Annotated in this window: 434 protein-coding genes, 6 tRNA genes, 3 rRNA genes, 3 pseudogenes and 2 riboswitches (2 of these 448 cut by a window edge); of the genes and pseudogenes, 223 read left to right on the top strand and 223 right to left on the bottom strand. The window is 66.1% G+C overall.

The features are described from left to right. Both I1E95_RS07205 and I1E95_RS07200 read left to right on the top strand, forming a co-directional pair. Positions 1–248 carry the final stretch of a 3-deoxy-7-phosphoheptulonate synthase gene (locus tag I1E95_RS07205; RefSeq protein ID WP_197166580.1) on the top strand. It extends 826 nt beyond the left edge of the window, so only the last 248 of its 1074 coding nucleotides appear in the window; its start codon lies beyond the left edge, outside the window; it ends in the stop codon at positions 246–248. A gap of 169 nt (positions 249–417) precedes the next feature. Further along, positions 418–732, top strand: coding sequence for a hypothetical protein (locus tag I1E95_RS07200; RefSeq protein WP_370594582.1), 315 nt, complete (start codon positions 418–420; stop codon positions 730–732). Here I1E95_RS07200 and I1E95_RS07195 read toward each other — a convergent pair. From I1E95_RS07195 to I1E95_RS07155, 9 genes are all read right to left on the bottom strand, one after another. Then, positions 722–1369: a dolichol kinase gene (locus I1E95_RS07195; protein WP_197166576.1), complete on the bottom strand. Its 648-nt coding sequence runs from the start codon at positions 1367–1369 to the stop codon at positions 722–724. The genes I1E95_RS07200 and I1E95_RS07195 overlap by 11 nt on opposite strands. Before the next feature lie 49 nt (positions 1370–1418). Further along, positions 1419–2399 (bottom strand): sigma-70 family RNA polymerase sigma factor, encoded by a 981-nt coding sequence (locus I1E95_RS07190; RefSeq protein WP_197166574.1) that lies wholly within the window; start codon positions 2397–2399, stop codon positions 1419–1421. Positions 2400–2581: 182 nt separating this feature from the next. Beyond that, positions 2582–4717 (bottom strand): polyphosphate kinase 1, encoded by a 2136-nt coding sequence (ppk1, locus tag I1E95_RS07185; RefSeq protein WP_197166572.1) that lies wholly within the window; start codon positions 4715–4717, stop codon positions 2582–2584. A 41-nt stretch (positions 4718–4758) separates the two neighbouring features. Further along, positions 4759–6015: an MFS transporter gene (locus I1E95_RS07180; protein WP_197166570.1), complete on the bottom strand. Its 1257-nt coding sequence runs from the start codon at positions 6013–6015 to the stop codon at positions 4759–4761. 187 nt (positions 6016–6202) lie between these two features. Further along, positions 6203–7300: a methyltransferase domain-containing protein gene (locus I1E95_RS07175; RefSeq protein ID WP_231594923.1), complete on the bottom strand. Its 1098-nt coding sequence runs from the start codon at positions 7298–7300 to the stop codon at positions 6203–6205. Between the two features lie 43 nt (positions 7301–7343). Further along, on the bottom strand, positions 7344–9551 hold the full coding sequence (locus I1E95_RS07170) for an FAD-dependent oxidoreductase (RefSeq protein WP_197166568.1): 2208 nt from the start codon (positions 9549–9551) through the stop codon (positions 7344–7346). Then, positions 9548–10507, bottom strand: coding sequence for an arsenosugar biosynthesis radical SAM (seleno)protein ArsS (gene arsS, locus I1E95_RS07165; protein WP_197167233.1), 960 nt, complete (start codon positions 10505–10507; stop codon positions 9548–9550). Before arsS ends, I1E95_RS07170 begins: the two co-directional genes overlap by 4 nt. An 89-nt stretch (positions 10508–10596) precedes the next feature. After that, positions 10597–11322 (bottom strand): anti-sigma factor, encoded by a 726-nt coding sequence (locus I1E95_RS07160; protein ID WP_197166566.1) that lies wholly within the window; start codon positions 11320–11322, stop codon positions 10597–10599. Continuing rightward, positions 11319–11894: a sigma-70 family RNA polymerase sigma factor gene (locus I1E95_RS07155; RefSeq protein WP_231594922.1), complete on the bottom strand. Its 576-nt coding sequence runs from the start codon at positions 11892–11894 to the stop codon at positions 11319–11321. The genes I1E95_RS07160 and I1E95_RS07155 overlap by 4 nt, the downstream gene beginning before the upstream one ends. Before the next feature lie 192 nt (positions 11895–12086). Between I1E95_RS07155 and I1E95_RS07150 the strand changes: the two genes are divergently transcribed. The 3 genes from I1E95_RS07150 to glp are packed head-to-tail and all read left to right on the top strand — an operon-like array spanning position 12087 to position 14373. Then, the gene (locus I1E95_RS07150; RefSeq protein ID WP_197166563.1) at positions 12087–12578 is read left to right on the top strand and encodes a DM13 domain-containing protein; all 492 of its coding nucleotides are present in this window, start codon (positions 12087–12089) and stop codon (positions 12576–12578) included. Between the two features lie 12 nt (positions 12579–12590). Continuing rightward, positions 12591–13106 (top strand): cyclic pyranopterin monophosphate synthase MoaC, encoded by a 516-nt coding sequence (gene moaC / locus I1E95_RS07145; RefSeq protein WP_197166561.1) that lies wholly within the window; start codon positions 12591–12593, stop codon positions 13104–13106. Between the two features lie 13 nt (positions 13107–13119). Further along, positions 13120–14373 (top strand): gephyrin-like molybdotransferase Glp, encoded by a 1254-nt coding sequence (glp, locus tag I1E95_RS07140; protein ID WP_197166559.1) that lies wholly within the window; start codon positions 13120–13122, stop codon positions 14371–14373. 62 nt (positions 14374–14435) lie between these two features. On the opposite strand, the gene I1E95_RS07135 is transcribed toward glp, so the two are convergent. From I1E95_RS07135 to I1E95_RS07115, 5 genes are read right to left on the bottom strand one after another with little or no spacing between them, the layout of a single operon-like run. After that, positions 14436–14900, bottom strand: a complete 465-nt coding sequence (locus I1E95_RS07135) for a molybdenum cofactor biosynthesis protein MoaE (RefSeq protein WP_197166557.1) — start codon at positions 14898–14900, stop codon at positions 14436–14438. 17 nt (positions 14901–14917) lie between these two features. Then, positions 14918–15160 carry a MoaD/ThiS family protein gene (locus I1E95_RS07130; protein WP_197166555.1) on the bottom strand — a complete coding sequence of 81 codons (243 nt, stop codon included), beginning with the start codon at positions 15158–15160 and terminating at the stop codon, positions 14918–14920. Continuing rightward, positions 15157–16137 carry a class I SAM-dependent methyltransferase gene (locus I1E95_RS07125; RefSeq protein WP_197166553.1) on the bottom strand — a complete coding sequence of 327 codons (981 nt, stop codon included), beginning with the start codon at positions 16135–16137 and terminating at the stop codon, positions 15157–15159. Before I1E95_RS07125 ends, I1E95_RS07130 begins: the two co-directional genes overlap by 4 nt. Positions 16138–16194: 57 nt before the next feature. After that, a complete protein-coding gene (cutA, locus tag I1E95_RS07120) occupies positions 16195–16581 on the bottom strand; it encodes a divalent-cation tolerance protein CutA (protein ID WP_197166552.1) in 387 nt (128 codons plus the stop codon). 6 nt (positions 16582–16587) lie between these two features. Next, on the bottom strand, positions 16588–17409 hold the full coding sequence (locus I1E95_RS07115; RefSeq protein ID WP_231594921.1) for a DUF305 domain-containing protein: 822 nt from the start codon (positions 17407–17409) through the stop codon (positions 16588–16590). Positions 17410–17449: 40 nt separating this feature from the next. Between I1E95_RS07115 and I1E95_RS07110 the strand changes: the two genes are divergently transcribed. Both I1E95_RS07110 and I1E95_RS07105 read left to right on the top strand, forming a co-directional pair. After that, on the top strand, positions 17450–19552 hold the full coding sequence (locus I1E95_RS07110; RefSeq protein ID WP_370594581.1) for a copper-translocating P-type ATPase: 2103 nt from the start codon (positions 17450–17452) through the stop codon (positions 19550–19552). Then, complete coding sequence (locus tag I1E95_RS07105) at positions 19552–19992, top strand: cupredoxin domain-containing protein (RefSeq protein WP_197166550.1); 441 nt, start codon at positions 19552–19554, stop codon at positions 19990–19992. The genes I1E95_RS07110 and I1E95_RS07105 overlap by 1 nt, the downstream gene beginning before the upstream one ends. 42 nt (positions 19993–20034) lie before the next feature. On the opposite strand, the gene I1E95_RS07100 is transcribed toward I1E95_RS07105, so the two are convergent. Then, positions 20035–20733, bottom strand: a complete 699-nt coding sequence (locus tag I1E95_RS07100) for a DUF6629 family protein (protein WP_197166549.1) — start codon at positions 20731–20733, stop codon at positions 20035–20037. A gap of 255 nt (positions 20734–20988) precedes the next feature. Between I1E95_RS07100 and I1E95_RS07095 the strand changes: the two genes are divergently transcribed. Next, positions 20989–21714, top strand: coding sequence for an MBL fold metallo-hydrolase (locus I1E95_RS07095; protein ID WP_197166548.1), 726 nt, complete (start codon positions 20989–20991; stop codon positions 21712–21714). A 31-nt stretch (positions 21715–21745) separates the two neighbouring features. Here I1E95_RS07095 and I1E95_RS07090 read toward each other — a convergent pair whose 3' ends face one another. Then, positions 21746–21931 (bottom strand): hypothetical protein, encoded by a 186-nt coding sequence (locus tag I1E95_RS07090; RefSeq protein WP_197166547.1) that lies wholly within the window; start codon positions 21929–21931, stop codon positions 21746–21748. Between the two features lie 53 nt (positions 21932–21984). On the opposite strand from I1E95_RS07090, the gene I1E95_RS07085 reads away from it, so the two are divergent. Both I1E95_RS07085 and I1E95_RS07080 read left to right on the top strand, forming a co-directional pair. After that, positions 21985–22581, top strand: coding sequence for a glutathione S-transferase family protein (locus I1E95_RS07085; protein WP_197166546.1), 597 nt, complete (start codon positions 21985–21987; stop codon positions 22579–22581). After that, entirely contained in the window at positions 22581–23135 is a 555-nt protein-coding gene (locus I1E95_RS07080) for a pyridoxamine 5'-phosphate oxidase family protein (protein WP_197166545.1), read from the top strand. Before I1E95_RS07085 ends, I1E95_RS07080 begins: the two co-directional genes overlap by 1 nt. On the opposite strand, the gene glnT is transcribed toward I1E95_RS07080, so the two are convergent. The 4 genes from glnT to I1E95_RS07060 all read right to left on the bottom strand — a co-directional run bounded on the left by glnT (position 23096) and on the right by I1E95_RS07060 (position 27752). Further along, positions 23096–24352 (bottom strand): type III glutamate--ammonia ligase, encoded by a 1257-nt coding sequence (gene glnT / locus I1E95_RS07075; RefSeq protein WP_197166544.1) that lies wholly within the window; start codon positions 24350–24352, stop codon positions 23096–23098. The two genes, I1E95_RS07080 and glnT, sit on opposite strands and share 40 nt — an antisense overlap. Positions 24353–24424: 72 nt before the next feature. Further along, positions 24425–25468 (bottom strand): alpha/beta fold hydrolase, encoded by a 1044-nt coding sequence (locus I1E95_RS07070; RefSeq protein ID WP_197166543.1) that lies wholly within the window; start codon positions 25466–25468, stop codon positions 24425–24427. Next, positions 25465–26436, bottom strand: coding sequence for a fatty acid desaturase (locus tag I1E95_RS07065; protein ID WP_197166541.1), 972 nt, complete (start codon positions 26434–26436; stop codon positions 25465–25467). Before I1E95_RS07065 ends, I1E95_RS07070 begins: the two co-directional genes overlap by 4 nt. Next, positions 26412–27752, bottom strand: coding sequence for an MSMEG_0569 family flavin-dependent oxidoreductase (locus I1E95_RS07060; protein WP_197166540.1), 1341 nt, complete (start codon positions 27750–27752; stop codon positions 26412–26414). The genes I1E95_RS07065 and I1E95_RS07060 overlap by 25 nt, the downstream gene beginning before the upstream one ends. A 300-nt stretch (positions 27753–28052) precedes the next feature. Here I1E95_RS07060 and I1E95_RS07055 point away from each other — a divergent pair, with 300 nt between their 5' ends. From I1E95_RS07055 to I1E95_RS07025, 7 genes are all read left to right on the top strand, one after another. Beyond that, positions 28053–28535 carry an MSMEG_0572/Sll0783 family nitrogen starvation response protein gene (locus I1E95_RS07055; protein WP_197166539.1) on the top strand — a complete coding sequence of 161 codons (483 nt, stop codon included), beginning with the start codon at positions 28053–28055 and terminating at the stop codon, positions 28533–28535. Then, a complete protein-coding gene (locus I1E95_RS07050; protein WP_197166538.1) occupies positions 28536–29543 on the top strand; it encodes a Nit6803 family nitrilase in 1008 nt (335 codons plus the stop codon). It begins immediately after the preceding gene. Beyond that, complete coding sequence (locus I1E95_RS07045) at positions 29536–30660, top strand: MSMEG_0568 family radical SAM protein (protein WP_197166537.1); 1125 nt, start codon at positions 29536–29538, stop codon at positions 30658–30660. The genes I1E95_RS07050 and I1E95_RS07045 overlap by 8 nt, the downstream gene beginning before the upstream one ends. Before the next feature lie 10 nt (positions 30661–30670). Then, the gene (locus I1E95_RS07040) at positions 30671–31324 is read left to right on the top strand and encodes an MSMEG_0567/Sll0786 family nitrogen starvation N-acetyltransferase (RefSeq protein WP_197166536.1); all 654 of its coding nucleotides are present in this window, start codon (positions 30671–30673) and stop codon (positions 31322–31324) included. After that, positions 31321–32307, top strand: coding sequence for a sll0787 family AIR synthase-like protein (locus tag I1E95_RS07035; protein ID WP_197166535.1), 987 nt, complete (start codon positions 31321–31323; stop codon positions 32305–32307). Before I1E95_RS07040 ends, I1E95_RS07035 begins: the two co-directional genes overlap by 4 nt. A 64-nt stretch (positions 32308–32371) precedes the next feature. After that, positions 32372–32647, top strand: a complete 276-nt coding sequence (locus I1E95_RS07030; RefSeq protein WP_197166534.1) for an MSMEG_0570 family nitrogen starvation response protein — start codon at positions 32372–32374, stop codon at positions 32645–32647. A gap of 609 nt (positions 32648–33256) precedes the next feature. Then, complete coding sequence (locus I1E95_RS07025) at positions 33257–33664, top strand: DUF1348 family protein (RefSeq protein ID WP_370594580.1); 408 nt, start codon at positions 33257–33259, stop codon at positions 33662–33664. Positions 33665–33679: 15 nt separating this feature from the next. Here I1E95_RS07025 and cynS read toward each other — a convergent pair whose 3' ends face one another. The 9 genes from cynS to I1E95_RS06980 all read right to left on the bottom strand — a co-directional run bounded on the left by cynS (position 33680) and on the right by I1E95_RS06980 (position 42626). After that, the gene (gene cynS, locus I1E95_RS07020; RefSeq protein WP_197166530.1) at positions 33680–34126 is read right to left on the bottom strand and encodes a cyanase; all 447 of its coding nucleotides are present in this window, start codon (positions 34124–34126) and stop codon (positions 33680–33682) included. 77 nt (positions 34127–34203) lie between these two features. Further along, positions 34204–35052 carry an ABC transporter ATP-binding protein gene (locus I1E95_RS07015; protein ID WP_197166528.1) on the bottom strand — a complete coding sequence of 283 codons (849 nt, stop codon included), beginning with the start codon at positions 35050–35052 and terminating at the stop codon, positions 34204–34206. Between the two features lie 37 nt (positions 35053–35089). After that, positions 35090–35848 (bottom strand): ABC transporter permease, encoded by a 759-nt coding sequence (locus tag I1E95_RS07010; RefSeq protein ID WP_231594920.1) that lies wholly within the window; start codon positions 35846–35848, stop codon positions 35090–35092. 59 nt (positions 35849–35907) lie between these two features. Beyond that, entirely contained in the window at positions 35908–37365 is a 1458-nt protein-coding gene (locus I1E95_RS07005; protein WP_231594919.1) for an ABC transporter substrate-binding protein, read from the bottom strand. 637 nt (positions 37366–38002) lie between these two features. Beyond that, on the bottom strand, positions 38003–39268 hold the full coding sequence (locus tag I1E95_RS07000; RefSeq protein WP_197166522.1) for a mechanosensitive ion channel family protein: 1266 nt from the start codon (positions 39266–39268) through the stop codon (positions 38003–38005). A gap of 24 nt (positions 39269–39292) precedes the next feature. Next, a complete protein-coding gene (locus I1E95_RS06995; protein WP_197166520.1) occupies positions 39293–40582 on the bottom strand; it encodes a hypothetical protein in 1290 nt (429 codons plus the stop codon). After that, positions 40579–41505 (bottom strand): oxidoreductase, encoded by a 927-nt coding sequence (locus tag I1E95_RS06990; RefSeq protein WP_197166518.1) that lies wholly within the window; start codon positions 41503–41505, stop codon positions 40579–40581. The genes I1E95_RS06995 and I1E95_RS06990 overlap by 4 nt, the downstream gene beginning before the upstream one ends. 25 nt (positions 41506–41530) lie before the next feature. Next, a complete protein-coding gene (locus I1E95_RS06985) occupies positions 41531–42334 on the bottom strand; it encodes a methyltransferase domain-containing protein (RefSeq protein ID WP_197166516.1) in 804 nt (267 codons plus the stop codon). Positions 42335–42365: 31 nt separating this feature from the next. Beyond that, positions 42366–42626, bottom strand: a complete 261-nt coding sequence (locus I1E95_RS06980) for a hypothetical protein (protein WP_197166514.1) — start codon at positions 42624–42626, stop codon at positions 42366–42368. A 144-nt stretch (positions 42627–42770) separates the two neighbouring features. Here I1E95_RS06980 and I1E95_RS06975 point away from each other — a divergent pair, with 144 nt between their 5' ends. From I1E95_RS06975 to I1E95_RS16840, 4 genes are all read left to right on the top strand, one after another. Next, complete coding sequence (locus I1E95_RS06975) at positions 42771–43259, top strand: protein phosphatase (RefSeq protein ID WP_197167228.1); 489 nt, start codon at positions 42771–42773, stop codon at positions 43257–43259. A 41-nt stretch (positions 43260–43300) separates the two neighbouring features. Further along, complete coding sequence (locus I1E95_RS06970; RefSeq protein WP_197166513.1) at positions 43301–43924, top strand: 2OG-Fe(II) oxygenase; 624 nt, start codon at positions 43301–43303, stop codon at positions 43922–43924. A gap of 118 nt (positions 43925–44042) precedes the next feature. Continuing rightward, positions 44043–45809 carry an arylsulfatase gene (locus I1E95_RS06965; RefSeq protein ID WP_231594918.1) on the top strand — a complete coding sequence of 589 codons (1767 nt, stop codon included), beginning with the start codon at positions 44043–44045 and terminating at the stop codon, positions 45807–45809. Between the two features lie 650 nt (positions 45810–46459). After that, positions 46460–47074 carry a hypothetical protein gene (locus I1E95_RS16840; RefSeq protein ID WP_231594917.1) on the top strand — a complete coding sequence of 205 codons (615 nt, stop codon included), beginning with the start codon at positions 46460–46462 and terminating at the stop codon, positions 47072–47074. A 128-nt stretch (positions 47075–47202) separates the two neighbouring features. Here I1E95_RS16840 and I1E95_RS06950 read toward each other — a convergent pair whose 3' ends face one another. Then, on the bottom strand, positions 47203–47415 hold the full coding sequence (locus I1E95_RS06950; RefSeq protein WP_197166507.1) for a hypothetical protein: 213 nt from the start codon (positions 47413–47415) through the stop codon (positions 47203–47205). 23 nt (positions 47416–47438) lie between these two features. Here I1E95_RS06950 and I1E95_RS06945 point away from each other — a divergent pair, with 23 nt between their 5' ends. The 3 genes from I1E95_RS06945 (at position 47439) to I1E95_RS06935 (ending at position 49952) form a co-directional block, all read left to right on the top strand. Then, entirely contained in the window at positions 47439–47699 is a 261-nt protein-coding gene (locus tag I1E95_RS06945; protein WP_197166505.1) for a mechanosensitive ion channel domain-containing protein, read from the top strand. A gap of 369 nt (positions 47700–48068) precedes the next feature. Further along, positions 48069–48860, top strand: coding sequence for a DUF47 domain-containing protein (locus tag I1E95_RS06940; protein WP_231594916.1), 792 nt, complete (start codon positions 48069–48071; stop codon positions 48858–48860). Between the two features lie 15 nt (positions 48861–48875). Continuing rightward, positions 48876–49952, top strand: coding sequence for an inorganic phosphate transporter (locus I1E95_RS06935; RefSeq protein ID WP_231594915.1), 1077 nt, complete (start codon positions 48876–48878; stop codon positions 49950–49952). 501 nt (positions 49953–50453) lie between these two features. Here I1E95_RS06935 and I1E95_RS06930 read toward each other — a convergent pair. After that, the gene (locus tag I1E95_RS06930; protein WP_197166503.1) at positions 50454–50807 is read right to left on the bottom strand and encodes a hypothetical protein; all 354 of its coding nucleotides are present in this window, start codon (positions 50805–50807) and stop codon (positions 50454–50456) included. 340 nt (positions 50808–51147) lie between these two features. On the opposite strand from I1E95_RS06930, the gene I1E95_RS06925 reads away from it, so the two are divergent. Further along, positions 51148–53994 carry a valine--tRNA ligase gene (locus tag I1E95_RS06925; protein WP_197166501.1) on the top strand — a complete coding sequence of 949 codons (2847 nt, stop codon included), beginning with the start codon at positions 51148–51150 and terminating at the stop codon, positions 53992–53994. Positions 53995–54001: 7 nt separating this feature from the next. Here the strand turns inward: I1E95_RS06925 and I1E95_RS06920 are convergent, their stop codons facing one another. From I1E95_RS06920 to I1E95_RS06910, 3 genes are all read right to left on the bottom strand, one after another. Beyond that, positions 54002–54967, bottom strand: a complete 966-nt coding sequence (locus I1E95_RS06920; protein WP_197166500.1) for a DUF5996 family protein — start codon at positions 54965–54967, stop codon at positions 54002–54004. Between the two features lie 91 nt (positions 54968–55058). Next, positions 55059–55439 carry a large conductance mechanosensitive channel protein MscL gene (gene mscL / locus I1E95_RS06915; protein ID WP_197167224.1) on the bottom strand — a complete coding sequence of 127 codons (381 nt, stop codon included), beginning with the start codon at positions 55437–55439 and terminating at the stop codon, positions 55059–55061. A gap of 79 nt (positions 55440–55518) precedes the next feature. Beyond that, positions 55519–55998, bottom strand: a complete 480-nt coding sequence (locus I1E95_RS06910; protein ID WP_197166499.1) for a DUF1643 domain-containing protein — start codon at positions 55996–55998, stop codon at positions 55519–55521. A gap of 88 nt (positions 55999–56086) precedes the next feature. On the opposite strand from I1E95_RS06910, the gene I1E95_RS06905 reads away from it, so the two are divergent. Both I1E95_RS06905 and I1E95_RS06900 read left to right on the top strand, forming a co-directional pair. Continuing rightward, positions 56087–56692: a cytochrome b/b6 domain-containing protein gene (locus I1E95_RS06905; protein WP_197166498.1), complete on the top strand. Its 606-nt coding sequence runs from the start codon at positions 56087–56089 to the stop codon at positions 56690–56692. Between the two features lie 32 nt (positions 56693–56724). Beyond that, positions 56725–57432, top strand: coding sequence for a molybdopterin-dependent oxidoreductase (locus tag I1E95_RS06900; protein WP_197166497.1), 708 nt, complete (start codon positions 56725–56727; stop codon positions 57430–57432). 65 nt (positions 57433–57497) lie between these two features. Here the strand turns inward: I1E95_RS06900 and I1E95_RS17135 are convergent, their stop codons facing one another. Then, positions 57498–57626, bottom strand: a complete 129-nt coding sequence (locus I1E95_RS17135) for a hypothetical protein (RefSeq protein WP_255518528.1) — start codon at positions 57624–57626, stop codon at positions 57498–57500. Positions 57627–57777: 151 nt separating this feature from the next. Between I1E95_RS17135 and I1E95_RS06895 the strand changes: the two genes are divergently transcribed. From I1E95_RS06895 to I1E95_RS06885, 3 genes are all read left to right on the top strand, one after another. After that, positions 57778–58428 (top strand): hypothetical protein, encoded by a 651-nt coding sequence (locus I1E95_RS06895; RefSeq protein ID WP_197166496.1) that lies wholly within the window; start codon positions 57778–57780, stop codon positions 58426–58428. Positions 58429–58604: 176 nt separating this feature from the next. Further along, positions 58605–59192: a TVP38/TMEM64 family protein gene (locus tag I1E95_RS06890; protein ID WP_231594914.1), complete on the top strand. Its 588-nt coding sequence runs from the start codon at positions 58605–58607 to the stop codon at positions 59190–59192. 187 nt (positions 59193–59379) lie between these two features. Beyond that, on the top strand, positions 59380–62730 hold the full coding sequence (locus tag I1E95_RS06885; protein WP_197166495.1) for a DUF839 domain-containing protein: 3351 nt from the start codon (positions 59380–59382) through the stop codon (positions 62728–62730). On the opposite strand, the gene ligA is transcribed toward I1E95_RS06885, so the two are convergent. Beyond that, positions 62699–64828, bottom strand: a complete 2130-nt coding sequence (gene ligA / locus I1E95_RS06880) for an NAD-dependent DNA ligase LigA (protein ID WP_197166494.1) — start codon at positions 64826–64828, stop codon at positions 62699–62701. The two genes, I1E95_RS06885 and ligA, sit on opposite strands and share 32 nt — an antisense overlap. 19 nt (positions 64829–64847) lie before the next feature. Continuing rightward, positions 64848–65270: a hypothetical protein gene (locus I1E95_RS06875; protein ID WP_197167220.1), complete on the bottom strand. Its 423-nt coding sequence runs from the start codon at positions 65268–65270 to the stop codon at positions 64848–64850. Between the two features lie 104 nt (positions 65271–65374). Here I1E95_RS06875 and I1E95_RS06870 point away from each other — a divergent pair, with 104 nt between their 5' ends. Genes I1E95_RS06870 through I1E95_RS06860 form a run of 4 tightly spaced genes read left to right on the top strand, consistent with a single transcriptional unit; the run spans position 65375 to position 67276 of the window. Beyond that, positions 65375–65917 (top strand): SprT family zinc-dependent metalloprotease, encoded by a 543-nt coding sequence (locus I1E95_RS06870; protein ID WP_197166493.1) that lies wholly within the window; start codon positions 65375–65377, stop codon positions 65915–65917. 24 nt (positions 65918–65941) lie between these two features. Continuing rightward, positions 65942–66076, top strand: a complete 135-nt coding sequence (locus I1E95_RS17130) for a hypothetical protein (protein WP_255518527.1) — start codon at positions 65942–65944, stop codon at positions 66074–66076. Between the two features lie 50 nt (positions 66077–66126). Then, positions 66127–66711: a hypothetical protein gene (locus I1E95_RS06865; protein ID WP_197166491.1), complete on the top strand. Its 585-nt coding sequence runs from the start codon at positions 66127–66129 to the stop codon at positions 66709–66711. Positions 66712–66754: 43 nt separating this feature from the next. After that, complete coding sequence (locus tag I1E95_RS06860) at positions 66755–67276, top strand: DUF1269 domain-containing protein (RefSeq protein ID WP_197166490.1); 522 nt, start codon at positions 66755–66757, stop codon at positions 67274–67276. 51 nt (positions 67277–67327) lie between these two features. Here the strand turns inward: I1E95_RS06860 and I1E95_RS06855 are convergent, their stop codons facing one another. The 5 genes from I1E95_RS06855 to I1E95_RS06835 all read right to left on the bottom strand — a co-directional run bounded on the left by I1E95_RS06855 (position 67328) and on the right by I1E95_RS06835 (position 72467). Beyond that, positions 67328–67867, bottom strand: coding sequence for a hypothetical protein (locus tag I1E95_RS06855; RefSeq protein ID WP_197166488.1), 540 nt, complete (start codon positions 67865–67867; stop codon positions 67328–67330). A 91-nt stretch (positions 67868–67958) separates the two neighbouring features. Next, a complete protein-coding gene (locus I1E95_RS06850; protein ID WP_197166486.1) occupies positions 67959–68594 on the bottom strand; it encodes a chorismate lyase in 636 nt (211 codons plus the stop codon). 90 nt (positions 68595–68684) lie between these two features. Next, positions 68685–69659 (bottom strand): hypothetical protein, encoded by a 975-nt coding sequence (locus I1E95_RS06845; protein WP_197166484.1) that lies wholly within the window; start codon positions 69657–69659, stop codon positions 68685–68687. An 11-nt stretch (positions 69660–69670) separates the two neighbouring features. After that, positions 69671–71659: a tRNA uridine-5-carboxymethylaminomethyl(34) synthesis enzyme MnmG gene (mnmG, locus tag I1E95_RS06840; protein WP_197166482.1), complete on the bottom strand. Its 1989-nt coding sequence runs from the start codon at positions 71657–71659 to the stop codon at positions 69671–69673. Between the two features lie 4 nt (positions 71660–71663). After that, positions 71664–72467: a sterol desaturase family protein gene (locus I1E95_RS06835; RefSeq protein WP_197166480.1), complete on the bottom strand. Its 804-nt coding sequence runs from the start codon at positions 72465–72467 to the stop codon at positions 71664–71666. A gap of 71 nt (positions 72468–72538) precedes the next feature. Here I1E95_RS06835 and I1E95_RS06830 point away from each other — a divergent pair, with 71 nt between their 5' ends. After that, entirely contained in the window at positions 72539–73402 is an 864-nt protein-coding gene (locus I1E95_RS06830; RefSeq protein ID WP_197166478.1) for a transglutaminase family protein, read from the top strand. 48 nt (positions 73403–73450) lie between these two features. Here I1E95_RS06830 and I1E95_RS06825 read toward each other — a convergent pair whose 3' ends face one another. The 5 genes from I1E95_RS06825 to I1E95_RS06805 all read right to left on the bottom strand — a co-directional run bounded on the left by I1E95_RS06825 (position 73451) and on the right by I1E95_RS06805 (position 77824). Next, positions 73451–73996, bottom strand: a complete 546-nt coding sequence (locus tag I1E95_RS06825) for a cupin domain-containing protein (RefSeq protein WP_231594913.1) — start codon at positions 73994–73996, stop codon at positions 73451–73453. Between the two features lie 88 nt (positions 73997–74084). Continuing rightward, the gene (locus I1E95_RS06820) at positions 74085–74648 is read right to left on the bottom strand and encodes a hypothetical protein (RefSeq protein ID WP_197166476.1); all 564 of its coding nucleotides are present in this window, start codon (positions 74646–74648) and stop codon (positions 74085–74087) included. A 53-nt stretch (positions 74649–74701) separates the two neighbouring features. Then, positions 74702–76168, bottom strand: a complete 1467-nt coding sequence (dnaB, locus tag I1E95_RS06815; RefSeq protein ID WP_197166474.1) for a replicative DNA helicase — start codon at positions 76166–76168, stop codon at positions 74702–74704. A gap of 111 nt (positions 76169–76279) precedes the next feature. After that, positions 76280–76738 carry a 50S ribosomal protein L9 gene (gene rplI / locus I1E95_RS06810; protein ID WP_197166473.1) on the bottom strand — a complete coding sequence of 153 codons (459 nt, stop codon included), beginning with the start codon at positions 76736–76738 and terminating at the stop codon, positions 76280–76282. 78 nt (positions 76739–76816) lie between these two features. Beyond that, positions 76817–77824: a fatty acid desaturase gene (locus I1E95_RS06805; protein WP_197166472.1), complete on the bottom strand. Its 1008-nt coding sequence runs from the start codon at positions 77822–77824 to the stop codon at positions 76817–76819. Between the two features lie 55 nt (positions 77825–77879). Between I1E95_RS06805 and I1E95_RS06800 the strand changes: the two genes are divergently transcribed. After that, a complete protein-coding gene (locus I1E95_RS06800; RefSeq protein WP_197166471.1) occupies positions 77880–78641 on the top strand; it encodes a hypothetical protein in 762 nt (253 codons plus the stop codon). Here I1E95_RS06800 and I1E95_RS06795 read toward each other — a convergent pair. Next, positions 78611–79534 (bottom strand): acyl-CoA desaturase, encoded by a 924-nt coding sequence (locus I1E95_RS06795; protein ID WP_370594587.1) that lies wholly within the window; start codon positions 79532–79534, stop codon positions 78611–78613. The genes I1E95_RS06800 and I1E95_RS06795 overlap by 31 nt on opposite strands. A gap of 259 nt (positions 79535–79793) precedes the next feature. Between I1E95_RS06795 and I1E95_RS06790 the strand changes: the two genes are divergently transcribed. The 4 genes from I1E95_RS06790 to I1E95_RS06775 all read left to right on the top strand — a co-directional run bounded on the left by I1E95_RS06790 (position 79794) and on the right by I1E95_RS06775 (position 85040). Continuing rightward, complete coding sequence (locus tag I1E95_RS06790; RefSeq protein ID WP_197166469.1) at positions 79794–81068, top strand: methionine gamma-lyase family protein; 1275 nt, start codon at positions 79794–79796, stop codon at positions 81066–81068. A gap of 52 nt (positions 81069–81120) precedes the next feature. Next, positions 81121–81510 carry a glycine cleavage system protein GcvH gene (gene gcvH / locus I1E95_RS06785; protein WP_197166463.1) on the top strand — a complete coding sequence of 130 codons (390 nt, stop codon included), beginning with the start codon at positions 81121–81123 and terminating at the stop codon, positions 81508–81510. Between the two features lie 162 nt (positions 81511–81672). Next, positions 81673–84585, top strand: coding sequence for an aminomethyl-transferring glycine dehydrogenase (gene gcvP / locus I1E95_RS06780; RefSeq protein ID WP_231594962.1), 2913 nt, complete (start codon positions 81673–81675; stop codon positions 84583–84585). A 140-nt stretch (positions 84586–84725) separates the two neighbouring features. Then, on the top strand, positions 84726–85040 hold the full coding sequence (locus I1E95_RS06775; protein ID WP_231594912.1) for a hypothetical protein: 315 nt from the start codon (positions 84726–84728) through the stop codon (positions 85038–85040). Positions 85041–85070: 30 nt separating this feature from the next. Here I1E95_RS06775 and I1E95_RS06770 read toward each other — a convergent pair whose 3' ends face one another. The 7 genes from I1E95_RS06770 to I1E95_RS06740 all read right to left on the bottom strand — a co-directional run bounded on the left by I1E95_RS06770 (position 85071) and on the right by I1E95_RS06740 (position 92191). Next, on the bottom strand, positions 85071–85298 hold the full coding sequence (locus tag I1E95_RS06770) for a hypothetical protein (protein ID WP_197167596.1): 228 nt from the start codon (positions 85296–85298) through the stop codon (positions 85071–85073). A gap of 119 nt (positions 85299–85417) precedes the next feature. Beyond that, positions 85418–85969, bottom strand: coding sequence for a DUF924 family protein (locus I1E95_RS06765; protein ID WP_197166462.1), 552 nt, complete (start codon positions 85967–85969; stop codon positions 85418–85420). Further along, on the bottom strand, positions 85966–86688 hold the full coding sequence (locus tag I1E95_RS06760) for a pirin family protein (protein WP_197166461.1): 723 nt from the start codon (positions 86686–86688) through the stop codon (positions 85966–85968). The genes I1E95_RS06765 and I1E95_RS06760 overlap by 4 nt, the downstream gene beginning before the upstream one ends. Further along, positions 86685–87746: an alkene reductase gene (locus tag I1E95_RS06755; protein WP_197166460.1), complete on the bottom strand. Its 1062-nt coding sequence runs from the start codon at positions 87744–87746 to the stop codon at positions 86685–86687. Before I1E95_RS06755 ends, I1E95_RS06760 begins: the two co-directional genes overlap by 4 nt. 71 nt (positions 87747–87817) lie before the next feature. Continuing rightward, entirely contained in the window at positions 87818–88531 is a 714-nt protein-coding gene (locus I1E95_RS17195) for a rubrerythrin family protein (RefSeq protein WP_197166459.1), read from the bottom strand. A 73-nt stretch (positions 88532–88604) separates the two neighbouring features. After that, entirely contained in the window at positions 88605–90452 is a 1848-nt protein-coding gene (locus tag I1E95_RS06745) for a diflavin flavoprotein (protein ID WP_197166458.1), read from the bottom strand. Next, positions 90452–92191 carry a diflavin flavoprotein gene (locus I1E95_RS06740; protein ID WP_197166457.1) on the bottom strand — a complete coding sequence of 580 codons (1740 nt, stop codon included), beginning with the start codon at positions 92189–92191 and terminating at the stop codon, positions 90452–90454. Before I1E95_RS06740 ends, I1E95_RS06745 begins: the two co-directional genes overlap by 1 nt. 786 nt (positions 92192–92977) lie before the next feature. Between I1E95_RS06740 and I1E95_RS06735 the strand changes: the two genes are divergently transcribed. Beyond that, complete coding sequence (locus tag I1E95_RS06735) at positions 92978–93973, top strand: sodium-dependent bicarbonate transport family permease (RefSeq protein ID WP_197166456.1); 996 nt, start codon at positions 92978–92980, stop codon at positions 93971–93973. Positions 93974–94010: 37 nt separating this feature from the next. Further along, positions 94011–94325 carry a hypothetical protein gene (locus I1E95_RS06730; RefSeq protein ID WP_197166455.1) on the top strand — a complete coding sequence of 105 codons (315 nt, stop codon included), beginning with the start codon at positions 94011–94013 and terminating at the stop codon, positions 94323–94325. Between the two features lie 104 nt (positions 94326–94429). Here I1E95_RS06730 and I1E95_RS06725 read toward each other — a convergent pair whose 3' ends face one another. Further along, a complete protein-coding gene (locus tag I1E95_RS06725) occupies positions 94430–95287 on the bottom strand; it encodes a DUF6671 family protein (RefSeq protein ID WP_197166453.1) in 858 nt (285 codons plus the stop codon). 367 nt (positions 95288–95654) lie between these two features. Here I1E95_RS06725 and I1E95_RS06720 point away from each other — a divergent pair, with 367 nt between their 5' ends. From I1E95_RS06720 to I1E95_RS06695, 6 genes are all read left to right on the top strand, one after another. Then, positions 95655–96980: a CmpA/NrtA family ABC transporter substrate-binding protein gene (locus tag I1E95_RS06720; RefSeq protein WP_197166451.1), complete on the top strand. Its 1326-nt coding sequence runs from the start codon at positions 95655–95657 to the stop codon at positions 96978–96980. Positions 96981–97134: 154 nt separating this feature from the next. Beyond that, a complete protein-coding gene (ntrB, locus tag I1E95_RS06715) occupies positions 97135–97932 on the top strand; it encodes a nitrate ABC transporter permease (protein ID WP_197166449.1) in 798 nt (265 codons plus the stop codon). Positions 97933–97981: 49 nt separating this feature from the next. After that, the gene (locus tag I1E95_RS06710; RefSeq protein WP_197166448.1) at positions 97982–99982 is read left to right on the top strand and encodes a nitrate ABC transporter ATP-binding protein; all 2001 of its coding nucleotides are present in this window, start codon (positions 97982–97984) and stop codon (positions 99980–99982) included. A gap of 90 nt (positions 99983–100072) precedes the next feature. Beyond that, complete coding sequence (locus I1E95_RS06705) at positions 100073–100912, top strand: nitrate ABC transporter ATP-binding protein (RefSeq protein WP_197166447.1); 840 nt, start codon at positions 100073–100075, stop codon at positions 100910–100912. Between the two features lie 585 nt (positions 100913–101497). Beyond that, positions 101498–103066 (top strand): arylsulfatase, encoded by a 1569-nt coding sequence (locus tag I1E95_RS06700; RefSeq protein WP_197166444.1) that lies wholly within the window; start codon positions 101498–101500, stop codon positions 103064–103066. Positions 103067–103358: 292 nt separating this feature from the next. Next, a complete protein-coding gene (locus I1E95_RS06695) occupies positions 103359–104384 on the top strand; it encodes a methyltransferase (protein ID WP_197166443.1) in 1026 nt (341 codons plus the stop codon). Between the two features lie 418 nt (positions 104385–104802). On the opposite strand, the gene I1E95_RS06690 is transcribed toward I1E95_RS06695, so the two are convergent. From I1E95_RS06690 to I1E95_RS06680, 3 genes are all read right to left on the bottom strand, one after another. After that, positions 104803–105210 (bottom strand): Hsp20/alpha crystallin family protein, encoded by a 408-nt coding sequence (locus I1E95_RS06690; protein ID WP_197167205.1) that lies wholly within the window; start codon positions 105208–105210, stop codon positions 104803–104805. A 131-nt stretch (positions 105211–105341) separates the two neighbouring features. After that, positions 105342–105923: an MEKHLA domain-containing protein gene (locus I1E95_RS06685; protein WP_197166442.1), complete on the bottom strand. Its 582-nt coding sequence runs from the start codon at positions 105921–105923 to the stop codon at positions 105342–105344. Beyond that, positions 105910–106788: an SWIM zinc finger family protein gene (locus I1E95_RS06680; RefSeq protein ID WP_197167203.1), complete on the bottom strand. Its 879-nt coding sequence runs from the start codon at positions 106786–106788 to the stop codon at positions 105910–105912. The genes I1E95_RS06685 and I1E95_RS06680 overlap by 14 nt, the downstream gene beginning before the upstream one ends. A gap of 104 nt (positions 106789–106892) precedes the next feature. Between I1E95_RS06680 and I1E95_RS06675 the strand changes: the two genes are divergently transcribed. The 14 genes and pseudogenes from I1E95_RS06675 to I1E95_RS17245 all read left to right on the top strand — a co-directional run bounded on the left by I1E95_RS06675 (position 106893) and on the right by I1E95_RS17245 (position 122291). Further along, entirely contained in the window at positions 106893–107441 is a 549-nt protein-coding gene (locus I1E95_RS06675; protein WP_197166441.1) for a pyridoxamine 5'-phosphate oxidase family protein, read from the top strand. A gap of 31 nt (positions 107442–107472) precedes the next feature. After that, entirely contained in the window at positions 107473–108381 is a 909-nt protein-coding gene (locus tag I1E95_RS06670; RefSeq protein ID WP_197166440.1) for an MBL fold metallo-hydrolase, read from the top strand. A gap of 227 nt (positions 108382–108608) precedes the next feature. Beyond that, positions 108609–109160, top strand: a pseudogene (locus tag I1E95_RS06665) (tyrosine-type recombinase/integrase). Between the two features lie 186 nt (positions 109161–109346). After that, entirely contained in the window at positions 109347–109769 is a 423-nt protein-coding gene (locus I1E95_RS06660) for a hypothetical protein (protein ID WP_197166439.1), read from the top strand. Positions 109770–109955: 186 nt separating this feature from the next. Beyond that, positions 109956–113300: a hypothetical protein gene (locus I1E95_RS06655; RefSeq protein ID WP_197166438.1), complete on the top strand. Its 3345-nt coding sequence runs from the start codon at positions 109956–109958 to the stop codon at positions 113298–113300. Positions 113301–114010: 710 nt separating this feature from the next. Further along, entirely contained in the window at positions 114011–114364 is a 354-nt protein-coding gene (locus I1E95_RS06650; RefSeq protein ID WP_197166437.1) for a hypothetical protein, read from the top strand. Further along, entirely contained in the window at positions 114361–114684 is a 324-nt protein-coding gene (locus I1E95_RS06645) for a DUF1214 domain-containing protein (RefSeq protein WP_231594911.1), read from the top strand. Before I1E95_RS06650 ends, I1E95_RS06645 begins: the two co-directional genes overlap by 4 nt. Before the next feature lie 13 nt (positions 114685–114697). Beyond that, the gene (locus I1E95_RS06640) at positions 114698–116560 is read left to right on the top strand and encodes a mechanosensitive ion channel family protein (protein WP_197166433.1); all 1863 of its coding nucleotides are present in this window, start codon (positions 114698–114700) and stop codon (positions 116558–116560) included. A gap of 1048 nt (positions 116561–117608) precedes the next feature. Beyond that, positions 117609–118763, top strand: coding sequence for an acyltransferase family protein (locus I1E95_RS06635; RefSeq protein ID WP_197166431.1), 1155 nt, complete (start codon positions 117609–117611; stop codon positions 118761–118763). A 98-nt stretch (positions 118764–118861) separates the two neighbouring features. Then, positions 118862–119299, top strand: coding sequence for a thioesterase family protein (locus I1E95_RS06630; RefSeq protein ID WP_197166429.1), 438 nt, complete (start codon positions 118862–118864; stop codon positions 119297–119299). A 314-nt stretch (positions 119300–119613) separates the two neighbouring features. Next, positions 119614–119877: a hypothetical protein gene (locus I1E95_RS06625; protein WP_197166427.1), complete on the top strand. Its 264-nt coding sequence runs from the start codon at positions 119614–119616 to the stop codon at positions 119875–119877. 160 nt (positions 119878–120037) lie between these two features. After that, positions 120038–121198 (top strand): ABC transporter substrate-binding protein, encoded by a 1161-nt coding sequence (locus tag I1E95_RS06620; RefSeq protein ID WP_197167201.1) that lies wholly within the window; start codon positions 120038–120040, stop codon positions 121196–121198. Between the two features lie 54 nt (positions 121199–121252). Continuing rightward, on the top strand, positions 121253–121984 hold the full coding sequence (locus tag I1E95_RS06615) for a class I SAM-dependent methyltransferase (protein ID WP_197166425.1): 732 nt from the start codon (positions 121253–121255) through the stop codon (positions 121982–121984). Positions 121985–122144: 160 nt separating this feature from the next. Further along, on the top strand, positions 122145–122291 hold the full coding sequence (locus tag I1E95_RS17245; RefSeq protein WP_370594579.1) for a DUF1993 family protein: 147 nt from the start codon (positions 122145–122147) through the stop codon (positions 122289–122291). Here the strand turns inward: I1E95_RS17245 and I1E95_RS06605 are convergent. After that, positions 122275–122514: a hypothetical protein gene (locus I1E95_RS06605; RefSeq protein WP_197166423.1), complete on the bottom strand. Its 240-nt coding sequence runs from the start codon at positions 122512–122514 to the stop codon at positions 122275–122277. The genes I1E95_RS17245 and I1E95_RS06605 overlap by 17 nt on opposite strands. Before the next feature lie 107 nt (positions 122515–122621). Here I1E95_RS06605 and I1E95_RS06600 point away from each other — a divergent pair, with 107 nt between their 5' ends. The 3 genes from I1E95_RS06600 to modB all read left to right on the top strand — a co-directional run bounded on the left by I1E95_RS06600 (position 122622) and on the right by modB (position 126379). After that, the gene (locus I1E95_RS06600) at positions 122622–123083 is read left to right on the top strand and encodes a hypothetical protein (RefSeq protein ID WP_197166422.1); all 462 of its coding nucleotides are present in this window, start codon (positions 122622–122624) and stop codon (positions 123081–123083) included. 669 nt (positions 123084–123752) lie between these two features. Next, a complete protein-coding gene (gene modA, locus I1E95_RS06595) occupies positions 123753–124547 on the top strand; it encodes a molybdate ABC transporter substrate-binding protein (protein WP_197166421.1) in 795 nt (264 codons plus the stop codon). Continuing rightward, the gene (gene modB, locus I1E95_RS06590) at positions 124544–126379 is read left to right on the top strand and encodes a molybdate ABC transporter permease subunit (RefSeq protein ID WP_197166420.1); all 1836 of its coding nucleotides are present in this window, start codon (positions 124544–124546) and stop codon (positions 126377–126379) included. The genes modA and modB overlap by 4 nt, the downstream gene beginning before the upstream one ends. On the opposite strand, the gene I1E95_RS06585 is transcribed toward modB, so the two are convergent. Beyond that, complete coding sequence (locus I1E95_RS06585; RefSeq protein ID WP_231594910.1) at positions 126380–127591, bottom strand: FAD-binding oxidoreductase; 1212 nt, start codon at positions 127589–127591, stop codon at positions 126380–126382. On the opposite strand from I1E95_RS06585, the gene I1E95_RS06580 reads away from it, so the two are divergent. Beyond that, a complete protein-coding gene (locus I1E95_RS06580; protein ID WP_197166416.1) occupies positions 127582–129027 on the top strand; it encodes a four-carbon acid sugar kinase family protein in 1446 nt (481 codons plus the stop codon). The genes I1E95_RS06585 and I1E95_RS06580 overlap by 10 nt on opposite strands. Positions 129028–129036: 9 nt before the next feature. Here the strand turns inward: I1E95_RS06580 and I1E95_RS06575 are convergent, their stop codons facing one another. Both I1E95_RS06575 and I1E95_RS06570 read right to left on the bottom strand, forming a co-directional pair. Then, positions 129037–130413 carry a (Fe-S)-binding protein gene (locus I1E95_RS06575; protein ID WP_197166415.1) on the bottom strand — a complete coding sequence of 459 codons (1377 nt, stop codon included), beginning with the start codon at positions 130411–130413 and terminating at the stop codon, positions 129037–129039. Between the two features lie 30 nt (positions 130414–130443). Continuing rightward, the gene (locus tag I1E95_RS06570; RefSeq protein ID WP_197166414.1) at positions 130444–131889 is read right to left on the bottom strand and encodes an NADP-dependent isocitrate dehydrogenase; all 1446 of its coding nucleotides are present in this window, start codon (positions 131887–131889) and stop codon (positions 130444–130446) included. Between the two features lie 156 nt (positions 131890–132045). Between I1E95_RS06570 and I1E95_RS06565 the strand changes: the two genes are divergently transcribed. From I1E95_RS06565 to I1E95_RS06545, 5 genes are all read left to right on the top strand, one after another. Next, positions 132046–132498 (top strand): hypothetical protein, encoded by a 453-nt coding sequence (locus tag I1E95_RS06565; protein WP_197166413.1) that lies wholly within the window; start codon positions 132046–132048, stop codon positions 132496–132498. Positions 132499–132577: 79 nt separating this feature from the next. Next, a complete protein-coding gene (locus I1E95_RS06560; RefSeq protein WP_197166412.1) occupies positions 132578–133291 on the top strand; it encodes a heme oxygenase (biliverdin-producing) in 714 nt (237 codons plus the stop codon). Positions 133292–133338: 47 nt separating this feature from the next. Beyond that, complete coding sequence (locus I1E95_RS06555; protein ID WP_197166411.1) at positions 133339–134370, top strand: glycosyltransferase; 1032 nt, start codon at positions 133339–133341, stop codon at positions 134368–134370. Positions 134371–134450: 80 nt separating this feature from the next. Beyond that, positions 134451–135263 carry a 3-deoxy-8-phosphooctulonate synthase gene (gene kdsA / locus I1E95_RS06550; RefSeq protein ID WP_197166410.1) on the top strand — a complete coding sequence of 271 codons (813 nt, stop codon included), beginning with the start codon at positions 134451–134453 and terminating at the stop codon, positions 135261–135263. Positions 135264–135358: 95 nt separating this feature from the next. Beyond that, positions 135359–135853 carry a KdsC family phosphatase gene (locus I1E95_RS06545; protein ID WP_370594578.1) on the top strand — a complete coding sequence of 165 codons (495 nt, stop codon included), beginning with the start codon at positions 135359–135361 and terminating at the stop codon, positions 135851–135853. A gap of 35 nt (positions 135854–135888) precedes the next feature. On the opposite strand, the gene I1E95_RS06540 is transcribed toward I1E95_RS06545, so the two are convergent. Further along, complete coding sequence (locus tag I1E95_RS06540) at positions 135889–137229, bottom strand: CCA tRNA nucleotidyltransferase (RefSeq protein WP_197166409.1); 1341 nt, start codon at positions 137227–137229, stop codon at positions 135889–135891. Continuing rightward, the gene (locus I1E95_RS16835) at positions 137195–137611 is read right to left on the bottom strand and encodes a hypothetical protein (protein ID WP_231594909.1); all 417 of its coding nucleotides are present in this window, start codon (positions 137609–137611) and stop codon (positions 137195–137197) included. The genes I1E95_RS06540 and I1E95_RS16835 overlap by 35 nt, the downstream gene beginning before the upstream one ends. A gap of 663 nt (positions 137612–138274) precedes the next feature. On the opposite strand from I1E95_RS16835, the gene I1E95_RS06535 reads away from it, so the two are divergent. The 5 genes from I1E95_RS06535 (at position 138275) to I1E95_RS06515 (ending at position 145174) form a co-directional block, all read left to right on the top strand. Further along, a complete protein-coding gene (locus I1E95_RS06535) occupies positions 138275–139045 on the top strand; it encodes a glycosyltransferase (RefSeq protein WP_197166408.1) in 771 nt (256 codons plus the stop codon). A gap of 1070 nt (positions 139046–140115) precedes the next feature. After that, complete coding sequence (locus I1E95_RS06530; RefSeq protein WP_197166407.1) at positions 140116–140946, top strand: hypothetical protein; 831 nt, start codon at positions 140116–140118, stop codon at positions 140944–140946. Positions 140947–141614: 668 nt separating this feature from the next. After that, the gene (locus tag I1E95_RS06525; RefSeq protein ID WP_231594908.1) at positions 141615–142457 is read left to right on the top strand and encodes a glycosyltransferase family 2 protein; all 843 of its coding nucleotides are present in this window, start codon (positions 141615–141617) and stop codon (positions 142455–142457) included. Further along, entirely contained in the window at positions 142444–143859 is a 1416-nt protein-coding gene (locus tag I1E95_RS06520; RefSeq protein ID WP_197166403.1) for a hypothetical protein, read from the top strand. The genes I1E95_RS06525 and I1E95_RS06520 overlap by 14 nt, the downstream gene beginning before the upstream one ends. Positions 143860–143920: 61 nt before the next feature. Continuing rightward, positions 143921–145174 (top strand): O-antigen ligase family protein, encoded by a 1254-nt coding sequence (locus I1E95_RS06515; RefSeq protein ID WP_197166401.1) that lies wholly within the window; start codon positions 143921–143923, stop codon positions 145172–145174. A 29-nt stretch (positions 145175–145203) separates the two neighbouring features. Here the strand turns inward: I1E95_RS06515 and I1E95_RS06510 are convergent, their stop codons facing one another. From I1E95_RS06510 to I1E95_RS06500, 3 genes are all read right to left on the bottom strand, one after another. Beyond that, entirely contained in the window at positions 145204–147033 is a 1830-nt protein-coding gene (locus I1E95_RS06510) for an ABC transporter ATP-binding protein (RefSeq protein ID WP_197166399.1), read from the bottom strand. Positions 147034–147182: 149 nt separating this feature from the next. Continuing rightward, a complete protein-coding gene (locus I1E95_RS06505) occupies positions 147183–148052 on the bottom strand; it encodes a glycosyltransferase family A protein (protein ID WP_231594907.1) in 870 nt (289 codons plus the stop codon). Positions 148053–148174: 122 nt separating this feature from the next. Beyond that, complete coding sequence (locus I1E95_RS06500; RefSeq protein ID WP_197166397.1) at positions 148175–149299, bottom strand: hypothetical protein; 1125 nt, start codon at positions 149297–149299, stop codon at positions 148175–148177. A 902-nt stretch (positions 149300–150201) separates the two neighbouring features. On the opposite strand from I1E95_RS06500, the gene I1E95_RS06495 reads away from it, so the two are divergent. Continuing rightward, positions 150202–151965, top strand: a complete 1764-nt coding sequence (locus I1E95_RS06495) for a hypothetical protein (protein WP_197166396.1) — start codon at positions 150202–150204, stop codon at positions 151963–151965. 252 nt (positions 151966–152217) lie between these two features. Beyond that, a complete protein-coding gene (locus I1E95_RS06490) occupies positions 152218–152391 on the top strand; it encodes a transposase (protein WP_231594906.1) in 174 nt (57 codons plus the stop codon). 151 nt (positions 152392–152542) lie between these two features. On the opposite strand, the gene I1E95_RS06485 is transcribed toward I1E95_RS06490, so the two are convergent. Next, a complete protein-coding gene (locus I1E95_RS06485) occupies positions 152543–153799 on the bottom strand; it encodes an IS256 family transposase (protein WP_197161565.1) in 1257 nt (418 codons plus the stop codon). Between the two features lie 167 nt (positions 153800–153966). Here I1E95_RS06485 and I1E95_RS16830 point away from each other — a divergent pair, with 167 nt between their 5' ends. Together I1E95_RS16830 and I1E95_RS06480 are read left to right on the top strand one after the other, a co-directional pair. Next, positions 153967–154155, top strand: coding sequence for a hypothetical protein (locus tag I1E95_RS16830; RefSeq protein WP_231595033.1), 189 nt, complete (start codon positions 153967–153969; stop codon positions 154153–154155). Next, complete coding sequence (locus tag I1E95_RS06480) at positions 154152–155048, top strand: IS3 family transposase (RefSeq protein WP_231594961.1); 897 nt, start codon at positions 154152–154154, stop codon at positions 155046–155048. The genes I1E95_RS16830 and I1E95_RS06480 overlap by 4 nt, the downstream gene beginning before the upstream one ends. Here the strand turns inward: I1E95_RS06480 and I1E95_RS17240 are convergent. Next, on the bottom strand, positions 154968–155213 hold the full coding sequence (locus tag I1E95_RS17240; RefSeq protein ID WP_197166394.1) for a helix-turn-helix domain-containing protein: 246 nt from the start codon (positions 155211–155213) through the stop codon (positions 154968–154970). The genes I1E95_RS06480 and I1E95_RS17240 overlap by 81 nt on opposite strands. A gap of 656 nt (positions 155214–155869) precedes the next feature. After that, the gene (locus I1E95_RS06470; protein ID WP_197166393.1) at positions 155870–157267 is read right to left on the bottom strand and encodes a hypothetical protein; all 1398 of its coding nucleotides are present in this window, start codon (positions 157265–157267) and stop codon (positions 155870–155872) included. Between the two features lie 142 nt (positions 157268–157409). On the opposite strand from I1E95_RS06470, the gene I1E95_RS06465 reads away from it, so the two are divergent. Further along, a complete protein-coding gene (locus I1E95_RS06465) occupies positions 157410–159884 on the top strand; it encodes a UvrD-helicase domain-containing protein (RefSeq protein WP_197166392.1) in 2475 nt (824 codons plus the stop codon). After that, entirely contained in the window at positions 159881–161173 is a 1293-nt protein-coding gene (locus I1E95_RS06460; protein ID WP_197166391.1) for an O-antigen ligase, read from the top strand. The genes I1E95_RS06465 and I1E95_RS06460 overlap by 4 nt, the downstream gene beginning before the upstream one ends. On the opposite strand, the gene I1E95_RS06455 is transcribed toward I1E95_RS06460, so the two are convergent. From I1E95_RS06455 to I1E95_RS06440, 4 genes are all read right to left on the bottom strand, one after another. Then, a complete protein-coding gene (locus tag I1E95_RS06455; protein WP_197166389.1) occupies positions 161170–161670 on the bottom strand; it encodes a hypothetical protein in 501 nt (166 codons plus the stop codon). The two genes, I1E95_RS06460 and I1E95_RS06455, sit on opposite strands and share 4 nt — an antisense overlap. Positions 161671–162058: 388 nt before the next feature. Continuing rightward, positions 162059–162211, bottom strand: a complete 153-nt coding sequence (locus tag I1E95_RS06450; protein ID WP_197166387.1) for a transposase — start codon at positions 162209–162211, stop codon at positions 162059–162061. A gap of 199 nt (positions 162212–162410) precedes the next feature. Next, entirely contained in the window at positions 162411–163487 is a 1077-nt protein-coding gene (locus tag I1E95_RS06445) for a glycosyltransferase family 1 protein (protein WP_197166379.1), read from the bottom strand. Beyond that, the gene (locus tag I1E95_RS06440; RefSeq protein ID WP_197166377.1) at positions 163484–164383 is read right to left on the bottom strand and encodes a glycosyltransferase family 2 protein; all 900 of its coding nucleotides are present in this window, start codon (positions 164381–164383) and stop codon (positions 163484–163486) included. The genes I1E95_RS06445 and I1E95_RS06440 overlap by 4 nt, the downstream gene beginning before the upstream one ends. A gap of 22 nt (positions 164384–164405) precedes the next feature. Between I1E95_RS06440 and I1E95_RS06435 the strand changes: the two genes are divergently transcribed. Beyond that, complete coding sequence (locus I1E95_RS06435; protein ID WP_197166375.1) at positions 164406–164915, top strand: HIT family protein; 510 nt, start codon at positions 164406–164408, stop codon at positions 164913–164915. A gap of 27 nt (positions 164916–164942) precedes the next feature. Next, positions 164943–165785, top strand: coding sequence for a 3-deoxy-manno-octulosonate cytidylyltransferase (gene kdsB / locus I1E95_RS06430; protein ID WP_197166373.1), 843 nt, complete (start codon positions 164943–164945; stop codon positions 165783–165785). A 4-nt stretch (positions 165786–165789) separates the two neighbouring features. Here the strand turns inward: kdsB and I1E95_RS06425 are convergent, their stop codons facing one another. Both I1E95_RS06425 and smpB read right to left on the bottom strand, forming a co-directional pair. Then, a complete protein-coding gene (locus I1E95_RS06425) occupies positions 165790–166788 on the bottom strand; it encodes an SIS domain-containing protein (RefSeq protein WP_197166371.1) in 999 nt (332 codons plus the stop codon). A gap of 32 nt (positions 166789–166820) precedes the next feature. Then, positions 166821–167318: an SsrA-binding protein SmpB gene (gene smpB / locus I1E95_RS06420; RefSeq protein ID WP_197166369.1), complete on the bottom strand. Its 498-nt coding sequence runs from the start codon at positions 167316–167318 to the stop codon at positions 166821–166823. Between the two features lie 59 nt (positions 167319–167377). On the opposite strand from smpB, the gene ruvB reads away from it, so the two are divergent. From ruvB to thiC, 6 genes are all read left to right on the top strand, one after another. After that, positions 167378–168457 carry a Holliday junction branch migration DNA helicase RuvB gene (gene ruvB, locus I1E95_RS06415; protein WP_197166364.1) on the top strand — a complete coding sequence of 360 codons (1080 nt, stop codon included), beginning with the start codon at positions 167378–167380 and terminating at the stop codon, positions 168455–168457. Next, positions 168457–169332 (top strand): tetratricopeptide repeat protein, encoded by an 876-nt coding sequence (locus I1E95_RS06410; RefSeq protein WP_197166363.1) that lies wholly within the window; start codon positions 168457–168459, stop codon positions 169330–169332. The genes ruvB and I1E95_RS06410 overlap by 1 nt, the downstream gene beginning before the upstream one ends. Next, positions 169329–170552: an amidohydrolase gene (locus tag I1E95_RS06405; RefSeq protein WP_231594905.1), complete on the top strand. Its 1224-nt coding sequence runs from the start codon at positions 169329–169331 to the stop codon at positions 170550–170552. The genes I1E95_RS06410 and I1E95_RS06405 overlap by 4 nt, the downstream gene beginning before the upstream one ends. 23 nt (positions 170553–170575) lie before the next feature. After that, entirely contained in the window at positions 170576–170809 is a 234-nt protein-coding gene (locus I1E95_RS06400; protein WP_197166362.1) for a DUF3188 domain-containing protein, read from the top strand. Between the two features lie 25 nt (positions 170810–170834). After that, complete coding sequence (locus tag I1E95_RS06395) at positions 170835–171467, top strand: HEAT repeat domain-containing protein (RefSeq protein WP_197166361.1); 633 nt, start codon at positions 170835–170837, stop codon at positions 171465–171467. A 32-nt stretch (positions 171468–171499) separates the two neighbouring features. Beyond that, positions 171500–171627: riboswitch (TPP riboswitch) on the top strand. Between the two features lie 95 nt (positions 171628–171722). Next, positions 171723–173090, top strand: a complete 1368-nt coding sequence (gene thiC, locus I1E95_RS06390; protein WP_197167185.1) for a phosphomethylpyrimidine synthase ThiC — start codon at positions 171723–171725, stop codon at positions 173088–173090. A 27-nt stretch (positions 173091–173117) separates the two neighbouring features. On the opposite strand, the gene I1E95_RS06385 is transcribed toward thiC, so the two are convergent. Continuing rightward, on the bottom strand, positions 173118–173519 hold the full coding sequence (locus I1E95_RS06385; protein ID WP_231594904.1) for a GtrA family protein: 402 nt from the start codon (positions 173517–173519) through the stop codon (positions 173118–173120). A 149-nt stretch (positions 173520–173668) separates the two neighbouring features. Between I1E95_RS06385 and I1E95_RS06380 the strand changes: the two genes are divergently transcribed. Further along, complete coding sequence (locus tag I1E95_RS06380) at positions 173669–174646, top strand: glycosyltransferase family 2 protein (protein WP_197166357.1); 978 nt, start codon at positions 173669–173671, stop codon at positions 174644–174646. A gap of 685 nt (positions 174647–175331) precedes the next feature. Here the strand turns inward: I1E95_RS06380 and I1E95_RS06375 are convergent. Next, positions 175332–176588 (bottom strand): IS256 family transposase, encoded by a 1257-nt coding sequence (locus I1E95_RS06375; protein ID WP_197161565.1) that lies wholly within the window; start codon positions 176586–176588, stop codon positions 175332–175334. Between the two features lie 474 nt (positions 176589–177062). Between I1E95_RS06375 and istA (I1E95_RS06370) the strand changes: the two genes are divergently transcribed. The 6 genes from istA (I1E95_RS06370) (at position 177063) to istB (I1E95_RS06350) (ending at position 183351) form a co-directional block, all read left to right on the top strand. Continuing rightward, a complete protein-coding gene (gene istA, locus I1E95_RS06370; protein ID WP_231594903.1) occupies positions 177063–178496 on the top strand; it encodes an IS21 family transposase in 1434 nt (477 codons plus the stop codon). Then, positions 178493–179359 carry an IS21-like element helper ATPase IstB gene (gene istB, locus I1E95_RS06365; protein ID WP_197163513.1) on the top strand — a complete coding sequence of 289 codons (867 nt, stop codon included), beginning with the start codon at positions 178493–178495 and terminating at the stop codon, positions 179357–179359. The genes istA (I1E95_RS06370) and istB (I1E95_RS06365) overlap by 4 nt, the downstream gene beginning before the upstream one ends. A gap of 151 nt (positions 179360–179510) precedes the next feature. Beyond that, positions 179511–180434: an IS21 family transposase gene (gene istA / locus I1E95_RS06360; RefSeq protein WP_231594902.1), complete on the top strand. Its 924-nt coding sequence runs from the start codon at positions 179511–179513 to the stop codon at positions 180432–180434. A 100-nt stretch (positions 180435–180534) separates the two neighbouring features. Then, a complete protein-coding gene (locus I1E95_RS06355; RefSeq protein WP_197161565.1) occupies positions 180535–181791 on the top strand; it encodes an IS256 family transposase in 1257 nt (418 codons plus the stop codon). Positions 181792–181985: 194 nt separating this feature from the next. Beyond that, positions 181986–182669 (top strand): hypothetical protein, encoded by a 684-nt coding sequence (locus tag I1E95_RS16825; RefSeq protein WP_231594901.1) that lies wholly within the window; start codon positions 181986–181988, stop codon positions 182667–182669. Further along, positions 182596–183351, top strand: a complete 756-nt coding sequence (gene istB, locus I1E95_RS06350) for an IS21-like element helper ATPase IstB (RefSeq protein WP_231594959.1) — start codon at positions 182596–182598, stop codon at positions 183349–183351. Before I1E95_RS16825 ends, istB (I1E95_RS06350) begins: the two co-directional genes overlap by 74 nt. Positions 183352–183689: 338 nt before the next feature. Here istB (I1E95_RS06350) and I1E95_RS16820 read toward each other — a convergent pair. From I1E95_RS16820 to I1E95_RS16815, 3 genes and pseudogenes are all read right to left on the bottom strand, one after another. Then, a pseudogene (locus tag I1E95_RS16820) lies at positions 183690–183818 on the bottom strand (IS481 family transposase); the annotation flags it as partial. Between the two features lie 281 nt (positions 183819–184099). Next, a complete protein-coding gene (locus I1E95_RS06340; RefSeq protein ID WP_231594669.1) occupies positions 184100–185158 on the bottom strand; it encodes an IS3 family transposase in 1059 nt (352 codons plus the stop codon). Next, positions 185155–185664, bottom strand: a complete 510-nt coding sequence (locus I1E95_RS16815; RefSeq protein WP_231594670.1) for a transposase — start codon at positions 185662–185664, stop codon at positions 185155–185157. Before I1E95_RS16815 ends, I1E95_RS06340 begins: the two co-directional genes overlap by 4 nt. A gap of 135 nt (positions 185665–185799) precedes the next feature. Between I1E95_RS16815 and I1E95_RS16810 the strand changes: the two genes are divergently transcribed. Continuing rightward, on the top strand, positions 185800–186303 hold the full coding sequence (locus I1E95_RS16810) for a hypothetical protein (RefSeq protein WP_231594900.1): 504 nt from the start codon (positions 185800–185802) through the stop codon (positions 186301–186303). An 847-nt stretch (positions 186304–187150) separates the two neighbouring features. Here the strand turns inward: I1E95_RS16810 and I1E95_RS06330 are convergent. Further along, positions 187151–188377 (bottom strand): IS256 family transposase, encoded by a 1227-nt coding sequence (locus I1E95_RS06330; protein WP_197166354.1) that lies wholly within the window; start codon positions 188375–188377, stop codon positions 187151–187153. A gap of 159 nt (positions 188378–188536) precedes the next feature. On the opposite strand from I1E95_RS06330, the pseudogene I1E95_RS06325 reads away from it, so the two are divergent. Further along, a pseudogene (locus I1E95_RS06325) lies at positions 188537–188713 on the top strand (integrase core domain-containing protein); the annotation flags it as partial. Between the two features lie 418 nt (positions 188714–189131). Here I1E95_RS06325 and I1E95_RS06320 read toward each other — a convergent pair. The 5 genes from I1E95_RS06320 to acpP all read right to left on the bottom strand — a co-directional run bounded on the left by I1E95_RS06320 (position 189132) and on the right by acpP (position 195574). Next, positions 189132–190553 carry a hypothetical protein gene (locus tag I1E95_RS06320; RefSeq protein ID WP_197166352.1) on the bottom strand — a complete coding sequence of 474 codons (1422 nt, stop codon included), beginning with the start codon at positions 190551–190553 and terminating at the stop codon, positions 189132–189134. A 308-nt stretch (positions 190554–190861) separates the two neighbouring features. Further along, positions 190862–191962, bottom strand: a complete 1101-nt coding sequence (locus I1E95_RS06315) for a glycosyltransferase family 2 protein (RefSeq protein WP_197167183.1) — start codon at positions 191960–191962, stop codon at positions 190862–190864. A 35-nt stretch (positions 191963–191997) separates the two neighbouring features. Next, positions 191998–194010, bottom strand: coding sequence for a transketolase (gene tkt / locus I1E95_RS06310; protein WP_197166350.1), 2013 nt, complete (start codon positions 194008–194010; stop codon positions 191998–192000). Positions 194011–194075: 65 nt separating this feature from the next. After that, positions 194076–195323, bottom strand: coding sequence for a beta-ketoacyl-ACP synthase II (gene fabF / locus I1E95_RS06305; protein WP_197166348.1), 1248 nt, complete (start codon positions 195321–195323; stop codon positions 194076–194078). Positions 195324–195331: 8 nt separating this feature from the next. After that, a complete protein-coding gene (acpP, locus tag I1E95_RS06300) occupies positions 195332–195574 on the bottom strand; it encodes an acyl carrier protein (protein ID WP_006172464.1) in 243 nt (80 codons plus the stop codon). 149 nt (positions 195575–195723) lie between these two features. On the opposite strand from acpP, the gene psaC reads away from it, so the two are divergent. The 4 genes from psaC to I1E95_RS06280 all read left to right on the top strand — a co-directional run bounded on the left by psaC (position 195724) and on the right by I1E95_RS06280 (position 200445). Next, entirely contained in the window at positions 195724–195969 is a 246-nt protein-coding gene (gene psaC / locus I1E95_RS06295; RefSeq protein WP_006172463.1) for a photosystem I iron-sulfur center protein PsaC, read from the top strand. 148 nt (positions 195970–196117) lie between these two features. Continuing rightward, positions 196118–198043 carry a glutamine--fructose-6-phosphate transaminase (isomerizing) gene (gene glmS / locus I1E95_RS06290; protein ID WP_197166346.1) on the top strand — a complete coding sequence of 642 codons (1926 nt, stop codon included), beginning with the start codon at positions 196118–196120 and terminating at the stop codon, positions 198041–198043. Between the two features lie 29 nt (positions 198044–198072). Continuing rightward, positions 198073–199335, top strand: a complete 1263-nt coding sequence (locus I1E95_RS06285; RefSeq protein ID WP_197166344.1) for a hemolysin family protein — start codon at positions 198073–198075, stop codon at positions 199333–199335. Positions 199336–199437: 102 nt separating this feature from the next. Next, a complete protein-coding gene (locus I1E95_RS06280; protein ID WP_006172460.1) occupies positions 199438–200445 on the top strand; it encodes a Gfo/Idh/MocA family protein in 1008 nt (335 codons plus the stop codon). Here I1E95_RS06280 and I1E95_RS06275 read toward each other — a convergent pair. Then, the gene (locus I1E95_RS06275; RefSeq protein ID WP_231594899.1) at positions 200406–203729 is read right to left on the bottom strand and encodes a glycoside hydrolase family 15 protein; all 3324 of its coding nucleotides are present in this window, start codon (positions 203727–203729) and stop codon (positions 200406–200408) included. The two genes, I1E95_RS06280 and I1E95_RS06275, sit on opposite strands and share 40 nt — an antisense overlap. Before the next feature lie 94 nt (positions 203730–203823). Here I1E95_RS06275 and I1E95_RS06270 point away from each other — a divergent pair, with 94 nt between their 5' ends. Continuing rightward, positions 203824–204555, top strand: coding sequence for a WecB/TagA/CpsF family glycosyltransferase (locus tag I1E95_RS06270; RefSeq protein WP_197166342.1), 732 nt, complete (start codon positions 203824–203826; stop codon positions 204553–204555). A 3-nt stretch (positions 204556–204558) separates the two neighbouring features. On the opposite strand, the gene I1E95_RS06265 is transcribed toward I1E95_RS06270, so the two are convergent. Beyond that, positions 204559–204711: a photosystem II reaction center protein K gene (locus I1E95_RS06265; RefSeq protein ID WP_006172455.1), complete on the bottom strand. Its 153-nt coding sequence runs from the start codon at positions 204709–204711 to the stop codon at positions 204559–204561. 34 nt (positions 204712–204745) lie between these two features. Further along, positions 204746–205891 carry a tRNA guanosine(34) transglycosylase Tgt gene (gene tgt / locus I1E95_RS06260; protein WP_197166340.1) on the bottom strand — a complete coding sequence of 382 codons (1146 nt, stop codon included), beginning with the start codon at positions 205889–205891 and terminating at the stop codon, positions 204746–204748. Positions 205892–205944: 53 nt separating this feature from the next. Here tgt and I1E95_RS06255 point away from each other — a divergent pair, with 53 nt between their 5' ends. Further along, positions 205945–206724 (top strand): adenosylcobinamide-GDP ribazoletransferase, encoded by a 780-nt coding sequence (locus I1E95_RS06255; RefSeq protein ID WP_197166338.1) that lies wholly within the window; start codon positions 205945–205947, stop codon positions 206722–206724. Here the strand turns inward: I1E95_RS06255 and I1E95_RS06250 are convergent. Further along, positions 206721–207836: a sensor histidine kinase KdpD gene (locus I1E95_RS06250; protein ID WP_197166336.1), complete on the bottom strand. Its 1116-nt coding sequence runs from the start codon at positions 207834–207836 to the stop codon at positions 206721–206723. The two genes, I1E95_RS06255 and I1E95_RS06250, sit on opposite strands and share 4 nt — an antisense overlap. Positions 207837–208239: 403 nt before the next feature. Here I1E95_RS06250 and I1E95_RS06245 point away from each other — a divergent pair, with 403 nt between their 5' ends. Then, positions 208240–208611, top strand: a complete 372-nt coding sequence (locus I1E95_RS06245; RefSeq protein WP_197166335.1) for a DUF3155 domain-containing protein — start codon at positions 208240–208242, stop codon at positions 208609–208611. 65 nt (positions 208612–208676) lie between these two features. Here the strand turns inward: I1E95_RS06245 and I1E95_RS06240 are convergent, their stop codons facing one another. Beyond that, positions 208677–209282 (bottom strand): alpha/beta hydrolase, encoded by a 606-nt coding sequence (locus tag I1E95_RS06240; RefSeq protein WP_197167180.1) that lies wholly within the window; start codon positions 209280–209282, stop codon positions 208677–208679. An 82-nt stretch (positions 209283–209364) separates the two neighbouring features. On the opposite strand from I1E95_RS06240, the gene purH reads away from it, so the two are divergent. Together purH and I1E95_RS06230 are read left to right on the top strand one after the other, a co-directional pair. Further along, entirely contained in the window at positions 209365–210915 is a 1551-nt protein-coding gene (purH, locus tag I1E95_RS06235) for a bifunctional phosphoribosylaminoimidazolecarboxamide formyltransferase/IMP cyclohydrolase (protein ID WP_197166333.1), read from the top strand. 90 nt (positions 210916–211005) lie between these two features. Beyond that, the gene (locus tag I1E95_RS06230; protein ID WP_197166331.1) at positions 211006–211464 is read left to right on the top strand and encodes a DUF4079 domain-containing protein; all 459 of its coding nucleotides are present in this window, start codon (positions 211006–211008) and stop codon (positions 211462–211464) included. A 29-nt stretch (positions 211465–211493) separates the two neighbouring features. On the opposite strand, the gene I1E95_RS06225 is transcribed toward I1E95_RS06230, so the two are convergent. The 4 genes from I1E95_RS06225 to sfsA all read right to left on the bottom strand — a co-directional run bounded on the left by I1E95_RS06225 (position 211494) and on the right by sfsA (position 216067). Next, positions 211494–212156 (bottom strand): DUF1997 domain-containing protein, encoded by a 663-nt coding sequence (locus tag I1E95_RS06225; RefSeq protein WP_197167178.1) that lies wholly within the window; start codon positions 212154–212156, stop codon positions 211494–211496. A 172-nt stretch (positions 212157–212328) separates the two neighbouring features. Beyond that, a complete protein-coding gene (locus I1E95_RS06220; protein ID WP_197166329.1) occupies positions 212329–213525 on the bottom strand; it encodes a 4-hydroxy-3-methylbut-2-enyl diphosphate reductase in 1197 nt (398 codons plus the stop codon). 126 nt (positions 213526–213651) lie between these two features. Further along, positions 213652–215109: an ammonium transporter gene (locus I1E95_RS06215; protein WP_197166327.1), complete on the bottom strand. Its 1458-nt coding sequence runs from the start codon at positions 215107–215109 to the stop codon at positions 213652–213654. Between the two features lie 127 nt (positions 215110–215236). Beyond that, complete coding sequence (gene sfsA, locus I1E95_RS06210) at positions 215237–216067, bottom strand: DNA/RNA nuclease SfsA (protein ID WP_231594898.1); 831 nt, start codon at positions 216065–216067, stop codon at positions 215237–215239. Positions 216068–216191: 124 nt separating this feature from the next. Here sfsA and murJ point away from each other — a divergent pair, with 124 nt between their 5' ends. Further along, positions 216192–217805: a murein biosynthesis integral membrane protein MurJ gene (gene murJ / locus I1E95_RS06205; RefSeq protein ID WP_197166325.1), complete on the top strand. Its 1614-nt coding sequence runs from the start codon at positions 216192–216194 to the stop codon at positions 217803–217805. Here murJ and I1E95_RS06200 read toward each other — a convergent pair. The 3 genes from I1E95_RS06200 to I1E95_RS06190 form a co-directional block, all read right to left on the bottom strand. Further along, positions 217789–218055 (bottom strand): cytochrome-c oxidase, encoded by a 267-nt coding sequence (locus I1E95_RS06200; RefSeq protein WP_197166324.1) that lies wholly within the window; start codon positions 218053–218055, stop codon positions 217789–217791. The genes murJ and I1E95_RS06200 overlap by 17 nt on opposite strands. 95 nt (positions 218056–218150) lie before the next feature. Next, positions 218151–218441: a DUF3181 family protein gene (locus I1E95_RS06195; protein ID WP_197166322.1), complete on the bottom strand. Its 291-nt coding sequence runs from the start codon at positions 218439–218441 to the stop codon at positions 218151–218153. A 15-nt stretch (positions 218442–218456) separates the two neighbouring features. Further along, positions 218457–218714 (bottom strand): hypothetical protein, encoded by a 258-nt coding sequence (locus tag I1E95_RS06190; RefSeq protein ID WP_197166320.1) that lies wholly within the window; start codon positions 218712–218714, stop codon positions 218457–218459. A 96-nt stretch (positions 218715–218810) separates the two neighbouring features. Between I1E95_RS06190 and I1E95_RS06185 the strand changes: the two genes are divergently transcribed. From I1E95_RS06185 to I1E95_RS06155, 7 genes are all read left to right on the top strand, one after another. Then, positions 218811–218884: transfer RNA gene (locus tag I1E95_RS06185), tRNA-Arg, on the top strand. Between the two features lie 127 nt (positions 218885–219011). Beyond that, on the top strand, positions 219012–220301 hold the full coding sequence (gene glyA, locus I1E95_RS06180) for a serine hydroxymethyltransferase (RefSeq protein WP_231594958.1): 1290 nt from the start codon (positions 219012–219014) through the stop codon (positions 220299–220301). Between the two features lie 143 nt (positions 220302–220444). Further along, positions 220445–221566 carry a glycosyltransferase family 4 protein gene (locus I1E95_RS06175; RefSeq protein WP_197167172.1) on the top strand — a complete coding sequence of 374 codons (1122 nt, stop codon included), beginning with the start codon at positions 220445–220447 and terminating at the stop codon, positions 221564–221566. Continuing rightward, positions 221553–222824 (top strand): competence/damage-inducible protein A, encoded by a 1272-nt coding sequence (locus I1E95_RS06170; RefSeq protein WP_197166319.1) that lies wholly within the window; start codon positions 221553–221555, stop codon positions 222822–222824. Before I1E95_RS06175 ends, I1E95_RS06170 begins: the two co-directional genes overlap by 14 nt. Positions 222825–222964: 140 nt before the next feature. Continuing rightward, positions 222965–224224, top strand: a complete 1260-nt coding sequence (locus I1E95_RS06165; RefSeq protein ID WP_197166317.1) for a sodium:proton antiporter — start codon at positions 222965–222967, stop codon at positions 224222–224224. Positions 224225–224294: 70 nt separating this feature from the next. Next, entirely contained in the window at positions 224295–225770 is a 1476-nt protein-coding gene (gene leuC / locus I1E95_RS06160) for a 3-isopropylmalate dehydratase large subunit (RefSeq protein ID WP_197166315.1), read from the top strand. Further along, a complete protein-coding gene (locus I1E95_RS06155) occupies positions 225767–226414 on the top strand; it encodes a 3-isopropylmalate dehydratase small subunit 2 (protein WP_197166314.1) in 648 nt (215 codons plus the stop codon). Before leuC ends, I1E95_RS06155 begins: the two co-directional genes overlap by 4 nt. 3 nt (positions 226415–226417) lie before the next feature. Here the strand turns inward: I1E95_RS06155 and I1E95_RS06150 are convergent, their stop codons facing one another. Both I1E95_RS06150 and I1E95_RS06145 read right to left on the bottom strand, forming a co-directional pair. Then, positions 226418–229564 (bottom strand): DUF3769 domain-containing protein, encoded by a 3147-nt coding sequence (locus tag I1E95_RS06150; protein WP_197166313.1) that lies wholly within the window; start codon positions 229562–229564, stop codon positions 226418–226420. Positions 229565–229703: 139 nt separating this feature from the next. Next, a complete protein-coding gene (locus tag I1E95_RS06145; protein ID WP_006172424.1) occupies positions 229704–229823 on the bottom strand; it encodes a photosystem II reaction center protein I in 120 nt (39 codons plus the stop codon). A 101-nt stretch (positions 229824–229924) separates the two neighbouring features. Here I1E95_RS06145 and I1E95_RS06140 point away from each other — a divergent pair, with 101 nt between their 5' ends. Beyond that, positions 229925–232930: an alpha-mannosidase gene (locus I1E95_RS06140; protein ID WP_197166312.1), complete on the top strand. Its 3006-nt coding sequence runs from the start codon at positions 229925–229927 to the stop codon at positions 232928–232930. On the opposite strand, the gene psbN is transcribed toward I1E95_RS06140, so the two are convergent. Next, positions 232899–233039, bottom strand: coding sequence for a photosystem II reaction center protein PsbN (gene psbN, locus I1E95_RS06135; protein WP_006172418.1), 141 nt, complete (start codon positions 233037–233039; stop codon positions 232899–232901). The two genes, I1E95_RS06140 and psbN, sit on opposite strands and share 32 nt — an antisense overlap. Before the next feature lie 144 nt (positions 233040–233183). Between psbN and psbH the strand changes: the two genes are divergently transcribed. From psbH to I1E95_RS06115, 4 genes are read left to right on the top strand one after another with little or no spacing between them, the layout of a single operon-like run. Beyond that, positions 233184–233384, top strand: a complete 201-nt coding sequence (gene psbH, locus I1E95_RS06130; protein WP_006172417.1) for a photosystem II reaction center phosphoprotein PsbH — start codon at positions 233184–233186, stop codon at positions 233382–233384. A gap of 49 nt (positions 233385–233433) precedes the next feature. Then, positions 233434–233751 carry a TatA/E family twin arginine-targeting protein translocase gene (locus I1E95_RS06125; protein ID WP_197166311.1) on the top strand — a complete coding sequence of 106 codons (318 nt, stop codon included), beginning with the start codon at positions 233434–233436 and terminating at the stop codon, positions 233749–233751. A 50-nt stretch (positions 233752–233801) separates the two neighbouring features. Beyond that, the gene (gene pth / locus I1E95_RS06120) at positions 233802–234428 is read left to right on the top strand and encodes an aminoacyl-tRNA hydrolase (protein WP_197166310.1); all 627 of its coding nucleotides are present in this window, start codon (positions 233802–233804) and stop codon (positions 234426–234428) included. Positions 234429–234464: 36 nt separating this feature from the next. After that, positions 234465–234722, top strand: a complete 258-nt coding sequence (locus I1E95_RS06115; protein ID WP_006172412.1) for a DUF3146 family protein — start codon at positions 234465–234467, stop codon at positions 234720–234722. Between the two features lie 7 nt (positions 234723–234729). Here the strand turns inward: I1E95_RS06115 and I1E95_RS06110 are convergent, their stop codons facing one another. From I1E95_RS06110 to ntcA, 3 genes are read right to left on the bottom strand one after another with little or no spacing between them, the layout of a single operon-like run. Further along, positions 234730–235179 (bottom strand): resolvase, encoded by a 450-nt coding sequence (locus I1E95_RS06110; RefSeq protein WP_197166309.1) that lies wholly within the window; start codon positions 235177–235179, stop codon positions 234730–234732. Next, positions 235176–236423 carry a DUF3084 domain-containing protein gene (locus I1E95_RS06105; protein ID WP_197166308.1) on the bottom strand — a complete coding sequence of 416 codons (1248 nt, stop codon included), beginning with the start codon at positions 236421–236423 and terminating at the stop codon, positions 235176–235178. Before I1E95_RS06105 ends, I1E95_RS06110 begins: the two co-directional genes overlap by 4 nt. A 45-nt stretch (positions 236424–236468) precedes the next feature. Continuing rightward, complete coding sequence (gene ntcA / locus I1E95_RS06100) at positions 236469–237197, bottom strand: global nitrogen regulator NtcA (protein ID WP_197166307.1); 729 nt, start codon at positions 237195–237197, stop codon at positions 236469–236471. Between the two features lie 206 nt (positions 237198–237403). Between ntcA and I1E95_RS06095 the strand changes: the two genes are divergently transcribed. Beyond that, the gene (locus tag I1E95_RS06095) at positions 237404–237997 is read left to right on the top strand and encodes a cob(I)yrinic acid a,c-diamide adenosyltransferase (protein ID WP_197166306.1); all 594 of its coding nucleotides are present in this window, start codon (positions 237404–237406) and stop codon (positions 237995–237997) included. Continuing rightward, the gene (gene dcd / locus I1E95_RS06090) at positions 237991–238584 is read left to right on the top strand and encodes a dCTP deaminase (RefSeq protein WP_197166304.1); all 594 of its coding nucleotides are present in this window, start codon (positions 237991–237993) and stop codon (positions 238582–238584) included. The genes I1E95_RS06095 and dcd overlap by 7 nt, the downstream gene beginning before the upstream one ends. An 18-nt stretch (positions 238585–238602) precedes the next feature. Here dcd and I1E95_RS06085 read toward each other — a convergent pair whose 3' ends face one another. The 3 genes from I1E95_RS06085 to I1E95_RS06075 are packed head-to-tail and all read right to left on the bottom strand — an operon-like array spanning position 238603 to position 240355. Then, positions 238603–238977, bottom strand: a complete 375-nt coding sequence (locus I1E95_RS06085; RefSeq protein WP_197166303.1) for a hypothetical protein — start codon at positions 238975–238977, stop codon at positions 238603–238605. A 37-nt stretch (positions 238978–239014) separates the two neighbouring features. After that, on the bottom strand, positions 239015–239737 hold the full coding sequence (thyX, locus tag I1E95_RS06080) for an FAD-dependent thymidylate synthase (protein WP_197166301.1): 723 nt from the start codon (positions 239735–239737) through the stop codon (positions 239015–239017). Between the two features lie 33 nt (positions 239738–239770). Next, the gene (locus I1E95_RS06075; protein WP_197166300.1) at positions 239771–240355 is read right to left on the bottom strand and encodes a thioredoxin domain-containing protein; all 585 of its coding nucleotides are present in this window, start codon (positions 240353–240355) and stop codon (positions 239771–239773) included. A gap of 120 nt (positions 240356–240475) precedes the next feature. On the opposite strand from I1E95_RS06075, the gene I1E95_RS06070 reads away from it, so the two are divergent. Together I1E95_RS06070 and I1E95_RS06065 are read left to right on the top strand one after the other, a co-directional pair. Then, positions 240476–240889 (top strand): NIL domain-containing protein, encoded by a 414-nt coding sequence (locus I1E95_RS06070; RefSeq protein ID WP_197166298.1) that lies wholly within the window; start codon positions 240476–240478, stop codon positions 240887–240889. Beyond that, positions 240886–241407: a hypothetical protein gene (locus I1E95_RS06065; protein ID WP_197166296.1), complete on the top strand. Its 522-nt coding sequence runs from the start codon at positions 240886–240888 to the stop codon at positions 241405–241407. The genes I1E95_RS06070 and I1E95_RS06065 overlap by 4 nt, the downstream gene beginning before the upstream one ends. A gap of 7 nt (positions 241408–241414) precedes the next feature. On the opposite strand, the gene I1E95_RS06060 is transcribed toward I1E95_RS06065, so the two are convergent. Further along, positions 241415–243424 carry a lytic transglycosylase domain-containing protein gene (locus tag I1E95_RS06060; RefSeq protein WP_231594897.1) on the bottom strand — a complete coding sequence of 670 codons (2010 nt, stop codon included), beginning with the start codon at positions 243422–243424 and terminating at the stop codon, positions 241415–241417. 64 nt (positions 243425–243488) lie between these two features. Here I1E95_RS06060 and I1E95_RS06055 point away from each other — a divergent pair, with 64 nt between their 5' ends. Together I1E95_RS06055 and glmM are read left to right on the top strand one after the other, a co-directional pair. Further along, positions 243489–243701, top strand: a complete 213-nt coding sequence (locus tag I1E95_RS06055) for a hypothetical protein (RefSeq protein WP_197166294.1) — start codon at positions 243489–243491, stop codon at positions 243699–243701. A gap of 83 nt (positions 243702–243784) precedes the next feature. Beyond that, positions 243785–245194: a phosphoglucosamine mutase gene (gene glmM / locus I1E95_RS06050; protein ID WP_197167168.1), complete on the top strand. Its 1410-nt coding sequence runs from the start codon at positions 243785–243787 to the stop codon at positions 245192–245194. Here glmM and I1E95_RS06045 read toward each other — a convergent pair. From I1E95_RS06045 to I1E95_RS06030, 4 genes are read right to left on the bottom strand one after another with little or no spacing between them, the layout of a single operon-like run. Continuing rightward, on the bottom strand, positions 245181–246188 hold the full coding sequence (locus tag I1E95_RS06045) for an N-acetylglucosamine kinase (RefSeq protein ID WP_197166292.1): 1008 nt from the start codon (positions 246186–246188) through the stop codon (positions 245181–245183). The genes glmM and I1E95_RS06045 overlap by 14 nt on opposite strands. Further along, the gene (locus I1E95_RS06040; protein ID WP_197166290.1) at positions 246181–247524 is read right to left on the bottom strand and encodes an IctB family putative bicarbonate transporter; all 1344 of its coding nucleotides are present in this window, start codon (positions 247522–247524) and stop codon (positions 246181–246183) included. The genes I1E95_RS06045 and I1E95_RS06040 overlap by 8 nt, the downstream gene beginning before the upstream one ends. Then, positions 247524–248237, bottom strand: coding sequence for a tRNA (guanosine(46)-N7)-methyltransferase TrmB (gene trmB, locus I1E95_RS06035; protein WP_231594896.1), 714 nt, complete (start codon positions 248235–248237; stop codon positions 247524–247526). Before trmB ends, I1E95_RS06040 begins: the two co-directional genes overlap by 1 nt. 3 nt (positions 248238–248240) lie before the next feature. After that, positions 248241–249551: an FIST N-terminal domain-containing protein gene (locus I1E95_RS06030; protein WP_197166288.1), complete on the bottom strand. Its 1311-nt coding sequence runs from the start codon at positions 249549–249551 to the stop codon at positions 248241–248243. Between the two features lie 58 nt (positions 249552–249609). On the opposite strand from I1E95_RS06030, the gene I1E95_RS06025 reads away from it, so the two are divergent. Both I1E95_RS06025 and I1E95_RS06020 read left to right on the top strand, forming a co-directional pair. Beyond that, the gene (locus I1E95_RS06025; RefSeq protein WP_197166287.1) at positions 249610–250224 is read left to right on the top strand and encodes a DUF3177 family protein; all 615 of its coding nucleotides are present in this window, start codon (positions 249610–249612) and stop codon (positions 250222–250224) included. Further along, positions 250224–250544 (top strand): hypothetical protein, encoded by a 321-nt coding sequence (locus I1E95_RS06020; RefSeq protein ID WP_197166286.1) that lies wholly within the window; start codon positions 250224–250226, stop codon positions 250542–250544. The genes I1E95_RS06025 and I1E95_RS06020 overlap by 1 nt, the downstream gene beginning before the upstream one ends. Before the next feature lie 30 nt (positions 250545–250574). On the opposite strand, the gene ileS is transcribed toward I1E95_RS06020, so the two are convergent. Then, a complete protein-coding gene (ileS, locus tag I1E95_RS06015) occupies positions 250575–253598 on the bottom strand; it encodes an isoleucine--tRNA ligase (protein WP_197166284.1) in 3024 nt (1007 codons plus the stop codon). Positions 253599–253641: 43 nt separating this feature from the next. Continuing rightward, positions 253642–254466, bottom strand: coding sequence for a Ycf66 family protein (locus I1E95_RS06010; RefSeq protein WP_197166282.1), 825 nt, complete (start codon positions 254464–254466; stop codon positions 253642–253644). A 54-nt stretch (positions 254467–254520) separates the two neighbouring features. On the opposite strand from I1E95_RS06010, the gene I1E95_RS06005 reads away from it, so the two are divergent. Beyond that, positions 254521–254602: transfer RNA gene (locus tag I1E95_RS06005), tRNA-Leu, on the top strand. A gap of 8 nt (positions 254603–254610) precedes the next feature. Here the strand turns inward: I1E95_RS06005 and I1E95_RS06000 are convergent. The 5 genes from I1E95_RS06000 to I1E95_RS05980 form a co-directional block, all read right to left on the bottom strand. Continuing rightward, entirely contained in the window at positions 254611–255216 is a 606-nt protein-coding gene (locus I1E95_RS06000; RefSeq protein WP_197166280.1) for a HupE/UreJ family protein, read from the bottom strand. 24 nt (positions 255217–255240) lie between these two features. Then, a riboswitch (cobalamin riboswitch) is annotated at positions 255241–255415 on the bottom strand. 127 nt (positions 255416–255542) lie between these two features. Beyond that, entirely contained in the window at positions 255543–256748 is a 1206-nt protein-coding gene (locus tag I1E95_RS05995) for an alanine/ornithine racemase family PLP-dependent enzyme (RefSeq protein ID WP_197166278.1), read from the bottom strand. After that, on the bottom strand, positions 256745–257863 hold the full coding sequence (locus I1E95_RS05990) for a DUF1611 domain-containing protein (protein WP_197166276.1): 1119 nt from the start codon (positions 257861–257863) through the stop codon (positions 256745–256747). The genes I1E95_RS05995 and I1E95_RS05990 overlap by 4 nt, the downstream gene beginning before the upstream one ends. 145 nt (positions 257864–258008) lie before the next feature. Further along, complete coding sequence (locus tag I1E95_RS05985) at positions 258009–258662, bottom strand: ParB-like protein (protein WP_197166275.1); 654 nt, start codon at positions 258660–258662, stop codon at positions 258009–258011. 12 nt (positions 258663–258674) lie between these two features. Further along, positions 258675–258926, bottom strand: coding sequence for a Nif11-like leader peptide family natural product precursor (locus I1E95_RS05980; RefSeq protein WP_231594895.1), 252 nt, complete (start codon positions 258924–258926; stop codon positions 258675–258677). 223 nt (positions 258927–259149) lie between these two features. Between I1E95_RS05980 and pstS the strand changes: the two genes are divergently transcribed. From pstS to I1E95_RS05960, 4 genes are all read left to right on the top strand, one after another. Continuing rightward, positions 259150–260130, top strand: a complete 981-nt coding sequence (gene pstS, locus I1E95_RS05975; protein ID WP_197166273.1) for a phosphate ABC transporter substrate-binding protein PstS — start codon at positions 259150–259152, stop codon at positions 260128–260130. 121 nt (positions 260131–260251) lie between these two features. Continuing rightward, complete coding sequence (locus I1E95_RS05970) at positions 260252–260887, top strand: Crp/Fnr family transcriptional regulator (RefSeq protein WP_197166272.1); 636 nt, start codon at positions 260252–260254, stop codon at positions 260885–260887. Positions 260888–260956: 69 nt separating this feature from the next. Then, the gene (locus I1E95_RS05965) at positions 260957–261661 is read left to right on the top strand and encodes a response regulator transcription factor (protein WP_197166271.1); all 705 of its coding nucleotides are present in this window, start codon (positions 260957–260959) and stop codon (positions 261659–261661) included. 14 nt (positions 261662–261675) lie between these two features. Beyond that, complete coding sequence (locus I1E95_RS05960) at positions 261676–262827, top strand: cell wall metabolism sensor histidine kinase WalK (protein ID WP_197166270.1); 1152 nt, start codon at positions 261676–261678, stop codon at positions 262825–262827. 411 nt (positions 262828–263238) lie between these two features. On the opposite strand, the gene I1E95_RS05955 is transcribed toward I1E95_RS05960, so the two are convergent. From I1E95_RS05955 to I1E95_RS05945, 3 genes are all read right to left on the bottom strand, one after another. Then, a complete protein-coding gene (locus tag I1E95_RS05955; protein WP_231594894.1) occupies positions 263239–264285 on the bottom strand; it encodes a PstS family phosphate ABC transporter substrate-binding protein in 1047 nt (348 codons plus the stop codon). A 250-nt stretch (positions 264286–264535) separates the two neighbouring features. Continuing rightward, the gene (gene arsB, locus I1E95_RS05950) at positions 264536–265555 is read right to left on the bottom strand and encodes an ACR3 family arsenite efflux transporter (RefSeq protein ID WP_197166268.1); all 1020 of its coding nucleotides are present in this window, start codon (positions 265553–265555) and stop codon (positions 264536–264538) included. Between the two features lie 3 nt (positions 265556–265558). After that, positions 265559–265879: a helix-turn-helix transcriptional regulator gene (locus I1E95_RS05945; RefSeq protein WP_197166267.1), complete on the bottom strand. Its 321-nt coding sequence runs from the start codon at positions 265877–265879 to the stop codon at positions 265559–265561. A 68-nt stretch (positions 265880–265947) separates the two neighbouring features. Here I1E95_RS05945 and I1E95_RS05940 point away from each other — a divergent pair, with 68 nt between their 5' ends. The 3 genes from I1E95_RS05940 to crtR are packed head-to-tail and all read left to right on the top strand — an operon-like array spanning position 265948 to position 269330. Then, positions 265948–266979 carry an ArsJ-associated glyceraldehyde-3-phosphate dehydrogenase gene (locus I1E95_RS05940; RefSeq protein ID WP_197166266.1) on the top strand — a complete coding sequence of 344 codons (1032 nt, stop codon included), beginning with the start codon at positions 265948–265950 and terminating at the stop codon, positions 266977–266979. After that, entirely contained in the window at positions 266976–268229 is a 1254-nt protein-coding gene (arsJ, locus tag I1E95_RS05935) for an organoarsenical effux MFS transporter ArsJ (RefSeq protein ID WP_197166264.1), read from the top strand. Before I1E95_RS05940 ends, arsJ begins: the two co-directional genes overlap by 4 nt. Before the next feature lie 60 nt (positions 268230–268289). Further along, positions 268290–269330 (top strand): beta-carotene hydroxylase, encoded by a 1041-nt coding sequence (gene crtR / locus I1E95_RS05930; RefSeq protein WP_197166263.1) that lies wholly within the window; start codon positions 268290–268292, stop codon positions 269328–269330. Between the two features lie 23 nt (positions 269331–269353). Here the strand turns inward: crtR and gatC are convergent, their stop codons facing one another. Beyond that, positions 269354–269647 carry an Asp-tRNA(Asn)/Glu-tRNA(Gln) amidotransferase subunit GatC gene (gene gatC, locus I1E95_RS05925; protein WP_197166262.1) on the bottom strand — a complete coding sequence of 98 codons (294 nt, stop codon included), beginning with the start codon at positions 269645–269647 and terminating at the stop codon, positions 269354–269356. A gap of 58 nt (positions 269648–269705) precedes the next feature. Beyond that, the gene (locus I1E95_RS05920; RefSeq protein ID WP_197166261.1) at positions 269706–270524 is read right to left on the bottom strand and encodes a creatininase family protein; all 819 of its coding nucleotides are present in this window, start codon (positions 270522–270524) and stop codon (positions 269706–269708) included. A 110-nt stretch (positions 270525–270634) separates the two neighbouring features. Here I1E95_RS05920 and I1E95_RS05915 point away from each other — a divergent pair, with 110 nt between their 5' ends. Further along, on the top strand, positions 270635–270934 hold the full coding sequence (locus tag I1E95_RS05915; protein ID WP_197166260.1) for a DUF6679 family protein: 300 nt from the start codon (positions 270635–270637) through the stop codon (positions 270932–270934). Positions 270935–270961: 27 nt separating this feature from the next. Here the strand turns inward: I1E95_RS05915 and I1E95_RS05910 are convergent, their stop codons facing one another. Next, positions 270962–271105, bottom strand: coding sequence for a hypothetical protein (locus I1E95_RS05910; RefSeq protein ID WP_197166259.1), 144 nt, complete (start codon positions 271103–271105; stop codon positions 270962–270964). A 109-nt stretch (positions 271106–271214) separates the two neighbouring features. Here I1E95_RS05910 and I1E95_RS05905 point away from each other — a divergent pair, with 109 nt between their 5' ends. Next, the gene (locus I1E95_RS05905; protein WP_231594956.1) at positions 271215–271865 is read left to right on the top strand and encodes a DNA-3-methyladenine glycosylase; all 651 of its coding nucleotides are present in this window, start codon (positions 271215–271217) and stop codon (positions 271863–271865) included. Then, complete coding sequence (locus tag I1E95_RS05900; RefSeq protein WP_197166258.1) at positions 271862–272905, top strand: aspartate carbamoyltransferase catalytic subunit; 1044 nt, start codon at positions 271862–271864, stop codon at positions 272903–272905. Before I1E95_RS05905 ends, I1E95_RS05900 begins: the two co-directional genes overlap by 4 nt. Here the strand turns inward: I1E95_RS05900 and I1E95_RS05895 are convergent. From I1E95_RS05895 to I1E95_RS05880, 4 genes are all read right to left on the bottom strand, one after another. Beyond that, positions 272892–273260, bottom strand: coding sequence for a DUF565 domain-containing protein (locus tag I1E95_RS05895; RefSeq protein ID WP_231594893.1), 369 nt, complete (start codon positions 273258–273260; stop codon positions 272892–272894). The two genes, I1E95_RS05900 and I1E95_RS05895, sit on opposite strands and share 14 nt — an antisense overlap. Before the next feature lie 55 nt (positions 273261–273315). After that, on the bottom strand, positions 273316–273516 hold the full coding sequence (locus I1E95_RS05890) for a hypothetical protein (protein WP_006172336.1): 201 nt from the start codon (positions 273514–273516) through the stop codon (positions 273316–273318). A 131-nt stretch (positions 273517–273647) separates the two neighbouring features. After that, positions 273648–273809 (bottom strand): PCP reductase family protein, encoded by a 162-nt coding sequence (locus I1E95_RS05885; protein ID WP_197166257.1) that lies wholly within the window; start codon positions 273807–273809, stop codon positions 273648–273650. Positions 273810–274006: 197 nt separating this feature from the next. Then, positions 274007–274079: transfer RNA gene (locus I1E95_RS05880), tRNA-Ala, on the bottom strand. A 128-nt stretch (positions 274080–274207) separates the two neighbouring features. On the opposite strand from I1E95_RS05880, the gene I1E95_RS05875 reads away from it, so the two are divergent. After that, positions 274208–274420, top strand: a complete 213-nt coding sequence (locus I1E95_RS05875; protein ID WP_094555211.1) for a DUF2555 domain-containing protein — start codon at positions 274208–274210, stop codon at positions 274418–274420. Then, positions 274410–275753 carry a bifunctional phosphopantothenoylcysteine decarboxylase/phosphopantothenate--cysteine ligase CoaBC gene (coaBC, locus tag I1E95_RS05870; protein WP_197166255.1) on the top strand — a complete coding sequence of 448 codons (1344 nt, stop codon included), beginning with the start codon at positions 274410–274412 and terminating at the stop codon, positions 275751–275753. Before I1E95_RS05875 ends, coaBC begins: the two co-directional genes overlap by 11 nt. On the opposite strand, the gene I1E95_RS05865 is transcribed toward coaBC, so the two are convergent. Then, on the bottom strand, positions 275686–276030 hold the full coding sequence (locus tag I1E95_RS05865) for a hypothetical protein (RefSeq protein ID WP_197166253.1): 345 nt from the start codon (positions 276028–276030) through the stop codon (positions 275686–275688). The genes coaBC and I1E95_RS05865 overlap by 68 nt on opposite strands. Positions 276031–276165: 135 nt before the next feature. Between I1E95_RS05865 and psbO the strand changes: the two genes are divergently transcribed. The 4 genes from psbO (at position 276166) to I1E95_RS05845 (ending at position 280933) form a co-directional block, all read left to right on the top strand. Then, positions 276166–276984, top strand: coding sequence for a photosystem II manganese-stabilizing polypeptide (gene psbO, locus I1E95_RS05860; protein ID WP_197166251.1), 819 nt, complete (start codon positions 276166–276168; stop codon positions 276982–276984). Positions 276985–277198: 214 nt separating this feature from the next. Further along, the gene (gene sat, locus I1E95_RS05855) at positions 277199–278371 is read left to right on the top strand and encodes a sulfate adenylyltransferase (RefSeq protein WP_197166249.1); all 1173 of its coding nucleotides are present in this window, start codon (positions 277199–277201) and stop codon (positions 278369–278371) included. 53 nt (positions 278372–278424) lie between these two features. Beyond that, a complete protein-coding gene (ftsH3, locus tag I1E95_RS05850; RefSeq protein ID WP_197166247.1) occupies positions 278425–280269 on the top strand; it encodes an ATP-dependent zinc metalloprotease FtsH3 in 1845 nt (614 codons plus the stop codon). Between the two features lie 13 nt (positions 280270–280282). Beyond that, the gene (locus I1E95_RS05845) at positions 280283–280933 is read left to right on the top strand and encodes a bifunctional 4-hydroxy-2-oxoglutarate aldolase/2-dehydro-3-deoxy-phosphogluconate aldolase (protein WP_231594892.1); all 651 of its coding nucleotides are present in this window, start codon (positions 280283–280285) and stop codon (positions 280931–280933) included. Here I1E95_RS05845 and aroC read toward each other — a convergent pair. The 3 genes from aroC to psbA all read right to left on the bottom strand — a co-directional run bounded on the left by aroC (position 280915) and on the right by psbA (position 284190). Then, complete coding sequence (aroC, locus tag I1E95_RS05840; protein WP_197166245.1) at positions 280915–282003, bottom strand: chorismate synthase; 1089 nt, start codon at positions 282001–282003, stop codon at positions 280915–280917. The genes I1E95_RS05845 and aroC overlap by 19 nt on opposite strands. 65 nt (positions 282004–282068) lie before the next feature. After that, positions 282069–282941 carry a bile acid:sodium symporter family protein gene (locus I1E95_RS05835; RefSeq protein WP_197166243.1) on the bottom strand — a complete coding sequence of 291 codons (873 nt, stop codon included), beginning with the start codon at positions 282939–282941 and terminating at the stop codon, positions 282069–282071. A gap of 169 nt (positions 282942–283110) precedes the next feature. Continuing rightward, positions 283111–284190: a photosystem II q(b) protein gene (gene psbA, locus I1E95_RS05830; RefSeq protein WP_197162556.1), complete on the bottom strand. Its 1080-nt coding sequence runs from the start codon at positions 284188–284190 to the stop codon at positions 283111–283113. A 224-nt stretch (positions 284191–284414) separates the two neighbouring features. Between psbA and cofG the strand changes: the two genes are divergently transcribed. The 3 genes from cofG to I1E95_RS05815 all read left to right on the top strand — a co-directional run bounded on the left by cofG (position 284415) and on the right by I1E95_RS05815 (position 287477). Continuing rightward, on the top strand, positions 284415–285377 hold the full coding sequence (gene cofG, locus I1E95_RS05825; RefSeq protein ID WP_231594891.1) for a 7,8-didemethyl-8-hydroxy-5-deazariboflavin synthase subunit CofG: 963 nt from the start codon (positions 284415–284417) through the stop codon (positions 285375–285377). Between the two features lie 8 nt (positions 285378–285385). Beyond that, positions 285386–287005 (top strand): photosystem II high light acclimation radical SAM protein, encoded by a 1620-nt coding sequence (locus I1E95_RS05820; protein WP_197166242.1) that lies wholly within the window; start codon positions 285386–285388, stop codon positions 287003–287005. Positions 287006–287213: 208 nt separating this feature from the next. Further along, complete coding sequence (locus tag I1E95_RS05815; protein ID WP_197166241.1) at positions 287214–287477, top strand: hypothetical protein; 264 nt, start codon at positions 287214–287216, stop codon at positions 287475–287477. 228 nt (positions 287478–287705) lie between these two features. On the opposite strand, the gene I1E95_RS05810 is transcribed toward I1E95_RS05815, so the two are convergent. Beyond that, positions 287706–287912, bottom strand: a complete 207-nt coding sequence (locus I1E95_RS05810) for a hypothetical protein (protein WP_197166239.1) — start codon at positions 287910–287912, stop codon at positions 287706–287708. Between the two features lie 538 nt (positions 287913–288450). On the opposite strand from I1E95_RS05810, the gene I1E95_RS05805 reads away from it, so the two are divergent. After that, positions 288451–288645: a cysteine peptidase family C39 domain-containing protein gene (locus tag I1E95_RS05805; protein ID WP_231594890.1), complete on the top strand. Its 195-nt coding sequence runs from the start codon at positions 288451–288453 to the stop codon at positions 288643–288645. Positions 288646–288813: 168 nt separating this feature from the next. On the opposite strand, the gene I1E95_RS05800 is transcribed toward I1E95_RS05805, so the two are convergent. Beyond that, complete coding sequence (locus I1E95_RS05800; protein WP_197161565.1) at positions 288814–290070, bottom strand: IS256 family transposase; 1257 nt, start codon at positions 290068–290070, stop codon at positions 288814–288816. A gap of 57 nt (positions 290071–290127) precedes the next feature. Here I1E95_RS05800 and I1E95_RS05795 point away from each other — a divergent pair, with 57 nt between their 5' ends. From I1E95_RS05795 to I1E95_RS05785, 3 genes are all read left to right on the top strand, one after another. Continuing rightward, positions 290128–290829, top strand: coding sequence for a cysteine peptidase family C39 domain-containing protein (locus tag I1E95_RS05795; RefSeq protein ID WP_197166237.1), 702 nt, complete (start codon positions 290128–290130; stop codon positions 290827–290829). Positions 290830–290954: 125 nt separating this feature from the next. After that, positions 290955–292211, top strand: coding sequence for an IS256 family transposase (locus I1E95_RS05790; RefSeq protein ID WP_197161565.1), 1257 nt, complete (start codon positions 290955–290957; stop codon positions 292209–292211). Positions 292212–292448: 237 nt separating this feature from the next. After that, on the top strand, positions 292449–293585 hold the full coding sequence (locus I1E95_RS05785; protein WP_231594889.1) for an HlyD family secretion protein: 1137 nt from the start codon (positions 292449–292451) through the stop codon (positions 293583–293585). Here I1E95_RS05785 and I1E95_RS05780 read toward each other — a convergent pair. The 3 genes from I1E95_RS05780 to I1E95_RS05770 all read right to left on the bottom strand — a co-directional run bounded on the left by I1E95_RS05780 (position 293582) and on the right by I1E95_RS05770 (position 296134). Beyond that, entirely contained in the window at positions 293582–294439 is an 858-nt protein-coding gene (locus I1E95_RS05780; RefSeq protein WP_197166235.1) for a CPBP family intramembrane glutamic endopeptidase, read from the bottom strand. The genes I1E95_RS05785 and I1E95_RS05780 overlap by 4 nt on opposite strands. Further along, positions 294440–294790, bottom strand: coding sequence for an ATP-dependent Clp protease adapter ClpS (clpS, locus tag I1E95_RS05775; protein ID WP_197167157.1), 351 nt, complete (start codon positions 294788–294790; stop codon positions 294440–294442). Between the two features lie 84 nt (positions 294791–294874). Next, positions 294875–296134, bottom strand: coding sequence for an LL-diaminopimelate aminotransferase (locus tag I1E95_RS05770; protein ID WP_197166233.1), 1260 nt, complete (start codon positions 296132–296134; stop codon positions 294875–294877). 89 nt (positions 296135–296223) lie between these two features. Between I1E95_RS05770 and I1E95_RS05765 the strand changes: the two genes are divergently transcribed. From I1E95_RS05765 to I1E95_RS05755, 3 genes are all read left to right on the top strand, one after another. After that, positions 296224–298872 (top strand): TIGR03960 family B12-binding radical SAM protein, encoded by a 2649-nt coding sequence (locus tag I1E95_RS05765; protein WP_197166231.1) that lies wholly within the window; start codon positions 296224–296226, stop codon positions 298870–298872. A gap of 303 nt (positions 298873–299175) precedes the next feature. Further along, entirely contained in the window at positions 299176–301320 is a 2145-nt protein-coding gene (locus I1E95_RS05760; RefSeq protein ID WP_197166229.1) for an Rne/Rng family ribonuclease, read from the top strand. Then, positions 301321–301917, top strand: a complete 597-nt coding sequence (locus I1E95_RS05755; protein WP_197166227.1) for a ribonuclease HII — start codon at positions 301321–301323, stop codon at positions 301915–301917. On the opposite strand, the gene I1E95_RS05750 is transcribed toward I1E95_RS05755, so the two are convergent. Further along, complete coding sequence (locus I1E95_RS05750) at positions 301892–302404, bottom strand: DUF1997 domain-containing protein (protein WP_197166226.1); 513 nt, start codon at positions 302402–302404, stop codon at positions 301892–301894. The two genes, I1E95_RS05755 and I1E95_RS05750, sit on opposite strands and share 26 nt — an antisense overlap. A gap of 61 nt (positions 302405–302465) precedes the next feature. On the opposite strand from I1E95_RS05750, the gene pheA reads away from it, so the two are divergent. After that, the gene (gene pheA, locus I1E95_RS05745) at positions 302466–303308 is read left to right on the top strand and encodes a prephenate dehydratase (RefSeq protein WP_197166225.1); all 843 of its coding nucleotides are present in this window, start codon (positions 302466–302468) and stop codon (positions 303306–303308) included. On the opposite strand, the gene I1E95_RS05740 is transcribed toward pheA, so the two are convergent. The 9 genes from I1E95_RS05740 to I1E95_RS05700 form a co-directional block, all read right to left on the bottom strand. Next, on the bottom strand, positions 303275–304249 hold the full coding sequence (locus I1E95_RS05740; RefSeq protein ID WP_197166224.1) for a methyltransferase domain-containing protein: 975 nt from the start codon (positions 304247–304249) through the stop codon (positions 303275–303277). The genes pheA and I1E95_RS05740 overlap by 34 nt on opposite strands. Then, positions 304249–304920: an LON peptidase substrate-binding domain-containing protein gene (locus tag I1E95_RS05735; RefSeq protein ID WP_197166223.1), complete on the bottom strand. Its 672-nt coding sequence runs from the start codon at positions 304918–304920 to the stop codon at positions 304249–304251. Before I1E95_RS05735 ends, I1E95_RS05740 begins: the two co-directional genes overlap by 1 nt. Positions 304921–305065: 145 nt before the next feature. After that, entirely contained in the window at positions 305066–305386 is a 321-nt protein-coding gene (rpsJ, locus tag I1E95_RS05730; protein WP_006172311.1) for a 30S ribosomal protein S10, read from the bottom strand. Positions 305387–305646: 260 nt separating this feature from the next. Beyond that, positions 305647–306876 carry an elongation factor Tu gene (tuf, locus tag I1E95_RS05725; RefSeq protein ID WP_197166218.1) on the bottom strand — a complete coding sequence of 410 codons (1230 nt, stop codon included), beginning with the start codon at positions 306874–306876 and terminating at the stop codon, positions 305647–305649. A gap of 39 nt (positions 306877–306915) precedes the next feature. Beyond that, positions 306916–308991 (bottom strand): elongation factor G, encoded by a 2076-nt coding sequence (gene fusA / locus I1E95_RS05720; RefSeq protein ID WP_197167156.1) that lies wholly within the window; start codon positions 308989–308991, stop codon positions 306916–306918. A gap of 102 nt (positions 308992–309093) precedes the next feature. Beyond that, positions 309094–309564, bottom strand: coding sequence for a 30S ribosomal protein S7 (gene rpsG / locus I1E95_RS05715; RefSeq protein WP_197166216.1), 471 nt, complete (start codon positions 309562–309564; stop codon positions 309094–309096). 59 nt (positions 309565–309623) lie between these two features. Further along, a complete protein-coding gene (rpsL, locus tag I1E95_RS05710; RefSeq protein ID WP_094555907.1) occupies positions 309624–309998 on the bottom strand; it encodes a 30S ribosomal protein S12 in 375 nt (124 codons plus the stop codon). A gap of 52 nt (positions 309999–310050) precedes the next feature. Continuing rightward, entirely contained in the window at positions 310051–310407 is a 357-nt protein-coding gene (locus tag I1E95_RS05705) for an AIR synthase (protein WP_197166207.1), read from the bottom strand. 66 nt (positions 310408–310473) lie between these two features. Then, positions 310474–312261, bottom strand: coding sequence for a phosphodiester glycosidase family protein (locus I1E95_RS05700; protein ID WP_231594888.1), 1788 nt, complete (start codon positions 312259–312261; stop codon positions 310474–310476). A 177-nt stretch (positions 312262–312438) separates the two neighbouring features. On the opposite strand from I1E95_RS05700, the gene gltB reads away from it, so the two are divergent. Then, positions 312439–317037: a glutamate synthase large subunit gene (gltB, locus tag I1E95_RS05695; RefSeq protein WP_197166205.1), complete on the top strand. Its 4599-nt coding sequence runs from the start codon at positions 312439–312441 to the stop codon at positions 317035–317037. 42 nt (positions 317038–317079) lie between these two features. Here the strand turns inward: gltB and bchM are convergent, their stop codons facing one another. Together bchM and I1E95_RS05685 are read right to left on the bottom strand one after the other, a co-directional pair. Then, positions 317080–317799: a magnesium protoporphyrin IX methyltransferase gene (bchM, locus tag I1E95_RS05690; RefSeq protein ID WP_197166203.1), complete on the bottom strand. Its 720-nt coding sequence runs from the start codon at positions 317797–317799 to the stop codon at positions 317080–317082. 27 nt (positions 317800–317826) lie between these two features. Beyond that, positions 317827–319002, bottom strand: coding sequence for an N-acetylglucosamine-6-phosphate deacetylase (locus tag I1E95_RS05685; RefSeq protein ID WP_197166202.1), 1176 nt, complete (start codon positions 319000–319002; stop codon positions 317827–317829). Between the two features lie 136 nt (positions 319003–319138). On the opposite strand from I1E95_RS05685, the gene purE reads away from it, so the two are divergent. Genes purE through I1E95_RS05670 form a run of 3 tightly spaced genes read left to right on the top strand, consistent with a single transcriptional unit; the run spans position 319139 to position 322332 of the window. Then, a complete protein-coding gene (purE, locus tag I1E95_RS05680) occupies positions 319139–319636 on the top strand; it encodes a 5-(carboxyamino)imidazole ribonucleotide mutase (protein ID WP_197167155.1) in 498 nt (165 codons plus the stop codon). Between the two features lie 3 nt (positions 319637–319639). Next, complete coding sequence (locus tag I1E95_RS05675) at positions 319640–321196, top strand: glycosyltransferase family 39 protein (RefSeq protein ID WP_197166200.1); 1557 nt, start codon at positions 319640–319642, stop codon at positions 321194–321196. Continuing rightward, positions 321193–322332 carry an AI-2E family transporter gene (locus I1E95_RS05670; protein WP_197166199.1) on the top strand — a complete coding sequence of 380 codons (1140 nt, stop codon included), beginning with the start codon at positions 321193–321195 and terminating at the stop codon, positions 322330–322332. The genes I1E95_RS05675 and I1E95_RS05670 overlap by 4 nt, the downstream gene beginning before the upstream one ends. Here the strand turns inward: I1E95_RS05670 and cysC are convergent. Together cysC and I1E95_RS05660 are read right to left on the bottom strand one after the other, a co-directional pair. Further along, entirely contained in the window at positions 322292–322915 is a 624-nt protein-coding gene (cysC, locus tag I1E95_RS05665; RefSeq protein ID WP_197166198.1) for an adenylyl-sulfate kinase, read from the bottom strand. The genes I1E95_RS05670 and cysC overlap by 41 nt on opposite strands. Positions 322916–322998: 83 nt before the next feature. After that, complete coding sequence (locus I1E95_RS05660) at positions 322999–323325, bottom strand: translation initiation factor (protein WP_197166197.1); 327 nt, start codon at positions 323323–323325, stop codon at positions 322999–323001. Between the two features lie 47 nt (positions 323326–323372). Between I1E95_RS05660 and I1E95_RS05655 the strand changes: the two genes are divergently transcribed. Continuing rightward, complete coding sequence (locus I1E95_RS05655; RefSeq protein WP_197166196.1) at positions 323373–323627, top strand: hypothetical protein; 255 nt, start codon at positions 323373–323375, stop codon at positions 323625–323627. Positions 323628–323652: 25 nt separating this feature from the next. Continuing rightward, on the top strand, positions 323653–324933 hold the full coding sequence (gene trpB, locus I1E95_RS05650) for a tryptophan synthase subunit beta (RefSeq protein ID WP_197166195.1): 1281 nt from the start codon (positions 323653–323655) through the stop codon (positions 324931–324933). Positions 324934–324951: 18 nt separating this feature from the next. Here the strand turns inward: trpB and I1E95_RS05645 are convergent, their stop codons facing one another. From I1E95_RS05645 to I1E95_RS05635, 3 genes are all read right to left on the bottom strand, one after another. After that, on the bottom strand, positions 324952–325758 hold the full coding sequence (locus tag I1E95_RS05645) for a 20S proteasome subunit A/B (RefSeq protein WP_231594887.1): 807 nt from the start codon (positions 325756–325758) through the stop codon (positions 324952–324954). 23 nt (positions 325759–325781) lie between these two features. Continuing rightward, positions 325782–326783: a heat-inducible transcriptional repressor HrcA gene (locus I1E95_RS05640; protein ID WP_197166193.1), complete on the bottom strand. Its 1002-nt coding sequence runs from the start codon at positions 326781–326783 to the stop codon at positions 325782–325784. A 101-nt stretch (positions 326784–326884) separates the two neighbouring features. Next, positions 326885–327235 (bottom strand): rhodanese-like domain-containing protein, encoded by a 351-nt coding sequence (locus I1E95_RS05635; protein WP_231594886.1) that lies wholly within the window; start codon positions 327233–327235, stop codon positions 326885–326887. A gap of 68 nt (positions 327236–327303) precedes the next feature. On the opposite strand from I1E95_RS05635, the gene I1E95_RS05630 reads away from it, so the two are divergent. The 10 genes from I1E95_RS05630 to I1E95_RS05585 all read left to right on the top strand — a co-directional run bounded on the left by I1E95_RS05630 (position 327304) and on the right by I1E95_RS05585 (position 335472). Next, positions 327304–328941, top strand: a complete 1638-nt coding sequence (locus I1E95_RS05630) for a DUF3352 domain-containing protein (protein WP_197166190.1) — start codon at positions 327304–327306, stop codon at positions 328939–328941. Between the two features lie 2 nt (positions 328942–328943). Beyond that, on the top strand, positions 328944–329474 hold the full coding sequence (locus I1E95_RS05625; RefSeq protein WP_197166188.1) for a histidine phosphatase family protein: 531 nt from the start codon (positions 328944–328946) through the stop codon (positions 329472–329474). 67 nt (positions 329475–329541) lie between these two features. Beyond that, the gene (locus I1E95_RS05620; RefSeq protein ID WP_197166187.1) at positions 329542–330732 is read left to right on the top strand and encodes a citrate synthase; all 1191 of its coding nucleotides are present in this window, start codon (positions 329542–329544) and stop codon (positions 330730–330732) included. A 90-nt stretch (positions 330733–330822) separates the two neighbouring features. Beyond that, on the top strand, positions 330823–331944 hold the full coding sequence (nuoH, locus tag I1E95_RS05615; protein WP_197167154.1) for an NADH-quinone oxidoreductase subunit NuoH: 1122 nt from the start codon (positions 330823–330825) through the stop codon (positions 331942–331944). A 99-nt stretch (positions 331945–332043) separates the two neighbouring features. Then, positions 332044–332655 (top strand): NAD(P)H-quinone oxidoreductase subunit I, encoded by a 612-nt coding sequence (gene ndhI, locus I1E95_RS05610; RefSeq protein WP_197166185.1) that lies wholly within the window; start codon positions 332044–332046, stop codon positions 332653–332655. After that, the gene (locus tag I1E95_RS05605; protein ID WP_197166183.1) at positions 332655–333281 is read left to right on the top strand and encodes an NADH-quinone oxidoreductase subunit J; all 627 of its coding nucleotides are present in this window, start codon (positions 332655–332657) and stop codon (positions 333279–333281) included. Before ndhI ends, I1E95_RS05605 begins: the two co-directional genes overlap by 1 nt. A 2-nt stretch (positions 333282–333283) precedes the next feature. Next, positions 333284–333610, top strand: coding sequence for an NADH-quinone oxidoreductase subunit NuoK (gene nuoK, locus I1E95_RS05600; RefSeq protein WP_197166181.1), 327 nt, complete (start codon positions 333284–333286; stop codon positions 333608–333610). A gap of 54 nt (positions 333611–333664) precedes the next feature. Beyond that, positions 333665–334624 (top strand): NAD(+) kinase, encoded by a 960-nt coding sequence (locus I1E95_RS05595; RefSeq protein WP_197166179.1) that lies wholly within the window; start codon positions 333665–333667, stop codon positions 334622–334624. Between the two features lie 62 nt (positions 334625–334686). Beyond that, complete coding sequence (locus tag I1E95_RS05590) at positions 334687–335235, top strand: CYTH domain-containing protein (protein ID WP_197166177.1); 549 nt, start codon at positions 334687–334689, stop codon at positions 335233–335235. A 51-nt stretch (positions 335236–335286) separates the two neighbouring features. Then, positions 335287–335472: a hypothetical protein gene (locus I1E95_RS05585; protein ID WP_197166175.1), complete on the top strand. Its 186-nt coding sequence runs from the start codon at positions 335287–335289 to the stop codon at positions 335470–335472. 57 nt (positions 335473–335529) lie between these two features. On the opposite strand, the gene I1E95_RS05580 is transcribed toward I1E95_RS05585, so the two are convergent. After that, positions 335530–335799 (bottom strand): LuxR C-terminal-related transcriptional regulator, encoded by a 270-nt coding sequence (locus tag I1E95_RS05580; protein WP_197166173.1) that lies wholly within the window; start codon positions 335797–335799, stop codon positions 335530–335532. Between the two features lie 78 nt (positions 335800–335877). Here I1E95_RS05580 and I1E95_RS05575 point away from each other — a divergent pair, with 78 nt between their 5' ends. Then, positions 335878–336798 (top strand): methylenetetrahydrofolate reductase, encoded by a 921-nt coding sequence (locus I1E95_RS05575; protein WP_197166171.1) that lies wholly within the window; start codon positions 335878–335880, stop codon positions 336796–336798. On the opposite strand, the gene I1E95_RS05570 is transcribed toward I1E95_RS05575, so the two are convergent. The 6 genes from I1E95_RS05570 to I1E95_RS05545 all read right to left on the bottom strand — a co-directional run bounded on the left by I1E95_RS05570 (position 336779) and on the right by I1E95_RS05545 (position 344082). Continuing rightward, entirely contained in the window at positions 336779–337963 is a 1185-nt protein-coding gene (locus tag I1E95_RS05570) for an NDP-sugar synthase (RefSeq protein ID WP_197166169.1), read from the bottom strand. The genes I1E95_RS05575 and I1E95_RS05570 overlap by 20 nt on opposite strands. Before the next feature lie 49 nt (positions 337964–338012). Next, positions 338013–338891 (bottom strand): segregation/condensation protein A, encoded by an 879-nt coding sequence (locus I1E95_RS05565; protein WP_197166167.1) that lies wholly within the window; start codon positions 338889–338891, stop codon positions 338013–338015. Between the two features lie 69 nt (positions 338892–338960). Then, the gene (locus tag I1E95_RS05560) at positions 338961–339335 is read right to left on the bottom strand and encodes a LapA family protein (protein ID WP_197166158.1); all 375 of its coding nucleotides are present in this window, start codon (positions 339333–339335) and stop codon (positions 338961–338963) included. Positions 339336–339488: 153 nt separating this feature from the next. Then, entirely contained in the window at positions 339489–341129 is a 1641-nt protein-coding gene (locus I1E95_RS05555) for an NAD(P)H-quinone oxidoreductase subunit 4 (RefSeq protein WP_231594885.1), read from the bottom strand. A gap of 131 nt (positions 341130–341260) precedes the next feature. Further along, positions 341261–343276: an NAD(P)H-quinone oxidoreductase subunit 5 gene (locus I1E95_RS05550; RefSeq protein ID WP_197166156.1), complete on the bottom strand. Its 2016-nt coding sequence runs from the start codon at positions 343274–343276 to the stop codon at positions 341261–341263. A gap of 104 nt (positions 343277–343380) precedes the next feature. Continuing rightward, entirely contained in the window at positions 343381–344082 is a 702-nt protein-coding gene (locus tag I1E95_RS05545) for an NnrU family protein (protein ID WP_231594955.1), read from the bottom strand. Between the two features lie 214 nt (positions 344083–344296). Here I1E95_RS05545 and I1E95_RS05540 point away from each other — a divergent pair, with 214 nt between their 5' ends. Continuing rightward, on the top strand, positions 344297–345298 hold the full coding sequence (locus I1E95_RS05540; RefSeq protein WP_197166155.1) for a LysR family transcriptional regulator: 1002 nt from the start codon (positions 344297–344299) through the stop codon (positions 345296–345298). Positions 345299–345311: 13 nt separating this feature from the next. Here the strand turns inward: I1E95_RS05540 and I1E95_RS05535 are convergent, their stop codons facing one another. Both I1E95_RS05535 and I1E95_RS05530 read right to left on the bottom strand, forming a co-directional pair. Beyond that, complete coding sequence (locus I1E95_RS05535; RefSeq protein ID WP_197166154.1) at positions 345312–346022, bottom strand: DUF3172 domain-containing protein; 711 nt, start codon at positions 346020–346022, stop codon at positions 345312–345314. Next, positions 346019–346369: an NAD(P)H-quinone oxidoreductase subunit M gene (locus I1E95_RS05530; RefSeq protein WP_197166153.1), complete on the bottom strand. Its 351-nt coding sequence runs from the start codon at positions 346367–346369 to the stop codon at positions 346019–346021. Before I1E95_RS05530 ends, I1E95_RS05535 begins: the two co-directional genes overlap by 4 nt. A gap of 134 nt (positions 346370–346503) precedes the next feature. Here I1E95_RS05530 and pds point away from each other — a divergent pair, with 134 nt between their 5' ends. Continuing rightward, positions 346504–347898, top strand: coding sequence for a 15-cis-phytoene desaturase (pds, locus tag I1E95_RS05525; RefSeq protein WP_197166152.1), 1395 nt, complete (start codon positions 346504–346506; stop codon positions 347896–347898). Next, positions 347895–348833, top strand: coding sequence for a phytoene synthase (locus I1E95_RS05520; protein ID WP_197166151.1), 939 nt, complete (start codon positions 347895–347897; stop codon positions 348831–348833). Before pds ends, I1E95_RS05520 begins: the two co-directional genes overlap by 4 nt. Here the strand turns inward: I1E95_RS05520 and I1E95_RS05515 are convergent. The 3 genes from I1E95_RS05515 to I1E95_RS05505 form a co-directional block, all read right to left on the bottom strand. Then, on the bottom strand, positions 348784–349818 hold the full coding sequence (locus I1E95_RS05515; protein ID WP_231594884.1) for an alpha/beta fold hydrolase: 1035 nt from the start codon (positions 349816–349818) through the stop codon (positions 348784–348786). The genes I1E95_RS05520 and I1E95_RS05515 overlap by 50 nt on opposite strands. Before the next feature lie 48 nt (positions 349819–349866). Beyond that, a complete protein-coding gene (locus tag I1E95_RS05510; RefSeq protein WP_197166150.1) occupies positions 349867–350298 on the bottom strand; it encodes an RNA-binding protein in 432 nt (143 codons plus the stop codon). Between the two features lie 171 nt (positions 350299–350469). Continuing rightward, positions 350470–351735, bottom strand: coding sequence for a CCA tRNA nucleotidyltransferase (locus I1E95_RS05505; RefSeq protein WP_197166149.1), 1266 nt, complete (start codon positions 351733–351735; stop codon positions 350470–350472). On the opposite strand from I1E95_RS05505, the gene I1E95_RS05500 reads away from it, so the two are divergent. From I1E95_RS05500 to I1E95_RS05490, 3 genes are read left to right on the top strand one after another with little or no spacing between them, the layout of a single operon-like run. After that, a complete protein-coding gene (locus I1E95_RS05500) occupies positions 351734–351985 on the top strand; it encodes a Ycf34 family protein (protein ID WP_197166148.1) in 252 nt (83 codons plus the stop codon). The genes I1E95_RS05505 and I1E95_RS05500 overlap by 2 nt on opposite strands. Next, positions 351982–352641: a tRNA (adenosine(37)-N6)-threonylcarbamoyltransferase complex dimerization subunit type 1 TsaB gene (gene tsaB / locus I1E95_RS05495; RefSeq protein WP_197166146.1), complete on the top strand. Its 660-nt coding sequence runs from the start codon at positions 351982–351984 to the stop codon at positions 352639–352641. The genes I1E95_RS05500 and tsaB overlap by 4 nt, the downstream gene beginning before the upstream one ends. Then, on the top strand, positions 352641–353225 hold the full coding sequence (locus I1E95_RS05490; protein WP_197166139.1) for a YdcF family protein: 585 nt from the start codon (positions 352641–352643) through the stop codon (positions 353223–353225). The genes tsaB and I1E95_RS05490 overlap by 1 nt, the downstream gene beginning before the upstream one ends. On the opposite strand, the gene I1E95_RS05485 is transcribed toward I1E95_RS05490, so the two are convergent. The 5 genes from I1E95_RS05485 to rpaB are packed head-to-tail and all read right to left on the bottom strand — an operon-like array spanning position 353140 to position 357983. Further along, positions 353140–353871: a 1-acyl-sn-glycerol-3-phosphate acyltransferase gene (locus tag I1E95_RS05485; RefSeq protein WP_197167147.1), complete on the bottom strand. Its 732-nt coding sequence runs from the start codon at positions 353869–353871 to the stop codon at positions 353140–353142. The two genes, I1E95_RS05490 and I1E95_RS05485, sit on opposite strands and share 86 nt — an antisense overlap. 35 nt (positions 353872–353906) lie before the next feature. Further along, entirely contained in the window at positions 353907–354806 is a 900-nt protein-coding gene (fabD, locus tag I1E95_RS05480; protein ID WP_197166138.1) for an ACP S-malonyltransferase, read from the bottom strand. A 28-nt stretch (positions 354807–354834) separates the two neighbouring features. Beyond that, positions 354835–355866, bottom strand: a complete 1032-nt coding sequence (locus I1E95_RS05475) for a beta-ketoacyl-ACP synthase III (RefSeq protein WP_197167145.1) — start codon at positions 355864–355866, stop codon at positions 354835–354837. 52 nt (positions 355867–355918) lie between these two features. Then, on the bottom strand, positions 355919–357256 hold the full coding sequence (gene plsX, locus I1E95_RS05470; protein WP_197166137.1) for a phosphate acyltransferase PlsX: 1338 nt from the start codon (positions 357254–357256) through the stop codon (positions 355919–355921). Beyond that, positions 357237–357983 (bottom strand): response regulator transcription factor RpaB, encoded by a 747-nt coding sequence (gene rpaB / locus I1E95_RS05465; protein WP_197166136.1) that lies wholly within the window; start codon positions 357981–357983, stop codon positions 357237–357239. The genes plsX and rpaB overlap by 20 nt, the downstream gene beginning before the upstream one ends. A gap of 91 nt (positions 357984–358074) precedes the next feature. Between rpaB and radA the strand changes: the two genes are divergently transcribed. After that, a complete protein-coding gene (gene radA / locus I1E95_RS05460) occupies positions 358075–359502 on the top strand; it encodes a DNA repair protein RadA (RefSeq protein WP_197166135.1) in 1428 nt (475 codons plus the stop codon). Between the two features lie 4 nt (positions 359503–359506). Here radA and I1E95_RS05455 read toward each other — a convergent pair whose 3' ends face one another. Next, positions 359507–360028 carry a photosystem I assembly protein Ycf3 gene (locus I1E95_RS05455; RefSeq protein ID WP_197166134.1) on the bottom strand — a complete coding sequence of 174 codons (522 nt, stop codon included), beginning with the start codon at positions 360026–360028 and terminating at the stop codon, positions 359507–359509. A 167-nt stretch (positions 360029–360195) separates the two neighbouring features. Between I1E95_RS05455 and I1E95_RS05450 the strand changes: the two genes are divergently transcribed. The 3 genes from I1E95_RS05450 to I1E95_RS05440 are packed head-to-tail and all read left to right on the top strand — an operon-like array spanning position 360196 to position 364136. Further along, positions 360196–362514 carry a cation-translocating P-type ATPase gene (locus I1E95_RS05450; RefSeq protein ID WP_197167143.1) on the top strand — a complete coding sequence of 773 codons (2319 nt, stop codon included), beginning with the start codon at positions 360196–360198 and terminating at the stop codon, positions 362512–362514. Beyond that, positions 362501–363175 carry a dTMP kinase gene (gene tmk, locus I1E95_RS05445; RefSeq protein WP_197166132.1) on the top strand — a complete coding sequence of 225 codons (675 nt, stop codon included), beginning with the start codon at positions 362501–362503 and terminating at the stop codon, positions 363173–363175. The genes I1E95_RS05450 and tmk overlap by 14 nt, the downstream gene beginning before the upstream one ends. Then, on the top strand, positions 363168–364136 hold the full coding sequence (locus tag I1E95_RS05440) for a DNA polymerase III subunit delta' (protein ID WP_197166130.1): 969 nt from the start codon (positions 363168–363170) through the stop codon (positions 364134–364136). Before tmk ends, I1E95_RS05440 begins: the two co-directional genes overlap by 8 nt. 7 nt (positions 364137–364143) lie before the next feature. Here I1E95_RS05440 and I1E95_RS05435 read toward each other — a convergent pair whose 3' ends face one another. The 4 genes from I1E95_RS05435 to I1E95_RS05420 all read right to left on the bottom strand — a co-directional run bounded on the left by I1E95_RS05435 (position 364144) and on the right by I1E95_RS05420 (position 366371). Further along, complete coding sequence (locus I1E95_RS05435; RefSeq protein ID WP_197166128.1) at positions 364144–364938, bottom strand: response regulator transcription factor; 795 nt, start codon at positions 364936–364938, stop codon at positions 364144–364146. Positions 364939–365285: 347 nt separating this feature from the next. Beyond that, positions 365286–365357: transfer RNA gene (locus tag I1E95_RS05430), tRNA-Asn, on the bottom strand. 16 nt (positions 365358–365373) lie between these two features. Further along, the gene (locus I1E95_RS05425) at positions 365374–366108 is read right to left on the bottom strand and encodes an ABC transporter ATP-binding protein (protein ID WP_197166126.1); all 735 of its coding nucleotides are present in this window, start codon (positions 366106–366108) and stop codon (positions 365374–365376) included. Next, positions 366108–366371, bottom strand: coding sequence for a hypothetical protein (locus I1E95_RS05420; protein ID WP_197166124.1), 264 nt, complete (start codon positions 366369–366371; stop codon positions 366108–366110). The genes I1E95_RS05425 and I1E95_RS05420 overlap by 1 nt, the downstream gene beginning before the upstream one ends. A gap of 176 nt (positions 366372–366547) precedes the next feature. On the opposite strand from I1E95_RS05420, the gene psbD reads away from it, so the two are divergent. Then, positions 366548–367606, top strand: coding sequence for a photosystem II D2 protein (photosystem q(a) protein) (gene psbD / locus I1E95_RS05415; RefSeq protein ID WP_197166122.1), 1059 nt, complete (start codon positions 366548–366550; stop codon positions 367604–367606). A 421-nt stretch (positions 367607–368027) separates the two neighbouring features. Here the strand turns inward: psbD and I1E95_RS05410 are convergent, their stop codons facing one another. Genes I1E95_RS05410 through I1E95_RS05400 form a run of 3 tightly spaced genes read right to left on the bottom strand, consistent with a single transcriptional unit; the run spans position 368028 to position 373328 of the window. Next, positions 368028–369740 carry a DUF2079 domain-containing protein gene (locus I1E95_RS05410; RefSeq protein ID WP_231594883.1) on the bottom strand — a complete coding sequence of 571 codons (1713 nt, stop codon included), beginning with the start codon at positions 369738–369740 and terminating at the stop codon, positions 368028–368030. Next, a complete protein-coding gene (locus I1E95_RS05405; RefSeq protein WP_197166120.1) occupies positions 369646–371298 on the bottom strand; it encodes a glycosyltransferase family 39 protein in 1653 nt (550 codons plus the stop codon). The genes I1E95_RS05410 and I1E95_RS05405 overlap by 95 nt, the downstream gene beginning before the upstream one ends. Then, the gene (locus I1E95_RS05400) at positions 371295–373328 is read right to left on the bottom strand and encodes a glycosyltransferase family 39 protein (protein ID WP_231594882.1); all 2034 of its coding nucleotides are present in this window, start codon (positions 373326–373328) and stop codon (positions 371295–371297) included. The genes I1E95_RS05405 and I1E95_RS05400 overlap by 4 nt, the downstream gene beginning before the upstream one ends. A gap of 201 nt (positions 373329–373529) precedes the next feature. Here I1E95_RS05400 and I1E95_RS05395 point away from each other — a divergent pair, with 201 nt between their 5' ends. The 3 genes from I1E95_RS05395 to I1E95_RS05385 all read left to right on the top strand — a co-directional run bounded on the left by I1E95_RS05395 (position 373530) and on the right by I1E95_RS05385 (position 378004). Next, the gene (locus I1E95_RS05395) at positions 373530–375179 is read left to right on the top strand and encodes an iron uptake porin (protein ID WP_197166112.1); all 1650 of its coding nucleotides are present in this window, start codon (positions 373530–373532) and stop codon (positions 375177–375179) included. Positions 375180–375531: 352 nt separating this feature from the next. Beyond that, the gene (locus I1E95_RS05390; RefSeq protein WP_197166110.1) at positions 375532–377217 is read left to right on the top strand and encodes an iron uptake porin; all 1686 of its coding nucleotides are present in this window, start codon (positions 375532–375534) and stop codon (positions 377215–377217) included. A gap of 109 nt (positions 377218–377326) precedes the next feature. Then, complete coding sequence (locus I1E95_RS05385) at positions 377327–378004, top strand: J domain-containing protein (RefSeq protein ID WP_197166109.1); 678 nt, start codon at positions 377327–377329, stop codon at positions 378002–378004. Between the two features lie 39 nt (positions 378005–378043). On the opposite strand, the gene ndhO is transcribed toward I1E95_RS05385, so the two are convergent. After that, a complete protein-coding gene (ndhO, locus tag I1E95_RS05380) occupies positions 378044–378292 on the bottom strand; it encodes an NAD(P)H-quinone oxidoreductase subunit O (protein WP_197166107.1) in 249 nt (82 codons plus the stop codon). 93 nt (positions 378293–378385) lie between these two features. Here ndhO and I1E95_RS05375 point away from each other — a divergent pair, with 93 nt between their 5' ends. Next, a complete protein-coding gene (locus tag I1E95_RS05375; RefSeq protein ID WP_197166105.1) occupies positions 378386–379321 on the top strand; it encodes a TIGR01777 family oxidoreductase in 936 nt (311 codons plus the stop codon). On the opposite strand, the gene I1E95_RS05370 is transcribed toward I1E95_RS05375, so the two are convergent. From I1E95_RS05370 to I1E95_RS05355, 4 genes are read right to left on the bottom strand one after another with little or no spacing between them, the layout of a single operon-like run. Further along, complete coding sequence (locus I1E95_RS05370) at positions 379257–379562, bottom strand: hypothetical protein (RefSeq protein ID WP_197166097.1); 306 nt, start codon at positions 379560–379562, stop codon at positions 379257–379259. The genes I1E95_RS05375 and I1E95_RS05370 overlap by 65 nt on opposite strands. Beyond that, positions 379537–380763: a lipid-A-disaccharide synthase-related protein gene (locus I1E95_RS05365; RefSeq protein ID WP_197166095.1), complete on the bottom strand. Its 1227-nt coding sequence runs from the start codon at positions 380761–380763 to the stop codon at positions 379537–379539. Before I1E95_RS05365 ends, I1E95_RS05370 begins: the two co-directional genes overlap by 26 nt. Positions 380764–380780: 17 nt before the next feature. Beyond that, positions 380781–381209 carry a hypothetical protein gene (locus tag I1E95_RS05360; protein WP_197166093.1) on the bottom strand — a complete coding sequence of 143 codons (429 nt, stop codon included), beginning with the start codon at positions 381207–381209 and terminating at the stop codon, positions 380781–380783. 59 nt (positions 381210–381268) lie between these two features. Next, complete coding sequence (locus I1E95_RS05355; RefSeq protein WP_231594881.1) at positions 381269–381712, bottom strand: iron-sulfur cluster assembly accessory protein; 444 nt, start codon at positions 381710–381712, stop codon at positions 381269–381271. A gap of 123 nt (positions 381713–381835) precedes the next feature. Here I1E95_RS05355 and zds point away from each other — a divergent pair, with 123 nt between their 5' ends. The 3 genes from zds to I1E95_RS05340 are packed head-to-tail and all read left to right on the top strand — an operon-like array spanning position 381836 to position 384352. Next, positions 381836–383320 (top strand): 9,9'-di-cis-zeta-carotene desaturase, encoded by a 1485-nt coding sequence (gene zds, locus I1E95_RS05350; RefSeq protein WP_197166092.1) that lies wholly within the window; start codon positions 381836–381838, stop codon positions 383318–383320. 5 nt (positions 383321–383325) lie between these two features. Continuing rightward, positions 383326–383772 (top strand): SRPBCC family protein, encoded by a 447-nt coding sequence (locus I1E95_RS05345; RefSeq protein WP_197166090.1) that lies wholly within the window; start codon positions 383326–383328, stop codon positions 383770–383772. Beyond that, positions 383759–384352 (top strand): hypothetical protein, encoded by a 594-nt coding sequence (locus I1E95_RS05340; RefSeq protein ID WP_197166088.1) that lies wholly within the window; start codon positions 383759–383761, stop codon positions 384350–384352. The genes I1E95_RS05345 and I1E95_RS05340 overlap by 14 nt, the downstream gene beginning before the upstream one ends. Before the next feature lie 54 nt (positions 384353–384406). Here I1E95_RS05340 and I1E95_RS05335 read toward each other — a convergent pair whose 3' ends face one another. The 5 genes from I1E95_RS05335 to I1E95_RS05315 are packed head-to-tail and all read right to left on the bottom strand — an operon-like array spanning position 384407 to position 388743. Beyond that, complete coding sequence (locus I1E95_RS05335) at positions 384407–385213, bottom strand: uroporphyrinogen-III synthase (RefSeq protein WP_197166087.1); 807 nt, start codon at positions 385211–385213, stop codon at positions 384407–384409. Beyond that, positions 385213–386421, bottom strand: a complete 1209-nt coding sequence (locus I1E95_RS05330; RefSeq protein WP_197166086.1) for a glycosyltransferase family 2 protein — start codon at positions 386419–386421, stop codon at positions 385213–385215. Before I1E95_RS05330 ends, I1E95_RS05335 begins: the two co-directional genes overlap by 1 nt. A 50-nt stretch (positions 386422–386471) precedes the next feature. Next, a complete protein-coding gene (locus I1E95_RS05325) occupies positions 386472–388124 on the bottom strand; it encodes a glycoside hydrolase family 3 N-terminal domain-containing protein (RefSeq protein ID WP_197166085.1) in 1653 nt (550 codons plus the stop codon). Further along, the gene (gene rbfA, locus I1E95_RS05320; protein WP_197166084.1) at positions 388121–388534 is read right to left on the bottom strand and encodes a 30S ribosome-binding factor RbfA; all 414 of its coding nucleotides are present in this window, start codon (positions 388532–388534) and stop codon (positions 388121–388123) included. Before rbfA ends, I1E95_RS05325 begins: the two co-directional genes overlap by 4 nt. A 2-nt stretch (positions 388535–388536) precedes the next feature. Beyond that, positions 388537–388743, bottom strand: coding sequence for a DUF751 family protein (locus tag I1E95_RS05315; protein WP_197166083.1), 207 nt, complete (start codon positions 388741–388743; stop codon positions 388537–388539). A gap of 113 nt (positions 388744–388856) precedes the next feature. Between I1E95_RS05315 and I1E95_RS05310 the strand changes: the two genes are divergently transcribed. Continuing rightward, positions 388857–389600, top strand: coding sequence for a glutathione S-transferase family protein (locus I1E95_RS05310; protein WP_197166082.1), 744 nt, complete (start codon positions 388857–388859; stop codon positions 389598–389600). Positions 389601–389609: 9 nt separating this feature from the next. On the opposite strand, the gene I1E95_RS05305 is transcribed toward I1E95_RS05310, so the two are convergent. Continuing rightward, entirely contained in the window at positions 389610–390311 is a 702-nt protein-coding gene (locus I1E95_RS05305) for a DUF6816 family protein (protein WP_197166081.1), read from the bottom strand. Here I1E95_RS05305 and I1E95_RS05300 point away from each other — a divergent pair. Next, complete coding sequence (locus I1E95_RS05300; RefSeq protein ID WP_197166079.1) at positions 390310–390573, top strand: chlororespiratory reduction protein 7; 264 nt, start codon at positions 390310–390312, stop codon at positions 390571–390573. The genes I1E95_RS05305 and I1E95_RS05300 overlap by 2 nt on opposite strands. A 30-nt stretch (positions 390574–390603) precedes the next feature. Here I1E95_RS05300 and I1E95_RS05295 read toward each other — a convergent pair whose 3' ends face one another. Then, positions 390604–391266 carry a shikimate kinase gene (locus I1E95_RS05295; protein WP_197166071.1) on the bottom strand — a complete coding sequence of 221 codons (663 nt, stop codon included), beginning with the start codon at positions 391264–391266 and terminating at the stop codon, positions 390604–390606. Positions 391267–391369: 103 nt separating this feature from the next. Here I1E95_RS05295 and I1E95_RS05290 point away from each other — a divergent pair, with 103 nt between their 5' ends. Then, positions 391370–392308, top strand: a complete 939-nt coding sequence (locus I1E95_RS05290; RefSeq protein ID WP_197167136.1) for a 6-carboxytetrahydropterin synthase — start codon at positions 391370–391372, stop codon at positions 392306–392308. Then, positions 392305–392952 carry a dihydrofolate reductase family protein gene (locus tag I1E95_RS05285; RefSeq protein ID WP_197166069.1) on the top strand — a complete coding sequence of 216 codons (648 nt, stop codon included), beginning with the start codon at positions 392305–392307 and terminating at the stop codon, positions 392950–392952. The genes I1E95_RS05290 and I1E95_RS05285 overlap by 4 nt, the downstream gene beginning before the upstream one ends. Here the strand turns inward: I1E95_RS05285 and I1E95_RS05280 are convergent. Beyond that, the gene (locus tag I1E95_RS05280) at positions 392939–393394 is read right to left on the bottom strand and encodes a hypothetical protein (RefSeq protein ID WP_231594880.1); all 456 of its coding nucleotides are present in this window, start codon (positions 393392–393394) and stop codon (positions 392939–392941) included. The genes I1E95_RS05285 and I1E95_RS05280 overlap by 14 nt on opposite strands. Before the next feature lie 46 nt (positions 393395–393440). Between I1E95_RS05280 and I1E95_RS05275 the strand changes: the two genes are divergently transcribed. Together I1E95_RS05275 and I1E95_RS05270 are read left to right on the top strand one after the other, a co-directional pair. Then, entirely contained in the window at positions 393441–394619 is a 1179-nt protein-coding gene (locus tag I1E95_RS05275) for a GNAT family N-acetyltransferase (RefSeq protein WP_197166067.1), read from the top strand. 22 nt (positions 394620–394641) lie between these two features. After that, positions 394642–395064 carry a DUF4346 domain-containing protein gene (locus I1E95_RS05270; protein WP_197166065.1) on the top strand — a complete coding sequence of 141 codons (423 nt, stop codon included), beginning with the start codon at positions 394642–394644 and terminating at the stop codon, positions 395062–395064. A gap of 8 nt (positions 395065–395072) precedes the next feature. Here the strand turns inward: I1E95_RS05270 and I1E95_RS05265 are convergent, their stop codons facing one another. Then, the gene (locus I1E95_RS05265) at positions 395073–396677 is read right to left on the bottom strand and encodes a B12-binding domain-containing radical SAM protein (RefSeq protein WP_197166063.1); all 1605 of its coding nucleotides are present in this window, start codon (positions 396675–396677) and stop codon (positions 395073–395075) included. A gap of 141 nt (positions 396678–396818) precedes the next feature. Here I1E95_RS05265 and I1E95_RS05260 point away from each other — a divergent pair, with 141 nt between their 5' ends. Further along, on the top strand, positions 396819–396911 hold the full coding sequence (locus I1E95_RS05260; protein ID WP_197166061.1) for a cytochrome B6: 93 nt from the start codon (positions 396819–396821) through the stop codon (positions 396909–396911). Here I1E95_RS05260 and I1E95_RS05255 read toward each other — a convergent pair. Further along, positions 396888–398126, bottom strand: a complete 1239-nt coding sequence (locus tag I1E95_RS05255; RefSeq protein WP_197166059.1) for an MFS transporter — start codon at positions 398124–398126, stop codon at positions 396888–396890. The genes I1E95_RS05260 and I1E95_RS05255 overlap by 24 nt on opposite strands. Further along, on the bottom strand, positions 398123–399556 hold the full coding sequence (gene rimO, locus I1E95_RS05250; RefSeq protein ID WP_231594879.1) for a 30S ribosomal protein S12 methylthiotransferase RimO: 1434 nt from the start codon (positions 399554–399556) through the stop codon (positions 398123–398125). The genes I1E95_RS05255 and rimO overlap by 4 nt, the downstream gene beginning before the upstream one ends. A gap of 113 nt (positions 399557–399669) precedes the next feature. Between rimO and I1E95_RS05245 the strand changes: the two genes are divergently transcribed. Together I1E95_RS05245 and I1E95_RS05240 are read left to right on the top strand one after the other, a co-directional pair. Further along, a complete protein-coding gene (locus I1E95_RS05245; RefSeq protein ID WP_197166057.1) occupies positions 399670–400506 on the top strand; it encodes a BtpA/SgcQ family protein in 837 nt (278 codons plus the stop codon). Beyond that, on the top strand, positions 400503–401423 hold the full coding sequence (locus tag I1E95_RS05240; RefSeq protein ID WP_197166048.1) for a vitamin K epoxide reductase family protein: 921 nt from the start codon (positions 400503–400505) through the stop codon (positions 401421–401423). The genes I1E95_RS05245 and I1E95_RS05240 overlap by 4 nt, the downstream gene beginning before the upstream one ends. Positions 401424–401442: 19 nt before the next feature. Here I1E95_RS05240 and nadB read toward each other — a convergent pair whose 3' ends face one another. The 3 genes from nadB to I1E95_RS05225 form a co-directional block, all read right to left on the bottom strand. Next, the gene (gene nadB, locus I1E95_RS05235; protein ID WP_197166046.1) at positions 401443–403137 is read right to left on the bottom strand and encodes an L-aspartate oxidase; all 1695 of its coding nucleotides are present in this window, start codon (positions 403135–403137) and stop codon (positions 401443–401445) included. Between the two features lie 62 nt (positions 403138–403199). Next, positions 403200–403577, bottom strand: a complete 378-nt coding sequence (gene psbU / locus I1E95_RS05230) for a photosystem II complex extrinsic protein PsbU (RefSeq protein WP_197166045.1) — start codon at positions 403575–403577, stop codon at positions 403200–403202. Positions 403578–403753: 176 nt separating this feature from the next. After that, positions 403754–404392, bottom strand: a complete 639-nt coding sequence (locus tag I1E95_RS05225) for a DUF3120 domain-containing protein (RefSeq protein WP_197167130.1) — start codon at positions 404390–404392, stop codon at positions 403754–403756. Between the two features lie 221 nt (positions 404393–404613). Between I1E95_RS05225 and I1E95_RS05220 the strand changes: the two genes are divergently transcribed. From I1E95_RS05220 to I1E95_RS05160, 13 genes are all read left to right on the top strand, one after another. Then, on the top strand, positions 404614–405486 hold the full coding sequence (locus tag I1E95_RS05220; RefSeq protein ID WP_197166043.1) for an undecaprenyl-diphosphate phosphatase: 873 nt from the start codon (positions 404614–404616) through the stop codon (positions 405484–405486). A 46-nt stretch (positions 405487–405532) separates the two neighbouring features. After that, positions 405533–406921 carry a TIGR03279 family radical SAM protein gene (locus tag I1E95_RS05215; RefSeq protein ID WP_197166041.1) on the top strand — a complete coding sequence of 463 codons (1389 nt, stop codon included), beginning with the start codon at positions 405533–405535 and terminating at the stop codon, positions 406919–406921. A 65-nt stretch (positions 406922–406986) separates the two neighbouring features. Further along, a complete protein-coding gene (locus tag I1E95_RS05210; RefSeq protein ID WP_197166039.1) occupies positions 406987–408705 on the top strand; it encodes a TolC family protein in 1719 nt (572 codons plus the stop codon). A 66-nt stretch (positions 408706–408771) separates the two neighbouring features. Continuing rightward, positions 408772–410181: a BCD family MFS transporter gene (locus I1E95_RS05205; RefSeq protein WP_197166038.1), complete on the top strand. Its 1410-nt coding sequence runs from the start codon at positions 408772–408774 to the stop codon at positions 410179–410181. Beyond that, positions 410178–410984, top strand: coding sequence for an inositol monophosphatase family protein (locus I1E95_RS05200; protein ID WP_197166037.1), 807 nt, complete (start codon positions 410178–410180; stop codon positions 410982–410984). Before I1E95_RS05205 ends, I1E95_RS05200 begins: the two co-directional genes overlap by 4 nt. A gap of 743 nt (positions 410985–411727) precedes the next feature. Continuing rightward, a 16S ribosomal RNA gene (locus I1E95_RS05195) occupies positions 411728–413213 on the top strand. Between the two features lie 197 nt (positions 413214–413410). Next, positions 413411–413484 (top strand) — tRNA-Ile (locus tag I1E95_RS05190). A 9-nt stretch (positions 413485–413493) separates the two neighbouring features. After that, a tRNA-Ala gene (locus I1E95_RS05185) sits at positions 413494–413566 on the top strand. A gap of 501 nt (positions 413567–414067) precedes the next feature. Beyond that, a 23S ribosomal RNA gene (locus I1E95_RS05180) occupies positions 414068–416943 on the top strand. Between the two features lie 116 nt (positions 416944–417059). Continuing rightward, positions 417060–417176, top strand: a 5S ribosomal RNA gene (gene rrf / locus I1E95_RS05175). Together the 16S, 23S and 5S rRNA genes with 2 tRNA genes alongside form the textbook arrangement of a ribosomal RNA operon. A gap of 219 nt (positions 417177–417395) precedes the next feature. Then, positions 417396–418442: a YihY/virulence factor BrkB family protein gene (locus I1E95_RS05170; RefSeq protein ID WP_231594878.1), complete on the top strand. Its 1047-nt coding sequence runs from the start codon at positions 417396–417398 to the stop codon at positions 418440–418442. A gap of 66 nt (positions 418443–418508) precedes the next feature. Then, a complete protein-coding gene (locus tag I1E95_RS05165) occupies positions 418509–418769 on the top strand; it encodes a glypican (RefSeq protein WP_197166036.1) in 261 nt (86 codons plus the stop codon). Continuing rightward, positions 418769–419215 carry a hypothetical protein gene (locus I1E95_RS05160; protein WP_197166035.1) on the top strand — a complete coding sequence of 149 codons (447 nt, stop codon included), beginning with the start codon at positions 418769–418771 and terminating at the stop codon, positions 419213–419215. Before I1E95_RS05165 ends, I1E95_RS05160 begins: the two co-directional genes overlap by 1 nt. Positions 419216–419330: 115 nt before the next feature. Here I1E95_RS05160 and I1E95_RS05155 read toward each other — a convergent pair whose 3' ends face one another. The 8 genes from I1E95_RS05155 to I1E95_RS05120 form a co-directional block, all read right to left on the bottom strand. After that, positions 419331–419768 (bottom strand): DUF2834 domain-containing protein, encoded by a 438-nt coding sequence (locus I1E95_RS05155; RefSeq protein WP_197166034.1) that lies wholly within the window; start codon positions 419766–419768, stop codon positions 419331–419333. Next, positions 419765–420034, bottom strand: a complete 270-nt coding sequence (xseB, locus tag I1E95_RS05150) for an exodeoxyribonuclease VII small subunit (protein ID WP_197166033.1) — start codon at positions 420032–420034, stop codon at positions 419765–419767. The genes I1E95_RS05155 and xseB overlap by 4 nt, the downstream gene beginning before the upstream one ends. Further along, a complete protein-coding gene (gene xseA, locus I1E95_RS05145; protein WP_197166032.1) occupies positions 420031–421233 on the bottom strand; it encodes an exodeoxyribonuclease VII large subunit in 1203 nt (400 codons plus the stop codon). The genes xseB and xseA overlap by 4 nt, the downstream gene beginning before the upstream one ends. Further along, complete coding sequence (locus I1E95_RS05140) at positions 421230–421412, bottom strand: hypothetical protein (RefSeq protein WP_197167595.1); 183 nt, start codon at positions 421410–421412, stop codon at positions 421230–421232. Before I1E95_RS05140 ends, xseA begins: the two co-directional genes overlap by 4 nt. A gap of 185 nt (positions 421413–421597) precedes the next feature. Next, entirely contained in the window at positions 421598–421744 is a 147-nt protein-coding gene (locus I1E95_RS05135) for a chlorophyll a/b-binding protein (RefSeq protein ID WP_006172180.1), read from the bottom strand. A 231-nt stretch (positions 421745–421975) separates the two neighbouring features. Beyond that, on the bottom strand, positions 421976–424543 hold the full coding sequence (hrpB, locus tag I1E95_RS05130; RefSeq protein WP_197166030.1) for an ATP-dependent helicase HrpB: 2568 nt from the start codon (positions 424541–424543) through the stop codon (positions 421976–421978). 284 nt (positions 424544–424827) lie between these two features. Then, positions 424828–425211, bottom strand: coding sequence for a hypothetical protein (locus tag I1E95_RS05125; protein ID WP_197166028.1), 384 nt, complete (start codon positions 425209–425211; stop codon positions 424828–424830). Positions 425212–425292: 81 nt separating this feature from the next. Beyond that, the gene (locus tag I1E95_RS05120; protein ID WP_370594586.1) at positions 425293–425520 is read right to left on the bottom strand and encodes a DUF2973 domain-containing protein; all 228 of its coding nucleotides are present in this window, start codon (positions 425518–425520) and stop codon (positions 425293–425295) included. A 388-nt stretch (positions 425521–425908) separates the two neighbouring features. On the opposite strand from I1E95_RS05120, the gene I1E95_RS05115 reads away from it, so the two are divergent. Further along, a complete protein-coding gene (locus tag I1E95_RS05115; RefSeq protein ID WP_197166026.1) occupies positions 425909–427042 on the top strand; it encodes a trypsin-like peptidase domain-containing protein in 1134 nt (377 codons plus the stop codon). A gap of 90 nt (positions 427043–427132) precedes the next feature. On the opposite strand, the gene I1E95_RS05110 is transcribed toward I1E95_RS05115, so the two are convergent. The 3 genes from I1E95_RS05110 to I1E95_RS05100 all read right to left on the bottom strand — a co-directional run bounded on the left by I1E95_RS05110 (position 427133) and on the right by I1E95_RS05100 (position 429629). Continuing rightward, complete coding sequence (locus tag I1E95_RS05110) at positions 427133–427405, bottom strand: hypothetical protein (RefSeq protein ID WP_197166024.1); 273 nt, start codon at positions 427403–427405, stop codon at positions 427133–427135. A 120-nt stretch (positions 427406–427525) separates the two neighbouring features. Further along, on the bottom strand, positions 427526–427744 hold the full coding sequence (locus tag I1E95_RS05105; protein WP_197167594.1) for a hypothetical protein: 219 nt from the start codon (positions 427742–427744) through the stop codon (positions 427526–427528). A gap of 154 nt (positions 427745–427898) precedes the next feature. Then, positions 427899–429629 (bottom strand): ATP-binding cassette domain-containing protein, encoded by a 1731-nt coding sequence (locus I1E95_RS05100; RefSeq protein ID WP_197167124.1) that lies wholly within the window; start codon positions 429627–429629, stop codon positions 427899–427901. A 131-nt stretch (positions 429630–429760) separates the two neighbouring features. Between I1E95_RS05100 and I1E95_RS05095 the strand changes: the two genes are divergently transcribed. Next, positions 429761–429940, top strand: coding sequence for a hypothetical protein (locus I1E95_RS05095; RefSeq protein WP_197166022.1), 180 nt, complete (start codon positions 429761–429763; stop codon positions 429938–429940). 27 nt (positions 429941–429967) lie between these two features. On the opposite strand, the gene I1E95_RS05090 is transcribed toward I1E95_RS05095, so the two are convergent. Then, a complete protein-coding gene (locus tag I1E95_RS05090) occupies positions 429968–430225 on the bottom strand; it encodes a hypothetical protein (protein WP_197166020.1) in 258 nt (85 codons plus the stop codon). Positions 430226–430615: 390 nt separating this feature from the next. After that, on the bottom strand, positions 430616–430945 hold the full coding sequence (locus I1E95_RS05085; RefSeq protein ID WP_197166018.1) for a hypothetical protein: 330 nt from the start codon (positions 430943–430945) through the stop codon (positions 430616–430618). Between the two features lie 92 nt (positions 430946–431037). On the opposite strand from I1E95_RS05085, the gene I1E95_RS05080 reads away from it, so the two are divergent. Further along, positions 431038–431367, top strand: coding sequence for a hypothetical protein (locus I1E95_RS05080; protein ID WP_197166017.1), 330 nt, complete (start codon positions 431038–431040; stop codon positions 431365–431367). 16 nt (positions 431368–431383) lie between these two features. Here I1E95_RS05080 and I1E95_RS05075 read toward each other — a convergent pair whose 3' ends face one another. The 7 genes from I1E95_RS05075 to I1E95_RS05045 all read right to left on the bottom strand — a co-directional run bounded on the left by I1E95_RS05075 (position 431384) and on the right by I1E95_RS05045 (position 439528). Continuing rightward, on the bottom strand, positions 431384–432517 hold the full coding sequence (locus tag I1E95_RS05075) for an anhydro-N-acetylmuramic acid kinase (RefSeq protein ID WP_197166015.1): 1134 nt from the start codon (positions 432515–432517) through the stop codon (positions 431384–431386). Between the two features lie 35 nt (positions 432518–432552). Further along, positions 432553–433257 carry a TrkA family potassium uptake protein gene (locus I1E95_RS05070; RefSeq protein WP_197166013.1) on the bottom strand — a complete coding sequence of 235 codons (705 nt, stop codon included), beginning with the start codon at positions 433255–433257 and terminating at the stop codon, positions 432553–432555. A gap of 163 nt (positions 433258–433420) precedes the next feature. Then, positions 433421–434056, bottom strand: a complete 636-nt coding sequence (locus I1E95_RS05065) for a peroxiredoxin (RefSeq protein ID WP_197166012.1) — start codon at positions 434054–434056, stop codon at positions 433421–433423. A gap of 102 nt (positions 434057–434158) precedes the next feature. After that, positions 434159–435973 (bottom strand): SLC13 family permease, encoded by a 1815-nt coding sequence (locus tag I1E95_RS05060; protein WP_197166010.1) that lies wholly within the window; start codon positions 435971–435973, stop codon positions 434159–434161. Positions 435974–435984: 11 nt separating this feature from the next. Then, positions 435985–437631, bottom strand: coding sequence for a GTPase HflX (gene hflX, locus I1E95_RS05055; RefSeq protein ID WP_197166008.1), 1647 nt, complete (start codon positions 437629–437631; stop codon positions 435985–435987). Beyond that, complete coding sequence (locus I1E95_RS05050; RefSeq protein ID WP_197166005.1) at positions 437628–438290, bottom strand: HAD-IA family hydrolase; 663 nt, start codon at positions 438288–438290, stop codon at positions 437628–437630. Before I1E95_RS05050 ends, hflX begins: the two co-directional genes overlap by 4 nt. Next, positions 438287–439528 carry an NAD(P)/FAD-dependent oxidoreductase gene (locus I1E95_RS05045; protein WP_197166004.1) on the bottom strand — a complete coding sequence of 414 codons (1242 nt, stop codon included), beginning with the start codon at positions 439526–439528 and terminating at the stop codon, positions 438287–438289. The genes I1E95_RS05050 and I1E95_RS05045 overlap by 4 nt, the downstream gene beginning before the upstream one ends. Before the next feature lie 63 nt (positions 439529–439591). Between I1E95_RS05045 and I1E95_RS05040 the strand changes: the two genes are divergently transcribed. Further along, entirely contained in the window at positions 439592–440353 is a 762-nt protein-coding gene (locus I1E95_RS05040) for a phosphoadenylyl-sulfate reductase (RefSeq protein ID WP_197166002.1), read from the top strand. Positions 440354–440356: 3 nt separating this feature from the next. Then, a complete protein-coding gene (locus tag I1E95_RS05035; RefSeq protein WP_197166000.1) occupies positions 440357–441157 on the top strand; it encodes a type III pantothenate kinase in 801 nt (266 codons plus the stop codon). Here the strand turns inward: I1E95_RS05035 and bcp are convergent. After that, positions 441105–441572 (bottom strand): thioredoxin-dependent thiol peroxidase, encoded by a 468-nt coding sequence (gene bcp / locus I1E95_RS05030; RefSeq protein WP_197165999.1) that lies wholly within the window; start codon positions 441570–441572, stop codon positions 441105–441107. The two genes, I1E95_RS05035 and bcp, sit on opposite strands and share 53 nt — an antisense overlap. 64 nt (positions 441573–441636) lie before the next feature. Between bcp and I1E95_RS05025 the strand changes: the two genes are divergently transcribed. Beyond that, positions 441637–442152: a hypothetical protein gene (locus I1E95_RS05025; protein WP_197165997.1), complete on the top strand. Its 516-nt coding sequence runs from the start codon at positions 441637–441639 to the stop codon at positions 442150–442152. 89 nt (positions 442153–442241) lie between these two features. Further along, positions 442242–442931 carry an alpha/beta hydrolase gene (locus I1E95_RS05020; protein WP_197165995.1) on the top strand — a complete coding sequence of 230 codons (690 nt, stop codon included), beginning with the start codon at positions 442242–442244 and terminating at the stop codon, positions 442929–442931. Between the two features lie 98 nt (positions 442932–443029). On the opposite strand, the gene I1E95_RS05015 is transcribed toward I1E95_RS05020, so the two are convergent. Then, complete coding sequence (locus I1E95_RS05015) at positions 443030–445258, bottom strand: AAA family ATPase (protein WP_197165993.1); 2229 nt, start codon at positions 445256–445258, stop codon at positions 443030–443032. A 98-nt stretch (positions 445259–445356) separates the two neighbouring features. On the opposite strand from I1E95_RS05015, the gene I1E95_RS05010 reads away from it, so the two are divergent. Both I1E95_RS05010 and I1E95_RS05005 read left to right on the top strand, forming a co-directional pair. Beyond that, the gene (locus I1E95_RS05010; protein ID WP_370594577.1) at positions 445357–446448 is read left to right on the top strand and encodes an efflux RND transporter periplasmic adaptor subunit; all 1092 of its coding nucleotides are present in this window, start codon (positions 445357–445359) and stop codon (positions 446446–446448) included. A gap of 13 nt (positions 446449–446461) precedes the next feature. Further along, positions 446462–447227 carry the beginning of an efflux RND transporter permease subunit gene (locus tag I1E95_RS05005; RefSeq protein WP_197165989.1) on the top strand. Its footprint extends 2648 nt past the window's final position, so the window shows 766 of its 3414 coding nt (coding positions 1–766); the start codon lies at positions 446462–446464; its stop codon lies beyond the right edge, outside the window.

The following is a 447227-nucleotide window of genomic DNA, read 5'->3' as shown; positions in this document are numbered from 1 at the left end:
GGCGCCAGGGAGAGGTGCTCGCCGAGGTGGCCGGCCAGGTGCGTGCCGGCTCACGCCATGTGATGGGGGTGATGATCGAAAGTCATCTGGTGGCCGGCAATCAGAAGATCCCGGCTGACCTGAGCCAGCTCGCCTACGGCCAGAGCATCACCGATGCCTGCATCGACCTGGAGACCACGCGCACGGTGCTGGAGGGGCTGGCCGAAGCGGTGGCTGAAGCCCAGTCCGCCAACCTGGCTCCGGTCTGATTGGATTAGCTCTGGCACTCCCAGAGTGAGACTGCCAGAATCATGCTTTGCAACGGGATGTTCCTGTTGAACAGTTGATTCGGGAAGGCCCACTAAGTTGCTGTTCCTTGAGGCATCCTGTGATGCATCAGGAGTTCATGCCATGTCTTATCTCCTCCAGTTCTGCGGCTTGAGCGAACCTCTCCAGCTGTTCTATCTCGAGCAGAGTGGCCATTCCAAAGAGCTCACAGGGCCCGTTTTCGCAGGCTTTCGACCGTTTCAGCTCGATGATCTCCTCAGCTGGGCCCTGGGTTCAGCCCGTCAGCGGGGCTGGGATCCCGAGAGAATCGAGACCACGGTGCTGCAGGCCTGGATGGATCGGGCCGAAGTGATCCGCCAGTGGCAGCTGCGTCTCAAGGCCGAGCCCAGCGATCGTCTGGTGGTGGCAGGCCTCGGTACTCCCACCGACTGGCAGCATCGCTGCGAGGGGATGCTCAGGGCCTGAGCGACAGCCAGCTCCAGAGCAGGCCCGTCGCCACGGGAACGCTGAGGTTGTCCAGCCCGAGCACGGCGACCTGCTCCAGCAGGGTGGCCGCCAGGCTGATCAGCACCAGGGCGACTGGGCTGGGGCCGCCGGACCCCCCCAGTTGGCGCAGCAGCAGCAGCACCATCAGGGCCATGCCGGCCATGGCTGTGGTGCCCACCACCGATTTGCGCTGCCCCAGGATCAACCAGCTCGGCGAGGGGATCCAGGGTCCCAGAAGCCCGGCGAGGCCATCTCCCAGGGCCATCACCAGCACCCCCGCCACCATGGCCCGCGGCTGCGCCGGCCAGAACAGCACCAGCAACACGGTGATGGCGGCGCCATAGGCCACTGTTCCATAGCTGTGGCGCCCCACGTCCTCGATGGCCGGCAGCACGCGGAGGCGGTGGTTCAGGGCCGCCAGCAGGGTGACCAGGGCCGCCACCGGCAGGGCGATCGAGCGATCGATCCCGGTGGCCCAGGCGATCAGCACGACCGGTCCTGTGCCGATGTGCAGCACCTTGCGACTCCACTCGGGCTGATCGGTCCAGCGCCGGCGCGTCCACAGGGCCAGGCCCAGCACAGCGGCCAGCCAGAGCGAGACCAAAGCCACCCCCATCACGGGTTGACTCCCAGCAGGCGGGACCCAGCCTGCCAGCAGCCCCGGCTCAGGCGGCCTGCTGGAGATTGCTCATCAGCCTGAGTTTCATGATCGCCTTGGCTTCGAGCTGGCGCACACGCTCGCGTGAGACGTTGATCTTGCGGCCGATCTCGGCGAGGGTGAGAGGTTCCTTGCCTTCGAGTCCGAAGCGCAGCTGGAGGATCTCCTGCTCCCGCTCATTGAGCTGGGAGAGCCAGGCGCCGAGGTGCTCCTTCTGGATGGAGCGGTCCATGTGATCCATGGGCTCGGCGCTGGCCGGATCGGCGATCAGCTCGCCCAGCGTGCTGCGATCTTCCTCGCCCCTGGCGTGGGCGTCGAGGGAGGCGCAGGGGGCGCTCTGGGAAATCAGATCCTCCAGATCCTTGATGTCCATGCCCATGGCATGGGACAGCTCCAGCCGGTTGGGCTGGCGGCCGAAGCGGTGCGAGAGCTCCCGGGTGATGCGGCGCATCTTCGAGAGTTTTTCACTCACATGGATGGGCAGGCGAATCGTGCGGGCACTGTTGTCGATGGCCCGGGTCATACCCTGGCGTATCCACCAGTAGGCATAGGTGGAGAACTTGTAGCCCATGGCGGGATCGAACTTGTCGACGGCACGCTCCAGACCGATGGCCCCTTCCTGGACGAGATCGAGCAGCTCAAGCCCCTGGTTCTGATACTTCTTGGCAACGCTCACCACCAGCCTGAGGTTGGCGGCCATCATGCGGTCACGGGCCCGGCCGCCCATGCGGATCTGATGACGCTGGCGGGGGCTGAGGGAAGCGTCGGGTAATTCCAGCAGACGCTTCATCGTCTGCACGTGGTGAGCCAGCTCAATCTCTTCAGATGCCGTCAGCAGAGGAACCCGGCCGATGTTGCTGAGATACCAACCGATGGAATCGGCGCTGAGCCGACCGCTTCCGGTTTTGGGCTGAGCCGCCCGTGCCGCTGGCTTCGCTTTCTTGGAAGCGAGGCCTGTGGCAGGGGTGGATTGCAAAGGTGTCCCCATCACCCCAGCCTCCGAAAGTGTTGTGCGCGGAATGTAGCAGGGTCAGGTGGTTGGCTGCAGCAGGAATCCGAAAAATCCCTAAAGGAGCAATGCTACTTTTCTTCATTGAGTTATCCCTGATGCCAATTGGCCAACTGGTGTAGCGATGCTTACACCTAGGGCCAGGTCGGAGTCGCGAGCGCTCAGGCCTGGGCCGTCAGGCCCGTCCGCCATTGCTTGATCAGATCGAGCTGGGCGCAGTGGGGCTCGCCGCCGGGCCGACGCTGGATGAAGCTGCCGTCGCTCTGCATGTCCCAGGCGGTGGAGTTGTCGTTCTGGTAGATGTCCATGAGGCGCTCCAGCTGGCCGCGCAGCTGCGGATTCTTGATCGGCGTCACCGCTTCGACACGTCGGTCGAGGTTGCGTGGCATCCAATCGGCACTGCCGATGTACATCTCAGGCTCGCCGGCGTTGGCGAACCAGAACATCCGGGAGTGCTCGAGAAAGCGGCCGATGATGCTGATCACCTGGATCGTTTCGCTCACGCCAGGCACCCCGGGTCTCAGGCAGCACATGCCGCGGATCACCAGCTCGATCACCACCCCGGCCTGGGAGGCTTCATAGAGCAGAGCGATGATCGCTGGATCCACCAGGGAATTCATCTTCGCGCGGATGTGTCCGCCCTTGCCCTCGCGGGCGTGGCTGATTTCCCGCTGGATCAGGGCCTCCATTCCCTTGCGCAGGGTGACCGGCGCCACCAGCAGACTGCGGAAGCTCTGTTGTTTCGAGAAGCCGGTGAGATAGTTGAACAGCTCCACCAGATCCTGCCCCAGATCAGGCTCGGCCGAGAGCAGGCCGATGTCGGTGTAGAGGCTGGACGTCTTGGAGTTGTAGTTGCCGGTGCCGATGTGCACGTAGCTGCGCAGGCGCTCTTTCTCCTTGCGCACCACCAGCATGATCTTGGTGTGGGTCTTGAGGCCCAGCACGCCATAGACCACGTGAACGCCGGAGTGCTCCAGCTGACGGGCCCACTGGATGTTGTTGTCCTCATCGAAGCGCGCCTTGAGCTCCACCAGGGCCATCACCTGCTTGCCGTTCTCGGCGGCACGGATCAGCGCCGCGATGATCGGCGAATCCTTGGAGGTGCGGTAGAGGGTCATCTTGATGGCGAGCACCGAGGGGTCGTCGGCGGCCTGGTTGATGAACTCCTCCACCGAGGTGGAGAAGAGGTCGTAGGGGTGGTGGAGCAGCACATCGCTGCGGCGGATCGCGGCGAAGATGCTTTCGAATTCCTCCGCCTTGATCGAGCCATCCCCCAGGCGGCTCTTCTGAGCCCTGGCCAGGGCCGGGGCGGTGCGGCCCTGGTGGGGCTTGTCCTTGAGCTGGGGCAGGGGGATCGCCAGCAGGCGCATCAGGTCGTCAAGCCCGAGGGGACCATTGATCCGGTAGAGGTCCGCCGAATCCACATCGGTGCCCTCCATCAGCAGATCCACCACTTCCTCCGGCATCTCGTCGGCCACCTCGAGCCGCACCACCTCACCACCGCGGCGGCGTTTGCGCAGGCCCTCCTGCAGGGCCTCCATCAGGTCGTCGGCCTCCAGATCCCGCAGCTCCAGGTCGGCGTCGCGGGTGATGCGGAAGAAGTAATGCCCCTCGATCGTCATCCCGGGGAAGAGCAGTTGCAGGTTGAAGGCCACCACCTGCTCAAGGGGCACCACGGTGTACACGGGAGAAGGCTCGCGGGTGCAGAGCTCGGTGGGAATCTCGACGAAGCGCGGCAGGGTCTTGGTGGGCACCTTCACGCGGGCGAACTGCTGCTGTCCGGTGTCGGGATCGCGGATCAGCGCCGCCACGTTCAAGCTGAGGTTGCTCATGAACGGGAAGGGATGGGCCGGGTCCACCGCCAGGGGGGTGAGCACCGGAAAGATGGCCGTTCGGAAGTAGGTGTTGACCCAGGTCTTCTGCTGTTTGTTCAGGCGTTGGTAGTCGATCAGCTGAACACCCTGATCGAACAGCGCCTGCTTGAGGTGATGGCGGTAGTGGGCCTGCTGCTGCTCCAGCAGCGGGCGCAGTTTCTGCTGGATGGCCTCCAGCTGCTGCCTGGGGGTGAGCCCGTCGTCGCTGAGGGTGGAGAGGCCTGCCTCCAGCTGCGACTTCAGGGACGCCACCCTGACCATGAAGAACTCATCGAGGTTGTTGCTGAAGATGGCGCTGAATTTCGCCTGCTCCAGCAACGGCGTGGTGGGCTCGAGGGCCTGGGCCAGCACGCGGCTGTTGAAGGCGATCCAGCTCAGCTCCCGGTTGATGTAAAGCTCCGGTGCCACGACGGGTTCATTCATCACCGGATCCATGGCTGGGGCTCTTGGGGGGAAGGTAGCAATCAAGGGCCGGGGGGCACTGTCGCGGGCTTGCTTGTCGAGGGGCTGCTGAGGGGGCCACCTCCTGCCACCAGCAGGGCCACCACCAGGAACAGGGCGATGCCGGTCCAGAAGGGGCTGGTCCTGCCCACCAGGTCATAGGCCAGGCCAGCCAGGGGCGGGCCGATGAAACTGCCCAGGCTCTGCAGGCCCTGCAGGCTGCCCAGGGCCGCTCCCTGGCCGCTGTCATCCAGCCGGCGCGACACCTGGCTGCGCAGGCAGGGGGTGACCAGTCCGGTGCCGCAGGCCAGCAGGGGCAGGGCGGTGAACACCACCGGCAGAGCCGTGGCCTCCGTGGCCAGGGGAATCAGCAGGCAGCCCACGACCACCAGCCCCAGGCCGGCCAGGCTGAGGCGCCCTTCGCCGAAACGTTGCACCAGCGGTCCGATCAGGCCGCCCTGCACCACCGTGGCCACCACGCCCACCACCAGGAAGGCCATGGCCGCCAGCTCCGGCCCCCAGCCGAACACCTGTTTGAAATAGAGCACCAGCACGGCCGTGAAGCCGTTGAAGCCCAGAAAGAACAGAAAGAAGGCCAGGCTGAGCCGTCGAACCCGGGGGTTGCGGAACACCCGCATCAGCTGGGTGAGCGGATTGAGCTCCCGCTTGCGGGGCAGGGCCAGGCGCGCGGCCGGGGGATGGGTTTCCGGCAGCACCGTGAGCACCAGCACCAGGTTCACGGCCGCCACCGCCACCGCCAGCAGCAGTGGCAGGGTCACACTCACCCCCGCCAGCAGCCCCCCCAGGGCCGGCCCGAGGATGAACCCCAGCCCGAAGGCCACGCCGATCAGCCCGAAGGCCTTGGCCCGCTTCTCAGGAGGGCTGATGTCGGCCAGCACCGCGCCGGCGGTGGCGGCCGTCCCACCGCTCACCCCATCGATCAGCCGGGCGCCGAAGAGCAGCGGCAGGGGCCAGGAGCTGCCCGCCGGCCAGGGCACGGCCAGGGTCAGGGCAAAACCGCCCAGGCCCAGCACCGAGCCGGCCACGCAGCCGGCAATCACCGGCTTGCGCCCGTAGCGGTCGCTGAGGGCACCGATCAGGGGGGTGAACAGGAACTGGGCCAGGGCGTAGCTGCCCGCCAGCAGCCCCAGGGTGCGTCCACCACTGGTGAAACTCGCCAGCAGGAATGGCAGCAGGGGAAAGACGATGCTCTCCCCCAGACGGTCGTTGAGCAGCGTCAGGAAGATGCAGAACCGCGTGGAGGGGCGAGTCCAGCCCATGGCGGCGACCCGCGACAGAGCCGTTACCTTCCCATGGGGGGTCTCAAGAGCCGAAGCCGACCGAGGAGTCTCCGCCTCCTGCCTGCAGGCGCTGATTCCCGGCTATCGAGGGGCTTGTGCCCCCGGCCTGGGGTCGCTCCCCTTCTGCTCGCTCGGATCTGGCCAGCCACCACCAGCAGCGAGGCCCTCAACAGCAGGAGGCGGACCCTGTCGCTGCTGGCGTGGCGCCGTTGACACCAGCGGGGACTTCGGCTGTGAAGGGCATCACGCTGCCGCAGCCTGGGAAGAGGCCGAAGTGGGCGCTGGAGTCGGCGCCGATGAAGTCGAGATGGGGCGCCAGCCGGCTCTGGTGGAGCATCCGGAAGGTGTTGCCGCAGACGGGAAACACCCGGCCCGTGTCCAGGCTGTGGTGCTTGTCGAAGTCGAGGCGGTGGGGGTGGCCGGGGATCGTGCCCCTGTAGATCACGGCCTGGCCGTGGTCCTCACAGGCATCCTCGAGCTCGTCGATCCGGAACAGCCGGTAGGTGGCGGAGAAGAAGCGCAGCTCACCGGTGCGCTCCGCCAGTTCCGGGTCGGTGATCTCCAGAGGGCGATCGTGCACCAGGCGCGGATCGGCGAAGCCCGCCTGGCGGGCCAGACGCAGGAAATCGTTCCAGTAGAGGGCACCGCTGAGGCACTCGCCGTAGAGCACCGGGTCGGCCTGCAGGGCCTGGGGCACCCGCCGGTCGGCGTAGACATCGGCGAAGTAGAACTCCCCTCCCGGCCTGAGCAACCGCCGCACGCCGCGCAGGACCGCCAGCTTGTCGGTGGAGAGATTCACCACGCAGTTGGAGATCACCACATCGAAGCTGCCTGGCTCCAGGTCGAGCTGCTCCAGGTCCTCGATGTAGCCCTCCAGAAAGCGCACGTTGTCGTAGCCGAAGCACTCGGCGTGAAAGGCGCGGTGGGCTTCGGCCACCGCCAGCTGCTCGGCCGTCATGTCGACCCCCACCACAGCGCCTGTGGGCCCCACCAGCTGGGCCAGCAGATAGGCGTCACGGCCGCTGCCGCAGCCCAGATCCAGCACCCGTGCGCCCTCCAGCAGGGGCGGACAGACCAGGCCGCAGCCGTAGTAGCGGGCGAGCACCTCGGGATGGAGGCGGCCCAGCAGGGGCCTGAGGGCGGCGGGCACCGCGCTGGCGTCGCAGCAGGCGCTGGTGCGCAGGTCGGCGCTGCTGGCCAGGGTGCTGCCGTAATAGGTCTGCACGGCTTCACGAACGCCCGTGCTCGGTGGTGATGCGGTCATCTCGATACGGGAGTGGACGCGGCGGAGGGGGTCGATGCTGGGGTCAATGGCCCCGGCGCCAGCTGTGGAAGCGTTGCAGCAGCGCCAGGACGCGCTGGGGGGCGTGGGCCCGTTTCCAGGCCCCGGCGGCGTATTTGTTGGCTTCCGAGAGGGTGGGGTAGGCGTGGATGGTGGAGAGGATCTTGCCGAGTCCCAGGCGCCAGCGCATGGCCAGCACGAACTCGGCGAGCAGTTCACCGGCCTGCTCACCCACGATGCACACCCCCAGCAGGCGGTCGCTGCCTGGAGGCGTGAGCACCTTCACGTAGCCGGTTTCGGCGCTCTCCACGATCGCCCGATCGAGCTCATGCAGGGGGAAGCGGGTCACCTCCACCGCCACCCCCTGGCGGGCGGCCTCCCGTTCGCTCAGACCCACCCCCGCCACCTCCGGATCGGTGAAGGTGGTGCGGGGAATCACCCGCCCGTCGACGCGGAAACGGCGGAAGGGGCCGAACAGGGCGTTCACGGCGGCGTACCAGGCCTGGTGGGCGGCGGTGTGGGTGAACTGCCAGGGGCCGGCCACATCACCGGCGGCATAGATGTTGGGAAACAGCGTCTGAAGGGAGGCGTTGGTGTCGATGGTGCGGCCCGTGGGGATCCCCAGCTCCTCGAGGCCGTAGCCCTCCAGGCGTGCCCGGCGGCCGATGGCGCAGAGCACCTGATCACAGAGCAGCTCCGAGGGCTCGGAGGCCTCGGGGCCGCCGGTGGTGATCAGCACCGCCTTCGCCGCCAGGCGGGGCTCGAAGCCCTGCACCGTGCACTGGGTGAGCACCCGCACGCCGTCGGCCTCGAGGGCCTGGCGCACCAGGGCGGCCGCGTCGGGGTCCTCGCGGCTGAGCAGCTGCGGGCCCCGCTGCAGCAGGGTGACCCGTGCGCCCAGACGGGCCAGAGCCTGGGAGAGTTCACAACCGATCGGACCACCCCCCATCACCACGATCCGCGGTGAGGCCAGGGGGCAATCCCTCAGGGCCTGCCAGACCGTTTCACTGGTGAGCAGACCGACCGTCTCGGCCCCTGGCAGATCCGGCAGCGCCGGGCTGGCTCCCGTGGCCAGCACGATCGCCGGCGCCGTGAGCCGTTGCTCCCGGCCATCGCCTCCGCTGATCGCCACCGTCCAGGGATCGATCAGGCGGCCATGGCCGCGCAGCACCTCCACCCCCAATCCCTCGTAGCGCTCGACGCTGTCATGGGGGGCCACCGCCGCCACCTTGGCGAACACCCGCTCCAGCACCTGCGGCAGCGACACGACGGGCTCGTGGGGTTCGAGGCCGTAGCGATCGGCCTGGCGCAGGCGCGCCGCCGCCCGGGCCGTGGCGATCAGGGCCTTGCTGGGGACGCAGCCGGTGTTGAGGCAGTCGCCGCCCATGCGCTCGGCTTCGATCAGGGTCACCTTCGCCTTCACGGCGGCGGCGATGTAGGCCGTGACCAGGCCCGCTGCACCGGCACCGATCACGATCAGGTTGCGATCGAAGCGGGCCGGCTTCGTCCAGGGGCGGTAGAGCCGCCAGAGCTTCCAGCGCTCCAGGGCCAGCCGTGCGATCCAGGGGAAGGCCCCCAGCAGCGCCAGCGACAGCAGCAGCGGCGGCGTGAGGATGCCGTCGAGGCTGCGCAGCTGGGCCAGCTGCGTGCCGGCGTTCACATACACGAGGGTGCCGGGCAGCATGCCGATCTGGCTGGTGACATAAAAGGAAAGGGTGGGGATCGGGGTCAGCCCCATCACCACGTTCACCAGGAAGAAGGGAAACACCGGCACCAGCCGCAGGCTGAGGAGGTAGAGCACTCCATCGCGGCGCAGCCCAGCTTCGATCGGGGCCAGGCGGGGGCCGAAGCGCTTCAGCATCGGCTCCCGCAGCAGGGTGCGCGCCAGCAGGAAGGCGAAGGTGGCGCCGGCGCTGGAGGCGAACGACACCAGCAGGGTGCCGAGTCCCAGCCCGAAGATCGCCCCGCCGGCCAGGGTCATCACCGCCGCCCCGGGCAGGGAGAGCCCCGTGATCAGCACATAGACGAGGGCGTACAGACCCGCCACGGTGACGGGGGCCCGCTCGCGCCAGGCCAGCAGGCTGCCGTGGGCGTGGCGCAGGCTCTCGAGACTGAGCCGATCGGGCAGATCCAGCACGAAGAACAGGGTCACCAGGGCCGTCACCGCCAGGAGAAGCAGCAGGCGCCCGCGGCTGGCGCCGAGCGGACCGCGCGCCTCTGAATCCCCGCTCATGCGGCCAGGGCCCCGCCGCAGCTGGAGCCGCTGCCGGCGGTGCAGCCGAAGCAGTGCCCACCCACCTGGATCGGGTCACCGGCGGGGTCGCGCCGCAGCAGATCGCGCAGGTGGGAGCGCCGGCGACCGCCGGCTTCAGCGACGGCTGCAGGGTCGCCAGCGGCGGCCAGCCCCAGCTGCTGGTTGAAATCGCAGTCGTAGAGGGAGCCCTGCCAGTCGACGCTGATCAGCTGGCGGCACATGACCTGGGTCAGGTTGTCGTCGCGGTGGCTGCGGCGCAGCAACGCCAGGTAGCCCTCCAGCTCCCCCTGGGCCCTCAGCACCGCCGCGAAGCGCTGGACCGGCATGTTGGCCAGGGCATAGAGCCGGTTGAACACCACGCCGTGATCGGCCGCCAGCACCCTCCGGTAGTCGGCCTCCAGCGGTCCCTGCTCCGGCGGCAGCGCCGCGCCCTGGGGGTTGTACACCAGGTTCAGCTCCAGGCCCGACCCGGGCTGGCCGTAGCCGAGGGCGTTGAGCTGGCGCAGGCCGCTGATGCTGCGCTGGAACACCCCGGAGCCCCGCTGGCGCTCCACGTTGTCCTGGAGGTAGCAGGGCAGCGAGGCCACCACGGTGACTCCCTGTTCGGCGAGAAAGACGGCCAGATCCTCCTGGCCCGGCTCCTGCAGGATCGTGAGGTTGCAGCGATCGATCACGTCCACGCCCAGGGCGCGGGCCTGGCGCACCAGTTCCCGGAACTGAGGGTGCAGCTCCGGTGCCCCACCGGTGAGGTCGAGGCAACGCAGACCCCGGGCGGCCAGCACCTCGGGGATCAGGGCCACGGTGGCGGCCGCCATGCTTTCGCTGCGGGTCGGGCCGGCGTTCACGTGGCAGTGCACGCAGGTCTGATTGCAGCGGTAGGTGAGGTTCACCTGCAGGGTCTCCAGGCGGCCGCGGCGCAGGGGCGGAAAGGCCATGGCCGGATCCGGCGGGCCGCCGTCGGTGGTGCGCAGAGAGGAGGGCGTCAGGTCGGTCGGCCTCGGGGTGATCCACGTCTCGGTGGTCATCAGATCGTGCTGGTGAGAACGCGCCGTCCGGCGGGCTGGGCCCCCAGGGCCCCCAGCGATTCGATGCTCACGCTCACGCTGCTGGCGGCGCTGGTGGGGTAGATGGGGATCGGCATGGCCACATGACCCTTGCCGTCGGGCACGAAGGGAACGCAGCCCACCTCGCGCCCGTTCACACGGGCCCAGAGACGGTAGGTGGTGTTGGGTGGCGGCGGCGGCAGACCATCCAGCATCAGCATGTTGTGGGTGGGATTGCCGGTGACCAGCACCATGCCGCTGGCGCCGCCCTCGCCCCCGATCGCCTGGAGCGGCAACTCGCGGCTCGCCGAAGTGAGTGTGCCGCTGGAGCCGGCCTGCTGCTGCACCCGGGCCAGTTGCTGCCGGGTCTGGTGCAACTGGGTGCCCAGCACCAGCAGGCCCAGGCCCATCAGCGCCGGCAGCAGCCAGGGGCCGACCCCACGCTGTGGCGCCCGCTGATCCAGCAGGCGCTGGCGCAGGTGCTGTGGCGGGCCGACGGCGGCGGGCAGGGCCAGAGGCAGCAGCTCGAGGGTGGTGCTGAACTCATCGAGACGCTGGCGCAGCTCGGGCTGCTGCTGCAGCAGCGCCGCCAGCTGCTGGCGCTCCGGCTCGTCGAGGTCACCGAGAGCATGGCCCGCCAGCAGCAGGTCGAGATCGGCTTCCGCTTCGGGTCCGGTTCCGTGGGGATGGGTGTCGTGGCGGCTCATGGTTGCGGGCGGTCGTCGATCAGCTGGTCGCGCAGGCGAATCAGACCCTGGCGGGAGCGGGTCTTCACCGTGCCGAGGGGCAGTTGCAGCCGCTCGGCGATGGCCGACTGGCTCAGGCCCTCGTAGTAGGCCATCTCCAGCACCTGGCGCTGGTTGGCGGGGATCGACTCGAGGGCCAGGCGCACCCGCTGGGAGAGGTCATCGGCCTCGGCGGCTTCCTGGGGGCTGCGCACGGCCGAGGGAAACAGCTGGTGCGACCAGCGTTGCACCAGCTGCCAGCGGTTGCGGCGCTGCTCGATGCGATTGAACGCCATCGAGCGGGTCATCATCAGCAGGTAGGCCAGCACGGGTCCGCGCTTCGGCTCATAGCGGCCCTGCTGCCAGTAGCGCAGGAAGACGTCATGGCAGAGGTCCTCCGCCTCCTGACGCGACGGACTGAGCCGCAGGGCCAGGCGGAACACCGGCGCGCCGCAGGCGTCGTACAGGCCGGCCAGGTCGGGGTAGCCCGCCGGGCGGTGGTCCTGGAGACGTCCCTGGGGGTGTGCGGCGGCGTCGGGCTCGGGGGTGGTCACGCGCAACGGAGAGCCGAACAGGCTGGAACACGCGGTGTACCGCCGAGAGGCCTGATCGGATTGAGAGGGGCCCTGGTCATCGCGGGGCGGGATGGGCAATCCGTTCGCTGGCCCCGCCGGTAGTGGAGGGGTGCCGCACGGTTTCCGCTGGGACGTCGGCTGGCACCGTCCTCACACCCCCACCAGACCGTCATGTTGTTCCCCAAGTCCACCTTTGCCCGCGGCGTGGCCGCCCTGGCCCTGGGCGCCTCCACCATGCTGGCGGTCCAGGCCGCCGAGATGGGAGCCCTCGGCGGCACGTTCCAGAAGGCCGAAGCCCCGGTGAGTGGCAGCTTCATGATCAAGAAGGAGGCGGGCCGGCAGGTGCTCGTGCTCAGCAGTGATTTCAGGACCAACGACAGCGCCCCCGATCTGAAGGTGGCCTTCAGCCCATCGGCCACCCCCCTGGCCATGAGCAAGCCTCCCAAGTACGAACTCAAGGCCGGCAGCTACACCGTGCTGGCCCCCCTGCGCTCGAGCAAGGGAGCCCAGAGCTATGTGATTCCCGCCTCGATCAATCTGAGCCAGCAGAAGTCGGTGCTGATCTGGTGCCAGAAGTTCAACGCGACCATGGCCTGGGCGCCCCTGAAGCAAGGATCCCGGGTCAACGACGCGATGCAGAAGGATTCGATGATGAAGAAGTGAGCCTGAAGCGCCATGATCGCCGGCATGGAATCCGTCCCGGGCCGGCTCAGCCACCTCAACGCCAGCGGTGAGGTGCACATGGTGGAGGTGGGCGACCGCCCCGCCAGCGACCGCCGCGCCGTGGCCGAGGGGTTCATCACCATGGATCCGCAGGTGCTGGCGCTGGTGCTCGAAGGCCGGGCCCCCAAGGGGGATGTGCTGGCGGTGGCACGGGTGGGGGCGATCCAGGGCGCCAAGCGCACCTGGGAGCTGATCCCCCTCTGCCACCCCATCGGCCTCACGGGCCTGGAGGTGCGCATCGAGCCCAGCGCCGATGGCCGTGGTCTGCGCGTCGAGGCCGCCGCCCGCACCACCGGGCCCACGGGAGTGGAGATGGAGGCGCTCACCGCCGTCCAGGTGGGCCTGCTCACCCTCTACGACATGGTGAAATCCGCGGATCCGGCCATGACCATCGGCCCGGTGCGGCTGCTGAGCAAGACGGGGGGACGTCACGGCGTCTGGCAGCATCCGGGCGCCGCGCCCTCCTGAGCCGGGAGCCCCGATGAGCAGCAGCACCGCCTCGCCAGAGCCCTACCCCCGCGAAGGCCTGCCCCTTGAGGAGGCCCGCCGCCAGGTGCTCGCGGCCCTCACGCCCCTGGCCGGCAGCGAGACCCTGCCGCTGGAGCAGGCCCTGGGGCGGGTGTGTGCCGAACCGGTGATCGCCCGTGAGGCGGTGCCGGGCTTCCGGGCCTCGATCATGGACGGCTACGCCCTGGCGGATCCGAGTGTCCCGCAGGTGGGACACTCATGGCCCCTGCTGGGCCGCTCGGCCCCCGGCGCTCCTTACCCCAGTCCCCTGGCGGAGGGCGAGGCGATCCGCATCCTCACCGGGGCGCCGCTGCCGAAGGGGGCCACCCGTGTGCTGCCCCAGGAGCTGGTGGAGGCCGACGGGGGGCGCCTGCGCCTGATCCGCGCGGCCGGGGAGAACCCCTGGATCCGCGCCGCCGATGAGGAGGCCGCCGCCGGCCAGGAGCTGCTAAGCGCTGGTGTGCGGCTGGGCCCCGCCGACCTCGGCCGGCTGGCCAGCTGCGGCGTGGCGGAGCTGGCGTTGCGGCCGCGGCCTCGGCTGGGGCTGCTGATCAGCGGCGATGAACTGGTGCCCGCGGGCAGTGCCCGCGGGCCAGGGCAGATCTGGGAGAGCAACGGCACCTTGCTGGTGGCGCTGCTGGCGCGGCTGGGGGTGGTGGTGGCCGAGCGGCGGGTGGTGGCCGATCAGCCCGCCGCCCTGCGCGGGGCTCTGCTGGGACTGGCCGCCGGCTGCGATGTGGTGGTGAGCACCGGCGGTGTGTCGGCAGGCGACAGCGACTGGATCAGGCCACTGCTGGCGGAGTTGGGATCGGTGGCCTTCTGGAAGCTGTTCCTCAAGCCCGGCCGGCCCTTCGCCTTCGGCGACCTGCTGGGCACACCCTTTTTTGGATTGCCGGGCAATCCGGTGGCGGCGGCGATCACGGCGCTGCAGCTGCTGGTGCCGGCGCTGCAGCGGCTGGAGGGCGCGCCGGTGGAGCCGCTGCCGCGCCTGAAGGTGCGCCTGGCTTCCGGGCTGAAGCGCGGTGCCGGCCGGCCCGAGCTGGCCCGGGCCTGTCTGCGGGTGGGGCCCGAGGGGGAGCTGCTGGCGGTGGTGGAGGGCAGCCAGGCCTCTTCACGCATCGGTTCGCTGCAGGGGGCCGACCTGCTGCTGGAGATCCCGGCGGATCTGGGCTCCCTTTCGGCCGGCACGGAGCTGTGGGCGCAGCTGCTGCGCCTGCCGATCTTCTGACGACGGTGGTCTCAGGATCCCCTGGCTGCGGCGGGCTCAGAAGGCCGTCACAGGCGATGCGTTCAGAACGCCGTGTTGCCCTGCACCCAGCGGCCCACGCCACCGCTCCACTCCCGCTTCCAGAAGGGGGCGTCGTGCTTGAGGGCTTCGAGCAGGTCCTGGCCGCCCCGCTGGGCCGGGCCGCGGCGATCGGCGGCCACGGCCACCAGCACGATCGCCTCGCCCGGCAGCACCCGGCCCACCCGGTGGTCGACCCGCACCGCCAGCAGCCCGTGGCGGTGGCCGATGGCGGCGGCGAGCCGCTGGATCTGGGCCTCGGTCATGCCGGGGTAGTGCTCCAGCTCCAGGGCCTCGAGCCGTGTGCCATCGGCCGTGCGGCCGCGCACCCGGCCGATGAAATGGGCCTCAGCAGCGGGCGGCTCGGTGCCTCCGGCCGTGAGGCTGCTGTGCCAGTCCGTGAGGGCGGCCAGGGGATCGAAGCAGGCAGGATGGAGCTGCAGCACGAGCTCGAGGTGGGGCTCAGCCATCAGGGTCGCCCATGGGGTCAGCCACCACTGATCGGGGGCAGGAAGGCCACCTCATCCCCGGGACCGAGGGCCTGATCCGCCGGAGCGAAGCCCTGGTTCACCGCGACCCGCACCTGGGGCGGGAGGACCTCCCCCAGACCCAGCTGCCGCCAGATGGTCGCCGGGGTGGTGGGCGCTGGAGAGTCCGCCGGGATGGGCATGGTGCGCTCCCCCCAGCCGGCCTGCTCGCGCAGGCCGGCGAACAGCCGCACGCGGATCATGGGCGGGTGGCCACCAGCACCCGGTGGCGGTGGTCGGAGGCCACCCGGCGGATGGCGGTGAAGCCCGTGTCGGCCAGGGCGGCGGGCAGGTCGAGACGGAAGTAATCCTCGAGGTAGGGCTCGGTGGCCTTGAGCAGGGTGGCCAGGGCCGGTGGCATGGCGCGGATCACGTCCGCTTCCGGATCCTGGTCCACCAGGGCCAGCACGCCACCAGGCCGCAACAGCCGCGAGGCTTCCAGCAGCACGGCCCGGCTGGCGTGCCCGGGAAGCTCATGGCAGAGGAACTGGGCGGTGATCAGATCGAAACCTGCCGCCGGCAGGCCCGTGGCTTCGGCGGCGCTGTGGTGCCAGGCCGTGATGCGGCCCGCGGCGTCGCGCACCCGCGCCACGGCCAGCATCTGGGGGGAAAGATCGAGTCCGCTCACGCGCACGCCGAGGTGGCCGTTCTGCTCGAGCCAGTCGGCCAGGGCCAGGGTGCCCACCCCCACGGAGCAGCCGATGTCGAGGGCGTCACGCACCGGGGCGCTCAGGCTGGGTGCGATCGCGGCGTAGATGCCGTCGCGCATCCGCTGCTGGGCGGCCTCTGGGGTGAGCTGTTTCTCCTCCTTCCACACCCGCAGGGCCACCGAATCGGTGGCCTGCTCCGCTTCGCAGGCGGCCTCCCAGCAGAGGTTTCCCTCCGCATAGGCGTGGAAGCGGGCGCGGTAGTACGGGGGTGCCACCACGGCCGCATCCGTGCTGGCGGCCAGCAGGGGTTCGGCCGCCTGCCGCAGCTGCTCGCGGCGCCGCCGCCAGGGGATGCCCCGCGATTCAGCCGTGCGGATCATCATCCGCCGGGCCTGGAGGAAGAGCAGCTGCCGCATGGGCTCCACCGCCAGCACCGCGGCGATCAGCCGGCCCAGCGGCGTGCGCGTATCCACCCAGGGAGGCGGCGGCGCGCTCATCGGTAGGCCGGAGCTGAGGGCGCTGGGGTTCATCGCGGCGCAGGAGCAGGCGGCAAGGCTGCCATCCTGTCGCCTCTCGCTCCAGCCTGGCTACGGCGTTGACTGCCGGTCAGTGACGGCATCCGCTGGCGTCGGCCCTCTCCCCTCCCGGGGTCTCGTTTGCCCGATCACCCAGCTCAGATAGTCGGGATCGGGATCCTGCTGGGGAGTGGCCGTGATCGCGGGGATCTCGTAGGGGTGGGCCCCACGGACCATCTCCATCAGCGGCTGCAGATGCTGCCGTGTGGTCTTGAAGGTGATCCGGAACTCCGGTTCCTCCACCAGCTCCCCCTTCCAGATGTAGACGCTCTCGATCGGCTCGAGCTGGGCGCAGGCCGCCAGTCCGGCTGTGATCACCTCCCGCGCCAGGTGCCTGGCATCGTCGTGGTTCGCCACGGTGGTGTGAACGGCGATCAGGGTGTCCAGCGGGGCGGTCATGGCGGCTCAGTACCAGCTGCGGTACCACTGCTCCATCTGGCGGATCTCCTCGCTCTGCACCCGCACCATCGACTCCTGCAGCGCACGCAGCTCGGGGTGCTGTGAATTGATCTGGGCCATCGAGGCCATCATCACGCCCATCTGGTGGTGGGGAATCATCTGCTCGATGAAGGCGCGATCGAAGTCGGCGGCCTGGCGCAGGGCGGTCAGGTTGGTGCCGCCGTGCATCCCCAGGCCACCACCACCCATCCCCATCGGGCCGCCCATGCCTCCCTGCCAGCCCCAGCCGGCACCCAGTGCCCAGGTGGGAACGTCCTGCCCGTACCACTTGCGATACCAGGCGCGCATCTGCGCGTTCTCCTGCGTCTGGCTGTCCTTGATGCTGCGCGCCAGGGCCTTGATCTCAGGCCGGCGTGCCTGGGTGAGGGCCAGGTCCGCCATGGCGATGGCCCCGTCGTGATGGGGAATCATGCGCACGATGAAGTGCTGATCCGAGTAGCCCATCCCCATGCGCCCCGGACCCCACGGGCCACCCCAGCCCTGGCTGAGGGCTGGTGGCATCGCTGTCAGCGGACTCAGCAGGGTGAGGAGGCAGCCTGCCGCGACCAGTCGTGCGATCCGGGGGCGCGGGCGACGGCAGGCATGGGGGGGATGGGCCATTTGCTGAGGTGTCCTGGCGCGATCGTCTTCCTTCATGGTGGCCAGACCGGCTCCGGTTGGGACCCCTTCGGAGGTGGAGATTCGGGCCAGCCGGTGGCGCTCCCCGGCGAAGGCCCGGCGACGGGGGCTTGACCCTCCAGTGGGCTGGACCCCATAGGTTGAACTCATCGCCCATCGCGATGGCCCGGCCCCTGATGACAGGTTCCTGATGCATGCACCATCCTCCGGCCCCTCCTGCTGCCAGACCGATGAGCCGGCCGGATCGCCGTCTGGGATGGAGCGGGAACTGGCTGAGGAACTCACCCTCCTGCGCCGCAAGGTGAGTGTGGCGGCTGTGCTCACCACTCTGGTGATGCTCGCCAGCCTGCCGCACATGCTCGGGGTCCATGCCCTGCCGTTCCTGCCGGGCTGGTTCACCAGCCCCTGGACCCAGCTGCTGCTCACCACGCCGGTGCTGTTCTGGTGTGGTCGTGACTTCTTCACCGGTGCCTGGACCGCCTTCCGTCAGCACAGCGCCGACATGAACACCCTGGTGGCCGCCGGCACCGGCATTGCCTGGCTCACCTCGCTGTTCACCACCGTGTTCCCTCAGGTGCTGATCGCCGAAGGCCTTCCGGCCGATGTGTATTACGAGTCCGCCGCGGTGATCCTCACCCTGGTGCTGCTGGGCCGGCTGCTGGAGGCCCGCGCCCGCGGCCAGACGTCGGAGGCGATCCGGCGGCTGCTGCAGTTGCAGCCCCCCACGGCCCGGGTGCTGCGCGCTGGTGCCGTGCAGGAGATCCCCGTGGCCCTGGTGGTCGTTGGCGATCTGGTGCAGGTGCGCCCAGGCGAGAAGCTGCCCGTGGATGGGGTGGTGGTGGAGGGCCGCTCCTGGGTGGAGGAATCCATGCTCACCGGCGAGCCGACCCCGGTGGAGAAGGGCCCCGGCGACGACGTGATCGGTGCTTCGATGAATCGCAGCGGCAGCTTCACCTTCCGCGTCAGCCGTGTCGGCGCCGACACCGTGCTCGCCCAGATCGTGGACCTGGTGCGCGAGGCCCAGAGCTCGCGCACCAGGGTGCAGCGGCTGGCCGATCAGGTGGTGGGCTGGTTCGTGCCGGTGGTGATCGCCCTGGCCATCGCGGCCTTCGTGGTCTGGTTCCTGATCAGCGGCAACCCGGTGCTGGCGATGCTCTTCCTGGTGAGTGTCCTGGTGATCGCCTGCCCCTGCGCCCTCGGCCTGGCCACCCCCACCTCGATCATGGTGGCCTCGGGCAAGGGGGCGGAGAACGGGCTGATCTTCCGCAGCGCCGAGGCGCTCGAGACCGCCGGCGGGCTACGCACCATCGTCCTCGACAAGACCGGCACCCTCACCCGCGGCCAGCCGCAGGTCACCGATTTCGAGCGCCTCGGCGCTGCCCAGCTGCCGGCCCAGGTCCTGCTGGCCGCCGTGGCGGCCCTGGAGGAGCGCTCGGAGCATCCGCTGGCCGAGGCGATCGTGGCCTACGTCCGTCCCCAGCTCCAGGATCCGCAGCTGCCTGCCGTGGAAGGCTTCGAGGCGGTGGCGGGCCGGGGAGTCAGGGGCAGCTCCGGTGGCCTGGACATGCTGGTGGGCACCCCCCGCTGGCTCAGCGAGCTCGGCTTCGACACCTCCTCACTCGAGCCCCTGGCCGCTCGACTCGAAGGGGCCGCCTGCAGCGTGGCGGCGGTGGCGGTGAACGGGCGGATCGAAGCCTGCTTCGGCATCGCCGATCCGCTCAAGCCCGGCGCGGCAGCCGCCGTGGCCGCCCTGCGGCGCCTGGGCCTGCAGGTGGTGATGCTCAGCGGTGACGCCCACCGCACCGCCGAGGTGGTGGCCGCCCAGCTGGGGATCGAGCGGGTGATCGCCGAGGTGCGTCCTGCCGACAAGGCCGCCGTGATCCGCCGGTTGCAGGACCAGGGGGAGGGTCCGGTGGCGATGGTGGGCGATGGCATCAACGACGCCCCGGCCCTGGCGGCGGCCGATGTGGGCCTGGCCATGGGCACCGGCACCGATGTGGCGATCGCTGCCAGCGACATCACCCTGATCTCCGGCAATCTGGCCGGGGTGCCGGCGGCGATTGAACTCAGCCGCCACACCATGGCCAACATCCGCCAGAACCTGATCTTCGCCTTCGCTTACAACGTGGCGGGCCTGCCCATTGCCGCCGGGTTGCTGTTCCCGCTGACCGGCTGGCTGCTGAGCCCGATGATCGCCGGCGGCGCCATGGCCTTCAGCTCCGTGTCGGTGGTGAGCAATGCCCTGAGGCTGCGCCGCTTCCGGCCCACCCCCCTTCCCGTTGCCGCCAGCTGATGACCAGCTTCGTTGTCTCCGCCCTGAGAACCGGCGAACCGCTCTGGCGCACCATCGACCAGCCCCTGGAGCTCAAACTGGCGGTGACCGCCGGCGGTCTGGCGTTGATCGCCGCCCAGCTCTGGTGGTTTCTCGGCCACCATGGCGATGCCGTGGCCGCCAGCGACGGGGAGCGCGGCCTGCAGGAGATCACGATCACCGTCGATGGCGGCTATCGGCCATCCCGGATCAGGCTGAAGGCCGGTCGCCCGTTGCGCCTCACCTTTCACCGCCTCGATCCCAGCGGCTGCGTCGCTCAGGTGATCGTCCCCGACTTCCGCCGCACCCTCGATCTGCCGCTGAACGCCCGCACCAGCCTGGACCTGCCGCCGATGGAGCCCGGCGAGTATCCCTTCCACTGCGGCATGAACATGGTCCGGGGCGTGCTGGAGGTGGTCTGAGGCGGCGGTCCGCCATCCCACGAGGAGAGTCCGGACCAACTGTCAGGGGCCCAGCGGACCGGCGAGGCCGGGTTCCACCTGTTCATCCACCACCCAGATCAGCAGGACTGAGAGCAGGGCCGCGGAATAGCACCACACCGACGTGAAGGCGTGGGTGTAGGCCACCTGGGAATAGACGAAGGCCGCCATGAGCCCCCCCGCGAACCAGCGCAGGCGGCGAAGAGGCGTCAGCAGCAGGGGGATCGTGACGATCAGGCCGTAGATCAGGGTTCCCCAGCCATGGCTCACCAGCCCGTAGGAGGGGATCAGCGCGTGGTAGTCGATGCTGCCGAGCACCACGGTGGGCGTCACCCTGGCGGGCTCCAGCAGGAGTGGCAACCAGAGCCACAGGCCCAGCACCAGGCCCAGCACCAGGTCCAGCTGAAGCAGCCGAGTGGGGCGGCCATCTCTCGAGCCGCCTCCGATCTTCAGGGCACACCAGGGGATCCAGGCCATCCAGAAGCCATGGGCGAAGAACAGATAGGCCAGTGCCGCCCGATGGGTCATCGGCTCAAGTCCCCCAGCATCGAGGCCGAGCCACACCAGCCCCTCGAGTCCCTGCTGCAGTCCGAACAACGCCGGGGTGAGAGCCAGGGGCAGCAGGTCGGCGGACGGCCCGCGCCAGCACCTGGCCACGGCGACCCCGCTCAGGGGAATCAACAGCGCCGCCGCGGCGAAACTGGACGTGCTCGAGAAACACATGACCAGAGGGCTGCCTCTGGCAGCGGAGCAACGTCGCTCCACCATGGACGACGGCTGCCATGGGCTCAGCTGCTGTGGCAGCCGGATCAGACCTTGCAGGCCAACACAGTCATGGTCCCATGCCTGTTGAACACGTTGAACGGCCATGGGCTGATCATGGATCTGGCCTGAAGATCAGGATCGGCTTGTTATCAGCGATGGGTCCACAGCTTTTTTTAGCGTCATCTTCGCATCTTCATTGCCATTGCTTGAGCCATGACCACCATCACGGAAATCGCCCCAGACCTGTTCAGGCTTTCGATCTATGTTCCAGACTTCGATATGCAGTTCAATCACTTTCTGGTGTGCGATGAGCAGCCGCTGCTGTTCCACGCTGGCTTGAAGGGGATGTTCCCGGCCCTGCGGGATGCTGTGGCCACCTTGATGGACCCCGCAAAGCTTCAGTACATCGCCTGGAGTCATTTCGAGTCCGACGAGATCGGTGGTCTCAACAGTTGGCTGGAGCTGGCTCCCGAGGCCCAGCCCGTCTGCACCCTCGTGGGCAAACTCGTGAGTGTTGACGACTTCTCCATCCGGCCTGCCCGCGGCATGCTGGCTGACGATGTGCTGTGCACCGGACGCTATCGCTATCGCTTCTACCCTTCCCCGCACCTGCCGCACGGCTGGGATGCCGGACTGCTGTTCGAGGAAACCAACAAGACCCTGTTCTGCTCTGATCTGTTCCATCACTTCGGGGATGGGGCTCCGGTCACCTCGTCCGACTTGATTGGGCCGACACTTCAGGGGATGGAGCAGATGCAGCAAGGTCCCCTGGCGTCCTACATGCCGTACACCAGGCACACGGAATCTGTGCTGCAGGCCCTGGCTGAGCTCAGGCCGGAGGCCCTGGCCGTTATGCACGGCTCGTCCTATGTCGGCAGGAGTGATCAGCTGCTCAGCGATCTGGCGGGGGTGCTCAGGGAGACCTTCGATTCCGCCTGACCGTCGCCCCTGGCAGACGCAGCTTCGGGATTCAGGCGTGGGCCGACAGGGCGCTGCTGATCGCCCGGATAGGGGGGTACTTGCTGGAGGCCTTGAGGAACAGGCAGCCATGGAACCCGGGGGAGCGGAACCAGCTCTCGAGCCAGTCGAACAGCGCCAGGTTCCGCTCCGTGGGGCTAGAGCCAGTGGATGTGACGAAGCTGACCCCGGAATCCATGCGAGACCGAACGGTCTGTAGTGTTGTGGTGTATCGACCGTTCGGTCTACAGCATGATCAGCCTCCACGGCCACGAGATCTCCGGCAACAGCTACCGCCCCCGGCTCCTGCTTCACCTGCTTCAGCTCGAGTACCGCTGGATCCGCGTCGACCTGATGGCGGGGGAGCACAGACGCGAACCCTTCCTGGCTCTCAACCCCGCCGCCCAGGTGCCGGTGCTGGTGGATGGGGAGGTCACCCTCGCCGACTCCCACGCGATCCTGGTGTACCTGGCCCGGCGCTACGGCGGTGAAGCCTGGCTGCCCCTTGACGCCGTCGGCCTCGCGGAGGTGGTGCGCTGGCTGGCCTTCTCCGCTGGTGAGATCAAGCTGGGCCCCGAACGTGCCCGCCTCCATCACCTGCTGGGGGTGAGCAGCATCAACATCGAGCGGGCCCGGCAGAAGTCGGAGGCCGTGCTGCGCCTGCTGGATGGGCATCTCGCCGCCCAGCCCTGGCTGGCGCTCGGCCGTCCCACCATCGCCGATGTGGCCGTGTACCCCTACATCCATCTCGCCCCCGACGGCCAGATCGATCTGGGCCCCTTTGAGTACGTCAACGCCTGGCTGGAGCGGGTCGAAGCGCTCGATGGCTTCTACGCCATGGAGGCCTGATGGCGGAGCACTACCTGCAGCGTCACCTCACCCCCGCCGTGCTTGCCGAGCAGCGGCGGGCCTACGGCCGTGCTCAGCCGGTGCCGGCTGACGCGGGACCGGATCCGCTCGGCCCGAAGGAGGCGGCCTTCATCGCCGCGCGCGACAGCTTCTACATCGCCAGCCTCACCGAGGACGGCGCCCCCTACATCCAGCACCGGGGCGGCCCCGTGGGGTTCCTGCGCCTGCTCGATGCGCACACCCTGGCCTTCGCCGATTTCGGCGGCAACCGCCAGCTGCTCACGGTGGGCCATCTGAGCAAGGATCCCTGGGTGGCGCTGTTCCTGATGGATTACCCCGCCAGGCGCCGGCTCAAGATCGATGGCGAGGCCGAAAGCCTTGACGCCGCCGACGTTGAACCTGCCCTGATGGAGCTGGTGCGACCCGCCGACCTCGACGCCGCCCTGATCGAGAGGGTGATGTTGATCCGTGTGGCCTCATTCGACTGGAACTGCCCCCAGCACATCACCCCCCGCTACAGCGAGGCGGAATGGCGGGCGCGGAGGCTTTCGTAGGCCTGGCAGAAGGGCTCCCCCAGGGCTTCGCGCAGCACCGTGTCGGCGGCGAAGGCGCTGAGGGCCTCCTCGAGGCTGGCGGGCAGCGGAGTCGCGCTGCCGGGAGCCGGCGGGTCGGTGTAGAGGTTGGCGTCGTTGCGGGGGCCGGGGTCGAGCTCCCGCTCGAGGCCGTCGAGACCGGCGGCCAGCACCGCCGCCGGCAGCAGGTAGGGGCTGGCGGCACTGTCGGCGAGGCGCAGCTCCAGACGCTGGTCGTCGGGGATCCGCACCATGTGGCTGCGGTTGTTGCCGCCGTAGCTGATCCAGCCCGGTGACCAGGTGGCGCCGGAGTTGGTGGTCTGGCCCCCCAGGCGGGCGTAGCTCTCGGCGGTGGGATTGGTGATGGCGCACAGGGCCGGGGCGTGCTCCAGCAGACCCCCCAGGAAGTGATAGGCCAGCCGTGAGAGACCCAGCTCGCCGCGGGGGTCATGGAAGAGGTTGCGGCCCGAGGCGTCCCAGAGGGACTGGTGCAGGTGGGCGCCGCTGCCGGTGAGCTGGGGGAAGGGCTTGGGCCCGAAGCTCACCCGAGCGCCCAGCGGCTCCGCCATCGACTGGGCCATCACCCGGAAGAGGGCGTGGCGGTCGGCGGTCACCAGGGCATCAGCGAAGGTCCAGTTGATCTCGAACTGGCCGTTGGCATCCTCGTGATCGGCCTGGTAGGGCCCCCAGCCCAGCTCCTCCATCGCTTCGAGCAGACCGCCGATCAGCTCGAACTGGCGCATCAGGGCCAGCTGGTCGTAGCAGGGTTTGCTCTGGGTGTCGCGGCCATCGGCGATCACCGTGCCGCCCGGCTGCAACAGGAAGAACTCCGCCTCCACTCCCGTCCGGAAGCTGTAGCCCAGCTGCGCCGCCCTCTCCAGCTGGCGGCGAAGCACCCAGCGCGGCGACTGCTCCAGCGGCCGGCCCTCCACCTGCAGATCGGTGGCCACCCAGGCCACGCTGCGCTGCCAGGGCAGCACCGCCAGGCTGGCGGGATCGGGCAGGCCGAGCACATCGGGATCGGCCGGGGTCATCGCCAGCCAGGCGGCGAAGCCCGCGAAGCCGGCGCCATCGCGGGCCAGCTGGTTCACGGCACTCGCCGGCACCAGCTTGGCGCGCTGCACCCCGAACAGATCCGAGAAGGAGAAGAGGAAATGGCGGAGTCCGTGGTCGGCGGCGTAGCGGGCCAGGTCGGTCATGGGCTCAGCGGGGGCGGGCGGAACGGTGGGGCGCGGTCGGTCGGATCGGGGCGGCTTGGGCGGCCCGGCGGATCACTCCATCAGCAGGCGCTCGAGGGCGGCGCGGATCAGGGCCTGCTCGGCCGGAGCGTCGCGGGGATTGCCGGCCCGATGTCCGAGCACCGACTCCAGCACCTCGAAGCGGGCGCCGGGGATGAGAGCGGCTTCGGCGGCGCAGTCGTCGGGTGGGAAATAGAGGTCGTGGGAGCCGGCGATCACGGTGGTGCGGGCCGTGATCCGCCCCAGGGCCGCGGCCAGCTCCAGGGGCTGGCCATCCCCCAGCGCCACCCCCAAGGCGGCTCCGAGATCATTGGCCAGCCAGGTGTCGAGCATCGTCAGCAGATCGTGGGGATCATGGCGGCGGTAGGCGGGCAGCCAGCTGCGCTCCACGTACTCCTCCACATCGGCGAAGCCGAGGGCCCTGTGGCGCCCCTCCCGGTAGAAGGCCTGGCTGGCGGCCCAGCTGGCATAGATCAGCGCGAAGGTGCGCAGCCCCTGCCCTGGGTGGGCCGTGAAGCGCCGCCCATCCCAGGCCGGATCGGCGGTGAGGGCCTGGCGCAGGCTCAGCAGGAACAGGCGGTTGTGGGGAGTGGTGCGGGCCGTGCCGCAGAGGCAGCAGATCCGCGCCACCGCGTCGGGCTCCAGGGCCCCCCAGTGGTAGGCCTGCTGGGCCCCCATCGACCAGCCGTAGATCAGGGCGAGGCGGTCCACGCCGAACACCTCGCGGATCAGGCGCTTCTGGGCCGCCACGTTGTCGGCATGGCTGATCACCCAGCCGTCCTCCGCCAGCCCCATGGCGCTGGTGCTGGGGCTGCTGGAGCGTCCGTTGCCGAACTGGCTCACGACCAGCACGCAGAAACGGGCTGGATCGAGGATCGGGCCCACCACCCAGTCGATGTCCTCGGGCCAGGCGCCGTAGGAGCTGGGGTAGAGCACCAGGTTGGAGCGCGCGTCGTTGAGTTCACCGAACACCCGGTAGGCCAGGCGGGCGTCGGCGATCACCCGGCCACAGCTGAGCGCAAGCGGACCCAGCTCAAACACCGCATCGCGGCCCTGGATCGCCGCGGCCACGCTCATGCCGCTCGCAGCGCCAGCGTCGACGGATCGGCCAGGAACGCCCGGTGCACGGCCAGGTAGCCCGGATCGTTGTGCTTCAGGCGCCCGGCGATCCAGCCGTGGGCCGCCGGCAGTGCATGGAAGGGAATCGAGGCCATCAGGTGGTGCTCGGCGTGGAAGGGCATGTTCCACATCAGCCAGCGCAGCGGCGCCAGGGTGCGGGTGGTGCGGGTGTTGCGCAGGACATCGTTGGCGGTGCTGCAGCCGCCGTGCTCCGCCAGCAGCACGAAGCGCAGCAGCGGCTGTCCCAGGGCCAGCGGCAGGAGCCACTGCCAGAGCAGAAAGCCGTTGGCGCCCGGCAGCGACAGCAGCACCAGCACGGCATACACAGCGAACTGGAGCCGGATCGAGCGGCGCAGCGCCGGGGCGGCCTCGGCGGGGATGTAGGGGCGACCGCTGAAGTCGCCGCGCAGGCCGGCGGCGTGGCCCCGCAGCTTGCCGATCCACCAGGGCAGTCCGCTCAACTCCAGTAGGTAGGTCCAGCGGCTGGTGGGCGGCGGATCCTCCAGCTCCGGATCCATGCCCGGCTGGTGGGTGTGGCGGTGGTGCCACTGGTGGTAGCGGCGGTAGAAGTCGGCGTTGTAGAAGCTCAGCACCCCGGCCCACCAGGCCACGGCATCGTTGAGACGGCGGCTGGCGAACGCGGTGCGGTGGCCGCATTCGTGCATGGCGCAGAACGCGAAGGCCAGGCCCCAGCCCAGCAGCAGCAGGGCCGGCAGCCGCAGTGCCCAGGACAGGCCAGCGTCGCCCCAGATCAGCCCGCTGGCCAGGATCAGCGCCCCATGGCCCGCCAGCTGCCGCCAGCCGGCGGCGTCGGAGCGCTGGTTGAGCCGGCGCAGGGGTTCCGCGGGAATCAGCTCGGCGGAGGCCGTCTTGATGGCCGGTTGGCTCGTGGTCACGGACCTCAGGATCCCAGCAACGCCGTGCATTCCAACCGTTCCTGGTTGGCCTCGCGACGATCGGCCTGGCGGCGGATCAGGCCGGCCAGATAGACCGCATCGGAGCTGATGCCGCAGAAGCGGCCCGAGCCCCAGGTGTGCAGCCAGGGCAGCCCGAGGAAGTAAAGACCAGCAGCCGGTGTCACACCGCGCTGGTGGACCGGCTCCCCGGCGCCATCGAAGACGGGGACCTCCACCCAGCGGAAGTCGGAGCGATAGCCCGTGCACCAGATCACGGCTGCCAGGGGCTCAGCGCCGAGATCCAGCGGTGGATCCAGCGGAGGTGGCTGCCAGCAGGGTTCGTAGGCGGGCTCTTCAGGGGCGTCGAGACCGTTGGATTCGATGTAGGTGTCGATGCTGGCGCGGATGCGGCGATAGACCGCGTCGGCGCCATCCAGGTTGGCGGCCAGATCGGGGGCGAAGCGGAAGCCGCTGGCGCTGATCTCCTCCAGCCGGCCATGCAGGACCATCCCTTCGAGGGCACGTCGGCGCAGATCGATCTCCCGGCCTCCATCCCGGCCCGTCAGGTAGTGATTGGTCTTGCGACGCACCGAGCGGGGATCCGGGTGCTGCTCAATCGGGGTGTCGTAGTAGCTCATGCGATCGAGCCAGTCGACCACGTCCTTGCCGCGATAACGGCGGGGTGAACGGGGAGCCGAACCCACGCTGAGGTGAACACGACGGCCGGCCAGGAAGAGGTCTTCGGCGATCTGGCAGCCCGACTGGCCGCTGCCCACCACCAGGACGGGCCCGTCGGGCAGCTGCTCGGGGCGCCGGTAGTCGCGGGCATCGAGCTGGAGCAGCCCGGCCGGCAGACGGGCTGCCAGCGGGTGACGCCGGGGGCGGTGGTAGGCGCCGGTGGCGATCACCACCTGGGGGGCCTCGATCAGCCCATCGCTGGTGCTCAGGCGGTAGCCACCGCTGTCCAGGGGTTGCAGGCGTTCAACGGCCATGCCCTCCCGCACCGGCACGGCGGCGTGAGCGGCAAAGCGGCGCAGGTAATCGACGATGGCGTCACGCCCCATGAACCCGTCGGGATCGTCGCCGTCGTAGGGGAACTCCGGCAGTCGGCATTGCCAGTTGGGAGTGACCAGGCAGAAGGAATCCCAGCGCTGGTGCTGCCAGGAGTGGGCGACCCGATGCCGCTCGAGCACCAATGGGGTCAACCCCTGCTGCTGGAGGCAGCTGGCCACCGACAGGCCGGCCTGGCCGGCGCCGATCACCACCACCGGCACACGCTGGACGGCGGAGTCCGACGGGGGAGGCCCCGAGCTGGTGACGAGGCTGGTCCGCTGGCTTGGATTCACGGGCGCGTGCTGAATGTCCTGGCTGTCACGGTTCGGTCCTCACGCTGGTGATGGCGGTGTCGCGTGTCGTCGACATTGGCCTGAGCGTTTTGAAGCAACTCGTCCTTGAACGAGTTCGCCCTTGGGATGATCCAAAATCCTCTGATATCGAGAATCGATTGACGGTAGCGATCGTGACGAATCGCGGGTGACGGCCCGCTCTTGCGGGTGGCCTGGTGATTCTGTGGCAGTGGCTACACAGAACGCAACATGAGCTGTGCAAGGGTCTTGGTTGTTGCTTTTTAGCCAGGCCCTTCATCGATGCCCGAGGTCACCCATCCCGCTCATCAGGCGGGAGATTTTCTCGTTGATTACGAGGAAAAGGTTTTTCCTGATGTCAAGGCCGAGCCGGGCGAGAAGGCGCTGGTCACCTTTCACACCGTGGCCTTCGAAGGCTCGATCGGTCTGGTGAACCTGCTGCAGGCCAGCCGCCTGATCAACAAGGGCTTCGAGACCTCGATCCTGCTCTATGGGCCCGGTGTCACTCTCGGGGTGCAGCGGGGGTTCCCCAAGCTGGGGGATGCGGCCTTCGACGGTCATCTCAATTTCAATGCCCGTCTTCAGAAGTTCATGGATCAGGGAGGCAAGGTGTATGCCTGCCGTTTTGCCCTTCAGGCCCTCTATGGCCATGGCGAGGGTGCCTTGATTCCAGGTATTCGCCCCGTCAATCCACTCGATGTGCTCGACATCATTCTGATGCATCGCAAGGAGGGTGCCTTCATTCTCGATACCTGGACGCTCTGAATGGAGGCGCCGATCGTCGTTGCAGCCGCCCAGATCCGTCCGGTGCTTCACAGCCTGGAGGGGTCTGTGGCGCGGGTGCTGGAGGCCATGGCCGAAGCGGCTGCAGCCTCGGTGCAGCTGATCGTGTTCCCGGAAACCTTCCTCCCGTACTACCCCTACTTTTCCTTCATCGAGCCTCCCGTGCTGATGGGCCGCTCGCACCTGCGGCTCTATGAGCAGGCGGTGGTTGTGCCAGGCCCGGCGATCGACAGGATCGCGGACGCGGCCCGGTTGCATCGGATGCACGTGCTGCTGGGCATCAACGAGCGCGATGGCGGAAGCCTCTACAACGCCCAGTTGCTGATCGACGACACCGGCACGGTGCTGCTCAAACGCCGCAAGATCACCCCCACGTACCACGAGCGGATGGTCTGGGGCCAGGGCGACGGGTCCGGCCTGACGGTGGTCCCCACCGACCTCGGCAGGGTCGGTGCCCTGGCCTGCTGGGAGCACTACAACCCTCTGGCGCGTTTCAGCCTGATGGCCCAGGGGGAGGAGATCCACTGCGCCCAGTTCCCCGGCTCATTGGTGGGGCCGATCTTCAGCGAGCAGACGGCCGTCAGCCTGCGTCACCACGCCCTGGAGGCGGGATGTTTCGTGATCAGCTCCACGGCCTGGCTGGATCCCGCCGATCTGGACACGATCACGCCGGACGCCTCACTGCACAAGGCCCTCCAGGGCGGCTGCCACACCGCAGTGATCAGCCCCGAGGGCCGTTATCTCGCCGGCCCGCTCCCCGAAGGCGAAGGTCTGGCCATCGCCGAGCTCGACCCCTCGCTGATCACCAAACGCAAGCGGATGATGGACAGCGTGGGCCACTACAGCCGCCCCGATCTGCTGGGTCTGCGCATCGACCGCACCCCGGCCCGTCTGATCGAGGACCACCCCGGGCCTCCTGTTGATGTCCCTGCGGACCTGTCCCTCGTCGCAGCAGCGCTGCCCCCGCTGGAGGTGGCCTCCCATGGCTGAGCGCCCTTCGGCAGCACTGGGCCGTCTGGTCACCGAACTGCAGGTGAATGGAGTGGCGGTGCCAGCTGTTGGCGGTAATCCCGGTCGTCGTGGCGGTGCCGGCCCCTCCGATCACCGCGCCATCAGCGTCGATGGCGTCACGGTGATGGTGCCCGTCTACAACACCGCCTCCCAGGGCTCGCCCTATGCCCTGGAGCGCCACGACGATGGCGAGGTCTGGCTGAGCCACCGCGATGGGAGCGGCTCCCCGCAGCTGGTGGACACCCCGCCGGAGCCCCACTTCTACGGGCTGAGCACCGCCGATGGCACGTCGTACCGCTCGATCGCGCTGCTGCACGGCCGTGATGTGCTGGCCACCACCCTGCTGCAGACCTGCATCCGTTTCCGCGACCGCGCCCAGTCCTGCCAGTTCTGCGCGATCGAGCAATCGCTCGACGACGGCCGCACGCTGGCGCGCAAGACCCCCCAGCAGGTGGCCGAGGTGGCGGAGGCGGCCGTTCGGCTCGATGGCGTGAAGCAGTTGGTGATGACCACCGGCACCCCCAACTCCGACGACCGCGGCGCCCGTCTGATGGCGGAAACGGCGCGTGCCGTCAAGGCGCGGGTGCCCCTGCCGATCCAGGCCCAGTGCGAGCCCCCCGACGACCCGGTCTGGTTCCAGCGCATGAAGGACGCCGGCGTCGACAGCCTCGGCATGCACCTCGAGGTGGTCGAGCCCGACGTGCGCCAGCGCATCCTTCCCGGCAAGGCCGAGCTCAGTCTCGAGCGCTACTTCGCGGCCTTCGAGCAGGCGGTGGCCGTCTTCGGCCGGGGAGAGGTGTCCACCTACCTGCTCGCCGGACTCGGGGACAGCGCTGAGTCGATCGTGAGCTGCAGCGAGCGCCTGATCGCCCTGGGCGTCTATCCCTTCGTGGTCCCGTTCGTGCCGATCGCCGGAACCCCACTGGAGCACCATCCCGCTCCGAGCACCGACTTCATGGTCGAGGTCTACGCCGCGGTGGGTGGGTTGCTGGCCGCCTCCGATCTGATTTCGACCGCCATGACGGCGGGGTGCGCCAAGTGCGGCGCCTGCTCCGCCCTCTCCCTGTTCGAGTCCGGCACAGCCGGCCCTTCCTGAGCCCACGGCGATGTTCTTCATCGATCCCTCCAGCCACGAGATCGGCCGCAGCCCCAGCTCCGCGCCGGCGGCCTACACGCCTTCGGTTCGCTGGGGGCTCGGCGTCGACGCCGACGATTTCCGGCTCTCTCCTGGGGCCTGCTCCGATCGGTTCTCCTTTCACCTGCTGCGCCAGGGTTCACCTCTGCTGGAGGGCTACTGGAGCCTGCGCAGCCGCATCTTCTGCGAGGAACAGCACCTGTTCGAGGCCACCGACCGCGATGCGAACGATGACCTCGCCTACCCGATCGCCGCCCTGACCCACGGCGGAGAGAACGCGGGCTCGGTGGTGGGGGTGGTGAGGATCCTCGAGACCACTCCCGGCCTCTGGTACGGCGGCCGTCTGGGGGTGGCTGCCGCGTTCCGCCGCCACAATCAGATCGGCAAGGGTCTGATCTGGAAAGCCGTCACCACGGCCCATGGCTGGGGCTGCAAGCGATTCCTGGCCACGGTGCAGATCCAGAACGTGCGCTTCTTCCGGCGCCTGCACTGGTGTTCGGTGGAGACCCTGGAGATCCGCGGCGTCAGCCACCATCTGATGGAGGCCGACCTCGACTACTACCTCCCCTCCCGTGAGCGGCGGCCGGAGGCACCCCCCATGGGGTCCCGACGCCAGGCGGCATGAGTGAGCCCGATCTGGAGGCCCTGGCCGCGCGGCTGCGACAACTGGCTGGCTGGCGCGGCAAGACGGACATCCAGCGTCCCGCGGCCCATTTCCCCCATCTCCCGTTCCCGGCCCTCGGCCTGGCGGCGGCCCTGGGCGATGACGCGGCCCTCCTGCCCGCCGCCACGGGCTCCCTCTTGCTGGCCTGCGAGGGACTCCATCCCGATCTGGTGGATCAGGACCCCTGGTTTGCGGGCTGGAGCGGTGTGCTGGTGAACCTCAGCGACATCGCCGCCATGGGCGGGCGACCCCTGGCGGTGGTCAACAGTCTCTGGAGTGGAGAGGCCAGGCATGCCGATCTCCTCCTCGATGGCCTGCGCGTGGCTTCCGAGACGTTCCAGGTGCCTGTGGTGGGAGGTCACACCAACCTGCACAGTCCCTACAACGCCCTCTCGGTGGCCGTGCTGGGGGTGGTGGCAGGTCCGGTGCTCTCGGCCCGTTTCGCCCGCCCGGGAGACCACTGCCATCTGCTGATCAACACCAGCGGCCATGTCCACCACCCCTATCCCTTCTGGGATGCAGCCACCCGGGCGGAGCCGGCGCTGCTGCGCCGCCATCTGGCCCTGATGGCGGAGCTGGCGGAAGCCGGGACGGTTCATGCGGCCAAGGACATCAGCATGGGAGGGCTGATCGGCACGGCCGTGATGTTCGCTGAAGCCGCGGGCTGCGGCCTGGAGCTCGACCTCGATGCCATCACCCCTCCAGCTGGGGTCAGCCTGGACGACTGGCTGTGCTGCTTTCCCAGCTACGGCTATCTGCTGGCTGCAGGTCCGGAGCGGGCCGGAGCCCTGGCGGCGGCCGTGGCGCCGTACGCCGATCTGCAGCTGAGCTGCATCGGTCAGTTCGGGCCTGTTGCCGGGGGCGTCAGCCTGAGGCAGGCGGGGCAGTGCCATCAGCTCTGGCCTCGAGATGAGACACTCACCGGATTCGGGGCCCTGTGCTGACGCCTACCACCGGCGTCGGCGGCGTCCTGGAGGATCCGCTCCTGTCCTCCCTGGCCCAGGCACCATGCCCGAAGTCCATCTGACCGTGGAGTGGCCCGATGGCCGCACCACGGTGCTTTACTCACCCTCCACGGTGATCCTGAACTACCTCCAGCCCGGCCAGAGCCTGGCGGTGGCTGAGCTGGCCAGCCGGGGAAGGGAGGCCCTGCGTCTGGCCTCCGAGCGGGTACGGGCGCGGTACGGCTTCGCCTGCACCCGGGCCGACGAGGAGGAGTGCCAGCTGCTGCAGACGGCCATGGGCTACGCGGACGATCAGCTGGTGCGGATCAGCGCCCCATGAGCCATGGGGATCTGTGCAAATTTCAGGCGGACAGGGCGCCACGGACGCCGCGTCCCACCCGGGGGACTCCTTTGAAGGCAAACCTGATGCGCGCTTTCCGCGCTGTTGATGGCGTTCTGTTTTGCTGCCCGGAGACTCCGGAGATGGCCCTGGCCATTGACCGGAAGCCTCAGATCGTCCGGTGCGATGAGAGGAGGGTCGGTCAATTCCCTTTGCCTGACGTCGTGGCGAGGATCAAGGTCGAGGATATCAACGTGATTTGCTCAGGCAGTCCAGGACAAGTCCATTCACGCATCAGGGGGATTCCACAGCCAAAAGCTTGTTGTTTCACCATGATTGAATGAACCTGCAGAGCGTGAAGGATGGCGGTTACAGGCTCCTCTTCGGGTGACGATAGATCCTGAGGAACTTGTCGTCCTGGTGTTGCGATCGACGCTTGTGCCAGAGAGTGCCCCTGGCTCGGTAGCGCCTGATACGCGGCGAGGCGGCAGGTTCGGTTAAACCTCTGGATTCATCAATATAATTTCTAGTTTAGCCAACATGATAGATCAGACTGTAAAACCTCCAGTTCCGCCATTCAATCAAGAAACAGCGATACAGAAAGTCAGGATGGCGGAGGATGCCTGGAACTCCCGCGACCCCCACAGAGTATCGCTGGCATACACGGAAGACAGCTACTGGCGTAATCGCTCAGAATTCATCAGAGGACGCCAGGAGATTGTGGCGTTTCTGCAGCGCAAGTGGGCCAAGGAGAATGGCTATCGGTTGATCAAGGAAGTATGGGCCTGGCACGACAACCGTATTGCGGTGCGTTTTCAGTACGAGTGGCATGATGAAAGTGGCCAGTGGTATCGGGCCTATGGCAACGAAAACTGGGAGTTCAGCGATCAGGGTCTGATGAGGCGGCGTGAGGCCAGCATCAACGATGTGCCGATTGCCGATGAGGAACGCAAATTCCTCTGGCCGCAGGGACCGAGGCCGCAAGACCACCCGGGTCTCACTGAACTCGGTCTCTGATCGGAGGGTTTCAGGTCACCACTTCTTATAAGGCAGAAACTTGCCGCACATGGTGACTTTGACGCGGTCGCCGGCTGGATTTTCCACTTTATCAACCTCCAGGGTGAAATCGATGGCACTCATGATGCCATCGCCGAATTTCTCCTGGATGACATCTTTCAACGGCAAGCCATACACCTGCATGATTTCATAGAAGCGATAGATGAGAGGATCGGTGGGCAGCTCAGGGTCGAGGCAGCCCTTCACAGGAGGGGTGCAGAGTTCGCTGGCCAGGCTTCGATCGAGATCCAGGGCTGCCAGAAGCGTCTGGGCTTCCTCCGGCGAGGCCGTGGCCTGGCCGTAGAGCAGGCTGGCAATCCATACTTCATCGCGATTAAGGAGCGATTCCAGCTCGGCGAAGCTGATGCCTTTCCGGCGCTTGGCGCTCAACAGGGTGTGGCTGAGAGGGGTCAGTGGGCTCATGGCTGAAAGTAAGAGTTGGGGAGGGTTGAACGAAACGAGACGGAAACAGCTGGCTGGGCCGGAGGACAGCTGGAAGGCTACTTCTCTTCGATGGCCCTGGTTTCCTTGAGCAAGTGGTCTTCCAGCCGCTGTTTGACGGCAAGGAAGTCTGGGTGGGTTTCGATCATGTTCCGTTTCCTCGGGCGAATCCTCGGTAGGTCGATCAGATCGCTGATCTGGGCACGCGGACCGCTCGACATCAACACGATCTGGTCGGAGAGGAGCAGGGCTTCGTCGATGCTGTGGGTTACAAGGACCACCGTGACCCGGTGCTTTTCCCACAGCTGGAGAACTTCCTCCTGGAGATAGCCGCGGGTCAGGGCGTCAAGGGCGCCGAAGGGTTCATCCATCAGCAGGATCTTGGGCTTGATTGATAAGGCTCTGGCAATGGCCACCCGTTGCTTCATGCCGCCACTCATCTCCCTGGGATAGCGGCCCATGGCCTTGTCCAGATCCACCATGGACAGATACTCGCGTGCCTGCTCCTTGGCCTGGCCCTTGCTGGTGCTGGGATGAGCGGTTTCGATCGCAAAGATGACGTTTTCGAGGGCCGTGAGCCAGGGCATCAAGACATAGTTCTGAAAGACAACCCCACGATCGGGGCCTGGACCCCGGATGCGAACTCCGTCAAGGAGGATCTGTCCTGAGCTGGGTTCATCCAGACCGGCCATCAGGTTGAGCAAGGTCGATTTGCCGCAGCCCGATGGACCGATGATGGAAACGAAGGTGTTTTCTTCAATCCGGAGATTGACGCCGTCAAGGGCGATGTAACCACCGCTGGCGCGGCGGCCGCTCAGCGATCTCAGCAGTCCGGGTTCGGATGTGAAGATCTTGCTGACGTTCTCGATGCTGAGTTGGGGTTCGCGATAGTCGTTGGTGGCTGACATGAAGTTGAACAAGGCTGGTTCGACAGGCCGCTGGGATTCAGACCTGATAATCAAAGCGTTTTTGAAGAGCCCCGATCAGTTGATCCAGCAGGATGCCGGTGAGGCCAATCACGATGATCGCGACGAAGATGTTGGGAAGTGACAGGTTGTTCCACTCGTTCCAGATGAAATAGCCAATGCCGGAGCCCAACAGCATTTCTGCTGCCACGATCACCAGCCAGGCTATGCCCATCGAGATGCGCATGCCCGCCAGGATGTTGGGCATCACAGCCGGTAGCACGACCTTGGTGATCGTGCGCAGCTGGCTGGCACCGAGGGAACGGGAAACCCGAAGGTAGTCGGGGTTGATGGTTTGCACGCCAAAAGCGGTGCTGATCAGCGTGGGCCAGACGCTGGAGATGAAGATCACGAAAATGCCCGTCAGTTCCGAATCTCTGAAGACGAAAAGGCCGATCGGTAGCCAGGCCAACGGGGAAACCGGTTTGAGCAGCTGGATGAAGGGGTTGGCGGAACTGCTGGCCAGACGGGAGACCCCGATCAACAACCCGAGTGGAACGGCAACCAGAATGGACAAGGTGTACCCGATCATCACCCGGCGCAAACTGATCAGCAGATTGGTGCCGATCCCCAGGTCATTGGGACCATTGTTGAAGAAAGGATCTGAGAGCCACCACTGCAGTTCCTTGAGGGTTTCGAGGGAGCCTGGGAAGTTCTTGCCCAGCAGACCTTGCTTGGCCAGGATCTGCCAGATGACCAAGGCGATCAGGACACTGACGATGGAAACCAGGAGGCCCATCGGTTTGCTCAGGGACGACTTCGTCATGGAGGCAGGAGGATAGGAAATGTGTCGTTGAATTAGAAGCCATCGCGCTTCCTCTGTTCCTCGATGTATTCCATTGGCCTTTGGGGGTCGAAGGTGTCAAAGGCAAGTTTCTCGGTGCGGGTGGTTTCAGTGGGTGGATTCAGCCCCATGCTTTTCTCGAGTTCCTGTGCATCAGTTGTGAGAAAGATTGAAGCACTGTTGCGATCAAAATCACCGGCCTTAATCATGGCGGCTGCCTTGCCGAGATCCCACCGCACCAACTGGCTCTGAATCCAATTTGAAAAACTCTGCCAGGGATAGGGTTTGAAATCGATGCGATCGGGCACATCCAAGGTTTGCCCCAACCCATTTTCGAATTTACCGGTCAGCACGGCCTCAACCACTTCGGGTGGCTGGTTCAGGAAGGCCCGGCCTGAAATCGCTGAGGCGATTTCCTTGCGATTGTCGGCCTTGCTGGCGTAGTTTGCGGCTTCGATGATGGATTTGTTGAGAGCTCGGAATGTCTGTGGATGATCCTTGATCCAGGTTTCTCCTGCCGCAAAGGCGCAGCAGGGATGGCCATCCCAGAGATCCTTGGTGAGCAGATGGATGAAGCCCGCATCTTCGTAGACGGCTCGCTGGTTGAATGGATCGGGCATCAGCATGGCGTCGAGATCACCGGCAATCAGTTGAGCGATGCTGTCCGGTGGCGGAACAGGGCGTATCTGAACGTCGGTATCGGGGTTGATGCCACCATTGGCAAGGTAATAACGCAACAGAAGGTTGTGCATCGAGAAGGGGAAAGGAACGCCGATCACGAATCCTTTGAAGTCCTTGGCTTCCTTGACCTTCCCGGCGTGGCGTTTGGCGACGGTGATGGCTTGGCCGTTGATGTTCTCGATGCTTGCCAGCTTGACACTGAATGGTGAGGATCCAAGCCCCAGTGTCATCGCGATCGGCATGGGAGCGAGCATGTGATAGGCGTCGAGCTCACCGGCAATGGCTGAATCGCGCACAGCTCCCCAGCTTGGCATCTTCACCACTTTCACATTCAGGCCTTGCTTGGTGTAGAAGCCCAAGGGTTCCGACATGATGATCGGCGTGGCACAGGTGATGGGGATGAACCCCACTTTCAGATCTTTCTTCTCGATGCTGGAGGCATCGATCGGTGCTCCTCCTGCTGTCTCCTTGTCATCCCGTACACCGCAGTTGGCCAAGGTGACCAGTGCTGCCCCTGCCGCCAGGCCCTTCATGAAAGTGCGTCGTCCAAACGGACTGCTGGTACTCACACGGGAGAAAAACCTTCCTGCCTGAGGTCCGAAAGCAGCAGCGAAGGCTTGATCGAGGCCACCGGCTTCCCTTGCCAAGGCACGCAGGAGCTGTTCCTTTTCTGGGTTGCCCTGTGACGCATGCCGATAGAAGAGCACTTCGCGAAGCTCGGCCTGACTGATCATCTCAGCGATGGGATAGGCCTCGCGCCTGATCAGCCCCATGCGATGGAAGTCGTCCATCAAGATCTCAGGATCTTCGGGAAAATCAGTCAGAAATGACTCATGGGAAGCAAGTCCCCGTGCGCAGTCTGTGCAGTTACAGGCAGCGGGGGTGTGTTGGCCGAGAAGCCTCGCGATGGATGCCTGGCCAGATAGCGTTGCAGGGATGGATGGCATGGCTAAAGTTTTGGCTTAGTGGACTTGGGCTGCGTGGCTTCAATCAGGCTAACTGAAAAATTTGCCTCAGTTTGGGATGCTTAACGAACTATTTCTTTAATCTGCTTTGTAGCATTGCATCAGTTCCATATTCCCTGCCTGCTGCAAAAAAATAAGTCGCCGTTGTTACTCTCTGCTGGCCAGAGTTCCTGGCCGGTCTGGCCATGGCCGTCGTTGCCGCGGTTGATTGCCTGGATCATGCGACCGGAAGCCGCTGATGCACCGCTTCGGCTTCGGCTCCAGCCTCGGCTTTCAGATCTAGGGGTGGTGGAGAGCGCTCGGCGGTTGCGAGCCCTTGGTGAACGGTTCGCGCCACAGGATGAGCTGATCGTCTGCCCCGTTCGCGATCGCCTCAAGGTGCTGATAGAGAGCCATGGGTCACGGCGGGCACCCAGGCGTGGGTCCCCACATCTCTCCTGATGTCCCAGGTCACAGTCCTGGATCAGGACTGGGTTCCTGAGAGAAGTTCCTGTGGATCAGGGTTCTGCGGAAGCGTCGTCACAACCCGCTGCGGGAAGGGAATCTCGATTCCTTCTTCACTGAAGCGGTGCCAGACGGCGCTGCTCACCTCGCTCTTGATGCTGGCATTGTTCATCGGATTCTCGATCCAGAACCTCACGGCGTAGTTGATGCCGGAGTCGCCGTAGCTCAGCAGCAGGGCCTTGGGCGGGGGTTGCGGCAGTACCCGTGGAGAGGAGCGGGCCACCGCCTCCAGCCGTTGGATCACCGTGTCGGGGTCATGGCGGTAGGCGGCCGACACCTCCACCTGACTGCGGCGCAGACGGTCGCTGCCGGTGTAGGTGGTGGTGGTTTTGGTGAAGAAGTCCTGGTTGGGAATCACCAGCTCGGCGTTGTCGCGGTCGCGCCAGAGCACCGCCGCCCGCAGCCCAAGGCTGCGCACCTCGCAGGGATCCCCATCGATGAAGAGGATCTCGCCAGGGCGCACGGAACCCTCGAACAGCAGCCAGAGGCCGCTCACGAAGTTCGAGAACACCTCCTTGATGCCAAAGCCAAGACCGACCGACAACCCACCGGCCACGGCGGCGATCGCGGTGCTGTTCAGCCCGATGCGCCTGAGCACCCAGAGCGACCCCACGGCGATCACCAGATAGCGGCTCACCAGCTCCACCGCCACACGGGTGCTGCTGGAGAAGCCCAGCAGCCGCTGGAGTACATCCCCCAGTCCCACCACCGCATATTCCGACATCACCACCAGGAAATAGGGGATGGTCAGGATCAGGACGATGCCACTGGCGGTGAGTGGTTCGCCGAACAGGGTGATCAGGGGGATCTGGCCCACATCGATCAGGGAATCCAGCTGGTTGATCAGGGATCCCACCACCAGCAGTGCGAACAGGGGACGCACCAGCTGGCGGTAGAGGCGCTCGATGCTCGCGGCGGTGAACCAGCGCCGCGCCACCAGCTTCACCAGGGCCAGCACGATCCAGAGGCTGAACAGCTGGGCCACGTAATGGGCCAGGCCGTTGGGAAGTCCCAGCCAGCCCAGCACCAGGGCGTTGAGGCGCAGGCCCAGCAGCAGGCCCAGGCTGCCGAGGAACTCCAGCCGGTGGCCGCGACCCAGCAGGTGGGGCCTGATCCAGATGGCGTAGATGACATACAGCACAGCCCCGCTGATCACCTGGAGCATCACCTGGGGGCGGGCCAGGTAGCCCAGCCAACCGGAGATCTCGTAGAGGAAGAGGCGCATCGGCGATCGTGCGGACGGCAGAGCTCAGGGCTTGCTGGAGGGAGGCGCAGTGGCTGGACCCGCCTGAAGGGTCTCCATCACGTCGGAGGGTGCCTCAGCGTTCACGATGGCGCGCTCGAGGATGGCATCGATCCAGGCCAGGCGGGTTTCGGTCCGATCAGGGTCAGCGAAGCTCAACAGCTGGGCCCGGTCGAGGCTGTCCGCCAGGGCCGCGAACACCGCTGAGCTCTTGCTGGGGATCAGCACATCACGGTTCACCGGCAGGTTGCCCGGCGCCATCAGCATCAATCGCTTCTGGTTGAGCCGATTGAGGGTGAAGAGCACGAACTCCTTGGCCAGCTCCCGCTGCCGTGGTGTGGAGTGCCTCCCGAAACTCCAGACCTTCAGCCGGGTGAGCCCCTGAGCCGGCTGTCCGGGGCGGCCCGGCAGCTGCGACACCCCGAGAGACGGGCCCATGGACTTGCCGAGCCGTTCCAGCCAGAGGCTGTTGCAGCTGATCCAGTCGAGCTTGCCCTGCTCCATCTGATGCACCAGATCCACCGCATCTTCCGAGAACTCCACGTTCTGGTGGAGGTTGGCGTTGTTGAGCCAGCTCAGCCAGCGCAGCAGGTCCTGGCGATCGGTCCTGCTGATCACCAGCGTGCCGCCGGTCGGGATGGGTGTCCTCAGCAGCCGCTCAAGAGCCCCGCTGGCCTCCATGCCGCTGCTGGTCCAGTAGAGGTCGGTCAGCCGCAGGGGCAGACCGACCCTCAGTCCCTTGGCACTCAGGGCGATCAGATCAGTCAGATCGCGCGGTGGTGCGGGGACCTTCCGGCGGTTGTAGCAAGCCACCTCCGGCTGGGCCAGCAGCGGCACGGCCAGCAGCTTGCTGCCGACGCGAAAATCATCGAGAAAGCGGGGCTCGATCTCTTCAAGCCGTTTGGGATCGAGTGTCACTGCTTCACTCAATCCCTGTTGGTGCAGGCGCAAGGCGGTCACCACCCGGGTGACCATCAGGTCGGGGCCCAGCCCCCTGGAGGCGCGGAAGGAGGTGGAGCTCAGGAAGGCATCGCTGGGGAGGTGACGGACGTGGATGCTGACGCCGGGGTTCACCTGACGGAATTCATCGATCAGCTTGCGGGCCCGCTGTTCGCTGTCCCCCAGTTCCACCTGGGGAGTTCTGGTGGAATCGGTCTCGACGTACAGAAAGAGGCTGTCGGGTACGCCCCAGCCCTGGCAGCCTCCGCAGAGCAGCAGGGTGGCCAGGGCCGACAGGGACCGTGCCATCCCACCGCCCAGCCAGTGGCGTCGCCCGCTGGGCCACCGGTCGGTCATGCGGCCTCTGCTCGCGCCGCCTGGCCCACCAGCCGCTCACTCACCTCCCACAGCCGACGGCGCTGGGCCACATCACGCGCCGCCGGCGCGATCCGCACCTGGGTCGGCCATCCGCGCATCCCCCCCCATTGATCGGGCCCATAGTGTTCGCCGCCCTTCGCCGTTGGGGCGGTGGCGGCATGGAGCTGGGGAAGGGCCCCCATGGCGGCGCTCTGGAAGAGGGGGTCCATCAGCCGGTAGGCCAGCTCTTCGAGGCGGGAGCTGTTGGCCGCCACCGACGCCGGCTGGAGGTTGGTGCGGGCCAGCCCCGGATGGGCTGCCAGGGAGGCCACCGTGCTGCCCGCCGCCTCCAGCCTCTGCTGCAGTTCGAGGGCGAACATCACATTGGCCAGTTTGCTCTGGCTGTAGGCCGCCCAGCGGTCGTAGCGCCGCTCCGACTGCAGGTCGTCGAAGGCGATCCGCCCGAAGTACTGGGCGCCTGAGGTCACGGTCACCACCCGGGCGTCGGGTCGTCCTTCCATCAGGGGCAGCAGGGCGGAGGTCAGGGCGAAGTGCCCCAGGTGGTTGGTGCCGAACTGCAGTTCGAAGCCGTCCCGGGTGAGGCACCGGGGCGGAGCCATCACCCCGGCGTTGTTGATCAGCAGATCCAGGCGGCCGTAGTGCTCCCGCATCCACTGCGCCCCGGCGCGCACACTGGCCAGATCGGCCAGATCCAGTTCCAGCACCTCCATTCCAGCCGCCGCTGCGGGCAGCAGCTCGTCGCGGGCCTCCTCCCCGCGGCGGCGGGAACGGCAGGCCAGCACGACCGTGGCCCCACGGCTGGCCAGGGCCCGTGCCGACTCCAGTCCCAGCCCGCTGTTGGCTCCGGTGATGAGAGCGATGCGGCCGCTCTGATCAGGACTGTCGGCAATGGTCCAGGTCATCGGTGTGATCAGCGGCTCTGGAATGTCATCGTGTCGCGCGGGTTTCCATCACCGTGGGCCCCACCCAGAAGGCACCTGGATCCTGCCGTGCCTGGACCATCTCGGTCTGGGCACCCTCGGCTTCCGCCTCCGTCCACAGGCCCTGCCGGATCAGCTCGGGGCCGTAGACGGTCACGAATCGCTCCAACCAGCGAGCCACCCCGTCGCCAAGCCGTCCCACCACGCTGAGCGGCCGCAGCTCATCGACATGGAAGCCCCGCTCGCTGAGCAGAGAAGGCAGGCGGCGGTTCACATCCGGATCACCCCCGGCGGCGCGGAAGCTGGCCTTGGCGGCACGGCCGAAGCTCGCCACCGCCGGGGCGCCTGGATGCAACCCGAAGCTGCTCCAGTGGATGTACTCGTGGAAGATCACCCTGGCACCCGGTTCCAGGTTCGTGCCGAGCCCGTCGAGCAGAGGGTCGAGGTCGCCAAGGAACATCGCCACCCAGCGGCACCAGACCAGGTCGAAGGGTTCCCGGGGAAAGGGATCCCGGCAGAGGTCGTGCTGCCGCACCTCCAACTGGCTCAGCCCCGCGGCGGCGGCGCGGGCCGCCTCGGCGTAGGCCGCGCTCAGCTCCAGACCCAGCACACGGCCCGCGGGTCCCACCTCCCGGGCCAGCTCCATGGCCACGAACCCCGGGCCAGCCCCCAGATCCAGCACCCGCTCCCCTGGTTTCAGCGCGGCCCGTTGCCAGGCCTGCCGCGCCTCGGGCAGCCAGAGCTCGTGTTGAAGCCGCAGCCGCTCGAGTTCGATGGGATCGGTGCCGAGCAGGTAGGTGTCGGTGGCCACCGGTATGCGCTACGACCTCAGGACGTGTGGCTCAGTCCTCGCCGGGGAAGAGCAGCTCGGCCAGCTCGTCGGGGTCCACGTCGTAGACGCGAGCCAGGGAGGTTTCGATCGCCGAGGTCACCTCGCCCGGCAGGAAGCGCATGGAATTGAGTGCGTCCTCGGCGATGTCGTCGGTGAGCAGCCTCTCCTCACCGCCGAGCTTCTCGTCGTTGATCACCGCCATCACCCAGCTCTGGTAGGCGTAGACCAGATCGGAGAACTCGAGCTCCGGGTCGTTGAGATCCAGGGCCATGGGCGTGTCCTGTGCAAGCCCTTGCAGTTTGCCCCCAAGGGCGCACCTGCAACGGTTCAGGCCCGCCAGCCGCCGTTCCTGTGCGGAACTCCTGATCAGGGTCCCGGTTGCGGCAGCCTGGATCGCAGCCGCCATGCTCCATCCGTGACCTCAGCCGGCTCCGGCGCCAGCACACCCCAGGCCACGGCGCTCCAGGCCGGACTGTTCGACTTCGCCCTGGGGGAGCTGGTGCGGCAGCACCGCGTCAGCTTCCAGCCCCTGTGGACCACCGAGAGCTGGGCGAAGCTGATGATCTGGCTGGCGCTCAACTGCGGCGCCGACGGCAGCCGCGAGGGACTGGAGGTGTTCGCGGTGGCGATCGGCCCCCGCACCACCGCCCGGATGCGGCGGCTGTTCTTCGAGCGGGAGCTGGAGGAGGTGAACCTCAAGCTGATGGCCGATCCGGCCGAGCCCCGGGTGCTGGCCCTGCCGCTGGAGCCCGCAGGCGGCGAAGGGGGGCTGGTCCCGGCCACCCTCGCCGCGGCCCTGGAGCAGGTGGGTCTGACGGCGCATGTGCTCAGCGAGCCCCACAGCTGGCAGCGCCACGATGGGCTGGTGGCGATGCCCTGGGCGCGGGAGGCAGCGCCGGCCTGAATTTGTGGGTTCCTACGGTGACCGGCAGTGGGAGGCACGTGATGCGCCTGATCGGCACCTACCGAAGCCCCGGTTACGACGCCCTGGCCGACGCGGCCCTGGCGTTCTATGAGCGGCGGACTGATCTGCAGCGTGCCGGCGTGGCGTTCGGCCACGATCCCGCCCAACCCGCCAAGGTCTCCACCGACATCAGCCTGGTGGCGATCGACCGCTCCGATCCCGAAGCCCACGGCCTGGCGGAGGTGATCCTGCGGGGGGTGTCGGCCGGTCTGCAGCGCTATCTCGAGGAGCGTCCGCGTCTGCTGGAGGTGTGTCCGGAGCGTGCGCTGCATGTGACCCCGATCTTCAACCTGCAGCGCTACCAGCCCGGAGAAGGATTCCGCAGCTGGCACTGCGACTGGACCACCACCGAGGAGGCCACCGAGCCGATCCGGCGCGTGCTCGCCTGGATCCTCTACCTCAACACCCTCCCCGATGGCGGCACCGAGTTCCACTGGCAGGACCACCACGAGGAGGCCGAGCGGGGCAAGCTGCTGATCTTCCCGGCGGGGGTGTCGCACATCCACCGGGGCCGGGTGAGCCACCAGCACACCAAGACGATCGCCACCGGCTGGATCAATGCCGGCCGGCAGGAGGACTACCTGCAGCGGCTGGCCGCAGGCTGAGGCTGAGGCCTGAACTCCGCCGGATCCCCCGTTCGAGGGATGTGAGGGTTGTTCAAGGCCTCATGCCCCCGTCCGAAGGCTCTGCATACCTTGCGGGGGAACTGCATAGCTGGTTTTGATGGCGCCCAAGGCATACCGGCCCGGTTCGGCCTTCCCCGGAGTGATCGGCCGCACGGCCGATGTGTCCACCCCGGCCTGGCCCGAGCCGATACGAGCCCCGGAGGGCAGCCCCAATGTGCTGGTCATCGTGATGGACGACCTGGGGTACGGCCAGCTCGGCTGCTACGGCAGCCCGATCGCCACCCCCAACATCGATGCCCTGGCGGCCCAGGGGCTGCGCTTCAGCAACATGCACACCACGGCCCTGTGCTCGCCGTCGCGCTCCTGCATCATCAACGGCCGCAACCACCATTCCAACGGCCTGGCCTGCATCACCGAAGGGTCGATGGGCTACCCCGGCTCCAACGGCTACATCCCGTTCGCGAACGGCTACCTCTCGGAAATCCTGCTGCAGAAGGGGTACAACACCTACGCCGTGGGCAAGTGGCACCTCACGCCGGCGGAGGCCACCTCCGCCGCGGGCCCCTACGACCGCTGGCCCCTGGGCCGGGGGTTCGAGCGCTTCTACGGCTTCCTGGGGGGTGACACCCACCAGTACTACCCCGAGCTGGTGCGCGACAACACCCAGGTGGAGCCCCCCGCCACCCCCGAGGAGGGTTACCACCTCACCCCGGATCTGGTGACGCAGGCCAAGGCGATGATCGCCGATGCCAAACAGGTGGCCCCCAACAAACCTTTCTTCCTCTACTTCGCCCCCGGTGCCATGCATGCACCGCACCACGTGCCGAAGGAGTGGGCAGACAAGTACAAGGGGCAGTTTGATGACGGCTGGGAGGCCTACCGCCAGAAGGTGTTCGCCCGCCAGAAGGAACTGGGCCTCATTCCGCCCCACACGGTTCTCTCCCGCCACGATCCCGACGTGCCGGACTGGGACAGCCTCTCGGCGGAGGAGAAGCGCCTCTACGCCCGCATGATGGAGGTGTTCGCCGGCTTCCTCGAGCACGCCGACCATTACATCGGCGAGCTGATCTCCTTTCTCAAGCAGCTGGGGGAATATGACAACACCCTGATCATGCTGATCTCCGACAACGGCGCCAGCTCCGAGGGCGGGCCCACCGGGTCGGTGAACGAGGGCAAGTTCTTCAACAATGTTCCTGACAGCCTGGAGCAGAATCTGGCCGCCATCGATGACATCGGCGGCCCGAAGCATTTCAACCACTACCCCTGGGGCTGGACCCACGCCGGCAACACCCCCTTCCGCCGCTGGAAGCGCGAGACCTACCGGGGCGGTACCAGCGATCCCTTCATCGTGAGCTGGCCGAAGGGCATCGCCGCCCGGGGCGAGATCCGCAGCCAGTACGCCCACGCCATCGACATGCTGCCCACGGTGCTCGATGCCCTCGGCTTCGAGCCGCCGGCCACGATCCGGGGCGTGACCCAGAGCCCGATCGAAGGTTTCAGCCTGCGCAGTTGCTTCGACGATGCCGGAGCGCCGAGCCTGCACCGCACCCAGTACTTCGAGATGTTCGGCCATCGCTCGCTGTATCACGAGGGCTGGCGCGCGGTGTGCCCCTGGCCGGGCACCTCGTTCCTCCGGGAACGGAGAACACTCCCAGGCCGGAGTGGTGCCCGGCCTGGGAGTCCCTCACGCAGGATGAGCAGAAACTCTATGCCCGCTCCATGGAGAACTATGCGGGCTACCTCTCGTTCACCAATCAGGAGTGCGGGCGGCTGCTGGAGGCCATCCAGGAACTGCCCGATGCCGAGAACACCCTCATCTTCTCTATCGTGGGTGATAACGGAGCCAGCTCCGAGGGCGGGTTGACGGGCACGATCAATGAGGTGATGAACCTCAATGGTGTGCCCTCAGATCTCCAGGAGACCCTCATGCGGATCGATGACATCGGCAATTCTGATACCTAGCCCCACTACCCCCTGGGCTGGGCCTGGGCTGGGAATGCACCGTTTCAATGGGTGAAGCAGGTGGCCAGTCACCTGGGCGGATCCCGCAATCCCATGGTGGTCTCCTGGCCGAAGACGATCAAGGATCATGGGGCCACTCGCCCCATCTTCACCCATCTGATTGACATCGTGCCCACCATCCTGGATGTGGCCGGGATTCCGGCTCCAGGCACGGTGGATGGGTCCCCCAGAAGCCGATGGATGGTGTGCCGATCGCGTCATCGTTCAGGGATGCCCAGGCACGTCCGGTACGGCAGCGGCAATACTTCGACGTGTTCAGTAACCGCGCCATTGACGACAATGGCTGGATCGCCTGTGCCCAGCACACCTTCCCCTGGCGGCAGGACTATGCCCCCGGGCACTGGGAGAATGATCGCTGGGAGCTGTATTATCTCGATGAAGATTTCAGCGAGGCCAACGATCTCGCCATGGACCATCCTGAGAAGCTGGCAGAGCTTCAGGGGATCTTCGATCAGGAATGTGAAACCTACGGGGTGTATCCGCTCAATGATCGTGGCGCGGCCCGCCTGGCCGTTCCCAAGCCGCCGCCGGGAGGGGCCCGACCCCAACCGCACCCACTTCATCTACTATTCGGGTGCCCTCAGGCTGCCGGAGACCGCGGCGCCGAACACGAAGAATCGCTCCCACAGCATCGAGATCCAGATCGAGCGGCCCGGCGATGGCGTGCTGCTGGCGATCGGGGGCCAGTCGGTGGGCTTTGTGCTCTACGTCAAAGATGGCACGCCCATCTATCACTACAACTGGCTCGATCGGGAGCGGACGGTGATCCGCTCCGGTCAGCCTTTGCCCGAAGGATCGTCATCGCTGTGCTTCAAGTTCCACTACGACGGTGGTGGTGTCGGCCAGGGGGGTGAAGGGGACCTTTCTCTCATCGGCCAGGAGGTGGGGCGTCAGCGGATTCCCCACACCGTGGCGGGGCGCTTCGGGATCGACACCTTTGGCGTGGGCGCGGATACGGGATCCCCTTTGTGCAACGACTATCGGCCCCCCTACAGCTATACGGGACGCATCAGGCAGGTGGACATCCGCCTGGATGCTGGCGATGGTTCCAGCACGGCCGAGGAGGATGCGCTTCAGGCTCGATTCAAGGCCGGGAAGGACTACTGAAGCAGCCGGCGGCTGACGGCCAAGGTGGCCTCCTGGCCTGGCGGACATTTTCGGGTGTGTGATCCAACCCTTTCAAAGTGCAGCGAGGGCTGACCGCTCCGGCGGATCAGGGCAATCTGGAATGTTGCTCATTGGTTCTGGTCCGTTGCCTTACGCCTTTCCGTGCTCGCTGGGGTGATCGTTCTTTCCTGTTCAGGCTTGCGGGGGCGATCGCCCTCTGGATCGTCGGCGGCTGGATGATCCAGCTCGCCCTGCGCCTGCTGTGCCACACCCTTAACCGCGGCAGTCTTGACGCGATGGTGATCGGCTGCCTGCATCAACATCCTCGGCTTCTTCGGCATCCAGATCGCCAGCTTCGCCGCCCTTGGGCACCTTCGCCGCCGGGGTGGTCCTGCAGATCTTCCGGCCGATCAGCGGGGGGGATTACATCGAAGGCGGTGGCGTGGAAGACACGGTGGAGGAGGTGGGCATGTTCGTGACCTCCATTGCCTCGCCGGCCAACGTGAGCCACATCGTGGCCAACGGCAAGCTCGATAACTCCGCCGACATGGAGGTGCTGGAGTTCACCGAGCGAGGGCCGAAACTGGCTGTGCGCCCTCCTGCCCACACCAGCCACTACTTGTAGATGTACGTCGACACCAACTGTGTGATCAGTGACGTTCATGGCAAGGCAGGCTTCCCGCTGCCCCGGATTCCGGTGGCGATTCCCTGAGCACGGGCGTCAGCGCCGTCCGGGGTGTGGCGTTCGTGCGGTGGCCTCCCTTGGGAGGCACCCGGTTCGCGTGCTTGCCCTCAACCGAAGCCCCAGTCCGCCGCCTGCTCACTGCCTGGATCTTCCATGGCTTCCTGGATCCAGACGAGAAGGAGTGCCTCCGCTCCGCACCGAGCGCCCCCTTCCCCGCGGAAGTGGAGCTGACGCACTGAAGCTTGCAGCCCTCTCTGGACGCGGCCCGCACTTTCCGGCCATCGTGCAACTGGCCGGTGCGCAATTGGCTTGTACGGCGTCACGCGGCGGTGGCCCTGCAGGAGGCTGTGGTTGCAACGAACCTGCAGCAGGCGGAAAGGCGGTGAACCATGGCAGCTATACTTCCACAACGCAATGCAGGCGTGGAGGGGGAAGCCAATGTCCAGCGAAACCCCGCCGCTTTTCGGTAAAACAAGGTTTCTGGTCGGGCTGATTGATGAGTTTCTCGACAAGATCTCCGAGGGTGTGATCATCGTCGAGGTGGGCATAAAAGCCTATCTCTCTGCCCACGAGGAACCGGAGATCTGCCTTGAGAAGCTGAATCAGATCATTGAGATCAAGCGCAGCTGCAGTGAACTGCGACGCACGATCGTCACGATGCTTTATGCCGAGATGCTGCTGCCCGATGCCCGCGGCGACGTGCTGCGCCTGCTCGGCAGCCTGTTCGAGCTGCTCGATGAGATGGGTGACAACTTCCAGGAGTTGATGGTCGTTCAGCCGCGCGGCCTGCCGGAATTCGGCCAGGATTTTGCCGATCTCACCGACATGGCGATCCGCTGCGTGCAGGCCGTGGTGGCGGCGGCCCGCACGTTCTTCCGTGCACCGGTCGCTGTGCGTGACCACATCAACGAAGTGCGGGTGTTCGAAGATGAAACCGACAAGCTCGCCTGGCGGATGAAGCGCAGGATTTTCGCCACCGAACTCAGCTTTGAGCAGCGTTCCCAGCTGCGGGAAGCCGTGGCCATGATCGACTCCATGGCCGACAGGGCGGAGAACATCGGCGATGACCTCTCGATCTTTGCGATCAAGCGTTCGCTCTGAGCTGGAGGTTTCTCTGTGTCCCTGATCGTCACCCTGGTTTTCCTCTCCAGTGGCCTGTTTCTGGGCTGGTCGATGGGGGCGAATGACGCGTCCAACGCCTTCGGCACCGCCGTGGCCACACGGATGATCCGCTTCTCCACCGCCGCTTTCCTGTGCAGCGCGTTCGTGATCATCGGCGCAGTCACCAGTGGCGCCGGCGCCGCCGAGGGACTTGGACAGCTGGGCTCCATCAACGCCCTGCCGGGCGCCTTCACGGCTGCCCTGGCGGCTGCGGTCACGGTGGCCTGGATGAGCAAGGTGGGCCTGCCGGCCTCCACCAGTCAGGCGGTGGTGGGTTCGATCATCGGCTGGAACCTGTTCAGTGGCTCACCCACCGACCTGGGCACACTGCGCCGGATCGTGGCCACCTGGGCGATCTCACCCGTGCTCGGGGCGATCTTCGCGATGGTGCTGTACAAGCTGCTGCTGGAGTGGATTCGCCTCAGTCAGCCTCACCTGCTCTCGCTCGATCGCAACACCCGCACAGGCCTTGTCCTGGCGGGTATCTTCGGTTCCTATGCCATCGGCGCCAACGGCATCGGCAACGTGATGGGCTTCTTCGTGGAAGCGTCACCATTCCGTGATCTCGCCGTTGGCAGCATCAATGTTTCGTCCGTGGAGCAGTTGTTTCTGATCGGCTCCATCGCTGTGGCTGTGGGTGTCTACACCTACTCACGACGCGTGATGCTGACCGTGGGTGACAGCCTGCTGACCCTCTCACCCCTGGCTGCCTTCGTGGTGGTGGTGTCCCATTCGTTGGTGCTGTTCCTCTTCTCCTCCACGGCGTTGGAGAGCCTGCTGGCGAATCTTGGACTGCCCACGATTCCGTTGTTACCGGTGTCGGGTTCGCAGGCGGTGATCGGTTCAGTGCTTGGCATCGGCCTGCTGCAGGGCCTCAAGGGGGTCCGCCAGATTCGCTGGGGCGTCCTTGGAGGGATCGCCTCCGGCTGGGTCACCACGCCACTGATCTCGGCCATGATCGGCTTCGTGCTGTTGTTCGTGGTCCAGAACGTCTTCGGCCAGGAGGTCTACCTCCCACCCCACTCCGGCTGACTCCTCTGCTCCGGCGCCATCCTCTTCCCAAGGACTGTGGTAGGCGGAGGCAGGGTGAGCCCACCCCCTTTGCGGCCATGGGCAGATCTTCCTCTGCCCCCCCTTGGCCAAGGCCACAGCCGCGCCTGCTTCCATTCCTAGTGCGCCAGCTGAACCGTTCTCGGCGGTGATCCCGCCGCCGAAGGTGACCGGCAGCCGACCACGCCTCGATCGCGGTGCAGTCGATCCTGGAGAGGAAGGTCGACATCCAGCTGGATGCTGCCGATGGTTCCAACACGGCTGAGGAGGATGCTCTTCAGGCCCGATTCAAGGCTGGGAAGGACTACTGACAGGCCAGGGTGAGCCATCGGGGTTCGAGCTGTCCTTTGCGACCGCTGTGGCCGGATCTTGAGGAAGGCTGATCGATGGCGCCACAACCCTCAGCCAGAAGCAGAACGCCACCTGAAACTGAGCTCGGTTCATCCGCTCCACGCCGATCAGAACGCTGAGGGAGAGCTGCCTTCAAATCTCCGGAGATCCGAGCGGATCTCCGAGTTGGGGCATGGCCTGGGATTGGTCCTGAGGCGGAAAGAGCTCGAGTTCCGGCATCGACTCCTGCAATTCCTCGATGCTGTCCGGGGGCAGAGTCAGTGATCCGGAGTCATTGAAGAAAGGAGCCCCGCCCTCGGCCTGTTGACCGAAGTTCAGGTCCAGAGCCCCAATCAGCAAGGCAGTGAAGACGAGATTGACCAGCCATTGGAGTGGCCCGCGTCTGGTGAGCGACATGATCGGCACGAGGAGATCTTCGACCTTACGATCATTGATCCGGCGTGAGCTGTCTGAGCGAACGAACTGGTAAGCGTCGTTGAACAACATCAGCGAGAGTGAACGGCGATGAGGCTGCTCCAGTGGCCGTTGATGGACATCTCAGGATGGCGGATCTTTGTCGAGCGGATGGTCATCGGTGGAACACTGTGCTGACGTGATGGCGATCGATTGATTTAATGTTGGTTACGTGGGGGCGCCTTGTCCTCTGAACGGATGACTGAAGGGAATGCGCTGACTCTCCGGCAGTGGCTCAGACAGGCCATGACGCCATGCTGCGGCTGATCAGGCTCTGCCCGGGGTCTGGGTAGACCGAGCGACCTCGTTGACGTCTGCAGAAGCCATCGGCGCCCTTTGAGACCATGGGGTCACCGCTGGCGCACTGTGTTCCATGGCCGAGGCCGCCCTGCCCAAGACCTACGACCCGGCCGGCACCGAAGCCCGCTGGCAGGGCGCCTGGGAGGAAGCCGGTGCCTTCCATCCCGATCCGAGTGCGCCAGGTGATCCGTTCTCGGTGGTGATCCCGCCGCCGAACGTGACCGGCAGCCTGCACATGGGCCACGGCTTCGAGACGGCCCTGATCGACACGATCGTGCGCTTCCAGCGGCTGCAGGGCAAAAATGTGTTGTGTCTGCCCGGCACCGACCACGCCTCGATCGCGGTGCAGTCGATCCTGGAGAGGCAGATCAAGGCCGAGGGCGGCAGCAAGGACGACCTGGGCCGCGACGCCTTCCTCGAGCGCGCCTGGAGCTGGAAGGCCGCGAGCGGCGGCACGATCGTCGGCCAGCTGCGGCGGCTGGGTTACTCGGTGGACTGGAAGCGGGAGCGCTTCACCCTTGATCCCGGCCTCAACAAAGCCGTGGTGGAGGCCTTCGTGCGGCTGCACGAGCAGGGGCTGATCTACCGGGGCGAGTACCTGGTGAACTGGTGCCCGGCCTCGGGATCGGCGGTGAGCGATCTGGAGGTGGAGATGAAGGAGCTCGACGGGCACCTCTGGCACTTCCGCTATCCGCTCAGCGGCGGTGCCGCCGCCGATGGCACCGATCACCTGGTGGTGGCCACCACCCGCCCCGAAACCCTGCTGGGCGACACCGGCGTGGCCGTCCACCCCACCGACCCCCGCTACGCCGCCCTGGTGGGCCAGACGATCACCCTGCCACTGGTGGGCCGAGAGATTCCGATCGTGGCCGATGAGCACGTCGATCCCGCCTTCGGCACCGGCTGTGTCAAGGTCACGCCCGCCCACGACCCCAACGACTTCGCCATCGGTTCCCGCCATGGCCTGCCCCTGATCACGGTGATGGCGAAGGACGGCAGCATGAACGCCGCTAGCGGCCGCTTCGCCGGGCTGGATCGCTTCGAGGCCAGGAAGGCGGTGGTGGCCGCGATGGAGGCCGAAGGCTTCCTGGTGAAGGTGGAACCGCACCGCCACAGCGTGCCGTTTTCGGATCGGGGCAAGGTGCCGGTGGAGCCGCTGCTCTCCACCCAGTGGTTCGCCCGGGCCGAGCCCCTGGCCGCCCGCTGCCGCGAGGCCCTCGATAGGGGCGAGCCCCGCTTCGTGCCCCAGCGCTGGGAGAAGGTCTACCGCGACTGGCTCACGGACATCCGCGACTGGTGCATCAGCCGCCAGCTCTGGTGGGGCCACCGCATCCCCGCCTGGTTTGTGGTGAGCGAGACCGGCGGCGTGATTTCTGATGCCACCCCCTATGTGGTGGCGCGCGACGGGGCCGAAGCCCAGGCCAAGGCGGAGGCGCAATACGGGGAGGCCAGCCGGGCGGCGGGGCGGGAGCTGCAGCTGGAGCAGGACCCCGACGTGCTCGACACCTGGTTCTCCAGCGGCCTCTGGCCCTTCTCCACCCTGGGCTGGCCCGACGAGACCAGCGCCGACCTGGCCACCTGGTATCCCACCAGCGTGCTGGTGACCGGCTTCGACATCATCTTCTTCTGGGTGGCGCGGATGACGATGCTCTCCGGCGCCTTCCTGCAGGAGGGCGAGGTGCCGGTGGGCGGCCGCGACACCTGGATCCCCTTCCGCGACGTGATGATCCACGGCCTGGTACGGGATGAGAACAACCGCAAGATGAGCAAATCCGCGGGCAACGGCATCGATCCTCTGCCGCTGATCGAGCGCTACGGCGCCGATGCCCTGCGCTTCGCCCTGGTGCGGGAGGTGGCCGGCGCCGGCCAGGACATCCGCCTCGACTACGACCGCACCGACGGCAGCTCGGCCACGGTGGAGGCGGCGCGCAACTTCGCCAACAAGCTCTGGAACGCCACCCGCTTCGCCCTGATGAACCTGGGCGGCGAAACGCCCGCCTCCCTGGGGGAACCCGATCCCGAGAGCCTGACCCTGGCCGATCGCTGGATTCTCTCCCGCCTGGCCCGGGTGAACCGCGAAACCGCCGAGCGCTATGGCAGCTACGGCCTCGGCGAGGCCGCCAAGGGGCTCTACGAGTTCGCCTGGAACGAGGTCTGCGACTGGACGATCGAGCTGCTCAAGCGGCGGCTCAATCCCCGACCCGCCAGCGAGGGCGACACCCCGGGCGAGACCCTCAGTCCCGAAGCCCTGGCCGATCAGCGGGTGGCCCGGCAGGTGCTTGCCAAGGTGCTGGCCGAACTGCTGGTGCTGCTCCATCCACTGATGCCCCACCTGAGTGAGGAGCTCTGGCACGGTCTCACCGGCGCCCAGGAAGAAACCTTCCTGGCCCTGCAGGCCTGGCCGGCGCTGAACGAGGCGGCCCTCGATGACGCCCTCGAGGCCCGGTTCTCCGAGCTGATCGAAGCGATCCGGGTGGTGCGCAACCTGCGGGCCGTGGCCGGCCTCAAGCCCTCCCAGAGCGCGCCGGTGGTGTTCCTCACCAGCCGGCCGGAGCTGGCGGCGGTGCTGCGCGAGGCCACGGGCGACATCACCGCCCTCACCCGAGCGGCGTCGGTGGAGGTGCGAGATCCAGGCGCCTCTGCCGCGCCAGCCAGCGAGCGCTGCCTGGCGGCGGTGAGCGGTGAACTGCAGGTGTTGCTGCCGATCGAGGGCCTGGTCGATCTCGACGCCTTGCGCGGCCGCCTGGAGAAGGACCTGGCCAAGGCGGAGAAGGAGATCAAGGGCCTGGCCGGTCGCCTGGCCAACCCCAACTTCGCCGGCAAGGCACCGCCGGAGGTGGTGGCCGAGTGCCGCGTCAACCTGGCCGAAGCTGAGGCCCAGGCGGCACTGGCGCAGGGAAGGCTGAAGGGTTTGGGCTGATGGCCCTTCAGCACCGGGATCCGTTTCCATCCCTCCAAGCGGAGATCGGTTGCCTCTGCAGCTGGTCACGGTCCCAGTTCAGGCCTTGGGCGGCAGCCTCGTAGGTGCTCTGCAGGAAGCTCAGCAGCACCTCATCGGGTGATGGGGCTGCTCGAACGGCCTCGTAGGGGAGGAGAAATTCGCCGAGCGTGGCAGTCCAGCTGGCCTCAGCCGGGGTGATGGCGCTCTCGCTGAATCCTGGTGGGGTTGGATAGGCATACGAGTAGAAGCTTGCTGCCTGCGCACCGCCGCCCCCTGGCCAGAATCCGGCACTGATCACCTGATGGGAGTAGGCCTCACGGGTCACCCAGTCCGGGAGGTTGGGAATGCCACCTGGGTGCACCGGCGCCAGCTGGCCAGAGAAGCGGGTCACCGCCAGATCGAAACTTCCCCAGAAAAAATGAACCGGGCTGCACTTGCCCAGAAACCTTGATCGGAACTCCTTGAAGACACGGTCGGCCTGCAGCAGGGCTCTCCAGAATCGGCAGGCGGCATCCGCGTCGTAGTGGTGATGAAGCGTGTCGCGCTCGAACGGAATCGGGTCCACGATCTCGCAGGGTGTGGTCCTGATCGCGACATCAAGCCCCAGGGCGTGCAGCTCAGCCATCACCGCTCGATAGAAATCAGCCACACTGCGGGGCTCCAGGGCGACCTGACGCTTCTCCCCCAGACTGGTCTGAATCACCAGCTGGTGATCAATGAAGTCGAAGATCAGCTCGAACAGGCGACCGCCATGGGGAATGGGTGAGGTGGTGAGGCCACGGGTACTCAGGTAGAGCGGTGCGTGCCAGGAATGGTTGGTCCATGGTGTTTGAACCAGGCGGATCTTGCCGATGATCTGCATCCAGAGCTGCAGGGTTGTGGTCGTTGCTTCCCACTCGGTATAGGGAATGTCGGGCCAGTCCTGGCTTGTCGAGCGTTGTGGGGCATTCATGGGAACCTGAACGACTGTGGCTCTGAGTCTCTCGACGCCCCGATCAACGCCTTGTGGTGATCGGTGACGTGGGCTGTTGTCCAGTGCTTCTTTAGAGCCCCTTGCGATCCAGCGCCTCGGCCAGCCGCGTCACCGCCGAGGCCAGCTGCGCCTGGGTGTTGGGGGGCGCCACCGCCTCCTCCTTGCGCTTGGTGGCCTCGATCGCCCGCACGATCAGGAACACCACCAAGGCGATCACCAGGAAGTTGAACAGGGCCACGAGCACCGCCCCGGCGGGCCAGGCCTGGATCGACTCCACCTGGGCGGCCTTGAGCGCAGGCTCCAGCAGGCTGGTCATCACCAGGCTCACCACCGCATCCACCATCTTGCCGAAGGCACCGCCGATCACCACGGCCACCGCCAGGTCCACCACGTTGCCCTTGTTGATGAAGGCCTTGAAATCCGCGAGAAGGCCGGGGCGGCGTGAGGCCATGGCAGGGCTGGGCAGACGTGGGCTGATCATGCGGTACAGCCCTGGGCGTATCAGCCGACCATCGGTCTGAGGAACGGCCTCAGCAACAAAACGACGCCGGCCAGGGCTCCGGCCGCAGGCCGCGGGGCAGGTAGAGCGGATGCATGGGGTGGCCATCGCGGCTCAGGCGCAGGCAGTGCAGGCCGGACAGCCAGGAGAGCACCGCGGTGGCGCGCCCGAGGTGGGCTCCGCTCACGCCCCAGGCGGCGACCCGCAGGTCGGCCAGCCGGGCCGCGGTCCGCAGGTGCCGGTCGTTCTCGGGGCCGATGGGATCCGCGGCCGTTTTCAGGACCGCGGGATGGGTGGCGCGAAGAGCGAACAGGTTGGTCAGGCAGAGGCCGCCATAGCCCCAGTCCCTGGCGTAGGTGAGGCAACGCCGCACGGTGGGATCGTCGCGGGCCCCATCGGCCGTGCTCGGATTCAGACCGATGATCATCACCACACCCCGGGTTTCGTCCCAGCGCCGCCAGAGCGCGTAGCGGTAGCGGCCGCAGGGGCTGAGAACGGCGCTGCTCTCCATGGCGCCATCCTGGCGCCGGCACCCCCATCCATCCGCCGGCTTCGCCGGTACCCGGATCACGACAACTCACTCCCCCATGTCCCAGGCCATGGCCCCGCCGTCAGCCCCCATCCGCCACGCCCCCTGGTGGACCCGGGCCTTCCATGCCTTCAACCTGCTGGTGCTGCTGGTGATGGCCGGCAGCGGCCTGCAGATCTACAACGCCAATCCGGTCTTCGGCGGCCGGGGGGGCGCCACCGTGCCGGAGCTGTTCACGCTTGGTGGCTGGCTGGCCGGCGGCCGCGACTGGCACTTCGGCTTCATGGGGCTCTATGCCCTCAACCTCGGTCTCTGGATGGCCCTGCTGCTGGCTCGGCGACGCCGGCGGCTGGCGGAGGCCGGTGATCTGAACACCCTCAGGGTCAGCGCCCACGGGGCCAGGCGCCGGCTGGCCAGTCACCGGCTGGTGTACACGCTGATGCTGATCCTGCTGGGCTTCAGCCTGATCACCGGCCTGGCGATGTACAAACCCGCCCAGTTCTGGTGGCTCTCGGGCCTGTTCGCCTTCGGGGAGACCTTCAGTGCCACCGCCTGGCAGACCCTGCGGGTGTGCCACTTCGCCACGATCCCGGCCATCGTCCTGCTGGTGATCGCCCACGTGCTGCTGTCGTGGCGGATCGGGGGCCTGCGGCTGCTCCGTTCGATGCTGACCTGAGCCGTGCCAGGAGAGATGTCTTGAGCCCCGACATGCCCCCTTCTCCTCCCATGAACCGCCGCCGGCTGCTGGGTCTTGGCGTGGCCGGGGGCTCCAGCCTGGTGCTGGGCGGCTGCGCCCTCAACGGCTTCAGCGAAGCGGTGGGCGGGGCCACCCAGCCCCTGAACGAACGCCTGGAGGCCCTGCTGCAGGGCCGTGGCCCGGTCCCGCAGTTCCGTCCCGATCAGGTGGATCCGGAGGCCCTGCTGATCAACAGCTTCAACGGCACCCCCCGCCTCGATCCCCTCCACTACCGCCTGCGGGTGGAGGGTCTGGTGAGCCGGCCCCTCCGGCTTGATCTGGCTGCCCTCGGGGCCCTGCCGCAGCACAGGGTGATCATGCGCCATGTCTGTGTGGAGGGCTGGTCGGCGATCGTGGCCTGGTCGGGCGTGCGTCTGGCTGATGTGCTCACCCTGGCGGGCCTCTCGCCCCTGGGCGGTTACGTGGAGATCGAGTCGGCCGATCAGTACTTCGAAACCTGGGACCTGGCCTCGGCCCTCCATCCCCAGACCCTGCTGGCCACGGCCATGAACGGGGCCCCGCTGCCGGTGGCCCATGGAGCGCCCCTGCGCCTCGCCACGCCGATCAAGCTGGGCTACAAGCTCAGCAAGTGGGTCACGGGTCTGCGGGTGGTCGCGACTCTGGGGGTGCGCCGGGGCACCTGGGAAGACCAGGGCTACGAATGGTTCGCCGGTCTCTGAAGGTGGAGCTGCTGCTGGTGCTCAATCGTCCTTCGGTGAAGCCTGCTCAGGGTTGAGCGATCGATTCACTCGAGTGCACGTTCTCTGGTCAGGGATGGGGTGGCTGATGGCAGGGCTTCGGCCATGGCCAGCAGCACCGCCACCAGCAGCCACAGGTAGTACTGGGTGAACACAACCTCATTGAGCTGCGTCAACACCAGCAGGCAGAAACCCGCTGCGGGTCAGAGGCCCAGCTGTCCACGTGCGTACAGGCTCCAGGCTCCGATGATCAGGGCAGCCATCACCACCCGGACGCCATGCATCCCAAACAACAGGATCGGCGCCTCACCGGTTTCAGGATGCCCCATGGGCAGGCGAGTCAGGGAAAAGACCATGCTCTCGAGGAAACCCCAGGGGCTGCTCAGCAGGAAGGGAAGGCTGATCAGCAGGGGTATCAGACTGATCCACGCCAGCGCTTTCAGGCCGATCACAAGGTCTGGCGACGAGAGAAGGGAGGTGGTCTCGGCGCTGCAGGGCGATGCCGAGCACCAGGGGCCGCAGGGCCGCCGCCACCACCCCAGCCCAGCCGGAACGCCGGATGGCATACGCCTGATGGATCATCCAGGCCAGGCCGAGATGGCAGAGAAGGCTGAGCGGCCGCCACACGGCCAGCACCGATTCATAACTGCTGAGTCCCAGATGACTCAGCGCTGCGGTGAACAGATAGGCAAGCGGAAAATAGGTGGGGTAGTTGTCATTGTGCAGCATGTCGCCGCTGAGGGTTCGGGCATAGGGATTGATCCCCTCGAAGAGTCGATGTCCTTCCAGTCAGATGTCGTGACTGTCACCGGAGAGCACATGATCACTGCCCTTCGACCAGATGATGACGTGCAGGATGGAGGCCAAGACCAACAGGATCAGCTGGAGCAGTCTGTGGGGCATCAGCAGGTGTCACTGGTGTGCTGTGCTCCGCTCCTGGATGGTGTTTCTGTTCCAATCGCGTGGCCTGATCCATGAGAGCGGCAACGTCACCGGCCCCAAAATGGCCCACGCCGCCTGCTGGGAAGGGTCGTGTTCCAGCCCGATGATCTGGGTCTTGATGACACCGATCAGCGCGCACGGTGTGGCTCCTGCCTGCCAGTGTTGACGTTGTCCGCCCTGCGGTTCTGGATCTGTCCTCCTGGCTCGAGCCGGTGCTGCCGGCCCTGCGCTCCCCCGCCGGGGCGGTGGCCTTCGTGCCGCTCTATGCCCTCTGGGTGACGTTGCTGCTGCCGGGCGTGTGGGCCTCGATGCTGGCCGGGGCGCTCTATGGCACCGTCCTGGCCAGCGTGATCGTGTTCGTGGGGGCGTCCCTCGGGGCGATGGCCGCCTTTCTGCTGGGTCGCCACTGGTGGCGCGGCTGGACCCGCCGCCGGCTGCAGGCGTTCCCGAGGCTGATGGCGATCGAGCGGGCCGTGAGCCGGGAGGGCCTGAAGCTGGTGCTGCTCACGCGTCTCTCGCCGGCTTTTCCCTTCAGCCTGCTCAACCTGGCCTATGGCCTCAGCGAGGTGAGCCTGCGCGACTACGTGATCGGGCTGATCGCGATCCTGCCGGGCACGGTGCTGTTCTGTGCTCTCGGAGAGCTGGCCGGTGACGTGGCCCACTTCGGGGACGTGCTCAACGGCGAGGCCGACGCCGGCACCTGGGCGCTGCGGATCCTGGGGCTGGTTGCCACCGCGGGCTCGATCTGGGTGGCGGGCCGGGCGGCCCGGCGGGCGCTGGAGCGGCAGGACCCGGGCTGAGACGGTGCCGTGCCGCGGGCTCGACCCCTTGTCGGTGCGCGGGATCACCCCCGCCGGTGGCCCTGGCCAGCCGGCCAGGTGACGCGGGCGTCATGCGCCACTCGCTTAACACCCTGCTAATGCCCCTTTAACGACGGAGCCGACGCTCCCGCAGGACAGTTCCGGCGTCCCCTGTCTCCTTCCTGGAATGGTCGCCTCCTCCACCGTGGTCTCCGCTCTCTTTCCCCAGTTCGATGAGGTGGTCCCGGGGGGAGCCGGCCTGCCTGTGTGGGCCAGACCGCTGGCGCAGCGCATCGCCGAACGGTTCCACACACCGGCTCCCGGCAGCGAGCCGGAGGCTCCTGGCGACCCGGAGCTGGCCAACCTGAATCTCACGCCGGAGGGCGAGGATCCCGGCGAGGAGCAGTTCCAGACGGAGATCTCCGACTACGTGAGCTTCGGAGACAGCCTGTTCATCCTCTCCAGCGGGGGGGGCTCCACCCTGCAGGTCACTGATGCCACCGATCCCTCCAACCCCGAGCTGGTCGAGCGGGTCACCCTCGAGGTCGATGGGGAGCCCTACACCTCCCAGTCGGTGGCCACCCACGAGAACCTGGTTGCTGTTGCCCTCTCACCGGCCGACTACAACACCACCCCGGCGCCAGGCGTGGTGCGGTTCTACGAGATGCAGCCCGATGGCAGCCTGACCTTCCTGCACGACGAACCCGTCGGCTATCTGCCCGACAGCATCGCCTTCACCGACGACGGCTCCCAGCTGGTGATCGCCAACGAGGGCCAGCCCAACTGGGGAGAGGAGGGGCCTGCCAACGAGGACGGCCCCACCTATCCAGACGCCTACACGGTGGATCCCGAGGGCTCGATCGGCATCATCGACCTCTCCACCGAACTCAACCCGCAGATCACCGCTCTGATCGCCGGTCTTCTTCCCGACCCGCTCAGCGCGGCCGCCGCCGATCTGCTCGGGCCGCTCACCGACCGGCTGCTGGAGTCGCGATTCGCCGAGGAACTCGACACCAGAGTCCCCCTGCTGCTGCAGCCCTCCTACGCCTACACCGACCTGGGCTTCGAGGATGTGGAGATCCCCCCCGACGTCCGCATCAGCGGACCCGCCGGCACGACCGCGGCCCAGGACATCGAGCCCGAGTACGTGACCATCGAGGGGGACGTGGCCTACGTGACCCTGCAGGAGAACAACGGCATCGCCGTGGTCGATCTGACCACCAGAACCATCGAAGGGGTCTACGGACTCGGCACCCTCGACTACTCCGGGATCGCCGTGGACCTCACCGATCGGCCCAGCGGCACCTTCCAGCCCCTGCTGGGTCAGGACTACGAAGGCCTGCGCATGCCCGACGGGGTCGATGCGTTCGACACCGGCGGCGGCAGCTATCTCATCACCGCCAATGAAGGCGACTCCCGCGTCTATGCCGACAACGACAACGCGGTGTACGTGGATGAGGAGCGCAATCCTCGGGTGAAGACCATCGTCGACGACGTGGGAGTGAGCGACACCACGACGAACACGACCTTCGGCAGCCGCAGCGTCAGCATCTTCGACACGACTTCGGGCGAGCTCGTCTGGGACAGCGGCAACAGCCTCCAGACCATCGCCGTGGCCTCGGGCACTTACAGCGATTCCCGCAGCGACGACAAGGGGGTGGAGCCCGAATCGGTGGTGGTGGCCGAGATCGACGGCCGCTCCTACGCCATCGTCGGCATGGAACGCGGTACCGCCAGCAGCCTGGCCGTGTTCGATGTGACCGACCCCGCCAACACCGTCTACGTCACCCACACGGTGCTGGAGGAGAGCATCTCTCCGGAGGGCCTGCTGCTGGTGCCGGCCGAGGACAGCCCCACCGGCAGCACCCTGCTGGTGGTCTCGAACGAAGTCAGCAACACCCTGGATTTCATCGACCTCGAGGCCCTGATCGAGACCCCGGGCCCCGGCAGCGCCGGAAGCTACGAGCCCACGATGCTCCAGGACGTGGAGGGTGGCCCCGAGCTGGACATCACCAGCCTGATCACCACCGGCGAATTCACCAACGGCACGGAGCCCGGCAGCAACGTCTATTCCCCCACGGGCATCTTTGACGGCATGGGGGCCTACGACAACGGTGACGGCACCTACACCCTGCTGGTGAACAGCGAGTTCAGCGCCGGCCTGGGCTACCCCTACCTGCTGAACGGTGAGGCGGTGACGGGGGCCAGGATCAACAAGCTGATCATCGACAAGGACATCGATGATGACCCGAGCAACGGCTATCAGTCTGAGGTGATCTCCGCCGGCCTGGCCTACGACACGGTCGTGGGCGGTGACACCAACGGTTTCGATCGCTTCTGTTCGGCCAACCTGGTGGAGGCCGACAGCTTCGGCGAAGGCATCGGTTTCGAGGACCGCATCTATCTGGTCGGTGAGGAGACCTCGGCCAACGGTGGCGGCGCCATGTATGCCCTCGATGAGGCCAACGGGACCCTGTATGAAGTGGAAGGGGTGGGCAAGGGAGCCTGGGAGTCGGCCACGCTGGTCGATACCGGCAGCCCCGACACCGTGGGCATGCTGCTGTTCGATGACGGCTCCGCCGCTCCGACCGCCGGCTCCCCGCTCTATCTCTGGGTCGGCACCAAGGAGCCGGACAGCGACGACTTCCTGCGGCGGAATGGCCTGGATTCCGATCAGGGGGCCCTCTATGTCTGGACGGCCTCGTCGGTCGAGAACACGCCGGCGGGACTGAACGGGGTCGATCTCGGCACTCCCGTCTCCGGCGGCTGGCAGCTGGTCGGCACTGGTGAGGAGGTGGCCTCCGGCGACTACCGGCCGGAGCCGGCGACGGGCGAGCCTCCCCTGGCACCTCCCACCGCCCAGGAGCAGCGCGACTACTCCCTCGACACCCTGGGAGCCATGCAGTTCCTGAGAATCGAGGACGGTGATGTGAACCCCGCGGATGGCTCCCTGGTGGCCTTCAACACCACCGGCGGCGCCTACTCCGGTCAGACGGACAACGGCGACTATTACGGCAACGTCTACACGATGGATTTCAGCGCCGCCTTCGCTCCAGACGGTCAGCTCGCCCCCACCGGGACCACGACCCTCCGGGTCGTGGTTGATGCCGATCGGCTGGGGGATGACGCCATCACGGGAGTCCGCAACCCCGACAACATCGCCTGGAGCGGCGATGGCTACCTGTACGTTCAGGAAGACAAGTCGACGCTCAACGGCACCGATCCCGGACAGTTCGGCCCCGAGGAAGCCTCCATCTGGCAGGTGGACCCGGTCACCGGGGAGACCGGGCGCTGGGCCCAGATCGATCGCAGTTCCGTGCCCTCCGAGTACGGCCAGACCGATTCCAGTCCGGACGTGGTCGGCACCTGGGAGTCGTCCGGCATCATCGATGTGTCCTCCATCTACGGGGAGGATCCGGGCAGTGTCTTCCTCTCCACCGTGCAGGCCCACAGCCTGACCGATGGCAACCTGGAGGGTGGCACCTACCTGGTGGAAGGCGGCCAGATCAATCTGATTCAGGAGGACAGCTGGAGCTGACCCCCTCCAGCAGCATCCGCAGGCCCTCCTCGTCGATCACGGCCACCCCGAGGGCCTCGGCCTTGGTCAGCTTGCCGCCGGCATCGCTGCCGGCCACCACGTAGCTGGTCTTCCGGCTCACCGAGCCGCTCACCTTGCCCCCGGCCGCTTCGATCAGGGCCTGGGCCTGGCTGCGGCTGAGGCTGGGCAGGGTGCCGGTGAGCACGAAGGTCTGCCCGCTCAGACGTGTCTCCCCACCCGCGGCGGAACCATCCGCTCCGCCACCGGGTTCACGTTCTGCGGCCGCCAGGGGAATCCCCAGCGCCTGCAGCTCCGCCAGCAGGGCGAGGTTGGCCGGGGTGGCGAACCACTGGCGCAGGGATTCGGCGATTTCCCCACCGATGCCGAACACCGCCGTGATCGCCTCCGGCCGCTCCGCCGCGGCCGCGCCCAGGGCGTCGGCGGAAGGGAACGCCCGCGCCAGGGCCTTGGCGTTCACAGCCCCCACGTGGTGGATACCCAGGCCATAGAGCTGCCGGTGCCACGGCTGGCTCCTGGAGGCTTCGAGGGCGGCCACCAGCTTCTGCGCCGAGGTCTCCCCCATCCGTTCCAGGCTGGCGAGCAGGGCGGCGTCGAGGCGGTAGAGATCCGCGATCGAGCGCACCAGCCCCCGGTCGACCAGCTGCTCGATCAGCTTGGCCCCCACACCATCCACATCCAGGGCCGCCTTGCTGACCCAGTGGCGCAGGGCGCCGCGCAGGATCGCCGGGCAGCTGCTGTTCACGCAGCGGGTGGCGGCCTCACCGTCCTCGCGCACGAGCGGAGAGCCGCACTCCGGACAGCTGGCGGGCAGCTGCAGCGGCGCGGCTCCCGGTGGCCGCAGTTCGCTCAGCACCCGCACCACCTCGGGGATGATCTCGCCGGCCTTGCGCACCACGATCGTGTCGCCGGCGCGGAGATCCAGCTCGGCCAGGCGGTCGGCGTTGTGGAGGGTGGCCCGGCTCACCGTGGTGCCGGCCAGGGGCACAGGCTCGAACTCGGCCACCGGGGTGACCACCCCGGTGCGGCCCACCTGGGCCACCAGGCGCAGCAGCCGGCTGGGGGCCTCCTCGGCGGCGTACTTGAGGGCGATCGCCCAGCGCGGAGCCTTCTGGGTGAAGCCGGCGTCGGCCTGCAGACGCAGGTCGTCGAGCTTCACCACCACGCCATCGGTGGCATAGGGGAGGTCACGCCGCTTGTGCTCCCAGGCGGCGAAGAAGGCCTCCACGGCGGTCAGATCGGGGCAGAGGGCCGCATTCGGGTTGACCCGGAAGCCGGCGGCCGCCAGCCAGCGCAGGCTCTCCCACTGGCTGCGCGGTCGCCCGGGATCGGCGCCGCCCGCAGCGGGCCGCCAGTCGTCCGGCAGGTGCAGGGTGTAGGCGAAGAAATCGAGGCGCCGCGCCGCCACCACCTGGGGATCGAGCTGCCGCAGGGTGCCGGCGCAGGCGTTGCGGGGGTTGGCGAACAGGGGCTCGCCCCGGCCGGCGCGCTCCGCGTTGATCGCCGCGAAGGTGCCATCGGGGATCAGGGCCTCGCCGCGCACCTCCACCCACTCCGGTGGATCCTCCAGCAGCAGGCGCAGCGGCACGCTCTGGATCGTGCGCACGTTGGCGGTGATCTCCTCGCCGGATTCCCCGTCGCCCCGGGTGGCGGCCCGCACCAGCAGGCCGTGCGCGTAGCTGAGGGCCAGGGCGTTCCCGTCGATCTTGAGCTCCCCCACCATCGGCAGGGCCGGCGGGGCGTCCCCGGGCGGGGCGCTGCGGTCGAGCACCCTGAGCAACCGGGCGTACCACGCCTCCAGCTCCTCGATCGAGAAGGCGTTCTCGAGGCTGAACAGACCGATGCGGTGCCGCACCGCCTGGAACCCATCCGCCGGCGCACCGCCCACCCGCTGGGTGGGACTGTCGGGGGTGATCAGCTCCGGGTGGAGCCGCTCGAGCTGCTCCAGCTCCCGGTAGAGACGGTCGTAGACCGCGTCCTCCATCTCGGGGGCGTCGAGCACGTAGTAGGCGTGGGCGGCGCGGTTGAGCAGCCGGCGGAGCTCGTCTGCCCGGTTCCGCTCCGCGTCCTTGCCAGGCATGGCAGGCAGGCCCTCCGGCTCAGGCCGCGGCCAGCTTCTGGATCCGGTCCACCCGCCAGGCGTCCTCCACCTTCACGAAGGTGAAGTCGAGCGGCAGCTCATCCTTCGCTTCCGACTTGAGTTTCACCGTGAGGATGATCTGGCCCTCCTGCAGCCGGGGCCGGCCTGATTTGAGGTTGCGGTACTTGTTGAGCTGCAGTCCGGCCAGGAAGCGGATGAACTGCTGCCGGTTCACATGCGAGCGGTAGTTCTTGGTGGTGAGCAGGTAGGCCCCGTCGATCTGGCCCGAGGCCACCTGCGTGAAGAACTGCTTGAGCAGCGGATTGATGCCGCGGGCGCTGATCACCAGACGCACGGCCGTGTAGGTCCAGTAGAGGAGCAGAGCCCCAGCTCCGGCCAGCAAGGCCTTGGTGCCGATCGTTTGGGCCAGACCCCAGTCCATCGTCTGCATGCGCACGTTCAGGTTGCAGAGTCTGACCGACGGCCCCGCCGCCCCGGGATCGAACCCTTCACACTGGACGAACGGTTGACCCATCCGTCGGCGGCATGCCTCTGGAGCCCCTGCTGCCCCTGTTCCATCGCCTCGACCGGGAGCACTTCAGCGGAGCTCTGGCTCCGGGCGGCCGGCCCCTGCTGGATCTGCGCTGGAGCGATGGACGGATGAGCCGCACTGCCGGTCTCTACCGCCGCGGCCGTCGGCGTGACGGCTCGGCCCTCTGCGAGATCGTGCTCTCGCGGCCAGTCCTGGCCCATCTGCCCATCAGCGCCACCCTGGGCACCCTCTGCCACGAGATGATCCACGCCTGGATCGACCGGGTGCTGCAGGTCAGGGAGGTGCACGGCCCCCACTTCCGTGCCGCCATGGCCCGGATCAATGGCACCCAGGGGGAGTTCGCGGTGAGTCTGCGGCACCACTACCCGCTGCCGCTGGAGTCGGCTCCCTGGATCGCCCGCTGCCCCTGCTGCGGGGTCAGCGCGGCCTACCGTCGCCGGGTGCGGGGGCTGGCCTGCCGGCTCTGCTGTGAGCGGCTGCATGGCGGACGCTGGGATGCCAGCTGTGCCCTGGTGTTCGAAGCCCGTGCGGCCTAGTGTTCCGCCAACCGGCCGGAGCCCTTGGATCTGTTTCTCTGGATGCTGCAGGGAGGGGGTGTCGTGATCGCCCTGCTGGGCCTGGGTCGGGAACGCTGGATGCGGGCCCACCGGCTGGGGCTTCTGGGCCCGAGCCCGCGCCGGGCCGGCGGCCGATGAAGGGCCGTTAAGGTCGGATCACATCGGTTGCGATGGCACAGGCGAGGGCCATGAACGGTTCGGGTGATCCTCCCCGCCGGGGACGCCGCCGCACCGGCGGGTCTCTGGATCAATGGATGTCGGCGGGACGGCAACTGGTGGATGGAGTGGCCGGAGCTCGCCCGGGCTCGCGGACACAGGGCCGTGGAGCCGAGCGCCGAGCCGGCGGGCGCCCGGGCCTGGAAGGTCTGGGCCGCTGGGTGGAGAACAGCATCGACTGGTTCCTCGAAGGCGACGACGACTGGCCGGAACCCTGGCAGGAGCGGGCCGAGACCCCAGAACGCGGAAGGCCCCCGCAGCGACCGGACCTGATGCCGTCGGAACTCAGGAGCGAGCGTCAGCCGCAACCCCAGCCAGCGGCCAGGGCCCAGGGTCCGGTGGCAGGAACCCGACGCCCCCTGGAGGCCATCTCCCGCCGGGGGGCCCCCCTGCTGCCTCCCGCTCGCGGCCCGGCTGGCGTTCAGCCTGCACGAGCGGACGCGCAGGCGCCGCCAGCGCCATTCGAGCCGCCACGACAGCAGCCGGATCCCACGGGCTCCGTCCCTCCTGGCAGTCGACCCCTGCCCCGCTCCAGCCGGCGTCCTCGCCGGGAGTGAGGCGGCCTAGCCTGATGGCCGGTCCCGACACTCCGCAGCGTCCATGAGCAACCTGATCGTGGTGGGTTTTCCCAAGGTTGAAGAGGCTGAAGCCGTGCGCAAGGAGCTGGTCTCCATCCAGCAGGAGCATCTGATCTCCCTGGAAGACGCCGTGGTGGTGGAGCGCGATGCCGATGGCCAGGTGCACCTGCGCCAGGCCATCAACCTCACCGCCGCCGGCGCCCTGGGAGGCGGTTTCTGGGGGTCGCTGGTGGGGCTGCTGTTCCTCAATCCCCTGCTCGGTGCCGCCGTCGGAGCCGGCATGGGGGCTGCTTCCGGGGCGCTCAGTGATCTGGGCATCAACGACGGCTTCCTGAGGGAGGTGGGTGAAACCCTGCCCAAGGCCAGCGCGGCCCTCTGCCTGCTGGTGCGCGACGCCACACCCGATCGCGTGGTGGAGCGGCTGCGCAGCTTCGCGCCCCATGCCAAGTTGCTGCGCACCAGCCTGAGCCACACCGATGAGGCCCAGCTCAGCGAGTTGCTGGAGAAAACCCGCAAACAGGCGGAAGCCCTGCGCCTGGGCTGAGCTGGCCCAGGACCCGGATGTTCCGTTCAGTGGCTGGATTCCAGTGGCTGATCAGTGGCTGAGGTGCCCCCGGCTGCGGCCAGGGGCCCCCTGACCATGGGGAGGCGTTGTCTGCTGGGGCCTGGAGGGATGATGGCTCACCTGGAAGTCCCAGCCCTTGTCCTGCAACTGACGGTTCACGGCCCCCACCAGCTCGAGGGGCAGATCCTCCGCCATCTGCTCGGCTGAGGTGATGATCGAGGGGGAGCCCTGCTTCAGGGCCCAGAGCAGTTCCGCCCACTGCTCCACCAGGGTGGGCTGGTGAGCTGTCCGTGGGCAGTCGACCGCCAGGGCGGCGGCACAGCCGGCCTGCTGCCAGAGGACTGCGCGACCCCGGTGGAGGCCCTGGCCGCTCGCCCGTGCCAGGCCGAGGTGCAAGGCCCGCTCGGTGGGGCGGCCATCAAGCTGGCGCAGCCCCGCCTGAATCAGCAGGCGGCCGCAGCCCACGGCGGAGAGGCCGAGGGAGCGGCCCAGGTCGGTGAGGGAGATCCACTGATCGCCGGTTTCCGCGGCTGGGTGGTGCCCTCCATGGGGTCCAATGGTGGTGGTCATCGTCAAACAGGTGGAACCGATGCCGCCATCCTGTTCACATTGCACGGATGCGCAAGTTGTCAAGTGGAAACCGCCACAGATCACCGTGACTTCATAAAACTTTATGGAGATCTGAGTCGCGCTGGCTCGCTCCCAGCCAGCGCTCCAGTGCCGGTGAGAACACTTCCCGGATCACCGTGAGTTCCCGTCCCTGCCGGAAAAAGCGGTAGTGGCGGCTCCAGAACGGTCCCCTGGCGGCGAATTCCCGCTCCAGCCAGTCGGCGTTCACCTGGGCCAGGCCATCCACCTCCCGGAACAGTTCCGCCCGCTCACTGGTCAGGCTCAGCCAGATCGGTTGCTGCCTGTCGCGCAGACAGGTCTCGGCCTCCTCCTGATTCCACCAGCTCTCAGCCCAGGCCAGGGCCTGGCCGTTGCAGCGCAGCCACACCTGCCGCCGCAGCAGGGGCGGGACCAGCTCCGCCACCTCGGCGGGCCTGGCCTGGGTGGCATCAGCCCGGGTGAGCGAACCCGCTGACTCCGGTTCAGGCCCCATCGCGATCAGATCGATCGTGATCGGTGTGCCGGTGAGCAGGTGCAGATGGCGGGTGGGACTGCCATCACCGAGGAGCAGCAGCTTCCAGGCACCGCTGAGCTGGGCACCAGCCCTGGCGCTGAGCACCTCGCTGATCGGGGCTTCCCAGAGGGGTGTGGGGGAGACCCATGGCCTGGTGAGCAGGGAGTCGGCCATCAGCCTCAACTCAGGCCGTTCAGGCTAAGGAGGGCAGGCCTCGCACCGGGACGACTCCTCGGCAGCGGGACCGGGCGGAAACCCTGGACTTCAGAAGCCTCCGCTGATGCTCACCCGCTGTTGCTGGCCATTGCGCTCGATCACCACCGAGTTGCCGCTGGCTGAGCGCAGGCGCCAGCCGGTGGAGCCGATCGCCTCCCCCACCGATGCGCTGGTGGAGCTGCCCCCCATCTGGAAGATGGCGGAGCCGCTCTGGCCAGGCACCTGCACCACACCCACCAGCTCGGGGGAGCCCCCATCCGTTCCCGGAGCAGGCCCGCCACCATTCGCAGATGAACCGGAGCCACTGGCTCCTCCCGGCGCCGGCATGGCTGGGGCTGGGGGAGCCCCCCTGGTGATCGTGCCGCTGACGGGCACCCGCAAGGGTTGTGCGGCCGAGGCCCGGGAGCTGGATTCCAGTGGGCCAAGGTCCTGAACCCAGGCTTCCTCCGGGGGTGGAGGCGGCAGCCCTGTGGCGCTGCCATCGCTTGCCTGGCCTGCAGCCAAGGGTGTGGCGGATGCCGTGGCTCCGGGCTCGGCAGCCCCCAGGGGGCCCACCGAGCGCAAGCGCTCGAGCAGTTGAATCGTGCGCTCCTGTTGGAGGGCGATGCTCGCCTGGGTCCATCCCCGCCAGACCAGAAGGGTGCTGCCGGCTCCCAGCACCGACAGGAGGGCCATCAACGCCAGCAGTGAGCGTGGCTGCCTGGAGTGCGCGCCTGCTGAAGCCGCGGCCGCGGAGCCGCGGGGCCGCGGGGCGGACCGGCGGCCAGCCGTGGCTGCGGGCCGCAGACGCGGCGGTGCATCGTGCACCACCACATCGATGGGTGCGGGATCGCAGCCGGGGTCCATGGTGAGACTGGGCTCAGGCTGGTGCGGGTCGCGGCTGTAGCCCTCGAAGGTCGGCAGGTCGCCGGAGCGGATCCCCAGCGCTGGCAGGCCGGCGGAAAAGACGCGGTCCATGACCTGCTCGGCCTTCAGCTCCCAGAACGCGCGGGAGGACGAGATGGGGCGTGGATCACCGCCCATGGCCGCTGGGCTCAAGAGTGAAGTCCGGTGATACTAGGGGTGGCCTGCCGACGGGGCAATCGCCTCTCCTTGGATTCGCGGCGGCGGCGCAGCTCAAGCCACAGCAGCAGAGCGGTGGTATCCGCCGGGCTCACCCCGGGGATGCGGGAGGCCTGCCCGAGGTTGAGGGGCCGCACGGCGGAGAGCTTCTCGCGGGCTTCCTTGGAAAGGGTGGCGATGGTGGAGTAGTCGATGCCGCCCGGGATCGGCCGCTGGTCCTGTCTGCGCACCTGATCGATCTGCTGCTGCTGGCGGGCCAGGTAGCCGCTGTATTTGAGGTCGATCTCCGCCCCCTCACGCACTCCAGGGGTCAGGCCTGCATCGGCCAGGCCAAGCTCCACCAGATCCCGGCTGTGGAAGCCGGAGCGGCGCAGCAGATCGGCGAGGGTGATCGAGCCCTTGATCGGCGCGCCCGAGCGGGCTTCGACCTCCGGCGCCGCCGGGTCGCTGGCTTTGAGCCGCACCGTCTCGAGGCGTTGCTTCTCGGCGGCGATGGCGGCCTGCTTGGCCTCGAACAACCCCCAGCGGCGGTCGTCGATCAGCCCCAGCTCCCGGCCCAGGGGTGTGAGGCGGCGGTCGGCGTTGTCTCCCCGCAGCACCAGGCGGTATTCGCTGCGGCTGGTGAGTACCCGGTAGGGCTCGCGCAGGTCTTTCGTCACCAGGTCATCGATCAGGGTGCCGATGTAGCTGCCCTCGCGTGGAAAGTGCACCGGCTCCTGGCCGCGCAGCAGCCGGGCGGCGTTGAGCCCGGCCACCAGGCCCTGGGCCGCGGCCTCCTCGTAGCCGGTGGTGCCGTTGAGCTGGCCGGCGCTGAACAGACCGTGCACCCGCTTGGTCATCAGCGAGGGCAGGCACTGGGTGGCCGGCAGGTAGTCGTATTCCACGGCATAGGCCGGCCGCAGCATCACACAGCGCTCGAGGCCAGGCAGGGTGCGCAGCAGTTCCAGCTGCAGTCGCTCGGGCAGGCCGGTGGAGAAGCCCTGGATGTAGAGCTCGGGGGTGTCGCGGCCCTCCGGCTCCAGAAAGATCTGGTGGCTGTCCTTGTCGGCGAAGCGCACGATCTTGTCCTCGATCGAGGGGCAGTAGCGGGGGCCCTTGCTGTCGATGAAGCCGCCGTAGATGGGCGTGAGGTGAAGGTTGTCGCGGATCAGCTGGTGGGTGGCGGCGGTGGTGCGGGTGAGATGGCAGGCCATCGGCTCTCCGCTCACCCAGGCGGCCGGATCAAAGGAGAAGAACCGGCCCTCAGCGTCGCTGGGTTGTTCTTCGAGCTGATCGAGCGCCACACTGCGGCGATCCACCCGGGCTGGAGTGCCGGTCTTGAGCCGGTCGGTGTGGAACCCGAGGGCCTGCAGGGCTTCGGTGAGCCCTTCGGCGGCCTGCTCGCCGGCGCGGCCGGCGCTCATCGACTGCTGGCCCACCCAGATCTGTCCCCCCAGGAAGGTGCCGGTGGTGAGGATCACGGCCGAGGCGGCATAGACACTGCCGAAGAAGGTGCGCACGCCGGTGACCCGGCCCACGGCGCCATGAACGGCTTGGTTGGGCTCGCTGCCCTCCAGGTCCACCTCCAGCCCCGTGACCATCGCCTCGCGCAGGTGGAGGTTGGGGGTGTGCTGCAGCAGCTGCTGCATCTGGCGGGCGTACTGGCGCTTGTCGGTCTGGGCACGCAGGGCCCACACGGCCGGGCCGCGGCTGGCGTTGAGCACCCGCTTCTGCAGGGTGGTGGCATCGGCGAGGCGGCCGATCACGCCGCCGAGGGCATCCACCTCATGCACCAGCTGGCTCTTGGCCGGACCACCCACCGCCGGATTGCAGGGCTGCCAGGCGATGCGATCGAGGTTGAGGCTGAACAGGGCTGTGGTGATCCCCAGCCGTGCTGCGGTGAGGGCTGCTTCGCAGCCGGCATGGCCGCCTCCGACGACGATCAGCTCGAAGGTTTCGCTGGGGGCTGCGCTGAGGGCCATCAGGTCAATGTATGGCGTTCAGATCGTCGGGTGGCTCGACGGCGGCGGCGTAGCTGGAATCTTCGGTGCCGCCGATCCGGTCCCAGAGCGTGAAATAGAGCCCGAAGTGCACACCCGGGTGGCGATGATGCAGGGAATGGTGGGCAGGTCCGATCACCCAGCGGCCCAGCCAGTGGTGGGGGAAGCCGCTGGGGAGATGATCAAGGCCGAGGTGATTCACGATCGCCCACACCGTCATGGTGCTCAGCACCGCCATCAGGGTGATCAGGTGCAGGGGCACCAGCATCACCATGAGCACCAGCACCAGGGCCTGAGCCACGGCTTCGGGGGGATCGAAGGCGAAGGAGGTCCATGGGGTGGGCTGGCGTGTGCGGTGGTGACCGTGGTGGCACCAGCGGTAAAGCCAGCGGTGGTGAAAGAAGCGATGGGTGGCGTAGTAGAGGCCGTCCTGCAGGATCAGCACAGCGGCATAGCTCAGCGCCAGGTACCACCAGCCGTAGGTGTCGGGCCTGGCGTAGAGGCGCGTGAGCCCATGGCTCTGGAGGGTGAGCACGCTGGCGGTGGCCAGGGCGAACACGGCCGCCGAGAGCACGGACAGGCGGATGTCGGCACGGATGTCACTGGCCCCGGGGGGGGCTGATCCGGGATCCGGGGGGGCTGAGCGGGCATACAGCCACCACCAGGATCCACCGGCCAGCAGAAAGTAGCGGGCCAGAATGATGCCGAAGAAAACAAGTCCGTAGAACAAGAAAGAGTGATCACCGAGTGAACGGATCACTGTTTCGGTGTCGATCTGTGCGATCGGCATGGACTGGTTGTCCCATCAGCGGCGTCAACCCCCAGCCTAGGGACCCCTCACTGCCCTGAACAACCACGGCCATGCAGCGCTTCCGGATCCTGCACCTCACCACCTACAGCTTCGGGGCGCTCGTCCGGCTTGACGCCCATGCACTGCGGCTCAGGCCGCGGGAGGGCCACGAACTGCGGATCGAATCCTCGCGCCTGCTCATCACACCGCCGGCCAGGCTGCGCTGGCACCGCGACGCGGAGGACAATTCGGTGGCGATCGCCAGCTTCAGCGAGCCCGCGGCTCAGCTGCTGATCGAGAGCGAACTGGTGGTCCAGCAGTACCACCAGGCCCCCCTGGATTTCCTGGTGGATGAGGAGGCGGTGCGGTTTCCCTTCCGCTACAGCGACGACGACCAGCCGTTGCTGGCCCCCTACCGCCGGCAGCCCGGGGCCGGCTCGTCTCCACGGCTGGCGGGCTGGGTGGCGGATCTTCTCAAGCCTGGCGAGGGGATCGAAACCTACGGGCTGCTGGAGCGGATCAGCGCTCAGATCCACTCCAGCCTGCGCTATCAGCGCCGCGAGGAACCGGGCGTGCAGACGGCGGAGCAAACCCTGGCGGTTGGCTCAGGCTCCTGCCGCGACTTCGCCACCCTGTTCATGGAGGCGGTCCGCCAGCTGGGCCTCGCCGCCCGCTTCGTGAGCGGCTATCTCCATGATCCGGCCGCGGCCGCAGCCACCGGCTCCACCCACGCCTGGGCAGAGGTGTACCTGCCCGGAGCGGGCTGGAAGGGTTTCGATCCCACCACCGGCGGCCTCGCGGGACCTCACCACATGGCCGTGGCCGTGGCTCGCCACCCCGAGGCCGTACCTCCCGTGGCGGGTTCGTTCGTTGGGCCGCGCGGGGCGACCCTCAGCGTGGGGGTGTGGGTGACGAGGTTGGAGGGGTCGCCCTGAGCGGTCTTCCCATGAACGCACCGGGCTTGTGCGCGGCTGCTCCTGGCATCAGGGCGAGGGAGCGGACGGCGCTGCCGGCGTCACCGCGTCGATCAGCTCCACATGCTCCTGCTCATCCGGATCGTTGCGGGCCACGATCGCCACAGCCGCCTCGCTGCTGCTGAGGTTGGTGGGTTGGTGGGGGACCCCGGCCGGGATGAACAGAAAATCACCGGCCCGGTTCACGACCGCATGCTCCAGGCGCTCGCCATAGCGGGTGCGCACGGTGCCCTGCACCAGGTAGATCGCCGACTCCGACCCCAGATGACGATGGGCTGCGGCGCTGCCGCCCGGGGGGATCACCACGCGGTTGAGCGAGAGCCCCTTGGCGCCGCTGTTGGCGCCGGAGATGCCCACGAACTGACCCAGCCGCTGCCGGCTCACGATGCTGTTGCTCGGCCGCACGGTGATGATGCCGCCGTCGCCCGGTGTGCCGATCACGTCATCGGCGCGCAGCCCAGCGGCCGCCGTGACCATCCCCAGGCCAGCCAGTCCTGCTGCGGCGGCGCGGGTGAGGACCAGGGAGGGACTGTGCCCGCTCCGGGACCTGGCCATGGCGGTCCAGCATCTGCCACAACGTTAGGGGCGCCGAACGGCCGCAACCAGCGTTGTTCCGCGCCTTCACCGGAGGCTGAGCCACGGGTCAGAACCCGATCCGGACGCGGGTGTGATCCAGTTTGTTCATCACCGTGGCGTCCACCTGGCCCTGCACCGTGGCTCCCACATCGCCCGTCACCTGGGCGTTCACCGCGCCGCTGACCTGGGCTGTGACCGGTGTGGTGACCCTGGCGTCAACGGGACCCTGGACGGCGACGCCGATCCCCCGGCTCAGCTCCGGCACGTTCACCTTCAGGGGCGAGTCGGCCAGCCCGATCGGTTCCGCCATCGTCACCGTCGCGGTGATCGGAATCGTCCTGATGGGAGCGGTGCGGATGGGGCTGTTGATGCTGTCGATCACCAGGGGGTTGTCAAAGGAGTCCACATCCACCTGGGCTGACACCGGCAAGGGACTCTTCGACACCAGTTCGATCTTGATCGGCTCCTGCAGAATCCGGCCCAGGGAGGTCGCCCCGATCCCCACGGCGGCCACCAGGGCGACGGGCCAGCGCAGGGCCAGCACCCAGCCCATGGCTGCCGGCGAAAGCCCGCCTGGGCCATTGCCCCCTGCGCCGGGATGGCCGGAGTGGCTGGTTGGAGGCTCGCTCATCGGTCGGCAGGGGAATCGGCCCCCATGTTGATGCCGGTGCGGGCGGGCGAGGGTCAGGGGGCAGCCAGGTTCCGGAAGCGGGTGAACTGGGGTTCGAACAGCAGCTTCACCGTGCCCACGGGACCGTTGCGGTGCTTGGTCACGATCACCTCGGTGATGCCGCGATCGGCCGTCTCCGGGTTGTAGTACTCGTCGCGGTAGATCATCAGCACCAGGTCGGCGTCCTGCTCGATCGAGCCCGATTCGCGCAGATCGCTGAGCATCGGCCGCTTGTTGGTGCGGCTCTCCACGCCGCGGCTGAGCTGGGAGAGGGCCATCACCGGCACGTTCAGTTCCCGCGCCATGCCCTTGAGCCCCCGCGTGATCCGCGACAGCTCCTGCACCCGGTTGTCGGGGGTGGAGCCCTCCATCAGCTGGAGGTAATCGATCACGATCAGGCCCAGTTCCTTGCCCTGCTCGGCCATCAGCCGGCGGCAGAGGGAGCGCATCTCGAGCACCCCGGCGTTGGGTTTGTCGTCGATGAACAGGGGCAGCTGGCCGAGGGTGTTGATGCCCTGGCCCAGCAGCGGCCATTCCTCCTGCTGCAGCCGGCCGGTGCGCAGCCGGCCGCTCTCGATGCCCACCTCCATCGACAGCAGCCGGTAGGTGAGCTGCTCCTTGCTCATCTCCAGGGAGAACACGCACACCGGCAGCTGGTGGATCTGGGCCACGTTCTTGGCGATGTTGAGCACGATCGAGGTCTTCCCCATCGCCGGCCGGCCGGCCACGATGATCAGATCGCTGCGTTGCAGTCCCTGGGTGATGGCGTCGAGGTCGTAGAAGTTGACCGGGATGCCCGCCACCGAGGTGCCGAGCGAGCGGCTCTCGATCTCGTTGAAGGTGCTGGTGAGGATCTCGGCGGTGGGGGTGAGCCCCACGGAGGGCTTTTCCTGGCTGATCGCGAAGATCTGCTGCTCGGCTTCATCCAGCACCTGCTCCATGGGCTTGGCCTGATCGAAGCCGAGCTTGATCACCTCGTTGCCGGAGCGGATCAGCTGCCGCCGCAGGTACTTGTCCATCACCAGGCGGGCCACCTGGTCGATCGAGGCGGTGCTGAGGGTGCGCTCCACCAGCTCCACCAGCCGGTTGCTGCCGCCCACTTTCTCCAGCTGTCCGGTGTCGGCCAGCCAGGCGGCCATGGCCGTGAGGTCGGTGGGTTTGCCCTGGCCGTGCAGCATCAGGGCCGTGCGGTAGATCTCCCGGTGGGCGCCGAGGTAGAAGGCCTCCGGCCGCAGCACATCGGCGATGCGCCCGAGGGCATCGGGATCGAGCAGGATGCCGCCGAGAACCGCTTCCTCCGCCTCCAGGTTCTGAGGGGGAACCTGATCGGGCAGGGCCTCGAAGCGGGCCTCGTCCTGGTCCCGGCCGCGGCGCCGAAAGGACGGTGTCAGGGCGGCGGCGGGTGGCGCCGTGTCGCCATGCGCGCCAGCGGGGCCCCACTCGGGGCCGCCCTCAGGGGCCGGCAGGGGAACACTCACCATCGGCTGAGGCTAGGTCCAGGCTGGGAGTGCGGCGGTGCGTGCGGCCGCCAAAAGAAAACGCCGGCCCGCAGGGGACCGGCGCGGACACGGACGTCCTGAACGGGCGCCAGCTCAGTGGCTGACGACTTCCAGGTTGATTTCCGCGGTGACCTCGGGATGCAGTTTCACCTGCACCTTGTAGGAGCCGGTGCGGTGGATCTCGGGAACGGAGATGTCGCGGCGGTCGAGTTCCTTCTTGGTGGCGGCTTCGATCGCTTCGGCCACATCGCCGTTGGTGACGGTGCCGAACAGCACGTCGTCGCCACCGGTCTGTTTCTTGACGGTGAAGCGGCCGATCGTGGTCAGGGCTGTGCGGAAGGCCTCGGCCTCCTGTTTCAGGGCTGCCTGGCGCTCGGCCTCCTTGGCGCGGCGGTGCTCCACCTGGCGCAGCACGGCGGCCGTGACGGCAACGGCCTTGCTCTGGGGCAGCAGGAAGTTACGGGCGTAACCGGGAGCCACCTCCACCAGGTCCCCCTGTTTGCCGAGGCTGTAAACGTCCTCGCTGAGGACGACGGAGACGCGCTTGGCCATGGAAACAGAACGGCGGGAACAAGGGATCGGGCAGGGACCGCCGGCGTGACGGCCCGCATCCTGAAGCGATCAGCGATCCTAGATCACCGGTTGGATTGCCTTGCCGGCGGCGGCGGGCAGGCGCACCTGGGTGGCCAGGCCCAGGGCTCGCAGCAGACGGATGTGCTGCCAGGTGAGGTCGAACTGGCGGGCGCCGAAGCCGTGGCGGGCTGAATGGGGGAAGGCGTGGTGGTTGTTGTGCCAGCCCTCGCCGAAGGTGAGGGCCGCCACCCAGGGGTTGTTGCGTGACTCGTCGCCGCTGGCGTGGGACACGCTGCCCCAGCAGTGGGTGGCGGAGTTCACCAGCCAGGTGCAGTGGTACAGCACCACCAGGCGGAGGGGGATTCCCCACAGCACCAGAGCCCAGCCGCCGGCCCCGGTGACGGTGCCGATCCAGAACAGCAGGAGGCCGACAGGGATCTGCAGGAGCAGGAAATTGGTGTTGAGCCAGCGGTAGTAGGGGTCGCGCTGCAGATCACCGGTGAGGCGGGGCACGGCGGCCATGGCCGGAATCTCCTCGAACATCCAGCCCATGTGGCTCCACCAGAAGCCCTTGTGGCTGTTGTGGTGGTCGGCGTCGGTGTCGGAGAACTTGTGGTGGTGGCGGTGCAGCCCGGCCCAGTCGATCGGACCGTGCTGGCAGCTCAGGGCGCCGCAGGTGGCGAAGAAGCGCTCCAGCCACTGGGGCACCCGCAGGGCCCGGTGGGCCAGCAGGCGGTGATAGCCGAGGGTGACCCCGAGGCAGCCGGTGATCCAGTAGAGCACCAGCATGCTGGTGACGGCCGGCACGCTCCAGAACTGGGGCAGCAGGGCGACCAGCGCCAGCACGTGGACCACGGCCATGAAGCCGATGGTGGCCCAGCGGGTGCCCCTGGGCGCCGAGGGCGTGGGTTCGCCGCGTCGCGGGCGGTGCAGAGCCTCGGCTCTGGAGAGGGAGAGCGCGGCGGGAGCGAGGCTGGCGACACCGGAGGGGCGGGTGGCTGCGGGCCTCGCGGCAGGGACGGCGCGGATTGAAGGGGGGGAGGGTCGCCGAACGGTGGCGGTCATGCGGGCTTGGTCCTGATCGGTCTTTTAGAATGGTAGCAGTACGAATCCAGATCAGTTGGGATATCAGGTAGAAATCGAATCAGGGCGTGAAGCTTTTTCGTATCTGATCAGAGCCTGGCATGAGCGCAACGGCTGGTCTCACCGGGTGCTGCCCGGCCTGGCGGAGGTGCTCGACCTGGGTCGGATCCACGCCTCCCAGGTGTCGATGCTGCGCAACCGCAAGCTCGCCTCTCCCGGCCCTGAGGTGTTCCTGGCTCTTGGCTGCATCAACCAGTGGCTGGCGGCCGGCGCCGATGCCCACGGGACCCCCCTGGCCGGCCACCCCGACCTGATCGAGGCCCTGGGTCAGGGGGCCCTGCCCCTGCTCAGCGACGACGGAGTGCCCCTGGGACCCGGCGATCTGCTGGAGATCTTTGTGGGCCTGGTGCCACCGCCACGGGCCTTCGATCTGCGCATTGCCGAGGACGAAGCGGCAGGCCTCAGTTTCGCCCTGGCCGAGTTGCTCTGCGCCGGGCGGCCCTGGCGGCTCTGCCGCGACCAGGTGCTGGCGGCCTACCCGGTGGCCAAGACCCAGCGCCGGGAGCGCTTCGCGGCGGTGATGAGCGGCCAGCGTGATTACAGCGCCGCCGAGCTCGATGCCGAGCTGATGGACCTGCACCGCACCCTGGTGGGGCTGGGGGTGGCCGCCGAGCAGGAGATCAGCGCCGACCGCTTTCTGGAGGTGCTGCGCCACAAAGCCCGCCTGCAGCAGCAGACGGGCCGGGAGGATCTGGCCGAAGCGATCCGTCAGGAGCTGGTGGCCGAGGGCAGCGGCTGACCCACATGGGCCACCCGGATCCGTTTGGCCAGACCCAGGGCGCGCAGCACCTTGATGTGCTGCCAGGTGATGTCGAACTCGAACCAGCGCAGGCCGTGGCGCGCGCTGGCGGGGTGGGCGTGGTGGTTGTTGTGCCAGCCCTCGCCGAAGGAGAGGATCGCCACCCACCAGCAGTTGCGCGAGAGGTCGGGGCTGTCGAAGTTGCGGTAGCCGAAGGCGTGGGTGGCGCTGTTCACCAGCCAGGTGACGTGATAGACGATCGCCAGCCGCAGAGGGATGCCCCAGAGCACCAGACCCAGCCCGCCGCCGGGCACGCCGGCCCGCTCGCCGTACCACCAGAGTGCGGCACCCAGGGGCACCTGCAGCAGCAGAAACCAGCGGTCGAGCCAGCGGTAGAGGGGATCACGCTGGAGATCGCCGGTGAAGCGACCCATCTGGCGCACCGCCGGAATGTCGTGGAGCATCCAGTCGCTGTGACTCCACCAGAGGCCGCGGCCGGCATCGTGGTGGTCATTGGGCTGGTCGGAATACTTGTGATGGTGGCGGTGCAGACCCACCCACTCGATCGGTCCGCTCTGGCAGGCCAGGCTGCCCATCAGCACCAGGGAGCGCTCGAGCCATTTCGGCGCCACGAAGCTCCGGTGGGCCAACAGGCGGTGCAGCCCCAGGGTCACACCCAGCACCGTGGTCCAGTAGAGGGCCGCCAGCACCAGCACCCCCTGCCAGCTCCAGAAGCGGGGCAGCAGGGCGAAGACGGCACCCACGTGGATCGCCAGCATGAAGCTGGTGGTGCCGAACTTGTACTTGCGCTGGCTGGGGGGCAGAGGCTGACGGCGCCCGCTCACCGACGCGCGGATGGCGGCGTCCTGATGCTCGGCGGCGTGGCCCCGCAGGGCCTGACCCGCAGACCCGATCTGGGGCAAGGCGGATGCTGGATCTGAAGCGGCAACCAAATGAACTCTCGCGATGGTGGCGCAGGCTTGAGTCCGTCATCTCCCCTGCGGCGGGCGATCCCGTTGCAGGGAACCCATCAGGCTGAGGTGTGACCCTGGCCTGGGATGTCGGCGGATATGTAGCCGATGCATCGCCGTGAAATCTAGCGGCGTGGAGGAAGCCCCCAGGCAGCATGGCGCCGCGAGCCGGTTTCAGGCCATGACGACAGCGGCAATGAGCGCGGGAGCCCACAGCGGCTGGGCCCGGGATCGGGTGGCCGCCGCCGCCGAGCGGATCGCTCCGCTGGCGGCGGTCCGCACCGCGGCCGTCCAGCCGGCCCTGGCGCGGGTGCTTGACGCCTTTGCCGCCGAGCGGCTCGGCACCCACCACTTCGCCTCCGTCAGCGGTTACGGCCATGGCGATCTGGGCCGGGAGGCGCTCGATCGGGTTTTCGCGCGGGTGCTCGGAGCCGAAGCCGCTGCCGTGCGCCTGCAGTTCGTCAGCGGCACCCATGCCATCGCCGCCGCCCTGTTCGGTGTGTTGCGCCCCGGTGATCGCCTGCTCGCCCTCACCGGCCGCCCTTACGACACCCTCGAGGAGGTGATCGGTCTGCGTGGCCATGGTCAGGGCTCCCTGGCCGACTTCGGCATCCATTACGACGAGCTGCCGCTCACGGTCGCCGGCGCGGTGGATGAGGACGGCCTGGCGTCGGCCCTGGCGCCGCCCACGCGCATGGTGCTGATTCAGCGCAGCTGCGGCTACAGCTGGCGGCCCTCCCTGAGCGTGGAGTCGATCGCCCGTCTCTGCGAGCGGGTGGAGGCCCTCCGTCCGGGCTGCATCCGCTTCGTCGACAACTGCTACGGAGAGTTCGTCGAGGGCCTCGAGCCGACGGCGGTGGGAGCCGATCTGATCGCCGGCTCGCTGATCAAGAACCTCGGCGGCACCATCGCTCCCACCGGCGGCTACGTGGCCGGCCGCGCCGAGCTGGTGGAGCAGGCCTGCTGCCGGCTCACGGCACCCGGCATCGGCAGCGAGGGCGGCACCGGTTTCGATCTCTATCGCCTGCTGTTCCAGGGGCTGTTCCTGGCGCCCCAGATGGTGTCGGAAGCCCTGATCGGCGCTGAACTCACCGCCGCGGTCTTCAGCGATCTGGGCTTTGCCGTTCAGCCCCGGGTGGGGGAGCAGCGCAGCGATCTGATCCAGGCGGTGCGCTTCGGTGCCCCCGAGCCCCTGATCCGTGTGTGCCGGGCCTTCCAGTCGTGCTCGCCGGTGGGGAGCTATCTCGATCCGGTGCCGGCGCCGATGCCCGGCTACGCCAGTGAGCTGGTGATGGCCGGCGGCAGCTTCATCGACGGCAGCACCAGCGAGTTCTCGGCCGATGGCCCCCTGCGCGAGCCCTACGTGCTGTTCACCCAGGGCGGCACCCACCGCAGCCACGTGGCCCTGGCGCTGGAGCGGGCCCTGGCGGCGCTGGGCCCCGGAGGGTGCTCCTGAGCGCGCCGGCCCCCCGGGAGCCACACTGGACCCAACCGTCTTCCGGTCCGCGATGGCCCTCCAGGTCCCCGACGACTGCCGCTACGCCGACAGCCATGAATACGTGCGCCCGGAGGGGGAGCTGGTGAGGGTGGGGGTGAGTGCCTTCGCCGTCGACCAGCTCGGCGACATCGTCTTCGTGGAACTGCCCGAAACCGGCACTCAGCTGGAGCGCGGCAGCAGTTTCGGCACGGTGGAATCGGTCAAGGCCGTCGAGGAGATGTACGCCCCGATCAGCGGCACCGTGGAGCTGCGCAACGAGGCGGTGCTCTCCAGCCCCGAGGAACTGCAGAACGATCCCTATGGGGAGGGTTGGTTGCTGCTGCTGCGCCCCAGCGATCCCACCCAGCTCGACGATCTGCTGGAGCCCGACAGCTACCGCGCCAAGCTGGCGGGCTCCTGAAGGCTGGTCTGCCGGGGCGAAGTCCCTAGGATCCTGCGCTAAGCCGGACCGGGTGGCGTGAGCGTCGAGAGCAGCAGCGACAGCGCCGTGGCCGGCGCCCCCCGGGGTCCATCTCCTTTTCTGCAACGCCATCTGGGCCCATCCGCCGCCGAGCAGGCCCGGATGCTCGAGCGCGTGGGCTGCACCGATCTGGAGGGCTTCGTGGCGGAAGTCGTTCCCGCTGACATCCTGATTCCAGCCAGCGCCGCCGAGCAGGATCTGCCCGAGGGCGTCGGGGAGGCCCAGGCCCTGGCGGAACTGCGCCGGATCGCTTCCCTCAACCAGGTGCGTCGCAGCCTGATCGGCCTGGGGTATTACGGCACCGCCACCCCGGCCCTGATCCAGCGCCATGTGCTGGAGAACCCCTGCTGGTACACCGCCTACACCCCTTACCAGGCGGAGATCGCCCAGGGGCGGCTGGAGGCCCTGCTCAATTTCCAGACCCTGATCAGCGAGCTCACAGCCCTGCCGATCGCCAACGCCTCGCTTCTGGACGAGGCCACGGCGGCGGCCGAGGCGATGTCGCTCAGTGCCGGTGCCTGCCGCCGCGGCGAGGCCCGCCGCTTCCTCGTGGATGAGCAGGTGTTTCCCCAGACCCTGGAGGTGCTGCGCACCCGGGCCGAGCCCCTGGGGATTCTGATCGAGACCTTCGATCCAGCCACGGTTTCTTCAGCCAGCAGCAGCGCGGCCGCTGCTGGCGATCAGCTCTTCGGCTCCGATGTCTTCGGTGTGCTGCTGCAACTGCCCGGCAGCCGTGGTCGTCTCCTCGATCCCACGGCGGTGATCGCGGCGGCTCACGAGGCCGGCGCCATGGTCACCGTCGCGATCGATCCCCTCGCCCAGGTGCTGCTGGAGCCCGTGGGTGCCCTCGGCGCCGACATCGCCATCGGCAGCAGCCAGCGGTTCGGGGTGCCCCTGGGCTTCGGTGGACCCCACGCCGCCTTCTTCGCCACCACCGAGGCCCACAAGCGCCAGATCCCCGGCCGTCTGGTGGGCCGCTCCCTCGATGCCGAGGGCCGGCCGGCCCTGCGCCTGGCTCTGCAGACGCGCGAGCAGCACATCCGCCGCGACAAGGCCACCAGCAACATCTGCACCGCCCAGGTGCTGCTGGCGGTGATGGCCGGTTTCTATGCCGTGCACCACGGGCCCGAGGGGCTCAGCGCCATCGCCCGGCGGGTGCTGCGCCTGCGTGCCGCCCTGGCCCTGGGGCTCGCTCGCCTCGGCTTCCAGTTCGATGCCGGCCCGGCCTTCGGCACCCTCAGCGTGCTCACGGCCGAAGCCGCCGCGCTGCTGGAGCGGGCGGAGGCCGCCGGCTTCAACCTCAGGCCGCTCATGTCCCCGGTCGGGGTGCTGGAGGGGGTGGCCCTCAGCCTCGATGAGCGCAGCGATGAGGCCGAGATCGACCAGCTGCTGGCGCTGTTCGCCGCCGCCGCCTCTGCCGAAGCCCCTTCGGCCGCCGCCCTGCTGGCCGAGCTGCCCGCTGATCAGGAGCTGCTGGCGGGCCTGCCCCTGCGCCAGGGCCCCTGGCTGCGGCAGGACGTCTTCCAGCGCTACCGCAGCGAGTCCGAGCTCCTGCGCTACATCCAGCGCCTGGCGTCCCGCGACCTCTCCCTGGTGCACGGGATGATCCCCCTGGGGAGCTGCACGATGAAGCTCAACGCTGCCGCCGAGCTGGCGCCGGTGAGCTGGGCCGAGTTCGCCGACCTGCACCCCCTGGTGCCGCCCTCCCAGGCCAGGGGATATGCCCGTCTGATCGCTGATCTGGAGAGCTGGCTGGCGGTGATCACCGGTTTCGCTGGCGTGTCGTTGCAGCCCAATGCCGGCTCCCAGGGGGAATACGCGGGCCTGCTGGTGATCCGCGCCTGGCACCGCAGCCGCGGCGACGATCACCGCGATGTCTGTCTGATCCCCACCAGCGCCCATGGCACCAACCCGGCCAGCGCGGTGATGGCGGGCCTGCGGGTGGTGCCTGTGGCCTGTGACGACAAGGGCAACATCGACCTGGTGGATCTGGAGGCCAAGGCCCAGACCCATGCCGCCTCCCTGGCGGCGGTGATGGTCACCTACCCGTCCACCCACGGGGTGTTCGAGCCCGGCATCCGCCGTCTCTGCGACGTGATCCACCGCCATGGCGGCCAGGTCTATCTCGACGGGGCCAACCTCAACGCCCAGGTGGGCCTGGCCAAGCCGGGCCTCTACGGCGCCGATGTCTGCCACCTCAACCTGCACAAGACCTTCTGCATCCCCCACGGCGGTGGTGGCCCCGGGGTGGGGCCCATCGGGGTGGCCGCTCACCTGGTGCCCTTCCTGCCCGGTCAGGCCCAGGGCATCGGCGCGGTGGCGGCGGCCCGCTGGGGCAGCGCCGGCATCCTGCCGATCAGCTGGATGTACATCCGCATGATGGGGGGCGCGGGTCTGCGCCAGGCGAGCTCCATGGCCCTGCTGGCGGCCAACGTGATCGCCGAGCGCCTTGAGCCCCATTACCCCGTGCTCTTCCGGGGACCGGGCGGTCGGGTGGCCCATGAATGCATCCTCGATCTGCGACCGCTCAAGCGCAGTGCCGGTCTGGAGGTGGATGACCTGGCCAAGCGTCTGATGGACTACGGCTTCCATGCCCCCACCGTGAGCTGGCCCGTGGCCGGCACGGTGATGGTGGAGCCCACCGAGAGCGAATCGCTCGCGGAGATCGATCGGTTCTGCGAGGCCCTGATCGCGATCAGGGCCGAAACGGCGGCGATCGAGGCCGGCCAGGTGGACCCCCTCGACAACCCGCTCAAGCGTGCGCCCCACACCCTGGCGGCCGTCACGGCCGATGACTGGGGCCGTCCCTACAGCCGGCAGCAGGCCGCTTTCCCCGCCGGGGAGGGCCAGCACGCCACCAAGTTCTGGCCGGCGGTGGCCCGCATCGACAACGCCTACGGCGACAGGAATCTGGTCTGCACCTGCCCATCGGTGGAGGAGCTGGCGGCGGTGCCCCTGGGGGCGGTCCCGGAAGGGGTAGCCACGGCACCAGCCCTGGCTGGCCATGGGCGTTAAGATCCCGCCAAGTTGATCAATCCACAGGTTTTCTTTTGAATCCAGGGGTTGCTTCTTTTCGTTGATCTGTGAGAAATGCGCCCGGAAGTTCCGGTTCCGCTGCTCCTTCCGACCCGCCCATTGGCCACGCCGACCCATCCATGAACGGCAACAACGACGACACTTCCGGTCCTGCGGCCATTCGTCGCCTGGTGAGGGCCGATGCCCAGGCGGCCAGTCAGCCGGGGTCGACGACCAGGCCGGGTCCGTCCCTGCCGGCGGTGCCCTCCGCCCTTGTCCATTCCCACGACCGGGGAGAGATCTTCCGCGAAGAGGGCACCAATGTGCTGCGGGTCCCCTTCGGAGTGCGTCAGGCCAAGCGCCGTCGCAGCGAGCGCCCGGAGCGTTGGGCCACTGTCGTGCTGACGTTCCAGGCAGCCGGCGGCCCCACCCCCACGCCGCCCCAGGCGGCCTGAGCTCCTCAGGGGCCAGGTCTGCTGTCCGGCTCAGGCAGCCCGGGTGAGACGCCAGTCGACCAGGGCCTTCACGTCAGCCAGAGAGCTGGCGGGGGTGCGGAACGGCAGCACCGGCATCGGGCTGCGCTCAGGCCGCACCAGCCAGGTGAGATCGGCCTGGGGCATCAGCACGAAGCCGCGGTAGCGAACGATCCAGCGCTTGGGTTCCAGATCGGGGACCACACGCAGGGCAGGGGCGTAGGGATCGTGGGTCGCCATGACCAGGCGCGCGATGGAACGTCGGAATCCATTGCAGGGGCAGGGCTGATCAGGCGCAGCATCACAGGCTGCCTTTCCGAAAAACGGTCATGATTTGTCATGAATTGCCGTTCCCGTCGTCAGAAGCGGGAGCCTGGCTGCTTCAGAAACGCCAGTTCACCGGCGCTGGAGCTGCGCCCAAGGACCTCGTTGCGGTGCGGGAAGCGCCCGAAGCGGGCGATCACATCCCGGTGGCGGCGGGCAAACGCCGTGGTTTCGGCATCACAGAAGCGCTCGAACAGCTCCAGCCCCTGGTCCTGGATCGCCAGGTCCTCGCTGTGCATCAGGGGCATCAGCCAGAACTGGCGCCGCTCGCGCCTGGGTTCGGCTTCGATCCAGCCCATGGCGAGGGCCCGTAGGCTCAGCTCCAAGGCCGCGGCATCCCCGGAGAACGCCTCGGGCGTCCCGCGCCAGAGCTGTCTGGGCAGCTGATCGAGCAACAGCACCAGCGCCAGTGCTGAGTCGGGATCGTCGGCCCACGGTCGCAGCTCCCCGGCCAGGGCCCGCTCGCCGAGCGCCCCGAAGCGCTCGCGCACCTGCTGATCGAAGCCTGGATCCTTGCGGAACCACTGGACCGGCCGGCACTCCTCGAACCAGAAGTGCAGCAGATCGTGGGCGTCCGGCCCGTTCATGCCAGCTCGAACAGCAGCAGATCGGTGCCGGCAGCCCTGGCCGTGAGCGCCCCTGATCCCCTGGCCAGGAAGCCGAGGCCATCACCGGCCTCCAGGAGCCGGCTGCCATCCGGGCCGTTGAGTTCCACGGCACCATCGATCAGCTGCAGCCAGGCCTGGCGCCCGGCCATCAGGGGCAGCTCCAGGCTGACGCCTTCGCCGGGCCGGGCCCGCCACAGCCGCACCGGCCGGTGGATCGCCATGGCCCCCTGGGTCTCCTGGGGATCGAGCACCAGGGTCCAGTCGTCGCCGAAGTGGAAGGCCTTCTGCTCATAGGCCGGCTTGATGCCCCGGCTGCTGGGCTCGATCCAGATCTGCAGCAGCCGGCAGGGGCGTCCCGATTCATTGATCTCGCTGTGGACCACCCCGGTGCCGGCGCTCATGCGCTGCACCTCCCCCGCCCTCAGCACGGCGCCATGGCCCATCGAATCGCGATGGCTGAGTTCCCCCTCCACCATCACCGTGATGATCTCCATGTCGCTGTGGGGATGCATCCCGAAGCCACGGTGCGGGGCGATGGTGTCCTCGTTGATCACCCGCAGGGGGCCGTAGCCCATCCAGGCCGGGTCGTAGTGGTGGCCGAAGCTGAAGGTGTGCCAGCTCTCGAGCCAGTCGAGCCGGCCGTGGAAGCGCTCGGCCGCCGGGCGCAGCAGGGTTGCGGTGCGTGGGGTGGTGGTCATGGCAGGGCGGGGTAGTCGGTGTATCCGGCGGGGCCCGGGGTGTAGAAGGTGGCGGGGTCGGGGCTGTTGAGCGGGGCCCCACGCCGCAGACGCTCGGGCAGATCGGGGTTGGCCAGGAAGGCCGTGCCGAAGGCCACCGCGTCGATGGTGCCGGCGGCGATGGCTGCGCTGGCCTCGCTGCCGTCGTACCCCATGTTGGCGATCAGGGTGCCGTTGAAGTGTTCGCGCACCGGCGCGAGCACATCCCCATGCTGCTGGCCGAGGAGATCGCCGCGCATCACATGGAGGTACTCCAGACCGCAGCCATTGAGCCGCTCCGCCAGCCAGCGGCTGAGGCCGACCGGATCGGAATCGACCATGGCGTTGTAGCTGTTGAGCGGCGAGATCCGCAGTCCCACCAGCTCCGCCTCCTGGCGCACCGCCTCGATCACCTCGAGCACCAGGCGGGCCCGGTTCTCGATCGGACCGCCATAGGGGCCAGCGCGGCGGTTGCTCCCGTCGCGCAGGAATTCATCGAGCAGATAGCCGTTGGCGCCGTGCACCTCCACACCGTCGAAACCAGCGGCGATGGCGTTGCGGGCCGCCTGGCGGAACCCGGCCACGATGGCGGGCAGCTCCGCGTCGGCCAGCTCCCGCGGCACCACGTAGGGCTTCTTGCCCTCTGGGGTGTGGATCTCATCGCCGCTGATGGCGATCGGGCTGGGGGCCACCGGCTGCCGGCCTCCGTTGAGGAGCGGGTGGCAGGCCCGTCCCCCGTGCCAGAGCTGCAGCACGATGCGGCCTCCCGCCGCATGCACCGCGTCGGTGGTGAGCGTCCAGCCGTCGATCTGGGCCTGGGAGTGGATGCCCGGTTCACGGATGAACGACGACTCCCCCTCCATCACCATCGTGGCCTCGGCGATGATCAGTCCCGCCGAAGCCCGCTGGGCGTAGTACTCAGCCATCAGCGGGCCCGGCACATGGCCCGCCTCGGCCCGTGAACGGGTGAGGGGGGCCATCAGCACCCGGTTGGGCAGCTCCAGGGGGCCGAGCCGCAGGGGAGTGAACAGGTCGGCCATCGGGGAAACGTGCGGGTGTCGGAGATGAGGCCGGCGCTCGGGGGCAGCCGGCGATCGAGTCAGGACAGGGATCAGGCCGCCAGCAGCTCAGGTTCGCGGTAGGGCTCGAAGCTGGCCTTGCGGACCCCGCAGATCGGGCATTCCCAGTCGTCGGGGATGGCTTCGAAGGGGGTGCCGGCGGCGATGCCGGAGTCGGGATCGCCGATGGCGGGGTCGTAGATCATCGAGCAGACCTTGCAGATCCAGAGGCCGGGCAGCGGCTGGCTGGCCTCACCGGCCTTGCCCTCACCGGAGAGGGCCTTCAGGGCGATGCCGTAGCGGTCGGCATGGTGGTGCTCGATGGGGGTGAGGAAGCCGAAGTTGCTGGCGGCCTTGCGGAAGACTCCGGCATGGTCTTCCGATTCGGCGATCTGCTCGTTGAATTCGGCTTCGGCCGTGGCATCGCGTTCGGCGCGGGCCGCGGCGGCGAACTCCGGATACATGGTGGTGTACTCGTAGGTTTCGCCTTCGATCGCCAGTTCCAGGCAGCGGGCGAGCACCGCCCGCTTCTGCTCGTCCGAGAGGCTGGCGGGATCGTCGACCACCAGCTCGGGATGGAGCAGGCGGAAGTGGGCGAAGGCGTGCTCGGTCTCCTGGTTGGCGGTGTCGCGGAAGAGCCGGGTCAGCTCCGCATGGCCGAGCTTCTTGGCCAGATCGGCGAAGAAGAGGTATTTGCGGTTGGCCATGCTCTCGCCGCCGAAGGCGGCTTCAAGGTTGGCGCTGGTGAGGGGGTTGGAGAGATCCATGGACACAGAGGAGCGGGTTGGCCGGTCTCCCCAGACCCTAGCACTAAGTCGGACTGAGTATGAGTTAGCTGGATCAGTAGTTGGCGCCGCTGCGCCGCTTGTGCACCGCCGTGGTGCCTGTGGGATCCAGCACGGCGCCCTGGCTCACGACGGCGTAGATCAGCCAGTGGTCCCCGCACTCCATCCGCTGGCTCACCCGGGCCTCGAGCCAGGCCAGGGCCTCCGGCAGCACTGGCTGGCCTCCCGGACTGCTCTCCAGCTCCAGCCCCGCGAAACGGTCGGCACCGGGGGGAAAGGGTTGCAGGAACTGCTTCATCGGTCCGCTTTCCCGTCCGGCGGCCAGCACGTTGAGGACAAACACATCGCCCACGTGCAGCAGCGCCTCGACGGCGCGGTCCCTGGCCACCGCCACCGTGAGGCCCGGTGGGCTGAAGCTGGCCTGGCTGACCCAGCTGGCCACCATCGCCCCCGACAGGGCGCTCGCTCCCTCCCCCTTGCGTGTGGTCAGGACACAGAGGGAGCCCACCACGCGCCCGAGCGCCAGCACCGCCGGGTTGCTGCGGCTTTCGTTCAGGCCACCGCCGGCCACCCGCTTCTGGCGCTTCTGACGCTGCTGCAGGTCTCGTCCCAGGGCCGTGCCGGTTTCCTCCAGCCGTTTGAGGGTGGCGCCATCGGGGCTGAATTTGATCCGGATCGGCTCGAAGGCGAAGCGGAAGCCGCCGTCGCGCAGCTTGCTCTCGAGCAGATCGATGGCCTCGCCACTCCAGCCGAAGCTGCCGAACACGCCCACCGGTTTCTCGCGGTCGCCTTCCGCCAGCAGGGTGCCCAGGGCCGAAACGATCGGCGTGGGGGCATGGCCCCCGAGGGTGGGGGAGCCGATCATCAGCGCGTCGCAGCCGCGGATCGTCTGCAGGAGCTGCTCGGGGGGCGCGAATTCGCAGTTCAGGCTCTCGACCCGGACCCCTGTGCGCGCCACCCCCTGGGCCAGGGCGTCAGCGATGGCGGCGGTGTTGCCGTAGGCGCTGGCATAGAGCAGGGCCACCGAGAGCTGGGCCTTCTCCTGGCTTTCACCCCAGCGGCGGTAATCGGCCAGCAGACTGCGCCAGCTTTCGCTGATCGCCGGACCGTGGCCCGGCGCGATCGTTCGGATCGCCAGCTCATCGAGGCGGTCGACCACCGTTTCCACCTGGCGGGCCATCGGCGCCATCAGGCAGTCGTAGAAGTAGCGGCGATCCTCCTCCGTGCTGTCGCGGTTGGCCTCGGCCCAGCTCTCGCTGCAGAGGTGGGCGGCGAAGAACTTGCCGCTCATCAGCAGGCCGGTGCGCTCCTCGAAGGCCACCAGGGCACTGGGCCAGCGGGGTGTGGGGGTGGGGATCAGGGTGAGCCGGTAGCCGTTCGCCAGCTCCCGGCTCACTTCCTGCTTGATCACATCGATCGGCGGCAGCGGCGGCAGTGGGGGCTCAGCCTCCGCATCGCTGGCGGCGGGTTTGCGCTGGCTCCAGAGTTCCTCCAGCAGCCTGGCGCCGGCGTTGGAGGCCACGAGCATCAGGGCCGGCCAGCGCAGCGCCAGCTCCCGCAGCAGCGCCACCCGGTTCGGGTTGAGGTGGCCGACCACCACCTTCAGCGCCGCGTCGGCCGGGACCAGCTCCGCCAGCTGCTGCAGGAAAGGCTGCGCGAAGGAGGCCCCCGGCGGATGCACCAGCACCGGGGGGATCGGGGCGCCACCTGTCCTGCTGCCGGCCTCGAAGAGAAATGCATTGGCGGTGGTGCCCCGCTCCAGGCCGTATTCCACCTCGAAGCGCAGACGCTTGGGGCTGAGGCCCCGCAGGCAGATCAGTCCCGGCTCGATCGGCAGCACGATCACATGCCGGTCTGTGCCCGCTGCGGCGGAGGGGCGCGCGGCGGGGGAGGAGGAGGCCATCAGTAGTGGTTGCCCACCTTGCGGTGGTGCACGGCGGTGGTGGCCTCACTGTCGGCCACGGTGCCCTCCTCCACCTCGGCGTAGATGATCCAGTGGTCGGGTCCCTCCATGCGCTGGGCCACCCGGCAACCCAGGAAAGCCAGGGCATCGCCCAGCACAGGACCGCCTGCCGAGACCCCATCGAGGGTGGAGACCCCGGCGAAACGGTCGGCACCCGGCGGGAAGCGTTTGAGGAAGTGCCGCAGCAGCTCCTGGTGGTTGTCCTCGCGCAGGATGTTGAGCACGAAGCGGTCACCCACCTGCATCAGGGCCTCGATGGCCCGGTCCTTGGCCACGGCGATCGAGATCCCCGGAGGATCGAAGCTCGCCTGGCTCACCCAGCTGGCCACCATGGCGCTGCTGCGCTCCCCCTGGCGGGCGGTGACGATGTAGAGCCCGCCGCTGAGGCGGCCGAGGGCCTTGTCGAGGTCGCCATCGAGCGATTTCATCGCGGCGATCGTGCGGGCGCGGGTGAGCAGCTGGCCCAGGTCGGTGCCGGCCTCCTCGCAGCGCTGGTAATCGTTGCCGTCAGGAACCTGGCGGATGCGCAGCGGCTCGAAGGCTGATTTCTGCCCAAGGCTGCGCAGCTGGGTGGCGACGCTGTCGATCGGCTGGTCGTTGCCGCCGTAGGCGTCGTAGACCGCCACCCATTGCTTGGGTTTGAGGGCGGCGAGCAGGGTGCCGATCGACTGCTGCAGGTCCGGGTCGGTCTTGGCCGGCCAGGTGGGCACCACCACGGCGCTGGCTTCGCCCACCAGGGCCGCCAGTTCCTGGGCGTCGGTGGCGCGCAGATCCACCAGCTGCACCTGGGCTTCGGCCTTGCCGATGCCGCGGGCGATCGCCTGGCTGAGCCGGTCACAGAAGCCGTACTGGCTCACGTAGCAGACCGCGGCATAGGTTTCGCCGGCGCTGCGCTGGCTGCTCCAGTCGCGGTAGTCGCCGGTCCAGAGGCCCAGGTGATCGCGCAGCAGCGGGCCGTGGCCGGTGGCGATCATCCGGATCGGCGGCAGGGCGTCCATGCGCTTGAGGGCCTGCAGCACGCTGCGGGCGTTGGGCCCCATCAGACAGTCGTAGTAGAAGCGGAAATCGGGGGCGATGGCGCCGGGATCCACGTCGTAGATGTCGTCGCCGCAGTAGTGCAGACCGAAGGCATCACACGTGTACAGGATGCCGGTGCCGTGATCGAAGGAGAAGATCGTGTCGGGCCAGTGCAGGTTGGGGGCACTCAGGAATTCGAAGCGGTGCTGCACGCCGCTGGTTGGGTTAGTGCCCAGGTCGAGTTCCTCGCCGCTCTTGACGGCACGGCTGCGGAAGGGACGGTGCACCTGATCGGCCAGGAACTGGATCGCCACCTTGGAGGCCACGATCTCGATCTCGGGGTTGCGCTCCAGCAGGTGGCCGATCAGGCCGCTGTGATCCGGCTCGGTGTGGGACACGATCAGGTGATCGATCGCCAGCGGATCGATCTGCTCCTCAAGCAGGGGCAGCCAGGTGCCCGCGAACTTGAGATGGCTGGTGTCGATCAGGGCGGTGCGCTCACCGCGCACCAGGAAGGCGTTGTACGTGGTGCCGTTGCGCAGGCCGAACTCGATGTCGAAGCGGCTGCGGTCCCAGTCGAGGGAGCGGATCGTGGTGGTGTCGGGCCCGATCGCCTCGCACTGCAGGGAGAGGCGCGGGGGTGCAGCGGTGGCGACAGTCATCGACGGCGTCTGCGGGGACGTCGACTCTAGAAACGCCGTCGGGATTTCCTTGTTTCCTGAGGTGCCCGGGAGGGCCCAGGCCGATTCGGCCTTCTGATGGCCGCCATAGGCACGGCTTGGGCAGGCATTGCGGCTTCGCCTTCCATGCGTCGATCACTGTGCCGTCAGATAATCCACGCTTATCCGTTGGATATGAACTCTTTGCTTAACAAGGCGCCCAGTGCCACAGGGATGGAATTAACGTCTCCCGAACTTAATTTATTCGCCAGCCATGTCACACCTCTGAGGGCTCTTGAATCCTCAGGGAATTCGGTCCTCCAGCCCCAGCCCAGTCGCGAACTGCCTTGGCACTCTGCCCAGTTTCCGGCGACTGGCATGACCATCAATCACCTCCCTTCCCATTTCGGCCAAGCACCCATGACACTTGACTGAACAGGCGCCGCCAACGGGACGGCTCGTTTGAACTTTCCCGGCACAGATCAGGATTAAGCGTGAGGCCAGGCCCATCCGCCTGAGACCCTCATGTTCACCACCCACCAGGGTAGAGAACATCACGACGTCTGACTGCAGCCGACGTTTCGCAGTCCTGGGCTCTTCCCGGGCATTTCAATCACGGCAGGTGGCTTCGTTCCTGCCTATGGCGATGACAGCGGATCCGGCGCCTGCCGGCCCGCTGGCTGACGCGGGCTGAGGCCCATCAATCTGGTTGTAAACATGGGACATTTTTCGTCCCATGTCTCCATCTCACCCAATGTCCTAAATCATCAAAACATCAGAGGATCTGACTTGACCGAATTCATCACACTTTTCATCAAGCAGCTTCAGTCTCCAACACTTGGCTTCCTGATCGGAGGCATGGTCGTCGCCTCATTCGGCAGCCAGCTGGCCATTCCAGATTCGATCTACAGGTTCATCACCTTCTTCCTGCTGCTCAAGATCGGATTGACCGGTGGCATCGCCATTCGCAATTCCAACCCCGCCGAGATTTTCCTTCCGGCACTCGCGGCTGTGGCGCTTGGCATTGTGATCGTGTTCATCGGTCGTTACACCCTGGGGAAACTTCCAGGCATCAACGTGCCTGACGCTGTGGCCACAGGTGGCCTGTTCGGCGCGGTGAGTGGCTCCACTCTGGCCGCTGTTCTGCCGCAGCTGGATACCGCCAAGATCCCCTATGAGGCCTGGACGGCAGCCCTGTATCCCTTCATGGACATCCCGGCCCTGGTGACAGCGATCGTGGTGGCCAGCGTCTACCTCAGCAAGACGACCGGTAAGGCTGCCGAGAAAGTCGAGATCTGGTCGATCATCAAGGAAAGCGTGCAGAGCTCCGCCGTCACGTCGCTGCTTCTGGGTGTGGCCCTTGGCATTCTCACCAAGCCAGAGCCCGTCTATGAGAGCTTCTTCAATCCTCTGTTCCGCGGCTTCCTGTCGATTCTGATGATCATCATGGGGATGGAGGCCGCCCAGCGCATGAATGAGCTGCGCAAGGTTGCCCAGTGGTTTGCCATCTATGCTTTCTTCGCACCCATCCTGCATGGCTTTCTGGCATTCGGTCTCGGCCTTGTCATTCACAAGATCACGGGCTTCAGCATCGGTGGCGCTGTCGTGCTGGCGGTGATCGCCGCGTCGAGCTCGGATATCTCCGGCCCGCCGACCCTTCGCGCTGGCATTCCCTCGGCGAATCCCTCCGCCTATATCGGCGCCTCCACGGCCATCGGCACTCCGGTGGCGATCGCCATCTGCATCCCTCTGTTCATTGGGATTGCTCAGATGATCGGTGGTTAGGCTTCTTTCAAATTAAAACCAATCGCAACTTAAAGTCATGAGCCAACAGGTCTGGAAGCTGGTGATCGTTGGGGAGGAAATCCTCTCCAAGAAACTCATCAAGCTGATCAAGGCGGCAGGTGCCACCGGGTACACTGTGAATGCAGCTGGAGGGGAAGGCAGCCGCAATGTGCGCTCCACGGGAGATCCAATCGTCTCGCATACTCTCTCCAATGTAAAAATCGAGGTGCTCACTGGCACCCGCGAGCTGGCCGACAAGATTACCAACGAGATTGCAGCCAAGTTTTACGCGGACTACTCGATCATCACCTATATCTACCAGGTGGAAGCCCTGCGCGATCACAAGTTCTGATCTGATCTGTTTTCTATCCCGGCTGTGTGCCTGCACATGGTCGGGATTTTTCGTTTCAGGTCGTCCTAGCGGCGGCGCGGGTTCCACGCACGCAGCGGTGACGATCAGGGGTTACACAGCGGACAGTGCTGCGGATCGGCCTCGGCCCATCCATCGGGACGGGGGCGCTCCTCGGTGTGGGAGCAGCTGACGCAGCCGAAGCGCTCGGCGCGCGCCAGGGATGTGGGCCTGCCGCACCAGCCGCAGGGAAGGCCAGGCACCAGCTCCACCCCCCCCCAGCCCGGAGCGCCGCAGGCAAGGCAGGGGGTGGAGATCCGTCTGGCCAGCCTGGTGGCCAGGGTGCGCAGGCAGGCCATGCGGGTGGGGTTGCGGTGGGCGCGCATGTCGGTCTCCACCAAAGCCCGGCCATTGCTCGAGCCGGCTGCGGCTGCGCCGATCGCCTCAGCCAGCTGATGATGATCCTGCAGATCCTTGAAGAGCAGATCGTCGGCGCCAGGCCAGGGTTGATCGGGGCGCACGATCAGGCCGTGGGCGGGGAAGCCCACCCGTTGAGGCCAGCCCTCCAGCTCCGCCAGCTCAGCGGCACAGCGGTGGTCGAAATTGGTGCGGCGGGCGACCAGTCGCTCCCAGATCTCCAGGCCACGTTCCTGATCCAGGAACACCATCACCTCCAGGCCGGCCGCCAGGATGGGCAGAGCCGGGTGGGGGCCGAAGCTGCCCTCACTGGCCAGGCCGAGCGGCAGATCCAGCCACTCCATGCCCAGTAGGGCCTTGTGGCGGCAGATCGCCTCTGCTCCGTCCAGCCGCGGCTGCCGCCCGTCGAAGCTGCCGAGCCGATCCGTGTCGAGCCCCACGGGCCGCTCCAGATCCAGCTGGAGCAGGCTGCGGAACGGGCGGGCGATCGCCCTCTCCTTGCCATGCATGGTGGCCAGTGCCGCTGCACGGCCGCGGTAAAACTCCATTCCTGGGGGTGGTGCACCGGGCTGGAGCCCGGATTTGAGGCCACTACCTTAAAGAAAGGTGAGGCCAATTCTGGGGCACTGGATGTGCCTGTATTCGGTGGATTCGTGCGACTGATTGCCTGGACTTATCGCTGGCATACGTAATTCTGCCAGGCCCGAACGTCCACTGGTCAAGACTTGCGATTAAGGTCTCGCAACCGCCGCAACGGTGACCCATGTTCCATCCCTGAGGACCCTCGATTAAGCGCTCGGATTTCTGTCTCCACGTCCTAATCCGACTGCCCGCCTGATCTTTTCTTCACTCGGAATCCCGCCCTCCTTGGATGACACACCGTGTCGTCCTTCACTTTCTCCTGCCTTCCTGACCATGCTCAATCGTCGCAAGTTTCTTTCCGTTCTCAGCGCCACCCTGGCCGGCACCCTGATGCTGAATGCCTGTGGCAATCCACCCGAGAAAAGCTCAGGACCCGCTGCCGGCACGGCCCCCGTGGCTGATGCAGGTCTCGAGACCAAGTCCATCACCCTCGGCTATGTCCCCATCCTGGAAGCTGCTGCGCTGGTGGCGGGGGTGGAGAAGGGGTTCTTCGCCAAGCACGGCCTCGAGGTGAAGCTGGCCAAGCAGGCCAGCTGGCCCGCCGCTCGCGACAACGTGGTGATCGGCTCAGCCGGTGGTGGTATCGACGGCGGTCAGTGGCAGCTGCCCATGCCTCATCTGATCACGGAAGGCATCATCACCAACGGCAACAAGGTGCCGATGTACGTCCTGGCTCAGCTGAGCAGCCAGGGCAATGCCATCGCCGTTTCGAACTCCCTGAAGAAGGCCAATCTGCGGGTGGACCTCACCCCCGCTGCCCCCACGATCCTCGGCTTCCCCAAGACCGAAGGCCGTAAGTTCCGGGCCGCCCACACCTACCCCAATGCCAACCAGGACCTCTGGATCCGCTACTGGCTCGGGGCCGGCGGCATCGATCCCGACAAGGACATCGAGCTGCTGACCGTGCCCTCCACGGAGACGTTGCAGGGGATGCGCAACGGCACGATGGAGGCCTTCAGCACGGGCGATCCCTGGCCCTTCCGGATCGTGACCGACAACATCGGCTATACAGCGGCACTCACCGCCGAGATCTGGCCCGTGCATCCTGAGGAATTCCTGGGTGTGCGCGCTGACTGGGTGGACAAGCATCCGAAGGCGGCCGTGGCTCTGATCAAGGGTCTGATGGAGGCCCAGCAGTGGGCCGACAAGGCCGAGAACAAGGAAGCACTGGCGAAAATACTCAGTTCCCGCCAGTACTTCAACACTCCCGTCTCGGTGCTGGTGCCCGCGCTCAAGGCCGACTACAAGCTGGGTGCCGATCTCAAGCCCTCCACCGATCCCAAGCTGGGGCCGCTCTACTGGGCCAGCGACCGGGGCGTGATTTCCTACCCCTACAAGAGCCTGAGTCTCTGGTTCCTGGTGGAGTCGCTGCGCTGGAAGTTCCACCCCGGCAAGCTCGACACGATCGACCAGGCCAAGTCGCTGGTCGACAAGGTGAACCGGGAGGACCTCTGGCGTCAGGCCGCCACCGAGCTGGGCCTTCCCGCCGGGGACATCCCCACTGGATCCTCCCGCGGCAAGGAGACCTTCTTCGATGGCATCGTCTTCGATCCTGAGAACCCGCAGGCCTACCTCGACAGCCTGAAGATCAAGCGCTGAGTTCTCTCCAAGGCCCCCGGCACATGGACCCGCACCGGGGGCCCTTCATGGCCGAGGGCCTTCCGGGCCCCGGCCGTGCCTGTCCCATCCATCTCTTCCTCATCAGGACGACCGCGTCATGGTTTCCGTTCCCCAGCCACGCTCTGGATCCACGATGAATCCCATCCGCTGGCTGATGCTCAACCGCAGCACCTGGCTTTACCCCCTCCTGGGGATCGGCGGATTTCTGCTGGCCTGGCAACTCAGCGCCAGCCTGAATCTCACCCGCCTGCCGGGACCCCTCAGCCTCTGGACCGACGAGCGCACGCGCGAACTGCTGCTTTATCCCTTCTACGACCGGGGTGGCCTCGACAAGGGACTGTTCTGGCAGACCATGGCCAGTCTGGGACGCGTGGCCCAGGGGTACGTCCTGGCCGCATTGGTGGGTATCTCAGCAGGCATCACGGTGGGACTGAGCCCGGCGCTGAACAGGGCTCTCGACCCCCTCTTCCAGTTCCTGCGCATGGTGGCGCCTCTGGCCTGGGTTCCGATCGCCCTGGTGATCTTCCAGAAGAATCAGCCGGCGGCGATCTTCGTGATCTTCATCACGGCGGTCTGGCCGATCCTCATCAACACGGCCGAGGGGGTCCGCCAGATCCCCCAGGACTACCGCAACGTGGCCCTGGTGCTGCAGATGTCGAAAGGTCGTTTCTTCACCAAGGTGCTGCTGCCCTCAGCTCTCCCCTACATCTTCACCGGTCTGCGCATCTCGATCGGCCTGGCCTGGCTGGCGATCATCGCCGCTGAGATCGTCATGTCCGGCATCGTCGGCATCGGCTTCTTCATCTGGGATGCCTATCAGCAGAACTATGTCAGCGACATCGTGCTGGCTGTGATCTGGATCGGCGCCGTCGGTCTGCTGCTGGATCGTGGCATGGCCTGGCTGCAGAGCCGCCTCACCCCGGGCCAGTGATGGTCTTCTTTTCACCTACCAAACTCGAGCTCCGATTGAGGTCTGAACGATGACGGTACTGGTTGATGCCCTCACAGTCGAGAAAAGCTTTCCGTTGCAGGGTGGCGGAACCTACCTTGCCCTCAAGGGGATTGATCTGGAGATCCGCAAGGGGGAATTCATCTCCCTGATCGGCCACTCCGGGTGCGGCAAGAGCACCCTGCTGAACATGATCGCCGGCCTGGATCTGCCGACCGAGGGCACGGTGCTGCTCGACGGCGAAGCCATCAAGCGCCCGGGCCCCGACAAGATGGTGGTGTTCCAGAACTATTCGCTGCTGCCCTGGCTCACGGTGCGGGAGAACATCGCCCTGGCGGTGGATGAGGTGATGGGCAGGATCAGCTCCAGCGAGCGCGATACCCTCGTACAGGAGCACATCGACATGGTGGGCCTCGGCCCTGCGGCCTCAAAATTGCCCCTGCAGCTCTCCGGGGGCATGCGCCAGCGGGTGGCGATCGCCCGGGCCCTGGCGATCCGGCCCAAGCTGCTGCTGCTGGATGAACCCTTCGGGGCGCTCGACGCGCTCACCCGGGGCAATCTGCAGGAGAAGCTGATGCAGATCTGCAATGAGCACGAGCTCACCGCGGTGATGGTGACCCACGACGTGGACGAGGCGGTGCTGCTCTCCGACCGCATCGTGATGCTCACCAACGGCCCCGGCTCCAGGATCGGCGGCATCCTCGAGGTGGACATCCCCCGCCCACGGGCCCGCCTGGAGGTGGTGCACCATCCCAGCTACTACAGCCTGCGCTCGGAGATCATCTACTTCCTCAATCGCCAGAAGCGGGTGAAGCAGTGGCGGGCCCGGCCCCATGCCGTGGTGGCCCGCCATGGGCTGGAAAAGGTGAACCTGGATCTGGGCTTCCTGCCCCTGGCCGCCAGCGCCCCCCTGGCCGTGGCGGAAGCCCACGGGCTCTTCGCCAAGCACGGCCTCGATGAGGTGAGCCTGATCCGCGAAACCAGCTGGCGCGGCATCGTCGACGGGCTGGTGGACGGCACTCTCGACGCCTCGCTGATGCCGGCGGGGATGCCCACCTGGATGACGGCCGGCGGCCACGGCGGCACGCCCCTGCCGATCGTGACGCCGCTCACCCTCAGCCGCAACGGCAACGGCATCACCCTGGGCCGCCGCCTGGCGGAGCAGGGGGTGCGCACCGTGGAGGACTACCGCGCCTATCTCAAGAGCCACGAGCGCGAGCCCCACACGATGGGGATCGTGCACGAGGCCTCGATGCACAACCTGCTGCTGCGCTACTGGCTGGCGGCCAACGGCATCGACCCCGACAGGGACGTGCACCTGCAGGCCCTGCCGCCGGCCCAGATGCTCGCCGACCTCAAGGACGGCAGCATCGACGGCTACTGCGTGGGTGCCCCCTGGCTCGACCGGGCCATCCGCGACGGCCACGGCATCGCAGTGGCTGGCGATCTGGCGATCTGGCCCGGCCATCCCGGCAAGGTGCTGGGGCTGCGCGAAGACTGGGCGATCGCCTATCCCAACACCAACATCGCCCTCACCAAGGCGCTGCTGGAGGCCTGCCGCTACTGCGCCGATCCGGCCCACTGGGCCGAGCTGAGCGAGCTGCTCAGCGACCGCCGCTACCTCGGCATCAAGCCGGAGATGATCCGCTTCAGCGAGGCCAGCGCCGACGTGGACCGGGGCGGACCGGAGAGCGAGAGGGCGGTGCCGCACCACCTGTTCTTCGGGGAGGGACTGAACCGCCCCAGCCGCACCGAACACCTCTGGATGATGACCCAGATGGCCCGCTGGGGTGAGATCCCCCTGCCGCGCAACTGGGTGGAGATCCTCGAGCGCGTCTGCCAGGTGGGGGTGTTCAGCACCGCCGCCCGTGAGCTGGGCCTCGAGGTGGTCAGTTATCAGCGCCAGGGCATCGAGCTGTTCGACGGCCAGTCCTTCAACGCCGAAGACCCGATCGGCTACCTCAACAGCCAGACGATCAAACGCGATTTCAGCATTGCCGAGATCCCCCTGGCGCCACCCCGGCGCGATTGAGAGGAGGCCAGCCCCGGGCTTCCACGCGATCCGGAGTCTGGTCCTGCTCCAGGTTTCTGTCTTCCTTCGAGTTCTTCAGCGAGATCCATGATGTCCACGTTGCTTCAACCCGTCCAGGCGGGGCTTGTGTCCCCGTTCAGCGACGCCTTTCTGCGCTTCGAGAACGTCAGCAAGGTGTACCCCACCGCCACTGGCCCCTACACGGTGCTGGACGGCATCGACCTGGCGGTGAACGAGGGGGAGTTCATGTGCGTGATCGGCCACTCCGGTTGCGGTAAATCAACCCTGCTGAACATGGTCTCGGGCTTCGCCACCCCCAGTGATGGTCAGGTGGTGCTGCACGGCACTCCGATCACCAAGCCCGGCCCCGACCGCATGGTGGTGTTCCAGGGCTATGCGCTGCTGCCCTGGTTCACCGCCTACGAGAATGTGTACCTGGCGATTGATTCGGTCAAGCCGGATCTGCCGGCCCGTGAGAAGAAGGAGATCACCCGCGAGCACCTCGCCATGGTGGGGCTCACCGAAGCGGCCGAGAAAAAGATCCTGCAGCTCTCCGGTGGCATGAAGCAGCGGGTGGCGATCGCCCGGGCCCTGGCGATCCGGCCGGAGGTGCTGATCCTCGATGAACCCTTCGGGGCCCTCGATGCCATCACCAAGGAGGAACTGCAGGAGGAGCTGCTGACAATCTGGAACACCCAGAAGTGCACCGTGCTGATGATCACCCATGACATCGACGAAGCGCTGTTCCTGGCTGATCGCCTGGTGATGATGACCAATGGTCCCGCCGCCAGGATCGGCGAAATCATGGACATCAACTTCCCACGGCCGCGCAACCGCGAGGAGATCATGGAGGATCCGATCTACTACGACATGCGCAACCAGGCGCTGGATTTCCTTTACAGCCGCTTCGCCCACGACGACACGGAGTGACGCGGCCGTGAGGTGCGGATCACGAGCAATCCCCGCCCTGGCCTGGCAGCCGGGGCGGGGTTCGCTCTCTTGAGGCCGACTCCGTTGAAGCGACGGAGTCGCCTGTCTCATCCATCTCGTCCAGATCCATCCAGAGCCAACGGGGGCTTGAGACGGCGGGAGGCGGGAGCCCCCCTGGCTGGTGGGTGCGCAGGATCTCCTCAGCTCCCCGGCCGATCACTGGATGGCTCGGAGGACTGATCCGAATGCTGGGGGAAATGAGACAGATGCTATCGAAAAAATGCACGTCTTTTCGGTAGCTGCTATACGAGACGGAGATAGACGCCTTGGTCCTTGTAGCTATCGGCACCCTTGTTTCATTATCCTTGCCGGCAAGCGAAAGTCAAGAAATGCCATCGTGCGCAGAGAACCGGCAAAAAGACCTTAGAATGCAGATCTTCTGTTTACCCTGCAATCCAGGGACAGTCTTGCCTCTCAGACGATCCGGAGGCCATGGCTCAACAGGAGAGCGTTGTAGAGATTCGCCATTGCCGATCAGCAGAGTACACCTGCTAGCCAATCAGCACTTCAGGGAGAAGGTAACCCATGCCGAATAAAAAGCCAAACATTATTCTGCTTGTGACGGACGACACAGGCTATGGCGATCTTGGCCCCTACGGCGGCGGTGAAGGGAGGGGAATGCCAACCCCAAACTTCGATCGATTGGCGGCGGAAGGCATGACCTTCTTTTCCTTTTATGCCCAACCGAGTTGCACCCCGGGACGGGCGGCAATGTTGACAGGACGCATTCCCAACCGCAGCGGCATGACCACCGTGGCGTTTCAGGGGCAGGGAGGCGGCTTGCCAGCCGCAGAGTGGACTCTGGCCTCCGTGTTGAAACAGGCTGACTACCGCACCTTTTTTACGGGTAAATGGCACCTGGGCGAGGACGATTATGCACTACCCAATGCACAAGGCTATGACGAGATGAAGTATGTTGGCCTTTACCACCTCAATGCCTATACCTATGCTGATCCCACCTGGTTCCCCGATATGGATCCAGAGCTCAGGGCCATGTTCCAGAAAGTGACCAAAGGTTCGCTTTCTGGCAAGGCAGGAGAGGAGGCCAAGGAAGACTTCAAGATCAACGGCCAGTACGTCGACACTCCGGAACAAGGCGTGGTCGGAATTCCCTTTTTCGATGGCTATGTCGAGAAAGCAGCGATTGAGTTCCTCGAAGTGGCCGCCAAGGACGATCAGCCCTTCTTTCTCAGCGTCAACTTCATGAAGGTGCACCAGCCCAACCTTCCGCACCCTGACTACATTCACCAATCTCCTTCCAAGAGCAAGTACGCGGATTCGATTGTCGAGCTGGATGCCCGCATCGGGGCCATCATGGACAAAGTGCGGGCCCTGGGCCTGGAAGAGGAGACGCTTGTCTTCTGGACGACCGATAATGGAGCCTGGCAGGACGTTTATCCTGACGCCGGCTATACGCCATTCCGGGGCACCAAGGGAACTGTCCGCGAGGGAGGCAACCGCGTCCCCGCCATTGCCTGGTGGCCAGGAAAGATCGCGGCAGGCGTGAAGAACCACGATATCCTGGGCGGTCTTGATCTGATGGCAACGTTTGCTGCCCTAGCCGGAGTTCCACTGCCCAGCAATGATCGCGAGGGGCAACCGATCATCTTTGACAGCTATGACATGTCTCCGGTGCTGTTCGGCGCCGGCAAGTGTGAGCGAAAATCCTGGTTCTACTTCACCGAGAATGAGCTGACCCCAGGCGCAGTGCGGGTCAACAACTACAAGGCTGTGTTTAACCTGCGGGGCGACGATGGCGGAACCACCGGAGGTCTTGCCGTAGACTCCAACCTGGGCTGGAAGGGGGCAGAGAGTTATGTCGCGATCGTTCCTCAATTGTTTGACCTGTGGCAAGATCCGCAGGAACGCTATGATATTTTTATGAATAATTATACGGAACGCACCTGGGTGATGGTCACCATTGGCGAAACCATCAAAGACCTGATGAAAACCTATGTTCAATACCCTCCACGCAAGATGCAAGGCGAGGGGTATTCCGGCCCGATTACGCTCACCCAGTACGAACGCTTCCAGCATGTGCGGGGAATGCTCGCGAACGAGGGCATCAAAATACCAATGCCAACCGGAAACTGATCCAGAGCTGATGACGGCGGGCCCGCCGTCAGGCTGACGACCAAATCAGTGGCGAAGCCCTCACCTGCCAGTCTGATGGATTGGCAGGTAAGGGCCGGCGAGACCTTGAACGATCAGCCTTGACTGCAGGATCATCGCCCTCCTGGATTCAGGGCCAGGGCTGAGGTTGCCCTGGCAGTCACTCATCGGACGCATGAATCCCATGGTTTGAGAACGTTTCGGCGTTCCGGACCCAGCTGGAGTGGGTGTTGACGGCGGATGAAGCACACAGCGATTTGAGGGAATTCTGATCATGGCGGACAATCCAGTTGAAACCTTGCTCCAGTTGGCTGCCGGTCATTATTTACCGCGTTGTCTCCATGCCGTCGCCAACCTTGGTGTCGCAGACGCCCTGGACAACACGCCCCAGCCCGTTTCTGCCCTCGCCCAGGCGACCGGCTCAGATCCAGCGGCCCTTGATCGAGCGCTTCGGATTCTCTCCGCCAATGGTGTATTCGAGTTCCGAGGGGGATGTGTCGTGCATACTCCCGAGTCGCTCATGCTCCGTAGCGATCATCCCCAATCCATGCGTTCGCTCGTGCGGATGTTCGGATTGCCTGCCTTCTGGGCTTCTGTCGGTCAGCTGGAATATTCCATTCGAAGCGGCCAGCCATGCGCGGACAAGGTGTTGCCCGGTGGAATCTGGGGTTACCTCGCTGCACATCCTGACGACAGCCGCATCTTTGATGAAGCCATGACCAGCAAAGCTCATGGGCAAATTCAGGGTGTAATCACGGCGTATGATTTTTCGATCTTCTCTACAATCGTCGATGTCGGTGGCGGTCGAGGCCATCTGCTCCAGTCCGTGCTCTCTGAGGCACAACAGGCCTCTGGCATCCTGTTTGACCAATCCCACGTCATTGAGCAAGCGGCGGGGATGGCATCCGATCGCCTGAGGCTGCAACCAGGCGACTTCTTCAACGACGTGTTGCCAGCCGGCGATGCCTACCTGCTGATGGAAGTCATTCACGACTGGGATGACACGGCTTCAAAGACGATTTTGACGTCGGTGCGTCGCGCTGCTCACGAACACTCGAAAGTCCTTCTCATCGAGGCCATTCTGCCGGACGATCCTGGGCCGAACTGGCCCAGGACTCTGGACATCGCCATGCTGGCGATCGGCGGGCGTCAGCGGACGCTGCCCGACTATTCACAACTCTTCAGCCAATGTGGCTTGGCGATGACCCGAGCGATCGACACGGGCGCCGGGGTCTCCATTGTTGAGGCCAGTCCCATCCAGGCAGACCAACCTCCGAATGGCGCCGTCGCTCGACTGTGAGGCTGACTGTGCCGCAACAACCGGATTGAGCGCCGCGCATCCTGATTGGCACAGGACCCCCGGCATGCTGGGGACGGCGAAGAGGGGGGTATGCAGAAGTGCCGCCTCTGACGGCACTTGATCACTCAGTGCAGTCCTTCTGATGCATGAGGGTCTGCTGACTCTTGCCATCAAAGCGATCGTATGTTCACCCCACGGTGTGTTCCGACGATGGCTCCTCTCAGCTCCCTGGACCACTCCCCGACGTCCTTGGTTGGCGCTGCCGTACAGCAGCAACCAGCTCCTTGAGGCCCTTTACAGACGTTTCGCCCAAGGCGACACGGAGTGAGACATGAAAAAAGCCCCGGCACTGAGGCCGGGGCAGGAACCCTCTTGTCTCGTTCAACGCCTCGGGCGTTTGCTCAGTTCTCCAGTGTGTTCAGTCCTCCACTTTGACGACAACGGTGCTGTGGGTCTGGGCCTTGGGGGCCGTGACGGTGAGCAGGCCATCGCGGTACCGGGCTTCGATGGCCTCCCGCTGCAGGCCGGCGGGAAAACGGAAGCTGCGGCTCCAGGTGCCATAGCGGAATTCGCTGTGGATGGGGCCGGCGTCCTTGGCCTCGTTGTTGTCGCTGGTGGTCTGGGAGCGACGCTCCGCGCTGATCAGCAGGGAGCGGTCGGTGGCCTTCACTTCGATCGAGTTCTTGTCAACGCCGGGCAGTTCCAGTACGACGACATAGGCCTGATCAGTTTCATGTACTTCAGCGGCTGGTACACGCTCGGCCTGATTGACCTGTTGCTCCAGACGCTCGAGCAGATCGAAGGGGGAATGGCGCAGGGTCAGCATGGTGGTGTCCTTCATCAATGAGAATCCGGGTGGTTCCGGATCACCCGTGCAGTGAATCTGGCCGAACTCAATGAGATCGAGGAGGGCGTAAACCGTCCATCCCGGTTCGGTCTACCCGCCTGAGCCGGTCTCTACACCAGAGCTGGAGGGAGAACCGCCAGGGGCGATGACGGCAGCCACCACCAGCTGGAGAAGGCGGCGGCCTGGCCGCGGTCGCGGCCGTCGCTGTCGCGCAGGGTCCAGAGGCGGGCTCCCTGGATCACGAAGCGGCGGCCGTGGCTGTCGATGCGGATGCCGGTGTAGCCGCTGATCGCCTCCCGGGCCCGGGCGCTGGCCAGCAGTCGGGCCCGGCCTGGCCGCTCGGCGGGCTCGGCCGTGAGACGGGAGGGCAGGCCCACCATCTCCGCCCAGGGGCGGCGCCAGAGCGTCAGGGCCGAGCGGTTGGCGTAGATCAGGCGGGGGTCGTGATCAGGCCGGTCGGCGCTGCCGTCGTGGGCGAGCACCACGGCGGCTGCCGCGAACAGCTCCTGGGCCCGCTGGCGGGCTTCAGCAGAAGCCGGTGTGGGGGTCGCTGCTGTGGCGGAGGCGATCAGGGGCCGGCCGAAGGCCTGCTGGTGGGAGGCCAGCAGCCAGGTGGCCCGCTCGATGGCGGCCGGCGTGAGCCAGGGAGCCTCGGCGGGGAGTGAGCCGGCCTCCGGCTCAGGCAGCGGCATCGCCATTGCTGCCACCCATGGCCTGGGCCAGGGCCTGCTGACTCACCCGGCTGGCCTGGGCCTTCAGCAGGCCCAGGAAGAGACGGTTGGCCTCGGGGAAGAGGGGTTCGTGGGCCAGGGGCAGCTCACCGGCTTCATCGAGCCCGCTCTCCCCCTCCATGGCCGGAGTGATCACCACCAGATCCGGATCCAGAGCTGAGGCGTACGACCACCAGCGGCTCGGGTCGCTCACGGCTGGATGGACGGGGTGAGGCACATGAACGGCGGCCCGGCGCTTGCCGCCTCCGGCTGCGGCCAGCTGTTTCCGTCGGCGCTTGGCCAGGTCGGCGAGCAACTGGGTCCTGGAGCGGCCCCGCAGCTGGAAGAGCACGAAGGGGTCTTCGCTGAAGCGATCGCCCATCAGGTAGTAGACGGCGCTGACGTGCTTGCAGGGATTGGCCTTGTCGGGGCAGCTGCACTCGCTGCGCACCTCCTGAAGCTTGAAGGGGAACAGGCGGCGGCCGCTGGCGGCGAAAGCGCGCTCGATGTCCTGGGGCATCACCCCGGCCAGCAGCTGGGCCGACCAGCGGGCCTTCTGGCCGAGGGCCTCGAGTACGTAGCCCCAGTCGTCGTCACTGAGCACATCCAGCCAGAGCTTCACCTTGTAGGGCTCCTCCTCCGTGCCCTGCACGCGGGCATGCACCCGCCGCCCCTCGAAGCGGATCGAGAGCACGTTGCCCTCGCGCACATAGGACCAGGCGCGCTCGAGCCGTTTCTTGTAGCGGTAGGAGTTGATCAGCTCCATCCACTGCTCCACCCACCAGGGCTGGTGTCCCAGGCCCTGCTGGCCCAGCTGGGTGGTGATCGCCGAAGAGGTGGAGGTCATGGGCGGATCGTGATGGGGAAGGGTCTGGCCACCCGCCAGCCCCGTGTTCGGGCGCATGGCGTCGCTGGAGACGGCAGGATCGTCATTCTGAACACCCTGCCGGCATGGGTCAGCGCTTTGCCGCTCTGAACGAGGAGCACATCGCCTTCATCGAGGCTCAGAAGATGTTCGTCGTGGGTACGGCCCTGGCCGAAGGACACGTGAACGTGTCGCCGAAGGGGATGGATGCGCTGCGGGTTCTGGGGTCGCAGCGGCTCGTGTGGCTGAACCTCACCGGCAGCGGCAACGAGACCGCCGCCCACGTGCAGCGCCAGCCGCGCCTGACGCTGATGTTCTGCGCCTTTGAAGGCAAGCCGCAGATCCTGCGGGTGTACGGCAGCGCCCGGGAGGTGCAGCGGGGCGACGCGGCATGGGAGGAGCTGGCGGCGTTGTTCCCGCCGCTGCCGGGGGCGCGGCAGCTGTTTGACGTGGCGATCGAGCTGGTGCAGACCTCCTGCGGCATGGCGGTGCCGCGCTACGCCTTCCTCGAAAAGCGCCAGGATCTGAGCCGCTGGGCCCGGAAACAGGGCGAGGACGGTCTGCGGCGGTACTGGTCGAGCAGGAATGCCCGCAGCCTCGACGGCCTACCCACCGCCATCGGCAGGCAGGAGTGATTCAGGCTGGGGATGTTGTTGGCTCACGGTCATGGCCCGAGCAGCTGAGCGTCTGGCCGTCAATGTGGATGGTCCCTTCTATGTGGATCGCAGCTGCATCGACTGCGGCACCTGTTGGCAGTTCGATCCGGCCCACTTCGCTCCAACCGGCAGCAGCTCGCACGTCTGGGCGCAGCCGGACGGGGAGGAGGAGACCCGCGCGGCCCTGCTGGCGCTGCAGGCCTGTCCGGTGGCCGCGATCGGCACCAGCCGGGAGCTGCTGGCGCACACTCCAGCCGATGGCTTCCCGTCTTTGGTGGCGAGCCTGCCGCAGGGGGAGGTGCATTACTGCGGCTGGGCGTCGCGCAAGAGCTTCGGGGCCAGCAGCTGGCTGATCACGCGACGGCGAGCCGATGGCCGCCCCGACAACGTGCTGATCGATTCCCCGCGCTGGAGTGCGGCCCTGGCCCGCCGGATCGAGGCCCTGGGCGGCGTGAACCGGATCCTGCTGAGTCACCGCGACGACGTGGCCGACCACCAGGCCTGGGCCCAGCGGTTCGGCGCCGCGCGCTGGATCCACAGCGCCGATGCATCGGCGGCGCCGCAGGCGGAGCACCGCTTCGAGGGCACGGAACGCCAGCGGCTCGATGACGATCTGCTGGTGATTCCGGTGCCGGGACACACGGCCGGCTGCGTGGCGGTGCTGTTTGCCGATCAGGTGCTGTTCAGCGGCGACCATCTCTGGTGGGGGGTGGACCCGCCGGGGGTGGTGGCCTCCCGGCGGGTCTGCTGGTGGAACTGGGACGAGCAGCTGCGCTCAGTGGAGCGGTTGCTGGATCTGGACGTGCGCTGGCTGTTCCCCGGCCATGGCCGCTGGCATGCCTTCTCTGCGGGCGAATGGCGCCGGCAGCTGGAGGTCACGCTGGCGCGGGTGCGAGAGGGACAGGGCGGGGAACTCTGAGGGTGGATCTGCGTTGAACGCAGATCCAGGCGCTGTCGGCCTTGCTGTTTCTCTACCGGACGGTGCTGGGCGGAGATGTGGGGAACCTGGAGGGAGTGGTTCGCGCCCGGCAGCCCAAGCGATTACCGGTGGTGCCCGCGGTGGCTGAGGTGAAGGTGGTGCTGAGTCAGCTCGAAGGTGTCGAGCAGCTCGTGGCGCAGTTGCTGTATGGCAGTGGTCTTCGGCTGATGGAAGCCTTGCGGCTATGGATCAAGGATGTGGACTGTCAGACTCGGCAGCTGACCGTTCGCAGCGGCAAGGGTGACAAGGACCGGGTCACTGTGTTTCCAACCAGTCTGGTGGAGCCTATGCAGGCCCATCTGCTGGGCGTGCAGGAGATATACCGGGCGGATCTGGCGGCCGGGTGGGGACGGGTGATGTTGCCCATGGCACTGGGACGCAAGTATCCGACCGCTGCTTCAGAGTGGGCCTGACAATGGGTGTTTCTGCAGGCTCACCGCTGGAGTGATCAGAAGGAACGAACCGAAGGCAGGCACCACATCGACCCTTCCCTGATCCAGAAGGCCGTGAAACGAGCAATCCTGAAAGCAGGAATCAATAAGCAGGCCAGGTGTCACACCTTTCGGCATTCGTTTGCCACCCACCTGCTGGAGCGTGGTCACGACATTCGAACCATTCAGGAGTTGCTGGGTCACCGTGACGTGAAGACGACGATGATCTATACGCATGTGCTGAATCGCGGCCCCTGTGGTGTGCTGAGTCCAGCAGATCTTTTGTAGCAAAACAAACATTCGGTTCGTGGACCCGCCTAAGGTCCGTTGAGAGATGGGACAATTCCAAAAAGGCCCTATGCTGGAATCGATTTCAGCCATGAGCTTGGGGGCTTAGGGTTCTTCTGCGGCCATAGGGGCTGGACAGGGCGTGGATATCGGACCCGTCAAGATATTGTTAGACATCGCATCAAAATGACCACGCGATTCTTCAACAGTGCTTTGGTCTGCTTTGCAGTCCTTGTCTCGTTTCAAGTCAAGGCTGTGACGCTGCTGACCCCAAGATTAGAGAATTCCACACGATTATCTCTCCTTGCAAAGCTCGCCAAAATTGGCTTTCCGGAAGCCGGGCAGAACAGCGTCGTCATAAGCATCTCGTCAGCACTTGGCTTCCAGGCGTCCGATAGCCAGGACAGGTCCGAGTTGCCATACGTGCACATTCCGAACGTGATAGCCATATCGACCAAGCTGTCAGATCAATGCGCCACGATCAAGGCAGTCGCAACCGGCAAGCCCAACTCCTCTTACCGAACAACAACGGTCACGGGAACGTACTGCCTTGTTGGCGCCTCGGAATGGAAGTCGGTCGATCAACTGGTTAACGTTGAAGCCCAATGAACAGGTACATCGATCTCGGCACGCCGATGCCTAACCCTTCCATCGATCGGATGTCCATCCAGCTGCACCGGTTGGGTAATGATCATGTTTAATGTTAGCGACATGCTGTAGAAATTAAGAATTTTCAAAGATCTTTGCCAGTCTGAATCATTGGCTATCTTCCTTGAAGAGGGCGCTATGTGAGACATGAAGTTCGCTACCCCCGAAGGTCTGCATCGAGCAGCGACGGAGGAGGTTCGTAAGTTGCTCGCGTCGAAACCCACGAGGCCGTGGCAGGCGCCGAAGAGCGCGGCAAGCGGGGTCGTGTTCGAGCTCGACTCGACATTCGAACTCGCGGCGATGCAAACTTCGTTCGGCAACGCCTTCCCCGGATTGCCCGAAGCGCGCGCGTCGTCGGTGCAGCGTCGTGTGCGCATCCACTCGGCAGGTGGTTACCGATCAAACGAGAGCGTCGAGAAAGCCTCGCCGAGCCGTGTGCTCGAACACTCCGACCATGGCGCCGTTTACCTCGACCTGAAGGACGGGAGTTTCCTGCACTTCGGGAACGAGCAGTTGCCCGCGACGCCGATTCTGTGCTCGACGCGCAAGCTCACATTGGATTGGCGCGTCGACAGAAAGCCAGGCGAGATCACGCTGTCCGTGCGCGGTGCGCTTTCCCTCGATCTGCGCATCGAGCTCGGCGCGGACAAGCCGATATCGCGCGAGGTTGCCGAAGCCGTTCTTCATTCCTGCCTGCCGGGGCTCGAGCTCTTGGTGGCTGTTGGATTGCCGCTCGACGAGCTTGTGGAGGAGGGAGTGCCTGTGTGCGTCGAGATGTGGGCCGCCGATGCGAAGGGCGTCCGGCGAGCATGTCTCGCGCGCCACCGCGTGACGATCCGGTCCATCGGCGACGTCCCGCCGAGCGTGTTCGCGATCCCCAAGGGGTTTCGGGACCTGCGCGCGAAGGCTGAGAAGCAGGATGCGGGTTGGGTCACGCTCGGCAAGTACTCCCGCCGTGCCCGCCATACGACTCGGGCGCGCGGGACAGCGCATGCGGCCAATAGGGCCTACGTGCACGCTCAGACAATGGCCACCTATGGGCCGGGAGTCTTTGACCGCAAGCCAGAGATCCAAAGCGAGCCCTTCCTACCGCAGTGCCAACCCCAGACGCTGCATGCGAGCGCCTCGTTCGAGATCCGCCAATCGCTCCTCGACGCGATTCAAGCGATCCTGAACGCGATCGGCTCGCGGCTCGACGTGGCGAGCGGCGCACGCGTCGACCCGACCGATCCAGAGAACAGAGCGGTGCGCTTCGAAATCGACTGGCTTGACCAGTTAGAGCGCTTCTCGGATAACACGCCGCCGAACGCCGATTTTGAGGCGGGCGATGGACTCTTCTGCTTCCTGCGCGAGCCGCCTACCAGCGCCGACGGCCTGGGTGGCGGCAGAGGGCTGCTCGATCGCATGGCGGAGTCGCTGGCGAAAGAACTGCTGTCGCTCCCAAACCCTCTGCCCCTGGGCGGTCAGGAAAACCCGGTCATACTCCCCGCTGCGATCGAGAACGAAATTGCCGCCGTAGCAGCCAACGCGAACATCGCGAGGAACAGGCGCTTCGAGGAGTTGGATCCGACGTCGCGTGCGCGGGTGCGCGAAGAGGTGCTCTCACAACGCATCTCCACGCTACAGGAAACGATCAACGGCGATTTCGGTGAGTCGATCTGGCCGAGCCCCTCCTTTGACCTCATACACGTGCGTCTACAGCTGGAGTCGCTGCGCGCCGAGTTCGCTGCGAATCGGGATCTGTTGAGCGGGCTGCGGATCACTCTCATTGACGGCAACGCCAATCGTCCAATGATCGAGTTCGAGTTCGCGCTGCGGCGTTTCGAGGCGACGCTCACGATGGAGCGCTGGCCGGGTGTTCACTTCTGGGCCACAGCGGCCGGCACGTTGGTGGCACTAGCCATCGTCGGTCCGCTCGTGGTCGGACCGCTGATCATGCTCCTCATGGGGCTCGGCCCGCTGGGGTGGCTCACCCTGTCCCTACTCATCGCGAACGCCCCGGTGGCGACGGTGTTAGGTGGAGCCGCGCTGCTCGCGGTCGTCACCTACCTGGTTTGGGACACGAGCGAGCTGCGACTGACAATCGATCAACCCCGCTTGCGCTCAAGCGTTGCGCCGGATCGGCGTAGCAACCCGGGGGGACTTTTTCTCGATGCGGACCGAGCGTCGCTCGACGGGGACGTCACGGTGTCGGTGAATTCACAGATTCCGAGCGGTGTCCATCAGCTTTTCGACACGATTGCGAACTTTGCCATCGAGGCCTTCGAAAATCAGGTGCGAGCCGTACTCGAGGAGGGCGTCGTCGACGGGCTCGAGCAGGCCATGCAGCGCTTCCCGCACTTCCGCCTGCCATTACCGTTTGATGCGCAAGTTGACGTATCGATCGGCATCCCGGTTGTCGGCGACGTGCTCGCCGAAGAAGGCGTGCCCCGACACGAACTCTTGCAATACGCAGCCGACGGACGCACTGAACAGCGGCTAGCGGCGAGCACACTGACGGGCATCTCCTATCCCTTCACAGGCTTCGCGCATGTGGTAACGCAAGTTGATCCGGACTTGCGAGGATACGTCTCTGAGGCATTGCAACGTAGGCTTGCGGCGGGCGAAACACCACGTTTAGGGTATGGGATTTCGCAGAATCTGCTCAACGCCAACATCTACGCGCTGTGGCTTGGCAACCGCTATGCGGTCGATTACGACGCGGAACACGCACAGGATGCGCTTACGGTCATCGCGGGAGCTGTTCCAAACCAAGGCCAATTGCAAGGACCGTTCACCGCGCACGCTTGGGCTGCGTCGTCGCCCCAGGTGCACGTCGCCCCACGCTCGTACCTCGAGAGCGCGGAGCGTTCCTACCTGTTGACGTGCTGGCCCGACATACGCTTGTGCTTGGGGGTGATGCTCGGCAAACCAGCAACCCTCGAGCTGCGCTTCGCTGTCCACTCGATCGCGCACATCGGCTTCGGCTCGGTAAGCGAGCTCGGGCGGCTCAGCTTTTTCAGCCTCGAGAACGACTTCTTGCACGTGCTGTTTGACGATCGGGATAAGTACCTGAAACTGTCACTCGAACCCCCGCTGCCCCTGGGCGGACCAGGCCATCCGGTCAACCCCATAGCGCTTCAGGGCATCGAAGTGCGCGGCGCCGGTTTCGATCCGGTTGCGGCGCTGGGTCCGGCGCAGCGCCTGGCGCTCCTAGAGGCTGTGCAACCGCTGATGCGCGAGGCGGCGCGCCGCCTGCTACGGATAGACGGTGTGCGCGGCCTCACGTTCGTCCCAGGCAGCGATCGCGTCGACCAGCAGCTGTATGACGGCGTTGTACAAGTCGACATCGAACCGCACCGCACGAGCTTGGTGGCGCTGGTCGCGTCTCACGGGTCGATCACGTACGTGCTCCCGAGTCGAGACGCCAATGACCAACTTGTCCCAGCAAACATCGATTTCGACTTGAAGTCCTGCGCAGATGGAGCCGACATGCGCGATCTACTCGGGTAATGAAGGTCGCTCGCAGCCGTGGCTGTTCGGAGTCAGCTTTGACAATTTCCAATTTGGAAGACTGTATCTGGGACGATCGAAGGAGTGGCGAAACCCCATCGGATGAAACCCTGCCCGTACCGCTCGTCAGATGCCGAATGGGGAGATCGCTAACAACCGGTTCCAGCGAACGTCGCTGCGCTCCGCCGGTGAACTGGAAAGTTTGCTCCCAGCTTCAACCAGGTCACCGGAGAACGTTCCGTTCCGCCACAGCTCAGACCCGCACCACACAGCGGAAGCCCATGGGGCAGGTGGAGGTGCTGATGATGCCCTGGTCCAGCTGCGCGGGTGGAGTCCATGGTCCCAGGCGACCTCCGTGTCGCCCTGCCCGCCAAGTCGGTCCAGGCCACACGCATCAGCCTTACGGGGTGATGGTCACGGCCCTGATTGAGGAACCCGGAGAGGGCGGCACAGTGCCCAGCACCAGCCCGGGCGTTGGGGATCGCCAAACTGCGTGACACGGATCGTTCGCGACACCCATCGGTAAGGATGCCCCCACGCCAGCGCTCCTCACGCCTCGATGAGCACCAACCAGGACAGCCGGCCGATCCAGGTGACCATCGACACCTTCGTGCGCGCCGAGACCGACAGCTACCTGCGCCAGCGGGACGCCAGCGGTGCCTTCGGCCAACCGCGACACCCTTTAGTCCTACGGCGTGTTCGATCTGAGCATGCCCGTGACCCTCACGCTGCCGGAGCGGGGCGAGCGCTTCCAGTCGATCCGGATCATCAACGAGGATCACTTCATCGTGGCCGATGAGGCCCGGCCTGCCAGCTATCGCCTCACCCAGGAGTCGGTGGGCAGCCGCTACCTGCGCGTGAACATCCGCACGCTGGTGAATCCCGGTGATCCAGCGGATGTGGTCGCGGCCCACGCCCTGCAGGACGCTGTGCGGGTGAAGCAGAGCAGCCCCGGCAACCTGGTGCTGCCGGACTGGGACCAGCAGAGCCTGGGAGCGCTGCGCCGGGCCATCCTGGGGCTGGGGGGGGCGGCAGTGAACGGGCTGTGCTGTTCATCAACGTGACACCCGAGCACAACGACGGCACCACCCCCCACCGGCTGCGGGTGGCCGATGTGCCGGTGGACGGGTTCTGGTCGATCAGTGTGTACAACGCCGAGGGCTATTTCGAAGCCAATCCCCATGGCGGCTATTCCCTCAACAACCTCACGCCCCAGCCCGAACCCGACGCCGCGGTCCAGATTGTGTTCGGCGCCAGCTCCAGCCAGCCGAACTGGCGGCACATCGCTCCAGGCTGGAACGACACCGTGAGGCTCTATCTCCCCCGAGCGGAGGTGCTGGAGGGCCTTTGGCGGTTCCCCCCCGCTACACCTGTGGAGAGCTGAGCACGGCATGGGGATGGGGACACCACGGCAGCGACGTTCAGCCGGCTGGCCCCTGGGGCTCTGGCCTCGCAGGCTCGCCATGGCCGTGATGGCCCTGATGCTCGTGCTCGTCAACCCGGCGTCCGGCTTTGGATGGGCTGCCGGGGGCGGGACGGACTCCAGTGCGGAGGCGGGGCTGTCGGCCCGCAAGCACTGGTGGGATCTCGACCGGGCCCGTCCCTGCGGCCGCTTCTGGTGCAGCGTGGTGGTGAGTCCTCACATCCCGCTCGGACCTGGCGAGCCGCGCATCCGCCTGGCCGTGGGGGGCGCGGATGGGGCCAGCGCCCAGGACAGCGCCGCCCGGGTGGAGGCCCGCTCCACGGCCGTGGCCACCAGCCTGCGGGAACTGGCCAGCCAGCTGGAGGCCTCCGTGCGCAGCGCCCCGACGCCCCCGCCGAGCCTCGGCGCCGGTCTGTGGCTCGACCGCCAGCAGAAACCCCGTCACCCGCTCACGCCATCGCTGGCGATCGCCACCAAGAACAACAGCCCGGTGATCGTGCTGCCGGCCGATGAGGCGAACAACACCCCGCTGGTGACGCTGATCACCCTCACCGAGCCTGACAGCATCACCAATGGCCTGGACACCGAGGCCCTGGCGCAGCGCTGGGAGGGGATCCTGGAGCGCACCCTGAGCGAAGCGCTCTGGGGAGCCAGCTTCGACCGGCGCTTCCCCTGGGCCCGGGCGACCATGGTGGCTCTGGCCGCCGCCTTCGGCGCGGCCGGTGTGCTGGTGTGCAGCCCGGCCGTGCGTCGGCGCCGCCAGCGGGTGCTGGCGCTGGGGCGGGAGCTGATCGAGCTCCAACAGAGCCGCTCGACCGTCGAGGAGGACAAGGCCCTGCCAGGTGAGGAGGCCATAGTTGAAGCCGCTGATGGCCAGGCTCTCCGGCAGGTGCAGCAGCTGGAGCGCGTCCAGCGCCACCAGTCGCTCACCATCAAGCTGATCCGGGTGCTGCGGATCGCCGTGGTGGTGATGGCCGTGATCCTGGCCCTGTTCGTGTTGCCCGGCAGCCGCCTGCTCGCCCTGGCCCTGCTGCGCCAGTCGGCCTGGATTCCGGTGATCTGGCTGGTGATGATCGTGCTGGAGGGCCTGCTCAGCTGGAGCCTCGCGCGCCGCCTCAACCAGTGGGCGGAGCAGGCGCAGCTGGCGGAGCCCAACTCGCGGCGTCCCCAGCAGCGCCTGGGCACCAATCTCGGGGTGATCAAGGGCACCATCGGGGTCGGCACCACCCTGCTTGGTCTCTATCTCACCCTGCTGCTGTTCGGCCTCACCCCCGAGATCCTGGCCGGGGCAGGCATCGTGGCGGTGGCCGTGGGTTTCCTGGCCCGGGGGCTGGTGGAAGATCTGATCGGCGGCGTGCGGATCCTCAGCGCCGACCTCTATGCCGTCGGCGATTCGATCGCCGCCAACGGCCATGCCGGCCTGGTGGAAAGCATGAACCTTCTCTACACCCAGCTGCGTGGTGGCGGCGGTGAACTGATCAGCCTGCCCAACGGCGCCATCCGCGAGTGTGAGAACCGCAGCAAGGACTGGGCCCGGGTGAACTTCGAGGTGGACATCGCCTGGCGCAGCGATCTGGCCAGGGCCTCCGCGCTGATGCAGGCGGTGGCCACGGAGCTGGCCGCCGATCCGGAGTGGAGTGCCCTGATCCTGGAGGAGCCCCAGCTGCTGGGGGTGGAGCAGCTCGATCAGAGCGGCGTGCGCCTCAAGCTCTGGATCAAGACCCAGCCCCTCAAGCAGTGGGGTGTGGCCCGCGAATACCGGTGGCGGCTCAAGCTGGTCTTCGATGAGGCCGGCATCGAACCCGGCATTCCGCAGCGGCTCTCACTCCAGGCCTGAGCGTTCCACCCAGACCTGCAGACCCACCGCGCCAGCGTCACCAATCCGCAGGGTGCTGGCCGCCAACCACTGACAGGCGGGCGCCCCTGGTCCCTCCCCAGCCTGGGGAGACGAAAACCAGAGCCTGCAGGGCCCTTCCTCTCGATCGATCACCCTATCCCTGCGCCGGCGGACATCAGCCTTGACGGCTTCGCTTGAAGAAAGCATCGGTCGGTTCCATCAGGCCTCCTGGTGGTTGAAGTGGACGGGATGGAGAGGCGTCATCTTTCCTGGCAGAGGGGGGCGTGGATCCCCAGGCCTGATCCAGTCCTCATGTCCGATCCAGCCAGGCACCTCACAGGATTGCCTGCTGCAACCATTGATCATTGGCTTGGAGAGATTGTTGAGCGACTCATGCGGATTGGGCTTCGGTCTATGTAAGAATCAGTTAAAGGTATTTTGGTGGAGGCCGAATGAAGAGAACGCTTAAAGCGTTCACCTGCTTCTTTTATATGATTGATGCAGCTGCAATGCTCTTCTCTCTAAGCTTGGCTCTCACGGCTAGCGCTCGGGATGGCGAGATTGTCTATGTCATGGTCTTTCTGCTGTTCACTTTGGCCTTTGTTAGCGTGGGTTGTGGAGCGTTGCCATTCAGAGCAAAGCGCGGGTCAGTCCTGGGTCTTTGGTGTCCGGTGCCCTTCTTGGGAATTCCGCCTGTCGTCGTCGCCGGCCATACGGATCAGCAACTCCCTCTAGCGCACCAACGATGACGGGGGCGTAGTTCTTTCTGATCGGATCAAGAGCAAGGGCTGGTGAGCTCAAGAATCCCGGCAGGTTAATCGTGTGCATGCACCGCTTGTCTAGCAAGTGACATCTGGAAATCCATGTTGCAGGACCTTGACAGTTAAGGTCACTCTCTAGCATCAAAATCCAGAAGTTAGGATCAGAAATACTTGTATTAACCCTCGGGCTGTCTAGGTGGTCATGATACTATATTGTACACATATCTGTAGCGCTGCTACTCACCCCTAGGTCAACTATAGTGCCTAGGCGTAGGGGGTCTCCTGTTATGGTCGGCCAAATAGATAGTGTATCCAGCGACAGTACGTCAAGATTGCTTTATATAGATAACCTGCGCATCCTGCTCGCCATTCTAGTGATCCTGCACCACCTCTCAAGCAGTTATGGAGCGCCGGGAGACTGGTATTACAGCGAGGAGGGTCAACTCGGAGCAGTTACCTCCATGGTCCTGACACTCTTCATCACGCTCAATCAGGCGTTCTTTATGGGGTTGTTCTTCATGCTGTCAAGCCACTTCAGTCCCGCCTCATTGGATCGAAAGGGAGTGGGGCTTTTTCTGATCGATCGCCTTAAGAGACTGGGGATCCCATTGCTCGTTTATGCTTTGTTGCTCAATCCGTTGCTTGAGTGTACGCTTTCTGTCTTTTATGGCTTTGAAGGAAGTTTCTGGCAAGCATTGCAAGAAGGCTACCTGCGTAGCCTTGGTGTGGGGCCAACATGGTTTATCGAAGCCTTGTTGATTTTTACAATTCTGTATGTTCTATGGCGTCGTATCAGCCCATGCGTGCCCGTGCAAGTTAAGGGTAGAGTCCCAGGCAATGGGGAAATTGCACTGTTCGCGATGGGGCTGGGACTCATTACTTTTGTGGTGCGAATCTGGTTGCCAGTGGGGTGGTGGCTCGAGCCATTGCATGTCCAGCTCGCCCACTTCCCTCAGTACATCGCACTGTATATTTTAGGTATTACCGCGTATCATCGCAACTGGTTCAGCGAGCTAACCGACAGGCAGGGCCGAATCTGGAAGTGGGTCACGATTGGCTTGATCATCACCTTTCCGATCATTTTCCTGGCGGGAGGCGCTCTGCAAGGGAATCTTGATCCGTTCCTCGGAGGTTGGCAATGGCAATCGTTGGCTTATTCGGTTTGGGAAGAGTTAGTCTGTTTGGCTGTGGTGGTAACTCTGCTGATCTATTTTCGCAATCGATTCAACAATCAGGGTGTATTGAGTGTGGCGATGTCTGAAGCAGCCTACGCAACTTATATTGTGCATGCGCCAGTCATTGTATTTCTGGCGCTGGCTTTGAGAGGGATTAACATAGGCTTGACTGTTAAGTTTGTCTTGGTGGCTCCTTTGGCGGTGGCAGCATCGTTTCTGGTGGGATATTCAGTCAAGAAGATGCCATTGGCGCGAGAAATATTGTGATGAAACTATGTCGGTATCGGTCGGCCAAGTGTCTGGGCGCCAGCGTTGGGTGGTTCTCTGCTAAACAATCATATTCAACTTAGGAGTGGAGTCGCCCGATGCCGTATCCTCCCATCTTTGCTTATACAATCATTGTCCCGGACAGCGCCATTGACGGCTATGGACACGTCAACAATGTTGTCTATTTGCAATGGATGCAAGATGCGGCGATTCGGCATCCCGAGTCAATCGTCGAGTATCGAATGCCCGAGAACAGAGGCTGGTTTGCGCGTGAGAGTCGGATTGAATATCTTGCTCCTGCTTTTGCGGGAGATGAAATCGAAGTGAGTACATGGATTGCTGAATATAGGCATGCACGCGGAATCAGAAAATATGAATTTTTTCGCAAGACAGATGGCAAAGTCATCGCCAAGGGCGAAACGCTATTTGTGTTTGTTGAATTAGCCACGGGTAGGCCCACCCCGATCCCGCTGGACATGCAGGCACTGTTTCCAGCATTCTCGGGTCAGGCTGGCTCTGCAGAGCCTCCTTCATAGCGTGAAATCAGTGTTACACCACGGTGGAGTTGTCTATTTTGTTGGGGGGTCCTGTGTAGTAGGGCTTTCTCGGATGTGGTGTGCCCCAGGCAAGGTGAATTCCGCGCTCTTGTTCCAAGAGACTCGGACGACTTCAGCCTGCACGGATGCTTCCACTTCACGTGACCCCCCATCAGTGGTCCAGTTCCTATGAGAGCTGGTGGGGTCATCAGGCCTGACAACTGTGTTGCAGAAGTTAGTGCTCCGCCCTCTGTGGCGATGCACTAACTCATGGCCACTCTGAGCATCCATTCTGGCCTCAAAGGCAGGTATTGATGCCGCCAGTTCCCATCGCCGCTAAGCGCAAACTTCCGGCCGCGGTCGTCCTTCTGGGTGCGCTCACCGTCCTGGGCAGCACGCTGATTGAGTTGACGGGTGTCGGAGCGGGTGTCAGCACCGAGGCCATCCCTCAAGGGCGGGCCTCGGTGGATCAAATCGACGGTGCCCTCTGGATCGGGCTTCTCATCCGTCCCGTTCTGGCCTGGCTGATGGTCACCACGGTCTCTCACACACGTCTCATCGCCGCGAACCAGGGCTGAGCAGCCTCAGGCCCATGCCGTCCGCTATCCACCTCGGCGGTCTCCAGGACGCCTTTGTGAGCACGACGCAGCCTTCAGCTCGACTCTTCAGGGCCTGACTGGGTTTGCCGGTCTCCGGATTGGCAGAGGCCCTTCCATGCGGCTCAGCCAGAATGCCGCCATGGCACGACACCGAGCCCTTCCCCTCGAAGGGCGCATCAGAGCTGTGCTGGTGAGTTGGGGCACCGCCCTGCTTCTGGCGCTGGCTGGCGCCGAGGTGGCTGCAGCATCGGAACCCGTGCTGCGGGTGGGCGTCGTGGATGGCGCACCGCCGTGCAGCTACCGGGACGCCGGTGACTGGCAGGGGCTGTCCATCGAACTCTGGAACCGGATCGCCACCCGCGAGGGACTTCCTTATGTGGTCACGGAGTGGCCATCCGTTCAGGAGATGCTGGAAGCCACCCGGACGGGCCGGCTGGATGTGGCGGTGGGCTGCATCAACGTCTCCCCGGACCGGCTGGCGCGTTACCGCTTCAGCCTCCCCTTCCAGGAGGACGGGCTGGCCGTGATGGTGCTGCAGAGCCGGCTGGATCTCGGGCGCTCCTTCCTGGCGGCGCTGCTGACGCCCACGCTGCTGCAGCTGCTGGGTGGCTACCTGCTGGTGATCGCGCTGCTTGCCCTGCTCACCTGGGCCGTGGAGCATTACTCCCGGCAGCCCGAGACCCTGAGCCACGGGCGCGTCCGCACATTCGGAAAGGTGTTCCAGGTGCTGGCGACCGGGCCGGGCAGCAACACCCTCGTGATCACCACCCGCGGCAATGCCATCGTGCTGGTGGCCTATCTGGTGCGGATTGTCTCGGCTTCGCTTCTGGTGGGCTATCTCACCGTGAACGTGGCACGGGAGGTGCAGGGCACCGCCGCGGGACGGATCCGTTCCGAGTCCGATCTGCGCGGTCTGCGGGTGGGGGTGCGCAGCGGCACCGTGAGTGAAGCCCTGCTGAAGGAACTCAACGCCGGCACCACAGGCCCGAAGGTCTCGATCCTGCCTATGGCCAGCATCCGTTCGGGGTTCGATCTGCTCGTCTCCGGTCGCGTCGATGCCTTGCTGGGCGACAACCTGCAGCTGAGCTATCTGCTGACACACTCAGAGTTGAATGGCGCGCTGCCCAGCCTGGCCCTGCAGGGAATCCGCCCGGAATCCCAGGCGTTCGCCTTCGCATCTGGCCTGCCTCAGGCCACTGCCGAGCGGATCGATCTGGCGATCAGCGCCCTCAAGCGCAGTGGTGTGGTGAGTTCATTGCGTCAGCAGGCCACGGAGCCGGTCAGTGCCCCTGCACGCTGAGCCGCACCTGGAGCAGGATGAACACGCAGCTTGCAAGCTCTGCGCCCCCGGCCCATGCGCTTTGATCGAATCCTCTCGTTCGGGCGCACCGGTGAGGAGCTGCTGGAGATGTTTGCCCTGGAGCCCCGGCACCTGGCGGGCCTGAGGGTGTTGGATTGCCCGGGCGGACCAGGTTCGCTCTCCAGCGTGCTTCGCGCTCTCGGTGCTCACCCCACCGCCGTGGATCCCAGCTACGCGCTCTCTCCGGACGAGCTGGATGCCCGAACCCGAGCTGACATCAGTGCCGTGTCGTCGCAGCTCCCGGCTGAGAGCAACATCCGCGACGACTTCGACCGCGCCGGTTATTTCGAGGCCAAGCTGGAGGCCTTTCGCCAGTTTCAGCAGGACCGCCGGACCCACCCAGGCGGCTATGTGGCCGCCGGCCTGCCGGCGCTGCCCTTCGCTGATGGCCGCTTCGATCTGGCGCTCAGCGGCAGCCTCCTCTTTGCCTATGCCCCAGTCCGTGACGGAGGCCTGATGGATGAACCCGGTCTGGGACTGGAGTGGCACCAACGGGCCCTCGCCGAGCTGCTGCGCGTGTGCCGCGGGGAACTGCGGATCTACCCGGCCCACACCCTGCAGGGAGAGGCCGCCGTCCTGCATCCCTACGTGGCGCCGCTGCTGCGGGACGTTCCGCCGGGCTGGAGCCACGACACCTTCGTGAGCCGCTACGACCAGGGCATCAAGGGTGAGCTGGTGGGACTGCGCCTGTTCCGAGCGGAGATCGGACTGGAGTCGCCCCCATGACCAGGCGGGACAGTCGGGACACGGATGAGTTCCGCCGCATCTTCGAGACGCGGCTCGCGGTTCTGGAGCGCATCCTGCGCCTTGGTGAGAAGGCCCTCCCCGACATGGGCGCCGCCCTGCAGAAACCGAGCTGGGTTCCGGCCTCTACTGCGAAACACCGGTGCGGTTCCAGGTGAGTGATGTTCTGATCCCCAGTTTCTATTTTCACCTCACCACCACCTACGCCATCCTTCGAGCGCTCGGGGTCCCGCTGGGCAAGGTCGACTCCATGGCCTTCCTGATGTCCTTTGTCAGGCGCGCGGCGTGATGAACGGCCGGCGGATGGTCTCCGCCGAGAGCATGGCCGCCAGCTCATCGCTGATGGAACTGCCTGCTCTCCAGGCTGCGCGTGTGGGAAGGCTCACGCCCAGGTGGAGGAGATCATGGCCCATGTTCGACAGAGCCACCACTGCGCGAGATGGGCTGGCAGGTGTTAACAAACCATTGGCCATCCAGGCGAAAGAGTTGACAAAGCAGTCGGCCGGATTCATGGTTGAAGCAGGAGATACATCGGCATCTTCGGAGTGACAGCACGGTGGTCCACGCTGTTCACGCTCGGATCAAGGCAATCAGGCCTCGGTCATTGCATCAGATCACAATGCTGCCCATTGCTCTTGCGCGCATGGGTGTGGCACAGGCAATCAACTTTGAGATGGAGGTTCTCGTGAAACGAATTGGCCAGCCCCATAAGATTACATATATTCGTTCAGACCGATCTCTTGGTTTCTCTCGGTTTGTCGAAGATGTCCTGGAGGAGAAGCCTTTGGTGGAAGGAGATGATGCCCCGGAATTTTTTGGGACGGATCCATTGCCGCCGGGGAGGTTGTCGTTTATGAGAATGGACAAAGGATGGGCATGGGAATGGCATAATGCGCCCAGCTTGGACTTCCTGTACATGGTGGAGGGCGTTTTTCAGGTTTCCGTAGGGCCGGAAAACGCCGTTGAAACTCGAATGTTCAGGCCAGGAGATTTATTTGCTTTTGATGATCCTTCGGGTCGCGGTCATCGAGCCGAAGCGCTTGAAGAGTGCTGCCTGCTGCACGTCGATGGGCTGGAATGAACGTTGTGATGCCACGCGACGTTGAAACCAGGCAGACGATGCAGAGCCAAGGCTGATCCCGGACCAATGGAATGGTGCGGTGATCGCGGGCCAGACCTGGGACGATCGGCGTTCAGCGGCTCGGGCCATGAGGTCGGCGGCGGAGTGCTTTCTGATCAGCCCTGGAGATTGAAGTGGAGATCACGACAGGAAAGCCTGATTGATCGTGCACTTGCACCGCTGATCCAGGAAGTGACATCGATCATGATGCCATGGATGGATCCAGGAGGCGAACGCCACTCGCTGGCACCAGGAACAAATCGATCGGTTCATCCAGGGGGGGGCTGGGGCGTAGTTCAAGGGCCAGGAAACCAAGACTTTCTTCTCGAGAACCTGGATGATCTTTGGCGTGAAGAAGACGGATGGTTATTGCAGTGCTCGCGTGTGATGAATCTCTTTTTCGTGCTCCACGTATCGCGGCAGCTGAGATGCCTTTTGCAAAATCCCGAAACCAGGGATTTGGCCTCCCTCCGTCAGGACAGGTGACGCCCCTCCATCCCGGCCACGTCCACCACCAGAGGCCTGATGGAATCGATCGCTTGGTGTTCCACTCGGCAAGGCTGACAACATGGCCGTTCTGAGGCCCGATGTGAAGCGAGAGGCGTGATGCCTGGTCGGTTCAGCTGATCGATGACACGTCGAGAGCGGTGGTGGATCGTGGCGGTGCTGGGGGCACTGGGCGGGCTCGCTGCGGCCTGCAGCCTGGCGCCCTCCCCGAGGCCCCTGCTGGTGGCGGCAGCGGTGAGTCTGGCTGATCCCCTCCAGGAGGTCGCTGGGGTTGAACCACGTAGCCGGCGAGTCGGCCCGGCTGTGCAGTTTCACTTCGCCTCCTCGGGCGCCCTCCAGCAGCAGATCCTGCAGGGGGCGCCGGTGGATGTGTTCCTCTCAGCCGGTCAGCGTCAGCTGGATGCCCTCGAGAGCGCTGGCCGGCTGCTGCCTGGCAGTCGCCGTGAGTTGTTCAGCAACGAGCTGGTGCTGGTGGTGCCCTCTCGTTCATCGCGGCGAACCCTCAGCTTCGAAGGCCTGGCGCAGCCTGGGCTGCGCACGATCGCGATCGGTGATTCCACTGTCCCAGCCGGCGATTACGCCCGCCAGGTGCTGGCGTCCCTGGGGCTCAGCGCCGCGGTCGCGCCCAAGCTTGTGCCCCTGGGCTCTGTTCGTGCCGTGGCCCAGGCCGTGGCCGAGGGCCATGTGGACGCTGGTTTCGTGTATCGCACCGAAGCCCAGGCGCGCGAGGAGCTGCGCATCACTGCCGTGGCACCTGCCGGCAGCCATGATCCGATCCGTTACGTGGGTGCCGTGCTCAAGACCAGCCGCGACTCCGCCGCGGCCGAGGCCTACCTGCGGTCCCTGGCGCACTCAGCCGCACGCGAATCCTTCCTTCACCATGGTTTCGGGGGTCCTGCGCCCTCCTCCCAGCCGTGAGCGCAGGCCTCACCGATCTCTCGCCACTCTGGCTCTCCCTGCGCAGTGCCGCCCTGGCGGTGCTGCTGGTGGTGCCCCTGGGATTGTTGGCGGCCCGGCAGGTGAGCCGCTGGCAGGGTTCGCGCCGCGCCGGCGCCGATCTGCTGCTGCTCTCGCCTCTGGTGCTGCCACCCACGGTGCTGGGCTTTCTGCTGCTGCAGCTGCTGGGGCCCTATGGGCCTGTGGGTGCTGGACTGGCTCGTCTGGGGGTGGAGCTGGTCTTCCACTGGCCGGCCACGGTGCTCAGCTCGGCGGTGGTGGCCTTCCCTCTGCTCTACCGCACCCTCCTGGCGGCCTTCGATCAGATGGATCCCTCGCTGGAGGCGGTGGCCCTCAGCCTCGGGGCAGGACCCGGGCGGGTGCTGCGGACCGTCACCCTGCCGCTGGTGATGCCGGGCCTGCTGGCGGGGATCAGCCTCGCCTACGCGCGGGCCCTGGGTGAATTCGGCACCACGCTGATGCTGGCGGGCAACATCCCCGGCCGCACCCAGACCCTTCCCCTGGCGATCTATGCGGCCGTCGATGGCGGTGATCGCGCCCTGGCCTGGTTCTGGACCGTGCTGGTGCTGATCCTCAATGGACTCTGCCTGCTGCTGGTGCAGGGCTTCCAGAGCCTGCGGCTCGGCCGGCCGAGCCGGTCCCGGGCGCTGGAGGAGCCCCCGTCCCCGGTGGCTGCCGGCGTGGTGGCTGCCGACAGGGCCAGCGGCCCGGCTCCCTTCCTCCTCGAGGTGGACCTTGACCTTCATCGGTCCGGATTCCAGTTGCAGATGCGCTTCAGCACCAGCTGCCCGCGCCTGGCGATCCTCGGGGCCTCAGGGGCGGGTAAAAGCCTGTTGCTGCGCGCTCTGGCCGGGCTGGAGCATCCGGACCGGGGCCACATCCGTCTCAATGGCCGGCTGCTCCACGACAGCGACACGGGCCACGACACACCCTTGCAACGGCGTCGCATCGCCATGGTGGTGCAGCACCACGCGCTCTTCCCCCATCTGAGCGTGGAGGAGAACGTGGCCTTCGGGCTGGCCCGGAGGGAGCGGCGCCAGCGACGGGCCCTGGTGCAGGCCCAGCTGGAGGTGATGGGCCTGGCTGCGCTTGCCAGCCGCTTCCCACACCAGCTCTCGGGCGGGCAGCAGCAGCGGGTGGCCCTGGCCCGCGCCCTGGTGATCGAGCCGGAGCTGCTGCTGCTCGATGAGCCCCTCTCCTCCCAGGACGCCTACCGGCGCCGCCAGTTGCAGCAGCAGATGATCGAGCAGCTCCAGCGCACGGGCGTGCCCTTCCTGCTGGTCACTCACGACATCGACGAGGCCTACCGCATGGCCGACGACCTGCTGCTGATCGATGACGGCCGGCTGATCGGCCATGGACCTCGCCAGCAGGTGTTTCAGCAGCCCGGGACGCTGGCGGCGGCCCGCCTCACCGGTTGCAAGAACATCACCCGGGTGGAGCGTCGCGGTTCCGGAGATCTGTGGGCGCCTGCCTGGGGCGTGGCGCTGCGGCGCGGGCGGCCCTGGAACACTGGCACCACCCACATGGGTCTGCGCGCCAATCACCTGGAGTTGCGCGCCGCCGGCGATCCGGTCGAGCCCGCGGAAGCCAATGCCTGGCCCTGCCGTGTCGTCGAGGTCAACGAGAGTGCCTGGAGCGTGTCGGTCTACGTGCGACCCGTGGGGCAGACGCCCGCCGCCGCTGAGGCCCTGCAGGTGGAGATGGCGGCCGGTGCCTGGCGGCGACTGGCCTCAGGCAGCGGCCCCCTGATCCTCTCGATCCCGGAGTCGTGCCTGATGCCCCTGTGCTGATCAGGGCAGAGGCCGATCGCGCACCCCCGGCAGCCGCCCGCGGGCCAGCTGCTGTTTGGGGTCGAACTGGGCCTTCACCGTCTCGATCAGCGCCCGTGACGGGACGTCGTCCCACGCCGGCACCTGGCAGCCCGCTGGCTGCTGCAGCACCGTGAGCACCCCCCCGCGGGACACGCAGCAGCGCCGCAGCTCCTCCACCCGGTAGGCCGGCAGCTGCGCCGGCGCCCAGCAGTCGCCCAGGCCGCTGCCGGCCCCCAGGACCACCGGCAGATCCCGCAGCGCCCGCTCGGCCAGCAGGGAGCTCGAGCGGGCCGGCAGCACTCCCAGGCGCAGCAGCCAGCCGCCGGGCTCGGGCCGGCCGAGGGCCACGGCCCGCAGGGCCTCGAGCCGCTCCGGATCGAGGGGCTGACTGCGCAGGCCCAGGCCTTCGGCCTGCCCGCGGATTTCCTGGCACTGGGCCCGCAGGGCGGCCTCGCTGACGCTGGCCAGCCCCAGCAGCAGCGCCGGCTGCGGCTCGGCGCCCGCCAGGGCGGCCAGGGGCGGGCTCCACCAATCGATCAGTTCGGGGGTGAGGCTGGATCGCAGCAGCCAGCGGCGCAACTGATCGAGGGGCTCGAGCTCCCCCTGCAGCAGCAGGCCCCGCCGCTCCGGCGGCTGGGGGCTGGTGCGCAGCGTCACCTCCGTGATCAGTCCGAGCGAGCCCCAGCTGCCGGTGAACAGCCGCATCAGGTCGTAGCCGGCCACGTTCTTGACCACCTTGCCCCCCGCCCGTGCGGCGACCCCATCGGCGCGCAGCAGGCCGATGCCGATCAACTGGTCGCGCACACCCAGATAGCGCTGGCGCAGGCCACCGGCCAGGCCACGGGCCACCAGTCCCCCCACCGTCCCCGCACCAGTCCCGTCGGCATCGCTGCCCCAGGGCCAGTCGACCGTGAGCCACTGGTTCTCCCGGTGGAGGGCCTCCTGCAGCTCCCGCAGCGGGGTGCCCGCCTCCACCGTCACCGTGAAGTCCCCGACGGCGTGATCGAGGATCCGGTTCATGCTCCGGGTGCTCACCACCAGGTCGGTGTCAGGCACCGGCGGCCCCCAGTGCAGGCGGCTGCCACTGCCGGCGGGAAGCCAGGGCGTGCCGTCCGCGTGCAGGTCACGCACGAGATCGGCCAGATCGTGGGGATCAGGGGTGATCACGGCACGATGGTGCCATGGCTCCATGGCCTTCCCCCGCGTCCGCCGGCTTGAAGATCATCGTCCTGGATGACGACCCCACCGGATCCCAGTCCGTGCATGGCTGTCCGCTGCTACTGCGCTGGGATCCGGCCACCCTGACGCAGGCCCTGAACGACCCATCCCCCCTGCTGTTTCTGCTCAGTGACACCCGCTCGCTCGAGCCCCGGCAGGCGGCCAGGCGGGTGGACGACATCTGCCGGGCCCTGCGGGCGGTCCTGGGGGAGGCCCCCGGCGACGCCCCTGGCAGCGGTGGTCCGGGGTCCTGGCTGATGGTGAGCCGTGGGGATTCCACCCTGCGCGGCCATTTCCCCCTGGAGATCGATCGGATCGCGGCGGAACTCGGCCCCTTCGATGCCACCTTGCTGGTGCCGGCCTTTCTGGAGGGAGGGCGCACCACGGTGGAGGGGGTTCACCTGCTCCATGGCGAGCCGGTGCACCGCTCGGCCTTCGCCGCCGATGCACGCTTCGGCTACCCCACCAGCCATCTGCCCGCCTGGGTGGAGCACAAGAGCGGTGGTCAGCGCCGGGCCGAGGCGGTGCAGCGGATCACCCTGGCGGAGCTGGAGCCGGAAGGCCACCAGGCCCTGGTGGAGCGGTTGCTGGCCCTGCGCGGCAACCCCGTCGTGGTGGTGGATGCTCAGCGGCCCGGGCAGCTCGAGGCCCTGGCACGGGCGATCCGGGTGGTGCTGCCGCTCAGGCGGCTGCTCGTCCAGTCGGCGGCCAGCCTGCTACAGGCTCTGGCCGCCCTGCCGCCCCAGCCCCTGCCACCCGCGGGGCTGGCCCGGCTGCGCCGCGGCACGGCCCCGGGCGCGGTCCTGGTGGGCTCCCATGTTCCCCTGAGCGATCAGCAACTGCAGCACCTGCTGGCCGAGCCCGCCTGTGCCGGTGTGGAGCTGCCGGTGGATCGCGTGCTGGAGGCGCTGCGTCAGCTGCGGCCTGCGCCCGGGAGCCTGCCGTTCCCGTTGGCCTCTGCTGAGATGGAGTCCGTGGCCGCCGAGGCCCTCCAACCGCTCCAGGCCGAGCTGCTGGAGCCGTTACGGCGCGCCTGGAGCGCCGGCCGCACGCCGGTTCTGTTCACCAGCCGGGGGGAGAGGTCCTGCCGCGACATTCAGGAACGTCAGCAGCTGTCTCTGGCGCTCGCGGGCCTGATGGCCCGGATCGCCGTCCGGCTGCCACCGGAGCTGGCCTATCTGATCAGCAAGGGCGGCACCACCAGCCAGACGCTCCTGCGGGATGGCCTCGCCCTGGCCGCGGTGAGGCTGGAGGGTCAGCTGCTGCCGGGCCTCTCGCTGCTGCGCCTGCCGGCCGACCACCCCCGCTTCCCGCAGCTGCCCCTGCTCACCTTCCCCGGCAATCTCGGGGCGGCGGACACCCTCCACCAGGCCTGGCGGTTGATGGAGCCGGAGGGGGGCAGACTCTGAGCAGGAGGTTCAGCCGCCGCTGGCGCTGCGCATCAGCAGCTCCACCGGATGGGCCACGGGGATCGGCCGAGCGGTGGCCTCCATGTGCTGGCGGATCTGCAGGCTGCAGCCGATGTTCGCGCTCACGGCCAGATCGGCGCCGCTGCTGCTGAGATCGGCGGCCTTGATCCGGCCCAGCTCGGCGGCTTCCTCGGGCTGCACCAGGTTGTAGATGCCGGCGCTGCCGCAGCACACGCCCGCTTCCACCGCCTCCACGATCCGCACGTGGGGGATCTGGCGCAGCAGCTGCCGCGGCTGCTGGCTCAGCCCCTGGCCGTGGAGCATGTGACAGGCATCGTGGTAGGCCAGGCGCAGCGGGCGATCGGCGCTGGCGGGACTGCCATCGTTGTGGCGCAGGGGCCGGAGCTGAGCCACGAACTCGGGGCTCAGTCCCACCCGGTGCAGGAACTCCTGGATGTCGGCCACCTGGGCGGCGAAGGCACTGCCCCGGGCGGCCCAGTCCGGCTCCTCCGCCAGGATCGTGTCGAGCTGCTTGAGGGTGTGCCCGCAGCCGGAGGCCGCCACCAGCACCGCCTCCAGGGGTTCTGGGCCCGCCGGCCGGCCCTCGCCGATCACGGACTCGAAGCGGTCCAGCAGATCCTGGCTCAGGGCGCGGGTCCGCTCCAGCTCCCCCTGGTGATGGGTCATGGCGCCACAGCAGTTCTGCCCGGGTGGGATCACCACCTCGATGCCGTTGGCGCTGAGCAGCTCGGTCGCGGCACGGTTCACCGCCGGATCGAACAGGCGCTGCACACAGCCCGTGACCAGCCCCACCCGGTGGCGCCGCCGGCCCCGGGCGGGAACGACCACCGGAGCCTCGTCCTGGAAGGCCTCCGGCTGCAGGGGCGGCAGCAGCCGCTCCATCGCCTCCAGCTGAGGGCCGAGCAGCCGGGTGAGGCCGCTGCGGCGGGCGAGCGCCTGAAGGGGAGTGCCGGCGTAGAGCCGCAGGGGCTGCAGCAGCGCCCGCAGGCGCGCGGGGTAGGGCAGGAGCTGATACAGCAGAGCCCGGAAACTGCGCTGCCAGGGACTGCGCAGCTCCGGTGCATTCAGCCTGGGCCTGGTGGCGGCGATCAGCTCGTCGTAGCGGACTCCCGAGGGGCAGGCCGAGACGCAGGCCAGGCAGCCGAGGCAGCTGTCGAAATGGCCCGCCACGGTGGCGTCGAGGCTCAGTTCACCGCGATCGATCGCCTTGAGCATGTGGATCCGCCCGCGCGGCGAATCCATCTCCGTGCCCAGCACCCGGTAGCTGGCGCAGCTCGGCAGGCAGAACCCGCAGTGGATGCAGGGGTCGGTGGCGAGCGCACTGGCCGTCCGCAGGAAGGGATGGTCGGGCTGGGTGACGGTCATCGCTGGGGGCCGGGGCGCTGGAGCCGGTGCTCAGAGATCGAAGTGGCCGATCACCGCCTCGGCGAAGCCGGAGCAGCTCACAGGCTCGACCCGGGGTTCCATCAGTCTGGCGAGGTCGTAGGTCACCTGGCCATTGACGATCGCGGCGCTGATGCCGCGGGTGATCAGATCGGCAGCTTCCTGCCAGCCCATGAACTCGAGCATCATCACGCCCGAGAGGATCACCGATCCCGGGTTGATCCGGTCGAGGCCCGCATGCTTGGGCGCGGTGCCATGGGTGGCTTCGAAGATCGCCGCGTGATCGCCGATGTTGGCTCCCGGCGCCATGCCCAGGCCGCCCACCACGGCGGCGGCGGCATCGGAGATGTAGTCGCCGTTGAGATTGAGGGTGCAGAGCACCGAATACTCCTGGGGGCGGGTCTGGATCTGCTGGAAGATGCTGTCGGCGATGCGGTCGTCGATCAGCACCATCGATTTCCACTTGCCGTAACCGTGGCTCTCACCGATGGCGGCCAGCACCTCCTTCACCTCCCGGTCCACAGCCGCCTTTTTCTCGGGCGTGAGGCTGTCGTAGCCGGGCTCGATCAGGCGGGCGTTGTCTTCGACGCTGAGGCCGTGATTGCGGTCGAGGTTGTCGAGGATCCAGCTCTCCCGCTCGGTCACACAGACATCGCGGAATTCGCTGGTGGCCAGCTCATAGCCCCAGTCTCGGAAGGCCCCCTCCGTGAATTTCATGATGTTGCCCTTGTGCACCAGGGTCACGTGGCGCTTGGCGCCATCGAGCTTCATGGCGTGCTGGATCGCCTTGCGGACGTGGCGCTGGGTGCCGGCTTTGCTCACCGGCTTGATGCCGATGCCGGAGCCCTCGGGGATGCGGCGCTGGCCCAGCTTGCCGTTGGCGGGGATCACCACGTCGTTGAGGTGGGCGATCAGGTCGACGCACACCGGATCGGTGGCCTCCCACTCGATCCCCATGTAGATGTCTTCGGTGTTCTCCCGGTAGACCACCACGTCGAGGTCCTCGGGACGCTTGTGGGGGCTGGGGGTACCGGTGTAGTAGCGGCAGGGGCGCACACAGCAGTAGAGGTCGAAGATCTGGCGCAGGGCCACGTTGAGCGAACGGATCCCTCCGCCGATCGGCGTGGTCAGCGGCCCCTTGATCGCCACGCCGTACTGCTCGATGGCGGTCAGGGTGTCCTGGGGCAGGTACTGATAGGTGCCGTAGAGATCGCAGGCCTCATCTCCGGCGTAGACCTTGAACCACTCGATGCGGCGCTCGCCGCCGTAGGCCCTGGCCACCGCCGCGTCCAGCACCCGCTGGGTGGCGGGCCAGATGTCCACGCCCGTGCCGTCGCCGCGGATGAAGGGAATGATCGGATCCGACGGCACCACCGGCAACCCGTTCTCGAAGCGGATGGCTGTGCCGCTGCTGGGGGCGGTCAGCTGGTCGTAGGCGGGAGCTGGGGTGGACGCCATCGGCGGCAGATCGTGCGACGTGATTCAGGACGAACCGGGGAAACCCGTGGTCATCCCCCGACCATGTCTCGCAGTGGCCGTCGGCACGCTGCAGCATGGTTCGGTTGGGGGAGCCTAAGTTCAGCCCGACCCGCACGTCTGCTCAGGGGAAACGCCATGAATGCGGCAGACCTGGCCCGCAGTCCGGAGATGGCCCAGGCCATCGCCTCCGCGGCCGGCCTGTTCCGGCGTCATTTCCCGGATGCCAGGGCCAACCTCACCCCCTGGCGTGACGACCCGGTGACCCGTCGCTTCGAAGAGGAGGAGTCGGTGGATCTGGCCTTCCATTTCCCGGGCTGGAGCCCGCGCCTGCAATGCCGCAGCCTGCTGATGCAGCTGCGGCTCGCCGCCGCACCCGCGCCCGCCCAGGGGCCGCCACGGCTGCTGGGCGTCGTGCTCAGCGGCATGACGTTCCAGGGGGAACAGTGGCGGCTGGCCACGGTGGGCGACTGGTGCCCCAGCGGCCCCAACCTGCCCAGGCCCGATGTGGTCGAGAAGCTGCAGCAGGTCTGCCGTGAGCTGTTCACGCTGCTGGCCCGCGATCCGGATCGGCAGGACCAGGCCGCTTAAACCTTCGCAACCAACTTGGTCCTGCCACCGCATATCAGCCCTACCTTGACTGTTCCGTACAAACAGCACCCCGGCTGAGATGTCTGTCGACCTGGCGTTCCAATTGCGCGAAGGCACCAAGAAAGCGCACACGATGGCCGAGAACACCGGCTTCGTGACCTGCTTCCTCAAGGGAGTGGTCGACAAGATCAGCTACCGCAAGCTGGTGGCCGACCTCTATTTCGTCTACAGCGCGATGGAGGAGGAGATCGGCAAGCTCAAGACCCACCCCGTCGTCGGTCCGATCGCCAGCGACGCCCTCAACCGCCGCGCAGCCCTGGAGGCCGACCTGTCCTTCTACTTCGGCTCCGACTGGCGTCAGCAGGTGTCCCCCACCCCAGGCGCCGAGGCCTACCTGGCCCGCATCCACCAGGTGGCGGCCGAATCTCCCGAGCTGCTGGTGGGTCATCACTACACCCGCTACATCGGTGATCTCTCCGGCGGTCAGATCCTCAAGAACATCGCCCAGAAGGCCATGAATCTGGGTGACCACGATGGTCTTCGCTTCTACGAATTCGACGCCATTCCCGACGAGAAGGCCTTCAAGGCGAACTACCGCGCCAGTCTGGATCAGCTGCCGATCGATCAGGCCATGGCCGATCGCATCGTGGCGGAGGCCAATCATGCCTTCCACCTGAATATGGTCATGTTCCAGGAGCTGGAAGGCAATCTGGTGGCGGCCATCGGCAAGGTGCTCTTCGGCTTCCTCACCCGCCGTCAGCGCACCGGCAGCACCGAAGCCGTCGCGGCCTGAGCTACGGCCCGGCTGGGTCAGACTGATTCATCGACAGCTCAATACCAGTGCGACCGCTCCGATTTCTGCTGCCCGGAACCGCTGGGAAGTACCGCTGCGGGGGTCTGCAGGTTGAGCTCCAGACGATCAGGCTCACAGCCGGGCTTAGGCCCACCGAACTGGTGACATACCGTCAACGGGAAGCCGGTCGTCCATTTCTGGACGATCTGTTGCGTGATGAATCGGCTCCGGGAATGGCTCTTTGGATCGTCAGCTGGGGCTTTGATGTTCCTCGCCTCCTGCGACGCCTGCGGGGTCGGCCCGTCGCTTATCACGCCCACAGCAGCGGTTATGGCTTTGATCTCCCCCAAGGGGTGCCGGTGCTGGCCGTGAGCCGCAACACATTGGGCTACTGGGGAGACCGGGCCCCCCGAAACCCCCTGTTCCTGGTGCCCAATGCCCTGCAGCCCCAGTGGAGGGATCAGGGACTGGAACGTGAAATCGATGTCTTGGTGCAGGCACGGAAAACCAGTGCCTATGTCCTGCACCAGCTGGTGCCCGTGCTGCGAGGACGGGGCCTGAGTGTGCGGGTGCAGCAGGGCTGGGTCGATGACCTGGTGGGCCTTTTCAATCAAGCCAAGGTTTACATTTACGACTCTGCCGATTACTGGCGGGGTCGTGGCGTGAGCGAAGGCTTTGGTCTGCCCCCCCTTGAGGCCATGGCATGCGGTTGCGTGGTGTTCAGCAGTTTCAATCACGCCTTGGCCGATCTGCTCGATCCCGGGTTGGTGGGCCACCAGATCGGCTGCGGCACTATGGCATCCGATCTAGAGCGAATTGAAGCGGCGGTGGCCGATCCGTCCTCTTGGCGTGCCGACCCCGCCCAACTGACCTCCCGGCTGTCCGAGAGCTCCGAAGCCAACCTGCAGGAGCGCTGGCAGAGAGCCCTGGTGGCGATTGATGGCCACTGGGATCGGCTGCAGAGGAGCCACAGCCCAGGCGACAGCTCTCCAGTTTCGGAGGCGCTGAGGTCTCCCCGGCTCTGGCAGTTGCGCTGGCGACAACGACTGGGGCGCGTGAGACGCCGGCTGCTGACCTGATCGATTTCTTGTTGCTGGGGCCTGCGTATCGTTTGTATGCAAGGGATCTTCGCCCTGCCTGCCCGCCGCTCAATCCCTTCATGAGCTTCACTTTGATAGCCGGCCCATGCGTGATCGAAAGCCGCGACTTGGTTATGGAGATCGCCGAACGGGTGAAGGGGATCACTCAGCGGCTGGGCATCACCTATGTGTTTAAAGCCAGCTTCGACAAGGCAAACCGCAGTTCCGGTGGTTCGTTCCGCGGCCCAGGGCTGGAGGAGGGTCTGGCTGTGCTGGCTGAGGTGAAGCGTCGATTCGGCCTGCAGGTACTCACCGACATCCATGAAAGTCGGCAGGCGATGCCGGTGGCGGCGGTGGCGGATGTGCTTCAGATTCCTGCCTTCCTCTGCCGACAGACTGACCTGCTGCTGGCGGCCGCCGAGGCCGTCCGTGGCACCGACAAGACGATCAACATCAAGAAGGGTCAGTTCTTGGCGCCCTGGGACATGGCCGAGGTGGTGAACAAGATGAGGGCCGCCGGGGCCGACAACCTCTGGTTGACGGAACGGGGATCCAGCTTCGGCTACAACACCTTGGTGGTGGATTTCCGCAGCTTGCCCCAATTGCAGGCCCTGGGCTGTCCTGTGATCTTTGATGCCACCCACTCGGTGCAGCAGCCGGGCGGTCGTGGAAGCAGCAGTGGCGGCCAGCGGGAATTTGTGGCACCGCTCGCACGGGCAGCGGTGGCGGTCGGCGTGGACGGCCTGTTCATGGAAGTGCATCCCGATCCTGAGAAGGCCCTCAGTGATGGTCCGAACATGGTGCCGCTGTCCCGCCTAGAAGCACTCCTGGAACAGTTGATGGCCATCCGGGCTCCATTGGTCGCCCAGGGTGAGGCTCCCAGCACGCTGTGATAGTCCGTCAGCAGGGAATCAGGTCGTGGCTCGGGCAATGGAACTGGATCTGCCCGTGGTGGTGTCGCTCCAGGTTCGCTGATCTTGAATTGCTGGTGCTCGATGTCGATGGGGTGCTCACCGATGGCGGGCTGTGGACCAATGAGAGGGGTGAAGTGATCAAGCGCTTCGATGTGCGTGACGGTCTGGGGATCCGTCTGCTCCAGCAGGCGGGAATTGAGGTCGCCCTGCTCAGTGGTGGTAAGGGTGGCGCCACCGAACAGCGTGCCAGTTCCTTGCAGATCCGCCACTGCCTCACCTCTGTCAAAGACAAGCCAGCGGCTCTAGTCGAGCTGCAGCGCTCTCTGGGGGTCACCCCTGCCCAAACCGCCTATTTCGGGGATGATCTCAACGATCTGGCCGTGCGGTCTGTGGTGGGTTTGCTGTTCTGCCCTGCTGATGCGGTAGTACCCCTGAAGCGCCAGGCTGACTGGGTGCTGGCACGAGCTGGCGGCGATGGGGCCGTGCGTCTGCTGGCGGAAGCGATTCTTCGTGCACGCGGCCTATGGCAGCCGTTGGCGAAACGGGGATGGCGGGATGGCAATAGCTGAGCCAATTGATCGTTCTTTTTCAATAGGCTGCCCCGTCACCAGCGTTGCCTATCCAGTCGCTCGGCCCTTAGCTGCCTGAGGCGCATACCGAGTCCTGGACCAGGCCGCTCCCCGGCAGCGATCAGGTCGTCAGCGGTCGGTTCGGCCCGGAGCGTCCTCCAGTGCAACAGCCAGCGCAGCAGTCCCCGCCGCAAGCGAGGTGGGAACTCCAAACCCGAGTAGGCCGCCAGCAGGAGAGTGACCCCCTCCGGGCTGAATCCCTGTCGTTCGAGGGCCTGGCTCAGCCTTGAGGGGCTCCACTCCGGCTCGGTTGCTGTCTGGCACACCCACCCCCGCAGCCGTAGCAGCTCAGTGAGCAGGCGATGACAGCGTCCAGCCAACTGCAGCCTCTTGGCGAGTGTCAGGGGGTCGTCGAGGCGGGCCAGCAGGGCGAGCAGCAACCACTCCTCCTGGGGCCATGGCGGTCGTTCGAGGCGAGCGGCCAGGCGCTGAGCTCGTCGGAGCCGTCGCAGCCAGTGCCGATCGTGTTGCAGCCCGGGGTCGAGAAGCACCAGCGAGCCCCATTGCTGCAGAAGCATCAGAGCCTTCTCCCAGGGCTCCCGGCCCAGCAGAAGCTCAAGTTCGCTGCGCAGACGCGTCCCGAGCCCCGGCAAGGACCCACGGGACTTGATCTGCCAGGGCCAGTCCGCAAGGGTGGTGTGCACCTGAATCAAACTGGCTTTGCTCAAATCCATGCCGAGCCGAGCACCGTAGCGAGCGGCTCGCACGATCCTGGTTGGATCGTCCCGCAGGCTGTCTGCATGCAGGAAGCGCAGCTGATGCCTGGCGAGATCGCTTCGGCCATCGAAGGGATCGAGTAGATGGGCTGTGTTGTTCTCCCGGGGATCCAGCACCATGGCCATTGCATTGATCGACAGATCCCGGCGGGATAGATCGTCCTCGAGCGACCCGAACTGCACCACAGGATGGCTGCCAGGTTCCGGGTAATGTTCCTGGCGGGCAGTGGCGATATCCAGCAGGATGCCGTTGACTTCGAGCTCGGCGGTGCCGAAGGCGTCGTGCAGATGAAACAGGCTCACCGCCTTCCCCAGCTGCTGCCTAAGTGTGATGGCGACGCGATGGGCAGCTGGCGCCCGCACTCCCGGCGTGCTCTCCTCCACTATCAGATCCAGATCGGGCAAGCCGAGTCGGGGATCATTGTGGGGTCGGTGCAGTAGCAAGTCGCGTACCGCTCCCCCCACAAGTGCCACCCGCAGGGGGGCCGCCAGGTCCACCACTTGGCGCAGCAGGCGACGAAGTGGTTCGCTGTAAGCAATCGTGCAACTGTGGGGGGCCAGGGAGTCAGCGGCGGCATTTTCCAACGAAGAGTCGCCCATGCTGAAATCCGTCTTCCAGTATCGGTCGTGGTCGTTTCGCAGTGGCGGCAGGCATAGAAACCACCCGGGGCAACACCCTGCTGCTGGCACAGCCAGGAGTCGGAGTGACGACCTGTGAGAGCATCGAGCGGGAGAAACCTCTAGGCGGCAGCAGCTCTTGTACAAAGCGCGCTGCCGCCAGCCAGAAACAGTCCTTCTCCCTCCTCAGCTCCCAGTTCTCCTTCCGCAGCCGGTTGAGTTCCTCCCGCTCTGCTGTGGTGAGCAGGTCCTTGTCCTTGGAACCAGCCAGTCCGTGATCAATGCGGGTCTGGCGCACCCAGCGGCCACCGCCTTCTGCTGCGCCGTGATCCGGCGCCTGGTTCTGGTGGGGGGGGTTCGTCATCGATGGACAGTCTGGTGGTCATGGCGTGACCCTTATCGACTTGTCCTCAAAATCGGGGGAACCCCAACCCGCCTCAGAGGTTAACGATGGGCCCTGGCCAGAAAAGCCAGTCCACGTCACTGCCGCCGCCGGAACTGAAATCCACGGAAAGCCCAGGCACCTGGGTAGCCCAGAGCCGGCCGCGCGACCTCACCAACGCAGCAAAAAGCCACTGGCAGGGCACTTACAGCCCACAGGAGCATCCTTTGTCAACCGGAACAGCCGGTGGCATGACACACCTAATCAAGTTTCTGGTAAAATTTCAAGCTGGAATTAGGTGCCTCTGCCGGTGCGGCCAGAGGGCTGAAGTTTAAGTATCTGAGGAGGCGACAAAGACAGTCTCATCAAGGCAAGGATGTCTTCGCAGACTATGAAACTCCTTCATGACGGTTGGGATGCCAAATAGGCAGCTCAAGGAGTTTTGTGCTCCTGTGCAACAACTCCAGTTGCCTGCGTGACGTTCTTACCAATAAATTCTTGTCCTTCAGCAGCCGCTTCGTCGATTGAAATGCTCGTTGAAGCCCCTGGTCATCACTCTCATCACACAAGGCTGAGTGTGTGTCGACTGATCGAAGCTTTGGCCTTACTGTAATTGCCTCGTGACGTCCGGTGTGATCGGCCCAAATGGAACCACCCTCCTCATTTGCCGCCCATCCCAGCCCGTTGACGCGATCGAGCTGGGATGGTCCGGCCCCGATCCCGATATTCATCGGCTACGACCCGCGTGAGCGGGCCGCCGCCAACGTGTTGATCGATAGCCTCTACCAGCACAGCAGCGCACCGCTGGCGATCACCCTCTTGGTGACTCCCCAGCTGGAGCGCCAGGGTCTCTACCGCCGGAAGCGAGATCCGAAGCAAAGCACGGCCTTCTCCTTCACCCGCTTCCTGGTGCCCCATCTGATGGACAATCAGGGTTGGGCCGTCTTCATGGACTGCGACATGCTTTGCCGCGGAGATATCGCCGAGCTTTGGGCCGAGCGCAATGACGACTACGCTCTAATGTGCGTGCAGCATCAGCACGTGCCAGCGGAAACCGTGAAATTCCTGGGTGAGGTGCAGAGTGCTTACCCGAAGAAGAACTGGAGCTCCCTGATGCTGCTCAACTGCGGCCGCTGTCGGGCGCTCACTCCCGAGTACGTGAACAGCGCCAGCGGCCTGGAGCTGCATCGCTTCCACTGGCTGGCCGGTGACCATGAGATCGGTGCCCTCCCCGACCGTTGGAACCATCTGGTAGGTGTGCAGCCCGCCCCAATGGCCGGCGTGGACGAAGGAGGTCCAATCCTGCTGCACTGGACCCTGGGGGGGCCCTGGTTCCGGGAGCAGCGCACCATGGGCGGACACTTGGCGGCCGAATGGTTCTCGGCGCGGGATGAAGCCATGCAGCTCTGGGGATGAAGGCGCTGATCCTTCTTGATCCCGAGGCGGTCCATTGGTGGAGTCAGGCGAGTCGCCAAAAAGTCGATGATTCTTGCGTATTCTGCGGTTCGTTAAAGGCCTGGGCAGAGCTAGAGCGTCGCCAGCTCGAAGCGGGTGTGCGCTGGCTAGGACCTTGCGGTGAAGGCCCTTGGCGTGAGTTTCAGGAACACCTGCAAGCCTGGAGCCGGGCCTTGGCGATGGTCGGGGCACCAGAGCATGGGGCCCCCGCCGCTTCAACTTTGGAAGAACTCCTCTGTGGCGACCTTGCGGCTCCAGCTTTGCTCACCCTGGCCCTGCTGCCAGCCTGGATCGGACAACTGGCCCAGGCCGAAGCCGTCTGCATTCCAGTCGGCAGGGCGTTCCGACCCCCTCGATTCGGCCAGCTAGGTGATCTTCCCCTGCTGGCCCTAGCCGCGGGACTAGAGGCCCGCTGCACAAAAATAGATTACTTAGAGGTTCTTGATCCGATCGGATTGGTCGGTTCAGGCCCCTCACAGCCACGATCCGCTGACTGGAGAGGCCGCCTGAGTGGGTCAGGAGTCTGGCTAGCGACCGGCAAACTGCGCCATCCGGAGCTAACTCTGCTGGCACTTGAGGCTGCCGGATTGTCAGTCCGTCTGTTTGAGGCAGAGCCGGCCGCACCCTTGCCCGATCTCTTTGCAGGCACACCCACTTACCGATGTCACGAAGACCTAGACGATTGTCCGAGGCACTCGCCGCCGCAGTGCCCCTGCCCCCCGCCCTCTGGGGCGGAGGCCGGCCCAGAGGCCTGGTTGGCAGCCCTTGGCGATTGGCACCCGCTGGTGCAGGAGGCGCAGCACCTGGCTGAACGACGTCTTCGGCTCGATCGATCCCTGGCCGAACACTGGGCTCTGGAGCCGCCCCGGCTGATCTTGGTGCCGGAAGAAAATAGTCGGGCGGTGGAGCGATTGGTCATCCTTGCCCGCCAGAAGGCCGTGCCCCACGCTGTCTTGCATCACACCGCTGAGGTGCTGCCCTTCCAGTCAACCGGGCGATTTCAGCGGCACCTTCGGCCGGGTGATGCACGGTTGGTCCCGCTGAGGGGGCAACGGCGCTCGAGCCGTGATCAGCCCCACACCCCGGCCGCCGCGGTCGTGATGCTTGATCCGGTTCGCGCCCATCTATTAGATGCCGTGGAGTTGGAAGGACCGATCCCCCAGGCGTTGGATGGTTCGGTGGGCTGGCTCCATTACCCTCTCCAACAGCAGTCGCTTGTGCCGTTCGCCGATACAGAGGCCTACTGGGGCGCCTTTGACCGCATTGCGACAGAGTTGGCTGCCCACGGAATTCCGCTGCAGCTGGCCCGCAAGCCACCACTTGAGCCTGGCGGCTCTGGTGATGCGGTCGCCCAGGGATTGCGGACCTGCCCGGAGATCCTGTCCTTGCCTGCCTTGTTAGCGAGCTGCCGACTGGTGATCGCTCCCGGCCACATCGGGACGGGCCATCTGGAGGCGATCGCCCGAGGTCGTCCGGTGGTGGTGGTCACCCCGGAACGGTTGAATCGCCCCTCGCTGCTGCTGGAGGACGAGAGCCTCCCCATTCCTCTCTGCTCCGTGGCAGGTTTCTCTAGCTGGTTCATGCAGCAACAGCCTGACGCCCTGATTCAGCTCTCCTTCAAGCAAGCTGAATGGTTGCGTCAGCAGTTGGTCAGCACCCAATCGCTGCTCGGCTGGCTCGCCAAAGCCGGGGTGGAGATCGATACCCGGCCCCAGCGCTTCCTCGGCAGCGGTCTGATGGCCCAACGGCCGTTGCTCGATCGGGTTGAGTCGATGGATCGGCTGAGTCGGCGATTGCAGGCCATTCGCCGCAGCTTGCCCGGCAGACTTCTGGGCCAGCTGAAGCGGGGTTGGAGCCGATGAGAGCCACACCCGTCAAGGGCTGGCGGAAGTTGGAGCGGAAGGTGAGAAAAGCCCTTCTTCTCTTTGTGGCGCTGTTGCGGGGGGATCCAGATGGCCTATTGAGGGTGGCGGCCGAGCGCCTTGTTCCCCGACTGGAGAAGCATCGCAATGCCCCTTGGGCCGATCGTCTCAGGATCGCTTTGCTCGACTGCCAACCAGGTTGCCGAGCTTCTCCGCAACAAGTGCAGGATGTTTTGGCCGCATCAAGCCTCCTGATGCCTCCACGATGGCAGCTTTCGCCAGGTCTTGAGAGGCGCCTGCTCCGCAGGATGGCCGCTCGAATGGTGCGCACTGGTGCGGCGTCCGTCACCTGCGATGATTGGATCAGAGTAAACGGCTCGTGGTGTTGGCGCCAGAAGCCTCTCTGGGATTCCGTATTCGATGCCGAAACGGGCATCGGGGAGGGGCCAGTGCTGGTGCATGGGCGATTGCACCAGCACTTGGATAAACTGCCGCGGCCGGAGCACGCTCCTGCATGGCGAGAAGCTCTGCAGCAACTGTCTCATGCCCACGGGGGCCATGCTCACGTCCCCCTACCGTTGCTGCGGGCTCCTGAGGCTTGCATCAGTGTTGCATCGCCAACCCAGTCGGCCTCAGCGACAGTTGGGGCCTGGCAGCCGCTTGTCAGCGTGCTTCTCCCGACAGCCGGATTCAGCAAGGTGATCGCGCCGGGGGGGGCTGAGATTCTGGTGCGTCATTGCTTGCGAACGCTGCTGGAACGAAGCCATTATCGTCGGCTTGAAATCGTCCTGATTGATGGTGGTGAGTTAACAGAATCCTTGCTTGAGGAGCTTAGATTTTTAGTTGAGAGCCAGTTGGGAGAAAAGAGCTGGAAGCATCTTCGCGATGGCGGTCCCTATGACTACACGAAACGCATAAACAAGGCCGCTGCCGAGGCCCACGGCGAGCTCCTGCTTCAATTGAATGACGATACCGAGTTACTCGCAGTCAAAGGAGTTGAGCTGTTGATTCAGGCCTTGACAAAGCCCGATATCGGCGTTGCCGGAGCTTTGCTTCTTTATCCCGATGGGAGGGTTCAACATGCGGGTACTGCCATCGACAATCTTGCTCCTCGGCACGCCTGGGCCGGATCGCGCCCCGAGGCACTCCCTTGGGGAACCTTGCGGGGGCAACGTACATTCAATGCCGTCACTGCGGCCGTCACCATGTGCCGCAGCTCCCTGTGGGAAAGGTTGGGTGGATTCTGTGATCGCTTCCCGATTAACTATGGAGATGTCGATTTCTGCCTTAGGGCTGCTAGCCTCGGCCAGCGCACCGTTCTGGTGCCAGGCAGCCAATGGCTTCATTTTGAGTCGGCAAGCCGCAATCTGGATGATATCCCGCCGGAGCTCAGCGTCTTTCAGCAGATCTGGGGGGACTGCATGGGTGGTCCGCATAGTGTTGACCACTATTGCTCAGCCTGGAGAATGCTATTAAGTAGTCAAGAGTCAAACAAGCATGAGCAAATCTAAGACCCATGGTAACGCCAATAAGTTTAATCTGGTGCATCTTCTGTCCAGATCGCCTTGTTGCCTGTCCAGCGAAGCCGTTGGATTTATTCTGATTGTGTTTGCAGGAGTCGCAACAGCTCTTGACTCCTTCCTGATCAATCAGATGGAGATGCTGACTTTGATGGCGGGGCTGATCCTGCTGTTAATCAAATCCAGCGGGAGGACGCCATTGAGTATTGGCTTCATGTTCTTGCTTGTGATGAGCCTCAGAATCTACCTACATACAGACGCGCGCTACTTTCCCCGGGAAACGACGCTCAACGACTATGTCTTGGTTCTGACTTCATTCGTTGCTGCATTTAGGGTTAAGGCATCGATGTGGAGGCTGTTCTTTTCTGCATTCTCTGCATTTGTACCGATAGCATGCATTTCTGTGCTTATTCTCCATGGAGGAGAAAGACTTGGAGGAAGCTTCGCTTTTGGCGAACTTTCGACTCAGCAATCAGCCTTGATAATTGGCACCTGCCTAACGATTAGCCTGAGTTTTCTATGGAATGCGCTCAGCCAGCGACGCTCGGGAATGCAAAAACTGGTGATCGTCATCGCCTGGTTTTCAATAAGCCTCCTCAATTGCTTTCTGATGGTTCAAACCCATTCGTGGGCTGGTCTTGTCCTAGCGATTATCTCGGTGGTTGCCGTGGTGTTGGTCGACGCACTCCCAAGCCTAAGCCAGTCTGTCGATGCGTTGATACATCATTATTCGTCAGGCCGTCAGGTGGTGCGCATAAAGACTGGGTTTATGCTGATAACTTTAAGTGCTATTGGAGTGGCTTCATGGTCATTCATTTCTGAAGCATACTCAAGTCAGGAAAACCTAAGCAATATACTCAGTAGGCTAAACTTGCTAAAATGCTTCTTCGGCTCTATGTTCACCAATCAAAATCGCTTCATTTATGGACTGGGATTTACTAATACCAGCACGTGGCTATGCGGTGAAGGAGCTTTCCCAAGTGGAATACATAGCAACAATATGTTCGCCCAGGTTGCGGCTGATAATGGATTCTTTGCCATGATATGTCTTATTATAGTATCTTTACTGCTTGCAAGAATGGCTTGGAGACTTGTCAACAGGCTCTCCAGTCCAACAGAGCTTGCCTCCCTAACGTCTGCTATCTACTGCTTTTTGTTTTTGCAGGTGGATGGGGGATGGAGCAAGACCACCTTCCTCCAGTCTCTGATCGGCTTGTTAATGGCTTCCTTAACCATGGTCTTTGATCAGCCCGTGTTTTCAGCCTTACCGACCACTGGCGGAATGCGGATTATCTCGAATACTGGTGATTCGCCTCCTTCTTCCTCCCGCAATGAAAACACATCTAAACAGCCGGGAAGTCGGCCTCATAACTTCTTCCAAGCCCATGATTGATAGCTTATACTCTCCCCAACAAGGAAAACCTCCACATGGCTGCCTTGACTGATCTGAAATCGTGACCTATCCATTAAACACATTGAAATCATCCCCAAAATTGTCGATCGTTGACATTTTAGGGATCTCACTGATTATAGTCTCCGGAATTCTTACGCTATTTCCTTCCTTTCTCGACTTTAATCATGAACTGATTCCACTAGTGATAGGGATCTCCATTTTACTTGTCAAGAACGGCAGGAAAGAGCCCATTCTCATTGCTTATCTCTGTCTCCTGCTGCTATCGATGAGAATCTATCTCCATAGCGACGAACGATATCTTGGCTGGGAGATTACGCTTTCAGACTATATTATGATCGTGATTGCATTTTCGGCATTCTATAAAATGGCGGCTAGTCTGTGGACTTACTTTTTTACATTCTATGCTTTAGCTATGCCCTTAGCGGGGATAGTCGCTCTGCATTTATTTCTGATCAGTCAGTCTGAAGAATCTTTTCAAGCCGCAGCGCTTTCAATCAATCAAACTGCGTTCCTGTTTGGAGGCTGCCTCACCATCAGCAGTAGTTTTCTTCTGTGTGAAGTCTATTCAGTTCGCGCACGTGCAAGAAGAGTATCAGTCATCATTCTCTGGACACTTTCCACTTTATTGAGCTCTATCCTCGTATTAAACACCCAATCAAGAGCTGCAATTGGCTTGCCAGTCATATCTATTGCTGTCGTTTTATTTGCCTGTATGCGATCTCGCTCAGTAGATTTTAATAACAGGCTGAATAGCTTGCTGAATAAAGCAAAGAATATATTTGGGAGATATTCCGCATATATAGTTGTTATTGTACTTGCCCTCTCAGCACTGGCAGCCATGCTGACTGCAATCTATTCAAACAGGGAAAACATGGTTAACGATATGCATCGATTGCACTTATTAAAATGCTACTTTGGAGCATTATTTAATGGTAATAATAGCTTTATATATGGGCTTGGATTTACTCGAGCAAGCCAAGGAATCTGCAAAGATATTGGCTTGATTAAGGGCACAACTCATGCTCACAATGTGTTCGCCCAAGTTGCGGCGGATAATGGGTTTCCTGCCTTGCTTATGATCTGTATTATTGGCTTTCTGCTCATACGACTTGCCTGTAATCAAATACCCTACTCTTCACATCCGGCAGTCCTGGCGTCGTTGACACTGTCTTTATATTGTTTTTTATTCCTGCTTATTGAGGGCGGCTGGGGCAAGGTCTCCTTCATTCAATCACTGCTCGGCCTTTCTTTTGCTTCATTGACAATGAAGTTATCGCCCCAAGTAAAATGCTAAGTCTTTCCTTGACTTTTCCGCATGGCCACTTAACCTATTTCAAGTTTTGATAAGTCACGGAATGAATCTGAGTTATCCCTAAGCTCCTCATAGGTTCCTGATGCTTTGATCAATCCGTTATGCAGCTCATATATTCTGTCACAGCGAACAATAGTGCTCAATCTATGGGCGATTACTACTGTTGTACATCGTCTACCAATCATTTCAAAGGCATTAATTACATCAGATTCAGTTCGGTTGTCGAGAGAGCTTGTGGCTTCATCCAAAAGAAGAAACTTAGAATTTCGATAAAAAGATCTTGCCAACGCTAGTCTTTGGCGTTGACCACCGGATAGCTTCATCCCATTTTCTCCTATAGGAGTTAAAAGACCATAGGGTAGTTCTGCAACCACATCAGCCAGCTGGGCAGCTTGCAAGGCTTCCCAAAGACGGGAGAAGTCAATTCTTTCCGGATCGATTCCGAAAGCGACATTCGATTGAACACTGGCATCCAGCAGCTGAATATGTTGAGGTACCTGAGCGCAGCATGCTTGCCAAGCAGGTTTGGTAGTTTCATCTAAAGGTATTCCGTCGAGCTCAAAGGAGCCTATATCTGGATCGAGTAAACCGAGCAAGAGATGAGCCACTGTCGATTTTCCACTTCCCGTGGCTCCTACGAGGGCCACCCTCGATCCAACGGGAATGGAAAGATTAACTCCACGTACTACAAAGTTTTCAGTACGTGGATATCGATACCAAGCATTTTTTAGCCTGATTGAGTGCCTTGGGAATACTGATTCTGGTGAAGGCACACCGACGTCAATCAATGTCAGTCTGGGTTTGGACAACTCCAGCAATTCAACTGTCTTTGCAATCTTCGGGAGGCTACCTCTCAGCAAGGTAATCGAAGAAAACAAATCCTGGAGTGGTGGAGTGAGTTTCTGGGCTGCGATTGCCAAGCCGGCAAGAAGTGGAATGATTTTTCGTATATCTTCAATATTTCCGTTGGCAAGGTAAGGAACAGCTCCGAAGAGAAAAATCATCGTTATTCCCAGGGGCTCAATCAGCTGCCTTGGGATGATAGGAATCAATGCTGAAATCCATGCATAACGCTGAGCCCTTTCCCCCGAGGCAACAAAGCTATTCTGAAAGAATGGCTCAGCATTCGCAAGTTGAATGTCGCGAATAGATGCCAATGACTCCATTAGGGCATGAGTGGACCTCGCGTCTTCCCTTACCACTTGCTTGGAAGCATGACGAAGATAGGGAGTTAGAAAAAGAGAGAGGCCAAGATAGGCAATCACAAGGAGTGTAATCATTATCACCGATAGCCAGCGACCTACGAAGACAATTCCAAAAGATAGCAAAACGATAGAAACACTACTACTTGCGATTCGTAGAATAGGGTTTATGACTCCATTGGACACAGCCTTGACATTTCCGATTATCAAGGACGTCAGCCCAGAAGTACTACGTAGAAGGTGATAAGAATAAGGCTGGTAGAGAATATTGTGGTGAATCTGATCAGAAAAATCCCTCCAGATCAGGGCCGTCAGCCGTTGTTGTGTGTACTGAAGGATTAGCCGTAGTGCGGAGGCCGACCAGGCCAATGCAATGAAAATGCTGATCAGCCAGAGACTCTGCTCCGCCATGCTGCCGCCAAAGACTTTGACTCCTGGAATAAAATCAAGCAGTTTGATGCCAATCAATGCACCAGCTAATCGGGAGACAACTGCAATGGTAAGAAGATCGAGAATGCCGGGCATAATCGATAATGGAGCAAGAATCAATAATGCCTTGTATCGCTTTTTGGGTAAAAAACGCAGGAGCCTCGCTAGGTATCCTATGGTCTGGCTATTAAATTTCTTGTTGTTTGACATCAAGAGGACTTAATTATTCCGTGGGGTGGTTGCAATTTGCTTCAGGCCAAGTATATTGCCAATTTATTGGGTCGTCCGTCTCTTGTGTGTGGGCGTGGTCCAGACCGCAGATCGACACCCACCACTGCCAAGAGAATTTTTGTGAGCGATCACATTCTCATCAATACCTTCTTGATCCACAGGGCCACCCTGATTCCGAAAAAAAGAGTTGAGATTCGTACCCAGGCTATCCCCTTGGACAGGGGCATCCAGTTTCGGATTTGCTGTAATGAGGAGGCTGGTATCATCATATCTAATAAGCGTTCATGCACACCAAGAAGTATTGACAAATAGATGCGGTTACCTAAAACTCTGGCTTCATGTTGCACTTCTGCACTAGGAACTGGTATGGAGCCCTTCTCTGCCTGCCACTGATTCCGCCCCAATAGCCGATAGATTGTTGATGGAGAATCAATCGACCACTCCAGCCGCTCAGCTAGGTATCGATTGATCGCTTTAGTTTCCTCCATCCGTGCGATCAGTTCAAGTAAAGTGCCAACATTAGAATGAGGCTTGCATGAGCGTTCTCCGACTGTTTGGATAGTATCGGCTGACACTCTTTCAAGATCGCCGTGATCAATGGTGCAGAAAATACCTTTAGGTATGGCAGTGCCAACCATTAGTTGATCTAAGCGCAAAAACAAGTCTTTATCGTCATAACCATATCCCTTAAGGTATTCGTTGAATCCCCCCACAGAAAAAAAATTAGATCTAGTGATCATGAAGACCCCATTGAGCCCGCCGCCGCCGATCGTGCGGCAATAGCTTCTTTGCTGTAGCGGCAAAGGATTATATTCTAAGTCGTCTATCCAGCAATCTGCATCAAGTTTTAGGATCGTTTCAAAGCTGCTTTGGCTAATGGCAAAGTTGTAGGCTCTTGTCAGTTGCCATTCTGCTTCCCCTTCGACTCGTAGCAATCGGACTCTCGGATCTGCTGGAAGGCTGTGGCGATCAATGGGAATCTGGCTTCCCCAGTCCACGATCAGGTGCTCCCGGTGCCGATGCCAAAGGCTGACGCGAGCGGCGGAGTCAAGTAAGTGGTTCGTCCTGTTCATTGAAACTGTTACGATACTAATTCCTTCAGGACGAATAAGATCTGTAGTCATTCAATATAGTTGCCGTGTAGGCATTTTGCGAGACAATCTGTCTGCTTATGCCGATCAAAGCCAAAGTATGGATTCAAGTAGCGCTTGGCCGCTGCGCCATCAAGCGGCTGGAGTTGATCATCGTGAGGCTTGATGCCTAGTTCAGTCATTAGTTGCTCTCGCATTATCCATTCATGAGAATAGCGATGCTGCCATATTGAACTGGTTGCGCTAAGGTCCTGCTGGATCTCCAGTCTGGCCATCAGAATACTCTTGTTTAGAGCTAGGGCATAGCCAAGATGGCTGCCCAGTGTGGGTGTCACCATCTCATCAGAGAGTTCCAGCAGAGTTCTCTGACAATCCAGAAACCATGGATTTGACGTATGCCCGTTGCAGGCGAGAACCCATTCCAATGGTAGATCTGCTGGCGGGGGGTCCTTCCAGTAGCATTGCCAGATCACAGTGTCGATGTTGGCGGACTTACAGTGATCAGTGACGAGCTTGATCATCTCAGTGGTTGACCAGTCACGCTTCACTTGGTTAACGCTGTGGACGGGGACCACTAGCAGCACCTTGCCCAGGCTTTGTTTCAAGGCAGCGAGTTTACCTGGCTCTAGTACTGGCTTGGCATAATTAATGTAAGGTCCAACCGCAATCCCATTTACGCCGAACCGGTAGCGAAGCCTGGCCGCGCGACTGGGGCCCATGCAAATGTAAGCTCTCACCCAGTGTTGTGGTTCTTCGAACGATGACTCTTCACTATAGTTGACTCCATGCTCAAGCATGAAAGGTAGAGGCTTGCCAACGAGTGGTAGATTCGCGGCGCGCTTCAATATAATATCGTGACCGTAATGATGAACGGCGTTGTCAAATTCGCGACGCGCAGGTGATTCTGTGGGCCGCAAAATGGAGGCTTGTTCCCATTTTGACTCAACCATGACAGCCGGACAGACCCAAGGCTTGAACGGCTCGACATGGAATGCTTGATGGACCAATCCGGAATAGGCAGCAAGAGCATTGAGTTCTCGTCGTTCCTCCCGTGAAAGCCAACGACCAACTGGTGCGAGAACTCGGCGAATCCTGGCTCCGGATCCAGCTTTCAGAAAATAAAGCAGGCGCTTTGGCGCATTGACAGGACCCACGATCAGCTCCAGTTGATGCTCAAGCCGAGCATGTAAATTTTACTTCCTTGTTCGACAAGGTTGCAGATTTGTCAAGGCTTGATAAGATGCGTGGATGGTTCAATATTCCAGAAGGGCTTGCGCTGTGTCCTATCAGTGAAGATGTCCACTCGGGGTGTTGAAGTCATAATCTGAAACCATCAGGGTGGCGAACTGGCTGCACCGCAACCGTGAACCTGGTGGTTTTGTCATCTTTGGGATTGCCTGGCGGGTGCTAACGCGTCGGCCCTTGATCGCGGCAGTTGCCGATCGGGCCCGTGAGGGGCACCATCTCATAGCCATGATGGAGTCTGTTGTTTGTAATGGTCAGACGGCCTCAAGTTTCTGCGCACGGAGACGTTGCATTCTCACAACCTGTGGCTGTAACTAGTCGAGAGGTGGCTGTGGTGTTCCACAGGTTGTTGCGGTTGACAAAGGATGCTTCTATAAGCTTCAAGCACTGTCAGTGGCTCTTTGCGGCCTTGGTGAGCTCGCGCGGCAGGCTCAGGGCCTGGGCTGGCTTTCCGTTGATCTCAGTTCAGTCGGCTGCAGTTCTCAGTGGAGGACGGACCCTGAGGCTACGGAACACCTCACAAGCAATGAAACGCTTAAGACAGCGAAGGATTGCCTTGTTGCTCAGTCACTCCCTCTTGGACGCTTGAATCAGACTGACCCGCTTCCTGTGGAAGTGTCGCAATGCTGGTCCCCACAGCTCAGTTGGGGCAGAACTCCCAATAAAATGTACAATGATGCTTAACCCTTTTCCTCCCATCAAGGGTTAACGATGTCAGGGGACATGTCTGTCCAGTAACAGGCACCCACCTCTCAGCTTTACCAGTGCCCCAATAATGTCCCGGCAGGGTCGTTTCCCGAGTTCTTTCCTAATGCCAAAGACCCTTCTGTCCAAGCACAGGCCATCTCGGGGACGAGCAGCCAACCACCAGTCAGATGTTCCTGGCTGGTGGCTGGCTGCTGCAGCTGTATTAATTGCTGGATTTTTCCTGACACTTTCGGTCATCGGAACGGCTCTTCGCTATTCCCCCATCCCTTACTTCGATGACTGGGATGCAGCTTTGCGGTTCATGATGGATGGCGGCGGAGTGGCCGCCTTGTGGAAGCAGCACAATGAACACCGCATTGTTCTGACAAGGCTGCTGATCTGGGCAGATTATAGATTTTTTTCAGGAGCCAGCCGTTTGCTAATCGTGATGAATTTTGGGGTAGTTGCTCTTAGCGTCTACCTCTTTTGGAAAATTCTCAACGAGAAATTGGCAGGGAAGATCTCCGTCTATGGTTTGTTTTCCCTGAAGATGCTCATTGCTGCCTGGCTATTCCAGTGGATGCAATATGAAGCCATTGCTTGGGGCTTGAACATCCATTTCTTTCTGGTGCTCCTGTTGACCCTCGCATGCTTGTTGCTGTTGCATTCAACTGTGCGATCGTCCCGGCCGAATCGCTTGATTCTTGCGGCGATTGTCCTGGGCTGGTTAGCGATTGGTACAATGGCCAACGGGGTACTAACCCTGCCTTTAGTGGCCGTCTATGCGCTTGTTTCCCGGAAGCCGAAGGGATATGTGGCTCTCTTGACGATCAATGCAGTCATGTCTGCAGTTGTGTTCTTCTATGGCTATTCGATTTCATCTGGAAGCGGCGGATTCCTTGCCGAGATCTCCGCAAACTTCTTGCCGCTCATTTCCTATGTTCTTCTTTACCTTGGTAGCCCCATTTACCATCTAGTTGATGGAGGCAGCATAGGCTTCGTCATGGCAATTGTGGCCAGCCTGTTCTTGGTGATCACCTCATTGTTAGTTTTCTGGCAAGCCGTCCGCCGCCCTTCTCTCCATTCCCTCGATCTGGCTCTGCTGTTCTTCTTGTTGTTTGTGGTGATCGGTGCTGCCGGAGCGGCGAGTGGCCGACTTCTTTTCGGCGTGGAGCAATCGCTCTCCAGTCGCTACCTCCCGTCTTCGTTGATGGCCTGGGTAGCCTTTGCTCTGCTTGTACTGCCACGATGCGAGATCCTATCCCGCCGCCGCAAAATCACCAGCTTAGCGGCGGGAATCCTGCTTCTGGTTCTGATGGCCCGCGAACAGTTCAAGGCACTTCGGCCGTTCAACGCACGACTGTTTGAACGGGAGGTCGCTCTGCTGGCCGTTGTGCTGGGTGTACATGACAAAGATCAGATTGATACGATCTATCCCTATGGAGATGGCCGTAAAATTCTTGACTCGGGCCGTGATGCGATTCGGCATCGAACTGGACTGCCCGGCAGGCTGCCCTACCGCCAATTGAATGAGAACCTGGGCCAACAGTACACTGTTGCACCACCTGCGAAGCCCTGCCGTATCAAGCGCTTCGAACATCGCGAGATCGGTGACGCCGAGAAGCGCTTTGTGTCAGTAGAGGGATTCTTGGTCTGTCCGACCCAAGATGGCCGCGCGAGTCTTGTCGCGTTGCTTTCTCCAAGTATGGAGATAATAGGCTATGGTAGTCTCTATCAGCCATCATCCCAGGGCCATGCAGCCTTGGATAATGTTGTCAATTCCAAAGGTCTAAGTATTAATTTCAAGGGCTACGCCTTGAAGTCGTCCGTTGCAGTAAACGATGCAAGTGAGGTCAACGCTTTTCTTCTGGTCGCGATCAGTCGATAATCTCAATGGCAACAGTTTGTAGCCTGCTTGACAAGTCCTAAAGCGGCTTGATAGGACCACAAGTGTCAGCAAAGAAGTCCGCTCGGCCTGATCCATCCACCTGGGGGACAAGCGACGACTATGTCCACTCGGACCTGTGACGCCGCTGTGGGGGAAGCGATCCGCGAGCGCATGATCCCGCCGAACTAGGGTTCCCCCGATTTCGTGGACAAGTCGATAAGGGTCACGCCATGACCACCAGACTGTCCATCGATGACCAACCCCACCAGATCACGGCGCCGGTTCACGGCGCAGCAGAAGGCGGAGGCCGTGGAGTTCTGCCTGCAGGAGGGCCTTTCCTGCAACACCGTCGCTCAGCGCCTTGGCCTTCCCTCCAGCAGCCTGGGTAGCGCCCCTCCGAGTGGTGTAACTCAGGAGGTCCTGTGACCCTCTCCGGAGGGTGAACAGGAGCAGTCAGGGGATGACTGCTTGGAAGCTGATTGCGCAGCTCCATTGATCCATTATGAACCCTGATCGCTGAATTGGCAACTCAGCGATCGATGTGTTCTGTGTAGATCGAGGTAGAAGCTGGTGCGCTTCAGCTGATGGTTGCAGCCGGCTGGGCGTTCGGATCTGCATCGGTGAGCTCCAAGGGCTCTTCTGGCTCTGGGATCTTGGCCATGGTGGCCTCAGAGAAGAAGCGGCGACGCTCCAGCTGCCATTCCTCCTGCTGCTCCAGCAGCTGGCTGCCCACCAGGCGCACGATCGCTGGATCATTGGGGAAGATGCCGACCACGTTGGTGCGGCGTTTGATCTCCTTGTTGAGGCGCTCGAGCGGGTTGGTGCTCCAGACCTTGCGCCAGTGCTCCTGGGGGAAGTGCAGGAAGGCCAGCACGTCGTCCCGGGCGGCTTCCATCACGGGCACGGCGCCGGGGAACTGCTTGCGCAGCATCTCGGTGACCCGCTGCCAGTGGGCGCGCACCTGATCTGGAGCCTGGATCACGAACACCGCTTTCATGGCAGCGGCCACCATGTCCTGGCCGGCCTTGGGCACATGGCTCAGCAGGTTGCGCAGGAAGTGCACCCGGCACCTCTGCCAGCTACTGCCCTGGAACATCCGCTTGATCGCTGCCGTCAGGCCCAGGTGGGCATCCGAGATCACCAGGCGGGTGCCGTCGAGGCCACGCTCCTTGAGTGAGCCCAGGAACTGACGCCAGAAGCCCTCCGCCTCGCTGTCGCCCACGGCAATGCCGAGAACTTCGCGGTAGCCGAGGGCATTGATGCCGATCGCCACCACCACCGCCCGCGACACCACCTGCATATTTCGGCCCAGGCGGCCGTGGAGGTAGGTGGCGTCGAGGTAGACGTAGGGAAAGCGGGCATGGTCAAGCGGCCGGCCCAGAAAGGCTTTCACCTGCTCATCGAGCCCCTGGCAGATGCGGCTCACCTCCGATTTGGAGATGCCGCTGGCCCCGCCCAGCGCCTCCACCAGGGCGTCGACCTTGCGGGTGGAGATCCCGCCGGTGTAGGCCTCCATCACCACGGCGTAGAGCGCCTTGTCCACCCGGCGGCGTGGCTCCAGCCAGCTGGGAAAGAAGCTGCCCTGCCGCAACCTGGGAATGGCCAGGCTGAGGTCGCCCACCTGGGTGGTGAGCAGCCGCTCCCGGTAGCCGTTGCGATGGGTGGAGCGCTGATCGGGGCAGCGCTCATGGAGTTGAGCGCCCGTGAGGGCAGAAACCTCGGCTTCCAGCAGGTCCTGGAAACCCCGGCGCACGATCTCTGGGATCAGGGCGCCAGCGGTGGTGCCCTCCATGAGCTGGCTCAGCTCTGAGGCGCCACTATGGGTGAGGGTCATGGTCTGTGTTCGGTTTGGTGGTAGTTCTCCGAACAGGGTCACAGACCGGCCCACCCATTGCCACAGCTGAAATCTGAGGGAGGTGAGCCGTCAGCCCCGGCTACGCCGGGGCTGATCCTCCTGAGTTACACCACTTGCTGGGACGCCGCTGCAGCCTGGCCCGCTGGGTGCGGCAAGCCCGCATTGATTGCGGCCAGCCGGGCTCGAAAGATCAGGGCCTGCTCACCAGCGAGGAGCGCGCCGAGCTCAACCGGCTCCGCAAAGAGAACCGCGAGCTGAGGAGGGAGAAGGATTTTTTCAGGCTGGCGGCAGCGCACTTTGCCAAGGAGCAGCTGCCGCCGAGAGGTTTCGCCTGATCGACCAGCTGGCCGCGTGTTACTCTGTCTCCTGGCTGTGCCGGCAGCTGGGGGTGGCCCGCAGCGGCTACAACACCTGGCGGCAGCGGCAGGAAGCGCCGGGAAAGCGGGCGGCCGAGAACGCCGTGATCACCGCTGAGATCGTGGCGGTGTTTGAGCAGCACCGCGGCTTCTACGGCTCCCCCCGGGTTCACCAGGAGCTCCGTTCATCAGGCCGGCAGATCGGCCGCCATCGAGTCGCTCGGCTCATGCGACGAGCGGAGCTGAGGGCCAGAACCCACAAGGCGTTCAGGCCCTGCGCCAAGGCCAGTCGCGGGGCCTGTGGGGTGGTGGCGAACCTGCTGCAGCAGGACTTCCAGCCCCCAGTGCCGAACCTCCGCTGGGCGGGTGACATCACTGACATCCGCACCAACGAGGGCTGGCGGTACCTGGCCATCTGGATCGATCTGTTCAGTCGTCGCGTCGTTGGCTGGACGCTGGATCACCGGATGGATGCCACCCTGGTGATCGAGGCGCTCAACCGGGCCCTCGGCCACCGACGGGTGGAGCCCGAGCAGCTTCTCCTCCATACGGACCAAGGCAGCCAGTACCGGGCGACTGACTACCGCCAGCTTCTGGAGAGCCACAAGATTGGCTGCAGCATGTCCACCAAGGGCTGCTGCTGGGACAACGCGGTGGTGGAAAGCTTTTTCTCCACCCTCACACTGGAACTCGACCTCGATGACAATCGAGAAGCCTTGATCTCAGCCCAGCAGCTGCAGCGCGATCTGGCCTTCTGGATCGAGGGCTATTACAACCGCGAGCGCCGCCATTCAACGATCGGTTACCTCAGCACGATCGACTGTGAGCAGGGGTTCATCATTTCTCCAACACTCACTCGCGTGAACCCTTGATCGGTGTCCACGAAATCGGCGGAACCCCAGGTCGCTTGTCCGCTTTGAGGCATTCCGGCGACGTTCTCTGTTGATGGTGGATGGAGCTCGGCCCAGTGCCCTGCCAATAGCCCGTACACCCAGTTTCTGAGCGTGGAGAATGGCGATCTCCTCCCTCTCTTCCAAGCACCAGAAGCGACCCGATAGCTGACCGAGATCGAGTAGTGGCAGACCGCCGGCGTTTCGGAACCATTGTGTGCCGTTGGGTTGTGGTACTCCGGCTCTATCTGCGGCACCACTGCTGGATCAGCCTGCAGCGATGGCAAGCCAGAACAGAACGCATTGCTGACGCAGCTCAACGGGTGGCCTACCCGGCGAACGCATCAAGCCGCGTTGAGCCCGCAGCTCCATCTGTCTTTGGGGTTGGCTCGTCATCGCTGGTCAACCCTAAACGGAAGGGGTGTTGGATCAATCCCTTGAATCCGGGCAGTTCACCTCCGCTGACTTCGTTGCCAGGCTGCAGGCTTAGGGGATCGGGATCAGCTGGTCCGGAAGGATGCGCTGCTACGACGATATCCGTAGGTGGAACGGCTGTGGCGCACGGTCAATACGAGGAGGTGTATGTACGTGCCGACAGCGATGGATGGGAGCCCGAGATCAGCCTGGCCCGGTTTCTATGGATGTATTGCCATGTAAGGCCCCACACCGTGCTGGGAGGCGCAGAATTCTCCATGAGAATTACTCTGAGATTGGATCATGTTTCTTCCGTATGGAGTTAATGATGACAGGGGCCAGAACTGTCTATAAAGGCACCCACCTCAGGGAGCGCTGCACTCCATCGCTCAATGGAGCTGGGGATAAGCACGCAGGAAATACTGAATCTGCCAGAGAAAAAGCAGGTAGAGGCAACTTGCAGTCCACCACAGAGCAGCAGCCTTTCGTAATCTGTGGCATAGAAAACGGTAGAGCCATGACAGGGCAGATGACAGGCCAAGTACGTAGGCTGGCAGCCAGAATATTGCTGTGAGATCTGGATGTTCTGCTGTTGACTGATTGAGAAGCAGCGACCAGATCAGCGGCAGAAGCAGAAAGACCTCCCAATAGGACTTTTCTGGAAAATATCGTTTTCTTGAGGCCAGAAAAGCAAAGCTCAGCACGGCAAATGTCCAGATCAGAAAGTGGTAGCTGTTCATATATGGTGGAAGCAGGCCTATGGCTTCCTCCGACTGGCGCCATAGAAAGGTGAAGGCGCTAAGTGGAGTTTGATAGTCTATATCTGCCTGACCTTGTTCCTTGAACAGATGGGTGAACCCGAGGCGATACCAGGGGTTTTGGCCGTGCAGCGCAAAGCCCAGAAATTTTTCGTAGACGAACACTCTCAGGTAATGAACGGCTCCGAGGAGGAGCGTTGCTGTGATCACCGGCCATCGAAGCCAGGGCTGCTCCTCCGCCGCGAGGCTCATGCCCTTCTTCCCAGGCCTCAGTCGTCGTCCTGAGGTGGTCAGTTTCACCACCATCAAGACGATGGCGAGTAAGATGCCGAAGCGGCCGCAGACTAGGGCGGAAAGCAGCAGGAAGGACGTGGACAGCCCATTCCAAAGGGGCCGATTCCCTCTCCCGATGGCGATTGCGCCAGAGACGATCAGCAGGAGGATCGAGAGGGATCCATCAAAGGTGTCCCAGGCCATGCTCCAGATCGGCTCACTGGTGAAGGCGATCGAGAACGCCGCGGCCCCCGCGACCCACGGGGTACCGCGAAATCTTCTCCCAGGCACCGAGTCAGCAACAAGACTGGCAGTAGAGCAAAAAGCGATCACCGCAAGCGAGAGGGCTATAACCAGGGCCGAGAGAACCGGTATCCAGCCGACGACCAACCAGTAACCGCGCTCGCCTGCCAGGGAATAGGCAAAATAGTGGGGGAGAGCATAAAGGGAGACGTGGGACTTGTATAGTAAAAGATTTTCTTGCGGCGGGCCTGTGTAGTCGTACTCGAAGTTCAGAAAGCCTCCCAGGTTCCAGAACCCATAATCAGTCCAGGCGCGGACTGAATTCAATAATCGATGATTGTGTCTTACATCCAGATGCCGGAACGAGGCATAATGCCCCGGCAAGGTCGCCAGGGTGAGCAGGGCTGTCGTCAGGCTGACGCCAACCAGCAGAAGCTCTTCCCGTTCGGCCCCGAACTTCCGAAGCCATCTATCTACGCAACTCGGACGATTGTGATCCGGCTTATCGGTCACTTGGCGAACCTCAGCTTGATTTTAATTAAAATGGTTAATAGAGTAACCGACCGTTCGTTTCCCTGTCATCGGAGTGGGGACGGGGCTGCGTTCAGGCTCCCCAGGCGTTTTTGCACCGTGACCGCCCTTTAGTCTGGGTGGCATGGCCAGCAACAACCCATCCTCCGACGGTCCAAGTGCCAACGGCTTCAGGGCCCTCGGGTCCAGTGCCAACGGTTCGAATGGTTTTCTCTCCGGCCTCAATGAAGCCCAGCGCCGGGCAGTGGATCATCACACTGGCCCCCTGCTGGTGGTGGCGGGTGCCGGAAGCGGCAAGACCCGGGCCCTCACCCATCGCATCGCCCATTTGATCGGTCACCACGGTGTGGATCCAGCCGAGCTGCTGGCGGTGACCTTTACCAACAAGGCGGCCCGGGGCATGAAGGAGCGGCTGGAGGTGCTGCTAGCCGAACGCCTGGCCCAGAGCCAGTTCTGCCAGCCCTGGAGCACTCTGCCGGCATTGCAGCAGCGCCAGCTGCGGGCCCGCGTCTACCAGGAGGTGATCAAGGATCTCTGGATCGGCACCTTCCACGCCCTTTTCTCCCGCCTGCTGCGTTTCGACGTCGACAAGTTCAGGGATCCCGAGGGTCTCATCTGGACGCGCCAGTTCTCTATCTATGACGAGGGGGACGCCCAATCCTTGGTTAAGGAGATCGTGACCAAGGAGATGCAGCTGGATCCCAAGCGCTTCGAACCGAAGAAGGTGCGCTGGGCGATCAGCAACGCCAAGAACCAGGGCTGGCTGCCGGAGCAGCTGGAGGCCCAGGCCCAGGGGATGCGGGACCGCAAGATCGCCGAGGCCTACCGCCTCTACCGCCGCGCCCTGGCTGCCAACAACTCCCTCGATTTCGACGATCTGCTGCTGCTACCCGTCCAGCTGCTGCGCCAGAACGAGCAGGTGCGCGCCTACTGGCACCGCCGTTTCCGCCACGTGCTGGTGGATGAATACCAGGATACCAACCGCACCCAGTACGAACTGATCAAGCTGCTGGTCACCGATGGTCAGGATCCCGAGACGTTCGAGAATTGGAGCGGCCGCTCGGTGTTCGTGGTGGGGGACGCCGATCAAAGCATCTACAGCTTCCGGGCGGCCGACTTCACCATCTTGATGGGCTTCCAGGACGACTTCGGCGATGGGGCCGGCGCCGACAGCACCGCCACCATGGTGAAGCTGGAGGAGAACTACCGCTCAACCGCCACCATCCTGGAGGCGGCCAACGCCCTGATCGCCAACAACCGAGAACGGATCGACAAGATCCTGCGGCCCACCCGCGGCGAGGGGGAACCGATCAGGCTCACCCGCTGCGACGACGAGATCGCCGAGGCCGAGGCGGTGGTGCATCGGATGCGCACGCTGGAGGCGGCCCACCCGGATTTGCGCTGGGGAGACATGGCGGTGCTCTATCGCACAAATGCCCAGTCGCGGGCGCTGGAGGAAGCGCTGGTGCGCTGGGGGATCCCCTACCTGGTGGTGGGGGGGCTGCGTTTCTACGACCGGCGGGAGATCAAGGACATCCTGGGCTACCTGCGACTGCTGGTGAATCCGGCCGACAATGTCAGCTTGCTGCGGGTGCTCAATGTGCCGCGGCGAGGCATCGGCAAGACCACCCTGGAACGGCTCACCGATGTCGCCAACCAGCTGGGGGTGCCCCTCTGGGAGGTGGTCAGCGATCAGGAGGCGGTACGTTCCCTGGCGGGCCGCTCCGCCCGGGGTCTGTTGCAATTCAGCGAACTGATTCACGATTTGCGGCGGCGAGTCCAGGACGCCTCGCCCTCTGAAATGGTGCAAAGGGTGATGGAGCAGAGCGGCTATGTGGCCGAACTGATCGCAGAGGCCGACGATGAGGCCGAAGAGCGCAGGCGCAACCTGCAGGAGTTGGTGAATGCGGCACTACAGTTCCAGGAGGAGAATGAGGAGGCAAGCCTGGAAGGGTTCCTGGCTTCAGCGGCCCTTTCTAGCGATGCCGATGACAAGGACACCGCCGCTGACCGTGTCATCCTGATGACTCTCCACGCAAGCAAGGGCCTGGAGTTTCCTGTGGTGTTCCTGGTGGGAATGGAGCAGGGTCTCTTCCCCAGTTACCGCTCCCTCGACGACCCCTCCTCCCTTGAGGAGGAGCGTCGGCTCTGTTACGTGGGGATGACCCGGGCCAAGGAGCGGCTATTCCTGACCCACGCCTGCGAGAGGCGTCTGTGGGGGGGCATGCGCGAGCCGGCGTTGCCCTCGGTGTTTCTCTCGGAACTGCCGGATGACCTGATCCAGGGGGACATCCCGCGTAGTGGTGGTGCGGCCCTGCGGCGGGACCAGCGGCTAGAAAGACTGACCCGAGTGGATCGTGAAGACAACCTCCAGGTGGCCTCTGGGGGATCCAGAGGCGATCCGGCTACTACCAAGCGGCGACGGGGCCATACCAGGGACTGGTCCGTGGGAGACCGGTTGCGGCACGACAGCTTCGGTGAAGGCATCGTGACCCATCGCTTCGGTTCGGGTGAGAAGATCTCGATCGCCGTAAAGTTTGAAGGGATGGGTCCGAAGATTCTCGATCCCCACCTGGCACCGATCGAAGGGCTGGAATGAAGGCCCGCCCTTCGATCGGTGCGGGCGGCCGGCAGGGTGTTTCAGATTTTCTCCGTATGCCATCCCTAAGCCTGAGAGGGATCTCCGGAGTAGGTCAGGCCATCCTGTTGTGCCTGGCCATCGCTCTGCTGTTCGTCACGGAGAACCTGCAGCCAAGCTCCGCCTGTGGATTGTTGTGGATGTTTTTGGTCCTAGTGGGGCATGCATCCTCACGACCCTGGTCCCTGGCTGTCCTGGGGATGCTGATGCTCAACGTGCGTCAAGTGGTGCTGGATGAGGGCACGATTCCCTCCTCCCATATGGATATGGTGTTGATCGTTGCGGCCTTTCTCTGTGGCTACGGCCAGAGGCGAGGCTGGTGGTTGCGCACGATGGGGGCAGTGGCCGTGGGGATTCTGATCGGTGTCATCGGCAACTTCCAGGTTGTGTTTGATTTTGTCCGTTTTGGGATCGAATATCACGCTCTGGCACTGACCAAAAACCAGACAGCCCTGCTGGCAGGTCTCGCGGTGCTCTGTGGTGGAACCAGCCTGGCGGCCAGTCGAAACTTGTGGACAAGGTTGCTGTTCACTGGTTCCCTGGGCGCCAGTCTGCTGTTGTTAAGAGCGGCCGATTCCAGGGCCGGAATTGCGATGCTGTTGGTGGCGCTCTTGCTGAGCGCTCTGCTGCTCTGGTGCCGCAGGCCGATGGAAGCGGTGAGAAGCAGTAACCCTCTTTTACGGCATAAAAAAATCATAATCGCTGGTGGCTTACTCCTTTTGGCGCTTGCCGTTGGGCTGTCGGTACTGATTATGTCTTCCCCTGATCCGATGCTGTCCGCTGGGCTTTATCAGATGTACGGGGAGGAGAACCTGGAGAATGACGCCAGCCGGATCAGGGTGTATTCCTGTTACCTGGGCCTTCCCTTTACTGGTAACAACCGCTTCATCTATGGAGTGGGATACGGCAGTGTCATGAGGGGGATGTGCCCGGCAGAGGCAGTAGGCAGAAGCCTCAGCCACGCCCATAATCTGATCTTGCAGATCTGGGCCGAGACTGGTCTGGTAGGAACCCTTTTCCTGCTACCGGCCATGAGCTGGATTCTGTGGCGTGTGATCAAGAACATGTCCAAGGCGGATCGATCGCCATCCCTTTTGCTGCTATTCAGCGGCAGCGCTATTGTATTCTATCTTTTCTTGTTCAACATGGTGGAGCTGGGTATGATAAAGGTGCCAGTATTAATGATATTGTTCGGTACTTTTCTTGCGGCTCCTTTCTGCTCCACGCTTCTGGTTCGGGAAGAGGCTTAGTCTGTGAAGTAGCGAATTTCCCCGTTTGTGCGCAGCAGCGTCGAGATGTGTTCGCGGCGCACGAACCTCTCCCCCGAAATTCGAATGCTATAAATGCGTGCCGGCCCATTGAGGGGAATTCTCTGCTCGAACGTGCAGGCTTGATAGCGATTCCTGCCCTCCTGATCCGGCGAGGTCAGCGTGACTCTGCCCGGGCCCAGCTCCGCCTTGCCAATGAGGGTTCCCCGTTCATCACGGATCTCAACTGGTGCCTCCGGCACAAATTGGGAGAAGCCTGCATTGCCCCGGCAGCTGAGCGTCTCTTCATCAACCGTGAAGGAAATTGGCCGTTCTCCCATCAGGTCGTAGTGGGTGACCGGGGTCTTGGCTCCGATGGTGAAGCGTAGGGCAAGTTCCCGTGGTGCCAACTGTTGCCTCCCTCCGCAACCGGAAAGCAATAGAAGGGTCGTCACTGACAGAAGCCATCGACACAGCACGGGAATCATCGCAGTGGTCATCGGGCGGAGAAGCTCCTGGCAGGAGCTCCGGACCTTCAGAGAGCGGAAGGGGCCAGCTCTTGGAATGGGATCCTCGCAGGACAGGAAGCTGCTTCAGCAGCGGCTGCAAGTGTGCAGGGGCTTTATGTAAAAATGATCATAGAACGATTGATCGGGGCTGGGTCACTTTCATCAGCAGGCCATCCACCCTCAACGGCTACCGCTCCATGGGGGGGTAGTGACGAATTTCAGCGCTCCATTGCTGGATGATTTCCATGGGCGTACGCCTGTGGAGTGACCAATGTGATCTGTACGTGTTGTACTCGATCAGATGCTGCAATGCCAATACCTTTTCCTTTTCCTGTGCACCACTTCTGCAGTGCATAGGCGATGAACTCAGGACCATTATTCATCGGTACAGCTGCTGCCAGTGGTGATACGTGGGTGCGGACACCTCCAAAGTTCTGAGGATCTCGGCAACAGTCTGGCCCTGATTGAGCAGCTCCTCGGCGGTGCGCAGCTTGCGGATGATCTGCTCGGGTGTGTGGCGTTTGCGTTTCATGGGGCTTCTCCTGGTCAGGTCTCGCGGGTAGGGAAGCTCTTCTAGGGGCTGGTTCAGTTTCTGGGATCCAAGTCAAAAAGCTGTGAGTTTAGGCGATTGTTACGATGAAACACTTCGAATCAACCCGGTTATTGGGTCGAGGTGATGGTCCCTGAATTGACCTTGTGATTGCCACAGTTGCCTTGCAGGATTTATGTCTTCACAGCAACGACTGGAGCACGGCTTCGACCTGTACTCCAGTTTCTTGCCAACTGAAACGTTGCGCCCTGATCGGTCCGACGTCCGACAGTTTTTTCTCTAGCCAGGTGGAGTGAATCAGCTCGTCCATGGCCGCGCAGATTGCTGCGACCGAGCGTGGATCCACCCGCAGGGCAGCCTCCCCCACCACCTCCGGCAGGGCCCCGGCCTCAGCGGCGATCACGGGGGCGCCGCAGGCCATCCCCTCCAGGGCCGGCAGCCCGAAACCCTCCCAGAGGCTGGCCATCACCAGTCCGCGGCAGCGGTTGAGCAAGTTCAGCCGCTCCTGGTCGCTCACCCAGTGGTGCCAGTCGCAGCGGCCGGCGATGCCCAGCTCGCTGGCCAGGCGCCGCAGGCGTGGCGTGTAGCGGGGATCCTGGGGGCCCACCAGGGCCAGACGGTGGTCGCGGTCGCGCAGCCCCGCGAAGGCCCGCAGCACCCGCTCCAGGTTCTTGTGGGGGTCGTGGCGGCCGAGCACCAGAAAAAACGGCTGCCGTTCCAGCCCCAGGGGCCGCAGCAGGCCCGGGCTGAATCCCAGCCGGATCGGCACCAGCCGTTTGGCGGGAACCCCCAGTCGCTGGTGCACCTCCCGGGCGGTGGCTTCGGAGTTGCAGAGCACCCGGACCGCCCTGTGCAGCACCAGGGGCACATAGGCCAGGTGGTACGCCAGCAGTGGGGTGAGCTGCGGATAGCGCAGGGGCAGCAGGTCATGGGCGAGCACCACGGAGCGCACCCCCCGCCCCAGGGGGGCTTCCGGCAGGGGCGAGAGCAGCAGCGGCGCCCCGCTGCGGCGGAGCAGTTTCGGGAGCTCCCGCTGGGTCCAGAGCAGCCGGCGCAGGTGGCCGGCGCGGCCGTGCTCGGGCGAGAGGTTGGCGGGGATGGCCAGGCTGCCGGGCCGGTCACCGCCGCAGGGATCCAGCAGCGGCACGAGGGCCGGATCCAGGGCCGCCGCCAGCTCCCTGGCCACCACACCGATGCCGGTGGGCCGGACGCCGAGATAACTGCCGTTGAACAGGGCCAGGGGGATCGCCGCAGTCATCGCCCTGGGGACTCCACCGCATCGTGGCTGGGGAAGGAAGCCATGGCTTCCACCATCGCCACCAGCGTCGCCCAGCTGCGTTTCGGCCGCCTCGGCAGCCGCAGCAGCGTCATGACCAGCAACCGCAGGCTGCGCAGGGCGAGTACCCAGCCGGGCCTGTGGCGGCGCAGGAAGCGCAGGTAGCTCAGCGTTGAGAGCCGCTGGCGCCGCTCGCTGGGGGTGTGGCTGCCCGCGCCGCGCTGGTGGGTCACCGCCAGCGCGGGCCACCACAGCACCGGGGCGCCAGTCGCCGACAGCCGCAGGCAGAGGTCCATGTCCTCGTAATAGAGGGGGAAGGCCGGATCGAAGCGGGCCGATGGGATGTGGGCGCTTGGCCGGATCACCAGGCTGCAGCCGCTCAGCCAGTCGAGCTGCACGGTGCCGCCGCCTTGGCCGGCAGCGACGGCCTCACCCACCCGGCGGCGACGGAAGTCGAGGCCGGGATCGATCCAGCCACCGCTGGGCTCGAGCTCGCCACTTCCGCTGCGCACGGCGGTGCCCAGCAGGGCTCGCGGCGGCAGCTGTGCCAGGGCCAGGCTCAGTCGTTCCAGTTCATCTCCGGCTGGCAGGGCGGTGTCGGGATTGAGCAGCCAGATCCAGCCCCCCCAGCCCTGGCGGGAAAGGTGCTCGAAGCCCCGGTTGCAGCCCGCCCCGAAGCCATCCCCTTCACGACCCGCCACCAGATCCAGCGGGAGGCCGCCGCCGCCGCTGAGGTCGCTGGCCCGCAGCGGTGCCGACTCCGGGCTGTTGTCCACCACCAGCCAGCGGAAGGGGTGCAGGCTCTGGCGGGCCAGATCGGCCCCCAGCTGCTGTAGGGCCTCGAGGCTGTGGTACGCCACGCTGAGCACCACGGGCACGGAACCGGGAGGAACGGCAGTGATGAGCGATCCGCAGCTGAGCGCAGCTTCGCAGGAGGGCTCCGGTCCGCCAAGCGGCCAGGCCCCCTGCGGGATCTGTCGCCTTCATGGCGATGAGGAGGCGCTGGCCCGCGACGAAATCCTTCGCCTCGGGCCCTGGCTGCTGCGCCATCACCCCCGGCCGGCCCCCCTGGCGGGCTGGTTGCTGCTGGATGCCCGCCGCCATCTCGGTGGCCCGATCGACTTCCAGCCGGACGAGGCCGTGGCCTTCGGTCCGATGCTGCAGCGCTGCAGCGCTCTGGTGCGCATCCTCACCGGCTGCGGGAGGGTGTACGCCATCGCCTTCGGGGAAGGGGCCCGACATCTGCATGTGCACCTGATTCCGCGCCATGGCGAGGACCCCGCCAGCGAAGCCTGGAGGGTGGCCGATCTCTACCGGTCCGTGGCCTCGGGCGAGCGGGCCGCAGCGCCGACTTGGCAGGTGGAGCAGCTGGTGCACCAGGCCCGGGAGCTCACGGCGGCCTGGCGATAGGCTCCGCATCAGCGGCCGGCACCAGCGGTGAACGAGGCGGACCTGCAGCAGGAGGCAGCGGCCCCCTGGACCTCCCTGGTGGCGGTGCCCGCCCGGCTCGAGTCGTCCCGTCTGCCCAACAAGGTGATGGCCGACATCGGCGGACAGCCGATGCTGCGGCGGGTTCTGGAGTGCTGCCGGAGTTCGCGGCGGGCTGCAGCGGTGGTGCTCTGCACCGACAGCGACCTGCTGCGCCGGGAAGCGGACGCCTGGGGCTTCCCCGTGCTGATGACGGCGGCCTCCTGCAGCTCCGGCAGCGACCGGCTCGCTTCCGTGGTGGACGCGCTCATGGCCCAGGCCGCCGTCGCCGTCGCCGGACCGGGCGCTGCCCCGTTGGATCCCGCCCGCACGGTCATCATCAACGTCCAGGGGGATCAGCCGTTCATCGATCCGGCCGTGATCGATGCCATGGCTGAGGCCTTTGCCAGCACCATGCCGGCCCCTTCCGTGCTCACCCCGGTGTACCGGATGGGGGCGGAGAAGGTGCACAACCCGAATGTGGTCAAGACGCTGCTGGCGGCGGACGGCCGCGCCCTCTACTTCTCCCGGTCGGCCCTGCCCCACGTGCGCGGCGTCGAGCCCGCCGACTGGTCCGAGCACGCGCCCTACTGGGGTCATGTGGGGATCTATGGCTACCGGGCCGATGTGCTGGCGCGCTGGAGTGGTCTGCCCGCCTCGCCGCTGGAGCAGATCGAAAAGCTCGAGCAGCTGCGGCTGATCGAGGCCGGCATCCCGGTGGGGACCTTCCCCGTGGAAGGCGATTTCCTCTCGGTGGACACCGCCGAGCAGCTGGAGCAGGCCCGCGCCATCGCGGCGGACGCCCCCGCCTGAGCGCTCAACCGGCGGAAGGGGTCAGGCCCGCCTGCACCAGATCGTGAAGCCGCAGCAGCCCCAGCATCGGCCCCCCCTCACCCAGCACCGGCAGCACACCGATCGGCTTGCGACGGTTGCGCTCCATCCGCTCCAGGGCCTCCACCGCCAGCAGGTCGGCCGCCACGGTGATCGGATCGACGGTCATCAGATCGGTGGCCCGCAGCTCACCCCATGTGGTGGGCGCATGCTGCTCCAGGGCCCGGCGCAGGTCGCCGTCAGTGATCAGCCCGGCCAGCAGGCAGTCGTTGTCGGCCCGGCGCACCCAGCAGGCCCCCACCCCACCGCCGGTGAGCCCGGCGATCACCTCGCTGAGGCTCGCGCACTCCTCGAGGGGATGGAGCCGGGCGGTGGGCACCATCAGATCCCCCACCGTGAGGGTGAGCTGCTTGCCCAGGGCTCCGGCGGGATGGTTCAGGGCGAAATCCGCCGGTGAGATCCCTCGTCGCTCCATCCACACCGCCGCCAGGGCATCGCCGATCGCCATCGCCACTGCGGTGCTGGCGGTGGGCGCCAGGTTGAGGGGGCACACTTCCCGGTCGACGGAGCCGTCCAGCACCACCTCACAGCCCCGGGCCAGGCTGGAGGCCACCCGGCCCACCAAGGCGATGCGGCCGGTGCCGCGGCGGCGCAGGTGGGGGAGGATCTCCAGGAGCTCCTGGGTCTCGCCGCTGTTGGAGAGCAGCAGAACCACATCCTCGGGGGCCACCACCCCGAGATCCCCGTGCAGAGCGTCGAGGGGGTTGAGGTAGAGGGCCATCAGCCCGATCGAGGAGAAGGTGGCGGCGATCTTGCGCGCCACGATGCCGCTCTTGCCCACCCCGGTGATCACCAGCTTGGCGCGCTGGTCGGCGCAGCGGTCGAGCAGCACCAGGGCCGCGTCCACCTGCCCGGCATCGAGACGCCCGGAGGCGGCGGCGATGGCGGCCGCTTCTTCCTGAAGACAGCGCGTCAGTGCCGACATCCCAGTGCCCCGCAACTGCTGGGACTGTATGGCTAGAGGCGGGCCAGGGCGGAGCGCACCTCCCGGTCGGCATCCTTGCGGCGCTCCTCCTGACGTTTGTCGTGCAGCTTGCGGCCCTTGGCCAGCCCCAGGGTGAGCTTGATCCAGGAGCCCTTGAGGTGCAGGTTCAGGGGCACCAGGGTGAGGCCCTTCTGGTCGAGAGCCACCCGCAGTTTGTCGATCTCGCGGCGGTGGGCCAGCAGCTTGCGGGTGCGCAGAGGCTCGTGGTTGAAATAGGCGCCCGCGTGGCTGTGGGGCGAGATGTGCACGTTGTGCAGCTGCAGTTCACCATGGCGGATCAGGGCGAAGCCGTCGCGCAGGTTGGCCTTGCCTGCCCGGATCGACTTCACTTCGGTGCCCACCAGCTCGATGCCGGTTTCCAGCGTTTCGAGGATCTCGTATTGATGACGTGCGAAGCGGTTGTCGGCCAGCAACCGGTTGGAGGCATCCCGTGCCGCCCTGGCCGCTTTCTTGCCCGCGCCTTTGGCCATCGACCTCCCCTCTGCTGAGCTGACCCTATCCACGGCCTGGCCTGCCTACTCTCGGGGCCATGGCGATTGTCTCCTCCGCAGCCGGATCCGGCGCCCAGCCGCCCCCACGGCTGCTGGATCCGCGCCAGCGGTCAACCGGTCCCAGCCAGGATCCGCTGACGGCCGAAGAGGAAGCCCCACTGCCCAACCGGGAGGACGGGCTGCGGCCGCGCCGCCTGAGTGATTACATCGGCCAGAGCGAGCTCAAGCAGGTGCTGGGCATCGCCGTGGAGGCCACGCGCCAGCGGGCCGAAGCCCTCGATCACGTGTTGCTCTACGGCCCCCCCGGCCTGGGCAAGACCACCATGGCCCTGGTGCTGGCCGAGGAACTGGGGGTGCGCTGCCGCATCACCAGCGCACCGGCCCTGGAGCGCCCGCGCGACATCATCGGTCTGCTGGTGAACCTGCGCCCGAACGAGGTGCTGTTCATCGATGAGATTCACCGGCTGAACCGTGTGGCCGAGGAACTGCTCTATCCGGCGATGGAGGACTTCCGCCTCGATCTCACCGTGGGCAGGGGCACCACGGCCCGCACCCGGGCGGTGCCGCTCGCCCCCTTCACCCTGGTGGGCGCCACCACGCGGGCCGGTGCCCTCAGTTCACCGCTGCGCGACCGCTTCGGGCTGATCCAGCGGCTGGAGTTCTACACCGTCGAGGACCTGCGGGCGATCGTCGAGCGGGCCGCCGGGCTGATCGGTCTGGTGCTGGAGGCCGAGGCGGCCATCGAGGTGGCCCGCCGCTGCCGCGGCACGCCCAGGATCGCCAACCGCCTGCTGCGGCGGGTGCGCGATGTGGCCAGTGTTCAGGGGGAAGCGCGCATCGGGCCGGCCCTGGTGGCCGAGGCCCTCAGCCTGCACCGGGTGGATGCCCGCGGCCTCGATGCCAGCGATCGCCGTCTTCTGGAGTTGCTGCTCAGTGGCTATGGCGGTGGTCCCGTCGGCCTCGACACCCTGGCCGCCGGTCTCGGCGAAGACCCGATCACCCTGGAAACCGTTGTGGAGCCGTTTCTGCTCCAGCTCGGCTTCCTGCAACGCACCCCCCGGGGGCGCGTGGCCACCGAGGCGGCTCGGCGCCATCTGGGCTGGCCGGAGGCCGCCTGATGGCTGGCTGGTGTCGGCAGCTCCTGCTCAGGACCGTGACAGGCCTGCGGGCCATGGGCAGGGCCCTGCTGGCGGCCGGCCTGGGGCTGGCTCTGCTGCTGCCGGCTCCAGGACCGCTCTGGGCCAGCCCCGCTGCACCGGCGCCGCCTGCAACGCCGCAGCGCTCCCAGCCGTTGCCGCAGTTGTTCGAGAAGGCCCTCGCGGCCAGCCGCGAGGGCCGCTTCGGTGATGCCCTGCCCCTCTGGGATCAGGTGCTCGAGCAGGCTCCCGACGATGCCGCCGCCTGGAGCAACCATGGCAATGTGCAGCTGGCTCTGGGGCGGGCCGAGCAGGCGATCGCGGATCAGGAGCGGGCGATGGCGCTCGATCCCCTCAACCCCGATCCCCACCTCAACCGCGGCACCGCCGAAGAGGCCCTGGGCCAGTGGGACCGGGCCGCCGCCGATTACCACTGGATTCTCGAGCGGGATCCTGACGAGGCGTCAGCTCTCTACAACCTCGGCAATGTGCAGGGTTCCCTTGGCCATTGGGATCAGGCCAGAGACTGCTTCGAGGCGGCGGCGGCGGCCCGGCCGGGCTTTGCCATGGCCCGCTCGAGCGCAGCCCTGGCCGCCTTTCAGCTCGGGGAGCCCGCCGAGGCGGAGCGGGACCTGCGCAAGCTGGTGCGCCGCTACCCCCTGTTCGCTGACGCACGGGCGGCCCTGACGGCTCTGCTCTGGCAACGGGGCGCCGTCGGTGAAGCGGAAAGCAACTGGGCGGCGGCCTCGGGACTGGATCCCCGCTACCGCCAGCCAGAATGGTTGCTGGAGATCCGACGCTGGCCCCCTGGCCCGGTTCAGGCTCTCGAGAATTTTCTCCAGTTGGTCCAGCGATGAGTTCTGCCGCCCCACCCCGATCCAGCGGTACAGCGGCGGATCTGTGGCAGAGGCTGGATCTGGCCAGGGCTCTGGAGCAGGCCACCCCCGAGCTGATCGGTCTGCGCCGCCACATCCATGCCCACCCCGAGCTGAGCGGTGCCGAACACCAGACGGCGGCCCTGGTGGCCGGTGAACTGCGGCTGCTCGGCTGGCAGGTGAGCGAAGGGGTCGGCCGCACCGGTGTGGTGGGCGAGCTGGGACCTGTGGAGGCGCCGCTGGTCGCCGTGCGGGTCGACATGGATGCTCTGCCGGTGGAGGAACGTACCGGCCTGGCCTTCGCCTCCAGCCAGCAGGGGTTGATGCATGCCTGCGGGCATGATCTCCACACCGCCGTGGGCCTGGGCGTGGCGCGGTTGCTCGCTCCCCTGGCCGGACAACTGAGCGCGAGGGTGCGGCTGCTGTTCCAACCGGCGGAGGAAACCGCCCAGGGGGCGGCCTGGATGCTGGCCGATGGGGCCATGGAGGGTGTGCAGGCCCTGTTCGGGCTGCATGTGTTCCCCAGCCTTGAGGTGGGAACGATCGGCGTGCGCAGCGGCAGCCTCACCGCCGCTGCCGGTGAGCTGGAGGTGGAGGTGCTGGGGGAAGGGGGCCATGGGGCACGGCCCCACCAGTCGACGGATGCGATCTGGATCGCGGCCCGGGTGGTCAGCGGCCTGCAGGAAGCGATCAGCCGCCGGCTGGATGCTCTGCACCCGGTGGTGGTGAGCTTCGGCCGGATCGAGGGGGGGAAGGCCTTCAACGTGATCGCCGATCACGTGCGCCTGCTGGGCACCGTCCGCTGCCTGGACACCACCGTGCACGCCGAGCTGCCGGCCTGGATCGAGGACACCGTCCACGCCATCTGCCGGGGATACGGGGGCGAGGCCCGCGTGCGTTATCGCTGCATTTCGCCGCCGGTGCACAACGACCCTGCTCTCACCGACATCGTCGAGGAAGCCGCCCAGGCCCTGCTGGGCCCCCAGCAGGTGCTGCGCCTGGATCAACCGTCTCTGGGGGCCGAGGACTTCGCCCAACTGCTCAGCGCCGCGCCGGGCTCGATGTTCCGGCTGGGGGTGGCGGGGGCCAGGGGCTGCGCAGCCCTGCACAACGGCGCCTTCAATCCCGATGAGGGGTCTCTGGCGGTGGGTGTCCAGGTGCTCACCCTCAGCCTGCTGCTCTGGATGGAGCGCCAGGCTTGAGCCGGTCCCGTCCAGCCCTGAGGATGGCGCTGGCCCTCTCGGCCCCGCTGCTGATCCTGCTGGCACTGGTGAGCATGGCCTCCCGCCGAGGCAACCAGCGGCTCGAGGCGGTGCCGGCCCTGCTGATCGGGACCGGGCTGCTGGTGAGCAGTGGGGTGAGCCGGGCCCGGCGGCGCCGGACCCTGCTGGAGGCGCTGCAGGAGGCGACACCGGCACAGGCCCCCGGCAGCGATCGTACGAACGGCGTGGGAGGGTGAAGTCACCCAACACCGAGTCCAGGTCATGGCCGATCCAGATTCCGCCAGCCCGGCTGGCCTGAACCCCGAGGAGATTCGCCAGGCCATCGTCTCGGGTGATCCATCCCGCGCCCTGCCGGCCCTGGTGGGGCTGCGCCGGCTGGAGGCGGAGCAGGCCGTGCCCCTGCTGCTCCTGGGCCTGGAGCAGGAGCCGTTCATCGTCCGCTCGATCAGCTGCGCGGGCCTTGGGGTGAAGCGCAGCGAGGCCGGCTGGGAGGCGCTGGCGGCGGCCCTCAGCGGCGATGAGGATGCCAACGTGCGCGCCGAGGCCGCCAACGCCCTGGCCAGTTACGGGGTGGAGAGGGCCTGGCCGCTGCTGCGCCGGTCGTTCACTGGCGACGACCAGTGGCTGGTGCGCTGCAGCATCCTCTCGGCCCTGGCGGAGCAGCCGGGGATCGAGCCCCAGGTGCTGCTGGAACTGGCCCAGATGGCCATCGCCGATGCCGATGGCAGCGTGCGGGTGGGCGGTGCCGAGATTCTCGGCCGGATCGTCCGGGAGTCCGGTGCCAGCGCGGACCTGGTCGAGATCGCCGAGTCGGCACGGCAGAGGCTGATCGGCCTGCAGCAGGACCCGGACCATCGGGTGGTGGCGGCGGCCCTCAATGGTCTTCAGAGCTGAGAGTCCGTTTCTGGCCAGGCTTGCTAGGTTTTGGTCGTCACTAGGGGTGCCTGGCCCGTGCGTGTTTCCATCCGGAAGACCGCCACTGGCCCCGGCTGAGATCACACCCTCCGAACCTGATCCGGGTCATGCCGGCGCAGGGAAGTGTCCCGAAAGCAACCGCGGTCCGATCGGTCCCGGTGGCGCCCGGATCCGGAGTTGTGCCCTCGCCTCCCAGCGGCCCCCGGTCCGAACGCCCCCTTTCTCGAGTCGATCATGCGCAGCGCCTGGATTGAGAAGCGACGCGGCGACGCCAACGTGTCGCAGATGCACTACGCCCGCCAGGGTTTGATCACCGAAGAGATGGCCTATGTGGCCAAGAAGGAGAATCTGCCCGAATCGCTGGTGATGGAGGAGGTGGCCCGGGGCCGCATGATCATCCCCGCCAACATCAACCACCCCAACCTGGAGCCGATGGCGATCGGCATCGCCAGCCGCTGCAAGGTGAACGCCAACATCGGCGCCTCCCCCAATGCCTCGGATCTGGAGGAAGAGGTGGCCAAGCTGCGTCTGGCTGTGAAGTACGGCGCCGACACGGTGATGGACCTCTCCACCGGCGGTGTCAACCTCGATGAGGTGCGCACGGCGATCATCAACGCCTCCACGGTGCCGATCGGCACCGTCCCTGTGTATCAGGCGCTCGAGAGCGTGTACGGCTCGATCGAGAAGCTCGACGAAGACGACTTCCTGCACATCATCGAGAAGCACTGCCAGCAGGGGGTCGACTACCAGACGATCCATGCCGGCCTGCTGATCGAGCACCTGCCGCTGGTGAAGGGACGCCTCACGGGCATCGTCAGCCGCGGCGGCGGAATCCTGGCCCAGTGGATGCTGCATCACCACCGCCAGAACCCGCTGTTCACGCGCTTCGACGACATCATCGAGATCTTCAAGCGCTACGACTGCAGCTTCTCCCTGGGCGATTCGCTGCGTCCGGGCTGTCAGCACGATGCGTCGGATGCCGCCCAGCTGGCCGAACTCAAGACCCTCGGCCAGCTCACCCGCCGCGCCTGGGAGCACGACATCCAGGTGATGGTGGAGGGTCCGGGCCACGTGCCAATGGACCAGATCGAGTTCAACGTGAAAAAGCAGATGGAGGAGTGCAGCGAGGCGCCCTTCTATGTGCTGGGCCCGCTTGTCACGGATATCGCCCCCGGCTACGACCACATCACCAGTGCCATCGGCGCGGCGCTGGCCGGCTGGCACGGCACAGCCATGCTCTGCTACGTGACACCGAAGGAGCACCTGGGGCTGCCCAACGCTGAAGATGTGCGTGAAGGCCTGATCGCCTACAAGATCGCGGCCCACGCCGCCGACATCGCCCGCCACCGCCCGGGTGCGCGTGACCGCGACGACGAACTCAGCCGCGCCCGCTACGCCTTCGACTGGAACAGGCAGTTCGAGCTCTCCCTTGATCCCGAACGCGCCCGCGAGTACCACGACGAAACCCTGCCCGCTGACATCTACAAACAGGCCGAATTCTGCTCGATGTGTGGCCCCAAGCATTGCCCGATGCAGACCAAGATCACCGATGAGGATCTGGCTGGCCTGGAGTCCATCTTGAGGGATAAGCTTATGGCTTGATCTTGGATCTAGTGCTCGAAAATTCTGTTATGGCTTGGGACTTTTTCTAAGATTAACCGGAAATGCGAATCGCGCCTGCAATAAAAAGCTAACCGTGATATAAGCGCCCATGGCAATCGCCTGAGATAACAGGGCCTTGCCGGTCATGGCATAGGCACTATAAAGTGCGCCCAAATTTACAAAATAACTGATGCCGATGATTAGGGCATAGTTTTTTGCTGTGCTCTTGGACCTGGGGGTCTTGAATGTATATGTTGAATGGATTGCGTAGCCTGAAATGCTACCAATTATATATCCACCCACATTGGAAACCAATAAATTGTTGCTAATCATTTGCAGTACAGCTATGGAAGCTGAACCTATGATTGTATTCAGCGAGCCACCCAGCAAGAAGCGTCTGATTTCGCCAAAGCCAAACCAAGGCATCATCAGCAGTCAGCTAGTTGAGGACGTTGTTGTTGCATTTGCCTTTCCTGGCTGACTGCAGTAAGTTTACCGTATGACTACCAAAAAGATCTCTCTGCGGTTGCTCGGTTCCCTTGAGAACTGATATTCGGTTCTAGCCAACTCTCTTTGCCATGAAACTACGCCCTGTCCCCACTGTTTTATTTGTTGTGCCTTGTTACAATGAGGAGGAGGTACTTGGTCAAACAGTCAATGCTCTGCTATCTGAGCTGGATCAACTCAATTTGAGTGATTTGGCGGCGCGGGACGGATCCGGCATTCTTCTTGTGGATGATGGCAGTATAGACGCCACTTGGAAGGGGATCCAGTTTTGGATAGATCAAGATCCACGGGTTAATGGGCTTCGGCTGTCACGTAACAAGGGGCATCAAGCTGCCCTATTGGCGGGCCTGTCAGTAGTGGTTGACTTGGCTGATGTATCCATCTCAATCGATGCCGATCTTCAGGATGATATCAGAACTTGCAGGGATATGTTGTTGCTTTATCGGCAGGGATTTGACATTGTCTATGGTGTTCGAGCTGATAGAAGCACTGATTCTGCAACGAAACGCTTCTTTGCAAATTTCTTTTATTCCTTTATGGTCTTCATGGGAGTTGAGATTATTCCCGGTCATGCTGATTTTAGGATGATGTCTTGCAGGGCTCTTGCTGAATTGCTTAGATATACGGAAAACTCGTTATTCCTCCGAGGACTGATTCCACAATTAGGCTATAAAACGGAACGTGTATACTATGATCGTAAAATCCGACAATCGGGTAGCTCCAAGTATCCCTTCCGTAAATCATTGTCACTTGCTGTTGATGGCATAATCTCCCTTAGTTACAAGCCTCTCAGGTATATTGCATATCTAGGAGTGATTATGTCGGCAGCCTCTTGCATTACTATTATTCTAATTATTGCTGACTATGTCCGGGGAGGAACTATTCAGGGCTGGCCTTCCTTGATGGTGGTTGTCACCACAATAGGTGGTGTCCAGTTGCTTGCTATCGGCTTAATCGGCGAATACCTTGGTCGCGTCTACAAGGAGGTAAAAAGGCGTCCTCGCTATCACGTACGTGATGCCGTTGGGGCTCTTTTGAAGTCAGGATAAGGAGTTGCCTGGCCTGCGTGCAATAGAGTGGTGCCCTCCGAGATGGAAGCCCTGTCTGGGATCCTAGGGTCTCCTGAAACAGGCATAACCATGCCGCCACAACTATTTTGAGGTGTTGAGGGCCGTTAAGCTGGCATGGAAAGGGGCAAGCCCTGATTTCTGCAACAGTTCATGGACGAACATTTTTACGAAAACAGTAGAATGGTGTTCTTTCATCAGTAGAATGGTGTGCATTCAACTGATGAATTCCATCTGCCCTTTGGCTGCAGGCTTGACCCAGAGAATTGCTCGGTGATGCTGTCGCCTCTGAAGCCGAGAGAGGAGCTAGAAGAAACTGACCCTCCGCAGTTCCGTGCCTCCATTGGCTCGCCAGCAAAGCCAGTGAGGGTGGCGTTTGGATCCCTTCGTCGTCGGGCCTCCTGAGAAAGGCACGCTGCCGGTATAAAGTTGAAGGTTGACCTTGCCGGCGACATGACTAGTTGATCGTCAAGAGGTAGCGCCCCTCCGAGTGGTGTAACTCAGGAGGTCCTGTGACCCTCTCCGGAGGGTGAACAGGAGCAGTCAGGGGATGACTGCTTGGAAGCTGATTGCGCAGCTCCATTGATCCATTATGAACCCTGATCGCTGAATTGGCAACTCAGCGATCGATGTGTTCTGTGTAGATCGAGGTAGAAGCTGGTGCGCTTCAGCTGATGGTTGCAGCCGGCTGGGCGTTCGGATCTGCATCGGTGAGCTCCAAGGGCTCTTCTGGCTCTGGGATCTTGGCCATGGTGGCCTCAGAGAAGAAGCGGCGACGCTCCAGCTGCCATTCCTCCTGCTGCTCCAGCAGCTGGCTGCCCACCAGGCGCACGATCGCTGGATCATTGGGGAAGATGCCGACCACGTTGGTGCGGCGTTTGATCTCCTTGTTGAGGCGCTCGAGCGGGTTGGTGCTCCAGACCTTGCGCCAGTGCTCCTGGGGGAAGTGCAGGAAGGCCAGCACGTCGTCCCGGGCGGCTTCCATCACGGGCACGGCGCCGGGGAACTGCTTGCGCAGCATCTCGGTGACCCGCTGCCAGTGGGCGCGCACCTGATCTGGAGCCTGGATCACGAACACCGCTTTCATGGCAGCGGCCACCATGTCCTGGCCGGCCTTGGGCACATGGCTCAGCAGGTTGCGCAGGAAGTGCACCCGGCACCTCTGCCAGCTACTGCCCTGGAACATCCGCTTGATCGCTGCCGTCAGGCCCAGGTGGGCATCCGAGATCACCAGGCGGGTGCCGTCGAGGCCACGCTCCTTGAGTGAGCCCAGGAACTGACGCCAGAAGCCCTCCGCCTCGCTGTCGCCCACGGCAATGCCGAGAACTTCGCGGTAGCCGAGGGCATTGATGCCGATCGCCACCACCACCGCCCGCGACACCACCTGCATATTTCGGCCCAGGCGGCCGTGGAGGTAGGTGGCGTCGAGGTAGACGTAGGGAAAGCGGGCATGGTCAAGCGGCCGGCCCAGAAAGGCTTTCACCTGCTCATCGAGCCCCTGGCAGATGCGGCTCACCTCCGATTTGGAGATGCCGCTGGCCCCGCCCAGCGCCTCCACCAGGGCGTCGACCTTGCGGGTGGAGATCCCGCCGGTGTAGGCCTCCATCACCACGGCGTAGAGCGCCTTGTCCACCCGGCGGCGTGGCTCCAGCCAGCTGGGAAAGAAGCTGCCCTGCCGCAACCTGGGAATGGCCAGGCTGAGGTCGCCCACCTGGGTGGTGAGCAGCCGCTCCCGGTAGCCGTTGCGATGGGTGGAGCGCTGATCGGGGCAGCGCTCATGGAGTTGAGCGCCCGTGAGGGCAGAAACCTCGGCTTCCAGCAGGTCCTGGAAACCCCGGCGCACGATCTCTGGGATCAGGGCGCCAGCGGTGGTGCCCTCCATGAGCTGGCTCAGCTCGGAGGCGCCACTATGGGTGAGGGTCATGGTCTGTGTTCGGTTTGGTGGTAGTTCTCCGAACAGGGTCACAGACCGGCCCACCCATTGCCACAGCTGAAATCTGAGGGAGGTGAGCCGTCAGCCCCGGCTACGCCGGGGCTGATCCTCCTGAGTTACACCACTTGCTGGGACGCCGCTTCGTCAAGACGCCGCTGGACAAAACCTGTGAGCTCAGAGTGCCCGCTTCTAGTTGTGTTTTCTCACCAGGTCATTCAGCGATCAGTAGTCGCTGGACGCACAGCTGAGGGCTGAGGCCACCGATAGTCATGTGGCACCTGTGGCCGTTATAGATCCCGAGATAGCGGGGTAGTCAGCGGTTGCGTTCCTGTCCGACGACAATCTGGTTGAGGGGTCGCGCCAAACAGGTTGACCGCTCCAGAGGGGCTGCGCTGAATCCGGTTGCCATGCGCAGGGCACCGGGCCATGCCTGCTCCCCTCACCGCTCAACAGATTGCGCTGTACATGACCAAACGACGAGGAGGCAGCCGCTGTCAGGCGACAGCGAAAACTGGTCCGGAGGCGACACGAAAACTGGTCCACCCCGTGGAGCGAGCCAGGCAGGACGACAAGGGCAGCGCAGGGGCGCCATCTCTGGAGCCGATGGTTCTGGAGACAGCTGTGCAGACCCCTCAGGACGTGGAGGCGATGCGACGGCTATCGGCAGCAGGTTGGGGCCGGAGGCGGATTGCTAAAGAACTGGGCTGTTCACCGGAGACGGTGCGCAAGTACCTGCGGCAGGGTGGCTGGCAGCCCTACGGGAAGCCCTGCCGCAACACGGTTCTCGATGGCCAACGGGAGTGGCTGCGGCAGCGGTTTATGGCCCACCGCGGCAATGCCGATGTGGTGCGGCAGGAGCTGGCCAGTGAGAAGGGAATCGAGGTGAGCCTGCGGACAGTGGAGCGTGCCGTGGAGCCGTGGCGGCGGGAGCTGCGCAACGCGGCCCTGGCGACGGTGCGGTTTGAGACCCCGCCGGGCCGGCAACTGCAGGCAGACTTTGGCCAGTGCCTGGTGAGCATTGGCGGCGAGCGGGTGCGGGTGCACCTGGCGGTGCTCACCCTGGGGTACTCGCGCCGGCTGCTGGTGCGGGCATTCCGCAGCGAGAAGCAGGACCACTGGCTCCAGGCCCTGGAGGAGGGTTTCCGCCACTGGGGCGGGGTACCGCAGGAGGTGCTGGTGGATAACGCCCGTGCGCTGGTGAGCCAGCACGATCCCGAGCGCAACATCCTGGTTTTTGCCGAGCGGCTGGAGGAGTTCGCCCGTTACTGGGGGTTCAAGCCCCGTGCCTGTCGGCCGTACCGGGCCAGAACCAAAGGCAAGGACGAGCGTGGGGTGGCGTACGTCAAGAGGAACGCCATCGCTGGGCGGGAGTTCAGCAGCTGGGCGGAGTTTGAGGCCCATCTGGTGCGCTGGACCCGCGAGGTGGCCGACCTGCGGGTGCACGGCACCACCGGCGAGGCGCCGCTGGACCGGTTTGTGCGGGCAGAAGCCCAGGCGTTGCAGCCGCTGGAGGCCAAGCCGTCGTTCCTGGCGGAGCGGGAGCTGGTGCGGATCGTGCACAGCGACTGCTGCGTGGAGGTGGAGGCGAACTGGTACTCGGCGCCGCAGGCGCTGATCCGTCAGCGGGTGAGCGTGCTGGTGCGCGATCAACAGGTACTGATCCGCCACGGCGGCCGGATCGTCGCTGAGCACAGGCGCCAGCGGCCCGGTAGCCGCAGCCGCCAGGTGATCGACGGCCATTGGGAGGGCCTGCTGCCGCAACGGCAGCAGCGCGAGGCGGAGCGATCGCTGCGGGATGGCAACGCAAGACGTGATCAGGAGCAGCGCCCGGTCCGCAGCTCTGAACTGGCCCGGCCTCTGGCGGTTTATGCCGAGCTGATCGGGGAGGTGGCGGCATGAGTCCCACCAACCCACGCAACCGATCCACAGCGGCGATACCACCGGTACCGACCGAGGAGCTGGAGGCAATGCTCACCCGCCTACGGCTCCCAGCAATCCGCGACCGCCTCGATGCGCTGCTGGAGGAAGCGGCAAGGCGGGAGATGAACCTGCGCGAGGCCCTGGCCTGGCTGTGCGCGGCCGAGGTGGCACGCAAAGACCAGCTGCGGATGGAGATGGCGCTGCGGCTGGCGCGCTTCCCCTATGTGCGCACGCTGGAAGCGTTCGATTTCGAGGCCCAGCCGTCGATCGACCCGGCCCAGATCCGTGAGTTGGCCACCTGCCGCTGGGTGGCCAACGGCGACACCCTGCTGCTGCTCGGGCCGCCGGGTGTGGGCAAGACCCACCTGGCGGTGGCGCTGGGCCGGGAGGCGGTGCGTCTCGGTCACAGCGTCCAGTACGTCGGTGCCATGGAGCTGATCAGCGCCCTGGCCAAGGCCCAGGCGCAGCACGCCCTGGAGGGCCGGCTGACGCAGTACGCCAAAACCCGGCTGCTGATCATCGATGAGCTGGGCTACCTGCCGCTGGAGCCGAACGCTGCGTACCTGTTCTTCCAGCTGATCTCCCGCTGCTACCAGCGCGGCAGCGTGCTGATCACCTCCAACCGCCCCGTCATGGAATGGGGCGAGGTGTTTGGCGATCAGGTGGTCGCCACAGCGATCCTCGACCGGCTGCTGCACCACAGCCACGTGCTGACGATCCGGGGCGACAGCTACCGGCTCAGGGAGAAGCGGCGCAGCGGCCTGATCCGCCCGCAGGCGGGCGGTTCCTCCTCACCGGACAGCGCTGGCCTACGGCCACCACCGCCCGGTGAGAAGGCCTAAGGGGAACCCGGATCAAGCGGCACAGATGCCGCAGCCAACAACAACGACACGACACCCACCGATGAAACACCGATCCAAGGGCAGCCGTAAGGCCCCCATCAGCAAGCCATCAGGTGGACCAGTTTTCGTGTCGCCGGAGGACCAAAAGCGGATGTCGCTTGACAGCCGCCAGGAGGTGGCTGCTGCGGCGGCAGGTCTTTCGGTGAGCAGTGCCCACCGGATTGATCACGGCCGCCTCCAACCGAAAGCTGCCAAACCCCGTGGTCGGCGGCGTCCAGACCCGTTGGCCGAGGTGTGGGAGCCCTTGCTGCTGCCGCTGCTGGAGCGCCATCCGGCCCTGACACCCACCACCTTGCTGGAGCACCTGCAGGAGCAAAAGCCTGATCAGGACTGGAGTTCGCTGAAACGCACCCTGCAGCGGCGGGTGCAGCACTGGAAATCTCTGCATGGCCCGACGCCGGAGGTGATGTTCCCCCTGGCGTATCTGCCCGGCGAGATCAGCTTCTGCGACTTCACCAAGGTCAAGCGGGTGGCGATCACCCTGCGGGGAGAGCCGTTCCCGCACCTGCTGTTCCACTACCGCCTCGCCTGGAGCGGCTGGGCCTACGGCCAGGTGATCCACGGTGGCGAGAGCTTTGTCGCCCTCTCAGAAGGACTCCAGAACGCCCTGGCGGCCTGTGGTGGCGTGACCCGAGAACTGCGCACCGATCGGCTCTCGGCCGCCAGCCGCAACCGTGACGGCAGCTACGCCCTCGACATCACGCCTCGCTACCAGGCCCTTTGCGCCCATTACGGGCTCTCCCCCAGCCGGAACAACCGCGGCGTGGCCCATGAGAACGGCATCGTCGAGGCACCTCACGGCCATGTGAAACGTCGGCTGGAGCAGAAGCTTCTGCTGCGTGGCAGCTGTGATTTCGACGAGCCGGCCGAATACGGCGAACTGTTGGCTGAGGTGTTCAGTGCCCTCAATGCCCCGCGCCAGCGGCGCTACGAGCAGGAGCTCGAGCATTTGATGGCCTTGCCGGAGCGGCGTCCCAGCAAGTGGTGTAACTCAGGAGGATCAGCCCCGGCGTAGCCGGGGCTGACGGCTCACCTCCCTCAGATTTCAGCTGTGGCAATGGGTGGGCCGGTCTGTGACCCTGTTCGGAGAACTACCACCAAACCGAACACAGACCATGACCCTCACCCATAGTGGCGCCTCCGAGCTGAGCCAGCTCATGGAGGGCACCACCGCTGGCGCCCTGATCCCAGAGATCGTGCGCCGGGGTTTCCAGGACCTGCTGGAAGCCGAGGTTTCTGCCCTCACGGGCGCTCAACTCCATGAGCGCTGCCCCGATCAGCGCTCCACCCATCGCAACGGCTACCGGGAGCGGCTGCTCACCACCCAGGTGGGCGACCTCAGCCTGGCCATTCCCAGGTTGCGGCAGGGCAGCTTCTTTCCCAGCTGGCTGGAGCCACGCCGCCGGGTGGACAAGGCGCTCTACGCCGTGGTGATGGAGGCCTACACCGGCGGGATCTCCACCCGCAAGGTCGACGCCCTGGTGGAGGCGCTGGGCGGGGCCAGCGGCATCTCCAAATCGGAGGTGAGCCGCATCTGCCAGGGGCTCGATGAGCAGGTGAAAGCCTTTCTGGGCCGGCCGCTTGACCATGCCCGCTTTCCCTACGTCTACCTCGACGCCACCTACCTCCACGGCCGCCTGGGCCGAAATATGCAGGTGGTGTCGCGGGCGGTGGTGGTGGCGATCGGCATCAATGCCCTCGGCTACCGCGAAGTTCTCGGCATTGCCGTGGGCGACAGCGAGGCGGAGGGCTTCTGGCGTCAGTTCCTGGGCTCACTCAAGGAGCGTGGCCTCGACGGCACCCGCCTGGTGATCTCGGATGCCCACCTGGGCCTGACGGCAGCGATCAAGCGGATGTTCCAGGGCAGTAGCTGGCAGAGGTGCCGGGTGCACTTCCTGCGCAACCTGCTGAGCCATGTGCCCAAGGCCGGCCAGGACATGGTGGCCGCTGCCATGAAAGCGGTGTTCGTGATCCAGGCTCCAGATCAGGTGCGCGCCCACTGGCAGCGGGTCACCGAGATGCTGCGCAAGCAGTTCCCCGGCGCCGTGCCCGTGATGGAAGCCGCCCGGGACGACGTGCTGGCCTTCCTGCACTTCCCCCAGGAGCACTGGCGCAAGGTCTGGAGCACCAACCCGCTCGAGCGCCTCAACAAGGAGATCAAACGCCGCACCAACGTGGTCGGCATCTTCCCCAATGATCCAGCGATCGTGCGCCTGGTGGGCAGCCAGCTGCTGGAGCAGCAGGAGGAATGGCAGCTGGAGCGTCGCCGCTTCTTCTCTGAGGCCACCATGGCCAAGATCCCAGAGCCAGAAGAGCCCTTGGAGCTCACCGATGCAGATCCGAACGCCCAGCCGGCTGCAACCATCAGCTGAAGCGCACCAGCTTCTACCTCGATCTACACAGAACACATCGATCGCTGAGTTGCCAATTCAGCGATCAGGGTTCATAATGGATCAATGGAGCTGCGCAATCAGCTTCCAAGCAGTCATCCCCTGACTGCTCCTGTTCACCCTCCGGAGAGGGTCACAGGACCTCCTGAGTTACACCACTCGGAGGGGCGCTACCCTTGCCGGCCTTCCGCTTTGCCGACTACGAGCTGCTCACGGCGCGCGTGCGGAGCACCAGCACGATCGAGGTGCGGCAGGTGATTTACTCGGTGCCGCCCACCCTGATCGGCCGCCAGGTCACGGTGCGGCTGCACCATGACCGGCTGATCGTGTATCTGGGCAGCGACTGGGTCTGCCAGCTGCCCCGCGCCTATGGCGGCGGCAGCCATGGCCCGAGGGCCTGGTGCATCGATCTGGAGCACCTGATTGATGGCCTGCGCGCCAAGCCCAGGGCGCTTCTGCATTGCCGCTACCAGCGTCACCTCTTCCCCGACCAGCTCTGGTGGGACTTCTGGCAGCGCCTGCTGGGCTGCGGTGACCGTGACGCCGCAGCCCGGCTGATGGTCGAGGCCCTGTACGTCGCGGTGCGGGTGGCCTCATTTGAGCTGGTGCTCACCTTTCTGCAGCAGGCCCAGCAGCGCCAGACCCTTTCCCTGTCTGGATTGCAACAGCGCTTCCGGGTGCCGCCGCGCCACGCCGCCCTGCCTGATCCCGTGATTCCCCAACACCTGCTGGCCTCCTATGACCACCTCCTCCCCGGTGCCCCGCTCTCAGGCGGTGGAAGCAGCGCTGCCGCTGCTGCTCAAACAGCTGAAACTTGCTCGCTTTCGCAGCCACTGGCAACCGCTGTCCCAGCAGGCTGAGGCCGAGGGCTGGAGCCCCGGCCAGTTCCTCTACGCCCTTTGTGAACAGGAGTGCGAGCACCGCCAGGTGGCACGCCGACAACGGCTGCTGCGGGATGCCCATCTGCCCTGGCAGAAGGGCCTTGATGGCTTTGATCACCAGCACCTCGAGCCCAAGCACTGGCAGGAACTGCAGGTGCTTTCCCGCAGCCACACCTGGCTGCTGCAGGCCGAGAACCTGCTGCTGTTTGGCCCCAGCGGCGTGGGCAAGACACACCTGGCCATTGCCATCACGATGGCGATGATCGAGCAGGACCAGGCCTGCCGTTTCTTCCCGGCCACAGCCCTGGTGCAGCTGCTGCAGAAAGCCAAGGCCAGCTTTGAGCTGCCGGCCCTGATCCAGAAGCTGGATCGCTACGCCCTGCTGGTGATCGACGACATCTCCTACGTGCGCCGCAGCGAGCTGGAAACCTCGGTGCTGTTTGAGCTGATCTGCCACCGCTACGAGCGGCGCTCCCTGCTGGTGACCTCCAATCAGCCGTTCCGGGAGTGGGACGAGATCTTCCCCAGCGGATCGATGACCGTGGCAGCTGTGGACCGGCTGGTGCATCACTGCCACATCGTGGGCATCAAAGGCGAGAGCTACCGGCAGAAGCAAGCGGCTGCAAGGGTTTCCAGCGATGCCGCTGACCCGCCAACGTAATTGACGCGGGCGTCAAGGCCGTCACGATCAACGGCCGCAACCACCCAGCGCACCAGAAGCACGGCGGCGACACGAAAACTGGCCCACCCGCCCCTTGAGATCGACGCCAGAAGGACAACTTGATTGACGCGCCGCGACAGCCTGGTCACGATCCCGATCCCTAAGGCGATCTCAGGCTCCAGCCGGCCTTAATACAACCACCTCTACCGGTCAACCAGATTGACGCCAACCATCAACCTGATTGACACGGGACAGCGTTCCTCTGATGTCTGGCAGGCGATGACGTAAGCCCACTCCGCCAGGAGTGCCCACTGCTTTGCAGAAGCCATTGGCTAGACGAAGCGTTCCGCCTTGCCGTTGGTCTGCGGCGTGTATGCCTTGGTGCGGACGGGTTTCAGGCTCAGTGCCTGACAGGCTTTTCGCCAGTCACATGAGCGGTAGGCGGAGCCATTGTCCGAAAGCATCCGGCGGTACGGGCCCCCTTTGCCAGGACAGATGATGCCTATACATCCCAACCATAACCACCACGGGACCTATCAGGGAAGTTGTCCGCTCGGGGTGCTGAGCTGAGCACCGAGATGGACTGTACTGCGAGTTGAGGTTCAGGGGCCGCACGGCCGGGGTGTTGTTGTCATCGATGGCTGTCTTCGGTCGGGGTTGGGGCGTCCGGCCCCTGATCGCGGCTGTTGCCGATCGCGCCCTTGGAGGGGCGCGATCGGACAGCCACGGGGGCCTGGATTGTTGAGGGTCAAGCAGCCACAGGTTTCTGCGGTCGCGGATGGTTGATGCTCACAACCTGTGGCTGTAACCAGTTGCGGGGTGGCCGGCTCCAGCGCTGAGGATGCCTCTGCCGAGCTTCCTCATAGGTCTGTTGGCGGATGGCGCAGATCGCGTCAGCCTGGCCGTAATGGCGCTGATTGGGCGTCACGTACTTGATGCCGCTGTGCCGGTGCTCAGCGTTGTACCACTCGACAAAGCCATCCACCCAGGCTTTCACCGAAAGCAGATCCCGGAATCGCCTGAGCGGATAACTCTGGTGGTATTTCATCGTGCGGAACCACGACTCGGCATAGGCGTTGTCATTGCTGACGCGTGGCCTCGAGAACGAAAGCGACACCCCCAGCTCCGCCATCTTGGCCGCCAGAGTGAATGAGCGCATGGGGGCGCCATTGTCCGAGTGCAGGACCGCAGCAGTCTCCTTGCTGATCCCTTCATCGCGGCAGACACGATCAAAGAATGCGCTGGCCAACTCGCTACATTCATGCTCATGCACCTCTGCGCCGAGGATGCGCCGGCTCCATACATCCATCACCATGTAGAGGTAATAGAACTGCCCCTTCACGGGGCCGGGGAGGAGGGTGATATCCCAGGCCAGTACTTGATGGATGCCCGTTGCTTCCAACACCGGAACCTCCCTGGGCTCACGCGGCAGGCGGGTTCTGCCACGGTGGTTCAGCAGACCCTCTTGCCGCATGATGCGGTAAATCGTGGACTCTGAACCCACATAGATTCGCTCCTCGGCAAGGATGGCCACGATCTGGGCGGGAGTGAGGTCCGCGAATCGCGGATCGTTGACGATGTGAATTAAGCGCTGCCGCTCTTCTGGTGTGAATCGGTGCGCCACATTCCGTGGAGAGCCTTTGCGGCGATCCTGGCTGAATCCATGTGTCTGGAACGCAATGCCCCAGCGCCGTAACGTGCGTGAGCAGATACCGATCAGATCTGCAATCGCCGTGGCAGAAGCCCCTTCTTTGAGACCTTCTCGGAACAATTCCATCAGCTGACTTCTATCCTCTGGCGGGATCATTGTTCCTCGTCCCGTGGCCACAGCTGATCGAGCTTTTTTGAGAGCATCAGCAGTGTTGCCGCCTCCGAGAGAGCCTTCTCCTTCTTCTCCAATTCGCGTTGTAAGCGGCGATTCTGGCGAATCAGCTCCTGATTCTTACGCTGAAGTTCTCGCTGATCAGCCATGCTCGGAGCGCTGGGGCCATTGGCATCCTCGGCGGCCTGCCGCCAGCGGGCAAGCTGTTTGGGGTAGAGGCCCCGCTCACGGCAGAAGGCCCCGAGATCAGGGCCACTCAGGCCGGCCGCCTGGATCACAGCGGCCAGCTTGTCGAGAGCGCTCCACTGCTCTGGCGGCTTGGTGGTGGCTGGCACGAGCTGACCCTGCTTCTGCCACTGGCTGCGCCAGTTGTAGAGGGTCTGGGTCGTGATCCCGGTAGAGCGGGCGATCTCGGCCACGCTCTCCCGGTTTGGCGGGCTCATGCGCTGGCGGACTTGGTCCCGCACAGCGGTGTCATAGGTCGGTTTCATGGTCGTCGGTTTGGCCCCCTGGTGGATGGGTCAGACCGAGCGGACAACTTTCCTGACGCAGGGGGCCAGGGGGCCTGATGGAATCGATCGATGCGTCCCTACAGCGAGGCCGTCAAGGCTGATGTCCGCCGGTAAATGAACCCGCCTCACTGCCAGAGCGTGGTGGAGCTTGCCCAGCAGCTGGGTATCCATGTGATCACCCTCTCCAAGTGGCGGTTGCATGGAGAGGTGGTGCCGGCCACTCAGAGAGATCCTGAGGCCTGGGGGCCTGCCGACCAGTTCACCTTGGTGCTCGAGACCGCTGGCCTCAACCCCACCGAACCGGGTGCCTCCTGCCATAAACGGGGCCTGTTTCCCGAGCAGGTGGACCGTTGGCGGCAGGCCGCCCTGGATGCCAACAAACAGCCGCTGCGGACGATGGCCAGGCAGAAGGACCTTGAGAAGCGCCACCAGCAGGATCAATGCCCAATCAAACGGCTCCAGCATGAACTGCGCCGCAGAGACAAGGTCCTGGCGGAGGCACCGGCACTGCTGATCGCCTCAAAACAGATCCAGGCCTACTGGGGAGAGGACGAGGGGGATTGGCCTTTTCCGCGGATCGGCGCGAATCGCTGGAGATCCTCGATGCCGGAATGGTAGCCGGTGCACGGGCCGGCAGGCTCGCCAGGCTGCTGGGTGTCGGTCTGTCCACCTTGCAGCGCTGGAGGCGGCAGTTCGCAGGTGATGGGGACGGCCTGGATTGCCGTAATGGCAGCCACCGCTTTGTTTCTCACCGTCTCACGGACGTGGAGTGCCAACGGAGCATGCTCACCTGCCACCAGCCGGAATGCGCCGCCAAGCCACCGGGGCAAATCGTGTCCATCCTGGCCGACCAGGGCCTTCATGTCGGCTCGGAGCGCAGCTTCTACCGGGTTCTCCACGCCCATGGTCAGCTCCACCGCCGAGGACGGGCTTTACCTTTATCTGGTAGTCGATGTCTGGAGCGGCTTACCTGGCCGCGCGGGCCAGCGTGCCGAAGGCACTAGATCGTGGCCTGGGATGTGGCCGAGCGAGAAGACGCCTAGGTCGCCGCCGATCCCGTGGGCCGTGCCTGCCTGCGGGAGCGGGTCAACTGCAGGCGCCCCAAACCGCTGATCCTCCATGCCGCCAACGGCAACGCCATGTGGTTCCGGCATTCTGGAGAGCCGGCTGCAGGCCGCGTCCCTTTGCGTGGTGTAAAACCCGAGGCCCGAATGCCCTAGTCAGAGGGTGAACAGGGTGGAATGACGGGCTGTCATTCCGGAGGTGCAGATGCGCCTCATTCAATCACGATGAATCAGGACGAATGACTTGTCAAGTCTTTCGTCAGCTTGCGGATGTGTTGTGAGTTGGAGTGACTTCTGCGGCCTGGAGGTGGCAGCGGCCGGCCCCCGGGCTGCGATCAAGGCCGCTGCGCCCTCTGGGGGCGCTGCAGCCTCGATCACCTGGGGCCTGCGTCCTGCCTCTCTCAGGTGCTGAGGGCCTGGAGAGCAGGGATGGCATCCAGCTCCGGGATGGTCGCCATGCTCTCGGCTGAGAACATGCGCCGGCCCTCCAGCTGCCAGTGCTCGTGCTGCTCCAGCAGTACCGCGCCCACCAGGCGGGTGATCGACGCGTCGTTGGGGAAGATGCCGACGACCCTGGTGCGGCGTTTGATTTCCTCGTTGACCCGCTCCAGCAGGTTGGTGCTCCAGATCTTGCGCCAGTGGTCCCTGGGGAAGGGCCGGAAAGCCAGCACGTCCTCCTTGGCGCCGTGCATGAGCGCAGCGGCCTTGGGGAAGCGCTCCGCCAGCGAGGCGGCCAGATCGTCCCAGCGTGACGCGATCTCCTCAGCGCTCTCCTGGGCGAACACGCTGCGCAGGGCGGCGGTGACCATGCCCTGGTGAGCCTTGGGGATGCACTGCAGCAGGTTGCGGGCGAAATGGACGCGGCAGCGCTGCCAGACGCTTCCCTGCAGCTGGCGGCGGATCGCCTTGGTGAGGCCGGTGTGGGCGTCAGAGATCACCAGCCTGACGCCACCCAGGCCCCGTTCTTTGAGATGGGCGATGAACTCCGCCCAGAAGCTCTCGGTCTCGCTGTCGCCGACCTTGAGGCCCAGCAACTCCCGGCGACCATCCTCGTTCACCCCCATGGCGACGACGACAGCGCGGGAGCAGACCTGCTGAGCCTTGCCCAGCCGCCCCTTGAGGTAGGTGGCATCGAGATAGACGTAGGCGTAGCCGCTGCTCTCCAGGGGCCGGCTCAGAAACGCCTGCACCTGCTGGTCGATCTCCTGACAGATGCGACTCACCTGCGACTTGGAGATGCCGCTCTGGGAGCCGAGCGCCGCCACCAGGGCATCGACCTTGCGGGTCGAGACCCCACCGATGTAAGCCTCCATGATCACCGCGTACAGGGCCTGATCAACCCGGCGGCGGGGTTCGAGGATCGAGGGGAGGAAGCTGCCCGCGCGCAGTTTCGGGATCTGCAGTGCCAGATCCCCCACCTGGGTGGTCAGGGTGCGAGGCCGGTAGCCGTTGCGGTGGCCGAGCCGCTCCTCGGTGCGCTCGTGCCAGTCCGCACCGAGGAAGGCAGCGAGCTCCAGCTCGATCAGCTGCTGCAGGCCGTGGCGTGCCAGTTCAGGGATCAGCTCCCCGGCACTGCTGCCATCGAGTAGCGAGGCCAGCTCAGGTACGGCAGCATGGGTCTTGGGCATGGTCTGTCTGGTTGAGGTGGTTCTCAAACCAGGGAAACGGGCCTGCCCACCCCTTGCAACGTCAGCCGTGGAGCCGATCGCCTGAGGTGCGGACGCTCAGCCCGGCTACGCCGGGCTGAGGCCCTGGGGATTTACACCACTGCCGGGGACGCCAGCCGGCTGCAGGAGTTGGGGGTGCTCAGATCCTTCTCCAGGCCCAGGGTCAGCAACGACAACCCCTTCCCGGAGTCGCTGTTCCGAACGGTGAAATACCGGCCGGACTACCCAAGGTGCCCCTTCCCGACCGTGGAGGAGGCCTGCGCCTGGGTCATGGCATTCGTGGACTGGTACAACACCACCGCCACAGCCGGGTCCGGTTCGTTAGGAAGAAATCTGTAAGCGAGAGCTGATGGCGAGGCTCACGTCGGAAAATGTGGAAAACTCTGGGTGGTATCAGGGCGCAGATAAGCTTGTATGTGTGCATATTGCCGCTGAATACTAGTCAGATCCAAAGCCGCGCCGCGCATCGCTCTGGCCTTTCTCGGTAAGCACGAAGTAAAGACCTGTAGGCCTCCCAGAGGAATATTCTTGGATAGAATCACCAATATTCTCTTTAGATCTGAAGCATTGAGTATGCACTTTTACTCATGACAGCATCTGCGAATTCCAATTCAGTTGAATTGATCGAACAATTTTGATGGCACCTCGACTGGTGGTGTTGAGTGTCGTGGATTTTTCAAAATGGACGGCTGCAAGTCATATGATTGCAAAACGGCTATCGTTGTTGTTGAAAAACATATTCTTTTGGAACTATTTTGTAATCCATTTCTCCGCATGACTGCAAGGGGATGCTCTCAGGGATGTTTCTTGCAAAGTCAGTATCGAGCATAATTGCTACTTTTGACTCGCTAGATGCAGGCTCCTGCTTGTACCACATGTTATTATTGTTGAACCTGTAGGGTGTCCCATCATTGTTGATTTGTCTGGAAATTATTGAACCATTGGAAAAGGCATGAACAGGTTTTGAATTCCAGTACTCCGAATACCATACTCCGACGTTCTCGGACTTCAGGCATTGTGTGAGCTGGTAGCCAGGGTCTTGCTTGTATGAGGATAGGTAGCCAGGCAGGGCTGCGAGTACGATTGCAAATACACTGATATAAATCGCCGTGAATGTAGAATTTCTTGCAGCCCTGAATCTTTCTAAGGAGAAATTATGAAATAAGAGCTCAGTAATGATCCATATGCCAGCAGTAATAGGTGCGAAGAATAACGGTAGAAAGTACCTCGTGCTCCCGGCATCTGCAACTAGGCCATACAGAATAACAAGGATCAGGGTTGATGGTATGGAGTAAAAGTTCCAAATCCAGAATATCTTCCTACGCAAAGATATGCTGGCATCTTGTGATGCAAAATCATGCGTTGAGGCTTGCTGAAGAGAAGTAAAGTATAGGCTTATTGATAATATCAAGGCAATCAGAGCGTAAACAGTAATGTAGCGTTCATTGGAGAGGACATTGGATAGCCTGGTCAGTGATAAAGCGATATTTTCAAGACTCACCTTATTGTTTGAAGTGGCAGAGTTGGTTATCTTATGCAGAATGTATCCAGCCAGTGATGACAGCAGAACTGCGCCAAAAATTCCCTTGATCCGTTGCTTGGGAAATGCTTCTGACCCAAACAGCAGATGGGCAAGAGTTGCAAGAAAAGGTATTGTGAACCAAAGAATGAAAAAATTGTCAGATAGCGCCGCCAACAAACAAACCATCATCAGCCAAGCCAGCGATGACTTTCGATGGGATGCGGTTTTGCCTGTAAGGGCGACCGAGGCAAGGGTGATCCCAACAAGGCAGGCAAGATAAGCCCCGAAATGAATTTCAGGGAGAACTGCTACTTTGATAATGTTTTCTTCTGAAATCTGATTTACCAGGCTTAATGCTACTGGAAAGACTGGAAGCAAATTGCGAGTCCAGGTACCTATGTCCCTCGAAGAAAGGACTGTTGCATGCAGGTAGTAGGTGGTTAGCCCAAGCAGGGTGCCGCTTAGGATGGGATAAAGCATGTGAAGGAAGATAGGGCTTAGTCTGCTAAAGACTGTGCCAATTCCAAGATAGTAAGCGATCTCGGGAATGTAGAAGTTATTGGGGCTCCCGTTCCACTCCCCGATGTTTAGGCCGTTGCGGAGGTCAACCAGCATATTGACCGGCAGAATAAGATCGGCATTGAGCAATTCCCCGACAGGCAAGATCAGAATGGCCAGCAGGGAGCCGAAGAGCAGGCACGACGTAAGTAGATTTAGAGTGCCCGAGGTTACAATTCTTTTGCGCATTGCTTCCTGCCCCTAGTGTGCTGAAAAGTTTTGGTCAGTACTGATGTGTCGCATCAGTGATTTGCTTTCTTGGCAACCTTGCTTATGTTACACGCAAGCTTCTCGAAGAAGACTCATCTGGGCGTTGAGAGGCCAAAACGGTCTATCGATACGTTTGCTGAGCTTACCGAGCTCTGTTACGGCGTGTTCCATACGAAACGCGAGGACGCCGCATAGTTCCATACGAACACCACCAGGATGCCGGCCAGTTGAGCCCATAAGGTGTTGCGGGACACCAGGTTGTAGAACGTTGAGGCCACGCCCACATTGGCCAGCACCGGCAGGGAGGCCACCAGCAGGAACTTGAGTAGGCCCTTCAGCAGTGCTGCACCCTGTTGACGCTGGAAGCGGAAGGTCAGGGCGTTATTGATCAGGTAGTTGGAGCTGGCGGCCACCACCACCGCAATTGGCAGTGCTTGCTTGAAGGCCAGCCCCGCCGCTTCCATCAGCGCCTGCACCACCAGCATCTGAACCGCCACTCCGCTCAGGCCCACCAAGGCGAAGCTGATGGCGCGGCGGGGTATCGAGCGCAGCAGCAGGGTGTGCAGGATTGACACCCCCAGATCCCAGACGATTGCCAGATCCAGCTTGGAATCACCAGCTACTCGGGCCTGGAAGTCCAGGGGGATTTCACTAACCTGCAAAGAACCGCGGCTGATCGAGAGCAGCTCGTAGAGAAACTTGAATCCATTCACATCCACCCGCCGTACATAGCGCAGAGTTGCCTCGGGGCGTAGGGCAAAGAAGCCGCTCATGAAGTCAGTCAGCCGGCTGTAGCCCGGAAGACTGAAGCGTGCGATTGTGTTTGCCCAGGTGGAGTGGCGGGTGCGTTTCTCACTTAGGCCATGAATCGCGGCCTCAGCGTGGAAGCGGCTGCCAACCACCAGATCGCTGCCGCTACTTAGTAGAGCCTGTACAGCGGCTTCAACCGCAGCCGGCTCATGCTGTCCATCGCAGTCCATGACGACGATCACATCACCAGTGGCATCGAGAATGCCTTCCTTGATGGCGCTGGCCAGACCGGCGCGCCCGACCCGACGGATCAGGCGCACACCGGCTTGGCCATGGGCCAGCTGTTTGACCAGATCGGCCGTGCCATCAGCCGAGTCGTCGTCCACGAAGAGCACTTCAAGATCGAAGCGTTGCTTCAATGGCAGCAGTTCCTCCAGAATCCTCCCGACGTTCTGCCGTTCGTTGTACGTCGGTAAAACGATCGACAGACGCTCCAGGGTGGCCATTGGCACCGAAGCCAGGTTGTTGGAAGGGGAATGCTTCAGAGCGCCTTGGCCTTCGCGACCACGTTCTCCACGGTGAAGCCGAACTTCTCCAGGCAGACAGGACCTGGAGCGGAGGCGCCGAAGCGGTCGATCGAGACGGTGTCCCCATCAAGGCCGACGTACTTGTGCCAGCCGAAGGAGCCGGAGGCTTCCACCACCAGGCGCTTGCGCACCGCGGCCGGCAGCACCGACTCGCGATAGCCGGCGTCCTGTTCCTCAAAGAGCTCCACGCAGGGCATGGACACCACACGCACGTTGTGGCCCTCGCTGCGCAACTCCCGGGCGGCTTTGACGCAGAGATCCAGTTCGGTGCCGGAGCCGATCAGGATGAGATCGGGGCTGCCGTTGCTGTCGTCGAGGATGTAGCCACCCTTGGCCACATGCTCTGGTGCCGAATTGGGCTGGTTCACCATCGCCTGGCGGCTGAGGGCCAGCACCGTGGGCCGCTTGCGGTTGGTCACCGCCACCTGGTAGGCGCCGCTGGTCTCGTTGCCATCACCAGGGCGGATCACCAGCAGGTTGGGGATCGATCGCAGCGAGGCCAGGGTTTCCACCGGCTGGTGGGTGGGGCCGTCTTCGCCAAGACCGATCGAGTCGTGGGTGAGCACATAGATCACCCCCAGTTCGGACAGGGCCGAGAGGCGCATGGCTCCCACCATGTAGCCGGCAAACACCAGGAAGGTGCCGCCATAGGGAATCAGGCCACTGTCGTGATAGGCGATACCGTTGAGAATCGCTGCCATCGCGTGCTCGCGCACTCCGAAGTGCAGGTAGCGGTTGGCTTCGCTGCCCTTCTGGAAGCTGCCTTCCCCCTTGATGTCGGTGAGGTTGGAGTGGGTGAGGTCGGCGGAACCACCGATCAGCTCGGGCAGGTCGGGACCGATCGCGTTGAGCACGTTGTAGGAGTACTGACGGGTGGCCAGGCCCTTGTCTTCGGGGGTGAAGCGGGGCAGATTCCTGTCCCAGCCCTGGGGCAGTTCACCGCGCAGCATGCGCTCGAATTCGGCGGCTTCGGCCGGGTACTCGCTGCGGTAGGCCGCCAGGGTGTTGTCCCACTCGGCCTCCAGGGCCGCGCCGCGCTCGCGGGCCTTGCGCCACTGGTCGTAGGCCTGCTCGGGAATCTCGAACGGGCCGTAGGTCCATCCCAGCGACTTGCGGGTGAGATCGGCTTCCTCAGCGCCCAGAGCGGCGCCGTGCACCCCGGCCGTGTCGGCCTTGTTGGGGGAGCCGTAGCCGATGGTGGTGGTGACCTTGATCAGGCTGGGCCTGTCGGTGACGGCCTTCGCCGCTTCGATTGCCCGGCCGATCGCGTCGATGTCCGTGTTGCCATCAGCCACGTGCTGCACATGCCAGCCGTAGGCCTCGTAACGCTTGAGCACATCCTCGGTGAACGACACCTTGGTGTTGCCGTCGATCGTGATGTGGTTGTCGTCGTAGAGGGCGATCAGCTTGCCCAGGCCCAGGTGACCGGCCAGGGAGGCGGCTTCACCGGAGATGCCCTCCTGGTGGCAACCGTCGCCCATGATCACGTAGGTGTGGTGATCGATCAGGTCGGCGCCCGGACGGTTGAATTTCGCGGCCAGATGGGCCTCGGCGATGGCCAGACCGACGGCGTTGGAGATGCCCTGCCCCAGAGGCCCCGTGGTGACCTCGACCCCGGGAGTCTCGAAGGTTTCCGGGTGGCCGGGGGTCTTGGAACCCCACTGGCGGAACTGCTTGATGTCCTCCAGGGACACACTGTCGTAGCCGGTCAGGTGCAGCAGCGCATAGAGGAGCATGCAGCCATGGCCGGCCGAGAGCACGAAGCGGTCGCGGTTGAACCACTTGGGGTTGGCCGGGTTGTGGCGCAGGTGCTTGTCCCAGAGGGCATAGGCCATGGGTGCCGCGCCCATCGGCAGGCCGGGGTGCCCCGAGTTGGACTTGTTGATCGCGTCGATCGCCAGGAAGCGAATGCTGTTGACGCAGAGGTTGTCGACGGACAGGGTGTCCACTGTGGGGGCGGCGACCATGGTTGGGGGGAGGAGTGAGGGGAGTGAGGCGTTCCGGGCAGCGAAGAGCTGGCGATGCCAGGCCTTCAGCGCATCCGACGGAAGGCGAGACAGACGTTGTGGCCGCCAAATCCGAATGAATTCGAGAGCACGACGTTCAGTTTCTGTTCCCGCGCCTGATTGGGCACGACATCCAGATCACAGGCCGGATCCGGATTTTGATAATTGATGGTAGGTGGTACGAGGTTGTGGCCTATCGCGAGCACGGCGGCCACCGCCTCGATGCCGCCGCTGCCGCCGAGCAGGTGCCCGGTCATCGACTTGGTCGAACTGACGGGGATGCGATAGGCGTGCTCGCCCAGGGCCGCCTTGATCGCCGCGGTCTCGTTGCTGTCGTTGGCCTGGGTGCTGGTGCCGTGGGCATTGACGTAGTCGACCTCCTCGGGCTCCACCCGGGCATCAGCCATGGCCAGCCGCATCGCTTCGGCGCCACCGAGGCCCCCCGGAGTCGGGGAGGTGATGTGGTGGGCGTCGCAGGTCATGCCGTAGCCCACCACCTCGGCGAGGATCTCGACTCCCCGGGCGCGGGCGTTCTCGAGGCTTTCGAGCACCAGGATGCCTGCGCCCTCACCGATCACGAAGCCGTTGCGCTCGGCGTCGAAGGGGCGGCTGGCGGTTGCGGGGTCGTCGTTGCGGAAGGAGAGCGCCTTGGCACTGGCGAAGCCGGCCACCCCCAGGGGAGTGATCGCCGATTCGGCTCCGCCGCAGACCATGGCGTCGGCCAGGCCGAGCTGGATCAGGCGGAAGGCATCACCGATGGCGTTGGATCCAGCCGCACAGGCCGTTGAAACGGCGCTGCTCGGACCCTTGGCGCCCAGGGCGATCGCGGTCAGGCCGGCCGCCATGTTGGGAATCATCATCGGCACGCAGAACGGGCTGACCCGGTCAGGTCCCCGGTCGGCGAGCACATGGGCCTGGCTTTCCATCATCAGCAGGCCGCCCACGCCCGAGCCGATCGCCACACCGATGCGGTGCTGGGTGCTCTCGTCGATCAGGAGCTGCGCCTGGTCAACCGCCTGCTTGGAGGCCACCACACCGAACTGGCAGAAACGGTCCCAGCGCTTGGTCTCCTTGCGATCCAGCATTCCGCTTGGATCGAAGTTCTTCACCTCGGCCGCGAACCGGCAGGCATGCCGTGAGGCATCGAACAGGGTGATCGGCGCCACCCCGTTGAAGCCGAGCCGCAACCCGTCCCAGTACTGGGTGACGTCGTTACCGATCGGTGTGACCGCGCCGAGGCCCGTGACCACGACACGGCGGAGACCCTCCACCATCGACACCCTCAGGCCTGCTTGTCCAGGATGTACTTGACGGCGTCACCGACGGTGGTGATGCCTTCGGCCGACTCATCGGGAATCTCGATGTCGAAGGCCTCTTCCAGGGCCATGACCAGTTCCACCGTGTCGAGCGAGTCAGCGCCCAGATCGTTCTGGAAGTTCGACTCTGGTTTCACTTCAGCGGCATCGACGCTGAGCTGCTCGGCAACGATCGAACGGACTTTCTCGAAGATCGCTTCCTGTGACATGGCCGGTGTGTGGGAGGCCGCATCCTACGGGTCGCCCTGAACGGCCCCCCTGGCCCGTATGAAAAAGGGTGACGGCCTGGGGGCACCGACGCTGGTGTTCCGGACGGTTTGAGTACTTTGACCGGACGCCGTTCGCTCTCTGGCCGGGCATGTCCCATTCAGTCAAGATCTACGACACTTGCATCGGCTGCACCCAGTGTGTCCGTGCCTGCCCTCTCGACGTGCTCGAGATGGTTCCCTGGGACGGCTGCAAAGCTGGCCAGATCGCCTCATCGCCTCGCACCGAAGACTGCGTCGGCTGCAAGCGCTGCGAAACCGCTTGCCCCACCGACTTCCTCAGCATCCGCGTCTATCTCGGAGATGAAACCAGCCGGAGCATGGGTCTGGCCTACTGAGGCCCGTCTCCGCTCTGCGCACGTCCGCCCGGCTCCGCCGGGCTTTTTCATGGCTGCGGACCTCACTCCTGCCTTCCGCCGCAACGCCAGCGGGCTAGGCGCTCGGGCGGTGATCCTTTAGAAACAGCCGAAGTCCGGCGCCTCAGCCATGTGCGGCATCGTTGCGGTCATCGGCTCCCGAGAGGCGGCCCCCCTGCTGCTTGAGGGGCTGCGCCAGCTCGAATACCGCGGCTACGACTCCGCCGGCATCGCCACCGTCCAGGCGCCGGAGGCCGGCAGCGGCCTCTCCTCCGGGCAGCTCACCCTGCTGCGGGCCGAAGGCAAGCTCGTCAACCTCACCGCCCGCTACGAGGCCCAGGGGGCCCTGGGCCACTGCGGCATCGGCCATACCCGCTGGGCCACCCACGGCAAGCCCGAGGAGCGCAATGCCCACCCTCATCTCGATGGCAGCGGCACCCTTGCCGTGGTTCAGAACGGCATCATCGAGAATCACCGTCTGCTCAGAGAGTCGCTGCAGGCGGAGGGCGTGCACTTCCGCTCCGACACCGACACCGAAGTGATCCCTCACCTGGTGGCACGGACGCTGGGGGACCTTCAGAGCTCGGGCCGCCGGCCTTCACCCCAGCTGCTGCTCGAGGCGGTGCAGCAGGTGCTGCCCCATCTGCACGGGGCCTATGCCCTGGCGGTGGTCTGGGCCGGCGCGCCGGGAGCGGTGGTGGTGGCCCGCCGTCAGGCGCCGCTGGTGATCGGTCTGGGGGAGGGCGAATTCCTCTGCGCCAGTGACACCCCCGCCCTGGCGGGCTTCACGCGCACCATCCTTCCCCTCGAGGATGGCGAGACGGCGCTGCTCACGCCGCTGGGCATCGAGCTCTACGGGTCCTCGGCCGAGCGGGTGACGCGTGCGCCCAGCCTGCTGCAGGGAACCGAGCACGTGGCGGACAAGCGCAGCTTTCGCCACTTCATGCATAAGGAGATCCACGAGCAGCCGGAGACGGCGGCGCTCTGGGTGGCCCGTCATCTCCCGACCGGGTCGCCGGGGGTGCCCGGCACCCCGTCGCTGGTGGCCCTGCCGCTCCAGGATCAGCTCTTCGAGGGGGTGGAGCGGATCCAGATCCTGGCCTGCGGCACCAGCCGTCATGCGGCCCAGGTGGGGGCCTATCTGCTGGAGCAGCTGGCGGGGCTGCCCACAGCGGTGCACTACGCCAGCGAATTCCGCTATGCGCCGCCGCCGCTGGTGCCTCACACCCTCACCATCGGCGTGACCCAGTCGGGCGAGACCGCCGACACCCTGGCGGCGCTGCAGATGGAGCAGAAGCGCCGGGACCTGATCGCTGATCCGGCCTTCGCCCCCAGGCTGCTGGGGATCACCAACCGACCGGAGAGCTCCCTGGGCCGGCTGGTGCCGCATCTGCTGGACATCGGCGCCGGCATCGAGGTGGGTGTGGCCGCCACCAAGACCTTCCTCGGTCAGCTGCTGGCCTTCTACGGCCTCGCCCTCTCCTTCGCCGAGCGCCGCTCCAGCCGCTCCCCGGCTCAGCTGCTCGAGCTGGTGGCCGGGCTGCGGGCCCTGCCCGCCCAGCTGCAGGCACTGCTGGAGGAGCAGGATCTGCTCTGCGCCGAGCTGGCCCACCAGTTCGCTGACACCCAGGATGTGATCTTCCTGGGCCGTGGCATCAACTTTCCGATCGCCCTCGAAGGGGCCCTGAAGCTCAAGGAGATCAGTTACATCCACGCCGAGGGCTACCCGGCCGGCGAGATGAAGCACGGTCCCATCGCCTTGCTGGACGCTCGGGTGCCGGTGGTGTCGATCGCGGTGCCAGGCACCGTCTTCGACAAGGTGCTCTCCAACGCGCAGGAGGCCAAGGCCCGCGATGCCCGCCTGATCGGTGTGGCCCCGCGCGGCCCTGACACGGAGATCTTCGATGTGCTGTTGCCCGTGCCGGAGGTGGATGAGCTGCTCAGTCCCCTGTTGACGGTGATTCCGATGCAGCTGCTGAGCTATCACATTGCGGCCCATCGCGGCCTTGATGTGGATCAGCCCCGCAATCTGGCCAAGAGCGTCACCGTGGAGTGAACTTCAACCTGCTAGCCGCCCTCCTTCCCATGCGCCTGCTCGTTCTGCTGCTGGCCCTGCTGGGGCTGCTGGCCTTCTTCGCCGCCAGCGAGTTCGCCCTGCTCCATCTGAGGCCCAGCCGGGTCAAGGTGCTCGCCGCCGACGGTCACGCCGGCGCCCTCTCGGTGGAGCGGCTGCAGCAGAGGCTGCGCCGGGTGCTGGTGGCCACTCAGCTGGGTGCCGCCCTGGCCATGGTGGCCCTCGGCTGGGGAGGCCGCGGTCTGGCGGTGCGGCTCGATCCGGGGGCCGAGCGCCTCTGGGTGGATGTGCTGGTGTTTCTGGGCCTGGTGGGGCTGGCCACGGTGATCGGCGGAGTGGCCCCCAAGGCCTGGGTGATGCACAGGCCGGAGAACTCGGCCCTTCAGCTGGCACCGTTGCTGGAGTGGGTCATCCGCACCCTCTGGCCTCTGTTGATCCTGGTTGAGCGGTTCGCCAATGGCCTGCTGCGCCTGCTGGGCCTTCCCCGCAACTGGGATGAGCTGGTGCCCGCCCTCTCCGCCGGCGAGCTGGAGACCCTGATTGAATCCAACAGTGTCACCGGTCTGCTGCCGGATGAGCGCAGCATCCTTGAAGGGGTGTTCTCGCTGCGCGACACCCAGGTGCGTGAGGTGATGGTGCCTCGCTCCGGCATGGTCACCCTGCCCCTCGAGGTGACCTTCGCCGAGATGATGGAAGCGGTGCACGCCACCGCCCACGCCCGTTTCCCCGTCATCGGTCAGTCCCTGGATGACGTCCGCGGTGTGCTCGACCTGCGCCGCCTGGCCGAACCGATTGCCCAGGGGTTGCTGCAGGGCGACACGCGCCTGGCTCCCTACATCACACCAGTGGCACGGGTGCAGGAGACGGTGTCCCTTGCCGTGCTGCTGCCGCTGATCCGCAGTGGCCAGCCCCTGCTGGTGGTGGTCGATGAACACGGCGGCACCGAGGGCCTGGTCACGGTGGCCGACCTCACCAGTGAGATCGTCGGCGATGAAGACGATCTGGTCACGATCCGCCAGAATCTGCAGCGGCTCCAGGACGACACCTGGCTGGTGGCCGGTGATCTGGAGATCTTCGAGCTCAACCGCCAGCTCGATCTCGCCCTGCCGGAGGCCGACGGCCACCACACCCTGGCGGGCTTCATGCTCGAGCGGCTGCAGCACATCCCGGCCCCCGGCGAGAGCCTTCGCTGGAAAGGCCATCAGTTCGAGATCAGTGCCATGGACGGTCCCCGCATCGAGCGGGTTCAGATCACCCGTCGCGACTCCACCTGAGGCGACACCTCACCACCGATGGAGCCGCCGGAGCGGATGATCATTGATAATGCCTGCACTGGAGAGGCGGGAGATCACGTTGGCGGGTGTGCTGGTGCGGCGATGAGCAGCGATCCCATCACCCCGGTCAAGGTGGGGGTCATCGGCATCGGCAACATGGGGTGGCACCACGCTCGGGTCCTGAGCCTTCTGCGGGACGCCGAGCTGGTGGGCGTTGCCGATCCCGATCAACGCCGCGGACAGCTGGCCGTCGAGCAGTTCGGCTGTCGCTGGTTCGAGAACTTCGACGATCTGCTCCCCGAGGTCGAGGCGGTCTGCATCGCCGTGCCCACCCTGCTGCACCATCGAGTGGGCATGGCCTGCCTCCAGGCCGGCCTGCACGTGCTGATCGAGAAGCCGATCGCCGCCAGCCAGGAGGAGGCCAGCGAACTGATCGGGGCTGCGGAACTGGCAGGGCGTCAGCTGCAGGTGGGCCATATCGAGCGCTTCAATCCCGCCTTCCGTGAACTGCTCAAGGTGGTGGCGAACGAGGAAGTGGTGGTGCTGGAGGCCCGCCGCCACAGTCCCCATGCCGATCGCGCCAACGATGTGTCCGTGGTGCTCGATCTGATGATCCACGACATCGACCTGGTTCTCGAGCTCGCTGGCTCTCAGGTGGTGCGGCTGGCGGCCGCCGGTGGGCGCAGTTCCGATGGGCCGATCGATTACGTCAATGCCACCCTCGGGTTCAGCAACGGAGTGGTGGCCAGCCTCACGGCCAGCAAGATGGCCCACCGCAAGATCCGCAGCCTCAGCGCCCATTGCCGCGCCAGCCTGGTGGAAACCGACTTCCTCAACCGCCGGCTGCACATCCACCGCCGTGCTCATGAGTGGATCTCCGCCGACCACGGCGAGTTGCTTTACCGCAACGATGGGTTCATCGAGGAAGTGAGCACCACCTCGATCGAGCCGCTGTATGCCGAGCTGGAGCACTTTCTGCTCTGTCTGCGCGGTCGCGAGGTGCCAGCCGTCGATGGCCAGCAGGCCTCCAGGGCTCTGATGCTGGCCAACCTGATCGAGCTGGCGGTGGATCAGCCCTCTCTCTGCATGGCCCTGGACGCCCCGATCTGAACGGCCGTCCTTGCCTCCACGTCCCCGGTCCCGTTCTCGGTGAGATCGCGCAGGGCCAGGATCTGCCAGCGGCGGCAGCGGGCCGGGGAGGAGGTGTAGAAGAGATCCCAGGCGGCTGATTTCCACTTGGCGTAGTCCTCCTCCGCCAGCTCCGGGTGGGTCTGCTGCCAGCCCACCCGCACGGCGTGGCCGATCACCACGTCAAGGGCCAGGTAGTCGTCAAAGCGCACCTGGGGGTTGGCACCCACGAACACCACCAGCGAGAGCAGGGTCTCGGTGCAGAGCTGTCGGTATTCAGGCGCTTCGATCTTGCTGAGCAGGTGGTCCACCAGGGCCGCGAAGTTGCGCTCCCCCGGGGTCTTCTCCGAGAGCAGGGGTTCGCTCTCGAGCCGGTTGCGCCTCTCCAGCTTGTCGCCGATCACCAGTCCGCGGCAGTGGTGGAGCAGATCCCAGATGCCGGCGTAGAAGTCACGAGGGACACGCTGCAGGGCCCCCAGGCGCTGGCGGTGCTGCATCCAGCCGCAGCCCTTGCCCAGAGGCAGGTCGTCGAGGGGATCAGGCACCTCCCAGCGGACCCGCCCACTCAGGTGGAGCTGTTCCTTGCGGCGCAGAGCCTCCCGGGCATGGTCCACATCCTCCAGCAGCGTGCGCAGGCGTCGCCGGATGGCGTGGGGCGGCAGATCGCAGAGGGCTTCGAAGGCGTCGTCGGCGGTGAGATCCAGCTCGGCGGCGAGCTCACCGGTGAGCAGGAGCAACAGCTGTCCCAGCTGGATCGTCAGGCTGCCGCTGAGCAGTGCCGGCTCCGAGCGGGCCAGCCCGTCGAGGGCCAGCAGCAGCTCCTGTTGCAGCATCCACTCCCGGCCGTCCTCTCCACTGAAGCGGCGGATCATCGCTCCGATCATGGCGCTGCCCTGGGGGTGGCTGATCAGGGAGTCGCGGGTGTAGTTGCGACCCACCACCACCTGCTTCTGGCGCACCAGGATGTCTGTGAGGGCATCCTCCAGTTGGGGATGCACCAGTTGCATCAGGCCGGCGCAGCGTCGCACCACGTTCCAGTCACCTTCCGCCAGGCCCCGGCGGTAGATCTCCTCCACCAGCGCCTGCAGCTTGAGCGGTCCGGCGCTGGATGGACCCTGCAGGATCGCGCTCTGCCCCAGCCGCTGCACCAGCTGCTCCAGCACCTCAGCCTGTTCGGGCAGGGAGGTGCTGCGCCAGAGCAGATCCGCCAGGCCCGGGATGGCGATGTCCTCGAGTTCCTGCTCCTGCTGGATCGTGAGCGGCTGCTGGCTGGTGCTGTTGCGCAGCACCGGGGCGGCCGGCTGGCTGCGCCTCACCAGGGGCTGCTCCTGGGGTGGCGGCAGCTCCTCCCAGCAGACCTGATCGATCAGCGCTTCGAGGCGATCGAGCTGCACCGGCACGCCCTCAACCTGGCCACTGCGCAGAGCTTCACCCAGGCGGATCAGAGTGGCGGGATCCCGCTGGAACGGGCTGGATGCCAGCGGGATCAGCAGCAGGGGGAGGCCATCGCCGCGCCACTGCCGCTGCAGCAGTCGCAGCTCGCTGGTCACCGTATCCACCAGCTGCTCCGGGTCGTCCGCCAGATAGAACGTGCCCTCCTCCAGCACGGAGGGCAGGAAGGCCATCACCTCGTCGGCTGTGCCGTTCTGACCACGGCCAGCGGGGCTCCGATACATCAGGGCCGTCGCCATGGTTTCCATCCGCACCGGCGGATAGCCGCTGAGCCCCAGCCTGGCGTTCGCCCCCACCGAGGCCATGCGTCGGCCCAGTTCCCTGGAGCTGGCCACCCGCACCGCACCCTGGGGGTGGCTCACCGGCAGACCGGCCTGCTCCAGAGCCGCGGCGATGGTGTCGTTCTCAGGCACCAGGGCCACCAGCACCCGCTCGGCGCCGAGGGGGGCCGGCAGGCGGCGGTGGCTGGGATCGATGTCCTCCGGACTCAGCAGACCGTTGAGCAGCAGGTCCCCCAGCCAGGTGAGGCTCTGGGTCCAGAGCAGGGGGACGTTCTCATTGGCGATCCGCTCCTGGGTGCCGGGATGGAGCCGCTCCGCCTCGATCGCCTCGGCCGGCACCAGGTAGAGCTCGGGCAGTTCGGGCACGCCATCGACGTCCACGCTGACCGCCTCCAGGCGCCGCCGCCAGTGCCAGGCCTCCCCCCAGCGTTCCTCACAGCAGGCCGTGACCAGCTCATAGGCGAAGAACAGGGGCCATTCACACTCGATGCCCTCGAACTGAGCCAGTTCCTCGGGCTCGTAATGGAGCCGTTCGTGGTCCTCCACCAGGGTCTGATGACCGTCCCGGCGAAAGCGCTTGTACCCGTAGGCGCCGCCGAGGTCACGGCGGATCTTGCGGCGCGTGCGCTCCACCAGCTCAGGGTCCTCCACCGCCCAGGCGGGGTAGCCGATCACCGAAAGGCAGGCGCTGTCCACCTCCTTGCTGGCCGACTCCCGCGGCAGCAGGGCCTGCAGGGCCCGCCGCAGCCTCACGATCGCCGGATGGGGGATGTGCAGGCAGCAGCTGCCGTCGCCGTGGGGTCCATAGAGATCGAGACCCTCCAGGGCCTCCAGGGCCGCCTTGACCAGGCCGATCGAGCTGGCGTTGCGTTCCGGTTCGCCGTGGTTGCCTTTGTCGCCCCGCTCCCAGATGCCGTAGTCGGCGATCCGGTAGGCCCGGGCCACGTAATACACGAGGTTCTGCAGGAAATCCCGCTCATGACTGCTCTGCACCACCACCAGCCCTGCACGGGTCAGCTGGGCCAGCTGCAGCAGATAGAGGGCCGTGGCGTCGAGCTGCAGATGGCCCCAGCCGTCGTCGGGCACCACCAGGTTGCCTGTTGCGGTGTCGAACTTGGCGTGGATGGCATCGAGCCGGTCGAGGCTGCGCTTGAAGCGCTCCACCTTCGCCGCCTGGCGCAGCATGGCGGTGAGCAGGCCACGCATCAGCTGAAGCACGCGCTGGTTCAGCTCATAGGCCCGGGTGCAGGGGCCATTCAGGCGGCGGTGGGCCTGGGCCAGACCCCAGACGCACTGGATGGAATAGACGCAATCCCTGACCCAGGCATCGCCGTAGTTGCCGTGCACCGTGTTGGAGGTGCTCGCCGGCAGCAAGCCGGTGATCGGATGCTGGCGTGCCAGCACCACCCTCTCGATCTGGCTGTCGAGGTGGCGAACCAGTTCGCGGGCGTCTTCATCGCTGAGCTGGCGGGGCCCCAGCTCCTCCCGAAGGGCAGGCTCCAGGCTCCCGTCGCTGGTCAGCTCGCTCGTCATGGTGGGCCTGGCTGCGCGGTTGATGGAGGGATCTGCGCTGCAGATGGGTACTCTCCCTAGATTCTCCCCTGCGGTCCGAAGGGACCTGGCCGTGATGGTGACGGAACCTGAGGTTCCCGGGTGCCTGCGCTCGAAGGTGCTGGGTCTGCCGGTCGATGTCTGTGCGGATGTGGCTGACGCGGCGTTGGCGCTGCACCGCCGCGGCGGTGGTCAGATCGTCACCCTCAACGCCGAGATGACCATGGCGGCGCTCGAGGATCCCTCCCTGGGAGATGTGATCCGCTCCGCCGAGCTGGTGATCCCCGATGGGGCGGGAGTGGTCTGGGCCCTGGGACGGCAGGGGCATCGGGTGCGTCGCAGCCCGGGAATCGAGCTCGCGGATCGGCTCTTGGTGGAGGCTGCCGAGCGGGGGTGGCGGGTGGCCCTGGTGGGGGCGTCCCCAGCGGTGATGGAGCGCCTGCGGGAACGTCTGCTGCTGAGGCTGCCTGGCCTCGATCTGATCGCCGCGGTGCATGGCTATCAGCCCGAGGCGGCCTGGCCGGGCCTGGAGGCGACCTTGACAGCCAGCCAGCCCGATCTGGTGCTTGCTGCGCTGGGAGTTCCCCGCCAGGAGATCTGGATCCAGCGGCTGCATCAGGGGCAGGGCGGCCTCTGGATGGGGGTGGGTGGCAGCTTCGATGTCTGGGCCGGAGCCAAAAAAAGGGCCCCCGCCTGGATGGGAGCCCTGCAGATCGAATGGCTGTACCGGTTGATCCAGGAACCGAGTCGCTGGCGGCGGATGCTCGCCCTTCCGGCGTTCGCCTGGGCGGTGCTTCGGGGTGGATGAAGTTCAGCGGAAACCGACGGAGGCTTGCCAGACGAAGGCCAGCAGCAGGAAGAACAGGGGGATGATCGGCAGGATGTCGACCAGGGGGCCGAAGGCCTGGTAGGCCTCGGGAAGCTGGGCCAGGGTGGTGGCGGTGATCAGTGTGGAGAAGACCATCCCTGAACGGCGGAATCGTGATATGGGCTGGACGCTACCACGTGTGAGCAGCCCCGGAGCCGGGCTCCCAGGGAGTGAAATCCTCTGCAAAGCAGCCCTCGCGGATGGCCGTGGCCATGGCTGTGCTGAAGCGAATCAGCTGGGTGAGGTTGTGCAGGCTGAGCAGGATCCGGCCCAGCAGCTCCCCGCTGCGGAACAGGTGATGCAGGTAGGCCCGGCTGTGACCTGTGCAGGCCGGACAGACGCAGCTGGCATCCAGCGGCGTGTGGTCGTGGCGGAAGCGGGCGTTGCGCAGGTTCCAGCGTTCGCCCCCCACCAGGGCGGTGCCGTGGCGGCCCAGGCGAGTGGGCAGCACACAGTCGAAGAGGTCGATGCCCTGAGCCACCGCGATCGCCATCTCCGGCAGGCTGCCCACCCCCATCAGGTAGCGGGGACGATCCCGGGGCAGCAGCGGCGCCACCTGGCGCACGATCTGGTGCATCGACTCCACAGGCTCCCCCACGCTCACGCCGCCGATGGCGATGCCGGGCAGGCCCATGGCGCTCACCGTCCGTGCCGCCTGCTCGCGCAGATGGGGGAAGGTCCCCCCCTGAACGATGCCGAACAGGGCTTGGTCGCCGCGGTCATGGGTGGCCACGCAGCGCTCCAGCCAGGCGTGGGTGCGGCGGCAGGCCTCGGCCACGTCGTTTTCGCTGGCGGGGTAGGGCGGACACTGATCGAAGGCCATGGCCACATCAGCCCCGAGCGCCATCTGGATCTGCATCGAACGCTCCGGTGTGAGGTTGATGCGGGATCCGTCGCGGGGCGAGCGGAACACCACCCCCTCGTCGTTGATCACATTGATGGCGCCGAGGCTGAACACCTGGAACCCACCCGAATCGGTGAGCAGGGGCCCATCCCAGCCCATGAAGCGGTGCAGCCCGCCGGCCTCCGCCACGATGGCCTCCCCGGGCTGGAGGTGCAGGTGATACGTGTTGGCGAGCACCATCTGGGCGCCCGTGGCCGCCAGCTGCGCCGGCGACACCCCCTTGACGGTGCCGAGGGTGCCCACCGGCATGAAACGGGGCGTTTCGACGCTGCCGTGGGGTGTGTGAAAGACGCCGCAGCGGGCCTGGGTCCTCGGGCAGTGGGCCGTGATCTCGAACAGGAAGGGGTCAGCCGCTGCGGCGGAGCGGGTCACGGCGGCTGGAACGGTTCGGGATCGAACCTAGAGGGTGCGCCGGAGGGTGGGCGATGAGGCCCCTTGAGGCACCCCGCTGGCTGCGCGACCTCGCCGGGGCCTGGGTCTTCTACACGGTGCTGCCCGCCTGGCCGCGGCTGCAGCCCCGTTTCGAGCGGATTGCCCGCTTCGCCCCCTGGATCGGTCTGCTGCAGGGCCTGCTGCAGGGTCTGCTCTGGTGCCTGGCGGAACCCTGGTTGCCTGCAGGGGCGCGTGTGGCCCTTGTGCTGGCCCTCGGTCTCTGGCTGACGGGCGGCATCCACGCCGATGGGGTGATGGACACCGCCGATGGGCTGGCCGCCGGCGAGCGGGCCCTGGAGGCGATGGACGACAGCCGGGTCGGGGCCAGCGGAGTGCTGGCCCTGGTCCAGGTGCTGCTGCTGCGCGTGGCCGCGCTGCTCACCCTGGCGGAGCTGAACCTGGGGCCGCTGGTGGCTCTCGCGCTGGTCTGGGCCGGGGTGTGGGGCCGTATCGCCCCGTTGTTGGCGATGCAGAACTTCCCGTACCTTCGCCCCGCCGGTACGGCCGCGTTTCATCAGCGCCACTGGCTCGGCCTGGGCCGGGAACTCAGACCCGCACTGCTGATGCTGGTGCCGCTCACCCTGGTGGGGGCGTCGATGGGTTGGCCCTGGCAGGGATGGCTGGGCCTGCTGCCGGCGTGGCTGCTGCCGCGGGGGCTCGGCCGCCGCCTGGGGGGGCACAGCGGTGACAGCTACGGCGCCTGCGTGGAATGGGTGGAGAGCCTGACCCTCGTGCTGATGACCCTGGTCGCCCTCGTGGCCGGGGCCGGTTAGGCGCTCGGCGGCAGCTCCAGCAGGAAGGCGTTGCCGGCGCCGGGGAGATCGCTCGAGGCGCGGCTGGGAGGGCAGAGCAGGCTGAGTTCACCGCCGAGGCTGCGGGCCAGATCCCTGGCCAGGGCCAGCCCCAGCCCCGTGCCAGGCAGGGTCTTGCCCCGCTCTCCCCTGATCCCCCTTTCGAAGATCGACTCGCGCTCCTGATCGGCGATGGCCGCCCCGCCATCCCAGACCGTGAGCCTGGGGCGCCCCCCGGAGGCCTGGGTGCAGTGCAGGCCAATGCTGCTGCCTTCGGGGCTGTAGCGGAAGGCGTTCTCGAGCAGGTTGGCGAGAATTTCAGCCACGGCGGCACTGTCGCCGCGCCAGTCAGGCAGGGAGCCGGGCCCCTGCCAGGCGCGCCCCTGCAGGGCGGCGGTGGCGGCGGCCCGCTGCAGCAGCGGCTCCACGCGCTCCCGCAACGGCGAGGCCTCGCCTGTCCTCAGGGAGGGGGGAAGCAGCAGGGGGCCCGCGGCCTGCGGCCCCGGCTGGATGGCCGCTGGATCCGTGAGCCCGTCGATCGCCTCGATGTAGCGGTGGAGCTGCTGCCCTTCCACCAGCAGGTTCTCCACCAGCAGCCGGTTCTCGGGATCGCCCTCGAGGCGGCGCTTGAGCAGCTGGGCAAAGGTCCGCAGGGCCGCCAGGGGATTGCGCATCTGGTGCACGAGCAGACGCAGCTGCTGCTGCTGGCGCTCCAGCTGCTCGCTCAGGCGCTGGTGCTCCAGATCCAGCAGCAGAGCCTCGGTGAGCGACTGAGCCGCTGCCTGCAGTCGTGGATGGAGGTTGGCCGGACAGGCACTTCCGGCCAGCTCCACCCGCAGGGCGCCCAGCAGGGTGCTCTGGTGGCGCAGGGGAAGCCAGCGGCGCTGCTCACTGGGCAGCAGCAGGGTCTGGTCCTCGTCGACGGCGGGAAGGGCCAGGCGCTGCGGCGGCCAGTGGCCCACCGGCATCAGCGCCAGCTTGCCGTCCTCACGGGGGATGGCCAGATAGACCACCAGAGAGCGGAGGTCGCTGCGGTCGGAGAACTGCTCGAGCTGCAGCTGCAGCAGGGTCAGAAAGCGCGGCGACACCTGCATCGTGGCCTGGCCGGGGGAGCCTGCAAAAAAAGTTCCGGGACGCGTGGTTGAAATCTCGGATTTAGCCTTAAGATTTACGTATCGACCACTACTTCGCGGTCCGCGAGCGGACCTCCAGGTGCAGGGACGAACGCATCGGTTGCACTTTTCTGCAAACGAGGCTACAGCAGAGAGAGACCCGTCCCTCCGCTGTTCGGAGGCATCCCCTGGGATGTCTCCGGCTTGCTTCCTGTCTGGCGATTCCCTGAGCAGCTGCCAGCAGCCGCCGCAGGAATTCCGCTCCCGGTAGCCAGATGTCTGGGCGTGCCTGCGCTTCCCCTGGGAGCGCTCAGCCGGTCTGTCTCGCCCTGCGAGACCGCCCCTCCTTCCCATCCCTCTCCATCTCCCCCTCGGGAGTTGTTTCATGTCCAAGAAGCGCAAGCGGATCAGTCGCCGTCGTCTCGCCGGTCAGCGCGTGCTCGCCCACGTGCCCACCCACAACCTCGAGACCGGAGAGCACAAGCCGGTCACAGCGGCGCGCCGCTACATCGCCGAAACCGGCCTCGACGCCCCCGCACTGCTCAACGTCCGACGCAACGAGCACACCACCGATCGTTTCTTCTGGGGTGAGAAGGGTCTGTTCAGCGCCCAGTACGCCGAGGAGAACCACTTCCTCTTCCCCTCCCTGCGTCTGATCGTGGATCAGATCGGTGAGGACACCCTCTTCGCCGGCCTGGAATCCACAGGCTCCGACGACTGGGAAGAGATGGAAGAGTACGAGTACGCCTTCGTCTGAGGCCTGACCGGACAGACCCCCCGATCAACCCCCGTGGATCGATCCCCCGATCCGCGGGGGTTTGTTCACGCCGGCGGCCGGGGAAAGTGCTGCTGCAGGAAGGAGCGCAGAGAGGGGAACAGGGCCGGGTCGATGGTGTGGCCCCCCGGGAAGCCCAGCAGCTCACTCTCCCCGCCGGCGCTCCGCCAGAGCCGCTGCAGCTCCTCGCTGGCGCCATAGGGCACCACCGGGTCCGTCCGGCCGTGGGTGAGCAGGACCGGAGGCAGGGGGGATCGCGGCCTCCAGCCGGGGTGGGGATAGCCGCTGCAGGCGATCACGCCCGCCACCGGCAGTTCGCCGGCCACATCCAGGGCCATGGCCGCTCCCTGGGAGAAGCCGAGAACAATCGTCCGCTCGAGGGGCAGGGTCTCCGCCAGGGCCTCCAGCCTCTGGCGCAGATGCTGCCGTGCCCCGGCCAGGCCAGGCCACTCCGGCTGCTGCAGGTCGTACCACTGGCGCCCGACTCCGTGGGGGTGAGCTTCAGGCGCGCGCAGGCTGATCACACCTGTGGCACGGCCGGCGAGCTCCTCGCCGAGATCGAGCAGGTCGTCGGCATCGGCGCCCCAGCCATGCAGCAGCACCAGCCGCTGCTCGGCTGCGGCGGGTCCGCGGATCAGAAGGTCATCCGTCATGGCACTGGGGTGGTGGGCCCGTTCGGGGCTGCCGGGGTCTGCTGCTGCGTAAGTTGTGGCCAGCACGCTGTCACCACTGCCCATGGCCCCCACCGCGCTGCTCAGTGTGTCAGACAAGCAGGGCGTGGTGGACCTCGCGACGGCCCTGCACCGCCGGCATGGCTACAACCTGCTCTCCAGCGGCGGCACCGCCGCCACCCTGGCCGCTGCCGGCCTGCCGGTGACCCGCGTGGCCGATCACACCGGTGCGCCGGAGATCCTCGGCGGCCGGGTCAAGACCCTGCATCCGCGCATTCACGGCGGCATCCTGGCGCGTCGGGAGGATCCGGCCCACAGAGCTGATCTGGAGGCCCAGGCGATCACCCCCATCGATGTGGTGGTGGTGAACCTCTACCCCTTCCGGGAAACGGTGGCCGACCCGGACGTGTCCTGGGAGAAGGCGGTGGAGACGATCGACATCGGTGGCCCGGCCATGGTCCGTGCCGCCGCCAAGAATCACGCCGATGTGGCGGTGCTCACCGACCCCGGCCAGTACGCCGACTTCCTCGCGGCCCTTGCCGAGGGTCGGGTTGATGCCGCCCTGCGCCGCCAGCTCGCCCTGGAGGCGTTCCGTCACACCGCCAGCTACGACAGTGCCATCAGTGCCTGGCTGGCCGAGAACCTGGAGCCCGCCGCTCAGCAGGATCCTCCCCTTCGGCTGGAGCTGCCCCTGCGCCAGACCCTGCGCTACGGCGAGAATCCCCATCAGCAGGCCGGCTGGTACAGCGAGCCCGGGGCCGGATGGGGCGCGGCCCGGCAGCTGCAGGGCAAGGAGCTCAGCTTCAACAACCTGCTTGATCTTGATGCCGCCCTGGCCACCGTGAGGGAGTTCGGCTACGGCGGGGAGGTTCATCCGGCGGCAGTTGTGGTCAAGCACACCAACCCCTGCGGGGTGGCCGTGGCCGGCAGCGCCGCCGAGGCCCTGACGCGGGCCCTGGAGGCGGATGCCATCTCGGCCTTCGGCGGCATTGTGGCCCTCAACGCGGTGGTGGATGGAGCCAGCGCCGAGCGTCTCACCAGCCTGTTCCTGGAATGCGTCGTGGCGCCTGGATTCAGCGAGGAGGCCCTCGCGCGCCTCGGGGCGAAGGCCAATCTGCGCCTGCTGGAGCTGCCCGCCGCGGCGGTGGCGCGGGCGTCGCGGCGGCAGCTGCGCACCGTGCTCGGCGGCCTTCTGGCCCAGGACCTCGACGATCAGCCCGCCAGCGAAGCCGATTGGCGGGTTGTCAGTCAGCGGCCGCCCAGCCCCGCCGAGCTCGACGACCTGCGTTTCGCCTGGCGCCTGGTGCGCCACGTGCGCTCCAACGCGATCGTGGTGGCCCGGGGCGGGGTCAGCCTGGGAATCGGTGCCGGTCAGATGAACCGGGTGGGCTCAGCCCGGCTCGCCCTGGAGGCGGCGGGAGCGGGCAGCCGGGGGGCGGTGCTCGCCAGTGATGGTTTCTTCCCCTTCGGTGACACCGTGCGGCTGGCGGCCGACCATGGGATCACCGCGGTGATTCAGCCTGGCGGCAGCGTCCGCGACGGGGAGTCGATCCAGGCGTGTGATCAGCTCGATCTGGCGATGGTCTGCACCGGCCGGCGCCACTTTCTGCACTGAAGGAGCTCTTCACGGATGAGCCTCGCCCGCTGGACGGCACTGGGACGTGATGGAGCAGTAGTTTCGCTGCCAACGGCCTCACCCGTGACCATGCCCGAAGCCCTCGCCTTCAACCTCAATTTCATTCACCCGCTGCTGATGTGGGTGCTGCTGGCCCTCTCCGGCTATGCCCTGTTTCTGGGCATCAAGGCCAAGAAGACCCGCACCGCCGATGCGGCGCAGCGCAAGGAGCTGATCAAGGGCCAGTTCGCCCAGCGCCACTTCCAGATCGGCTCGATCGTGCTGGCGGTGATGGTGCTGGGCAGTTTCGGCGGCATGGCCGTCACCTACATCAACAACGGCAAGCTGTTCGTGGGCCCGCACCTGCTGGTGGGCATCGCCATGGTCAGCCTGATCGCCGTGGCGGCCTCCCTCTCCCCGCTGATGCTCAAGGGCAATCTGATCGCCCGCAAGGCCCACGTCGGCCTGAACATGACCCTGATGACCCTCTTCCTCTGGCAGGCGGTCACCGGCATGCAGATCGTCAACAAGATCTGGACCAACCGCTGAAGCCTGGCTCCGAACTCTCCGAACGGTGTTCAGAAGGGTGCCCGCCGCCGGGGCGGGCAGGGCAGCTGGTGGGTGGCGTGAAAGTCTTCCTGGACTTTCCAGGTGAGCTTCCGGGAGATCTGGCGGACGATCTGACGCAGCAGATGATCGCCGCTGGACTGCACCAGCTTGTCGGGAAGCAGACCGATCACCGCCGGCAACCGGATCCACACGCACAGGTCGAGTTCCCAGCGCACCTGGGTGAGAACGCCCTCCGAGGTGGGATCAGGCTCGGATCCAGAGCCCTCCTCCAGCTGCAGGGCGGCGTTGAATTCGACGTCGTAGATCTCCTGGAGGCTGGCATCGGGGGCGCTTAAGGCCGTGGTGACGATGCGATAGACCCCTTCGCTCTGGGGCAGGAGCTCGAGGCCGATGGTGGGCTCCACCTCGAAGCCGAAATTGCCGAAGCGCCCCAGAGTCAGGGCATAGCCATTGGGCCCGAGGGGTTGCACGGTCATCGGCGCTGCGCAACGCCGGAACCAGCCGTCGTGATGGTCGAGGTAGTCGGCCACGGTGCAGGATGGCGCCCGCATCTCCATCACATCGGCGAAGCGGCTGCTGTAGCGGTTGACCCGGACGTCGTCGCTGTGACGCAGGGGCCCGACCGCGGCAGGCGTGCACGGGGCAGACTCCGGATCCTGGGCAAGGGCCACGGTCGTCGAGGCGTCGCGGGACAGGGCGGTGCTCAAAACTGTTCGATCTCCCCGATGTCCGAGCCAGTACCCCGTGATGGCGGGAGACGATGAATCAATGTAACTGGAGCCGGCCGGGGCAACCGCCGCGCTTGTGACAGCAGCCGCAGCTGAGGACTGAGGGCACTCGCCCTCAGTCGTCGCAGAGCTCCATCAGGTGGCGGATCACGTCCTCCACCACCCGGTCGGGAGTCGAGGCCCCGGACGTGATGCCCACCCGCAGGGGACCTTCCGGCAGGAAAGGTGACAGCACCTCCAGATCCCCGCCCAGGGGCATGTGCTCGATGCGGTTGCCAGGACCGATCCGCTCGGGGGTGTCGATGTGGAAGGAACGGATGCCGCGGCTGATGGCGATCTCCTGAAGGTGCGTGGTGTTCGAGGAGTTGTAGCCGCCGATGACCACCATCAGATCAAGCGGTTCATCCACCAGGGAGAACATGGCATCCTGCCGCTCCTGGGTGGCGTCGCAGATGGTGTTGAAGGCCAGGAAGTGGTCGTTGAGTTCGGCCGGGCCGTAGCGCTGCAGCATGGTGCGCTCGAACATGCGGCCGATCTCCTCGGTTTCGCTCTTGAGCATCGTGGTCTGGTTGGCCACGCCCACGCGCACCAGGTCCAGGTCGGGATCGAAGCCCGGGGAGGACGCCTTGGCGAAATGGGTCATGAAGTCCTCGCGATCTCCCTTGCCCAGGATGTAGTCGCAGACCATCTGGGCCTCGGCCAGATCCAGCACCACCAGGTAGGTGCCGGCGAAGGAGCTGGTGGCGAGGGTTTCCTCGTGCTTCACCTTGCCGTGGATGATCGAGCTGAAGGCGTGTTTCTTGTGCTTCTCCACGGTGTTCCACACTTTCGAGACCCAGGGGCAGGTGGTGTCGACGATGTGGCAGCCACGCTCGTTCAGCAGTTGCATTTCCTGCACGGTGGCGCCGAAGGCCGGCAGGATCACCACATCACCGACGCCCACCTCGGAGAAATCCTTGACCCCTTCCTCGACGCGGATGAACAGCACGTTCATGTCGCGCAGATGGGCGTTCACTGAGGGGTTGTGGATGATTTCGTTAGTGATCCAGATCCTCTCGCTGGGATAGTGACGGCGGGTTTCGTAGGCCATGGCCACGGCGCGTTCCACGCCCCAGCAGAAGCCGAAGGCCTCGGCCAGGCGCACGGTCAGCCGGCCATGGCGGAGCTCGTAGCCGTTCTCGCGGATCGTGGCGATCAGCTCACTCTGATAGGCCTGCTCCAGGTTGACCGCCACCTGCTCGCCCAGGCCGAAGCCGCGACGGTTGTAGCGCTCGGAGTGATGCAGCGAGCGTTTGAAGGCGCGGGTGTCCATGGCGTTGCCGCAGGGCAGGCAGGGGCCGACTCTATGGGCTCCTCCCCATCGACGGGCGAAAAAAAGCCCCGGTCGGAACCGGGGCGAGCAGCGACCCTGGGGTCGGAATGGGACGGAGCCGGGGGCTCAGTTCGTGGTGGACGCGAAGTCGGGGTAGGCCTCCATGCCGTGTTCGGAGATGTCGAGACCCTCGATCTCCTCCTTTTCGCTCACGCGGATGCCTCCGGAGAGGCTGCCGATGACCGACCAGGCGATCCAGGAACAGATGACTGCAAAGATCCCGTAGGAAATCACCCCCAGGATCTGAAGACCGAACTGGCCGAAGCCGTGGCCGGTGAGCAGGCCCTTGTCCATGTTGAAGAGACCCACGGCGAGTGTGCCCCAGATTCCGCAGGTGCCGTGCACGGACCAGGCGCCCACGGGATCATCAATGCCGAGACTGTCGATGAAACCGACAGAGAAGACAACGAGGGTACCGGCGATGAAGCCGACGACCCAGGCAGCGGGCATCGAGAAGCCGTCGCAGCCAGCGGTGACCCCGACCAGGCCGGCCAGGATGCCGTTGATGGTCATGGTCAGGTCAGGCTTGCCGGAGGTGAGCTGGGACACCAGGGTGCCGGCGATGCCGCCACCAGCGGCTCCGAGGGTGGTGGTCACCGCGATGTAGGGAACAGCAGCATCCATCGCCAGCTGAGAGCCCGGGTTGAACCCATACCAGCCGATCCAAAGGATCAGGCAGCCCAGGGTGGCGATGGCCAGGTTGTGACCGGGGATGGCCTGGGTCCTGCCGTCGGCGAATTTGCCGATCCTGGGTCCGAGCAGCATGGCTCCGACCAGTCCGGCCCAGGCGCCTACCGAGTGGACCACGGTGGAGCCGGCGAAGTCGATGAAGCCCAGCTGGTTGAGCCAGCCTCCGTTCCATTGCCAGCTGCCGGCGATGGGGTAGATGAAGGCCACCAGCACCAGCGAGAAGATCACGAACTCGCTGAACTTGATCCTCTCGGCCACCAGACCGGAAACGATCGTGGCGGCGGTGCCGGCGAAGGCCACCTGGAAGAGGAAGTCGACCGACGGCACCAGGGCCGCGTCGGTGACCATCTGCGGGGTCACGGTGGGATCGAAGAAGAGGCCGAGTGGCCCACCCTTGCCGTAGAAGAGCCAGCCGGGGATGACCGCCTCCCCGTACATCAGAGAAAATCCGATCAGCCAGTAGGCACTCGCCGCCAGGGCGAAGACGATCAGGTTCTTGGTGAGAATGTTGGTGGCGTTCTTCTGGCGACAGAGACCGGCTTCAACCATGGCGAAGCCGGCGTTCATGAAGATCACCAGGATGGCGGCGATCAACAGCCAGACATTGTTGATCAGGAAAGCCGGCGTGAGCTCCGGCAGCTCGGCGGCGTGGGCGGACAGGTTGAACACCCCGAGGCCGAAGAGGGCCAGGGGCACACAGGCCAGCCAGGTGAGCGTGCGGGAATTGGAGAGACCACGGATGCTGCGCAGCAGCAGTTCGGGAGCCTCGAGCAGACTTGCCTCCTGAAGACGCCGAGGCCGGCGTCGCCCAGGGGCGTGAGGAGCAACTGTCATGGAGCGCAACTTCGCACAGGATTTTGCTGGAAGAGGATGAATCACGCCCGAAGGCGTTCCTACATTGCAAAAGTGCACGCTGCCGAACCAATTGCTGGTGGCATCCGCTACAAAACCCCTGATCCGTTCACGCAGGGAGGGTTTCGGGGTCCCGCGGAATCAGTTCGGCAACACCGAGCCAGCTCACGGCCTCGGCGCTGAAGCGGTAGCGCAGAGGCAGCACCTCCACCCCCGCCGAGAGGGCCTCCCGGAACAGCTCGCCGTAGCGGGGATCGGCCGAATCTCCCGGGGCGAAGGACGTCACGTCGCCGCGGCTCAGGCAGGGAACAAGCAGCCCACGGGCCTCGGGGGCGACCGCCATCAGCTCCAGCAGGTGCTTCTGTCCCCTCTCGGTGACCGTGTCGGGGAAGAGGGCCAGCTCCCCACGGCTCCAGGTGGTGTTCTTCACCTCCAGGTAGATCGGGCGGGGATCCGGGGCCCCGGCGGCTGGGCTCAGCAGCAGGTCGATCCGGCTGCGGCCGCCTTTGCCGTAGGCCACCTCGGCGCGGATCGAGCCGATCGGTCCCAGCCAGGGCTCCAGGCAGCCCGCTTCGATCGTGGCCCGCACCAGCCGGTTGGGCAGAGCCGTGTTCACCCCCACCCAGCAGGGCTCCCCGTCACTGCCGTCCACGAGGGACTGCTCCCAGGTCCAGGCCAGCTTGCGTTCGGGCCTGGGGTCGTGGCGCAGACGCACTCGCCCTCCCTGGAGGAGCACCCCGGTCATCGGGCCCGTGTTGGGGCAATGGGCGGTCACCACCCGGCCGTCAGCCAGTTCCACATCCGCCAGGAAGCGTTTGTAGCGCCGCAGCAGCACTCCCTCCACCAGGTTCTGCAGCGGCAGGATCAGCCTGCCGCCGGGCGGGTCGAGCGAGGGGGCGACGGCACCGGCAGGGCTGGGGCTGGGCTTCGGATCCGGCATCGAGATCAGGGGCTGGCCAGGGGGGGCGGGCTCAGTGGCCCATGGTGCCGCCCGGCCGACGGGCCTCGCAGCGGGCGGCGGGGTGGAGAATCCCCCGGTGGATGGGGCCCAACGGCCTGACTGGATGGCGAAATCCCTGCGGCGCATCGCCTTGATCGTGGCGGTGGCCACGGCCCTGAGCAAGGTGGCCGGTCTGCTGCGCCAGCAGGTGATCGCCGCCGCCTTCGGGGTGGGGGCCGCCTACGACGCCTACAACTACGCCTATGTGCTGCCGGGATTCCTGCTGATCCTGCTGGGGGGCATCAACGGGCCGTTCCACAGCGCCATGGTGAGCGTGCTGGCCCGCCGCCCCCGCGAGGAGGGCGCCCACGTGCTGGCGGCCATCAACACCCTGGTGGGGGTGGGCCTGCTGGCGGTGACGGTGCTGCTGCTGGTGGCCGCCGATCCCCTGATCACCCTTGTGGGGCCTGGACTCGATGCGGAGCGCCACGCCATCGCCGTGCTGCAGCTGCGCTGGATGGCGCCGATGGCCCTGTTCGCCGGCCTGATCGGCCTCGGTTTCGGGGCCCTCAATGCAGCCGATGTCTTCTGGCTGCCGTCGGTGAGCCCGCTGCTGTCGAGCGTGGCGATGATCGCCGGCATCGGCCTGCTCTGGTTTCAGCTCGGTGCGGAGATCGCCCTGCCGGCCACTGCGGTCCTCGGGGGGATCGTGCTGGCGGCCACCACCACCCTCGGGGCGGTGCTGCAGTGGCTGATCCAGCTGCCCGCTCTGGCGAAGCAGGGCCTGCATCGTTTCCAGCTGGTCTGGGACTGGAAGCACGAGGGCGTGCGCGAGGTGATGCAGGTGATGGGCCCAGCCACGCTCTCCTCGGGGATGCTGCAGATCAACGTCTTCACGGATCTGTTCTTCGCCTCCGGCATCGTCGGCGCCGCCGCTGGACTGGGCTACGCGAACCTGCTGGTGCAGACGCCCCTGGGCCTGCTCTCCAACGCGCTGCTGGTCCCCCTGCTGCCGGTGTTCGCCAGGCTCACGGCCCCGGCGGATCGCCCCGCCCTGGTGGACCGGATCCGCCAGGGCCTGATGCTCTCCACGGCCAGCATGATGCCGCTGGGAGCTCTGTTCGTGGCCCTGGCCTCTCCGATCGTGGCCGTGATCTACGAGCGGGGCGCTTTCGACCGGGGGGCGGCGCTGCTGGTGGCCAGCCTGCTGATGGCCTACGGCGTGGGCATGCCGGCTTACCTCGGCCGCGATGTGCTGGTGCGGGTGCTCTATGCCCTCGGCGATGGCACGACCCCCTTTCGCTTCTCCCTGGCCGGAATCGGCTTCAACGTCATCTTCGACTGGATTCTCGTGGGCGGGCCCACTCCCTGGGGGCTGCAGCTGCCCGCCCTGAATTTCGGCGCCCCAGGCCTGGTGCTGGCCACGGTGGCGGTGAACCTGCTCACCTGCGCGGGATTGCTGCTGGCGCTGCAACGGCGCCTGGGGGGGCTCCCCCTGCGGGTCTGGGGACGGGACAGCCTGTTGCTGCTGCTGGCCGCCGTGGCGGGGGGGCTGGCCGCCTGGCTGCTCTCCAGCTTCGTGGGCTGGCCAGGCGGCCTGCTCGGCCAGCTGCTGCAGTGCTCCCTGAGTGCCGGCCTGGGGCTGGCGCTCTACGGCCTGATCGCCAGCTGGGCTGAGGTGCCCGAGGCCCGCGATCTGGCCCTGCAGGTGCGCGCTCGTTTCAGTCGGGGGTCCTGAGGGTCACCCGGCGTTCCTCGCGCACCTGGACCGGGATCTCCAGGTGGCTGCGGCCGAGCATCTGGGGGCCATCCACCGAGAAGATCCGCGCCTCGATCCCGAAATCACGAAAGGCGTTCTCCAGTTCCTGGATCAGGGCCTTCTCCACCTGGGCCTCGGCATCGACGACCTTGCCGATCAAGCGGCCGCCCAGGGGACCGATGCGCTGACGCACCACCTCTCGGGCATTGGTGACCTCGATGACCAGCATCCAACGCCTGCAACGGGTTTGAACCTTATTCGCAGCGCAACACCCTGGCAGGCAATGTCGTGGTTCTTCAGCCGCGTCACCCCATCCCGTGGGGCTCAGTGGCCCACGTTCTCGAGCACATCCTCGAGATCGCGCAACTGTCCGGGGGGGAGAAGGCGGGCCAGGGGCAGGCGGCTGGAGCCTCCGCCGATCGGCACCTGGACGGCTTCGAGGGCCTGGCGGGCGCACACCCCTGGCCCCTGATCGAGCCGCGCCGCGCATTCGATCGCCAGGGTCATCGCCAGACCGGCGTCGCCCAGGTAGAGATGCCAGTTCGCCACCTGGATGTACAGGCGGTCGGCCAGGGCCAGGCTCAGCTCCTCGAGTTCGGTTGCCGTCAGGCTCACTGGACCGGTGCGCGCTCAGGCTTCACCTTGGTCGAGCGTCGGGGTTCGTGGCCGCAGCCGCAACACGATGATGAGGTGCAGCAGCCAGCCCGCCCCCCAGGCGAGGCTCAGCCAGCCCAGATGTGTCCAGGGATGGCGCAGCCCCTGAACGAACCACAGGCCCGTGTTCACGGCGGCGAACAGACCGCCATGGAGGCAGAGGTTCACCACCCGCTCGTAGTGGCGGTAGGTCGGGTCGGTGGGGTCGGCAGGGCCGTACCAGCGGATCGGCATGGGGTGGGGAGACTCGGAGCCTGCGGAGGGCCGGTTCGATTGTGCCCCGGCGACAGTTGACGGATGGCCCCCCCGTGCGGTGAGAATGACCGTCATGCGCTTGTAGCTCAGCGGATTAGAGCATCTGACTACGGATCAGAGGGTCGGGAGTTCGAATCTCTCCAGGCGCGCTTCGAGAACCGTCCGACACCGGACGGTTTTTTTCTGGCTTCGGCATCCCCGAGGCATTCCTGGAGCCCGGCAGGAGCGCTGGGTTGATTTCTTACGATGGAAGCCTCGCGCCTTCCCGTCGACACCATGGTGGATGCCACCGGTACGCCTCTGAACCAGTCCCTGGCGGCCGGTGATCCCGCCATCGCCGCCCTGATCGGTCGGGAGCTGGAGCGTCAGCAGAGCCATCTCGAGCTGATCGCCAGCGAGAATTTCGCCTCCAGGGCCGTGATGGAGGCCCAGGGATCGGTGCTCACCAACAAGTACGCCGAAGGCCTCCCCCACAAGCGTTACTACGGAGGCTGTGAGCATGTCGACGCGATCGAGGAGCTGGCCATTGCCCGGGCCCGCCAGCTGTTCGGGGCCGCCTGGGCGAACGTGCAGCCCCACAGCGGTGCCCAGGCCAACTTCGCCGTGTTCCTGGCGCTGCTTCAGCCCGGTGACACGATCCTGGGCATGGACCTCTCCCATGGCGGCCATCTCACCCATGGATCGCCGGTGAATGTCTCGGGCAAATGGTTCAAGGCCGTCCATTACGGCGTCGATCCCCACACCCATCAGCTCGACTACGACGCCATCCGGGCCCTGGCGGAGCAGCACCGCCCCCGCCTGATCATCTGCGGCTATTCCGCCTACCCCCGCACGATCGACTTCGCGGCCTTCCGCTCGATCGCTGATTCCGTCGATGCCTTCCTGCTGGCCGACATGGCCCACATCGCCGGTCTGGTGGCGGCAGGGGCCCATCCCAGCCCCATTCCCCACTGCCATGTGGTCACCACCACCACCCACAAGACCCTGCGAGGGCCCCGTGGCGGTCTGATCCTCTGCAATGACGCCGAGTTCGGCAAACGCTTCGACAAGGCCGTCTTCCCCGGCAGTCAGGGCGGGCCCTTGGAACATGTGGTGGCCGCGAAGGCGGTGGCCTTCGGTGAGGCCCTGCAGCCCTCCTTCCGGGCCTACAGCCAGCAGGTGATCCGCAATGCCCAGGTCCTGGCCGAGCGGATTCAGGAGCGCGGCATCGCCGTGGTCTCCGGGGGCACCGACAATCACCTGGTGCTGCTCGACCTGCGCTCGATCGGCCTCACCGGCAAGGTGGCCGACCTGCTGGTGAGCGAGGTGAACATCACGGCCAACAAGAACACCGTGCCGTTCGATCCTGAATCGCCCTTCGTCACCAGTGGTCTGCGCCTCGGCACCGCCGCCCTCACCACCCGGGGCTTCAACACCGATGATTTCGTCGAGGTGGCCGATGTGATCGCCGACCGGCTGCTTCATCCCGACGACAGCGTCATCGAGCTGCGCTGCCGTGAGCGCGTGCGGGCCCTCTGCGAGCGCCATCCTCTCTACGGGCCTAGCCGCATTCCTCTGCCGGCCTGACCCTCACTGCCTAAGCTTTGGCCTCGATCAGGTCCCTGCATGGCTCCACCCGCGACGTTGATCCCAGCGTTGCCCAGCCCCGGGCCCGGGGCCGTCAGCGGGTTGTCGCCATTCCCCGGTGATCGGATGATCGCCTGTTGCTCGTGAGCATGGCCGCCAGTCCGCTCGCCGCGGCCTTCCTGACCTTCCTGATCGCGGCGCTGCTCACGGCTCTGATCGTGCCGCTGGTGCGACGCGTGGGGCTGCGCTACGGCCTCTTCGACCCTCCCGACACGCGCAAGCAGCACGACATCCCGATGGTGCGGCTGGGGGGGATCGGCATGGTGGCGGGGTTTTCCCTGGCCCTGGCCTTCACCTGGGCCCTCGGGGGCTTCGGCAACCTGGCCCCGGACAGGGACCAGCTCATCTGGACCACCCTGGCCGGCGCACTCTGTTATTTCGTCATCGGGCTGGCCGATGACCTCTTCGCCCTGCCCCCCCTGCCGCGCCTGGCCGGCCAGGTGGCCGTGGCCATGGCCGTCTGGAGCCAGGGGGTGCGCATCGGAGCGATCGATCTGCCCCTGGGCTTCTTCGGCCTGCCCGCTCTGGCCTTCTCGCTTCCCGACAGCCTCAGCCTGCTGGCCACGGTGATCTGGCTGGTGGGCATCACCAACGCCATCAACTGGATCGATGGGCTCGATGGCCTTGCTGCCGGCGTGGGTGGCATCGCGGCAGTGGGGTTGCTTTCGGTGAGTTTCAGCCTGCAGCAGAGCGCGGCCGGTCTGCTGGCCGCCGCCCTGGCCGGCGCCTGCCTGGGCTTCCTCCGCCACAACTTCAACCCCGCCCGGATCTTCATGGGAGATGGCGGCTCCTATTTCCTGGGCTTTGCCCTGGCGGCGATCAGCATCGTCGGTCCGGCCAAGGGGCTCACCACCGTCAGCCTGTTGTTCCCGCTGCTGATTCTCTCGCTGCCCCTGGCCGATATGTCGGCCGTGATCATGGGCCGGCTCAGCGACGGCCACTCCCCCTTCTATCCCGACCGTCGCCATCTCCACCACCGGCTGCTGCGCGCCGGCCTCAGTCACCGCCGCACGGTGCTGCTGATCTACGCCTTCACCCAGTGGCTGGCGGCCCTGGCTCTGGTGGCGGCCAATGTGGAACTGCGCTTCCTCTGGCTGGCGCTGGCCACCGCCGTGCTGATCGGCGCGGTGCTGGGATCCCGTCGTCAGCTCACCGCCCCTGACATCCCCTCCTCCTGCGACGCGGCCCGCGATGGCAACCCCTGAGCCGGGTACGCCGGTTGCCGAGATCCTCTGCATCGGCACCGAGCTGTTGCTCGGCAACATCCTCAACAGCAATGCGCGCTGGCTGGCCGAGGAACTGGCCGCTCTGGGTCTTCCCCACTATCGCCAGACGGTGGTTGGTGACAACCGCGAGCGGTTGATCCAGGTGGTTCTTGAGGCCTCCCAGCGCTGCAGCCTGCTGGTCTGCACCGGTGGGCTGGGCCCGACGCCCGACGACCTGACCACCGAAGCCCTGGCGGCGGCCTTCCAGACTCCGCTGGTGGAGCGACCCGAGATCTGGACCGAGATCCAGGCCAGACTCAGGGGGCGAGGACGGCCCATCGCCGCGAGCAACCGGAAGCAGGCCCTCCTGCCGGAGGGTGCCGAGCTGCTGCCCAATCCCACCGGCACGGCGCCGGGAATGATCTGGAGTCCTCGACCCGGCTTCACCCTGCTCACCTTCCCCGGTGTGCCGGCAGAACTGCAGGCGATGTGGACCGCCACCGCCGTGCCCTGGCTCCGATGCCATGGCGGGGCTTCAGCGGCGGTGTTCGAGAGCCGCCTGCTCCGGTTCTGGGGCATCGGCGAATCGGAACTGGCCGAGCAGGTCTCCGATCTGCTGGCGCTGGAGAATCCCTCCGTGGCTCCTTACGTCGGAGATGGGGAGGTGAAGCTGCGGATCACGGCACGGGCCACCACCAGCTCCGAGGCCCTCTCCATGCTGGAGCCTGTCGCCGCAGATCTGCGTCGGCGCACCGGCCGGCTCTGCTACGGCTCCGACGAGGACACCCTGGCCAGGGTGGTGCTGGAGCGCCTGCGGCAGAGGGGCCAGACTCTGGCGGTGGCCGAGTCCTGCACCGGGGGAGGGATCGGCGCGGCCATCTCAGCTGTGCCGGGGGCTTCGGAGGTGTTCCTCGGCGGGGTGATCGCCTATGCCAATCGGATCAAATCCGACCGGCTCGGCGTGGCGGCCGACCTGCTGGAGACCCATGGGGCGGTGAGTGATCCTGTGGCGATCGCCATGGCCAACGGCGTGCGTCAGCGTTTTGCCAGTGACTGGGCCATCGCCGTGACGGGGATCGCCGGCCCAGGGGGCGGCAGCGAGGCCAAGCCGGTGGGGCTGGTTCATATCGCCGTGTCGGGGCCCGATGGTTGCCGGAGCGAGGCGGTGCGCTTCTCCGGACGCCGGGGCCGCAGCTGGATCCAGCTGCTCACCGTGGGTGAGGCTCTGGACCATCTGCGGCTGCGACTCGTGGACTAGGGGCACCTACGTGAACACGAGGCATCAAACCGACAGGATTACGGCCTCAGCATGGTGTTGATGCGCCGGAGGTTGTGATCGACTGACTTAGACTTCTGTACGTCGCTCAGACCGAGTTCACCCATGACAACACCCTGGTAATGTCGACACCATCCATTGATCTGGCCCAGCATATCCTGCTTCAGTTCGGAATCATTCTGGCCGTAGGTTCTGCCAGCGCGGTATTCGCGCAGAAGTTGAGAGTGCCGGATGTTGTTGTCTTCCTTTTCATCGGAACGTTGCTTGGCCCAGAAATGCTCGGCCTTCTCGATATCAAGGTGGATTCGACGCTCAATCAGGTGTTGTTGATCTTCGGTTCCTGTTACATCCTTTTTGACGGCGGTGCGTCACTGCGCCTGCCTGTGCTCAAGGAGGTCTGGATCACAATTCTGAGCCTCGCCACGTTTGGTGTTCTCATCACTGCGGCCGTCACGGCTGTGGCGGCATTTTATTTCCTTGGTATTCCCTGGATTCAGGCCCTTCTCCTGGCCACGGCCATAGCCTCCACCGATCCAGCCACGCTGGTTCCAGTGTTCCGTCAGGTGAGAATCAGGGATCGTGTCGCCCAGACCGTGATGTCCGAGTCGGCCCTCAACGATGCCACCGGAGCCATCCTCACTTTCGCCGTTCTTGGTGTGGCGATGGGGCAAGGGCAGTTTTCTCTGTCCGAATCTCTGCTTGGACTGCTGCATCAGTCATTTTTCGGTCTGGTCGCCGGCCTTCTTCTCGGATATCTTGCCTCCACACTGATTGCCCATGAAACGTTCGGATTCCTGAAGGACTATTCACCAGTCGTTTCCCTCATGGCGGTGATCGGGGCCTACCTCAGTGCGAGCGGTCTGCATGCCAGTGGGTTCATGGCTGTGTTTGTCTTCGGATTCATGGTCGGGAACAAGGACGCGTTCGGATTCGCCATGAAGGAGGGTGAGCAGCAAAAACTCGATGATTTCGTGACGACCACGGCTCTGATCATGCGCATGTTCATCTTCTTCCTCCTGGGCAGTCAGGTTGATTTCGGCCTGATCACCCAATATCTCATCGGTGGTGTGGGAGTCGTTGTTGTGTTCATGCTGGTCGCCCGCCCGCTCACCGTGTTCCTCTGCGCGCTCCCCGACCGGCGGGCCCGCTGGTCGCTCAAGGAGCTGCTGTTCATGTGCTGGACCCGGGAGACCGGTGTCATTCCCGGCGCCCTGGCTGGACTGCTGCTCGGAATCGGTGCACCTGGAGCGAAACTGATCGCCTCAGTGACCTTCATCGCGATTCTGATGACGATCCTGATCCAGGCCACAACGACCCGCTGGCTCGCTTCTCGACTCGGCCTGCTCGAGGACAGCCTGCCCCTGCCCCTGCCCCAGGGCTGAACCGGCAAGGTCCTCAGCCGCTGACTGGGCAGGGTCCTCGTATGGTTGTTTTGGACGTCAGAGATGAGTGGTGAGCGCCGGCACGCTGTACGACAAGGTCTGGGACAGGCACCGTGTGGCCGAGCTGCCTGGAGGCTCCACCCAGCTGTTCATCGGCCTGCACCTGATCCATGAGGTGACCAGCCCCCAGGCCTTCGCAGCCCTGAAGGAGCTGGGTCTGGGTGTGCGCCACCCCGAGCGGACCGTGGCCACGGTCGATCACATCGTGCCCACCACGTCCCAGGCCCGTCCCTTCGCCGATTCCCTCGCCGAGGAGATGCTCTCCACCCTGGAGCGCAACTGCACGGAGCACGGCATCACCCTGCATGGCCTCGGCAGTGGCCGCCAGGGGATCGTCCATGTCATCGCCCCGGAGCTGGGCCTCAGCCAGCCGGGCATGACGGTCGCCTGCGGGGATTCCCACACCTCCACCCACGGGGCCTTCGGGGCGATCGCCTTCGGCATCGGCACCAGCCAGGTGCGCGATGTGCTCGCCAGCCAGAGCCTGGCGATGAGCAAGCTCAAGGTGCGGCGGATCGTGGTGGAGGGCAGCCTCCAGCCGGGCGTGTTCGCCAAGGACCTGATCCTCCACGTGATCCGCAGCCTGGGGGTGAAGGGCGGCGTGGGTTACGCCTACGAATTCGCCGGATCCTGCATCGAGGCCCTCTCGATGGAGGAGCGGATGACCCTGTGCAACATGGCGATCGAGGGGGGTGCCCGCTGCGGCTACGTCAACCCTGATGCCACCACCTTCGCCTACATCAAGGGCCGGCCCTTCGCGCCCGAGGGGGTGGCCTGGGAGCGGGCCGTGAGCTGGTGGAGAACCCTTGCCAGCGAGCCCGACGCCGTGTACGACGACGAGGTGCGCTTCGATGCCACCACGATCGCACCCACGGTCACCTGGGGGATCACCCCGGGGCAGGGGATCGGGGTCGATGAGACGGTGCCCACCCTTGAGCAGATGCCTGCGGAGGAGCGCCCGATCGCCGAGGAGGCCTATCGCTACATGGATCTGGCTCCTGGAGCACCGATCCGCGGCCTGCCGGTGGATGTCTGCTTCATCGGCAGCTGCACCAATGGCCGTCTCAGTGACCTGCGGTCAGCGGCTGCGGTGGCCCGGGGCCGACAGGTGGCTCCAGGCATCAAGGCCTTCGTGGTGCCCGGATCCGAGCAGGTGGCGGCCCAGGCCCGGTCGGAGGGGCTCGACCGGCTGTTCCAGGAGGCGGGCTTCGAATGGCGTGAACCCGGCTGTTCGATGTGCCTGGCGATGAATCCGGACCGTCTGGAGGGCCGCCAGATCAGTGCCAGTTCCAGCAACCGCAATTTCAAGGGTCGGCAGGGTTCCGCCTCTGGCCGCACTCTGCTGATGAGCCCGGCGATGGTGGCCGCGGCCGCCGTGACCGGCCGGGTGAGTGATGTGCGCGAGCTGCTGGAGAATCCCTCCGCTTTCGCCGCCGTTTCTGCCGACCCCAGGCCGCTGGCGGTGTCCCCTTCCCTGCTGCCGTGACTGACTCCCCCTTCCCCTTCGGCCCGATTCCCGCTGTTGAGGGCCGTGTCGTCGTCCTCAGCGGCGATGACATCGACACCGACCGGATCATTCCGGCCCGTTACCTCAAGTGCGTCACCTTCGAGGGGCTTGCCGAGGGGGCCTTCGCCGATGACCGCCTTGAGCTGGAGGGCTCCCACCCCTTCGACCGCCCGGAGCATCAGGGGGCCACGATTCTGGTGGTGAACCGCAACTTCGGTTGCGGCTCCAGCCGGGAGCATGCTCCCCAGGCCCTGATGCGCTGGGGCATCCGCGCGGTGGTGGGCGAGAGTTTTGCCGAGATTTTCTTCGGCAACTGCCTGGCTCTGGGGATCCCCTGCCTCAGCGGTGATCACGCCACGATCCTGGCGCTGCAGCAGCAGGCCCTTGCCGAGCCCTCCGCCGGATTTCAGCTGGATCTGGCCACGGCGGAGATTCTTGGTCCGGCCGCTGCCGGCTTGGAGGAGTCGGCGCAGCGCTGGAGCCTGGAGCTGGACGCGGGCCCTCGGCAGATGTTGCTCAGCGGCCAGTGGAATGCCACGGGCCAGCTGCTGTCCCACGAGGAGGAACTGAGCCGGACGGCGGCACGCTTGCCCTATCTGGACAGCTTCGCCGCCGTGGCCTGAGAGTCAGAACGGGTTCCGTTGTGCTCCTCCGGTGCCACTGAGTTCAGGCCGGAAGGGGACGAACGGCACCCCTGTCCCCTTGAAGCCGAAGTCGTTGAGGCGGATCCGCACCCCGCCGATGCCCTCATAGGGGCTGTAGAAGACGCTGAGGGCGTAGGAACGGCGCTGCCAGCGCAACTCCACGTAGGAACCGGTCAACTCGCCGTAATTGGGTGAGGAGGGGTCCACGTTGATGCCGATCCCGCCGTTGAACAGCAGCGGACCGGCAATCTGCTGGGTGAGACCGATGCCCACGGTGCCGAGATCCACGGCTGCGTCGAAACCGAAGGGGCTGAGGCCGTTGCGCAGGGTCAGGCCACCGGTGACCGTGAGCTGGGTGAAATCGAAGAAGCGCTTGTTGAAGTGACCGAGGGTGAGGGTGGGACCACCGGAGATCGAGAAGGTGTTCTGATAGGTGCCGTCACCGAAGTAGGCCAGATTCCCTGAAAGATTCGTGTTCAGGGTCAGCCCAGGGACGATCGGCTCCGGGGAGTAGCGCAGAGCCCCATCCGGCGTGGAGGGCAGCTCACGGCCGCGCCACAGCTCCAGGGAGCTGTTCAGTGAAGCCACCGCATTGGCTCGCCAGAGCTGGGCAAGGTTTCTCGATTCCCTGCCGCTGCTGAGGAACTCGTTGCTCTGGTAGTTGCCCAGCCCCACCCGCCAGAAATAGCGGTTGCTGAGCTTGCCCCAGTCGGGGAGGGTCTCGTCTTTCTCGAGGGAGGCGCCGTAGGCCGAATAGACGTCCTGCTCGCCGAGGGATCCATTCCAGATCCTGAAGCGGTAGGCCGCGAAGAGACGGGCCGTTGTGGAGCCCACCAGAGGGAGGTTGATGTTGCGATCCATCTGGCCCCAGCTGCGGGTGCCGTTGGCGATGTTCTCGGGATTGAAGGTGGAGATGTCGAGATTCAGGCTGGTGTTGAATCCCAGCAGCGGCGTCTTCAGCCTGGCCTCCAGGCCGAACAGATCGCCCAGGGTGTTGTCCTGGCTCACCGAGGGTCCGGTGGCCTGGCCGCCTGGGAGGGGATAGCTGTCGGTGGTGCCCTTGTAGGCACGCTCGAGCATGAACTGGGGCTCCAGTTCCAGGGTTCCCTTCTCCCCGATCCGGATCGGCCGCAGACGCCGGCCCACGTAGAAGCCGTCCCGGTCCTCCTGATCGACCCCCAGCACCCAGCGGTTCTCCACCTCCTGCTCTTTGCGGATGCGCGTGCGCGTGGTCACGGGAATGGCGAGACGGTCTTCCAGGATCAGCCGGTTGCGCTTGGAGGTGATCAGCAGATCGCCGTTGGCGTCCTGGGTGACCACCACCTGATCCGCATCCATCCACGACTGGGACGGTGTGAAGGGGTCGTTGCTGAAACTGGCGCGGTCGCTGCGCCAGCCGTTGGGGGTGAGCACGATCCTCGCGGCCTGATAGCGGAGATGGGTGAGGGTGCCCTGCACCGCCTGGCGGTTCTCGTCCGAGCGCAGCCCCCGCACCTGGGGTGGCTGCGCCGGGCCGAAGTCGCTGTCCTGGTCTGTGGTCACCGCGTTGGCACCACCAGCCTGACGACTGCGCTCGATCACCAGCCCTTCCCGTCTGCTCACCTCGGAGATGCGCTGCTCGATCGCGGCGGCGGCGGCGGCGCGCTTGCGTTCCTGGTCGCGCATGGCCCGGAACGAAGGTCGGCTCCCGCTCCCCTGGGTGCCCTGGGCCGCATCAGCGCCGCTGGCAGGTGTCGGTGGCTCCTGCTCCGGCTGCGGTGCCTCACCGCCCATGGCCACCTGCTCGAGGGCCTCGGGCAGGGAGCGGGGGCGGTCCGGGGGTTCGGCGCCACGGTTGGGGCAGCCCTTGGCCGGGCGCAGCGTGGCCTGCGGATCACCCTTGGGCGGAGGATCGCCCCCGAAGCGGTAACGCAGGCCCAGCAGGTAGGCGTTGCTGCCCTCCCGGACGCCGTTGTAGGTGCCGAAGGCTCCGGAGCGGTGGTGAATCCGCCCCACCATCGACCACTGGGGCGAGAGGGATCCCTCGATCTCAAAGCCCAGATAATTGAGGAACCGGGCCGACTTCTCCCGGTAGGTGTTCTCGTAATTGCTGAGGTTGGTGTTGAGGCTCACCCCCTGCACGAACCCCAGGCTAAGCCAGGGTTGCAGCCAGGCCCGCAGGCCGATGCCGCCGGTGAACTCGCCGAAGCTCTGGGCGGAGGTGGAGAGGTTGGCCACCTCGGAGGCGGTGAACGGCCCGGTGTAGCGCCCGCCCTTCTGAGCCGAGGCCCAGTGGCCGAGCGCGTTGAAATCCAGCTCCAGGGCGAAGGGGCCGGCCTTGATCAGTCGCTTCTGCAGGCCAGCGCCCAGGACCCGCTCCGGCCGGAAGACACCCTGACCGGTGAAGGTCTGGCCGAAATCGGAGTGGAACATCTGCCCGCCCCAGAGGGTGGCACTCCAGGGGTGGGGGTGCCAGTCAGGGATCTCGGGCAGCACCGTCGGACAGGCGATCGGCTGGGGCTCGGGGAGCGGCTGGGAGGGGTCCTGCTCGACGTCGAGATCCTCCAGGCTGGTTTCGAGGTCGAGAACTCCGTAGACATCCTCCATCTCGCCTTCGCCTTCGATCAGGCCGTAGCGGAGCATGCTGCCCTGCAGGTACTGCTGGCCACGCCAGAAGCGCACGCTGCCCGTGGCGTAGAGGGTGCGGGTGGTGGTGTCGTACTCGAGGCGTTCCGCCATCAGCCGGCCGCCGGCCAGCACGGCCTTGGCATTGCCGGTGGCCACGTAGCGATTGATCACCAGGTCAAACCCCTGTTGATCAGCGCTGATCTCCAGTTCCTTGGGAGGGGTCTTGACGGCAGGTTCCGAGGCGGCTGTTCCCTTGTCTTCGGGGGGAACAGGCGGTTCAGCCCCTGCCGGTTCAGTCGGACGTGGGATCGGAGCGGGCTCGGATTGGGCGGCGCCGGGCTCGCTGGTCGTGCCGTCGGCTCCTGTGCCGACCGATCCCACGGCGGAATCGACTGGCTTCCCTTCAGGGACCGCCGGGTCGCCGCCGCTGACACCGGCTTCACTCTGGAGTGCTGGTGGGGGATCTGAGCTCAGGGTCTGGGCCCGGCTCACCGCCGGTGTTGCCAGGGTTGCCGCGCCCACCAGTCCGATGGTCCACCGGATAAGCGTTGCTGAGGGCACCACATCTCCAGGACCGCGGCCGATCCTGCCATGCCAGGGATGGCGCGGGTGTGCTGCTCAGACGGCTTGATGCAGTGACCCCTCCCTCAGTGGACGGTTTTCAGTCTTCGAGATCCTTGCGGCTGGGGGTCCGGCTGGGATCGCTGGCCAGGAAGCCGAAGACGAAGATGCCGATGAAGAAGAAAACGACCGAGTAAACGGAGATCTTGAGGGCGAGCATGGTTCCGTCCGGCGGGTGACAGGGAGTGACAGGCGCCAGGTGGGGCCTGAACGACCCTGCGGCAGCGGCATCATCCTATGGGTCGCTGATGGCCGGGATCGATGACGCAGGGCCTGGATCCCCAGCTTCCCCCCGAGATTGAAACGTTTCGATCACGTTCGAGACTGGACCTGCTCTCCTCCTGGCGGCTGCGTGGCGCTGATGGGGCCTGGCAGGAAGCTCTGGCCGACCCCTGGGCCCGCCTCCATCGTCCCGACTGGCACGCCCGTGGTCTGATGGCCTGGCCGCGCGGTGGGCAGACCCGGCATCTGGTGCTGGAGCTGGGCTGTCCCCCCAGCTGGCGTGGCCGGGCACCGGCCCTGGCTCGCCTGGTGTTGCGCTGGTGGGCCGACGCCGCCGAACTCAGGGTCGACGGCCGCACGGTCCACCGCGGTGACCTGTTCGACAGCTCCTGCCGCTGGGCCCTGCCCCAGCGCTGGTGGGAGGGGGAGACGTTGCTTCTGGAACTGGAGCTGCGCAGTCCGCTCCACGACGACGGCGCCCTGATGCTCAGCCGGATTGAGGCGGAACCCCTGGATCCCGCTGACCCGGATGGCCTGCTGGCGCTCACGCGGCTGGAGCTCGCACAGCTGCGGCAGGCCTCGCCGGGGGAACCCGGCGGGTTCCATCTGCTCGGCCATGCTCACCTCGACCTGGCCTGGCTCTGGCCCGTGGCCGACACCTGGCAGGCCGCCGAGCGCACCTTCCGCTCGGCCCTCGGCCTGATCGGGCACCACAGCGAGCTCCACTTCGGCCATTCGACACCGGCGCTGTACGCCTGGCTGGAGCGTCACCGGCCCGAGCTGTTCGGGCGGATCCGCTCCGCGATGCGGGCTGGCCGCTGGGAGCCGATCAATGGCCCATGGGTGGAAACCGACTGCGTGCTGGTCGATACGGCCTCGCTTCTGAGGCAGTTCCAGGAGGGCCAGGCCTACAGCCGCCGCACCTTCCCCGAGTGGGAGCATCATCTGGCCTGGCTTCCCGACAGCTTCGGCTTCGCCGCAGGTCTGCCGGCGGTGGCCGCAGCCACCGGGGTGCGCTGGTTCTGCACCCACAAGCTGGCCTGGAACGCCACCACCCCTTTCCCGCACCGGCTGTTTCGCTGGCGCAGCCGCTGCGGCGCCGAGGTGCTGGCTCTGATGAGTGCCCCGATCGGAACGGATGGCGACCCGCTGGCCATGGAGCGCTACCGGTTGGAGTGGCAGGCGGCCACGGGTGTCGCTGAGGCGCTCTGGCTGCCGGGGGTGGGGGATCACGGCGGTGGGCCCACCCGGGAAATGCTGGAGCAGCTGGATCTCTGGCGTGACAACGACGCCACGGCGCCCCAGCGGCACGGCAGCCTGCGCGACTATCTGCGTCGGCTGGAGCCCCTGCACGCCCGGCTGCCCGTCTGGCGCGATGAGCTCTACCTGGAGCTGCACCGGGGTTGCGCCACGACCCGCCCCGACCAGAAGCGCCACAACCGCACCCTGGAGCGGCTGCTGCGCGAGGCCGATCTCGCCACCGTTCTGCTCGGGGATCCGGGCCATTGCCTGGAGCCTTCGGGCTGGCGGGATCTGCTGTTTCAGCAATTCCACGACATCCTGCCGGGCACCTCCATCCCGGAGGTGTTCGAGCAGGCCGAACCCCAGTGGAGAGCGGCGCGCCGCCGGGCGTCCCACCGCCGTGATCGGGCGCTGTGGGCCTGGCTGGAGAGCGGTGGGGCCCCTGCCCAGGGGATGGGCGGCGAGGTGGAGCCGTGGTGGTGGGCCCAGCTGCAGCCCCTGCCGGCCGCCCCCCTCACCCTGCGCCTGCCGGCCGGCCACTGGAGCCTGCGCGAGCAGCCCCTGCCCTCGCAGCCGGCCCCATCCGGTGGCCACTGGGTGCAGCTGCCCTCTCCAGGCGGCGTGGCGGCCCTCCAGCTCCGGCGTCAGCGCCAGCCGCCCGGGGCCATGCCGCCCCAGGCTGGCCATGACCCCTCGATCGTGAATCCGGTGCGGCTGGAGACCCTCGCCGCCGGCGAGCGCTGGCGGCTGGGCAATGGCCTGCTCTGGGCCCAGCTCGGCCCCTTCGGTCTCGAGCAGCTCTGGGGGGGCGACCACAGCCCTCAGCTGGCCGAGCCGCTGCAGTGGCGGCGCTGGATTGATCGCGGTGAGTTCTGGGATGCCTGGGATCTGGCCGCCGATTACCGCCAGCACCCCCTGCCCCTCCACTGGGAGCCGGGCCCGGTGCTGGCGGAGGCCGGACCGCTCTGCACCCGTCTGGTCTGGCGTGGCCGCTGCGGCGCCAGCGCCCTGCGCCTCGATCTGCAGCTGCGGGCCGGCTGCCCCTGGCTGGAGCTCAACCTGCGGGTCGACTGGCGACAGCGCCATGAACTGCTCCGTCTGGAGCTGCCGCTGCAGCATCCGGCCGTGCGCTGGGCTGCCGACACCAGCGCGGGAGTGATTGAGCGGATCGCTGCGGCCGCCAATCCGCGGGAAGCCAGCCGTTGGGAGGTGCCGGCGATCAGCTGGCTGGCGAGCCAGTCCTCAACCGGAGGTCTGGCGGTGCTGCTCGATGGCCCCCAAGGGGTTTCAGGCACCCCTGAAGCCCTGGGTGTCTCGCTGTTGCGCGGGCCCACCTGGCCTGATCCCGGCGCCGACAACGGAGCCCAGCGCCTGTGCCTGGCCCTGATGCCCTGCGCTCAGGGCTGGCGTCAGGCCGGGGTGGCGGCGGCGGCGGTGCGCTTCCGCGAGCCGTGCTGGCTGCGCCCGGCCAGGGGTGAGTCCGACTCGGTGCCGGGATCGGTGCTGCATCTGGGTCATCCCGACCTGCGCCTGATCAGCCTCGTGGCTGAAAGCCAGGGCGAGGGCGACGTCAGCGGCGGCCTCGCCCGACTGACGGTGCAGAACCTCTCCCCTTGCCGTCGGCAGCTGGAGCTTGGAGATGAGTGGGAGGTGCACGAACGGATCGATGCCCTGGGGGATCGGCTCACCGCCCCTGCCGGATCGGAGAGCGCCTGGCCAGACAGCGGAGGACACACCCGTGTGGGGCCCTGGCAGCTGGCCAGCTGGCGGATCAGTCGTCGTGGTCGTCGAAGGGGTCCGTGAGCTGCTTGGACGGTGGCCCGAAGGCGGTGTACACGCCGAAGCCGGTGAGGGCGAGAAGCGCCACCAGAACGGTGATCGCCACGGAAATGGCCGGAGAGGTTTCGCTCAAGGGTGGTGCTGGTGGAGAACAGGCCGGCGGCGAAGTCCGGAGGGGGAGCCGGACCGTCACAACTCTCGACGAGGGCTGCGCCTGCTGCCGCTTGACCCTTACAGTAACGAGCCAATCCCATGTGCCAGAGAGGACACCACAGCCATGGCCCAACGCACCCGCCTGGGAAATTTGCTGCGCCCCCTCAACTCGGAGTACGGCAAGGTCGTACCCGGCTGGGGAACCACCCCGGTCATGGGCGTCTTCATGGCGTTGTTCCTGGTCTTCCTGCTGGTGATCCTGCAGCTGTACAACCGGTCCCTGCTCCTCGACGGCATCACCGTCAACTGGAACGGCATGGGTTGATCGCCGGGATCTCCCCTCACTGCCGCACCCAATCTGAGACCCCTCCTCCATGAACTTCTTCGGGATCGGTCTTCCTGAGATGGCGGTGATTGCCGCCATCGGGCTGCTTGTTTTCGGGCCTAAGCGTTTGCCTGAGCTGGGTCGCACCCTCGGGCGCACGCTCAAGGGGTTCCAGTCGGCCTCCCGAGAGTTCGAGCAGGAGTTCCGCAAGGCTGTCGACACCGAAACCGTGTCCGCCACCAGCCTGGGTTCCGAAGCCCTGGCGGCCGAGCCCATGACGGCTGAGGCCCAGCCCGTGGTTGAGTCCACTCCCGCCTCCACCGAATCGCAGACGGACGTCACGTCTGAAGCCTCCCCATCCAGCTGAGGGTTGGTGCTGCAGTCCGTTGCCTGCCTGTGCCTCGGCGGGCACCCGCGATGAGTTCCACAGCCGCACCCTCTGCCGACCTGCAGTTGCTGGTCGGGCTCGGCAATCCCGGTGAGAAGTACGCCCAGACCCGCCACAATGTGGGCTTCATGGTCCTGGATCAGCTCGCCCGGCGGGACGGTGCCTCGTTCCGGGCGAACGGCAAGCTGCATGGAACCATCGCTGATCTCGGCCAGGGCTCCGATCGCTTGCGACTGCTCAAGCCCAGCACGTACATGAACGAGAGTGGCCGTTCGATCAGGGCCACGCTCGACTGGTTCGGGCTCCGCCCCGATCAGATGCTGGTGCTGGTGGACGACATGGACCTGCCCCTGGGGCGCCTGCGCCTGCGCCGTTCCGGCAGTGCCGGCGGCCACAACGGCTTGCGCAGCACCATCAACCATCTGGGCAGCCAGGATTTCGCCCGTTTGCGCATCGGCATCGGCGCGCCGGCGCTGGACCCGGCTCTGCGCAGAGCCCGTACGATTTCCCATGTGCTGGGCCGCTTCGAGGCTGACGAGCTGCCGTTGCTGCAGCAGGTGCTGACCGAAGTGCTTGACGGTGTCGGATTCATCCGCCGCTGGGGTTACGAGAGGGCCGGCACCCGTCTGAACAGCTTTAAGCCCAACCCTCTCTGACGCTGACTTCGTTCTGCCGCCCCGTGCCCTGATCCCTTGAGCCGCCTGCCCGCCACCACCGCCCAGCTGCGGGTGCTGCATCAGAGCTTCAGTCATCAGCTGCTGGAGGGCGAGGTGGCGGCCGGCGGCTTCCACTGGACCTTCCGCTGGGCGTTCGGGCGGGGAGAGCTGACGGTGGAGCCATCCCTGGGTCGTGCCCTGATTCAGGATGCGCTGCTGCGCTTCCTGCTCCAGGTTGATTATCAGCTCGAACCGGGCGGCGACTATGCCTTCACCGTGCGGGCCAAGTTCTAGGGCTGTTTCAGCGTGTCTCCGGCGCCGCTGCCAGGGGGTGACCCAGCAGGCGCTCCAGCAGCAGCTGGGCCACCACGTCATCCCAGTCGCGGGGTGGTTGCCGCAGGCCCTGGGGCAACAGGCGACGCCAGCCGCGGGCCGGGTGGAGTTCAAAGAAGCGTGCCCTCGCGGCCAGGGTTGACCCGTGCTCCTCCACCAGCAGCACGGGCGCCAGCGGCTCCAGCCGTTGCCGCCAGCTGGCGCTGCCGGTGCCATTGCCGAGGATCACAGCCTCCACATCCCCTTGCAGCAGCCAGCCTTCCAGGCGCCTCCAGGCCTGCTCAGGAGGGATCACCAGGGCTTCGAGCAGCTGCTTCCGGCTCCGGTCTGTGCGCACCAGGCCGCACTTGCTGCGCCCAGGGTCGAGCCCCGCCAGGGCACCCTGGATGGGAAGACCCGGTGCTGCTGGGCGCGTCATGGCTGCCCCCGCCCAGGCCCCTGCCGCTCCGGCCGTGGCTCGCCTGGGGCTTCGCTCAGGCGCAGGTCGAGCACCAGCGGATCGGGGGTCTCGGCGTCACGGACGGCCACGGCCTCGAGGGTCACGGTCTGCCCGGGGGGGCGCTCGCTCAGTTCCCGCCCCAGCCGGTTGAAGGCCGCCACGTCGAACTGAACACCGTCGGCGATCGAGCCCTGGCGCTGGGCCTTGGCGAAGGAGGCCGCCAGCAGCAGGTTGAGGCGGTTGCGGACCTGCTCGCTGGAGCGTTCATCGCCCTCCAGCACGGTGGAGGCCATCAGATCTCCCTTGCGCAGCACCTGGCGGTTAGGCCTGAGGTCGGGGAAGCCCAGCACCTGGTCCTCGCCCCGCAGCACGTTCGCGGCCGAGAGGATGCTCACCACCCAGGGCCCGCCCCTGGAGATGCGAGATTCGAGGGTGGCGATGTCCTGGCGGGGCACCAGCAGGATCTGGCGGTTGGGGGTTTCTGAGGGCAGCACCCGCTGGAAGGCATTCAGATTGGCCTGACGCAGCAGTGCCACGACCGCGGCGTTGGCTTCGGTTGCGTTGCGGGGGTTCACCTTGGCGCTGGCCAGGGGTTGTCCGCTGCTGATCACCACATCGCCGCGGCGCAGCGCGATCAGTTTCTCCTCCAGTCCCTTGAGTTCTGTTTCGCCGGCCGTGATCAGGCCGCGCACCCGGGCCAGCTCCGTTTCGGTTTTGCGGATGTCCTGGTCCCTGGCGCGGATGTCCCGGTTGAGGCGGTCGCGCTGGACCAGCAGGTCCTGGCGCTGAGCCAGCAGGGGCTTGAGTTCGCCGCGCAACTGGCGCGTCTGGATCTCAGCGGCGGTGAGCTGACGCCTGGTCTGCTCCCGATCGCGGCGCGCCCGCTGCAGCGCCGCTTCCACCCTGGCCTGCTCCTGGCGGCTGCGTCGCAGGTTCTGCTCACTGCGGCGCAGGGTGGTGCGGCTGTCGAGCAGCCTGGCCTGCAGGGCATCGAGTTCGAACAGTCCAACGCGCAGGCGCTCGCTCACCGCCAGCATCAGTCCGAGGGAGACGGCGCTGATGAGGCTGCCTGTGAGGACCGTGATCAGCACGGCCGTCTTGCGTGGCCGCAGGTTGAACAGACTGAGTCTGGCCTTCCCCACCCGGCTGCCCAGCCGATCCCCCAGGGTGGCCAACACCCCCCCGAGAGCCAGAAGGGCCAGAATCAGCAGCCAGCCGGACACAGCACCGTGCGGGAAGGTCCAGTATCAACCGCGGTCGCAACCGGTTCAGCTGAAGCGCTTGGCCAGGGCCACCGGATCGAAGACCGTGATTTTCTTGCGATCGATCTGCACCAGTCCTGCCTGGCGCAGATCGCCCAGCAGACGGGTGATCGTCACCCGTGTCGAGCCGATGGCCTCGGCGATCGCCTGATGGGAGAGGCGAAGGTCGATCGTGATGCCTTCGCTCCCGGGCACTCCGAAATCACGGCAGAGCACCAGCAGGAAACTCACCAGCCTTGACGACATGTCCCGGTGTGTGAGGGTCTCGATCATCGTCTCGGTCTGCAGGATCCGCGAGGAGAGGCCTTGCAGGAGGAGCAGGCCCACGCTGGAGTCCTGCTCGATGGCCCGCCGCACCGAACCCGCCGGGGCCGCCACCAGTTCCACCCGGGTGAAGGCCACCGCGTGGTAGAAGCGATCCGAACGCTGACCCGTGAGCAGGGAAAGCACCCCGAACAGGCTGTTTTCCCTCAGCAGGGCCACGGTGATTTCTTCACCCGATTCGTACACCCGCGAGAGACGCACGGCCCCCCGGCGCAGCAGATAGACCCGCTCAGCCGGATCACCGGGAAAGAAGATCGTCTTACCCCGCTCAACGGTTTCGATCACGCAGCCGCTCAGGCCGCGCATCACATCAAGGAGCGTGCTCGCTCCGCTCGCGGCCGCGGCGAGGCCCACGGGAGCTGGTGTCGCTGGGCCGCCCGTGCGACTGAATCCGCGCATCGCGCCAACCATGTTTCGGCGGAGCAGGTGTGAGATGGACGGTAAGGATCGCCCATGGCGAGCCCTGTAGTCACCGACACTAATGAATTGCATCCACACAGGTCCGGCCGGGCTTCGCCCATGGGTGCAGTACGGGTGTTCGCGCTAGGGATGGTGGCTCAGCCTTGCTGGCGGCCAGGACACCGCTACATTCGGGTTCGGCTTCCCTTGGGGTGTTGATGACGGCCAGCCTGCGCAATGCCTCCGCCGAGTCGCGTCATCCCGTGCGCGCCGCCGGGACGTCCCGGCCGCTGCCGCCCCGCTCCCGGCCGCTGCCCGCGAGGCCCGAAGGTCTGCTTCAGGTGCACACCGCCTCGTTCCGCGGCAGTTTCGACGGGGTGTTCAGCCAGGCCCTGCGCAGTGCGGGACTGGGCAGCCGGGTGCTGATCAGTCAGTTCCTCAAGGGGGGGGTCGACCAGGGGCCTGAGCACAGCCTCAGGCTCTGTGGCCGGTTGCAGTGGTTGCGCCCGGCCGTGCCCTCCTGTCTCACCCAGCCTGCAGACCTGGAGCCGGAACCCGTGCATGCCGCCGTGCGGGAGGTGTGGGCCTTCAGCCGCGACCAGTTGCTGGGGGCCGCCGTGGAGCTGATGGTGCTCGATGAACTGGGACTGGCGATCGAGCTGGGTTTTCTCGCCGCTGAGGAGGTGATCAGCACCCTGGAGCAACGGCCAGCCCACCTGGATGTGATCCTCACAGGACCGTCCATCCCCCTGGAACTGCTGGCCATGGCCGATCAGGTCACCCAGCTGCGGCGGGGAGGTGCCCCATGCTGAAGAACGACCGCTGGATCAATGCCCTGGCCGCGGAAGGGATGATCCAGCCCTTTCAGCCCACCCTGGTGAGGCATCTGGAGCCGGAGACCGCCACCCGGCCGGTGCTGAGCTTCGGCTGTTCCTCCTACGGCTACGACCTGCGCCTCTCGCCGCGGGAGTTTCTGATCTTCCGCCATGTGCCCGGCACGGTGATGAACCCGAAGCGGTTCAATCCCGGCAACCTGGAGCCCGCCCCCCTCCACCATGACGAGGATGGGGAGTACTTCATCCTGCCGGCCCATTCCTACGGCCTCGGCGTGGCCCTGGAGAAGCTGAAGGTTCCGCCGACGATCACCGTGATCTGCCTGGGCAAGAGCACCTACGCCCGGCTGGGCATCATCGTGAACACCACGCCGGCGGAGGCCGGCTGGGAGGGGCATCTCACCCTCGAATTCAGCAATTCATCCGGTGCGGACTGCCGGATCTACGCGAATGAGGGCATCACCCAGTTGCTGTTCTTCGAAGGAGATCCCTGTGACACCACCTACCAGGATCGCGCCGGCAAGTATCAGCATCAGCCGGAGCGCGTGACTCTGGCCAGGGTCTGACCCTGGCCAAGGCCTGACTCAGGGCATCCCCATGGCCCGGCGCACCTGGCCGATGCAGGGGAGCCCGCTCGGGCAGAGGCGGATCACACGGCTGTTCACCACGAAGTGGGTTTCGGCGCCCGGTTCGCCTGGACCGCTTCTCGCCACAGAAGCCGGCGCTATCGGTGTGGAGCTCCGGACGGCCGACGGGCCTGCGAAGGAGTCGCCGCTGCTGCCGGCGCCAAGGCCCTGGATCCTCCCCTCCACCGAGCGCAGCAGGTTGGTGTAGCCCGGAGCGGAGGCTCCCTGCAGTGTTCCCTGGATCGCCGCCGCCCCCATCGCGTCGATCAGCATCTGGCCGTGAGCCGCCGGTGCGATCAGCAACAGAAGCAGCAGCAGAGGAAGCGGTGGCATGGCAGGGCTGGCTGAGGGGCTTCCAGGCACAGGTCGGTCAGGGGGCCAGGCGCGCTTTGTGCAGGCGGGCGCGGCTGTACCAGGCGGCGATCTCTGGAGCCCACGACTCCAGATGGGGCCACATCAGATCACAGAGCTGGCGGATCTCCAGCTGCGCATCCAGCTTGGCGCGCAGGTCCAGAAAATGCAGGAAGGCCCTCAGACTGAAGCTCACCACGAAGTGCTGGCGGTAATCGAAGGGGAGGATGCCGCGGGCATGTTCCTCGGCGAAGCCGGCGGCCAGCAGGTCGCGGTAGCGCATCGCAGCCTGGCGGCAGAGCTCCAGGTCCAGTCCTCGCTGGATCTCGTCGTAGCTGTACTTCTTGCCCTGGCGGTCGCTGTAATCGCCGATCGGGCGCAGATAGAACACCTCCTCGAGATCGAGGCTGCCATCGGCGGCTTTGCAGATGCGATCGCCGGTGTAGCGCATGGATTGCACATCGAAACTCACCCCCACCCGGTGGGTGCGGGCCTGCTGCATCACGGAGTGGGGAAACCAGCCAACGTTGAGCACGATCTGGGCATGCTCCAGCGGGCCGTAATGGCCGCGTTCGCCGGAGAGCAGGCGCTTGACGCAGATCTCGCCCGCCGTGCGTTCATCGGGCCACTCGGCGCGGTCAGCCGCGACGAACCCCTCGCTGTAGTCCTGGTGCATGGCGGCATAGACGCACTGCTGGGGGTTGGGAGTGGCGGCGATCAGCTCGACCCGGAAACGGTCCATGGGGCTGCGGGCAGGGGAGAGGTGGCGGTGGAGTCAGGCGTGGCTGCGGGGGCCGGCCTGGGCCTGGGCTGGTGTGGTCGGACCCGTGCCCGGCCCCTCTCCGCCCGTCAGGGGCGAGAGGCTGCCAACGCCCGCCAGCGGGGGAAGGGGAGTCTCTTCGATCAGAGCGGTCATGATCGAGGCCAGCTCGGGGCGGCTGCGGGCCCCCAGGGAGCGGCCGATCGCGTGGCCGCCACGGTCGAAAAGCTCCAGCTGCGGGATGCCGTTCACCGCGTAGCGATCGATTTCCGGGCTCCAGCGGGGATTGTCCACATTCAGCAGCACCACGTTGAGGTCGCCGCGGTGTTCGCTCTCGAGGGCCGCCATCGCCGGGGCCATCGAGCGGCAGGCCTCACACCAGTCGGCGTAGAACTCCACGACCGTCGGCCGACCGCTGGCGAGGGCCAGCGGCAACTCCGGCGAACGCCGGGCCAGCTGCTCCAGCGGCGCCTGGGGCTGCAGGCCCCCGCGCAACCAGAAGAGCAGCAGCGCCAGGGCGGCGGCGATGGCGGCCAGCACCATCCGCTCGCGCCGACCCAGGGGGGAGCTGGCTTCAGCCGCGGGGTCGGGCAGAGTCATCGAGGCGTGGATGGGACCTGAAGCGTTGGCACTCTGGCAGTTCTGGCGGGACTGCCGGGATCCCTGCCCGGAACCCCGTCTGGAAAGGCTCGATAGCATTGGTGTCCTCTCCAGGCTGCGGTGAAGCGTCGCCTCACCATCCACTTCCCGCGCGAAACGGTGCATCACCCGATCACCTACCGGCTTGCCGTGGATTTCGACATCGCCGCCAAGATCCTGCGGGCCCAGATCGCCCCCAACCAGAGCGGCACCATGGTGGTGGAGCTCTCGGGCGACATCGACGAACTCGATGCCGCCGAGCAGTGGCTGGAGGATCTGGGTCTGGGTCTTGACCGCGCTCCCGGAGAGATCCGCATCGACCGCGGCCGTTGCGTCGATTGCGGCATCTGCTCCAGCGTCTGCCCCAGCGGTGCCCTGCGCAGCCGTCCGCCGGCCTGGCGACTGGAATTCCGAGCCCAGCACTGTCTGGTCTGTGAGCAGTGCATCCCCAGCTGCCCCGTGGACGCCATCGAGCTGGTGCTGGAGGCCCGATGAGCGGCGTGGTCGGCGGCATCCTGCGCCTGGCCCTGCTGCCCCTGCGGGCGCCGTTCCTGCTCGTGCTCCTGCTGGTGAGCGTCTACCTGGGCGTCCATTGGGTGGTGAATGCTCCGATCCAGGACCTGGTGCACCCTGAGCGCGATCCGGTCCACGGTGTGTACTGGGCCATGGAATGCCTGCAGGCCACGGTGGTGGTTGTGGTGGCTTCGGTCCCCAATCTGTTCGTGAGTCAGCTCTCGGTGCTGATGGCGGCCAGTCGGGTGATCACCCTCATCGTCAGCCTGTTGCTGGCCACCATCGGCGGCCTCTATCTCCTGCATCTCAGTGCCCTCGCCGATGTCTTGATCCTGGCCGCGGCGGTCTTGCTCGCCCGTCTGGATCTCACCCGGATCCGTGTGGTGCCTTCACCCCTGTTCACGGCCTTCGCGCTCTCGGGATATGTGATGCTCGGGGTCTGGATCGGCCGTCGGTTGAAGCTGGAAGGCCTGCTGGGAACGCTGACGGGGACCTCCTGAGACGGTTTCAACAGCTTCGCCTGGGCTTCTCCTGGTAGCCCCAGAGATTGCCCAGGACCTTCTTGACGTAGAGACGGGTTTCCGGATAGGGGATCGCCTCCACCCAGAGCTCCGGGCTGCTCTTGACCCTGGCGTCGCGCCAGCCTGCCACCGCCCCCGGCCCCGCGTTGTAGCTGGCGATCGCCAGGAAGGGATCGCCCTGCCAGAGGCTGAGCAGCTGACTGAGGTACCTCGCCCCCAGCTCGGCGTTGAAGGCGGGCTCGCGCAGCTGATCGCCGCTGACCGCGCCACCCGCCAGCTCCGCCGCCGTCTCCGGCATCAGTTGCAGGAGGCCGATGGCCCCCGCCACCGATCCCACTCCGGGGGTGAAGCGTGATTCCTGTCTGGCCACGGCGAGCAGCAGGGTGGGATCCAATCCATGGCGGGCCGCCGCCGTGCTGAAGGCTTCGCCGTGGCGAACAGGCAGCAGGGCCCGCTGCAGGGGCAGGGTGGTCGGGCAATCGCCTCCGGCCCAGCGCAGACTGGCTTCATCCAGCTGGCCGAGGCCGGTCCAGTCGTCGCCGACCCCCTGCCGCAGCCGCCCCTCCAGGGTCAGGTCCTGGGGGGAACCGGGGGTGGCCGACGGGCGCTGCTGCCGCCAGTGCTCCCAGGCCTCCAGGTTCAGCGCCAGGCGCCAGAGCCGGTCGAGGTCGGGCTGACCGCTCTCCAGGGGGCGCCAGCGTTCAGACGCCAGAGGGATGGGTCCGCTGGCGGTCAGCCGCAGTTCGGGCCGTTCGCCCAGCTGCACCCGGCTGCGCCAGGCGTAATAGCTCCAGGGCAGGCGCTGCAGCACCGCCTGCCAGCTACGGCGGGCGGCATCACGCTGCCCCAGCTGGTGCTGGGCCATGCCCAGCCAGAACAGCTGGCGCACCGCCAGGGGCGGCGGCAGGGTGGCGGCTGGCAGGGCCTCGAGGAGTGCCAGGGCTTCGGCCGTTTTCCCCTCCAGCAGGGCAGCGCGGGCCAGATCCCACTGCAGGTCCCAGCTGGCGGGATCCCCGGGCCAGCGCTTCAGCACGGGGCGCCAGTCGCCACCGCCATCCAGCACCAGGCGCGCCTGCACCGGCGCGCTCCGGCGAAGGGGCTCCGGCAGCTGGAGCAACTGGGCTGGGGTGACCGTGGGGGCTGGGGTCTGGGCCAGCACACGCACAGCCTCGAGGGCCTCGGGACGCTGACTGTGGCCCTGGCTCAGGGCCAGCAGGCGCGCCACCCCGGCTTTGGTCTCGCCGGGGCCTCCCCGCAGCAGAACGCGGCCGATCTCCAGCTCCTGGCCGGGCTCGGCCCGCCCCGGTCCCAGGCAGCTCAGGGCCCTGCTGCCATCCCCGAGGCGGGCGAGGCCCTGCGCCAGCGTGCCTCGCTGGGCCGTGCTCAAAGGCGCCGCCGGCTGGGCGCAGATCTGGCGCAGGCGCAGGCCGGCGCCAGGCCAGCGCGGACCCCAGCGGGCGAGATGCAGGGCCCCCTGCTGCCGCTGGGCGGGCTGGGGACCCAGCTCCAGGGCGGCGGCCAGGGCCGCGGGGTGGGCGGGGAACCGGCGCAGCAGCTCCATGCGCTGGTGAGGGTCCTCACGGCCCAGGGAATACAGCGCGTCGGCGCTGGGGGGCGCCTGCGGGAACCGTTGCAGCAGCTCCTTCCACTCGGATGTGGCCGACAGGCCCTGGGCTTCCCGGGCCAGAGCCGCACGCTTCAGCGCCACAGGGGCCAGCGGGCCAGGCCCCCAGCCCTGTCCCTGCAGCAGCCGGCTCTGGCGGGATGGGTCGTCGCTGCTGCCGGCGGGCAGCAGCAGCAGGCTGGCCTCCCGGCGTCGCTCGGGATCGGGATCCCAGCGGCGGATCCTCTCCAGACTGAGAGCCGAGGTCTCGGGGGTGAGCAAAGACCGTTGCAGGAGCAGTTGGCGCCCCAGCAGCAGGAGTGCGGCGCTGCCCGCCACGGTGAGGGCCAGGGTCAGCGGCCCGCGGCGGCCGGCAGGGGACGGGTTCGGCACGGACAGGGCGGGGCAGGCCGCTGGGGCTTTGGCATTCTGGGGTTCGCCTCTCCCGGTTAGGCCTTTGCCGATCACCAGGCCCCGCTGGTCGAGCACCCTCCCCGGCGCCGCCGGGCGGCGCCGGGCTCTTCTGGTGCTCGGCGTGGCGGTGGCGGTCTATCTGCTGCGGCCGCTGGTGCCCCTGCTCTGGCTGCCGGGATGGGTGGTGGGTGGTCTGCTGCTGTGGGCGGTTGTCGAGCTGCTGCGCTGGGCCTGGTGGCCGATGCGCTGGCGCTGAGGCTGGAGCGGGAGAGTTTGGATGCGGGAGCCGTGGTCGTGGCTGCCGATCGGCTTAGCCTGGACCCCTTCCTTCCCCCCCTGATGCTGGAGCTGGCTTCTTCCCCCATCGGTGCTCCCCTCGGGGAGGGTTGCACCGGGTTCGGCACCGACGGCATCCGGGGGCAGGTGGGCAGCCTGATCACACCGCTGCTGGCCCTGCAGATGGGCTACTGGTGCGGTCGGGTGCTGCCGCCGGAGCGCCCCGTCCTGATCGGCATGGACTCCCGCAACAGCGGGCCGATGCTGGCCGCCGCCCTCACCGCCGGTCTGACCGCCGCCGGGCGCGAGGTGTGGAATCTGGGGCTTTGCCCCACTCCCGCCGTGCCCGGCACGATCCGACGGGTCGGTGCTGCCGGTGGCCTGATGGTCTCCGCCAGCCACAATCCCCCCGGCGACAACGGCATCAAGGTCTTCGGGCCCTCCGGCGACAAGATCGACCGAACCCTGCAGGCGGCGATCGAAGCGGGGCTGCGTGGACAGGAGACGGTCACGATCCAGGCCACCGGTCTGAGCGGACCCCGCGGCTGCGGGCCGGCCCATCAGCGGGAGGATCTGCTCGAGGGTTACCGCGAAGCGTTGATCTCCAGCGTTGGCGGGCGGCGCCTCGACGGCTGCCGCATCGTGCTGGATCTCTGCTGGGGCTCAGCCACTGCCTGCGGGGCCTCGGTGTTCAGGGCCCTGGGGGCGGACCTGACTGTCCTGCACGGCGAACCCGATGGACAGCGCATCAACGTGTCCTGCGGGAGCACCCACCTGGAAGCCCTGCGCCAGGCGGTGCTGCAATCGGGTGCCGAGATGGGCTTTGCCTTCGATGGCGATGCCGACCGGATGATGGCGGTGGATGGCAAGGGCCGGGTGGTGGATGGCGACCAGGTCCTCTATCTCTGGGGCGGTGCCCTGCTGGAGAGCGGCGATCTCCCCGGCCGGCTGCTGGTGGCCACCGTCATGTCGAACCTGGGCTTCGAGAGGGCCTGGCAGGCCAGGGGCGGGTTGCTGCAGCGCACCGATGTGGGTGACCAGCACGTGCACGCCGCCATGGAAGCGAGCGGGGCCGGCCTGGGTGGGGAACAGTCGGGTCACATCCTCTCGGCCCAGCACGGCATGAGCGGCGATGGGCTGCTCACCGCCCTGCAGGTGGCCACGCTGATCCACAACGGCGGGTGTTCGCTGGCCGACTGGATGGAAGCCAGTTTCGAGCCTTACCCCCAGGCCCTGGTCAACGTCATCGTTCCCGACAGGAGCAGCCGCCAGCAGTGGCAGCGCTGCGACCCCCTGCGCCAGGCCGTTGAACAGGCCGAGACGGCCATGGCCGGCAGCGGTCGGGTGCTGGTGCGCGCCAGCGGCACCGAACCGCTGCTGCGGGTGATGGTGGAGGCGGCGGAGCAGGAGGCTGTCGATCACTGGTCGTCGCACCTGGCTGCCCTGGCCTCGGCTCACCTCAACCGGAGCTGAGCCCAGCACCGCCTGCCTCCTGCCCCAGCAGCTCTGCGGCCAGCTGCAAGGCCCCCTGGCAGGCATCTCCGCGGGGGGGGACCGGTCGTGCCTGCGGAACGACCAGTTTCAGGCTGCGCTGATACGCCGCATTGAAACGGCTGAGGTGGCCGAGGGCCCCGCCGAGGCCGCAGACGTCGCTGTCTTCGAGCCCCAGGCTCCGGGCCACGCCCGCCACCAGCTGGGCCAGGGCCCTGGCCGAGTGCTCCAGCACCGCGTTGGCGTCGGGATCCTCCGCTTCCGCCAGGGCATCGACCTCCGGGGCCAGGCGAGCGAAGCCGGCGGCTCCGAAGCCTGGATCCACCACCATCGCCTTGATCCGCTGAGGTGTCACGGGGCCGTCCCCCAGGGCGGCCCAGAGGCGGCCGCGAAAGCCGCTGTCGGGCCGGCGTCCGTCGGCCATCTCCAGCGAGAGAGCCAGGGCATCGCGGCCGATGTCGCAGGCGGAGCCTGCGCGATCCAGCAGCCAGCCCCAGCCGCCGCAGCGGTGCTCCTCCCCCCGGCTGTTGCGCCCCAGGGCGATGCAGCCGGTGCCGCTGATCACCACGATGCCCGGGCCCCCTCCGAAGGCTCCATGCAGGGCGGTGCGCTCATCACCGCTCACCAGCACATGCTGCGTGGGCAGGCCGAGGGCGGCGGCGGCGAGGCCTGTGCCGCGCTGCTGCACCGCGCTGCCCTGCTCGATGCCGCTGGCGCCAACGGCGGCCGCCTGGAGTGCTGTGGCCAGGGCATGGACCTCGCCCCTGCTGGCCGCAACGGTGCGGGCCCGCTCAAGGCTGATGCCCAGGGCGGCGCTGAAGCGCTCCTCGCCAGCGGCGGCGGCCAGATGACTCACTCCGGGCCCCTCCCCTTCGGCCAGCACCAGTAGGCTGCCGTCGCCCAGGCGGCGGGCCAGCCGGCAGATGGTGTGGGTCTGGCCGGCATCGAAGCCCGCCAGCAGGACCGGCTCATCCATCCGAGACCGCAGCCGGCAGGCTGGCCAGGCTGGCGAGGCAGAACCAGCCGGTGAGCTGGACCTCCGGGCGGAAGAAGATCGTGTCGGTGAGGCCCTGGACGCAGAGTCCCAGGATTGCCGCCACGGCCCCCAGTGCCGGCAGGGCATGGGGGTGCTCACGCCGCAGCTGGGCCAGGCCCTGGCGCAGGCTGCACTGCAGGAGGCCCAGACCCGCCAGCAGGCCGGGGATGCCCCCCTCCACGGCCAGCTCCAGAGGGATCGAGTAGGCGCTGAGGGCGTTGAACTTCGGCTGCTGGTAGAGCGGATAGATCAGGTTGAAGATCGTGTTGCCGGGGCCGATGCCGAGCCAGGGCCGGTCCTGGATCATCTGCAGCGCCGCCATCCAGACGTTGATGCGGAAGTTGTTGGAGCTGTCCTCCCGGCCTGCCACCAGGCTCAGCACCCGCACGCGCAGGGGCTCGATCTGACTCACGGCGAGCACCAGCACAAGGCCACCCCCGAGCAGCAGCATCAGGGGAAACAGCCGGCGTAGCAGCGGTGACCAGTGGCGGCTGGCCCGCAGAGCCAGCAGCAGGGCCAGGCTGCCCAGGGCCGTCACCATCCCCAGCCAGCCACCACGGCTGTAGGTGAGCAGCAGGGCCACCGCACCGATCAGCAGCGCCGAGAGGGCGTAGAGGCGGGCCATCGGGCGCCGCCAGCGCAGCAGGGCCACCGCCGCCAGGGGCAGGATCGGCAGCAGGTAGCCCGCCAGCAGATTGGGGTTGTCGAGGGTGCTGTAGATGCGCACCGTGCCTTCCGCCACCGAGTTCGGATCCGACCAGCGGGCCAGGGCGGAACTGTCGCCATAGAGCTGGCGGATGCCGATCACCGCCGTGATCAGTTCCCCGCCCAGCAGGGCCGCCACGATCCTGTCCCACCAGGGTGGAGCAGTGGCCAGAAGCTGGCGCATCAGGGCATAGACGCCCAGGTAGCTGAGCAGTTTGAGCAGGCCCTTGGCCGCGGCGGTGGGTACGGGCGAGAAGCCCGTGGCCAGCACCGCCACGGCCAGCATCACCAGCAGCCAGCCGCTGATCGGGCCGATGCGGCCGGCGGGGGTGCACAGGGCCCAGATCAGCCAGAGCAGTCCACTGGCGAGGATCAGCAGGCTCAGCCCGGCCCGGGTGACCAGCGGCAGACCCGCCATCAGAGCGCAGAGCACCAGCCCGGCCAGCAGGGGCAGATTCCTGGCCAGGGGCCCCGCTGACGCCGCGGCGAACAGGCCCTGCCAGCTCAGCAGCCAGGGCACCCGCCGCTCATGTTCCGGTGGGGCGGCGGCGTGGAGGGTGGGGGTGGACATCAGGTGCCGGCGGGGCTGGCCGTCGGATTATGGGTGGCCCCGGCCCATGGCTCCAGGGGCGGCTGGGGAGGGGCGCAGACCCGGCCGCTGCGCCGGTAGAGCACCCGGTACACCGGCAGCCCATGGGCGAGCACGATCCGCTCCCGCTCAGTCGCCACCGGCAGCGGGTTGTCACTCCGCCAGGGGCGCCCGTCCTCCTGGGGACGCAGAAACCAGCCGCTGGCTTCGCTGAGCGCCACCATCGGCTCGATCACCGACTTCACATCGCTCTGCAGAAACAGCTCGCCTCCTTCAGGCAGGGCAGCGGCCAGGGCCTGGAGCAACTCGCTCTGCAGCACCCGTCTCTTGTGGTGCCGGCTCTTGAACCAGGGGTCCGGAAACTGGATCGTCACCAGTTGAAGCCTTCCGGCCGGCAGGCCCCGCAGCCAGCTCAGCAGGCTCACATTGGCGTTGCAGGCGAGGAAGCGCAGATTGCCGCCGCCCTGCGTCTGGCGGTCGCGCTCGGCGGCCTCCACGAGGGGCCGGCGGATCTCGACCCCGAGGAAGTTCCGCTCAGGCTGGAGTGAGGCCATCGCCAGCAGAAAGCGTCCCCGGGCACTACCGATGTCGAGGTGGAGGGGGTGCTCGGGCCGCTCGAACAGCTCGATCAGGGGTGGCAGCACAAGGGGTTGCTGGTGCACCCGCGAGAGGGGGTTGACGTGCTGTCGTACCACCGCTCAAGCCTCCGGCGGCGGTTCCGCTGACGCCGCGGCGTCGGGTCGGGGCACCAGAAAGCCCCAGCTGGCCGTGTAGCCGTGCAGATACGTGCTGCCCCCCACCGGACCGATCTCTCCGTTGCAGAAGGCCCCGGCCACGGGCAGGCCTGGAAACTCCTCCTGGGCAATTCTCACGTCGCCATCGGCTTCGCCGTAGAGCCCCTTGCCCCGGCCCAGGCAGGCGAAGAGCAGGCCCGCCAGGGGGCGCGCGGAGACCATGGCCTGGCTGTGCAGCAACTGACGCAGCTCCTGACGGGACGCGTCGGCATCACGGAGCTGGAACTGCACCTGCTGGCCCACCCGCAGGCGCTCGGCCACCGCCACGGCTCCGTTGCGGGGATCCACCCCGATCAGATTCCTCACGAGAAAGGCCGTGGTCCCGGAGTCTTCGCCCCCCCCCGCAAGGTTGAAGGTGTTGCGCGCCACCCCGAGGAAGAGGGAGTGGCGCACCAGTTCCCGCTCGGCGGGGTTGAGGGTCTGAAGGATCGTCTGCAGGCAGTTCACCGGGGTGTTCTGCTGGTCGCCGCGGCTCAGCTGCAGCACCACATTGCGCTCCGCCTGCTCGATCTCGAACACCGGGCCGATCGGCCGGCAGCCCTGGGCCACCACCGGATCGATGCTCCAGCTGCCGCCGATCAGGCAGCCCACGGCACCGGTCACCACCCGGTCGTCCAGCAGCAGGGATCCATGGCTGGCGCTGTGGGGGCCGGCGATGCCCCCCACCTTGGTCAGGCCCGGAAAGGCGTAATCCAGTCCGCTGATCAGGTCGTTGATGGCCTGGCAGGTGGGGTCCACCAGCAGCAGCATGGAGTCGGCCCGCTCCGGATCGGCCCCCACCCAGTCGATCCAGGCGCGGCTGTCGCCATCGAGATCGGGCAACTGGTCGGTGTCGAGCCCGAACAGCTGCAACTCCGCCCCAGGCAGACGCAGCAGCATCACGCTCAGTGCTGGTTCCTGCTCCACTTCATGGGCCGTGCCGCTGGCGCCGGTGCCCACCACGCCACCGCCGGCGGCGCCAAGCCAGTGGCCAGCCCTCAGACGCGAGCGCAGCAGCGGCAGCAGCCGCGGCAGGTCGCTGGCATAGCTGGTGGAGCAGAACACCAGGGCCAGATCCGCCTCCCCCCGGGCCGCGGCGCCAAAGTTCCTGGCGCTGAGCTGGTCCACCACTTCGCTGACGGCGTCCTCGAGCGACGGCCGGCGTGAGAGCGCCGTGCGGCAGGAAGCCTGCTCATCACCGCGGCGGAGCCAGGAGAACAGGTGAGGCGCAGGCATTGAATGAACCTACTGGTGAAGCATGGCGCGGATAATGGCGCCTTCCCGTACCCAAGCTGTGCCCGAGACGCTGTACCGCACCCTGGTGTGGCTCGACTTCCGTCTGGCGGTGGTCTTCACCCTGGGTCTGCCTCTGGTGCTGCTGGTCTGGGCGGCGTGGCGGCGCGAGGGGGCGTTGCTGCGGCTGATGGGCATCTACTGGAAGGTGGCCAGTCTGCTGGCGATCGCCGTGCTGTTGTTCGTCGACGCCCGGCCCCTGGCCTATCCGCTGATGATCGTGGCGAAACTGCTGATGGTGGCGTCGCTCTGGTTCTGGGTGGATCTGAACGAGGAACTGGCCGATCTGCCCCCCTGGCGGGCCCTGCCGCTCACGCTGCGCAGCTGGCGCTGGGCGCTCACGGCCCTTGGACTGCTGGGGGCTGGTCTTGGTGTGGGCGCCATGGGCTGTGGCCTGGGAGCGGCCGGCAGCACCTTCTGCCAGACCTGGCTCGAGGCCCCGCGGCGCCTGCACGGTGTGGCCGCTCAGGTGTTCTCCTTCGTGTTCGGCGCCGACCTCACCCCCACCCTCACCGCCTTCTTCGGCTACCTGGCGCTGGTGGCGTATGTGGTGGGTCTGCTGCAGTGGATCCTGGTGCGTCTGCCCCGGCAGGGGCGTGTGGCGGGAGGGTTCTGATGACCATCAGCCTCCTCGGCCGGCTCGAAGCGATCAGCCGCGGCCGCCCCGACCGGGTCCTGCGCCTGCGGGGCACCCTCCCGGCGCCTGTGGGTGAAGGGGATGACGGGATCGGCGAGCCGTTCGAACTGTTGATCTTTCGAGGCTTTTCCAGCAGCGTGACCCATCCCACTGACTTCGATCCCGACCAGCCCGCCCTGCCCGAGGGCGCCAGCCTCGAGAGTGCCGAGCTGCTGCAGGGGCCCCTGGATCCCGCTGCTGAACGGATCCTGGTCGGACCTGTCGATCCCGGGCACTTCCTCGATCCAGCCCACTGGTGAGCCGGAGCGTGGCGCCTGTGGTGCCTGCCCTCAGCCCTCCAGCACGGCCACGCAGCGGCCGCAGAGGCTGGGGTGGGAGGCATGGGAGCCGATGTCGGTCTCCACGTGCCAGCAGCGCTCGCATTTTCGACCTTCGGCGCGGGCGATGCGCACGGTGATGCCCTCTTCGCAGGCTTCGGCCAGGGGATCGGCCAGAGCCGGGTCGCCGGGGTCACGCCGCTCCAGCCGCGAGACGATCAGCCAGTCGGCCAGGTTGTCAACGGAGGGATGGGGGCTGGCCTCCAGCACCTCCAGCGCGGCCCGGAGAGCTGCGGCACGGTCGCTGGTTCCCAGGTCCAGCTCCACCCGGGCCTCGAGGGAGGCCCCCAGATCAGCCGTGGTCCGGCAGTTCTCCAGCTGGCGGTTCACCTGCCCGCGCAGGTCCAGCAGGGGCCGGAGGGGCTCCACAAGGGACGCCTGACCCCAGGTGGCCGGTGCGGTGGGCCAGCCCCGCTCGAAAACCGAGCGCTCCTTCACGGGATACGGCAGGTTCTGCCAGATGTCCTCGGCCATGTGGCAGAGCACCGGTGCGATCAGGCCGGCCAGACGCTCCACCACCAGAGCCAGCACGGTCTGGCAGCTGCGGCGGCGGAAGTCGCCGGCCCCGCTCACATAGAGCCGGTCCTTGGCGATGTCGAGATACACGTTGGAGAGATCCGCCACGCAGAAGTTCTGCAGCGCCTGGAAGAAGCGGTAGAACTCGTAACGTTCGAAATCGGCGCTCACCGCCTCGATCAGGCTGGCGGTGCGCTCCAGCATCCAGCGGTCCAGCAGCGGCAGATCAGCGATCGCCACCGCATCACCCCCTTCCGCCGCCGGCCTTGGGTCGAAGTCGTGCAGGTTGCCCAGCAGGTAGCGGGCCGTGTTGCGCACCTTGCGCGTCACATCGGCCAGTTGCCTGACAATGCCCGGCCCCAGGGGCACATCGGCGGAGTAATCCACCGAACTCACCCACAGCCGCAGGACATCGGCGCCGTAGGCGGGCTGCTGCTTCTCGTTCCTGCCGCCCTCCACCAGCACGGCCGGATCGACCACGTTGCCCAGGGATTTGCTCATCTTGCGGCCCTTCTCATCGAGGGTGAAGCCGTGGGTGAGCACCCGGCTGTAAGGGGCGTGGCCATTGACGGCCACGGAGGTGAGCAGGCTGCTCTGGAACCAGCCCCGGTGCTGGTCGGAGCCTTCCAGGTAGAGATCGGCCGGATAGCGCAGGGGAGTGGTCTCAGCGGCTGCTGAGGGGTCCCCGGAGGCCACGCCGCCTGACCCGTCTCCCTGATCCTGATCTCCTCGACGGTTCAGTCCGCCCAGCACTCCGGCCCAGGAGGAGCCGGAATCGAACCACACATCCATCGTGTCGGTGCCCTTGCGCCACTGGTCCGCCTCGGCGGCGAAGGAAGGCGGCAGAAGCTCGGCCTCGCCTCTCTCCCACCACACATCGGAGCCGTACTCGGCGATCAGAGCCTCGACGTGGGCGAGGGTGTCGGCATTGAGCAGGGTCTCGCCGGTTTCCCGGTGGTAAAAAACGGGGATGGGCACGCCCCAGGTCCGTTGGCGGCTGATGCACCAGTCGCCGCGGTCGCGCACCATCGCCTCGATGCGGTTGCGGCCGCTGGCGGGCAGCCAGTCCACGGCGGCGATCGCGTCGAGGGCCTGGGAGCGGAAGCCCTCCACCGAGGCGAACCACTGCTCGGTGGCGCGGAAGATCGTTGGCTTCTTCGTGCGCCAGTCGTAGGGGTAGCGGTGCGCGTAGGGCTCGTGGCGCAGCAGGGCGCCGGCGGTCTCGAGGGCGGAGATGATCGCCGGGTTGGCATCCTTGAGCACGTTGAGGCCGGCGAAGGGGCCGGCTTCCGCCGTGAGGGTTCCCCCCTCATCGACCGGGCAGAGCACGGGCAGTCCGGCCTTGCGGCCGGTGTTGAAGTCGTCGACACCGTGGCCCGGGGCCGTGTGGACCAGGCCGGTGCCCGCCTCGGTCGTGATGTAATCGCCGCCGATCACCACCGGGCTGGTGCGATCGAAGAGGGGGTGGCGGTACTCGACCCCTTCCAGCTCCGAGCCCCTGAGGGTGAGCAGGGGTTCCAGCTCCAGCTGGAGGGTGCTGCGCAGGCTCTCCACCAGGGAAGCGGCCACGATCAGGTGGCGGCTGGTGCGATAGCCGTTGGTCCCGTGATCGCCCACGCGGCAGAGGGCGTACTCCAGCGAGGCATTCACCGACACCGCCAGGTTGGCGGGAAGGGTCCAGGGGGTGGTGGTCCAGATCGCCACCGCCAGATCGCCAGCCGCCGGTGTGGTGGCCGCCTCGGCGCGGGTGAGGCCGAGGGCTGTGAGCCTGGCGCCCAGACCACCCGGCAGGGCCACCACCGGAAAGGCCACGTAGATGCTGGGGGACGTGTGGCCGTCGGGGTATTCCAGTTCCGCCTCGGCCAGGGCTGTGCGGGAGCTGGGGCTCCAGTGCACCGGCTTGAGACCCCGGTAGATGTGACCGGCGAGCACCATCCGGCCGAAGACACCGATCTGGGCGGCCTCGTAATCCCTGTTCAGGGTCAGGTAGGGCTGCTCCCAGTCGGCCCAGATGCCCCAGCGCCTGAAGCCCGCCTTCTGGTGCTCCACCTGCTCGAGGGCGTAGGCGTGGGCGCGGCGCCGCAGGTCGATCGGGGTCAGCGCCGAGCGCTCCGCGCTCGAGAGGCTCTGCAGCACCTTGAGCTCGATCGGCAGCCCATGGCAATCCCAGCCAGGCACGAAGCGGGCCCGCCGGCCGCGCAGCAGGGCGTACTTGTTGAGGATGTCCTTGAGGATCTTGTTGAGGGCATGGCCCACATGCAAGGGGCCGTTGGCGTACGGGGGACCGTCGTGAAGGGTGAACACCTCACCGGGATTGCCGCGGCTGAGCCGCTTGTAGAGGTCCAGCTCAGCCCAGAACGCCTGCAGCTCCGGTTCACGGGTTTTCGCGTTCGCCCGCATCGAGAAGGGCGTCTGCAGCAGGTTGAGGGTGTCCTTGTAGGAGACCGGGCTGGCTGTCACGGCGCCGTAGGGGGCAGCAAGGGCGAATTATCGACCCCAGCCCTCAGGGACTCCCCGGTGACACCTCCTCATCCGTGGGTGTGGGTTCCGCATCCGTGGGCGTGGGATCCGCTGGCGGCTGGGTCTCGAGCGGGGTGTCCTCGTGATCACGGTCCGCTGTGCTCTCCCCAGGGGGCTCTTCGCCGCCGCCGGCCGCCCCGTCGCTGGCCGGTGTGGCTTCGGCTTCCGCCTGGTCCTGGGAACTCCCGCCCTGGTCCGCGCCGGGGCTCGCTGCTCCGGCCTGCTCGATCAACTGCTCGATCTCGGCGAACGACTCGACCGTGGTCACCTCCTCGTCGCTGGCGTCGCTGCTGATGGGCTCCTCAGGCTCCGAGGCCTCCTCTGGGGTCTCGGTTTCTGACACCTCAGCCGTGTCAGTGGCTCCGGGCTCCGGGCGAACCCAGCGTTTGCTGGTCTCGCGGGCCTTGGCGCTGGCGTCACGCCGCTCCTGCAGCCAGGTCAGCAGTCCCCCCAGTGTCGATCCCGCCAGGCTGATCAGCCGCATCAGGGCGGCGGCCAGCTGCTGCAGGCTGGTGCGCCAGCGCTCGACACCCGTGAGGCGCACCTGCTCGTCGCAGCTGAGCTGGCGCCAGCGGCCCAGGCCCACCTCCACGCTGAGACGGCCGATCAGCAGGCCGCCGCAGAGTACGGCCAGCATCGGTGCCCCGCTGAGCCTATCGGCGCTGGTGACGAGCACCAGCCCCAGGATCAGCACCAGAGCTCCCCAGACCGAATCCCGGGGGCGGCTGAGCTCGGGCACCAGCAGGGGCAGCAGCAGCACCAGCAGACCGGCAAGGAGTGCCAGGGATCCACCGAGGGTGGCGAGCATGGCGGCAGAGGCGGCGGTGGGGCCATTCTGAGCCGCTCGATACAGTCGGCTCACGCCCACCTGGCGGAATTGGTAGACGCGCTGGTTTTAGGTACCAGTGGCTTCGGTCGTGGGGGTTCAAGTCCCCCGGTGGGCATCGCTGAATCAGCGCAGCATCAGGGCCAGTGGCGCCAGGGCCACCAGGCCACCGCCGAGGGCCAGGGCCAGGGCCAGGCGGGTGGTGACGGTCCGAGGCAGACGGCGCAGCACCACGACGGTCGTGCCGCTCACCAGCAGTGAGCCGACGAAGGCCCCCAGCCACCAGGAGAGGGAGGTCTGATCGCTGGGCGCTTCCAGTCCGTGCAGCATGGCGTGCACGGCCACGGCGGCGGCCACCACCCCTCCCCAGAGACTCAGACGCGCGCTGGAGCCCTGCCTCTCGGCCCAGAGGATCGAGCCGGCCACGGCGGTGATGGCGAGGGCCGCGAGCAGCTCGCCGAAGGGCAGGCTGCCGCCCATGGCTCCGAACAGGCCACCGGCGACGGCGCCCACCAGGGCCCAGATCAGCAGGCTCGAGGAGATGGCGGCGGAGGCGGCACCAACGCCGATCAACAGCAGCAGGTGGTCGAGACCTGCGAGGGGATGAAGGAAGCCTGAGCCGAGGCCCCCATGGGCAAAGCCGTGGGCCTGGACCGGCTGGGCGGCCAGGGCGAAGGCCACGGCGGACAGGCCGGTGTAGAGCACCAGGGTGCTGCTGGGGAATCTGCTCATTGAGGGGGAACGGTCCGCGCCGGGGGTTTGGTGAACTGAGACGGCGAGCGTTCTGACTGAGGGGCGTCTCCGCGGGGGAGCCCCATCACAGCTGCGGGACAGTGCCGGATTCGACGGGGACCGCAAGGCCCCATCACACCGAACTTTCCTCCTTGCCTCCAGGGTGTGAACCGCTGGAACCGTCCTTGTCATTCTGGACCTTTCCGGCGGGCCTGGCTGCCCATGGTGTGAATGGGGAGGGCCGTGTCCGCTGGCACGGTCCGTGGCCATGCAGCGCACAGTCGCCAAGGCGGCCGCTGCCTAGCTTTCGCCCCATGGACATGTCTTCAATCCCTGCTGCGGCCGCTATGGCCGAGCCGATCGGGCTTCTCCCCCGAGGGGTCTGTCTCGATGAGCCCTGGGCGTCGGGGCAGCGCAAGCGCTACCTGGCCAGCCTGGACCCGGCATCCGCGGCCGCTCCGGCCGGACATCGTCCCGACCAGGGTGCGGGCCACGAAGGGTGAGGTCATCGCCCGCAGCAGCGCGCTGTAGTTGAGATCAAAGACCAGTTCGGTCCCCACCGGCACGGCGACGGAGCCGGTGTCAAGCACCAGATGGTCACTGCTGGCGCCCAGCAGGGTCATCCCCCGCGGCAGCGTCAGTCCCGCCGCATCCACATCCTGCAGGCCGAGGGCCAGCAGCACGCGCCAGCGGTCGCCCCGGTCCACCCGTGCGGGTGGAGAGCCGAAGGCGCCCTGCTGGCAGTCTCCCCAGGGCAGGGTGGGCTTGCGGTTCGATTCGATCACCTCCGCCACCAGGCGGAAGGCTCTGGTGCAGAGCCCCTGGATGGGGCGGCGCTGGAGGGGTTCGCGGCCCAGCAGGATCGCCTCCCCCAGGCGCAGGTTGTTGATCCTGCCCACCGTTCCCCCATCCAGCAGCCAGGGGAGGTTGGCGGAGTTCCCGCCCGACACCAGCGGCAGCACGATGCCGAAGGAGGCCTCCAGGGCCGTGGCCAGGCCGGACAGCTGGGCCATCGAGGTCTCCGAGGGAACCACGCCGTTCTGGCAGGCCAGGTTGGCGCCCAGACCGATCAGGTCCAGTCCGGGCAGGCCCAGCAGGCCGGCGGCGATTCCCTCCAGCCGCTCCGGCAGGATTCCCTCGCGCAGATCACCCAGTTCCACCATCAGGATCACGCCGTGGCGGTGGTTCTGGGCGATCGCCGCCGCCGAGAGCATCGCCAGCACGGCGGGCTCGGTGTTCAGGCTGATGTCGGCCTGGGCCACCACCTGCTGCACCTGGCTCGGCATGGGTGAGCGGATCAGGGTCAACGGCAGGCTCACGCCGGCGCGGCGCAGCGCGGCGATCGTTTCGAGGCGCGGTTCGCCGATTCCGCTTACCCCGGCCGCGGCCAGCACGGTGGCCACCTGCGGCAGCCCCAGGGTGGCCTTGGTCACGGCAGTGACCGACACACCGCGGGCGCGGAGGCGATCCACCAGGCTGCGGGCGTTGTGGCCAATCCTGTCGAGGCGGATCTCCAGCCTCGGTGCCGTCAAGAGGTGAGGGTGGCAGGCGTGGGTTGGAGTTCCGGGAAGGCACCGACCACCATCTCCACCAGGCGCTCGGGGGAGCGGGTGAGCGCATCGGTGGCGGGCAGCCCCAGCTCGATCCCGTAGAGCGCGATCGCCGCCGTGACCTCCGCTTCGCTCATGGCTTCGTGGTTGAGGCACAGGCCGATCACGCGCGTGGGCGCGAAGCTTTCGATCAGGGCGATCTCGCTGGAGGGCGATGGCATCGGGATCGCCGGGAAGTCGCTGAGCCAGGGCCGCTTCGGGGCGTGCTGCAGGATCACCGCCTGGGGCCTGGCACCCCGCAGGATGTAGGTGGAACTGAGGTAGGCCGGGTGGCTGAGCGCGCCCTGGCCTTCGATCACGATCACGTCGGGATGCTCCGCCTCGTAGGCCTCGATCACCGTGGCCTCCACCTCGCCGGAGGCGTACTGGCAGGGAATGGCGTCGAGCGCGACGCCATGGCGGGCGCCCTGCATCAGTCCGGTCTGTCCCGTGCCCACCATCACGGCCCTGATGCCGGCGTCGTTCAGGGCCTGCGTGAGGATCACGGCGGTGGTGCGCTTGCCGATGGCTCCATCGGTTCCGAGCACGGCGATCCTGCGGCAGGGCAGGGTGTCGATGCGGCCGCTGAACAGGCGCAGGTCGCACGGGCTGGGTGGCCGGCGCACATCGGTGATGCTCACCTGGTGGGCCGCTGCCGCCGCGGCGAACTCGGCATCGTCGTTGAGGAATTCGTGCAGTCCATTGATCAGGTGCAGGCCGGCGCTGATCGCCTGGAGCAGCACCCTGCGCTCAGGGGGTGCGAGCCTGCCGCTGGCCGGGGCCATGCCGAAGATGAGCCGATCGGCAGGCCCCCCGGGCAGGGCCAGGGCCGCGGCCAGATCGGTGCAGATGGGGATGCCGTTGGCCACGCCATCCAGCACGACGCCGGAATCCATCCCGGCCTTGTGGCTGTCGATCACGCTGAGGATGCGGTAGCTCGGCGAATGGCGCACGAGCCCGTTGGCGGTCTTGCCGTCGATCAGGCCGAAGTTGGCCTCGCAGTAAATGATTGCCGTGGGAATCGGCGGCAGGCCGAGGCCTTGCAGAGCCTTGGACATCCGGGTGCACTCCTTGTTCGAGCTCAGAGGAGGCGACCGAATGGTCCGCTCGGACCGGATCGAAGCGGGGATACCAGAGGTCTCCGCTAAGGGGGGACGAGAGATTTCACCCTAGGCCGGCTCTTCTGCATCCGGTTGGATCTGCTCAGCCCTTCCAGCCGGCCAGCCGCGAGGCCGCCGCGGAGCGGGCCAGAGCCCGGGCCGCCGGCAGGGCCGGCTCGAGACAGAGGGAGCTGAAGGGGGGCAGACAGCGGCTGCGCAGCCAGGCTCCCCAGCGGAATTCGTGAAAGGGGATCAGCGGCGCCGGCGCGATCACCTTCTCCTGTTTCAGCTTCCAGACCAGGCTGCGGTAGGGGTCATCGTCAAGGTTCAGAAGGCTCTGGGGCAGCCGTTCGGGAGGCCAGGGGCCCTGGCCACGGCCGTCGTGCAGGTAGAGCCAGCCGCGCTGGGCCAGGGCCTCCAGCGCCGCGCCAGGGTCATGGCTGGCCAGCTGCAGGATCACGTAGCCGAAGGCGGTGGCGCCGGGCTCGAGCTCCAGCAGACCGCGCAGGCGATGGTGGCGGTCCACCATCCACAGAGCGCCACTGGCGTCACGCACCAGGGGAACGGGCTTCTGCCGCAGGTAACGCCGCCGTTCCTTGGGCGTTTCTGAGGCGAAATCCGCCTGGCGATGGCGGATCTCGGCCAGGCCGATGCAGAGCTGGCAGGGCCTCAGTCCGGCCACAGGCACCGTCACCAGGTCGTCGGGGTCCGCTGGAGGAGGGGGTAGGGGCTGGTAGGGAGGAAGGTGGAGAGCCATGGCAGCCGTGGCTCAGCGCAGCTGATCGCGCTTGAGATGGACCCGGATCAGCTTTTCATCCATCAGCCCCAGCCTGGCCCGCGGGGCTTCATTGCAGCGGCTGAACAGCTCAAGCAAGGCCGCGGCCGAGAAGTGGTGGCCCCTCTCCCTGGCCAGTTCGGCCACCTGCTCGGCTGATTCGACGAGGTTCAGCGCTTCGCGCAGCTCCTTGTCGGAGTCGATGCGGGCAAGGAAGGCAAAGATGTCGTCGCTGTCCTGGCTCATGTCCTGCAGAGGATTCGGCGAATCCACTCTCCACCCTGGCTGGCGGAGCCCTGCCAGCCAGGGTGGACCTCCTGCGGAGGATGGAAGTGATTGAGCGAAAATTGATCTGAAGACAAGGTGATTTTGGCGATCAATCCAGATCTTGAAGCAAGCTTAACCAGCTCATAAATCGTGTGGGGCGGGCTCCTTGCTAGTCAGGAATCGCTCCCCATTGGCGCTTGTGATGACCTTCGTGAAGAAGGCCTTTGTCTTCAGTGTTCTCGCCGCATTCGGTGCTGGTGCCGCGGCCACGGCTCAAAACAGCCTCAACGGAGCAGGAGCCACGTTCCCCGCTCCCTTCTACCAACGCGCCTTTTCCGATCTCGCCAGCTCCGGCGGTCCTCAGGTCAACTATCAATCGGTGGGCTCAGGTGCCGGTGTGCGCCAGTTCATTGCCGGCACCGTTGACTTCGGGGCCACCGATGAGCCGATCAGCGCTGCCGATGCCGCCAAGGTGAAGCGGGGTGTGGTTCAACTGCCCACGGTGGGTGGCACCATCGCCATCGCCTACAACAAGCCGGGTTGCTCCCTCAAGCTCACCCAGAAGCAGGCTGCTGACATCTTCCTGGGTGCGATCACCGATTGGAAGCAACTCAAGTGCGCAGCCGGCAAGATCACCGTGGTGCATCGCTCCGATGGCTCCGGCACCACCTTCGCCTTCACCAACTCACTCTCTGCCTTCTCTCCGGCCTGGAAGAGCAAGGTGGGCGAGGGCAAATCGGTGAAGTGGCCCGTTGGTGTGGGCGGTAAGGGCAATGAGGGCGTTGCCGGTGTGGTCCAGAACACTCCTGGCTCGATCGGTTACCTCAACCAGGCCTACGTCAAGGGAGCGATCAAGGCGGCAGCCCTGCAGAACAAGGCGGGCAAATTCGTGATGCCCAACCTGAAGAGCGGTGCCGCGGCTCTGAACAACATCCGCCTCGATTCCAACCTGGCTGGTGAGGATGCCAATCCCGCCGGTGCCGACAGCTACCCCATCTCCACACTCACCTGGGTGCTGGCGTACAAGACGGGTAATGGCGCCAAGGCCCCGCGCATTCGTCAGGCGATCTCCTTCCTGTTGAGCCCCAAGGCCCAGGGGAAAGCCGATGATCTCGGTTATGTCCCCCTGCGCGGCCGTGTGCTCAATTCGGCCAAGAAAGCCGTGGGCAACATCGGCTCCTGAGTTCACGACCCCTCGGGGCCAGGGGGCGTGCCTTAGTCAAGGGTTAACCGCCCCCTTATCTACCCTTTGCTGGCTTGTCGGTCATCGTCCATACACTTCATTGTGTCACTGGAGATAGTCCATGGTTTCGACTCCCTTTCGCGACGCCGGCCGCAGTGATGCGATCCGTGAGGTCCTGGAAACGAGTTACCGGCAGCGCCAGCTTCTCCACATCGGCGCAGGCAGCGCCGTCCCCCTGCTCAAGAACACCATCTGGCTGGTTGTGCGCGGCATGGTGAAGCTTGAGGCCGTCACCATTCACGGCGACCCGCTGCTGCTCGGCCTGGCCGGACCCAACGAGCCCTTCGGTGAACCGCTCACCAACGTGCAGGCCTACGAGGCCTTCACGCTCACCGATTCCGATCTGCTCTGCCTCTCCTGTGCGGAGATCGAGCAGGCGCCCCATCTGGCGATGGCGGTGATGCAGGCTGTGATCAGCCGCCATCGCCAGACGGAAACCCTGCTTTCCCTGCTGGGGTTGCGCCGGGTGGAGGAGCGGGTGCGCGGTTTCCTGGAACTCCTGGCTCAGGACTACGGGCAGGTCTGTGAGGATGGACTGCGGCTCAATCTGCGGCTCACCCACCAGGAACTGGCCAGCGCCCTCTCCACCACCCGGGTCACGGTCACCCGGCTGATCGGACTGCTTCGCGATGAGGGCTGGCTCAAGATCGATGCCCAGCGTCACCTGGTGATCAGTCACCTGCCCCGACGCCTGTGAAGACCGTTGTGTCCCCCCGGCCCGGATGACCTAATTTTGATCAGTCAGCCCGAGGGCCCGGATACCCCCATGCCCCGTCTGCTCATCGTCGATGACGACGACGGCATCCGCACCACCCTGGAAGAGGCGCTGGGACAGGAAGGTTTCGAGGTGGCCTGCGCCGCCGATGGCCGTCAGGCCATTCAGCAGATTGATGCCTCCCAGCGCCAGGGGGCAGCCGGCTTCGACCTGGTGCTGCTGGATCTGATGCTGCCGGGGGTCGGTGGTCTGGATGTCTGCCGCCATCTGCGCCGCGGTGATGCCCAGACCCCGATCCTGATGGTCAGCGCACGGGACACGGAAACGGACCGGGTGCTGGGACTGGAGCTCGGTGCCGACGACTATCTGGTCAAGCCGTTCGGGCTGCGTGAACTCGTGGCCCGTTGCCGCGCCCTGTTGCGGCGGAGCCAGCAGACGATCGAGCGCTTCCCGGTCGGGCAGATCATCCACCATGGCAATCTGTCTCTCTACCCCGATGAGTTCCGTGTCACCCGTGACGGAGAGAGGGTGAACCTCTCCCCGAAGGAATACCGGCTGGTGGAGTTCTTCATGCAGAATCCCGGCCGTGTCTGGAGCCGGAATCAGCTGATCGATCAGGTCTGGGGCACCGACTACGTGGTCGACACCAAGACCGTGGATGTCCACATCCGCTGGCTGCGCGAAAAGCTCGAGGTCAATCCTTCCGCTCCTGAGCACATCCTCACGGAGCGGGGCTTCGGCTATCGCTTCGGTTGAGCCCTGGCCATGCCATGACGCTGTTGCTGGCCCTTGGCCTGGGTGTGTGGCTTGGCTGGGCCATCACCCTTCGCCGGAACCGGCGGCTGGGGCTGGCGGCGGCCGATGGTTCCAGGGCCCGGACGTTGGGTGGGCTTGGGCGGCTGCAGTTGCTGGCCTGGCTGGAGGGTGCACCCCAGGGCTGGCTGGTGCTCGATGGGCAGCAGCGGATTCAGGCCATCAACCCCCGGGCGGAACGCCTGCTTCAACTGCCTGCCGACCGGCTGGTGCGGGGGGAGCCCCTGCGCGCCGTGATTCGGCAGCCGGATCTCGAGGAGGCGATCCGGCTGGTGGGCCGGCGGGGCAGGCCCCAGCGGCTGGAGTGGTGGCAGGGCAATGAACCGCTCGAGGCCGTGCTGCTGGCAGGGGGTGAGGGCTGGGTGGCGCTCTGGATCAACAGCCGGCGATCACTGGAATCCCAGCTCGATCAGCAGAGCCGCTGGGTGAGTGACGTGGCCCACGAGCTCAAGACTCCCCTCACGGCACTGATGCTGGTGGGGGAGCGGCTGGCGCTGGAGGCTGACAGAGCGGGCGGCGGCAGCGGAGCTGGCAGTGCAGTGCTGGTGGAGCGTCTGCAGCGCGAACTGAAACGGCTTCAGGAGCTGGTGGGAGATCTGCTGGAGCTCTCCCGACTGGAGAACAGCCTCCCGCACGATGAGCGCCGGTATGAGGTGCTTGACCTCTGGGAGCTCGCTGATGAAGCCTGGAGCAGCCTCAGGCCCCTCGCCGAGAGCCGCGGCGTCAGGCTGGTGACCGGTCAGCGCCAGCCCAGCCTGCTCTGGGCCGATGCCTCACGGTTGCACCGCGCCCTGCTCAATCTGTTCGAGAATGCCTTGCGCTACAGCCCCGACGGTGGGGTGGTGGAGCTGAGTGTGGGCAGCAGCGGCCTCTGGTGGGAGCTGGAGGTGCGCGACCACGGACCTGGTCTGAGCCAGCACGATCTGGCCCATCTGTTCGAGCGCTTCTACCGGGGCGACCCGTCGCGGGTGCGCAGCCACCAGTCCGGCAGTGGCCTGGGCCTGGCGATCGTGCAGCAGATCGCCCTCACCCATGGCGGCCGGGTGCAGGCGCGCAACCATCCCGACGGCGGCGCCGTGATTGAGCTGGTGCTGCCGAAGGGGGTGTAAAGGATGTCCCCAGTAAGTGCTTCTGCCGGCGGCGTTGGGCAAAGCCAGGGTTCAGGGCGAAACTTCGTTTTCGGTCAAAACTATCACCCATGGCCATCTCCATACGGTTTTCGGGCTTCTACAGTTCATGGTTGCTCTGGGCATTGATTCCTTTCCGTCGCGAAGAGCGCCTGGACAGTTACTTCTCGTCTCGTCGAGAGTTTTTTCGCTTGGTTCCGGGCTGTCTGAGAGTGTTGATCGGGGTTCACGGTTCACGAAGATCCTGGCTCTGTCTTTGATCGCCAGCATTGAATGATTAGGTGTCAGCGTGTTACTCGATATCGCCAGCAAGTTGATGGGCTTGTTTCCAGGCGCAGAATTTTAGCTTGGATCAGCAGCTGGGGTGAGTGGAGAGCGGTCTGAGCATCCCTGTCAGCGGAACTCTGGCCGTTTGTGCTGATCGAAGCTGCGCCGCAGGGCCTCGCTGATCGTCAGCCCCACCGGTAGGTCGCCGCCGAAGGAGGTGCCGAGCACATGCCGGTAAAGCTTGGTCTCCACCAGTCGAATGGTTGAATCAGGCAGGGGAATGTAGTTGGCCTTGGCCACTAGTCGGGGGGCGTTCCGGATCAGGAAGGTGGTGAAGCTGCGGACCTCGGAACGTTCACGCAGGGCCTGATCGTTGACATAGATGAACAGGGGGCGGGAGAGGGGCTGGTACTGCCCTCCCAGCACCGCCTGGTTGGAGGGCAGCACGGGTTTCCCCTTCGGGTTGACCACTGCCAAGGCCTTGAGCCGGTCCCTGTTGCTGCGAAACCAGCCATAACCAAGATAGCCAAGGGCCTGGGGATTGCTGGCCACACAGTTCACCACCACATTGTCATCCTCGCTGGCGGTGTAGTCGCGGCGGGAGTTGTTCTCATCGCCATTGATGGCCTTGTTGAAGTAGTCGAAAGTGCCTGAGTCGCTCCCCGCCCCGCACAGCTTGATCGGTCGTGACGGCCAGGCCGTATTCACCTGGATCCAGCGGTTGATGCGTCCCTGGGCGTTGCGGTTCCAGAGCAGGGAGAGCTGCTGGGTGCTGATGGCGTTGGCCCAGGTGTTGCCCGGGTGGACCACCACCGAGAGCGCATCGAAGGCAAGGGGCACTTCAATGAAGCGGATCCCTTTGGCGGCACAGGCTTTGAGTTCGCTGGTGTTGATGGGCCTCGAAGCATTGCTGATCTCCACCCGGCCGCTGCAGAGATCCCGGAAACCTGCTGTGCTGCCCGTCTCCTTGAGACTGATGCTGACGCCCTTGCCGGCCGCCGTCTGGCGGAAGGCGCCGATGCCCGTCAGCACGATCGGATACACGGTGCTGGAGCCACTGATGCGAATCGGCATCGGCCGGGTGGAGGCCGGCTGGGCGGTAGCGGCTCCGCTAACACCGGGGATAACGAGCGCGGCCACCAAGGCCAGGCTGAGCCTGAAGGAGCGAGACATGCATACCTTGTCCAACGGCATGACTTTGACCCATCAATGCGGGTTGATGGATTAATGGTCGGTTATGGCAGCGCCATTTGTTGTGGTCAGAAGGCGTTGCCGGAGCGCACCACCATCGTGGCTAGTGAGCCGCCGCCGTCAGGGCGTGATCGACGACGAACCACTGCACCTTGAGGTGCCGAAGCCTGCGAAGGCTGGGTGTACAGCAAGCCACCCAGCAGCTGGAACCGGAAGCCGGCATCAGCTGTGATCAGGTGGCCCGATAGGGAAACAGCCAGCGGCTGCGGTTGGCGATCGCCACGAGAGCCAGCATCACCGGCACCTCCACCAGCACTCCCACCACGGTGGCGAGCGCGGCACCGGAGCGCACCCCGAACAGGCTGATCGCCACCGCCACCGCCAGCTCGAAGAAGTTGGAGGCCCCCACCAGGGCACCTGGAGCGGCCAGGTCATGGGGTTGGCGCCACTGGCGCATCCACAGAGCGGTGAGGGCAAAGATCAGCACCGTCTGCAGGATCAGGGGGATCGCCACCAGCATGATCAGCGCCGGGCTCGCCAGGATCGTGCCGGATTGGAAGCCGAACAGCAGCGCAACTGTGGCCAGCAGTCCCACGATCGACCACGGCTTCAGGCGCGCCTCGATCAGCGCGATAGCCCGCTCGCTGTTGATCCAGCGCCGGGTGAGCCAGCTGGCCACCAGCGGAATCACCACGAACAACGCCACCGACAACTGCAGGGTGTCCCAGGGAACCGCCACCTTGCTGACACCCAGCAGAAGACCAGCGATCGGGGCATAGGCCAGCACCATCACCAGATCATTGGCCGCCACCTGCACCACGGTGTAGGTGGGGTTGCCGCGGCAGAGGTGGCTCCAGACGAACACCATGGCGGTGCAAGGAGCCACACCGAGCAGGATCATGCCGGCCACCAGCTGGTCTCCCAGTTCGGCCTGGATCCAGGACCCATAGAGGCCACGGATGAACCACCAGGCCAGCAGCGTCATGGTGAACGGCTTCACCAGCCAGTTCATCGCCATGGTGACGATCAGAGCCTGCGGCTGTCCGCGGATCCGACGAACGGCGGAGAAATCCACCCCCAGCATCATCGGGTAGATCATCAACCAGATCAGCACCGCGATCACGAGATTGATGCGGGCCACCTCAAGGCCTGCCAGGTTGGCGAAGACCCCTGGCAGCAGCTGCCCCAGCACGATTCCCGCGGCGATCGCCAGGGCGACCCACAGACTCAGCCATCGCTCGAAGATTCCCATGGTTCAGGTGCAGGGGGAGGCGGGGGTCTGGCAGAGGCTGGAGAGTTCAGCTAACCAACCGCGCAGCTGGTCGATCGCCTCGGGGCGCAGGCGGTAGTAGGTCCAGCGGCCCTCCTGCCGATCGGTCAGCAGCCCGGCCTCCTTGAGCACCTTGAGGTGAAAGGACAGCTTCGACTGGGCCAGACCCAGATCGGCGGTGAGATCGCAGACGCAGCGCTCGCCGCCGCTGAGGGCCTCGATCACCTGAAGGCGCAGTGGTTCGGCGAGGGCCTTGAGCAGAACTCGGGCCTGATCAGCCTGAATCGGAGGACTGGCCACGCCCATGTCATCAGGATCACATTTCACATCAACACTAGTTGATCTATGGTCGGTGCGTCCCGCGTGGGTTCCGGATGAAGATCGGCATCAACGGCTTCGGCCGCATCGGCCGCCTCGTGTTCCGGGCCCTCTGGGGCCGGCCCGGCATCGTCCTGGTTCACGTCAACGACCCGGCCGGGGATGCCGCCGCCGCCGCGCACCTGCTGGAGTTCGACTCGGTGCATGGCCGCTGGCCCCAGGTGGTGGAAGCGGGCGGAGCAGGCTTCCTGGTTGGCCATCAGCTCGTGGGCTACAGCCAGGAGACCGATCCCACCGCCGTGCCCTGGGCCGCCGCCGGTGTGGACCTGGTGCTCGAATGCAGCGGCAGTCTCAAGACCCCCGCAACCCTCGAGCCCTACTTCACCCTGCCAGGCCTGAAGCGGGTGATCGTGGCCTGCCCCGTGAAGGGGGTGATCGCCGGCGAGGAGGCGTTGAACGTGGTGTTCGGCGTCAACCACCACCTCTACGACCCTGGCCGTCACCGGCTGCTCACCGCCGCCTCCTGCACCACCAACTGCCTGGCTCCGGTGGTGCAGGTGGTGCACCAAAACTTTGGCATCCGCCACGGTTCGATCACCACCCTGCACGATGTGACCAACACCCAGGTGGTGGTGGACGGCTTCAGGAGTGACCTGCGCCGGGCCCGTTCCTGTCTGGAGTCACTGATCCCCACTACCACCGGCTCGGCCCGGGCGATCGGGATGATCTTCCCAGACCTGCAGGGCAAACTCAACGGCCACGCCGTGCGGGTGCCGCTGCTGCATGGCTCGCTCACCGATGCCGTGTTCGAGCTCAGACGCAGCGTCACGGTGGAGGAGGTGAACCGGGCCTTCGAGGAGGCCGCCAGCGGCGATCTGCAGGGAATCCTCGGCTACGAGACCAGGCCTCTGGTGTCGGTCGACTACGTCAACGATCCGCGCAGCGCCATCGTCGATGGCCTCTCCACCCTGGTGGTGAACGGCACCCAGCTCAAGGCCTACGCCTGGTACGACAACGAGTGGGGCTACAGCTGCCGGATGGCGGATCTGGCCTGCCACGTGGCTGAGCTTGAAGCTCTCGCCCGATGAAACAGCTCACGGGACTGCAGCAGTACGCGGTCGTCACGGCCAATTACTGGGCCTTCACCCTCACCGATGGCGCTCTGCGCATGCTGGTGGTGTTCCACTTCCACCAGCTCGGCTACTCCACTCTGGAGATCGCCTTTCTCTTTCTGTTCTACGAGTTCTTCGGCATCGTCACCAACCTCTACGGCGGCTGGCTGGGGGCCCGCTTCGGGCTGCGGCTCACCCTCTGGGCGGGAACGCTGCTGCAGGTGGCTGCCCTGCTGATGCTGATCCCGGTGGCTGACAGCTGGCCGCGCTGGTGGAGTGTGGCCTACGTGATGGTGGCCCAGGCGATCAGCGGCATCGCCAAGGATCTCAACAAGATGAGTGCCAAGAGCGCCATCAAGACGGTGGTGCCGGAAACCCCAGGCGACCACAGCCGCGGCGAGAACCAGCTGTTCCAGTGGGTGGCGATCCTCACCGGTTCGAAGAACGCCCTCAAGGGGGTGGGCTTCTTCCTGGGGGGATTGCTGCTCACCACCATCGGCTTCGGCGCCGCCGTCGGGGCCATGGCCGCAGGGCTGTTTCTCTCCTTCCTGATGACCCTGGTGCTGCCTGGCGAGATCGGCAGGATGAAGGAGAAGCCGGCGTTCAGAGCCCTGTTCTCGAAATCCAGGGGCATCAATGGGCTGTCGCTGGCTCGCTTCTTCCTGTTCGGCGCCCGTGATGTCTGGTTCGTGGTGGCCCTGCCGGTTTTCCTGCAGGCGGCCCTCGGCTGGAAGTACTGGGAAGTGGGCGGCTTCATGGGCCTGTGGGTGATCGGCTACGGGATCATCCAGGCCTCAGCCCCGGCCCTGCGGCGCAGCTGGGGGCAGAGTGCACCCCCGGGGGTGTCTGCCGTGCAGTTCTGGAGCGCCGTGCTGACGGCCATCCCCGCCCTGATCGCCATCAGCCTCTGGCGCGAGGTGGGCCATCCCGGGGTGGCGGTGGTGGTGGGCCTGGCGGCCTTCGGGGCCGTGTTCGCTATGAATTCCTCGATCCACAGCTACATGGTGCTGGCCTACACCGATGCCGAATCGGTGAGCCTCAACGTCGGCTTCTATTACATGGCCAACGCGGCCGGCCGGCTGGTGGGCACGTTGCTCTCCGGTGCCCTGTTCCTGGTGGGCGGCCTGCAGGCCTGCCTCTGGTGCTCGGCTCTGCTGGTGGGCTTGTCGTGGCTGATCAGCCTGGGGCTGCCGGCCCCAGCCCATGAACGGCGGGCCCTGGCCTAGCAGCGGCCAGGCTGGTGCCCGTAAGGTGGGAGCCCGTTTGTCGAGGCGTGGTCTGCGGCGATGACCCAAGTGTTGGCCCTGTCGCACGAACCTGCCCTCGATGCGTTGTCCTCAGGCACCACGCTCCGTTCGGTGCCGAAGGACTTCCTCGATCCGCCATCGGCCTGGAACCCCACCGTGGGACTGTTTCTCGGGGGTTACGGCCTGGCGGCCCTGACGATCTGGGGCTGGTTCGTGCCCCAGTGGCCGCTGCCGCTGCTGCTGCCCCTCGGATTCCTGGCCCTGCACCTGGAGGGCACGGTGATTCACGACGCCTGCCACAACGCGGCTCACCCCAGCCGCTTCTGGAACGCGGTGATGGGCCATGGGGCTGCCCTGCTGCTGGGGTTCAGCTTTCCGGTGTTCACCCGGGTGCACCTCCAGCATCACGCCCATGTCAATGATCCGAAGCGTGATCCCGACCATATCGTCTCAACCTTCGGACCGCTCTGGCTCATCGCACCGCGCTTCTTCTATCACGAAGTCTTTTTCTTCCGTCACCGACTCTGGCGCAAGTGGGAGTTGCTGGAATGGGGCCTAGCTCGTGCCATCTTCGTTTCGATTGTTCTGGCCGCCTTCAGATTCGGCTTTGAGTCGTTCATCTTCAACTGCTGGTTCGCCCCGGCTCTGATGGTGGGCGTCACCCTGGGCCTCTTCTTCGATTACCTCCCCCACCGTCCCTTCAAGTCGCGCAACCGCTGGCACAGCGCCAGGGTGTACCCCAGCCGGCTGATGAATTGGTTGATCATGGGTCAGAACTATCACCTGATCCATCACCTCTGGCCGTCGATTCCCTGGTTCGAGTATCAGCCGGCCTACCGGGCGACCAAGCCACTGCTTGATGCCAAGGGATCACCCCAGCGCCTCGGGTTGTTCGAAACTCCCCACGACGGCATCAATTTCCTCTACGACATCTTCCTGGGCATTCGCAGCCATAAGCGGCGCCGCAGCCGGCTGCGTCCGATCGCCGCGCTGATGCCTACAGCCCGCTCCCGTCGTCACCTGATCTCGCTCCTGCACCGCACGGCCGTCTCACCGGTGCCGCGCTCTTCCGCCGGTTGAGGGCATCAGCCCAGGGGCTTTAGCTAACTGGCCAGGATCTGCGGAACCCGGAAGAAGTCGCCCTCGCGCTGGGGGGCCAGTTCCAGCAATTCTTCTCGCACGGGTGTCGGCACGACGTCGTCTTCGCGGGTCACATTGATCACTTCGACAGCCCTGGTGGTGGGAGGGACCCCCTCCGTATCCACCTGCTCCAGGTGCGCCACGTACTCGAGAATGCGCTCCAGCTGGCCGGTGTAGGTGGCGATCTTGGCCTCGGGAAGCTCCAGGCGAGCCAGTTTGGCCACCTTGCGCACGTCGTCGGAAGAAATCTTGCCCATCGTGGCCCTGCTGCTCGTCTGGCCCGAACCTAGCTGTAGCTGCCCGGGCGTTTCCGGCTCACTCGCTCAGAAAGGTCTCCAGATCCTGGCTGAGGGCCTCGGCGGCCAGCTCCAGGAATCGGCGGCCGTCGTCAGCGCTGGCGAGGAAGGGGTCGGACCCCATGCGTCCATCGGGGTGGCGACGGCGGAAATCCTCGGGACCGTGGATCGGTCCGGCTGGCGCCGGCTCCGGAAGGGGCCGTTGCTTGGCCACCAGGCTCGGCTCCAGGTGCAGGGTCAGAGCGATTTCGCTGGGAGTGGCATGGTGCCCCTCCCGCTGGCCATAGCGCTCGCGCGCCTCCCGCATCACCGGCCCGGCCATGAACCAGTTGGCCAGTTGGCAGCGCAGATTGGGAGCCCCTGCCAGCCCTCGGCTGGCGGCCGTGGCGTAGGCCTCGGCAAAGGCGGCCCTTGTGGTGGCGATGTTGCCGCCATGGCCGTTGATCACGAAGATCCGCTCGAAGCCATGGCGGGCCAGGGAGAGCACCACGTCATGGATCACGGCCAGGAGCGTTGAGGGCTGGAGACTGATCGTCCCCGCGAAGCCCAGGTGATGTTCGGCCATGCCGAAAGCCTGGACGGGCGTGACCAGCACGCCGGTGCGGCGACCCACCTCCAGGGCCACCGCTTCGGCGGTGAGGGCATCGGTGCCGATGGCCCCGGTGGGGCCATGCTGCTCCGTGGAACCGAGGGGAACGATCACCCCCTTGCAGCCTCGGAGGTAGTCCTCCACCTCGGGCCAGCTGCGCAGCTGCAGCCGGATCGCCTCGACGCTGGCAGCTGGGCCCCGGAGAGGGCTCCCGGCTGTCCCGACGGTCTGGGGGGAGGAGATCGTCACCGGGGACAGCTCGGCGACGGGGCCGAAACGAGGGAACCTCTGAAGTATCCCTAGGATTGATGGCATCCGGGCCCCGATCCGCACGCGGCCCGCTGGAGCCGGAACTCAGGATGCTGCACCGCAAGCTGGATCAGTTCTGCAGCGAGAAGCGACCGGTCTGGGTCTTCCTGCGCGATCAGCAGCGCTGGATCGAGCAGGCTCTGGTGGTGGAGATCGCCGGTGATCTGGTCACTCTTCGCTACGACGAGGAGGACGATGACGAACTGCACACCTGGGAGGAGAGCATTCGCCTCGATTCGATCGGAGCGGTCAGCACCCGCCTGGCCTTCTTCAGCCGCACGGCCAGGGCCGAGGATCTCGGCACCGCCGAAGACTGCCCCGAATCCGAGCAGCTGCGCCGCCAGGGCTGAGACCGGCGGACTTCCAGCGTCTGGAGTTCAGTGGGCGGTGCCGTTGCCGTCGTAGTCGTCGGTGTCGTAGTAACCGCCCCGGGTGCCGAAGTAGAGGGTCGCCAGGCAGAACAGACCGCTGCCGGCCAGCAGCACGGTGCCGAGATTGAAGCTGGAGAGAGCGTTGGACACGAAACAGACGCGGATAACAGCCAGGGACCAACCCCATCACGAGGCGGCTCATCCCAGTCTGGCGGGTTCCGCCGCCGGAGCCGCCGCCGGGACCGGCGGTGTCGATCTCCTGACGCCCGGCTTCTTCGCACGCGCGGCCCATCAGGTGGGCCCGGATCTGGTGGGCTGCCAGTTGCTGCGCCGCTTCGAGGATGGGCGCTGCCTCCGGGGACTGGTGGTGGAAACCGAGGCCTACTGCCAGAGCGAGCCCGCCTGCCATGGCCACCGGCGCCGCACACCCTCCAACGACACGCTGTTCGGCCCGCCTGGGCGCTTCTACGTTTACGTCAGTCATGGCATCCATCACTGCGTGAATGTGGTCACCGAGCGTGAAGGCTGGGCCAACGGTGTCCTGCTGAGGGCCGTGGCCCTGGCGGGTGAGCCCGAACGCATCGCCGCTGGCCCGGCCCTGCTGGCCCGCCGCTTCGGCCTGGACCGCCGCCACGACGGCCAGCCGGTGGATTCCGCCGGCGGGGTGTGGCTGGCGCCGCGGTCCCAGGCCCTGCGGGCCTGGTGGCTGGAGCAGGAGCTGCAGGGCCATGACCCGCTGTGCACCACCACCCGCATCGGCATCACCCGGGGGGTGGAGCTGCCCTGGCGCTGGTATCTGAAGGCCAGCCGCAGCGTCAGTCGCCGGGCGCGGGGAGACCGCACCCCGGTGCGATCCCTGGCCCTGGAGCCCGCGGCCGTGCTGCCCGCGGCCGAGGGGATGGTGCCGTGAGCGGCTGGTCCCACCGGCACCTGATTGATCTGGCGGCCTTCAGCCTCGAGGATTTCGCCACCGTGCTGGAGCTGGCCCAGCGCTTCCGCGTGATGCCCGTCAGCGGCTCCCGCAAGCTGCCCGCCCTGCAGGGCCGGCAGGTCACCAGCCTGTTCTTCGAGCCCAGCACCCGCACCCGCAGCAGTTTCGAGCTGGCGGCCCGCCGCCTCTCGGCCGATGTCCAGAGCTTTTCCCCCTCCTCCAGCTCCCTGAGCAAGGGCGAGAGCCTGCTCGACACAGCCCTCACCTACGTGGCCATGGGCGCCGATGTGCTGGTGGTGCGCCACCGCTGCGCCGGAGTCCCGGCGGCGCTCGCCCGCGATCTCGACCGGGAACGAAGGGGCGCCGGCCGGCCGGTGGCGGTGCTGAACGGGGGTGATGGACTGCACAGTCACCCGAGCCAGGGGCTGCTCGATCTGTTCACCCTCGCCCGTCATTTCGCCCCGGAGCAACCGACACCGGCGGCGCTCAACGGCCGAACGATCGTGATCGTGGGCGATGTGCTCCATTCGCGGGTGGCGCGCTCCAATCTCTGGGCGCTCACCGCCTGTGGCGCCCACGTGGTGCTCTGCGCCCCCGCCACGCTGCTGCCCGATGCCTTCGCCGAGTTCGTTGCGGCACCGCCCCCCGGCCAGACCGTGGATCCTGTGGCAAGACGCGGCTCGATCAGGATCGAGCGCCAGCTGGAGCGGGCCCTGCCAGGCGCCGATGCCGTGATGACCCTGAGGCTGCAGCGGGAGCGGATGCACCAGCACCTGCTCACCAGCCTGGAGAGTTACCACCGCCGCTTCGGCCTCAGCCAGGCCCGCCTGCAGCTCTGCGGCCCTTCAGTTCCGGTGTTGCATCCAGGTCCGGTGAACCGTGGTGTGGAGATGAGCGGCGACCTGCTGGATGACACCCAGCGCTGCCTGGTGGCGGAGCAGGTGCGAAACGGCATCCCGATGCGCATGGCCCTGCTCTACCTGCTGGCCGCCCGCGGCGACGAGCTCAGAGAAGCTTGAAGCCCTCCTGCAGCAGTCCGTAGAGAAGGCCGATGCGTCCCGCGTCCATCAGTTGCAGACTGAGGCGATCCTGGGGGCGCTGCATCAGCCAGCGGCGGCAGCGGATCGAGAGCTCGATCGGCACCATGCAGACCAGGGCCGCGAGGGGATCGAGGTAGGAGAGGGCTCCGGTGAGCATCCCCACCGCGCCGCCGAAGAAGAAGGTCCCGAATCCGGTGATCAGCACCAGTGAGAGCCGTCGCCAGGGATTCTCAGCCCAGTGGCTCAGGCGCTCCCCCAGCTGAGCCACCTGACGATGCAACCGGGTCTGCTGGGGACGGATCACCGGAGGGCCACGGGAGGGAAGAACGGCCACCTGCCTGCGCTGGTCTACACCCTTTCAGGCTGACCCGCCAGGCCTGAGCCGGAGCTCAGCTTTCGCTGTCCTTGTTCTTGCGTGACCCCTTGCCTTCCAGCAGCTCGAGCAGCGCCTCCATCTGTGCCATCACCCCGCGCACCTCACCCGCCTCCGGCAGCAGGCCATCTTCCATCACCCCCTGGTGCATCTCCCGGAGTTCCTGGCGGATGTAGCGCAGGTGACTCACCACCTGCTCGCGCTTGGATTGCGACATGGATGGGGCATCCTGTAATGCCCTCCCTTTTACCTTATGGCCGGTCAAAGGGGCTTGATCCCGGCGAAGGGCCCCTCCCTGGCTGGGCTGGAGTTGATCAGGACCTTCGCGTTCCAGCGCTCAGCAGACGTTCATTTTTGGCCGAAGCGGGCCTTGGCGGCGCCGTAGAACTCGAGGTCGACACAGGTGAGGGAGGCCTCGACGGCCAGGCTTTCGATCCGGCGCCGCACGGCGGGGCGCACGAAGAAGGGAACTTCCTTCAGCCTGGCTTCAGCCTCCGGGGTCCACTCCATAGTTCGCATCCAGGGCCTGTGCAGAACGGAGACTACGCTCCAGACTCCTGAGCTGCGGATCTCTGCTGAGGGAGCGATGATCAGATCGTGCGGAGTGAATCCACACGACGTGTTGAGTCGAACGGCCGATCTCGGATTGACGACCGCTCCGGCAGCTCCCCCAGGGACGACTTGCTGATTAGAAAGCAGAGAATTGATGGAGAATAGGGGACTCGAACCCCTGACCTCTGCGGTGCGATCGCAGCGCTCTACCAGCTGAGCTAATTCCCCTTGAGGGGTATCCCGTCAAGGGAATTTATCACCGCCGATTCGCCCCCTCATCGCTTTGGCCTGAAGGCCCCGGCCCAGGGGTGAGGCTGATGCGCTGGAATTGAGAGGTGCTTCGCTCCACTGGCCACGTGTCCGCAACCCCGATCACTCCTGAGCGACTGGCCGCCTTCGATGAAGCGTCCATCGCCGAGCTGGCCCAGCGTCTGGATGACGATGACTATCCCACCCCTTTCGCCGCACTGCAGGACTGGCACCTGATCAGGGCCCTGGCGATCCACCGTCCGGAGCTGGCCCGTCCCTACGTGCATCTGGTGGATCAGGAACCCTTCGATGAGGAGTGAGCCCGCGGGCTCGCCCCCGACTCCAGGCGGGGCTGACCACGACCCCCTGCTGGGTTGCCGGATCCTGGTGGCCATCAGCGGCAGCATCGCCGCGGTCAAGCTGCCCGCCCTGGTCAGTGCCCTGGCCCAGCGCGGTGCCCTGGTCCGCTGCGTGCTCACCCCCAGCGCCGCCAGGCTGGTGAGCCCGGTGGCCCTGGCCAGCCTCAGCCGCTCCCCCTGTCATCTCGAGGAGGATCAGTGGAGCCACCGGGCGCCCCGGCCCCTGCATGTGGAGCTGGCCGAGTGGGCCGAGCTGGTGCTGGTGGCACCGCTGAGCGCCACCAGCCTGGCCCGCTGGGTGCAGGGCTCAGGGGACACACTGCTCTCCAGCACCCTGTTGGCGACGGAGGCCCCGGTGCTGGCTGCGGCCGCCATGAATACCGCGATGTGGGGCTCCCCTGGGGTGCGGCGCAACTGGGAGGAGCTTCAGGGCTTCGAGCGGGTGCTGACTCTGGGGCCCGCCTCCGGACTGCTCGCCTGCGACCGGCAGGGGTCCGGCCGGATGGCGGAGCCTCAGCAGCTGCTGCTGGGGCTTGAAACCCTGCGTCTGCATGGCTGGAGGCGTGACTGGCAGGGGAGGCGGCTGCTGGTGAGCGCCGGGCCCACGCGCGAATGGCTCGATCCCGCCCGTTGCCTCACCAATCCCAGCAGTGGCCGGATGGGGGTGATGCTGGCCCAGGCCGCCCGGTTCCGGGGGGCTGAGGTCGATCTGGTGCACGGCCCCCTCAACCTTGATCCGCTCCTGCTCGAAGGCCTGCATGCCTATCCCGCCGAGAGCGGGGCGGCGATGGGCGAGACCCTGAAGCGCCTGCAACCGGCGGCCGATGCGGTGGCCATGGCCGCTGCCGTGGCGGATCACGGCCGCGCCGCGCCTGAAGTCCGGAAGCTCAGCAAGCAGGATCTGCTCGCCACCCTCAGTGGTGGCTGGTGCGAGATACCTGACCTGCTGGCCGAGCTGGTGGCCCGTCGCGCATCAGGTCAGCGGATCCTGGGGTTCGCGGCCCATTCGGGGGATGTGCTTCCCCAGGCCCGCGCCAAGCTGCTGCGCAAAGGCTGCGATCTGCTCTTCGCCAACCCGATCGACCGACCGCAGGCCGGTTTCGGGGTGAGCAGCAATGAAGGCTGGATTCTCGGTCCGGGTTCGAGGGAGAGGCGCATCGAGTCCACGGGCAAGTTCAGCGTGGCCCATCAGCTCATCAGTGCCCTCGGTGCGTTGCTGGATCCGCTCACGCCGCCAGCGGAGGCTCCTGCTGAAGGACTGGCTGCTGGTCGTCGCGCTGCAGCAGATCCATGAAGGTGCGCAGCTGCAGGCGCGGGATGTAGGGCCAACCGCCGTTGCGCTCCATGTCCCTGAGCAGGGCGAACAGCTGCCGGCGGTCTTCCGGCAGGCTGCGGCGGAAGGCGCCGTCCTGAATCGAGCGGTGAAGGGTTTCCAGCTCCCGCAGCAGGTTCAGCAGTGCCTCGGGCTGCCCCTCGAGCCCTTCGGCGAGCTGATGGAGTTCCTGCACCAGCCCCCCTGCAGCCTGCAGGGGATCCCGGGCCTCGGCCGGAGCGTTGAAACCTTCGGTCATGACAGCCGTGTCGCCTCCCGCCCTACGGGTTGTTGAGAGCCGCAACATGCTATCGGGACTCGGGTTTTTCATCTGTAGGATCGCCGCTGGCGCACCCATCACCAAGGTTTCACCCTGCTTGTGCGGCTTCTCCCAATGCGTTTTCGACCCCTGCTGGCCCTCGTGCTGGCGCTCTGCCTAACGCTGGTCACAGCGTGCGGTGGCGGTGCCAAAGCCGTTGAACGGGCCAATGTCACCTACGACGACATCGTCAACACCGGCAAGGCCAACGACTGCCCGACCCTTCCGGACTCGGCCCGCGGCTCCATCCCCCTGGATCCCTCCGGTCGCTACCAGCTGCGTGAAATCTGCCTCCACCCGAGCGAAGTGTTCGTGAAGGGCGAGCCGGCCAACAAGCGCCAGGAAGCTCAGTTCGTGGCGGGCAAGATCCTCACCCGTTACACCTCCAGCCTTGATCAGGTCTACGGCGATCTCAAGATCGACGGCACCAATCTCACCTTCAAGGAGCTTGGCGGTATTGATTTCCAGCCGATCACCGTTCTCCTGCCGGGTGGTGAGGAAGTGCCCTTCACCTTCTCCAGCAAGGAGCTGATCGCCACGGCCGATGGCACCTCCATCAGTCCAAGCACGGATTTCGAGGGCGCTTACCGGACGCCCAGCTACCGCACCGCCAACTTCCTCGATCCCAAGGGTCGTGGTCTCACAACCGGTTACAGCAGTGCCGTCGGTCTGGTGCCGGCCGGCGATGACGAGGACCTCACCAAGGAAAACGTCAAGCAGTACATCGAGGGCACCGGCACCATGAGTCTCTCGATCACCAAGGTCGACAGCGCCACTGGTGAGTTCGCCGGGGTGTTCACGGCGGTCCAGCCTTCCGACACCGACATGGGCGGCAAGGCCGCTGTCGATGTCAAGGTCACCGGTGAGCTCTACGGGCGCCTCGAGCAGGTCTGACCCCAGGCCCCGTCTGAGGCGATCAGCCGTTTCGGCTCCCGTCAGTTTCGACCACTGCCACTGCCGCGGCAGTTCCGCCAGAAGGGGTCCTCTCGGGGCCCCTTTTTCTGTCAGATCCATCCGCGTTCACCCGCGGCACCGCTGTGCAGACAAACCGGTCACATGTCCTTGTCGCCCGGTCTGGAACAATCTCTCCACCCGCAGTTGCCCCTCCATGACCACCGCCGCACCCTCCGGCCGCTCCGGCACCGGTCTGATCCCCCCCCACGGGGGCACGCTGGTGGATCTGATCGTGCCGCCGGAGCAGCGTGAGGCGGTGAAGGCGGGAGTGGACCGGGTGCTGGAGTGCAGCCACCGCAACGCCTGCGATGTGGAGCTGCTGATGGTGGGTGGCTTCTCGCCCCTGCTGGGCTTCATGCACCAGGAGGACTACGAGGCGGTGGTGGCGGGGTACCGCACCACCTCGGGGCTGCTGTTCGGGCTGCCGATCGTGTTCGACACCGACCAGGAGGACGTGGCGGTGGGACAGAAGCTGCTGCTGACCTACCAGGGTCAGGAGCTGGCGGTGCTCACGGTGGAGAGCCGCTGGGAGCCCGACAAGGTGAAGGAGGCGAAAGGCTGCTACGGCACCACGTCTCTGGAGCACCCGGCGGTGCGCATGATCGCCACCGAGCGGGGCCGGTACTACCTCGGCGGTGCCCTGCAGGGCCTGGAGCTGCCCCAGCGGGTGTTCCCCTGCCGCACACCGGCCCAGGTGCGCGCCGATCTGCCCCATGGGGAGGATGTGGTGGCCTTCCAGTGCCGCAACCCGATCCACCGGGCCCACTATGAGCTGTTCACCCGGGCTCTGCATGCCCCGAACGTGAGCGAGGGGGGAGTGGTGCTGGTGCATCCCACCTGCGGTCCCACCCAGGAGGATGACATCGCCGGGGAGGTGCGCTTCCAGACCTATGAGCGGCTGGCGGCGGAGGTGGCCAACCCGCGCATCCGCTGGGCGTACCTGCCCTACGCCATGCACATGGCCGGCCCGCGGGAGGCGCTGCAGCACATGATCATCCGCAAGAACTACGGCTGCACGCACTTCATCATCGGCCGCGACATGGCGGGCTGCAAGAGCTCGCTGAGTGGGGAGGACTTCTACGGCCCCTACGACGCGCAGGACTTCGCGCGCGAGAACGCGCCGGAGCTGGGGATGGAAACGGTGCCGTCGCTGAACCTGGTGTACACCGAAGAAGAGGGCTACGTGACGGCGGAGCACGCCCAGGCACGGGGGCTGCATGTGAAGAAATTGAGCGGAACCCAGTTCCGGCAGATGCTGCGCAGCGGTGAGGAGATCCCGGAGTGGTTCGCGTTCCGTAGCGTGGTGGAGGTGCTGCGGTCCGCCTGACGGCCCCGGCGACGGTTAACATTCTGTTACTTCCCCTCTCAGGAGCACGCAGGTTGAAAAAACGCTGGCGCAACGCGGGGCTCTATGTGCTCCTGGCGATCGTGGTGATTGCGGTGGGCTCCGCCTTCCTGGGTCGCCCTGATCCGGCCAACGCCCCCAGAAGCCTCCGCTACAGCGACTTCGTCGAGGCGGTTCAGGAGAACCAGGTCTCCAGGGTGTTGATCTCCCCCGATCGCGGCACCGCCCAGGTCGTTGAGAACGACGGCAACCGCGCCGTGGTCAACCTCGCTCCCGACAAGGACCTGCTCAAGCTCCTCACCGATCACAACGTCGACATCGCGGTTCAGCCCAACCGTGAACCGGCCGCGTGGCAGCAGGCCGTGGGCAGCCTGCTCTTCCCGCTGCTGCTCCTTGGCGGCCTGTTCTTCCTGTTGCGGCGTGCCCAGGGAGGCGGCGGCAATCCCGCCATGAGCTTCGGCAAGAGCAAGGCCCGCGTTCAGATGGAACCCCAGACCCAGGTCACCTTCGGGGATGTGGCCGGGATCGAGGGCGCCAAGCTCGAGCTCACCGAAGTGGTCGACTTCCTCAAGAATCCCGATCGTTTCACGGCCGTGGGCGCCAAGATCCCCAAGGGTGTGCTCCTGGTGGGCCCTCCCGGCACCGGCAAGACCTTGCTGGCCAAGGCTGTGGCCGGAGAAGCCGGTGTGCCGTTCTTCTCCATTTCCGGCTCGGAGTTTGTGGAGATGTTCGTGGGCGTGGGCGCCAGCCGCGTGCGTGATCTGTTCGAGCAGGCCAAGAAGAGCGCTCCCTGCATCGTCTTCATCGATGAGATCGATGCCGTGGGCCGGCAGCGGGGCGCTGGCCTCGGTGGCGGCAACGATGAGCGTGAGCAGACCCTCAACCAGCTGCTCACCGAGATGGACGGCTTCGAGGGCAACACGGGCATCATCATCGTGGCGGCCACCAACCGTCCCGATGTCCTGGACTCAGCCCTGATGCGGCCGGGCCGCTTTGATCGCCAGGTGGTGGTCGACCGTCCGGACTACGCCGGCCGTCTGCAGATCCTCGGGGTCCATGCCCGCGGCAAGACCCTCGCCAAAGATGTCGATCTCGACAAGGTGGCCCGCCGCACTCCCGGTTTCACCGGTGCCGATCTGGCCAATCTGCTCAATGAAGCGGCGATCCTGGCGGCCCGCCGTCAGCTCACCGAAATCTCGATGGACGAGGTCAATGACGCCATCGAGCGCGTCATGGCCGGTCCTGAGAAGAAGGACCGGGTCATGAGCGAGAAGCGCAAGCGGCTCGTGGCCTATCACGAATCGGGGCATGCCCTGGTGGGTGCCCTGATGCCCGACTACGACCCGGTGCAGAAGATCAGCATCATTCCCCGCGGCCAGGCTGGCGGTCTCACCTTCTTCACCCCCAGTGAGGAGCGGATGGAGTCGGGCCTCTATTCCCGTGCCTATCTGCAGAACCAGATGGCCGTGGCCCTCGGTGGTCGTGTCGCCGAGGAGATCGTCTACGGAGAGGATGAAGTCACCACCGGAGCCTCCAACGACCTTCAGCAGGTGGCCCGTGTCGCTCGCCAGATGGTCACCCGCTTCGGCATGAGCGACAAGCTCGGCCCCGTGGCCCTCGGCCGCGCCCAGGGAGGGATGTTCCTCGGCCGCGACATCGCCGCTGAGCGTGATTTCTCCGAAGACACCGCCGCCACCATCGACGAGGAGGTGGGTCTGCTGGTGGCTGAGGCCTACCGGCGGGCGAAGCGCGTGCTGATCGAGAACCGTTCTGTTCTTGATGAACTGGCCGACATGCTGGTGGAGAAGGAAACCGTTGATGCCGAGGAGCTTCAGGAGCTCCTGATCCGCAGCGATGTGCGGGTCGCTGAATACGTCTGAGCCCCGGACGCTGTTGGATGAACTCCGGGCGCTGCCGCTGCTGGCTGTGCTGCGCCCGGTCCGTCCCCTGGAGGCCCTCTCCCGGATCGCGCTGTTGAGTGCAGCCGGGATTCGCCATGTGGAGATCGCCTGGAGCCCATGGTCCCGCTGGAGCCTTGAGTGCCGTGAGCTGGCCGAGCGTTACCCCGCCATCCGATTCGGTGCCGCTTCTGTGCGCTCCCTCGAGGGACTGGAGGCTGCCCGCCAGGCCGGCTTCACCTTCGCCTTTTCGCCCGTTCTGGATCCCCAGCTGCTGAGCTGGGCGCACCAGCTGGGGATCACCCTGGTGCCAGGGGTCTTCACCCCAACGGAAGTGCACCGGGCGGTGGAGCTGGGCTGCACGGCGGTGAAGCTCTTCCCGGCCAGGACCCTTGGTCGCGGGTACTGGGCCTCGCTCTCGGGTGCCCTGGCGCCCCTTCCCTTCTGCATCGCCGCCGGTGGGCTGCAGGTGGCCGATCTCAGCAGCTGGCTTCAGGGTGGTGTGGATGCCCTGGCCCTGGGCTCCACCCTGTTCGAGAGCATCATCACGGAGTCGGGTGGGAGCCCCCGGCTGGATCCGTGCCTGGCCGACTGGGTGGCGGCTTACCCCTCACTCCCAGGCACTCTTCACCAGAGGCTGCACTGAGCCTGCTGACGCAGCAGGTGATCCGCCAGCACCAGGGCCACCATCGCTTCCACCATCGGCACCGCCCTGGGCAGCACGCAGGGATCGTGGCGGCCCTTGGCCTCCAGCACTGTGGCCTCGCCGCTGGAGGTCACGGTCTGCTGAGCCTTTCGAATCGTGGCTGTGGGCTTGAAGGCCACGCGCAGCACGATCTCCTCGCCGTTGCTGATGCCCCCCTGGATGCCGCCGGAGTTGTTGGTGGCGGTGCGCAGGCTGCCGTCGCCGGTGGCGAGGAAGGCGTCGTTGTGCTCACTCCCCCGCAGCAGGGTGCCCCCGAAGCCGGAGCCGATCTCGAAGCCCTTGGTGGCTGGCAGCGACATCACCGCCTTGGCCAGATCGGCCTCCAGCTTGTCGAAGACCGGCATGCCAAGGCCCAACGGCGCCCGGCGCACCACGCACTCGATCACACCGCCGCAGGAATCACCCTCGCGCCCGATCGCCTCGATCCGCTCGATCATGCGCTCGGCGCAATCCGCATCGGGGCAGCGCACGATGTTGGCCTCCACGTCCTCGAGAGTCACGCCGGCTGGATCGATCGTGGCTTCGATCGTGTGGATCCGCTTCACCCAGGCGATCACCTCCGTGCCGTGGGCGCGGGCAAGCAGTTGCTTGGCGATGGCACCGGCCGCCACCCGGCCGATCGTTTCCCGTGCCGAAGCCCGGCCGCCGCCGCTGCGGGCCTGGATGCCGTACTTGGCCTGGTAAGTGGCATCGGCATGGGAGGGCCGGAAGGTCACGGCCATCTCGCTGTAGTCCCCGGGGCGCTGGTCCTTGTTGCGCACCACCATGGCGATCGGTGTGCCCAGGGTGACCCCATCCAGGAGGCCGCTGAGGAACTCGACGCGGTCGTCTTCCTTGCGGGGAGTGGTGATCTTGCTCTGGCCGGGCTTTCTGCGGTCCAGCTCCCGCTGGATGAGCTCCAGATCCAGGGGCAGTCTGGGGGGGCAGCCATCCACGATCACCCCCACTCCACCGCCGTGGGATTCGCCGAAGGTGCTGATGCGAAAGAGCTGGCCGAAGCTGCTGCCCATGGCTGCCACACGCTGCAGCGAGCGTAGGGGGTTGGGTCCGTGCCCAGAGAGCCTGGGCTGCGTGATCACACAGCCCGGACTTCCAGTCCCGATTCGAGGGCTTCCAGCCGGTTGAGGGTTTTCAGGAAGGGGATCGAGAGCAGCACGGTCACCACCACATAGGTGAGCACCGCCACCGTGACCCCCGGCAGATCCCTGGCGTAGGTGGTGGCGAACATCAGAGCCATGCCCGGATTGCGCATGGACGTCACCAGGGCCACGGTGATTCGTTCATGCCGGTTGCGGCCGGCCAGGCTGTAGCCCAGCCCTAGGCAGAGGCCCACCATCACAGCCATCAGCAGCAGCCCCATGGCATTGGCGCTGAGGAAGGGCAGGAGCTTGGGTCCTGCCTTGACCAGCACAGCGGCGATCAGCAGCAGGAGCAGGCCGTTGGCCACCCGGTTGAGGGGGGATTCGATCCGCTCCGCCAGAGCTGGCCTCCAGCCCTGAATCGCCATGCCGACCAGCAGTGGCAGCACCTGGGTGCGCCCCACCTGCAGGGCCACCTCCACGGGCCCGATGTCCCAGGAGGCAGTTCCGTAGGCCGCCCGGAACACATCGGCCATCAGGGGCACCGAGAGAATCGCCGAGATTGCCGCCCCCACCTGGAGCACCGCCGCCAGCTCGCGGTCTCCTCCCTTCTTGCCGGCCTTGCGCAGGGTGAGGGGGGCGCTGGGGCAGACCGCCATCAGGGCAAGGCCGATCCGCGCCGAGGGACCCAGCGACTGGCCGATCGGCAGAAGCAGCAAGCCCAGGGCCACCAGCGGGACCAGCAGGCAGGAGGCCGGCAGCACCCTCAGGAACAGCCCCGGGCGTTGCCGGATCCGGCCCAGGGCCTCCGGTTTCAGGCCCATTCCCAGGGCCAGCATGATCGTGAACAGGGTGATCGAGGCGAACATGCGGGCGAGAGGTTTCGAGCGCTTGCTCTGGGAACCCTAGGGATCCTTTCGTTCCCCGCCCTCTCCCTCAGCCCCACGCCAGACCCACAAAAAAAGCCCCCCGCGGTGCGGGAGGCCATGGGGCTTGCGCCCTTGATGCTGGTGGTGGACCCGCAGGTCCCCCGCAGGATCAGCCGATCGCCGGAGCGGTCAGCGCCACGGGCGTGGCTTCAGCGGAAGCCAGGTCCAGAGGGAAGTTGTGAGCGTTCCGCTCGTGCATCACTTCCATGCCCAGACCGGCGCGGTTCAGCACATCAGCCCAGGTGTTGATCACGCGGCCCTGGCCGTCGAGGATCGACTGGTTGAAGTTGAAACCGTTCAGGTTGAAGGCCATCGTGCTCACGCCCAGGGCGGTGAACCAGATGCCGACCACGGGCCAGGCAGCCAGGAAGAAGTGCAGGCTGCGGCTGTTGTTGAAGGAGGCGTACTGGAAGATCAGGCGACCGAAGTAACCGTGGGCAGCCACGATGTTGTAGGTCTCCTCTTCCTGGCCGAACTTGTAGCCGTAGTTCTGGCTCTCGCTCTCGGTGGTCTCACGCACCAGGGAGGAGGTCACCAGGGAGCCGTGCATGGCGGAGAACAGGGAGCCGCCGAACACACCCGCCACACCCAGCATGTGGAAGGGGTGCATCAGGATATTGTGCTCAGCCTGGAACACCAGCATGAAGTTGAAGGTGCCGGAGATGCCGAGGGGCATGCCGTCGGAGAAGGAACCCTGACCGAAGGGGTAGATCAGGAACACCGCCGAAGCAGCGGCCACGGGGGCGCTGTAGGCGACGCAGATCCAGGGGCGCATTCCCAGGCGGTAGGAGAGTTCCCACTCACGTCCCATGTAGCAGAAGATGCCGATGAGGAAGTGGAAGACCACCAGCTGGTAAGGACCGCCGTTGTACAGCCACTCGTCGAGGCTGGCGGCTTCCCAGATGGGATAGAAGTGCAGGCCGATGGCGTTGCTCGAAGGAACAACGGCGCCGGAAATGATGTTGTTGCCGTAGAGCAGGGAGCCGGCAACAGGCTCACGGATGCCGTCGATGTCGACGGGAGGAGCGGCGATGAAGGCCACGATGAAGCAGATCGTGGCAGCCAGCAGGGTGGGGATCATCAGCACACCGAACCAACCGACGTAGAGGCGGTTGTTGGTGGAGGTGACCCACTCGCAGAACTGGCTCCAGGCAGACGCGCCCTGGCGTTGCTGAAGAGTGGTGGTCATGAGAGCGAGAGGTGTGGCCCCGTGAGGGGTCGGTTAGGTAAGACGACAAGCCGGAGCGGGGAAACCCGTCCGGTGGACCCGAAAGCCCTTCGCCTGCCTCAATGTAACAGGACATTGCGGGATGTGTGAAGCGCTTAAGGTTTGCTTCGGGGTGGTGCGGGCCTGGTGCGGTGGATTCAGTCCTGACGGTCATTCCCCCGTTCAGGCCTGGCCAGGAGCCCGACGTGGACCCGTCCCGGCTGGTGCGCTGGAGCCCCAGCGTCACCTTGGTTCCCAGCCGCAGTTGTTTCAACGCCTGTGAGTACTGCGGGTTTCGCCGTGACCCGGGGAGCACCACCGATCTCACCCTTGCCGGGGCCCGGCGCAGCCTGCGCCGGCGGCCGGATTCCACTGAAGTGCTCCTGCTCAGCGGTGAGGTGGCCCCCGCTTCCCCGCAGAGGGTCGGGTGGTTCTCGCGCCTGTTGGCCTTCAGTCGGCTGGCCCTGTCACTGGGGCGGTTGCCCCATACCAACGCCGGCCCTCTCTCGCGGCGGGAAATGGCCGCCCTTGCCAGGCTCAACCCCTCCCTGGGCCTGATGCTGGAGGGACTTGGCCCAGCCTACGAGCGGTTGCACAAGGCGGCGCCCAGCAAACGCCTCGCCCTGCGCCTCGGTCAGCTGGAGCAGGCGGGGCGCCTTGGGATCCCCTTCACCTCCGGTCTGCTTCTGGGCGTGGGGGAGAGCCGCTCGGACCGGCTGCGGGCCCTTGAGCTTCTGGCGGCTCTGCAGAAGCAATGGGGGCATCTGCAGGAAGTGATCCTGCAGCCCTGGCGGCCCGATGGCGCTCAGGCCGTCCCGCTCGGAAGTGCCGAGCAGCAGGATCTGCTCGAGCTGATCGAAGCCGCCCGGCGGATCCTGCCTGCCGAGGTGACTCTGCAGCTGCCACCCAACCTCTGGCCTCTGGAGAGCTTGCCTCAGGCGCTTGAGGCCGGCATCAATGATCTCGGTGGCCTCGACAGTCATGACGTGATCAATGCCGCCTATCCCCAGCCCAGCCCCCGGGAGCTGAGCGGCCGGCTGGAGCTGGCGGGCTGGGCGCTGCGCCCGCGCCTCTGCGTTCATGACCGCTTCATCCCCTGGTTGCCGCCCGATCTCCGCCGCCGGGCCACTTCTCTTCATGCACGCTTGTTAGCGTCCGTCCTGGCCTGAGGGAGCCGATGGCGCGGCCGGAGATGCAGCTGGAACCGAATCTGCCGACCTCAGGTGTCACCGCCGAGCGGGTTCTACTGATCCGCCTGCCCTGCAATCCGATCTTTCCGATCGGGCCGGTGTACCTGGCCGATCACCTGCACAAACGTTTCCCTGGGTTGCCCCAGCGCATCCTCGATCTGGCGGCCCTGCCCCTGCTGGATGTGGAGCGGGTTCTCCTGCGCACGATCGAGGCTTTCCGCCCCACCCTGCTGGTGTTCTCCTGGCGCGACATCCAGATCTACGCCCCGGTGGATGGCCGTGGGGGCAACCCCCTGCAGAACTCCTTCGAGGTGTTTTATGCCTCCAACCCGTTGCGTCGCCTGCGTGGGGCACTCGGCGGCCTGCGCTTGATGGGGGCCTTCTACGGAGAACTCTGGCGCAACCTGCGGCTGGTGCGCCGTGGCCTGCGCCGGGCCCGGCGCTTCCATCCGGCGGCGCGGGTGGTGATCGGCGGCGGGGCGGTCAGCGTGTTCTACGAGCAGCTGGGCAAGAGCCTGCCGGCGGGCACCGTGGTCTCGGTGGGGGAAGGGGAGCCGCTGCTGGAGAAGCTGATCAGCGGCCGCTCGCTGGCTTCCGAGCGCTGCTACGTGGTGGGGGAGCCGCCCCGGGAGGGGCTGATCCATGAGCAGCCGGAGGGGGTGATCAAAACCGCCTGCGACTACACCTACATCGCGTCCATCTGGCCCCAGCTCGACTGGTACCTCGATGGCGGCGACTTCTACGTGGGCGTGCAGACCAAACGCGGCTGCCCCCACAACTGCTGCTACTGCGTCTACACCGTGGTGGAAGGCAAGGCGGTTCGGGTGAATCCGGTGGACGAAGTGGTGGCGGAGATGCGCCAGCTCTACGACCGGGGCGTGCGCGGCTTCTGGTTCACCGACGCCCAGTTCATTCCGGCGCGCCGGTACATCGAGGATGCCAAGGAACTGCTCCGCGCGATCCTGGCGGCCGGCATGGACGACATCCGCTGGGCGGCCTACATCCGCGCCGACAATCTCGACGCGGAACTGGCCGAGCTGATGGTGGCCACCGGTATGGACTACTTCGAGATCGGCATCACCTCCGGCAGTCAGGAGCTGGTGCGCAAGATGCGCATGGGCTACAACCTGCGCACGGTGCTCGAGAACTGTCGCCTGCTTGCTGGTGCCGGCTTCCGAGAGCATGTCTCCGTGAACTACTCCTTCAACGTCATCGACGAGCGGCCAGAGACGATCAGGCAGACCGTGGCCTACCACCGCGAACTGGAGAGGATCTTCGGGGCCGACAAGGTGGAGCCGGCGATCTTCTTCATCGGACTGCAGCCTCACACCCATCTGGAGCAGTACGGCTTCGACCAGGGGCTGATCGAGCCGGGCTACAACCCGATGAGCATGATGCCCTGGACGGCCCGCAAGCTGCTCTGGAACCCCGAGCCGATGGGCAGCCTTTTCGGACGGATCTGTCTGGAAGCTTTCGCCGCGGATCCGGGAGATTTCGGACGCACGGTGATGGCGCTGCTCGAGCGTGACTACGGCTCCGCCCCGATCGAGGAAGCCCTGCGGGCGCCACTGGAAGGCCGTGGCGCGCTAGCGACGGCGGTGCGTTGAACGATTGCTCGGGCTCGATCCAAAATGTATCTCTTTGCGTCATATTTCTCGAGAGAATGAACCCCGTTCTCGAGGAATAGCTAGAAGGATAAGGCAATTGAAGGGGCGGGTCACTGTAAAGAAAATCGTACTTTTTATATTTTTTGTACATTTCTCTTTCCTTGACGGAAGCCTCTGTAAGTTGCCAGTCCCTTGATTAATCTGAGCAGTGACCTACCTCGCCCCTATTGCCGATGACCAAGCGCAGACTTTTTCTGGAGGCGTGTTAAATCGGTCTTTTAACGTCAACCGAGAAGACAATCGGAGTTATAGCTTTGCAATCAATGTAAATATTGATAATTCTGATAACTCCGTGAACACTGATAATTCGGTGCGCAATAATGGCCCCTTGTCTGGAAATTCGATCAGCGTGGCTGTTCGCTTGATCCGCCGCAGTCCAATCATGCCAATGATGCCACAACCTGCTGTTTAACCCAGTAAGTTTTGATCTAGAGAGAGTGACCAAGTCAGGATAGTGCCAACCATCCTGACTTGGTCACTCTGTTGTTGTTGGGGTTAAGCGGCAGCGAATCCATCCAGAACGAAAGAAAAAAGCGTCGAGTCATCGACGCTTTTGATGATTGGATCGTTTGACGGGTGAACTTCGACGACCCTCCCTAGAGGGGAGGGAGAGAGAGGATTACCCTGTCGTCAAAGTTGTTCAAACGGAGATCGTGTTGCCGGTGAAGAAGCCGCGGTTCCGGACGGAGTTATTGGTGTTGGTGGAATTGTTGGAGTTGTTCCTGTTGTCGGAGTTGTCAAGGTTGATCTGACGATTGTCAGTCCGCTGGCGGTTGAAGGACCTGTTAAGGAAGCCACCAGAGATGCTCTGGGTGGCTGCGTCGTCAATCAGGGTGAAGAAAGCCATGGCAGGAAAGGGAGAAAAGTGATTTTGGGCTTGGGTCAAGGGGAAGAGGTGTCAAGTCGATAGGCTGATCATCATTCGGCACTTGCAGAGATGACTCTCGCCATGCACCTTGTGAGATCCGCATGCTTCGCCTAGAGGCCTCTAATGACCATGCCCTAACGATAAGAGCAGATCTGGCCCTGGTCATGAACGGTAGGCATTTGTACAAGATTCTTTGAGCAAGTTAAAGGAAAATGATGGGAGAGATGTTAGTTCAGGCAGACATGGAATTCTTTAACAATTGATTAAGAATTGGTTGTACTCTTTGGTGAATAAACTCAAAATATATTTTGAGATGCTGCCTTGGGAGGCAGCCTTTGAATTTAAAGGTGCCTCCGTATTGTGGTTTGCGCTCAATGGATCGCGAATCTCAAGAATTCCTTGCAAAGGGATGTAAGGGTGTATCCGAAGTTGTGTTGATTATGTTTGCAATGTTTTGCGGAAAGGGCCGCGTTGGGTCGTCCCGTCCGCTAACCCTTGGAGGGCTTCACGCAGCCCCATGCCCCGCTACGCCTTTGTCGAGCAGCATTCCGAGGAGGATTGCGGTGCCGCCTGCGTCGCCATCGTGGCCCGGCAGCACGGGCGCATCCTGCCCCTTTCCCGCGTACGTGAGCTGGTGGGCACCGGTTCGCTCGGAACCACCTTGCTCGGGCTGCGCCGAGGGGCCGAGGTAGCGCCCCTCCGAGTGGTGTAACTCAGGAGGTCCTGTGACCCTCTCCGGAGGGTGAACAGGAGCAGTCAGGGGATGACTGCTTGGAAGCTGATTGCGCAGCTCCATTGATCCATTATGAACCCTGATCGCTGAATTGGCAACTCAGCGATCGATGTGTTCTGTGTAGATCGAGGTAGAAGCTGGTGCGCTTCAGCTGATGGTTGCAGCCGGCTGGGCGTTCGGATCTGCATCGGTGAGCTCCAAGGGCTCTTCTGGCTCTGGGATCTTGGCCATGGTGGCCTCAGAGAAGAAGCGGCGACGCTCCAGCTGCCATTCCTCCTGCTGCTCCAGCAGCTGGCTGCCCACCAGGCGCACGATCGCTGGATCATTGGGGAAGATGCCGACCACGTTGGTGCGGCGTTTGATCTCCTTGTTGAGGCGCTCGAGCGGGTTGGTGCTCCAGACCTTGCGCCAGTGCTCCTGGGGGAAGTGCAGGAAGGCCAGCACGTCGTCCCGGGCGGCTTCCATCACGGGCACGGCGCCGGGGAACTGCTTGCGCAGCATCTCGGTGACCCGCTGCCAGTGGGCGCGCACCTGATCTGGAGCCTGGATCACGAACACCGCTTTCATGGCAGCGGCCACCATGTCCTGGCCGGCCTTGGGCACATGGCTCAGCAGGTTGCGCAGGAAGTGCACCCGGCACCTCTGCCAGCTACTGCCCTGGAACATCCGCTTGATCGCTGCCGTCAGGCCCAGGTGGGCATCCGAGATCACCAGGCGGGTGCCGTCGAGGCCACGCTCCTTGAGTGAGCCCAGGAACTGACGCCAGAAGCCCTCCGCCTCGCTGTCGCCCACGGCAATGCCGAGAACTTCGCGGTAGCCGAGGGCATTGATGCCGATCGCCACCACCACCGCCCGCGACACCACCTGCATATTTCGGCCCAGGCGGCCGTGGAGGTAGGTGGCGTCGAGGTAGACGTAGGGAAAGCGGGCATGGTCAAGCGGCCGGCCCAGAAAGGCTTTCACCTGCTCATCGAGCCCCTGGCAGATGCGGCTCACCTCCGATTTGGAGATGCCGCTGGCCCCGCCCAGCGCCTCCACCAGGGCGTCGACCTTGCGGGTGGAGATCCCGCCGGTGTAGGCCTCCATCACCACGGCGTAGAGCGCCTTGTCCACCCGGCGGCGTGGCTCCAGCCAGCTGGGAAAGAAGCTGCCCTGCCGCAACCTGGGAATGGCCAGGCTGAGGTCGCCCACCTGGGTGGTGAGCAGCCGCTCCCGGTAGCCGTTGCGATGGGTGGAGCGCTGATCGGGGCAGCGCTCATGGAGTTGAGCGCCCGTGAGGGCAGAAACCTCGGCTTCCAGCAGGTCCTGGAAACCCCGGCGCACGATCTCTGGGATCAGGGCGCCAGCGGTGGTGCCCTCCATGAGCTGGCTCAGCTCGGAGGCGCCACTATGGGTGAGGGTCATGGTCTGTGTTCGGTTTGGTGGTAGTTCTCCGAACAGGGTCACAGACCGGCCCACCCATTGCCACAGCTGAAATCTGAGGGAGGTGAGCCGTCAGCCCCGGCTACGCCGGGGCTGATCCTCCTGAGTTACACCACTTGCTGGGACGCCGCTGGGGCCGACGCCATCGGCTTCCAGGCCAGGGCGGTTCGAGCCCAGCCCGAACTGCTCAAGCATCTCGATTCCATCCCCCTGCCGGCGATCTGCCACTGGAAGGGCCACCACTGGGTGGTGCTGCATGGTCGGGCACGACGGCACTATGTGATCGCGGATCCCGCCATCGGGGTGCGTTGGCTGTCCGAGAAGGACTTTCTGCAGGGATGGAGCAACGGCGTGATGCTGCTGCTCGAGCCCGACCAGCACCGACTGGCGGAGCAGGAGGAAGCTCCACGGGCTCCCTTCCTGCGCTTTCTGCGGCTGGTGCTGCCCTATCGGGGGCTGCTGCTGCAGGCCCTGGCGATCAACGCCGTCATCGGGCTGCTCGCCCTGGCGATGCCCCTGCTGATGCAGCTGCTCACCGATGACGTGCTGGTCCGGCGCGACACGCAGCTGCTCACCAGTCTGGGACTGGGGATGTTGCTCCTGTTCCTCTTCCGGAACCTGATCTCATTGCTACAGGGTCATCTGGTGGGCCATTTCGCCCAGCGCCTTCAGCTGGGGATGCTGCTGGAGTACGGCCACCAGCTGCTGCGGCTGCCAGCGGCGTCCCAGCAAGTGGTGTAACTCAGGAGGATCAGCCCCGGCGTAGCCGGGGCTGACGGCTCACCTCCCTCAGATTTCAGCTGTGGCAATGGGTGGGCCGGTCTGTGACCCTGTTCGGAGAACTACCACCAAACCGAACACAGACCATGACCCTCACCCATAGTGGCGCCTCCGAGCTGAGCCAGCTCATGGAGGGCACCACCGCTGGCGCCCTGATCCCAGAGATCGTGCGCCGGGGTTTCCAGGACCTGCTGGAAGCCGAGGTTTCTGCCCTCACGGGCGCTCAACTCCATGAGCGCTGCCCCGATCAGCGCTCCACCCATCGCAACGGCTACCGGGAGCGGCTGCTCACCACCCAGGTGGGCGACCTCAGCCTGGCCATTCCCAGGTTGCGGCAGGGCAGCTTCTTTCCCAGCTGGCTGGAGCCACGCCGCCGGGTGGACAAGGCGCTCTACGCCGTGGTGATGGAGGCCTACACCGGCGGGATCTCCACCCGCAAGGTCGACGCCCTGGTGGAGGCGCTGGGCGGGGCCAGCGGCATCTCCAAATCGGAGGTGAGCCGCATCTGCCAGGGGCTCGATGAGCAGGTGAAAGCCTTTCTGGGCCGGCCGCTTGACCATGCCCGCTTTCCCTACGTCTACCTCGACGCCACCTACCTCCACGGCCGCCTGGGCCGAAATATGCAGGTGGTGTCGCGGGCGGTGGTGGTGGCGATCGGCATCAATGCCCTCGGCTACCGCGAAGTTCTCGGCATTGCCGTGGGCGACAGCGAGGCGGAGGGCTTCTGGCGTCAGTTCCTGGGCTCACTCAAGGAGCGTGGCCTCGACGGCACCCGCCTGGTGATCTCGGATGCCCACCTGGGCCTGACGGCAGCGATCAAGCGGATGTTCCAGGGCAGTAGCTGGCAGAGGTGCCGGGTGCACTTCCTGCGCAACCTGCTGAGCCATGTGCCCAAGGCCGGCCAGGACATGGTGGCCGCTGCCATGAAAGCGGTGTTCGTGATCCAGGCTCCAGATCAGGTGCGCGCCCACTGGCAGCGGGTCACCGAGATGCTGCGCAAGCAGTTCCCCGGCGCCGTGCCCGTGATGGAAGCCGCCCGGGACGACGTGCTGGCCTTCCTGCACTTCCCCCAGGAGCACTGGCGCAAGGTCTGGAGCACCAACCCGCTCGAGCGCCTCAACAAGGAGATCAAACGCCGCACCAACGTGGTCGGCATCTTCCCCAATGATCCAGCGATCGTGCGCCTGGTGGGCAGCCAGCTGCTGGAGCAGCAGGAGGAATGGCAGCTGGAGCGTCGCCGCTTCTTCTCTGAGGCCACCATGGCCAAGATCCCAGAGCCAGAAGAGCCCTTGGAGCTCACCGATGCAGATCCGAACGCCCAGCCGGCTGCAACCATCAGCTGAAGCGCACCAGCTTCTACCTCGATCTACACAGAACACATCGATCGCTGAGTTGCCAATTCAGCGATCAGGGTTCATAATGGATCAATGGAGCTGCGCAATCAGCTTCCAAGCAGTCATCCCCTGACTGCTCCTGTTCACCCTCCGGAGAGGGTCACAGGACCTCCTGAGTTACACCACTCGGAGGGGCGCTACCAGCCACCGGGTCGGCTGGCCGCGCGGCCGATCGACGCCGGCCTGGTGCTCAAGGAGAGCACCTCTGAGGAGTTCCTGCCCTCGGTGCGTCCCTGGGTTCAGGCGCTGGGGCTGGTGATGGTGGGCAGCTTCGCCGGAGGGATCGCTCTGATGGCCGTGTGGCCGTATCGGGTCGTGGTGCGCGGTCAGGGGCTCATCCGTCCCACCGGGGAGACCAGCGTGATCCATGCCCCCTTCTCCGGCCGGGTGCGCTCGATCAATGTCCGCCTCAATGAGCGTGTGACCCGCGGCCAGGTGATCGCCGTGCTCAACCCGGCCGATCTGGTCGGTAAGGAGGCGGCGCTGGACTCGAGTCGGGCCGCCCTGGAGCGGGAGAAGCTGGCCCTGGAGAGCCAGAACGAGGCCGCCCTGCAAGGGGCCCTGCTTGAGGTGCGCAAGGCCGAAGCCGCCCTTTCCCTGGCCGAAACCGAGGCCCGGCGCTATCAGCTGCTCGCCTCCAGTGGAGCTGTCTCGGCCCAGCAGCTCGATGAGCGTCTCGCCAATGCGGCGGTTGCTCGCTCGAATCTCGACCAGTCCAGGCGTGCCGTCGAGGAGCTCCGCTCCAAGAGTGAAGCGGATCTGTCACGGCTGGTTCAGCAGTTTGCGACCAACAGCGGGGACAGTGCCCAGATCCGCCGGGATCTCGGCAGTTCGACCATCCGGTCGCCGGGCGATGGGGTGATCCTCTCGCTTTCCCTGCGCAACCCTCAGCAGGTGGTGGCCACCGGCGAGGAGCTGGCCCGGATCGCACCGAGTGGCCGGGCGCTGGTGGCGAAGGTACGAATCAGCTCCCAGGACGTCGACAACCTCTCCACGGGCCAGCGGGCCGATCTGCGTGTCGATGGCTGCCCCTATCCCGACTTCGGCACCCTCAGGGCACAGGTCTCGGCGGTGTCGCCGGATGTGGTGCCCGTGGAGACTGGCCAAGGAGGGGGCCGCAGCGTTCCCGGGGCCCAGAGCCTGGTTGCTGCCGAGGCCGCCGGCTATGAGGTGTCCCTGAGGCCCCGGTCCACAACTCTGGAGACCCCCACGCGCCGCTGTGTCGTGCGGCCTGGAATGACGATCACCGCCGACATCACCACACGCCAGGAAACCGTCCTGCAGTTTCTGTTGCGCAAGGGGCGATTTCTGCTGCAGCCCTAGTCTCTGGGCCCGCTTCCCGGCCACGATCCGAACCAGCGACGCCGGACCCACAGCAGGACACCCAGACCGGCCCAGCCCAGCAGGCCGCCGATCGGATTGGGATCGGCTCCGCCGGGCCCGGCCAGCCAGAGCGGGACCGTGGACTGGATCTGCAGCGGCCCGGCCATCAGGGAAAACCATCCCCCCACCAGACCGCCGTGCAGTCCGACGGCACCCCAGAGAGAACCACCGTCGGCGCGTCGCTGCAACCCTAGGGCGAGGCCCAGAAGCCACAGGCCCACCAGCAATCCGGCCATCGGAACGAGGCCGAGATTGAAGCGGGTGTGGGCCAGGCTGAACACCACCGCCTGGGTGAGCAGGGCCCGCTGATCGCCCAGGGGGCCCCCGCCCAGGCGCTGGCTCAGCTCACCCCAGAGCCAGCCCCTGAACACCAGCTCTTCGGCGAAGCCGACTCCCAGGATCAGCGCTACAGCATTGATGGCCTCGGCCGGCGTGAGTCCGCCGCTCCAGCGGGCCTGGCCGCTGAACAGCAGCACCCCTGCCACCACCACCAGCAGCAGCAGGGCTTTGATCAGTCCGCGCAGCAGCGAACGCAGTCCCGTGGCCCAGCCCACGGCCACACCCAGAGTCCGCCAGGGCCGGGGCTCACCCCACACCGTTCTCAGGCGCCGCGGCAGCGTCAGCAGCAGCAGGACGAAGGCCAGGGCCGTGCCGAGCAGGGCGATCTGATCGGCACGCCAACCGTCCAGGAGGCCCCAGGCCACGGCGGGTTGAACGGTCAGCCAGCCCAGGCCGTAGAGCAGCGGCAGATACAGCAGCGTGCTGATCCAACCCAGCCAGGCTCGCCTGGGCACTCAGCTCTCCGGCTCGATCGTGCTGGAGAGGCCCTTGGCCTTGAGGGTTTCGCTGTAGAACTCCGCCGGCTCCAGATCGCAGACGATCACCAGCCCGACGCCGGTGTTGTGGGCTTCGAGCATCACGGCGATGGCGTCCTGCTCGCTCAGGGAGGGCACCACCTGGCGCAGGGTGGTGACCACGTACTCCATGGAGTTGACGGGATCGTTGTGCAGCAGCACCTTGTAGCGCGGCGAGGGCTTGCGGACCCGTTGCAGGTCCTTCTCGATCACCGCTGCTCCGCCGGGGGAGCGGCTGGGAGTTTCCACGGCTTGGGGGCTGGGCACGGCCGACGGCGGCGGGGAAGCCATCGGCAGAAAGGGAATGTTCATCCGAGGGGAACAGCCTTGGGTGCGGCTGGTGAGAGGACCTGGGCTCCAGAGGTGGTGCCCAAATTAAGTGCCGGCGCCGGCGGCCGCAGGAATCACGGACCCATCGGCAATCCGGGCCATGGCCTCCTCCACGTTCGCCCGGCTGTTGAAGGCCGAGAGGCGGAAGTAGCCCTCTCCGGCGGCGCCGAAGCCGCTGCCCGGTGTGCCCACCACGTGCGCCTTGGTGAGCAGATGGTCGAAGAATCCCCAGGAATCCATACCGGCCGGGGTCTTCAGCCACACGTAGGGCGCCTGCTCGCCCCCATGCACCTCCAGCCCGGCGGCCGTGAGTTCGCGGCGGATGATGGCCGCGTTCTCCATGTAGAAGGACACCAGGGCCTTCACCTGGGCCTGGCCTTCGGGGGAATAGACCGCCTCGGCGCCGCGCTGCACGATGTAGCTCACGCCGTTGAACTTGGTGCTCTGGCGGCGGTTCCACAGGGTCCAGAGTTCCGCCTTCTCCCCGCTGGCGGCCGTGCCCATCAGGCCGCGGGGCACCACCGTGAGGGCACAGCGGGTGCCGGTGAAGCCGGCGTTCTTGGAGAAGGAGCGGAACTCGATGGCGCACTCGCGGGCACCGTCGATCTCATAGATCGAGTGGGGCAGGTCGGGATCCTGGATGAAGGCTTCGTAGGCGGCATCGAAGAGGATCAGGGCATCGTGGTCGCGGGCATAGTCCACCCAGGCCTGGAGCTGTTCCCTGGTCGCCACCGCACCAGTGGGGTTGTTGGGGAAGCAGAGGTAGATCAGATCCACCGGCTCGCTCGGGATCTGGGCGGTGAAGCCGTTCTCGGCACTGATCGGCAGATAGGTGAGGCCGCCGTACTGGCCGGCATCATCGGCCTCCCCGGTCCGGCCGGCCATCACGTTGCTGTCCACGTACACCGGATACACCGGATCGGTCACCGCGATGCGGTTGTCCGGTCCGAGGATGTCGAGGATGTTGCTGCTGTCGCACTTGGAGCCGTCGGAGATGAAGATCTCCTCCGCCGAGATCTGGCAGCCACGGGCCTGGAAATCGTGCATCGCGATGGCCTCCCGCAGCCACGGATAGCCCTGCTCGGGGCCGTAACCGTGGAAGCCCTCGCGGGTTCCCATCGCGTCGATGGCGGCCTTCATGGCCTCACGGCAGGCCAGGGGGATGGGCTCGGTCACATCGCCGATGCCCAGCCGGATCAGCGGCGCGCCGGGATTGGCCTCCGAGAAGGCCTTGACCCGCCTGGCGATCTCGGGGAAGAGATAGCCGGCCTTGAGCTTGAGGTAGTTGCCGTTGATCTGAACCACTGCTGCGCCTGGCGCTTGTGCTGCCGGGCATCTTCCTATGGCGCCGGACCACCCTCGATACCATCGTCGTGTGCCCTGACCGTGACGCTGTGACCCTTCCGCTCGACGCCCCCGTCGATTTCGAGCGGCTGGTGGACCGGAGCATCGCCAGACCAGGCCGCTACCTGGGCAACGAGCTTGGGGTCGAGCCCCGCGACTGGCAGGGTGCCGCCGTGCGCTGGGCCCTGACCTACCCCGAGCTCTACGAGGTGGGCGCCAGCAACCTCGGCCACATCATTCTCTATTCGATTCTCAACGCCCTTCCCGGGCAGCTCTGCGACCGGGCTTACCTGCCGGCCCCCGATCTGGCCGCGCGTCTGCGTGAGCGGCAGCAGGCTCTCTTCGCTGTGGAAAGCCGCCGGCCTCTGCCCGCGTTCGACATCCTCGGCTTCAGCCTCAGCTACGAGCTGGGGGCCACCAACATCCTCGAGATGCTGGATCTGGCCCGGGTGCCGATCCGTGCCGCTGATCGCGGCGATCGCCCCCTAGGCGATCCGGCCTCCTCTCCGCTGATCTTTGCCGGCGGTCCCACCGCCACCAGCAACCCCGAGCCCTTTGCCGCCTTCTTCGATTTCATCGCCCTCGGCGATGGCGAGGAGCTGCTGCCGGAGATCGGACTGGTGGTGGCCGAAGCCAAGGCGGCTGGCCTCAGCCGCTCCGCCCTGCTGCGAGATCTGGCCCAGGTCCCCGGGGTCTACGTGCCCTCGCTCTACGGCCTGGGTCCCGATGGCGTCAGCATGGTTCCCCTGGTGCCGGAAGCGCCCCGGCGGGTGCTGCGCCGGGTGGCCACGCCGATGCCCCACTACGGCATGGGGCTGGTGCCCCACATCGAAACCGTCCACGACCGGCTCACGATCGAGATCCGTCGCGGCTGCACCCGTGGCTGCCGCTTCTGCCAGCCCGGCATGCTCACCCGCCCCGCCCGCGACGTGGAGCCCGAGGCGGTGATCGAGGCGGTGGAAACCGGAATGGTGCGCACCGGCTACAGCGACTTCTCCCTGCTCTCGCTCAGTTGCTCCGACTACCTGGCCCTGCCGGCGGTGGGCGTGGAGCTGCGCAACCGCCTGGCGGAGCACAACGTGAGCCTCACCCTGCCCAGCCAGCGGGTCGACCGCTTCGATGACAACATCGCCCACATATTGGGGGGCACCCGCAAGGCGGGGCTCACCTTCGCGCCGGAAGCCGGAACCCAGCGCCTGCGTGACATCGTCAACAAGGGCCTCACCGACGCCGAGCTGCTGCGGGGCATCCGCACCGCCATGGCGAACGGCTACCGACGGGTGAAGCTCTATTTCATGATCGGTCTGCCGGGCGAAACCGACGCCGATGTGATCGGCATCGCCGACACCTGCCGCGCGCTGCAGCAGCAGTGCCGTGATCTGGGCCGGCTCGAGCTGAACCTCACGATCAGCAACTTCACCCCCAAACCCCACACTCCGTTCCAGTGGCACAGCGTGTCCACAGCGGAATTCCGGCGGCGTCAGGAGCTGCTGCGGGGCGCCCTGCGCCAGTTGCGGGGCCTGAAGGTCAACACCACCGATGTGCGCCTCTCGGCCATGGAGGACTTCGTGGGTCGCGGCGACCGGCGGCTGGCACCCGTGCTCGAGGCGGCCTGGCGGGCGGGCGCCGGCATGGATGCCTGGTTCGAGAGGATCGAGTCCACCCACGCCGCCTGGACCGGAGCGATCGAGGCGGCGGGCCTGGCCGGTCGCTACCGCGATCTGGAGATGGGCGACTGGGGAACCACCGGCACGCTCAGCAGTGCCGACCTCGCCGCGTTCTGCGCCCAGCCTCTCCCCTGGGATCACATCGACACCGGTGTCGACAAGGCCTGGCTGGCTGAGGATCTGCAGCGGGCGCTCGCCGAGGTGGTGGTACCCGATTGCTCCTTCGACGGCTGCAGCAGTTGCGGTGTCTGCGGGCCGGAGTTCGGCCACAACGTGGTGGTGGAGTCACCGCCCGTCCCCGTGCAGCAGCCCATGCGGGCTCCGGCCAGTGAGCGGGTGCAGCGGCTGCGCTTCGGTTTCAGCAAGACCGGTTCGCTGGCCCTGCTCAGCCACCTCGATCTGGTGCGGTTGATGGAGCGGGCCCTGCGACGCAGCGGCCTGCCTGTGAGCTTCACCGGCGGCTTTCATCCCCTGCCCCGCCTGCAGTTCGCCCTGGCCCTGCCCCTGGGGGTGGAGGCTCACGGGGAGTGGTTTGACCTGGAGTTCAGCGCCGGTGTTGATCCCTGCTCCGCTCTGGCACAGCTGCAGGACACCCTGCCCGAGGGGCTGGCGCTGGCAGGGGTGGAGGAGGTGGAGGTCCGCGCACCGAGCCTGTCCCAGGAGCTGGAGGGTGCCGACTGGAGCGTCGAGCTGGTGGCTGGTGCCCCGGGTCCGGGTGCCGCAGCCTGGGGGCCAGCCCTCGAGGGCCTGCTCCAAGCGTCTGAACTCCCCTGGAACGACACCGACAAGAAGGGGCGGCCACGCCGGCGGGACTGCCGGCCTCTGCTCGAGGAGCTCAGTCTCGTTTTCGCAGGAGATCAGTCCTGCCGCTTCCGGCTCGGGGCCCGCATCGATGCCCAGGGGCGAAGCCTGCGTCCGGACCAGGTGTGCGTCTGGTTGCAGGAGTGGCTGCCAGGCCCGCTGCAGCTCGGTCGGTTGAGCCGCCTGCGGCTGCGGCTTCGAACAGCCGAGCCAGAGCAGGGATCCCGGTGAGCCCGTGCTAACGTCGCCTGAAGACGGCAGATCCGTCTGTAGCTTCCATTCTGCAGACGTCGCCCTACGGCACCTGGTTCCGTGGGAACTGTTCCGCGCTATGGCCGGCCTCTCTCCGGCAGCATCGCCGCGAATGGAGGTTGATCCTCCTGAGGATGCTCCTCAAAAGGTTTTTCTCCTCCGTCTTCTTCCTGCTGGTCCAGCAGTCGAGCAGCTTTGCGGCGCGCTCTGCCCAGCGGGTTCGTGCTTCAGGGATTCACTCCCATCCATGGCATGGCTCCACAGAGCCACCCCCTATCCTCCATGCCCCAGCAGATCGTCATCGCGGAGCAACTGCGCATCGCCGCTGTGCTCAACGACGAACGTGTTGATGAACTGGTCGTAGCTCAGGGTCGCTATCAGATTGGCGACGTCTATCTCGGCCGGGTCGAGAATGTTCTCCCAGGAATTGATGCCGCTTTTGTCAACATCGGCGAAAGCGAGAAGAATGGCTTCATTCATGTCACTGATCTTGGCCCTCTGCGCCTGAGAAAAGGGGCTGCCGGCATCACCGAACTGCTTGAGCCCCGCCAGAAGGTGCTCGTTCAGGTGATGAAGGAGCCCACCGGCACCAAGGGCCCTCGCCTCACGGGCAACCTCACGCTCCCAGGCCGCTTCCTCGTTCTGCAGCCCCAGGGCCAGGGGGTGAGCATCTCGCGGCGGATCAGCGGCGAGAACGAACGCAATCGTCTGAGGGCCCTCGGGGTGCTGATCAAGCCCCCCGGTGCCGGCCTGCTGGTGCGCACCGAAGCCGAGGGTGTCAGCGAAGACCAGCTGATCGACGATCTCGAGACTCTCCTCAGGCAGTGGGAGGGGATTCAGGAAGCTGCGGAAACGGCTACCCCTCCGGTGCTGCTCAACCGCGACGAAGACTTCATCCACCGCGTCCTGCGCGATCTCTACAGCCCCGAGGTCTGGCGGGTGGTGGTGGACACCCCCGCCGCTGTGGCCCGGGTGAATGCCTTCCTCGGGGCCGATCAGGCCAATCTGCTGGTGGAGCACCACGGTGAAGGCACCGATGTGCTCGAGCACTTCCGGGTGAATGCCGCCATCCGAGACGCCCTCAAACCACGGGTGGATCTGCCCTCCGGCGGCTACGTGATCATCGAGCCCACCGAGGCGCTCACCGTGATCGATGTGAACTCCGGCTCGTTCACCCGTTCCGCCAGTTCGCGCGAAACGGTTCTCTGGACCAACTGTGAAGCTGCCGCCGAGATCGCACGTCAACTCAAGCTGCGCAATATCGGTGGCGTCGTGATTATCGACTTCATCGACATGGAGTCGCGTCGTGATCAATTGATGCTGCTGGAGCACTTCACCCAGTCGGTGCAGGACGACGCGGCCCGCCCCCAGATCGCTCAGCTCACCGAACTGGGTCTGGTGGAACTGACCCGCAAACGCCAGGGTCAGAACATCTACGAACTGTTCGGGCGCGCCTGCCCCAGCTGCGGTGGCCTCGGCCATGTGGCCGTTCTTCCGGGCAAGGACACCCTTCAGCCCCTGGCCACCGTCACGGGTCTGGTTCGCTCGGCCGCCTCGGCCCGGGCGGAAGTGCCCAGCCCCAACGGCGCAGAACCCGCCACGGGCCGCCGTCGTGGTGGCCGCGGCGGTCGCGGCCGTGGTGCCAGCGACGCGACAGACACCGCCGCTGTCTCCACCGTCGTTGCGGACACCCAGGATCTCGCCACGGTCAGTGCACCGGAGTCAGCCCATGGCGGTGGCGGCGCTGCGGAACACGGTGGCGGCGGTGGCCTCAGCCGCCGCCAGGAGCCCGATCTGGTGGCCGTGCCGATGGATGCCGATCAGGAACTCGTCTACGGCTGGATGGGCCTCAGCCCAGCCCTGCTGCTGGATCCTCCCCCTGCCGGGGAGAACCTGGTGGTGCGGGTCGTGCGGCCCGGTGAGGACGCCGACACGGTCCTGGAAGCGGCCCGCCAGCAGCTGGCAGCCTCCGGCTCCCGCGGCCGCCGCCGCCGCGGCGGACGCGGTGGCAGTGGAGCCGACACCACCGCTCCCATCACCCGCTCCAGCGGAGAGGTACCGACACCCCGCCGGGAGATCGACGCCCCCAGCCGTTACCGCCAGGAGAGCCCTGACGATGACGCCCAGTCGACGCTGGTGGAGATCACCCCCTTGCCCGAGGCCTTTGGCGAGCCGGACGAGGCTCCGATGACCACCGTGATCGAGTCCACGCTGCTGCAGATCCCCGTATCCCAGGTGTCCTCGCCGGGGTCGGAGCGGGTTGGGCGCTCCCAGCCCAGGGGTCGCCAGCATCGACCGCGTGAGGAAGGCGGTGCCGTGGCCGTGGCTGAAGCCCCCAGCGAGGCCCCTCCCACGCCGTTGGTCGAGGACGGCGATCCCGGAGGTGAGCCCCGCCGCCGCCGCCGCCGCTCCTCCGCCAGCGTCTGAGTGACCCCACGGGTCCTGGCCGGTGTGGATGAAGTGGGCCGTGGATGCCTGTTCGGCCCGGTCTTCGCCGCCGCTGTGGTCTTGCCGGCCCAGGCGGCGTTATCCCTGGCCGCCGCTGGCCTGACCGACAGCAAGGCCCTGCGGCCTCACCACCGCCAGCGGCTGGTGCCGTTGATCACCGCCCAGGCCTCAGCCTGGGCACTCGGTCAGGCCTCAGCCGCCGACATCGACCGCATCGGCATCCGGACCGCCACGGAGATGGCCATGGTCAGGGCCCTGCAGCGCCTGCCCCGGGTGCCTGCCCTGGTGGTGGTCGACGGTGTCCTCCCTCTGCGGATGTGGCAGGGCCGCCAGCGCACGCTCGTCCATGGCGATCGCCGTTGTCTGGCGATCGCCGCCGCCAGCGTGCTGGCCAAGCAGGCCCGCGATGCCCTGATCCAGCGTCTGGCGGACCGCTATCCCGGCTATGGCCTCGAGCGCCATGCCGGCTATGGCACGGCTTTTCACCGGGAGGCCCTGGCCCGCCTTGGCCCAAGCCGTCTGCACCGCCTCAGCTTCCTGGGCAGGGTGCTCAGCGGCCCTCGCGCCAGCAGCTGAAATCCTTCAGAAGCTGCTGGCTCACCCGGGTGCGGATGCCCAGCAGAACACCGCCCAGCAGGGAGCGGCCGGTGGCTTCGAGCACCCTGGGTGCGATCAGGCGGAGCATCGGAGGACGGCTCACGCTCACGGCCATCCGGGCCGCCCCCTCCAGCCCCTGGTCGGCCACTTCCAGCCAGGAGGTCAGATTCAGCTGGAAGTCGTCCACCAGGCCAAGGCCCTCCAGGTGACACTCCACCGCCTCGAGCTCCAGGCGTCCGGGCCGCCGCCGGGCGCGCAGCTGCACCACGGGCTTGATCTGAAGCTGGAACACCTGCAGCCTCGTCACGTCGTAGCGGTAGTGCCCCGGCCCGAGACGGGTCAGCTGGCTGGGGTCGAGCAGGGCCTGGATCACTCTCTCCTCGTCGTCGAGGTAGGACACCAGGTCTTCGGCAGGCTCCTCGATCGCGAGGCTGAGCTGCTGGCTGGCGCTGAAGGCCAGGGTCATCGCCTCGTCTCGGTGGCCGGGGGGGGATGATCTTATCGACCGCTAGTTTCCCCTCCTCCCCATGCGTGTTGCCTTCCTCGGCCCTGCAGGCACCTACGGCGAGCAGGCGACACGGCATCTGGCGGCCCTCGAGGGGATCGACGCGCCGGAGTTGCTGGCTCAGAGCGGTATCCGCTCGGTGGTCAAGGCCCTGGCGGAGGGCCGCTGCGATGCCGCCGTGGTGCCCGTGGAGAACTCCGTCGAAGGAGGGGTGACCGCTTGCCTCGATGGCCTCTGGGAGCACCCCGATCTGCGCATCCGCCGCGGACTGGTCCTGCCGATCCGCCATGCCCTGCTGGGGTCCGGACCGATCGAGCGGGTCAGTGAAGTGCTCTCCCATCCCCAGGCCCTCGCCCAGTGCAGTCTCTGGCTGAGCGAACACCTCAGTGACGCCCTGCAGCTGCCCACCAGCTCCACCGCCGAAGCGGCCCGGTTGGTGGCCGGCAGCCGCTTCCGCGCGGCTGTCGCCTCACCCCGCGCCGCCAAGGAGCATGGCCTCGAGGTGCTGGCTTATCCCATCAACGATGTACCCGGAAACTGCACCCGTTTCCTGATGCTGCAGCGGCAGGTGGCAAGTCAGGCGGAACCGGCCACGCTCTGCAGCCTGGCCTTCTCGCTGCGCAGCAACAGCCCCGGGGCCCTGCTGGAGGCTCTGAGCTGCTTCGCGACCCTGCAGCTCAACATGAGCCGGATCGAGTCACGTCCCTCCAAGCGGGAGATGGGCGAATACATCTTCTTCGTGGATCTGGAGATGCCGGAGGACCCCCGGCTGCTGGAGGAAGCGATCGAGGCCCTGCGCGTCCATTGCCAGCACCTGGCCCTGTTCGGGACCTACCCGCTCACCAACGTGTCCGAGGAGTCGTAACGGAACACCCCGAATCGCATCATTCCGGTGCTGAAGGCCCAGTGCATCAGCAGGATCGTCGGCGCTTCGCGCAGACCCTGCAGCACGGCCCCAGGACCCAGGCTGAGGATGGCGCCCGGTCGCCGCACCCCTTCGAGAATGGAGTCGATCCATGAGGGCAGGGTGGCGTCACTCCAGTCGGCGGTGTCCACAGGAGCGCCCTGCCCATGGGGGCTGGTCTCGAGGTTGCGGCGGAAGGAGGGGATGGAGGCGAATTCCGGATGAGCCCACTGGTGCAGCAGCTGATTCATCACCCAGCGCTCCAGAGCGTTGAGCTCGCCGTCGGAAGGATCGCGCCGGTTCCAGTCAGCCACCACCAGCTTCCCTGCCGGAGCCAGGACCCGCAGCAGTTCATCGGCGTAGCGCTGCTTGTCAGGCATGTGCGGTCCCGCTTCCACGCTCCAGACGGCCTCAAAGCTGTTGTCCTCCAGCTCCAGGGCCAGGGCGTCCATCACCGCGAAGCGGCAGGAGAGCCCGGCGGGTGTGAGCTGGCGGGCCCGCTCCACCTGGGCTGGGCTGATGCTGATGCCCAGCACGTCGAAGCCGTAGTCCCGGGCGAGGATGCGGGCGCTGCCACCGATGCCGCAACCCACATCCAGTAGACGGGTGCCTGCTGGCAACCGGTCGAGCCCCGACCAGCGCACCAGTTCATGCACGAACTGCTCCTTCGCGGCCCGGAAATCGCGTGACTTGGGGGGGGTGCCGTAGTGCCCGAGGTGCACATGGTCACCCCAGAGGTTTTCCAGCAGCCGGTCCCCGGTCCAGCGGTCGTAGGCCTCAGCCACGGTGGCCGTGCTCTGGAAACGGCGGTCACGGCGCTGCCATTCCCGTACCAGAGCAAGACCGAGCAGACCGGCTCCGGCTCCGATGGCCAGAGGCGGAAGCCAGGTTGGGAGCACCATCAGGAGGGTTCCTGCCTGGGTTCCCCCAGATCCTTGAAGGTGTCCTTCAGAACCGTGCGAGCGGCCAGCTGCCGCCTGGTCTGATCGAGCAGTGCGAATTCCTGGCGCAGCCGTTCGGAGGTGTCGGTGAGTTCCAGCAGGGCCTGCTGATGGTCGGCCACGGGCCCTCCCAGGTGGGAGCCGATCCAGAAGGACAATTCCCGAGGAAGATCAGGCAGATCCACCGGAAGAGTGGTCGGCTTGCCGATCAGTTTGCCGGTGAGATCCACCACATCCCGCAGGGCCTGGGTGACCTGATGGCCCAGATCCTGGAGCACATCGTGGCTGGTACTGGGATCGTCCTCGATCCAGCTGACCATGGCCACACGGAAAGGGGCTTCGCGGACCACTTCGAGCACGCGAAATCTCTGCTGGCCCAGGGTGACGATGTTGCTGCGATCGTCGTCCTGGGTCTGGCACTGCAGAATTTCAGCGCAGCAGCCCACCTGGGCCATCTCCTGCTGATTCGGGTCCCAGCGCACCACACCGAAACGACGGTCGGTTTCCAGCACCGTTCGCAACATCATGCGGTAACGGGGCTCGAAGATATGCAGGGGCAAGACTTCCTGCGGGAACAGCACCACATCCGGCAGGGGGAAGAGTGGGAGTTCCCTCACGGCCAGATCAGTCACGGAAGGTCGGCGGGGCGGTAAAGGGTGGTCGGGGCGTTGCTGAGTGGGGCTGCTCGGGGAGCCTGAACAATGAAATGAGTCTAGAAAAAAAGGACCCACCGGGAGGGTGGGTCCAGGAATTCGTCGCGACGAGCCAGCTGGTGGCTCAGAGCTTCACTTCGATATCGACGCCGCTGGGCAGATCTAGCTTCATCAGTGCGTCGATCGTCTTGGCCGTGGGGCTGTAGATGTCGATGATCCGGCGGTGGGTGCGGGTCTCGAAGTGCTCACGGGAATCCTTGTCCACGTGGGGCGAGCGCAGGACGCAGTAGATCTTGCGTTTGGTGGGCAGGGGAATCGGACCGATGGCCGTGGCGGCTGTGTGATCGGCCGTTTCAATGATCTTTTCGCAGGACAGATCCAGCATGCGGCGATCAAACGCCTTGAGACGGATGCGGATCTTCTGCTGAGCGATGGCGGCTGACATGGCAGGACTCGTGGGGACGCAGGCCTTGGCGGAGACCGCGGCCGAAGAACGGGAAGAGAAGTGAAGAAGAGGTGGGGATGGGGCCGGGGGTGGCCTTTCTCATCCCCACAGAAGACAACCGAGGACGGTTGGGTCAAGTTGTCGAGGTGCGTGACGAGGGGCAGAGTCCGTGGCGGAAGTCAGCCCCTGAATCAAGAGGACTGGCCGAGCCAGGAACAACGGGTTGACCCCGCCCCCGGCTCGGCGCAGCCGTTTCAGCCTCAGGCGACGATCTTGGAGACGACGCCGGCACCGATGGTGCGGCCGCCTTCGCGGATGGCGAAGCGCATGCCCTGTTCAATGGCCACAGGGCAGATCAGCTCAGCGGACATCTTGATGCGGTCACCCGGCATGACCATTTCGACGTTGGAGCCATCGTCGGCGGTGAAGGCCGTGATCTGACCAGTCACATCCGTGGTGCGGATATAGAACTGGGGACGGTATCCAGCGAAGAAGGGGGTGTGGCGGCCACCCTCTTCTTTCTTGAGGACATAAACTTCCCCTTCGAACTTGGTGTGGGGCTTGATCGAGTTGGGCTTGACCAGCACCATGCCGCGCTCGATGTCCTCCTTCTGCACACCACGCAGGAGCAGGCCGACGTTGTCTCCGGCCATGCCTTCGTCGAGCAGTTTGCGGAACATTTCCACGCCGGTGACGGTGGTCTCGCGGGTGTCCTTGATGCCCACGATCTGGACGGTTTCGCCCACTTTCACCTTGCCGCGCTCGATCCGGCCGGTGGCCACGGTGCCGCGTCCGGTGATCGAGAACACGTCTTCGACAGCCATCAGGAAGGGCTTGTCGATCTCACGCTCAGGCTCGGGGATCGACTCATCCACCGCATCCATCAGATCGAGGATCTTGTCGACCCACTCGTTCTCGCCGCGGATGCCCTTGCCGCCGCCCTGGATGTGCTCGAGAGCCTTGAGGGCAGAACCGGCGATGATGGGGATGTCATCGCCGGGGAAGTCGTAGCTGCTGAGCAGCTCACGCATTTCCAGTTCGACGAGTTCGAGGATCTCCTCGTCGTCGACCATGTCCTTCTTGTTGAGGAACACCACCAGGGCAGGAACGCCCACCTGCTTGGCCAGCAGGATGTGCTCCTTGGTCTGGGCCATCGGGCCGTCGGTGGCGGCCACCACCAGGATGGCGCCGTCCATCTGGGCGGCACCGGTGATCATGTTCTTGACGTAGTCCGCGTGACCAGGGCAGTCGACGTGGGCGTAATGACGCTTGTCGGTTTCGTACTCGACGTGGGCCGTGTTGATCGTGATGCCCCGCTCCTTCTCTTCAGGAGCACCATCGATGTCGTCGTAGGCCTGGGCCTTGGCCTGGCCAAGGGAAGCCAGCACGTTGGTGATGGCGGCAGTGAGGGTGGTCTTGCCGTGGTCGACGTGGCCGATGGTGCCGATGTTGACGTGAGGTTTGTTCCTCTGAAACTTCTCGCGAGCCATTGAAGGAAAGAATCGGGGGGTGTTGTTAGGGTTGAGAGATCAGGAATTGCCCTGATTCTTGGCAATGATGGCCTCAGCAACATTGCGAGGAACTTCCTCGTAATGGCTGAACTCCATCGAGAAAATACCCCGACCCTGGGTCATGGATCGGAGTTGAGTGGCGTAGCCGAACATTTCGGCCAGGGGCACCTTGGACTGGACTTTAGACTGTCCGTTGTCGATGGATTGCCCTTCGACCTGTCCACGACGGGAGGACAGGTCGCCGATGACCGAACCGAGGAAATCCTCGGGGATCTCGACTTCCACCTTCATCATCGGCTCAAGAAGCACGGGATTGCACTTCTTGACGCCGTCTTTGAAGGCCATGGAGCCGGCGATCTTGAACGCCATTTCGGAGGAGTCGACATCGTGGTACGACCCATCGATCATGGTGACCTTGATGTCGATCATCGGGAAGCCTGCAATCACTCCGGACTGACAGGTCTCCTTCATGCCGTTCTCGGCTGGTCCGATGTACTCCTTGGGAACGATGCCACCAACAATCTTGTTGACGAATTCAAACCCCGAACCGGGTTCACCGGGTTCCATCTCGATCACCACGTGCCCGTACTGCCCTTTACCACCGGTCTGCCGGGCGAACTTGCCTTCACCCTTGGCTCTGGCGCGGATGGTTTCGCGGTAGGACACCTGAGGGGCGCCGATATTCGCTTCCACCTTGAATTCCCGCAGCATGCGGTCCACAAGGATCTCGAGGTGCAGCTCGCCCATGCCGGCGATCACGGTCTGGCTGGTTTCAGGATCCGTGGACACCCGGAAGGTGGGATCCTCTTCCGAGAGCGATTGAAGAGCTTTGGAGAGCTTCTCCATATCGCCCTTGGTTTTGGGCTCCACCGCCACAGAGATCACCGGTTCGGGGATGAACAGGGATTCCAGGATGATCGGGTCGCTTTCCACACAGAGAGTGTCTCCGGTGGTGGTGTCCTTGAGGCCGAGAACAGCGCCGAGATCACCGGCGCGCAACTCGTCCACTTCCTCGCGATCGTCGGCTTTGAGCAGGATAAGGCGGGAGATGCGCTCCTTCTTGTCCTTGGTGCTGTTGAGCACGTAGCTGCCTTTCTGGAGCACCCCGGAGTACATGCGCACAAAGGTGAGCTTGCCGTAGGGATCGGCCATCACCTTGAACGCCAGAGCGCTGAAGGGGGCGTTGTCGTCGCAGGGACGGTTGGATTCCGTGCCATCGGGGAGCAGACCCGTGATCGGCGGAACGTCAACCGGGGCGGGCAGGTAATCGACGACGGCATCCAGCACAAGCTGGACGCCTTTGTTCTTGAAGGCCGAGCCGCAGAGCATCGGCACCAGGCCATGCTTGACCACACCGGTACGAATGCCTTTGATCAGCTGCTCCTGGGTGAGCTCTCCGTTTTCAAGGAAGGCTTCCAGCAGCTCTTCGTCGGTTTCAGCGACCGATTCCATCAACTTGCCGCGCCACTCGGCGGCTTCCTCTTTCATCGCTTCAGGGATTTCGCCCTCGAGGATGTCTGTGCCCAGATCATTGGTGTAAATAACGGCCTTGTTCCTCACCAGGTCAATGATGCCCTTGAGTTCTCCTTCTGCGCCGATGGGCAGTTGCAGAGGAACGGCACTGGCCTTGAGGCGATCCTTGATCTGGTCGTAGACCTTGAGGAAGTTGGCACCGGTGCGGTCCATCTTGTTGACGAACACGATCCGGGGAACGTTGTAGCGATCGGCCTGGCGCCACACCGTTTCGGACTGGGGCTGCACACCGCCAACAGCGCAGAAGACAGCCACGACGCCATCGAGCACCCGCATCGAGCGCTCCACCTCAATGGTGAAATCGACGTGTCCAGGGGTGTCGATGATGTTGATGCGGTGATCCTTCCAGCTGGTGGAGATGGCCGCCGCCGTGATGGTGATGCCGCGCTCGCGCTCCTGCTCCATCCAGTCGGTCACAGCGGCGCCATCGTGCACCTCGCCCATTTTGTGGACCACGCCTGAATAGAACAGGATCCGCTCGGTCGTGGTGGTCTTGCCCGCGTCGATATGGGCTGCGATGCCGATATTTCTGACGCGGTCCAGGGGATAGGCGCGGGCCACGGGGAAAGTCTCCGGTGTTTGATCGACGAATTTTGCGGGCGCAAGTTTAATGGATGACCTGATCTGACTGAAGGCGCCCGCCATTCAGCCAGGAAAGGGTGCTCAGTAGCGGTAGTGAGCGAAGGCCTTGTTGGCCTCGGCCATCTTGTGGGTTTCCTCGCGCTTGCGCACGGCACTGCCAGCTTCGTTGGCGGCGTCCATCAGTTCACCGGCCAGCTTCTGGGCCATGCTGCGGCCGTTACGGGCCCTGGAAAAGTTGACCAGCCAGCGCAGAGCCATGGCGGTGCCGCGTTCCTGCCGCACTTCCATGGGGACCTGGTAGGTGGCGCCGCCCACCCGGCGTGCGCGGACCTCCACCAGGGGGGTGGCATTGCGCACGGCCGTTTCGAACACCTCGAGAGGGTCGCTGCCGGTGCGGTCGTTGATCAGACCGAAGGCGTCGGAGAGGATCCGCTGAGCGGTGGACTTCTTGCCGTGCTTCATGAGCCGTGCCACGACCATGGAGGCCAGGCGGCTGTTGAACTGGGGGTCAGGAAGAATCGGGCGCTTCTCAGCAGCGTTGCGGCGGGACATAAACCTGTGGGGATCGGCGGTGCGAGGGAGTGGGAGGAAAGACGATCAGGGGCCTGAGATCAGCCCTTGGGGGTCTTGGCGCCGTACTTGGACCGGCTCTGGCGGCGGTCCTTGACACCGGAGGTGTCAAGAGTGCCGCGGATGATGTGGTAGCGGACGCCGGGAAGGTCCTTGACGCGGCCTCCACGGATCAGCACCACGGAGTGCTCCTGCAGGTTGTGGCCGATCCCGGGGATGTAAGCCGTGACTTCGAAGCCTGAGGTGAGACGCACCCGAGCCACCTTGCGGAGGGCCGAGTTCGGCTTCTTCGGGGTGGAGGTGTACACGCGGGTGCAGACCCCGCGTCGCTCTGGGCAGGCGCGAAGTGCGGGTGACTTGGTCTTGCGGGTGAGGTGCTGCCGCTCGGTGCGGATCAGCTGCTGAATCGTGGGCATCGAGGGCCGGAGAATTAGGCCGGACGTCCGACCGTTTCGACAATCCGTCACCTTACTTTGTCGTGGTCCCCCCGGGGCCTGTGCGGCTGAAGGCGGCTCCGCAGGCGCAGCAGCTCACCCCCCCGCTGGAGCGGATCAGGAAGCCTCCACCGCTGAGATCCCCGCGGTAATCGAGGCTCAGCCCCGCCAGCAGGGGAACCTGAGCAGAGGGGGCGTGCAGGGTGATGCCATCGGCCCGGGCCACGGGAACCCCCGCCAGATGGCCGGGACGGATCCGGATCACCCACTGCTCGCAGCCGCCCTGCACCAGGTCGAGGTGCATCAGGCCGGGGGTTCCGGCCACAGCGGCCTGGCGGCCGAGCTCGGCCGCCGCCGCTGCTGACAGGCGCAGGCTCAGACCCTTGGGCATGGGGCGGTCGCGCTCGTCGGCGGCAGAGGCTGATTCCAGCTTGCCAGGGCTTGGAGCCCATGGGGTTCAGCGTCCGGCTCTCTCACTGCCCAGGGCCTGCCCGCTTCGGGGCACCAGACCGAGGCCGTTGTGGATCGAGGCGGCCACTCCCCGGCCCCGCACAGTCTGTGTGTTGCCGACGAACAGTCCGGTGGAGCTGCCTCCATCGAGGTTGAGGGCCTCACGCAACCCCAGTTGCCGCAGCAGGACGGCTGTTTCACCCAGGGTCGGCCCGGCGTGATCCACCCCCTGCAGCGTCAGCAACCAGATCTGGCGGCCATCGCTGCCGATCACGGTGCGTGGTGCCCCTTGGCCCTGGAAGGCGCTGCTGAAACCTTCGGCCGTGCCGTTGAGGACGATCCGACCACCCAGGAGCAGCAGGGGTCCACCCCCCATCACGTAGGCCTGCTGGCCGAGCGGGTCACTGGGTTGGCTGGAGAGCGTGAGCCGGCTGGCCTCAGGCCAGGGGGGCATGACACCGGCCCTGCCCACCACCAGGGTGTCTTCGCGGCCCAGGGGGATGCCCCGTTGCAGCTGGGCGCCATCAAGCCGCTGCAGCACCACCCCGTCCCGGATCAACACCCCCGCTTCGTTGCCGCTGAGGGCCTGGTAACCGCCGCCCCAGTCGGCGGTGTAGCGAGCCAGGCCCCGCTGCACATAACCACTGTTCAGGCTCGAGAGGGGCCAGCGCTGGCCCCTCTCGTCGATGAGCTGTTCCTGAAGGGACAGCCTGCCGAAGCTGGGCAGGCCTCCGGGCTGCCAGCCCATGGCCCCACGGTTGAGGATCGGTCCGGAAAGCCAGCGTCCCTCGGCCTTGAGGGCCCCCAGGGGCAGCCTCCGGATGCGGTTGAAGAAGCCGCCGTTGATGGCCACAAGGGCCTGCTCCCGCTGGGCCAGGGCTGTGAGCGAAGACAGCCCCTGCATCCCGGAGGGACTGGTGAGCAGCCGCAGATCGAGGGGACTCTGGCGGGGATCGAAGCGGACGCTGCTGATCAGCATCCGCCGCGATCCCACGGGCAGCACCTGACGATCGATGCTGACACTGCGATTGAGCAGGGCCTGCAGCCTGGGATCGAGGGGCGGCACAGCCGGGGTCGCCGCCGGTGTTCCCCCGTCGGTGGACCCCGGAGGGATGGCGAAGACCACCCGGTCGGGTCCCCCGAGGGTCAGGACCCGGCCCCCACCGCTCGGTCGCAGCAGCAGCCCCTCACGGCTGGAGCTGACCGGCACGCCCAGTCTCTGCAGTTGCGAGCGCTGGTCAGCGGTGCTGAGCAGGCCCAGCAGAATCTGACCCGATTCCTGACGGACCACCGCCGCCCCGTTGAGATCCAGCACCACCCGGCGATCGGGTCCCGGGGGTGAGGCCCTCACCCGAACCAGACCGGGCAGAGGCATCTCCAGAACCAGGCGGTCTCCGTCGCTCTGAATGCGGACCCCGGCGGCCTGCAGCAACGGGCTGGCCTCGATGGCCACCTCGTCGTCGAGGCTGCGCTGGTCGCCGGTGGACACCAGTTGCTTCCGCCCGAACCACTCCAGCTCCAGACTTCCATCGGCGCGGCTGCTGCTGGCGACCCCCAGCTGGCCCTGCAGCACCTCGAGCGGCAGCCACACCTGGGCGGGGTTGCCCCCGACGGCCGGGAGCCATTGCCAGCGGGCGCTCTGCTCCCGACCATTGATGACGATCCGTTGGCCCTCCTGGCGCGGAGCGGAGGGGCTGCGGGCCAGCAGTTCACCGAATCTGGCCCCAGCCGTGGAGGCGGTGGGGCCGGCCTGGGCCCGTAAAAGGGCGCCGTCGGCGGCCGGCAGCAAAGCCATCACCGCCAGACTGATCAGCCCGGCTGGCAGGGATCGGCAACGCATCACGATTGGACCCGTATCCGTTGGTGGTGAACGCTAACGCTGAACCCACGTCTCTAGGATCAAAATCCCTTTCCGCGCGGAAGTCGCCTTGTTCGAGGCTTCTGCGGTCTACCGACAGGTTTTTGCCGGGCTATGCCTCTTCATCGCCGCTCTGCTTGGCCCCATTGCGACAGTCCGGCGCCCACGGAGGTCGCGGGTGAGAAGGATGCCTGCGGGGTTGGCTTTCTGGCCCAGCTGAGCGGTGAGCCCAGTCACTGGCTGCTGGAGCAGGCCCTGCGCGGCCTGGGCTGCATGGAGCACCGCGGCGGCTGCGGCGGCGACGGCGATTCCGGCGACGGCGCCGGGGTGCTCTGCGGCATTCCCTGGAGCTACCTGGGGGAGGTCTGGCCTGAATCCGCCCAGGCGGCGGAAGGTCGCCGGGGCCTGGGGATGGTCTTCCTGCCGGTCGCGGAGCCGAAACGCCAGGAGTACAAGCGCCTGTGTGAGCAGGCGGCCTCCCTGGTGGGTCTGCGCAGCCTGGGCTGGCGTGAGGTGCCCGTGGATCCCTCGGTTCTCGGACCCCTTGCGCTTCAGACCGCCCCACGCATCGAGCAGTGGCTGGTGGAAGGCCCCGAGCCGGGCGATGCGCTCGAATCCCAGCTGTTCCGCTGCCGGCGCCGGGCCGTCGATCTGGTGCGGGCCGCTCCGGGCGGTGATCCCAACGACCTCTACTTCGCCTCCTTCAGCGGCCGGACCCTTGTGTATAAGGGCATGGTGCGCTCCGAGGTGCTGTCGGCCTTCTATGCCGATCTGCGTGATCGGCGTTTCGCGGTGAGTTTCGCGGTCTATCACCGCCGTTTCAGCACCAACACCCTGCCGCGATGGCCCCTGGCCCAGCCGATGCGGATCCTGGGTCACAACGGGGAGATCAACACCCTGCTGGGGAACATCAACTGGGCCCAGGCGGCCGAGTCCCATCTCGATGCGGTCTGGGGTGAGGCAGCCTCCGACCTCAAGCCCGTGGTCAATGCCGCCTTCAGTGATTCGGCCAATCTCGACGCCATGCTCGAGCTGATGGTTCGCAGTGGCCGACCGATCACCGACAGCCTGCTGACCCTGGTGCCGGAAGCGTTCCGCCAGCAGCCCGAGCTGGAGTCCCGCCCGGATGTCCGGGCCTTCTACGAGTATTCCGCCTGTCTGCAGGAGCCCTGGGACGGTCCGGCCCTGCTGGTGTTCAGCGACGGCCGCAGTGTGGGCGCGACCCTTGATCGCAACGGACTGCGCCCCGCCCGCTATTGCATCACCAGCGATGGCCTCGTGGTGATGGGGTCGGAAACCGGGGTGGTGGAGATCGACGAAAGCCGCATCGTCGAGAAGGGCCGCCTCGGTCCCGGCCAGATGCTGGCGGTGGACCTCGAGCAGGGCCGGCTGCTGCAGAACTGGCAGGTGAAGGAGGAAGCGGCCTCCCGCTATCCCTATGCCGCCTGGCTGCAGGAACATCGTCGCTCGCTCGAGCCCCAGCCCTGGCGCACGGAGCATCAGCTCGGCGACCTCGACCTCCTCCGCCATCAGACCGCCTTCGGCTTCACCGCCGAGGATCTGGATCTGGTGATCGAGGAGATGGCCGGCCAGGGCAAGGAACCCACCTACTGCATGGGCGACGACATCCCCCTGGCGGTGCTCTCGGGCAAGCCCCACCTTCTCTACGACTACTTCAAGCAGCGCTTCGCCCAGGTCACCAATCCTCCGATCGATCCGCTCCGCGAGGAGCTGGTGATGAGCCTGGAGATGCACCTGGGGCGGCGAGGATCGGCCCTGCGGCCGGAGCCCTCGGCCGCCTCGGTGCTCCACCTGGCCACGCCTGTTCTCAACGAATCCGACCTGGAGGCCCTGCCCCACCAGGGCCTGGCCACCACCACCCTCACCACCCTCTATGGGCTGGATCAGGGGCCAGCTGGCCTGGAGGCCGCTGTGCAGCGTCTCTGTCAGGCGGCGGAGCAGGCGGTGCAAAACGGCAGCCAGATCCTGGTGCTCTCCGATCGGGCCGCCGAGGGACTGAGCGCCACCACCACCTTCATCCCGGCGCTGCTGGCCGTAGGCGCTGTCCACCAGCATCTGCTCAGGCTGGGGGTGCGCCTGCACTGCTCCCTGGTGATCGACACGGCCCAGTGCTGGAGCACCCACCACCTGGCCTGCCTGATCGGTTTCGGCGCCAGCGCCGTCTGCCCCTGGCTCACCTGGGAGACCACCCGCCACTGGCTGGACCACCCCAAGACCCGCTCCCTGATGGAGCGCGGCAAGCTGCCGGCGATCGATGCCGCCAAGGCCCAGGCCAACGTGCGCAAGGCCCTGGAGGCCGGCCTGCGCAAGATCCTCTCCAAGATCGGCATCTCGCTGCTCGCCAGCTACCACGGCGCCCAGATCTTCGAGGCCATCGGCATCGGCGCCGATCTGATCGACCTGGCCTTCCGCGGCACCACCAGCCGGGTGGCAGGCCTCAGCCTGCGTGATCTCGCCAACGAAACCCTGGCGTTCCACGCCAAGGCCTTCCCCGAGCTCAACCGCACCAAGCTCGAGTTCATGGGCTTCGTGCAGTACCGCTCCGGTGGTGAGTTCCACCTCAACAGCCCGGAGATGGCCAAGGCCCTGCATGCGGCGGTGGCCGCCGGTCCCGGCTACGACCATTTCGCCACCTACCGCACCCTGCTGGAGAACCGTCCGGTCACAGGCCTGCGCGACCTGCTGGAGCTGCGCCCCTCCCCCACCCCCCTGCCGATCGAGCAGGTGGAGAGCGTGGAGAGCATCTGCAGCCGGTTCTGCACCGGTGGCATGAGCCTTGGGGCCCTGTCCCGTGAGGCCCACGAGGTGCTGGCGGTGGCCATGAACCGGATCGGCGGCAAGAGCAACAGTGGGGAGGGAGGAGAGGATCCGGCTCGCTACCACCCGCTCACCGATGTCGACGAGGAGGGCCGCTCCGCCACCCTGCCCACGCTTCGGGGCCTCGTGCCCGGTGACAGTGCCTGCTCGGCCATCAAGCAGGTGGCCTCGGGGCGTTTCGGCGTCACTCCGGAGTACCTGCGCAGTGGGCAGCAACTCGAGATCAAGGTGGCCCAGGGGGCCAAGCCCGGTGAAGGGGGCCAGCTGCCCGGTCCCAAGGTCGATGCCTACATCGGCTGGCTGCGCAACAGCAAGCCCGGTGTGGCGCTGATCTCCCCGCCGCCCCACCACGACATCTATTCCATCGAGGATCTGGCCCAGCTGATCCACGATCTGCACCAGGTCCATCCGACCGCCAAGGTGTCGGTGAAGCTGGTGGCCGAGATCGGCATCGGCACGATCGCCGCCGGCGTGGCCAAGGCCAATGCCGATGTGATTCAGATCTCCGGCCATGACGGCGGCACGGGAGCGTCGCCCCTGAGCTCGATCAAGCACGCGGGCAGCCCCTGGGAGCTGGGGCTCTCGGAAGTGCACCGCAGCCTCCTCGCGAACGGACTGCGCAACCGGGTGCTGCTGCGGGCCGACGGTGGGCTCAAGACCGGCTGGGACGTCGTGATGGCGGCCCTGCTCGGCGCCGAGGAATACGGATTCGGTTCGGTGGCCATGATCGCCGAGGGCTGCATCATGGCCCGTGTCTGCCACACCAACAATTGCCCGGTAGGGGTGGCCACCCAGAAGGAGGCCCTGCGCAAGCGCTTCACCGGCCTGCCGGAGCACGTGGTCAATTTCTTCCTCTACGTGGCTGAGGAAGTGCGCCAGTTGCTGAGCGTGCTCGGCGTGGCCCGTCTGGACGACCTGATCGGCCGGGTGGAGCTGCTGCATCCCCGGCAGGTGGCTCTGGCCAAGACCAGCGCCCTCGATCTCACCTGTCTTCTGGCCCCGCTGCCCGGTTCCGACGACCGCAGCTGGTTGCGCCATGACAGCCACGCCCACGGCAATGGAGTGATCCTCGAGGATCAGCTTCTGGCTGATCCCGAGGTGCTCGCGGCCATCGAGCAGCACGGGCACGTGGCCCGTCGCCTGACGATTGTGAACACCGATCGCAGTGTCGGGGCCCGCCTGGCTGGAGAGCTGGCTGCCCGCCACGGCAACAAGGGGTTCGAGGGCCTGCTGGATTTCTGCTTCGAGGGTGCCGCCGGCCAGAGTTTCGGCGCTTTCACCCTGCAGGGCATGAACCTGCGCCTCGAGGGGGATGCCAACGACTACGTCGGCAAGGGCATCAACGGCGGCCGCATCACGGTTGTGCCTTCGGCCGCAACCCGTGATCCCGGCAACCAGGTCATCCTGGGCAATACCTGCCTCTATGGCGCCACCGGGGGCGAGCTGTTCGCCCTCGGGCGGGCCGGGGAACGCTTCGCCGTTCGCAACAGCGGCGCGCGCACCGTGGTCGAAGGTTGCGGAGACCACTGCTGCGAATACATGACCGGTGGGGTGGTCGTTGTCCTGGGCAGCACGGGACGCAACGTGGCTGCGGGCATGACAGGGGGTGTGGCCTTCCTCCTGGACGAGGAGGACGCGCTGGGAGGGCTCCTCAATCCCGAGATCGTCTCGGTCCATCCGCTGGAGACCCCCGAGCAGGAGCAACTGATCAAACCTCTGCTGGAGGCCCACCTCGAAGTCACCGGCAGCCGCCGGGCGGCCGAGATCCTGGCGAACTGGCCGCAGTGGCGCTCACGCTTCAAGGTTCTTGTTCCCCCCAGCGAGGTGGCCACGGTGGGCCTGCTGGAGCGCGAGAAACTGGCTATGGCCACCTGACCGGACTCGGTCGGTGGAGGCCTCCCGGGCGTGGCTGACGACTCAGCCGCGCTCGAATTCGATCAGGCGTGAGAAATAGAATGGAGCCTGGTTGAGGCTGCGGCGCCTGGGCTGGAAGCCGGCCTCGGAGGCGGCGGCAACGATGCCGTCCTCCCGCAGGGTGTAGGCACGGGTGGTCTTGCTCGGCCCAGGGAAGAGCTGCCCGATCGATTTGAGCAGGGCCAGCAGGGGGGTGTAGGGGGCAAAACTCACGATCAGCCGCCGTTCGGCCAGCCCGCCGAGGTGACGCACCATCTCCTCGGCCGCGGCCTGGGGGTAGTGGATGAACACGTCCAGGCAGATCACCGTGTCGTACCTGCCCTGGAGGCTCTCCAGGTCCGAGGCGCTGAACTGCACCTGCTCAGCGGGGAGCCGGCTGCCTTCCAGACGACGACGGGCCTCCTCCACCATGGCTTCGGAGAGGTCACTGGCGGCGATGCTGCCTGCCCCGAGTCGGGCCAGGGGCAGGCTGAGGCTGCCGACGCCGCAGCCGGCATCACAGAAGCTGCGCTGGGCCAGATCGCCCTCCTCCTGCAGCCACTCGAGAACCTGATCCACCGTTTTCTGATGCCCCAGGCGGATGTTGCGCTGCACCTTGTTGACGTCGTCGCTGTCGCTGTAGATCCGCTTCCAGCGCTCGAAGCCCGTGCTGTTGAAGTAGTCGCGCACTTCGGCCTTCTCGGCCAGCTTGGCGCCGACGTCCGGCGCTGGAGAGGTGGCCATGGCTGCGCTGGCAGGAGTTGCCGGATCTTAAGGAGCCGCTTCGGACCCGCGCTGCCAGCGCACCTCCCCGTCCGCTCCTGCCCGCCAGCGCAGGGTTTCGTTCAGGGGCCGTCCAAGCAACAGCTGGGGAAGCGTCCGCCGCTCCCCCAGCACACGCCGGGGCACGAGGGTGGCGGCGGCGATTGCGCGGCCCGGTTCACCGCTCCAGCGGGCCAGGCGCGTCACCCCCTCCAGCAGGGGCAGGGTCACGCCCGCCAGGGTGCCGTCCTCCAGCCGGCAGCTGCCGTCTTCCACCAGCAGCACCCGTTCATCCCAGCGGTGGCGCCCCTCAGTCAGGCCATACGGTCCGAGCGCGTCGCTCACCAGCAGCACCTGCTCAGGGGCCAGCCGCTGCAGCAGAACCGCCATCGAGGGGGCCACATGCACCCCATCGGCGATCAGGCCGAGAGCCACATTGCCGCGCAGCAGCGCCGCCGCCACCGGACCGGGGGCTCGGCGGTGCAGGTCGGGCATGGCATTGAAGACATGGGTGAGCATGCCCACCCCCGCCGCGAACGCCCGCCCGGCTTCTGCCTCCGTGGCCGCGCTGTGGCCGAGGCTCACCACGATGCCGTGCTGACGGAGGGCGGCGATCACGGCATCGGCCCCCTCGAGTTCGGGAGCCAGAGTCACCAGGGCGATCTCCTGCTCATAGCCGCTGATCCGCTCCTGCAGGGCCTCAAGGCTGGGGACCGCCAGGTGGGCCTCGGGGTGGGCGCCGCGTCGCACCGCTGCCAGGAAGGGACCCTCCAGATGGGCGCCCAGCAGCTGACAGCGCCCGGGCCGGTGCTGGAGGCGGGCCTGTCGCAGCACGGCCAGCGCCTGGCGCAGGGGAGGCACGGCGCAGGTCACCAGGGTCGGACAGATCGCCTCCACCCCATCGGCCCAGAGCAGCTCCAGCAGCTCCAGCAGCCGCGGCAGGTCGGCCGGCTCCAGCTCGGGGAAGGCCAGGCCCAGGCCTCCGTTGATCTGCAGATCCACTCCCGTCGGGCTGATCCAGTCGCCGGCCCAGTCGAGGCCGGCGGCACAGCTGCCGGCCTCGACTGGCACCACCCGGACGATCAGACCCCGGCTGTCCACCCCGAGGCGCCAGTGCCGCTCGGAACCATGGCGGCCCGTCGACGCCTCGGGCAGACGGACGTTGCTGATCCAGCGCACGGTCATCGGCTCCGGGGCGAACGGGCGGGGAGAATGCCATCCTCGCCGCATGGCCCCTGCCTTGACCCTCGAACCCGTTTCCGCTGAGGCCGCCAACCCGTCGGGGCCCGGCTCAGGGGCTGTGCCGCTGGTGGCCGTGGTGATGGGCAGCGATTCCGACCTGCCGACGATGCAGCCGGCGGTGAAGGTGCTCGAGAACTTCGGCGTGGTCGTGGAGGTGCGGGTGCTCTCGGCCCATCGCACCCCACGGGAGATGGTGCACTTCGCGGAAGCCGCCGCCGGCCGGGGCCTCAAGGTGATCGTGGCGGGGGCCGGCGGCGCCGCCCACCTGCCGGGAATGGTGGCGGCGCTCACCACCCTGCCGGTGATCGGTGTGCCGGTGCTGAGCAGGGCTCTCTCGGGGGTGGATTCGCTCCATTCGATCGTTCAGATGCCGGCCGGGATCCCCGTGGCCACCGTGGCCATCGGTAATGGCACCAATGCCGGTCTGCTGGCGGTCCAGATCCTGGCCACAGCCGATCCGGCCCTGGCCGAGCAGCTCAGGCAGCATCGTCTGCAGCTCCATGATCAGGTCTGTGCCAAGGACGCCCGCCTGCAGGATCTCGGGAGCACGGCCTATCTGGCTGCCATGGAGGGCTGAGTGATGCAAGTGTCGAGCTCGGCAACAGGCTCTGGGGCGGCCCGACGGCCACCGGCGGCCGCCTGGATCTGGTGGCTTCTGCTGTTCTGCGCTGGAGCTCTCAGCCGCTGGCTCACCCGCACGGAGCTTGTGCAGGCCTGGGATGCCGGCAATTTCGTGCTGGCTCTCACCGACTTCGACCTCGACCGCCACCAGCCACACCTGCCCGGCTGCTTCTGGTGGCTGATCAACCTCGGACGCCTGAGTCTGCCACTCACCGGAGGCAACGGGGTGGCGGCCCTGGAGCTGGTGAACGTCCTGGTGTCGGCCGCGGCTCTGCCCTTCGGCTGGATCCTGGCCCGGCGCTGGGGGGGCCAACGGGCCGCCTGGTGGATGGTGGTGCTGCTGTTCAGCAGTCCCCTGCTCTGGTTTTACTCCAGCCAGCCTCTCAGCTACGGCACCGAGCTGGGCTGGGTCATGGCGATCGCCTGCTGTGCCTGGTTCGTGGCCGAGGGGGATCCGCGCTTCCTGCCCCCCCTGGCGCTTCTGATGGCCACCGCCGGCGGCATCCGGCCGAACACCCCGCTGTTTCTGTTCCCCCTGGTGCTGGTGTGCTGCCTCAGGGGCTGCCGCCGGGGCCTGCGGCCCTGGCGGCTGCTGGTGGCCGTGGCCCTCGGCCTCGGGGTGCTGGTGTGGTGGGGCCTGGCCTTTCTGGACGAGGCGGGCGGCCCGGGACCATTCTGGTCGCAGCTGATGGCCTGGAAAGGCGACCATGCCCAGCAGGCTTCCGACCGAGGAGTGCTCGGCAACGGCTGGTTGCTGATCCGCACGGTGGCGCTCACGGCTCCGGCTGGTCTGGGCCTGGCTCTGGGCACCAGCTGGGCAGGCCCGGCCGCCCAGGCCGCTGGGCCGCCACCCCGGCAGGTGCGGCTCTGGCGGCGCTGGTTCATGGCCCTCTGGGTGACCCCCTCGGCGCTCTACCTGCTGATGGTGCATTTCACCCGCATGGGGCATGCCACCACCATTCTCCCGGCCGTGCTGCTGCTGCTGGCCGCGCGCCTGGCGGAGCGGGCCGACGGGGACGGTGCTCTGAGCTGGCCCCGTCCCCTGCTGCTGGTTCTCACGTTGCAATGCGCCCTGTTCCTGCTGGTGCCCGGTGATCGCTTCCTCGAAAATCTGCGCTCCTACGATCACGAGTGGGGACTGGCGATCCGAGCGGTGAAGCGCTTCGATCCGGCGACCACCCTTGTGGTGGTGGCCGGCCGCTCCGACCGCCGGGCCTACCGCCTTCCCTCGGTGCATCTCCCCGCGTATGACCATGGTGAGGCCGATCTGGTGCTCGACCAACGGGACGAGAGCATCGAGGTGCGCCCGCCTCTGCGACGGGTGGTGATGATCGACCGCGGGCTCTCGGTGCAGCCGGGCGATGTGCCGGGCGGGCGGTTCGAGCAGCTGATTCCCGGACGGCTTCAGCTGATCGAGGTGGCCGTGCCCCCCTCGGGTCTTGAGGTGTTCCGCCGGAAGGTGAAGCCCCTGCCCTCAGATGCGCCGGACCCGGCGACAGCGGATCCCTCGTCATGATCCGCCCGGCCCCCTTCACCGCCTGGCAGAGGCTGGGCCTGGCCTTGCCCCTGCTGGTGCTCAATTTCTGGGTGCTGCGTCAGCTGTTGCTGCCGCTTGCACCCTTCCCGGCACTGTTCCTCACCGCGGCGCTGATTGCCTTCCTGCTCGATCTTCCCAGCCGCTGGCTGACGGGCCGAGGCCTGCCCCGGCCCCTGGCCCTTGCCCTGGTGCTGGGAGTGGGCCTGCTGGTGCTGGTGCTGGTGGCCCTCTGGATCATTCCCCTGCTGGTGGAGCAGCTCGCGGATCTGCTCACGGCCTTGCCGGGCTGGTTTGTGGAGGCGGAAAACCTGCTCACCCAGGCTCAGGCCTGGGCGGTGGAGCATGGTCTGCCGGCGGATTTCGGCGACCTCAGCAGTGCCCTGCTGACGCGCTCCACCCAGTACGCCTCCCAGCTGAGTCAGAAGCTGCTCGGACTGCTCGGCGCCACCCTCACCCTGACGATCAACAGCGTGATCGTAATCGTTCTGGCCATCTTCCTGCTGCTGGGAGGCGAGTCGATCAGCCTCGGCCTGGCTCGCTGGTTGCCGGCCAGCTGGCGGGAGATGGCGCTGGGCACCGTGAACCGCACCTTCCGCGGGTACTTCGGCGGCCAGGTGATCCTTGCGCTGATTCTGAGCGCAGCCCAGATCGTGGTCTTCACCCTGCTGGGAATCCCCTATGGCGTGCTGTTCGCCGTGGCGATCGGGTTCACCACCCTGATCCCCTATGCCAGTGCCTTCACCATCGTGCTGGTCAGCCTGTTGCTGGCGCTGGAGGATCCCAGCACCGGCCTGGAGGTGCTGGCCGTGGCGATCGCCGTGGGCCAGGTGGTCGACCAGGTGATCCAGCCCAGGTTGATGGGCAAGATCGTGGGATTGCAGCCGGCCTGGCTGCTGCTCAGCCTGCCGGTCGGGGCCCGGATCGGCAGCCTGCTGGGCCTCGGCGACCTGCTGGGCCTGCTGCTGGCGGTGCCGGTGGCCAGTTGCCTCAAGGCGTTCCTTGATGAGGTGGCCCGTCGCCTCGGTCTGCCCGAGCCGGAACTTCTCCTCAGGCAGGGGGCCATGGATCGACTGCTCAGCCCTCCGCGATCAACCCCTGACGCTCCAGATAGCTGATCACCTGGGCCACGTTCTCCTCCAGCCTGCCGCCGGTGTCGACCAGCAGCTCAGGGGACTCCGGGGCCTCGTAGGGGCTGGAGATGCCGGTGAACTCCTTGATCACGCCGGCACGGGCCTTGGCGTACAGCCCCTTGGGATCCCGCTGCTCGCAGACCGCCAGATCGGCGGCGCAGTGGATCTCGATGAAATCGCCGCTCTCCACCAGGGCCCTGGCCCGGTCGCGGTCGGCCCGGAAGGGCGACACGAAGGCTGTGAGGGTGATCACGCCGGCGTCGAGGAAGAGCTTGGCCACCTCGCCGATGCGGCGGATGTTCTCTTCCCGGTCGGCATCGGAGAACCCCAGGTCCTTGCAGAGGCCATGGCGCACGTTGTCGCCATCAAGCAGGTAGGTGGCCAGCCCCCGCCGGAACAGCTCCACGTTCACGGCGTTGGCCAGGGTGCTCTTGCCAGCACCGGAGAGTCCCGTGAACCAGAGGATCGCGCTGCGGTGGCCGCGCTGGCTGGCGCGGGAGTCGCGGTTCACCGAGGCCTCATGCCAGACGATGTTGGTGGCTTTGCTGTCGGTGCGAGAACTGGTCATCGACTGAGTGAAGATGAGGAGAGCAATGGGGTGATGGTCTCACCTTTCCCACCCCCTGGTGGTTTGGAGTGACCAGCGGCTGATCAGCCACCCGCCTGCCGGGGCCGGAAGCCTTCCGCCGTGAGCGTCTCCAGGCAGGTGGTCACCTGATCCCCCTGCAGCTCGATCACGCCGTCCTTGAGGGTGCCGCCGCTGCCGGCTGTGGCCTTGAGCCGCTTGAGCAGGGCCCGGGAGTCGGCCTCACAGATCTCGAGGCCGGTGATGACTGTCACGGTCTTCCCTCCCTTGCCCGCCTTGGTGCGCTGCACCCGCACCCGTTGCTGCGGCCGGGGTGGAACCGCTGCATCCGCAGCCGCCGGCCGGGCGGTGCTCGCCGCGGCGCTGAATTCCTGCCAGCCTCCCTTGCCCATGGACCCTGTTGCCGCTACGCCTTCCATCACAGCGCACCCCTGAGCCGATGGATCTGCCGCCCGTCCGCTTCGAGATGCTCCGCCTCGATCTGGTGCCAAGCCCGGCGCCGGCCTCCTGCCGTCCTGTGCCGGGAGCCGATGCCCGCTCCCTGACCTTTTCGATGGTGGAGGCGCCGCCCTGCCGCGATCCCGCGGCGGGGCTGGCCATCGATGAGCCCCTGGGCTGGCCGCCGTCCCGCTCCTCCGCTGACGACAGCTGGACCCTGCCACCGCCCCCGGTGCCGCCGCGGCCTGCTTCCTAGGCTGGGGTTCCCCGATCGATCACCGGTGACGAGCACCCTTCCCCCGATCCCACCGGATTCCGGGACCCTCCCGGATTCCGCCGCCCTGGAGGTGGGGGCCCGACCCAATGCGCTCGGGCGCTTCGGGCGCTACGGGGGCCAGTACGTGCCCGAGACCCTGATGCCGGCCCTGGCGGAGCTGGAGCAGGCGGCGGCTGAGGCCTGGGCCGATCCCGCCTTCACCAGCAGGCTCAATCATCTGCTCAAGACCTACGTGGGACGCCCGTCGCCGCTCTACGAAGCGGAGCGTCTCAGCGCCCATTACCGGCGCCCCGAGGGCGGCCCGCGCATCTGGCTGAAGCGCGAGGACCTCAACCACACCGGCGCCCACAAGATCAACAATGCGCTCGGTCAGGCCCTGCTCGCCCTGCGCATGGGCAAGAAACGGATCATCGCCGAGACCGGCGCCGGCCAGCACGGTGTGGCCACCGCCACGGTCTGTGCCCGCTTCGGCCTGGAGTGCGTGATCTACATGGGCGCCGAGGACATGCGCCGCCAGGCCCTGAACGTGTTCCGGATGCGCCTGCTGGGGGCCACGGTGCAGCCCGTCACCGCCGGCACCGCCACCCTCAAGGACGCCACCAGCGAGGCGATCCGCGACTGGGTGACCAACGTGGAGAGCACCCACTACATCCTGGGGTCGGTGGCCGGACCCCACCCCTACCCGATGCTGGTGCGTGATTTTCACGCCGTGATCGGCGAGGAAACCAGGGTCCAGTGCCAGGAAGCCTTCGGCCGTCTGCCCGATGTGCTCCTCGCCTGCGTGGGTGGCGGGTCCAACGCCATGGGTCTCTTCCATCCCTTCGTCACCGACACCTCCGTGCGCCTGATTGGCGTGGAGGCGGCTGGCGACGGCGTGGCCACGGGCCGCCATGCCGCCACCATCACCGAAGGTCGTGTCGGGGTGTTGCATGGGGCCATGAGCCTGCTGCTCCAGGACGAGCAGGGGCAGGTGCAGGAAGCCCACTCGATCAGCGCCGGCCTCGACTATCCGGGAGTGGGCCCGGAGCACAGCTACCTGCAGGAGCTGGGACGGGCTGAATACGCTGCCGTCACCGATCAGGAGGCGCTCGATGCCCTGCGGCGGGTCAGCCTTCTGGAAGGCATCATTCCGGCTCTGGAAACAGCCCACGCCTTCGCCTGGCTGGAGCAGCTCTGCCCCACCCTGGCGCCGGGCACCGAGCTGGTGATCAACCTCTCCGGACGCGGCGACAAGGATGTGAACACGGTGGCCGACCGGCTCGGGGAGCAGCTGGCCGGGGGGTGACCCAGGTTGCGGGGTCGCTCAGGTGGGGACTCCGGACCGCTCCTGCTCCCAGGGAAAGCGGGGCAGCCGTTGCATCGCCTGGCGCTGACTCTCGATCCAGATCCGGTTGATTTCGGCGATTTCGGTTGCGCCCCGCTCCAGTCTCTGGTGGTGCGCCACCGCCAGGCTGTCCCGCGGATAGATCGCCACTTCGAACGGGGGTCCCACGGTGAGGTTGGAGCGCCGGGTGATCACCTGCGACACCAGACAGAGCCGGGCAGCGTCTTCCAGCGACATCCGGCAATGTCCCACCGAATCGAGCGGCGGCTTTCCGTACTTGCTCTCCCCGATCTGCAGGAACGGTGTTTCGGGCGTGGCCATGATCGCGTTGCCCTGGGGGTAGATCAGATACAGGCCATGGGGCTGGCCGGCGATCTGGCCGCCGAGGATGAAACTGGCCTCGCCGCTGGCACCCACCTGGTGCAGCGCCGAGTGGTTCTCGTTCTGCACCTCCACACTCAGCCGGCCGATGTAGGCGGCCACTTCGAAAAGATAGCTGGCACTGAGCAGATCGTGTTGTCTGGACGCCCCACCGGACCCCCCCTGACCGACCAGCGGCAGCCCCGCCATGGGCGATCCATCGCGCCTGGCCTGGTTCAGGTCGCGCTTGATGTGATTGATCACCGCCTGGGTCGTGGCCAGGTTGCCGGCGGCCAGAAGCATGAACAGCCGGTCGGGAGCCGGCTCGAAGATGTGCAGTTTCCGGTAGGAGGAGATGTAGTCGACACCGGCGTTGGTGCGGGAGTCGGAGGCCATCACCAGGCCGGCCTCCAACCAGAACCCCACGCAATAGGTCATTCCGTCGGGCCTCAGCTGAGCAGACGCTGCAGGCTAGTGGCCACTGAGCGCACCGCTGAGATCGCCGTGGCATAAGCCATCCGCATCGGTCCCAGCAGGGCCACCTGGCCTTCGCTGCCGTCTCCGCTCCGGTAGGTGGCCCGCACCACGGCGCAGTGGCGCAGGGCGGGGTGGGGATGCTCCGCTCCGATCCAGATCCCCTCCGGATCCTGCTGCCTGGACGGATGCAAAAGACGCTGAGGCTCCTCCTCCACCAGCTGCAGCAATGGCCTGAGATCGGCACTGCGGCTGAATTCGGGCTGGGCCAGGAGCCCGCCCATGCCCACGACAACGGCACCGTCGCCATCACTGCTTCGGGCCTGACGATGGCTGCGCAGGGCCTGGCGCAGCACGCCGCCGCTGGTGCGCAGCTGGGAGGGGAGGCTCTCCCAGCGGATGAGGCCCCCAGGAGGGCCGTCCAGTTCCGTCTGCAGCCACCTCTCCAGGGCTGGAAGTTCCGGACTGGCCCCGGGGGGCAGGCGCAGGTTGAGGCTGCTGGCGACCAGGGCGTTCTCCACCAGCAACACCAGCAGCCGCTCGCCATTGGGCACCAGCCGGATCGCCTGCAGACGGGACTCGGCCCGCTGAGGACGGGTGATCAGACTCATCAGACCCGTGAGATCGGCCAGGCGACGGGCCACATGCAGAAGCAGATCATCGAGTGCCGCCCACTGCAGGCTCAGGCCCAGCATTTCCCGCTGCAGCTGAACCGCCCCGGCACCGGGGGCCGGCAGCAGCGCATCCACGTAGAGGCGGTAGCCCTGCTGGCTGGGGATGCGGCCGGCCGAGGTGTGGGGCTGCAGCAGCAGGCCCCGTTGCTCAAGCGCTCCCATGGTGGAGCGCACGGTGGCCGCGCTGGCGGGCAGACCGAAGCGGCGGATCAGGGTGCGGCTGCCCACCGGCTCCATGGTGTCGACGTAGTGATGCACCGTGGCCTGCAGCACCTGCTGCTGGCGGTGGGGCAGGGCGATCACATGCGCGCTGGCGGGATGGGAGGCTCTGATGGTAAAGAAGAAATCCCCTCTCCAGCCGGCCTGTTGCGGTCAGGATGGGAACCGGTGCCGCTGAGCGGCCCTCAGTAGCGCGGCACCGAGGAATCCACCTCCACGCTCCAGGCGTCGATGCCACCCTGCAGGTTGAGCACGTCGTCGTAGCCCTGGGCCTCCATCAACCAGCAGGCGAACTGCCAGCTGCGGATTCCGGCATGGCAGAGCACCACCACCGTCCGGTCGCGCCCGATCAGGCTTTCCACACGCTCCACCCACTCCGCTGAGCGGCTGAGCGGCAGATGCAGCACCGGCTCGTTCAGCGACGCCATCTCGAGTTCAGCCGGTTCACGCACGTCAACCAGCAGCAGCGGTTCGCCGGCGAGCAGCCGTTGCTGGAGCGCACTGGCACGGATGGCCCTTGGAATCGGGGTGGTCATGGGATCCATGCTGACAGTCCAGCGGGCGTGGTCATGGTTGAAGATGACAGGACCCCTGCGTGCGGCGCATGAAGGCTCGCCCCTTCCTGGCGGCTGTGCTGACGGCAGCTCTGCTCCTGCTCTCCCTGGGGGGAGGCTTCTGGTGGCTGGCGCTCCGTCAGAGTCCCCTCCGCCTGGAGCGGCAGCCGCTGCATCTGCCCCTGGCTGCCCGCTTCGTGCCGCGCACCGCCCTGCTCAGTCTTCATCTCCTGGTGGAACCTGACGACCTGGTGGCCTATGCCAGGGCCGTGGCTCCCCCGCCCCAGCGCCGGGGGGCAGCCGGACTGATGCTGAATCTGCGCGATGGTGCCTACGCCACGGCCGGCCTCGACTATTCCAGCGAGCTGGCCAGCTGGCTGGGCCCCGAAACCAGCCTGGCGGTGATCGCTCCGGAGGGGAGCGACGGCCCCAGCGGCTGGCTGCTGGCCCTGGGCTGCCGCGAACCCGAGGGCGCGCGCCGCTTCCTTCAGCGTTTCTGGCAGTCCCGCAGCCTGGCGGGCACCGCTCTGCAGATCAGCAGTTACCGGGGCATGGGGCTGATCAGCGGGCGGGGAGCCCTGGTGGGTGAGACCACTCAGCCCATGGCCACGGCCCTGATCGACGACCGGCTGGTGTTGATCGCCTCCGGCCGTGGGGTGCTGGAGCAGGCCCTCGATGTCTCTCAGATCGAGGAACTCAACCAGGCGGGACAGGACTCGCTCCAGGCCGCGGTCGGCCGACTGGAGCGGGGAGTGGCCCTGCTCACCGCCCGCCCGCAGGCCTTCAGCGACTGGCTCGATCTCCCCCCCACCCTGACCGGAGCCGAGGGGCTTGGTGACCTGGTGGCTTCGCTGGTGCCGGCCGGCCGGGGCCTTCAGCTCCAGGCACTGCTGCCCGTGCGTCAGGACCTGCCGCCGCTGCAGCTGGATCCGCTCCCCGATCTGCTCGCCGGATTGAGCGGTCCGGTGGCCAGTCTGGCCCTGCTCCAGGATCCGGCCTCCCTGCTGGCGGACCAGGGCGATCCGGCCAGCGCTGACCTCTGGAACTCCCTGGTGGGGCCGCTGCTTCGGCAGACCCTCGCTCAACTGAACGGACCGTTGCCGACACTGGTGGCGGCCGCCGACCATGGTCCCCTGCTGGCCCTGAGCCGCCGGGAGGGCTGGATGCTCGCCACGGCCACCACGGCCCTGACCACGGAGCAACTCCGTCCTGCCCTGATCGAGCAGGGCTACAGCCCGGCGCCCCTGAGCCGGGCCGGTCGGACCCTTCAGGTGTGGAGCCGCCTGGAGGCTCGCCCCGGAAAGGGCGATCCGGACCGGTTGCAGGCCACGCTGGCCGGTGCCCGCTTCGATCAGGGTGACACAACCTGGTGGGGTGAGGGCCTGGCGGCCCTCGACGATCAGCTGCAGGGCCGCCAGGCCCCCCAGGAGCGGGTCGAGCAGCTGCAGACTCTGGGGACCCGCAGCGCTCCCCTGCAGGCTGCCCTGGCTGCCGAACCCGCCCAGGACCTTCTGGTGCCCTGGCACCCCTGGCAACTGGTCACCGGCCTGGTGGGCCATTCCCTGGTGGGAGGCGTGAAGGGCCTGGCCTTCAGTGTGGCGATCGAGCCTCCCCTGCTGGAGGATGCGCCGCCGCCGCTCGGACCGTCGTCGCTGCTCGCCCTGCGGGCCCATCTGGAGCTGGGCTGACCATGGCCGGTGTCACCCTGCTGTTGCTGCGCCATGGCCTCGCCGAGGAGCGCCAGGCACCCGGCCCCGGTGTGCGGCCCGATGGCGAGCGTCCCCTGACGGAGCGGGGCCGCCGCCGGACGGCCGCGGTGGTGCGGCGGCTGCTCGACCTGGAGCTGCACTGCGATCAGCTGCTGAGCAGTCCACTGGTGCGGGCCCTTCAGACGGCCCAGATCGCAAGGGAGGAGGGGCTCTGCGCTGCGCTGGCGATCGCCGCCGAACTCGCCCCCGGTGCCGACCCGATGCCTCTGATGGAGCAATGGCTGGCAGCGGATGGCCCGCTGGCCGGAGGTGGCCGCCTTGGACTGGTGGGCCATGAACCCGACCTCAGCGCCCTGGCCGCCCACCTCTGTGGCGCTCCCTGCGGAGCCCTGCGCCTGAAGAAGTCCGGAGTGGCCCTGCTCGAGTTGCCTGCCCCGGGCAGCCTGGCCCACCGCCCCCTGGCGGGCAGCGCCTGCCTGCGCCTGCTGCTCAGCCCCGCCTGTCTCATCTGAGGGCTGGTCAGCAGGGCTACGGCAGGGGGTGAAGCCTCGACCTAGCTTCGGATCTGAAGCAGGGACGATGCGGATGGTGATGGATGCAAACCGGGTCGCGGCCGAAGCGGCGCCCGTCTTCCGTCCCGGACTGGAGGGTGTGCCGGCGACCCAGTCGGCCATCTGTGACATCGATGGCCTCCGGGGCCTGCTCACCTACCGCGGCTATCCCCTCGAGGAACTGGCGGCCCACAGCACCTTTCTCGAAACCACCCATCTGCTGATCTGGGGAGAGCTGCCCACCGTCGAGCACCTGCGGGCGTTCGAGCAGAACGTGCAGATGCACCGGAGGGTGAGCTTCCGCATCCGGGACATGATGAAGTGCTTCCCGGCCGACGGGCACCCCATGGACGCGCTGCAGACGAGCGCGGCCTCCCTGGGACTGTTCTATTCCCGCCGGGCCCTGGATGATCCCGCCTACATCGAGGCGGCGGTGGTGCGCCTGATCGCCAAGATCCCCACGATGGTCGCCGCCTACCAGCTGATCCGCCTGGGTCAGGATCCGATCCAGCCCCGCGACGATCTGTCCTATTCGGCCAATTTCCTTTACATGCTGACCGAGCGGGAGCCTGATCCGCTGGCGGCCAGAATCTTCGATTCCTGCCTGATCCTGCACGCCGAGCACAGTCTCAACGCCAGCACCTTCAGTGCCCGGGTCACCGCCAGCACCCTCACCGACCCCTACGCCGTGGTGGCCTCGGCGGTGGGCACCCTGGCCGGCCCCCTCCACGGCGGTGCCAACGAAGACGTGCTGGCCATGCTCGAGCAGATTGGCAGCGAGGACCGGGTGGAAGCCTGGCTGGACCGGGCCATTGCCGAGAAGCAGAAGATCATGGGCTTCGGGCACCGTGAATACAAGGTCAAGGACCCCCGGGCCGTGATTCTCCAGGGCCTGGCCGAGCAGCTCTTCGATCGCTTCGGTCACGACGCCATGTACGACGTGGCCCGGCGGGTGGAGGAGGTGGCCGCCGATCGGCTTGGACCGAAGGGCATCTACCCCAACGTCGACTTCTATTCCGGCCTGGTGTACCGCAAGCTCGGCATCCCCCGGGATCTGTTCACCCCGATCTTCGCGATCGCCAGGGTGGCCGGCTGGCTGGCCCACTGGAAGGAGCAGCTCGGAGCCAACCGCATCTACCGGCCCACCCAGATCTATACCGGTCCGGGCCGCAGGAGTTGGTTGCCTCAGGATGCCCGCAATGCCCTGCCAGGCGTTTAAGTTGCCCTCACCTCAGCGCGCTGCGGAGTTGTCACGGTGTTGATCGACCCGGCACCAGTTCCCCTGACCACCGGCTGGCCCTCTCTGGCGGTGGTCGGTCCTGGTCTTGACCTTCAATCCAGTTTCACCAGCACCCTGGAAGGCTTCGGCCTGAGCCAGGGCGCGGCCCATCTGCTCTGGCTTCCCCTGCCGATGCTGCTGGTGCTGGTGGCCGCCGTCATCGGCGTTCTGGTCAACGTCTGGCTGGAACGCAAGATCTCCGCCGCCGTGCAGCAGCGGATCGGCCCTGAATACGCCGGTGCCCTCGGTGTGCTGCAGCCGATGGCCGACGGCCTCAAACTGCTGTTCAAGGAAGACGTCATCCCTCACCGCGCCGACGGGCTGCTCTTCACCCTCGGTCCGGTGCTGGTGCTGGTGCCGGTGATCCTCTCCTGGCTGGTGGTTCCCTTCGGCCAGAACCTGCTCATCAGCGATGTGGGCATCGGCGTGTTCCTCTGGATCGCCCTCAGCAGCATCCAGCCGATCGGTCTGCTGATGAGCGGTTACGCCAGCAACAACAAGTATTCGTTGCTGGGTGGGCTGAGAGCCGCCGCCCAGTCGATCAGCTACGAGATCCCTCTGGCTCTGGCGGTGCTGGCCGTCGTGATGATGAGCAATTCGCTCAGCACCGTTGACATCGTCAACCAGCAGAACGGTGCCGGCATCCTCAGCTGGAACATCTGGCGCCAGCCGGTGGGCTTCCTGATCTTCTGGATCTGCGCCCTGGCGGAGTGCGAGCGCCTCCCCTTCGACCTCCCCGAGGCGGAGGAGGAACTGGTGGCCGGCTACCAGACGGAATACGCCGGCATGAAGTTCGCCCTCTTCTATCTGGGCAGCTACATCAACCTGGTGCTCTCGGCCCTGCTGGTGGCCGTGCTCTATCTCGGCGGCTGGGGATTCCCCCTGCCTGTGGAATGGCTGGCCGGAGTCCTCGGCCAGCCGGTGGATGCCCCGCTGGTGCAGGTGATCACAGGCTCGGTCGGCATCGTCATGACGGTGCTGAAGGCCTATCTGCTGGTGTTCATCGCCATCCTGCTGCGGTGGACCCTTCCGCGCGTGCGCATCGACCAGCTCCTCGATCTGGGCTGGAAGTTTTTGCTGCCGATAGCCCTGGTCAATCTGCTGGTCACCGCTGGCCTCAAGCTCGCCTTCCCCGCCTTTTTCGGCGGCTGAGCCCCCCGCCGGTCATCATGGGTCCAACTTTCAGGTCCCTCCTGAGCCCCAGTCCCAGCTCCCCAGCTCCTGTCTTCCTTCCTCTCCGACTCTCCTGCCATGTTCGGATTCCTGCAAAAGGTCGGTGACTACACCAAGGACGCCGTAGGCGCAGCCAATTACATCACTCAGGGCCTGTCGGTCACGTTTGATCACCTGCGCCGACGGCCGATCACCGTTCAATACCCCTACGAGAAGCTGATTCCCTCGGAGCGCTATCGCGGCAGGATTCATTACGAGTTCGACAAGTGCATCTCCTGTGAAGTCTGTGTTCGCGTCTGCCCCATCAACCTGCCGGTTGTCGACTGGGTGATGAACAAGGAGACGAAGAAGAAGGAGCTCAAGAACTACTCCATTGATTTCGGAGTCTGTATCTTCTGCGGCAATTGTGTGGAGTATTGCCCTACCAACTGCCTCTCCATGACTGAGGAGTACGAGCTGGCGGCCTTTGATCGCCACAGCCTCAACTACGACAACGTGGCCCTGGGCCGCCTTCCCACCAGCGTCACCAGTGATCCTGCCGTGGTGCCCCTGCGCGAGCTGGCCTATCTGCCCAAGGGTGAAATGGATCCCCATGGCGTCGATCCCTCCAGGCCGAGGGCCGGACAGCTGCCCGAGCAGGTGCAGGCCGAGATGGCGGCCTCAGCCGCCAAGTCCGTGGAGAACGCCTGATGACGATCGCGTCCGTCACCCAGCTCATTTGCTTCACCGCCCTCTCCCTCACGCTGGTGCTGGGCTCCCTGGGAGTTGTGCTGTTGCCTAACATTGTCTATTCGGCCTTCCTGCTGGCTGGCGTGTTCCTCTCCGTGGCGGGTCTCTACCTGCTGCTCAATGCCAGTTTTGTTGCCGCGGCGCAGGTCCTGGTCTACGTGGGCGCCGTGAACGTGCTGATCCTGTTCGCGATCATGCTCGTGAACAAGAAAGAGGCCATGGCCGAGATCCCCGGTCTGCTTCTGCGCCGGGTGCTCTCCGGGGGTGTCTGCCTCGGTCTGTTCCTGTTGATCCTGCGGGTCGATCTCACCACCCCCTGGGCGGTTCCCGGGCCCACTCCCCTCGGGGATGACGCCACGGTGCTGATCGGAATCCATCTGTTCAGTGATTATCTGTTGCCCTTCGAACTGGCCTCGGTGCTGCTGCTGATGGCGATGATCGGAGCGATCGTGCTCGCTCGTCGCGATGTGTTCAGCAGTGATGTGATCACCGGTGAAGCAGCCGATCAGGGCCTGATCGAAAAGGAACGCACCCCCCTGCTGCTGGAGAGTCCCGCCGGCGAGACCACCCTGCTGGAGAAAGTCTGATCATGCCTCCCACATCCATCGACATTCCGCTCCAGGCCTACCTGGTGCTCGCCGCCATCCTCTTCTGTACAGGGGTCTGGGGCCTGATCAACAGCCGTAACGCGGTGCGGGTTCTGATGAGCATCGAGTTGATGCTCAATGCCGTCAACATCAACCTGATGGCCTTCTCCAGCTACATCGATGGTCAGCAGATCCGTGGCCAGGTCTTTGCCATTTTCGTGATCACCGTGGCTGCTGCCGAAGCGGCCGTGGGTCTGGCGATCCTGCTCTCCCTCTACCGCAACCGCGAGACCGTCGATATGGAGCGCTTCAATCTGTTGCGCTGGTGACCTTGCCCGCCTTCTCCCCTACGGTCCGCCGATGCGGGATTCGCGCCTGATTCCATGCAGCTCCAGCGGGTCTGGCTGATCGTTCGCTCCGGCAGCCAGGCGGCTCAGCGCCAGGCACGACGCTGCTCCGAAGACCTGCGCTCCCAGGGGGTCCAGGTCACAGTCGCCAGCAGCGGAGCCAGCTCCAACCCGTTCCCGGGCCTGCTGGCCACCGAGCCTTGTCTGCCAGACCTCACCGTGGTGCTGGGCGGAGATGGCACCGTCCTGGGCGCGGCCCGTCACCTCGGTCCCCTGGATGTGCCGATCCTGAGCTTCAACGTGGGCGGTCACCTCGGATTCCTCACCCATGAGCGCAAATTGCTGGTGCTCAGCACCACCTCTTCGGAAGACAACCTCTGGCAACGGCTCCGCGATGACCGCTTCGCCCTCGAGCGCCGCATGATGCTGGAAGCCTTCGTCGATCGCGGCGATGGGGTTCCCGAAGGGGATGAGCCCGAGGATCCCAGCGCCGATGGGCCCGCCCGACTGCACCGTGCGCTCAACGATTTCTATTTCCGTCCCTTCCTCGATGAGCTCTCGCCCACTTGCGTGCTGGAGCTGGAGATCGACGGGGAGGTGGTGGATCAGTTCCGCGGCGATGGACTGATCATCGCCACTTCCACCGGCTCCACCGGTTACGCCATGGCGGCGGGAGGCCCGATCCTCCATCCAGGAATCGATGCCATCGTGGTCAACCCGATCTGCCCGATGAGCCTCTCCAGCCGGCCGGTGGTGGTGCCACCCCGCTCGCAGCTGGCGATCTGGCCCCTTGGGGAGCCGAGCCGGCGGGTGAAGCTCTGGAAGGACGGAGCCCACGCCACCATGCTGGAGCCTGGTGATCGCTGCGTGGTGCAGCGCTCCAGCCACTGCGCCCTGATGGTGGTGCTGCAGCAGAGCCCCTCCTACTACCGCACCCTCAGCCACAAGCTGCACTGGGCCGGCGACCTCACCGCCTCGGAACCCTCCGCCAACTGAACGCAGAACTCGGCGACGGGCCTGACGCCAGGATGGGCCGGACGGTGTGTGGGTCTGGATCGGTGGCTCTGGAGATCGAGCGCCGCTTCCTCGTGCGGGGAGCGGGGTGGAAGGAGCACATTCTCTGGCGGCAGCACCTCTGCCAGGGGTACCTGCAGGCTTCAGCCGATGGGGTCACCGTGCGGGTGCGCCTGGAGGACGAGCGTGACGAGGGGGCGAAGGCAGCCAGGGCCTGGTTGACTCTCAAGGCCACCGTCACCGCCGTCACCCGGGCCGAATTCGAGTATGAGATTCCCGTCGCCGATGCCCGGCAGCTGCTGGGCCTGGCCTCGGCCAGCCTCCATAAGGAGCGCTACGGGCTTGACCTGCCCGGCGGGGAGTGGGTGCTTGATGTGTTCGAGGGGGAGAACTCGCCTCTGGTGGTGGCTGAAGTGGAGCTGGAGCGGGAGGAGCAGGCGCTGGTGCTGCCACCGTGGTGCCATCGGGAGATCACCGGACTTGGGGAGCTCAGTAATGCGGCCCTGGCCCGACGTCCCTGGAGCTGCTGGCCCGAGGCGGACCGGCAGAGTCTGTTGGCGGATGGCCTTTGTAACGACAGCGACATCAGCTAGGATTTCATTAAGGATTTCTCCTTAATCTCTCCTCCCCGCCCCGTTCCGTCCGTGATCGGCCTCTACGACCACCAAGGCGTGCTCCGCTTCGCCGGCCGCGACACCGACGATTGCCTCGACTACGCCGATCTGTTCGGGCTTCGACCCGACGGCTACAGCCTGCAGTCCCTCACCGCCACGGTCGAGGTACCGTACCTGCCGAGGACGGTTTCGGCCGGCATGTCCCAAAGCGTCTGATCGAAGCTGGAACCCTGCCCTGAAGGGGCCTGATCAGGCTCATGGCCGGAGTCCGAATCAGCCTTCAGCGCTGGGTAAATGGCAGCAGTTGAAGCCATCCCGGCAGATCTTGCCGTTATCCATCGCCCAGTTCAACAGGGCCACGCGGTTCTTGGCGCCGGTCTTGGTGAAGATATTGCTGACGTGGTTGTCGACCGTTCGCTTGCTGATCATCAGCTCAAGGGCGATTTCCTGATTGGTCAGGCCCGTCGCGACCCGCTCGATGATTTCCAGCTCGCGTTCCGAAAGATTGGAGCGCAGCTGGATGTGATTGTCTCGATCGGACATCCAGACTCCACCCCTCCAAGGTTCCACTGTAAGCAGCGGCCGCTGACGCATGATGGGCCCTGAGCGATCCCCTGTCCCTTGCTTCTGCGCCAGGCCCTGGAGACCGGACAGTTCGCCATCACGGCTGAGGTGACCCCGCCGCGGGGGGGAGATCCCACTCGCACCCTCACAGTGGCCGCCAAGCTCCGTGGGCTGGTCCATGCCGTCAATGTCACGGACGGCAGCAGGGCCGTGATGCGCATGAGCAGTCTTGCCCTCTGCCGCCTGCTCCTCGAGGCCGGGATCGAGCCCGTGCTGCAGCTGGCCTGTCGCGACCGCAACCGGATTGCTCTCCAGGCCGATCTGCTCGGTGCCCACGCCCTCGGCATCCGCAATGTGCTTTGCCTCACCGGGGACCCGGTGGGCGCCGGGGATCAGCCGGGTGCCCGGGCCGTCAATGAGCTGGAGTCGGTGCGCCTGCTGCAGTTGCTGGGCCGCCTCAATGCTGGCCTCGATCCAGTGGAGGGCGTGCTGCCGGATGGGCCCACGGCTCTGTTCCCAGGGGCCGCGGCCGACCCCCAGTCGACCAGCTGGAGCGGACTGCGGGCGCGGGTGGCGCGCAAGCAGGAGGCCGGTGCACGCTTCCTGCAGACCCAGATGGTGATGAGCACAGAAGCGCTGCGCCGCTTCTGTGGCGAGATCAGCGAACCCCTGGGACTGCCAGTGCTGGCGGGGGTGTTTCTGCTCAAGTCGGCACGGAACGCGGCCTTCATCAATCGCGTGGTGCCGGGAGCCTCGATTCCCCAGCCGATCATCGACAGGCTGGCGGCGTCAGCGGATCCGGCGGCCGAAGGCGTGGCGATCGCCGCCGAACAGGTGCGTGCGTACCGGGCCATTGCCCAGGGGGTTCATCTGATGGCGGTGAAGGCGGAGGAGCGCATCCCCTGGATCCTGGCCGAGGCTGGCGTCTCGCCGCCAGGAGGGGCGGTGCTGACGGAGGTCAGTTCTCACCCGCACTGAGGGCGAGATCCGTGCCGAGCAGATCAGCCATCGCCTTCTGCTGGGGCGAGGGTTGCACCACATCCTGGCGGCGCACATCGGTGATCAGCCAGTCGAGGGAGGCTTCCTGCAGGTCGAAGTGGTCGCCGTTGCGATCGACGCAGTAGCGGCCGAACACCAGTTTCTCCACCAGGCGCACGCCGGCCCCGATGCGGGAGTAATCGAAGATGATCGAGTTGTCGATCGTGGCGCCTTCACAGATGTGGCAGCTCGGTCCGATCATGGCCGGCCCCACGATCGTCACGCCGGGATCGATCCGGGTCATGCCACCCACGTAGATGGGGCCGGTGACGTTGATCTTGTCCCAGTCGGCGGCCACGTTCAGACCTGTGAAAATCCCCGGGCGCACTTCCCGGCCAGGCACCTGCACCTGACGGACCTTGCCCTCGAGCACGCTGCGGATCGCCTGCCAGTAGTCGGGAACCTTGCCGATGTCCACCCATTCGAAATCCATCGGCAGGGCGTAGAAGGGCGCCCCGGCGGCGACCAGCCTGGGGAAGAGATCGGCGCCGATGTCGAAGGGAATGCCGGCGGGGATGTGATCCAGAACCTCCGGCTCGAAGATGTAGATGCCGGTGTTGATCATGTCGCTGGCGGCCTCGGCCACCGAGGGCTTCTCCTGGAAGCTCAGCACCCGGCTGTCCTGGTCGGTGACCACCACGCCGTAGCTGCTCACCTGATCCTTGGGCACCCGCTTGGTGACCAGGGAAGCCATGGCCCCTTTCTCCTTGTGAAGGCGCACGGCCTCGGTGAGGTCGAGGTCGATCAGCGCATCGCCGCAGAGCACCACGAAGGTGTCGTCGAAGAAGGGTTGAAAGGTCTGGATCTTCTTGAGGCCCCCGGCGGAACCGAGGGCGGCACCGATCAGTTCTCCGTCTTCGATGCGCCCTTCGAAGCTGTAGGCGATCTCCACGCCGAAGCGTTGGCCATCTCTGAAGTAGTTCTCGATTTCCGCGGCCAGGTGTGAAACATTGACCATGACTTCGGTGAACCCATGCTGACGGAGCAGCTCCAGCAGAAACTCCATCACGGGTTTCTGCAGAATCGGGATCATCGGCTTGGGAATCGTGTGGGTGATGGGCTGCACCCGAGTTCCCTTGCCGGCCGCGAGAATCATGGCCTTCATGGGCACCTGTCCCCTTCTGATCTGATTCAAGGCAGCCTAGTGAAGACCCTCAGGCGGCCTGCGCCTCCCGAGCCGGAGAGGGAGCTGGCACCAGTCCGTGTGGAAGCACTGACGGTCCAGCGCCCATGCCTTCCCAGCAACCCCTGAGGAACAGGGGGCCGAAGAGGCCTCCCTCCTGCTGCAGGTCGACTCTGCCCTGGGAGCAGAGGAAGAGCAGAGCCCAGAACACCCCGACACGGTCCTGGTCCAGATCCGCCGGGGCGGCCTCGGCCCAGGCTTCCACGAGCACCTCGAAGTTCACCCAGTCGCTGGCGGCCTGCCACTCCAGCAGGAAGTGGCTGAGAGCGGCGGTGGTTTCCGGCAGTTTTTCACGATGGGCCAGAGCCGCCACCTGCTCGATCGCCGCCCGCTCGCTGTAGCGAGGTCCGCGCTGCCGGGATCGTCCGCTCACGTCCCCCTGCTTCAGCCGCTCGGCGATGTCCTCCAGCTGGCGGATCAGTTCCCCCAGGGTGACGGGACGCTGCAGCGGCGGTGGTGCCACGGCCCGCCGCAACAGGTGACGCTCCGGACGGCGTGGCAGCTGAAAGGAGAGCAGCTCGAAGGATCCAGCGTCCTCCTCGTCGAAGGCGAAGGCGTCCTGCTCCAGTTCCGGTTCCGGCGGCAGGGTCTGCTGCTCGAGGATCTCGGCCTTGAGGCTCACGAGCACGGAGGCGGCCAGAAACGCCTCACTGGTGGCGGCAAGATCACTCTCGAAACTGCCTCCCTCACCGGGTCCGCTCACCAGCCGGGGGGCGCCGATCCTCTGGCGAAGCTGGTCGAGGAAGCCGTCGACCACGGCAATGACATCCACGTCCCAGGGGTCGATCTCGCCACGTTCGGCGGCATCCTGAAGCAGGCGAATCGCCAGCCTGGCGCCTGCATCAGCCAAGAACGAACCTTCCACATCTGCCGGAAACGTACCCCGTCTGGGACCCGACGGCCAGCGGGGTGCTCTCGATCAGGCTTCCTCGGGCTGGGGTTCAGGGCTCGGGGCCGAACTCTGGCCGGCGGCCGGCAGCAGACTCAACTGGGCATCCACCGTCGCCCGGTAGCGCTGCACGTCGGCTTCGAGCTCCTGGATCCGCACCTGCTGGGCCTCCAGTTCGCTCTGCTCCTGCAGTTGCTCCACCTTCTTGACGACTCCCGTCCAGACGGCGAACACCCAGGCGGCGGTGGCACCGATGCCTCCCACCACCAGCATCATCGCGGCCAGGGGAAGCGTCGCGCTCACCCCGGGAAGGAAGTGCACCGTGGTGGCGGTGGTGTTCTCCAGGGTGAACATCACCGTGGCCAGGCCAAAGCTGAAGATCAGCAGGAAGTTCAGCTGACGCATGGTTCGAGACGCTTGGGGCGAGGCGAATGGTTGAGGACTGGAGCGCTGATGGCCCGGGCGGGCCCAACTCGCTGGGAGCGTAGGCATCCCCCCTGGACAGGGGGATGGGCGGGCAGCATCCGCAGGGTTTCGTAACTCCCTTTGACTCCTCGCTCAGGGCAGCAGAGGAGCGGTCAGCAGGGGCTGATGGGGCTCCACGCCAGCACGGAGCAGAGCCAGGGGAGGGTTCTGACGAATCAGGCCCTGGCGTCCGGCCGGAATCATCCGGGCCATGGCGGCCTCCTCGCGTTGCACCAGGGCCTCGATCGAAGCGCGGTAGGTGTCGGTCATCAGGCGCGGATAGAGGCCGATGCCGATGATCGGCACCAGCAGGCAGGAGATCACGTAGATCTCGCGTGGTTCCGCATCCACCAGCTTGGTGTGGGACACCAGCTCGGTGTTCTCCTTGCCGAAGAAGATCTCCCGCAGCATCGAGAGCAGGTAGATCGGTGTGAGGATCACCCCCACCGCTGCCAGGGCGGCCATCACGATGCGGAAGCTGAGGGAGTAGGCCTCGCTGGTGACGAAGCCCACGAACACCATCAGCTCCGACACGAAGCCGCTCATGCCGGGCAGGGCGAGGGAGGCCAGGGAGCAGACGGTCCAGAGGGCGAACATCTTGCGCATCTTCTGGCCGACGCCGCCCATTTCATCGAGCTGGAGGGTGTGGGTGCGGTCGTAGGTGGCGCCCACCAGGAAGAAGAGGCTGGCCCCGATCAGGCCGTGGCTGACCATCTGCAGCATGGCGCCGCTGGTGCCGAGGGCACTGAAGCTGCCGATGCCGATCAGCACGAAGCCCATGTGGCTGATCGAGCTGTAGGCGATCTTGCGTTTGAGGTTGCGCTGGGCGAAGGAGGTGAGCGCCGCATAGATGATGTTCACCACCCCGAGCACCACCAGCAGGGGCGCGAACTGGGCGTGGGCATCGGGCAGCAGCTGCACGTTGAAGCGCAGCAGCGCGTAGCCGCCCATCTTGAGCAGGATGCCGGCCAGCAGCATGTGCACCGGCGCCGTGGCTTCCCCGTGGGCATCGGGCAGCCAGGTGTGCAGGGGCACGATCGGCAGTTTCACCCCGAAGGCGATCAGCAGGCCCGCGTAGGCCAGGACCTGGAAGCGTGTGCCGAACTCCTTCGCCGCCAGGGCGGTGTACTCGAAGGTGGGGGTGCCGCCGCCATGGAAGCCCATCGCCAGGGCTGCCAGCAGGATGAAGACCGATCCGCCGGCTGTGTAGAGGATGAACTTGGTGGCGGCGTACTGCCGTTTCTTCGCCCCCCAGATCGCCAGCAGCAGGTAGACGGGCAGCAGTTCCAGTTCCCACGACAGGAAGAACAGGAGCATGTCCTGCACGGCGAACACGGCGATCTGACCGCCGTCCATGGCCAGGATCAGCACGTAGAAGAGCCTGGGCTTGAAGGTGACGGGCCAGGCCGCCAGCACCGCCAGGGCCGTGATGAAGCTGGTGAGCAGGATCAGGGGCATCGAGAGCCCGTCGGCTCCCACCGACCAGGCCAGTCCCAGATCGGGAACCCAATCCACCCGTTCAATCAGCTGCAGTCCGGCCACGGAGGGGTCGTAGCCGTTGATGTAAGCGCCGGCGGTGACCAGGAAGGTGACCAGGGCAACGCCGAGGGCATACCAGCGGATCGTCTTGCCGTCACCTGGATCCGGGATGAAGGGGATCAGCAGGCCCGCGGCGATCGGGAACAGGATCGAAACGCTCAGCCATGGGAAGACGGTGGCGGGTGCGTCGCTCAAGGCACCAAGGGCGCCCGTGGCAACGGCAGGATCGAGCGGCACGAGGGCAGGGATCAGGTCTGGGCGGAGTGTAGAAATACCTGCCGCTCAGGCCGCCTCCAGATAAGGGATGACACACACAGTGCCCCGGCTCAGAAGCTGCTGAACAGCACCACCAGGGCGATCACACCACCGAACACGATCAGGGCATAGAACTGGGCCCGGCCGGTTTCGAAATACTTGAGGCCTTCTCCGCTGCCGAGGGTCAGCAGGCCGGTGAGGTTGACCACCCCATCGACCACCTTGGCGTCCACTTCAAGCACCTGACGCGCCAGCTTGCGGCTGCCCTGCACGAACAGCCTGTCGTTGAGATCGTCGAGGTACCACTTGTTGGCCAGGAAGGCGTTGAGGCTTGGGAACCGGGCGGCCACCAGGGTGGCCAGATCCAGCTTGTGCAGCGAGTAGGCCAGGACCGCGATCGTGATTCCGGTGATCGAGATGGCCACCGAGGCACCCGCCAGGGGGAGGAATTCAGCCCAGGAGAAGTGCTCCGCCATCTCGGCGGCTTCCCGGGGATCGAGCAGGCCGGCGAAGCGGCTGTGCCAGGGGGTGCCCAGAAGGCCGATCAGTGCCGACGGCACCGCCAGAACCGCGAGGGGCAGGGCCATCTGCCAGCCGGATTCATGGGGATGGCTGGCGTGGTGGCCATAGCCGGCACCCTCGCCCTCCGCCCCAGGCGGGAGCTTGCCGGCATCCCTGAGCAGCTGGGCCTGAACAGCCTGGTCATTGCCGCGGAACTCGCCCTCGAAGGTGAGGAAGTAGAGCCGGAACATGTAGAAGGCGGTCATGCCGGCGGTGAGAAAGCCCACCACCCAGAGAATCGGATAAGTGTTGAACGCCTGCCCGAGAATTTCGTCCTTGCTCCAGAAGCCCGCCAGGGGAGGGATGCCGCTGATGGCCACACAGCCGATCAGGAAGGTGATGGCCGTCACGGGCATGAACTGACGCAGGCCGCCCATCAGGCGCATGTCCTGGGCCAGCACCGGCTCATGACCGACCACCTCCTCCATGGCATGGATCACCGAACCGGAGCCCAGGAACAGCATCGCCTTGAAGAAGGCGTGGGTGACCAGGTGGAACATGCCGGCGACCGGGGCGCCGCAGCCCATGGCCAGCATCATGTAACCCAGCTGGCTCACGGTGCTGTAAGCGAGGCCCTTCTTCAGGTCCATCTGGGTGAGGGCGATCGAAGCCCCCAGGAAGCAGGTGATCGTGCCGACCACGGCGATCACCAGCTGCACCTGGGGAAAGGGGGCATAGACGGGCTGCAGCCGGGCCACAAGAAAGACCCCGGCCGCCACCATCGTGGCGGCATGGATCAGAGCGGAGATGGGGGTGGGACCCTCCATGGCGTCGGGCAGCCACACATGCAGGGGGAACTGGGCCGATTTGGCCATGGGTCCCAAGAACACCAGCAGGCAGAGCAGCACAGCCGCACCGTTGGAAAGGCTGCCGCCCGCCACGGCGTCCGCCAGGCGGGAGCCGATCTCCTCGAAGCCGAAGGCGCCCGTGGCCCAGAACAGCCCGAGGATGCCCAGCAGCAGGCCGAAGTCGCCGACCCGGTTCACCACGAAGGCCTTCTGGGCGGCGTTGGCGGCACCGTCCCGGTCGTACCAGAAGCCGACCAGCAGGTAGGAGCACATCCCCACCAGCTCCCAGAACACGTAGATCTCGAGCAGGTTCGGGCTGATGACCAGGCCCAGCATCGAACTGCTGAAGAGGGCCAGGTAGGTGAAAAAGCGCACATAACCCTTGTCGTGGGCCATGTAGCCATCGGAATAGACCATCACCAGCAGGGCGATGGTGGTGACCAGGGCGAGCATCACGGCCCCGAGGGCATCCACCCGGAAACCCATCTGCAGATTGAAGCTGCCCGCGCTGGCCCAGTCGAAGAGAACCTCGGTGGCTGGAGCTCCCGCCAGCTGCTCGGCCAGCACGGCGAAGCTGAGCACCGCGGCCGCCCCGACACAGCTCAGCAGCAGCAGGGCCACCGGCTTGCGCAGTCGGTTGACGGTTCGATTGAAGCTGATCAGGCCGAGGCCGGTGATGGCCGCCCCAGCAAGGGGCAGAACGGGGATCAACCAGGCAAGTTCGGCAGCCGACGTCATCCAGCTCAGGGTGCGGGCCACCGGAGTGTAAGCAGCCTGCCCAGGTGGTTCGGGCTGTGTGTTGGACCGCGATCAGGGCCTTCGGCCTGGAGTCACGGGCACGCTCAACCCAGCAGCCGACCCAGCGGTCCCCCCAGAAAGGCCCCTGCCGCCAGGCCGAGGAAACGATGACTCCACCAGAACAGACCGATGGCGATGGCGATCCCCAGCTGGGCCGGCCGCAGGAATTCCCCCCAGACCAGCTGCTGGCGGCCGTCGAGCACCGCGAGGAAGGGAATCACCGACGTGCTGGCTCGCAGGTCCTCGAACGCCTCGCCGAAGCGGGCCCGCAACCGCCGGTCGCCATGCCAGACCGCGAACAGATGGTGGCCGATCAGGCCCGCGCAGGTGACCAGCATGAAGCTGCTGCCGATCCAGAGGAGGTGGGTGGCGCACCAGAGCACCTGACCCACCGCCTGGGGATGGCGGCTGATGCGGATGATCCCGCTGGCGTACAGACGGACCCGGGGCTTGAGCAGCGCCGGGATCTCCAGCAGGTTGTACGTGGCCGGGTAGAGAAAGAAGAAGCTGATGGCCGTACCCACCCAGACCAGGGGGATCAACCCGGGGGTTCCCTGGAGGTTCCAGAGCCGAACGCCCTCGTAGCGGTGGGCGATGAAATACCCCACCACCACCACGGCCGCCGGGATGCTCGCGGCGGCGAACAGCAGACGCCACAACCGGGCCCCGACGCGCTGTTCCGCCTGGACCCGCAGGGCTGCCCCCCCGCTGTGCAGCAGGGCGAATCCCAGCAGCAGGGCGATCATCACGAGGCTGGAGCGGTGCTCCGGCGGCACGGCGGCAAGGCTGTCGGTGAGCTGGGCGAAGCAGGGCGGAGACAGGGCCACGAAGCCGCAGCGGAAGCGGTGATTCTGACGGAGATGTCATTCCATCCCGGCCTGGGATCACGGGGCCCGGGGTTCCGGAGTTTCCCCTTTAGAGTTTCTTCTTCCAGCCGGAGCCAGGCCCAGGGCCCATCCCATGGCTGATCTGCCCTTCACCCTCGATCAGCTGCGCATCCTGCGCGCCATCGCCAGCGAGGGCAGCTTCAAGAAAGCTGCCGACAGCCTCTACGTCACCCAGCCGGCGGTGAGCCTGCAGATCCAGAACCTGGAGAAGCAGCTGGATGTGCTGCTGTTCGACCGGGGCGGGCGCAAGGCTCAGCTCACCGAGGCCGGTCACCTCCTGCTGAGCTATTGCGACAGGATCCTGAGCCAGTGTCAGGAGGCCTGCAGGGCCCTCGATGATCTCCACAACCTGCGCGGTGGTTCCCTGATCGTGGGCGCCAGCCAGACCACCGGCACGTATCTGATGCCCCGCATGATCGGGCTGTTCCGCCAGAAATATCCGGATGTGTCAGTGCAGCTCCAGGTGCACAGCACGCGCCGCACCAGCTGGAGCGTGGCCAACGGTCAGATCGATCTGGCGATCATCGGTGGCGAGCTGCCCACGGAACTGGCCGATCTCCTCCAGGTGGTTCCCTACACCAACGATGAACTGGCCCTGGTGCTGCCGGTGAAGCACCCCCTGGCGCGTCTGCCCGAGCTGCACAAGGACGACCTCTACCGCCTCGGCTTCGTCTGCCTCGACGCCCAGTCGACCACCCGCAAGATGGTGGACCATCTGCTGGCCCGATCCGGTCTGGAGGTGCAGCGCCTCAAGATCGAAATGGAGCTCAATTCCTTCGAAGCGATCAAGAACGCCGTGCAGTCGGGCCTCGGTGCGGCCTTCCTTCCGGTGGTCTCGATCGAGCGCGAACTCGCCACGGGCAGCCTGCACCGCCCGATCGTCGCCGACCTGCTCGTGCGCCGTCAGCTCAAGCTGATCACCCATCCGGCCCGCTACTGCTCCAGGGCTTCAGAGGCCTTCCGCCGTGAGGTGCTGCCGGTGTTCGCCAGTGCTGACAGTCCTCTGCGCCAGCCCGCGGTGCGGACGGCTCCCTCCCCTGTGGAGGCCGTGGCCCAGACGGCCTCGGCCTCCTGATTCCGGGGGCTGATCAGAACTGGTCGGCTTCGGGAGTGAGGCCGGTGGCGTCGTCGGCTGCGCCGGCAATGCCCCGGGTCTGGAACTTGTTGCCGCTGATGTCGGTCTGGTAGACGCAACGCACGATGGGCTTGTCTCGGATCGAGCCGATGTAGGCAAAGGTGTTCATGCGCTGCTTGCACTGGCGCATCTGCTCGGAGGTGACCGCGCCCTCCTTCTGGAGCACGCTCCAGTTCTCCCGACGGATCACGCAGCCCGGCTGCAGGGTGGGCTGGGTCACGAAGCTGCTGCTCGGGTTCATGGTGGTGTAGAGCTCCACATCCATCACGAAGGCACTGGCCCCCCACTGCTTGCAGAATTCGGGATCGGGCACCGCCAGATCCAGTTGCTGGCTGCTGGCGATGTTGCCCTGGTTGCCAGGTGTATTGCTCGAGAGGGCCGTGCCGATGCCGATGCCGAGCACCAGCACACCCGCCAGCACGGCGATGGTGCCGACATTGAGCTGAATAGGACTGCCTCCGCCCCCTCCACCACCGGCTCCGCCATTGCCTCCGTTGCCGCCGCCGCCACCCCCGCGCTCGGCCGTCGTCCGCCGGGAGCGGGGCGCTCGTTCGTAGGCCTCGTAGGGATCGCGTCCCTCAGCAGCCGGCCTGGCACGGGTCTCGCCGCCACGGCCATAGCCCCCCCGGCCGAGGTCGCCACGGTCGTAACGGGAGCGGGTCAAGAGGCCTCCGGTGTGCGGGGCAGGCCCATGGAGTAATTCAGGACACGGGCTTCCGGGTTGTAGCGCAGCTCACCGGCCTGGAGCAGCTGTCGCATGAAGCCCTCGAGATCCGAGCCGATCCGGCGCAGGTTGTACTCGCTCAGGTCGTGGCCGGCGCTGGCTGACACCAGCTCGCGGAACCGCTGCTGGACCTTGGCGAGAACGGGTGCATCCCAGAGGAATTCGTTGTCGGGATCGAGATCCAGGGTCAGCTGGCTGGGATCAGCGATCAGCTGGCCGTCCTCCACCCGGGCGGTGAACACCCTCACGTGGCGGGTGGTGGACTTGAGCAGGCTGGCATCGACCATGGCTGGGGGTCGTGGGCAGGCAGAACGCCTCACGGACCTCGACTTTAGGAACCCCCGTGGCCTCCGGGCTGCTCCCCGGGACGCCGCTGCCAGCGGCAGCCCTTTTATGGTTGCCGTTGACTTTTCGATTTCCCATGCGCGTCGCCATCGCCGGAGCAGGCCTTGCCGGTCTCTCCTGCGCCAAATACCTCAGCGATGCGGGCCACACGCCCGTGGTCCTGGAGGCGCGCGATGTGCTCGGTGGGAAGGTGGCCGCCTGGCAGGACGAAGACGGCGATTGGTACGAAACCGGTCTGCACATCTTCTTCGGGGCCTACCCCAACATGCTGCAGCTCTTCGCTGAGCTTGGCATCGAAGATCGTTTGCAGTGGAAGGACCACGCGATGATCTTCAACCAGAAGGATTCACCTGGCAGCTACAGCCGCTTCGATTTCCCGGACCTGCCTGCCCCCCTCAATGGTGTGGCAGCGATTCTCGGCAACAATGACATGCTGAGCTGGCCTGAGAAAATCCAGTTCGGTCTTGGTCTGGTACCGGCGATGCTGCGTGGCCAGAATTATGTCGAAGAGTGTGACAAGTACTCCTGGTCGGAATGGCTTGAGCTTCATAACATCCCCAAGCGGGTGAATGATGAAGTCTTCATCGCCATGAGCAAGGCCTTGAATTTCATCAATCCTGATGAGATTTCAAGCACAGTGATCCTCACGGCTCTGAACCGCTTTCTTCAGGAGAAGAACGGCTCGAAGATGGCCTTCCTCGATGGCAACCCTCCCCAGCGGCTGTGCGCACCGATCGTCGACTGGATCCGTGAGCGGGGTGGCGAGGTGCACCTCAACAGTCCCCTGCGCCGGATCGAGCTCAACGGCGACGGCAGCGTGTCAGGATTCCGTCTGGCTGGCGTTCAGGGCCAGGAGACACGCCTGCTGCAGGCTGACGCCTACGTGAGTGCCCTTCCCGTGGACCCACTCAAGCTGCTGCTGCCTGAGCCCTGGAAGCAGCTGCCCTTCTTCGAGAAGCTGGAGGGCCTCCGGGGAGTGCCGGTGATCAACATCCACCTCTGGTTCGACCGCAAGCTCACGGACATCGATCACCTGCTGTTCAGCCGCTCCGATCTGCTCAGTGTCTACGCCGACATGAGCAACACCTGCCGGGAGTACGCCGATCCGGAGCGCTCGATGCTGGAGCTGGTCTTCGCCCCAGCCGAGGAGTGGATCGGCCGCAGCGACGAGGCCATCGTGGAGGCCACCCTCAACGAGCTGCGGCGGCTGTTCCCGGATCACTTCACCGGCGAGGACCAGGCCCAGCTGCGCAAGGCACGGGTTGTGAAGACACCGCTCTCCGTTTACAAGACGGTGCCAGGCTGCCAGCAACTGCGACCGACGCAGGACACGCCGATCGCCAATTTCTTCATGGCCGGTGACTACACGATGCAGCGCTACCTCGCTTCGATGGAAGGGGCCGTTCTCAGCGGAAAGCTCTGCGCTGAGGCCGTCTGCCAGAGCCGGGCCTTGGCTCCTCAGGCGGTGTGACCGTGCTGGCTGCCTCCACCTCGGTGTCCTGTCCTTCCCTGCCGACCCTGGAGGAGGCTTACCAGGCTTGTCGCCAGGAAACAGCCCAGTGGGCCAAGACCTTCTACCTCGGCACCCTGCTGATGCCCCCGGCGAAGCGGCGGGCGATCTGGGCCATCTATGTCTGGTGCCGCCGCACCGATGAGCTGATGGACAGTCCACAGGCCCAGGCCCTGCCGGTGGAGTGCCTGGCCGAGAGGCTCGATCGCTGGGAAGAGCGCACCCGCTCGCTCTTCAGTGGACAGGTGCAGGACGCCCTCGACCTGGTGATGGTCGACACCCTGCAGCGCTATCCCCAGCCGCTTCAGCCGTATCTCGACATGATCGAGGGTCAGCGGATGGATCTGCAGCGCCACCGCTATGCCCGCTTCGAGGACCTGGAGCTCTACTGCTACCGGGTGGCGGGCACGGTGGGGCTGATGACCCAGGAGGTGATGGGCCTGGATCCCGCCTACACCTCAGCCCCCTGGAGCGAGCGGCCGGACACCTCCAGCGCGGCCGTGGCCCTGGGCATCGCCAACCAGCTCACGAACATCCTCCGGGATGTGGGCGAAGACCGGGCCCGCGGGCGGATCTATCTGCCCCAGGAGGATCTCGAGCGCTTCGGTTACTCCGAGGCGGATCTGCTGGCCGGTACCCTCAACGACAACTGGCGAGCCCTGATGGACTTTCAGTTGCGCCGGGCCCGCCAGTGGTTTGCCCGCTCCGAAGCGGGAGTGCGCTGGCTCTCGGCGGATGCCCGCTGGCCGGTGTGGGCTTCCCTGCGGCTGTACCGGGGCATCCTCTCTGTGATCGAGCAGCTCGACTACGACGTGTTCAGCCACCGGGCCTACGTGCCTCGCCCGCTCAAACTGCTCGATCTTCCCTGTTCTTTTGTGATAGCCCAGTCGCGCTGAGCCACTCGATCAGGATCGGGTTCACCAGCTGCGGGGCTTCGTCGTGGGGGCAGTGGCCGAGTCCCGGCAGCAGCCGCAGCTCACGAATGCAGGCGAACTGCTCAGCCCATTGCCTGGCCTCTGCTGGATTCTCCCAGGGATCCAGCTCGCCCCAGATCATGCGCACCGGCACGGGGCCCAGACGCGCGAGGATCTCCGGAGCGAGGTGGTCATCGAAGAGGTTGACGAAGCCGCGGAAGCTCTCCGGGGCTCCGGAATCGGTGCTGGGGCGAAAGAGCAGCTCCACCAGGGCGTCGTCGACGTTGGCGCCGCTGGGATAGGCCATGGCCAGCACCCGCCGGATGAAGGCGGGCCGTGCCAGGGTGCGGAAGAGGGGGGCGATCAGCCAGCGCTGGCGCACCAGTTGCTTGATCAGAGGACGGCTGAGGCGCTGCGGCCAGGGCAGGAGCGCCACTCGTTTCTCATCAAGAGTGCGCTGAGCGCAATCGATCAGGATCACCTGGCGTGGTGCCAGGCCGCGATCCACCAGCAGTTCAGTGGCCCGCAGGGCCACCACGCCGCCAATCGAATTGCCGACCAGCTGCAGGCTGGGCGCCTGGCCCGACGGGCCTGTGGTCGCCGAGCCCAGGATCCAGGTGGCGAAGTCGGCCACCTGCTCGGCCCAGAGATCAAAGCCATAACCGACAGCCCCCGCTCTGGCGGTTTCCCCGCGCAGCTGGGAGCAGGGCTTGTCACTGGAGCCGAATCCCAGCAGGTCGATGGCGTAGGTGGAAAAGTGCTGCCCCAGTTCGGGCAGGTTGTGACGCCAGTGGCCGCTGGATGCCCCGAAGCCGTGGATCAGCACCACAACGTCCTGAGCGGATGGCGTCGATGAGCTGGTGTCGTCCGAGCTCTGTTCCGGGGCCTGGCTGGTGAAGCCGATCGAATGGCCTCGCCAGCACCAGTGCTGGAGCGGGCGAGGACCATCAACAGCTGGATCAGTCACGCACCAGGCCTGAAGGGAGCGAACGGGGACCCGGCTTGGACCGCTGCCTCAGACGGCTGCGGTCTGGTTGGCCAGGAGCGACTTGAGCTTGGCCAGTTCGCCGGCCCAGCGTGGATCGGGAGCGCCTTCGGTGATGTCGTCACTGTGCACCACCTTGTTGACCGCCTTGCGGGCCACGGTGGCCGTGGCACCAGCGCCACGGCGGTCGGTGCTGGGGGCCGCGCCACGGGAGTCGCGCCGCTCGGAGCGCTCGATGCGCAGGCTGTTACCACCGAAGTCGCGACCGTTGAGCTGCTCGATCACCGCATCAGCGAGCTTCTCGTCGTCGACGTTGGCGAAGCCGAAGCCTCGGCAGGCGCCGGTTTCACGGTCCTGAACGGTCTTGAATCGCACGCCTTCACCGACGGAGGTGAACAGGGCTGTCAGTTCCTTGTCATCGAAGCTCTGCGGCAGGTTGCCGACGTAAAGACGAACGCTCATGAAACGAGGGGAGGAAGGGAAATGTTTGACCGATGGCGGAGTGTTGATCGATGAACAGGTTGGTCTGGAGAGCCAGTGGCTCGGAAATCCCTTGACGAAACCTCAGACGATCAGCCGATGCTTACGGGCAGTGTCAGGCTGTGGATGGATGCCTTTTCATCCTCAAGTAAATCATGCCGTGGTTCGCTCCATCCAGAGACGGGCCGCGTGCAGGGCCTCCTCCCGGCCCTGGATCCGGCCATAGGCGGCTTCAAGCGTGAGATGGGCGAGCAGGTCCCCCAGCCGTCGGGACGGGCTCAGCCCCAGGTGCTCCTGAAGAGTGCTGCCATCGACCGGTGGACGGGGGTGAAACAACGGATCCTGGTGATTACGCCAGTGCGCTAACCAGTCCTTCGCCAGGTTGGCTGGAAAAAACAGCAGCAGGGCCGGAAGATCCGACTCCAGCTGCTGATGCAGCCTCAGGCGCTCCCCTTCATCCAGGCGCTGCAGGCCGGAGGCGGCGCCCTCGGCGCCCTCCAGCAGCCGCAGCAGCCAGTGGCGCAAGAGGCCGCAGCGCTGCTGCAACTGGCGACTGCTGCGTAATCGCTCCAGAGCCGGCGCATCGAGCACCCGCGCCAGCCGGGCCAGGGGCACGGCCCGGGCCGCTTCCTCGGGGGTCAGCCCCAGCTCCGGAGCCACTCCCTGTCCCCAGAGCGGCTCCCGGCCGATTGAACGCCAGGGATCGAGCAGGCCATAGCTCAGAGCCTCCTCCAGGCCCGTCCCCCCGGCGGGGGCCTGCGCCAGCTTCTCCAGTTCCTGCAGCACGCGCTCCGGCGCCACCTGGCTGATCCGGCCGTGGTGGCGCTCGATCCAGCCACGGGTCTGGGGCTCCAGCCGGAAGCCCAGCTCGGCGGCCAGGCGTATCCCCCGCAGCATGCGCAGCGGATCGTTGAGCAGGTTGGCTTCCCGCACCGCCACCAGCTCTCCCCTGACGAGATCCTCCAGGCCACCGGTGGGATCCAGCAGCTCGGACGCTGGAACCAGCGGCATGGCCAGAGCATTCAGCCTGAAGTCCCGCCTCCAGAGATCGCTCTCCAGATCGTCACCCGCCTGGCGGGCCAGGTCCAGGCTCCACCCGCGCAGCACCAGCCGGGCGATGGAGCGCTTGGCATCGAGAATCACCACGCTGCCGCCGTGGCGGCGGCTCAGGCTGTTGCAGAGGCTGATGGCGTCACCGGGCACCACCAGGTCCAGGTCGGGCTGAGGACCCAGGCGCCCCAGCAGTCCATCGCGCACGGCGCCCCCCACCAGGGCTGTGCCCCTCGGGAAGGACTCCGGGGGCAGGGGCCAGCTGCCGAGGCCCAGGACCTGGCGCAGGACAGCGGTGGCGGCAACCCTGCGTCCCTCAGGGGCGCACGCCCACCTCAGAATGGGGGGAGAGAAGAGCTCCGGCGGCATGTGCATCTGCGTCGACTGCCACTGGGTGGAGCGCTGTCAGGCCTATCACGCGGTGGAGGGGCAGCACGGTGTGGAGCACCTCAGCATGGAGCCGGATCTCTGTCCCGAGTCTCCCCGCATTCATGTGCAGGTGATCAGCCTGGAGGGCGATCAGGTGGGGGTGGAGTGGGACGTGAGGGCTTGCGGCAGTTTCCAGCCCGACCCTGGCCGCTGGAGCCGCTTGCGCCCAGGAGAGATGGTGCCGGCATGAGCGCTGCCACCCCGCCCTGGTTGCTGGCACTGCACAGCACGAGCGAGGTTCTGGGGCTGGGACTCGCCCCTCTGGCGCCGTCGTCGCACCCTGCAGCGCAGGCCGAGCCAAGCTCCACCATCCGCAGTCATCCCCTGGGCCGGAGGCTCTCCAACGACCTGCTGGCCTGCGTCGAGGAGCTGCTGCCCGCCCACCGGTGGCACCAGCTGGCGCGTCTGGCCGTCGCCACGGGCCCGGGCGGATTCACCGGCACCCGGGTGACCGTGGTCTTCGCCCGCACCCTGGCCCAGCAGCTGGCGCTGCCCCTGGATGGATTCAGCAGCTTCCTGCTGATCGCTCACCGCCTGCGTCAGCGGGCCGAGGTGGACGATCAGCCCTTCTGGCTGTTGCAGGAGCTTCCCCGTCGAGGCATCGTGGCGGGTTGCTACGCCGTGGACGAGTGGGCTCTGGGGGGAATCGCCGAGCGGGAGGCTCCGCGCCTGTACGGACAGCTCAGCGATCTGCCGGCAGGCCCTCGCCTGGAGGCACGGGTCGATCCGGCCGCCGACGTGGACCAGTTGCTGCGCCTGAGCGGCCTGGCGGCGACGGCGGGATCGGCGGCTCCCTGGGCCGGCGTGCTTCCCCTGTATCCCACCAGCCCGGTGGGCCAGCCCTGATGCGACGGCTGCTGGTGCTGGCACTGCTGGCCGGCGCGCTGGTCGTGGTGGGCCGGGGGCTGCTGCTGCCCAGCCTCGGCCAGCCCCAGTTGATCCTGGTGCTGGGTGGCGATATCGAGCGGGAGAAGCTGGCCGGCCGGCTGGCTCACCGTGACGGGCTCCCCCTGCTGGTGAGTGGTGGCAGCAATCCGGAATACGCCCAGTGGCTGTTCAGCCAGGAGGGGCTCGATCGTCGCCAGTTCCGTCTGGACTACCGGGCCCGCGACACCCTGGGCAACTTCACCACGGTGGTGGATGACCTCCGGCGACTCGGCATCCACCATGTCCTGCTGGTCACCAGCAGCGATCACATGGACCGGGCCCTGCTGGTGGGACGGATCGTGGCCGGCAGCCGAGGGATTCATCTCACCCCGGTGGCCGTCCCCTGCGGAGACCGCTGCCTGCCGGAGGGACGACGCAAGGTCTGGGGCGATGGCCTGAGGGCTGCCGCCTGGGTGATCACCGGTCGGGATCTTCGCTCGTGGGCGGCAGGGCGGCTGGGGCCCGCCCTGGGGCCAGCAGGCCCTGATCCAGGAGCGCATTGATCTGCTCCTGACAGGCGGCGGTGGTGGCCAGCAGGTCGACGCGGCGACGGGAGGCGGGTGGCGGAATGATCTGGCCGATGCGGATGTGGATCGGCACCATCCTTGGTGTGCTCTGGCCTGTTCCGAGGGCCCGGTGGCTGTTGATGATCGCCACCGGCAGGAGAGGAACCCCTGCCCGTGACGCCAGCAGGGCGGCTCCTGGCTGCGGTTGATTCACGCGCCCGTCCGGCTGGCGGGTGCCGTCGATGAACACGCCGGTGGCCCAGCCCTCGAGCAGGCGGTCGGTGGCAATGCGGATGGCCTCCCTGTCGCTGGCACCACGGGAGACGGGATAGGCCCCGCAGGCCCGGATGATGGGCCCCAGCAGGGGCACCCGGAACAGTTCGGCCTTGGCCATGAAGGCCACAGGACGCCCCAGGGCGTGCCCCAGCAGGGGCGGGTCGAGATGGGACCCATGGTTCGCGACCACCACCAGGGCCCCATCCATGGGAACCCGGTCATTGCCGCTGGTGCGGCCCCTGAACAGCAGCCGGAACACCGGAAACACCAGCAGGTAGCTGATCAGGCGATAGGTGAGGCTCGGCCTGGGGGTGAGCAGGCCCGGGGGCTCAGTCCGGCGGCGGCGCAGGCGGCGGCGGGGAGGGATCGGCCCGCTGGCCGGGGGGGCCACGGTGCTGTCGCTCACAGGCCCAGGTCGGCGGCGCTGCCGATCTGGGCGGTGGTGACCCCGCTCAGGCTGCGTTTGATCAGACCACTGAGCACGTTGCCAGGGCCGATCTCCACCACGGTGTCGATCCCGTGGGCCGCCATCTGATCCATGGTTTCCCGCCAGCGCACCCCGCTGACCATCTGCCGGCGCAGGCGCTGCTTGAGCTCGGCTCCCTGGGTGGTGGGGGTTGGATCCGTGTTGCTCAGCACCGGGATCCTGGCGTGGCCGAAGGGGACCTCCTCCAGCAGGGCGGCGAAAGCGTCGGCCGCATCGGCCATGAACGGAGAGTGGAAGGCCCCGGAGACGGCCAGTGGGATGGCCCGCCTGCAGGAGAGCTGGGAGGCCAGGGTGGTCACGGCTTCCGGAAGGCCGGAGATCACCACCTGGGCCGCACTGTTGTCGTTGGCGATCACCACGCCTTCGCTGGCCTCCACCAGGGCCTCCAGTTCTCTGCGATCGAAGCCCATCACCGCAGTCATCGCTCCGCCTCCGGCCGCGGCCATCAGCTCGCTGCGACGGCACATCAGCTCGAGGCCGGTCCTGAAGTCGAAGACTTCGGCGGCATAGAGGGCCACCAGTTCCCCGAGGCTGTGGCCGGCCACGAGATCGGCCAGGCGCCCCTGGGCCTTGAGGCCATCCACCAGCAGGCTTTCCAGCACGAACAGGGCAGGTTGGGTGTTGCGGGTGTCGCTCAGATCGGTCTGCTTCCCCTCCCCCTCGCACGTTTCCCCGGCACAGATCGCCAGCAGGTCGCTGCCCAGCAGATCGGAGGCGGCGGCGAAGCGTTCGCGGGCCTCCGGGAGCTCCAGCACACCACCGGCCATGCCGGTTTTCTGTGAGCCCTGGCCGGGAAACACCCAGGCAATCCCCATGGCGACAAGCGCTCGCACCGGCTGGAGACTACGGCGGTGCGGTTCGAGTGGGGTCGGCGGGCCCCCGGGAGACCTCAGGGCCACCCCAGCGCAGCAGTGCCGCACCCCAGCTGAGTCCGGCTCCGAAGCCGCTGCTGGCGATCAGATCGCCCGGGCGCACCCGGCCATCCCTGACCGCCTCATCCAGCATCAGCGGGATGGTGGCGGCGGAGGTGTTGCCGTAGCGGGCCAGGTTGCTGAGCACACGCTCATGCGGGATGGCGAAGCGGTCGGCCACTGCATCGAGGATGCGCTGATTGGCCTGGTGCAGCAACAGCCAGTCGAGCTGCTCCGATGAGGTGCCGGTGCTCTGCAGCAGATCCTGCAGCACCGCCGGGACCTCCCGGACGGCGAACTTGTAGACCTCCTGGCCATTCATGTGGATGGTCTCGAAGCCGCCTTTCTGGTTCGAATGACCCTCCAGCAGAGGAACGTGATCGTCGCGCTGGCGCAGGGAGAGGCAGTCGGCCCGGCGGCCATCGGAGTGCATCTTGAAGCCCAGCAGGCCGTTGCTCGACTCCTCGCAGGCTTCCACCGCCACGGCAGCGGCACCGTCACCGAAGAGCACGCAGGTGCTGCGGTCGTCCCAGTCGATCCAGCGGCTGAGCTGATCGGCACCGATCACCAGGGCCCGCCCCACCGTCCCTCCCCGGATGTACTGGCCGGCGGTGATCAGGGCAAAGAGAAAGCCGCTGCAGGCGGCGGTGAGATCGAAGGCCGCCGCCCGCCTGGCCCCGAGGGCCCCCTGCACCCTGGGGGCCGTGCCGAACAGATCATCGGGACTGGATGTGGCCAGCAGGATCAGGTCCAGATCCCCGGCGTCCCAGCCGGCCTGATCCAGGGCGGCCCGGGCGGCAGCGGTGGCCAGGCTGGTGAGGGTTTCACCGGGACCGGCGATCCGGCGGGCGCTGATGCCGGTGCGGCTGCGGATCCAGGCGTCGTTGGTGTCGACCCTGCGGCTGAGCTGCTCATTGCTGATGCTGACCAGCGGCAGAGAGCTGCCGCTGCCCACCAGGGCCATGCCTGCGCCCATCCGGCCGAGCGACACTCTCCCAGTCCTCAGTTGGGCTCAGTCAACCACAGGCCGTGACGGTGTCTTCCTGGGCGCTGAGCCGGTGCAGGTCGTCCATCACCCCATGGCTGGCGGCCAGGTGGGCGATGCGCAGGGCACTGACCACCGAGAGGGCCTTGCTGCTGCCATGGCCGATCACGCAGACGCCATTCACGCCCAGCAGCAGGGCACCCCCGTGCTCGGCATGGTCGAGGCGCTTCTTGATGCGGATCAGATTGCTGCGCAGGAAGGCCGAGCCCACCTTGCCGCGGCGGCCGCGGGGCAGTTCAGCCCGCAACACATCGAGCAGCACGCTGCCCACGGACTCGAGGAACTTGAGCAGCACGTTGCCGGTGTAGCCATCGCAGACGACCACATCGAAGGCGCCTGAGAGCACGTCGCGGCCTTCACAGTTGCCCTTGAATCGGATCCTCGGCTCAGCCGCCAGCAGCGGAAAGGCCTTGAGCGTGAGCTCGTTGCCCTTGCACTCCTCCTCGCCGATGTTGAGCAGACCGACGCTCGGCCGGGGCACACCAAGAACATCCCGGCTGTAGATGCTCCCCAGCAGGGCGAACTGGTGCAGATAGCCCGGTTTGCAGTCCATGTTGGCGCCCACGTCGAGCACCAGCACCTGCTGGGTTGGATCCTTGGTCGGGAAGAGGGCACCGATGGCAGGCCGGTCGATGCCCTTGAGACGCCCCAGACGGAAGATGGCCGAGGCCATCACGGCCCCTGAGTTGCCAGCGGAATAGACCGCGGTGGCCTCACCCCGCTTCACCAGGTCCATGGCCAGGTTGATGCTGGCGTCGCGCTTGCGCCGCACCACCGTGGCCTCGTCGTCCATGCCCACGGACGGGCCACTGGGCACCAGCTCGATCAGACCCCGCTGGACCGCCTCCCGCAGCAGCTCACCCAGGCCCAGCTGGGGTACCACCGCTTCCACCGCCGCAGTTTCGGCCACGAAGCGGATGCGTACGGGCAGGATCTGCACCGCCCTGAGGCAACCCTCCAGGATCGGTCCGGGAGCGTGGTCACCGCCCATGCCGTCGACGGCCACCCAGAGGCGCTCGCCCCGGTTGATGGCCGCCAGTTCCTCCCCACCGCTCTGCTGCAGCCGGCGCAGGGGATCGATGACCAGCGGGTTGAGGACCGAGCCGGCCGTGGAGGCCATGCTGCCGGCCACGGATCCTGCTGCCGAGGCGGCTGCCGAGGCTGCGGTGCTGGCGGAGGAGGTGGCCGTGCCCACGAGCGAAGTGACCGCCGCATTGCGGCGGTACCAGATCACCAGACGGCGGATGGCCCGGCTTGGCTTGGCACGCCTGCCGGAGCGGGGATCGAGATCAGGTTCCTTCGGAGGCAACGGCTTCCACGATGCGCTGGAACAGGTATCCCGTGCCGCGTGCCGTGAGGATCAGCTCGGGATTGGCTGGATCATCCTCCAGCTTGGAGCGCAACCGGGAGATGTGGACATCCACCACCCGGGTGTCCACATGGCGTTCGGGTGTATAGCCCCAGACTTCCTTGAGGATTTCGCCGCGGCTGAAGGGTTCGCCCGAGCGGCTCACCAGCAGCTCCAGCAGGCTGAACTCCATGCCGGTGAGCCGGATGCGCTCCTCCCCCCGGTACACCTGACGCTTGTTGGTGTCGATGCGCAGCTCCCCCACCTGGATGACTCCGGAGTTGGGGATCCCCACCACCTGGTCCTTCTCCACCCGGCGCAGCACGCAGCGGATGCGGGCCTCGAGTTCCTTGGGGCTGAAGGGCTTGACGACGTAGTCATCGGCCCCCAGCTCCAGGCCGGTGATGCGGTCGGCCACATCGCCCAGGGCCGTGAGCATCACGATCGGCACATCCGATTCCTTGCGCAGCTCCTGGCAGACCCCGTAGCCATCGAGCTTGGGCATCATCACGTCGAGCACCACCAGATCCGGGTTCGACTGACGGAAGGCCTCGAGCGCCTCCACGCCGTCGGAGGCCGTGACGACCTGGTAGCCGATCATCGACAGGCGTGTGTCCAGGATCCGCCTGATGCTGGCTTCGTCGTCGACGACCAGGATGGTCTCCTTGGCTGAACTGGAAACCGTCATCGTGTCGCCGGCACGGTTACAAAATCTCCGCCTACTGAAAAGGCGCCAGCCCCCGCAAGTTCACCAAAGCCACCATTCGTCACAAACCTCCTTGGGACGTTCCACCCCTTTCTACGCCTGCCAGAGCTGTGGAGCTCAATCCCGGCAGTTCTTCGGTCGCTGTCCGGGGTGCGGCAGCTGGAACAGCCTGGTGGAGCAGAGCAATCCCGCCGCTGATGGCCGCCGTCGGCGCGCCGCACCGGCTCCCCCTGCGGATGGGGCCACCCCCCTGCCGCGGCGCTCCGAGCCGATTCAGGCCGTGGGCGAGCGCCCGCTGCGACGGCTCGCCACGGGCTTCCCTGAGCTGGATCGGGTCCTCGGCGGTGGCCTGGTGCCCGGATCGCTGGTCCTGGTGGGCGGGGATCCCGGCATCGGCAAGTCGACCCTGCTGCTGCAGAGCGCGCGGGCCCTGGCGGAGGCCTGCTCCGTGCTCTACGTGAGTGCCGAGGAATCGGCCCAGCAGGTCAAGCTGCGCTGGCGGCGCCTGGGCCCGGAGGCAGGAGCGGAGGGGACGGGCGACCAGGCCGGCCTGCAGTTGCTGGCCGAAACCGACCTGGAGCTGGTGCTCCAGGAGCTGGAGGCGCTGCGTCCGGCTGTGGCCATCATCGACAGCATCCAGGCCCTCCATGACGCCGAGCTGAGCAGCGCCCCGGGCTCGGTCTCCCAGGTCAGGGATTGCGCCGCAGCCCTGCAGCGGCTGGCCAAGCGCCAGGACACGGCCCTGCTGCTGGTGGGCCATGTGACCAAGGAGGGGATGCTGGCGGGGCCGAAGGTGCTCGAGCATCTGGTGGATGCCGTGCTCACCTTCGAGGGTGACCGCTTTGCCAGCCACCGCCTGCTGAGGGCGGTCAAGAACCGCTTCGGGGCCACCCATGAACTGGGGGTGTTCGAGATGCGCGACCGGGGCCTGGCGGAGGTGACCAACCCCAGCGAGCTGTTCCTGGGGGGAGACGGACCCTGCGCCGGCACCGCCACGATCGTGGCCTGCGAGGGCACCCGGCCGCTGCTGGTGGATCTCCAGGCGCTGGTGAGCACCACCAGTTACGCCAGCCCGAGGCGAACCGCCACGGGGATCGGCATCAACCGTCTGCACCAGATCCTGGCGGTGCTGGAGAAGCACCTGGGCCTGCCCCTCTCCCGCTTCGATTGCTATCTGGCCGTGGCTGGGGGACTGGATGTGGAGGAGCCCGCCGCTGATCTGGGGGTGGCGGCTGCGGTGGTCGCCAGCTACCGCGACCTCACCCTGCCGGCCGGCACGGTGCTGGTGGGGGAGCTGGGGCTGGGGGGACAGATCCGCTCGGTGGGGCAGCTGGAGTTACGTCTGCAGGAGGCGGCTCGCCTCGGGTTCACCCGGGCCGTGGTGCCCCGCGGCAGCGGGCTGGCTCCGGTGGCGGCCGCTCTGGGGCTGGAGCTGCTGGAGGCCGGAGGGGTGGCTGAGGCCCTGGTGGCGGCCCTGGGGGCGGATCCCGCCGCCGACTGAGGCCTCAGAAATACACGTCGACGGAACCGCGGCCGCTGGTCTTGATCCAGTTCTGGGCTTCGATGTAGTTGTTGGGGGCCATCCGGATCGCCTTGGTCCAGTACTCGGCGGCCTGGGAGAAGCGTCGGTCCGCCTCGTCGGTGTCGCCCCGCTCCTCGGCCAGGGAGCCCAGGTGGTGGTGGATCACCGCCATGTTGTTCAGGGCCTGGGGCATGTGGCTGTTGAGCTCCAGCACCTGTTCGTAGGTCTCGATCGCCCGCTGGTGGTCGCCGTTGCTCGTGTACACCAGGGCCATGTTGTAGAGGATGAAGGCGCGATCCAGGGGGTCATCTTCCAGCTTGAGCGCCTCGTCGTAGTTCTCGAGCGCCTCGGCGTATTCACCATCGCCCTGGGCGCTCATGCCGTCGCGGTAGTAGGCGAAGGCCTCCTTGGCGCGGCGGTTGGTGGGCAGCACCTTGAGGATCAGGTCGGCCATCACCGTGAAGCTCTTGTCGATGAAGTTGTCGTTGCGTTGGCTGCGGGGCACGGCGCGGCTCGTGTGATCGGTGCTCCCATCCTGACGGGTGCCCGCCGCGCCAGGGAGCTTCCGCCACACTCCCTACCCTTGGGGCTGAGCACCGGCCCGTGACCCTGACCTCCCCCCTCCCAGCGCCCAGCGCACCCGTCGAGCCCGTGCTCCTGGATGTGGATGGCATGAAGTGCGGCGGCTGCGTGCGGGCGGTGGAGCGACGCCTTCTCGAGCAGCCCGGGGTCAGCCAGGCCAGCGTCAATCTGGTGACCCGCACCGCCTGGATCGGCCTGGATCCGGCCCGGAGCACCCCGTCTGACGATCCGGCGACAGCCTTGATCGCCAGCCTGCAGGCCCTGGGTTTCGAGGCTCACCGGCGCGATCAGACGGGCCCCGATCCCAGCCGCGCCGAGCGCGACCGGCAGCGTCGCTGGCGTCAGGAGTGGCGCCAGCTGATCGTGGCCCTCAGCCTGCTGCTGGTGTCGGTGCTCGGTCACCTGGCTCAGGGGGGCCACCTGCCGGCGGCCCTGATGGCCCTGCCCGGGGTGCCCAGGCTGGGGGATCTGGGCTTTCACGCCCTCGTGGCCAGCGTGGCCCTGCTCGGACCCGGGCGGGAAATCCTGGTGCGGGGCGCCCGCAACGCCTGGCAGCGGACCCCCAGCATGGACACCCTGGTGGGGCTGGGCATGGGCAGCGCCTACCTGGCCAGCCTGGTGGCCTATCTGCAGCCGGCGTCGGGCTGGCCCTGCTTCTTCAATGAGCCCGTGATGCTGCTGGGCTTCGTGCTGCTGGGCCGCTTCCTTGAAGAGCGTGCCCGCAACCGCACAGGCCAGGCCCTCGAGCAGCTGGCGCATCTGCAGCCCGACACGGCCCTGCTTCTCCTTGGCGATGGACCTCCCCGGGAGGTGCGCGTCGGCGGCCTTCGCCCAGGCGATCGGATCCGTCTGCTTCCCGGGGACCGCGTCCCCGTCGACGCTGAGGTGGTGGAGGGTCACTCCGCGGTGGATGTGTCCAGTCTCACGGGGGAGCCTCTCCCCCTGGACGCCGGGCCCGGCAACGAGCTGATGGCCGGAATGCTCAACCTGCAGGCACCCCTGGAGCTGGAGGTGCGGCGCACCGGGCCCGAATCCACCCTGGCCCGGATCATTGCCCTGGTGGAGCAGGCCCAGGCCCGCAAGGCGCCGATCCAGAGCCTGGCTGACCGGGTGGCCGGCCGCTTCAGCGTGGCCGTTCTGCTGCTGGCCCTGGCCACGTTCGTGTTCTGGTGGCAATGGGGCACCAGGCTCTGGCCGCAGGTGCTGATGGGGGCGGGCCACGGGGCCCATGTCGGCCACGGGGTCCTGGGGGCCACGGCCACCACACCCTTCTCCCTCGCGCTGCAGCTGGCGATTGCCGTGCTGGTGGTGGCCTGCCCCTGCGCCCTGGGCCTGGCCACCCCCACGGCGATCACGGTGGGATCGGGCCAGGCGGCCCGTTCCGGCCTGCTCTTCCGCGGCGGCGACGCGATCGAGATGGCGGCCCGACTCGACAGCGTGCTGTTCGACAAGACCGGAACCCTCACCCTTGGCCGGCCTCTGGTGGTGGCCGTCCTGCCCGCTGGCGGCGGCGACCCCGTCGGTGCGGCTGGGGATGCCCTGGTCCAAGTCGCCGCCAGCCTCGAGCAGCACACCCGCCACCCGCTGGCCCATGCCCTGCTGCAGGAGGCCCAGTGCCGCGGTCTGTCCCTGACCCAGGTGAGCGAGAGCCGTACCGAGGTGGGGTCCGGTGTGGAGGGCCGGCTGGAAGGGCTGGAAGGGCTGGCCCGGGTCGGACGCCCGGGCTGGCTGAGTGACCACGGTCTGACCCTCCCTGCCGATCTGGAACAGCAGCTGGACCATCTGGAGTCGGAGGGGGCCACGGTGCTGGCGGTGGCCGCCCCGGCGGCCGTGCTCGGCCTGGTGGCGGTTCAGGACCAGCCCCGCGCCGATGCGGCCCAGGCCCTTGCTGAGCTCGCGGAGATGGGCCTGAGGCTGGGGGTGCTGAGCGGAGATCGCCGCGAGCCCGTGTTGCAGCTGGGTGATCGCCTCGGCCTGCCCGCCGCTGGCCTGGCCTGGGAACTCGACCCCCAGCAGAAGCTGGAGCACATCCTGCGCTGGCGTCAGCAGGGGACCGTGGCGATGGTGGGTGATGGCATCAATGACGCTCCGGCCCTCGCAGCGGCTGATCTGGGCATCGCCGTGGGCACCGGCACCCAGATCGCGCAGGACACCGCTGATCTGGTGATCCTCGGCGACCGGCTGGAGTCGTTGGTGGAGGCCCTCCGGCTGGCTCGTCGCACCCTGGCCAAGGTGAAGCAGAACCTGTTCTGGGCCTTCGGCTACAACCTGATCGTGCTGCCGATCGCCGCTGGGGCCCTGCTGCCGGGCTTCGGCCTGCTGCTCTCCCCCCCGCTGGCCGCTCTCCTGATGGCGGTCAGTTCGATCACCGTGGTCGTCAACGCGTTGCTGCTCCATGGCCGTGCCTGAGCACCCGCGAGGCCGTTTCCTGGTGCTGGAGGGCATCGATGGCTCGGGCAAGTCGAGCCAGCTCGAACGCCTCGCTCTCTGGCTTCCCCTCAGCGGCCTGATGCCGGCCGGTGCCTGCCTGGTGAGCAGCCGTGAGCCCGGCGGAACCCCGCTCGGTCGTGGTCTGCGGCAGCTGCTGCTGCATCCCCCGGAGGAGGCGGCGCCGGTGGCCACCGCCGAGCTCCTGCTCTACGCCGCCGATCGCGCCCAGCATGTGCAGAGCCTGATCGAGCCGGCCCTGGCGGCTGGTCACTGGGTGCTCAGCGATCGCTTCGCCGGCTCCACGGCCGCCTACCAGGGACACGGCCGGGGGCTGTCCCTCGAGCTGATCGACCAGCTGGAGGCCATGGCCACCGACGGCCTGGAGCCCGACCTCACCCTCTGGCTCGATCTTCCCCTGACCCTTTCCGCCCAGCGTCGTGGGCATCGAGGCGCTGATCGGATCGAGGCGGCTGGCCTTCCGTTTCTGGAACGGGTGTCGGCCGGTTTTGCCCGGTTGGCGGCGGAGAGGGGCTGGAGCCGGGTGGATGCCGCCGGATCGCCCGCTGAGGTGGAAGCGGCCCTGCGCGCGGCGCTGCTGGAGCGCTTCCCCCGGGTTTGGCCAGGCGATCCCGATGGCTGATCTCTTTGCTGATCTGATCGGCCAGCCCACAGCGGTGGCGCTGATGCGCTCGGCCCTGGAGCGGCGGCGCCTTGCCGCGGCCTACCTGCTCTCCGGACCTGAGGGAGTGGGGCGGCGCCTGGGGGGGCTGCGCTTCCTGGAGGGGATTCTGGCTGGACCCGCAGGCGCCCCGGCCGTGCGACGGCGCCTGAGCCAGGGCAATCATCCTGATCTGCTCTGGCTGGAGCCCACCTACTCCCACCAGGGACGGCTCGTGCCGGTGAGCCAGGCGATGGCCGAGGGGGTGAGCAAACGGGGTCTGCCGCAGATCCGGCTGGAGCAGATCCGATCCGTCGGACCGTTTCTGGCGAGGCGGGCGGTGGCTGGTCCACGCCCGGTGGTGGTGATCGAGGCCGTGGAGCTGATGGCGGAGGGGGCGGCCAGCGGGTTGCTCAAGACCCTGGAGGAGCCTGGGGCTGGGCTGTTGCTGCTGCTCAGCGCCGCGCCGGAGCGCCTGCTCAGCACGATCCGCTCCCGTTGCCAGCAGATTCCCTTCCGCCGCCTCGATCCCGTCGCGATGGCCGAGGTCATGGCGCGGCAGGCTGATGTCACCGAGGCTCAAGGCGCCCCAGGGGCCGATGAGCCTCCCGAACTGATCGAGCTGGCCGCCGGCGCCCCGGGGGCCCTGATGGAGCATCGCCGTCAGTGGCGAGGGTTGCCCAGCGGCCTGGCGGAACGGCTGGGGGCCCTGGCGGCCGATCCGCTCGAGGCCATGGCTCTGGCCCGCGACCTGAGTGAAACGCTCGATCTGGATCAGCAGTTGTGGCTGCTGAACTGGTGGCAGCTGCGTCTCTGGCGCAGGGAGCCGCTGCTGGAGACACAGCAGCGGCTGGAGCGGTTGCGGGGCCAGTTGCGGGGATTCGTGCAACCGCGCCTGGCCTGGGAAGTGGCTCTGCTGGAGCTGAGTGGAGTGATCAGCTGAGCTGGGCTCAGGCGCTCTCGAGGGCGTGGGGGGCTGCGGCCAGCTGCTCCTCCTCCCGTTGGCTGCGCATCAGGGCCTCCTGCTGGGCGAGCTTGGCTCCGGTGGGCAGCTCCAGGCAGTAACCGGCTCCATAGACCGTTTTGATGAAGCGAGGTTTGCGCGGATCGGGTTCCAGCTTGGTGCGCAGGTGGCGCACGTGCACCCGGATGGTCTCGATGTCGTCGTCCGGTTCGTAGCCCCAGACTTCCTTGAGGATCAACGAGGGCGCCACGGTCTGGCCATGGCGCTGCAGGAGGCAGTGGAGCAGCTCGAACTCCAGGTGGGTCAGGCGCACCGGCTCGTCGAACCAGATCGCCTCAAACCGCTCCGGCACCAGCGTGAGGGGGCCATAGCTGAGAATTTCGCTGTGCTTGGTGGAGAGTGGGGCCCGGTCGCTGCGGCGCAGCAGAGCTTTCACCCGCACCATCAGCTCCTCGAGATCGAAGGGTTTGGTGAGGTAGTCGTCGGCGCCGGAGTTGAATCCGCTCACCTTGTCCTTGGTGCCGCCCAGGGCTGTGATCATCAGAATCGGGATGCTGGCGGTGCGCTCATCCCGGCGCAGCCGCTGGCAGAGAGTCAGACCATCGACCTTCGGGAGCATCAGATCGAGCAGGATCAGATCCGGGTTGGCCTGCAGGGCGAGGGCCTGACCCTTGATCCCGTCATCGGCGGTCTCCACCACGAAGCCACCGTGCTCGAAATGGCCCGCCACCAGCTCGCGCATGTCCTCGTCGTCCTCGATCAGCAGGATGCAGGGTTTCATGGCAGGTGCTGGAGGACACGTGACGGCTGGCGGAAAATGGCCGGCATCAACAAGTGAGTCCATATTTTCTCCTGATCCGCCGCTTCAGCGCGTTTCGGCAGGCCGCTGCGGCGGCTGGCTCGGAGGGACGAAAGACTGTTCTGACAAGGAATCTGCCCCGACAAGCCCGGAGCTGTCTGAATTGAATCTATAGATTTTCTACCGGCTCAGGCCTTGCCAGCGCCGTCCCGCTGTGACAACACAGTGCCCTCCACCGGCTCCCTGGAGACGTTGGACTCTGTCCAGACAGCACAAGAAGACCAGTGTGACCGGGGCCATCGTTCAGAACGCGGCACTCTGGTGATGAACTCCCCGGGCAGGATTCGAACCTGCGACCAATCGGTTAACAGCCGACCGCTCTACCACTGAGCTACCGAGGAACGGGCTCAGGTGAACCTACCCGTCGGCCCTGCCGCCCGGCAAGGGGGGACGTCGGCTCCCGATGCGCTGCCGCAGGGCTGGGCCCTTCCCCCAGGATCCGATCCGGCCCCGTTCCATCTCGGCGGCACCATCGCAATGGTCGAGCTCCTCGAGCCGATGGGTGATCCACAGGGCCGTCAGCGGCCGCTCGCGCCGGTGGCAGAGCCGCTCGATCAGGTCCAGCACCTCCTGCTGACTCTCAGGGTCGAGCAGGGCTGTGGGTTCATCGAGCAGCAGCAGGCCCGCATCTCCTGCAAGGGCGCCAGCGATCGCCAGTCGTTGTTTCTGACCGCCACTGAGGGTGTGAATCGGCCGCCCTTCGAACCCACCCAGCCCCACCTGGGCGAGGGCTGCGGACACCCGCGCCTGCCGCTCCGCGGCCGGCCGACCCTGCACAAGGCCGAGCTGCAGATCGGTGCCGCAGCTGGGCAGCAGCAACTGGTGATCAGGGTTCTGGAACACCAGGGCGGGCTTCAGTGTGAGTGCCACCCGGCCGGCACTGGGCTCGAGCAGGCCGGCGATCAGACGCAGCAGGGTGCTCTTGCCGCTGCCGTTGCCGCCCACCAGCATCCAGAGGCCTGGCCCGGGCAGGAGCAGGTCGCAATGATCGAGGGCGGCTCTCCCGTTGGGCCAGCCGAAACAGAGATCCTCCACCTCCAGGGCAGGAGACCGGGGCGAGACGGCATCGCTGGAGGGGTTGCCCCGGGACATCAACCGTCGACGCTGAAGCCTGGCCGCTTGCTGCCGCCGCCGACCGCCGACTTCTCATAGAGCTGAACGGCCAGCAGTTCGCCGCTCAGCAGGCTCACGCGCTTCTCTTCGGCTTTCTCGCAGTGGAGCTCGAGCACCCGGGGATGGCCGCTTTCCATGGCCGCCCGGATCTCGCTGTGGAGCGACTGGGCGTCGCTCAGCTCCTTGCGTTGCACCGAGATGGGCATGGGGCTGAGCTTGAGGACGAGCTCGACGACGTACACGTTGTGCGCTTGAAGACCAGGGCCACTCTGGCGAACGGCCTGCCGCGCCGCCGCTGGCCATGCCCCGGGCCTGCTGAGTGCAATTACTTATTTACTGGCGTGCTCGATCGGGCCGGCTCCCGACGCCTGCCGGTTTTCCGTAGGATAAATCGTGTAAAGCTTCATGAAGTACCCGCATGACGATCGCTGTAGGGCGCGCGCCTGCCGCACGGGGATGGTTCGACATCCTCGATGACTGGCTCAAGCGTGACCGCTTTGTTTTTGTCGGCTGGTCCGGCCTGCTGCTGTTCCCCACGGCCTACCTGGCCCTGGGCGGCTGGCTGACCGGCACCACCTTCGCCACCTCCTGGTACACCCACGGCATTGCCAGCAGCTACCTGGAGGGCTGCAACTTCCTCACCGCCGCGGTGAGCACCCCGGCTGATGCCATGGGGCACAGCCTGCTGCTGCTCTGGGGCCCGGAAGCCCAGGGTGACTTCGTGCGCTGGGTGCAGCTGGGCGGCCTCTGGCCGTTCGTCGCCCTGCACGGCGCCTTCGCGCTGATCGGCTTCATGCTGCGTCAGTTCGAGATCGCCCGTCTGGTGGGCATCCGTCCCTACAACGCCATCGCCTTCTCCGGTCCGATCGCGGTGTTCGTCAGTGTCTTCCTGATGTATCCGCTGGGCCAGAGCAGCTGGTTCTTCGCCCCCTCCTTCGGGGTGGCCGCCATCTTCCGCTTCCTGCTCTTCCTGCAGGGCTTCCACAACTGGACCCTGAACCCGTTCCACATGATGGGCGTGGCCGGCATCCTCGGTGGTGCTCTGCTCTGTGCCATCCACGGCGCCACGGTGGAGAACACCCTGTTCGAGGATTCCGAGCAGGCGAACACCTTCAAGGCGTTCGAGCCCACCCAGGAAGAGGAGACCTATTCGATGGTCACCGCCAACCGCTTCTGGAGCCAGATCTTCGGGATCGCCTTCTCCAACAAGCGCTGGCTGCACTTCTTCATGCTGTTCGTGCCGGTGATGGGTCTGTGGACCAGCAGCATCGGCATCATCGGCCTGGCCCTCAACCTGCGTGCCTACGACTTCGTGTCGCAGGAGATCCGCGCCGCTGAGGACCCCGAATTCGAGACCTTCTACACGAAGAACATTCTTCTGAACGAGGGTCTGCGTGCCTGGATGGCACCGGCCGACCAGCCGCATGAAAACTTCGTCTTCCCTGAAGAGGTCCTGCCCCGCGGCAACGCCCTCTGATCGGCTGTCATCGTCCACACGGCGCCCTTCGGGGCGCTTTTTTGTGGCCAGGATTCTCCCTGTGCTGCCCGGCTCAAGGGCTCTCGCCTGGCCAGGCAACTCCCTTAGATTCGTCCTGTTCCGTCAGCAGTGTCGTGGAGCAGGCCGTCAGGCCCCGTGCCCGATGAGCCCGCTTCGAATGCGTCGCCGGCTGGCTTTATCCCCCCAAGGAGGAGGTGCCCGTGAGCCACAGTTCCATGACCCAGGGTCTGCTGATCGCGGAGAACGCCGGCTGATTTCGGCGCTTGTTTCCTGATCAATCGGTTCCGCGCCAGAGTGGACCCGGCGAACGCCCCCGTCACCTCGCTTCTGAGCCTGCTCAGGAACGCGGTTACGGGGGCATCGTTCTTGTTGCCCGGTTCCTGTTTGGAGCCCCGTTCCTTCAGTCGGGTCTGCGATCGAGCTGTCGCTGGATCGAGCCCATCAGCTCCTGGAGCTGGCGCCGCGCTGGCTGCACATCGGGCGCTTTCCGTTGCAGCAGCACCACCCCATCGGCGAAGGCCCTCACTCCGTAGGGCTCAGGCAGGGAGTTCAGGGCCTCGAGGCTGGTCTCCAGGGCTTCCCGATCGACGGGGAATGCCACCGCATAGCGGCGCAACCAATCGAAATCGATGGCGATCCAGTCGACGGCCCGGCGACTGCCCTGGCGGTCGCGGTAGATCACCCCGTTCGGGAAGCGGATCAGCACCGGTCTCTGGGCCAGGTGGGGGATCAGCGGCGTGGTGGCGGTCACGCTGGCGCCCTCGGGGATCGTTCTGAGCAGCGCCCGGGCGCTGGCCCCGTGGCTCCACTGACGCGGCGGTGAGCTGTAGACCCAGGGATCGATGCTGTCGGGAATCAGGAACGAGAGGCTGCGGTTGGGGTTGGCCAGCAGGGTGAACAGCAGCGAGAGCGTGATGCAGCCGATCCAGACCCGGCGCAGACGCCGATGGGCAAAGACCTGGGGATGGCGGCGCCACCACTCGATCGCCCCGGCGAACAGCCCAGGCACCACCAGCAGGGCGTAGCGGAGGTTGATCGAGAGGGGGTTGTTCGATCCCTGAGCCAGCAGCAGGCCCAGCAGGGGCATGCCCATCAGCAGCCAGCTGTCGAGGCTGATCAGCGGCACCAGCATCAGGGGCAGACCCTGCGCCAGCAGGTAACGCAGAGTCTCTCCTGGCGGCCAGATCAGCTCCCGCAGTATCACCAACGGCTGCCTGAGAGCCTTGTGCAGCACCTCCAGGCTGCTGGCCTGCTCCGCGTCACCGATGTACTGGCCGAAGTTCTCCACCATGAAGCGGCGGGAGTTGTCGTCGCTGAACAGGGGCATCAGCACGTTGGTCACCAGCAACACCCAGCCCAGCCCCAGGGCGGCCAGAGCCAGGGCCAGGGGCCAGCGCTGACGCTGCCGCACCAGGATCCAGAGGCTGATCCCCACCAGCAGAACGCCGGTGTCCTCGCGGATCATTGGCACCGCCACCGCCGTCAGCGCCAGCAACCACCAGAGGCGGCGCTGCAGCCCATACCAGAGCAGCAGCACGGCCAGGGGGAGCTGGCACAGATCGGTGAAGTTCCCCCAGGTGGGGCCGATCACCGCGTTGGCACCGAAGAAGCTGCAGGCCAGGAAGGCGGCCAGCCAGGGATCCTGCAATCGCTCGCGGGCGATTCGATGCAGAACCAGTCCGGCGGCGGTCATCAGGCCCACCTGCACAAGCGGCAGCGCCCAGATCCCCAGCAGCCCAACCAGGGGCACCCAGAGCAGCAGGGCTGGGGTGAAGTGCTGGCCCAGGCGGTGATAGCCCAGGGAGGGAGGTTCCCCGGCGTGGATGACATTGGTGGAGAGCTGGGAGGAGAGGGTGCTCTCGAAGGGATGGCCCTGCAATCCGCTCCAGATCGTTTGCAGAAAGATGCCCTGGTCGTAGGAGGCGGTGAGCACCTGCAGCCGCCACCACTGCAGCAGCAGCCCGATCAGCGCGAAGAGCACCGCCGCCACCAGCACGGCCCGCTGGGCCCGCCTCTGTTCAGGGGGTCTGGACGGCAGGAGCTTGGACTCCTCCTGAGCAGATCCAGCGTTGCCAGCTATCGCCACCGCGGGCCTCCAGGTCACAGATGGCATCCTGCAGCCGCAGGCGCCTGGGGTTGCCGGCCTCGAGCCTGCCGATGCCGTCGGAGGGGCGCAGCAGCACCCGGAAACGCTTCGGCCAGTGGTCGTCGGGGCTGTCAGGCAGCTTGAAGAGCTCCCGCTCGGCATACCAGCGCAGGCTGGGCCGCCGCCCCTGATTGCCGGGCATGTGGATCGGCAGCTCGGCCGCAGCGCCCCCATCCCTGGCGCTTCGGGCCAGCTCAGCGGCGGGCAGCACCGACCAGTGTTCGTTGAGTTCCCAGTTCCAGAGTGGGCTCAGTACAAACAACAGCAGCGAAGCGCTCCAACCAAGCAGCAACAGTGCCAACCCCAGCCGTCGTCGGCCTTGGGCTGGCCGGCTCAGGCTGATTCCCCCGAACAGCAGTCCCAGCCCCGCCGGCAGGGGCATCCAGCGCAGCGGCGATGGCGCCAGCAGGGATGCCAACACCAGCACCCCCCCCAGAACGGCCCAGAACCAGGGCAGCGGCCTCAGCAGGCCTCGGGGGCGGGGTGGCTCCATCAGGCGAGCCAGGACCGGCCCGCAGATCAGGCAGAACGGTGGCCAGAGCAGCAGGCTGTACCAGGGCAGCTGGGTCTTCATCGGCAGCACGGTGAGGGTGGCGGCCAGGGTCAGGCCCAGGCTCCAGCGGCCGGCCGGTTGCCGCCGTTCCCGCCAGGCCAGCCCCAGACCGATAGGCCAGAGGGGCAGCCAGGGCCACCCCCCCTCCAGCACCTCCAGCAGCGGCACGAGAGGACCGCCGTGGTGCTCCTCCACCGTGGTGGTGAAACGCAGCAGCCCCTGGCCGCCCCACATCAGCAGGGCCTCCGGGCCCCGTTGCAGCCCATGCCAGCCGTGCCAGGCCAGGCCCAATGACAGCCCGAGGCCCAGGCCCAGGCCCAGGCGCAGCCAGGCCCGCCGATCCAGATCATGATCGAGCCAGCGCAGCAGCAGCCCCGTGGTCAGCACCGGCAACAGCACCGGCGCCTTGAGCAGCAGCAGGGCACTGCCCCCTGCCCCAGCGATCAGGCCGCCCGAGAGGGCCGCCCGAGGCCGGGGCCCAGCCAGCAGCAGGCCCAGCCAGAGCAGGGCCATGGCCGTGAGCTGGGCCCCATCGAGCATGGCCAGCCGGCTGTGGCGGACCAGGGGCATCAGGGTGAGGGCAATGGCTGCCGCTGCTACGGCGGCCTGGGGCTGGCTGGGCCGCAGGCGCAGCTGAATCGCGCCGATCAGCGGCACCAGCAGGCTCGAAATCAGCGCCGGCGCCAGCCTGATCACCCACTCCGGGGGGAGGGCGGTGGCCTCGCCGCTGAGGGCGCGCCAGAGCTGGATCACGCCTGCGATCAGCCAGTGCAGTCCCGGAGGCTTGTTCAGATAGGTGGATCCCCAGAACGTCGGCAGCAGGCTGTCGGGCCAGGGCGCCTGGCTGGTCTCCAGGGCCACCCGAGCCACGATGCCCTCATCCCAGTCGCGCAGGGGCAGATTGCCCAGGCCGGCGAGGGCCAGCACCAGGGCCACGGCCCAGAGCCCGAGCAGCACGCGGCCCACCCTCATCGTTGGTCCTGCTTCATCTGGTCGGTCACTCTGCTGGTGGCCTGGGGAACCGAACGGAAGGCCCGCTGCAGGCTGAAGGGATTGGCCAGCAGGGCGCCGCTCACATCGGCAAGGGCGTCGAGCACCGGCTCCTGATGACCACGGGCCGCGGCGCTGGCCACGGCATGGGCGCGCCAGGGATTCCAGCCGGCCAGCAGCACCACACTGCGGTAGGCCGGCGGCCATGGGTTGCCCGGCTCCAGGGTCTGCAGGCGGGAGAACCAATGATCCGCCTGGTTCGGACGGTTGTGCAGGACCGCCAGAAGCGCCAGTGTCCAGAGCGCCTCACGATCACTGGCATCGGAGCGCAGGCGCTGCTCGGCCCAGTCGGTCACCCGACCCTGGTAGAGCCAGTGGCCATCGAGCTGGTGCTGGGGGCCGATGGCCTCAAACACCGGCGCCAGCCCGGCGGGACCCCGCTTCAGGCCGGAGGCCAGTTCGATGAAGCGGCGATCGAAGCGGGCCGTGGCGGCCACGGGCCGGCGGCGCGTCCACAGCTCCACAGGTTCGCCGTCGCTCCAGGGCCAGCGGCCCACCAACCGGAATCGGGGATCCTGGCGGATCTCCCTGGCCAGCTGCCGTGAGGCTTCCCGCCGCATGCCCGCCTCGCCGGTGGTGAGCAGGATCCACTCCGCCTGATCCAGCACCAGCTGCCGTTCTCTGGGCTGACGGCCGAGCTGCCTGGCCACGATCTGCCCTCCCCGGGCCCGACCGAACACCGTGGCGGTGTGCTCGTTGAGCTCGGGGGCATTGGGCAGCACCACCAGGGTGCAGGGCTGCTCACCCACCTGCTGACGCATGGCGTCCATGACCGCTGGAAGGGGTGAGCGGGGCTGCCAGCGGATCTCGCCGGCCTGGGCGGCCACGGCGCTGCCCGCACTGACCGCCAGCCCGGCGGACAGGGCCACCCAGCTGGCGCGCCCCTGGCCCTGCCGGCGAAGGACCCCTCCGAGCTGCCACCAGCCCCAGCACAGGAGCAGCACCAGGAGGGGCAGGACCGGAGTGATGTAGCGGGGGTCCTTGTTGGGGCTGAGGGTGGTGAACAGCCAGCCACTGAGGCTGCAGCCGATCAGCCAGGCCCAGCCCCGGCCGTCCTTGGCCTGACCCGTCTCAACGGCTGGCTGAGGTCGCGGGAACCCCCGACGGCGCCAGGCGGCGCCCAGGGCCAGCAGCGCGCCTGCCACGGCAGGCAGGCTGTTGACCAGTCCCAGCTGCCGGGGCCAGAGCCGGGGATACCAGAGGAGGCTGGCCAGGCTGAACGGCGGCGGGTCTCCCTCCTGGGCGGCCGACTCCAGCACGGCCCTGTTGGTGCCGCCGATGGTGGTGATCCAGTTGTGCTGCAGCCAGGGGAGCACCAGGGCGAGCACCAGCCCCAGGCCCCCCAGCGCCTGCCAGCGCCGCTGGGGGTGTCCCAGCCCCCGGAGCGCCGCCCACAGGGCTGGGGGGAGCAGCACCAGCAACGCGCTCTGCTTCACCAGCACGGCCGCCGCCAGCGCCAGCGCCGCTGCAGCGGCCTGTCCCCAGCTCCCCCCCCTGGGCTCAGGTGCCGCCCAGCGCCCCAGCAGCCAGAGGGCCAGCACGCTGGTGGCGGTGAGGGGCAGGTCGAGGGTGAAATCCAGCCGGAGGCTGACCAGGGCCGGTGTGGTGCTGGTCAGCGCCGCCGCCAGCAGGCCGAAACCGGGCGACACCAGCTGTCGTCCCCAGCCGGCCACGCTCACCAGCAGCAACCCCTGCCAGAGAGCCAGGGCGGCGCTGGCCTGATCGGGGCTGTCGCCAGCGAGGGCGATCACCGCGCCGTTCACCAGACTCGCCAGCGGCGGCACCTTGGGGGAGAGATCCAGCAGGTCCGGCCAGCCCTGCCAGCCCCCGCCCGGCAGCAGCCCCAGGGCCCGGCCGTGGTCCATCGCACTGTTGAGATAGTCGGCCTGGTCCCAGGCCGGCAGCCGCTGATCGAGATGCAGCCAGAGCCTGTCGGCCAGGCTGCCCGCCAACCACAGGGCCGCCAGAGCCAGCCACCACAGCCAGGGGCGTTGGGACCGTGCGTTCAGGGCCGTGGCGGCGGTTGGGACAAGTCTGGACCAGGCACCGTTCCCCCCAGCCGTTGTGCTTTCTGTCACATCTACCCGGGCCAGCTCGGCGGCTGGGGGTGATTCTTCATGCAGGCGCATCGCGCCAACTTGTGTGAGGACCCCATGAAATTCTTCCGGCAATTGCTGCTGGCACCTGTCGCCCTCGGACTGATGGCCCCCGTGGCCGCCACCGCCGGCGAAATGAACCTGGACGGAATCAACCAGTATTCCGCCTCCGAGGATCAGGTCACCAGCATCACTCAGTTCTCCGACGTGCAGCCCACCGAGTGGGCCTATCAGGCGCTCTCGAACCTGATCGAGCGCTACGGCTGCGTCGCCGGCTATCCCGATGGCACCTTCCGGGGCAAGAAGCCGCTGAGCCGCTGGGAAGCCGCCGCTCTGCTGAACGCCTGCCTCGATCGGATCACCGAAGTGACCGACGAGCTGCGCCGTCTGCTCAAGGAGTTCGAGAAGGAACTCGCCATCCTGCGCGGCCGCGTCGACAACCTCGAGGCAAAGGTCGGTGAACTGGAGGCCAATCAGTTCTCCACCACCACCAAGCTGCGTGGTGTGGCCACCTTCACCATCGGCGCCAACTCCTTCGGCGGCGACGCCCGGGCCACGTTTGGTGAGTCCGTTCTCAACGGCGGCAAGGTCGCCCCCGGTCAGAGGTTCTCTGATGCCGCCGCGGCCCAGCAAGGCGCCACGGCCTTCAACTACAACCTCGACCTCTTCCTCGACACCAGCTTCACCGGCAAGGATCTGCTGCGCACCCGTCTGCGTGCCGGCAACTTCGGCTCCAGCCCCTGGGGTGCTGCCAACGGTGACAACCTGGTGGGTCTGAACGCCTTCGAGGTGGCCTTCGAGGGTGCCAGCGGTGCCGATTCCGTCGAAGTCAACCGCCTCTTCTATCAGTTCCCCCTGGGCAAGAGCTTCACCGCCACGATCGGTGGCAAGGTCCGTCAGGACGACATGCTCGCCTTCTGGCCCAGTGTGTACCCCGCTGACACCGTCCTCGACATCTTCACCTACGGCGGCGCTCCCGGTGCCTACCCCCTGACCCTCGGCTCCGGTGGTGGTATCTGGTGGAAGAGCGGCGGCTTCAGCATCAGCGCCAACTACGTGGCCGCCAACGGCAACGTGGGTAACCCCAACTTCGGCGGCATCGGCACCGAGGGTTCCGCTCAGACCGGCACCGCCCAGATCGCCTGGAACAACGAGAACTTCGGTCTCGCTGCGGCTTACACTTATACCAGCCCTCAGGGTGGTCTGGCTGGTCTCTATGGCGGCAATGGCACTCCCCTGGCCAACCTCGGGTATGCGCTCTCCTCCAGCGTGAATTCGGTTGGTGTCAGTGGCTATTGGCAGCCCTCCAACTCCGGTTGGCTCCCTTCGGTCAGCCTTGGTTGGGGTCTTAACTCCCACAGCGCAGATAGCAGCTCCGCTGGTGCTCTGGAAGATGCCATTGACGGTGCCACGACCCAATCCTGGTATGTGGGTCTGCAATGGACCGACGTGTTCATCAAGGGCAATGCTGCCGGCATGGCCGTTGGTCAGGCCACTTTCCTGACCAATTCGGGTGATAACGATCTTCTTGAAGCCAACGACGGCAACTATGCCTGGGAGTGGTGGTACAAGTTCCAGGTCACCGACAACATCTCGGTCACCCCTGCGCTCTTCTACCTCAGCGTGCCCCTGGGTCAGCTCCAGAAGTCCAGCAGCGACACCTTCGACAACTTCGGTGGCCTGGTCAAGACCACCTTCAAGTTCTGATCGTTCCTGATCAGTTGATCAGCTTCGGCTGATCTCTTCTCCGGCCAGATCATCTCCTCACACACCTTGATCTGGCTGGTTTTCTGACTTCATGAATCAGTTCTGGTCCTCTCCAGACTGTTCTCTTCAGGCCGTGGCTCCGCCCACGGCTTTTTTGTGTTCACCTGGACTTCTCCAGGGCCTGGCTGCCTATGTCCAGGGCTTGAAATCCTCTGCAGGAGAACGGCTTTGGCGTTTTGTGTGTGACCGGCGATACCTGGCCATGTGTTCGCAGGCGTGGGCCCTAATCCGTCATTTCGATACAATCTTCCAGTGTCCTTTTGGACCATCCCTCAATTGGTGTGAGGATTGAATGAAATTGTTCCAGCGTCTGCTGCTGGCACCGGTCGCCCTCGGGCTGGTGGCTCCCATGGCCGCTTCGGCCGCGGACTTTGATCTGGACGGCATGAAAAAGTATGCCGGCAAGAAAGATCAGGTGACCAGCATCACCCAGTTTTCTGATGTTCAGCCCACCGAGTGGGCCTATCAGGCACTCTCGAACCTGATCGAGCGCTACGGCTGCGTCGCCGGTTATCCCGACGGCACCTTCCGAGGCAAGCAGCCCCTGAGCCGCTGGGAAGCTGCGGCTCTGCTCAACGCCTGCCTCGATCGGATCACCGAAGTGACCGACGAGCTGCGCCGCCTGCTCAAGGAGTTCGAGAAGGAGCTCGCCATCCTGCGGGGCCGTGTGGATCGCCTCGAGGCCAAGGTGGGCGAACTGGAGGCCACACAGTTCTCCACAACCACGAAACTTAAGGGCCAGGCCACGTTCGTCATTGGCGCCGTCACGGCCAGTGGTGATCGCCCGGGTGCCGGCGTCTTCGGTTCTTCGCCTACCTTCGGCAGTCGTGATGCCGCTGAAAAGTACAACGCTCAGTTCGGCGCCACGACATTCAGTTATGATCTGCGGCTGAATCTGCTTACCAGCTTCACTGGTAAGGATCTGCTCTACACCCGTCTGCGCTCGGGTAACTTCGATAACGCCTTCAATGGTAAGGGGGTTAACCTCACAGCCCTGGATGTAGCCAGCAATGGCATCGGAGGCACAGACTCGATCGGAGTCGATCGTCTCTACTACCGCTTCCCGCTGGGCCGCGATTTCACCTTTATTCTTGGTGCCAAGGCCAGAAATACTGAGTCGGTCGCTGTCACACCGTCGCTTTATGGCAGCGGTGGTGGTGACAAAATCCTTGATGTTTTCCAGCTCTGGGGTGCACCCGGTGTCTACAACAAGGCCACCGGTGCTCTGGGCGGTGTGATCTGGAAGCAGAACGTCAAGAAAGGTCAGGGCCGATTCAGCGCCTCGGCTAACTACGTGGCTCAGCAGGGCAGTTCAGGTCAGGCCTTCGATGGGAACGACAACGTCTGCTCCAGCAGCGAAGGTGGCATCGGTACGGATTGCGCCCGCGGGAATTTCCTGGCCCAGCTCAACTACACCGCTCCCCAGTGGAACGTGTCGCTGGCCTACCGCTATGGCCAGCAGGCCACCAACTTCCGTCGTGGTACCAACTTCGCGGCCAGCAACAGCTGGTTCTTGGTGAGTGGGGAGTCGAACAGCGTGGCGGCCAATGCCTACTGGCAGCCCAAGGAGAGTGGCTGGATTCCCTCGATCAGCCTCGGCTGGGGTCTCAACAGCCTCTCCAGCAATGGCACCAACGCCCTGGGTCTTGATTACGTTCAGCCCTTCGTGAAGGAAAGCCAGAGCTGGTTCGTCGGCCTGCAGTGGACTGATCTCTTCGCCAAGGGCAATGCCGCCGGTATGGCCGTGGGTCAGCCCGTGTTCGCCACCGCGCTCTCCCGCGGCACCGATGACTCGGGCAACACCACCCCTGCCGATGGCAACTACGTCTGGGAGTGGTGGTACAAGTTCCAGGTCACCGACAACATCGCCGTCACCCCGGCGATCTTCTACCTGAGCCGTCCGCTCGGACAGCTCACCGGCGACGACAACAGCTTCAGCAACTTCGGCGGTCTCGTGCAGACCACCTTCAAGTTCTGAGCCAGCTGCTCTAGTCCGTTCGCACCCTCACACACCACCGGCCCCCGTCAGGGGGCTTTTTCATGGCTGGTGCCCTTGCCATGATGGCTCCAGCCGCCATCACCCCCCCTTGAAGGCAGCCCTGGCCAGCAGTGACTTCTATGCCGTCCTGGGCGTGCCAGCCACGGCGGGGGCGGATGAGATCAAGGCCGCGTACCGCGCCCTGGTCAAGAGGCACCATCCCGATGCCGGTGGAGATGACACCGCGATCCTGGCCATCAATGCCGCCTGGGCGGTTCTGGGTGACGGCGACCGCCGCCGCCACTACGACCTCAGCCGGCAGCCCTCAGCCCGAGGCAGGCGACCTGCATCCGGCGCCGCCAGGCCAGCCCCCAGCGGTCACGTCCGTGACGGGGCTCTGCTGGGCTGGTTGCAGCAGGTCTACGGGCCGATCGATCGGTTGCTGGCCCAGGTGATCAACCCCTTCCCCAGCCAGTTGCGCGCTCTGGCCGCCGATCCCTACGACGACAGCCTGATGGAGGCGTTCTGCGCCTACCTGGAGCAGAGCAAAAGCCGTATGGACAAGGTGGAGGCCCTGTACCGCTCGCGTCCCTGTCCAAGCGAGGCCAAGGGCTTCGGTCTCAGCCTTTACCACTGCCTCAGCCAGGTCCAGGATGCCCTGCTGGAGCTTGAGCGTTACACCATGGGCTATGTCGACAGCTACCTGCGCGATGGCCGCGAGATGCTGCGGGAGGCGAAGCAACGGCGCAGCCACCTCAAGGACGAGCGCCGCCGACTCGATCTCTGAGGCCGGACGGACGGGGGCCCGGGATGAATGGATCAGCCGTCAGCAGGCCTCGAGCTGATCGAGCCGCAGCCACACGTCCGGAACCGGCAGGCTCCAGCGCAACTGGGCGTAGTCACCGTTGAGGGCCAGCACTTCGCCGGGTCCTTCGAACAGGTAGTCGGGGGGAGTGGGATCGCTGGCGGCTGCTTCCAGACTGCCCATGTAGGCGCTCCTGCTGACCTTCACCAGGGTGCCTTTCTTGATGGGAGTGGCCTTGGGGGCGATGGCATCCGTTGGGGTCTGGGCCATGGACGGTCGACACTGCTCAGGGACCACGCTAAGTCGGCCCGGGCGGCCTGGGGTGCCCCCTAGCCTCGGCTGTGGTGTGTGCTGCATGGGCCCGTGAGACTGCTGCTGCTGGGATGTACGGGGTTCGTGGGGCGTGAGCTGGTGCCTCTCCTGCTCACTCGGGGGCATCAGCTGGTGGTGGTGAGCCGCCAGAGCCACCCCCTGGCGGGGCTGGAGCATCCGGACCTGCGACGAATCCAGGCGGATCCGGCCCAGGCGGCCTCCTGGCAGGAGCCTGCTCTGATCGCTGCCGTTGCCGAGGCGGAGGGGGTGGTGAATCTGGCCGGGGAGCCGATCGCGGAGAAGCGCTGGAGCGAGGAGCAGCGGCGCAGGCTGATCGACAGCCGCCTCGGAAGTACGACGCGTCTGGTGGAGGCGCTCCAGGCCCATCCCAGGCCCGGCCGTGTGCTGGTGAGCGGTTCCGCCGTGGGCTACTACGGAAGCAGCGAGGAGGCCCGGTTCAGTGAATCCAGCCCGGCGGCCCCTGATCTCCTCGGTCAGCTCTGTCGCGACTGGGAGGCGGCTGCTGATCAGGCTCCTGCCGACTGCCGGGTGGTGAAGCTGCGGATCGGCATCGTGCTCGGCCCCGATGGGGGAGCCCTCGGCAAGATGCTGCCCGTGTTCCGCGCCGGCCTGGGCGGTCCGATCGGCTCCGGCCGCCAGTGGATGAGCTGGATTCAGCGCAGCGACCTCTGCGCGCTGATCGCCACCGCTCTCGAAACACCGGCCTACGAGGGCGTGTACAACGCCGTGGCCCCTGAGGCCGTGCGCATGGACCGGTTTGCGACTGCCCTCGGCCGGGTGCTGAAGCGTCCCAGCCTGTTGCCGGTACCCGCACCGGTGCTGCAGCTGATGCTCGGGGATGGAGCTGCGGTGGTGCTGGAAGGCCAGCAGGTGGTCTCCGAGCGGCTGGAGTCCCAGGGCTTCACGTTCCGCTATCCCGATCTCGACTCAGCCCTTGCCGCTGCCACCAGCCCAGCAGTCCACTGACCAGGGCCGCCGCCATCAGCAGGCCGATCGCCGGTGTGAACAGGGGGTCCCAGAGCCGCTGCAGCAGCTGCAGCGGAGCCTCCACATGCTGGCTGTGCAGGGCCACCGCCAGGGCGAACCAGATCGCCCCCGCGATCACCAGGAAGACATCGATCACCAGCACGGTGTCGATCCAGCGCTTCAGCCGTGGTGCCAGAGCTTCCGTGCCGCCGGCTTCACTGGAGCGGGACTGAGGGTTCATCGAGGGCCTGCAGGATCTGCCCGGCCATCCTGGCGGCCCCGCCGGGACCACCGATGCGCTCCAGGCCGTTGTGCCGGCAACGCTCCCCCAGATCGGTGTGCCGCAGCTGGCGCAGCACCTCGCCCACCAGCTCGGCGGTGCCAGCCAGGCTGCGCTCCGAGCCAGGTTCCCCCTCGGCGCTGAACAGTGAGGGCCCGAGCAGGCGCCGTTGGGCTTCGGCGAAATTGGGGCTGAACTGCGGGCCACCCCCTGCCAGCTGAACCACGGGTTTCCCCAGGCCCACCGCCTGTTCCGTGGCCGTACCGGTCATGGCCAGCAGCAGGTCGGCCTGCTGAACCACAGCCGGGAACTTCCCCCAGTGCAGCCTCAGCTCCAGCTGCCCACGGAGCAGACGTCCCTCCGGCTCCAGGTGCCAGCCCAGGGGGCGGCTGATCCTGGCCACCGTCGCCGCATCGATGGCCCCCACCAGGGCAGCGTCCAGGTGCAGGCCGCTGCTGGTCTGCAGGTCCGCGGGCAGGCGGGTGAGCACCTGCAACATCAACTCGAAGTTGCGCAGGGCCTCGGGCAGGCGGCTGCCAGGCAGTAACCCCAGCCGTGGGATGGGCGATCCGGCCTCCTGTCTGTCGAGGGGAGGTGTGCCCTCCAGGACCCGGTCGAGGAAGGGGTTGCCGAGAAAATCCACAGGCCGCCCGAGCTGGTGGCTGAGGTCCGCGGCCGTGAAGGCGTCGCGGCTGAACACCCGCAGGAAGCGGCCGCTGCGCAGGCAGCTCCCGCAGGGCCAGGGCAGGCGCAGGCGGCCTTCGTAGTGGCTCGAGTAGGCCACCAGGTAGGTGATCACCGGCCGGCGGCTGCACCAGGCTGCGAGAACGGGGATCACATCCCCGACCACCACCACCGCTGCGCAGTGCCGCGCTTCCCTGAAGAACAGCACCAGCTGACTCAGCAGGTAGGTGGCCTGGCCCTGGACCAGTTCAGTCAGGCGACCGCCGAAGCTGGTGTAGCCCAGGCCGCCGGTGCTGAATTCCCGGGTGCGCCCCAGCACAGGCAGTCCTGCCTGGCGGTAGGCACCGCCATGACCGACCAGCGGCAGGGCCACGACCTCCAGTCCCAGCTGCTGCAATTCCTGCCCGATCAGGCTGCCGCTGAGGTCTTCCCCGTGGCCATTGCTGAGCAGGAGCAGGCGCCGGCTGGGATCGCCCATGGGGATGGATCCAGGGATCAACCCTGGAGCCAGGCTTTGACTTTCTCCAGGGACTCCCAGCCCGGGCGCCGGCTGAGCCCATCGGCGATCGATTCGTTCAAGTCCTTGGCCAGCTCCGGTGACACGGCCGTGATGCGCAGCACCAGATCGATGTGCTCACGGACTCCTTTAGCCCCCGACTCGAGCATGGCCAGGCAGAGGTTCACGCGCGACTGGGGATCCTGTGGGTTGAGCTTGACCGCCATCCGCGCCGAGCGCAGTGCCGGTTCGGGCTGGTCCTCGAGCAGCTGCAGCCAGGCCAGACAGGTCCAGGCGGCGGAGAGACGGGGGGCCTGGGCCGTGATCGTCAGGAAGTCGTCGATGACGTCAGCGGCTGCAGCCCCCTGCTGATAGCGGCTGATGGCCTGATCGAAGAGGGATTCGGCGGACTTTGTGGTGGCCGTCATCGGCTGCGGCAGCTCAGGGACACCCAGATTCCCACGTTGGCGGCCCGGCCAGCGGCGGATCAGACGGCGAAGGAGCTGCCGCAGCCGCAGGTCTGGCTGGCATTGGGGTTGGTGAAGTTGAAGCCGCCACCGATCAGGGCGGAGCTGAAATCCAACTGCATGCCGTAAATGTACAGCAGGCTCTTGGGATCGCTCACCACCCGGAAGCTGGGGGCACCGTCGGGCTCATAGACGTACAGCTCATCGTCGGCGCGGATCGCGTCGCTGTCGATGAAATCCATGGTGTAGCTCATGCCGCTGCAGCCACCGGAGCGCACACCCACCCTCAGAAGCTTGTCGTTGCCCTGCTGCTGCATCAGGGCGGCCAGCTGCTTCATGGCTGGTTCGGTGATGCGGATGCCCTTGCCGTCCTTACCGGTGTGGGTGGCCGCCTGTGGGCCGACAACCGCCGGGGTGGCTGCCTCCTGGACCGCGGAGGGGGCATCGGTGCTGGGACTGCTCATGGGCGACGCCTGCGACAGGGGGAACGGGATGTTGAGACACTCTATGGAGGCCTTCCGAACTCTGGTGTTCCACCGCCGCCAGAGACGGCTCCATAGAGTTGCCGCACTTCAGGGAGACACAGGGTGCGCGTCGCCATCGTGGGAGCTGGTCTGGCCGGTCTGGCAGCCGCGGTAGATCTCTGTGATGACGGCCACCAGGTTGACCTCTATGAATCCCGTCCGTTCGTGGGTGGCAAGGTCGGCAGCTGGGTCGATGACGGCGGAAACCACATCGAGATGGGCCTGCACGTTTTCTTCTTCAACTACGCCAATCTGTTTGCGCTGATGCGCAAGGTTGGAGCCTTCGGCAACCTCCTGCCCAAGCAGCACACCCATCTGTTCGTGAACAGGGGCGGGGACCTGCGCGAACTGGACTTCCGCTTCCCGATCGGCGCCCCCTTCAACGGACTAAAAGCCTTCTTCACCACCCCGCAGCTCGACTGGATCGACAAGCTGCGCAATGCCCTGGCCCTGGGCACCAGCCCGATCGTGCGTGGTCTGGTGGACTACGAGGGCGCGATGGCCGTGATCCGCTCCCTCGACCGCATCAGTTTTCGCGACTGGTTCCTCAGCCACGGCGGCAGTTCCCGCAGCGTGGAGAGGATGTGGGATCCGATCGCCTATGCCCTGGGCTTCATCGATTGCGAGGCCATCTCGGCTCGCTGCATGCTCACGATCTTCATGATGTTCGCCTCCAAGACCGAGGCCTCCAAGCTCAATCTGCTCAAGGGCTCGCCGCACCGCTGGCTGCACCAGCCCATCCTCGACTACATCGAAGCCCGCGGGGGGAGGCTTCACCTGCGCCACAGGGTCAGTGAGGTCTGCTTCGAGGAGGGCGCTGGACCGGAGGCAGCGCCACTGGTCACGGGCCTGAGGCTGGGGACCCCTGATGGCGAGATCTGCGTCGAGGCCGACGCCTATCTGGCGGCCTGTGACGTGCCCGGAATCCAGCGGCTGCTGCCGCCCTCCTGGCGTCGTTATGCCCAGTTCGAGAACATCTACCGCCTCGAAGCGGTGCCGGTGGCCACGGTGCAGTTGCGGTACGACGGCTGGGTGACCGAGCTGGGGGAGGGCGAGGCTCACGCCGCCGCCCGCCGCGATCTCACCACGGCGAGTGGACTGGACAACCTCCTGTACACCGCTGATGCCGATTTCAGCTGTTTCGCCGATCTGGCTCTGGCCAGCCCGGCCGACTATCGGCGCGAGGGGGAGGGGTCCCTCCTGCAGTGCGTGCTCACCCCAGGCGATCCCTGGATTCCACGCCGGAACGACGAGATCGCCGCCCTGGTGGACGCCCAGGTGCGTGAGCTGTTCCCCTCGGCCCGCGGACTCAACCTGATCTGGAGCAACGTGGTCAAACTGGCTCAGTCGTTGTATCGCGAGGCCCCCGGCATGGAACCCTTCCGTCCGGAGCAGCGCACGCCGGTGGGCAATTTCTTCCTGGCCGGCAGCTACACGCGCCAGGACTACATCGATTCGATGGAGGGGGCCACCATGAGCGGTCGACTGGCGGCTGCCGCCATCCTGGATCAGCCTGTGCGGCTGGCCTCTGTCGCCGCCGTGGCCTGATCAGCATGGGACGTTGGCTCGAGCACAGTGTGACCACGGAGATCAAGGCTCCGGTGGAGAAGGTCTGGGAGGTCTGGAGCGATCTGGAGGCGATGCCGCGCTGGATGCGCTGGATCGAATCGGTGGTCACCCTCGACGATCCCGACCTCACCGACTGGACCCTGGCGGCCCAGGGATTCCGCTTCCACTGGAAGGCCCGCATCTCCCACCGGATCGAAGCCCAGCAGCTGCACTGGGAATCGGTCGGGGGCCTGCCCACCAAGGGAGCCGTGCGCTTCTATCCCCAGTCCGATCAGCTGACGGTTGTCAGGCTGACCGTGAGCTATGAGCTGCCGGGAGTCCTTGCACCTCTGATGGAACCAAGCATCCTTGGAGGCATCGTCACACGCGAACTCCAGGCCAACCTGGATCGCTTCCGGGACCTTGTGGAGCATGAGCATGGCCAGCCCTGAGCAGCATCACCCCGGTCTGTCCAGGGCTCGAGGTGGATTGGGCCATGCCCTGCTGCCGCTGCTGCTCGCCGGCCTTGGTGGCTGCGGAGGCACACCCCCGGCCGACACAGGCGCCGTCCCCCCTTCGGGCCCTGCTCCATCAGGAGGAGCCCCAGCCCCGGCAAGCCCACCCGCTCCGGCGTCGACCGGTGTCGCCCAGGCAGGCTTCACCCCGCTCCCCACGGTCCAGCAGGTGGAGGCGGCGATGCCCCCGGGCCGGATCGACCCCTTTGCGCCGCTGGCGGTCACCAGGGTCAGCCGGGACGCCGGCGGGCCCAGGCCCACCGCTGTGCCACCTCCGCTGTCCCTGCCCGAGGGCTTCCGCTTCCAGGGGGTGATCAGCAGCGGCAGCCGCCCCATGGCTCTCGTCCAGTTCGGCAGTCAGAGCGGCTCTCTGGCCGTGGGCGATGTCGGTGGCCGCACCACCGACCTTCTGCCAGAGGCCTGGGGTGTGGCCTCGATCGATGTGCTGCGTGGCCGTCTGACCCTCGTGAGTCGTCAGAGCAAAGCCAGGGGCCAGGTGGTGATCGCCGAGCTCTGAAGGGGCTCTTCCGGGTTGGTGTGAGGCCACGGGCGGAGCAGGGTCCGGGGGGATTCAGGCTCCCGGCTCCCCCCCCAGGGCACGGCCGCAGGCCGCCACCAGCCCCTCCAGGTCATGGGGGTCGGCTTCGGCATCCACCCGTCCCAGCAGCTCCAGGCAGGTGGCGCTGGTCTGGGGACCGATCGACACCAGAGCGACGGACTCCAGCCGTTCGCGCCAGGTCTCTCCCAGGTCCTGGGCCAGCAGCTGCACGGTGTGGCGCACCGTCTTGCCGCTGGTGAAGGTGATGGCCTCCACCTTCCCGTCGCGCAGGGCGGCGGCTGTGGCCAGGGGCAGATGGGGCGGACAGCGGGACTCGTAGGCGGCCGCTTCCACCACTCGCGTGCCGGCCTCGGCGAAGGCTTCCGCGAGCAGCGTGCGCCCGCCGCTCTGGACCCTGGGCAGCAGCAGGCGTTGTCCCCAGCCCGAGACCGGGAAATGCTCGATCAGGCTGTCGGCCACGAAATCGGGCGGTACGAAATCGGCGGGGGCACCCAGTTGCTCCAGGCGGGCGGCGGTCTTGCGGCCGACCGCCGCGATCTTGAGGCCGCGGGGGCGATCGCCGAGGTTCCTCCCGACCCGCTGCAACCTCTGCTCCACCGCCTCCACCCCGTTGACGCTGGAGAACACCAGCCAGTGGAAGGCGTCCAGTTCCGCAAGGGCGTCATCGAGGGGGCCCCATTCATCGGGAGGACCGATCACCAGCGCAGGAAGGTCCAGCACCCTGGCGCCGGCGCGCTCGAACAGCGCCCGGGCCTCGCTCAGCTGCCGCTCGGCCCGCGTCACCACAACCACCCGACCTGAGAGCACGGCCACCTCCATCAGTCGTCCAGTCTCACCATGGCCCCCGCCTGCCGGTGCAGGGTCTCGGCGTCGCTGGTGCGGCCCTGCTGCCGCAACAGGGAGATGGCCTGGCGAAAACTGGCGCGGGCAGCGCTGATGTCGCCCGCCAGCAGCTGAGCCACAGCTCGGTTCTGGTGGGTTTCGGCGTGCTCGGGAGCCAGGCTCACGGCGATGTCATAGGCCTCCAGGGAGCCGCGGAGGTCGCCGAGACGGCGCCGGATCAGGCCGAGGTTGTACCAGCCCAGGGCCAGTTCGGGGGCTCCGCGTGTGACGGCTTCCGCCAGCTGGGCGGCTTCGGCCGTGGCGCCGTCCTGGAGCTGCAGAGCCGCCAGGTTCAGCCGTGCCGTCACCTGGAGCCGTGGATCGAGCGGCACGGCCAGCGCCTCCCGGTAGAGGGCCGCGGCCCTGGAGGGATGGCGGCTGGCCTCGGCCATCGCCAGGTGCAGCAGCAATTCGAACCGCTCCGGGTGGGCGCCGGAGGGGCAGCCGGCCAGCCCGGCCTTGAGCAGGGCGATGCCGCGCTTCACGTGCCCCTCGCTGATCTCGAGGCCGCCGAGTTTGGCGCTGGCGTAGGCATTGCCGGGGTGGTCCCGCAACTCCTGCTCCATGGCCCGCCGCAGCTGCCGCGCTTTGCGCCCATCGGCGAGCAGTTCCGGCCGGTAGCCCTCATGGCGGATCGCCGGGTGGGGGTAGTCCACCACCCGCCAGCGGGGCTCCCTGGCCATCAGTTCGGTGACGCTGTCATCGACCATCGCGTGATACGGGCGGCTCCAGCGGATCTGAGGGTGACGCCGGAACAGACGGCTGACACTGGAGTAGGGCGATTGGAGCGCGCCCACTTCCTGGCGCAGCAGGTTGATCAACAGCGTGTCGGGATCGGCCATCAACGCCCGCAGGGGCTCCTTGGCGTCCTCCAGCAGCTGTTCGTCGGCATCCAGCACCAGCACCCAGGTGCCCCGGACCCTCTCCAGAGCCTGGTTGCGGGCGGGGGCGAAATCCCCGGGCCAGGGGATGCGCTCCACCCGGGCGCCATGCTGTTCGGCCACGGCCACCGTGCCGTCGCTGGAGCCGGTGTCCACCACCACCAGTTCATCGGCGAAGCCCGCCACCGACTCCAGGCAGCGGCCGAGCCGCTGGGCCTCGTTGCGCACGATCATCGACAGGCTGAGCACGGCGGCGGCCCGCATCCGGGCGTGAGGTTAGGGGCGTGAGGTCAGGTCTCCGGCTCTGAGCCGGTTCAGTCGGTGAAGCCTCCTTCGGCGGCGTCACCGACGGCCAGGCCGAGCCGGGTGAGCAGGGCGGCCTGGGCCAGAGGCATCTGGGCGGGGCTGTAGCCCGCGGGAATCCCGCTGGGGAGCAGGGGCTCCAGGGCTTCCCACAGATACGGACTGCCCAGCACGGTCAGGCCCGCCAACCGGTGGACCCCAAGCAGCTGGCGGATCACCTCGGGCCAGGGTTCATCACCTCCGGCGCTGCCTCGGAAGGGATTGCCGCGCACGAACAACTGCAGGAACACCGGCCCATCCGGCAGGCGCTCGAGAGCGAGGGGGGCGTCGGCGTTCCCGCTCCAGGGGCTGGGGCCACGGGGATCCAGCAGGCAGGTCCGGTAGCCGGCTGTGGCAGGCCGCAGCAGGGCCGGTGCCATCGCCGGCAGGAAGGGACAGGCCAGGCTGTTGTCCAGGCGGATCAGGTTGACCCCCGGCCCGGCCGGCAGGGCCTGGGGGCTCCGCGTGTCCAGACTCATCTCCACCAGCTCCCGCGCCAGCGCCTGATCCTGCGCTGTTTCCAGCTCGCCCAGCTCCTCAGGCCCTGTCAGGGACGTTGCCGGAGCCCTGGAGTCTGCGGCGGCCAGAGCCTCCTCGCGTCGCCGCAGGCTCCTGTGCAGCAGCTCCAGCGGCAGGCGCCCCGAGCTGAAGGCCTCCACGAGGCCATCGATGGCGGCATCGGCATCAGCGGGCATCAGGATCAGATCCGAGCCGGCTTGGAAGGCGAGCACGGCGGCCTCCGCCGCCCCCCAGCGGGAGGCGATCGCCTCCATCACCAGGGCGTCGGTGATCACCAGTCCGGTGAATCCCAGCTCCTGCCGCAGCAGCCCTGTGAGCACAGGGTGGGAGAGGGTGGCCGGCCGCAGCGGATCCAGGGCGTCCAGCTGCAGGTGGGCGGTCATCACCGCCGCGCAGCCGCTGGCGATGGCGGCCCGGAAAGGGGGAAACTCGATCGCTTCCAGCCGCTCCCTTCCATGGGGCAGCCGGGGCAGCTCCAGGTGGGAGTCGTCGGAGGTGTCGCCATGGCCGGGGAAGTGCTTGGCGCAGCAGAGCACTCCTTCGGCCTGGGCCCCCTCCAGGAAGGCGGCTGCCAGGGCTGCTGCCGTGCCGGCCGTCTCTCCCCAGGCGCGCACGTTGATCACCGGATTCCGGGGGTTGTTGTTGACATCGCAGACCGGAGCGAGCACACCGTTGAGCCCCAGCTGCCGCGCCTGGCGGCCCGTGCAGTGGCCGTAGCGCCGGGCCAGGGAGAGGGCCCTCTCCGGATCGCTGCTGTGCAGGCGCCCCACGGCCAGGGGAGGCACCAGCCAGCTGGCCCCCTCGAAGCGCTGCCCCACCCCCTCCTCCACGTCGGCACAGATCAGAAGGGGCTGCCTCGACCAGCTCTGCAGCTGCCGGCTGCGCAGGCGCAATTCAGCGGCACTGCCCCCCAGCAGGATCACGCCGCCCACCCCCTCGGACAGCAGCCGCCTGAGCGAGGCGTTCTCCAGTTCCCAGCGTGGGTAGCGCCGCTGGCCGTCGCCCAGGTGGCCGCTGCCGCGGATCACCAGCAGCCGCGCCACTTGCCGGCGCAGCTCAGCGGCCGGCGGCAACGGCTCCTGGGCCTGCCCCCGAACCATCGTCATGTCCCGCTGTCGCCGCCGTCATCGCCCGCTTCCGCACCGAGCGGCTCTCGCTGTTGGCGCTCTTCCCCCAGTTGGCTGAGCAGACCCAGCACCGTGCTGCCCTTCTCCAGGCCGCGATCGAGCAGGAACTGCACGTCGGGGGTTCGACGCAGATTCAGCCGCCGTGCCAGCTCCCCCTTCACGAACGGAGCCGCCGATTTGAGGCCGGCCAGGGCCGTCTGGCGATTCTCATCACTGCCGTAGATGCTCACGAAAATCCTGCAGTGCTGCAGATCGCCGGCCACCTCCACCTGGGTCACGCTGACCATGCCGAGCGAGACCCTTTCGTCCTTGATGCCATTCACCAGGAGCTCGCTGATCTCCCGGCGGATCAGGGAGGCCATGCGCTCCACCCGTCGGCCCTGTGCCATCCCTATGCCAGTGGTGCTGGAGTCACCATGGCACGCAGCACCAGGCTCAGGCTGATCATTCCGCTCACCAGGGCCCCCACCAGGGCCACTGCGGTGACCGGGTTGCTGCGCCGTTGCGCCAGAGGTTCGAGCACGGAGTTGAACACGCCGAGGCTGAACGCCACCAGGTAGCGCGGGTAGCGCGTCACGTTGAGGAAGAAGTCCTTCATGGCGCAGGTGGGGCAGTGGGTGGCAAGGCGCGGAACCGAGAGGCCGTGGCGGGGTGTCGCCCACGCCGGGAGAACATGAGGGCTACTCTGCCGCCCAGAGGACCGTGCCGACGATGCTCGAGCTTCACCAGTTCCGCCATTCCTCCTTCTGCGAGAAGGTGAGGTTGATCCTGGCCGCCAAAGGGCTGGAATACAGCATCATCGAGGTCACCCCCGGGCTGGGGCAGCTGGAGCTGTTCCGTCTCTCGGGTCAGAGGCAGGTGCCTGTGCTGGTGGACGGCGGAGAGGTGATCGCCGACTCCAGCGCCATTGCCCAGCACCTCGAGAGCCGGGTGCCGACCCCTCCCCTGATTCCCGAGGATCCGGCCGACCGCGCCCGGGTGCTCCTCTTTGAAGACTGGGCCGACACGGCCCTGGCTGCCGGCGTGCGTCAGGCGCTGCTGCAGGCGGCCGGCTCCGATGCCGTCATGCGTGGGGCCCTGCTGCCGGAGGCCACCCCCGCGCTTCTGCGCTCGCTGGTGGGGGCCCTGCCCACCGACCTGCTCACCCCCCTCGGCGACACCATCGGCCAGACGGAGCGGCGCCAGCTGCAGGCGAACCTCGAGCAGCTGGCGGTGCTGCTGGCTCCGGGCCGCTTTCTGGTGGGTGATCGGCTCTCTCTGGCCGATCTCGCGGTGGCGGCCCAGTTGTCGCTGCTGCTCTTCCCGGCCAGCGCCGGTGCTCCTCTGGCCGGCCGTGGCGTGCCCGGCCTGGCCGACCATCCCCTGCTCACCAGCCTCTTCGCCTGGAGGGATGGCCTCTACCTCTCTCTGGGTCGAGGCGCCGTCAGCGAGCCGGCTTCGCCGCCCTCCCCCTGATCCGGGCCTTCATGGGCTGCGGCTGAGCAGCAGCCAGAGGTGATGGCCTCCGCTTGCCTGGGCCACCAGCCCCTGCTCCGGCGATGGGTAGGTGGCCTGCCACTGCTCCCCCCGGATCAGCTCGTGGCCCGGAGTGCCGGCGACGAATGAGTAGCGGCTCAGGGTCTCCACACGGCTGATCCGCGCTCCTCCTGGGCCGTGCAGCACCTGCAGGGTCAGCTCATCGGCGAGGAACTCCTGCTTGTTCTCCCGGGCCATGGCCGCCGGCTCCGGCTGGCTGCGGCGCCCGATCACCGTGGATTCCAGTTCCAGATCGCCGCGCAGCAAGGCCAGCTGGCGGTTGGGGTTGGCCGGATCATTGGCCACCGAGAGCAGCTGACCCCCCAGCAGCGCGTCGCCCACCTGGGTGGCGTTGAAGGCACGATCGCCCACCACCGCTCCCCGGTCATCCCGCAGGAATCGCACGGGGTAGGCCGGGATCGGCTCACCACTGCCCTCCTCCAGGCTGTGCACCCACCAGGCTCCGCTGAACCAGTCCGGATAGCGCAGGTCGCTGCGACCGGGGCGGCTGAGGGGGGCCGGCAGGCTCCAATCGGGCCAGGCCGCCAGACGCCTCTCGAGCGGACCTGTGGCTCCGCTGGCCGCCAGGGCCTGCCCCGGCCAGAGGGTGATCAGGGCGGCCAGGATGAAGGCGACCCGAGAGCTGAGCATGTCCGATCCCCTGCTGCGGGAACTCGATCATTACGTGGTGCTGGAGCCCTCCCGGGGGGAACGCATCCTCACGGCTGACGAAACCCTCAGCTGGCTGACCAGCCAGCTCGCCGGACTGGAGGAGCCCCCCGCCGACCTGCTCGGACTCTCCAGCGACCGTGAGCGGGCCGAGCGGCTGCTGGAAACAGCCTGTGAACTGGAGCTGGAGCCCGGCATGGCCATTCAGTGGTACGCCGTGCGCCTGGAGCCCCCGGCACGGTGAAGGACGAACGACGTCGTCGAATGAGCTGAATCAGCACTGCTCGGCTGATGCGTTCAGGCTGGTCATCGTGGTGCCGTTGTCGTCGACCAGCTGAGCGGCAGCCTGCGGTGGTGCCACCCGCTGGCGCAGCACCGTGGGGATCGCCTCCAGCACCTGCTCGGCGACGGCTGCTGCCGGTCGTCCGTCCTGGGGTACCCTGAGGTCGGCCTGGCTGTAGAGGGGCCGGCGTTCGCTCAGCAGCTGGGACAGCCGCCCCTCGGGATCAGCGGTGGCCAGCAGGGGCCTGCGGCCTGGATCGGCCCGCAGGCGCTCCAGCAGCAGCTGCTCATGGGCGTCCAGCCACACCACCAGACCCTGTCGCATCTGGCCCCAGTTGCAGGGGCGGCACACCACCCCCCCGCCGGTGGCCACCACCAGGGAATGCCAGCAGGCGATCCGGTTGAGCACGGCCGACTCCAGCTCACGGAAGGCCGTCTCCCCTCCGCGCTCGAACAGCTCAGGAATCGAGCAGCCGGCATGCTGCTCCAGAACGCTGTCGGCATCGATGAAGCGATAGCCGAGGGCTTCGGCCAGCGGCCGGCCGACACTGCTCTTGCCGGCTCCCATCATCCCCACCAGATAGATGTTCAGGCCCTCCAGGCGCCCTGGCAGCCCAGAACTCACGCTGGCGGGGGAGGGCGGTTCAGAGGCCATGGGGGCTGGGCGGCGAGGCGGTGGATCCGGCGTTGCCTGAGGAGGAATCCCTAGGATGCCTCAGCAGGACGCCGCCGAGTCGATGGCCACCGGGACCATGGCGATGCCCGCCACCCCCAGCGCAGGAGTTTCCGCCGGTGGGTTCCGCCACGGCCACGGCCGTGGCTGCGTGATCACCCGCCGGGCCCTGTTCAGCGCCAGTCACCTCTACCGGTTGCCGGAGCTGAGCGATGAGGAGAACGTCAGCCGCTTCGGCCGCTGCAGCCTCGCCCCGGGCCACGGCCACAACTACGAGCTGATCGTGGCGATGGCCGGGCCCCTCGATGGCGACGGCATGGTGCTCAATCTCTCCGATGTGAAGCACGCCATCCGCCGGGAGGTCACCGATCCCCTCGACTTCCGGTTCCTCAACGACTGCTGGCCTGAGTTCGATCTCAGCCGGCCCGAGGGGCGCCTGCCCACCACCGAGGCCCTGCTCCAGGCGATCTGGACGCGTCTGGCCCCGCATCTGCCGCTCGCCGGTCTGCGCCTCTACGAGCAACCCACCCTCTGGGCCGATGTCATCGGCAACCCCATGGAAGCCTTCCTCTCGATCCGCACCCACTTCTCCGCCGCCCACCGCCTCGCCCGCGAGGAGCTTTCCCAGAGCGAGAACGAAGCGATCTACGGCAAGTGCGCCCGCCCCCATGGCCATGGCCACAACTACCTGCTCGATGTCACCGTGCGCGGTGCGATCGATCCCCGCACCGGCATGGTCTGCGATCTCGGCGAGCTGCAGAGCCTGGTGAACGACCTGGTGGTGGAGCCCTTCGATCACACCTTCCTCAACAAGGACGTGGCCCATTTCGCCACCTGCGTGCCCACCGCCGAGAACATCGCCCTGCACATCGCTGATCTGCTCAGCGCACCGATTGCCGCCACCGGTGCCGCTCTGCACAAGGTGCGTCTGCAGGAAAGTCCCAACAACGCCGCCGAAGTGTTCGCCGAAACCCCCCTCCTCGAGACCCGCCCCGCTGTGCTGGAGGCCCTCGCCGGCGCTTGAGCCTTCCCCAGCTGCGGCTGGTGCTGGCCATCAGCCTCGATGGCCGTCTCGCGCCTGCCCAGGGGGGTGCCGCCCAGCTCGGAGCTGACGGCGACCGCGGGGTGCTGGAGGAGGCTCTGGCCTGGGCCGATGGCTGCCTGGTCGGAGCGGCCACGATCCGGTTGCATCGCAGCACCTGTCTGATCCATCGCCCTGAGCTGCTGGCGCAACGCCGCCTCGAGGGCCGCTCCCCCCAGCCCATCGCCCTGGTGGTGAGCCGAGGCCGGGGGCTGGAGCCGTACCTGCCATTCTTCGCCCAGCCCGTGGAGCGCTGGCTGCTCTCACCGGGGATGGGCCAGCCGGCCTTCGATGCCCATCTGTCCCTGGGCGACTGGCGGACGTGCCTGGCAGAGCTGGGCGTGCGAGGACTGCGCCGTCTGGTGCTGCTCGGTGGGACTGAGCTGGCCACGGCCCTGCTGGCGGAAGGTCTTGTGCAGGAGCTGCAGCTGAGCCTCTGTCCGGTGCTGTTGGGGGGCCGGCATGGCTGGGTGAGCCCCCTGGCGCCCGACCTCTCCGGCCAGAGCTGGCAGTTGATGGAGCACAGGCCCCTAGGGGGCGGGGAGATGCTGTTGCGCTATCGCCGCGGCACACCTACCGAGGCGTGACGGGCAGCTTGAAGCGGCGTTGAAGGTCTTCGAGCGACACCTCCCTGAGGCTGTCGGCAGGCAGCCCCAGCAGCTTGGCGACGCAGCGTTTCACCACCACTTCGCTGTCGTCGCCAAGACGGCCCCGGGCCAGTTCGCTGATCACCCCGAAGCTGCGCCCGCTGCTCTCGGCCTCGGCGATCAGGCAGGCACTGGCTGGTGCCGCCAGGCGGCGGCAGGGTTCCCTCAGGCTGCGCTCCAGGCTGGCCTGTCCGCCGGCGGCAGCGCTGACGCACACGTCGCTGAGCTTTCTCTCCAGCTGAGGTCGCATCAGGCGCAGCACAGGCCCCAGAAGACTGGCGGAGGCGGGCGGTGGGCTGCCGCTCAGTCCGGAGGCCAACGCCCCGGACAACGTCAGGAGTGCCGCCACCTGGGGCGACAACCGGTGCAGTCGTTGCGCCATGCCGTTAGTTTTGCTCCTCGCCGTTGCGCCCACGTGTTTCTTCGCCATGGCTGAGCTGCAGGCCCGCTGGCACCGGGCCATGGCGGAGATTCCGCGGGAAGCCTGGCAGGAGCTCACGGGACCGGCGGGTCTTCCGTTCTACGGCTGGCCCTGGCTGCAGGCCCTGGAGCGCTCCGGCAGCATCGTGCCCCGCCAGGGCTGGCAGCCCTGCCACCTGAGCCTGTGGCGCCAGGAGCGACTGATTGCCGTCGCGCCGCTCTACCTCAAGGGCCACAGCTACGGAGAATTCGTCTTCGATCAGTCCTTCGCCCAGCTCGCCGGTCAGCTGGGTCTGCGCTACTACCCGAAGCTGGTGGGCATGAGCCCGCTCAGCCCTGTGCAGGGCTATCGCTTTCACATCGATCCCAGTGAAGACGGGTTGGAAATCACAGCCCTGATGCTGGATCTGATCGATCGCTTCTGCCGAGAGCAGAAGATCTTCAGCTGCAACTTTCTCTACGTCGATCCCGACTGGCAGCCGGCTGCCGAGGCCGCCGGCTGCGCCACATGGCTGAATCAGCAGAGTCTCTGGACCAACGACGGTTTCAGCGGTTTCGAAGATTATCTGGCTGGTTTCAATGCCAACCAGCGACGCAACATCCGCCGGGAACGGCGCTCGATCGCAGCGGCCGGCCTGCAGGTGACAGCCCTGGCGGGTTCCGGGATTTCCGCCGCCATGCTGAGGCAAATGCACCAGTTCTATGCGCAACACTGCAGCCGCTGGGGGGCCTGGGGCAGCAAATACCTCAGTGAGGAGTTCTTCCACGTGGATGCCCTGGAGCTGCGGGAGCATCTGGTTCTGTTCAGCGCTCACCGGGGAGATCCCCACGAGCCGGTGGCGATGTCGCTGTGCGTGCGCCATGGCGAGTTCCTCTGGGGCCGGTACTGGGGCAGTGATCGGGAGATCGAGAATCTGCATTTCGAGGTGTGTTACTACGCCCCGATCGAGTGGGCGATCGTGCAGGGCATCCGCGGCTTTGATCCAGGGGCTGGCGGCAGCCACAAGCGGCGCCGGGGATTTCTGGCCGTGCCCAGGGCCAGCCTGCACCGCTGGCAGGATCCGGGCTTCGATCGGCTCCTGCGCCGCTGGCTCCCCGAGGCCAATGCGCAGATGCTCGAGGAGATCGAGGCGGAAAATGCCGAGCTGCCCTTCAGCCGAAGGGAGCTGCCCCTGGGCGCCTGCTGAGGCGGCTGCTTACGATCTGGGTATGGATCAGCTAGCCCCCACCACGACGCCCTCTGCCTCGTTCCCTTCATCCCTGCAGGAGCTGCGTGCCCTCGATGAACGCCTGTCGCAGCGCTCGATCGATCTCGACCCCTCCGGGTACGTGCTGATCAGCCTGGATCGTGAGCGTGGGGAGCTGGTGGCGGAGCTCTACAGCAACGGCATCAATGCGCGAGGCCTGGCCACCGACCCAGACACCGGTGAAGTGCTCAGCTGCCGTGGCGGTGATCCTCGCCAGCCAGTGACCGTGTTTCGAGGCCGCACGGCCAAGGAGCTGGGCATTCTGCTCACCGAAGGACCCGGGCAGGCTCCGATCAGCCGGCTGGATCACGCCCTCTACCTCGGACGGGAGCTTCAGAAGGCCGAAGCGGCCCTGCGCTCGGGCGACTCCTACATCCAGGACTGAGGCCCGCCTCAGGCGGGCTGCAGTTCTCTCACTTCGGAGTTGGCCGGAGGGGGTTCCGGCGGCAGCGACTGGAGCTGCACCTGGATCTCCTCGGTGACGATGCTGCGGTACTCCATGAAGTGCTCGTTGTGGGCGAGCACCACCAGGAACTGCTCCAGCTGATCAGGATTCGTGCGGGCCATGGCCAGGAGGTAACGCCAGAACCGGCCTCGGGTGTCGCGGATCAGGCCCTGGCGCCAGATCACGATCAGGAGGGCGCGCACGTCGGTCCAGCTGGGGAGCTTGAAGCCGGAATGCTCGGGCTTGAGGAAGGGCTTCCAACGGGGCTTGCCCACCTTGTGGTAGTAGCTGAAGACCCGATCCATGTAGGCGTTCGGTTCATAGAGGTTGCAGAAGGCCTCCACGTATTCGTTGGCGATGTCGCGGATCGGACGGGTGGGCACGAAGTTGAGCAGGTTGGTCTGGTTGACCCCCTTGGCGTCGGCCTTGTCCTGAATCAGGCGGCCTTCCTTCTCCAGCCGATGCCAGAGGCCCGTGTTGGGCAGCGCCTGCAACATACCCATCATGGCGGCGGGAATGCCTGTGCGGGTCACGAACTCGACGATGCGGTCGCCAGCCCCGGATTTCTCCCCATCGAAGCCGATGATGAAGCCGGCCATCACCCGGATGCCGTAGGACGTGATCCGATCCACGGACTCCTCCAGGGAGCTGCGGGTGTTCTGCAGCTTTCGCGCCGTTTCCAGGCTCGCTTCGTCGGGGGTTTCGATGCCGAGAAAGACGCTGTCGAAGCGGCTCTCGGCCATCATCAGCATCATCTCGTCATCGGAGGCCAGATCCACCGAGGCTTCTGTGGCGAAGCTGAAGGGGTAGCCGTGATCGATCTGCCATTGCTTGAGTGCAGGCAGCAGCAACTTGGCGTTGCGCTTGTTGCCGATGAAGTTGTCGTCCACGAGGAAGATCGAGCGCCGCCAGCCCAGGTCGTAGAGGTATTGCAGCTCGGCGATCAGTTGCTCGGGACTCTTGGTGCGGGGCTTGCGGCCGTAGAGAACGATGATGTCGCAGAACTCGCACTGGAAGGGGCAGCCGCGGGAGAACTGCACCGACATCGAGTCGTAGGCGTCGAGCTCAAGCAGATCGAAACGGGGAATGGGGGTGCCGGTGACGTCGGGTTTCTCACCCTCCGAGCTGAAGCGTCCCTGCCGCTCTCCGCGCTCCAGGGCCTCGATGAACATCGGCAGGGTGATCTCGCCCTCATCCAGCACCTTGAAGTCGGCCAGTGCGATCTCCGGGGCATCGGGAGTGGAACTGGCGAAGGGGCCTCCCACCGCCACGGGCAGACCCCGCTGCTTGGCCTTGGCGATCTGGGCGGCCATGTCGGCTTTCTGAACGATCATCCCGGAGATGATCACCAGCTCCGCCCAGTCCCACTCGGCCTCGGTCACCTCGCGCACATTGCGGTCGACCAGCTTGAAGTCCCACTGCTGGGGCAGCAGGGCCGCCACGGTGACCATCCCAAGGGGCGGCAGCAGAACCTTGCGGTTCACAAGCTCGAGAATTTTCTCGTAGCTCCAGAAGGTCTTGGGGAACTCCGGGTAGACGAGCAGGGCGCGCATGCTGATCCGGTTCGTAGGACGGGGGACACGGGACTGGCAGGGCTTCGCCTGCCCCCGTGGCGGTTGGGCGTCAGCCTAAGGGCAACCCACGGCGGCAGGGTCGCTCTGCTCTAATGAGCGGGTTGTATTTCCGTGCTGGCCATGGCGGCAGCTCTCTACCTCGCTCTGGTGGCCGCTGGACTGGCGACAGCCTTTCTGCTCTCCACGGTCCTACGCGGCATCAAGCTGATCTGAGTCCAACGGATTCAGGCGCTGTCCCCAGCGGCTGGTGAGCTCGAGCAATCCCAGCGCAAGCCCCACGCTGCCCATCAGGGCGAAGGTGGGCTGCAGGCCCACCCTCAGGCAGAGAGCAGCGGCGATCAGGCCACTGAAGCCGCCGCCGCCGAGGAAGGCGATCTGGCCAAGGCCTGCCATCCGGCCGCGCAGCACCAGCGGAGCCCCCACCTGCAGGATCAGGCTGCTGCCCGCCAGCAGACCGGCTGTCCCCGCTCCGATCAGAAAGGTCATGGCCAGCCGGAAGGGCGCGGGCGCCGTCAGGGCCATGCCCAGTTGGGCGAGGCTGGTGATCACGCAACAGCTGCCCAGCAGCAGCGAGGGACGTTCACTCAACCACTGGCTGCGACGTTGAAGCAGCAGCCCCCCGCTGATGCTTCCGGCCGCCAGCACGCTCGTGAACCAGCCCAGGGACTGGGGCGATGGCCCGAGCACCTGCGCGGCGATCAACGGGGCCAGACCGGGATGGAAGAAGACCGCCAGGCAGGCCATTCCGGTGAACACGAGCACGTGGCGCAGGCTGGCGCCGCATCCCCGCCAGGCGGTGGCCAGGGTTGAAGCGCCGCCGCTCCCGCTGCGCCGCTCCATGCTGAGGTCGGGCTGCAGCAGCCAAAGCACCGTGGCGACCGGCAGCAGGTAGGAGGCCGCATCGATGGCCAGGGCCGTGGCGGGTCCCGTCAGGGCGAGCAGCAACCCGCCGATCGGTGGACCCACCAGCTTGCCGACGTTGAACACCACCGAGAAGGAGGTGAGGTAGGGGGCCAGTTGAGCCGGTTCATCCACCAGCAGGGCGCAGTACTTGTTGCGGGCGGTGAGCTCGAAGGAGCTGGCCAGGCCCACCACCAGGGTGCTGAGCAGCAGCAGGATCACCTGGGCAGCTCCGGCCAACAAGGGGATGGCCACGGCCCCCAGGGCGGCACCGGACACCAGGCCCCACTGGGAGCGGATCAGCACCCGCTCACAGCCGATCCGGTCGGTGAGAACCCCGGCGCTGCCGCTGGCCAGCAGGCTGGGCATCGCCAGGGCTCCGAAGTGCAGGGCCAGCAGCAGTGGATTGCTGGTCTGGTCCATCAGGATCCAGCCCTTGGCGGTAAGCCCGGCGAAGGAGCCGGCGGTGCTCAGCCCCGAGGCGATCAGAAAGGTCGTGCGCTGGTTGCGGCGGATCCAGTGCCTCAACCCCGGCCCTCGCGCCCCGCCAGTGCCTCCTCCACCATGGCCCGGGCACCCACCACCTCGCCCTGGAGGTCATAGGGGGTGGAGGCCGTGAGGCGCACCGGCACCATGGTTCCGGGGGAGGCGCAGAGGCCGCCGGGACCGGGGCTCACCCGCACTTCGCCGTCCACGTCGGGAGCGAAGCGGGCACAGCGGCCGATCATCTCGCCGCTGCTGGGGTTCTCCTGCTCGATCAGCACATCCACGATCCGCCCCACCCAGCTGGCATTGCGCCCGGCCGCGATCGGCTGTTGCGCGGCCATCAGGCGGTTGCGGCGCTCGATCGCCACCTCGGCGGGCACCGGATTCGGCAGCTCCACCGCCGCGGTGCCGTCTTCCGGGGAGAAGGTGAAGACCCCGACATGGTCGAAGCGCTGCTCCTCGACGAAGCGAAGCAGATGCTCGAAGTGGTCCTCGGTTTCACCGGGGAAGCCCACGATGAAGGTGGTGCGCAGCACCGCATCGGGCAGCTGGTCGCGGATGCGTCCCAGCAGATCGGTGGTCACGCCGGTCTGCCAGGGGCGGTTCATGGCCCGGAGGACGTCGGGATGGCTGTGCTGGAGCGGCAGATCGAGGTAAGGAAGCACATTGGGCACCTCGCGGTAAGCGCGCAGCACCTCAGGGGTCAGACCGGTGGGGTAGGCGTAATGCACCCGGATCCAGGGAATCTCCACCTCCCCCAGGGCCCGCAGCAGCTCCGCCAGCTGGGGCTTGCCGTAGAGGTCGAGGCCGTAGTTGGTGGTGATCTGGCTGATCAGGATCAGTTCCTGCACCCCCTGGGCGGCGAGCTGATGGGCTTCCGCCACGATCGAGTCGATCGTGCGGGAGCGTTGGTCGCCCCGGAGCCTGGGGATGATGCAGAAGGCGCAGCGGTAGTCGCAGCCTTCGGCCACCTTGAGAAAGGCGACCGCCTCGGAGGTGGTCCGGTAGCGGGGCAGATGCTCGTCGCCCACGAAGGTGGGCACGTCGCTGACCCGGTTCACCCGTTCACCCGCCTCCACCCGCTCCAGCACGTCCACGATGTGCTGGTAGTCGCCGGTGCCCACGATCGCCCGTGCCTCCGGCAACGACTCCAGCAGCTCCTCCCGGAAATGCTGGGCGAGGCAGCCGGCGATGATCAGTTCCTTGCCCTGCTCCGCCAGTTCCACCAGGGTGCGCACCGATTCCTGACGGGCGTCCTGGATGAAGCTGCAGGTGTTCACCACCACCACCGAGGCGTCGCGCTCATCGGCACTGATGCCGTAGCCCGCCTGGGCGAGCAGCCCGAGCATGTGCTCGGTGTCGACCCTGTTCTTCTCGCATCCCAGGTGGGCGAAGGCCACGGTGGGACGGCCGGCGCCTGACGCCCCGGGCCGGACCGATCCTGCGGGGAAAGCTGCGCTGGCGGGAGACATGGGTGCGGGGGCCGAATACCTTGACCGCGGGTGGAACCCCCGGGGCCAATCCATCACCCTATGGGATATCCGGGTGCCACGGCCTGGTTCATTCTCCTTCTGCGGCCGACGCCATGCCCTGCCCTGGATCCCGTTGGCGTGAGCTGTTCCCCCAGCCCTGTCCGCTGATCGGGGTGATTCACCTCGGGCCCCTCCCGGGCTCCCCTGGCTGGGCCGGCGATCTGGGGGGCCTGGAGGCCGCGGCCCTCACCGATGTCGAGGCCTACCTCAGCGGTGGCGCCGATGGGCTGATTGTCGAGAACTTCGGCGATGTGCCCTTCTGGCGGGGATCGGTGCCCCCGGAAACGGTGTCCGCCATGACCCGGCTGGCCCTGGCGGTGGTGAAGGCCACGAACCGGCCGGTGGGCATCAATGTGCTGCGCAATGACGCTCTGGCGGCTCTGGCGATCGCCCAGGCCAGTGGCGCCCGCTTTCTGCGGGTGAATGTGCTCAGCGGTGCCACGGTCACCGATCAGGGGCTGATCGAGGGGGTGGCGGCTGAGCTGCTGCGCCGGCGCCGCCTGCTGGGGGCTGAATCCGTACGGATCCTGGCCGATGTGCTGGTCAAGCACGGTGCCCCGCTGGCGCCGCTGTCCATGGCGGAGGCAGTGAGTGATGTGCTCGAGCGCGGCGGTGCCGATGGGGTGATCGTCTCGGGCAGCGGCACCGGCAGACCAACCGATCCGGCGGATCTGGAGCAGGCCAGGGCCGCGGCAGCCGGGGCGCCCGTGCTGATCGGCAGCGGGGCCACTCCGCAGACGCTGCAGCGGCTGACGCCGGCCTGCGACGGCGTGATCGCCGGAACGGCACTGAAGCGCGATGGCCTGATCACGGCGCCGGTGGACCCGGAGCGGGTCTCTGCGCTGAAGCGGGTGCTGCCACAATCGGCCCAGCTTCAGCCCCTGCCGTGACCTCCACCCGCCTGAGCAGCCGCCTGAGCAGCCGTCGACGATCGGACCCAGGACTGCGCTGGGTTCGAGTGGTGATGGCGATTCTGGCCACGATCGGTGCGATCGACACCGGCGCCATCACGCTCAAGCGCTGGGGGCTGATCGGCCCGCTCAGCTGCCCCGGGGGCGCCGAGGGCTGCGACAAGGTGCTCAACAGCGTCTGGGGCAGCCTTTTCGGCCAGCCGCTCTCGCTCTTTGGTTTCCTCGCCTACGCCACGGTGCTGGTGCTGGCTGTGCTGCCACTGGTTCTGCGGGGCGAGGCCCGCTCGGCCATCGCCGAGCGCAGCTGGTGGGGGCTGTTCCTCTTCAGCGGCGGCATGGCCGTGTTCAGCCTGCTCCTGATGGGGCTGCTGGTGTTCAAGATCAAGGCCTTCTGTTTCTTCTGTGTGCTCTCGGCTGTGCTCAGCCTGAGCCTGTTCGTGCTCAGCCTCATCGGCGGCCAGTGGGACGACCGCGGTCAGCTGGTGTTTCGTGGGGTGCTGGTGGCCCTGCTGGTGGGGCTGGTGGGGCTGGGCTGGGCCGCCTCAGTCGATCGCCCCGCCGCCCTGGGCACCCGAGGCACGCCACTCCCCGTCACCAGTGTCAGCACCCCGGCCACCCTGGCCCTGGCGGAGCACCTCAGCCGATCCGGTGCGGTGATGTACAGCGCCTACTGGTGCCCCCACTGCCATGAGCAGAAGGAGCTGTTCGGCAAGGAGGCCACCGCCAAGCTCAAGGTGATCGAATGCGCCGCCGATGGTGTCAACAATCAGAAGGCGCTCTGCGACAGCAAGAACCTGGAGGGATTCCCCACCTGGGAGATCAACGGCAAGCTGGACTCCGGCGTCAAGCCCCTGGCACGGCTGGCTGAATTGAGCGGTTTCAAGGGTCAGCTCTGAGCTGACCCCGGCTCAGGTCTCAGCCGGGGATCCCGTCCAGCAACGGAGTCGTGCGGATCCCCTCACCGCGCTGTTGCTGGGAGTGGCGTTGCCAGAAGGGCTGTGGAGCCGGACAGTCGGTGCGGTAGTGGCCACCTCGGCTCTCGCGGCGGAACAGGGCAGCCTCCACCAGCAGATCCGCCAGGGTGAGCAGCTGACGCAGATCGTTGAGGGGGCGCAACCTGCCGCCGCCGCCCGGGCCCAGGGGGAGCTCATCGCCGGGCTCCAGCCGCGCCAGGGCCTGAATCCAGGGTTGATCCTCCAGCTCCCGCCGCTGCTCGCGGATCAGCCGCAGGGCCTCGCGCAGGTCCCGCTCCTGGCGCTCGACCCCCGCCACCCTCCAACAGAGCCTGCGCAGTCGCTCGATCCGGATGAGCAACTCGCTCTCCAGGGGCATGGCCCTGGAGAGCTGCGGGGGGCAGCCGCTCCCGGCCGCAGGAGATGGTGATCCCCAGGAGCGCGGCACAGGCTGCTGGTCCGGCAGGGACAGATGCCGCAGCTGCCCGGCGAAAACAAGACATTCCATCAGTGAATTGCTGGCCAGGCGATTGGCGCCATGCACGCCGCTGCAGGCCACTTCACCCACGGCATAGAGGCCCGGAAGAGTCGTGGCGGCGCCCAGGTCGGTGCTCACTCCACCCATCCAGTAGTGGGCGGCCGGAGCCACGGGGATCGGCGCTGCCGTGGGCTCCAGGCCAAGCTCACGGCAGCGCCGCAGGATCGTGGGGAATTGACGGTTCAGCCGCTCCAGTCCCACCGGGCGCAGGTCGAGCCAGAGGTGGTCGACGCCCTGGGCCTGCATGGTTCGCACCAGGGCACGGCTCACCTGATCGCGGGGAGCCAGATCGGCGCTGGCGAGGTCGGCCACTGGACTGTCGCCGTGGCTGTCGATCAGGCGCGCCCCTTCACCCCGCACCGCCTCAGAGATCAGGAAGTGGGGAGCCCCCGGCAGCATCAGGGCGGTGGGGTGAAACTGGACGAACTCCAGATCGCGGATGGCGGCCCCGGCCCGCCAGGCCATGGCCACTCCATCGCCGGTGGACTGGGACGGATTGGTGGTCTTCTCGAACAGGTGGCCGCCGCCGCCGCTGGCCAGCACCACGGCACCGGCCCTCAGCCAACGCACCTGATCGTTCTCCAGCACCTGCAGCCCGAGACAGCGGCCCTGATCGACCCAGATCTGGAGGGCCATCAGCCCCTTGCGCTGCACCAGCCCAGGGCGGCGCAGCACCTCCCTCTCCAGGGCATCCACCAGCGCGCCCCCGGTGCGGTCCTGGGCGTGGAGCACCCGCCGGTGGCTGTGGGCGGCCTCGAGGGTGGTGCTCAGGCCGCTGCCGTTGCGGTCAAAGGCCATGCCCAGCCCCAGCAACCGCTCCACGCAGGCGGGAGCCTGACGCACCAGCAGATCGACGGCCCCGGGATCGCACAGTCCCGCCCCTGCTCGCAGGGTGTCGTCACGGTGGCTCTCCAGACTGTCCTCGGCCCGGGTGACCGCCGCGATGCCGCCCTGGGCCCAACGGCTTGCGGTTCGGGGGCCGCGCTCCTTGCTGAGCAGGAGGACCTTCAGGCCGGCGGGCAATTCCAGACAGGCCATCAGCCCGGCGGCCCCGCCCCCCACCACCACCACATCCCAGATCGGGGCCAGGGGTGGTCGAGGGCGGGGTGTCGAGGGCATGGGGCCACGAAAAAAAAGCCGCCGGAGACCGACGGCTTTCGGAGGGTCGCGACTTTAGGGGTTCAGCGGTAGACGCCCGCGTTGATGCGATCGTCGCCCTCGTTCAGGGCGATCGAGGGAGGGGTCACCGTGAAATTGTCCTTGTACTTCTCGAACAGCTCCTTCTGCCGATCCGTCAGATCCAGGTTGAGCACATCGTCGATCTCCTCGTAGGGACCACCGATCACGATCTTGCCGGCCAGGGTCGGATACATGCCGGGGAACTGCTGGAAGCTGCGCACGGGGGAGTTGTTGAGATCCACCTTGCCTTCGCGAGCCGCGATCTTCTCATCGGCGACGTTGCGGAGCTCCTCGGCCTGGACCGCCGGCGGCAGGAGCAGCGACACCAGCAGGCCGGCCATCAGCACGCCGCTCATGATCCAGGCAACCAGCCGTTTCATCGAAGTTCTCCGTGGTGTGGATCGGTGAGGATCGCCGTTGGATGCAGGCCTTGACTCGGAATCGTTCCGAGCAGGGTCAGGGGCAACGCTACAGGCCGGTCGGCGGATCAATCCCCACAGGGCCAAGGCTTTTGCAGTTCTTCAATTCCCGTCCCGCAGAGCCGCTCCGCCCCCTCTCACACGAGACCACTGAGCTGAGGGCTGAACAGCGAGGCGATCAGGAAAAGACCGTCCACCACCAGGGTGGTCACCAGGGTGGAGGCCGCCAGTCGCCCGCCTGGACCCGAGCGGCGGCAGCCGCGCGCCAGCAGCGTCAGAACGAATGCCAGGCCCAGCACCAGTGCCAGCGGGGCCGGCCGCAGCACCTGCAGGGCGGCCCCGTGGAGGAGAGCGGGGGCCTCGAGGACCGGGGCACTCAACACCTGTGGCCAGAGCGGCATCACCCCAGTGAGGGCCATGGCCCCATCGGTGCAGGCGGTTCCCAGGAGTGAGGCCAGATAGAAGAGGGCCCCGCTGCGCCAGCGCCCGCTGAGGCCGGCCAGAGCCAGGGGCAGAGCGAAGGCCTCGATCGGCAGATGCCAGAGGGGATGCAGTCGGCACCATCCCCAGAAGACGCAGCCGGCCAGCCAGCTGCCGCTGAAGCCCACCAGCAGCGGCCCGAAACCGCGCCAGCGCTCAGGGCCCCGCAGCTCCAGCAGCAGCCCGACGGTCAGAATCACGGCAGTGAAGAGCGTGGCGCTGCTGGGGTGGAGGCGGACCCAGGGGGCCTGAAGGAACACCGGCACCACCACCAGTGCGGCCGCCACCACGGGCAGAGTGGCGGCCGGGGACGCTCCAAGGAGGCTCCGGCGTGGCGTGCTGGGCCTGGGCCAGTCAAGGACGAGGGTCTCGGGGACCAGGGCGGACGTGGAGGGAGTGGCGGTGGCCCCGATCACCTGGTTCTGTGAAGAAAGGTATGCAACCTTAAGGGACGCCGGAGCCTGAGCCGCGGCCTACGCGGACATAAGGTCACTGGCTCCGCCGTGCCAATCCGCGCATGGGCTCTGCCCTCTCAGCCCCGGTTCCAGGTTTTCTCGAGGCCTGCTGGCATGCCCTCGTGCTCGGGATTGTGCAGGGGCTCACTGAATTCCTGCCGATCAGCAGCACCGCCCATCTCAAGGTGGTGCCGGTGCTGCTCGGCTGGGGCGATCCGGGAGTGGCCGTCACGGCTGTCATCCAGCTGGGAAGCATCGCGGCCGTGATCGTCTATTTCCGCCGCGACCTGGCGCAGGTGCTCACAGGGGTCAGCCGGGCCTCCCGCCACGGGCAGTGGGGGGATCCCTCGGCTCGGCTGGGCCTGGCCATGGCGATCGGCACCCTGCCGATCGTGCTGGCGGGCCTGGCCATCAAGACTCTGTGGCCTGCCTACGAGAGCTCACCGCTGCGCGGCATCACCTCGATCGCCCTGGTCTCGATCGTGATGGCTCTGCTGCTGGCCCTGGCCGAGCGGGTCGGTCGCCGCACGCGGGATCTTCCCCAGGTTCGCCCGCTCGACGGTCTGCTGGTGGGGATCGCCCAGGCCCTGGCGGTCATCCCCGGGGTGTCTCGATCCGGCAGCACCCTCACGGCCTCCCTCTTCGACGGTTGGCAGCGGCCTGCGGCGGCCAGGTTCTCCTTCCTGCTTGGGATCCCGGCCATCACCCTGGCCGGGCTGGTTGAACTGAAGTCGGCCTTTGCCAGCGGCGCCAGCCTGGGCCCGATCCCCCTGGTGATCGGCATCGTCTCGGCCGCCGTGGTGTCCTGGCTGGCGATCGCCTGGCTGCTGAGCTTCCTGCAGACCCACAGCACCTGGATCTTCGTGATCTACCGGCTGGTGTTCGGCCTGCTGCTGCTGCTCTGGGTCTGGAGGATGGGCCCTGCGGCCACCTGAGGTCCACTCCCGGACCCAGACTGCGGGTCTCTGCTCCAGCCTTTCCGTGTGGAACGAACCCTCTGCGGGCTTGCCCCTGGCCCCCGCGGATTCAGTGCGCCAGCCCCAGCCTGCCGTGGTGGCGACGGTGGAGCCTGGATCGATCGGGGACGAGCTCGGTTTTCAGCCCGGCGACAGACTGATCAGCGTCAACGGGGTGCGGCCCCGGGACCTGATCGATCTGCAGGTGCTGGTGGGAGAGGAGGAGCTGAGCCTGGAGGTCGAGGACCCCGACGGCACCCGCCACAGCGTCGAGCTGGAGAAGGATCCCGATGACGGCCTGGGGCTCGCCTTCACCGAGGCCCTCTTCGATGGGCTGCGCCAGTGCAACAACCACTGCGCCTTCTGCTTCATCGATCAGCAGCCCCCCGGGCGGCGCCGGAGCCTCTATGTCAAGGACGACGACTATCGCCTGAGTTTCCTCTACGGCTCCTACCTCACCCTCACCAACCTCACTGCCGCGGACTGGGAGCGGATCGAGCAGCAGCGGCTCTCGCCCCTGTTCGTCTCGGTGCACGCCACCGATCCCGAGCTGCGCAGCCGCCTGCTGGTGAACCCCCGCGCCGGGCTTTTGCTGAATCAGCTGGAGTGGTTCGCCGAACGTCGGTTGCAGATCCATGCCCAGGTGGTGGTCTGCCCGGGGGTGAATGACGGGCAGGCTCTTGAGCGCACGCTCCTGGATCTCGCCCGCTTCGGGGCGGGGGACTGGCCGGCGGTGCTCTCCACAGCCGTCGTGCCCGTGGGGCTGACCCGCTTCCGTCCTCCAGGAGATGGTCTCATCCCCGTGGATCGCGCCTGCGCCCGGCGGGTGATCGAGCAGGTGGAGCCGCTCCAGGCCAGATTTCAGAGCTCCTTCGGCAGCCGCTTCGCCTGGCTCTCCGATGAGTGGTACCTGATGGCCGGGTTTCCCCTGCCGGAGCGCGACAGCTACGAGGATCTGCCCCAGCAGGAAAATGGAGTCGGCAGCATCCGCGCCTTTCTCGAGGCCCTGGATCAGGCCACCCGTCGCCTGCCCAGGCGCCTGCCTGAGCCCCGTCGCCTCAGCTGGGTCGTTGGCGCCCTGGTGGCCGGGGCTCTGGGGCCGGTGGTCGAACGCCTCAATGCCGTCGAAGGCCTGACCCTGCGGCTGTACGGCCTGCCAAGTCCCTACTGGGGGCAGGAGCAGGTGGTCACCGGTCTGCTCACAGGCTCCGATCTGCTGGCGGGTCTGGCGGGCCAGGAGCTGGGAGATGAACTGCTGCTCCCATCCGTGATGCTCCGCCAGGGCGAGCCCGTCTTCCTGGATGATCTCGGCCTCGAGGAGCTGCAGCTGCGGTTGCCGGTACCGATCCGGTTGCTGCAGGGGGCGGATGATCTCGTGGCCGCCTGTCTCGGCAGCCCAGCTTCAGCTCACTAAGCTCTGCCGTAGTCAAGGGTTCTGGTGTGCGTCGCTCCTTCCTCGCTTCGGCAGCTCTTGCGGGAATGGTGCTCGTCCCTGTCCTTCAGGGGGTGAGCCGGGCCCAGGACGCCTCTCCACCTCCTGCGGCTGACCAGTCTTCCCCTGCCCCTGACCAGTCGGCCCCCACCCCCTCGGCTTCACCGGTGCCGATTCCCCTGGCTCCGGAGGTCAAGGGAAACCGGCCCAAGTCGGATCCCACCGTGCTGCCACCGGCGGCCACCCAGCTCGAACCCGATCTTCAGCCGCTCGCCTCCCCTCCCTCGCTGGCGCTGCCCACCAGGCCGGCCCAGGTCAAGATCCAGCAATTGCGGCCGCTGGGGCTGCGGGACGTGGAGACCCTGGCCGAAACCAACAACCCCAGCCTCAAGGCGGTGGCCTCCCAGGTGGATCAGGCCAAGTCCAACCTGCGTGCCCAGATCTCCGCCTGGTACCCGAACATCAACCTCGCCACCGGGAGCACCTTTCCGGCACTCACCAACAACTATCGGTTTCGTTTCAACCCCGATGCCACCGGACCATTCACCACGCAGGAGTCGCTGACCAGGGGCCAGACCCTCGGCGCTGCGATGAACATCGGCATCAACTGGGACCTGATCAACCCCCAGCGGGTTCCCCAGATCTCAGCAGCCCGCGACCAGTTCGAGCAGGCTCAGAACCAGTACCTGATCGCTCTGCGCGACCTGCGGCTGCAGGCGGCCCAGGCCTATTTCACGCTTCAGTTCGCCGATGAAGGGGTGCGGATCGGTCAGGAATCGGTCCGGGCGTCGCTGGTGAGCCTCAAGGATGCCCGGGCCCGTTTCCAGGCGGGGGTCTCCACGAAGCTGGAGGTGCTGCAGGCTGAGACCCAGCTGGCCCGGGACCAGCAGCTGCTCACCAACGCCCTGGCGGAGCAGTCGGTGGCGCGTCGCAGCCTGGCCTCCCTGCTGGATCTGCCCCAGAACGTCACTCCGACCGCCAAGGAGCCGGCTCGGGTGGTGGGCACCTGGATGCCCACGCTCCAGGAGAGCATCGTGGCGGCCTATGCCTTCCGTGAGGAGCTCGATCAGGTCATCCTGCAGATCTCCATCGCCAACAGCACTGCCAATGCCGCCATCGGCGCCGTTCAGCCGTTCCTGAGCATCGTCAACACCTTTGGCTGGGACCGCAGCAATGGCCAGACCGGGGTGCCCTTCGATCGGCCGATCAACATGGGCGCCTACACCTACGGATTCGACAATTCCGTCGGCCTGAACCTGCGCTGGAATCTATTCGACGGCGGCCGCGCCGCTGCCCAGTACCGCCAGCAGAAGCAGGCTGCCGAGGAGCAGCGGTTCAATTTCGCCGATCGCCGCGACCGGATCCGGCTGGAGGTGGAAACGAGCTTCTATTTGTTGCTTCAGAACAACCGCGACATCACCACCACCTCACGGGCGGTGATCTCCTCTCGCGAAGCGCTTCGCCTGGCCAGGCTGCGCTTCCAGGCCGGCGTCACCACCCAGCGGGAGGTGGTCGACAGCCAGCGCGACCTCACCCAGGCGGAGGTGAGCTATGCCCGCGCCGTCACCGACTACAACCGCCGTCTGGCGGAACTGAGGCGCCGCACGGGTCTTGATCAGGTGGCCTTCTGCCAGCCACCCTCCCTCCCCTCGAGCAAGCCATCCGGCGATCCCACCACCCAGATTCCGATCGAGCCCCAACCGTTGTTGCCGGCCTGTCAGTCTGAGGTGCGTTCGCCGGATGGGCGCGGTCCTCTCTCTCCCTAGAGAGCGCCCGTCGGGAGATCCCTGGGGGGGACCGGATGGCGTCGTTGCCTGAACTTGCGCTCCACCATGGCCCTCTCCAGCTCGCCCCCCAGCCTCTCGATCGCCAGCACGGTGCGGCTGGGACTGTTCCAGGGGAGCCTGGGCTTTCTGGCGGTGATCTTCGCCGGCATGCTCAACCGGGTGATGATCAGTGAGCTGGGCTTTCCCGCCCTGCTGGTGGGCGGAGCCCTGGCCTTCGAGCAATTCGTGGCCCCCTCGAGGATCCTTTTCGGCCAGCTCTCCGATGCCCGGCCCCTGGGGGGACGTCACCGCACCCCCTACATCTGGTTGGGAGCCGCGCTCTTCTGTGGCCTGGCGGTACTGGTGGTGCCGGTGATCTTCCGGCTCGCCGCCGCACGGGAGCTCGGAGATGGTCCTGCCATCACCATGGGCACGGCCCTGATCTGTGCGCTCTTCGCCGCCTACGGGCTGGCGGTTTCGATGGCCACCACCCCGTACCTGGCCCTGGTGATCGACCGCACTCAGGAGCGGGAGAGGCCCCGGGCGGTGGGCATCATCTGGTGCATGCTCACCGTGGGGATCGTGGTGGGGGCGGTGGTGATCTCCAGCAGCCTCAGGGGGCTTGACGGGGTCACCGACCCGATGGTGCTGGAGGCTGTGCTCTCCCGCTTCATGGTGCGGGCGGCCCTGGCGGTGATGGGTCTCACCCTGCTGGCCACCTGGGGAGTCGAGCCCGCCACGACGGCAATCCCCGGGCCCGTCAGCGGATCGTCCGGTCAGGCCCGTGACGATTCGATCACGTTGTCTCAGGCCTGGCGGCTGATCACCTCCAGCCGGCAGGTGGTGGTGTTCTTCCTCTTCCTGGTGCTCTTCACTCTGGCTCTGTTCATCCAGGACCCGATCCTGGAGAGCTATGGCGCTGATGTGTTCTCCATGCCGATTGCCGCGACCGCGTCGCTGAATGCCTTCTGGGGGGTGGGCACCCTGCTCGGCCTGGTGCTGGCGGGTTGGTGGATCGTGCCCAGGCTGGGTAAGTACGCCACGGCCCGGCTCGGTTGCCAGCTGATTCTGGCCTCGATGCTGCTGCTGATCCTTTGCGGTCTGGTGGGCCAGGTTTCCCTGCTTCAGGCGGTGCTCCTGCTCTTCGGGCTGGCCTCCGGCATCGGCACCAACAGCACCCTGTGTCTGATGCTCGATCTCACGCTGCCGGAAGCCGCTGGCACCTTCGTGGGTGTCTGGGGCCTGGCCCAGGCCTTCTCCCGCGCGTCGGCCAAATTGCTGGGAGGCGGATTGTTGGATCTGGGTCGTGCCATCATCCCCGGCCAGGGTCCTTTCCTTCCCTATGCCCTGGTGCTGGGCACGGCCGCGCTGATCGCCCTGGCGGCGCTGCGGGTGCTGGTCGCCGTCAATGTCCACCGATTCCGCGACGACACCTCCAGGCAGCTGACCCAGGTCCTGACCACCGAACTCGGATGACCGCCACCTTCTCAGCCATTCCATCCGAGGCTCTCCGGCTCACGGATCTGATCGATGCCGTTGCCGAGAGGCAACGAAAGGATTTCGGTCATATGGCCTCGGAAGCCAAGGCCGACGGCAGTCTGATCACCGCCTGTGATCGCTGGAGCGATGAAACCCTGGTTCAGGGACTGGACCTGCTCTATCCAGGAGAGGGGGTCCTCAGTGAGGAAGGGCGCAAGCTGGTGCCCTCCACCGCCGCCTACTGGGTGGTGGATCCTCTGGATGGCACCACCAACTTCGCTGCCGGGATTCCCTACTGGGCGATTTCCCTGGCCCGCTTCGAAGGGGGTGTCCCCGTACTGGCGGTGCTCGATGTGCCTCCCCTGCGGCAGCGGATCATCGCCGTGCGCGGGGTGGGCGCCTGGCGCAACGGCAAACCCCTGAAACCACCTGGCAACGAAGCCCAGGCGGCTGGGTGTGCCTCGCTCTGCAGTCGCTCGATCGGGGTGTTGCAGAAGCTGCCTGATCGGCGCTTCCCCGGCAAGATCCGCCTGCTTGGAGTGGCCAGCCTCAACCTGGTGAGCGTGGCCATGGGCCAGACCGTGATGGCCCTGGAGGCCACCCCCAAGATCTGGGATCTGGCCGCGGCCTGGCTGGTGCTGAGCGAACTGCAGTGCCCTCTGCGCTGGCTGGTGCGCAGCCCTGAGCAGCTGAACCCCGGCGACGACCATGGCAGCACCGATTTCCCAGTGCTGGCGGCCTGCAACGCAGAGACTCTGGAGCGCTTCATGCCCTGGGCTGAAGCGCTCCTGAAGGGTTGAGCGCATACGCGGGGGAAGGTGTGGTATGTTTTTGGACTGCGCGTGAGCCGAGAGGCGAGCGCTGCAGGGCTTACGAACCAGAGGGAGGCGAGAGCCGACCGCCGGTGTTGTAAGTTTCCAAAGCGGTCGGGAGACCACCGCGAGCCACCGGAGGCCGAGAGGCTGAAGGAGGAGCACCTGGACAACTAAAAAGTTTAGGAACTGACGCTTTTGCTGCGTCGGGTTCTGAAGCGAGGGATTGAGCGATGAGCTCCTGCAAGGGAGGCATGGCTTGGATGCCGAGCTGAGGAGTCTGACGAGATAGCAGCAAAGGTGTGAGGTCCCGTCAAAAGAAACAAGCATCAGGATTTTGCTTGAATTTTGAGAGGATCACTTTCACGGGTGAGCCTGTCAATGAATGTTCAGGCAGAAGACGGTGCGACCGGATCTGAGTGATTTGGAAAGTCGTTGCACGAGCAGCTGAAAGACGTTGCGGCGGCCCGATGGATGAGTGATCGAGACTCGATTGTCAGGGGAGACCCTGGTGAGGAAAGAGCGCGAAAGGTTGTCTGTGAGGGAAGCTGTGGCTGAGGTTGGTCTGTGGTGTGATGCACTCTCGAACCCTTCTGGCTAGAAGGAGGCCTTAACTGATGACTGACGAGAGTCAGGGAATTGGGTAATGGCGGCATCATTTGCGAGGAAAATTAGCGAAATTCAAGCGAAAGCGAGAATGAGGTTAATTGGAATTTACAGGAATGATGACTACAACGGAGAGTTTGATCCTGGCTCAGGATGAACGCTGGCGGCGTGCTTAACACATGCAAGTCGAACGAGCCTTCGGGCTAGTGGCGGACGGGTGAGTAACGCGTGGGAATCTGCCCTCAGGAGGGGGATAACGGCCGGAAACGGCCGCTAATACCCCATATGCCGAGAGGTGAAACGAATTTCGCCTGAGGATGAGCCCGCGTCTGATTAGCTAGTTGGTGAGGTAATGGCTCACCAAGGCATCGATCAGTAGCTGGTCTGAGAGGATGATCAGCCACACTGGGACTGAGACACGGCCCAGACTCCTACGGGAGGCAGCAGTGGGGAATTTTCCGCAATGGGCGCAAGCCTGACGGAGCAACGCCGCGTGAGGGACGAAGGCCTCTGGGCTGTAAACCTCTTTTCTCAAGGAAGAAGACATGACGGTACTTGAGGAATAAGCCACGGCTAATTCCGTGCCAGCAGCCGCGGTAATACGGGAGTGGCAAGCGTTATCCGGAATTATTGGGCGTAAAGCGTCCGCAGGCGGCCTTGAAAGTCTGTTGTTAAAGCGTGGAGCTCAACTCCATTTCAGCAATGGAAACTACAAGGCTAGAGTGTGGTAGGGGCAGAGGGAATTCCCGGTGTAGCGGTGAAATGCGTAGATATCGGGAAGAACACCAGTGGCGAAGGCGCTCTGCTGGGCCATAACTGACGCTCATGGACGAAAGCCAGGGGAGCGAAAGGGATTAGATACCCCTGTAGTCCTGGCCGTAAACGATGAACACTAGGTGTCGGGAGAATTAACCCTCTCGGTGTCGTAGCCAACGCGTTAAGTGTTCCGCCTGGGGAGTACGCACGCAAGTGTGAAACTCAAAGGAATTGACGGGGGCCCGCACAAGCGGTGGAGTATGTGGTTTAATTCGATGCAACGCGAAGAACCTTACCAGGGTTTGACATCCTGCGAATCCCTTGGAAACTTGGGAGTGCCTTCGGGAACGCAGTGACAGGTGGTGCATGGCTGTCGTCAGCTCGTGTCGTGAGATGTTGGGTTAAGTCCCGCAACGAGCGCAACCCACGTCTTTAGTTGCCAGCATTCAGTTGGGCACTCTAGAGAGACCGCCGGTGATAAACCGGAGGAAGGTGTGGATGACGTCAAGTCATCATGCCCCTTACATCCTGGGCTACACACGTACTACAATGCTACGGACAAAGGGCAGCAAACTCGCGAGAGCTAGCAAATCCCATAAACCGTGGCTCAGTTCAGATCGTAGGCTGCAACTCGCCTACGTGAAGGAGGAATCGCTAGTAATCGCAGGTCAGCATACTGCGGTGAATACGTTCCCGGGCCTTGTACACACCGCCCGTCACACCATGGAAGTTGGCCATGCCCGAAGTCGTTACTCCAACCCGCAAGGGAGGAGGACGCCGAAGGTGGGGCTGATGACTGGGGTGAAGTCGTAACAAGGTAGCCGTACCGGAAGGTGCGGCTGGATCACCTCCTAACAGGGAGACAATAACTGATCGTGATGTCTGGCTTAATTATAGCTAGGCCATGATCCTGTCATCTCGATGGTTAATCGGTACCTCAACCGACAGAGACGAAGCCAGAGGTTGCTCCAGCGATGGGGGAACCAACGAGCTGTCGTGGATGTCTTTTCAGTTCCTAAACTTTGTCTAGGTCACCCCGCAAGGGAATCCCTGGGCCATTAGCTCAGGTGGTTAGAGCGCACCCCTGATAAGGGTGAGGTCCCTGGTTCAAGTCCAGGATGGCCCATTCGTGTTTGGGGGTTTAGCTCAGTTGGTAGAGCGCCTGCTTTGCAAGCAGGATGTCAGCGGTTCGAGTCCGCTAACCTCCACTGACCAACCCGCCCGGATCGCGAAAGCAATGGGAGAGAGCTTGTGGTGGTGATTTTAGATGATTGTACTGACGAAGGACTCTAGCTTCCTTTCAGATGACAGTTCAACCAGGATCCTGAGGAATACAGGAGTTGGTAAAGGCTGTGATTGAAAAGACGCTGGACTCCAGCAGGATCAGCCGAGAGGTTGATTGATGCGGTGTTCAGTAGAACCTTGACAACTGCATAGGTAAGTCTGTAAATAAAGCATCTCATGGATGCTTCATGAACAGCTGTAGAAACCAGTGGCTTTGGCTGCTGGGATTGAAGCTTGTTTGTGGAGCGATTCTAGAGTAGGAGCCGAGACTCCACATTGCTCCTGGTTCTTGCCGAAAGAATCAGGTTTGATCTTGTTTTCAGAGACAGCGCCAGAGGAACTGGAGAAGTCCAGCTGCTCCAAAGTTGAGGACGAATGCAAGAGAATCTGCGTACAACCGCAGCAAGGTGGTGTGGAGATAAATTGGTCAAGCTACAAAGGGCTCACGGTGGATACCTTGGCACACAGAGGCGATGAAGGACGTAGTTACCTGCGATAAGTCTCGGGGAGCTGGAAACACGCTTTGATCCGGGAATTTCCGAATGGGGCAACCCCTAGAACGGCCAGCTGAATCCATAGGCTGGCACGAGCCAACCCAGCGAACTGAAACATCTTAGTAGCTGGAGGAAAGGAAAGTAAAAACGACTCCCTAAGTAGCGGCGAGCGAACGGGGAAGAGCCTAAACCGATGGTTTCGACCATCGGGGTTGTGGGACAGCAACGTGGACCAGTGACGTTAGTGGAAGCGTTTGAAAGGCGCGCCATAGAGGGTGAAAGCCCCGTACGCGAAAACGAATCTGGCCTAGCTGTATCCCGAGTAGTACGGAGCACGTGAAATTCCGTATGAATCTGCGAGGACCACCTCGTAAGGCTAAGTACTCCTGTGTGACCGATAGCGCAACAGTACCGCGAGGGAAAGGTGAAAAGAACCCCGGGAGGGGAGTGAAATAGAACATGAAACCGTGAGCTTACAAGCAATGGAAGCCCGACTGATCGGGTGACCGTGTGCCTGTTGAAGAATGAGCCGGCGACTTATAGGCACTGGCAGGTTAAACCGGGAATGGTGGAGCCATAGCGAAAGCGAGTCTGAATAGGGCGATCGTCAGTGTTTATAGACCCGAACCCGGGTGATCTAACCATGGCCAGGATGAAGCTTGGGTGATACCAAGTGGAGGTCCGAACCGACTGATGTTGAAAAATCAGCGGATGAGCTGTGGTTAGGGGTGAAATGCCAATCGAACCCGGAGCTAGCTGGTTCTCCCCGAAATACGTTGAGGCGTAGCGTCTAGTGCTATAGCAGGGGGGTAAAGCCACCGTTTCGGTGCGGGCTGCGAGAGCGGTACCAAATCGATACGAACTCTGAATACCCTGTGTGAAACTAGGCAGTCAGACTGTGGGGGATAAGCTCCATGGTCGAAAGGGAAACAGCCCAGACCGCCAGCTAAGGTCCCCAAATCAATGCTGAGTGATAAAGGAGGTGGGATTGCCCAGACAACCAGGAGGTTTGCCTAGAAGCAGCCATCCTCAAAGGAGTGCGTAATAGCTCACTGGTCGAGCGATCCTGCGCCGAAAATGAACGGGGCTAAGCATTGTACCGAAGCTGCGGATTTAACTTGTTAAATGGTAGGGGAGCGTTCCATGTGGGGTGAAGCGTTAGCGTAAGCGGGCGTGGACTGCATGGAAGTGAGAATGTCGGCTTGAGTAGCGAAAACATGGGTGAGAATCCCATGCCCCGAAACCCTAAGGGTTCCTCCGGCAGGCTCGTCCGCGGAGGGTTAGTCAGGACCTAAGGCGAGGCCGAAAGGCGTAGTCGATGGACAACAGGTCAACATTCCTGTACCTGTCATGTTTTGGGAAGGGGGACGGAGAAGGCTAGCCCAGCCAGATGTTGGTTACTGGTTCAAGCGTTCGAGGTGTTGAGGGGTGGTGAAAACACCCTGAGCTGAGGCGTGAGTACGAGCTGCTACGGCAGCGAAGTGGGTGATGTCAAGCTTCCAAGAAAAGCCCTATACCCGTTAAGGCATGACGGCCTGTACCCGAAACCGACACAGGTGGGGTGGTAGAGAATACCGAGGGGCGCGAGATAACTCTCTCTAAGGAACTCGGCAAAATGGCCCCGTAACTTCGGGAGAAGGGGTGCCACCGCAAGGTGGTCGCAGTGAAGAGGCCCAGGCGACTGTTTACCAAAAACACAGGTCTCCGCTAAGTCGCAAGACGATGTATGGGGGCTGACGCCTGCCCAGTGCCGGAAGGTTAAGGAAGCTGGTCAGCGCAAGCGAAGCTGGCGACTGAAGCCCCGGTGAACGGCGGCCGTAACTATAACGGTCCTAAGGTAGCGAAATTCCTTGTCGGGTAAGTTCCGACCCGCACGAAAGGCGTAACGATCTGGGCGCTGTCTCGGAGAGAGGCTCGGCGAAATAGAATTGTCTGTGAAGATGCGGACTACGTGCACCCGGACAGAAAGACCCTATGAAGCTTTACTGTAGCTTGGTATTGTGCCCGGGCTCTGAATGCGCAGGATAGGTGGGAGGCTTTGATCCATTGCTTGTGGGTAATGGTGAGCCAACGGTGAGATACCACTCTTTCAGAGCTAGGGTTCTAACCTTCACCCGTTATCCGGGGAGGGGACAGTATCAGGTGGGCAGTTTGACTGGGGCGGTCGCCTCCTAAAAGGTAACGGAGGCGCGCAAAGGTTTGCTCAGGCTGGTTGGAAATCAGCCGACGAGTGTAAAAGCAGAAGCAAGCTTGACTGTGAGACCAACAAGTCGAACAGGGACGAAAGTCGGCTTTAGTGATCCGACGGTTCTGAGTGGAAGGGCCGTCGCTCAACGGATAAAAGTTACTCTAGGGATAACAGGCTGATCTCCCCCAAGAGTTCACATCGACGGGGAGGTTTGGCACCTCGATGTCGGCTCATCGCAACCTGGGGCTGAAGTCGGTCCCAAGGGTTGGGCTGTTCGCCCATTAAAGCGGTACGCGAGCTGGGTTCAGAACGTCGTGAGACAGTTCGGTCCATATCCGGTGCATGCGTAAGAACATTGAGAGGAGTTCTCCCTAGTACGAGAGGACCGGGAGGAACGCACCTCTGGTGTACCAGTTATCGTGCCAACGGTAAACGCTGGGTAGCCATGTGCGGAGAGGATAACCGCTGAAAGCATCTAAGTGGGAAGCCCACCTCAAGATGAGTGTTCTCATGGCTTAAGCCAGTAAGGTCACGGGAAGAACACCCGTTGATAGGCTCTACGTGGAAGCGCAGCAATGTGTGAAGCGGAGGAGTACTAATAGACCGAGGGCTTGACCAACACTTGGCCTTGCTCAAGACGAGCATGAGCTGCGGAGTTTGCAGACAGAGGAGGCGAAAGCCAAATCAGTTACCTATGTAGTTCTCAGGGATCACCTGAGAGCGAACAGATTCTTTCCTGGTGTTCATGGCACTGTGGCCCCACTCCGATCCATCTCGAACTCGGTTGTGAAACGCAGTAGCGGCGACGATAGTTGGAGGGTAGCTTCCTGCAAAAATAGCTCAATGCCAGGATAAAACAATCTGAACGCTCAATGATCACTCCAGCGCAGCTGAGAGGAGATGAGAGAAGCCACCTGCGGGTGGCTTTTTTTATGGCCGGGGCCTTGTCCTTTCTGTGAGTGGTCGCTGCAGTGATCTCCGGCAGCCTGCAATGGAGCTCAGCCAAGGGTCACATGCCGTCCTGGCAGGGAGCGTTTAGGCTGATCTTGATTTCTACCTGCTTGGCACGACGTGGATGCTTCGGAGGCCGATCAACAACGGATTGATCGTGCCGGGAAGCGCCTGAAGAGGTTTGTGCGCCGGTTGTGGTGGTCTTGCCGACTCTGGAATCATTTTGATTGCGTTGATCTGAGTGCAGCTTTTGCGTATCACACACTTCAATCTTTTTTTCCGATTCTCCTGATCATTCTTGCTCTGGCCAGTTGGATCCTGGGGCGGGATGATGGCCTGACCAGTCAGATCCTTGATTGGACCTCACAGCTGTTGCCGGAATCGGCTCAACGGGTCGTGCAATCGACTTTACTTCAACTGTATCGGCAAAGGGGTGGAGCCGGCTTTCTTGGTGTGGCGGTGTTGTTGATCACCGCAAGTAATGCCTATCTCAGCCTGCAGCGAGGCACTGATCATCTCTGGTCCTTGCGCTTCAAGCGTCAATTCCGGACTCGGATAGCTGAGGCACCGCTGCCCGTTTTGCAGAACGTGGTGCTTGTGGTCAGGCGTTTCCTGATGTTGCGTCTGAAGGCCACGATGTTCCTGTTGGCTGTGGGAACCTTGTTCGTGATGGATCAACTGACCGTCAACCTACGCTTCATGGGGTTTGAGACCTGGCGAGGTCTGACGGCAGCTCCTCTTGCCTGGCTGTATCACTACCTGTTTCCTGTTTCAGCCCTGGTTGATCTGTTGGTGTCTTTGTTGGTTGCTTCGTTGGTGTCTCTTGGCTTATTGCGATTGTTGCCCTCTCGGAGAATCAGTTGGCATCTGCTGTTGCCCGGTTCAGTTCTCGTTGGATCTGCATACACACTGTTGAACCTGGCCGTCGGTCGAAGCATCGTGTCTCTGGGTACACGATTCCAGGCCTATGGCTTGATCGGTGGGGTCCTGGTGCTGACTCTGTGGGTCTGGCTACTGGGTCTGATCTACTATTTCGGTGTGGCCTACAGCGTGGTGTTGGCCACCTCAGGCTCAATGACCTCTGAGTGCTTTGACCTCGGAGATGGTCTCACTCATGATGTCTTTACTCAGGTCTCTCCCCCTGACAGGGGGGATCCCAGGGGGTGACCCGCTGATGGCTCTTCGGAGATCCGCACCGGTCCCTGATGCAAGATCCCGCAGGAGTGAGCGACGATGATCAGAGCTGAAGATGTCGTGTTGGCCAAATCAACTCTGACCCTGCGTCCACTCCCCACGGCCGTGCTGTTGCTGTGCGCTGGGATCGGTGCCTGTGTCGTGGGGACGTTCTTCACCCTGACCCTGGTTCCAGTGCTGATGGTGGCCGGTTTTGTCGCGGCTTTTCTGGTCGGCGCGTTGGTCTGTGCCTGGGCCGGTGTCGAGGCACTCGCGGCGCTTGAGCGCTGGTTGGAGCGTGATTCACGGTTTCAGCGCTGATGAATCGCCAGTTGCCCTGGTTCTGGATCCTTCTGGTCGGACTGTTGCTGGCCGCCCCCACCCCGCTGGGCCGCCTTCTGCTGGACCTGCTGGGTGGACTCACTCTGGCCGTGCTGCTGCTGCCATTGCTTCTGGCCGGTGCCGGAGCGGTTGCCTTTCAGGTCCTGAAGAGGCGGGTTCGGACCTGTACGGTCTGCGGTCTCACCAGCATGGCCTCAGGAACCTGCCCCGCCTGTGGTGCTCCGCTTCCCACCAGCAGAACTGAAAGTGGTGCTCCAGAGCCCTATGCCCAGTCTGCTCCTGCCGACCAGGAGTTGCCCAGGGGCCTCGCCGGCTGGCTCTGGACAGGCGGCGGACGGCCCTCTGAAGGATCTCCCGATGAAGGTAATCTCGATGTCAGCGATGTCACGATTGATGTGGAGTCGAAGGATGTGGACTCGCGTTGATCGCTGATCACGAAGGCCATAGGCTGTCACGATTCCGTTGGCGGAGTTGCTGAAATGTTCCTGTTGTGTGGCGGACGCAGGACTTGTTTGATACAGAAATATAATTGTCGCCGGGTCAAGGTTCTTTCAGACTTTGACGGCTGATCTCCAAGAGGCGTCGTTCTCTCATGAAGAGAAAGAATGGGGCCGCAAAAGCGAAGGCAAGCGTCACACTGCCAAGCAGAACGATCCAGAGTCCCCGCATCTTCAGTCGGCGTGCTTCGCTGATGATCCAGATGGTGACGGCAGTCGCTCCAATCAGCAGATCACGCGACAGTGAACGCGCCGCTGGGTTGGCGTTGGCTAACTCGATGAACTGTGACAGGTCGAAGGCCTGGCCGTAGTCGCGGATGAATTCAGCGTTGGCCAGCCAGGGGAAGATGGCGCCTGACACGGCCAGAGCCAGGTACACCCATTGCAGCCATGGCGATGGCGGAGACGCCGTGTTCACCACGACGGCGACGGTGGTCCCATCGCTGCTCCCTGAGACGGCCTTGTTGCTCGCTGGTGTCATGCTTCGGGCTCAAGAGCATTCAGGTCTAGCTCTTCCACTTGCTGCTGCACCTGCTGCAGCACCTCCTCGCAGCGATCGGCGTAGGCCACTGCACGTTTGTACAGCCCCGCCATGGTTTCCACCTCCAGGTCTTCCGACTGCAGTGCCGCCAGGGTGAGCTCAAGGGCCGTCCGGCTCTGGGCGAACGTCAGCTGCTGGGTCTCCTCAAGCCAGCTGTCTTCTGCCGGCGTTTGCGAGGGGGGGGGCTGGCGCTTGCGGGTGCTCATGGCTGCGGGTGCTCGTGACGACGTCCGGTGACTCGGGCGTCGGCGGTCCCATCCAACCACTGAATCCGCAGGCCCTCGCCCTCCTCCACCTGCTCGATCGAGCGCAGAAGCTGGCCGGCTTCGCTGCGCACCAGACAGAACCCTCGCTTGAGCAGTTGGCTGGGCGAGAGGGCCTCCATCAGCTGGCGCCGTTGCTGCAGGTGTGCCTGGTGCCGCTGCAACAGCGCCTGGGGCTGGAGCTGCTGCAGCCGCTGCCGCTGGGCGAGCAGCCGTTGCCGCTCCCGATCCACTCTCCAGCGCAGGGTCTGCCGCAGTTGCTGCTGCCGCTGCCGCAGTTCCTGGCGCAGGGTTCGCTGGTCGGGCAGCAGAGCCACGATCGCCGCTGTCGGCGTAGCGGCCCTGTAATCAGCCACCAGGTCGGCGATTGTGGTGTCGTCTTCGTGGCCGAGACCGGTGACCACCGGCAGGTTCAGGGCCGCCAGGCCGAGGGCTACCTCCTCAGTGTCAAAGACGGCGAGATCTTCGCGGCTGCCGCCCCCTCGAGCCAGCACCACGGCTTCGATGCCCAGGCGACCGGAGGCCTGGCCCACCAGCTCCAGGGCCGTGCAGATGCTGGCCTGCACGGCTCCCTGTACGGGGATCGGCACAACAAGAATCCTGGTGGCAGGCCAGCGTTCGGCGGCGGTGCGCAGCATGTCGGCCAGGGCGGAACTGGGGCTGCTGGTGAGCAGCGCGATCACCGCAGGGCATTCAGGCAGGGGCTGTTTGCGGGCGGGATCGAACAGGCCGCTGCCCTCAAGGCGCTTCCTGACCCGCTCGAACTGGCGCAGGACGCTGCTCAGGCTGGGGCGGATGTCGAGAGCCTGGACGCAGAGACTGGCCCGCGCACCCCAGAAGTTGAGCTTGCCGACGACGATCACCCCATCGCCATCGGCTGGGGTGAAGCTCAGGCGAGGCAGTTGAGACGCCCAGACCACCGCCGTGATCGAAGCCGTCTCATCCAGCAGCGTCATCCAGAGATGACCTTTTTTCAGCTGCGGACGCGAAACCGTGGCCTCCAGCAGGAATCGGGGAGCGAAACCGCGATCCAGCAGGGTCCCGATCGAGCGGTTCAGGTCACTGACGCTGTAACGGGGCAGAGGCTGACCGCCGGTTTCTGCCGCCCGCTCCGGGGCTCCGCTGGTCGTGAGGCCTGTCAATGCTCGAGCCGCCCGTAGCAGTACCCCCAGTAGAGGCTGATCGCCGAGGCCGTCAGGAAGAGCAGGCGGCCGAGCGGGTGATCGAAACGAATCAGCCCAGCTGTGGCGATCACCAGGACCGTGCTCAACAGGCGTGAGCCATCACGTCGATTCTTGACGAAGAACGGAGCCAAAGGCACGAACCGCCGAGGGAGTCGATGATTCTGGCTGACGGCTCAGGCGAGGAGGGTGTGGGCTCTCAGCCCGCCACTCCGGCCAGAGCGGAGATGACGGAGCAATTGAAAACCCCACCGCCTCCACCTGACGGAGACGATGGGGTTGTCACGACCAGGCCCGATGACGAGCGTGGAAGGATCTCGATCTCTCAACCCAGGCCGATCTGGGAGAGAATGCCCTGACCGGTGAGGAGTTCGGTGGCCAGGCCGATCACGAAACCGAGCATGGCCAGGCGGCCGTTCCAGGTTTCAGCGAAGTTGACGAAACCGAAGCGAGGTTGGGTGGCGTCAGACATGGTTGGGTCCAGTGGGCCTGCTAAGTGTAACGAATCTTGGAGCTGACTTGACGTTGGGCTGCGGTCGATCCGTTGTTCGGATTTCCGGCCTGCCGATCTGACTCGCGGAGCCGCGACTCCGTCTCCTCGGGGCCGCTCCCATGACCAGCTGAGACTGCCAGGGGAGCAGCCACTGCCCGAGAGGTGCACCGGCCGCGCCCTTCGTTGGCCAGGGGGCCAGCTTCGGCTGACTCAGGGAGCTCCAGCTCCGGCCGAATCCTGACCGCTGCGGCTCTGGGCGCGACTGGTGGAGGCCGTGGGGACGGCCTGGGAGGGATCTTCGGGCCAGGGATGTCTGGGGTAGCGCCCTCTGAGCTCCCGGCGCACCTGGGCGTAGCTTCCCCGCCAGAAACCTCCCAGATCCTGGGTGATCTGCACCGGGCGCCTGGCTGGGGAGAGCAGATGCAGGCTCACAGGCAGCTCACCCTCCAGAACTCTGGGCCCTTCGCTCAGGCCAAAGAGTTCCTGGAGTTTCACGGCGAGGACAGGTCCGCCACTGCCGTACTCCAGCCTGGCCCTGCGCCCGGTCGGAAGGATGACCTGGCTGGGGAGCAGGCGTTCCAGCTCCTGGCGTCGCTCCCAGGCCAGACCGCTCCAGAGCGCCTCCTTCAGGTCGATCTGGCGCAGATCGTCCAGGGTGCGAAGGCCCATCAGCTGATCCCCGAGCCACTCCTCCAGTTCTCGTTCCAGCGCCCTCTCGTTGCGGTCGGGCCAGGGTCCTCCCCGGCGAGTGTGGGCGAGGGTGAGCCGGTGCTGGAGGTCTCGGCTGTCGCGGGTCCAGGGCAGAACCCCCAGTCCGAGCGAACGGATGCCTTCCAGCAGCGCCGTCAGCACTGCCGCGTCTGGTGGATCGTCCCAGGGGCGTCGCTCCAGCACCAGAGCCCCGATCCGTCGCTCGATCACGGCCCGCACCCGTCGCTCAGCCGGCTCCCAGCTCACCAGCGGCAACTGGCAGCCCTGCTCGGCCTGAAGCCTCTCGAGGCTCTGGCGCTGCAGCGGCAGGGCCTGGAGGATGCGCACATCGCTGACGCTGCCATCCACCGTGGCCACCGCCAGGCAGATGTGGCCAGCCAGGGGATCATGGGCCGGGAGCTGGGCGCCACGGCCACTGCGCATGAGAAAGCGCCCCTGTCCCTCCGGGCGTGCCAGCACGATCCGCTCAGGATAGGCACAGCTCAGAAGCCATGCCGCCGCCTCAGCCTCCGCCAGAGAGGAACGGCCGGCTGGCAGGGAAGTCGCCTGCACCTGCTGCAGGAGCTGCCGGCAGAGTTGCCTGAGCGGCCCACGCCGGGGGTCTCGCCCGTCCTGGCGCAGCCAGTCGAGGCGGGTCATCAGGTCGCTGCCCGCCCCCTGGCCCGCCAGGGGATCGCGTTCGCTGAGCAGAGTCGCCAGCTCGCAAGCCAGCCGGGCCCTGCCCAGGCGCTGGCCCTCCAGCAGCATGTGAGCCAGGCGGGGATGCAGTCCCAGCTGGCCCATGGCCCGGCCATGGGCGGTGAGAACACCCTGCTGGTCGACGGCGCCCAGCTGAGCGAGCAGCTCCAGTCCCTGGCGCAGGGCGGCCTGCGGCGGCGGGTCCAGCCAGGGGAGTGATTCCCCCAGCCCGGCCCCCCAGCGGGCGAGTTGCAGCACCAGGGGCAGTGGATCCGCTTCCAGCAGCTCGGGCGGGTCGTAGGCCGGCCGCCGCTGCTGCTCGGCCGCCGACCAGAGCCGGACGCAGCGCCCGGGCCCCAGGCGCCCGGCCCGTCCCCGCCGCTGCTCGGCGCTGGCCATGCTGGCGGGCACGGTGACCAGCCCGTCCATGCCGGTGCGGGGATCGAAGCGGCTGCGCCGGCTCAGACCGCTGTCGACCACCAGGCGAACGCCCTCGATGGTGAGGGAGCTTTCGGCGATGGCGGTGGAGAGCACCACCTTGCCGCCCACCCGGCGGCTGGCGTCGATGACGCGGCTCTGGGCGTCAAGAGACAGCCCACCGTGCAGGGTCTGGAGTTCCGCCCGCTGTCCCCAGCGGGTGGCTTCGATCGCCCGCTGCGCCTGCTGAATCTCCCGTTGCCCAGGCAGGAACACAAGTGCCGTCCCGGCATCATCCTCTGCCTCCCTCAGCCAGTGGTCCTCCAGGGCGCGCACCACCTGGGCCCCGAGGGACTCCCTCTCCCTTGGCGGTTGGTGGTGCAGCTCCACCGGATGGCTGCGCCCCTCGCTGCTGATCACCACCGCTTCCGGCAGGTGCTGGCTGAGGGGTTGCAGGATGAGTGTGGCCGACATCACCAGGAGCCGCAGCTGAGGATTCAGCAGGGGGCGGGCTTCCCGCAGCAGGGCCAGGGCGAGATCAGCGTCGCTGCGTCGCTCGTGAAATTCATCGAAGATCACCGCCGCCACGCCATCCAGGGCGGGATCGTCCTGAAGGCGCCGCAGGAACAGGCCATCGGTGAGCACCTCCAGGCGGGTGGCCCTGGAGCAGCGCTGCTCCAGCCTCACGCGATAGCCCACCCTCGCGCCCACCGGCTCGTTGAGGGCTGCGGCCAGACGGGTTGCCGCGGCTTTGGCCGCCAGCCGACGCGGCTCGAGCATCAGAATGGTGCCTTGAGGCTGCTCGCCGGAGGCCAGGTGCTGCAGCAGGGCCAGGGGGACGCGGGTGGTCTTGCCGGCCCCTGGCGGGGCCTGGAGAAGAAGGGTGCCGCCTGGTGGGAGTTGGCGCACGATCTCCGGCAGAAGCGGGTCGATCGGCAGCGCTTCCCCGTGGCGGCTGAAGGGGAAGCCCATGGTGTTCAGCGGGGGCTGATGGACCCCGCAGGGGAAGGCATCTGAAGTGGTGCCACGCGGCTCAACCGAGGAGCCGCAGGACAAGGGCCAGCAGGGCAGTGCTGAGCAATCCCAGGGATGCCAGCAAGCGCACAAGCGGCCCGACGGACAGGCCCAGAGAGGACATGAAGAAAATCGGAAGAAGTGGATACCAGTGTTTTAACGCCGCCCGGTGGGGTGGGTGGTGTTGATGGCCACGTTTCGTAGCCACACGTTGGAATGACCACAGAGCCAGGCGCCGCTGATCAGCGCACGTGACGGGCGCCGTCCACCGGGTGGTACGACTCTCCGGTGGTTTCTTCGTAGACGATCGCCGGAAGACCCGTCTCGAACATCGTCTGGAGGGCCTCTTTGAGGTAGGGGTTCCAGCCACCGGTACTCACCTTGCCGTGTCGCACGGTCCAGTCCCAGGTGCCCTGCAGATCGCGAGGGATGCGACCTTCACGATCGCGGCGAGCCACCAGGTCCTGGGATTCCACCAGCCCCACCAGAATCGGATCCTTGCCGTAGGCGGGCGTGAGGCTCAGCTCCAGGCGGATGGGGTCATCCTTGATCAGGTGAAGACGGAAGCGGGGGGGCAGCTTCAGCCCGCGCAGCACAGCAGCCACGATGCGTGTTTTCTGATCCAATTCTCGGCCTCCGCCAGAACTCGGGTTCACCATCCGGTTGTACCAGCCGGATGGTGAACCCCAAGATATGAAGGAGCCGGATCAGTCGGACTGGGCCGGCAGCCTGGGGGGATCGTTGTCGCCACCGAAGCGGACGGTGAGCAGATCCTCAGAGGTGATCTGTCCATCAGCATCCAGCAGCTCGGGATGGATGGTGAGCCTGCCCGTGCGGTCTACAGCCGGCTGGGCAGGGTCAGCCTGAGTGGAAGCCATGGAACTTGGGACCCCGGCGTCGCCTGGGCGTGGGACGGCCGAGAACCCCCGCCCCATCACCTTGAAGGCCTGCCAGAGGAGAAGCAGCATGCAGGAGCCGTAGAGGATCGGAAAGATCTGAGACAACAACGGTGCCATCGGCGTCTCTGCGGTGCTGGGGGAAATCCCGCTCACGCTTCCATCATTGCCTGGATGAGGCTCCCTGGGCGAGCTTCCAGGCCCAGAGACTGCTGCAAGCGGCCCCGAAGGCAAGGAAGACCAGCAGCAGGGAGCTCGTATCCATGGATCGTTTACAAATCTTTGTTAAGCCTAGGTGGTCCCCCGGCCGTTCGTGTGGCTGGTGCCGCTGCACTTCGTCACACCTTGGCGGGTGACCGGCCTTACCTGCAGGCCGCCACTGCCGTTACGGTCCAAAAATCCTGTGTGCATCCCTGCCGTGACGACCATGAATTCCCGCTGGCGCCGGTCCCTGCGCCCTGTTCTGCCCCTGGCCCTGCTGCTGGGATCTCCCCTGCTGCCCCTGGTCCCCCTGCCTGCCCCGGCAAGGCCTGCGGCGGCCGCCTCCCTCACCCGCCAGTCGTTCGTGGCCGATGCGGTGCGCCGCTCCGGACCGGCCGTGGTCACGATCGACACCGAGCGCACCGTGGTGCGCCCGGGCAGCGGTGGACTGCCGCCGGGGATGATGCTCGATCCCTTCTTCCGGCGCTTCTTTCCCCAGGCCCAGCAGCCGACTCAGCGCACGGAGCGAGGCCAGGGCAGCGGCGTGATCTTCCAGTCCGATGGGCTGATCCTCACCAATGCCCATGTGGTCGAGAAAACAGACCGGGTCTTCGTGGGCCTCAAGGATGGCCGTCGCACCGAGGGCAAGGTGATCGGCCTCGACAACCTCACCGATCTGGCCCTGGTGCGGCTGATGGAGCCTGGACCCTGGCCGGTGGCCCCCCTGGGCAATTCCGATGCTCTTCAGGTGGGGGACTGGGCCATCGCGGTGGGAAACCCCTATGGGCTCGATAACACCGTGACCATGGGCATCATCAGCAACCTCAACCGCAATGTGGCCAAGCTTGGAATCACCGACAAGCGGCTGGATCTGATCCAGACCGACGCGGCGATCAATCCGGGCAATTCCGGTGGCCCCCTGCTCAATGCCGACGGTGAGGTGGTGGGGATCAACACCCTGGTGCGCTCGGGTCCCGGCGCTGGTCTGGGATTTGCCATTCCGATCAACCGGGCCAGGGAGATCGCCAATCAGCTGCTGGCCACGGGCCGGGTCAGTCATCCGATGATCGGCGTGGGGCTGGACAACCTTCCCCCCGAGCTGAAGCGCAGTCTCAGTGGCGGTGCGCTGGTGCGTTCGGTGATGCCTGGAGGCCCGGCCTCAAGGGCTGGTCTGCGCAGTGGAGACGTGATCGTGGCGGCGGCAGGCAAGCCGGTGGCCGGTCCGTCTCAGATGGTGGAGGCCGTGGAGGCCAATGGTGTAGGGCGGCCGATGGCCCTCAAGGTGATGCGGAGCGGCACGCCGGTTCAGCTTGAGGTGGTGCCCACGGGCATGGACAGTGTGAGGGGACGGACCAGGTGAGTGCCGTCGAGACGAGGGTCCCTGAAAGACGGGGAGCTCCATGGTCACCATGGAGCTCCCATACAGACAGGATCAGGGCCGATCCCGGATTCAGAGCACATCCATCGAGCCGTTGACACTCGGCTGGGAGGAGTTCTCACGCGACAATCCAGGAGCTGACTTCGGCAGGCCTCCGAACTTGGTGGGGGTTCCCAGCTGCTGGCGCATGATCCATTCCGTGGCGGCTTTCTGGGTGTGCCAGGCCTGAAGCAGTTGCTTGGCCAGGCCGCGCAACGACTGGGGATCCCCAGTGGAATCGATCATGCGGCTCATGCGCTCCAGCTCAAACTTTTGGCCGAGACTGAGGGCGAGCGGTTCGGACATACGAGGCATCGCGACGGGGCAGTGAAGCCATGCCAATGCTACGAAGTGTTTCGGGTGCTCGCGTAGCGACCGGTACAGAGTTACCGATTTCCTGTCAGGATCTGCCCATGGTGCCGGGGCTCAGTGGTGTTCCCGGAGCTGCTCCACGCACTGGGTGATGCACTCGCCGTCGTCGAGGGAGCAGGTGGTGATGCACTCGAAGTAGCTCTCCACCGAATCGCCGCCGCCGTCGTCGTGGCCGAGGCTGGTGGCGGTGGTGATCACGGCCATGCCCATGGCGGCTTGGGGGGAGCCCGCTCCGCCTGGGCTGGCCGGGGGATGGCCGAAGGAATGGGTCATGCGCCGGACCTGGATATGGGGATAAGGTCAGGATATGGAGATCATTCCGGCGGGTCCAGACAGTTGAGTCTTTCTGCCTACTGAAAGATGAAGTTGTTTGTGCTTGCTTTAGAGATTAAGTTGATGCGGCTCTGAAGGGCCGTTCAGTGCTCGTTCAGCTTCCTCCCCGGGAGCGGCGTGCCTCGCTCTTGGCCTTCTGCTTCAGCCGGTTGGCCTCCTGGCGGGCCTGCTTCGCCCGTTCCTGCTCGGCGAGGCTGAGGGCTTCGGCCTCCTCGGCTTTTTTCTCCAGGTAGTAGGCGTAGTCGCCCCGGTAGAGCACCAGTTCGCCCTCGCGCAATTCGACGATGCGGTTGGCCACCTGGGAGATGAAGTAGCGGTCGTGGGAGACGATCAGCGCGGCTCCTTCGTAGCCCTGCAGGGCCGACTCCAGCATCTGCTTGGCGGGAATGTCGAGGTGGTTGGTGGGTTCGTCCAGCACCAGCAGGTTGCAGGGGCTCAGCAGCATCAACGCCAGGGCCAGTCGGGCCTTCTCGCCGCCGCTGAGCTGGCCCACCGCCTTGAACACGTCGTCGTTGCTGAAGCCGAAATTGCCCAGCAGCGAGCGAACCTGGGTCTGGGTCCAGTCGGGCACGGCCTCGAACAGGGTGTCGATGACGCTGCGCCCGAGATCAAGGGCTTCGGCCTGGTTCTGCTCGAAGTAGCCCGCCACCACGTTGTGCTCCCCCAGACCGGCCTGCCCCCCGTCGGGGGGTTCCAGCCCCATCACCAGGCGCAGCAGGGTGGATTTACCCGCCCCGTTCGGACCGACGAAGGCGATGCGATCCCCACGTTCCACCTCGAGACTGGCTCCCAGAAAGAGGATCTTGTCGCCGTAGCTGTGGGTGAGGTCGTCGATCACAGCGACCTGGCGGCCTGATCGGGGAGCCGGCGGGAACTGGAAGCGCGGGCCGGAGACGCCCTCGAGAGGGGCCTCGATCCGCTCCACCTTCTCCAGCAGCTTCTCGCGGCTCTTGGCCTGCGTGCTGCGGGTGGCGCTGGCACGGAAGCGATCGATGTAGGCCTGCTGGCTGGCCAGTTCCTTCTGCTGGCGCTCGAAGGCGGCCTGGCTGGCTTCCCGTTCCAGGGCCTTCTGCTCCAGGTGCTGGCTGTAATTGCCCAGGTAGGTGCGTGAGACACCGCGCTCCGTTTCAACGATCAGGTTGCAGACCCGGTCGAGGAAGGCGCGGTCGTGGCTGACCACCACCATGGGCACCTCCTGCTCGAGCAGATACCCCTCCAGCCACTGGATCGTCTCCACATCCAGGTGGTTCGTGGGCTCATCCAGCAGCAGCAGATCGGGATCCTGAAGCAGGATCTTGCCCAGGGCGATGCGCATCTGCCAGCCGCCGGAATAGGCCCCTACCGGCTCTTCGGCCCCCTCGGGAGTGAAGCCGAGGGTGGGCAACAGTTTGTCGATGCGCGCATCGAGCTCGTAGCCGTGCAGCGCTTCGAAGCGGCTGTGCAGCCGGCCCAGCTCATGGATCAGCTCATCGAGGTGGCGGGGATCACTCGCCGCCTGATCACTGGCCATCTCGTGCTCCACCCGGTGCTGGCGGACCAGCACATCGGCCGCCTCGCCGAAGGCCTGGAAGAGCTCCTCCCGCACGCTGCGGTCCAGATCCACGTCGAATTCCTGACGCAGGTAGGCGATGCGGGGATTCCCCTGGCGCACCACCTGGCCCGAGCTGGGTTCCTCAAGGCCGGCGATCAGCCGCAGCTGGGTGGATTTACCGGCCCCATTGACGCCCACCAGACCGACCCGGTCTCCGGCCTTGACCTCCCATGTGACATCCCGCAGCACCTCGCCTGTGGGATAGATCTTCGAGACACGTTCCAGACGGAGCACGGTTTGGGCGGATCGGCTGTGAAACGTCATCATCTCCGCTCGGCCCGATCGCGGTTGCTCGCTCCTCGCCAGATGGGCGGATCCGCTCGCGTGCGGGGCAGACTGCAAGTCTTCTCCCGCCACCGCCCTTGATGGTGAAACGTCTGGAGCAGGTGGCGGCGCTCGTGGTGGCGGCCGGCCTGGCGATCGTGAGCTACTGGCTCTTCTTCAGCTGGGCCCAGGGGGGGCGTGAGCTGCGCGAGAAGCCTCGCCAGGGGCCGGCCATTCAGTCCGAGCCATCGTCAGTCCCCGGCGAGCGGCAGAGGCCCTGAGCTGAGCGAGTGACGGCCTGCCTGGGGTCAGAGCCCTCCGCGGGCCTTGATCAGCCACTGTTTGCTGTCCAGGTCGTCGAGGGAGGCCAGATGCTCCCGGACCGAGGCCTCGGTGACGGGCAGATCGAACTCGGCTCCCATGGCGATGATCCGCTCGATCGTCCCTTTGGGATCCTGCAGGGCCTGGCGGAACAGGGCCTGGGTGAGGACTTCATCGGAGCGGATCCGCTCGTAGAGCGCGGCGGCGTTGGCCGCGGCGGCCGGTTCGGGCGGGTGCTCGGTCATGGGTACTGGCCTGGCGATAACAGGCGGAGCTCTCACCATGGCACCCTATGGCGGCTCACCAGCCAGGGCTGGATTTTGTTGGCTGTTGTTGGAGGTGTCACGGCGGCAGGCGCCGGCTCAGGCGGCTGGCGCACCCCCCGCCCCCGGGATGGCTCAGCTCGATCAGGGCGCCCCAGGCGCCAGGTCAGCGGGTGGAGGTCGCTGGCCACGCCGTCGGTGACAGGGCTGAAATGGTGCCGTCCAGCAACGATGACTCCTGCCTGAATCCGTCAGGAGAGGCGAACAGGATCAGAACGACTCCCGCGGGCCGACCGGAAGAATGAAGTCCTGGTCCAGGACTGCCGCCGCTCAACCGCTGGCGAGGGGGGGCAGTCAGGCGGGAAGACCCCTTCAGGCGGCCTGAGGCGGCTCCACCGATTCGCCTGATTCGGTTCCGCCGGTTGGCCTCTCCAGGCTGCGGGCCTCCAGGCAGAGCAGCTGGCGCAGCTGGGCGTAATTGGCAGCCAGGGGCTGGCGACCTTCCTGGAGAGCGTTGAACTCGGCGCGCTGCAGCACGTGATGCAGATGAGTGAGCAGGTACGTGCTGATCACCGCTGAAACCTCGACGTCGCTGGAGCCAGCCCCGCGGGTGCTGGGGGTCCCTGGGGAGGCCTGACGCTGCTTGGTGCGACGTGGCTTCGGGGGCTGTCCTGCCGCCGACGTGAGCGCGCTGTTGGGCATGGCTCGTGCTCGGAGCGCTTCAATCTTAGTGCCGGATACTATCCGTTGGGATCTCTGTACACTGGTGTGTAACGCGTGGGATCTGTTCCGTTGTGGCTACCCGCCAGACCTCCACGAGCGGCCGCCCCAAGTCCCCCCGCATTCAGGTGGTGCTGCCTGAGGAGCTCTGCGACCGCCTCACAGCGGCGGCGGAAGCGGAATCACGCACCGTGAGCAACATGGCCAAGGTGCTGATCCAGCGGGGGCTCGACAGCCTCGAGCTGGCAGCGGCTCAGCGTCCCCCGCTGATGGGCGAGCGCAGCAGCGGCCCCGGCAGGCCCACCGAGCGCTTCCGCGAGGTGCTGGAACGTCAGGAGCGCAGCCAGCCCCGACGGCTGCGGGGACTGCCGCGGCGTCTGCGCCTGCCCCGCTCCAGCTCCTGAGTCGCATCTTTCGGGCTCAGAGCGTCGGATCCGCCCTGACACCCATCACCGCCGCCCGGCGAGCGCCGGTCACCGAAGGCAGGCACCCGGCATGGCCCTGGTGATGCCACCAGGCGAACAGGGCAAAGCCGAGGGCCTCACGGGCGGCCTCGTCGAGGCCCAGCTCCGCCAGCGACCGCACCCACAGCCCCCGGCAGCGACGCCTGAGCTGATCCATCAGCATCGTGTTGCGGGCTCCGCCTCCCGCCACCACCAGCTCCAGAGGCCTGGGCCCATGACGCAGATCGGCCGCCACCACCGCCGCGCTGAACGCCGTGAGAGTGGCCAGGGCGTCGGCCGGTTCCAGGGGGGCTCCGGCGGCCACCGCCCTCTGCTCCAGATCAAGCAGACGCCGCTCCAGATCAGGCAGGCCGAACTCTTCCCGGCCGGTGGATTTCGGTGGCGGCAGCTGGAAGAAGGGCTCCTGCAACCACGACTGGATCAACTCCTCCTGCACCACGCCCCGGCTGGCCCAGGCGCCGCCCTCGTCGTAGCTGAGGCTGCCCTGGCTGAAGCGGTTCACCGCCAGGTCGATCAGCGTGTTGGCCGGGCCGCAGTCCCAGCCGCGCACGGGCTGCTGGCGCTCGGGGCCCCGGGCCGGCGGCAACAGCGTGAGGTTGGCGATCCCGCCGAGGTTCAGAACCGCGCGCCAGCCCCCGATCGGCTCCAGCAGGGCCGCATCGGCTGCGGGCACCAGAGGGGCGCCATGCCCCCCCAGGGCCAGGTCATGGGCGCGCAGATCGAACACCACGGGCCGCTCCAGCAACTGGGCCAGCAGCGGCCCCTGCAGCAGCTGCCAGCTGGCGCCGCGCCGGCCCGTCTCTGGGGCCCGGTGCCAGATGGTCTGGCCATGACAGCCCACGAGCTCGGCGCGGCCGGCTGGATCGCAGCGGCGGGCGCACTCAGCCTGGGCCTCGGTCACGGCTTCGCCCAGATCCAGCAGGGCGGCCGCTGCCAGTGGCTGACCCTGCCCGACAGCGATCAGCTGGGCCCGCAGATCGCTGGGGTAGACGTGGAAGCAGTGGTTGAGCACACGCCAACGGGGGCGCGCCGGGGGGCCCTGAAAGCTGGCCAGCACAGCGTCCACCCCATCGGCGCTGGTGCCGCTCATGAGTCCGAGCACCAGGCTGGGACGCCCAGGGACCTTCACAGCTGGGGCAGGCCTTCGAGCGCCTGAACGGTTCCCATCACCACCAGCAGATCCCCTTCGCTGAGCACGTGGGAGGCCGGGGGGTTCACCGAGAGCCGGTTCTCCGGGCCTGCGGCCAGAACGCTCACCTCATAGTTCTTGCGCAGGTTCAGATCGCGCAGGGAGCGACCGATGAAGGCCTGAGGCACCTTGATCTCCTCGATGCTGTTGCGATCATCGAGCCTGAGCCTCTCCAGCAGGTTGGGGCGCACCAGCTGACGGGCCAGCTGCTCCCCCTGCATGCGTGAGGGGAACACCACCTTGTCGGCCCCAACCCGGCGCAGCATCTTCTCGTGCAGGTCGCTGGTGGCCCTGGCGATCACCTGCTTCACCCGGCTGCCCTCGCTGTCCTTGACGATCAAGGTGGCGGTGATGCTGGCCGCGATCGGTTCGCTGATGCCCACCACCACTGTGTTGAGATCGAGCACACCCGCCTCCCGCAGAGCCTCTTCATCGGTGCAGTCGAGAGCGCGGGCCTCGATGGCCGGATCCACCTGACGCAGGGCATCGATGGCGCGCTGGTCCCTGTCGATGGCCAGCACCTCGGCACCGCAGCGCACCAGTTCCTTGCAGACGGCTGTGCCGAAACGGCCCACCCCGATCACCGCGAAACTGTCCGGTGCGGCCGTTCCGGCTCCCTGCCAGCGCCACCAGTTGGTCATCGAGGCTCATCCGTGTGCGACGCCATTCTGTGACCCGCACCCATCGCCAGCCGCTGGCCAGTCCCCGCCACCGGCCGGAGAAAAAAAATCCCGCCGGAGGCGGGAGTGGACACAGGTCCAGGACGGCGCCCGCCGGGCTGGTCCGTTCAGGACAGCTGGATCCTCACTTGTTCGGCTGGGGGGTCATGCGCAGGTAGGGCCTGATCTCGGTGACACCCTTGGGGAACTTGACACGGGCGTCTTCGGTGGCGATGGAGGGCACCACCACACAGTCTTCGCCGTCCTTCCAGTTCACCGGTGTGGCGACCTGGTGGTTGTCGGTGAGCTGCAGGGAATCGATCACCCGCAGGATTTCGTCGAAATTGCGGCCGGTGCTGGCTGGGTAGGTGATCTGCAGACGCAGCTTCTTGTTCGGATCGATGATGAAGACCGAGCGCACCGTCAGGTTGTTGAGGGCATTCGGATGGATCATGCCGTAGAGATCGCTGACCGTCTTGTCGGAATCCGCCAGGATCGGGTAATCAACAACCGTGCACTGGGTTTCGTTGATGTCGGAGATCCAGCCCTTGTGGCTTTCGGCCGAGTCCACGCTCAGGGCGATCGTTTTGACGTTGCGCTTCTCCCACTCGGGGCGCAGGCGCGAGACCTCGCCCAGCTCGGTGGTGCAGACCGGGGTGTAGTCGGCCGGATGGGAGAAGAGCACGACCCAGCTGTCGCCGGCGTAGTCGTAGAGATTGATCGGACCCAGCTGGGACTGCTGGGTGAAATCGGGAACGGTGTCGCCGAGTTGCAGCGTCATGGGAAACAAGCGTGTTGGTAGGGAGAGGAAGAGGGTCGTGGCGGGAAGGGCGCCCTTCCGCGGCCGCATCCCAGGCCTGGGTCAGGTTAGGCACCAGAGGGCCTAGATCCCGAACTGCCTGCAGACCAGCCAGGGCACCAGAAGGGTCATCACCAGGGTGAGGGGAAATTCGTAGCGGGCCACATCGAGGAAGCGATAGCGGCCGGGGCCGAACACCATCAGGTTGGTCTGGTAGCCCACCGGGCTGAGGAAGCTCTGGCTGGCTCCGAACAGGACGGTGAAAATGAAGGCCATCGGCGGCATGCCGAGGCCGATGGCCACTTTGGCCGCAATGGGAATCACCATCGCCACCGTGGCCGCGTTGCTCATCACCTCGGTGAGCAGGGTGGTGAACAGGAACACTCCGGCGAGGGCCCAGAAGATCGGCCAATGCTGGAGTCCGATCAGCAGGGACTTCGCCATGGCCTCGGCCAGGCCAGTTTTCTCAAGGGCCACACTGAAGCTGGCCAGGGAGCCCAGCAGCAGGATCACATCCAGACGGATCGAGCGCAGAAGCTCCCCCGTACGGAGGCAGCCGCTGGCCACCATCGCCACGGTGCCCAGCAGCACAGCCGCCACCAGGGGCAACACCTTGAAGGTGGGCAAGACGATCACCAGGATGGCGATGACCATGGCGAGGCCCTTGCGGCTGACGGTCGGCAGATCGTCTTCGATCTGCTCGAGGACCACCAGGTCATTGTTGGCCTGAAGGCCGCGGATGGCATCCTGGGGGCCTTGCAGGAGCAACACATCACCCTCCCTGAGGGTTGCCCTGCCAAGCCGTTCGCGCAACACCTCATTGCCGCGGCGCAGGGCCAGAACCGTGGTGTTGTAGCGCTGGCGGAAGCGCAGATCGCGCAGGCTTTCCCCGGCCAGGGTCGACCCGGCGGGCAGGAGCACCTCGACCATCCGCAGGTTGGCCAGGGCCTGGGAGGCCAGTTCGGCCTCTCCAGATTCAGGAACAGGCGCAAGAACAATGGTGTGCTCCTGCTGCAGCCTGAGCAGGTCGTCCCGGGTGCAACGCAGCACAAGACGATCCCCCTCGAGTAGGCTGCGGTCGGCCAGGGGTGGGGTGAAGCGCTCGTCTTTTCTGTGGATCTCGAGCACGTCGACGTCGAAACGTCGTTGCAGTCGCGTGCCATGCAGGGATTTCCCCACCAGCTCGGAGCGCGCCGGGATCATCACTTCGGTGAGGTAGCCACTACCGCTGAAGCTGTGGGCCAGGTCGCGATCGTCGCTGCCGCGATCCGGAAGGAAACGGTCGGAGAGCAGCACCATCACCAGGCTGCCTCCCAGCCAGACTCCGATTCCGATCGGGGTGAAGCTGAACAGATCGAAGGCTCCGTAACCCAGTTTGTTGCTGACTTCGCTGGCCAGCAGGTTCACCGAACTGCCGATCAGCGTCAGCGTTCCTCCCAGAACGGTGGCGAAGGACAGCGGCAGCAGCACTTTCGAGGGGGAGATGCGGCGGCGATGGCACCAGCCCTCGACCACGGGCAGCAATGAGGCGACGATCGGGGTGTTCGGAACGAAAGCTGAGACTGGTCCCACCAGGGTGGTGAGCATCAGGATCATGCGCTTGGGGCTGCGGACCGCGTCGGAGCCGATCAGGCCCCTGAGCCGATCGAGGCCGCCGGAGCGAAAGAGGCCGGCCGAGAGCGCGAACAGGCCCAGCACGGTGAGCAGAGCCGGACTGCCGAAGCCCTCCAGGGCTTCGGCGGGTTTGAGCACCCCTGTGGCCATCAACAGACCGGCGACGAGAAGACCCGTGACCTCCGGGGCGAGCCAGCCGGTGATGAACAGCACGACCGCCAGGGCCAGCACCATCAGGGTGATCAGGGCCTGGGGCTGGAGGGCGGCCTGAAGCAGGTCGTCCATGGACGTAATCCCTACGTGGATTGCGGCCAATCTTGCAGCAGGTCGCGCAGGTGCTGCAATCCCAGGCCTTCCGTTGCGGAAATGAACACCACATCGGCGTCCAGGGACCGGGCCAGCTCGAGGGCGCCGGCGGGGCAGCGATCGATCTGGTTGGCCACCAGCCGGCGGGGGGCCTGGCTGCCGAGGGAATCGAGGATGGTGTGAACGGTTTCGAGCTGCACGGGCCAGGCCGGATCGGCCAGATCCACCACGATCAGCAGCCCGTCGGCCTCGAGGGTTTCCTCCAGGGTGGAGCGGAAGGCCTCCACCAGCGGCGGCGGCAATTCGCGAATGAACCCCACCGTGTCCGTGAGCAGCAGGCGTCGCACCGCTCCGTGGCCATCGGGCAGCTCCAGCCGGCGGGTGGTGGGATCGAGGGTGGCGAACAGCTTGTTCTCCGCCAGCAATTCTTCCCCGGCCACCGGCTGGGTGAGGGCGTTGAGCAGAGAGCTCTTGCCCGCATTGGTGTATCCCACCAGGGCCAGACGTTTCAGCCCACCCCGGCCCTGACGGAGGCGAGCCCGGTGTTCCCCCAGCCGCTCCACGTCGCGCTGAAGCCTCTCGATCCGGCGGGCAATGGCGCGGCGGTCCTTCTCCAGCTGGGTCTCGCCCGGTCCGCGAGTGCCGATGCCGCCCCCCTGGCGCGAGAGGCTCAGGCCACGGCCGCTCAGCCTGGGCAGGCGGTAGCGCAGCTGGGCCAGTTCCACCTGCAGGCGCCCGGCGCTGCTGGCGGCCCGCTGGGCAAAGATGTCGAGAATCAGCTCGCTGCGGTCACTCACCGGCAGATCCAGCAGCCGCTCGAGATTGCGGGCCTGTACGGGGGTGAGCTCACGGTCGGTCACCACCAGGGTGGCCCCGAGCCGGCGTGCCTCCAGTGCCGCTTCCCGCAGTTTGCCTTCACCCCAGAGGGTGTGGGGGGCGGCCTGCTGGCGCTTCTGGCGCACCACCCCCACCGGCAGGCCACCGGCACTGCGCACCAGTCCTTCGAGCTCGGCGATGTCGCGCTGGCTCGCGCACTCCTCGCCGCTCACGAGCGCCAGCAGCATCACCCGCTCCGGCCCCTGCGGAGTCTGGTTGATCGCCCCGGCTCCCTCCAGCTCGCCCGCCTCGGCGGGGTTGATGCCGGGATCACAGAGGTCGGCGAGCTCGCCTTCCAGCCGGCAGCTCCAGGGCTGGGCTTCATCGCGGCTGAGGCCGTAGACGGCGGCGGGCCAGCGACCACCGGAGCGGGCGCGGTCGCTGAAACGCAGCCAGAAGAGGGGCTGCAGGTCCATGCCCACCAGAGCGTCGCTGCCAAGGGGCTCCAGCGATTGCCCCCGGCCGATGCAGCTGAGCAGCCGTAGATCCTGGCCCTGACGCCGCTCGGAGCCAGGCAGGCGCTCGATCAGCCGGCCCGATTGCTCCAGGGGGCCGACCCAGAGCAGACGGCAGAGGCCGCGACCATCCACCACCAGGCTGAGGGGCAGTTCCAGCTCCCGGGACTCGGCCGCCAGCCGCTGCAGTCCCAGCAGGTCGGCGCCTCCCTGTTCCGGGTGGCGGCGCTGGGCCAGGCGCTCCAGGCGCCGTTTCTGGGCGGGCCGCAGCCCTGCGACACGGCCGGCGAGAACGGACTGTTTCAATGGCGGCGGATCAGCAGACAGGTGATCCCGGCAGCCCGGGCACCCTCCAGATCCTCGGGGCTGTCGCCCACATGCCAGACCTGCTCGGGCCGGAGTCCCAGGCCGTCGAGGGCCAGCCTGAAGGGCTGGGGGCTGGGTTTGGCGGCACCCGCCGCACTCGAGACCACCACCAGCTCCAGAAGCTGCGCCAGGTCGAGAGCCTCGAGCAGCCCGTGCAGCCGCTGGTCGAAGTTGCTCACCACCGCCAGGCGCAGGCCAGACCCGTGCCAGCGGCCGATGGGGCCGATGACATCGGGATACACCTTCCAGAGATCCGGCTCGGCAAAGCGCTCGAACAGCTCACGCGCCAGCTCAGGGGGAAGGTCAAGCTCGTCCAGGTCGCCTCCGCTCGAGCGCAACGTCTCCTCGATCCGTTGACTCCACCACTGCCGCTCGGCCGCCAGAAGCTCCGCTTCCTCCAGGCCGGGGAAGGCCAGGGGCGTAGCCCGGCGCAGCACGGCAGGGAAAGCCCGATCGATCGCCGCCGGCTCCACGATCACGCCGTGACGGAGGGCGACCTCTGCATAGGTGTGTCCCACGGATCGGCGCAGGCCGATCAAGGTGCCCATGGCATCCAGCAGCAGCCCTGCGGGTGCGCCAGGGCTCAGGGGCACCCTCATCGAGGCCCGCTCGGATGGCGGCCGAGATCACTCAACCAGCCAGCCGCCACCCTGAGCTGGTGCGGCACTCCCGGCAGCCTCGAGAGATAGGTGAGCTGACGGATCCGGTAAGCGGCGGGCCCCGCCAGGGTCACGCCCAGGCCAGTGAGGCTGGCCTCACCGATGCCGAGGCTGATCATCTCGCCCAGATCCTTCCAGCGGAATGGCTGCAACGACTCACCCTCGAGCGAGCGCAGCAGATTCTCCGCCAGGCAGTCGGCCTGCTGGAAGGCCACCTGGGCCGTGGCCGCCAGAGGTTCCCCATCGGCATCAGCGACGTGGGCCACATCACCGATGGCAAAGACCCCGGGAGTCCCTTCCAGCTCCAGGGTCGGTTCGCAGAGCAGCCGGCCCCGCTCATCGAGTCTGGCGGCAGGATCGATCGGGGGCGGGGTCACAGTCACCCCCGCTGTCCAGATCACCCCATCCACCGGCAATGTCTCGCGGTTGCTGCCCGCCGCCGCCGCAGTCAGGCTCAGCTCCAGGCGGCCGGGCTCAAGCGCCAGCACCCGGGTGTGGGTGCGCAGGCGGATGTCACGGCGGAGCAGTGCCGAGCGGGCCTGCTCGCGGTTGAAGGCCCGGGCCTGGGGCAGAAGATCGGGGCCCTGCTCGATCAGTTCGATCACGGTGCTGCCCCGGAGCAGATCGGCCAGCTTGCAGGCCAGCTCCACCCCGCTCGGCCCGGCCCCCACCACCGCCAGCCGCTGCAGAGGTCTGGGGTGGCTGCGCAGATGCTGCACCAGGTCCTGCAGTCGCTCCACGTCGGTCAGGTTGCGGAACGGGATGGCCAGCTCCTCCACCCCGGGAATGCCGTAGCTGGTGCCGCGGCTGCCGGTGGCGATCACCAGGCGCGAATAGGCCAGCTCCCGACCCTTCTCGGTGTGGACACAGCCGGCGCGGGCATCGATGCGGCTGATCCCGTCCCGCAGCCAGGCCACACCGCGGCTGGCCAGCAGGGTGTCGTAGCGGGGGGCCACTTCCCAGCTGCGCAATTCCTCCGAGAGCAGCTCGTAAAGCAGAGGCAGGAACAGGAAGCGCTCCTGGGGCTCCACCAGCAGGATCGGCGGGTGGTGACGGCGGGACGCCAGGGCCAGGGCCGTGTACAGACCGCCGAAGCCGCCGCCGGCGATCAGCACCGGCCGCGTGGGGCCTGGTGCCTGTGGGGACGTGTTGGCCGGGCGCCTGCTGGGCTCCTCCATGGGCGAATGGCCTTGCCGTCTGGGGTTGATCAAACCCTAACCAGCGGTGTTGCCCCGGAGGAGATGATGGACGCCATGACCAGCCTCACCACGACCCCGTTGCCGACGGATCGGCTGGGCCGGACCGTCGAGCCTGAACAGGCCAGGCGCGTTCTGGAGCCCCTCGATGCCGCTGGGCAGCTGTCCTGGGGGTATGAGACCTTCGGCGAGGGGTTCGCACTCACCACCAGTTTCGGGATCCAGTCGGCCGTCCTGCTTCACATGGCCAGCCGCCTCAGCGAGCGGATCCCCGTGCTCTGGGTGGATACCGGCTACCTCCCCAGCGAGACCTACCTCTACGCCGACAGGCTCTGCACAGCGCTGAATCTGAATCTCAAAGTGGCCCAGGCGGATCTTTCCCCGGCCCGGATGGAGGCGCTCTACGGACGCCTCTGGGAAACCGGCCGGGTGGAGGATCTTCAGACCTACCACCGCCTGCGCAAGGTGGAGCCCCTGGATCGGCTGTTCCAGGAGCTGGGGGTGCACTGCTGGGCCAGTGGGGTGCGCGGTGGCCAGACCGATCACCGCGGAGCCATGGCCCCCCTGGATGCGGTGCGAGGGCGCTGGTCACTGCGACCCCTGCTGTCCTGGGGCCCTCGCCAGGTCTTCTATTACATGGAGAGCCATGCCCTGCCCCAGCACCCGCTGTTCGAGCAGGGCTATTCCAGCGTGGGCGACTGGCATTCCAGCCGTCCTGACGACGGGAACGGCCGCGCCAGCCGCTTCGGGGGGCTCAAGCAGGAATGCGGTATCCATCTGCCGGGAGTGATGGGCGAGGGCATCTGAACCGTGGGTGCCGGCGATCTCTGGTTGCTGATCGGTAACAGCCGCTGGCACTGGGTTGAAGCGTTGGCCGAGGCGGCTTCCTTGCCCGAATCCCCGGTCCTGCGTTTCAGCCACAGCCCGCCACCCCCAGATCCCGCCCTGCTGCCGTGGGAGCGGCTGCGGGCCTGGGCTGCCGTGGGCCCGCTGCCTCTTCAGGGAGCGGGCCGCATCAGTCAGCTCATGGAGCTGGAGGGCCGGCGCCTCCGGCTTGAGCGGGTACCCCTGCAGCAGCTGCCACCCTGGCTGGGAATCGATCGCGCCCTGGTGGGCTGGCAGGCCTGGCAGCGCCAGGGGCGGCTGGGGGGAGGAGCCGTGCTGGTGGCCGATGCGGGCACGGCCCTCAGCCTCACCCGGGTCGGGGCGACAGGAGTCTTTGCGGGGGGCAGGCTGCAGCCCGGACTGAGCACTCAGCTGAGCTCACTGGGGCGCACCACGGCGCTGCTGCCTCTGCTGGAGCCCGGCCCTGAGGGGTTGGATCGCGTTGTCACAGTGAACGACCCCTGGCCGATCGAGACCGAGCAGGCGATGCGCGTGGGCTGCCTGAGCGGCCTGGCGGCGGCGGTGGCCCAGGCCTGGCGCGACCTGCAGTCCGTGGAGCCTGCCGCGCTCTGGCTCACCGGCGGCGACGCCCCGGCGCTGGCCCCGTTGCTGCGGGCGCAGGAGGTGCCCTTCGAACCGGCACCGGAGCTGGCGCTGGAGGCGCTGGTGGCCCTCAGCTCAGGCCCAGATCCGAGAGGATCTGCTGAGCCATCTCCTCAGCCTTGACCTTCCAGTAGATGAGCTCCAGCTTCCCTTCGGGGTCGATCACGAAGGTGTGGCGCATCATCCCCATGTACTCACGACCCATGAATTTCTTCAGGCCATAGCTGTCGTAGGCCGCGGCCACCTCACAGGGCTCGGGATCAGTGAGCAGGGTGAACGGCAGCTGGTACTTCGCGATGAACTTGGTGTGGCTGCCGGCCTCGTCCTTGCTGATGCCCAGCACCTTGATGCCGTGCTGCTCGAAGCTGGCCCACTGATCACGGAACCCGCAGGCTTCCTTGGTGCAGCCGGGGGTGTCGTCCTTGGGATAAAAATAAAGAACGACACGCGTTCCCCGCAGGTCGGCCAGTGACACGGGTGTGCCGTTCTGGTCGGGAAGGGTGAAGGCGGGGGCCGGATCTCCGATCTGCAGCGTCATGGTTCGACGATTGCCAGGGTTGACCCTAGGTCGCCGGTAGGGTCAGTCGACCTCCCGAAGCCCGATGGCCCTCGCCCTTCGCCTCGGCCTCTCCACTCTCCTGTCGCTGATCGGCGTCGCCGGTCTGGTCCAGCTCAGCCTGCAGCCGCCCCTGGCCAGCCGCCCGGGGGCCTCGGCGGCTGTTGTCCTGGCCGATCTCGAAGCCCAGGAGGCCCTGCTGGATCAGCGTCAGCAGGCGGCCCTGCTGCTCAACCGTTTCGTGGGGGCCCAGATCACCCGTTACTTCTGGGGTGGCTTCAGCGGTTACCTCGATGTCCTGGGCATCGAAGCTCCCCAGGACATGAGGGCTGAACTGAAGGTGGAGGACCAGAGTGCCCAGCTCAGGCTCACCCCCCGGACGGGCAAGGAGACCTATGTGGCTCGGGTGGAGGCCATCGAAAGTGTGCCGCGGGGGGTGGTCTGTCGCGGCGAGGGAACGCCGGGAGCCTTCCCTTATCAGTCCGACCGCCTCGGTTGCCCGCCGGGATGGCGCTCGCTCACGAGCCCCAGGACCCTTCGGCCCCTTCGTCCGACCCCATGAGGGGGCCATGGAGTGGGCCAGCCCAAACTCTGTCTGGATTCACTTTCAAGTTGTTGGCAAGTGCAACTCAGCTGTCTAAGTTGAAAGAGATGTTCCTTCGCCTCCCCGTGCTGAAGCGTCTTGCTGCTGGCCTCCTTGCTGGAGCCGCTATTTCAGTCACAGCCCTGCCTGCTTCGGCAGCTGTGGACAATGATATCCCAGTTCGCTGGAACACCGGCGGTGCCGTGTGGTCCACCAACCTGGATGCCTTCAAAACGTTCATCGAAACCGGTGATGTCACCGACCGTGGCCTCGCCGGCGGGATCTCCCGCTCCGGTTGGACCGCGAGCGAACTGCGCACCGGTCTGGCCAAGACCTACAGCGTCGATGTGGTGGGTGTGACCCGCTTCCTCTATTCCGACGCCGGCGTCAAGTTCCTCAAGAACCAGACCCGCAGCTACTTCCCCTACTGGTCGATGTCGACCTACGCCGTTCAGGGTCTGCGTGGCGCGATCATCGCTGACGCCGCTGATGGATCCATCTCCTCGGCCGGCATCATGGCCGCCCTGCCCACCGACTTCCGCCTGGCTGACACCTGCGGCACCTACGACGGCAAGCAGAACATCTGTGCCGAAGGCAAGTGCCAGGGCGAAGCTCAGTGCACCTCCCTGCTCTCCTGGTACGTCTTCCTGCCGGCCTGCATCCAGGCCAACCAGATGATGGACCCCGTGGCTGAAGTGCGCATGGCCCCCGCTCCTGCCCCCACCTACCAGCCCGAGCCCATTCGCGGTCTCTGGTGATCTCAGGGTTCTGGTTCCGGCCAGAAGCGTTCCGATCCAGCCCCGGCCATGCCGGGGTTTTTTCATGGGTGCGCCCCGGCTGGCTCAGCCTGCAGGGATCATCTGCGGTGGGCGATCAGGCGATGGTGGAGCAGGCGCTGGGGAAGCGGCCCTCGGAGCTGACCACGGAACCCAGCCTCCACCGTGGCGATCTCAACGGGGTTCAACACGGTTTCCAGCCGGATTCGGTAGGCCGCACCGGGGCTGAACCAGCGCTGGTAGGCGGTCTCGCTCAGCTCCAGGGTGAGCGACTCCTGCCAGCTCTCCTGTTCCACCTGCCAGTTCATAGATTCCAGGGCTCCCTTCAGCTCGGCAGGAGTCGGCTGCGCCGTCAGCCAGGCGCCCTCTTCGAGGCTGACGCGTCGCAGCAGCTCAGGCAGGGTCCTGTCATCCTGGCCAGCCTTCGTGACGCCTGGCCTGGCCAGCCGTTCGGCCAGCGCTCCAGCGGGACCCAGCAACGGGCCGCTCAGCAGCAGGCGCCACTGCGCCCCGGGGCTAGCCAGTCGCACCAGCTCTTCCAGCAACCGCTGCCACTGCTCCGGTGCCAGTCCCTGGAAGGGCGAGCGGCCCACCAGCCACTCGAAGCGCTCGCCGGGTTCGAGCGCTTCGCTCAGGCTCCCTGGCCTGGTGGGATCCAGCAGCAGGAGCCGTGGGCTGCGCAGGCTGTCGAGCAGCTGGCTCTGGGCCTGCAGTCGCTCCTGATCCGCTGCGCTGTCCACGCTGATCACCACGCCGCCCTCCGGGCAGCTCTCCAGAGGATCCAGGGCCCAGAGCAGGGATCGGGCCGCCAGGATCAGCGTCCGGTCCTGCCGCTGCCAGCCGGTCCCCTGCCAGAAGCGCTGGCGCAGCTGATCAAGCCGCTCCCCCTCCGCCGCGGCCTGGCGCTGCAGCCAGCGCTCCAGTTCCGCGTCATCGGGACCGCTGCTGAGCAGGGGTCCTGAGTCGGCTGTGCTCTCGGCGGCTGCGGCCAGCTGGGCGGCACGCCGCCGCTGCAGCCGGCCCTGCAGGGCCCCCTCCCAGCCCAGGTGACCCGGCAACCAGAACACTTCCCCCTGCAGGGCGGCCGGGAGGTAGGTCTGAGCCACCCAGTGCTCGGCGTAGGCGTGAGGGTAGCGGTAGCCCACACCATCGCCGAAAGCCGCTCCATCGCGGTTGGCGTCACGCAGGTGGGAGGGCACCTCCTGGCGGTTGGTGGCCCGCACACTCCTGAGGGCGTCGAAGAACCCCAGCAGGCTGTTGCTCTTCTCGGCGCCGGCCAGGTAGACGGCGGCCTGGGCCAGGGGGTAGAGCCCCTCCGGCAGACCCACCCGCTCGAAGGCCGCCGCACAGGCCTCCACCACCACGATGGCCTGGGGGTCGGCCAGACCGATGTCTTCCCCGGCGGAGATCAGCATGCGCCGGAAAATGAAGCGTGGATTCTCTCCGGCCTCGACCATCCGCGCCAGCCAGAACAGGGCGGCGTCGGGGTCCGATCCCCGCAGCGACTTGATGAAGGCGCTGATCGTGTCGAAATGGGCATCCCCCTGCTTGTCGTAGAGCACGGCCCGCTGCTGGATCGATTGCTCGGCGATCTCCAGGTCGATCCGGATCACCCCGCTGGCATCGGCGGAACTGCTCTCCACCGCCAGCTCCAGGGCGTTGAGCAGGCTGCGGGCGTCACCGCCGGCCACATCCAGCAGGTGATCGGCAGCCTCGGAGGTCAGCTCCACCGGCCGGCCGCCATAGCCGCGCTCCCCGTCGGCGAGGGCCCGCTCCAGCAGCACCCGCAGATCACGGGGTTCCAGTGGCTGCAGGCGGAACAGCCGCGAGCGGCTCACCAGGGCCTTGTTCACCTCGAAGAAGGGGTTCTCGGTGGTGGCGCCGATCAGGGTCACGGTGCCGTTCTCCACCCAGGGCAGCAGGGCGTCCTGCTGGGCCACGTTGAAGCGGTGCACCTCATCGATGAACAGCAGGGTGCGCAGTCCGTGGCGCTCCAGCCGCTGGCGTGCCGCCTCCACCTCCACCCGCAGGTCCTTGACCCCAGCCAGCACCGCGTTGAGGCTGGTGAAGTGGGCACGGGTGCTGCTGGCGATGATGCGCGCCAGGGTGGTCTTGCCCACTCCCGGCGGTCCGTGCAGGATCAGGTTCCCCACCCGATCGGCGTGGATCGCCCGCCGCAGCAGCCTCCCGGGGCCGAGGATCTCCTCCTGACCCACGAATTCCTCGAGGCTGCGGGGACGCAGACGATCGGCCAGGGGAGCGAGTGCCCGGCGGTTGATCTCCCCCTGATGGCTGAACAGATCGCTCAAGACGCGTGTGGCGGGATGAGGACAATCCTGGGATCAACCCTCAGGACCTGCAGCAGGAGGCACGGGCCTGCAGAATCGGGCAACTCATGTCACCGTGCGTGAAGCGTTCCTGTCTGGTGATCCCGGCCGCAATCGGTCTGCTGGCGGCTGGTCTCAGTGGCTGCGGCGATCCCCCCAAGCCGCCGCCCAGACAGGTTCAGGTCAAGACCGAACCGGTCGCCCTGGCGCGCTTCAGCGATGACGTCGACACGATCAGCACCCTTGAGGCTCTGAGCGTGGTGCAGCTGGCGGCCCAGGCCGGCGGCCGAATCGAGCGCCTGCTGGTACGTCAGGGGGATGTGGTGCGTCAGGGCCAGCTGCTGTTGGTGCTCGATCAGGTGCAGGTGCGTGCCGATGTGGCCAGTCTGCGTGCGCAGCTGGAGAAGGACGAGCTCAACTACAAACGCTTCGAGTTTCTGGTGCGCCAGGGGGCTGCCAGTGCCCTTCAGCGCGACCAGTTCCGCGCCCAGTTCGTGCAGTCGAGGGAGGCCCTGCGGGCCAGGGAGGCCGATCTGGCCTTCCGCGACCTGCGTTCCCCCACGGATGGGGTGATCAGCGATCTGCAGGTGAAGGTCGGTGATGTGATCCGTTCCGGCGATCCCTTCACCAAGGTGGTGCGCAACGACCGCCTCACCGCCCGCATCGACGTTCCCGGCGTGCTGACCGCCCGGGTGCGGCCCGGCCTGCCGGTCACCCTGCAGGAGCCTCAGTCTCCGAAGGTGCTGGCCCGGGGCGTGGTCAGCTCCGTGGATCCGGTCGTGAATGCCGGTACCCAGGCCCTGCTGGTGAAGGCCGAATTCGACAATCCCACCGGAGCACTTCGCACGGGCCTGCGCTTGCGCACCCGGGTCCAGCTCGATGCCGCTGATCTGCCGTCGGTGCCCTTCGCCGCTGTCACCCAGACGGCTGGCCAGAGCTTCGTGTTCGCCCTCGGCAGCCTGCAGGATCTGGAGAAGAATCCAGGCAAGGCTTCCCTGGATCAGTTGCGCCAGTTGCCGCCGGGGAGCAGCTTCGCCCTGCAGCGCCCAGTGCAACTCGGACCCCTGCAGAACAACCGCTATGCGGTCCTGCGTGGGGTGACACCCGGTGAACGGGTGATCACGACCAATCTGCTCACCTTGCGTCACGGCACTCCCGTGACGGCGCAGTAGGAGCTGCAGCCAGATGTCCGCTTCCGACAATTTCATCACCCGGCCGGTTCTGACCACGGTCTGCAGCCTGCTGCTCGTCATCGGTGGGCTGATCGCGATTCCTCTGCTGCCGATTGAAAACCTGCCCGACATCGCCCCGCCCACGGTGACGGTGAACTCCCGATACAACGGCGCCGATGCGATCTCGGTGGAGGAGGGTGTCACCAATGTGCTGGAGCAGCAGATCAACGGGGTGGAGAACATGGACTTCATCACGTCCTCCAGCTCCGCCGATGGCAGCAGTGCGATCACGGTATCTTTCGCCAGTGGCACCGACGGTGACATCAATCAGGTGAATGTTCAGAACAGGGTCGCCCTCGCCCAGCCGCAGTTGCCTGAGGAGGTGCGGCAGTCTGGTGTAGTGGTAAACAAGGCATCGAATTCAACCCTTTTAGTTTATAACTTTGTCAGCGAAGATGCCAATAATCCTTACAGCACAGAATTCATCAGCGGTCTGCTGGATCAAAATCTCACCGACCGGATCAAGCGGGTGAAGGGTGTAGGCAGTGTCGTCTATGCCGGCAACCGTCAGCTTGCGTTCCGCCTCTGGCTCGACCCTGATCGTCTGGCTACCAACAAGCTCAGCTCCTCCGATGTGGTGAACGCTCTGCGTAGTCAGAGCCGCCTCGTGCCGGCCGGTCGAGTGGGCGGCGAGCCCTCCCCTGAAGGTCAGCAGTTCACCTTCACAGTGCAATTACAAGGGCGCTTGCGCAGCGTCGAGGAGTTCTCCAACCTGATTC

It is taken from the genome of Synechococcus sp. CBW1107, assembly GCF_015841355.1.
In the GTDB taxonomy this organism is placed as follows: domain Bacteria; phylum Cyanobacteriota; class Cyanobacteriia; order PCC-6307; family Cyanobiaceae; genus Regnicoccus_A.
Note: the sequence above shows the minus strand (reverse complement) of the source record. Positions and strands in the feature narration are given on the sequence as shown.

Bases quoted from the DNA above. Each gene is read 5' to 3' on its own strand.
- I1E95_RS07195 (WP_197166576.1), bottom strand. From the start codon at position 1,369: ATGGGGGTGGCTTTGGTCTCGCTCTGGCTGGCCGCTGTGCTGGGCCTG.
- I1E95_RS07190 (WP_197166574.1), bottom strand. From the start codon at position 2,399: ATGGGGACACCTTTGCAATCCACCCCTGCCACAGGCCTCGCTTCCAAG.
- ppk1 (WP_197166572.1), bottom strand. From the start codon at position 4,717: ATGAATGAACCCGTCGTGGCACCGGAGCTTTACATCAACCGGGAGCTG.
- I1E95_RS07180 (WP_197166570.1), bottom strand. From the start codon at position 6,015: ATGGGCTGGACTCGCCCCTCCACGCGGTTCTGCATCTTCCTGACGCTG.
- I1E95_RS07175 (WP_231594923.1), bottom strand. From the start codon at position 7,300: ATGACCGCATCACCACCGAGCACGGGCGTTCGTGAAGCCGTGCAGACC.
- I1E95_RS07170 (WP_197166568.1), bottom strand. From the start codon at position 9,551: ATGAGCGGGGATTCAGAGGCGCGCGGTCCGCTCGGCGCCAGCCGCGGG.
- arsS (WP_197167233.1), bottom strand. From the start codon at position 10,507: ATGGCCTTTCCGCCCCTGCGCCGCGGCCGCCTGGAGACCCTGCAGGTG.
- I1E95_RS07160 (WP_197166566.1), bottom strand. From the start codon at position 11,322: ATGAGCCGCCACGACACCCATCCCCACGGAACCGGACCCGAAGCGGAA.
- I1E95_RS07150 (WP_197166563.1), top strand. From the start codon at position 12,087: ATGTTGTTCCCCAAGTCCACCTTTGCCCGCGGCGTGGCCGCCCTGGCC.
- moaC (WP_197166561.1), top strand. From the start codon at position 12,591: ATGATCGCCGGCATGGAATCCGTCCCGGGCCGGCTCAGCCACCTCAAC.
- glp (WP_197166559.1), top strand. From the start codon at position 13,120: ATGAGCAGCAGCACCGCCTCGCCAGAGCCCTACCCCCGCGAAGGCCTG.
- I1E95_RS07135 (WP_197166557.1), bottom strand. From the start codon at position 14,900: ATGGCTGAGCCCCACCTCGAGCTCGTGCTGCAGCTCCATCCTGCCTGC.
- I1E95_RS07130 (WP_197166555.1), bottom strand. From the start codon at position 15,160: ATGATCCGCGTGCGGCTGTTCGCCGGCCTGCGCGAGCAGGCCGGCTGG.
- I1E95_RS07125 (WP_197166553.1), bottom strand. From the start codon at position 16,137: ATGAACCCCAGCGCCCTCAGCTCCGGCCTACCGATGAGCGCGCCGCCG.
- cutA (WP_197166552.1), bottom strand. From the start codon at position 16,581: ATGACCGCCCCGCTGGACACCCTGATCGCCGTTCACACCACCGTGGCG.
- I1E95_RS07115 (WP_231594921.1), bottom strand. From the start codon at position 17,409: ATGAGTTCAACCTATGGGGTCCAGCCCACTGGAGGGTCAAGCCCCCGT.
- I1E95_RS07110 (WP_370594581.1), top strand. From the start codon at position 17,450: ATGCATGCACCATCCTCCGGCCCCTCCTGCTGCCAGACCGATGAGCCG.
- I1E95_RS07105 (WP_197166550.1), top strand. From the start codon at position 19,552: ATGACCAGCTTCGTTGTCTCCGCCCTGAGAACCGGCGAACCGCTCTGG.
- I1E95_RS07100 (WP_197166549.1), bottom strand. From the start codon at position 20,733: ATGTGTTTCTCGAGCACGTCCAGTTTCGCCGCGGCGGCGCTGTTGATT.
- I1E95_RS07095 (WP_197166548.1), top strand. From the start codon at position 20,989: ATGACCACCATCACGGAAATCGCCCCAGACCTGTTCAGGCTTTCGATC.
- I1E95_RS07090 (WP_197166547.1), bottom strand. From the start codon at position 21,931: ATGGATTCCGGGGTCAGCTTCGTCACATCCACTGGCTCTAGCCCCACG.
- I1E95_RS07085 (WP_197166546.1), top strand. From the start codon at position 21,985: ATGATCAGCCTCCACGGCCACGAGATCTCCGGCAACAGCTACCGCCCC.
- I1E95_RS07080 (WP_197166545.1), top strand. From the start codon at position 22,581: ATGGCGGAGCACTACCTGCAGCGTCACCTCACCCCCGCCGTGCTTGCC.
- glnT (WP_197166544.1), bottom strand. From the start codon at position 24,352: ATGACCGACCTGGCCCGCTACGCCGCCGACCACGGACTCCGCCATTTC.
- I1E95_RS07070 (WP_197166543.1), bottom strand. From the start codon at position 25,468: ATGAGCGTGGCCGCGGCGATCCAGGGCCGCGATGCGGTGTTTGAGCTG.
- I1E95_RS07065 (WP_197166541.1), bottom strand. From the start codon at position 26,436: ATGCACGGCGTTGCTGGGATCCTGAGGTCCGTGACCACGAGCCAACCG.
- I1E95_RS07055 (WP_197166539.1), top strand. From the start codon at position 28,053: ATGCCCGAGGTCACCCATCCCGCTCATCAGGCGGGAGATTTTCTCGTT.
- I1E95_RS07050 (WP_197166538.1), top strand. From the start codon at position 28,536: ATGGAGGCGCCGATCGTCGTTGCAGCCGCCCAGATCCGTCCGGTGCTT.
- I1E95_RS07045 (WP_197166537.1), top strand. From the start codon at position 29,536: ATGGCTGAGCGCCCTTCGGCAGCACTGGGCCGTCTGGTCACCGAACTG.
- I1E95_RS07040 (WP_197166536.1), top strand. From the start codon at position 30,671: ATGTTCTTCATCGATCCCTCCAGCCACGAGATCGGCCGCAGCCCCAGC.
- I1E95_RS07035 (WP_197166535.1), top strand. From the start codon at position 31,321: ATGAGTGAGCCCGATCTGGAGGCCCTGGCCGCGCGGCTGCGACAACTG.
- I1E95_RS07030 (WP_197166534.1), top strand. From the start codon at position 32,372: ATGCCCGAAGTCCATCTGACCGTGGAGTGGCCCGATGGCCGCACCACG.
- I1E95_RS07025 (WP_370594580.1), top strand. From the start codon at position 33,257: ATGGCGGAGGATGCCTGGAACTCCCGCGACCCCCACAGAGTATCGCTG.
- cynS (WP_197166530.1), bottom strand. From the start codon at position 34,126: ATGAGCCCACTGACCCCTCTCAGCCACACCCTGTTGAGCGCCAAGCGC.
- I1E95_RS07015 (WP_197166528.1), bottom strand. From the start codon at position 35,052: ATGTCAGCCACCAACGACTATCGCGAACCCCAACTCAGCATCGAGAAC.
- I1E95_RS07010 (WP_231594920.1), bottom strand. From the start codon at position 35,848: ATGGGCCTCCTGGTTTCCATCGTCAGTGTCCTGATCGCCTTGGTCATC.
- I1E95_RS07005 (WP_231594919.1), bottom strand. From the start codon at position 37,365: ATGGACGACTTCCATCGCATGGGGCTGATCAGGCGCGAGGCCTATCCC.
- I1E95_RS07000 (WP_197166522.1), bottom strand. From the start codon at position 39,268: ATGCGCCTCTTCCTCTACGAGATCTCCGGTTGGCTGGGCTACCTGGCC.
- I1E95_RS06995 (WP_197166520.1), bottom strand. From the start codon at position 40,582: ATGACCGACCGGTGGCCCAGCGGGCGACGCCACTGGCTGGGCGGTGGG.
- I1E95_RS06990 (WP_197166518.1), bottom strand. From the start codon at position 41,505: ATGACCTGGACCATTGCCGACAGTCCTGATCAGAGCGGCCGCATCGCT.
- I1E95_RS06980 (WP_197166514.1), bottom strand. From the start codon at position 42,626: ATGGCCCTGGATCTCAACGACCCGGAGCTCGAGTTCTCCGATCTGGTC.
- I1E95_RS06970 (WP_197166513.1), top strand. From the start codon at position 43,301: ATGCGCCTGATCGGCACCTACCGAAGCCCCGGTTACGACGCCCTGGCC.
- I1E95_RS06965 (WP_231594918.1), top strand. From the start codon at position 44,043: ATGGCGCCCAAGGCATACCGGCCCGGTTCGGCCTTCCCCGGAGTGATC.
- I1E95_RS06950 (WP_197166507.1), bottom strand. From the start codon at position 47,415: ATGCCGAAGAAGCCGAGGATGTTGATGCAGGCAGCCGATCACCATCGC.
- I1E95_RS06930 (WP_197166503.1), bottom strand. From the start codon at position 50,807: ATGTTGTTCAACGACGCTTACCAGTTCGTTCGCTCAGACAGCTCACGC.
- I1E95_RS06925 (WP_197166501.1), top strand. From the start codon at position 51,148: ATGGCCGAGGCCGCCCTGCCCAAGACCTACGACCCGGCCGGCACCGAA.
- I1E95_RS06920 (WP_197166500.1), bottom strand. From the start codon at position 54,967: ATGAATGCCCCACAACGCTCGACAAGCCAGGACTGGCCCGACATTCCC.
- mscL (WP_197167224.1), bottom strand. From the start codon at position 55,439: ATGGCCTCACGCCGCCCCGGCCTTCTCGCGGATTTCAAGGCCTTCATC.
- I1E95_RS06910 (WP_197166499.1), bottom strand. From the start codon at position 55,998: ATGGAGAGCAGCGCCGTTCTCAGCCCCTGCGGCCGCTACCGCTACGCG.
- I1E95_RS06905 (WP_197166498.1), top strand. From the start codon at position 56,087: ATGGCCCCGCCGTCAGCCCCCATCCGCCACGCCCCCTGGTGGACCCGG.
- I1E95_RS06900 (WP_197166497.1), top strand. From the start codon at position 56,725: ATGCCCCCTTCTCCTCCCATGAACCGCCGCCGGCTGCTGGGTCTTGGC.
- I1E95_RS06895 (WP_197166496.1), top strand. From the start codon at position 57,778: ATGGGCAGGCGAGTCAGGGAAAAGACCATGCTCTCGAGGAAACCCCAG.
- I1E95_RS06885 (WP_197166495.1), top strand. From the start codon at position 59,380: ATGGTCGCCTCCTCCACCGTGGTCTCCGCTCTCTTTCCCCAGTTCGAT.
- ligA (WP_197166494.1), bottom strand. From the start codon at position 64,828: ATGCCTGGCAAGGACGCGGAGCGGAACCGGGCAGACGAGCTCCGCCGG.
- I1E95_RS06875 (WP_197167220.1), bottom strand. From the start codon at position 65,270: ATGGACTGGGGTCTGGCCCAAACGATCGGCACCAAGGCCTTGCTGGCC.
- I1E95_RS06870 (WP_197166493.1), top strand. From the start codon at position 65,375: ATGCCTCTGGAGCCCCTGCTGCCCCTGTTCCATCGCCTCGACCGGGAG.
- I1E95_RS06865 (WP_197166491.1), top strand. From the start codon at position 66,127: ATGAACGGTTCGGGTGATCCTCCCCGCCGGGGACGCCGCCGCACCGGC.
- I1E95_RS06860 (WP_197166490.1), top strand. From the start codon at position 66,755: ATGAGCAACCTGATCGTGGTGGGTTTTCCCAAGGTTGAAGAGGCTGAA.
- I1E95_RS06855 (WP_197166488.1), bottom strand. From the start codon at position 67,867: ATGACCACCACCATTGGACCCCATGGAGGGCACCACCCAGCCGCGGAA.
- I1E95_RS06850 (WP_197166486.1), bottom strand. From the start codon at position 68,594: ATGGCCGACTCCCTGCTCACCAGGCCATGGGTCTCCCCCACACCCCTC.
- I1E95_RS06845 (WP_197166484.1), bottom strand. From the start codon at position 69,659: ATGGGCGGTGATCCACGCCCCATCTCGTCCTCCCGCGCGTTCTGGGAG.
- mnmG (WP_197166482.1), bottom strand. From the start codon at position 71,659: ATGGCCCTCAGCGCAGCCCCCAGCGAAACCTTCGAGCTGATCGTCGTC.
- I1E95_RS06835 (WP_197166480.1), bottom strand. From the start codon at position 72,467: ATGCCGATCGCACAGATCGACACCGAAACAGTGATCCGTTCACTCGGT.
- I1E95_RS06830 (WP_197166478.1), top strand. From the start codon at position 72,539: ATGCAGCGCTTCCGGATCCTGCACCTCACCACCTACAGCTTCGGGGCG.
- I1E95_RS06825 (WP_231594913.1), bottom strand. From the start codon at position 73,996: ATGGCCAGGTCCCGGAGCGGGCACAGTCCCTCCCTGGTCCTCACCCGC.
- I1E95_RS06820 (WP_197166476.1), bottom strand. From the start codon at position 74,648: ATGAGCGAGCCTCCAACCAGCCACTCCGGCCATCCCGGCGCAGGGGGC.
- dnaB (WP_197166474.1), bottom strand. From the start codon at position 76,168: ATGGTGAGTGTTCCCCTGCCGGCCCCTGAGGGCGGCCCCGAGTGGGGC.
- rplI (WP_197166473.1), bottom strand. From the start codon at position 76,738: ATGGCCAAGCGCGTCTCCGTCGTCCTCAGCGAGGACGTTTACAGCCTC.
- I1E95_RS06805 (WP_197166472.1), bottom strand. From the start codon at position 77,824: ATGACCGCCACCGTTCGGCGACCCTCCCCCCCTTCAATCCGCGCCGTC.
- I1E95_RS06790 (WP_197166469.1), top strand. From the start codon at position 79,794: ATGACGACAGCGGCAATGAGCGCGGGAGCCCACAGCGGCTGGGCCCGG.
- gcvH (WP_197166463.1), top strand. From the start codon at position 81,121: ATGGCCCTCCAGGTCCCCGACGACTGCCGCTACGCCGACAGCCATGAA.
- gcvP (WP_231594962.1), top strand. From the start codon at position 81,673: ATGCTCGAGCGCGTGGGCTGCACCGATCTGGAGGGCTTCGTGGCGGAA.
- I1E95_RS06775 (WP_231594912.1), top strand. From the start codon at position 84,726: ATGAACGGCAACAACGACGACACTTCCGGTCCTGCGGCCATTCGTCGC.
- I1E95_RS06770 (WP_197167596.1), bottom strand. From the start codon at position 85,298: ATGGCGACCCACGATCCCTACGCCCCTGCCCTGCGTGTGGTCCCCGAT.
- I1E95_RS06765 (WP_197166462.1), bottom strand. From the start codon at position 85,969: ATGAACGGGCCGGACGCCCACGATCTGCTGCACTTCTGGTTCGAGGAG.
- I1E95_RS06760 (WP_197166461.1), bottom strand. From the start codon at position 86,688: ATGACCACCACCCCACGCACCGCAACCCTGCTGCGCCCGGCGGCCGAG.
- I1E95_RS06755 (WP_197166460.1), bottom strand. From the start codon at position 87,746: ATGGCCGACCTGTTCACTCCCCTGCGGCTCGGCCCCCTGGAGCTGCCC.
- I1E95_RS17195 (WP_197166459.1), bottom strand. From the start codon at position 88,531: ATGGATCTCTCCAACCCCCTCACCAGCGCCAACCTTGAAGCCGCCTTC.
- I1E95_RS06745 (WP_197166458.1), bottom strand. From the start codon at position 90,452: ATGGCCTCCTCCTCCCCCGCCGCGCGCCCCTCCGCCGCAGCGGGCACA.
- I1E95_RS06740 (WP_197166457.1), bottom strand. From the start codon at position 92,191: ATGACTGTCGCCACCGCTGCACCCCCGCGCCTCTCCCTGCAGTGCGAG.
- I1E95_RS06730 (WP_197166455.1), top strand. From the start codon at position 94,011: ATGAGCCAACAGGTCTGGAAGCTGGTGATCGTTGGGGAGGAAATCCTC.
- I1E95_RS06725 (WP_197166453.1), bottom strand. From the start codon at position 95,287: ATGGAGTTTTACCGCGGCCGTGCAGCGGCACTGGCCACCATGCATGGC.
- I1E95_RS06720 (WP_197166451.1), top strand. From the start codon at position 95,655: ATGCTCAATCGTCGCAAGTTTCTTTCCGTTCTCAGCGCCACCCTGGCC.
- ntrB (WP_197166449.1), top strand. From the start codon at position 97,135: ATGAATCCCATCCGCTGGCTGATGCTCAACCGCAGCACCTGGCTTTAC.
- I1E95_RS06710 (WP_197166448.1), top strand. From the start codon at position 97,982: ATGACGGTACTGGTTGATGCCCTCACAGTCGAGAAAAGCTTTCCGTTG.
- I1E95_RS06705 (WP_197166447.1), top strand. From the start codon at position 100,073: ATGTCCACGTTGCTTCAACCCGTCCAGGCGGGGCTTGTGTCCCCGTTC.
- I1E95_RS06700 (WP_197166444.1), top strand. From the start codon at position 101,498: ATGCCGAATAAAAAGCCAAACATTATTCTGCTTGTGACGGACGACACA.
- I1E95_RS06695 (WP_197166443.1), top strand. From the start codon at position 103,359: ATGGCGGACAATCCAGTTGAAACCTTGCTCCAGTTGGCTGCCGGTCAT.
- I1E95_RS06690 (WP_197167205.1), bottom strand. From the start codon at position 105,210: ATGCTGACCCTGCGCCATTCCCCCTTCGATCTGCTCGAGCGTCTGGAG.
- I1E95_RS06685 (WP_197166442.1), bottom strand. From the start codon at position 105,923: ATGCCGCTGCCTGAGCCGGAGGCCGGCTCACTCCCCGCCGAGGCTCCC.
- I1E95_RS06680 (WP_197167203.1), bottom strand. From the start codon at position 106,788: ATGACCTCCACCTCTTCGGCGATCACCACCCAGCTGGGCCAGCAGGGC.
- I1E95_RS06675 (WP_197166441.1), top strand. From the start codon at position 106,893: ATGGGTCAGCGCTTTGCCGCTCTGAACGAGGAGCACATCGCCTTCATC.
- I1E95_RS06670 (WP_197166440.1), top strand. From the start codon at position 107,473: ATGGCCCGAGCAGCTGAGCGTCTGGCCGTCAATGTGGATGGTCCCTTC.
- I1E95_RS06660 (WP_197166439.1), top strand. From the start codon at position 109,347: ATGACCACGCGATTCTTCAACAGTGCTTTGGTCTGCTTTGCAGTCCTT.
- I1E95_RS06655 (WP_197166438.1), top strand. From the start codon at position 109,956: ATGAAGTTCGCTACCCCCGAAGGTCTGCATCGAGCAGCGACGGAGGAG.
- I1E95_RS06650 (WP_197166437.1), top strand. From the start codon at position 114,011: ATGCCCGTGACCCTCACGCTGCCGGAGCGGGGCGAGCGCTTCCAGTCG.
- I1E95_RS06640 (WP_197166433.1), top strand. From the start codon at position 114,698: ATGGGGACACCACGGCAGCGACGTTCAGCCGGCTGGCCCCTGGGGCTC.
- I1E95_RS06635 (WP_197166431.1), top strand. From the start codon at position 117,609: ATGGTCGGCCAAATAGATAGTGTATCCAGCGACAGTACGTCAAGATTG.
- I1E95_RS06630 (WP_197166429.1), top strand. From the start codon at position 118,862: ATGCCGTATCCTCCCATCTTTGCTTATACAATCATTGTCCCGGACAGC.
- I1E95_RS06625 (WP_197166427.1), top strand. From the start codon at position 119,614: ATGCCGCCAGTTCCCATCGCCGCTAAGCGCAAACTTCCGGCCGCGGTC.
- I1E95_RS06620 (WP_197167201.1), top strand. From the start codon at position 120,038: ATGGCACGACACCGAGCCCTTCCCCTCGAAGGGCGCATCAGAGCTGTG.
- I1E95_RS06615 (WP_197166425.1), top strand. From the start codon at position 121,253: ATGCGCTTTGATCGAATCCTCTCGTTCGGGCGCACCGGTGAGGAGCTG.
- I1E95_RS06605 (WP_197166423.1), bottom strand. From the start codon at position 122,514: ATGAATCCGGCCGACTGCTTTGTCAACTCTTTCGCCTGGATGGCCAAT.
- I1E95_RS06600 (WP_197166422.1), top strand. From the start codon at position 122,622: ATGCTGCCCATTGCTCTTGCGCGCATGGGTGTGGCACAGGCAATCAAC.
- modA (WP_197166421.1), top strand. From the start codon at position 123,753: ATGACACGTCGAGAGCGGTGGTGGATCGTGGCGGTGCTGGGGGCACTG.
- I1E95_RS06580 (WP_197166416.1), top strand. From the start codon at position 127,582: ATGGCTCCATGGCCTTCCCCCGCGTCCGCCGGCTTGAAGATCATCGTC.
- I1E95_RS06585 (WP_231594910.1), bottom strand. From the start codon at position 127,591: ATGGAGCCATGGCACCATCGTGCCGTGATCACCCCTGATCCCCACGAT.
- I1E95_RS06575 (WP_197166415.1), bottom strand. From the start codon at position 130,413: ATGACCGTCACCCAGCCCGACCATCCCTTCCTGCGGACGGCCAGTGCG.
- I1E95_RS06570 (WP_197166414.1), bottom strand. From the start codon at position 131,889: ATGGCGTCCACCCCAGCTCCCGCCTACGACCAGCTGACCGCCCCCAGC.
- I1E95_RS06565 (WP_197166413.1), top strand. From the start codon at position 132,046: ATGAATGCGGCAGACCTGGCCCGCAGTCCGGAGATGGCCCAGGCCATC.
- I1E95_RS06560 (WP_197166412.1), top strand. From the start codon at position 132,578: ATGTCTGTCGACCTGGCGTTCCAATTGCGCGAAGGCACCAAGAAAGCG.
- kdsA (WP_197166410.1), top strand. From the start codon at position 134,451: ATGAGCTTCACTTTGATAGCCGGCCCATGCGTGATCGAAAGCCGCGAC.
- I1E95_RS06540 (WP_197166409.1), bottom strand. From the start codon at position 137,229: ATGGGCGACTCTTCGTTGGAAAATGCCGCCGCTGACTCCCTGGCCCCC.
- I1E95_RS16835 (WP_231594909.1), bottom strand. From the start codon at position 137,611: ATGACGAACCCCCCCCACCAGAACCAGGCGCCGGATCACGGCGCAGCA.
- I1E95_RS06535 (WP_197166408.1), top strand. From the start codon at position 138,275: ATGGAACCACCCTCCTCATTTGCCGCCCATCCCAGCCCGTTGACGCGA.
- I1E95_RS06520 (WP_197166403.1), top strand. From the start codon at position 142,444: ATGAGCAAATCTAAGACCCATGGTAACGCCAATAAGTTTAATCTGGTG.
- I1E95_RS06510 (WP_197166399.1), bottom strand. From the start codon at position 147,033: ATGTCAAACAACAAGAAATTTAATAGCCAGACCATAGGATACCTAGCG.
- I1E95_RS06495 (WP_197166396.1), top strand. From the start codon at position 150,202: ATGCCAAAGACCCTTCTGTCCAAGCACAGGCCATCTCGGGGACGAGCA.
- I1E95_RS06490 (WP_231594906.1), top strand. From the start codon at position 152,218: ATGACCAACCCCACCAGATCACGGCGCCGGTTCACGGCGCAGCAGAAG.
- I1E95_RS06485 (WP_197161565.1), bottom strand. From the start codon at position 153,799: ATGACCCTCACCCATAGTGGCGCCTCAGAGCTGAGCCAGCTCATGGAG.
- I1E95_RS06465 (WP_197166392.1), top strand. From the start codon at position 157,410: ATGGCCAGCAACAACCCATCCTCCGACGGTCCAAGTGCCAACGGCTTC.
- I1E95_RS06460 (WP_197166391.1), top strand. From the start codon at position 159,881: ATGAAGGCCCGCCCTTCGATCGGTGCGGGCGGCCGGCAGGGTGTTTCA.
- I1E95_RS06455 (WP_197166389.1), bottom strand. From the start codon at position 161,670: ATGACCACTGCGATGATTCCCGTGCTGTGTCGATGGCTTCTGTCAGTG.
- I1E95_RS06450 (WP_197166387.1), bottom strand. From the start codon at position 162,211: ATGAAACGCAAACGCCACACACCCGAGCAGATCATCCGCAAGCTGCGC.
- I1E95_RS06445 (WP_197166379.1), bottom strand. From the start codon at position 163,487: ATGACTGCGGCGATCCCCCTGGCCCTGTTCAACGGCAGTTATCTCGGC.
- I1E95_RS06435 (WP_197166375.1), top strand. From the start codon at position 164,406: ATGAGCGATCCGCAGCTGAGCGCAGCTTCGCAGGAGGGCTCCGGTCCG.
- I1E95_RS06425 (WP_197166371.1), bottom strand. From the start codon at position 166,788: ATGTCGGCACTGACGCGCTGTCTTCAGGAAGAAGCGGCCGCCATCGCC.
- smpB (WP_197166369.1), bottom strand. From the start codon at position 167,318: ATGGCCAAAGGCGCGGGCAAGAAAGCGGCCAGGGCGGCACGGGATGCC.
- ruvB (WP_197166364.1), top strand. From the start codon at position 167,378: ATGGCGATTGTCTCCTCCGCAGCCGGATCCGGCGCCCAGCCGCCCCCA.
- I1E95_RS06410 (WP_197166363.1), top strand. From the start codon at position 168,457: ATGGCTGGCTGGTGTCGGCAGCTCCTGCTCAGGACCGTGACAGGCCTG.
- I1E95_RS06405 (WP_231594905.1), top strand. From the start codon at position 169,329: ATGAGTTCTGCCGCCCCACCCCGATCCAGCGGTACAGCGGCGGATCTG.
- I1E95_RS06400 (WP_197166362.1), top strand. From the start codon at position 170,576: ATGGCGCTGGCCCTCTCGGCCCCGCTGCTGATCCTGCTGGCACTGGTG.
- I1E95_RS06395 (WP_197166361.1), top strand. From the start codon at position 170,835: ATGGCCGATCCAGATTCCGCCAGCCCGGCTGGCCTGAACCCCGAGGAG.
- thiC (WP_197167185.1), top strand. From the start codon at position 171,723: ATGCGCAGCGCCTGGATTGAGAAGCGACGCGGCGACGCCAACGTGTCG.
- I1E95_RS06385 (WP_231594904.1), bottom strand. From the start codon at position 173,519: ATGATGCCTTGGTTTGGCTTTGGCGAAATCAGACGCTTCTTGCTGGGT.
- I1E95_RS06380 (WP_197166357.1), top strand. From the start codon at position 173,669: ATGAAACTACGCCCTGTCCCCACTGTTTTATTTGTTGTGCCTTGTTAC.
- I1E95_RS06375 (WP_197161565.1), bottom strand. From the start codon at position 176,588: ATGACCCTCACCCATAGTGGCGCCTCCGAGCTGAGCCAGCTCATGGAG.
- istA (WP_231594903.1), top strand. From the start codon at position 177,063: ATGACCAAACGACGAGGAGGCAGCCGCTGTCAGGCGACAGCGAAAACT.
- istB (WP_197163513.1), top strand. From the start codon at position 178,493: ATGAGTCCCACCAACCCACGCAACCGATCCACAGCGGCGATACCACCG.
- istA (WP_231594902.1), top strand. From the start codon at position 179,511: ATGTCGCTTGACAGCCGCCAGGAGGTGGCTGCTGCGGCGGCAGGTCTT.
- I1E95_RS06355 (WP_197161565.1), top strand. From the start codon at position 180,535: ATGACCCTCACCCATAGTGGCGCCTCCGAGCTGAGCCAGCTCATGGAG.
- I1E95_RS06340 (WP_231594669.1), bottom strand. From the start codon at position 185,158: ATGATCCCGCCAGAGGATAGAAGTCAGCTGATGGAATTGTTCCGAGAA.
- I1E95_RS16815 (WP_231594670.1), bottom strand. From the start codon at position 185,664: ATGAAACCGACCTATGACACCGCTGTGCGGGACCAAGTCCGCCAGCGC.
- I1E95_RS16810 (WP_231594900.1), top strand. From the start codon at position 185,800: ATGAACCCGCCTCACTGCCAGAGCGTGGTGGAGCTTGCCCAGCAGCTG.
- I1E95_RS06330 (WP_197166354.1), bottom strand. From the start codon at position 188,377: ATGCCCAAGACCCATGCTGCCGTACCTGAGCTGGCCTCGCTACTCGAT.
- I1E95_RS06320 (WP_197166352.1), bottom strand. From the start codon at position 190,553: ATGCTGGTTGACCTCCGCAACGGCCTAAACATCGGGGAGTGGAACGGG.
- I1E95_RS06315 (WP_197167183.1), bottom strand. From the start codon at position 191,962: ATGGCCACCCTGGAGCGTCTGTCGATCGTTTTACCGACGTACAACGAA.
- tkt (WP_197166350.1), bottom strand. From the start codon at position 194,010: ATGGTCGCCGCCCCCACAGTGGACACCCTGTCCGTCGACAACCTCTGC.
- fabF (WP_197166348.1), bottom strand. From the start codon at position 195,323: ATGGTGGAGGGTCTCCGCCGTGTCGTGGTCACGGGCCTCGGCGCGGTC.
- acpP (WP_006172464.1), bottom strand. From the start codon at position 195,574: ATGTCACAGGAAGCGATCTTCGAGAAAGTCCGTTCGATCGTTGCCGAG.
- psaC (WP_006172463.1), top strand. From the start codon at position 195,724: ATGTCCCATTCAGTCAAGATCTACGACACTTGCATCGGCTGCACCCAG.
- glmS (WP_197166346.1), top strand. From the start codon at position 196,118: ATGTGCGGCATCGTTGCGGTCATCGGCTCCCGAGAGGCGGCCCCCCTG.
- I1E95_RS06285 (WP_197166344.1), top strand. From the start codon at position 198,073: ATGCGCCTGCTCGTTCTGCTGCTGGCCCTGCTGGGGCTGCTGGCCTTC.
- I1E95_RS06280 (WP_006172460.1), top strand. From the start codon at position 199,438: ATGAGCAGCGATCCCATCACCCCGGTCAAGGTGGGGGTCATCGGCATC.
- I1E95_RS06275 (WP_231594899.1), bottom strand. From the start codon at position 203,729: ATGACGAGCGAGCTGACCAGCGACGGGAGCCTGGAGCCTGCCCTTCGG.
- I1E95_RS06270 (WP_197166342.1), top strand. From the start codon at position 203,824: ATGGTGACGGAACCTGAGGTTCCCGGGTGCCTGCGCTCGAAGGTGCTG.
- I1E95_RS06265 (WP_006172455.1), bottom strand. From the start codon at position 204,711: ATGGTCTTCTCCACACTGATCACCGCCACCACCCTGGCCCAGCTTCCC.
- I1E95_RS06255 (WP_197166338.1), top strand. From the start codon at position 205,945: ATGAGGCCCCTTGAGGCACCCCGCTGGCTGCGCGACCTCGCCGGGGCC.
- I1E95_RS06250 (WP_197166336.1), bottom strand. From the start codon at position 207,836: ATGCAGGTGTCGCCGCGCTTTCTGACCCTGCTGCAGCTGCAGCTCGAG.
- I1E95_RS06245 (WP_197166335.1), top strand. From the start codon at position 208,240: ATGTCCAAGAAGCGCAAGCGGATCAGTCGCCGTCGTCTCGCCGGTCAG.
- I1E95_RS06240 (WP_197167180.1), bottom strand. From the start codon at position 209,282: ATGACGGATGACCTTCTGATCCGCGGACCCGCCGCAGCCGAGCAGCGG.
- purH (WP_197166333.1), top strand. From the start codon at position 209,365: ATGGCCCCCACCGCGCTGCTCAGTGTGTCAGACAAGCAGGGCGTGGTG.
- I1E95_RS06230 (WP_197166331.1), top strand. From the start codon at position 211,006: ATGCCCGAAGCCCTCGCCTTCAACCTCAATTTCATTCACCCGCTGCTG.
- I1E95_RS06220 (WP_197166329.1), bottom strand. From the start codon at position 213,525: ATGGACACCCGCGCCTTCAAACGCTCGCTGCATCACTCCGAGCGCTAC.
- I1E95_RS06215 (WP_197166327.1), bottom strand. From the start codon at position 215,109: ATGACAGTTGCTCCTCACGCCCCTGGGCGACGCCGGCCTCGGCGTCTT.
- sfsA (WP_231594898.1), bottom strand. From the start codon at position 216,067: ATGCCGGATCCGAAGCCCAGCCCCAGCCCTGCCGGTGCCGTCGCCCCC.
- murJ (WP_197166325.1), top strand. From the start codon at position 216,192: ATGGCGAAATCCCTGCGGCGCATCGCCTTGATCGTGGCGGTGGCCACG.
- I1E95_RS06200 (WP_197166324.1), bottom strand. From the start codon at position 218,055: ATGCTGGTCATCGAGGTCACCAATGCCCGAGAGGTGGTGCGTCAGCGC.
- I1E95_RS06190 (WP_197166320.1), bottom strand. From the start codon at position 218,714: ATGCCGATCCGCTGGTACGGCCCTGCCGACCCCACCGACCCGACCTAC.
- glyA (WP_231594958.1), top strand. From the start codon at position 219,012: ATGGTGGATGCCACCGGTACGCCTCTGAACCAGTCCCTGGCGGCCGGT.
- I1E95_RS06170 (WP_197166319.1), top strand. From the start codon at position 221,553: ATGGCAACCCCTGAGCCGGGTACGCCGGTTGCCGAGATCCTCTGCATC.
- I1E95_RS06165 (WP_197166317.1), top strand. From the start codon at position 222,965: ATGTCGACACCATCCATTGATCTGGCCCAGCATATCCTGCTTCAGTTC.
- I1E95_RS06145 (WP_006172424.1), bottom strand. From the start codon at position 229,823: ATGCTCGCCCTCAAGATCTCCGTTTACTCGGTCGTTTTCTTCTTCATC.
- I1E95_RS06140 (WP_197166312.1), top strand. From the start codon at position 229,925: ATGACGCAGGGCCTGGATCCCCAGCTTCCCCCCGAGATTGAAACGTTT.
- psbH (WP_006172417.1), top strand. From the start codon at position 233,184: ATGGCCCAACGCACCCGCCTGGGAAATTTGCTGCGCCCCCTCAACTCG.
- I1E95_RS06125 (WP_197166311.1), top strand. From the start codon at position 233,434: ATGAACTTCTTCGGGATCGGTCTTCCTGAGATGGCGGTGATTGCCGCC.
- pth (WP_197166310.1), top strand. From the start codon at position 233,802: ATGAGTTCCACAGCCGCACCCTCTGCCGACCTGCAGTTGCTGGTCGGG.
- I1E95_RS06110 (WP_197166309.1), bottom strand. From the start codon at position 235,179: ATGACGCGCCCAGCAGCACCGGGTCTTCCCATCCAGGGTGCCCTGGCG.
- ntcA (WP_197166307.1), bottom strand. From the start codon at position 237,197: ATGGTTGGCGCGATGCGCGGATTCAGTCGCACGGGCGGCCCAGCGACA.
- I1E95_RS06095 (WP_197166306.1), top strand. From the start codon at position 237,404: ATGACGGCCAGCCTGCGCAATGCCTCCGCCGAGTCGCGTCATCCCGTG.
- dcd (WP_197166304.1), top strand. From the start codon at position 237,991: ATGCTGAAGAACGACCGCTGGATCAATGCCCTGGCCGCGGAAGGGATG.
- I1E95_RS06085 (WP_197166303.1), bottom strand. From the start codon at position 238,977: ATGCCACCGCTTCCTCTGCTGCTGCTTCTGTTGCTGATCGCACCGGCG.
- thyX (WP_197166301.1), bottom strand. From the start codon at position 239,737: ATGGACCGTTTCCGGGTCGAGCTGATCGCCGCCACTCCCAACCCCCAG.
- I1E95_RS06075 (WP_197166300.1), bottom strand. From the start codon at position 240,355: ATGACTCTGCCCGACCCCGCGGCTGAAGCCAGCTCCCCCCTGGGTCGG.
- I1E95_RS06065 (WP_197166296.1), top strand. From the start codon at position 240,886: ATGAGCGGCGTGGTCGGCGGCATCCTGCGCCTGGCCCTGCTGCCCCTG.
- glmM (WP_197167168.1), top strand. From the start codon at position 243,785: ATGCTGGAGCTGGCTTCTTCCCCCATCGGTGCTCCCCTCGGGGAGGGT.
- I1E95_RS06045 (WP_197166292.1), bottom strand. From the start codon at position 246,188: ATGGATGAGCCGGTCCTGCTGGCGGGCTTCGATGCCGGCCAGACCCAC.
- I1E95_RS06040 (WP_197166290.1), bottom strand. From the start codon at position 247,524: ATGTCCACCCCCACCCTCCACGCCGCCGCCCCACCGGAACATGAGCGG.
- I1E95_RS06030 (WP_197166288.1), bottom strand. From the start codon at position 249,551: ATGCCTGCGCCTCACCTGTTCTCCTGGCTCCGCCGCGGTGATGAGCAG.
- I1E95_RS06020 (WP_197166286.1), top strand. From the start codon at position 250,224: ATGACCATCAGCCTCCTCGGCCGGCTCGAAGCGATCAGCCGCGGCCGC.
- I1E95_RS06010 (WP_197166282.1), bottom strand. From the start codon at position 254,466: ATGCTCGCCACCCTCGGTGGATCCCTGGCACTCCTTGCCGGTCTGCTG.
- I1E95_RS06000 (WP_197166280.1), bottom strand. From the start codon at position 255,216: ATGAGCAGATTCCCCAGCAGCACCCTGGTGCTCTACACCGGCCTGTCC.
- I1E95_RS05990 (WP_197166276.1), bottom strand. From the start codon at position 257,863: ATGTCCAAGGCTCTGCAAGGCCTCGGCCTGCCGCCGATTCCCACGGCA.
- I1E95_RS05985 (WP_197166275.1), bottom strand. From the start codon at position 258,662: ATGGCTCTCCACCTTCCTCCCTACCAGCCCCTACCCCCTCCTCCAGCG.
- I1E95_RS05980 (WP_231594895.1), bottom strand. From the start codon at position 258,926: ATGAGCCAGGACAGCGACGACATCTTTGCCTTCCTTGCCCGCATCGAC.
- pstS (WP_197166273.1), top strand. From the start codon at position 259,150: ATGACCTTCGTGAAGAAGGCCTTTGTCTTCAGTGTTCTCGCCGCATTC.
- I1E95_RS05970 (WP_197166272.1), top strand. From the start codon at position 260,252: ATGGTTTCGACTCCCTTTCGCGACGCCGGCCGCAGTGATGCGATCCGT.
- I1E95_RS05965 (WP_197166271.1), top strand. From the start codon at position 260,957: ATGCCCCGTCTGCTCATCGTCGATGACGACGACGGCATCCGCACCACC.
- I1E95_RS05960 (WP_197166270.1), top strand. From the start codon at position 261,676: ATGACGCTGTTGCTGGCCCTTGGCCTGGGTGTGTGGCTTGGCTGGGCC.
- I1E95_RS05955 (WP_231594894.1), bottom strand. From the start codon at position 264,285: ATGTCTCGCTCCTTCAGGCTCAGCCTGGCCTTGGTGGCCGCGCTCGTT.
- arsB (WP_197166268.1), bottom strand. From the start codon at position 265,555: ATGGGAATCTTCGAGCGATGGCTGAGTCTGTGGGTCGCCCTGGCGATC.
- I1E95_RS05945 (WP_197166267.1), bottom strand. From the start codon at position 265,879: ATGGGCGTGGCCAGTCCTCCGATTCAGGCTGATCAGGCCCGAGTTCTG.
- I1E95_RS05940 (WP_197166266.1), top strand. From the start codon at position 265,948: ATGAAGATCGGCATCAACGGCTTCGGCCGCATCGGCCGCCTCGTGTTC.
- arsJ (WP_197166264.1), top strand. From the start codon at position 266,976: ATGAAACAGCTCACGGGACTGCAGCAGTACGCGGTCGTCACGGCCAAT.
- crtR (WP_197166263.1), top strand. From the start codon at position 268,290: ATGACCCAAGTGTTGGCCCTGTCGCACGAACCTGCCCTCGATGCGTTG.
- gatC (WP_197166262.1), bottom strand. From the start codon at position 269,647: ATGGGCAAGATTTCTTCCGACGACGTGCGCAAGGTGGCCAAACTGGCT.
- I1E95_RS05915 (WP_197166260.1), top strand. From the start codon at position 270,635: ATGCTGCACCGCAAGCTGGATCAGTTCTGCAGCGAGAAGCGACCGGTC.
- I1E95_RS05890 (WP_006172336.1), bottom strand. From the start codon at position 273,516: ATGTCGCAATCCAAGCGCGAGCAGGTGGTGAGTCACCTGCGCTACATC.
- I1E95_RS05885 (WP_197166257.1), bottom strand. From the start codon at position 273,809: ATGGAGTGGACCCCGGAGGCTGAAGCCAGGCTGAAGGAAGTTCCCTTC.
- coaBC (WP_197166255.1), top strand. From the start codon at position 274,410: ATGAGGAGTGAGCCCGCGGGCTCGCCCCCGACTCCAGGCGGGGCTGAC.
- I1E95_RS05865 (WP_197166253.1), bottom strand. From the start codon at position 276,030: ATGACCGAAGGTTTCAACGCTCCGGCCGAGGCCCGGGATCCCCTGCAG.
- psbO (WP_197166251.1), top strand. From the start codon at position 276,166: ATGCGTTTTCGACCCCTGCTGGCCCTCGTGCTGGCGCTCTGCCTAACG.
- sat (WP_197166249.1), top strand. From the start codon at position 277,199: ATGACCACCGCCGCACCCTCCGGCCGCTCCGGCACCGGTCTGATCCCC.
- aroC (WP_197166245.1), bottom strand. From the start codon at position 282,003: ATGGGCAGCAGCTTCGGCCAGCTCTTTCGCATCAGCACCTTCGGCGAA.
- I1E95_RS05835 (WP_197166243.1), bottom strand. From the start codon at position 282,941: ATGTTCGCCTCGATCACCCTGTTCACGATCATGCTGGCCCTGGGAATG.
- psbA (WP_197162556.1), bottom strand. From the start codon at position 284,190: ATGACCACCACTCTTCAGCAACGCCAGGGCGCGTCTGCCTGGAGCCAG.
- I1E95_RS05820 (WP_197166242.1), top strand. From the start codon at position 285,386: ATGGCGCGGCCGGAGATGCAGCTGGAACCGAATCTGCCGACCTCAGGT.
- I1E95_RS05810 (WP_197166239.1), bottom strand. From the start codon at position 287,912: ATGGCTTTCTTCACCCTGATTGACGACGCAGCCACCCAGAGCATCTCT.
- I1E95_RS05805 (WP_231594890.1), top strand. From the start codon at position 288,451: ATGCCCCGCTACGCCTTTGTCGAGCAGCATTCCGAGGAGGATTGCGGT.
- I1E95_RS05800 (WP_197161565.1), bottom strand. From the start codon at position 290,070: ATGACCCTCACCCATAGTGGCGCCTCCGAGCTGAGCCAGCTCATGGAG.
- I1E95_RS05790 (WP_197161565.1), top strand. From the start codon at position 290,955: ATGACCCTCACCCATAGTGGCGCCTCCGAGCTGAGCCAGCTCATGGAG.
- clpS (WP_197167157.1), bottom strand. From the start codon at position 294,790: ATGGCTTCCCCGCCGCCGTCGGCCGTGCCCAGCCCCCAAGCCGTGGAA.
- I1E95_RS05760 (WP_197166229.1), top strand. From the start codon at position 299,176: ATGCCCCAGCAGATCGTCATCGCGGAGCAACTGCGCATCGCCGCTGTG.
- I1E95_RS05750 (WP_197166226.1), bottom strand. From the start codon at position 302,404: ATGACCCTGGCCTTCAGCGCCAGCCAGCAGCTCAGCCTCGCGATCGAG.
- pheA (WP_197166225.1), top strand. From the start codon at position 302,466: ATGCGTGTTGCCTTCCTCGGCCCTGCAGGCACCTACGGCGAGCAGGCG.
- I1E95_RS05740 (WP_197166224.1), bottom strand. From the start codon at position 304,249: ATGGTGCTCCCAACCTGGCTTCCGCCTCTGGCCATCGGAGCCGGAGCC.
- rpsJ (WP_006172311.1), bottom strand. From the start codon at position 305,386: ATGTCAGCCGCCATCGCTCAGCAGAAGATCCGCATCCGTCTCAAGGCG.
- tuf (WP_197166218.1), bottom strand. From the start codon at position 306,876: ATGGCTCGCGAGAAGTTTCAGAGGAACAAACCTCACGTCAACATCGGC.
- rpsG (WP_197166216.1), bottom strand. From the start codon at position 309,564: ATGTCCCGCCGCAACGCTGCTGAGAAGCGCCCGATTCTTCCTGACCCC.
- rpsL (WP_094555907.1), bottom strand. From the start codon at position 309,998: ATGCCCACGATTCAGCAGCTGATCCGCACCGAGCGGCAGCACCTCACC.
- I1E95_RS05705 (WP_197166207.1), bottom strand. From the start codon at position 310,407: ATGCCCAAGGGTCTGAGCCTGCGCCTGTCAGCAGCGGCGGCGGCCGAG.
- I1E95_RS05700 (WP_231594888.1), bottom strand. From the start codon at position 312,261: ATGGCTTTGCTGCCGGCCGCCGACGGCGCCCTTTTACGGGCCCAGGCC.
- gltB (WP_197166205.1), top strand. From the start codon at position 312,439: ATGCCTCTTCATCGCCGCTCTGCTTGGCCCCATTGCGACAGTCCGGCG.
- bchM (WP_197166203.1), bottom strand. From the start codon at position 317,799: ATGGCCACCTCTCCAGCGCCGGACGTCGGCGCCAAGCTGGCCGAGAAG.
- I1E95_RS05685 (WP_197166202.1), bottom strand. From the start codon at position 319,002: ATGACCGTGCGCTGGATCAGCAACGTCCGTCTGCCCGAGGCGTCGACG.
- purE (WP_197167155.1), top strand. From the start codon at position 319,139: ATGGGCAGCGATTCCGACCTGCCGACGATGCAGCCGGCGGTGAAGGTG.
- I1E95_RS05675 (WP_197166200.1), top strand. From the start codon at position 319,640: ATGCAAGTGTCGAGCTCGGCAACAGGCTCTGGGGCGGCCCGACGGCCA.
- I1E95_RS05670 (WP_197166199.1), top strand. From the start codon at position 321,193: ATGATCCGCCCGGCCCCCTTCACCGCCTGGCAGAGGCTGGGCCTGGCC.
- cysC (WP_197166198.1), bottom strand. From the start codon at position 322,915: ATGACCAGTTCTCGCACCGACAGCAAAGCCACCAACATCGTCTGGCAT.
- I1E95_RS05660 (WP_197166197.1), bottom strand. From the start codon at position 323,325: ATGGGCAAGGGAGGCTGGCAGGAATTCAGCGCCGCGGCGAGCACCGCC.
- I1E95_RS05655 (WP_197166196.1), top strand. From the start codon at position 323,373: ATGGATCTGCCGCCCGTCCGCTTCGAGATGCTCCGCCTCGATCTGGTG.
- I1E95_RS05635 (WP_231594886.1), bottom strand. From the start codon at position 327,235: ATGACCACCCCGATTCCAAGGGCCATCCGTGCCAGTGCGCTCCAGCAA.
- I1E95_RS05630 (WP_197166190.1), top strand. From the start codon at position 327,304: ATGAAGGCTCGCCCCTTCCTGGCGGCTGTGCTGACGGCAGCTCTGCTC.
- I1E95_RS05625 (WP_197166188.1), top strand. From the start codon at position 328,944: ATGGCCGGTGTCACCCTGCTGTTGCTGCGCCATGGCCTCGCCGAGGAG.
- I1E95_RS05620 (WP_197166187.1), top strand. From the start codon at position 329,542: ATGCGGATGGTGATGGATGCAAACCGGGTCGCGGCCGAAGCGGCGCCC.
- ndhI (WP_197166185.1), top strand. From the start codon at position 332,044: ATGTTCGGATTCCTGCAAAAGGTCGGTGACTACACCAAGGACGCCGTA.
- I1E95_RS05605 (WP_197166183.1), top strand. From the start codon at position 332,655: ATGACGATCGCGTCCGTCACCCAGCTCATTTGCTTCACCGCCCTCTCC.
- nuoK (WP_197166181.1), top strand. From the start codon at position 333,284: ATGCCTCCCACATCCATCGACATTCCGCTCCAGGCCTACCTGGTGCTC.
- I1E95_RS05595 (WP_197166179.1), top strand. From the start codon at position 333,665: ATGCAGCTCCAGCGGGTCTGGCTGATCGTTCGCTCCGGCAGCCAGGCG.
- I1E95_RS05580 (WP_197166173.1), bottom strand. From the start codon at position 335,799: ATGTCCGATCGAGACAATCACATCCAGCTGCGCTCCAATCTTTCGGAA.
- I1E95_RS05570 (WP_197166169.1), bottom strand. From the start codon at position 337,963: ATGAAGGCCATGATTCTCGCGGCCGGCAAGGGAACTCGGGTGCAGCCC.
- I1E95_RS05560 (WP_197166158.1), bottom strand. From the start codon at position 339,335: ATGCGTCAGCTGAACTTCCTGCTGATCTTCAGCTTTGGCCTGGCCACG.
- I1E95_RS05550 (WP_197166156.1), bottom strand. From the start codon at position 343,276: ATGACGTCGGCTGCCGAACTTGCCTGGTTGATCCCCGTTCTGCCCCTT.
- I1E95_RS05545 (WP_231594955.1), bottom strand. From the start codon at position 344,082: ATGATCGCCCTGCTGCTGGGATTCGCCCTGCTGCACAGCGGGGGGGCA.
- I1E95_RS05540 (WP_197166155.1), top strand. From the start codon at position 344,297: ATGGCTGATCTGCCCTTCACCCTCGATCAGCTGCGCATCCTGCGCGCC.
- I1E95_RS05530 (WP_197166153.1), bottom strand. From the start codon at position 346,369: ATGGTCGATGCCAGCCTGCTCAAGTCCACCACCCGCCACGTGAGGGTG.
- pds (WP_197166152.1), top strand. From the start codon at position 346,504: ATGCGCGTCGCCATCGCCGGAGCAGGCCTTGCCGGTCTCTCCTGCGCC.
- I1E95_RS05510 (WP_197166150.1), bottom strand. From the start codon at position 350,298: ATGAGCGTTCGTCTTTACGTCGGCAACCTGCCGCAGAGCTTCGATGAC.
- I1E95_RS05500 (WP_197166148.1), top strand. From the start codon at position 351,734: ATGTGCATCTGCGTCGACTGCCACTGGGTGGAGCGCTGTCAGGCCTAT.
- I1E95_RS05505 (WP_197166149.1), bottom strand. From the start codon at position 351,735: ATGCCGCCGGAGCTCTTCTCTCCCCCCATTCTGAGGTGGGCGTGCGCC.
- tsaB (WP_197166146.1), top strand. From the start codon at position 351,982: ATGAGCGCTGCCACCCCGCCCTGGTTGCTGGCACTGCACAGCACGAGC.
- I1E95_RS05490 (WP_197166139.1), top strand. From the start codon at position 352,641: ATGCGACGGCTGCTGGTGCTGGCACTGCTGGCCGGCGCGCTGGTCGTG.
- fabD (WP_197166138.1), bottom strand. From the start codon at position 354,806: ATGGGGATTGCCTGGGTGTTTCCCGGCCAGGGCTCACAGAAAACCGGC.
- I1E95_RS05475 (WP_197167145.1), bottom strand. From the start codon at position 355,866: ATGGCCCTGGTGGGCAGCGGCAGCTCTCTGCCGCTGGTCAGCATCAGC.
- rpaB (WP_197166136.1), bottom strand. From the start codon at position 357,983: ATGACGGTTTCCAGTTCAGCCAAGGAGACCATCCTGGTCGTCGACGAC.
- I1E95_RS05450 (WP_197167143.1), top strand. From the start codon at position 360,196: ATGAAGTGCGGCGGCTGCGTGCGGGCGGTGGAGCGACGCCTTCTCGAG.
- tmk (WP_197166132.1), top strand. From the start codon at position 362,501: ATGGCCGTGCCTGAGCACCCGCGAGGCCGTTTCCTGGTGCTGGAGGGC.
- I1E95_RS05440 (WP_197166130.1), top strand. From the start codon at position 363,168: ATGGCTGATCTCTTTGCTGATCTGATCGGCCAGCCCACAGCGGTGGCG.
- I1E95_RS05435 (WP_197166128.1), bottom strand. From the start codon at position 364,938: ATGAAACCCTGCATCCTGCTGATCGAGGACGACGAGGACATGCGCGAG.
- I1E95_RS05425 (WP_197166126.1), bottom strand. From the start codon at position 366,108: ATGTCCCGGGGCAACCCCTCCAGCGATGCCGTCTCGCCCCGGTCTCCT.
- psbD (WP_197166122.1), top strand. From the start codon at position 366,548: ATGACGATCGCTGTAGGGCGCGCGCCTGCCGCACGGGGATGGTTCGAC.
- I1E95_RS05410 (WP_231594883.1), bottom strand. From the start codon at position 369,740: ATGCCATCTGTGACCTGGAGGCCCGCGGTGGCGATAGCTGGCAACGCT.
- I1E95_RS05405 (WP_197166120.1), bottom strand. From the start codon at position 371,298: ATGAGGGTGGGCCGCGTGCTGCTCGGGCTCTGGGCCGTGGCCCTGGTG.
- I1E95_RS05395 (WP_197166112.1), top strand. From the start codon at position 373,530: ATGAAATTCTTCCGGCAATTGCTGCTGGCACCTGTCGCCCTCGGACTG.
- I1E95_RS05390 (WP_197166110.1), top strand. From the start codon at position 375,532: ATGAAATTGTTCCAGCGTCTGCTGCTGGCACCGGTCGCCCTCGGGCTG.
- ndhO (WP_197166107.1), bottom strand. From the start codon at position 378,292: ATGGCCCAGACCCCAACGGATGCCATCGCCCCCAAGGCCACTCCCATC.
- I1E95_RS05370 (WP_197166097.1), bottom strand. From the start codon at position 379,562: ATGAACCCTCAGTCCCGCTCCAGTGAAGCCGGCGGCACGGAAGCTCTG.
- I1E95_RS05365 (WP_197166095.1), bottom strand. From the start codon at position 380,763: ATGGGCGATCCCAGCCGGCGCCTGCTCCTGCTCAGCAATGGCCACGGG.
- I1E95_RS05360 (WP_197166093.1), bottom strand. From the start codon at position 381,209: ATGACGGCCACCACAAAGTCCGCCGAATCCCTCTTCGATCAGGCCATC.
- I1E95_RS05355 (WP_231594881.1), bottom strand. From the start codon at position 381,712: ATGAGCAGTCCCAGCACCGATGCCCCCTCCGCGGTCCAGGAGGCAGCC.
- I1E95_RS05345 (WP_197166090.1), top strand. From the start codon at position 383,326: ATGGGACGTTGGCTCGAGCACAGTGTGACCACGGAGATCAAGGCTCCG.
- I1E95_RS05340 (WP_197166088.1), top strand. From the start codon at position 383,759: ATGGCCAGCCCTGAGCAGCATCACCCCGGTCTGTCCAGGGCTCGAGGT.
- I1E95_RS05335 (WP_197166087.1), bottom strand. From the start codon at position 385,213: ATGGAGGTGGCCGTGCTCTCAGGTCGGGTGGTTGTGGTGACGCGGGCC.
- I1E95_RS05330 (WP_197166086.1), bottom strand. From the start codon at position 386,421: ATGCGGGCCGCCGCCGTGCTCAGCCTGTCGATGATCGTGCGCAACGAG.
- I1E95_RS05325 (WP_197166085.1), bottom strand. From the start codon at position 388,124: ATGACGATGGTTCGGGGGCAGGCCCAGGAGCCGTTGCCGCCGGCCGCT.
- rbfA (WP_197166084.1), bottom strand. From the start codon at position 388,534: ATGGCACAGGGCCGACGGGTGGAGCGCATGGCCTCCCTGATCCGCCGG.
- I1E95_RS05315 (WP_197166083.1), bottom strand. From the start codon at position 388,743: ATGAAGGACTTCTTCCTCAACGTGACGCGCTACCCGCGCTACCTGGTG.
- I1E95_RS05310 (WP_197166082.1), top strand. From the start codon at position 388,857: ATGCTCGAGCTTCACCAGTTCCGCCATTCCTCCTTCTGCGAGAAGGTG.
- I1E95_RS05300 (WP_197166079.1), top strand. From the start codon at position 390,310: ATGTCCGATCCCCTGCTGCGGGAACTCGATCATTACGTGGTGCTGGAG.
- I1E95_RS05305 (WP_197166081.1), bottom strand. From the start codon at position 390,311: ATGCTCAGCTCTCGGGTCGCCTTCATCCTGGCCGCCCTGATCACCCTC.
- I1E95_RS05295 (WP_197166071.1), bottom strand. From the start codon at position 391,266: ATGGCCTCTGAACCGCCCTCCCCCGCCAGCGTGAGTTCTGGGCTGCCA.
- I1E95_RS05290 (WP_197167136.1), top strand. From the start codon at position 391,370: ATGCCCGCCACCCCCAGCGCAGGAGTTTCCGCCGGTGGGTTCCGCCAC.
- I1E95_RS05280 (WP_231594880.1), bottom strand. From the start codon at position 393,394: ATGGCGCAACGACTGCACCGGTTGTCGCCCCAGGTGGCGGCACTCCTG.
- I1E95_RS05275 (WP_197166067.1), top strand. From the start codon at position 393,441: ATGGCTGAGCTGCAGGCCCGCTGGCACCGGGCCATGGCGGAGATTCCG.
- I1E95_RS05270 (WP_197166065.1), top strand. From the start codon at position 394,642: ATGGATCAGCTAGCCCCCACCACGACGCCCTCTGCCTCGTTCCCTTCA.
- I1E95_RS05265 (WP_197166063.1), bottom strand. From the start codon at position 396,677: ATGCGCGCCCTGCTCGTCTACCCGGAGTTCCCCAAGACCTTCTGGAGC.
- I1E95_RS05260 (WP_197166061.1), top strand. From the start codon at position 396,819: ATGGCGGCAGCTCTCTACCTCGCTCTGGTGGCCGCTGGACTGGCGACA.
- rimO (WP_231594879.1), bottom strand. From the start codon at position 399,556: ATGTCTCCCGCCAGCGCAGCTTTCCCCGCAGGATCGGTCCGGCCCGGG.
- I1E95_RS05245 (WP_197166057.1), top strand. From the start codon at position 399,670: ATGCCCTGCCCTGGATCCCGTTGGCGTGAGCTGTTCCCCCAGCCCTGT.
- nadB (WP_197166046.1), bottom strand. From the start codon at position 403,137: ATGCCCTCGACACCCCGCCCTCGACCACCCCTGGCCCCGATCTGGGAT.
- psbU (WP_197166045.1), bottom strand. From the start codon at position 403,577: ATGAAACGGCTGGTTGCCTGGATCATGAGCGGCGTGCTGATGGCCGGC.
- I1E95_RS05220 (WP_197166043.1), top strand. From the start codon at position 404,614: ATGGGCTCTGCCCTCTCAGCCCCGGTTCCAGGTTTTCTCGAGGCCTGC.
- I1E95_RS05210 (WP_197166039.1), top strand. From the start codon at position 406,987: ATGGTGCTCGTCCCTGTCCTTCAGGGGGTGAGCCGGGCCCAGGACGCC.
- I1E95_RS05205 (WP_197166038.1), top strand. From the start codon at position 408,772: ATGGCCCTCTCCAGCTCGCCCCCCAGCCTCTCGATCGCCAGCACGGTG.
- I1E95_RS05200 (WP_197166037.1), top strand. From the start codon at position 410,178: ATGACCGCCACCTTCTCAGCCATTCCATCCGAGGCTCTCCGGCTCACG.
- I1E95_RS05165 (WP_197166036.1), top strand. From the start codon at position 418,509: ATGATCAGAGCTGAAGATGTCGTGTTGGCCAAATCAACTCTGACCCTG.
- I1E95_RS05160 (WP_197166035.1), top strand. From the start codon at position 418,769: ATGAATCGCCAGTTGCCCTGGTTCTGGATCCTTCTGGTCGGACTGTTG.
- I1E95_RS05155 (WP_197166034.1), bottom strand. From the start codon at position 419,768: ATGACACCAGCGAGCAACAAGGCCGTCTCAGGGAGCAGCGATGGGACC.
- xseB (WP_197166033.1), bottom strand. From the start codon at position 420,034: ATGAGCACCCGCAAGCGCCAGCCCCCCCCCTCGCAAACGCCGGCAGAA.
- I1E95_RS05135 (WP_006172180.1), bottom strand. From the start codon at position 421,744: ATGTCTGACGCCACCCAACCTCGCTTCGGTTTCGTCAACTTCGCTGAA.
- hrpB (WP_197166030.1), bottom strand. From the start codon at position 424,543: ATGGGCTTCCCCTTCAGCCGCCACGGGGAAGCGCTGCCGATCGACCCG.
- I1E95_RS05120 (WP_370594586.1), bottom strand. From the start codon at position 425,520: ATGGGGCGGGGGTTCTCGGCCGTCCCACGCCCAGGCGACGCCGGGGTC.
- I1E95_RS05115 (WP_197166026.1), top strand. From the start codon at position 425,909: ATGAATTCCCGCTGGCGCCGGTCCCTGCGCCCTGTTCTGCCCCTGGCC.
- I1E95_RS05110 (WP_197166024.1), bottom strand. From the start codon at position 427,405: ATGTCCGAACCGCTCGCCCTCAGTCTCGGCCAAAAGTTTGAGCTGGAG.
- I1E95_RS05105 (WP_197167594.1), bottom strand. From the start codon at position 427,744: ATGACCCATTCCTTCGGCCATCCCCCGGCCAGCCCAGGCGGAGCGGGC.
- I1E95_RS05095 (WP_197166022.1), top strand. From the start codon at position 429,761: ATGGTGAAACGTCTGGAGCAGGTGGCGGCGCTCGTGGTGGCGGCCGGC.
- I1E95_RS05090 (WP_197166020.1), bottom strand. From the start codon at position 430,225: ATGACCGAGCACCCGCCCGAACCGGCCGCCGCGGCCAACGCCGCCGCG.
- I1E95_RS05085 (WP_197166018.1), bottom strand. From the start codon at position 430,945: ATGCCCAACAGCGCGCTCACGTCGGCGGCAGGACAGCCCCCGAAGCCA.
- I1E95_RS05075 (WP_197166015.1), bottom strand. From the start codon at position 432,517: ATGAGCGGCACCAGCGCCGATGGGGTGGACGCTGTGCTGGCCAGCTTT.
- I1E95_RS05070 (WP_197166013.1), bottom strand. From the start codon at position 433,257: ATGACCAACTGGTGGCGCTGGCAGGGAGCCGGAACGGCCGCACCGGAC.
- I1E95_RS05065 (WP_197166012.1), bottom strand. From the start codon at position 434,056: ATGACGCTGCAACTCGGCGACACCGTTCCCGATTTCACCCAGCAGTCC.
- I1E95_RS05060 (WP_197166010.1), bottom strand. From the start codon at position 435,973: ATGGACGACCTGCTTCAGGCCGCCCTCCAGCCCCAGGCCCTGATCACC.
- I1E95_RS05050 (WP_197166005.1), bottom strand. From the start codon at position 438,290: ATGAGGGTGCCCCTGAGCCCTGGCGCACCCGCAGGGCTGCTGCTGGAT.
- I1E95_RS05045 (WP_197166004.1), bottom strand. From the start codon at position 439,528: ATGGAGGAGCCCAGCAGGCGCCCGGCCAACACGTCCCCACAGGCACCA.
- I1E95_RS05040 (WP_197166002.1), top strand. From the start codon at position 439,592: ATGATGGACGCCATGACCAGCCTCACCACGACCCCGTTGCCGACGGAT.
- bcp (WP_197165999.1), bottom strand. From the start codon at position 441,572: ATGACGCTGCAGATCGGAGATCCGGCCCCCGCCTTCACCCTTCCCGAC.
- I1E95_RS05025 (WP_197165997.1), top strand. From the start codon at position 441,637: ATGGCCCTCGCCCTTCGCCTCGGCCTCTCCACTCTCCTGTCGCTGATC.
- I1E95_RS05020 (WP_197165995.1), top strand. From the start codon at position 442,242: ATGTTCCTTCGCCTCCCCGTGCTGAAGCGTCTTGCTGCTGGCCTCCTT.